Raw genomic sequence first — 461,373 nt, 5'->3', positions numbered from 1 at the left:
CACCTCGGAAGAAAAAGATATGTACGCGGCGATTGACGGCTTAGTAGATAAGCTCACTCGCCAACTCAATAAACATAAAGATAAGTTAAAACAACACTAAATTCACTCAGGCATTGATTCTTTTTTCGCCACCCTTATGTAGAGTAAGAACGTGACGTAAGATTGACCGGCCCGTACTCTGATTATGGGGTACGGGCTGTTTGATCATTAAGGCATGCTGTAGTCGGTCGGGCGTTTTCGATACATCGCTAACCTGTGCTCAGTGATGCAAAAGATGACACCTTTTGCCAGGCGGAAGTGAACAAGTAAGTGAACCCATTATGAACAATGACTTAACACTGGAACTGAGCACTGTACTAAGCCTCTCCTGCACCCGAAGCGGCGTACACTGTCAGAGTAAAAAGCGGGCGCTGGAGATTATCAGCGAGCTGGCGGCTAAGCAGCTGAACCTGCCACACCAGACCATCTTTGAGGCTATCCTTACGCGTGAACGTATGGGAAGTACCGGGATTGGCAACGGTATCGCCATCCCGCACGGCAAGCTGGTGGAAGACACCCTGCGCGCGGTAGGCGTCTTTATCCGGCTCGATCAGCCCATCGCCTTTGATGCCATTGATAATCAGCCAGTGGATCTGCTTTTTGCCCTGCTTGTTCCGGCTGACCAGTGTAAGACGCATCTGCATACCCTTTCTCTGGTAGCCCGACGTCTGGCGGATAAAACGATTTGCCGCCGCCTTCGCGCGGCCCAGACTGACGAAGAGCTGTATGAGATCATGGCAGAGGGCCATGAGGAGACCTAGCTTGCATGCAGCTGATGTCCGTCGGCTGATTGGATGAATGTTGTGAGGGCTGAAAGGAGACGAATGTCCGGCGCGACACCTCTCTTTCAGTCAGCGGCAAATCAGGAGAAAACGTCATGGTGCTGATGATTGTCAGCGGTCGATCCGGTTCCGGTAAGTCCGTCGCGCTGCGCGCGCTGGAAGATATGGGCTTTTACTGCGTGGATAATCTGCCCGTGGTCCTGCTACCGGAACTGGCGAAGTCTCTCGCCGACCGCAATATGTCAGCGGCGGTCAGTATTGATGTACGCAATATGCCTGAATCGCCGGAAGTGTTCGAAAAGGCGCTAACCAGTCTGCCCGAGAGCTTTTCGCCGCAGCTGCTGTTTCTGGATGCCGATCGCAATACCTTAATTCGCCGCTACAGCGATACGCGACGACTGCATCCGCTCTCCAGTAAGAACCTCTCCCTTGAGAGCGCCATAGACGAAGAGAGCGACCTGCTGGAGCCGCTACGCTCGCGCGCTGACCTGATTGTGGATACGTCCGAGATGTCCGTGCATGAGCTGGCAGAGATGCTGCGTACGCGCCTGCTGGGCAAGCGCGAACGCGAGCTGACCATGGTGTTTGAATCCTTTGGCTTCAAACACGGTATTCCCATTGATGCCGATTACGTTTTTGACGTGCGCTTTCTGCCGAACCCGCACTGGGATCCCAAGCTGCGCCCTATGACCGGGCTGGATCGTCCGGTTGCGGCGTTTCTTGACCGCCATACCGAAGTACACAATTTTATTTACCAGACCCGTAGCTATCTGGAACTGTGGCTACCGATGCTGGAAACCAACAACCGCAGCTACCTGACCGTGGCGATTGGCTGTACCGGCGGTAAGCATCGCTCGGTCTACATTGCCGAACAGCTGGCTGATTATTTCCGCTCGCGCGGCAAAAACGTTCAGTCACGCCATCGCACGCTGGAAAAACGCAAATCATGACCGTCAGACAAACCGTTGAAATTAAAAATAAGCTGGGCATGCATGCCCGCCCGGCGATGAAGCTCTTTGAGCTGGTGCAGAGCTTTGATGCGGAAGTGCTCCTGCGTAACGAAACGGGCACCGAAGCCGAAGCAAGCAGCGTTATCGCCCTGCTGATGTTGGATTCTGCCAAGGGACGGCAAATTGAAATCGAAGCCACCGGCCCGCAGGAGGTGCAGGCGCTGGCGGCCGTTATTGAGCTTTTTGACGCAGGTTTCGACGAGGATTGACCCTTTTGGCAGAGTCCTCTTAATGGGCGGAAAAGTCCTTTCACGCCCATTAAGATCGGATACAGTTACAGCTTCTGCTGCCGGATAAACTCCTCTCCCCCTAGCTGACGCATCTGCCGCAGGATCCACTGCTGACGCTGAAGGATATAGCCTGAAGGATGGTCAGCCCGAAAGCGTATTGGGTTAGGCAGCACGGCGGCAAGAAGCGCCGCTTCTGACATGGTCAGACGGCTCGCAGGCTTGTGGAAGTAACGCTGGGACGCCGCTTCCACACCAAAAACGCCCTCGCCAAACTCCGCTACGTTCAGATAGACCGTAATAATCCTTCTTTTCGACCAAACTGTTTCAATACCCACGGTGAGCATCGCCTCTAACCCCTTCCGCAACCAGCTACGTCCATCCCACAGAAAGAGATTCTTAGCCGTCTGCTGAGACAGGGTAGATGCCCCTCTCATATGACTGCTTTCACTGTCCAGCACGGACTGAATGGCCTGCACGTCGAAGCCCCAGTGGGTGGGAAAGGTCTGATCCTCGGAGGCGATGACCGCCAGAGGCATCCAGGAGGAGACTTCATTTCTGGAAACCCATTCGGAGTGGGCAACATAGCCAAAGTCGCCGCTTAGCCAGGCACTTACCTGCCGCTCCGCCATCACGGCGGAAAAGGGGACGGGTAAAAAAGAGAACAATAAAATTCCCGCTATCCAGGCGCCAAAAACAGTCAATAAAATACGGGTAAGCCATAATCTGCCGCGCCGGGCAATCGATCGTTTTCGCTGGCTCATAAAATTAACTCCAATTCTGTCTTATCTATTTTAGTAAAAAACCTTAGTTCAAGCCGTAACGCGAAGGCGTAATCCACTTTACTTTCCCGTAGGATATTTGAGTCTTAATTCGCCTCTTTGTAGGACTTTATCCGAAAATGCCCCAGCGGCTTCAACCACTTCCGCACAAAAGGAATCGGTTCCATGCGCCAGAATTGTGCATCCTGGGCTGCCTGTAATCGAAATAAGTATGGCTAATGCTTAAAAATAAAACATTAATTTTACTTAACACTTTAATCCTTAAGCTTTGCTAATTCGTGCTAATCCTTATCCGCATCAGGCATAAGCATTAACAATTGCCCCGTTGTCCCGGTGGCATGGCCCAGCCAATTTTGTTAAGATAATTCGACAGCTAGCCCGTTTTTAATCGCTAAAATCTTACTCTTAAGTTTTGAAAAGTTTCCTGCTCTTCTGATAATAGGCCGAGACCTGCATCTCATAAAAAATAAGATTTACAGCCAGTTAAATATTTATCAGGCGATTGATTTTTTTTTAGCAACGGTGCTAGCGCTCGTACAGGGTCTGGGATAGAGGATGTAAATCAATTCCACACAAAAACTGCCACAAACGTTCAAATTTACATCAATAAGGCGTTAAAATTCATTCCAGGCTTGACTGTATCATCAAATTAATGTTTCCTGTCTGCAAACGCCGCTCCACTTCACAGATTTTAATGAATCTGGTAACATGTGATGTAGGATTTGCTACAGTAGTTGCTAAGTATGATGCAAGATTTAGTTATACCAGTAACGAACCGTTGTAACGTAGCGTTTTAACCAATACCGCGCCTGTGCTTAATACTCTTACTTTTAGAATTGCGCAGGTTACCCTTTTCCCTGGTGTTGGCGCAGTATTCGCGCACCCCGGCTTCGGTCGGGGTCATTTTTTTTCAAGACTACTCACCCATTCCCGTAATACTTCAACGTCGTGCCGCCACTCAAGCTTCAGCTCGTCCACCCACTCCTGTACGTTGTCCCACCAGGCTGGCAGTTCCGGGCTTTGAATCTGTTTGGCAATATGCTGTAAATGAACCAGGCCTACCGATCCCGCAGCGCCTTTGATCTTATGTCCTTCCTCGGCAATGCCTTTTTGATCCCGCGCCATCATGTTTGAGTCCAGCACCGCCAGATAGCCCGGCATCATTTGCTCGAACATCTCAAGGCTTTGAACAATAAGCTGTGGGCCTACCAGTTCAATGTATTGTTGCAGCATATCGATATCCAGCAAAGCCAGCTTTTTCTCGTCCACGACACTCTCCTGTCGGTCTTCATCAGCCGTCTGCTGCTGCTGAGAATCCCAGTATTTTTGAATGATGGCCGTCAGGGCAGGTACGGCCAGCGGTTTACTTAAGACATCATCCATACCCGCATCCAGGTAATCTTTTTTGTCCTTAAGCACATTGGCGGTCAGAGCCACCAGCGGCGGCAGGCGCTGACCGGCAAAACGCTGCTGGATATGACGTGCGACATCCAGCCCGGTCATATCAGGAAGCTGGATATCCAGCAGAACCAGGTCAAATTCATCGGGATCGAACATCGCCAGCGCGGCTTCACCGGTCATTGCCACCTCAACGCTGTTACCGAGTTTCTCCAGCACCGACCGTGCCACGACCACATTCAGTTCGATATCCTCGACCAGCAGCACGTGCAGGGCCGGGAGCGGCATATCCTCCGACGCCTGCTGTTCAGAAACCTCCTCCGTGATGCGCGGCGCGTTGACGGTCAGGGTAAAGCAGGAGCCCGCGCCGGGGGTGCTGCGAACGGTAATGTCTCCGCCCATGCTTTGCGCCAGACGCCGTGAGACCGCAAGACCAATGCCGGTCCCCGTTGCCGGTTTGCCGCCGTGCTGATCCTTCACCTGGTAGTACATGGCGAAGATTTTATCCTGCTCATCCTGCGGGATCCCCATCCCCGAATCTTCCACCTCAAACCGCAGGCAGGTTTCACCCGGGCAGGAAACCCGTACGACAATACTGCCCTGCTGAGTGAATTTCACCGCGTTGCCAATCAGGTTCCATAAAATCTGCCGCAGCCGGGTACCATCGGTCACGATTTTTTGCGGCAGCGGCAGCTCAGGCTCCAGTAAAAACTGGAGTCCCTTTGGCTGTACCAGCAGGCCAGAAAGATTTTCAAGATCGGCAAGGAAACCGGTGAAATCCACCGGCTGGTTGTCCAGCTGCACTTTACGCCGCTCAATTTTGTCCATCTCAATCACGTCATTGAAAATGTTGCCCAGCGTGATGGCCGAGACGTGGATCGTTTTAAGGTAGTTAAGCTGTTCAGGGTTAAGCCCGGTATCCAGAAGAATACGGCTGAGACCGACAATGCCATTAAGCGGCGTACGAAGCTCGTGGCTGATCGTAGAGATAAAGGTGGTCTTTTCCCTGCTGGCGTTCTCTAACGCGTCCTGGTAGCGCTTACGCTCCGTTATATCGCGTCCAAAGCCCATTAGTCCGCTGCGTTTACCCACGCGGTCATAATAGGGGACCTTGCGAATTTCAAAACAGGCCTTACGCCCATCGGGGTATTGCAGCCACTGTTCGTAGGTCAGAGAAACGTTATGGCGGAAGACTTTATCGTCCGTTTCCAATACTTTAGTCGCCGCATCCTCGTCATATACGTCGCGCGGCGTAAGGCCGATAAGCAGCTTCTCACTCATTCCGGTTAGCAGTTCCATTGCGCGGTTACAGCCAGAAAATTGCTGATCGATGTTGCGATAGAACACCAGGTCAGGAGAGGCATCAAGGAATGAGCGCAGGAAGGAGGATTGTTGCTCAAGTTCAATTTGCGCCTGCTCGCGGCGGGCCATCTCTTCTTTCAACCGATCAACCACCAGCAGGCGGGCCTCTTCGGCCTTAATGCGATCCGCTATTTCATGATTAAGCTGGCTGATGTTCTCTTTCATCTGCTGATTGAGTTCCAAATCGCGATGGCGCATCTCCTCCAGCTTATCCACCAGACGGGAAAGACGCTGCCGCGACTCTTCCAGCTGTTCCACCACGACAGAAAGAAAATAGACCGCCCAGGGGGTGATCAGCAGGCCAAAAAAGACCGAGCGGACAATATCTATGCTTTCCACATGGCCGCGCAACACCATCGTGACCGCCATCTGCACGATCATCGCCAGCACCACCAGCGCCGACGCTAACAGCAGCGAGAAGCGCACCAGCCCCAGTTTCACCATCAGGTCAACGTAGTACTGGGCCAATAAACGAATTTGTTTCATAAAAGATCCCTTCCAGATCGAAGGCGCTAATCATACCGTAAAAGTGTCAGGTACGTAGGCGTTGGGCAGCAGAAGGTCGGCGCACTCTGTTGGTGCAGCCCGGAGGCTGTCGAAGAGGCAGCGCCCCTCCCGGGAGGTCAGCCGCGCGTCACCTGGCGACACCAGATGCGGCGACTGATATAAAGCATTTACGCTTAAAGCTATCCCTGATAGCGAAGCTCCTGTTACGGAGTTCGGGAGGAGTGAAATGCATAATTGAGACGAAAAAAACGTGGCCATTTTTTTCCTGAGACGTGATGCCATAGCGCCACGGCGTGAAAGGGGTCAAAAAGCGAGGGGCCGCCAGAAGAATAACAATTCAATAAAATTATCTAACTATTCATTCCGTGACAATTAATTTTGCTTATCCAGCCCGCCTATTTTATTCAAATATGCGTTAGCGTTAAAAACAGTGCGTTCCAAGGCTTAGGCCTGCTTTACCAGCATTTCCTGCTAGCAATAGCCCTGGCCCCAGCATGGTGCAGAGATTTCCCCCCTGCACTACAGTGATACAGCTCACACTTCACCCTGCATAGTCCCTGATAAGAGTGGCAGAAAAACATGTAAAAAAAAGCCATTTATCAAAAGGTTATTCCATACAAGCGTGGTAAAGCAGCCTGTAAGCCACCTTGTTGACCTGAGTTCGCTTTCCCGATAAGTTGGAAATCCGCTGGAAGCTTTCTGGATGGGTATTCTACCCGTCATACTTATGCAGTTATAGAGACTCCCTCTGAAGCAAGTTCTCAACGCTTGCAACACCGACGCTAACGGAAAGATATAGAGGGGCGACAAAAAGGGTGAGCCTGGCTCGTAAAACCTGTCGCCATGCCCTTTCTACGTCTGACCACCGTCGGCGCAGGGAATCCCGCAGAGCCTGGGGAGGTTCACTATTATGTTGTACGATAAATCCCTTGAAAAGGATAACTGTGGTTTCGGCCTGATCGCCCACATAGAAGGCGAACCTAGCCATAAGGTAGTGCGTACCGCTATCCACGCACTGGCCCGTATGCAACACCGTGGCGCGATCCTTGCTGACGGCAAGACCGGCGACGGCTGTGGCCTGTTATTACAGAAACCCGATCGTTTCTTTCGCGTTGTAGCCGCCGAACGTGGCTGGCGTCTGGCGAAAAACTATGCGGTTGGCATGCTGTTTCTGAACCGCGACGATGAGCTGGCTCGTGAAAGCCGCCGCATTGTCGAAGAGGAGGTTCTGCGCGAAACGCTGTCGATTGTTGGCTGGCGTGAGGTGCCCGTGAATGAGGAAGTGTTGGGTGAAATTGCCCTCTCCTCTAAGCCGCGTATTGAACAGCTGTTTATCAATGCGCCCGCCGGCTGGCGCCCGCGCGATATGGAGCGCCGCCTGTTTATGGCGCGCCGTCGTATTGAAAAGCGCATCGACGACAAAGAATTTTACGTTTGCAGCTTCTCTAACCAGGTCAATATTTACAAAGGCCTGTGCATGCCGACGGATCTCCCTCGCTTCTATCTGGATCTTGCCGATCTGCGACTGGAGTCGGCCATCTGCCTGTTTCATCAGCGCTTCTCGACCAATACCGTGCCGCGCTGGCCGCTGGCTCAGCCGTTCCGCTATATGGCGCACAACGGTGAAATCAATACCATTGCCGGTAACCGCCAGTGGGCAAAGGCCCGCGCCTATAAATTCAAAACCCCGCTGATCCCCGATCTGCAGGATGCCGCCCCCTTTGTTAACGAAACCGGCTCGGATTCCAGCTCCATGGATAACATGCTGGAGCTGTTCCTGAGCGGAGGGATGGATCTGATCCGCGCCATGCGCCTGCTGGTGCCACCGGCCTGGCAGAACAACCCGGATATGGATCCTGAACTGCGGGACTTCTTCGATTTCAACTCCATGCATATGGAACCCTGGGATGGCCCGGCGGGTATCGTCATGTCCGACGGGCGCTATGCGGCCTGTAACCTTGACCGTAACGGCCTGCGCCCGGCGCGCTACGTCATTACCAAAGATAAACTGATCACCTGCGCTTCAGAAGTGGGGATCTGGGACTATCAGCCGGATGAGGTGATTGAAAAAGGACGCGTTGGCCCGGGCGAACTGATGGTCATTGATACCCGTGCGGGGCGTATTCTGCACTCTGCCGAAACTGATAACGATCTGAAAAGCCGTCACCCTTACAAAGAGTGGATGGAGAAAAACGTTCGTCGCCTGGTGCCATTTGAAAACCTGCCTGACGACCAGGTTGGCAAGCGCCTGCTGGATGATGATCTGCTGGCAACCTTTCAGAAGCAGTTTGGTTACAGCGGTGAAGAGCTGGATGCCATTGTCCGCGTACTGGGTGAAAACGGTCAGGAGGCCGTCGGCTCCATGGGCGATGATACGCCTTTTGCCGTGCTCTCCAGCCGCCCTCGCGTGATTTACGATTACTTCCGCCAGCAGTTTGCCCAGGTTACCAATCCGCCTATCGATCCGCTGCGTGAAGCGCACGTGATGTCACTGGCCACCAGTATCGGTCGTGAGATGAACGTGTTTTGTGAAGCAGAAGGCCAGGCACACCGCCTGAGCTTCAAATCACCGATCCTGCTCTACTCCGACTTTACCCAGTTAATCAGTCAGGAAGAGGAGCACTATCGCGCCGACAAGCTTGACTGCACCTTCGATCCGGCCGAGTCGTCGCTGAAGGAGACCATCCTCGCGCTGTGCGACAGAGCGGAAGCCTTAGTCAAAGGCGGCACGGTGTTGCTGATCCTCTCCGATCGCGGCATCAGTGAAACACGCCTGCCGGTGCCAGTGCCCATGATCGTGGGGGCGATTCAGACCCGGCTGGTGGATAAAAGCCTGCGCTGCGATGCCAACATCATTGTTGAAACCGCCAGCGCGCGCGACCCGCACCACTTTGCCGTCCTGCTCGGCTTTGGCGCGACCGCAATTTATCCTTATCTCGCCTATGAATCACTGGCGAAGATGGCGGACGCGGGCGTCATTAATAAAGACTACCGCACCCTGATGCTTAACTACCGTAACGGCATCAACAAAGGGCTGTATAAGATCATGTCCAAAATGGGCATCTCAACCATCGCCTCCTATCGCTGTTCTAAGCTGTTTGAGGCCGTAGGCCTGCACGGTGATCTCTGCGATCTCTGCTTCCAGGGCGTGGTCAGCCGAATCAGCGGCGCTACTTTTGCCGACTTCCAGCAGGATTTACTTAACCTGTCTAAACGTGCATGGCTGAAGCGCAAACCGCTGGATCAGGGTGGGCTACTGAAATATGTCTACGGTGGCGAATATCACGCTTACAACCCTGACGTGGTGGCCACGCTGCAAAAAGCCGTGCAGAGCGGCGAATACGACGATTATCAGCAGTATGCGAAGCTGGTAAACGAGCGTCCCGTGGCCGCCCTGCGCGACCTGCTGGCGATTAACGCCGGCGACAGCACCGCTATCAGCGTTGATGAAGTGGAACCCGCCAGCGAGCTGTACAAGCGTTTTGACACCGCGGCGATGTCTATCGGCGCACTCAGCCCTGAAGCCCACGAATCGCTGGCTGAGGCCATGAACAGCCTGGGTGGCTACTCTAACTCCGGTGAGGGTGGTGAAGATCCGGCGCGCTACGGCACCAATAAAGTCTCGCGTATTAAACAGGTGGCCTCAGGGCGTTTTGGCGTGACGCCAGCCTATCTGGTTAATGCGGACGTGATTCAAATCAAAGTGGCACAGGGCGCGAAGCCAGGCGAAGGCGGCCAGCTACCCGGTGATAAGGTCACGCCATACATCGCCAGGCTGCGCTATTCTGTGCCCGGCGTAACGCTGATTTCACCGCCGCCTCACCACGATATCTACTCCATTGAGGATTTGGCCCAGCTGATTTTCGATCTGAAGCAGGTCAATCCGAAAGCGATGATTTCGGTCAAACTGGTCTCTGAACCGGGCGTCGGCACCATTGCCACCGGCGTGGCCAAAGCCTATGCGGATCTGATTACCATCGCGGGCTACGACGGCGGCACCGGTGCCAGCCCGCTCAGTTCGGTGAAATATGCCGGCTGTCCCTGGGAGCTGGGCCTGGTCGAAACCCAGCAGGCGCTGGTGGCAAACGGTCTGCGTCACAAGATCCGCCTGCAGGTCGATGGTGGTCTGAAGACGGGGCGCGATATCATCAAAGCGGCCATTCTGGGCGCGGAGAGCTTCGGTTTCGGTACTGGCCCGATGGTGGCGCTGGGGTGTAAATACCTGCGTATCTGCCATCTGAACAACTGCGCAACGGGCGTGGCAACCCAGGACGAAAAGCTGCGCAAGAATCATTATCATGGCCTGCCTTACCGCGTAACCAACTACTTTGAGTTTATCGCGCGTGAAACCCGTGAGCTGATGGCGGAGCTGGGCGTGAAGCGTCTGGTGGATTTGATTGGCCGGACCGATCTGCTGACCGAGCTGGAAGGCTTTACCGCCAGGCAGCAGAATCTGGATCTCTCTGCTCTGCTGGCCACCGCTGAGCCGATGCCGGGTAAAGACGTATTCTGTACCGGCAGCAATCCGCCGTTCGACAACGGCGCGCTTAACAAGGCGCTGCTCGACTGCGCCATGCCCTTTGTGGAAGCGAAGCAGTCCAAAACCTTCTGGTTCGATATTCGTAATACCGATCGTTCCGTCGGTGCGACGCTGTCAGGTGCGATTGCGCTTCTTCACGGCGATCAGGGGCTGGCTTCCGATCCGATCCGTGCGCACTTCAGCGGCACGGCAGGCCAGAGTTTTGGCGTGTGGAATGCCGGCGGCGTCGAGCTGACCCTGACCGGGGACGCTAATGACTACGTGGGCAAAGGCATGGCAGGCGGAATGCTGGCCGTGCGTCCACCGATGGGCTCAGCCTTCCGCAGCTTTGAAGCGACCATCATCGGTAATACCTGCCTGTACGGTGCAACTGGCGGCAAGCTATTTGCGGCGGGTCGCGCCGGTGAGCGTTTCGCCGTACGTAACTCGGGCGCAATTACCGTGGTTGAAGGTATCGGTGACAACGGCTGTGAATATATGACCGGCGGTATTGTCTGCGTGTTAGGCCGCACCGGGGTGAACTTCGGCGCAGGGATGACCGGCGGCTTTGCTTACGTTCTGGATGAGGACGGCGAGTTCCGCAAACGCGTTAACCCGGAACTGGTTGAAGTGTTAAGCGTGGACGATCTGGCAATTCACGAGGAGCACCTGCGTGGCCTGATCACCGAGCATGTTCAGCATACCGGCTCGTCCCGCGGCGAAGAAATTCTGGCTAACTGGCCAGCCTGGTCGTCTAAGTTCTCACTGGTTAAACCGAAATCCAGTGATGTGAAGGCATTGTTAGGTCACCGCAGTCGTTCCGCAGCGGAGCTGCGCGTGCAGGCGCAGTAAGAGGTCACTATGAGTCAAAACGTCTATCAATTTATCGACTTACAGCGCGTCGATCCGCCGAAGAAGCCGCTTAAAATCCGCAAAATTGAATTTGTGGAGATTTATGAGCCGTTTTCTGAAAGCCAGGCGCAGGCGCAGGCCGATCGCTGCCTGTCCTGCGGCAACCCCTACTGCGAGTGGAAGTGCCCGGTGCATAACTATATCCCTGACTGGCTTAAGCTGGCCAATGAGGGGCGTATTATTGAGGCAGCCGAGCTTTCGCATCAGACCAACAGCCTGCCGGAAGTGTGTGGACGCGTCTGTCCGCAGGATCGCCTGTGCGAAGGGTCCTGTACGTTAAACGATGAGTTTGGTGCGGTCACTATCGGCAACATTGAGCGCTATATCAATGACAAAGCGCTGGAGATGGGCTGGAAGCCCAATATGGACGGCATTAAGCCGACCGGTAAGCGCGTCGCCATTATTGGTGCCGGTCCCGCCGGGCTGGCCTGCGCCGATGTGCTGGCGCGCAATGGCGTGAAGGCGGTAGTCTTCGATCGTCACCCGGAAATTGGTGGCCTGCTGACCTTCGGTATCCCGGCCTTTAAGCTGGAAAAAGAGGTCATGACCCGGCGCCGTGAAATTTTCAGCGGCATGGGCATTGAGTTCAATCTGAATACCGAAGTCGGCCAGGACGTACAGATGAGCGATCTGCTGGCGGATTACGACGCCGTGTTTCTGGGCGTGGGCACCTATCAGTCGATGAAGGGCGGGCTGGACAATGAGGAAGCGGAAGGCGTCTATGATGCCCTGCCGTTCCTGATCGCCAACACCAAAAATACCATGGGCTTCAGCCACACGGAGGAAGCGCCCTGGGTGAACATGAATGCGAAGCGCGTGGTGGTACTGGGCGGCGGCGACACCGCTATGGACTGCGTGCGCACCTCGATTCGCCAGGGTGCCACTCACGTGGTGTGTGCCTACCGACGTGACGAAGAAAATATGCCGGGCTCCAGGCGCGAAGTGAAAAACGCGCGTGAAGAGGGCGTGGAGTTCCAGTTTAACATTCAGCCGCTGGGCATTGAGATTAACAGTAATGGCCGCGTCTGCGGCGTCAAAATGGCCCGCACGGCGATGGGTCAGCCGGACGCGCACGGCCGTCGCCGGGCTGAGATCGTGCCGGGTTCCGAGCATGTCCTGCCTGCTGACGCGGTGGTGATCGCCTTCGGCTTTCGCCCTCACGCCATGTCATGGCTGGAGCAGCACAGCGTGGAGCTGGACTCACAGGGCCGTATCATTGCGCCCGAAGGCAGTGATAACGCATTCCAGACCAGCAACCCTAAAATCTTCGCCGGTGGCGATGCCGTGCGCGGTTCCGATCTGGTGGTAACCGCCATTGCTGAGGGCCGTAAAGCCGCCGAGGGCATCATGGACTGGCTTGAGGTGTAGGCTGTGGCATAAAAAAGGGCTCATCATTTGATGAGCCCTTTTAACATGTCAATCTGACGGCTACTTAACGACACGAAGTGCCGGACGCCCACCGCGCGGGGGTGGATCGTCCTCAGGATTCTCATCATCGTTTTGCAGGCTGTTATCCGGACGATCGCCGTCGATAACAGACATCACCGTCTCCGGGGTTTCATCCGCAGACGCCGGATTATATTCGCCCGCTTCCTCATAGACCGGTTCAGGCTCAAACATGGTGCCTGCCCCGTTCTCACGCGCGTAAACCGCCAGCACGGCGGCCATTGGCACCGTAACCTGACGAGGGACGCCGCCGAATCTGGCGTTAAACGTCACTTCGTCATTGCCCAGCTCAAGGTTGCCTACGGCACGTGGCGCAATGTTAAGCACGATCTGACCGTCCCGCGCATACTCCAGCGGCACCATCACGCCCGGCAGATTGATATCCACCACCAGGTGCGGTGTCAGTTGGTTATCGAGCAGCCAGTCATAAAATGCGCGCAGCAGATACGGACGGCGTGCGGTTAGTTGCGTCATTTCCATCGTACTTATCCCCGCGTATGCAGGCGCATTTCACGTTCTGGTTCCGTCAGGGAAGCCAGGAAGGAGTCACGCTCAAATACGCGTGTCATGTAGCCTTTAAGCTCCTTGGAACCCGCACCGATCAGTTCAATACCCAACTGCGGTAACCGCCACAGCAGCGGTGCCAGATAGCAGTCGACGAGGCTGAACTCTTCGCTCATAAAGAATGGTGTGCGGGCAAACAGTGGGGCAATCGCCAGCAGCTCTTCACGCAGCTGCTTGCGCGCGGCTTCCGCTTCCTGTGCCGTGCCGTTTTCCACCTTGCGCATCAGGCTGTACCAGTCCTGCTCCACGCGGTGCATCATCAGACGGCTTTCACCGCGCGCTACCGGATATACCGGCATCAGCGGAGGATGCGGGAAGCGCTCATCAAGGTATTCCATGATGATACGGGACTCATACAGCGTCAGTTCGCGATCGACCAGCGTTGGGACGGTGCGGTAAGGATTGAGGTCAATCAGATCCTGGGGCAGGCTATCCATTTCTACCTGCTCGATCTCTACGCTGACACCCTTTTCCGCCAGGACAATACGTACCTGATGGCTAAAAATGTCAGTCGGACCAGAAAACAGCGTCATTACCGAACGTTTGTTGGCAGCGACAGCCATGTAAACCTCCAAGTTTATCCAGAAAATTACTACGCAAGGCCGCCACATGGCGACTAACCTGCTTAATTAATGACCCTTAGCACCATCTGAAGCCGAACCGGCATCCACTGAGGACTCCATGCATCAATGCCCTGCTATGGGCGCAAAGTGACACCTAGTTTACCAGATTTTAGACAGCTTGTGGTGGCAGGAATGAGGATTTGACGGGAAAAGGGCTAGCCTTATCGCGTTTTAACACTTTTTGCGGATGCGGGAAAAGAAAAAACCCGGTGCGTGCACCGGGTTTTTCGATAACTGATTCTGCCGAAGCAGAAAAAATTAACGTTTGGAGAACTGAGGACGACGACGTGCTTTACGCAGACCGACTTTCTTACGTTCAACCTCACGAGCATCACGGGTAACGAAGCCTGCTTTACGCAGTTCGCCACGCAGTGACTCGTCATACTCCATCAGAGCGCGGGTGATACCGTGACGGATCGCACCAGCCTGACCGGAGATACCACCACCTTTAACGGTGATGTACAAATCGAATTTACCTGTCATTTCGACCAGTTCCAGCGGTTGACGAACTACCATGCGGGCAGTTTCGCGACCGAAGTACTGTTCCAGTGAACGCTGGTTAATTACGATGTTACCGCTACCCGGCTTGATAAAGACGCGAGCGGAAGAGCTTTTGCGGCGACCAGTGCCGTAGTTTTGATTCTCAGCCATTGCCTGTAATCCCGATTAAATGTCAAGAACTTGCGGTTGCTGTGCCGCATGGTTGTGCTCGTTGCCCGCGTAAACTTTCAGTTTACGGTGCATAGCACGGCCCAGCGGGCCTTTAGGCAGCATACCTTTAACCGCGATTTCAATCACACGCTCAGGACGGCGAGCAATCATCTCTTCGAAGGTCGCTTGCTTGATACCACCGATGTGGCCGGTGTGATGGTAATAAATCTTATCGCTACGCTTGTTACCGGTTACGGCAACTTTCTCAGCGTTCAGAACGATAATATAATCACCGGTATCGACGTGCGGAGTATATTCCGCTTTATGCTTACCGCGCAGACGACGAGCCAGTTCAGTCGCTAAACGACCTAAAGTTTTGCCTGTTGCGTCGACAACATACCAGTCACGTTGGACGGTTTCTGGCTTAGCTGTAAAAGTTTTCATCTAAAAGCTTACCCAAATTAAGTTACACGTTGGTGAAATCCCAAACGCTTGAATAAACGGTTGAGGCTCACACGACCATCTCGACCAGCAAGCCCACCCCTTCGGATAGAGTTACTGGAACACAAAGAGTTTTGGGAAAAAAACCTTTGCTGTAACGTGGGGTCGCAAGATTATAGAGAAGTCCCCTCAAAAGTGCGAACCTTTTTTACAACAAATGTACGGTGATCTCGCCCTCAGGGAAGATGGGTCAGGCGCAGATACTCTTCGCTCTGCATCTCCTGCAGGCGCGACATACAGCGCTGATATTCAAACTTCAGCCGACTGCCCTGATAGATCTCAAAAAGCGATGTCTCAGCCGACACGACCAGCTTAACATGCCGCTCGTAAAACTCATCCACCAGCGCCAGAAAACGCCGCGCCTGATCTTCGGTTTTATAGATCATCACCGGAACGTTGAACAACAGTACGCTGTGAAAGCGGCGTGAAAGCTCAATATAATCGTGCTGGCTGCGCCCTTCCCCACACAGCGTCTGGAAATCCATGGCCACGACGCCACCCGCTACGCCCTGAGTCGGCAAGGCACGGTGGTTGATCTCCAGCACCGGGCATTCCGTCCTGTCGCTGCCAGCGAGCGCAACGAACATCCGGTCCATTGCCTGCGTGGTGGCCTCGTTGAGCGGCGCCATCCAGAGATGCGCCGAAGTGAGCGTGCGCAGGCGGTAATCAATCCCGGCATCAACGTTCATCACCTCACAGTGCTGTTTAATCATCTCGATGGCGGGCAGAAAACGGCTGCGCTGCAATCCGTTACGGTAGAGATCATCCGGTGGAATATTGGAGGTGGCGACCAGGGTTATGCCCCGGGCAAACAGCGCCTCCATGAGCGTTCCCAGCAGCATCGCGTCGGTAATGTCGGACACGAAAAACTCGTCGAAGCAGAGCAGATCCGTTTCGCTCTTAAAGCGGTCAGCCACGATCTCCAGCGGATCGCTTGTACCCTGCAGGGCGGTAAGCTCCTCATGGACTCGCAGCATGAAGCGGTGAAAGTGAAGGCGCTGCTTGCGCTCACCAGGAATCGCCTGAAAAAACATATCCATCAGCCAGGTTTTTCCACGGCCAACGCCCCCCCACATATACAGGCCTTTAACCGGGGGCTGAGGGGGTGTTTTCCCCTTACCCATAAGCTTATTGAGCTTGCCGAACAGCCCGCCAGCCGGGGCCGGGGAAGAGGAATTCGCGCCTATAGCATGACAGATAGCGTCCAGGCGGGTGACGGCTTTACGCTGCACGTCATCAGGCTGATATTCGCCGTTTTCCAGCGCCTGCTGGTACAACGCCAGAGGAGACATCGTTTGCATAATTTGTTCATATCCCGGAATAATTTACTGCGTCAGGCCATCGGTCAGCGAAAAAAAACCCGTCCTACACTAAGCGATGCAGCCTCAGGATTCCACTTCCATTACATTAGCGGTTATAGTGGCAGGTAACGAGCTGGTAACAGCCAGACGATTCTACGGAACAACGAAGACAATATGGGAGTGATTATGACCTGGGAATACGCGCTTATCGGATTGGTAGTTGGACTGATTATCGGCGCGGTAGCAATGCGTTTTGGTAATAGAAAACTGCGCGAGCAGCGGAGCACACAGTACGAGCTGGAGAAGACCAGGGCCGAACTGTCTGACTACCGTGAAGAGTTGACCAGCCATTTTGCACAAAGTGCCGAGCTGCTGGATAACATGGCACGCGATTACCGTCAGCTTTATCAGCATATGGCAAAAGGTTCTAACGATCTGCTGCCGAATCTGCCGGGTGAAAAAAATCCTTTCGCTTATCAGCTGACGGAGTCCGAAGCCGATAACGATCAGGCTCCGGTGCAGATGCCGCGTGACTACCCGGACAGTGCTACCGGATTACTGCGCGGCGAGCGCCCGGCGCAGAACAAATAAGCTTCAGCATGGGCGCCCTCCAGCGCCCTGTTTTAACCGTCGGCAATACTGACGGACGCATTCACCGCCCTGTTAACATCTATCTTCCCACTTTACTTCCAGCGAGAGCGTCGTAGCGATGAAGAAGAAATCCTTACTGTTAAGCGCACTAGCATTGAGTGTTATGAGCCTGACCGTAGCCGCGCCGGCATCGGCGACGCTACCCGCACAGATAGCAGGGCAGCCGCTGCCAAGCCTTGCGCCAATGCTTGAGAAAGTCTTGCCCGCGGTGGTTAGCGTGCATGTGGAGGGAACCCAGACGCAGGCTCAGGCTATCCCTGAGCCGCTCAGACGCTTCTTTGGCCAGGGAGAGCAAAATGGACAGGGCAATGACAACCCGGCCCAGCCTTTTGAAGGGCTGGCCTCCGGCGTGGTTATAAATGCTGATAAAGGCTACATACTCACTAACAATCATGTGGTCAGCGGCGCAGATAAAATCAGCGTTCAGCTCAGCGACGGTCGGGAATTTGATGCAAAGCTGATTGGCCGCGATGAGCAAACCGATATCGCGCTTATCCAGATTGCGGGCGCAAAAGGGTTAACCCAGATAAAAGTGGCCGACTCGGATCAGCTTAAAGTAGGTGATTTCGCGGTAGCCATCGGGAACCCTTTTGGTCTGGGGCAGACCGCCACCTCGGGGATTGTTTCTGCGCTGGGCCGCAGCGGCCTTAACCTTGAAGGGCTGGAGAACTTTATCCAGACCGATGCCGCCATCAACCGGGGCAATTCCGGTGGCGCGCTGGTTAATCTGAACGGCGAGCTGATTGGTTTAAATACCGCCATTCTCTCCTCTGCCGGCGGCAACATCGGCATTGGCTTTGCCATTCCGGGCAATATGGCGATGGGCCTGGCTCAGCAGCTGATCGAGTTCGGTGAAGTGAAGCGTGGGCAGCTCGGAATTAAAGGCACTGAGATGACCGCAGATATGGCGCGGGCATTTAACGTTGATATTCAGCGCGGCGCCTTTGTAAATGAGGTGCTACCAAATTCTGCCGCGGCTAAAGCTGGCATTAAGGCTGGCGATATCATCGTAAGCCTTGATGATAAGCCGGTAGAGAGCTTTGCCGCTCTGCGGGTTAAAATCGGCACGACCCCGCCGGGAAAAGACGTTAAGGTCGGCCTGGTGCGCGAAGGTAAGCCGCTCACCTTCACCGTGAAGCTGGAAACCAGCAGCCAGCCGGTGACGCATGCAGAGCAGATGACGCCCGCCCTGGAGGGGGCAACGCTGATCGACGGAGCCGCCAAAGATGGCACCAAAGGGATAAGCGTCAACGCGGTAACGAAAGCCAGCCCGGCGGAACAGTCCGGCCTGCAAAAAGATGACGTTATCGTGGGCGTAAATCGCACCAGGGTACAGAATCTTGCCGAACTGCGTAAGCAGCTTGAAGCCAAACCGCCTCTGCTGGCACTAAACGTCATTAGAAGCGGTGAAAGTATCTATCTGCTGCTGCGTTAAATCATGATGCGGACACCTGCGTGTCCGCTCAAGTCGTGCTATTCTGCCGCACGATCAATCACTCAACTGTTATAGCCATGTTTCCTAAACTCTTACGTTCGGTGCTTCTCGGTCTGGTGGTGGCTGGCCTTCTACTGGCAGCTGTACCGGCGTTGAGAATTGGCAGCAACCTTATCTCACAAAAGGACGACAGCGCCGATCAGGCCCCGGTCAGCTACAATATGGCCGTCCGCCGCGCAGCTCCTGCGGTGGTCAACGTCTATAATCGCAGCGCAAATACGACCAGCGGAAATATGGGCGTCCGAACGCTCGGCTCGGGTGTCATCATGGACCCACGTGGCTACATTATGACCAATAAGCATGTGGTTAATGATGCTGAGCAAATTATCGTCGCCCTGCAGGATGGACACTTCTACGATGCCCAGCTGGTAGGTTCAGACAGCCTTACCGACCTTGCTGTGCTAAAAATCACCGCGCCGGGCTTACCCGTCATCCCCATTAATCCTAAACGCACCGCTCACGTTGGCGATCTGGTGATGGCAATAGGCAACCCCTACAACATTGGCCAGACGGTGACGCAGGGAATTATCAGCGCAACCGGCCGGGTGGGTCTGAGTCCTTCTCGCTATCAAAATTTCCTGCAAACCGATGCCTCTATTAACCGGGGCAATTCGGGGGGCGCACTGATCAACTCGCTGGGTGAGCTGATGGGGATTAACACGCTCTCCTTCGATAAAAGTAACGATGGTGAAACCCCTGAAGGGATTGGTTTTGCCATCCCCACGGCTCTGGCCGTAAAGATCATGGGTAAACTGATTCGCGATGGCAGGGTCATCCGGGGCTTTATTGGCATTACCGTGCGGGACAGGCCGCAGCCTCGCGGAGCCGATAACGGCCTGGCTCATATTCAGGGGATCTGGGTGACCGAAGTTGCAGCGGGCGGACCGGCCGCGAAAGCGGGGATGACGGGGGGTGACGTCATTATCAGCGTGAATCAACAGCCAGCTCTTTCACCGCTGGAGACGATGGATCAAGTCGCTGAAATTCGTCCGGGAACGGTGATTAACATCGAAATTCTGCGCGACCGCAAAAAAATAAACCTGCCGGTTACCGTGATGGAATATCCGGGAAGTTAACGAAAACGAGCTGAATCAGGTCAGGGGCCAGCCTCAGCTGGCCCGCTCAGGTTATGACTTAACGAACGCCTCGCCCTGTGCGATATCGCTTTTCAGCGTATCCAACATGCCACTAAGCGCCTGCTGCTCAAAGGCGCTCAGCGTGCCAACAGGCTTACGCTCCGCAATGCCGGTTTTGCCCAGCAGCAGCGGCTGAGAGAAGAAACGTGCGTGTTCGCCGTCGCCTTCTACATAGGCGCATTCAACCACGTTGCTTTCACCGTTCAGCGCACGGACCAGCGACAGACCGAAACGCGCGGCCGCCTGCCCCATGGAAAGCGTCGCCGACCCGCCACCCGCTTTGGCCTCCACCACTTCCGTACCGGCGTTCTGGATACGCTTAGTCAGGTCGATAACCTCCTGCTCAGAGAACGTCACGCCAGGAATTTGTGACAGCAGAGGTAAGATGGTGACGCCTGAATGGCCGCCCACTACCGGAACATTAATGTCGGCAGGATTTTTACCTTTGAGTTCGGCAACAAAGGTATTGGCGCGGATAATATCCAGGGTCGTGACCCCAAACAGTTTATTTTTGTCATACACGCCCGCTTTTTTTAGCACGCTGGCCGCGATGGCAACGGTAGTGTTCACCGGGTTGGTGATAATACCGATTAATGCCTGCGGGCAGGTGCTGGCAACCTGTTCAATCAGGTTACGCACGATACCGGCGTTGACGTTAAACAGATCTGAACGATCCATGCCGGGCTTGCGAGCGACGCCAGCGGAAATAAGCACGACATCGGCCCTCTGCAGCGCAGGCGTGGCGTCTTCACCACTGAAGCCTTTGATACTGACGGCAGTAGGGATGTGACTGAGGTCGACTGCCACACCAGGGGTAACGGGAGCAATATCATACAGAGAGAGTTCTGAACCTGCCGGAAGCTGGGTTTTAAGCAGAAGTGCGAGAGCCTGGCCAATACCGCCAGCTGCGCCGAGAACTGCAACTTTCATCTTAAACTCCTTATTATTGTGAACGTAAAGTGCTGTTATTCCATCCGGTAATGAACATAGACGACCTGCGAGGGGATAGCGACGTTTTTTAGTCTAATTTGGGCTCAGGCGCTCATACCAGATTGAGTGAATAATATGACTCAAATGCTTCTGACATCAGTCTGGAGATAACAGCAGTATATAAGACCTTATTCGGCGTTACATTACACCCATTGAGCTTATCATAACAACATCAACCTGATAACAAATCGTTTACTTATTAGTCAAACCACGTCGATGGGCGAACGATTGTTTTATGGTAAAAAGTTTGCCAGACTCCCGATCCCGGGGCAATGCCAGCCGCTGCCACCACGTCCGAGCTTGCATAAATATTCATCTATATGCATAGTAATGCTATATAGCGGCGTGAATGCCCCTGACCTCTGAATTTTTTGCGGAAACTTATGCGTAATCCATCAAAACAAGAAGATCTTATCAAGGCGTTCAAAGCCTTACTTAAAGAAGAGAAATTCAGCTCACAGAGCGAAATTGTTGCCGCCCTTCAGGAAGAAGGTTTCGACAATATCAACCAGTCTAAAGTTTCCCGTATGCTGACCAAGTTCGGCGCGGTGCGTACACGTAATGCAAAAATGGAAATGGTCTACTGCCTTCCTGCCGAACTGGGCGTTCCCACGACGACCAGCCCACTGAAGAATCTGGTGCTGGACATCGACTATAACGATGCGCTGGTGGTCATTCACACCAGTCCTGGCGCGGCCCAGCTTATTGCACGTCTGCTGGATTCACTGGGTAAGGCTGAGGGGATCCTCGGCACGATCGCCGGCGATGACACCGTATTTGTCACACCCGCCCGCGCATTCACCGTCAAACAGCTCTACCAGGCGATCCTTATGCTCTTTGAGCAGGAGTTATAAGCTGGGTTAGTTTGGTTTCCGCAATCTGCTTAAACTTGCCTGTGCCCCTTACCTGATAAGCCAGTCTCCGCTGGCTTATTTCCTCTAAGACGCCCACCGCCCCCTCATGCTTTATTCTTACCCTATTTTCCTTTCCCCCTTTTTATGGCTCCCGCATTTACCCCCTTAACTGCTTAATCCCTCGCCCCTTGCCCTTGCCCTTGCCCTTGCCCTTGCCCTTGCCGCTATTATCAACTGCCTTATTGCCGACTATGCAACGTGAAATACTCCAATACTTCCGTCTCATAGTGTGATCTACCACAAATAAACGCACAAAAAGATAAATTCACATATCACGATGTTTTTACATGGATTTAACAGTGAGTGGCGAAAATATAGGCACTTGTTATAACCAGAAGTTATTAAAACCCGCTTCCGTACCAGGCTTATCCGCTTTTTTTATTATTAGCGTGCTATTAATTTTTTACGTTATTAGCTCTATACTTGTCTTCGTGATGCAAATCACAGCAAACGAAAAATAAAAACAGTAACGAGGAATAAAACCATGAAAATCACCAAAGCAATTGTTGCCATGACCCTGTTATCCGCCTTCTCTTTCGGTGCCAGCGCCGCTGAACTCATCAACTCTGAGCAGGCACAAAATCTACAGGCGGTGGGGACTATTACCGTAAGCGGTGTAGCAGGCACACCAATGGATATTCGTCAGCAGCTTAACCAGAAAGCTGATGACAAGGGCGCATCTGCCTATCGCGTAATTGAAGCGAATATGAATAATACCTATCACGCAACGGCGGAAATTTATAAATAAACCGGCATAGATAAATAATTGTACGTAATGCTTTGTCGCCCGAATCAAGCACTTTAAACAGTTATTTACCCTACATGTTGGCGTCCTAAATATTCGCAAAATGAATTATCACTGAGACAACAATCGTAAAAGACGGTAACCCCAGAATATCATCGCTTATTATCCTGCCCGGTTACCAATGAGTCCTCTGAGGAGTATATCCATGAAAACCAAATTAATGATAAGCATGATAAGTCTGGCTGCCCTTCTCTCATTTGGTGCGAGCGCCGCTAACCTGGTAACCCAGGAGCAGGCGGACAGCCAGAATCTGCAATCTATGGGCACCGTGACAATCAGCGGCATTGATGGCGTACCGACCGATATGCGCCAGCAGCTTTCTCAGAAGGCCGAGGAACAGGGGGCATCGTCGTATCGCGTTATTGAAGCCCGTAATGAGGGTAATTACCACATTACCGCCGAGCTTTATAAATAACCTAACGGATCCCCGGCTCGATAATTATCCTTGCTGAGTTCTAATTTAATAACCGGGCCATTTATAGCGCACATCAGAAATATAATTGCGGTTTTGTTTTTGCGCGGCATGAATGAGTGTTAAGTTAGTCAGCCTGGTTAATAAAAACCTGATTATTCATCTAAGTAAAGTTAACAGCCGCAGTCGCGCCGGGGACGTAATCCCTGCGTTTTGCCGGTAGTGTAAATAAGCCTGATGCGGGACAAATAAAAATTAATAATCAGTGCAGTTAATAATATCGACAATGTTCACAGGCCCGGCGTGAGAAAGACCTCACCGGCTCGCCGCGGCGACAGGCGGCATGTTATTCCTCGTCAGTATGGCGAATCCTTTAGCCCCGGTTGCCCGGGGCCTTTTTTTAGCTACAGTCCACCGATATGCACGGCCTTCACTTCCAGATACTCTTCCAACCCCAGCACCGACCCTTCACGGCCCAGCCCGGACTCTTTTATCCCGCCGAACGGGGCCACTTCCGTTGATACCGCGCACTCGTTGACCCCTACCATGCCGCTTTCCAACGCCTGGGATACCCGAAATACCCGCTGCAAATTCTGCGTATAGAAGTAGGCCGCCAGACCAAATTCAGTGTCGTTTGCCCGGCGTATCACTTCTTCTTCATTATCAAAGCGAAAACAGGCCGCGACCGGCCCAAAGGTCTCTTCCCGGGCCAGCTGCATATTTTCACTGGCTTCGGCAATCACCGTGGGCTGCCAGAAATTTCCGCCCAGCGCATGTCGTGCGCCGCCGGTGAGGATCTGCCCACCCTTCGCGATGGCATCATTGACGTGTTCTTCAACCTTATCTACCGCTGCTGATTCAATTAGCGGCCCCACAATCACGCCCTCATCCATGCCGTTGCCCACCTTAAGCTTGCTCACCTCATCGGCGAGCTGGCGCACAAACCTGTCATAAACGTTACTCTGGATATAAAAGCGGTTAACGCTGACACACACCTGTCCGGCATTGCGGAACTTATTGGCGATCGCCCCTTTCACCGCGGCATCGATATCCGCATCCTCAAAAACGATGTAGGGCGCGTTGCCTCCGAGCTCCATTGATACTTTTTTCATCGTTTCGGCGGCATTACGCATCAGCAGTTTGCCAACCTGCGTTGAACCGGTAAAAGAGATCTTCCTGACCGCTTTACTGGCCATAATCGCATCGCTAATTGCGTGTGTATCGCCCGCAACAGCGTTAATCACCCCATCCGGCACCCCAGCTTTTTTTGCCAGCGCCAGCAGCGCAAAAGCGGAGAGTGGCGTATTGTTAGCCGGTTTAATCACCCCGGTGCAGCCAGCGGCCAGGGCCGGGCCAAGCTTGCGGGTCAGCATCGCCATCGGGAAGTTCCAGGGGGTTATCGCCGCGACCACGCCGACAGGCTCGCGGGTGGCCAGAATCCGTGAGCCGGTTTTAGCAGGAGGGATAATCTCCCCATTGGCTCGTTTTGCCTGCTCGGCAAACCACTGGATAAAGCTGGCGGCATACTCTACTTCGCCCTCCGCTTCTTTTACCGGCTTGCCCTGCTCCGCCGTCATCAGCTTCCCGAGCCAGGTTTTATTGTCGATAATCAGCTGATACCAGCGATTCAGGATCTCGCTGCGTGCTTTCGCCGTTTTCTGCCGCCAGGCCGGAAAGGCGTTTTCGGCTGCGGCAATGGCCTGTTCTGTCTCGCTTTTACCCGCGCGGGCCACCTGGGCGATAACCTCGCCCGTGGCCGGATTAACCACATCGAAGGTGGTCGCGCAGCGCTGCCACTGTCCGCCCGCGAGATAACCGGTCTGGAAGAGGTCGTTATCCTGAAGGAATGATAGGTTCATTATGTTCTCCTGTAGGGGTTTACCATCCTGATGAGATCAGTATAGATGGCGTGCTTTATCCCCGCAGGCAACGTACAGGAATACGCTCTGGACGGATGCCGGTAGGTGGAGGCGTGTACGGGGGCAGATGAGAAAGCAGGTAGGTGAGCGTCTACGGGGGCAGATGAGAAAGCAGGTGTCAGGTCGGATGCAGGTGCAGGTGCAGGTGCAGGTGCAGGTGCAGATCAATAATGTGCCTGCACCCTGCCCTGGGGTTAAATCTGAATCAGCGTACTTTGGTACTTTTTCAGCATCTCACCGAGCCGCTGCACCGGCTCGGTGGCGCTGAGTGGCGCGTCATACTGCCGGAGTTTTTCCTGGTAAATCTCCAGCTCTGCCAGTAGCTGCTCAAAATTACGCCTACGTTTAGTATCACTGCCGGAAGCGACGACACGGTCTGCGGTGTGGCGCAGCTGTTTATGGTAGGCCGAAAGGTCGGCATTGTCCGGAATTTCTGCCTCACGCAGCCGCTGATGGCTGATAATCAGCGTTAGGGCGATGCGATACTTGTTTATGTCGCCTGGGAACATATTGAGCAGCATAAACAACTGCTGGTAAAGGGCGGGCAGGTGGTTTTCCCGCCGTCTGAGCTGATTTGTCGTCAGGGCCGAAACCGCAGAGTACATAAAGCGGTTAAGCAGCGTGCGGCCAATGCGGTCTTTTGACGTATCACGAATCAGCAGGATCACCAGCAGCGCCAGAAAGCAGCCAATGGCCTGGCCAAGCGCGTTATCCAGAAAGGCGCTCACGTTAAAGGTCATTGGGTTATCAAGCGTCAGTACGTTGACCGTGCCAACCAGTGCGCCCAGCGTGCCAATCTGCCGACGCTGGATAAGGATCCCGGCAACAAATGCCATTACCCCCATCGCAATGCACAACAACAGCATACTCTGTTGTGTCGATGGCATGATGAACATGTAGTAAAGCGAGCCGAGCGGAATGGCCACGATCATCCCGTAGAGGAAGTCTTTCGCCATCATCAGCGGATTGGGCATGCGCATCGCCAGCGCGGTGACGACCGCCAGCATAACCATGGCACCACTCCCCGACGACCAGCCTGACCAGAGCCAGAACAGCGAGCCGATAGCAGTGGCAACAAAGGTGCGGATACCGTTAACCAGCGCGTGTCGTGTTTCCGCAGAACGCATTTTCACTACCGGCTCACCGTTCAGAACTTCTTCTTCCATACTGCTGATGCGGGCGTTGGTGTGAATGCCCTTAAGCAGAAGCAGATAGCGGGTTGCGGCACCCACCCAGTTTGCGATAGCGACCGGGGTATTTTTACTGCCGCTGGCGCTGATGACTCTACGCAGCACCTTCATCTGTTTGTGGACTTCTGCCACCATAGTGGCCGGTTTTTCAAATAACAGATGAAACTGCGGCGGCAGATAAGCCTCACGTGTGTCCTGGATAACAAAGGCCTCAGCCGCCTGGGTAATCAGCGTCAGCGAAAGCGTGTTTAAAGCGCGCAGGCGTCGATCGATGTTATGCCATCTTCCCGACTCCATCATCAGGTGGCTACGCATGCCGTTAACGGCGGTTGTGCGACGCACCAGTCCGGTCAGGGCCTTATCGACCTCCTCTTTCGGCGCAGGCGCGACGCAGAGCTGCATCAGATGATAGTGATCCACCAGCAGCGCATCCACTTCCCGATCGAGATCCTGCTTAATGGAACGTGGAGAGAACAGCATATCCGCGAGGATAGCGCAGACAATCCCTATGATGATTTCGCTACAGCGTTCAACGGCAAACTGCGGTGCCACCAGTACCGAACCATTGGCATTCAGACTTACCACGATAATTAGCGCGGTATAGCCCGCCAGACCCAATGCATAGGAGTTCTCAACTTTAATCAGTGAGGAGAGCCAGACGCAGAATCCTGCCCACAGGCAGCACAACAGCAGCATAACGACCGGCGCGCGAATGGTGGCGATCATGATCACCAGCGAGGCGATGCAGCCGATAAAGGTGCCGATAATACGCAACATGCCACGGTGACGTAGCGCACCGGAAAAGGGATCGCCGCCGGCCGCAAATGCCGTGCCGCCCGCAACGATACAGGCCGTCATGACGGCCCAGCGCGGCGTTTGCAGATTAAAGTGAAAGCCAATCACCAGTGCCAGCACAATGGCAAAGGTGAGTTTGATCGGAAATCGCAGACGATACCACTGCATAACTGCTCCCTGCTTAGCCGAACTCACGCAGGCGATGCATCAGTTTCATCATGGGTGACATATCACTGGTCTGACGATCGCGCGCACCCGTTATCACCACCGTTGCAGTGGTACCGGAAGGATAGATATTACCCTGCTGCTGATCCAGACGGATACGGACGGGCACACGCTGCGCCAGACGCACCCACTCAAGGTTTGAGTCGATGGTAGCCATGCCTTTACTGTCTATCGTGCTGCTGCTGTTGGTTACCCCAGCCGCAATACTGTCAACGGTGCCGTGCAGCACGCGGTTACTGCCCAGCGGCGTAATCTCTACGCGATAGCCCGGCCGGACGCCCTCCAGCTTAGTCTCTTCCATGTAGGCGAGGATGTAGAAGGTATGCGCCTGTACCAGCGCTACCGCCGTCGATCCCCGGGTAATGAATTCACCGCGGTAGACGTTAAGGTTGGTAATCCAGCCATCGGCAGGGGCTTTCACTACGGTACGGGTTAAATCGAGCTGCGCGGTATCACGGGTTGCCGTGGCCTTTGCCAGCTGATGCTCGGTAGTCTGGTATTCATTATTCGCCTGGTCGATCGCTTCCCGCGACATCGCAGAGACGCCCAGCTGGTTACGGCGGGCAGCCTCACGTCGTTTTTCACTGACCAGCGTCTGATAATAGGCGACGTCGGCTTCGGCCTGATTCAGCGCCTGCTGATAACGCGGCTGATCAACCACAAACAGCACCTGATCTTTTTTCACCAGCTGGTTGTCGTGTACGCGAACGTCGGTGATCAGACCGCTAACATCCGGGGCTATCGCCACGATATCAGCGGTAAATTTAGCATCACGCGTCCAGGGCGACTCGGTGTAAAACACCCAGGCGCGGAAGATGACAATGACGGCTACGATGACCAGAATAAGGGTAATGGCAAACCGGGAAATTTTTCTTGTTAGCGCTTTCACTCAGACCTCAGACAAACAATCGGGAAACCAGATAAAACAGGCAGCAGTAGAGTGCTGTATTAAACAGTGCGGGATGCCAGACCAAATCGTAAATCCCGGTTGGCGTAAGCAGACGTCGCACCAGCCAGAACAGCATCAGTGAAACTATGATTTCAAAGAATATGGGCGGAAAGGAGAGCCCAAATATTACAATAACCGGAAGCATACTCATCTCTTATCCTTGTCAGTACTTAACCGGGCTCGCATTTGCCATACAAAAGCCACCTCCCTTGCACAGGGCGGCTGCTGTTTTACAGGTTGATGATGACAGTCTTGCACGCATACTGTCAGATAATCATAACCGGCGCTCAATGAATAATAGCGTATTCAGGAGCCAGCATTTCGGTGAGTTGAGTTACAGAGGAGTAACCCGGCGGTGCTATAGTAACGCGGCTGACTATGTGTTTTCTACCTAATGTGATCTAAATCACTTTTAAGCCAGAGTTAATAATGGAAAGACTGAAAGGCATGACCGTGTTTGCACGAGTCGTGGAGCTGGGATCCTTCACCGCTGCCGCCCATCAAATGCAGATGAGCGTTTCCGCCGTAAGCCAAATCGTCGCAAAGCTTGAGGACGAATTGCAGATCAAGCTGCTGAATCGCAGTACGCGCAGCCTCGGCCTGACCGAGGCGGGGAAAATTTATTTTCAGGGCTGTCGGCGGATGATGGCTGAGGCACAGCAGGTGCATGAGCAGCTCTACGCCTTCAATAACACGCCGGTCGGTGCGCTGCGCATCGGTAGCTCCTCTACCATGGCGCAGAATGTGTTGGCGACGATGAGCGCAGAGATGCTGAAAAAGTATCCGGGCCTGACCGTGAATCTGGTCACCGGCAGCCCGGCGCCTGACCTGATTGCTGATGGCCTGGACCTGGTGATCCGCGTGGGGGCGCTCCAGGATTCTAACCTGTTTTCCAAAAGGCTCGGCTCAATGCCGATGGTGGTCTGTGCCGCCAGAAGCTATCTGGCCACGCATGGCATTCCCGAAAAGCCGACGGACATCAGCAATTTTTCCTGGCTGCAATACAGTGTCCGGCCCGATAACGATGTAGAACTGACCTCGCCGGAAGGCGTTTCGATCCGCCTCTCGCCGCAGGGGCGCTTCGCTACCAATGATTCACAAACGCTGATTAAGTGGCTGGGTGCAGGCTCCGGGATTGCCTGGGTGCCGTTGATGTGGGTGATTGATGAGATCAATGCCGGTAAAGTGGACATCCTTTTCCCGCACTACCAGTCGGTGCCACGACCGGTTTATGCGGTCTATACCCAGAAAGATAAGCTACCGCTTAAGGTTCAGCTCTGTATTGATTCTCTGACGGCGTATTTTGACCGGGTGGCGGATATTTATCAGGAGTTCAGAGGGGAGTAGGGAAATAAAAGACGCCGCCCTGGCAGGCGGCGTCATGCCGTCAGGCGGTGCCACCTACGGTCAGTTTATCCAGCTTCAGGGTCGGCTGGCCAACGCCGACTGGCAGACTCTGCCCCTCTTTGCCGCAGACGCCAACGCCCTTATCCAGTGCCAGATCGTTGCCTACCATCGAAATCTGCTGCATCGCCTCAATGCCCGAGCCGATGAGGGTCGCTCCTTTCACGGCTTTAGTGACCTTGCCCTTCTCAATCAGATAGGCCTCTGAGGTTGAGAACACAAACTTGCCGGAGGTGATATCCACCTGCCCACCGCCAAAGTTTGGCGCATACAGGCCGTAATCCACGCTTTCGATAATTTCCTGCGGGGTGGATTTACCGTCCAGCATATAGGTATTGGTCATGCGCGGCATCGGCAGATGGGCATAGGATTCACGTCGCCCATTGCCGGTGGGGTTGACTCCCATCAGGCGCGCATTGAGCTTATCCTGCATATAGCCCTTGAGGATGCCGTTTTCGATCAGCACATTGTATTGCCCGGGTACGCCTTCATCATCCACGGCCAGCGAGCCGCGCAGCCCGTCAATGGTGCCATCATCAACGACGGTGCAGAGCTCGGATGCCACCATCTGGCCCATCTGACCGCTAAACACCGAGGTTCCCCGACGGTTGAAGTCACCTTCAAGACCGTGGCCCACCGCTTCGTGCAGCAGGACGCCCGGCCAGCCCGCGCCCAGCACCACCGGGATGGTCCCGGCAGGTGCCGCCACGGCGTTAAGATTCACTAACGCCATCCGCACCGCTTCGCGCGCCCAGGCATCAGCACGAACTTCGCCCGATTCGTCAGCCAGGAAGAATTCGTAGCCGAAACGGCCGCCGCCGCCGCTTGAACCGCGTTCGCGCTTACCGTTTTCTTCAACCTGAACGCTGACGGAGAGGCGAACCAGTGGCCGGACGTCGGTCGCAAGCGTTCCGTCGGTTGCCGCCACCAGAATCAGTTCATAGACGCCGCTCAGGCTGGCGCTGACTTCCTGCACCCGCTTATCTGCCGCACGCGCAGTACTGTCAACGCGATGCAGCAGGGCGATTTTTTCTTCACGACTGAGGCTTTGCAGAGGATCAACCGCCGGATAAAGGGGACGGTTCACTACCGCCCCCAGCGTACGGGAGATACCGTTGCCCTGCTCACGCACAATGCTGCGCGCGGCCATGGCGCTTTGCGTCAGGGCGTTTAGCGTGATTTGGTCGGCATAGGCAAACCCGGTTTTTTCGCCGCTGACCGCACGGACGCCGACGCCCTGGTCAATGTTCCAGGAGCCATCCTTAATAATGCGGTCTTCCAGCACCCAGGATTCGTGAAAGCTGGACTGAAAATAGAGATCCGCATAGTCGAGCTTACGTTCAGAAAGCTGACCAAGCAGGGTAAAGAGATCCTGTTGATTAATATTATTCGCAGTTAGTAACTGCTCACTTACCAGATTCAGACTCATGTATTCTCGCTCTGTGTGGATGAGCCAGTAACCGCTGGCATCGCATTTCTATAGCCTGAGGCAATTCCCCGGTCACGTCAAATTCACTTCGCGCTGTTATCTCGCGGCTTTCGCAACACTTCGTCAATCTGTGGTTTATCAATCGGCCCGGAAATATGGTAGCGCAGCACCGATATCTTGTTCCAGAGCGGGCCCAGCACTTTACTGGCCGCAAATACCGCCGCTCCAATCACCGGGTTTACTGCAAAGGCCGTCGCTACGCCCACCGTAGCGGAGATTTCCGGCGTGACCACCGCTTCCATATCAATCTGACGTTTCACCAGATCCATTTTACCCTTCATGGCAATATCCGCCTCCAGCCCGTCAACCAGCAGGTTATCGGTATGCAGCGTGCCTTTATCAATCCAGGCGGTGCCGTTAATGGAGTCGTAGAAAAAGCCGCGATCGAAGGTATCGCTGAAATCAAGGCGCAGCTTACGCAGTAGCGCATCGAAACTCACCAGGCGTAGGAGCTGCCCGGCGCGGCCCGTATTGACGTCGGCTATCTGACCCGCGCCAAAGTGGCTTTTAAGCACGCCGCTTAGGGTGGCCTCCGACGGCTGCCAGGGCGCCGACTGCCAGTGAAGATCGTAGTTAATCGTAAAGGGCGAGTCGCGCAGCGGCGAGTTCACACCAAACCAGTTGGTTGCATCATTGACCTTCCTGCCACTCAGCACCCCCTTCAGCGCGGTGCGCTGGGCACCAGGGCGGTTGACCCACTCGCCGTTCACCGTCAGTCTGGCGCTGCCGGTATCAATTAACCCGTTACGCAACGTCAGCGTATCACTGCTATGAGAGAGGTTCGCCTGCATCCGGCCAAATTTCTGCCCTCTCAGCCAGCACTGGTCACAGACGATATTTAGCGCTGGCCACCGGCTGAAATCAATCCCACGGGTATCGTCAGGCAGCGGCGATGCGCTTTTCTGTGTATCCCACTCCGGGTTGTAATAAAGATAGTTAAGGTGACCCACCCAGGGAGAGCGCTGATTCATATCCAGCGCGCCTGTAATTTCACGCCCCTTAACCTCTACGCGGGGATCGCCCGATACGCTCTGGCTGAGCGTTGCGTTCAGATCGTGCCATTCCTGGCCCGCCAGAGTGAGCTGAGGCGTGTGCAGGGTAATATTACCGGGAATGCTGCTTTTGCTACGGGCTCCCAACCCGCTGCCTTGTGTGCTATCGGCGCTGAACAGGCCTAGCCAGGCGGCACCGTCCAGCGGCGGCAGGTTCAGTACCATTCCGCTCTTGTCTGGCAGCGGTGGCGTTGCTTTGGCATTATTTTCCCATATGCCACGCTCGACCCTGAGCTGTTTGCCCAGCAGCCATCTGCTGTTAAAACGATTACGTTCTCCCAGCGCCCCGCTCAGGGTGAAAGCGGCCAGATTTCCTTTGGCATTAATTCTGACCGGCATCGCTACACCTGAATCTTTATCGAGCGGAGAAGGTAAGTGACTGCTCACATTTTTCAGATCGCCGTCAAGGACAATCTGATACTCTGCCCCCCCCTTGTGGGGCAAATTGATCAGAATATTGCTCTGCCAGCTGGCGCTGCCGCTGAGTTTTTTCCGCAGGCCGTCGGGAATAAGGTCTATTTTTGCCGGCTGCCAGTCGCCTTTCATATCAATACCGATATCGAAACCTTTCACTTCTTCGCGGGTAGAAAAGCTCACGTCCACCGGCTGGCCAAACCAGCTGGCGGCCAGCGGTCCGCTTTGCAGATTGCCGTTATCGTAGGTAAAGCGGCCGTGAAGCGCATGCAGGGTGCTGTCCAGCGGTTTAATAAACAGCGTATTATTATTGAGATTCACATCGCCGGTGGCATGCACCTCCTCACCATCCAGCGGGATATTCAGATGTAAGTGACCACTTACATCACCGCCTATTTGTAGCTGTTCCAGCGCCGCGCCAAGGGATGATTTCAACGGGGAAAGATTGAAATAATCACCAACCTCTGCTCCTGAGCCACTGATATCGCCGTCAATAATCAGCTTTTCCTTCACGTAGTCAGGAATAACGGCGGAAATGTTTCTGCCCCGCACGTCGCCAAGCTTCGTCTCTTGTGCCTTCATCCACAGACCATCGTTGATAAAGTCGAGGTTAATATCAAGGTTCTCAAGCGCGGGCCAGCCTGGCTGGAACTGATAGGTCGCCTGCCTCAGCGGAACCCACACTTCAAACATGCCGTCATTGTGCTTAAAGGGGAACAGATGGGGATTTCCGTGGAAGATCAGCGAGGCGTTATGCGCCTGACCGCCTTTGATCGCCCCGCTAAGATAATTCACCAGCGACGTGCCCATCAGCGGCTCCGGGAAGTAGCGCCAGGCATCCCCGGCCTGCGTGACATTGATTCCCGCCAGGATATCCAGCTGTGGCGCCTGTCCTTCAGACTGCGTATAGCTAAAATCACCCCTGGCCCACAGAGAGCGGGCTTTGATGTCCAGCTTATCGCCGGCCAGCATCAACCTATCGTGACTGTACTGCCAGCGGATGCCGCCCGTGGCCTGCTCAATTTCAAGCGGCGCACGGAACATCGAGCCATACGGCAGGCTGGCATCGCGAACGTTGAATTTCAGCTGCCCGTCGGCAACCGCGCCCGATACGCTACCGCTAAAGTGTTCCATGCCGGGAAGGAGCTGCCAGTGCTGCCAGCTCAGATCCTGCCAGCGGGCCTGAAAGCGGCTTTGATCGGGCTGGGCGAGGGGCACATCCACCGCCAGTGCGTTAAGACGCCCGCGAGGCTGCAGTGCGCGCCAGTTATTAAGCAGCTGCGGCGACAGCCTGGCAAATAAGGGTATCAGCGGATCAATACGTTCGATATCCAGGTTGTTCGCGCGCACGCGAATTTCGTCCTGGCGATCGGGCCCCGGGAGCGTGCTGTCTGCTGGCAGCCAGAGCAGGGATAACTGCCCTTTCGGCCAGGGCTTCCCATCCGTGACCAGATTGGTTTGCGGCAGATGTATGCGCCAGCCATTATTAAAGCGGGCAATATGGGCGGTAACATTATCGACGGTGAGCTGGTGAGCCTGCTTCTCGCCCTTCCAGCTTGCGCCGCCCTTTTTAAGCAGTACGTCCCCGTCATAAATTTGCCCGTCTTTCAGGCTCATCCATGCCGCCAGGCTGAAGCGCGCGCTTTCCAGACTGGTATTATCGCGCATCCATTGTCCCAGCCAGGGCCTGACGTCCACGTCGTCGGCCTGCATCCAGACGCGCCCGGTGTCGAGATAGCCGTTGCTATCGCTCAGATCCAGCCGTACCTGCACCTCGCCGTGCTGGCCGGTAAAGCTTGAGAGGTTGACCAGCCCTTCTGCCCGATGGCGATTTTTTTCATTCAGCCAGGTGAGCTGTGGAATATCCAGGCGGGCGCGCTGGCCGGAAGGTGTAAGAAAGCTAATCTGGCTGTCGCGCAGGTCGAAATGGTCAAACTGGCGCAGGAAGAGATCGCTGAACTGCCCCGGCTCAAGCTGCATTTTATCGCTGTTTCCGCTGGTCAGCGGCGTGTTAGTGGTGAGTCTGAGATGGTAAAAGGTGAGGTTGCGAAACTGCCAGCGCAGATGCAGCAGCGACTGCCAGACGTCCAGCGCCAGTGAAACGCGATCGACCTTCAGTTCGCCGCCATCCTTCAGACCAACCTGAATCTGTTTTACTTCCAGCACCGGACCAAAGTTCTGCCACTGACCGCTAAGCGCACTCGCCTGTACAGGCATCCCGATGACGGAAGAGACCTTATCCAGCAGGGGCTCACGCCAGCTATTCATGTGGGGCATAACCAGTCGTAGCCCGCTAATAAGCAGCGCAACAATGACCACAACTATTGCGCCGGTTAGCAGCAGAATCTTCGGCAATTGCCTCACACACCTCTCCTTGTCTTCCGCGAGAACGGAAAGTCATCACGCACCCTCGTCACATCCTTCTCGCGAACGAAATGGATCAGGGTGCACAGGCTGTAGTTTACCCAAACGAAGTCGATTAATCAGCAGGCGAAACAGGAGGGTGGAACCCCTCCCGCAACGTTACATCATTACCACGTCAAATTGCTCCTGAGTATAAAGCGGTTCTATCTGCACTTTTACCTGCTTACCGACGAATATTTCAACTTCTGCCAGGGCATGTGACTCATCGGTTTTCAGCGCCTCACCCACCGCAGGGGAAACATAGACCAGAAAGCGATCGGAATCATAGGCATGATGCACACGAACGATTTCACGCATAATTTCATAACAGACGGTTTCGACGGTTTTTAGCGTGCCCCGCCCTTTACACACCGGACAGCCCTGACACAGGACGTGCTCAATGCTTTCACGGGTGCGCTTGCGGGTCATTTCCACCAGCCCAAGCTGAGAAAAGCCATTGATCCCGGTTTTAACCCGGTCTTTGCTTAACGCCTGTTCCAGCGAATGCAACACGCGACGACGGTGATCGTCGTTACTCATATCAATGAAATCAATAATGATAATGCCGCCCAGATTGCGCAGGCGGAGCTGGCGGGCGATCGCCTGGGTGGCTTCAATATTGGTGTTAAAAATGGTTTCATCAAGATTGCGGTGACCCACAAAGGCGCCAGTATTGATATCAATAGTGGTCATCGCTTCGGTCTGATCGATAATCAGATAGCCGCCAGACTTCAGCTCCACCTTACGGTCGAGCGAGCGCTGGATCTCATTTTCCACATCAAAGAGGTCGAAAATGGGCTGATTCCCGGTATACAGCTCAAGCTTAGCGGTCATTTCAGGGATATATTCCCCGGTAAACTCCACCAGCTGTTCATAGCTCAGCCGCGAATCGATCCGCACGCGATCGAGTGCAGCGCCGGCAAAGTCGCGCAGAATGCGCTGCGACAGCGCAACCTCACCGTACAGCCGATAGCGGGTCTGATTGCGCTTTTTACGCTCGATCACCTTGGTCCACAGACGCTTAAGAAACGCCGCATCGGACGCCAGTTCCACTTCGCCCACTCCCTCGGCCGCCGTGCGGATAATATAGCCGCCCAGTTCGTCACAGTAGGAGGAGACGACGGCCTTAAGCCGGTTGCGTTCCGCTTCGCTTTCAATACGCTGTGAAACGCCAACGTGCGATGCGCCGGGCATAAATACCAGATAGCGCGAGGGCAGCGTGATATCGGTAGTCAGACGCGCCCCCTTTGTGCCCAGCGGATCTTTCACCACCTGAACCATTAAATCCTGCCCCTGACGGACCAGCTCGGAGATATCACGCACCGAAAAGTTCTTCTGCTCCTCCCCGGCTACGCACTCCGTATGCGGCATAATGTCAGACGCATGCAGAAAGGCGGCCTTCTCGAGACCAATATCGACAAATGCCGCCTGCATCCCCGGCAATACCCGGCTGACGCGGCCCTTATAAATATTGCCGACGATGCCCCGACGCGCCTCACGCTCAATGTGGATCTCCTGCAGGATCCCGCCGTCAATATAGGCAACGCGCGTTTCCGAGGGGGTAATATTTACCAGCAGTTCAGCCGTCATTATTTGCTTTTGCCTCACGCATCGCGGTGAAATTGCTGAACAGCTCCGCAGTTTCTACCAGCGGTAATCCCACGACGGCATGATAGCTGCCGTTGATTTTCCGCACAAAATTTCCACCCAGCCCCTGAATGCCGTAGGCACCCGCTTTATCCATCGGTTCACCGCTGGCAATGTAAGCCGCGATATCTTCAGGGGTAAGGATGCGAAACGTCACCTCTGTCTCCACCAGGCAGTCCAGCTGCTGGCGGCGATCGGCCAGGGCAATAGCGGTGATCACCCGGTGGGTTTGCCCTGAAAGCTTCGTCAGCATCGCGGTGGCAGCGGCCTCGTCAGCCGGTTTTTCCAATACCTCACCCTGCAGAACGACGATAGTATCCGCGCCCAACACGGGCAAATCGCTTTTCGCGACGGCGACACCTGCCCGTGCTTTGTCACAGGCAAGACGACGGGCGTAGATTTCGGCGGTTTCGTCGGGATGTTTTTGCTCTTCAACCTGCGTGGAGAGACGCTCAAACCGCAGGCCAAGCTGCGTCAGTAGCTCACGACGGCGAGGGGAACCAGAGGCCAGATAAAGGGATACCATAATCTTCCTTATTGTACGGCGAACTGGCGGCGTATTTTTCTCATCAGTAAAAACAGCCAGGGCCAGAGGATACCGTCTATTACGCTGTTCCAGAAAATCTCTGGTCGGAACGAGACGTTTATCACTAGAAATTCAGCCCAGAATACAATGACGTCCATTGCCAGCGACAGCACCATCACCATCAGTGCCTGCTGCCAAAGCGCAAGATTGCGGAACAGCTGGAATTTGAACGCCACCAGGTACGCAATGATACTCAACGCCAGCGCGCGAACGCCCAGCGTCGAGCCAGAGATAAGATCCATTATAGATCCCATCACAAAGCCCGTACCGACATTCACACGGTGTGGCAGTGCCAGCACCCAGTAGATTAAAATCAGAAGCAGCCAGGATGGCCGGAACATATAGAGCTGTTCCGGCCAGGGCATAATTTGCAGAACCAGCGCGAGCAGAAACGACAGCCAGATCACCCACCGTCCATGGCCGCGATAGCTACTCAAGGCTGACTCCGTCGCGGGGCCGAGGGCGATACCACGCCTGGTCGGGCGGCAGGCGCACCGGACTGACTGGCGGCAGGCGTGTCAGACTGAGTGGCGGCGGGGGCGCTGGACTGAGTGCCCGGAGGCGTCTCGCTGCCGTTGTGAGAAGCGCCCGGAGCCGGAGGCCCGGGGATCTCGCTGGCAGCGGGTAATACCTGCGGCATCATCTGCGTCAGACGCTCGTTAGCCACCCGGTGCACTTCGTCTGGTGCCATTGGCATCACGCCATTACGATCGGCTCCCCACAGTAAAAGCAGGTAGCGCAGGCGTTGCAGTCCTGCGGTAGGCCGGGCCTGAATAACGGTATAGGCGCGCTGTGTATCCAGCTTAACACTGGATACCACACCGACCGGATAGCCTTCCGGGAAGCGTCCACCCAGACCGGAGGTGACCAGTACATCACCGGGACGAATATCGGTATTGCCCGGCAGATGTTCCAGCTGCAAATCTTCAGTGCAGCCGTTGCCGGCTGCAATCACGCGGATATCGTTGCGCAGCACCTGAATGGGCAGCGCGTGCGACGAGTCGCAGATCAGCATCACGCGGCTGGTAATTTTGCCGACGGCAACCACCTGGCCGACCACACCTTTGTCGCTAATAACCGGCTGGCCTTCGTAAACGCCATTGACGCTGCCTTTATCGATAACCACCTGGTCGGTATAGGGATCGGTGCCGGTAGAAATCACCTGAGTGACCATCTTCTGCTCGTCCTGACGCAGCGGTGAGCCAAGCAGTTCACGCAGACGTGCGTTTTCCTGCTTGTACTGTCCAAGCATCAGCAATTCGCTGTTTTTGATCATCAACTCGCGTTGCAGAGCTTTGTTTTCCAGCTCAAGCTGCTGGCGGGAGGCCAACGTTTCAGAAACGTTGTCCAGAATTTGACGTGGCCCGTTGGCCAGAAAATAGAATGGGCTGACCGCAGTATCCATATAGGTACGTATCTGGGTAAAAGCGCCCATGCGGCTGTCAGCGATAATCACACCTATCGCTACCAGTACCGCTAAAAATAAGCGTAACTGCAGGGATGGTCCCCTGCTGAAGATCGGCTTCATAAACTCGGCGTTTTCCTCGACATCATGAAAAAGGAGTGTAGGAAATCCCACACCCCTTCAGGCAAATTATTCTTCGCTGAACAAATCGCCGCCGTGCATGTCGATCATTTCCAGTGCTTTACCGCCTCCGCGAGCGACGCAGGTCAGCGGATCTTCAGCAACCACAACCGGAATGCCGGTCTCTTCCATCAGCAGGCGATCGAGATTACGCAGCAGTGCGCCCCCGCCGGTCAATACCATACCGCGTTCTGATATATCAGATGCCAGCTCTGGCGGGCACTGTTCAAGGGCAACCATCACGGCGCTAACGATACCGGTCAGAGGCTCCTGCAGCGCTTCCAGGATTTCATTGGAGTTAAGCGTAAAGCCACGCGGTACGCCTTCAGCAAGGTTACGTCCACGCACTTCAATTTCGAGAACGCCATCCCCAGGATAGGCCGAGCCAATTTCGTGCTTAATACGTTCAGCGGTCGCTTCGCCAATCAGCGAGCCATAGTTACGGCGCACATAATTAATAATGGCTTCATCAAAACGGTCGCCGCCGATGCGCACGGAGGAGGAGTAGACCACACCGTTCAGGGAGATCACCGCCACTTCTGTCGTACCGCCACCGATATCAACCACCATGGAGCCGGTCGCTTCTGACACCGGCAGGCCGGCACCGATTGCAGCGGCCATGGGCTCTTCAATCAGAAACACTTCACGTGCGCCAGCGCCCTGCGCCGACTCACGAATAGCGCGACGTTCAACCTGCGTTGCACCTACGGGTACGCATACCAGTACGCGCGGGCTTGGGCGCATAAAGCTGTTGCTGTGAACCTGTTTGATAAAGTGCTGCAACATCTTTTCGGTCACAAAAAAATCGGCGATAACGCCATCTTTCATGGGCCGGATAGCGGCGATATTACCTGGGGTACGCCCCAGCATCTGTTTAGCGCCATGACCCACTGCCGCAACGCTTTTAGGAGAACCGGCACGATCCTGACGTATAGCAACAACAGAGGGCTCATTCAGAACGATACCCTGTCCTTTTACGTAAATCAGGGTATTGGCGGTACCCAGGTCGATGGACAAGTCGTTGGAAAACATGCCACGGAATTTTTTAAACATACTAAAGGATAATCCTGCAAGCTGGGGGCGGAAAAAATCCGCTTACTTTACCAACCACGCGAAGCAGCGACAAGGCGCAAAAACAGTCTGCTCCGGTGAAAAAAACGCTATCTCACACCTGCGTCACAACCCGAAAAACCAGGGGCAAACAGAGCGCCTGTCTGCGAGCTTCTCGCCCTATTTCAACGTTGGTAAGCGGACATAACGTACATGAAACTTTACATTTAAAGGTGCCCGGACTGTCAGGGGCACCCTTTGCCGGCACCACAGCCGCGCGGCTATTCTACGTGAAATCCTGCTTAACGGCAGGCTAAACTCGATATCTTTTCGAATATTTTTTCACATTGCTGCTAAGAGGTTCAGAAGGCGCAAACAGATCGCCCTGCCCGCCTTCAACGCCAAGTTCAGTAAGGGTTTGCCACTCTTCCCGCGTACGGACACCCGCGGCGAAAACACGCGTTACCGTCCCTTTACAGCCCTCAAGCAGACTTTGCACCAAAAGCTGATTCTCTGTGCGGCGATCAATGCTGCGTACCAGACCCGGATGCAGTTTTACCAGCTCTACATCAAACTGCTGGATATAGAACGTGCTGACCACCGTTAAACCGGCCTGATTGATGGCAAGTCGACAGCCAAAACCCTTAAGTAAGCGAAGCGCAGGCCGCAGACGGTTGATGTGTTGACACACATCTGCTTCTGCAAGTTCAAATAAAATCTGATTTCTTTGTGATTTAATGCATTGCAGCAGCATATCGCGCAGCCAGTGCTGAAAAGATTGTTGTAATAATGCATCCACCGTCAGGGGTATCGTCAGCGTCTCATCCGGCCAGAGCGGCAGCAGGGCGAGGATGCGGGTGACCAGCTGGCGGTCGTAAATCTCTGCCATCCCCATTTGCTGCACCAGCGGCAAATACTCTGCGGCGAGCAGCTCTTTGTCACCGTCGAAAATTCTCGGCATCAGTTCCCTGTGATGCACATTGCCATCGCCCAGCACGGCGGGCTTCTGATACAGGCGTGGCCCGCCCCGGGCAAGCGTGTTCTCCAGCAGCGTCCGCCACTTCACGCTGCCGCGCGCGAGCTCATGCGTAGGCACCTCACCCACTGACCAGCCGTTCCCTCCCAGCAGCACCGCGTTGCGTGTTGCCATTTCGACACTTTCCATCACCTGCTGGGTCGTTTGTCCGCTGCGCCAACCGCTGATACCAATATGGATCATATCTTCGCGGTTCAGCATGGGGGTGGGAGGAAGGGCGTCGACGGCGGTGATCAGCTGAGATGCGATGCTGTCCGCATCTTTCAGACTGCGGTGAGGCAGAAGCACGGCAAAATCACTGCGGAAATAGCGCGCCAGCAGGGCTCCCGGATAGCGAAGCACAAAGGTAGACAACAAATTAATCATCGCATAAAGATAATCCTGAGTCTGCGAGTGTCCCAAGCTTTCGCGCAGGGCGTCAAAGTCAGGCAGCCGGATCATCATTACCATGCCGTGCGCACTTGCTGTTTCAGAATCGTCCAGCATGGTCGCCAGCTGGTTGTCAAAAAAAAGCCGGTTGTTAAGCCCCGTTTTCGCATCTTTGGCGGCAAAAGCGCGGATCAACGTGTCTATACGGTTACGCTGCTCGCTCGCATCATAAAGATCGGCCAGCAGCATATCGATAGCCGAACTCGCCTTAGGGGGCCATTCATGCACTGAGCCCCGACTGACCCGATTGCGTTCGCCCTTCAGCACATCACCTGCGCGCACCTCCAGTCGCTCCATCCCTTTCAACTGCCGGTAAAGCCAGCGGTGAAAAAGCAGCAGCGCTATCGTCATGACCACGACAATGCTGACAATAACCGTCAGGATAAAACTGCCAATAAATGAATTTAGCCAGGTTTTTGTCGAGTCCACCCACCAAAGATTCAGTGAACAGCGGGGGTGAAGAGGCAGCGGGAAGACGCTATGACGGACTTTGTTGGGCTCATCATGGAGTACTGCATTTTGATGACGCTGTAGATTAAAACGCGATCCGCCCGCCTCCGTTAACTCAATCCGGGTGATTTGCAGCGGCCCCATCATGGGCTGCATCCAGACAGCAATGTGGTCTGGTGAGTGGGTGAACAGCGCGCTGTCCACCTCATCCGCCAGCTCCTGCAACCGGTGCTCTGCCCGAAGATTGCTAAGATAGAAAAAGCTCATTACGCACCCTACCAGCATAAGAAGCATTGCCAGCATGCTTAGAAGGGTGAAAATCGCAGAAAGTTTGGTAGTTAATCGCATCCCTGTGCCCATGTTTACTGCAGTTGAAGATATGCCATGTCCGTTGTGTCAGCGTAAAGAATGGCTGTGGGGCCAACAATACGGCAGATTGCGGGTTTTCTCATGGAAGTACCTGCTCCGTCAGATAGTTGTTTGCCTGATATCAGAATAGTGGGTATTACGAGGAGTAGACTGGCCGCGTGCTTTTTTTATCCTTACCTAACGTTAAATCAGGAGATTCCTATGCAGGCTCTGGTTCTTGAACAGTCAGAAGGCCGTACCACCGCTATCGTGAGAAGCCTTTCGCCAGACGCGCTTCCCGCAGGCGAGGTCACCGTGGATATAGACTGGTCATCACTCAATTATAAAGATGCACTGGCGATAACGGGTAAGGGAAAAATTGTCCGTAAGTTTCCGATGGTGCCCGGCGTAGATTTCGCCGGTAAGGTTCATCACAGCGAAGATCCCCGCTTTCAGAGGGGCCAGGCCGTTCTGCTGACCGGCTGGGGAGTCGGCGAGAATCACTGGGGCGGGCTTGCAGAGCAGGCCCGGGTGAAGGGCGACTGGCTGGTGCCGATGCCTGAAGGATTGGATGGCAGAAAGGCGATGATAGTCGGTACGGCGGGCCTGACCGCAATGCTTTGCGTGATGGCCATTGAAGAGGGCGGCGTGCTGCCTGACCAGGGAGATATCCTGGTGACCGGTGCCAGCGGCGGCGTGGGAAGCACGGCAGTGGCACTGCTTAGCGCGCTGGGCTATCGGGTCACGGCAGTCAGTGGACGGGCATCGACGCATGATTATCTCCGCCAGTTGGGTGCAGCAGAGATCCTCTCCCGCGCGGATGTTGATAAGGATACGCGGCCGCTTGAAAAACAGCGCTGGGCGGGGGCGGTCGATACGGTGGGAGACCGGACGCTGGCCAGCATACTGGCGCAGATAAGTTATGGCGGCGTGGTGGCGGCCTGTGGGCTGGCGGGCGGCTTCGGGCTGAACACCACGGTGATGCCTTTTATCCTGCGGAATATTCGCCTTCAGGGGATCGACTCCGTCAATACACCTTTCGCTCGGCGCACCGATGCCTGGCGGAGAGTAGTGAAAACCCTTCCGGTATCCTTTTATCAGCAGGCGGCGCACGAGATCACCCTGCATGAAGCGGCAGAAAGCGCAGCGAAACTGCTCAATAACGGCCTTACCGGACGCACGCTGGTTAGAATTCGCTAAGCTGGGACGGAGGCGACAGACCCGCAATGACACATTTTTGCGGCCGGACTCGCAGTTTTCGAAATCTTTGCGCATGATAGGTATTGTAGAACTATTTGCCAGTGGAGCGCGCCCGATGAAACCCTTTGATAAACTTACCGAAAATGACGTTACGCCAGAAAGCGTGTTTAATGCTCAACGCCGCCAGCTGCTGAAAACGCTGGGGATTAGCGCGGCAGCCCTCTCTATTCCTCCTGCGGCGCAGGCTGACGTTCTGTCGTGGTTCAAAGGCAACGATCGCCCCAAAGCGCCCCCTGGCAAAGCGCTGGACTTTAGTAAACCTGAGCGTTACCAGGCGGCGCTGCCCCTCACGCCTGAAGACAAGGTGACCGGTTACAATAACTTCTACGAGTTTGGTCTGGACAAAGCCGACCCTGCCGCCAATGCAGGCACGCTCAAAACTACCGACTGGAAAATCGAAATTGGCGGCGAGGTGGCAGAGCCTCTGACGCTGAACATGGACGACATCTTTAAACGCTTCCCCCTTGAGCAGCGCATTTATCGCATGCGCTGCGTGGAAGCCTGGTCGATGGTGGTGCCATGGGTCGGTTTTGAGCTGGGTAAGCTGCTGCGGGCGGCAGAACCAACCAGTAATGCCCGCTATGTCGCCTTCCAGACCCTCTATGCCCCCGATGAAATGCCCGGCCAGAAGGACCGCTTTATCGGCGGCGGCATCGACTATCCCTACGTGGAGGGGCTCAGACTTGATGAGGCAATGCATCCCCTTACCCTGTTGACGACCGGCGTGTATGGTAAGGCCCTCCCGCCACAAAACGGCGCGCCGATCCGCCTGACGGTGCCCTGGAAATATGGTTTTAAGGGCATTAAATCGATCGTTAAAATCACCCTGGTCAGAGATATGCCCCCCACCACCTGGAATCAGCTGGCCTCTAATGAATACGGTTTCTATGGCAATGTAAATCCGCATGTCGATCACCCGCGCTGGTCGCAGGCCACCGAGCGCTTTATTGGGTCGGGGGGGATTCTGGATGTGAAACGTCAGCCGACGCTGCTGTTCAACGGCTATGCCAGCCAGGTGGCCTCGCTCTACCATGGCCTGGATCTGCGGGAGAATTTTTAGTGAAGCGGCTGACGCTCAGGCAGGTTACCGCGTTTAAAGTGCTGCTACACCTGGCAGGATTTCTGCCGCTGCTGTGGTTGTTTTTATCGATCGACCAGGGCTGGTTCAGTGCCGATCCGGCCAAAGACATTCAGCACTTTACCGGCAGGATGGCACTAAAATTCCTGCTGGCCTCGCTGCTGGTAACGCCGCTGGCCCGCTACGCCAGGCAGCCTCTGCTTATTCGCGTACGTCGCCTGCTCGGCCTGTGGTGTTTTGCATGGGCAACGCTACATCTGGTGAGCTATTCGGTGCTTGAGCTGGGTATCAGCAATCTGGGCATGTTAGGCTCAGAGCTGATTTCCCGCCCTTACCTGACGCTGGGGATTGTCAGCTGGATTATTCTGACCGCGCTGGCCGCAACCTCGTGGCAGAAAGCGCAGCGAAAACTGGGTAAGCGCTGGCAAACCCTGCATAATCTCATTTACCTGGTGGCCGTGCTCGCGCCCGTGCACTATCTCTGGTCGGTCAAAACCTTCTCTCCGCAGCCGTGGATTTATGCCCTGATTGCCGCGCTCCTGCTGGCATTGCGCTATAAAAAGTTCCGCCAGTGGCTGCGCTAGCGCCCGTCAGGAATGTGTCCGATCCTGCATAACGTAAAATTAACTGCCCCTGAATTCAGAGGGGTAGTTGATAATCTTCGCTGATACGACCAGTATTTAGCTGCTAATTGCCCCGAAATCGTTATAATGCCCGGCTTTAAGCCTGCGTGCGTGCCAATTTTCATCCTTGAGGGTGACAAATGGCTTTTGCCGATGTATTTTGTCCGATGCCCTATTTATCGCAGGAGATAGCAGCAAGATGGCCGACAAGTTTCACATACTGCTTTTAAACGGTCCCAACCTCAATCTTCTTGGCACACGAGAGCCTGAGAAGTACGGGACCACCACTTTGGCAGAGATCGTCAGCGAGTTAACTACGCAGGCTGACGCTCTTCAGGTGAAGCTGAGCCATCTTCAGTCGAATGCAGAATACGCTCTGATTGACCGTATTCATGAGGCCAGAGGCAATACTGATTATATCGTCATTAATCCGGCCGCTTTCACGCACACCAGCGTTGCACTTCGTGATGCCCTGCTTGCAGTCAGTATCCCGTTTATTGAAGTGCACCTCTCAAACGTGCATGCTCGCGAACCGTTTCGCCATCATTCTTATCTTTCTGATATTGCTGCCGGCGTAATTTGTGGACTTGGTGTCGACGGTTATACCTGGGCTTTACAGACGGCGGTCAAACGCCTGTCACAATCTCATTAAACAGAGTACGGAACCACACTCATGGATATTCGTAAGATTAAAAAACTGATCGAACTGGTTGAAGAATCAGGCATTGCTGAACTGGAAATTTCTGAAGGTGAAGAGTCCGTTCGCATCAGTCGTGCGCCTGTGAATACGGGCTACCCAATGATGCAGCAGGCTTACGCTGCGCCAATGATGCAGCAGCCCGCTCTGGCAACAGCCGTTGCACCTGCAACCTCTCCGGCGATGGAAGCGCCTGCTGCTGCTGAGATCAGTGGCCATATCGTACGTTCACCAATGGTCGGTACCTTCTACCGTACACCAAGCCCGGATGCCAAAGCATTTGTGGAAGTGGGTCAGAAAGTTAACGCTGGCGACACGCTGTGCATCGTTGAAGCGATGAAAATGATGAACCAGATCGAAGCCGATAAATCCGGCGTAGTGAAAGCGATCCTGGTTGAAAGCGGCCAACCCGTTGAATTTGACGAGCCGCTGGTAGTCATCGAATAACGAGGCGAACCATGCTGGAAAAAATTGTAATTGCTAACCGCGGTGAAATTGCGCTGCGCATTCTGCGCGCCTGTAAAGAGCTGGGCATCAAAACCGTTGCCGTGCACTCAAGCGCTGACCGCGATTTAAAACACGTACTGCTGGCGGACGAAACCGTATGTATCGGCCCGGCAGCATCCGTTAAAAGCTATCTGAATATCCCTGCTCTGATCTCCGCGGCGGAGATCACCGGCGCCGTGGCGATTCACCCCGGCTATGGCTTCCTGTCCGAAAATGCGGACTTTGCTGAACAGGTTGAGCGTTCAGGCTTTATCTTTATCGGTCCTAAAGCTGAAACTATCCGTCTGATGGGTGACAAAGTCTCCGCCATCAACGCGATGAAAAAAGCCGGTGTTCCCTGCGTACCCGGTTCAGACGGTTCGCTGAATGATGATATGGATAAAAACCGTGCCTTTGCGAAGCGTATCGGTTATCCGGTGATCATCAAAGCCTCTGGCGGCGGCGGCGGGCGTGGTATGCGCGTCGTTCGTCACGATAAAGACCTGGAACAGTCCATTAATATGACCCGTGCGGAAGCGAAAGCGGCTTTCAACAACGATATGGTCTATATGGAGAAGTACCTGGAAAACCCGCGCCATATCGAGATTCAGGTACTGGCAGACGGTCAGGGCAATGCCATCTATCTGGCGGAGCGCGACTGCTCAATGCAGCGTCGCCATCAGAAAGTGGTTGAAGAGGCGCCGGCGCCAGGCATCACCGAAGAGATGCGCCGTTTTATCGGTGAACGCTGTTCAAAAGCCTGTATCGACATCGGCTATCGCGGTGCGGGTACCTTCGAGTTCCTGTTTGAAAATGGTGAGTTCTACTTTATTGAGATGAACACCCGTATTCAGGTTGAACATCCGGTAACGGAGATGATCACCGGTGTGGATCTGATTAAAGAGCAGCTGCGCATTGCTGCCGGGCAGCCACTGTCGATCAAACAGGAAGACGTGATTATTCGCGGCCATGCGGTTGAATGCCGTATCAACGCAGAAGATCCGAATACCTTCCTGCCCAGCCCGGGCAAAATCACCCGCTTCCATGCGCCAGGTGGTTTTGGCGTTCGCTGGGAGTCGCATATCTATGCTGGCTATACCGTGCCGCCGTACTACGACTCCATGATCGGCAAGCTCATCACCTACGGTGAAACCCGTGAAGTGGCTATTGCCCGCATGAAGAATGCGCTGGCTGAGCTTATCATCGACGGCATCAAAGTTAACGTTGAGCTACAGATGAAGATTATGAGCGACGAAAACTTCCAGCAGGGTGGAACCAATATCCACTACCTGGAGAAGAAGCTCGGTCTTCAGGAAACCTGATTAGCCTGATGTTTCGCCAAAAAGGCCGGTCTGACCGGCCTTTTTCTTTACGTATAAAAGTACCAGGTGAGGTATCGACATGGACAAACGCTTTGTTCAGGCTCATCGCGAGGCCCGCTGGTCCCTCTGGCTGGCCGTCGGCTATATTGCAGCCTGGTCACTGATGGCCTGGCTGCCCGACAGTAAACCCGGCTTCACCGGGTTGCCACACTGGTTTGAAATGGCCTGCATGCTGGTTCCCGGCGTATTTATACTCCTGTGCTGGCTGATGGTCAGGCTGGTCTTTCGTGACATTCCTCTGGAGGACAAGAGTGAGACTTGAGATCATTCTGCCGCTTATCGCCTATCTGCTGCTGGTAGCCGGGCTTTCTGTCTATGCCATGCGTAAGCGCCAGACCGGTAATTTTCTGACGGAATATTTCCTGGGAAGCCGGTCAATGGGCGGTTTCGTGCTGGCGATGACGCTGACCACCACCTACATTAGCGCCAGTTCGTTTATCGGTGGACCAGGGGCGGCCTATAAATATGGCCTGGGCTGGGTATTGCTGTCGATGGTACAGGTACCCGCCGTCTGGCTGTCGCTGGGCATTCTCGGCAAGAAATTTGCCATTCTTGCGCGACGCTATAATGCGGTAACCCTGAACGATATGCTGTATGGCCGCTATCGCAGTCCCCTGCTGGTCTGGTTTGCCAGCCTGAGCCTGCTGATTGCGTTTATAGGCGCGATGACCGTCCAGTTCATTGGCGGCGCACGCCTGCTGGAGACGGCGGCTGGCATTCCCTACGATACGGGGCTGCTTATCTTTGGCGGCGCGATCGCGCTCTATACCGCGTTTGGCGGCTTTCGCGCCAGCGTACTGAATGATGCCATGCAGGGTGTGGTGATGCTGGCTGGCACCTTCCTGCTGCTTTTTGCGGTGATTCATGCGGCTGGCGGCCTCCACAGCGCCGTTAATAAGCTTCAGCAGATTGATCCCCAGCTCCTCTCCCCGGGCGGCGTGGATAATATCCTTAGCCCAACGTTCCTCGCCTCGTTTTCCGTGCTGGTCTGTTTCGGCGTCGTGGGGCTACCGCACACGGCGGTGCGCTGCATCTCCTATAAAGACAGTAAGGCCGTGCATCGGGGAATGATCCTCGGCACTGTCGTGGTAGCCGTGTTGATGTTCGGCATGCACCTTGCCGGCGCGCTGGGCCGGGCCGTGATGCCTGACCTGGCGATCCCCGATAGTGTGATCCCCACGCTGATGATCCATGTGCTGCCGCCGCTGGCGGCGGGGATCTTTCTCGCCGCGCCGATGGCCGCCATCATGTCGACCATCAATGCCCAGCTTCTGCAATCTTCTGCAACGATCGTAAAAGATCTTTATTTGCGGGTTCGCCCGCAGCAGATGGATAATGAGCGGCTGATGAAGCGGATGTCCAGCATCATTACCCTGGTGCTGGGCCTGCTGCTGCTGGGTGCCGCGTGGAAGCCACCTGAGATGATTATCTGGCTAAACCTGCTGGCATTTGGCGGCCTTGAAGCCGTCTTCCTGTGGCCTCTGGTTCTCGGTCTTTACTGGGAGAAGGCCAATGCCGCAGGCGCCCTGAGCAGTATGATCTCCGGCGCAGGCTGCTACACGCTGCTTGCCAGCCTGTCGCTTCAGCCCTGGGGCTTTCATCCTATCGTGCCGTCACTGCTGATAAGCCTGACCGCATTCGTCATTGGTAACCGCTTTGGCCATACCGACTCGTCATCCGCGGTGGCGTCAACCCCGTTTAAATAAAGAGAAATGCAATGCCCTGGATACAAATGAAAATCAACACCACCGGCGCTCAGGCTGAAGAGATGGGCGATGCGCTGCTCGAGAATGGCGCCGTATCAGTAACCTTTCAGGATACTCACGATAATCCGGTATTTGAACCCCTTCCCGGGGAAACCCGTCTGTGGGGCGATACTGACGTCATTGGTCTGTTTGATGCCGAAACTGAAATGCAGAACGTGATCGCGGGCTTATCACAGCATCCGCTACTGGGCGCGAACTTTTTGCATAAAATTGAACAGATCGAAGATAAAGACTGGGAACGTGAATGGATGGCAAATTTCCATCCTATGCGCTTTGGCCAACGCCTGTGGATCTGCCCAAGCTGGCGAGATGTTCCCGATCCCAGCGCGGTGAATGTGATGCTGGACCCTGGCCTGGCGTTCGGTACGGGTACCCATCCTACTACGGCACTTTGTCTCTCCTGGCTTGATAGCCTGGATCTGGCGGGCAAAACGGTGATCGATTTTGGCTGCGGCTCCGGTATCCTGGCAATCGCGGCATTAAAGCTGGGGGCTGCAAAGGCGATTGGGATTGATATCGATCCGCAGGCGATTCAGGCCAGCCGGGATAATGCAGAACGCAACGGCGTATCAGATAACCTGACGCTTTATCTGCCGCATGAACAGCCTGATAACCTCAGTGCCGATGTGGTGGTCGCAAATATTCTTGCTGGTCCACTCCGTGAACTCGCGCCCCTGATTAGCGTGCTGCCACAAGCAGGGGGTCATCTGGGTCTTTCAGGGATACTGGCGAGTCAGGCAGAAAGCGTATGTGAAGCCTATGAACAGGCGTTTATCCTGGATCCTGTGGCAGAAAAAGAGGAATGGTGCAGAATAACGGGCACGCAAAAGGTTAAAAATTGATCAAAATCAAGTTTGCTTCCCTTCCTGCAATATGAGCATTGCAATAGTAACTCAAGGTTATTAGGATTCTAATCCCGCCGTGAACGACGTTGTTCGCGGCTTTTTTTTGGATTGCTACTATGAAATTTAAAATCAACTCCTGCGCGTTAGTTTTAGCACTTCTTACTGCCCCCTTCGTTCATGCTGACGCTCACGGTAAATGGTCATACTCCGGGGAAAGTGCACCAGACAAATGGGGTACGCTTAACAATGCCTTTGCCACCTGTGAGGAGGGTTTTAATCAGTCACCGATTGATATACAGAAAACCATTAAAGGTGAACTTCCCCCCCTGTCTATGTCCTTTAACGCTAAGGATAAATCCATTATTAATAATGGGCATACCATCCAGATCGACGTCAATGATGGCGATCATTTAGTGGTGGATGGCACTACTTTTACCCTGAAACAGTTTCATTTCCACACGCCGTCTGAAAATCTCATTGATGGGCGGACCTACCCGCTTGAAATTCACTTTGTGAACAGCAGTGACCAGGGAGAGCTGACGGTGATCGGCGTAATGATTGACGAAGGGCAAGAGAATCCTGTCATCGCTGATATTTTGAATAATCTTCCCGCGCGGGTTAATCAGGCGCAGAAGCTGACTAAACCGCTTGCACTCGCGCACTTAATGCCGGGCGACAAACACTATTACCGCTTTAGCGGATCTCTCACCACCCCGCCCTGCACGGAAGGCGTTCGCTGGCTGGTGATGAAAGACCCGGTATATGCTTCCAAAGCACAAATCGCTGCGTTTGAGGCGGCGCTGGAACAGCAAAACAGTCGTCCAGTACAACCGCTCAACGGTCGCGTCGTTATTCACTAATCGTTTCGCCCATTGCCGGTGGGATCCACTGCTTTTTACGCTTTCTATCATCACATCTGCCGGTAAAAGGCAGATGTGATGCTTTTTATGCGGATCGGTATTCATACAAAAAGAAATAATATGATGCCATTTTGACCATGTGTTTTTAATTTATTGATATATAACAATAAAATAATCTTTCTGCGGTTGCGCCACCCTGACCATGCTTTGTTAAAGGCAATTGTTCAAAGTTTGGCCTTTCATCTTACTGAAAAAATGCGTAATATACGCCGCCTTGCGGACACACAATGGTCACTTTTTTTTCATGCGCATAGGAAATCACCAGCTTCGCAATCGTCTGATTGCAGCACCAATGGCCGGGATTACCGACAGGCCTTTCCGGACTCTTTGCTATGCAATGGGTGCTGGTATGACCGTATCCGAGATGCTGTCGTCAAACCCTGAAGTTTGGGCGAGCGATAAATCCCGGCTGCGCATGGTACACAGTGACGAGCCCGGTATTCGTACCGTGCAAATTGCCGGTTGTGACCCGGTAGATATGGCTGAAGCCGCACGCGTTAATGCTGCATCTGGCGCGCAGGTTATCGACATTAATATGGGTTGTCCGGCCAAGAAAGTGAATCGTAAGATGGCGGGATCCGCCCTGTTACAGCATCCGGAGCTGGTGAAGTCTATCCTCTCTGCGGTGGTGAACGCAGTAGATATCCCCGTTACGCTGAAAATTCGCACCGGCTGGGACACAGACAACCGCAACTGTGTAGAGATTGCCCAATTGGCTGAACGCTGTGGCATTCAGGCTTTGACCATACACGGCCGTACTCGCGCCTGTATGTTCAACGGCAACGCTGAATACGACAGCATTCGGACAGTTAAGCAGAACGTTTCCATTCCCGTTATCGCGAATGGGGACATTACTGACCCGCATAAAGCCAGAGCCGTTCTTGATTATACGGGGGCTGATGCCCTGATGATAGGACGAGCGGCTCAGGGAAGACCTTGGATCTTCCGGGAAATCCAGCACTATCTGGACACTGGGGAGCTGCTGGCACCGATGCCATTAGCTGAAGTTAAGCGCTTGCTTATCGGGCACCTACGGGAACTGCATGACTTTTATGGTCAACGCAAAGGATATCGTATTGCCCGAAAGCACGTCTTCTGGTATCTCCAGGAGCACGCCCCAAACGACCAGTTTCGGCGCACATTCAACGCCATTGAGGATGCCAGCGAACAGCTGGAGGCGTTGGAGGCATACTTCGAAAATCTTGCGTAATAGAAATAAAGAGCTGACAGAACTATGTTCGAACAACGCGTAAATTCTGACGTACTGACCGTTTCCACCGTGAACTCACAGGATCAGGTGACTCAAAAGCCACTTCGTGATTCGGTCAAACAGGCACTGAAGAACTATTTTGCTCAACTGAATGGTCAGGATGTGAATGACCTGTATGAGCTGGTACTGGCTGAAGTAGAACAGCCACTGTTGGACATGGTGATGCAATACACCCGTGGCAACCAGACACGTGCAGCCCTGATGATGGGTATCAACCGCGGTACGCTGCGTAAAAAACTGAAAAAATACGGCATGAACTAAGTCGGGTTTATTGTCATCAAGGCGCTACCTTACTGTTAGCGCCTTTTTTATGGGTTAATCTTCCTCAGAATTGTCTTGTTTGTGTAAAGTGCCGTTTGCCGAACTAACTTCCTGACGATACAGTTGTCCAAATTAGTGTATCGCTGGTGATGTATATCTTTTGGCGCTACCCCCCCTTGTACGCTAAAAGAGAGAAATATGAAGGTTTCACCTCGTTTTACCTTAGGCCTGATGCATCCTCGTTATTTTGTAACGTGGGTCGGATTGGGACTGCTGTTTTTACTTGTTCAGTTGCCCTTCCCTTTCCTCGAGAAGCTGGGTACGTGGATGGGCCGCACTTCTATGCGCTTTCTTAAGCGCCGCATTCGTATTACCCGACGTAATCTGGAACTCTGCTTCCCTGATATGCCCGCGGATCAGCTTGAAAAGCGTATCGTAAAGAACTTCGAATCACTCGGTATGGGTCTGCTGGAGACGGGCATGGCCTGGTTCTGGTCCGATCGCCGCGTTCGCCGCTGGTTCAAAGTCAACGGCCTGCATAATCTTCGCGAAGCTCAACAGGACGGGCGTGGGGCGCTGATAATCGGCGTGCATTTTATGTCACTTGAGCTGGGTGGCCGGGCAATGGGCCTGTGCCAGCCGATGATGGCTATGTATCGTCCGCACAATAACAAGCTGATGGAATGGGTTCAGACCAAAGGACGCATGCGCTCTAATAAGGCGATGATCAACCGTCGTGACCTGCGAGGCATGGTGCATGCACTGAAGCAGGGAGAAGCCGTCTGGTTTGCGCCTGACCAGGACTATGGCCCAAAAGGCAGCGTATTCGCCCCGCTGTTTGCCGTGCCTGAAGCCGCAACGACCAGTGGTACATGGATGATAGCCCGTATGGCGAAGCCCGCAATGATAACCGTGGTGCTGATCCGCAATGAAGACGGTGGCGGTTACGAGCTGGTTATCCAACCGGAACTCAAGGATTATCCGATTGAAGATGAGCAGCGCTCCGCTGCTTATATGAACAAAGTCATTGAGCGTGAAATTATGCGTGCTCCTAATCAGTACATGTGGCTGCATCGCCGTTTCAAAACGCGCCCAGCCGGTACTACGTCACTGTATTGATTTGTCTTTTATGGCCTGAGCCAGCCGCTTAGCTGGCTCAATGTTCCTTCTCTCTTTCTCCCCTTATCGCTTGCTCCCTTTATCTCCTTCCTTTTACTTCTCTCCTGCTCTGTATTCCTATCTATAGATAGTTACCATCACTCTATAACGCGCTTGTGATTGTCTGGCAACCCTATCTGTGGGCACGCTCTGCTTCAGTTTGATACGTGAAAACCCACCGTATGTCTTATGCCGCCTGGAGAGGTGGCGTCAGAGATAATCAGCTTACGGCTGACGGCCAGCATACATGTTCGCAGCTCAGCCTGTTTGATGACAAAGGAATTCATTATTCGGTAAACGATTTTTTTTCATCGACACCGCCTGCGCTCAGAGAGAAATTATCATGTCGGGACTCGGTTTCTGGCTGAAGTACTGGGACAGGCTAACTATTTTACGTGCATTACGACCATTCAATGAGTCTGGCCAAATGGTGGATATAAGAGATTGTGAGGTAGCAGAAGCAGAAGCAGAATCCGATATAACGGGCTGGCTGAGGACAATATAGTCCTGTTGTGTGGTACGAATAAAATTGGTTTGTTCATACATGAAGGATAAGATGACCTCCAGCGATTGTAGCGAGGTTGTAAGGCAGGCGCAGTACAGGGATACTTCGCGAATCAACGGTCAGAACGCACTTTTGCCCGTCTTTATCAGGGGGTTATCGGGCTATTCATGGGGGGTGATGTATGTTTCCATCGGCCCTGCTCACCCTCCCTGAGAATTTCTGGGCGAAAGCGTATGGGGGTACCGGGTGCCACTGCTGGATCTGAATGCGGTGGATACCGTGGTGGATTTTATTGCTCGGTGGCTGAAAAAACAGCGCCGCGCTGCCGGTACTGAGTGAAGGTTACGGGCTGATTTACAGACCAGCACGTAACAGTCATGACCGCGAGCGGGGCCTGAATGCTGTAATCCTGATCCTGAGCGCAATTCCCGGCCCCTGGACGCATAATCCTGACTGTGAGCGCACTTCCCGGCCCCCGGACGCTTAATCCTGACTCCGGCCGAATAATTTCCCGGCTCCATAACGCAAAAAACCCTGACCGTGAGGTCAGGGTTATCGCTTTATTTGATGCCTGGCAGTTCCCTACTCTCGCATGGGGAGACCCCACACTACCATCGGCGCTACGGCGTTTCACTTCTGAGTTCGGCATGGGGTCAGGTGGGACCACCGCGCTACAGCCGCCAGGCAAATCTTGGTGCACGGAACGAATATTTTGCGCTGCTGCTGCACTGGCCGCACCTGCAAACTCGGTCACATACTTCAGTATGCTCCTTCCTTCGCTGCGTTTGCCGCACTGCTTCAGCACAAACTCTTTCGTTCCCGCTAATCTTTTAAATCACACTCCGCGGAATAAGGTCCGCAGGGCAGATAAAATCTCCTGCTCTGTCCCGCATGCGTAATATGCAGAACAGCTTAATTCTTTCCGGATAAGCTGAAAATTGTCTTTCTGTCTCTCAACACTCACCAGAACGCTTCTGGTGTTGTAAGGTTAAGCCTCACGGGTCATTAGTACCGGTTAGCTCAACGCATCGCTGCGCTTACACACCCGGCCTATCAACGTCGTAGTCTTCAACGTCCCTTCAGGACCCTTAAAGGGTCAGGGAAGATTCATCTCGAGGCAAGTTTCGCGCTTAGATGCTTTCAGCGCTTATCTTTTCCGCACTTAGCTACCGGGCAATGCCATTGGCATGACAACCCGAACACCAGTGGTGCGTTCACTCCGGTCCTCTCGTACTAGGAGCAACCCCTCTCAATCTTCCAGCGCCCACGGCAGATAGGGACCGAACTGTCTCACGACGTTCTAAACCCAGCTCGCGTACCACTTTAAACGGCGAACAGCCGTACCCTTGGGACCTACTTCAGCCCCAGGATGTGATGAGCCGACATCGAGGTGCCAAACACCGCCGTCGATATGAACTCTTGGGCGGTATCAGCCTGTTATCCCCGGAGTACCTTTTATCCGTTGAGCGATGGCCCTTCCATTCAGAACCACCGGATCACTATGACCTGCTTTCGCACCTGCCCGAGCCGTCACTCTCGCAGTCAAGCCAGCTTATGCCATTGCACTAACCTCACGATGTCCGACCGTGATTAGCTGACCTTCGTGCTCCTCCGTTACTCTTTAGGAGGAGACCGCCCCAGTCAAACTACCCACCAGACACTGTCCCCACGCCAGATTATGGCGCCAGGTTAGAACATCAAACGTTAAAGGGTGGTATTTCAAGGTTGGCTCCACGCAGACTGGCGTCCACGCTTCAAAGCCTCCCACCTATCCTACACATCAAGGCTCAATGTTCAGTGTCAAGCTGTAGTAAAGGTTCACGGGGTCTTTCCGTCTTGCCGCGGGTACACTGCATCTTCACAGCGAGTTCAATTTCACTGAGTCTCGGGTGGAGACAGCCTGGCCATCATTACGCCATTCGTGCAGGTCGGAACTTACCCGACAAGGAATTTCGCTACCTTAGGACCGTTATAGTTACGGCCGCCGTTTACCGGGGCTTCGATCAGGAGCTTCTCTTGCGATAACCCCATCAATTAACCTTCCGGCACCGGGCAGGCGTCACACCGTATACGTCCACTTTCGTGTTTGCACAGTGCTGTGTTTTTAATAAACAGTTGCAGCCAGCTGGTATCTTCGACTGGCTTCAGCTCCGCGAGCAAGTCGCTTCACCTACACACCAGCGTGCCTTCTCCCGAAGTTACGGCACCATTTTGCCTAGTTCCTTCACCCGAGTTCTCTCAAGCGCCTTGGTATTCTCTACCTGACCACCTGTGTCGGTTTGGGGTACGATTCGTTGTTACCTGATGCTTAGAGGCTTTTCCTGGAAGCAGGGCATTTGTTACTTCAGCACCGTGGTGCCTCGTCATCACGCCTCAGCCTTAAGGCATTCCGGATTTACCTGGAACACCAGCCTACACGCTTAAACCGGGACAACCGTCGCCCGGCTAACATAGCCTTCTCCGTCCCCCCTTCGCAGTAACACCGAGTACAGGAATATTAACCTGTTTCCCATCGACTACGCCTTTCGGCCTCGCCTTAGGGGTCGACTCACCCTGCCCCGATTAACGTTGGACAGGAACCCTTGGTCTTCCGGCGAGCGGGCTTTTCACCCGCTTTATCGTTACTCATGTCAGCATTCGCACTTCTGATACCTCCAGCAGACCTCACAGTCCACCTTCAACGGCTTACAGAACGCTCCCCTACCCAACAACACGTAAGTGTCGCTGCCGCAGCTTCGGTGCATGGTTTAGCCCCGTTACATCTTCCGCGCAGGCCGACTCGACCAGTGAGCTATTACGCTTTCTTTAAATGATGGCTGCTTCTAAGCCAACATCCTGGCTGTCTGTGCCTTCCCACATCGTTTCCCACTTAACCATGACTTTGGGACCTTAGCTGGCGGTCTGGGTTGTTTCCCTCTTCACGACGGACGTTAGCACCCGCCGTGTGTCTCCCGTGATAACATTCTCCGGTATTCGCAGTTTGCATCGGGTTGGTAAGCCGGGATGGCCCCCTAGCCGAAACAGTGCTCTACCCCCGGAGATGAGTTCACGAGGCGCTACCTAAATAGCTTTCGGGGAGAACCAGCTATCTCCCGGTTTGATTGGCCTTTCACCCCCAGCCACAGGTCATCCGCTAATTTTTCAACATTAGTCGGTTCGGTCCTCCAGTTAGTGTTACCCAACCTTCAACCTGCCCATGGCTAGATCACCGGGTTTCGGGTCTATACCCTGCAACTTAACGCCCAGTTAAGACTCGGTTTCCCTGCGGCTCCCCTATACGGTTAACCTTGCTACAGAATATAAGTCGCTGACCCATTATACAAAAGGTACGCAGTCACACCACGAAGGTGCTCCCACTGCTTGTACGTACACGGTTTCAGGTTCTGTTTCACTCCCCTCGCCGGGGTTCTTTTCGCCTTTCCCTCACGGTACTGGTTCACTATCGGTCAGTCAGGAGTATTTAGCCTTGGAGGATGGTCCCCCCATATTCAGACAGGATATCACGTGTCCCGCCCTACTCTTCGAACTCACAGCAAGTGCATCTTTGTGTACGGGAGTGTCACCCTGTACCCTGCGACTTTCCAGACGCTTCCACTGATGCACAAACTGATTCAGGTTCTGGGCTCCTCCCCGTTCGCTCGCCGCTACTGGGGGAATCTCGGTTGATTTCTTTTCCTCGGGGTACTTAGATGTTTCAGTTCCCCCGGTTCGCCTCGCAACACTATGTATTCATGTTGCGATAGTGTGTCGAAACACACTGGGTTTCCCCATTCGGGTATCGCCGGTTGTTGCGGTTCATATCACCTTACCGGCGCTTATCGCAGATTAGCACGCCCTTCATCGCCTCTGACTGCCAGGGCATCCACCGTGTACGCTTAGTCACTTAACCTCACAACCCAGAAGATTCTGGCTGCGTGACCCGTCTGAACTGCGGCGTTGCTCCGGTGCTCGCAACTGCTCATGGACATAAAGTCCACTCCGCGTTGCTGTGCGCCGGGCGCCTTGCATTTCAGCCGTTCACTCAGCCCTCAGCTTTCTGAGGAGTAAGCATTTGAGAGACCCGACCATATCGTGTTATTTCATTCTTATTACGGAGAATGAAAACGATACGTCGTTTCAATTTTCAGCTTGTTCCGGATTATTAAAGAGCAGTTATCTCAAACATGACTCGCCATCAGGCAGAATCAGCTTTGAGATACGGTTGATAATGTCTTTCACTCATTATCAGGAGATGGCGTCCCCAAGGGGATTCGAACCCCTGTTACAGCCGTGAAAGGGCAGTGTCCTGGGCCTCTAGACGATGGGGACTCTGTACTGTTGCTCATTACTTCTATCAGACAATCTGTTGTGGACACTACGCGGGAAAGTATCTTCAGGTAAGGAGGTGATCCAACCGCAGGTTCCCCTACGGTTACCTTGTTACGACTTCACCCCAGTCATGAATCACAAAGTGGTAAGCGCCCTCCCGAAGGTTAAGCTACCTACTTCTTTTGCAACCCACTCCCATGGTGTGACGGGCGGTGTGTACAAGGCCCGGGAACGTATTCACCGTGGCATTCTGATCCACGATTACTAGCGATTCCGACTTCACGGAGTCGAGTTGCAGACTCCGATCCGGACTACGACGCACTTTGTGAGGTCCGCTTGCTCTCGCGAGGTCGCTTCTCTTTGTATGCGCCATTGTAGCACGTGTGTAGCCCTGCTCGTAAGGGCCATGATGACTTGACGTCATCCCCACCTTCCTCCGGTTTATCACCGGCAGTCTCCTTTGAGTTCCCGACCGAATCGCTGGCAACAAAGGATAAGGGTTGCGCTCGTTGCGGGACTTAACCCAACATTTCACAACACGAGCTGACGACAGCCATGCAGCACCTGTCTCACGGTTCCCGAAGGCACTAAGGCATCTCTGCCAAATTCCGTGGATGTCAAGAGCAGGTAAGGTTCTTCGCGTTGCATCGAATTAAACCACATGCTCCACCGCTTGTGCGGGCCCCCGTCAATTCATTTGAGTTTTAACCTTGCGGCCGTACTCCCCAGGCGGTCGACTTAACGCGTTAGCTCCGGAAGCCACTCCTCAAGGGAACAACCTCCAAGTCGACATCGTTTACGGCGTGGACTACCAGGGTATCTAATCCTGTTTGCTCCCCACGCTTTCGCACCTGAGCGTCAGTCTTTGTCCAGGGGGCCGCCTTCGCCACCGGTATTCCTCCAGATCTCTACGCATTTCACCGCTACACCTGGAATTCTACCCCCCTCTACAAGACTCTAGCCTGCCAGTTTCGAATGCAGTTCCCGGGTTGAGCCCGGGGATTTCACATCCGACTTGACAGACCGCCTGCGTGCGCTTTACGCCCAGTAATTCCGATTAACGCTTGCACCCTCCGTATTACCGCGGCTGCTGGCACGGAGTTAGCCGGTGCTTCTTCTGCGGGTAACGTCAATGAACGAGGTTATTAACCTCACTCCCTTCCTCCCCGCTGAAAGTACTTTACAACCCGAAGGCCTTCTTCATACACGCGGCATGGCTGCATCAGGCTTGCGCCCATTGTGCAATATTCCCCACTGCTGCCTCCCGTAGGAGTCTGGACCGTGTCTCAGTTCCAGTGTGGCTGGTCATCCTCTCAGACCAGCTAGGGATCGTCGCCTTGGTGAGCCATTACCTCACCAACAAGCTAATCCCATCTGGGCACATCCGATGGTGTGAGGCCCGAAGGTCCCCCACTTTGGTCCGTAGACGTTATGCGGTATTAGCTACCGTTTCCAGTAGTTATCCCCCTCCATCGGGCAGTTTCCCAGACATTACTCACCCGTCCGCCACTCGTCACCCAGAGAGCAAGCTCTCCTGTGCTACCGTTCGACTTGCATGTGTTAGGCCTGCCGCCAGCGTTCAATCTGAGCCATGATCAAACTCTTCAATTTAAAAGTTCGATTTGCTTCAACAAGTGAAGCGATGCTCAAGTGTAAAACGTCATAATGAATTTCATTATGTGTTCACTCTTAAGACTTGATATTTTTTTGCACCTTGCGGCGCTGATATCAATCCTGCGAGTGCCCACACAGATTGTCTGATAAATTGTTAAAGAGCGGTGCGGCTGGCGCCTTGGCGGCCTGCTGCGAGGTGGCGTATATTACGCTTTCCTCCTTCAGAGTCAACTTCTTTTTGGGAAGTTTTTCTCCGGCGGTTCAGCTTCCTGACCCTCTCAACCCGGCGGCCTGTAAGCCGTTGTTCCGTGTCGATGGAGGCGCATTATAGGGATCCCGTCTGAGAGCACAAGCCTTTTTTCGATCTTTCTTATCGCCCGCTGAATTTTCACTCCTTTCGCGCAGATCTAAGACGATCCGCACAAAAATACTTCATATTTATTAGCAGTCATTGCCTGTAAAGAGTTTACGGCGTTACGCTTCGGTTACCTTCTTTTAAGAGAGACAGCCATGTCCGCAAAACTGAGACCCTATAAAAATACCTTTCCCCAGACTGGTCAGCGGGTAATGGTCGACGATTCAAGCATAGTGATTGGAGATGTAAGGCTGGAGGATGATGTTAGTGTCTGGCCACTGGTTGCTATCCGCGGCGACGTTAACCGCGTTCATATTGGCAAACGAAGTAACATTCAGGATGGCAGCATACTGCATGTCACTCATCGTTCTTCAACCGATCCTGAAGGTTTTCCTTTAATCATTGGGGAAGATGTCACGATTGGCCATAAAGCGATGCTGCACGGCTGTACAATCGGCGACAGGGTTTTGGTCGGAATGGGGTCAATTTTGCTGGATGGTGCCATCATTGAAAGTGATGTGATCATAGGTGCGGGAACGCTGGTGTCACCAGGAAAGCGTTTGCAAAGCGGTTTCCTCTATTTAGGCAGCCCGGTCAGGCAGGTGCGACCACTTACGGAATCAGAGATCGCCGGTCTGCTCTACTCTTCAGGTAATTATGTCCGTTGGAAAAATGACTATCTCACTCAGGATAGCCAGAACCAACCCTGATCGTCTTCCGATCCTTCTTTTATAAGCTGCTCGGCTTCTTCCTCAAGATCCCAGCGGTGAAGACTAAAGCTAACGTGCGCAGGTTGCCCATCACCAAAACGGCGAAGCAAAGATTCGCCGCTTATTGCGCACACCATCATCAGGCCATTTACCATAGCTGGAAAGCAAATGGCCTTTATGTCTTCATTCCACTCTTCGCGGTCGGGGAACTGAATAGCCTGATTCATTCCTGAAGTTCCGCTCTGAGCACGGCGATTACCGGCTCGATATCCGGCATTTCTCCATGCCATAAAAGAAAGGAGTGAGCCGCCTGCCCCACCAGCATTCCCAGACCATCTGCTAACTGACTTGCGCCATGCTGCCGACACCAGCGAATAAAGGGCGTATCGCCCGTTTGATAGAACATGTCATAGCAGCGCGTTTGCACCGAAATGAGTGAAGAAGGCAACGCGGGAATATCACCGCCAATTCCGCTTGAAGTCGCATTAATAATCAGATCGAAGTGTTTATCCTGCAGCGTCTCTATGTCGCTCCATATAACCCCGCCGGTATGCTCAAAAACCTCTGCAAGCGCCTGAGCTTTTGAGGCGGTGCGATTAGTAATCGTTAGCGAACAACCCCAGGAGAGAAGGGGAAGTATTGCGCCACGCGCAGCGCCACCCGCCCCAATCAGCAGGATCCGATCCGTAGACTTGATCAGATCTTGCCGTTGTAGATCTGCCAGAAGCCCAATACCGTCCGTGTTATCCCCCAGCAGCCGTCCATCCTCCAGTAACTTTAGGGTATTGACCGCGCCCGCAAGCGCAGCACGCTCCGTAAGTTCTCCAGCCAGTTCATACGCCTGTTCTTTAAAAGGCAGGGTTACGTTCGCCCCCTTTCCTCCACGCACGATGAAATCATTTAGAGTGTGGGTAAAACCATCCAGGGGGGTATGCGTGGAGCCATATGCATGGTCACGACCTGTCTGTTCGGCAAAGAGCTGATGAATTCGCGGTGATTTACTGTGGCTAATCGGATTACCGAAAACGGTAAAATTCTGCTTCATATAACGTTACCCGTGACGAATGAGTTCGCCGGTTAAGACATCGCGAATTTCTGAAGGATTAAGTCGCCCTCCGGTTTCCCCTGACAGAACGGGAAAATCTACACCAAACTGCTCGCCGACTTCAGCAGCCGTCCGACAGGGCGGAAAGCCCGATAGGTTCGCACTGGTCGATACCAGGGGTTTACCAAAGTTCCGGCAAATTTGCTGAACAAGGGGATGATCGCTGACCCGAATGGCAAGAGACTCAAAACGTCCTGTCAGCCACGCAGGCGTATCAGAACTAGCGGGAACAACCCAGGTTACCGGTCCTGGCCAGCTCGCGAACATTCTCTCTTTTTGCGCCACAGAAAGCTGCGCATCATCAATATAGGGCTGGAGCTGGTGATAATCAGCGGCAATCAGGATAAGCCCCTTTTCCACAGGGCGCTTCTTTAAGCGTAGAAGCTGCGCCACCGCAGATTCGCTATCGGGATCGCACCCCAGACCAAATACTGCTTCAGTGGGATAGGCGATAACGGTCCCCTTACGTAGCCGCTCAAGACACAGGATCGCTGATTCAGTTAAAACATTATTCGTCACTGCTTGTACCTGCTGTTACTGGCTTTCCACAAACTTTACTGGCGCAAAAGCGTTTTACCCCCTGCGTCGTCTTTTTCTCAACTAACAGTGGAAAATGACACACTTCACACTCCCCCTCTACCGGCGTGGCATTCAGCGAAAACTGGCAGTCAGGGTAACGATCGCAGGCGTGAAAGGTTTTCCCATACCGCGATCGACGCTGAACCAGATGACCCTGCTGGCACTGAGGACACTTAATTGAAGTTTCATCGGGCTTATCAATAAGTTCAGTATGCTCACACTGGGGGTAACGGCTGCAGGCAATAAACATTCCGTAGCGTCCCTGGCGCAGCGCAAGCTCTTCGTGACACGCTGGACAGTATTGTCCCTCAAGCACTTTTACCACGTGCCCTTCAGCCTGTTTTTTTAAAGGGCGTACGTAGTCACACTCGGGATAATGAGCGCATCCAAGAAAAGCGCCATGTTTCCCGGAGCGAATAACCAGTTCTGCCCCACATTGGGGGCAGGGTTCATTTTTTCGCACAGCGAAAAGCGCTGTTTTATTCATAGTTTTAAAACACCGGAGAAGCTCCTAGTGCACAATTCCTTCATTGACGTCGAAAAGAAGTTCTTCCACCTTTTGATAAGCGTTTTCACATCCAGGGATGTTAAACAGCACCATCAATACAACCCATTTGAGATCCTCAAGATCAAACTCAAGTGTATCCAGCGCCATTATACGTTCGATAACCATTTCGCGGGTTTCAAGATTAAGTACCTGTATTTGCTCCAGGAACAAAATAAAACCCCGGCAGTTGGCATCTAAACGCTGGCTCTCTTCATCGGTGTAGATACGCATAGACAGCGGATCGGTCGCGAGCAGAATTGGCGCAACTAAGCCGTCCTGATAATCTGCAAGCTTTTCCAACCAGTTCAACGCATTATAAATGTCTTCACGATGAAAACCTGCATCGGTCAAATCGTCTGTCAATTTATCCTGATCAACGCGCATTTCTGCTTCGCTATGGATATACGTTTCAAATAAGTACATTAGTACGTCGAACATGGCTTGCCCTCCTCAATCGGACATAGCCGCCGGGTACAGCTGCGATCCACCCTGCTAACTCCAACTCAAGCAGCTTAGCTACGATGGCTGGCACAGGTTGGCCGGCACGTTCAGCGACGACGTCAACAGGTGTAACCTCATCTCCTACGTTAGTCAACACATCGGCAAATGGCAATGCCGTATTACCCTCGTCGGCAGAATATGTTGGTTGAGGGTCGGGTAACCAGTCCAGTTCACTATTGAGTTGTTCAAGAATAGTATTGGGATGAGCAGTTAACAGTGCGCCCTGCTGAATGAGCCAGTTCGTGCCTTCACTGCCCGGGTTACCAATAGCACCCGGTAATGCGAAGATTTCCCGATTTTGTTCTAACGCCAGTCGTGCCGTAACCAGAGAACCACTCTTCATACATGCTTCGACGACTAATACCCCGAGGCTGAGCCCGCTGATAATTCTGTTGCGCTGTGGGAAATGGTAAGGCATGGGGCGCGCGGATAAAGGGAATTCAGACACCAGCGCTCCCCCTCCCGCGATAATATCTTTAGCCAGTTGAGCATGACGGCGGGGATAGATACATTTCAGCCCGCTGCCTAAGACGGCAAGCGTTTTGCCTTTGACCTCCAGCGTAGCGCGATGAGCCACGCTGTCGATACCCAGCGCCAGGCCGCTGGTAATAGTCAGGCCGCTTAATGCGAGCGCCTGAGCGAAACAGGTTCCCCAACATCTGCCATAAGGCGAGCAGTTACGGCTACCCACAATCGCAATTTGCGGCGTTGAAAGGAGCCCTGGGTCGCCTTCAACGAAGAGTATCGTCGGGAAGTCGGCTATCTGCCTTAACCGCTCAGGATAGAGTGGACTGGCACAGGTAATAAAATAGCGTTGGGGCTGCTCAAGCCAGTTAAGGGCTTCAGAAATAATGGTACGGTCATAATAAAGGAAGGCTTCCTTTTGCACTGGCGAAAAACCGATTAAGCCCAATTCCCTCTCTGTTACCGCTGGCTGGAGAAGCAACATTTCAACAATCTGCTGACAGTGCTGACGTGGTAAACCCTTAACGCACGAGAGGCGTAACCAAATCTCCATGGGTGTCATTGCTACATCCTTGTCAGAGGCCTCTCAGCCCCTCCCTAACCGAGCAGGAATGCTGTCAATCATGCCCTGAAATGTCTACAATAAGAGTTATAAACATCTAATCCCTTGAACACAGATCTGGAAAGTTATGTCAGTTTTACAGGTATTACATTTTCCTGACGAGCGCCTACGCACCGTCGCGAAACCCGTTAAAGAAGTCGATGCTAATGTCCAGCGTATCGTGGATGATATGTTCGAAACGATGTACGCCGAGGAAGGCATTGGTCTGGCTGCCACCCAGGTTGATATCCATCAGCGTATTATTGTTATCGATGTTTCTGAGAATCGTGATGAGCGCCTGGTGTTGATTAACCCGGAAATGCTTGAAAAGAGCGGCGAAACAGGTATTGAAGAGGGATGTCTTTCTATTCCTGAGCAGCGCGCGCTGGTTCCCCGCGCCGAGAAGGTAAAAATACGCGCTTTGAACCGTGAAGGCATTAGCTTCGAGCTTGAAGCGGATGACCTGCTTGCGATTTGTATCCAGCACGAGATGGATCATCTGGTCGGCAAACTGTTTATTGATTATCTGTCGCCAATGAAGCGCCAGCGTATCCGTCAGAAACTGGAAAAACTTTATCGCCAGAGCGCGCGTGATTAACCCGTGCCATTAAAAGGTAAGAGCGTGTCTGACTCCCTGAAAATTATTTTTGCCGGAACACCCGATTTTGCCGCGCGCCATCTTGCTGCGCTACTGTCATCCGGCCACAACGTAGTGGGTGTTTTCACCCAGCCGGACCGCCCTGCCGGGCGTGGCAATAAGCTCACGGCCAGTCCGGTTAAACAGCTTGCAGAGCAGCATGGTCTGCCTGTTTTCCAGCCTAAATCACTGCGTCCCGAAGAGAATCAGCAATGGGTTGCCCAGCTTCATGCTGATGTTATGGTCGTGGTCGCCTACGGCCTGATTTTACCGGAGGCGGTGCTGGCAATGCCTCGTCTGGGCTGCATAAACGTGCATGGCTCACTCCTTCCCAAATGGCGCGGCGCGGCGCCTATTCAGCGTTCATTGTGGGCAGGGGACAGTGAAACCGGCGTCACTATTATGCAAATGGACGTCGGCCTGGATACCGGCGATATGCTGCGTAAGCTCTCCTGTCCGATTGAGCCTGAGGATACCAGCGCCTCGCTGTACAACAAGCTCGCTGACCTGGGTCCTAAGGGCATGTTGGATACCCTCGCGCAGCTCGCCAGCGGAACGGCCGTTCCTGAGGTGCAGAACGAAGCACTGGTTAGCTACGCAGAAAAACTGAGTAAAGAAGAAGCCAGGCTGGACTGGTCGCTATCTGCGTCACAGCTTGAACGCTGCATTCGCGCCTTTAATCCATGGCCAGTCAGTTATTTTGTCGTTGACGAGCAACCGGTGAAAGTATGGAAAGCATCGGTTCTGCCGCACGTGGATAAACAGGCTGGTGAGATAGTCCAGGCTGATAAAAGGGGTATTCAGGTTGCAACGGCAGACGGCGTACTGAATATCGAAGAGCTCCAGCCTGCGGGTAAAAAAGCCATGCCGGTTCAGGATCTCCTCAATTCCCGCCGTGACTGGTTCATTCCGGGCAATATCCTTGCCTGATACATCGCCCGGCTTTATGTCGGGCTGATTTTGACTTGCGATCCCTTATGAAAAAAATGACTAATTTGCGCAGCGTTGCTGCCCAGACCATTGAGAAAGTGGTCGAGCAGGGGCAGTCCCTGAGCAATGTACTGCCCGCTGCCCAGAAGTCCCTTGCGGAAAAAGATGGCGCTCTGCTTCAGGAGCTCTGTTATGGCGTGTTGCGTACGCTTCCTCAGCTTGAGTGGCTGATCGGCCAGCTAATGGAGCGACCTTTAACAGGAAAACAACGCACCATACATTTTTTGATTATGGTTGGGCTTTATCAGCTGATATTTACTCGTATACCTGCCCACGCCGCGCTGGCTGAAACGGTGGAAGGTGCCGTCGCTCTGAAACGCCAGCAGTTTAAAGGGGTTATTAACGGCGTGCTGCGTCAGTTCCTGCGCCAGCAGGAAGCCCTCACTGAGGCAATGAATAGCGATGAGCGTAACCACCTCCATCCTAAATGGCTGCTGACGAGGCTACAACTGGCATGGCCCGATCGATGGCGTCAGATTGTTGACGCTAATAACCAGCGACCGCCTATGTGGCTGCGGGTTAACCGGCAGCATCATACCCGTGATGCCTGGCTCTCTCTTCTACAGGATGCGGGTAAAAGCGCTGTCCCGCATCCTGAGCACCCCGACGCGCTGAGGCTTGAAGTCCCCTGTGGTGTAAGCCAGCTGCCGGGCTTCGCCGGGGGATGGGTGACGGTTCAGGATGCTTCAGCCCAGGGCTGTGTATCACTGCTGGATCCACAGAATGGTGAATCGATTCTGGATCTGTGTGCTGCACCTGGCGGAAAAACGACCCATATCCTCGAAGCGGCACCACAGGCAACCGTGTTGGCTGTGGATGTTGATGCCCAGCGGCTTTCCCGTATCAGTGAAAATCTTCAGCGACTTAATTTGTCAGCCGACGTTAAAGTCGGCGATGGCAGAACACCGGCAGAATGGTGCGGAGAAACCCAGTTTGACCGCATTCTGCTTGATGCGCCCTGCTCTGCCACCGGCGTAATACGACGTCATCCTGACATTAAATGGTTACGTCGTGACCGTGATATCGCAGAGCTCGTAGCATTGCAGGCAAATATTCTGGATGCCATCTGGCCACATCTCAAAACCAGTGGCACTCTACTTTATGCCACCTGTTCAGTATTGCCGGAAGAGAACCACTTGCAGATCGCCGCATTTATGACGCGACATAATGATGCTGTGCATATTGAGATTGGCGATACCACCTTAGCGGGTCGGCAAGTTTTCCCCGATCCAGCCGGTGGCGATGGCTTCTACTATGCGAAGTTAATAAAGAAATAAACGTTGGGCCATGCGATATTCCACGTGGCCCTTAATGGCCCCAACAATCAGACTGAAGCATAATGAAAATAATCATTCTTGGCGCTGGTCAGGTGGGTGGTACCCTCGCTGAAAACCTGGTAGGCGAAAATAACGATATCACGGTCGTAGACACTAATGCGATTCGCCTTCGCCAGCTACAGGATAAGTACGACCTGCGGGTGGTTCAGGGTCATGGTTCTCATCCGCGCGTACTGCGTGAAGCTGGCGCGGAAGATGCTGATATGCTGGTGGCAGTAACCAATTCTGATGAAACGAATATGGTCGCCTGCCAGGTTGCCTATTCTCTGTTTAATACCCCAAACCGCATCGCCCGCATACGTGCGCCGGATTATATCCGTGATGCAGATAAGCTTTTCATTCCTGAAGCGGTGCCAATTGATCATCTGATCTCTCCCGAACAGCTGGTTATTGATAATATTTACCGCCTAATCGAGTATCCCGGTGCACTGCAGGTGGTAAATTTCGCTGAGGGCAAAGTCAGCCTTGCGGTAGTCAAAGCGTATTACGGTGGGCCCCTGGTAGGGAATGCACTTTCCGTCATGCGCGATCATATGCCGCATATAGATACGCGTGTGGCGGCGATTTTCCGCCAGGACAGGCCCATTCGCCCTCAGGGTTCAACCATCGTTGAAGCCGGGGATGAAGTATTCTTCATTGCGGCCAGCCAGCATATCAGAGCGGTGATGAGCGAGTATCAGCGGCTGGAGAAGCCTTATAAGCGCATTATGATCGTAGGCGGGGGTAATATAGGTTCCGGTTTAGCCCTGCGTCTTGAGAAAAATTACAGCGTAAAACTGATTGAACGCGATCAGCAACGCGCGGCCGAGCTGGCTGAACTCTTACAGAATACCATTGTGTTTTACGGAGATGCGTCCGATCAGGAACTGCTTGCCGAGGAACACATCGATCAGATCGATCTTTTTATCGCGATCACTAATGATGATGAAGCCAACATTATGTCAGCGATGCTGGCTAAAAAGATGGGGGCCAAAAAGGTGATGGTACTGATCCAGCGTAAGGCCTATGTCGATCTGGTTCAGGGTAGCGTCATAGATATCGCTATATCCCCGCAGCAGGCAACAATCTCGGCGTTATTAGGGCATGTGCGTAAGGCTGATATTGTCGGGGTATCATCGCTGCGCCGTGGCGTAGCAGAAGCCATTGAGGCGATTGCTCACGGCGATGAGACAACCTCCCGGGTTGTAGGGCGGGAAATCAACGATATTAAACTGCCTCCCGGTACGCTAATTGGCGCGGTTGTGCGTGGCGATGACGTCATGATCGCCAATAACAACCTGCGCATTGAGCAGGGAGATCACGTTATCATGTTCCTTACGGACAAAAAGTTTGTGGGAGATGTTGAAAGGCTCTTTCAGCCTAGTCCCTTTTTCCTCTGACAGTTCGAGCGGCCTTCTCACTGTCACCCCCTCCGGGGTGGCGGCTTAAATTTTTCCGCTTCATTCTGGTAAAAACGGGATCGTTTGTTAGACTTATCATCTGGTAAAGGATTGGAGAGAACAATGAGTTTATTCAAAGAGTTTCGTGATTTCGCCATGCGCGGCAATGTTGTCGACCTGGCAGTTGGTGTCATTATTGGTGCGGCATTCGGTAAAATTGTTTCCTCACTGGTGGCAAACATCATTATGCCACCGCTGGGTCTTTTAATCGGGGGAGTGGACTTCAAATCGTTCGCCTGGGTACTTAAGCCTGCGGTTGGCGATACACCCGCGGTCGTAATGCAGTACGGTATTTTTATTCAGACCGTGTTTGATTTTGTTATCGTCGCGTTCGCCATCTTTATGGCTATCAAGCTGATGAACAAACTGCATAAGAAAAAGGAAGTGGAAAAACCCGCTCCGAAGCCCAGTGTCGAAGAAACCCTTCTCACTGAAATTCGCGATTTGCTGAAACAGCAGAATGGTCAGCCCTGATTACGACTTTCTTATTAAGAAAACCGCCGACGGCGGTTTTTTTATGCCCAGAAAATCAGAAGGCCAGTGGTAAAGCTCTCTTTACCACTGGCCTCCCAGTTACCCTTTTTAGCGTGTTTGTCTTTACGCCGGAAGCTGCCCTTACCCTTGTGGTTCACTTCGATCCTGACTTTAAACAAAGGATCGTGCAGTAATGCTTCAATCGCATTATCGCGGATCACACCTTTTTTGTGTTGATAACCTGACATCTTTTGCTCCTTAATGAGTAACGGCAAGAATATAGAGCCCACCCGATAAAAAATCAATCTACTACAGCAATTTCACCTTTTTCCAGCGCTTCGAGGATCGAACAGTAGAGGCTACTGTGTGAAGTGCCGCAGCACGCATCATTCAGTCTTTTCAACGAACGTTGCATATTCTGTAGCTCAGTAATCATCCCTTCTACTTCCAACAACCGTTTCTTCACGATACCCTTCGATTCCTCGCAGGTATGATGCGCGGGATCCACGCGGATCGACAGTAATTCTCGTATTGCTTCAAGGCTAAACCCCAGCTGTCTCCCATAGCGAATAAATTTCAGTCGCTGTAAATCATTGTCGCTGTAGAGGCGAAAACCACCTTCAGTACGGATTTCATGATCCATCATCTGCTGCTTTTCGTAGTAGCGGATAGTATCTGGTGTCACATCGGCCAGTTTGGCCAGTTGACCAATTTTAAACATCACTCCTCTCCTTTAAAATGTCGATGGACACGGTTGCTATAATCGCCCTGTAAAAATGCAGTACTCATCCCAGCCTGCCTGAGTTTCATTTCCAGTAAAACCAGCCGCTTTGCACATTGCTCATAGCTGTCATCATCGGGTGTAAGCCCTGCCAGTAATTGGTCCAGCTCGACCGCTTCGCGCCGTATTTCAAGCTCTGGTGGAAGATAACCGGAATTTTTCATCAGTCGATATGCTGCACGTAGCTCGGGGGGAACGTGGCTGTCGTCATCCAGTACAAGCTTTTTGCCGCTACCCGAAAGACCATCCAGTTCACCATTCTTTTGCGCTTCGGCAATGTGCTGCTCAACCAACTGATCTATTAGCCACATAATTCACCCGCAGTAACGGAAGGGAAGACATAAGGATAAAGCTTGAAGAGGATGAGGGGAATTTCGGACATAAAAAAACCGGGCAAGCCCGGTTTTTCCAACATACAGCAGATTACTCTGCTGCAGCTTCTGCTTGAGCTTCTGGACGATCAACCAGCTCGATGTAAGCCATCGGAGCGTTGTCACCAGCGCGGAAGCCACACTTCAGAATACGAGTGTAACCACCGGCACGGCTCGCAAAACGCGGGCCCAGCTCGTTAAACAGTTTTGCCACGATCTCGTTATCACGAGTGCGGGCGAATGCCAGACGACGATTAGCTACGCTGTCGGTCTTGGCAAGAGTAATCAGCGGCTCAACTACACGACGCAGCTCTTTCGCTTTTGGCAAGGTCGTCTTGATGATCTCATGACGAACCAAAGAGCCAGCCATGTTGCGGAACATAGCCTGACGATGGCTGCTGTTGCGGTTCAGTTGACGACCACTCTTACGATGGCGCATGACCTTATCCTTCTCAGTGAAACCTTAACCTGTGATCGGGTTATTCATCAGCAATGCTAGCGGGCGGCCAGTTTTCCAGGCGCATGCCCAGAGACAAACCACGAGAAGCCAGCACATCTTTAATCTCGGTAAGAGATTTTTTACCAAGGTTAGGCGTTTTAAGCAGCTCAACCTCAGTACGCTGTACCAGATCACCGATGTAGTGGATAGCTTCTGCCTTAAGGCAGTTAGCAGAGCGGACAGTCAATTCCAGATCGTCAACAGGGCGCAGCAGGATCGGATCGAATTCTGGTTTCTCTTCTTTCACTTCCGGCTGACGTACATCACGTAAGTCAACGAAAGCTTCGAGTTGTTCTGCCAGGATGGTTGCCGCACGGCGGATCGCTTCTTCAGGATCAATAGTGCCGTTGGTTTCCATTTCGATGACCAGCTTGTCCAGGTCAGTGCGCTGTTCAACACGCGCTGCTTCAACATTGTAGGCGATACGCTCTACAGGGCTGTAACAGGCGTCGACTAACAGACGACCGATCGGGCGCTCATCTTCTTCCGAATGAATTCGGGCAGAAGCCGGCACATAACCACGACCACGCTGAACTTTGATACGCATGCTGATAGCAGCGTTTTCATCGGTCAGATGGCAGATCACGTGCTGCGGCTTGACGATTTCGACATCACCATCATGGGTGATATCGGCTGCAGTCACAGGGCCAATGCCAGATTTATTCAGAGTAAGAACAACTTCATCTTTCCCCTGAACTCTTACCGCCAGCCCTTTCAGGTTGAGCAGGATTTCCAGGATATCTTCCTGTACGCCCTCTTTGGTGCTGTACTCATGTAGTACACCATCAATTTCAACCTCGGTCACCGCGCAACCCGGCATTGATGAAAGCAGAATACGGCGCAGTGCGTTACCAAGAGTATGGCCAAAGCCACGCTCTAAAGGCTCAAGGGTCACCTTGGCGTGCGTCGAACTCACTTGCTCGATATCTACCAGGCGCGGTTTTAGAAACTCTGTCACAGAACCCTGCATTGTGTCCTCTCTTTGGTACTAAGCTTTACTTGGAGTAAAGCTCGACGATCAGGTGTTCGTTAATGTCCGCAGACAGATCGGTACGTTCAGGAATACGCTTGAACACACCTTCCATCTTAGTTGCATCAACTTCCAGCCAGGTTGGCTTTTCACGCTGTTCAGCCAGCTCCAGAGCGGCTTTCACGCGAGACTGCTTTTTGGCTTTCTCACGGATGCTAACAACGTCATTCGGAGTTACCTGATAAGAAGCGATGCTAACAACGCGGCCATTTACCATGATAGATTTGTGGCTAACCAGCTGGCGTGCTTCTGCACGAGTGGCGCCAAAGCCCATACGATAAACAACGTTGTCCAGACGACCTTCCAGCAGAGCTAACAGGTTTTCACCCGTGTTGCCTTTCAGACGTGCAGCTTCTTTATAATAGTTACGGAACTGACGCTCCAGCACGCCGTAGATACGACGAACTTTCTGCTTTTCACGTAACTGTACGCCATAATCAGACAGACGCGGTTTACGCGCACCGTGCTGACCAGGAGCTTGTTCAATCTTACACTTGGTATCAATCGCGCGAACACCAGACTTCAAAAAGAGGTCTGTACCTTCGCGACGGCTCAGCTTGAGCTTAGGACCCAAATATCTTGCCATTTTCTTTCTCCAACATTCCTAAAAAACGGGCGTTATACGCGACGTTTTTTCGGCGGACGACAACCGTTGTGAGGGATCGGAGTCACATCAGTAATATTCGTGATGCGGAAACCAGCAGCGTTCAGAGCACGAATCGTAGACTCGCGGCCTGGACCTGGACCCTTAACCATAACTTCCAGGTTCTTAATACCGTACTCTTTCACGGCGTCAGCACAGCGTTCAGCAGCAACCTGAGCTGCAAACGGAGTCGACTTACGAGAACCACGGAAACCGGAACCACCGGCTGTTGCCCAACCCAACGCATTACCCTGACGATCGGTAATAGTCACGATGGTGTTGTTAAAAGACGCATGGACATGAGCCACGCCATCAGAGACTTGCTTTCTTACACGCTTACGTGCACGAACTGGTGCCTTTGCCATTATTCAATCACCCCGATTATTTCTTGATCGGTTTACGCGGACCCTTGCGGGTACGTGCGTTGGTCTTGGTACGCTGACCGCGCACTGGAAGACCACGACGATGACGTAAACCACGATAGCAACCAAGGTCCATAAGACGCTTGATGCTCAGGGTGACTTCACGACGCAGATCGCCTTCAACAACAAATTTTGATACTGCATCACGCAGAATATCGATTTGCTCTTCAGACAGCTCACTGATCTTAACATTTTCTGCAATACCCGTTGATGCACAGATAGCCTGTGAGCGGGTCTTGCCGATACCGAAAATTGCAGTTAACGCGATAACGGTATGTTTATGATCAGGAATGTTAATGCCTGCTATACGGGCCACTATGCACTCCTACTATTCAAATATGCGTCCCATGCCGAAAAGCCCGTTTTCAGGATACTCAAATGGGAAACGCATAGACATACAAAAGATTGGCTGGCTAATCTAGCCAGCTCAACCCGACTTTGCAAGAAAAATATGCGAATAATCAGCCTTGACGCTGTTTATGCTTAGGCTCGGCGCTGCAAATCACACGTACGACACCATCACGACGGACGATTTTGCAGTTACGACATAATTTCTTGACGGAAGCACGAACTTTCATTTTTACTCTCCGTAACTTCTCAAGCGCCTGATTAACGGCCGTAGCCTTTCAGGTTTGCTTTCTTCAATGCAGACTCATATTGACTGGACATCATCAGAGTTTGCACTTGAGCCATAAAGTCCATGATGACAACGACTACAATCAGCAGCGATGTACCGCCGAAGTAGAATGGAACTTTCATCGCATCACGCATGAACTCCGGGATCAGGCAGATAAAGGTAATGTAGAGCGCACCAACCAGAGTCAGGCGTGTCATTACTTTATCAATATACTTCGCCGTCTGTTCTCCCGGACGAATTCCTGGAACAAATGCACCAGACTTCTTCAGGTTATCTGCTGTTTCACGTGGGTTGAAAACCAACGCGGTATAAAAGAAACAGAAGAAGATGATTGCAGTCGCATAGAGTAACACATAAAGCGGCTGTCCGGGCTGCAAATACATTGAAATAGTTGTCAGCCAGTTCCAACCGGTACCGCCACCGAACCATGATGCAATCGTGGCCGGAAACAGAATGATACTGGAAGCAAAGATTGCTGGGATAACCCCGGCCATATTCACTTTCAGTGGTAAATGTGTGCTCTGTGCAGCATAGACTCGACGGCCTTGCTGACGTTTCGCATAGTTCACCACAATGCGGCGTTGACCACGCTCAACGAAAACAACGAAGAAGGTCACTGCAAATACGAGAACTGCAACCAACAGCAACAGGAGGAAGTGCAGGTCGCCTTGCCGTGCTTGCTCGATGGTATGGCCAATGGCCGGCGGCAATCCCGCAACAATACCCGCGAAGATAATGATTGAGATACCGTTACCGATACCTCGTTCAGTTATCTGTTCACCCAGCCACATCAGGAACATTGTTCCGGTGACCAGGCTAACAACAGCAGTGAAGTAGAAAGCAAAGCCTGGGTTTAATACCAGGCCCTGCATTCCAGGCATATTCGGTAAACCGGTAGCAATACCGACCGACTGAAATATACCTAATACCAGAGTACCGTAGCGGGTGTACTGGCTAATCTTGCGACGACCAGCCTCCCCTTCTTTCTTAATTTCTGCTAACGCTGGATGAACCACCGTCAGCAGCTGGATAATAATAGAGGCCGAAATGTACGGCATAATACCCAGGGCAAAGATAGAAGCACGGCTCAGAGCACCACCAGAGAACATGTTAAACATTTCAATGATGGTGCCACGCTGTTGCTCAAGCAGTTTGGCAAGTACAGTGGCATCGATACCAGGGATTGGAATAAAAGAGCCAATGCGGAAAACAATTAGTGCACCAATCACAAACAGAAGTCTGCGTTTCAGTTCACCAAAACCACCTTTGGCACTTTGAAAATCTAATCCTGGTTGCTTAGCCATCTGCTACTTATTCCTCAATTGTACCGCCAGCAGCTTCGATTGCAGCACGTGCGCCTTTAGTGACACGCAGACCACGAACCGTAACCGGTGCAGCGACTTCGCCAGACAGGATAATCTTAGCGAACTCAATCTGAATACCGACAATGTTGGCAGCTTTCAGCGTGTTCAGGTCGACGATGCCGCCTTCAACTCGCGCCAGGTCAGACAGACGAACTTCTGCCGTAACCATAGCTTTACGTGAGGTGAAGCCGAACTTAGGCAGACGACGGTACAGAGGCATCTGGCCACCTTCGAAACCGCGACGTACGCCACCGCCAGAACGTGAGTTCTGACCTTTGTGACCACGACCAGCGGTCTTGCCGAGGCCAGAACCGATACCACGACCTACACGCTTCGCAGCGTGTTTAGACCCTTCGGCCGGAGACAGAGTATTTAAACGCATCTGTTACTCCTCCACTTTAACCATGTAGGAAATCGCGTTAACCATGCCGCGTACTGCTGGCGTGTCTTCACGCTCTACGGTGTGGTTAATACGACGCAGACCCAGGCCAAGCAGCGTTGCCTTGTGTTTTGGCAGACGACCGATTGCACTACGGGTTTGAGTAATTTTAATAGTCTTAGCCATGGTCAATTATCCCAGAATGTCTTCAACGGATTTACCACGCTTGGCAGCGACCATTTCTGGAGAACTCATATTGCCCAGGCCATCCAGCGTTGCACGAACCACGTTAATCGGGTTAGTGGAACCATAGGCTTTAGCCAGAACGTTATGAACCCCAGCGACTTCCAGAACGGCGCGCATTGCACCACCGGCAATGATACCGGTACCTTCAGAAGCCGGCTGCATGAACACGCGAGAACCCGTGTGCACGCCCTTAACAGGGTGCTGCAGGGTGCCGTTGTTCAGCGCGACGTTAATCATATTGCGACGAGCTTTTTCCATCGCTTTCTGGATCGCTGCTGGAACTTCACGCGCTTTACCGTAACCAAAACCGATGCGACCGTTACCGTCACCTACCACTGTCAGAGCAGTGAAGGAGAAAATACGACCACCTTTTACGGTTTTAGATACGCGATTTACCGCGATCAGCTTTTCCTGCAGTTCGCCAGCTTGTTTTTCGATGTGTGCCATCTTACACCTCTACCTTAGAACTGTAGGCCAGCTTCACGGGCAGCATCTGCCAGTGCCTGGACACGACCATGATATTGGAAACCAGAGCGGTCGAAAGAAACACCAGTGATGCCTTTTTCGATTGCGCGCTCAGCAACTGCTTTACCAACAGCTGCAGCGGCGTCTTTGTTTCCTGTGTACTTCAGTTGCTCACTGATTGCTTTTTCTACTGTAGAAGCAGCGACCAGGACTTCAGAGCCATTTGATGCAATTACCTGTGCGTAAATATGACGCGGGGTACGATGTACCACCAGGCGAGTTGCACCCAGCTCTTTGAGCTTGCGGCGTGCGCGGGTCGCACGACGGATACGAGCAGATTTCTTATCCATAGTGTTACCTTACTTCTTCTTAGCCTCTTTGGTACGCACGACTTCGTCGGCGTAACGAACACCCTTGCCTTTATAAGGCTCAGGACGACGGTAGGCGCGAATATCAGCTGCAACTTGTCCAATCAGCTGCTTATCAGCGCCCTTGAGCACGATTTCAGTCTGAGAAGGACATTCAGCAGTGATTCCCGCTGGCAGCTCGTGGTCAACAGGGTGAGAGAAGCCAAGAGCTAAACTCACGGAGTTGCCTTTAACGGCCGCACGATAACCTACACCAACCAGCTGCAACTTCTTAGAGAAGCCTTCGGTAACACCGATAACCATACCATTCAGCAGTGCACGAGAAGTACCAGCCTGCGCCCAACCATCCGCAAAACCTTCGCGTGGAGCGAAAGTCAGGGTGTTGTCAGCATGCTTAACTTCTACAGCTTTGTTGATAGTACGAGTCAGCTCGCCGTTTTTACCTTTAATCGAAATAACCTGACCGTCGAGTTTTATCTCTACGCCGGCAGGAATGACGACAGGTGCTTTAGCAACACGAGACATTCTTTCCTCCGTTAAGCTACGTAGCAGATAATTTCGCCACCAAGACCAGCCTGGCGCGCTGCACGATCGGTCATGACACCTTTAGAGGTAGAAATAACAGCGATACCCAGTCCTGCCATAACTTTTGGCAGCTCGTCTTTGCGTTTGTAGATGCGCAGACCTGGACGACTAACACGCTGAATGCTTTCTACCACTGCCTTGCCCTGGAAATACTTAAGAGTCAGTTCCAGTTCTGGCTTGGTGTCGCCTTCGATTTTAAATTCTTCAATATATCCTTCTTCCTTCAGCACGTTGGCGATTGCCACTTTCAGCTTGGAGGAAGGCATGGTGACCGCTACTTTATTCGCGGATTGACCGTTACGGATACGGGTCAGCATATCCGCGATCGGATCTTGCATGCTCATCTGTCTTTACTCCCGTGATTCAATTGGTGACAATTACCAGCTAGCCTTTTTAAGACCCGGGATCTCACCGCGCATTGCGGCTTCACGGACCTTGATACGGCTCAACCCGAACTTCCGCAGGAAAGCATGCGGACGACCAGTTTGGCGGCAGCGGTTACGCTGACGGGACGGGCTGGAATCACGCGGCAGAGTCTGCAGCTTAAGAACAGCATTCCAACGTTCTTCGTCGGATGAGTTCACACTAGAGATGATAGCTTTCAATTCCTCGCGTTTTGCGCGGTATTTATCAGCCAGTTTTACGCGAACGACTTCGCGTGCCTTCATCGATTGCTTAGCCATGAAGTAACCCTACCTTACTTGCGGAACGGGAAGTCAAAGGCAGCCAGCAGAGCACGGCCTTCATCGTCAGATTTCGCAGTAGTGGTAATGGTAATATCCAAACCACGAACGCGATCGACCTTGTCATAGTCGATTTCTGGGAAGATGATCTGCTCACGAACGCCCATGCTGTAGTTACCACGGCCGTCGAATGACTTAGCGGACAAGCCACGGAAGTCACGGATACGTGGAACAGCAATAGAAATCAGACGCTCAAAGAACTCCCACATGCGCTCGCCACGCAGAGTCACTTTACAGCCGATCGGATAGCCCTGACGGATTTTGAAGCCTGCAACTGATTTGCGTGCTTTGGTGATAAACGGCTTTTGACCGGAGATTGCTGCTAAGTCAGCTGCTGCGTTATCCAGCAGTTTCTTATCAGCGATCGCTTCACCCACACCCATATTCAGGGTGATCTTCTCGACCCGAGGGACTTGCATGACAGAATTGTAGCTAAACTCAGTCATGAGTTTGTTAACTACTTCGTCTTTGTAGTAATCATGCAGTTTCGCCATCGTACTACTCCAAATTACTTGATAGTTTCGCTGTTAGACTTGAAGAAACGGACTTTTTTGCCGTCTTCGAATCTAAAGCCTACACGGTCAGCCTTACCGGTGGCAGTGTTGTAAAGCGCAACGTTAGAAACCTGCACAGCAGCTTCCTTTTCAACGATGCCGCCTGGTTGGTTCAGAGCCGGAACCGGCTTCTGATGTTTCTTCACCAGGTTGATACCTTCAACAATGACCTTGCCAGAAGACAGGACACTTTTAACTTTACCGCGCTTACCTTTATCTTTGCCGGTCAGCACGATAACTTCGTCATCGCGACGGATTTTAGCTGCCATTTTTCGCTCCTTAGAGTACTTCTGGTGCCAGAGAGATAATTTTCATGAACTTTTCAGTACGAAGTTCACGAGTTACCGGCCCAAAAATACGCGTACCGATTGGCTGCTCACTGTTATTATTTAAAATAACGCATGCATTACCATCGAAGCGAATGACAGAACCGTCCGGGCGACGAACACCCTTCCTGGTGCGCACCACTACCGCTTTCAGCACATCACCTTTCTTAACCTTACCGCGAGGAATTGCTTCCTTGATGGTAATTTTGATGATATCGCCTACGCCTGCGTAGCGACGGTGCGAGCCACCCAGAACCTTGATACACATTACGCGACGTGCACCGGAGTTGTCGGCGACGTTCAGCATAGTCTGTTCTTGGATCATTTTAGTGCTCCGCTAATGTCAACTACTACTTCGGGACCTGATTCAGGTCGTTTAAAAGCCCCATAATTGAGGGCGCAGCATTATAACACCGCTTCTCGCATAAGGGTAGAAAAAATAAACGGCTCAATCGAGCCGTTTACCTTATTTTTTAAGAGGGCTAATTCTATTACAGAATCGCTTTCTCTACAACGCGAACCAGCGTCCAGGACTTAGTCTTGGACAGCGGACGGCATTCGCGGATTTCAACCACGTCGCCAGTACCGCATTCGTTGTTCTCGTCGTGTACGTGCAGTTTAGTCGTACGCTTGATGAACTTACCGTAGATAGGGTGTTTCACAAAACGTTCGATAGCGACAACGATGGATTTCTCCATTTTGTTGCTAGTCACACGACCTTGCAGAGTACGGATTTTATCGGTCATTACGCACCCGCCTTCTCAGTCAGTAAAGTCTTAACGCGCGCGACATCACGGCGCACATTCTTCAACAGATGAGTCTGTTGAAGCTGGCCTGATGCCGCCTGCATGCGCAGATTAAACTGCTCACGCAGAAGGTTAAGCAGCTCAGTGTTAAGCTCTTCAACGCTTTTTTCACGCAGCTCTGTTGCTTTCATTACATCACCGTCTTAGTTACAAAGGTGGTTTTGATAGGCAGTTTTGCTGCTGCCAGCTTGAATGCTTCACGGGCCAGCTCTTCCGGCACGCCGTCCATTTCATACAGGACTTTACCAGGCTGGATCAAGGCAACCCAATACTCAACGTTACCTTTACCTTTACCCATACGCACTTCAAGTGGCTTCTCGGTAATTGGTTTGTCCGGGAATACGCGGATCCAAATTTTACCTTGACGCTTAACTGCACGGGTCATAGCACGACGTGCTGCTTCGATCTGACGAGCGGTCAGACGACCACGGCCAACAGCTTTCAGACCGAAAGTACCGAAGCTAACATCCGTGCCGGCAGCCAGACCACGGTTGCGGCCTTTGTGCATTTTACGGAATTTTGTACGCTTTGGTTGTAACATCAGCGACTCTCCTTACTTACGGCCTTTACGCTGCTGCTTTTTAGGTTGAGCAGCCGGTTCCGGTTGTTCAACAGCAGCCATACCACCCAGGATCTCGCCTTTGAAGATCCATACCTTAACGCCGATTACACCGTAAGTGGTGTGCGCTTCAGAGGTGTTGTAGTCAATGTCAGCACGCAGGGTGTGCAACGGCACGCGGCCTTCACGGTACCATTCGGTACGCGCGATTTCAGCACCGCCCAGACGGCCACTAACTTCAACTTTGATCCCTTTAGCGCCCAGACGCATTGCGTTCTGTACTGCACGCTTCATAGCACGACGGAACATCACACGACGCTCCAGCTGTGAAGTGATGCTGTCAGCAACCAATTTAGCGTCCAGTTCCGGTTTACGGACTTCGGCGATATTGATCTGTGCAGGTACGCCAGCGATATCAGCTACGACCTTGCGCAGTTTTTCTACGTCTTCGCCTTTCTTACCGATAACGATACCAGGGCGAGCGGTGTGAATGGTCACACGAATGCTCTTAGCCGGGCGCTCGATAACGATACGAGATACGGACGCTTTTGCCAGTTCTTTAGTCAAAAACTGACGTACTTTAAAGTCGCTGTCCAGGTTGTCAGCGAATTCTTTGGTATTTGCGAACCAGGTAGAGTTCCAGGGTTTAACAATACCCAGGCGAATACCATTAGGATGTACTTTCTGACCCATTGCTAGTCTCCAGAGTCTCAGCGATCGGACACAACCACAGTAATGTGGCTGGTGCGCTTCAGGATGCGATCTGCACGACCTTTTGCACGCGGCATAATGCGCTTCATGCTAGGGCCTTCATCAACGAAGATTTTCGTGATTTTCAGATCATCAATGTCAGCGCCATCGTTGTGTTCGGCGTTAGCAATGGCAGATTCCAGAACTTTTTTGACCAGTACAGCCGCTTTCTTATTGGTGTAGGTCAAAATGTCCAGAGCCTGCGACACTTTCTTACCGCGTACAAGATCTGCTACCAGGCGAACCTTCTGCGCAGAAGAACGAGCGTGGCGATGTTTAGCGATAGTTTCCATCTCTTCCTCCTGCCTTAGCGTTTCTTGGCTTTCTTATCAGCCGTGTGGCCGCGATAAGTACGGGTCGGTGCAAATTCACCCAGTTTGTGACCGACCATTTCATCGGAAACAAAAACAGGAACGTGCTGACGACCATTATGGACAGCGATGGTCAAACCGATCATGTTAGGGAAGATCGTTGAACGACGGGACCAGGTGCGCAAAGGCTTCTTGTCTCCGCTTTCCACCGCTTTCTCTACCTTCTTCAGCAAGTGCAGGTCAATAAAAGGACCTTTCTTGAGAGAACGTGGCATGGCTTATCCTCTAAAATTATTTGCTACGGCGACGTACGATAAATTTATCAGTACGCTTGTTGCTACGGGTCTTCTTACCTTTGGTCTGAACGCCCCACGGTGAAACCGGGTGCTTACCAAAGTTACGACCTTCACCACCACCGTGCGGGTGATCGACTGGGTTCATCGCAGTACCGCGAACGGTAGGACGAACACCGCGCCAACGAGCTGCACCGGCTTTACCCAGAACGCGAAGCATATGCTCAGCGTTACCGACTTCGCCCAGGGTCGCGCGGCAGTCAATTTCGACTTTACGCATTTCACCAGAACGCAGACGCAGGGTAACGTAGGAACCTTCACGCGCAACGATCTGCACGTAAGCACCAGCTGAGCGAGCAATCTGACCGCCTTTGCCTGGTTTCATTTCTACGTTGTGTACGGTAGAACCCACTGGGATGTTACGCATCGGCAGGGTGTTACCTGCTTTGATCGCCGCATCAACGCCAGACTGAATCTGGTCGCCAGCTTTCAGGCCTTTAGGGGCCAGGATGTAACGGCGCTCGCCGTCTTTGTACAGAACCAGCGCGATGTTCGCGGAGCGGTTCGGATCGTACTCAAGACGTTCAACGGTTGCCGGGATACCATCTTTGTTGCGTTTGAAGTCAACAATACGGTAAGCCTGCTTGTGACCACCACCGATATGACGGGTGGTGATACGACCATTGTTGTTACGGCCACCGGATTTGCTGTTTTTTTCTACCAGCGGGGCGAATGGTTTGCCCTTGTGCAGCTCAGGGTTCACCACTTTAACTACGTGGCGACGACCCGGAGATGTCGGTTTACATTTAACAACTGCCATTGTTCTTCTCCTCCGACTTACTCAGCGCCGCCGACGAAGTCCAGATTCTGGCCTTCCTTCAGGGTGACGTAAGCTTTTTTCCAGTCGTTACGACGACCAGTACGCTGTCCGTGGCGTTTAACTTTCCCTTTAACAACCAGGGTGTTAACAACCTCTACTTCCACTTCGAAAAGTTTCTGCACAGCGGCTTTGATTTCTGCTTTGGTCGCATCTTTAGCAACTTTGAGAACGATGGTGTTGGTTTTTTCCATCGCAGCAGACGCTTTTTCAGATACGTGCGGCGCGCGCACGACTTTCAGCAGACGTTCTTCACGGATCATGCCAGCATCTCCTCAACTTGCTTAACTGCGTCAGCAGTCATAACGACTTTGTCGAAGGCGATCAGGCTAACTGGGTCGATACCTGCTGCATCACGAACGTCAACCTTGTACAGGTTACGGGCGGCCAGGAACAGGTTCTCTTCCAGTTCACCAGTGATGATCAGCACGTCTTCCAGCGCCATATCTTTCAGTTTCTCTACCAGCAGCTTAGTTTTAGGCGCTTCGAGAGAGAACTGCTCAACAACGATCAGACGTTCTTGACGTACCAGTTCGGACAGGATGCTTTTCAGCGCGCCGCGGTACATCTTTTTATTTACTTTTTGACTGTGGTCCTGAGGCTTCGCAGCAAAGGTCACACCACCTGAACGCCAGATTGGGCTCTTTACAGAACCTGCACGCGCACGGCCGGTACCTTTCTGGCGCCACGGTTTTTTACCGGAACCAGTTACTTCAGCGCGGGTCTTCTGAGCACGAGTACCTTGACGGGCACCTGCTGCATAAGCAACAACAACCTGGTGTACTAGCGCTTCGTTGAAATCACGACCGAAGGTAGTTTCGGAAACAGTCAGCGCGCTTTGCGCGTCTTTCAATACTAATTCCATTGCTATCCCCTTACGCCTTAACAGCTGGTTTAACGATCAGGTCGCAACCGGTAGCACCGGGTACAGCACCTTTAACCAGCAGCAGGTTGCGCTCAGCGTCAACGCGTACCACGTCCAGGCTCTGAACAGTTACACGTTCGTTGCCCATCTGGCCTGCCATTTTCTTGCCTTTAAACACTTTGCCCGGAGTCTGGTTCTGACCGATAGAACCCGGTACGCGGTGAGACAAGGAGTTACCGTGGGTAGCATCCTGAGTACGGAAGTTCCAGCGCTTAACAGTACCGGCAAAACCTTTACCTTTAGATGTGCCCGTAACGTCAACTTTTTTCACGTCAGCGAAAATATCAACGTTAATGCTCTGACCTACGGTGAACTCTGAACCTTCAGCGGTACGGAATTCCCACAGACCACGGCCAGCTTCTACGCCAGCTTTAGCAAAGTGGCCTGCTTCAGGTTTCGTTACGCGGTTAGCTTTTTTAGCACCGGCAGTTACCTGGATAGCAGTGTAGCCGTCGTTTTCCAGGCTCTTAACCTGAGTCACGCGGTTTGCTTCAATTTCAATCACGGTTACTGGGATAGATACGCCATCTTCAGTGAAGATACGGGTCATGCCCACTTTTTTACCGACTAAACCAATCATTGTTTCAACCTCTCAATCGCTCAATGACCTGATTAACCCAGGCTGATCTGCACGTCAACACCTGCAGCCAGATCCAGACGCATCAGAGCATCAACCGTTTTTTCAGTTGGCTCAACGATGTCAACCAGACGCTTGTGAGTGCGAATTTCATACTGATCGCGCGCATCTTTATTGACGTGCGGAGAGATCAGAACGGTAAAGCGCTCTTTGCGGGTCGGCAGCGGGATGGGACCACGTACCTGCGCACCAGTGCGCTTGGCAGTCTCAACGATTTCCGCAGTTGATTGATCGATCAGACGATGATCAAACGCTTTAAGACGGATACGGATTCTTTGGTTCTGCATGAGACCAGAGCTCCAATTATTTATAAACGAAAAAAATTACTACCCGCACCCATTACGATTGATGGGGGAGTGTAATCGTCTGCACATAACTCCCCAATTGGGAGTATTGTCAGGGTCGCTATTCGCTCTCCTGCGGTTCAGATTGAACCGGGCCGTCATTTCTGACAGGCCCGCGCATTATACGTAGCTCAGCCCGTAAAGCAACCTGTTTCTGGTTCAAAGGGGGAAAGGCTGGGCCGCGCCGGCGGAAATGGCGCTGGAAAGTTATCGCCCTCTGATACGGGCGAGAGAATATCGCGTTGATTTCCCGTACTATCCAGGCCCCCTGCCCTTTCACCAGGGCAAAAAAAAAGAGCACCGAAGTGCTCTCTCTTTTTTGCTATAGCGGCGTAAACGCCGCTATTTCAAGTCTCGACAATTAAGCGATAACTTTAGCAACAACACCCGCACCAACGGTACGACCACCTTCACGGATGGCGAAACGCAGGCCGTCATCCATTGCGATTGGGTGGATCAGGGTAACGATCATCTGAATGTTGTCACCAGGCATGACCATCTCAACGCCTTCTGGCAGTTCGATGGTACCGGTCACGTCAGTTGTACGGAAGTAGAACTGTGGACGGTAGCCTTTGAAGAACGGAGTATGACGGCCGCCTTCATCTTTGGACAGAATATAAACTTCTGACTCAAATTTGGTGTGTGGCTTGATTGAGCCTGGCTTAGCCAGAACCTGGCCACGCTGGATCTCTTCACGCTTGATACCACGCAGAAGAACACCGCAGTTCTCGCCTGCACGACCTTCGTCAAGCAGCTTACGGAACATTTCAACGCCGGTACAGGTTGATTTCACGGTATCTTTGATACCAACGATTTCAACTTCTTCACCAACTTTGATGATACCGCGCTCTACACGACCGGTAACAACGGTACCACGACCGGAGATGGAGAATACATCTTCGATTGGCAGCAGGAACGGCTTGTCAATTGCGCGCTCTGGCTCTGGGATGTAGTTATCCAGATGCTCAGCCAGCTCAATGATCTTAGCTTCCCACTCAGCTTCGCCCTGCAGTGCTTTCAGTGCAGAACCGCGAACGATTGGCAGGTCATCACCAGGGAAGTCGTAGGCAGACAGAAGTTCACGAACTTCCATTTCAACCAGTTCCAGCAGCTCTTCGTCATCAACCATGTCACACTTGTTCATGAACACGATGATGAAAGGAACGCCAACCTGACGACCCAGCAGGATGTGCTCACGGGTCTGAGGCATTGGGCCGTCAGTCGCAGCAACAACCAGGATCGCGCCGTCCATCTGGGCAGCACCGGTGATCATGTTTTTCACATAGTCGGCGTGGCCCGGGCAGTCAACGTGCGCGTAGTGGCGAGTCGGGGTGTCATATTCAACGTGAGAGGTGTTGATGGTGATACCACGTGCTTTTTCTTCTGGTGCGTTATCGATCTGGTCGAATGCGCGTGCAGAACCGCCGTAGGTTTTAGCCAGAACGGTGGTGATAGCTGCAGTCAGGGTAGTTTTACCGTGGTCAACGTGTCCGATAGTACCAACGTTGACGTGCGGTTTGTTACGTTCAAATTTCTCTTTAGCCACGACGATATTCCTTACTTTAATGCTCTCACGCTGCGGTGAGAGCATAGGATCAATATTTTAAAACTGTAGCTTATTTGCTACGAGCTTCGATAACGGCCTGAGCGACGTTGTTCGGCGCATCATCATACTTCAGGAACTCCATCGAGTATGAAGCACGGCCTTTAGTCAGAGAACGCAGCTGAGTTGCATATCCGAACATTTCAGATAATGGAACTTCAGCGTGAATCTCAACGCCAGTAGCGTTTGATTCCTGTCCCTTAAGCATACCACGACGACGGCTAAGGTCACCGATAACGTCACCGGTGTTCTCTTCCGGCGTCTCTACTTCAACCTTCATGATCGGCTCAAGCAGTACTGGAGTTGCTTTCTTAAAGCCGTCTTTGAACGCAATAGAAGCTGCCAGTTTGAACGCCAGCTCTGAGGAGTCAACGTCATGGTAAGAACCAAAGTGCAGACGAACGCCCAGATCAACTACCGGATAACCAGCCAGAGGACCTGATTTCAGCTGCTCCTGGATACCTTTGTCAACCGCAGGGATGTATTCAGTAGGAATCACACCACCCTTGATATCGTTGACAAATTCGTAACCTTTAGGGTTAACGCCCGGCTCCAGTGGGTACATGTCGATAACAACATGACCGTACTGTCCACGACCACCAGACTGCTTGGCGTGTTTACCTTCGATATCGGTAACTTTCGCGCGAATCGCTTCACGGTAAGCAACCTGAGGTTTACCGACGTTCGCTTCAACATTGAATTCACGCTTCATGCGGTCAACGATGATGTCGAGGTGCAGCTCACCCATACCGGCGATAATGGTCTGGTTAGTTTCTTCGTCAGTCCATACGCGGAATGACGGGTCTTCTTTAGCCAGACGGCCCAGAGCCAGACCCATTTTTTCCTGGTCAGCTTTGGTTTTTGGTTCTACCGCGATGGAGATTACCGGTTCAGGGAATTCCATACGCTCCAGAATGATCACATTGTCTGGATCACACAAAGTATCACCGGTAGTCACGTCTTTCAGACCGATCGCCGCAGCGATGTCGCCTGCGCGAACTTCTTTGATCTCTTCACGTTTGTTAGCGTGCATCTGTACGATACGGCCCAGACGCTCACGAGCAGATTTAACCGGGTTATACACGGTGTCACCGGAGTTAACGATACCGGAGTACACGCGGAAGAACGTCAGGTTACCTACAAACGGGTCGGTAGCAATTTTAAACGCCAGCGCAGCAAACGGCTCGTCGTCATCGGAGTGACGAACGGCTGGAGTATCTTTGCCATCATCAAGCAAACCGTTGATCGCAGTCACGTCAGTTGGTGACGGCAGATATTCGATTACTGCATCCAGCATCGCCTGAACACCTTTGTTCTTAAATGCAGAACCACAGGTCACCAGGATGATTTCGTTGTTCAGTACGCGCTTACGCAGGGAAGCTTTGATCTCTTCTTCAGTCAGCTCTTCGCCACCGAAGAATTTCTCCATCAGCTCATCAGAACCTTCAGCTGCGGCTTCGATCATTTTCTGGCGCCATTCTTCTGCCAGTTCCTGCATATCAGCTGGGATCTCTTCGTAGTTGAAGGTCACGCCTGCGTCAGCGTCATTCCAGTTGATGGCTTTCATCTTGACCAGGTCAACAACACCGGTGAATTTCTCTTCTGCGCCAATAGCCAGCTGCAGAGGGACCGGCGTTGCGCCCAGACGTGATTCAATCTGGCCAACAACTTTCAGGAAGTTAGCACCCATGCGGTCCATTTTGTTAACGAACGCGATGCGTGGAACTTTATATTTGTTTGCCTGGCGCCATACGGTTTCAGACTGAGGCTGCACACCACCAACCGCACAGTAAACCATTACTGCGCCGTCGAGAACACGCATAGAACGTTCTACTTCAATGGTGAAGTCAACGTGTCCGGGGGTGTCAATGATGTTAACGCGGTGCGGCTCGAACTGCTTAGCCATACCAGACCAGAAAGCGGTAGTCGCAGCGGAGGTAATGGTAATACCACGCTCCTGCTCCTGCGCCATCCAGTCCATGGTGGCTGCGCCATCATGAACTTCACCGATTTTGTGGTTTACACCGGTGTAGAACAGAATACGTTCGGTGGTGGTCGTCTTACCGGCGTCGATGTGTGCACTGATACCAATGTTACGGTAGCGTGTAATGGGTGTTGTACGAGCCATTTGATTCCTCTGATTCTCGGACGTTCTAAGTTAGTAAAACCCAGCGGTTCAGTCACTGGGACGTCCGCTGGGTTAATAACAACTACGAAGCTGTTACCAGCGGTAGTGAGCGAACGCCTTGTTGGCTTCGGCCATACGGTGAACGTCTTCACGTTTCTTAACTGCAGTACCTTTGTTCTCTGCAGCATCAGAAAGTTCGTTCGCCAGGCGCAGAGCCATTGATTTATCACCGCGTTTACGAGCAGCTTCAACGATCCAACGCATTGCCAGAGCATTACGACGAACCGGACGGACTTCAACTGGAACCTGATAAGTAGAACCACCAACGCGACGGGATTTAACTTCCACGGTTGGGCGGACGTTGTCCAGGGCTACTTCAAAGGCTTCCAGCTCGTTTTTACCTGAACGCTGAGCCAGGGTCTCAAGCGCGGTATAGACGATTGATTCAGCAGTAGATTTTTTACCGTCTACCATCAGGATATTTACAAATTTAGCCAGCAGCTCTGATCCGAACTTAGGATCTGGCAGGATTTTACGCTGGCCAATAACGCGACGACGTGGCATGGAAATACTCCGTTGTTAATTCAGGATTGTCCAAAACTCTACGAGTTTATTATGACATTTAAGATAAAACGTTTGGCCTTACTTAACGGAGAACCATTAAGCCTTTGGCTTCTTCACGCCGTACTTGGAGCGTGACTGCTTACGGTCTTTAACACCTGAGCAGTCCAGCGCGCCACGGACGGTGTGGTAACGCACACCTGGCAGGTCTTTTACACGACCGCCACGGATCAGGATCACGGAGTGTTCCTGCAGGTTATGACCTTCACCACCAATATAGGAGGTAACTTCAAAACCGTTGGTTAAGCGAACACGACATACTTTACGCAGTGCGGAGTTCGGTTTTTTAGGAGTAGTAGTATATACGCGAGTACATACACCACGTTTCTGCGGGCAGGCTTCCAGCGCAGGCACGTTGCTCTTTGCAACTTTGCGTGCGCGTGGTTTGCGAACCAGCTGGTTAACTGTTGCCATCAAATAGCTCCTGGGATTTGCTTTTGCTTCGTAAACACGTGATAAATCGCCTCGTGGTATAACGAGGACGCGGAATTTTAGGGCTGAGCAGAAAAGGTGTCAAGAAATAACCAGGATATCATTCATTACCAGGTCATTTGTGATGAGTTTTTTACCGTCAGCGCGACGAAATCAGTATAGCTCACCGCGGTTACTCTGGGCGAAATTTGACCAGAAAGCCCACGCGCACTGACGTCATCTTCGAGCACGTAAACGGATATGGGGGCACGCAGCACTAATTCAAGCGCCTGGCTCCCCTCCAGCGCGGCAAGAACCCCATCCTGAAGTAGCAGAAGGTCGTCTCCCTCAGCCAGCAACCGGAGTAGCGCGCTGAAATCGCTCTGAAAAGGGGAATGAGTCAGGGTATGTAGCATAGCGTCCTCAGAACGATATAACGCGATCGTATTTTGCCAGCTCGGCTCGCAATCGCTCGGGTTTGAGCACGTCGGTCGGCAGGATTGCCGTGAAATCAGCCGGGATGCCACGCTCGGCCAGCGAGGCAGAACAGACATAGCAGCGCTCGATATCGTACAGAGGCAACACGCCAAAGGTCGCGATATAATTGCGTGAAAGAATTTTTTCGGGTTGCTGCTGCTGCATAAGCTGTAAAACGCCATCGCTGATAAAAAAGAGCGCGATCTCGTCCGTTAACGCGGAGGTAGCCAGTACGGCATCCAGACCTTCACGTCCTGCGCTGCTGCCGTGTGGTGCCTGGGTGAAAACAAAAGCAATGCGCTTCATCAGAACTGTACCATCCTCTCGGCAACCAGCGCCGCTTCAGCCAGCGCGCCCAGTCCCGTCAGCTCGAAGCCCTCGGCCAGATTTGCGGCGGGCAGCCCCTGACTTTTGGCTTCCTGCGCATCGGCAATGCCGCGCCGCAGCGCGGCCGCGACACAGATATGCAGTGCCACTCCGTGCTGCTGATGCAGCGCCTGCCAGGCCTGGGTGAGGTCAAATTCATCACTGGCGGGCGACGTTAGCTGACTGGCATTCAGTACACCTTCACGATAAAAGAAGACGCTCTCAAGACTGTGCCCACTGCGCAGCAGCGCCTGAGCAAACAGATAAGCGCTGGAAGCCTGCTGTGTGCCGTAAGCCGGCCCGGTGACCAGAAGCGTAAAGCGCATTAGCGATCCTGACTCTGGGTATCGCCGCTTTTAAACTGGCGAATATAGAGATAAACGGTATGTCTGGAGATATTCAAACGCTCAGCAACCTGATTGATCGCATCTTTAATATCGAAGATGCCCTTCTCATAGAGATTCAGGACAATCTGACGATTCTTGGTGTTGTTCGAAATATTACGATCGACGCTGACTTCTTCAATGGTGAACTCCAGCGTTTGCATGACCAGATCTTCAACCGAAGAGGCAAAATTGACCGATGATGCCACCTCCTGCGTTTCAGGAGGCATGAAGGTTGCCATAATCTGTGAGAAGGGAACGTCCAGGTTCATGTTGATACACAGCAGACCAATTGCGCGATGCTGACCATTGCGGATGGCGATGGTCACGGATTTCATCAGCACGCCGCTTTTAGCGCGGGTGAAATAGGCTCTTGAAACGTTGCTTTCCGCATCGCTCATATCATGAAGCATACGCAGCGCCAGATCGGTAATCGGTGAACCCACCTTGCGCCCGGTATGTTCACCGTTGGCAATCCTGACTGCGGAACAGTTCAGGTCCGCCAGCGAATGCAGCACGATCTCACAGTGAGAGCCAATGAGCATCGCCAGCCCGTCTACCACGGCTTCATAGGATTTCAGAATATCAAAGTCGGACTGTTCAAATGGACGATGCTCCAGCAGCTCCAGCTCTGTCACATCACCGGTAAATGTTGTACCAGACATTAAGACACCACCCGTTGCAAGAGCCTGTCGCACAGCGCCAGGGCAGACTCATTCTGAAGAAGTTAAACGGTTGGCAGTCTACCAAATATCAGAAACATCTGTCCTGACCTTTGTCATGAAATGCAGGGGAACGCAAAGAATGGGATGAAAGCAGGGGTAACGAAAGGGAAACAACCGCCACACAAGGTGTGGCGGTGGGAGGATTACTTAGACTGGGTAGCAGCAGGTGATTCTGCTGGTTTTTCAGCGTTAGCGTCTGCTTTGGCAGCAGGTTTGATGTCAAGAAGCTCAACGTCAAACACCAGCGTGGAGTTCGCAGGAATACCCGGCACGCCGTTTTTACCGTAAGCCAGCTGCGGTGGGATGACCAGTTTGATCTTGCCGCCTTTCTTGACGTGCTTAAGACCCTCTGTCCAGCCAGGGATTACGCCATCAAGACGGAAGGAGAGAGGCTCACCACGGGTGTAAGAGTTATCAAACTCGGTGCCGTCGATCAGCGTACCTTTGTAGTTCACCACCACGGTATCGCTGTCTTTAGGAATATCACCGGTACCTTCTTTCTCAACGTGATACAGCAGGCCGGATTCGGTCTTCTTCACGCCTTTTTCTTTAGCAAATTTAGTGGCAAAAGCATCACCCTTCTGGGTATTCTCTTTTGCGTCTTTTTCCATCTTCGCCTGAGCGGCACCCTTCACGCGCGTCTCAAACGCCTGCAGAGTCTGTTCGATTTCCTGATCGGAGAGCTTGCTCTTGCCAGCAAAAGCATCCTGAACGCCGGAGATCAGCTGCTGTTTATCCAGCGTGATGCCCAGTTTTTCCTGCTCCTTGAGGGAGTTTTCCATGTAACGGCCAAGCGATGCGCCCAGCGCATAGGCTGACTGCTGGTCGTCATTTTTAAAGGCGTCATTCTTCGGTGCCGGCTGCGGTGCCTGTTGTGGTGCCTGTTGAGCCGGGGTGGTCTCAGCGGCCATCGTCAGCGGTGCATGCAGCGCAACGGCCATTGTGGTGGCTAACAGTGTGACTTTAAACAGTGATTTCATCCATTTCTCCAAAACCGAAGCCTCTCGCCCCGGAAATCGTGTACAGAACTGAGCCCGTACTATAACTGTGCGCGAGAAAATTACACAATCTCGCAATGAGAACTAAGTTAACTTCCGACCGCTATCCTGAGCGAAAGTTTCACCACTGAGATGCAGTCGGACAGAGCCGTTTTCAACCATCCGGCAGAAATTAAGGCGATTATCCCTACTTCGGGCTCATCTTTACCGTTAGAATCAGACGATTCGGGCAATCCAGGCCGCAAAGCCGTCATGAGAGGAAAAAGTATGCAACAGGCGTTGTTTGAAGAGCGAATGGAGATGCTGGAAAGTCGGCTGGCCTTTCAGGAGCATACCATTGAAGAGCTGAATCAAACGGTGATTCAACATGAGCTGGAGATGGCCCGACTGCGCGAACAGATGCGTCTGCTGACCGATAAGCTGAAATCAGCGGCACCCTCAATGATCGCCTCCCAGTCGGAAGAGACCCCTCCTCCCCACTACTAAACGCGCCAAACCGCTGTGACAGACACAAAAAAGGGGCCGAAGCCCCTTTTTAATAATTGTCATAAGACAATCAGTGGCAGCCGCAGCCGCCAGTCCCGCAACCACCTTTACCGTGTTCGTGGTCGTGGTCGTGGTCATGATGATGATCGTCTTCACCGTGAACGTGACCATGGGCCAGTTCTTCAGCCGTCGCTTCACGAATGGCGACCACTTCAACGTTAAAGTTCAGATTCTGACCCGCCAGCATATGGTTGCCGTCAACCACTACGTGCTCGTCTTCAACTTCGGTGATTTCCACCGGCACCGGGCCCTGATCGGTTTCCGCCAGGAAGCGCATGCCTACCTGCAGCTCGTCAACGCCCATAAAAACGTCTTTCGGTACGCGCTGAACCAGGTTGTCGTCGTAATGACCATAGGCTTCGTCTGCGGTGATGTTCACCTCAAATTTGTCACCCGCTTCGTGGTTTTCCAGCGCTTTTTCCAGGCCGGCGATCAGGGAACCATGACCGTGCAGGTAGTCCAGCGGTGCGCTCACCGGAGACTCATCAACCAACACACCGTCTTCTGTACGTACCTGGTATGCCAGGCTGACCACCAGGTCTTTTGCTACTTTCATGATTACTCCTAACCGTTGAGAGCTTTGAGCCCTTTTAATGTTGGCCTTTTGCCAACCTGTAAGGCTTTAAATTGCGTCGATGGTAACGAATTTCAACGCCGCTGTAGGATACAGCTTAAAAAAAGCTGAGCCATAACGCTACTCAGGATGAAAAATTCCTATCACTTGTTCATTTTCGCGAACCTGGGTCCGGGCCTGTTTATCCGCTTCTCGCATCTGATGTCCGCACTTAACGCATTCAACGACATCAACATTATTCTCTTTCCACAGCGCCAGCGTATCTTTGGCCTGGCACTTTGGACAGGTTGCTCCGGCAATAAATCGTTTACGCATAAAATGTCCTATTCATGTTCGTCCCAGCCATGAAACTGGCGTTTTTCATGCCGCATTTCTGCCTGAAAAATATCTTCCAGTTCGCGACGGGCTTCCTTCACGCGCGAAATTTGCTGGCTGTCCGCATGGTTCGGCATCAGCTCACGCAGCATACGCATATCCAGTCGGCGAAAATGCTGCTGCGCACGAAAAGCCTGATGGGGATGCATGCCCAGCGTCATTAAGGTCTTACGCCCCAGCTCTAGCGCACTGGAAAAGGTTTCACGGGAAAACTGCGTGACGCCAGCCTGAAGAAGTTCATGGGCCTCCACGCGCCCCCTTGCCCGGGCCAGAATTTGCAGATGCGGAAAATGATGCTGGCAGAGATGGACTATCTCCATGGCATCTTCCGGCCCGTTACAGGTTATCACTATTGACTGCGCCGTTTCAGCCCCGGCGGCGCGCAGCAGCTCTAACTCCTTCGCATCACCGTAGTATACTTTATAACCGTATCTGCGCATCAGGCTGACCGCGCTGATATCGCGCTCAAGTACCGTAATCCGTTTTTCATTGGCCATCAGCAATCGCGCAACCACCTGCCCAAAACGACCAAACCCCACCACAATCACCTGGGGCTTATCATCCTCGACAAAATGTTTCTCTTCGTTTTCATCCGGCTCGTTGAAGCGCTTCTCGAGGATTTTATCCACGCCCTGCAACAACAGCGGCGTGGTCATCATTGAGAGCGTTACCGTAACCAGCAGCAGAGGCATCTGGTCTCCGCTAAACAGGTGGGCCGTTGCGGCCGCTGAAAACAGCACAAAGGCAAACTCGCCGCCCTGACTGAGTACGCCGGAAAACTGCAGGCGCTCGGAGCTGCGCAGGCCGTAAATCCGCGACAGCAGATAGAGCACCCCCGCTTTCACCGCCACCAGCGAGACCACGCCAATCAGAATTTCGATGATATGGGTATAAAGTACGCCCAGGTTCAGCGCCATGCCCACCGAGATAAAAAACAGCCCCAGCAGCAGGCCCTTGAAGGGATCGATGGCAATTTCTAGCTCGTGACGATACTCACTCTCCGCGAGCAAAATGCCCGCGATAAACGTACCCAGTGCCATGGAAAGGCCCAGCGCGTCCATAAACAGCGCCGAACCCAGCACCAGCAGCAGGGCAGCGGCGGTGAAAACTTCACGAACGCCGGATGCCGCGATATAGCGGAATATTGGCCGCAGCAGATAGCGCCCCCCGACCAGCATGCCGGCAAAGGCCAGCACCTTCATGCCTATCTTTATCCAGTCGGTATGCCCGCTGTCACTTCCTGCCAGCAGCGGGACCAGCGCCAGCGCCGGGATAACGGCCAGATCCTGAAACAGCAGGACCGAAAAGCCGAGCTGGCCCGACTCATTGCGGTTCATGCCTTTATCCCGCATTAGCTGGAGCGCCATCGCCGTCGAGGACATGGCCAGCCCGATACCGCCGATGGTCGCCGCCTGCCACGAAAAGTCCGTCAGCCATAGCAGCCCGCCAAGGATAGCCGCGCTGAAAATGACCTGCGCGGCACCCACGCCAAAGATGGAGCGGCGCAGTTCCCAAAGCTTGGAGGGTTTCAGCTCCAGCCCGATGATAAACATCAGAAAAACCACGCCCAGCTCGGAGAAGTGCAGGATCTCTTCCACGTCGCTGATAAAGCCCAGCCCCCAGGGACCAATCGCAATACCCGCCAGCAGGTAGCCCAGCACCGCCCCAATACCCAGACGCGCGGCCAGAGGTACCGCAACAACAGCGGCAAACAGATAGACCACGCCAGCCGTCAGGAGGGTTTGTCCTTCCATTCAGATACCTCCATAGGGTAAAGGGGATGCGAGCCAGTGTGCATACGCTCGCGCATAGTTTTTCATGACTTCAGGTGTCTGGTGCCGCGCCCAGTAGATAATCATCGGCGTCAGCCAGTGCATCCGGCACATCTGGGCGGTCAGCTCGAACGGGCGCATAATGTCCGACATAGGATAGCGGTTCAGCCCTTCCTGATGATAGGCCGCCTCGGGCTCGCCGGTGGTGATCACGCTGCGCCAGTACTTTCCTTCCAGCACGTTGCCGCCTGGGCCGCTGGCAAAGCCTCGAGAGAGCACGCGATCCAGCCACTCCTTCAGCAGCGCCGGGCAGCTGTAGGTGTACAGGGGGTGCTGGAAGACGATGATGTCGTGTTCGCGCAATAGCTGCTGCTCGCGATGAATATCAATAAAAAAATCGGGGTAGTGCGCATAAAGGTCATGCACCGTGACCTGTGGCAAAAGCCGGGCCGGCTCCAGCAAAACGCGATTAGCAACCGAGTCTTGTGATTCCGGGTGGGCATAAAGCAGCAAAACTTTAGGCGGCTGCAACATCATTCCCCTCCAAATCGTCGTCACGGCGGGCAAATTCCGCTACCATGCTCGACGCAACGGAATCCAGGATTCCGAAATCCAATTGATGGCTCAATTTAACATATTCTACATATTACGGCGCTTATGATTGTCTTCTCCTCGTTACAAATTCGACGCGGTGTCCGCGTACTGCTGGATAACGCCACTGCCACCATTAACCCCGGTCAGAAGGTGGGTCTGGTCGGTAAAAATGGCTGCGGTAAATCCACGCTGCTGTCGCTGCTTAAAAACGAGATAAGCGCCGACGCGGGGAGCTTCAGCTACCCAGGCAACTGGTCGCTCGCCTGGGTAAACCAGGAGACACCGGCCCTGTCGGTGCCCGCCATTGAGTATGTTATCGACGGCGACCGGGAATACCGTCAGCTTGAAGCCGAACTGGCTCACGCCAACGAGATCAACGACGGCCACGCCATTGCCGTACTGCACGGCAAGCTTGATGCGCTCCAGGCCTGGACCATCCAGTCCCGCGCCGCCAGCCTGCTTAACGGACTGGGCTTCTCTCAGGAGCAGCTACAGCGCCCGGTGAGTGATTTCTCCGGCGGATGGCGGATGCGCCTCAACCTGGCCCAGGCGCTGATCTGCCGTTCCGACCTGCTGCTGCTTGATGAGCCGACTAACCACCTCGATCTCGACGCGGTCATCTGGCTTGAGCGCTGGCTGAAAAGCTATCAGGGCACGCTGATTCTGATTTCGCACGACCGCGACTTCCTCGATCCGGTTGTCGACAAAATTCTGCATATTGAACAAGAGTCCATTTACGAATATACCGGCAACTACAGCGCCTTCGAGATCCAGCGCGCGACCCGCCTGGCGCAGCAGCAGTCGCTTTTCGAGAACCAGCAGACAAAGGTTGCCCATCTGCAAAGCTTTATTGACCGTTTTAAAGCGAAGGCCAGTAAAGCTAAACAGGCGCAAAGCCGCATCAAAATGCTGGAGCGCATGGAGATGATCGCCCCCGCCCACGTCGACAACCCTTTTACCTTCAGCTTTCGCGTACCGGAAAGCCTGCCTAACCCGCTGCTGGATATGGAAAAAGTCACGGCAGGCTATGGCGATCGCATCATCCTGAATTCGATCAAGCTCAACCTGGTACCCGGCTCGCGCATTGGCCTGCTGGGTCGCAACGGCGCGGGCAAATCGACACTGATTAAAATGCTGGCGGGCGAGCTGGCACCCCTTAAGGGCAATATCGGCCTGGCGAAAGGCATTAAGCTGGGTTACTTCGCCCAGCATCAGCTCGAATTCTTACGCGCAGATGAATCCCCCCTCCAGCATCTGGTACGCCTGGCGCCAAAGGTCCTTGAACAGCAGCTGCGTGATTACCTGGGCGGCTTTGGTTTCCAGGGCGACAAGGTGACGGAAAAAACCGAGCGGTTTTCCGGCGGAGAGAAAGCCCGTCTGGTGCTGGCGCTGATTGTCTGGCAGCGCCCGAACCTGCTGCTGCTGGATGAGCCCACCAACCACCTCGATCTCGATATGCGCCAGGCGCTGACCGAAGCCCTGATTGATTTTGAAGGGGCGCTGGTGGTGGTGTCGCACGACCGTCACCTCCTGCGATCGACCACGGATGACCTCTATCTGGTGCACGACGGCAACGTCGAGGCTTTTGATGGCGATCTGGAAGATTACCAGCAGTGGCTGAGCGATCTGCAAAGGCAATCGGCGACCGCTGAGCCTAAACAGGAGAGCGGTAACAGCGCGCAGGCCAGGAAAGATCAGAAACGCCGCGAAGCGGAGCTCCGTACCCAGACGCAGCCGCTGCGCAAAGAGATTGAAAAGCTGGAAAAGCAGATGGAAAAGCTGAACGCGCAGCTGGCGGATGCCGAAGAGAAACTCGCCGACCCGACCCTTTACGAACAGGCGCGCAAAGCAGATCTGACCGCGGTATTAAAACAGCAGGCGGAAGCGAAATCCTCGCTGGAAGCGTGCGAAATGACATGGCTGGATGCGCAGGAGCGTCTGGAAGGGATGCTCGGGTAAAATGGCTAATCGCCCGCATCACGGCGTTAGCCACTTTTAGCCGTTCATTAAAACGGCTTATCGCCCAGAATCGTCGCGCGATGCATGATACGCCGGGCGGGCATATAATCGGCGTTGGCGTAATGCTGCGTCACGCGATTATCCCAGATGGCGATATCATTCTCCTGCCAGCGCCAGCGCACCTGAAACTCCGGCTTAGTGATATGGGCAAACAGGAAGTTAAGCAGGGCGTCGCTCTCCTTCTGACTGAGATCGACAATGCGGGTGGTAAAGCCTTCATTGACGAACAGCGCCTTTTTCCCACTGACCGGATGGGTGCGGATCACCGGGTGCAGTAAGGGCGGATTTTTCTCCACCGCCTGCTTCCAGCGGGCATGTTCTTCCTCGCTGCTGCGGTATTTGTACTCCTGAAACGACTTCTTAAAATCATGCTCGGCATGCAAACCACTCAGTAACTCTTTGAAGGGTTCAGAAAGCGCATTGTAAGCGGCAATCCCACTGGCCCACAGCGTATCCCCTCCGCTTTCCGGCAGCCGTTTCGCGGCCAGAATCGCCCCGGCTGGCGGCGTCTCGATAAAGGTGACGTCGGTATGCCAGTTGTCATTATCCGGAGGATTATTATCATGAGTATCCAGCACGATAATTTCCTCTACGTCCGGCGCATGAGGGTAAACAGGATGGATATGCAGATCGCCAAAGCGGGCCGCCAGGGCGCGCTGCTGTTGCGGCGTCACGGGCTGATCGCGGAAAAACAGCACCTGGTGGCGGATGAGTCCGTGATACAGCTGCTCAAACTGCGCATCGCTTAGCGGCAGGGCCAGATTAATATCTGAAACTCGTGCGCCGATATACGGACCCAGCGCGGTAATCGTCAGACGTTCATTCATAAATTTTCTCCATGCCAGGGGGTTAAACGGCGCTGCACGCTGCGCAGGCCCAGCTCAAGTGTGAAGGCAATCAGGGCGATAACGGCGATACCCGCGAGGACCACATCCGTCGCTAAGAATTCACCCGCTGACTGCACCATAAATCCCAGCCCGCGCGTGGCGGCGATAAGCTCTGCCGCGACCAGCGTTGACCAGCCCACGCCCAGCCCGATACGCAGGCCGGTTAAAATCTCCGGCAGCGCGCCCGGCAGTACGACGTACCATAAAACCTGCCAGCGGCTGGCACCCAGTGACTGGGCGGCACGCAGGCGAACCTGCTGAGCGCTTTTCACGCCGGCCAGCGTCGACATCGCCACCGGGGCGAAAATGGCCAGGTAAATCAGCAAAATTTTCGACGTTTCGCCAATGCCAAACCAGATAACCATCAGCGGCAAATAGGCCAGCGGCGGCACCGGGCGGTAAAGCTCTATCAGCGGATCGAGGATGCCGCGCACGGTTTCACTCAGCCCCATCGCTATTCCTACCGGTACGCCAATCAGTACCGCTGCCAGCAACGCGATAACAATCCTCGTCAGGCTGGCCGCAAGGTGCTGCCACAGAGTGGCATCCATAAAACCCTTTGAACTGGCAATGGTCAGCAGCTGATGAAAGACCTGCTGCGGTGCAGGGAGAAACAGCGGCGCAATCAGCTTCAGGGCGGTGACGCCCCACCACAGGAATAGCAGTACCAGCAGCGTCACGACGCTAAGGGTCAGTTGCCGACTGAAAGGCCAGCGCAGCCGGGTGCGGTCGGCGCGGGTGTTTTCACTGGTGACAATACTCATGAAAAGACCTCACGCTGTTGAAATACGCGACTTAAAACATACTCCCGGCGCTCGATAAACGCCGGATCGGACTTAATCGCCCGGCAGGCCTCACCGCGTGCATAACGGCGGCCAAAGTCCAGAGAGAGCCGCTCGATAATTCTTCCCGGCCCCGGCGATAACAGGATCAGCTCGCTGGCAAGAAACACTGCCTCTTCAATATCATGAGTAATCAGCAACACCTGCTTGCCGCTGTCGCGCCAGAGATTCAGCAGCAGCTCCTGCATCTGTTCGCGGGTAAACGCATCCAGCGCACCGAAAGGTTCATCCAGCAGAAGCAGCTGCGGGTCGGCCGCCAGCGCTCTGGCGATGCCCACCCGCTGACGCATTCCGCCGGAGAGCTGCCAGATAAATTTCTTTTCCGCGCCCTCCAGCCCCACCTTTCTGAGCATTGCCCTGGCACGATCGCGTCGCACATTTTTCGCCACGCCCGCCAGCTGGAGGCCAAAACCAACGTTATCCAGCACGTTCCGCCACGGCAGCAGCCCTTCGTGCTGGAACACCACGCCGCGTTCCGCCCCGGGACCGGTAACGGCTTTACCGTCCAGCGTGATGCTGCCGGACTCCGCCGGAAGAAAACCAGCGACCAGGTTGAGCAGCGTGGTTTTGCCACAGCCTGAAGGCCCAAGCACCACCACCAGCTCCCCGGAGGCGATGGAGAGATTGATATCTTCCAGCGCAGGATGACCGTCATAACGGGCGGTCAGATGTGAGACTGCAAGCATGGGAACCCCTTAATCACTCAGCAATTTGCTTAACAAACCGGTCGGTGACATAGCTGCTGTAATCGCTGGATGCCTGCGGAACCTTGCCCTGATCCTTCAGGAATTTCGCCGTATCGACAATGGCCTTATTTACCGGCTGAGCCAGCTCCTGCACCTGCTGCTGTGCGGTGAGATAGGTATTGCCCTTCACGAGGTCCGGCACCTGCTGCTCCGGTACGCCACTCAGGCGGGAGAGCTTGCTGAGGTTATCGCCCTCTTTCAGCCAGCGATCCGGATTATCAAGGTAGCCTTTCTGCGCGGCGAGTGCGCTGCGGGCAAATGCGGTGACCACGTCAGGATGTTTTTCCGCAAAATCTTTGCGCACCACCCAGACATCGAGCGTTGGCGATCCCCATTTGCCGACCTGCGCGGAATCCGTCAGGACCCGGCCATCTTTCTCCAGTTCGTTTACGGCAGGCGCCCAGACGTAAGCGCCGTCGATATCGCCGCGCTGCCAGGCGGCTGCGATAGCCGGGGGCTGCAGGTTAACAATCTGTAGCTGGTCGGGTTTAATGCCCCAGTGCTTCAGCGCTGACAGCAGGCTGTAGTGGGTGGTGGAGATAAAGGGAACGGCGATACGTTTACCAATCAGATCCTTCGGGCTGTTGATGGACTTTTTCACCACCAGCGCCTCGGAATTCCCTAACTGCGACGCCAGCAGGAAAACCTCAATCGGCACCTGCTGGCTGGCGGCTACTGCCAGGGGGCTGGAGCCGATATTACCAATCTGTACGTCGCCGGAGGCTAACGCACGCACGACGCTTGAACCACTGTCAAACTTGCGCCAGTCCACCTGCGCCCCGCTTTCTTTGGCGAAGGTGCCATCGGCCTGCGCTACCTTGGCGGGCTCTGCCGAGGTCTGATACGCCACGGTGACGTCGACGGCCTGCGCCGTGAATGCCGAAAGTGAAAGTGCCGCTGCAATCAGTGATAATGAGAATTTATGCGCCATTGCCCTGCTCCGGTTGTCATTGTTATTCGTTGAATAACCTCTTTGTAACCGACAGGGACAATGGCAATAAAGTAATTAAAAAGTATCGCTTATAATTATTTTTGCTTAGAAGAAATGCGGGATAGCTTTGCAGAAACGGTGATTTACGTTCCTGTACCTGCTTTTGCTGCGGGCACTCTCCGGCTTCTCAACCTGTTTCTTAGCGCTGGTTCGGCATATTGACTGATCAGATACGCAATGTAATAAAGTACGGTAGCCACCACAATGGGCATCAGCAGCATCACCCACTCGTTGGTAATGTAGCGATTGATTTTAATCAGCGAGCCGATCATCAGGTTTTCATGGAGCAAATAGAAGGCATAGCTGACAAAGCCCATCGCCGTCAGGAATCGCACGGACAGTATTCTCTCCAGCCATTTTGAATAAAAACTGGCAATGAAAAACACCATAACTAATAGCAGTGGCAGCAGAGTTATTGCTCCCGCATTTTTTACGTAATAGCTGAAGTTGATTAGCATCCCGAATATGACTAACGCGTAGTGAAACAATTTATCGCGATTGTGCATCCTTTCATAGACCAGACAACCCACCATAAACCATGAATAATGAATGAAGCCAAACTTTGAAATAACATCGATCAAACCGGGATGTCCTAAAGACTTCAGAACCGAAGAGGCCGATAACAGCAGCATCGGTACCAGCAACGCGGGTAAGCAGTACCGTCTTCCCAGGGTAAAATAGACGGCACCGATAATCACATAGAACAGCGCTTCAACGTACAGCGACCAGAAAGAACCCGCTAACGACTTAAATTCTATTCCGGTAATTTGTGAAAGCGTTTCAGGATTGATGAAAATTAGCCCGGGCAGCAGATTTTTTGCATGGGGCGCGATGTCTGTCCATTCCGGGAACAGGCCCCCCGCCAGGTAAAGCACCAGGCTGGCAATGAGCATCGCCGGAAATAAACGCAGCCAGCGTTTTCCAAGAAAGCTGAGGTAACTGTCGGATTTGTCCAGTGTCATAAATATGACAAATCCCGAAATCATAAAAAACAGTTCAACGCCAAGCCAGCCGAAAGAGAAAACAGGAATATGCTTTGTAATATGGGAATAGGGTAATAATGCCTCCCATCGCACATAGGCATGGTAACCGATGACCAGAAGAATAGCTAAACCACGCATCCCATCGAGATGTTTAATACGCGAGTGCATAATACCCCCAGGGGGATAGCGGAAAAGTTAAGTGAAGCTAGCACTGCGTTATTTTTAATTCAACTGGCCTTATTCTGATTATCGATCGGCTATATGCATCAATGGCTTTGTTCTGGCTAAGCCAGACCGGACCTGAGATTAAAATCTATTTTTTTGTAATATCTTCAATGAAGTTTTAATGAATTTCCAATGAAATTCTAATGAATTTACAGTGTCTTTATTAACAGGATTTGTGAGCGCCTCAATAATTTCAGGCCTCAATCAGACTCTGGCTAATATCCATTAGTATCGTCTGGATCACATTTCACCCGATTCTTTAGCGCATTATTCAGGGCAGCGGCGGGGTAAGGTCACATCCCCCGCCTGAACACCCACCTGCCCATCTTCCGTCTGATCAATAAACGCAATAGCGGCAACAGCGTGCAGCGCTATTCCGCACAGTGATTTAGTGCCAAATCAACAGCACGCAGGCGGCGGTCAGTAAGCCCATAAAGACGTTGAAAATCGTCCAGGCCCGGCGGCTGCGCAGGATACGCCCAATCAGCGTCCCGAAACCCAGCCAGATAACGCCGGAAACGACATTCACCAGGGCCATTGCCGCGCTGATGGCGATGACTGAACCGCGATAGGCCTCACCGGCCAGGCTGAAGCTTGCCACCGCACCCAGCGCCATCAGCCAGGCCTTTGGATTAACCAGCTGCAATAGCCCACCCTGCCAGAAGGGCATCGGTGAAGCCGGGCCGTCGCCGGGGTCCAGTTTTTCATATTTCGCGGTCGCTATTTTCCATGCCAGCCAGAGAAGATAAGCGCTACCGGCAATTTTCAGGATAAGGTGGAGGGAGGGATAAAGCAGAAGCAATCCGCCGACGCCGAAAGCCACCAGAAGCAACATGACCTGCATACCGATCATGATGCCGATTAACAGCCACAGCGAGCGCAAAAAACCAAAATTGGCGCCGGAGGCGGTGAGTAACATATTATTAGGGCCTGGCGTAATCGCAGCAACCCACAGAAAGCCGAGCATGGATAAAAATAAATTCAGTTCCATATGATATGGGTGCTCCTCACCCCCTGAAAAAAGCAGACGCTTTGAAGCTAACAATGTGACAGAGATCCTACAAGCATTTTGAATATGAATTTTAATCGCCCCCCGTCGAGCCCTTTTAATGCCCTGCCGGGCTTGAGTAATGCGCATTTGCAAACGCTTCTGCCCCGGCTGATTCGCCGACGTATCACGCTACAGCCCCACTGGCAGCGGCTGACTCTGCCGGACAGCGATTTCGTCGATCTGGCCTGGAGTGAAAATCCGGCGCTGGCGCGGCATAAGCCCAGGGTGGTCCTGTTTCACGGGCTGGAGGGCAGCTTTACCAGTCCCTATGCGCACGGGCTGCTTCAGGTATTCCGCGATCGCGGATGGCTGGGCGTCGTTATGCATTTTCGCGGCTGCAGCGGCGAACCAAATCGCCTGGCGAGGATTTACCACTCGGGCGAAACCGGCGATGCGCGCTATTTTATGCAGTGGCTGCGCGACGAATGGGGTCGCGTCCCAACTGCGGCCGTTGGCGTTTCGCTGGGGGGAAATATGCTCGCCTGCCTGCTGGGAGAGCAGGGAGAAGATTGCCTGATCGATGCCGCAGTAGTGGTCTCCGCGCCGCTGATGCTTGAGCCGTGCAGCAGGAAGCTGGAGCAGGGGCTGTCGCGCGTTTACCAGCACTACCTGCTTAACCTGCTAAAGCAAAATGCCGGGCGAAAGCTACGTGCATGGCCGGGTACGCTGCCGGTTGACCTGCCCGGGCTGGAAGCATTAAAAACGCTGCGTGACTTCGATAACGCCATCACCGCGCCTGCCCATGGCTTTCTTGACGCGACGGACTATTATCAACGCTGTAGCGCCATGCCGCTGCTGCCCGGCGTACGCAAGCCGCTACTGATTATTCATGCCCGGGACGACCCTTTTATGACTGATGAGGTGATCCCCGCGCCTGACCTGCTGCCCCCGTCGGTGGAGTATCAGCTCACCCGGCACGGCGGTCATGTAGGATTTGTTGGGGGGACCCTGCGCAACCCGGAAATGTGGCTGGAGCAGCGTATCCCCGAATGGCTTTCAACCTGGCTGGACAACTAACGTGATTATTCCCTGGAAAGAGCTGGACGCAGAGACGCTGGATAACCTGATCGAATCTTTCGTGCTGAGAGAAGGCACCGACTACGGCGAGCAGGAGCGCTCGCTGACGCAGAAAGTGGAGGACGTACGCCGTCAGCTTATCAGTGGTGAAGCCGTACTGGTCTGGTCCGAACTCCACGAGACGGTGAATATTATGCCGCGCGGCAGGATTACCGGTTAGCGATCGTGACCGGGCGTGACACCCGGACGCAAATCGTGTTACCAATGCCGCCTTGATGCGTTTTTCTCAGAGAGTCGTTAGCCATGTCAGCCAAACATCCTGTGATTGCCGTAACGGGTTCCAGCGGTGCGGGAACCACGACTACCAGCCTGGCCTTCCGCAAAATTTTTCAGCAGCTAAACCTCCATGCCGCTGAAGTTGAAGGTGACAGCTTCCACCGCTTTACGCGTCCTGAAATGGATATGGCTATTCGTAAAGCGCGTGATATGGGCCGCCATATCAGCTATTTCGGCCCCGAGGCTAACGATTTTGCCCTGCTGGAGCATACGTTTGCCGAATATGGCCGCAGCGGTAGCGGCCAGTCGCGTAAATACCTGCATACCTACGATGAAGCGGTACCCTGGAACCAGGTGCCGGGCACCTTTACGCCCTGGCAGCCGCTGCCCGAGCCGACTGACGTGCTGTTCTATGAAGGTTTACACGGTGGCGTAATGACGCCGCAGCATAACGTTGCGGAGAATGTCGATCTGCTGGTCGGCGTGGTACCGATCGTCAACCTTGAGTGGATCCAAAAGCTGGTCCGCGACACCAGCGAGCGGGGGCACTCCCGCGAGGCGGTGATGGACTCCGTGGTACGCTCGATGGAGGACTACATCAACTATATTACCCCGCAGTTTTCGCGCACCCACATCAACTTTCAGCGCGTACCTACGGTGGATACCTCCAATCCGTTTGCGGCACGCGGTATCCCATCGCTTGATGAAAGCTTTGTGGTTATCCACTTTCAGGCGCTGGAGGATATTGATTTCCCCTATCTCCTGTCGATGCTGCAGGGCGCGTTTATCTCTCAGATCAATACGCTGGTGGTGCCGGGCGGCAAAATGGGGCTGGCGATGGAGCTGATAATGGGGCCGCTGGTCAGGCGTCTGATTGAGGGGAAAAAGATAGTCTGAGACACCGTGCGTTAAGCCCCAGAGAAAAAAATAGTCCGGGCCACTGCGCATTAGCCCCACAGGCTGGGGCTAATGGAATGTTAAATTTCGATCGCTTCAAAGCTGTGGGTGATTTCAACGCCTTTGCCCAGCATCAGGGCAACGGAGCAATACTTTTCTGCCGACAGGTCGACGGCGCGGGAAACGGCTTTCTCCTCCAGGCCCTTACCGCTAACAATAAAGTGCAGGTTGATATGGGTGAACAGACGGGGTGCTTCTTCCCGGCGTTCGGAAGTCAGTTTGACCTCGCAGTCAGCCACGTCATGGCGCCCCTTTTGCAGGATTGACACCACGTCGATGGCACTACACCCGCCGGCCGCCATCAGAACCATTTCCATTGGGCTGGGTGCCTTATCGCCCGCATTGCCGTCCATTAAAATCTGGTGCCCGGATGAGGATTCTCCCAAAAACGTGAGCCCTTCTACCCATTTAACACGTGCTTGCATAACAAATCCCTCTAAGTCATTCAGTTAACGCCAGATTACGCTTCGGCAACAAAAACGGCAATGCGACAATTTTCACACTATGCTGAAGCGAGACAACACAAGACACTCGTTCCAAGCTGTGCTACAAACAAAGCTGTAATAATTTCGTTCGTACTCTACAAGCATGACGAAACGGCACAACATAACGACCCAGGCCTGCGACAGGGTTCGGGATAATTTCCCTGATGGGAAACGCGTCACTATTTCAACGCCTGACAGGGAACTCTGCCCCTGTGTTTAGGCATGATGACAACAGAGGATAATCGCGAATGGTTCTCGGCAAACCGCAAACAGACCCGACTCTTGAATGGTTCCTGTCACATTGCCATATTCATAAGTATCCATCCAAAAGCACGCTAATTCACCAGGGTGAGAAAGCGGAAACGCTTTACTACATCGTGAAAGGTTCAGTCGCGGTGCTCATTAAGGATGAGGAAGGCAAAGAGATGATCCTCTCTTACCTCAACCAGGGCGACTTTATCGGTGAACTTGGCCTGTTTGAAGAGGGTCAGGAGCGTAGCGCATGGGTCAGGGCGAAAACCGCCTGTGAAGTGGCTGAAATATCCTATAAGAAATTCCGTCAGCTTATTCAGGTTAACCCTGATATTCTGATGCGACTCTCTTCGCAGATGGCTCGTCGCCTGCAGGTGACGTCTGAGAAAGTGGGGAATTTAGCTTTCCTCGATGTGACGGGTCGCATCGCGCAGACGCTACTAAATCTGGCTAAGCAGCCGGATGCAATGACTCACCCGGATGGGATGCAGATCAAAATCACCCGCCAGGAAATTGGTCAGATTGTGGGCTGCTCGCGCGAAACCGTGGGCCGCATACTCAAAATGCTGGAAGATCAGAATCTGATCTCCGCACACGGTAAAACTATCGTAGTTTATGGCACGCGCTAACCGGCTCTGATCCCCCCGGCGCAACCTCCCGTTGCGCCTTTTTTATTGGTATGGAGCGATGTGGCGCAGACTGATTTATCATCCTGAGGTTAACTATGCCCTGCGTCAGACGCTGGTGCTCTGTTTACCGGTAGCGATTGGATGGCTGTTGGGCGATCTGCAAAAGGGACTGCTGTTCTCCCTGGTGCCCGCGTGCTGCAATAACGCCGGTCTGGATACGCCGCATAAGCGCTTTTTCAAACGCCTTATCGTGGGCGGAAGCCTGTTTGCCTTTAGTAGCTTTCTGATCCAGTACCTGGGTGAGCACAGCGTTCCCCTGCCTGCGATTCTGTTTGCTATGGCAATGCTGCTGGGCGTCACGGGTGAAATCAGCCCACTGCATGCCAGGCTGCTGCCCGGATCGCTTATCGCCGCCATCTTCACCCTGAGTCTGGCCGGCCGCATGCCGATATGGGAGCCGCCCCTGCTCTACGTGCTGGGGACGATCTGGTACGGGGTGTTCAACTGGTTCTGGTTCTGGCTGTGGAAAGAGCAGCCGATGCGCGAAACCCTCAGCCTGCTGTACCGCGAGCTGGCCGACTATTGTGAAGCCAAATATACCCTGCTCACCCGTCTGACCGATCCTGATAAAGCCCTGCCGCCGCTGCTGGCCCGCCAGCAAAAAGCCGTCGATCTGATCGGCATCTGCTATCAGCAGATGCATATGCTGGCCGCCAACCGCGACAGCCATCATAAACGTCTCATCCGCGCGTTTCAGGTCGCGCTGGATTTGCAGGAGCATATCTCCGTCAGCCTGCATCAGCCTGAAGAGGTGCAGAAGCTGGTCGAAAAAAGCCATGCTGAAGCGGTCATTCGCTGGAACGCGCAAACCATCGCCGCACGACTGCGGGAGCTGGCCGATGATATTCTTTACCACCGGCTGCCGGAGCGCTTTGTGATGGACAAGCCGCTCGGCGCACTTGAAAAAATCGCCCGTCGAAGCCGGGATAATCCGGTGGGACAGTTCTGCTACTACCACTTCAGCCGCATTGCGCGCGTCCTGCGCACGCAGCGCCCTTTATATCAGCGCGACCTGATGGCCGATCGCCAGCGCCGCCTGCCGCTGCTGGCCGCCTGCAAAAGCTATCTGTCGCTGAAGTCTGCCGCCCTGCGCACCGCCGCCCGCTTTGCCGTGATGCTCACTTTCGCCAGTACCCTGGCGATGTTCTTCGACCTGCCCAAGCCCTACTGGATCCTGATGACGGTGATGTTTGTCAGCCAGAATGGCTACAGCGCCACCCGCGTACGCATCCAGCACCGTGCACTCGGTACGCTGGCCGGGTTGATTATCGCCGCCGTCGCCCTGCGCCTCCACGCGCCTGAGGCGATGGTGCTGTCGATAATGCTGGTTATCACGCTGGTCAGCTACCTGGTTATCCGCAAGTTCTACGGCTGGGCGATGATTGGTTTTACCGTCACCGCCGTGTACTCGCTCCAGCTGCTCTCGCTGAACGGCGCTGACTTCCTGCTGCCACGGCTGATGGATACGCTGATGGGATGCATGATTGCCTTTGGCGGCATGATCTGGCTGTGGCCCCAGTGGCAAAGCGGGCTGCTGCGGCAAAATGCCCACGACGCGCTGGGCACCTACCAGGATGCGCTGCAAATGCTGCTTGGCAGCGAGCAGGATCCGGTCAGGCTGGCTTACCAGCGTATGCGCGCCAACCAGGCGCATAATGCGGTGTTCAACTCGCTTAATCAGGCCATGCAGGAACCGGGGTTTGATTCAAACTATTTGGCAGACATGAAGCTGTGGGTGACGCACAGTCAGTTTATTGTCGAGCATATCAACGCGATGACCATCCTCGCCCGTGAACATACGATGCTCACTCCGGCGCTGGCCGAGCGCTACCTGCAAAGCTGTGAAATCGCCCTTCAGCGCTGCCAGCAGCGGCTGGAGTATGATGGTCCCGGCTCGGATACCAACGTGCTGGAGGATTTACAGGGAGAGTTTGAACAGGGACCGATAACGATTCTGGAGCGACACCTGAGGCAGATACTCGATCACCTCAGGATTATGCATACCATCTCTTCGCTGGCCTGGCGCGACCGGCCGCATCACGGACGCTGGCTGTCACGCCGCTTAAAAAAAGCGCCTAAAACGAAAGGCAGAACGCACAGCGAGAAGCGGGAGGAGAGCAGGCAAGCATAACGCGGGGTTTTCAGCCATCCAATAATCTCCCTTCCTGCTTACTGCTCCATGCTCCATGCTCCATGCTCCATGCATGATGCATCATGCTCCCTCCATGCATCATGCCGTCAGAATAGCGCTGTTTCTACCGCCCTGGCAAAGCGGGCCATGCCCTCTTCAATATCGGCAGGCTCAATCACCAGCGAAGGCGCAAAGCGCAGCACGTCCGTTCCGGCGTTAAGGACCATCACCCCTTCAGCCGCTGCGGCATGAAGAATATCCCGCGCCTTACCGGCATGCTCCGGCCTGAGTGCGGCCCCGATCAGCAGCCCCTTGCCCCGGATATCACTGAAGAGCGGCCGCTTAGCGTCCAGCGCGGTTAGCGCCGCAACAAACTGCTCGCGACGCGCTTCCACACCGCTCAGCACCGATTCGGTGTTGATGATATCCAGCGCGGCCTCTGCCACGGCGCAGGCCAGCGGATTACCGCCATAGGTGGTGCCATGGACGCCCGGCGACATGGTTGACGCTATCTCATCGGTGGTGAGCATCGCGCTGACCGGGAAGCCGCCGCCCAGGGCTTTGGCAGTGGTGAGGATATCAGGCACCACGCCATAGTGCTCACAGGCAAACAGCTTGCCGCTGCGGCCCATGCCGCTCTGCACTTCATCCAGCACCAGCAGCGCCTGATGTTTATCGCACAGTTCGCGCAGCCCCTGCATAAATGCCTGGGTAGCGGGCATCACTCCGCCCTCGCCCTGGATCGGTTCCACTACGATAGCGCAGGTATGGTCGTCAATGACCGCTTTCACCGCAGCGAGATCGTTAAAGGGAACATGGACGATATCGGCAGGTTTAGGCCCGAAGCCATCGGAATATTTCGGCTGCCCGCCGACGGAGACGGTGAACAGCGTGCGACCATGAAAGGCGTTATGAAAGGCGATAATTTTACTTTTATAGGGCGAGTGGCGTTTGGCAGCATAGTAGCGCGCCAGCTTAAAGGCGGCTTCATTGGCTTCTGCACCGGAGTTAGCAAAAAAGACGCGGTCGGCAAAGGTGGCGGCAATCAGCTTGCTGGCCAGACGCAGCGCAGGCTCATTGGTGTAGACATTGCTGGTGTGCCACAGGGTCTCGCCCTGGGTTTTTAACGCCTCAACCAGCGCAGGGTGGCAGTGGCCCAGCGCGGTCACCGCGATACCACCGGAAAAATCGATATACTCTTTGCCCTGCTGATCCCAGACGCGGCTGCCTTTGCCCCTGACCGGCACAAACTGCGCGGGTGCATAAACAGGCAAAATAACCTCATCAAACGTCGCGCGCGTTACCGCTGATTTGTCCGCTGCCATCGGTGACCCCATTTTTCTCGTTGCATTAAAGTGAAATATTAGTCACAAAATATGCATAAAAAACCACTCAAAGGCAACTTAATTTACGGCTTAAGGAAATTCTCCAGCAGCTGATGTCCCTGCTCGCTAAGAATGCTTTCCGGATGGAATTGCACCCCTTCCAGCCGCAGCTCACGATGGCGAAGTCCCATAATTTCATCGGGCTGGCCGTTACGCAGCGTCCAGGCCGTCACCTCAAATTCCGCGGGCAGCGATGCCTGCTCAACAATCAGTGAATGGTAGCGCGTGACGGTCAGGGGATGATTCAGTCCGGCAAACACGCCGCCGTCACGGTGTTCAATCGGTGACGTTTTGCCGTGCATCACCTGGCGGGCGCGAACAACCCGACCACCAAACGCCTGGGCAATGGCCTGATGCCCCAGGCAGACGCCTAAGATCGGTATCCTGCCGGCAAAATGACGAATGGCCGCCAGGGAAATACCCGCTTCGTTGGGCGTACAGGGGCCGGGAGAGATAACCAGATGCTGCGGACGCAGCGCGTCAATTTGCGCTAACGTCATCGCATCATTGCGCTGGACACACACGTCTATCCCCAGCTCGCAGAAATACTGGTAGAGATTCCAGGTGAAAGAGTCGTAATTATCAATAAGCAGCAGCATGGAGGCTCCGGGCCGGATGAAGACGCCGCTATTCTACGCATTTTCACCCTGTCCGTTTATCACTTTGCTCTGGATAGCAAAACGCGGCCGTAAGGCCGCGCTTACCGCCCTGAGAACGCGGGCGGGAGGGAATGCAGAACGCGTGTCGAAACCGTTAAGGCAGCACTTTAGCTGAAAGGATAACGACAGGCTTAACCGGCACATTCTGATAAGGGCCGACGTTCTGTGACTGAACCTGAGAAATTTTGTCTGCCACATCCTGACCTTTGACGACTTTACCAAATACCGCGTAGCCAAAGTCACGCTGACCATGATCGAGAAAAGCGTTATCGGCAACGTTGATAAAGAACTGGCTGGTGGCGCTGTCTTTGTCAGCGGTGCGGGCCATGGAGACGGTACCGCGTTTGTTCAGCAGGCCATTATCCGCTTCGTTTTTAATCGGCGCTCTGGTGGGCTTTTGCTGCATATCGGTGGTGAAGCCGCCGCCCTGCACCATAAAGCCAGGGATCACGCGATGAAAAAGCGTGTTGTTATAGAAGCCGCTGTTAACGTAGTCGACAAAGTTCTTCGTCGAGACGGGTGCCTTCTGATTATTCAGTTCAAGTTCAATATTTCCCGCTGAGGTGGTCAGCAGAACATGGGTATCCCCTTTCGCAGCCAGTGCAGATACGGAAAGTGAGGAGAGTGCCAGTACGGTAGCGACGGCTGCCAAAGTGCGTTTTAACATGGAAAATTCCTTTCTGAGGGCGGTGGTCAGAAAAACAAAATTGATTGTAAAGAGGCGGTTAGTTACGCGCCAGCGTTTTACTTTTATTTACGTGCGAAATGTCACTGCGCAACCGTTTTCCTCTGAGGCGTGGAGTGATATTCATCACGGATCCAATGAATATGAAAATAAATGTTTCATTATTGATTTAAGCCGATCACGAATATCGCTACACTTCCGAAAATTACGTCGTTTTTGCGTACCAGAATCTTTTTAACTTGCAGGCTCCTACTATGACTAATCGCGATCGAATCGGTCTCACCTGGATCAGCTTTTTTTCCTATGCGCTTACCGGCGCGGTAGTAATTGTCACCGGTATGGTACTGGAAAATATTGCTGATTACTTTCATCTCCCCGTTGCGCAGATGAGCAACACCTTTACCTTCCTTAATGCGGGCATTCTCGCCGCGGTGTTTCTCAACGCCTGGCTGATGGAGATTATCCCGCTGAAGCGCCAGCTGATGTTCGGCTTCGTGCTGATGGTGCTGGCGGTGCTGGGGCTGATGAACAGTCACAGCCTGGGCGTATTCTCGCTCTGTATGTTTGTGCTGGGCGTGGTGAGCGGGATTACGATGTCCATCGGGACATTCCTCATCACCCATCTGTATGAAGGGCGTCAGCGCGGATCGCGCCTGCTGTTTACCGACTCCTTCTTCAGCATGGCCGGAACCATCTTCCCGATTATTGCTGCCGCTATTCTGGCGCGGTCGCTTCCCTGGTACTGGGTTTATGCCTGTATCGGCGTCATTTACGTCGCGATCTTTATTCTGGCGCTCTGCTTCGAGTTTCCGGTGCTGGGCAAAAAAGCCGCTAATCACCAGACGGTTGAAAAAGAGAAATGGGGTATCGGCGTGATGTTCCTGTCGATTGCCGCCCTCTGCTATATCCTGGGCCAGCTGGGCTTTATCGGCTGGGTACCACAGTATGCCACCAAAAGCATGGGGATGGACATTACACAGGCGGGCGGCCTGGTCGGTAACTTCTGGACGTCATACATGATAGGCATGTGGATTTTCAGCGCCATACTGCGCTTCTTTGACCCGCAGCGTATTCTGACCGTGCTGGCGCTGGCGGCTACGCTGCTGATGTACTGGTTTGTCAGCAGCGAGAATGCCGCAATGCTGAAGTGGATAATGATCAGCCTGGGCTTCTTCTCCAGCGCAATCTATACCACTATCATTACCCTCGGCTCTCTGCAAACCCGGGTCTCCTCACCTAAGCTGGTCAACTTCATCCTGACCTGCGGCACCGTCGGAACCATGCTGACCTTCGTCGTGACCGGCCCAATTGTTGAGAAAGGCGGCGCGCATGCAGCGCTGCTAACCGCTAACGGTCTCTATGCGGTGGTATTTGTGATGTGCCTGCTGCTGGGCTTTGTTAGCAAGCATAAGCAGCACCCGCACACCGGTTCCCACTGATAATAAACCCCTGGCAGGCCGCAAGGCTTGCCAGTTCAGTCACCCGCACCGTTAGCGCGATCGACGATGCGCTCAGCATCGGAAATCTACACGATTACCGACGATGCTCAGCGACTATCGACGATATTCAGCGCGACTATCGACAATATTCAGCGATTACCGACCATGTTCAGCGACGGAAATCCACCTGCTCACTCTCCCCGAGGTGAATCGTGGTCTGTGCCGGCTGCGTTTCAGCAATGACTTTTCCCTGTCGAATGGAATAGCGTACCGCAACCTGACGACGCAGTGCGTCAAAGCCACTCTCTGCCGGGAGGATCACCATATTGGCACTGTTACCGCTTTGAATACCATAATCCTTCAGCTGTAGCGTTCTGGCGCTGTTATGGGTAATGAGATTGATACCGGCATCAATTTGCGCGTAGCCCATAAGCTGACAGACGTGCAGTCCCATATGCAGCACCTGGAGCATGTTGGCGGTTCCCAGCGGATACCAGGGGTCAAACACATCATCGTGCCCGAAGCAGACGTTAATATCGGCCTCCAGCATCTCCTTCACCCGCGTAATGCCACGGCGCTTCGGATAGCTATCAAAGCGGCCCTGCAAATGGATATTCACCAGCGGATTGGCGACGAAATTGATGCCTGACAGCTTCAGCAGGCGGAACAGACGTGAAGTATAGGCACCATTGTAGGAGTGCATCGCGGTGGTATGACTGGCCGTCACCCTCTCCCCCATCTTCTCCTTCAGCGCCAGTGCCGCAACGGTTTCGACGAAGCGGGACTGCTCATCGTCGATTTCATCGCAGTGAACATCCACCATGCGCTGATACTTTTGTGCCAGCGCGAAGGTTTTATGCAGTGACTCCACGCCATATTCACGGGTGAATTCGAAGTGAGGAATGGCACCCACCACATCCGCCCCCAGCCGCAGGGCCTCCTCAAGCAGCGCCTCGCCGTTGGGATAGGAAAGAATGCCTTCCTGAGGGAAAGCCACAATCTGAATATCCACCCAGGGGGCCATCTCCTGCCTGACCTCAAGCATCGCCTTCAGTGCGGTGAGGCTGGGATCCGAGACATCGACGTGGGTGCGGACATGCTGGATACCGTTGGCGATCTGCCACTTTAGCGTCTGAAGCGCGCGCTGTTTGACATCCTCATGGCTCAGCAGCGCCTTTCGCTCCGCCCAGCGTTCAATCCCCTCAAACAGCGTACCTGACTGATTCCAGGCAGGTTCTCCCGCCGTTTGCGTGGTATCAAGATGAATGTGGGGTTCGATAAAGGGGGGGAAAGCCAGCCCGCCTTCGGCATCCAGCGCTTCCGGATACGGGGCACATCGGGCCTGCGGCGCAATACGTGCAATGTTGCCGTCCTGAATTTCGATTTGCCAGAGTCCATCGCGCCAGGGCAGTCGGACATGGTTTATTCTTTTCAAATTAACAGCCTGCATTGATGTACTCCCGGGGTCAGCAATCACAGTTTTAACCCTATCACTGATTACACACTATGCACAGTCAGCGCTCGCCCCACCGTCGCAGGGAAGTCACATAAACCCGAAAGATTCCGCTAACTTATAAAAAAACCCATCAAATCATTGTCATACCTATTAAGAGGTATTTGGAAAATGGATTGATATGCATCAATAAGCGCGCTTTTTAGCACGCTAAGGTAGCGGCATTCGTTTGCAATGTGAGGCAAAAATGCGCACCCGACTCGTCATCATTGGCAACGGCATGGTTGGCCACCGCCTGATTGAAGCGCTGGCAGAGAAAGCCGCACCAGGCCAGTTTGCTATTACCGTTTTTTGTGAAGAACCCTGGGTCGCTTACGACCGCGTCCATCTCTCAGCCTATTTCACCCATCATACCGTTGACGCGCTGTCGCTGGTTCGCGAAGGGTTTTACCAGCAGCACGATATTGACCTGCTGCTGGAGGAGTGCGTCATCCAGATTGACCGTGATAGGAAAATCGTCCGTTCCAGCGCAGGCCGCGAAGTGCACTACGATAAGCTGGTGCTGGCGACCGGATCCCGCCCCTGGGTTCCGCCAATACAGGGAGCCAGCGGCAAAGACTGTTACGTCTACCGTACTATCGACGATCTGAATGCCATTGAGGCGCGCGCCCGCCAAAGTCAGCGCGGTGCCGTCGTGGGCGGTGGCCTGCTGGGGCTGGAAGCGGCGGGTGCTCTGCGTGATCTCGGGATTGAAACCCATGTGATTGAGTATGCGCCGGTGCTAATGGCCGAGCAGCTCGATCCCCTCGGGGGCGCACTGCTGCGCGAAAAAATTGAGGCGATGGGCGTTCACGTTCATACCGGCAAAAGTACCCGCGAGCTCCTTGATACGCCAGCAGGCGGCAAAAGGCTGCTGTTCGGTGACGACAGCGCGCTGGAGGTGGATTTTATCGTCTTCTCTACCGGTATTCGCCCGCAGGACGCGCTGGCCAAAAGCTGTGATTTGGCGCTGGCACCGCGCGGCGGCTTTATGATTGACGACCAGTGCGTCACCTCCGATGGCGATATTTATGCCATTGGCGAATGTGCCGCCTGGCAGGGTCGGGCCTTTGGCCTTGTTGCGCCCGGCTATAAAATGGCGCAGGTGGTTTGTGAAGGCTTGCTGGGCAACAGCAGCGCTTTTACCGGCGCGGACATGAGCGCGAAGCTGAAGCTCCTGGGCGTTGAAGTGGGGGGGATTGGCGATACGCGCGGACGGACGGAAGGCGCAAGAAGCTATATCTGGCTTGATGAACATCAGCAAATCTATAAGCGACTGGTGGTCAGCGCGGATAACAAAACGCTGCTCGGGGCGGTGTTGGTGGGGGATACCGCCGACTATGGTAATCTGCTTCAGCTAATGCTTAATGGCATTCCCCTACCGGAAAATCCTGCGGCGCTGATCCTGCCAGCCGGGGCGGGCGATAAACCGGCTACCGGGGTGGAATCACTGCCGGACAGGGCACAAATTTGCTCCTGCTTCGACGTGACTAAAGGCGCGCTGGTACAGGCCGTTAAGCGGGGCTGTCATACCCTTGCCGCGCTCAAGGCGGAAACCAAAGCGGGGAGCGGCTGCGGTGGCTGTGTGCCGCTAATTACTCAGGTGCTAAATGCCGAACTGAGCCAGCAGGGGATCGCGGTCAGTCATCACCTTTGCGAGCATTTCCCCTACTCCCGGCAGGAACTTTACCACCTGATTCGCCTGGAGGAGATCAGGACCTTCGGGCAGCTGCTGGCCAGCCACGGCAGCGGTTACGGCTGCGAGATATGTAAACCGACGGTCGCATCACTGCTGGCGTCATGCTGGAATGAATATGTGCTAACTCCGCAGCACACGCCGCTCCAGGACAGTAACGATATCTTCCTCGGCAACATCCAGAAGGATGGGACCTATTCGGTGATCCCGCGCTCCCCGGGGGGCGAAATCACGCCTGAGGGGCTGATCGCCATCGGCGAAATTGGCCGACGCTACCGCCTCTACAGCAAAATCACCGGCTCGCAGCGTATCGGTCTGTTCGGCGCACAAAAGGACGATCTGCCCGCCATCTGGTCTGAACTGATCGCCGCCGGGTTTGAAACCGGCCACGCCTACGCCAAGGCCCTGCGCATGGCGAAAACCTGCGTTGGCGACAGCTGGTGCCGCTTTGGCGTTGGCGACAGCGTCGGCCTCGGCGTAGAACTGGAAAACCGCTATAAGGGCATCCGTACGCCGCATAAAATGAAGTTTGGCGTCTCGGGCTGCACCCGCGAGTGCGCCGAGGCGCAGGCCAAAGACGTGGGGATCATTGCCACCGAGAAGGGCTGGAATCTGTATCTCTGCGGGAACGGCGGTATGAAGCCACGCCATGCTGATTTGCTGGCAGCCGATCTGGATAGCGCCACGCTCATCCGCTATCTCGACCGTTTTATGCTGTTCTATATCCGCACCGCCGATAAATTACAGCGTACCTCCCTGTGGCTGGAGAGCCTTGAGGGTGGGATCGACTACCTGAAACAGGTGATTATCCACGACAGCCTGGGGCTTAATGCCCAGCTGGAAGCTGAAATGAGCCAGCTACGTGCCGGTTTCCGCTGTGAATGGAAAGAAACCGTCGACGATACCAGCCAGCATCGCCGCTTCGCACACTTTATCAATGATGTCAGCCGTGACCCGCTGGTTCAGGTTATCGCCGAACGTGACCAGCACCGTCCGGCGCGGGCGGAAGAGCGCTTGCCGGTCAGGGTTCTGGAGGAAAAACGATGAGTCAGTGGCACCGCATTTGTGAACTGGAACAAATTCTCCCCGCAACCGGCGTCTGCGCGCGGGTCGGCGAGCAACAGATCGCCCTCTTTCGTCCCCGACCGGACAATGAGGTTTTTGCCCTCAGCAACATTGATCCCTTTGCCAACGCCAGCGTACTGTCACGCGGCATTATCGCTGAACACCAGCAGGCGCTGTGGGTAGCCAGCCCGCTTAAGAAGCAGCGGTTCCGGCTGAGTGATGGTCTCTGTATGGAAGATGAAAGCCGCTCAATTGCATCATGGCCCGCCCGCGTGCGTAATGGCTTCGTCGAGGTCGCCGTCTGAATGGATTATTTTCCCCTTTTTTGCCAGCTTCGCGGCAGGGGCTGCCTGCTGGTGGGCGGCGGTGAGGTTGCTGAACGGAAAGCCCGACTGCTGTTGAAGGCCGGTGCCGACCTGCGGGTCTGCGCCCCCGCCTTCTCCCCGCAATTTCACCACTGGCAGCAGGCGGGCAGACTGAGGCTTATAGAAGGCGCCTTCACGCCTGCCATGCTGGATGACTGCTGGCTGGCCATTGCTGCAACCGACAGCGCCGGCATTAATCAACGGGTAAACACCAGCGCAGAAAGCAGACGGATATTCTGCAACGTTGTTGACGCGCCTGAGCAGGCCAGCGCCATTATGCCCTCCGTGGTCGATCGTTCGCCGCTGATGATTGCGATCTCCAGCGGCGGACGCGCACCGGTGATGGCCCGCCTGCTGCGTGAAAAAATTGAATCTCTGCTGCCCCAGCATCTGGGGAAAATAGCAGATCATGCCGGTTTGCTTCGTCAGCGGGTTAAACGGCAGTTCCGTGAGATGGGGCAGCGCAGACGCTTCTGGGAGAAGCTTTTCAGCCATAACAGGCTGGCGCAGTCGCTGGCAAGCGGCGACGCAGCCTGCACGGAACAGCTCACCGAGGCGCTTTTTCAGCAGCCGCCGGAGCACCGGGGCGAAGTGGTGCTGGTGGGGGCTGGCCCGGGAGACGCAGGCTTACTGACGCTGAAAGGACTGCAACAGATCCAGCAGGCGGATATCGTGGTCTACGACCGACTGGTCTCAGAGGGAGTCCTCGAGCTTATCAGGCGCGATGCGGAACGCCTGTTTGTGGGCAAACGCGCGGGCAGCCACTGCGTTCCACAGGAAGAAATTAATCTGCTACTGGTACAACTGGCGCAGCAGGGCAAGCGGGTGGTCCGCCTGAAGGGCGGCGACCCCTTTATATTTGGCCGCGGAGCCGAGGAACTGGAGGCGCTGCGGCAGGCGAATATCCCCTTTTCCGTGGTGCCCGGAATTACCGCCGCCTCAGGCTGTTCCGCCTATAGCGGCATTCCCCTTACCCACCGTGACCTTGCACAAAGCGTCCGGCTGGTTACCGGCCACGTGCAGGCTGACGGCACGCTGGACTGGCATAACCTGGCCGCCGGTCAGCAGACCCTGGTGTTTTATATGGGGCTGTCTCAGGCAGGAGAGATCCGCCAGCGACTGATCGAAAACGGGATGGCGGCGGCTATGCCGGTGGCGCTGGTGGAAAACGGGACGTCTCCTCAGCAGCGCGTCATCAGCGGTATGCTATCTGAACTGGACTCACTGGCCTGCCGCGTCAGCAGCCCCGCGCTGATTATCGTGGGTGAGGTCGTCAGTTTGCACAAAAGGCTCAGCTGGTTTTAGCCGCCAGGTCGCCTGCTTATACCGCGTGGGAAATGTTTATACGCATGCGGGAGAAGACCAGCCTGCACAAACTGTGCGACAGAAATTTATACCTACGCGAGAGAGGACCAGCCTGCACACACTGCGCGGCAGATATTTATACGTACGCGTGAGAAGGTCAGCCTGCACAAAATACGCGGGGATGGAGAAGATACGCAGGGGGAGGACTGGCCAGCAGCGTGCATTCTGCTGCTGGCCGGAGGGCAGGATTATGGCTGAGCAACAAAGCCGACGGCTTCATATACCTTCTTCAGCGTTTCCTGCGCCTGCGCCCGGGCTTTCGCCGCGCCGTCACGCATAATCTGTTCCAGCAGGGCTTCGTCATTGCGGAACTCATGGTAACGCGCCTGGAGATCGCCAAGCATCTCTGAAACGGCATCAGCCACGGCGCCCTTCAGGTGGCCATACATCTGGCCTGCAAACTGCTGTTCGAGCTCGGGGATGCTCTTACCGGTTACGCCGGACAGAATATCCAGCAGGTTTGAAACGCCCGCCTTGTTTTTCACGTCATAGCGCACCACCGGCGGCTCATCGCCGTCGGTCATCGCACGTTTAATCTTCTTCACAACCGACTTAGGATCTTCCAGCAGACCGATGACGTTATTGCGATTATCGTCAGATTTAGACATCTTTTTAGTCGGCTCAAGCAGCGACATCACGCGCGCGCCAGAAGTCGGAATAAACGGCTCAGGTACCCGGAAAACGTCGCCGTAAAGCGCATTAAAACGTGAGGCAACATCGCGGCTCAGCTCGAGATGCTGCTTCTGATCTTCCCCGACCGGCACCTGCGCGGTCTGATAAAGCAAAATATCGGCGGCCATCAGCACCGGATAGTCAAACAGTCCGGCGTTGATATTTTCTTCGTAGCGCGTCGACTTATCCTTAAACTGGGTCATGCGACTAAGCTCGCCAAAATAGGTGTAGCAGTTCAGGATCCAGCTCAACTGAGTGTGTTCAGGGACGTGTGACTGCACAAAAATAGTGCTTTTTTTCGGGTCGATACCGCAGGCGAGGTAAAGCGCCAGCGTGTCCAGAGTCGCCTTACGCAGCGCGGCCGGATCCTGCCTGACGGTGATGGCGTGCAAATCGACAATGCAGTAGATACAGTGGTAGTCGTCCTGCATATTGACCCACTGACGCAGCGCCCCCATATAGTTACCGATGGTCAGTTCGCCGGAAGGCTGTGCGCCGCTAAATACGATGGGTTTGCTCATGTTTTTTCGTCCTGATAATTACAGCCCTAGCGAGGGCAACAAATCGTTAAAATGGTCAAGTACCACGGTAGGATGCGCGGTCGCTATCGGCTCGCCGTAGTTGTAGCCCCAGGTCATGCCAACGCTGGGACACCCGGCAGCCTGGGCTGCGTGAATATCGTTACGTGAATCGCCAATAAAAACCAGTTCCGCAGGCAGCAGGCCAAACTTGCCTAACACCAGAAACAGCGGGGCTGGATGCGGTTTTTTCGCCGCAACATCGTCTCCGCCAATAATCAGGCTAAAGTAGTCAGCAATGCCGAGCGATGTCAGCAGGGGCTTAACAAATGGCGTCGGCTTATTCGTCACGATCGCCATCGGCAAACCTTTTTCCGCCAGCGCAGCCAGGCCCTCTTTCACGCCGGGGAACAGCTTACTGCCGCTCTCAATGGTCGTGGCATAGTGTCTGTCGAGCAGAACGCGCGCGTCGGCAATGACGGCGCTTTCCGGCTGATGCCCCTGCGCCCAGGTTAACGCGCGCTCAATCAGCACATCGGCCCCGTTACCAATCCACGTGGACACCCTTTCCACGCCCGCGGCGGGTAAATTAAGTGCGGTCAGCGCAGCGTCAACCGCGTAGGCAAGTCCGGGAGCACTGTCCGTCAGCGTCCCGTCCAGATCAAAGGCCAGCGCGCGAACGTTAGTGAAATGAGCCATGGCGTGATTTCTCCAGTTCGTTACGCATGTTATCAATGACTTTTTTGTAATCCGGCTGACCAAAAATGGCCGATCCGGCAACAAACATATCCGCGCCCGCCGCAGCGATCTCAGCAATGTTTTCAACCTTCACGCCACCGTCAACTTCCAGCCGAATGTCATAGCCGCTTTGATCGATCAGGCGGCGTACCTGCCGCAGCTTATTCAGCGTACCGGGGATAAATGACTGGCCACCGAAACCCGGATTGACCGACATCAGCAAAATGACGTCGACTTTATCCATGACATAATCAAGGTAGCTGAGCGGCGTGGCCGGATTGAACACCAGCCCGGCTTTACAGCCGTGCTCTTTAATCAGTTGCAGAGAACGATCGAGGTGCTCGGAAGCTTCAGGATGGAAGGTGATATAGCTGGCACCGGCATTAGCAAAATCCGGGATCAGACGATCGACCGGCTTCACCATCATATGCACGTCGATAGGGGCCGTGATACCGTAATCGCGCAGCGCTTTCAGCACCATGGGTCCCATGGTCAGGTTGGGCACGTAATGGTTATCCATCACATCGAAATGCACAACGTCTCCGCCGGCTGCCAGCACTTTCGCCGTATCTTCACCCAGGCGGGCAAAATCGGCAGACAGAATTGAGGGGGCGAGTAAAAACTGTTTCATCCGTTTCTCCCATTTCACGCGCCCGTTGGCAGGCACGTACAGCAGTTAAGGTCAGCCGCTGACAAACAGCGCCAGCAGTTCATCCACTTGATTACGACCGGCACCATTGCGGCTAATCGATCGCCGGGCCTTGATTTTATGCAGCTCGGCGGCCTGATACCAAAGTCTGGTCATTGGAGTATCGTGATTAGAGATCAGTACTGGAATACGGCTCTCAAAAGATAGCTTATTGGCCAGCTCCGCCAGATGCGCCTGCTGCTGCATACTGAAGCTGTTGGTGTGATAAGCGGTAAAGTTCGCCGTGGCCGACAGCGGCGCATAAGGAGGATCGCAGTACACCACCGAACCCTGAGGCGCCCGACTAAGAGTAACATCGTACGATTCACAGACAAAGGTCGCATTTTGCGCACGCTCTGAAAACCAGTAGAGCTCATCCTCGGGGAAATAGGGTTTGCGATAGCGGCCAAAGGGCACGTTAAACTCGCCGCTCAGATTATAGCGGCACAGCCCGTTGTAGCAGTGTCGATTCAGATACAAAAACAACACGCCACGGCGATAGGGATCCTGACAGCGGTTAAACTCCAGACGACGTGCATAGTAGAATTCAGCATCGTTTGATTCAGGGGTAAACAGCTGGCGGGCATCGGCGACAAATTCACCCGCACGAGTTTTGACGATATCGTAGAGGTTAATCAGGTCGCTGTTGATATCGGCCAGGATATAGCGCGGAAAGTGGGTGTTAAGGAATACGGATCCCGCACCGACAAAAGGCTCAACCAGACAGTCTCCGTCGGGGAGATGACGTTGTATATCATCAAGAAGCGGGAATTTTCCCCCCGCCCATTTTAAAAAAGCGCGATTTTTTTTCATGCCGTCGTTTATTACAATTACTCTTCTGGCTGCGGTTACACCGACAGCATATCTGCGCTTTAATTCATCAGCGCGCATCTCTGCGCGCTGACTCACTTCAACTTAAAATCGGGTAACCCGAGGCTAATTCTGCGACTCTTTCTTCACCTGACTCACCGGCTTGACCCATGGGTTACCGGCGCGCACCTCGGCTGGCAGTGAAGATACTGCCCGTTTAGCTTCCGCTGGTGTGGCATATGAGCCGCTGACCAGGACAAACCACGGCTGACCGTTACGCGTTGTTTTATAGACGTGGTAGCCGCTGAGATTCTGCTTTTTCGCCCAGGCATTCAACGAATCGGCGCGTGATGCGCTGCTCAGCTGAAGCGTATAGTTGCCGCCAGGCGTTGACGTGGAGGCTGCCGGATGCGCTACGGTCGCTTTAGGCGTTTCAGAAACGCTATGACGCGGCGCCGCCTCGTGCGGCTTACTCTCCCTGGCAACCGGTTTGCTTTCTGGCCGGTGATGCACTGCCGCAGGTTTATTTACATGCGTCGGTACATGATGTGGCTGAGCGGGCTGGCCCACGGCGGGGTGCGAAGCCTGACCGCCAGCGACCGTAGCCGCTGCGGTAGGCAAAGAGCTACCGTTGTTCTGCGAATCCTGCGTCGCGGCATCCACCTGGCCCTGCTGATTCGCCAGGGCGCTGTTGAGATCGCCCGGCAGCTCTACACGCTGCTGGTTTGGTGGCGTTTGCGTCTGTTGTGCCTGCGTGGGCGTTGAAGAGACCGGCGGTGCGCTGATCTCCTGTGGTCCGTTGGCTGTCGCTGGCTGACCCGGGGCTACCGCCGCGTTGCTGTCCGCTGCACGGATGTTAGCCGCACTGGTGTTTGCTGCATCGGGCGCAGGCGTGCCAGACTGGCCGCTCATGGAGGAAGACCCCGAGAGGTCGATGTTTTTATCGCCGCCGCTGCCCGGGGTGCCAGGCTGCGATCCTGATGTCGCTGGCTGCTGCGCATGCTGATTGCCGCCCTCTTTAGGCGAGTTCAGCGCAGATCCAATGCCAATCACCAGCAGCAGTAAAACCAGAATACCGATCCCCATCATCATATGCTGACGTGAAACCGGTGCCTTAGGGGCGGCAGATCGTTTGCGAGACCGCTGCGTGGGGCGGTCGCTGGTGTCAGGCTTTAGTTCGTCTTCCGGTTTAAACTCGTCCATATAACCTCCTCCAGTAGCGCGGCGACGCGGTTCACTACCCTATGAACGGCGATAAACTTAAATATCACGTCGGGTCGAAACCCAGTCAAACTCTTCAGATAGCTGAATTCTGACAATCATTAATCGCAGCAAGAACCCGATCGTGGCTCACTCCACTGCGCACTTCCGCACGGCCTAAAGCCAGCGGTAGCACCAGACGAAGTTCACCCGCCAGCACTTTCTTATCACGTAGCATATGCGGCATATAGTCCGTTGTCGCCATGCTCTCCGGCCCCGTTACCGGCAGGCCGGCACGACTGAGCAGAGCAATGATCCGGTCGGTATCTTCAGTGGAAAACTGACCCAGGCGCTCTGCGGTGCGGGCGGCCATCACCATCCCGGCGGCAACGGCTTCACCGTGCAACCAGTTACCGTAGCCCATATGGGCTTCGATGGCATGTCCAAAGGTATGTCCGAGGTTGAGCAAGGCACGCTGTCCGTGCTCATGTTCGTCGGCGGCCACCACCTCTGCTTTTAGCTCACAGCAGCGGCGGATACAGTAAGCCAGCGCCCTGCTGTCCAGCGTCAGCAGCGCATCCAGGTTTTCTTCAAGCCAGTTGAAAAACTCAGCGTCAAGAATAATGCCGTATTTGATAACTTCGGCCAGGCCTGATGCCAGCTCGCGCGGCGGCAGGCTGCGCAGGCAGTCGATATCAATAACAACGGAAGCCGGCTGATAAAAAGCGCCGATCATATTTTTGCCGAGCGGGTGATTGACGGCCGTTTTGCCGCCAACAGAGGAGTCGACCTGAGAGAGCAGCGTGGTCGGAACCTGAATAAAGCGAACGCCGCGCTGATAGCTGGCTGCCGCAAAACCGGTCAGATCGCCAATCACTCCGCCGCCCAGGGCAATCAAAGTGGAATCACGCCCGTGGTTTTTTTCCAGCAGCGCGGTGAATACCTGATCCATCACTGCCAGCGTTTTGTACTGTTCGCCATCGGGGAGAATAACCTGATCCACCTTCACGCCAGCCTTTTCAAGCAGGTTACACAGCGGGGCAAGATAGCGCGGAGCCAGCGTCTGATTGGTGACGACCATTGCCCTGTCGCCCGCCTGCAGCGGCCAAAAGGAAGCCGGATTGTTAAACAATCCAGCATCAATGGTAATGGGGTAACTTCGCTCCCCCAAAGTGACGGTAATCTTCTCCATGAAGCGGTATCACCTTTTTACTTTGGCCCGCGAACGGGTGTAAGCCGTCTTCAGCTTTTTTCCAACATATTGATAATCTGATTCGCGACCACTTTGGCGCTCTGGTCATCGGTACGAATCGTCACGTCAGCAATCTCGTCATAAAGCGGATTGCGTTCGTTAGCCAGCTCTTCCAGCACTTCACGCGGCGGAGACTCCACCTGCAGTAATGGCCGTTTCTTATCACGCTGCGTACGGGCAAGCTGCTTTTCGATGGTTGTTTCCAGATACACCACTACGCCGCGAGCAGAAAGCCGATTGCGCGTTTCGCGTGATTTAACTGAACCGCCACCGGTAGCCAGCACAATGCCCTGCTTCTCAGTCAGTTCGTTGATGATTTTTTCTTCGCGATCGCGGAAGCCTTCTTCGCCTTCGACGTCGAACACCCAGCCCACATCCGCTCCGGTACGTCGCTCAATTTCTTGATCGGAATCGAAAAATTCCATATTGAGTTGCTGAGCTAACTGACGCCCAATAGTGCTTTTGCCGGCACCCATAGGCCCAACCAGAAAGATATTGCGTTTCTCTGCCATTTTTTCGGTATTACTAAGACAATTCGTTAATGATACCCCGTCCAACCGGACAGGACATGAACTGAAACCTCATGAGCGATAGTGCGAGAGTCAGAAGAAAATTATCTCAACACTGAAGGTGTTTTGGCAACCGATTAAATTGACCTTGCCCATTGCGTACTCATTGTTACGCGTTCAGTCCGCTTCATTTATCAGCCCGATGTCACTGCATCGGCTACGCCGGTTGCGCACGATAAAAAACGGGTTAAATGCATTCTCTCAAGCCAAAACCAGGCCCATAAATCAAAAATCGCTAAACCTTGTAAGCTAATTCGGCTCTTGCGTCAAACGCATATGATACCAATCAGGGAAAAAAGCACCTGGCTCCTCAGTTTGGTACAAAAAAAGCATTACTCGTCACGAATCAACTTCGGTGTGATAAAGATCACTAATTCTCGCCGCTTTTGTTCAGTGGCATCGTAACGGAACAGAGAGCCTAACACAGGGATGCTTCCCATTAACGGAACTTTCCGCTGCCCCTTCAAACTGTGTTGCTGAAAAATGCCCCCTAAGGCCAGGGTCTGCCCGTCCCGGAGCGTAACCTGGGTCTGTATCTCCTGCTTATCAATCGCCAGATACTCCCCCTCCCCACTGCGCATCATACTCCCCGGCACGTTCTGACTGATGTGTAGCTTGAGTAAAATCCGACCGTTTGGCTGTACGACTGGCGTGACCTCCATCCCCAGTACCGCCTCTTTAAACTCAACGGTGGTACTACCATTGCTCCCGCTGGAGACTTCATAGGGTATTTCAGTGCCCTGTTTAATGCTGGCGGGCTGCTGATGGGAGGTCAGCAAGCGCGGGCTGGCGATGATTTCCACCTTGTTCTCCTGCTCAAGCGCACTGAGCTCCAGATCTAAAAGCCTGCCGTTCAGACGGGCAACGGTAAAGCCTGCCGCGATGGCCGGGTTGGTCACGGCCAGATCGACTCTCAGCTGGCTGGCGCGAAGCGCGCTATTTATCTTCTCTTCACCGCTCATGCCCCAACGTACTCCCAGCTCGCGCAGGCTCTCTTCGCTGATGGTCACGATATGTGCTGAAAGCTCGACCTGCTCCAGCGGCTGATCGAGCGCCCTGACCCAGCGGCGCGTCACGTCCAGCGCTGCCTGCGTATCACGCAGTAGCAGGCTATTAGTACGTAAATCTACCGTCACGCTGCCGCGCGGCGTCATCAGTTTTTCGCGACCTGCCTGCAAACTGTTATTTACCGCCGTGGCATCGGCATGCAGCAACGCGAGCGACAGCGTCTCCAGCGGCAGCGCACTCTGTGCCTCTGCCTGACGCGCTTTCTGCCGCTGATAATTATCCTGCAGCCAGCTTTCCGGATAAACCAGCAGCACATTGTCCTCTGTCTCTACGGTGAGCTTATTCATTTTCACCACCAGCGCCAGTGCCTGCTGCCAGGGCACATCCTGTAGACGAAGCGAAACGACCCCCTCTACGCCAGGTGCCACCATCAGGTTCAGTTTTTGCCAGTCGGCAAGCGCCTGCAACACCTGCGCGATGGGCGCCCGATCAAAAGCCAGCGAGAGCGTATCCGGTTCAGCGTAAAGCGGCCTGCATAACAGGAGTAGCAGGATCATCTGCCATTTCATAAAGTCGTCCTTTTAGTTTTACTTCCCTCGGCGGCAAACACTCAGGCACCGGAGTGACGGTAATACTCAACGCGCTAACCGCGTCCAGGTGCCAGTGCTGATCCAGCCGCTCATCCGGCGTTCGCACCACCCATCGTTCGGGGTTAAAAACCAGCCACGCGCGGTAGTCCCCCTCACGGCCAATGATACCGCCCAGCTGCCAGTGCTGAGGCGGCGCAGGCAGTGACCGGCAGGCATCGCTGCCCACGGGAACAAAGGGATCGCGCGCGGCATGACCCGATGAGAGAAACAGGATCAGTAGCGACAATGCCCGTAGCGTGGTATGCAGCACATTATTCTGCATCGTTAAGTACCAGCCCCAGGTGGAATAGTAGCCGCTCTTCCTCAGGCTTCAGGGTGAAATGCGGCAGCTCAGCGGCCCCGGGCAGGCCGCTTAAATAGGCCAGTACCCTTTGTACCTGCGGCCAGCTAAGGCTGAGCACCAGCGCCGCGCCGTTGGCATCGGGCTGCCATAGCCGCAGCTCACCTCCCGCCATTTCCAACAGTGTAACCAGCGAAAAGCGTCGGCCTGGTTCGACCGGCAGCAGGGCAGCCTCGAGCTGGGAAATGTCTGCCTCCAGCAGGTTCAGCGGCCCGCTGCTGGCAATGCTGCGCAGAATCGTAGGGTAACGCCGCGTCTCTTTCCGCTGTTGAGCCGCCAGCGCGGCACTCTGGCGATCGGCAGGTGCCCTGTAGCCCCGGTCTGTCGCGATGGATAATCCCCCTGCCAGCACTAAAAACAGCACCAGTCGATAGTGCCAGGGCAGGGTAATCCAGCGGAAGAGCAGCGTATTAATCATCGCCAGGCGGCTTATCTGGCAGCACGGCCAGCAGGCTGAACTGTATCCGGCCGCTGTCATCCCGGCGAAGACTCTGCGTACCAACCCGGCGGAAGAGATCCAGAGCCTGTAACCGCTGACGAAAGGCATCTACTTCACGCGGTTCCCGACAGAAGCCCATCAGCACCAGCGTATCCAGCGTTTTACTCAGTCCGCTCAGCCAGAGTTCATCAGGCATCGCGTCGGGCAGGTTGCGCAGAAAATCATACCAGCGCGATATCTGCTGCTGCTTTTGCTGCCGGGCAGAGAGGCGCAGCGCCAGCGCCTGCTTATACTGAACGCGAGCCGCCGTGCGCGTTTGTAACTCAGTAGCCTGCTGATTCGCCCGGTGCCAGAGGGCTACCGTTTTCTCATGCCGGAGGTTCTCCGCACGTTTTCCGGCAATGGTCAGAGCAAAGAAAACCTCTATGAGCACCAGCATAGCCAGTAGGCAGCAGTCGCGCCGTAGCCGCTTTCTGTCGCGCTGCGCACGCCAGGGCAGTAAATTGACCCAGCTCATTAGCTATCCTCCGGCCTCAGCGCCAGCCCCGCCGCAAGGCTAAACGCCCCAGGGTAAACGGGCAGCGGCGCCTGTTTAAGGGGGATCGCATCCAGGGGATTAAGCCACTTAGCGCCATCAGGCAGCGCATCCTGCTCCACCGTGCTGTAATAAAAAGCGGCCTCCTGCGCAAAATGACGTGTCCTGAGCGCACTGAAGTCATTGGCCTCTTCGCGCAAACACCATCCCCAGCGCTGCCCTGCACGCTGGGGCGCAAACCATAGCCAGTGATCGGCCAGTCGATGAATCAGGGTCACGGCGGGATCGAGTGACAGCGTTTGCGACAGCGCAAAAAGCGCGGACGGCGTCAGCTCCATGACCTGAGGCGTAAGCCGCGCCTGTTCGAGGCAGTCCAGCCAGTTTTGCAGCGCCTCACGCCGGGCAGCGGTGACGCAGAACTGTGACGCGCTGCCCGTCGGCTGCCGGTAATCCAACGCCAGCTTTTCCAGCTCAATTGGGAAAAATCGCCTGGCCGCTGCGGTGATATAGCTGCTACGCTCTGGTTCGCGTAGCTGGACAGGCGGCAGGTCGATATGGCGCTGTAGCACCAGCTGGGGCGGGAATCCTACACGCAGCGAAATACGGTAAGGAAGCTGTCTGCGCCAGCGTTGCAGGAGAGCGATAACCGCCTGCGGACGTTGCAGCAGCCCGTGGGTTAACGTATCTTGCGGCAGAGCATGTTGCCACCAGTGACGAAGTTGCCAGCCGTTGCGACGGCGCTGAATGCCGAGGGCACAAAGCTGCCCGTTCTGAATATCCAGGCCGACTTGCCATGTCTGAAATGCCATCAGGCGCGATCTCCATATCGTCAGTGATTAAAAGGGCGTATCCAAGCTTCTGGCTTGCCTTTATACTACCGCGCGATTGTTTATAAACTGCCCGATCGACATAAAGTGGAAAATATCAGGTGAAGTTCGTAAAGTATTTTTTAATCCTTGCAGTGCTTTGCATTCTGCTGGGAGCAGGCTCGATCTATGGCCTTTACAAATATATAGAGCCCCAGCTGCCGGACGTGGCCACGCTGAAAGACGTTCGTCTTCAGACGCCGATGCAGATCTACAGCGCCGATAACGAACTGATCGCCCAGTACGGTGAGAAGCGACGCATTCCGTTAAAACTGCAGCAGATCCCGCCGGTGATGGTAAAAGCCTTTATCGCGACCGAGGACAGCCGTTTTTACGAGCATCACGGCGTTGACCCCATTGGTATTTTCCGTGCTGCCAGTATCGCGTTGGTGTCTGGCCACGCGTCCCAGGGTGCCAGTACCATTACTCAGCAGCTGGCCAGGAACTTCTTCCTCAGCCCTGAACGTACCCTGATGCGTAAAATCAAGGAGGCTTTCCTCGCCATCCGCATTGAGCAGATGATGAGTAAAGATGAAATCCTTGAACTTTATCTGAACAAAATCTATCTCGGCTACCGTGCCTACGGCGTTGGCGCGGCCGCTCAGGTCTATTTTGGCAAAAATGTCGATCAGCTTTCCCTGAGTGAAATGGCGATGATTGCCGGGTTGCCTAAAGCGCCGTCAACGTTCAACCCGCTCTATTCACATGACAGGGCGCTGCAGCGCCGTAACGTGGTGCTGGGTCGCATGCTCGACCAGCACTACATTACCCAGTCACAGTATGAAGAGGCTCGCAGCACCCCGCTTACCGCCATCTATCATGCACCTGAAATTGCCTTTTCCGCGCCTTATCTGACTGAAATGGTGCGCCAGGAGATGATCAAACGCTACGGCGAAAATGCCTATAACGACGGATTCAGGGTCACTACCACCATTACGCGCAGGCTACAGCTGGCAGCGCAGAAATCGGTGCAGGACAACGTCATCGCTTATGACATGCGTCACGGCTACCGTGGCCCGGCTAACGTGTTATGGAAAGTAGGTGAGCAGAGCTGGGGACACAGCGAAATTCTGAAAACGCTCAAGGCGCTGCCAATATATGGGCCGCTGATCCCCGCCGTTATCACTGATGCTACCCGTGAGGAGGCCACTGCCACCCTGCGCGATGGCAGCAGCGTGACGCTTGGCCTGGCCGGCATGCGCTGGGCGCGTCCGTATAAATCTGACACGGTCCAGGGCCGTACGCCTCAGTCCGTTACCGATGTCGTTCAGCCCGGCCAGCAGGTTTGGGTTCGTAAGGTTGATAGCGACTGGTGGATTGCGCAGGTGCCTGACGTAAACTCCTCGCTGGTTTCGCTGGATCCCCAAACGGGTGCAGTTCGCGCGCTGGTCGGTGGATTCGATTTCAACCAGAGTAAATTCAACCGCGTCACGCAGTCGCTGCGCCAGGTCGGGTCGAACATTAAACCCTTCCTGTATACCGCCGCCATGGATCGCGGTCTGACGCTGGCCTCCATTCTGAACGATGTGCCGATTTCCCGCTGGGATGCTGGCGCAGGCGCCGACTGGCGTCCCAAAAACTCACCGGCGACCTACGATGGCCCAATCCGCTTACGTCAGGGGCTGGGACAGTCGAAAAACGTGGTGATGGTTCGCGCAATGCGCGCGATGGGCGTTGATTATGCCGCACAGTATCTGCAACGCTTTGGCTTCCCGGCGCAGAATATCGTTCACACAGAATCTCTGGCGCTGGGCTCAGCTTCTTTCACCCCGTTGCAGATGGTCAGAGGCTATTCAGTGATGGTTAACGGCGGCTTCCTGGTTGACCCGTGGTTCATCAGTAAAATTCAGGATGAACAGGGCAACACGCTGTTCGAAGAGAAACCTAAAATTGCCTGCCCGGAATGCAATCTGCCGGTGATTTACGGCGATACGCAAAAGGCCGTCGCCCTTAGCGAAGACAGCGTGGAAAATCCGACTATCTCGCAGGTCGGTAGCAATACCGCCGTGCCGCAGCCACAGCTTGAGCAGGTTTCTCAACAACAGGCCGCGCAGGATGGTCAGCAGCAGTATGCCCCGCACGTGATCAATACGCCGCTGTCGTTCCTGATTAAAAGCGCGCTGAACTCCAACATCTTCGGTGAACCGGGCTGGATGGGCACGGGCTGGCGAGCGGGCCGCGATCTGAAACGTAACGACATCGGCGGTAAAACCGGGACCACCAACAGCTCCAAGGATGCCTGGTTCTCCGGTTACGGACCTGGCGTGGTAACGTCGGTATGGATTGGCTTTGACGATCACCGCCGCGATCTGGGACGTACCACCGCTTCCGGTGCAATAAAGGATCAAATTTCAGGTTATGAGGGAGGGGCGAAGAGTGCGCAACCGGCCTGGGACGAATATATGAAAGCAGCGCTTGATGGCGTTCCGCTACAGCCGCTGACGCCGCCGGAAGGCGTGGTAACGGTGACTATCGATCGCAGTACCGGCAAGCTGGCTAACGGCGGCGGTAATACGCGTCAGGAGTACTTTATAAACGGCACCCAGCCAACCGAGTACTCCGTCCATGACGTGGGAACCACGCTTATGGACAACGGTCAGAGCCACGAGCTGTTCTGAGTTAATGCAGGACCATGACAACGGAGTGTCATGGTCCTGCATTGGACGCTGCCTCTGCCTTCCTGACCGCGCTAACCCGCATCAGGTCAAAAAGGCGGGCTGCTTTAATAGCGCAGACGGCCCTGCTTAACCAGCCATTCACGAACAAGGAAAAGCGCACTGACGTTGCGCGCCTCGCGGAAATCTGGTTCCTGCAGCAGACCCAGCAGGTTATTTAACGGCCAACGAACCTGCGGAAGCGGCTCCGGCTCATCTCCTTCCAGCTTCTCTTCGTAAAGCTGCTCAGCCACAACGATATTCATTTTGCTGGAAAAATAGGAAGGCGCCATGGTGAGCTTTGCCAGCGTTTCCAGCCTGTGCGCACCAAACCCGGCTTCTTCTTTCAGCTCGCGATTTGCCGCCTCAAACGGGGTTTCACCCGGATCGATCAGGCCTTTCGGAAAGCCCAGCTCGTAACACTCCAGCCCCACCGCATATTCCTGAATCAGGATCAGATCGTCGCCAATGATTGGCACAATCATTACGGCCTCACGATCGGAGGGCTTCATCCGCTCGTAAACGCGTCGGGCTCCATTACTGAACGCCAGATCTACGGCCTCGACGGTAAACAGGCGCGAGCGTGCCACGGCTTCAACATTAAGGATGTCGGGTTTCTGTAGTTGTCTGGTCATAGTGGCCCCAGCGGAACGCCTAAAAATGGGCTTAACAGCCCGCGAGTGTCGGTACAGGGTACCGGCTTCCCATTGTGCGGCAGCAAAAAGAGTATGCCAATCATTGCACAGATTATTTTCCGCGGTTATAACAAATATGATTTACGCGACACTGAAAAGATTTAAAAAATGTCAATCTTATCAGTCAAAAATAGGAATACGCCGATACTTAGCCCGCCTGTAGCTTGGTAGGATCTGGTACGGGGCTTATACAACATAATTCTAATTTAATGATTTTGTGTGCTATTTTTATATACTCAGCGGATTGCCAGCGCCGTCTAAACCCGCCACAATGTCACCAGCAATATGTACCAGGCAGGTAACCACCAGAATAGCGACGGGAGCAGAGTGGCAGGAATGAGGGAAGCATGAGCACAATAGTCATCATATTGGCTGTAATGCTGGCCTGCTCGGTCGGGGCGGGTTGTTTCTTTTGGTACGCTATGCGGCATCGTCCGCCGTTGGCGAAACCACTGCCATTCATTAGTCCCCCCTTTCGTAAACTGAATGATGACGAACGTAAAGGCATTGAGCGCTATATCGCCTCACTGGCTAAAAATCGTGACGCCTCACTGTCTTCCGGTGCCAGCCCTGCGGTAGATCCGCTGGCACTGACCTCTCAAAGCAACAATGTCTATCCCGTCACGCGCTCAATAACCCGCTACGGGTTGTCCACGGACGAGCCGCACAACTGGCGATACTATCTTGATGCCGTTGAGGTTCATCTTCCGCCGCAGTGGGAACAGTACATTGCCGAAGAAAACTTTGTCGAACTGATCAAAACCCAGACCATCCCTCTGGTGATCTCGCTTAATGGCCACTCGCTGGTGAACTACATCTACGAGCAGCCAGCGATGGCAGCAGCAGCAGCCCGGCCACTGGCGCAAAATGCGTCGATCCGCAAAGAAGAGAGTGAGCATATTGAGCTCCTGAGCGTACGTAAAGAGACGCCGGAGGAGTATGCGCTTAGCCGACCTGACGGTACGCGGGAGGCCGTCGCTATCGGTGTCGCGCTGATGCTCTTTTTTGTCAGCCTCGTTGGCCCGCTGCTCATGATGCCCTGGCTTAACCTGGCCGCGGTGGTCATCATTTTGGTCAGCGGCTGGTCACTTTATCATCGCCCCTCTGAAAAAGATCTGCGTGAGATCCACTGTCTGCGCGGTGCGCCAAAGCGCTGGGGTCTGTTTGGCGAATCCAATCAGGGGCAGATTGGCAATATCTCCCTGGGCATCATCGACCTGATTTATCCCGCCCACTGGCAGCCTTACATTACCCAGGATTTTGGGAAAGAGACGGAAGTCGATATCTACCTGAACCGCCATGTCGTGCGCCAGGGTCGGTTTCTTTCGCTACAGGATGAGGTCCGCCACTTCCCGGTTCAGCGCTGGCGCAAAAACGTGGTGCTGGCGGCAGGTTCCCTGCTGGTGCTGGCCCTGCTGATCGCGTGGGTGCCGCTCAGTATGCCGTTAAAGCTGAGCATGGCCTGGCTCAAAGGAACCGAGAGCGTTCAGGTTACCTCGGTTAACGATCTGGAAAAAATCCCACTGCGCGTGGGCGACCGTCTGAAAGTTAGCGGCAGAGGCATGTGCTCCATCCCCACTACCTACCAGGGTAACCGCAGCTATGCGTTTATGCCTTTTGACTGCTCGGCAGTGTACTGGAATAACTCACCGCCGCTGCCACAGCCGCAGTCAGATATTATTGATAAGGCGACCGCGCTGCTTAATACCACCAGTCTTCAATTGCATCCACAGGGTAGTCCCGACCCTAAACTTAATCCGCAGCTTGCCACCGCCATTCAAAAGTCCGGTATGATCCTGTTGGATGACTTTTCGGACATTGTGCTGAGAACGCAGGAGCTGTGTAGCCAGGATCAGGACTGCGTGAGGCTGAAGAACGCGCTGGTTAACCTGGGTAATGCCAAAGACTGGGAAACGCTGGTTCAGCGCGCAGATTCCGGTTCGCTAAACGGCATGAACGTGCTGCTGCGCCCGGTAAGCGCGGAAGCCCTGGAGAATCTGGTGAATACGGCCACGTCTTCGTTTTTCTACCGGGAAACGCGCCGCGCTGCCGAATCGCTGAACAGCCCACCGCCGGGCGGCTTTCTGATCCTCAGCGACGAAGGTCGTCAGCTGGTTAGCCAGCAGGCTCCGAATATCTCACTGTTTGATTATAACGCCCCGGATCAGTGGCCGGAGTTGCAGCGTCTTTCGGGTATGTTGCTGCATACTCCCTTCTCCGCCAGCGGGATTGTTACTAACATCAGCACCGATGCGAACGGCACCCGGCATATCGCCCTGCATAGCGCCCCCGATACCATTACGCTATTCCGCTATCTGGGAACAACCCTGCTGCTGTTAGTCGTCGCGCTGAGTTTTATTGTTAATAGCCTGCTGGCGCTGCGGCGCATGCACCGCAACCGCTTGCGGATTAACGCCATTCAGAATTATTATGACAAGTGCTTCAATCCTACGTTGAACAGCACCCAGAGCTTTCGCCCGCAGTTCTGAGCCTGCCACTTTTATGCTATTTTTAACGGTGGCACGTCTCTTAATCCCCTTCTGACCTGCCCGACCGCGTCAGCAATTAACCGCTAAAGACGCGCCTTGAATTCTGGCTTTCCACCCATACATAAGGTTATTCCCGAAAAGGAGCTGCGATGAAAGAGAAACCCGCAGAGGCGGTTCGGCTCGATAAATGGCTGTGGGCCGCGCGGTTTTATAAGACGCGTGCCGCTGCGCGCCAGATGATCGAAGGCGGCAAGGTTCACTATAACGGTCAGCGCAGCAAGCCCAGCAAGATTGTTGAGCCAGATGCGGAACTGACGCTCCGCCAGGGCAATGATGAACGTACGGTGGTAGTGCGCCTGGTCGGTGACCAGCGCCGTCCAGCATCAGAAGCCCAGCAGATGTACGCCGAAACGGCACAAAGTATTGAGAAACGGGAAAAAATAGCGCTGGCGCGAAAAATGAATGCGCTGAGTATGCCCCACCCCGACCGTCGCCCTGATAAAAAGGAGCGCCGGGACTTAATGAAATTTAAAAATACCGGCGACGAATAATCCGTCGTTAACGAGAGAGAACTATGGCTCATCAAGACCAACTGCACCGCTATCTGTTCGAAAACTACGCCGTGCGTGGAGAACTGGTCAGCGTTTCCACCACCTGGCGCGACATCATCGACGGGCATGATTACCCACAGCCGGTTCAACAGGTGCTGGGCGAGCTGCTGGTTGCTACCAGCCTGCTTACCGCCACGCTGAAGTTTGCCGGTAATATTACCGTTCAGCTTCAGGGCGATGGCCCTCTCAACCTGGCGGTGATTAACGGCAATAACAAGCAGGAAATGCGCGGCGTGGCGCGCATGCAGGGCGATATCGCCCCCGGCAGCAGCCTGAAAGAGATGGTGGGTAACGGTTACCTGGTAATAACGCTCTCCCCGGATGAGGGTGAGCGTTATCAGGGCGTAGTGGGGCTGGAGGGAGAAACGCTGGCGGAATGCCTGGAAGACTATTTTATGCGTTCCGAGCAGCTGCCAACGCGTCTGTTTATCCGCACCGGCGAGGCAGAAGGTCAGCCGGGCGCGGCAGGGATCCTGCTTCAGGTTCTGCCCGCGCAGGAGACGAAAACCGATGACTTTGAGCATCTGACCACCTTAACCGGGACGATTAAAACAGAAGAGCTGCTTAACCTTCCCGCGCAGGAAGTGCTGTGGCGTCTGTATAATCAGGAAGAGGTGACGCTGTACGATCCTCAGGATGTCTGCTTCAAATGCTCCTGCTCTCATCAGCGCTGTGGTGAAGTTCTGAGCACTCTGCCCGTCGCTGAAGTCGACCAGATGCTGGCTGAAGATGGCAAGATTGATATGCACTGCGACTACTGCGGCAAAAACTACCTCTACGATGCCGTAGATATTGCGGCCATCCGCAATGACGCGGGTGCGGGCGATAGCGACCGTCTTCACTAACGCTTTTCTGCATCCGCTCCAACCTGACTGAAAGCGCATAATGCCATCGACTTTACCCGAGTCGGTGGCATATTTTTAGGCGCAATGTATTAATTTTTCGTAAGATTCACGCCCTGCCTCTCATTTCTGCACCCTGCTACTTTCCCTTCGATAAGACAAGTGTAAACTGCGCGCGTGCGTATTGGCCGGGATCCGGTCAGGCGCGCGCCCCGTCACGGTCAACGGATAAAAATTATCCTACACTCTTTTGCAGAACAGAGCCGAAAAGGAGCAGTACTATGCGAGACCTGACCCCGCAGGACCTCATCGCTTATGGCATAACGGATACGGTTGAGATTATTTATAATCCGGATTACGAAACGCTCTACCATGAAGAAACTCGCCCCGGTCTGACCGGCTACGAGCGCGGTATTGAAACGAATTCCGGTGCAATTGCCGTTGATACCGGTGATTTTACCGGCCGCTCGCCGAAAGATAAGTATATCGTTCGCGACGATACCACCCGCGATACGCTGTGGTGGAACGATCAGGGCAAGGGTAAAAATGACAATCAGCCGCTCAGCGACGAAACCTGGCAGTCTCTGAAGTCATTAGTCACCCATCAACTCTCCGGAAAGCGTCTGTTTGTCGTTGACAGCTGGTGCGGTGCAAACCCGGATAGCCGTCTGTGCGTTCGTTTTATTACTGAAGTGGCCTGGCAGGCGCATTTTGTCAAAAATATGTTTATCCGCCCGGACGATGAAGCGCTGAGCGATTTTGTCCCTGATTTTGTGGTAATGAACGGGGCGAAATGCACTAATCCCGACTGGAAGCAGCAGGGCCTTAACTCTGAGAACTTTGTGGCTTTCAATCTCACCGAGGGTATCCAGCTGATCGGCGGTACCTGGTACGGTGGCGAAATGAAGAAAGGGCTGTTTGCGGTCATGAACTATCTGCTGCCGCTTAAGGGCATCGCCTCGATGCACTGTTCTGCCAACGTTGGCGAGAAAGGCGACGTGGCGGTCTTTTTTGGCCTCTCAGGCACCGGTAAAACGACCCTCTCTACCGATCCTCAGCGAAAGCTGATTGGGGATGATGAACACGGCTGGGACGACGACGGCGTGTTTAACTTTGAGGGCGGCTGCTACGCCAAGACCATTAAGCTTTCTGCCGAGGCCGAGCCGGAAATATATCAGGCAATACGCCGCGATGCGCTGCTGGAGAACGTGGTCGTTCGCGCCGATGGTTCAGTGGATTATGATGATGGCAGCAAGACGGAAAACACCCGCGTCTCCTACCCGATCAATCATATTGAAAACATCGCAAAACCGGTTTCAAAAGCGGGCCACGCTAAGAAAGTGATTTTCCTCACCGCGGATGCCTTCGGCGTTCTGCCGCCGGTTTCACGCCTGACGCCGGACCAGACTCAGTATCACTTCCTTTCCGGCTTTACCGCCAAGCTGGCCGGTACGGAACGCGGCGTTACCGAACCGACACCGACCTTCTCCGCCTGCTTCGGCGCGGCTTTCCTGATGCTACATCCTACTCAGTATGCCGACGTGCTGGTGAAGCGAATGGAAGCAGCAGGCGCAGAGGCTTATCTGGTCAATACCGGCTGGAACGGCAGCGGCAAACGCATCTCGATCAAGGATACGCGCGCGATAATCAACGCTATCCTCAGCGGGCAGTTAGCCGATGCAGAGACGCAGAACCTGCCGATTTTTAATCTGGCGATGCCGACTTCCCTGCCGGGCGTGGATGCACAGATCCTGGACCCCCGAAACGCTTACGACAGCGCGGAGGCGTGGGAGGGTAAAGCCCGCGATCTGGCTCAGCGGTTTATCGTAAACTTCGATAAATATACCGATACCCCTGCCGGTGAAGCGCTGATCCCCGCCGGCCCCCAGCTGTAAAAAAAGAGAGGTCGTTTGGATAAACGACCTCTCTTATTGCGGTTAAGACCAGGATTCAGCTACTGCTGACCGCTGGCGGTAATGCGCTGTTATCAGGCAGAGGCAGATAAGCGCGAATACGCAGCCCGCCCCGTTCGCTTTCCCCAATATCCAGCGTCCCCTGATGGGCATCAATAATGCGTTGCACAATCGCCAGGCCTAAGCCGGTGCCACTGGTGCTGCGGGCACTGTCGCCGCGAACAAAGGGCTGGAACAGGTGCTTAAGCTGATCGGGATGGATGCCCGGGCCGTCATCTTCAACCTGGAACCAGGCCCGCTGAAGCTCGCTGCCGCTGCTGACTCTGATCCAGCCGTTGCCGTAGCGCGCGGCGTTAACCACCATATTCGCGGCTGCGCGCTTAATCGACAGCGGGTTGATGTCCAGCATCAGCTCACCCAGCATCACGCCATTATCAATTTCGCGTTCATATCCGCTCTCTGCCGCCACGACCTCGCCCAGTACACCATTGAGATCGGCCCGTTCAAACTGCATCTCCTGGCCCGTGCGCAGATAATCAATAAACTGCTCGATAATCGCATTGCACTCTTCAATGTCTTTGTTGATCGACTCTGCCAGATAGCCATCTTCCTGCGACATCATCTCCGTTGCCAGGCGGATACGCGTTAGCGGGGTTCGCAGGTCATGGCTGACGCCGGCCATCAGCAGCGTTCGGTCATCGGCCAGCAGCTTAACGCCAGCCGCCATCTGGTTGAAGGCCCGGGTGACCGAACGCACCTCCGAAGCGCCGTACTCGCGCAGCGGCGGCGGAATAATCCCCTTCCCTACCTGAAGCGCGGCGTGCTCCAGCTCCACCAGCGGGCGGTTCTGAATGCGGATAAACAGCCAGGCACCGCCGATGGCCAGCAGCATTATCGCCAGCGTGTAGCGGAACAGCGGTGAAAAATCACCCTGGTGGATCTCCGTCAGCGGCACCCTTACCCAGATATCCGGCGACAGCCAGGTTTTCAGCCAGACGACCGGGGAGTTCTTGTTAACCTCCACGCGGACGTCGGTCGGACCACCCAGCTGCTGCGCCATCTGCTGACTGAGAAACTCGTAATGTTGCGCCCAGCGTAATCCGCTCTCTTCCGCCGCTGCATTGGTATACAGCGAGATACCCAGCTCGCGATAGATCTCACGACGAAATGCCGGCGGCACCTCAAGCTGCGTACCGTCCTCAAGCTGTAACCGGTCGGTCATCAGCATGCGCACCTCATAGGCCAGCACTTTGTTAAACTGCTGAAGGCTCGGCAGAATGGCAAAGTTCAGCACCACCAGATAGGTCGTTACCAGGCTGACGAACAGCAGGGTAACGATCAGCAGCAGCGTGCGCGCAAAGGAACTACGGGGTGAGAAGCGGATCCGCCTCATGCTTTACTGCCGTCCGGAACGAATACGTAGCCCAGACCCCAGACGGTCTGGATATAGCGTGGGTGAGCGGGATCTTCTTCCACCATGCGGCGCAGGCGAGAAATCTGCACGTCAATGGATCGCTCCATGGCGCTGTATTCGCGACCGCGGGCCAGATTCATCAGCTTGTCGCGCGACAGCGGCTCACGCGGGTGGCTTACCAGTGCTTTCAGTACGGCGAATTCACCGCTGGTCAGTGGCATAGGCTCGTCTTCGCGGAACATTTCACGCGTCCCGAGATTCAGCTTGAACTTGCCGAAAGCGATAACGGCTTCTTCCTGGGAAGGCGCACCCGGCAGTTCGTTGGCCTGACGGCGCAGCACGGCGCGAATGCGAGCCAGCAGTTCACGCGGGTTAAAGGGTTTTGGAATATAGTCATCCGCCCCGATTTCCAGCCCGACGATGCGGTCCACCTCTTCGCCCTTGGCGGTAACCATAATAATCGGCATCGGGTTGCTCTGGCTGCGCAGGCGGCGGCAAATTGACAGGCCGTCTTCTCCCGGCAGCATTAAGTCCAGTACCATCAGATGAAAGGACTCACGGGTCAGCAGGCGATCCATCTGTTCGGCGTTGGCCACGCTGCGTACCTGGAAGCCCTGCTCGGTCAGATAGCGTTCGAGCAGTGCACGTAAGCGCATATCATCATCTACGACCAGGATTTTGTAATTTTCTTGCATTTCGTTACTCCCAAAGGCGCAATTGCCTGAGCCATTATTCTTAAAAAAGATGCCTGAATGTAACAGTCAATAATGGTTTATATTGTAGCCGAAATTGTTACAAAGCATATTAAACAGCAGCTTATCTTTAACCTGAATCAAAAAAGCAGCACCGGGGCTGGCCGCAGGCAGAGAAGCGCAGGCACGAATAATCAACGCAAACAAACAGTAACGCACGGCCGATACGCCGTAATGAATTTGCATCTGCCCGCAGCACACCACAAAATAACCTGAGAGATTGCAGCAGAGAAAATGGGCCAACGATGAAAACTAAACTGATCACCCGCGAAGGCTACGACAGGCTGAAGCAGGAACTGGACTTTCTCTGGCGGGAAGATCGCCCTGAAGTGACCAAAAAAGTCACCTGGGCGGCCAGCCTTGGCGATCGCAGCGAAAATGCAGACTATCAATATAACAAAAAGCGCCTGCGCGAGATCGACCGTCGCGTCCGTTACCTCACTAAGTGCCTTGAGCAACTGCGCATTGTGGATTACTCACCGCAGCAGGATGGTAAAGTCTTCTTTGGTGCCTGGGTAGAGATAGAAAACGATGACGGCGACATTAAGCGCTTTCGCATCGTCGGCTATGATGAAATTTTTGGCCGTAATGACTACATCTCGATCGACTCGCCAATGGCCCGCGCGCTGCTGAAAAAAGAGGTGGGCGATGTCGCGCTGGTTCACACACCGATCGGCGAGGCAACCTGGTACGTCAATGAAATTAGCTATATCAGCCCCGCATAAACCCCGCCCGGCCTAACGGCCCCAGGCAGGTCACAACGAAGATGGCTCAGAGCAGGTTAAACTGCTCCAGCAGGGCTTTCACTTCCGCCCTTAATTCAGCCTCATTCAGCTCGCAGCTATAGAGACTGCGATCCGGTTCAGGGTCATAGCAGTCGGCTGCCATGAAAAGTTCCTCTCCGCAGCGTTCTACCGCCTTATCCGGCTCTGTCACATCCCTTAACTTGCGTCGTTCGATAACGATATCTTCGCAAAACTGTTCAGCACTAATCCTGTTGCTGAGGAAGTCTCTTCCCAGCTCGACCAGCTTAATTGTGCTCATAAAACCTCCGTTTCTAAACAGATCCTGCCGTTATCGATTGCCGGGTCAATTTCCCAGCCTGAATGGAAATCACTCTCTATTGTAAGGACGACAGCATTCATCGTCCCGGCATCCAGGGATTCCGAAGGAGTGCAGCTCAGAGCAGGTTAAACTGCTCCAGCAGGGCTTTCACTTCCGCCCTTAATTCAGCCTCATCCAGCTCGTAGTCGTCGCGATCCGAGTCGGAGTTATAGCAATCAGCCAAAATGAAAAGCTCGCCCGCGCACCAGTTTATTGCTTTATTGGGCTCTTCTTCAGATAACTTACGACGTCCTTTTATTATATCTTCGGAAAACTGCTCAGCACTGATCTGGTTGTTGACCAATTCTCTTCCTAACTCGATTTGACTAATCCAGCTCATAAAACCCCCGTTTCTAAACAGATCCTGCCGTTGTCTTTTTTCGGGTTAATATTCCACCCTGAATGGAAATCACCCTCTATTGTAAGGACGACAGCATTCATCGTTCCGGCATGCAGGGATTCCGAAGGAGTGCAGCTCACAGAAGGTTAAACTGCTCCAGCAGGGCTTTCACTTCCGCCCTTAATTCGGCCTCATCCAGCTCGTAGTCGTCGCGATCCGAGTCGGGGTTATAGCAGTCAGCTGAAATGAAAAGCTCACCACCGCAGCGATCTACCGCCTTATCCGGCTCTCTCACCCCCCATAACTTGCGTCGTTCGATAACGATATCTTCGCAAAACTGTTCAGCACTAATCCTGTTGCTGAGGAAGTCTCTTCCCAGCTCGACCAGCTTAATTGTGCTCATAAAACCTCCGTTTCTAAACAGATCCTGCCGTTATCGATTGTCGATTGTCGATTGTCGATTGTCGATTGTCGATTGTCGGATCAATTTTCCATCCTGAATGGAAATCACCCTCTATTGTAAGGACGACAGCATTCATCGTCCCGGCATCCAGGTATTCCGAAGGAGTGCAGCTCAGAGCAGGTTAAACTGCTCCAGCAGGGCTTTCACTTCCGCCCTTAATTCGGCCTCATTCAGCTCGCAGCTATAGCGACTGCGATCCGGTACAGGGTTATAGCAGTCAGCGGCCATGAAAAGTTCCTCTCCGCAGCGATCTACTGCCTTATTCGGCTCTCTCACTCCCCATAACTTGCGTCGTTCGATAACGATATCTTCGCAAAACTGTTCAACACTAATCCTGTTGCTGAGGAAGTCTCTTCCCAGCTCGACCAATTTAACTCTGCTCATAAAACCTCCGTTTCTAAACAGATCCTGTCGTTATCGATTGCCGGGTCAATTTTCCAGCCTGAATGGAAATCACCCTCTATTTTAAGGACGACAGCATTCATCGTCCCGGCATGTAGGTATTCCGAAGGAGTGCAGCTCACAGAAGGTTAAACTGCTCCAGCAGGGCTTTCACTTCCGCCCTTAATTCGGCCTCATTCATCTCGCAGCTATAGCGACTGCGATCCGGTTCAGGGTCATAGCAGTCGGCTGCCATGAAAAGTTCCTCTCCGCAGCGATCTACCGCCTTATCCGGCTCTCTCACCCCCCATAACCTGTCCCGTTCGATAACGATATCTTCGCAAAACTGTTCAGCACTAATCCTGTTGCTGAGGAAGTCTCTTCCCAGCTCGACCAATTTAACTCTGCTCATAAAACCTCCGTATCTAAACAGATCCTGCCGTTATCGATTGCCGGGTCAATTTTCCAGCCTGAATGGAAATCACCCTCTATTTTAAGGACGACAGCATTCATCGTCCCGGCATGCAGGTATTCCGAAGGAGTGCAGCTCAGAGCAGGTTAAACTGCTCCAGCAGGGCTTTCACTTCCGCCCTTAATTCGGCCTCATTCAGCTCTCCTTTGCTGCGATCCGGTTCAGGGTCATAGCAGTCGGCTGCCATGAAAAGTTCCTCTCCGCAGCGATCTACCGCCTTATCCGGCTCTCTCACTCCCCATAACCTGTCCCGTTCGATAACGATATCTTCGCAAAACTGTTCAGCACTAATCCTGTTGCTGAGGAAGTCTCTTCCCAGCTCGACCAGCTTAATTGTGCTCATAAAACCTCCGTTTCTAAATAGATCCTGCCGTTGTCTTTTTTCGGGTCAATTTTCCAGCCACTCAGGAAACCACCCTCTATTGTAAGGACGACAACATTCATCGTTCCGGGGTTAAAATATACCCGGGAGCCTTTCACCCGTCCGTATCTCCCCCGCTCAATGGTGTCCTTATCCTTCAGGTGCGCCTCTATTGCATCGCGAAACTGCGTCAGCGTGGTGCTATTTTTTCGCGTGTCGGTAATTCCAAACTTCCCGGCATGCTTATATTTCTTGTCAAGCTGCCTGCGGGTGTAACGCCCTGAATCCAGAGGGTCCGTCAGTACAACATACACCGGCTGCACGCCGCTGCCGCTGGCGTCCAGCTGCCAGTAAACAAAATCCTGCATCCCGCCCGGATCGGCCACTGGCGTGGTGGTGATCTGAATCGTCCCAACCGGTTTTATCACTGTTCCGGTATGCACCGGCGTTACCGGGACTGACGGAGCCGAATTACCGGTATTTGACGGCGCAGATGGCCCGGGAGCCGGGTTGATCAAAATGGTCCGCGGTGGCTGGCCCGCTACCGCAGGCAGAGTGATCATATCCAGCCCTGTCGCTGCATCCCGCACCGCCGTCAGGACCGGTACCGCCGACGGTAATCCACCCTCTCCGGTTTTCAGCAGTTTTAACGCCAGCTCACCGTTGCTCATCACCAGCGAAGCGCGTACCGCCAGGTCTGCCGTCCGTACGCCCGGCTCCAGCCCTTTCCTGTTAGGTAACAGAGTGCTGGCAGGCATTGCGAACATCGCAGCGACATCACGCCCCGGCACTCTGTCGCTGCCAGCCCCCACCTCCGGAGAATGGAAAATGGCGGCAATCGCAATGCCGCCTGCCGCGCCTGCGGCCACAGCCGAGGCGGCCCGGCCTAACGCGGCCAGCAAGGAACTGGCAGCACCCATCACCCCTTCTCCGGCGATTGCCAGCTGTACCGCGCCCGGGGCTCGCGCCAGCGCCAGCGCGCCAGCAGCAGTCAGAGACGCTTCGGCCGCTTTAACCGTTTCCGGGGTATACCGGGGGGACTCTGAAACGCCCAACATGGCCAGGGCGAGCTTAATTTCCCTGTCTGACAAAGGCATGCAAAACGCAATGCCCCCGTCACCTCTGTCCATAACCCATGCCCAGCTTCCGCCATTCATTAATGTCAAATAGCAGGCTTTCTGGGGGCCCTTAAACTGAAACTTTCCGTCGCCCAGATAAATGGGGGTAATGTCCCGCGAGCGCGGGTTTCCTTCCTTTTTACTCATCCTTAAGTTCCTTTTCCAGGGTACTTTTTATTTAATCCGGCCGACGCTTTTACTACGCCGGTGACGGCTCACGCTGAAACAAACCGGGGAGAACAGGTTTTGTTTCATACGTTACTGTAACAACAAGAAATTAATTTTTCCCGCCGTGATATCACAGATTTCGACCCCCGCCGCATGACTGATGTGAACAATTCCTAATGACGTGGATTTACCGCCCCGCCGCTGGCAATTTTTGCCCGCAATCCGTATAACTGTCCGCTGACTCTTAAGCCACACATTAACCTTGTTTAAATCCAGGCTTACCATTTTTAGCCCGCCATTCCCTGACCTCTTTTACAATACCTTCAGGGCTGTCATCCTGATCGTACATGGGATGATAAATAAGACCATTGCGATGAGGATGTTCGGTCAAACGTTCGAATTCAAGAACAGCCTTTGTATGCTCAGCCTCTGTTTCATAGTCTGCATTACAAATTTTTCTGACAAAATATAAAAACTCGGCATCGGTATAATCAGAAATCGTTTTCTTTTCCATCTCAATTATCCTCTTTATGGATTTCAATATGACGTTTAGGGGTCATCACTCGAATATTATCTATGTCATATATTGCACCGTTATCCTTAATAAATTTGACATGGTGTAACTCGAATCGAATTCGTCCCCCGACTTGTTCAGATGGAATAGGGAAAGGAGAGTAACCTTTCATTAAGTTTCGTTTATTATTTTCCCTGAACTGTTTAATCAATACAGGATCTCTGCCCACATCCTTCCAAAAAGCCTCACGAAACGCATCAAAATTCGCAAATTCCCTTCCTTGTAATTTGTCCGCGATCTGGCTCGGGATAGGAGCACCAAGATCTTTACCAGCATTAGTAAGCCAGTCTCCGCCAACCGGTTCACCTTTACCACTGACCTTACCCAATCTATTTCGGGGATTGCTAAGTACCACATACACCGGCTGCACGCCGCTGCCGCTGGCGTCCGGCTGCCAGTAAACAAAATCCTGCATCCCGCCCGGATCGGCCACTGGCGTGGTGGTGATCTGAATCGTCCCAACCGGTTTTATCACTGTCCCGGTATGCACCGGCGTTACCGGGACTGACGGAGCCGAATTACCGGTATTTGACGGCGCAGATGGCCCGGGAGCCGGGTTGATCAAAATGGTCCGCGGTGGCTGGCCCGCTACCGCAGGCAGAGTGATCATATCCAGCCCTGTCGCTGCATCCCGCACCGCCGTCAGGACCGGTACCGCCGACGGTAATCCACCCTCTCCGGTTTTCAGCAGTTTTAACGCCAGCTCACCGTTGCTCATCACCAGCGAAGCGCGTACCGCCAGGTCTGCCGTCCGTACGCCCGGCTCCAGCCCTTTCCTGTTAGGTAACAGAGTGCTGGCAGGCATTGCGAACATCGCAGCGACATCACGCCCCGGCACTCTGTCGCTGCCAGCCCCCACCTCCGGAGAATGGAAAATGGCGGCAATCGCAATGCCGCCTGCCGCGCCTGCGGCCACAGCCGAGGCGGCCCGGCCTAACGCGGCCAGCAAGGAACTGGCAGCACCCATCACCCCTTCTCCGGCGATTGCCAGCTGTACCGCGCCCGGGGCTCGCGCCAGCGCCAGCGCGCCAGCAGCAGTCAGAGACGCTTCGGCCGCTTTAACCGTTTCCGGGGTATACCGGGGGGACTCTGAAACGCCCAACATGGCCAGGGCGAGCTTAATTTCCCTGTCTGACAAAGGCATGCAAAACGCAATGCCCCCGTCACCTCTGTCCATAACCCATGCCCAGCTTCCGCCATTCATTAATGTCAAATAGCAGGCTTTCTGGGGGCCCTTAAACTGAAACTTTCCGTCGCCCAGATAAATGGGGGTAATGTCCCGCGAGCGCGGGTTTCCTTCCTTTTTACTCATCCTTAAGTTCCTTTTCCAGGGTACTTTTTATTTAATCCGGCCGACGCTTTTACTACGCCGGTGACGGCTCACGCTGAAACAAACCGGGGAGAACAGGTTTTGTTTCATACGTTACTGTAACAACAAGAAATTAATTTTTCCCGCCGTGATATCACAGATTTCGACCCCCGCCGCATGACTGATGTGAACAATTCCTAATGACGTGGATTTACCGCCCCGCCGCTGGCAATTTTTGCCCGCAATCCGTATAACTGTCCGCTGACTCTTAAGCCACACATTAACCTTGTTTAAATCCAGGCTTACCATTTTTAGCCCGCCATTCCCTGACCTCTTTTACAATACCTTCAGGGCTGTCATCCTGATCGTACATGGGATGATAAATAAGACCATTGCGATGAGGATGTTCGGTCAAACGTTCGAATTCAAGAACAGCCTTTGTATGCTCAGCCTCTGTTTCATAGTCTGCATTACAAATTTTTCTGACAAAATATAAAAACTCGGCATCGGTATAATCAGAAATCGTTTTCTTTTCCATCTCAATTATCCTCTTAATGGATTTCAATATGACGTTTAGGGGTCATCACTCGAATATTATCTATGTCATATATTGCACCGTTATCCTTAATAAATTTGACATGGTGTAACTCGAATCGAATTCGTCCCGCGCCCTTCTTATAATTAAAATCCTGTTCCGATTGCTTTTTATTTAACCCCGTCTGCGACTTTTACTACGCCAGTGACGGCTCACGCTGAAACAAACCGGGGGGAACAGGTTTTGTTTCATACGTTACTGTAACAACCAGAAATTAATTTTTCCCGCCGTGATATCACAGATTTCGACCCCCGCCGCATGACTGATGTGAACAATTCCTAATGACGTGGATTTACCGCCCCGCCGCTGGCAATTTTTGCCCGCAATCCGTATAACTGTCCGCTGACTCTTAAGCCACAAAGTAACCGATGATGAAAGAATCACTGAGCCGCATAATTGCAAATGAACTCCAGGCACGGACAGAGCAGGTTGATGCCGCTGTTCGTCTGCTGGATGAAGGGAACACCGTGCCGTTTATCGCACGCTATCGTAAGGAGGTGACCGGTGGCCTGGATGATACCCAGCTACGCCAGCTGGAAACCCGGCTGGGCTATCTGCGCGAGCTGTCCGAGCGCCGCCAGGCGATTCTCAAATCCATCGGCGACCAGGGCAAGCTGACCGACGAGCTTGCTAACGCCATCAGCAACACCCTGAGCAAAACCGAACTCGAAGACCTCTACCTGCCCTATAAGCCAAAGCGCCGTACGCGTGGAATGATCGCCATTGAGGCCGGTCTGGAACCCCTGGCCGAGACGCTGTGGCAGGATCCATCTCACCTCCCGGAGACGCTGGCCGCCCGCTTCGTAGATGCCGATAAGGGCGTTGCCGATACCAAAGCCGCGCTGGACGGCGCCCGCTACATTCTGATGGAGCGCTTTGCAGAAGACGCCACGCTGCTGGCTCAGGTACGTGCCTGGCTGTGGAAGAATGCCCACCTGGTCTCGCGCGTGACGGAAGGCAAAGAGGAAGAGGGCGCGAAGTTCCGCGACTACTTTGATCACCATGAAGCACTGGCATCCGTGCCATCCCATCGTGCGCTGGCGATGTTTCGCGGCCGCAATGAAGGCATATTGCAGCTATCGCTTAATCCGGACCCACAGTTTGACGAGCCGCCGCGCGAAAGCCACGGCGAGCAGATTATTATCGACCACCTTGGCCTGCGGCTGAATAACGCCCCAGCGGACGCCTGGCGAAAGGCCGTGGTCAGCTGGACGTGGCGTATTAAGGTGCTTCTGCACCTGGAAACCGAGCTAATGGGCACGGTACGCGAGCGCGCTGAAGATGAGGCAATCAACGTTTTTGCCCGCAATATGCACGACCTGCTTATGGCGGCACCCGCCGGGATGCGGGCGACCATGGGCCTGGATCCTGGACTGCGTACCGGCGTAAAAGTTGCGGTCGTTGACGCCACCGGCAAGGTGGTTGCCACCGACACCATTTACCCGCATACCGGGCAGGCGGCGAAAGCGGCCGCCGCGGTGGCCGCACTCTGCACCCGACATCAGGTGGAGCTGGTGGCGATTGGCAACGGCACCGCCTCACGTGAAACCGAACGCTTCTTTATCGACGTCCAGAAGCAATTCCCCCAGGTTCAGGCGCAGAAGGTGATCGTCAGCGAAGCGGGCGCATCCGTCTATTCCGCCTCCGAGCTGGCTGCGCTGGAGTTCCCGGATCTGGACGTCTCGATCCGCGGGGCCGTCTCCATCGCGCGCCGCCTGCAGGATCCTCTCGCTGAACTGGTGAAGATCGACCCGAAATCGATCGGCGTGGGCCAATATCAACACGACGTCAGCCAGAGCCAGCTGGCGAAAAAGCTGGATGCGGTCGTGGAAGACTGCGTAAACGGCGTCGGCGTGGATCTGAATACCGCCTCGGTGCCGCTGCTGACCCGCGTGGCCGGGCTGAGCAAAATGATGGCACAGAATATCGTCAGCTGGCGTGATGAGAATGGTCGCTTTCAGGACCGCCAGCAGCTGCTGAAGGTGAGCCGTCTGGGGCCAAAAGCCTTTGAACAGTGCGCTGGCTTTCTGCGCATCAGCCAGGGTAAAAACCCGCTGGATGCCTCAACGGTTCACCCGGAGGCTTACCCGGTCGTGCAGCGCATTCTGGCCGCCACCGAACAGTCGCTGGATGTGCTGATGGGTAATCCGACGGCGCTGCGCACCCTGCGCGCGGTGGACTTTACCGATGAGCGGTTCGGCGTGCCGACCGTCAGCGATATTATCCGGGAACTGGAAAAACCCGGCCGCGACCCCCGTCCGGAGTTTAAGACGGCGCAGTTCGCTGAGGGCGTGGATACCATGAACGACCTGCAGCCGGGTATGGTGCTGGAAGGGGCGGTTACCAACGTGACTAACTTCGGTGCCTTTGTCGATATCGGCGTTCATCAGGACGGGCTGGTACATATCTCCTCCCTCTCCGATAAGTTTGTCGACGATCCGCATAAGGTGGTGAAAGCGGGGGATATCGTTAAGGTCAAGGTGATGGAGGTTGACCTGCAGCGCAAGCGCATCGCGCTGACCATGCGTCTGGACGAACAGCCGGGTGAAGCCGCTTCACCGCGCCGCAGTCCGGCCAGCAACAACCGTGATGCAGGCCGTCCGACGGCGAAATCCCGTCCGCGTCCGGCACAGCCCGCCGGCAATAGCGCTATGGGCGATGCGCTGGCGGCAGCGTTCGGCAAAAAATAACGGCATTACCCCAGGGCGGATCGCCGTATCCGCCCTTCCCACTCCCCTGAAAATTGTTTTGCGTCAATACCGACGAGAATAATTCTCATTATAATTACCCCCCTCAATTATCACGATGCGGCAATTTTCCGCGCCACGGGGTAAAAATATGCCTGTTGTACCCTTGCAGCACTACAAAATCGTTAGTTTCTCGCCCACCATCAATACCGCGTTTCGCCAGAAGCTGCTGTCACACGGCCTGCTGCCCGGCGCGACCTTCCAGGTAAAGCGCGTAGCGCCCTTTGGCGACCCGGTGCAAATCGAAACGCGCCGCGTCAGCCTGATGCTGCGTAAAAAAGATCTGGCGTTTCTTCGCCTTGAATCCCTGAACTGAGGCGGAGGTAAGGATGAAAACGTATACCATCGGGCTGATTGGCAACCCTAACGCCGGTAAAACCACGCTGTTTAACCAGCTCACCGGCGCGCGGCAGCGGGTCGGGAACTGGGCTGGGGTAACGGTTGAACGCAAGGAAGGCACCTTTACCACCGCTCAGCACAAGGTGCGGCTGATTGACCTGCCCGGCACCTATTCCCTGACGACGGTATCGGAACAGGCCTCGCCTGACGAGCAGATCGCCTGTCGCTATATGCTGAGCGGCGAAGCTGACCTGGTCATCAACGTCGTGGATGCCAGCAATCTTGAGCGCAATCTGTACCTTACCCTCCAGCTTCAGGAACTGGGGGTACCCTGCATCGTTGCGCTGAATATGCTGGATATTGCTGAAAATCAGCATATCGCGCCTGACGTTGCCGCGCTGGAAAAACAGCTCGGCTGCCCGGTGATCCCGATGGTGTCGAACCGGGGAACGGGCATCGACAGGCTGAAAAAAGCCATTGACGACGCTCATCGCTCCATCGGTAACGTTAACATCCCCTACCCCGCGGATGTCGAGGCTCGCGTCCGGCAGCTGTGCGACGCCATGCCGGAAAACCTTCCCCCGGTACAGCAGCGCTGGCTGGCGCTCCAGGCGCTGGAAGGGGATGTCTACAGCCTGGCCCGGGTGGCAACACCCGCAGGATCGCCTGATGCACTTAATCTGGACGATGCCCCGCTAAAGATTGTCTCTGCCCGCTATCAGGCCATTGAGGCCGTTTACCGCACCGTAACGGATACGCACCTGGCTACGCCGGACCGCCTCTCTGCCCGCCTCGACAGCCTGGTGCTTAATCGCTGGCTTGGACTGCCCATATTTCTGCTGATGATGTACCTGATGTTCTTTCTGGCCATTAATCTCGGCGGGGCGCTACAGCCGCTATTTGAGATTGGCTCGGCGGCGATTTTTATTCATGGCATACAGTGGATCGGCGCAGTGCTGCATTTCCCGCTGCCGCTGACCCTGTTCCTGGCACAGGGCATTGGCGGTGGCATCAATACCGTGATGCCGCTGGTGCCGCAAATCGGCCTGATGTACCTGTTCCTGTCCCTGATGGAAGATTCCGGCTATATGGCCAGAGCCGCTTTTGTCATGGATCGACTGATGCAGGCGATAGGATTACCGGGTAAATCCTTCGTGCCGCTGATTGTCGGTTTTGGCTGTAATGTCCCGTCGGTCATGGGCGCCCGTACGCTGGATGCCCCGCGTGAGCGCCTGCTGACCATCCTGATGGCGCCCTTTATGTCCTGTGGCGCGCGGCTGGCTATCTTCGCGGTATTCGCTTCCGCCTTTTTTGGTCAGCGGGGATCGCTGGTGGTTTTCAGCCTTTATCTGCTGGGCATTGCCGTGGCCATCCTCACCGGGCTGCTGTTAAAGCATACGCTTCTGCGCGGCGAGGCCACGCCCTTCGTGATGGAGCTGCCCACCTGGCACGTTCCGCACCTGAAAACTCTGCTATTACAAACCTGGCAGCGGCTGAAAAGCTTTGTGCTGCGGGCCGGGAAAGTGATTGTTCTGGTCTGCGTGGTGATAGGCGGCCTGAACAGCTTCTCGTTCAGCGGACAGCCGGTATCCACGATTAATGACTCCGCGCTGGCCAGCGTCAGCCGCCATCTGACACCGCTGCTGTCCCCGATGGGCATACATGATGATAACTGGCAGGCAACGGTTGGCCTGGTCACCGGCGCAATGGCAAAAGAGGTGGTAGTGGGTACGCTGAATACGCTCTATACCGCACAGGCGCTGCATGAGGAGCCGTTTGATGTCGCCAGTTTCAGCCTGACCGGGGAGCTGGCGACGGCGGTCCAGGAAACCTGGGATGGGGTAAAAGAGGCGTTCAGCCTTAGCGTGCTGTCTAATCCCGTCGAGGCCAGCAAGGGCGACGGCGAGATGGCCGGCGGGGCGATGGGTGTGATGCACAGCAAATTTGCCAACGATGCCGCCGCCTATAGCTACCTGATTTTCGTGCTGCTGTACGTGCCCTGCGTATCGGTGATGGGCGCGATTGCCCGTGAAAGCAGCGGCCGCTGGATGCTGTTCTCAATATTCTGGGGGCTGAACCTGGCCTGGTGCCTGGCAACGCTGTTTTATCAGGTGGCGACCTTTAGTGACCATCCTCAGTACAGCACCCTCGTGCTGCTGGCGGTATGTGCCTTTAATGTCGTGCTGTGGCTGGTGCTGCGGAGTATCACGCTCCCTGCATCGCCGCTGGCGGTCAGGCCCGTTGCTGAAAAGGGCTGCCCCGGCTGCCCCCGTAACGGCAGCTGCCACTGATTTAGCGGCCTCATGCCCTTGTCGGCCGCTTCGTTGCAGTTGCGGTTTTGCTTCCAGGGTCTACAGTGAAAGTTAACGTAGCTGTCCAAAAATGCGGTGGCGCACTGTATAAAAATGGAAATTATCAACAGCCTGCTCGATAAAATCTATGACCATGCCTTTCCCGCCGCCTGTCGGGAAAGGCTGACAGAAAGCATTCAACATACCCGCAGCGCCATCAACCACCCGCGCAAGGCACACTGGGATGAAAAAGATGTGGTGCTGATCACCTATGCCGATCAGTTTCGTGAAAGTGACGCCCCCACTCTGCAAACCTTCTGCCGTTTTTATCAGCGCTATCTTCACGCCAGCTTTAACCTGGTTCACCTGCTGCCATTTTTTCCCTGGTCATCCGACGATGGTTTTTCGGTAATGGATTATCATCAGGTCAGCCCGGCCTGTGGCGAATGGTCAGACGTCGCCGCGCTGCATCAGCGCGTCCGGCTGATGTTTGATTTCGTGTGCAACCACATGTCAGCGCACAGCGCCTGGTTCAAACACTACCTGGCAATGGATCCCGGCTGGGATGATTTCTTTATCAGCATGCCCCCGGCGACCGACCTCAGCAGCGTCACCCGGCCGAGAACCTCCCCTCTGCTCACCCCTTTTACGCTGGCCGATGGCAGCACGCGGTTTATCTGGACGACTTTTAGCGCGGACCAGATTGACCTTAACTTCGCCAATCCCAGGGTGCTGGTGATGATGGTGGAGGTGCTGCTGGACTATCTGGCAAAGGGGGCAGACTATGTCCGGCTGGATGCAGTGGGCTATATGTGGAAAACCCCCGGTACCGCCTGCATTCATCTGGAAAAAACCCATCTGCTGGTTAAATTATTTCGCGCTATCGCCGGTGAGGTCGCACCCGGTACGGTGATTGTGACGGAAACCAATGTGCCGCACCGGGACAATATCAGCTATTTTGGCAACGGGCAGGACGAGGCGCAGATGGTGTATCAGTTTTCGCTGCCGCCGCTGGTACTGCATGCCATCCATTACGGTTCGTCCCGCGCGCTGAAGCAGTGGGCAAGCTCGCTGCCAGCGGGCGACGGCAGGACCACCTATTTCAATTTTTTGGCTTCCCATGATGGCATCGGTCTGAATCCACTGAGGGGGCTTTTACCTGAGACGGAAATAGTGTCGCTGGTGCGAGATCTGGCGATGGAAGGCGCGCTGATTTCTTATAAAAATAACCCTGACGGCACCGCCAGTCCCTATGAAATTAACGTCACCTATATGGACGCGCTAAACAGTAAGGAGGAGAGTGACGATATTCGCCTGCAACGCTTTATGCTGGCGCATGCGCTACTGCTGGCTTTCCCTGGCGTTCCCGCGATATATATTCAGAGTATTCTCGGCTCGCGGAATGATATGGCGGGGGTTAAGGCGGCGGGGCATAACCGGGCGGTTAACCGCGAGAAATATGCGCTCCACGACATTGAAGCGGCGCTCGCCAATAAGCAAACGCTGCGCCATCGGGTTTATTACGCACTCAGCGGACTGATTCAGCTGCGGATCCGCCAGCCTGCCTTTCATCCTGATAATCCGATGACGGTACTGCCGAGCGATAATGCCCTGTTTATTTTCCGCAGGCAGGCAGTTGAGGGGGGGGAGGATCTGCTTTGTGTTTACAATCTCAGCAGTCGGGAAATAACCTGGTCACCGCCGGAGAGCGGGCGCTACCGTGATATTTATCACAATGTCATTATAGAGAGCGAGGCTGAACTGACGCTGGCCCCCTGGCACTGGCTGTGGCTGAAAAGCTGCCCACAACGGGCCTGAGGGAAGTCGGGCGGGGGTAGACCCCGCCCGCTATATTATTTATAAACGTCTGCAACGGCGCTGAATTTACCGTGCTCACGACCGGCGATAATCAGATAGTATTTACCGCCTTTCTCATCAGCCAGTTTGGATAACGCATGTTTGGCATCCATCGGTGATGTCGTTTCCGCCGTCGTATTGACCGTGCCGATTTTTTCCAGCTTCATGCTTTTCACTTCTTCTTTGGTGACTTCTTTTGCCGCAAAGGCACCGAAAGAAACAGAACCCATCACTAAAGCAATCGCAACAGTTTTAATCATTTTCATCAAAGATACTCCAGTTAATATTGTTGTAAGGAATAAGCAGCCGCTTGATGATCAGACAGGGAGGAAACCCGGGCCCGCTCCCTGGACAGCTCAGAGGTAAAAAGTAAGCGCCTCTGCTCACCTCACTGATTATCACCGGAAATGAATAAATTGCCAGTTTTGTAAGCGAAAATTAATGGGGGATTTCAAAGGCGAATTCCTTAAGTCGCTCGCAAAAAACGTCCGGGTGGGAAATAAAGGGCGCGTGTGCCGCTTTTTCAATAATAACCGACCGGCTGCCGGGCCAGGCTTTATCCAGCACTGGCGCTATCCGGCGCGGGACCAGGCCATCAAGGGCGCCATAAATACGCAGCAGCGGCACGCTGAGCGTCAACATTTCCTGGCGCAGATCGAGGGTGCGCAGCGTTTCCAGCCCGCCATTCAATACCTCAACCGACGGGGATGGCAGGGCCAGTACCACGCTCTTTAACAGGCGCGCATCCTGACGGGCCGATGCCGTACCCAGCGTTTGCAGGGCAAGGAACCGCTCAACGGTGCGCTGAAAATTTTCGCTCAGCTGGTGCTGAAAGCCGCTTAGCGTTTCAGGCCTGATACCAGGCCACTCCTCTTCGGCGGTGAAACAGGGGGATGACGCCACGCTAACCAGTCCGGCTACGCGCCCGGGGTGCAGCAGCGCCATTTGGCTGGCGACCAGGCCACCCAGTGACCAGCCCAGCCATATCGCCCGCGCAGGAGCCTGCGGCAACAGAGTTTCAACCATCTCCTCAACGCGCATCGGTGGAAAGGCCTGGCTGCGACCGTAGCCCGGAAGATCGACCAGATGCAGACGAAAATGAGGGCTGAGCCGTGCAATGAGATGCTGCCATACGCCCGCATTCAGCCCCCACCCGTGCAGCATCACAAGATCGCGATCGCCGTCGCCGATAGTCTGCCAGTAAAGCTGAGTCATCCGTTAATATCCTGTTTTTGCCATGGAGGCCGCTATGCTATCAATCCCTGCCCTCTGCTGGCTATGCCAGATGCCGTTAGCCATCGCCCATCATGGCTGCTGTAGCCTGTGCCTGCGCCACCTGCCCCGTCTGCCCCCCTGCTGCCCACGCTGCGGATTGCCCGCTCTGCATGAGAGAACCCCCTGTGGTCGCTGCCTGGTCCGCCCCCCGGCCTGGAGCAGGATCGTTGCGGTTTGCGACTGGCAGCCGCCCATTAAGGCGCTGGTTAAGCGCCTGAAGTTTTACCGCGTCACCGCGCTTTCGCTGATGCTGGCCAGGATGCTGCTGCTCGCCTGGCTCGCCGCCCGCCGTCAGCACGGGCTGCGTAGACCTGATGTGATGATAACGGTACCGTTACAGAAGAATCGGGCCTGGCAGCGGGGCTTCAATCAGATGGATGACATCGCCCGCTACCTGGCCCACTGCTGCGGCTGCCGCTATCTCCCCGCAGCTCTTAAACGCACCCGTAAGGCAAAAATCCAGCACCGCTTAACTGCATCTGCACGGCGGCGTAATTTACGCGGTGCATTCAGGGTTGAAATTGACGTCAGGGAGCGGCATATCACTCTGCTGGACGATGTGGTCACCACGGGCAGTACCGCTCAGGAAATTAGCCGCATACTGCTGGCCGCCGGTGCGGCGAGCGTAGAGATATGGTGCCTGTGCCGAACCTTGTAGAGCGTCGGCGATGGGCGTATTATAACCAACTAAATTAGTCAACTATTGAGCAATCGCCATGATCCGAATTACTGATTCTGCGCAAGAGCACTTTGCAAAACTGCTTTCGAAACAGGAAGAGGGCACCCAGATCCGCGTATTCGTTATTAATCCGGGTACGCCGACCGCGGAATGTGGCGTCTCTTACTGTCCACCCGATGCCATTGAAGCCACCGATACTGAACTTAAGTTCGACAAGCTTTCGGCCTTTGTTGACGAACTGAGCGCACCGTACCTGGACGACGCTGAAATCGACTTCGTTACCGATAATCTGGGTTCTCAGCTTACGCTTAAGGCCCCCAATGCCAAGATGCGTAAGGTCAGTGATGACGCCCCGCTTATCGAGCGCGTGGAGTACCAGCTACAGGCACAAATTAACCCGCAGCTGGCCAGCCACGGCGGCAAGGTTTCGCTGATGGAAATTACCGAAGACGGCTACGCTATTCTGCAATTCGGCGGCGGCTGTAACGGCTGTTCCATGGTTGACGTAACCCTGAAAGAAGGCATCGAAAAAGAGCTGCTGGTGGCCTTCCCTGAACTTAAGGGCGTGCGCGACCTGACCGAGCATCAGCGCGGCGAGCACTCTTTCTACTAAAACGTCACCGCCTGCGATCAACGTCTTTGATTAAGCGGTTAACGCGCGGGTCGGCGAACATCTCCTCCAGCGTGGCGCTCAGTTTGCGCCGCCAGTTGGGGTACTGTTCGGTGGTTCCGGGGACGTTAACCGGCTTGTCCATATCGAGCCAGTCTTCCGGTTGCAGGCCGAGTAAAGCGCTTTCGCTATCAGCGATAAATCGCTGCATGCCGCGATTCAGTTCGTGGCTCATTTTCATCCGGCTGGCCTTTTTGCCGCTGTGCTTTGGCAGGCAGCCATACTGATGCAGCGCATTCAGCAGGGCCTGTTTCTGCCGGGCGCGGTCCTCATAAAGTCCGTTCAGGATGACTTTGTCAGGGTAAAGCCCCAGCCGCTCGCCCAGCGCCAGGTCATCTGCCGTCCAGAAACCCCGTAGCGTAGGCAGGTCGTGTGTCGTGGCGCTGGCCATTGACTGCCGTGGCCAGGCCTCGGGGGAACGGTAGCTGTCCTTATCCTGCTGCTCGAAATAGAGCACCTTCCACGAGTAGATACCGCTGTCCCTTAGCAGGGCGACGATCTCCTGTGGGACGGTTCCCAGATCCTCCCCGATCACCATGCACTGGTTGCGCTGACTTTCCAGCGCCAGGATCGCCAGCAGATCCTCCACCGGGTAATGGACATAGGCACCAAAATTGGCCGTTTCCCCGGCGGGGATCCACCACAGGCGCAGCATTGACATAACATGATCGATGCGCAGGGCGCCGCAGCTCGCCATATTGGCTCGGATCATGTCGATAAAGGGCTGGTAGCCGCGCGCGGCCATAACATGCGGATCCATCGGCGGCAGCCCCCAGTTTTGCCCAAGCGGGCCGAGGATATCCGGCGGCGCGCCAACCGACGCCCCCAGGCAGTAGAGCGCTCTGTCGCACCAGGTTTCCGCCCCGCCTTCTGAAACGCCAACCGCCAGATCGCGATATAATCCTACCGGCATCCCCCGCTGCTGGCTAAGCTGCCAGCAGGCGTCAAACTGGCCTGCGGCCAGCCACTGAAGCCAGAGCCAGAAGCGGATCTCCCGCTTATTTTGCTGACAAAACTGCTGCACCGCCTGGCCGCCGGGATCCTGCATCACCTCCGGCCAGGCTGGCCAGCCCCAGCGTGCTGCATCCTCCTGCAGCATCGCACCATGCAGCGCATCGTAGGTCGCCTGCCACCACAGACCTGATCCACCATCGACAATAAACGCCTCAAATTCGCTAACGGCCGGGTCATCCGCTGTACGCTGCTCAAACTGCTGCCAGGCATGCCGCAGGCCGGCAATTTTCAGCTCTGCCACCCGGGAGTAGTCCACCCAGTCGCTCTGCCTGGCCTTCGCCAGCTGCGCCTGGGTGTTTTTTTGCTGCCACCAGCGCTGAGCCGCGACGCTCTGCTGAAAGTCCGGCACCGCCGCTACGTCGATATAGAGCACATTCAGCCAGCGCCGTGATGAAGGGCTGTACGGACTGGCATTTTCCGGGCTGGCAGGGTAAAGCGAATGAATTGGATTGAGTCCAATAAAGGCGCCGCCGCGATCGGCAAGCTCCGCCAGCATCAGTTTCAGATCGCTGAAATCACCCATCCCCCAGTTACTTTCGGACCGCAGGGTGTAGAGCTGCACGCAGGCACCCCACAGCTTTGCCCCCTGCCGCAGCGGTTCAGGCTCGAAGCAGCGCGTTGGCGCGACGATAATCCGGCACGTCCAGTCTTTTTTACCCTGGTGAAGATGAAGCTGATGATAGCCAAACGGCAGGCTGCCCGGCAGCGCCAGCGCCTGGCCCGCACTTACCTGGCCACTGTATTCCCGTCCGCTTTCCAACACCAGCTGCCACTGATACTCGCCGCGTCCGGCAATATCGACTTTTACGCTGCGCCGACGGGTAAACACTTTGCAGGCCGGGATCGGACCTGGCGTCGTCCTGCCAGCATCAGACATTGCAGCCAGCAGGCGCTGACGAACCTGCTGGCTTATTGCTTCGGGTTCACCTTTTGCATTGATATAGTTTGCGGCTATCCCCGATGCCGCAGAAGCCCGCTCAAACTTGTTATCCATCGTCCCGTCCTTACGGTTTGCCCTGCCTGACAGGCTGTTGATCATGATGAAAGGCGCGTTCCACGCTGTGGCTCACCGTTGATAAAAAACACAATTACAGGCTCTTACAGTTAAGACCGGATCGGATAAAAAAGCTTCCCGGCGGAGAAGATATTCTGGTGTGAGGGCAACGTTCTGAAAGGGGGGCAGCATCCATGCTACAACTTGATAAGGGTCAGACTTCAGCAAAGCTTAAGATGCGAAGGGTCAGAATTCAGTCTCGCTCAGGCTGTTAAGGGCAAGACTTCAGCAAAGCTCAAGATGCACATCATGCTGTTCAATCATCTTCAGCACGCCTGGGGGCGGGGCTTCGTCGGTAAACAGATAATCGATCAGGCCCATATCCCCCAGATTGATCATCGCATTGCGGCCAAACTTGGAGTGGTCGACCGCCAGCATCACGCAGCGTGAATTCTCAATAATTGCCCGCTTGGTGCGAACCTCGTGGTAGTCGAAATCAAGCAGCGAGCCGTCCATATCAATACCGCTAATGCCCAAAATGCCGTAATCCAGGCGGAACTGGGAGATATAGTCCAGCGTCGCTTCGCCGATGATACCGCCATCACGGGTGCGTACCTCGCCGCCAGCGATAATCAGGCTGAAGTCGGGTTTCGACATAAGCAGCATCGCCACGTTGAGGTTATTCGTCACCACCCGCAGATTGCTGTGATTAAGCAGCGCATGGGCCACCGCCTCGGGCGTGGTGCCAATATCAATAAACAGAGAAGCACCATCGGGAATGTGGCTGGCGACCCGCTGGGCGATACGCGCCTTTTCCGCCGACCACATTCTCTTGCGATCCTGCCAGGCCGTATTTTCCGAGCTGGACGGCAGGGCCGCGCCGCCATGATGGCGCTGAATTTTGTTCTGTTCAGCCAGATCGTTCAGATCGCGGCGAATCGTTTGTGGGCTGACGGTAAAATGCTCCACCAGCTCCTCCGTACTGACATACCCCTGACGACGCACCAGCTCGATGATGGCGTCATGACGTTGCGTCTGCTTCACATAGCTCTCCTGTTTTTCGCGACCGTGCCCGCTATACCTACAGGCTCATTTGACATTACGGGTATCAACAAAGGCCATTGCCAGCCCCACCAGCAGCCCGGTCACATGCGCGGCGTTGGCAATGGACAGCCCAAACCACCCCATATAGCCTACCACCAGCCAGACCACCGCGAAGACCATCATCCCACGCTCCAGATACACGCCGCTTTCGGGATCGCGCTCGCCTCTGAGCCAGGCATAGCCCATCAGCGCATAGACCGCGCCGGAGAGGCCGCCAAACATTACGCCGCTGAAGCGGGACTGCATCCAGCCGCTGAGCAGGGCGGATATCACCAAAATCACAAAGAGCTTGCCGGCCCCGAGACGTTTTTCAATGGCCCCGCCGAGATACCACCACCACAGCAGATTGAAAGCGATATGGAGAAATGAGAAGTGCAGCAGAGCCGGGGTAAACCAGCGCCACAGCTGAAAGTGCTGGTTTTCACTGGGCCACGCCAGCCACGACATGACGGTTTGATCGCCCAGCAGCTGCATCAGGATAAAAACCAGGGCACAAAGACCGATAACCGTCAGCGTAAGCGGTCCCGCGCGCTGGGTGATGTTAGTCATCAGCGACGATCCCTGATAGCGAAGGCCGCTGGAGGTGGTGCCAGAGTGCCAGCTCGCGGCCTGGTAGCGTGGGTGATTAGGATCGCGGATAAACCGCTCCAGTTCGCTTTCAACCAGGCTGACCCTGGTATCATCATCCAGCCACAGGATGCTCTGGTTCTCGTGTTCAATCCTGATCGCTACGCCCTGGGTAGCCATATAATCCACAAAGGCCTGCGCCATACGAGGATTGGAAAATTCAGTAATGCGCATCATCGCCGTGGAAGTCCCTGTTTATCATCAATAAAGAACAGTATATACCCTAAATAATTCGAGTTGCAGGAAGGCGGCAAGTGAATCCCCGTGAGCTTAAAAAGGTAAGTGACTGGGGTGAGTGAACGCAGCCAACACCCCTGCAACCTGAAATATGACGGGGATATTTCACTGTTTTACCGGGTACAGGCTGTTACGCCCAACCTGCCCTCACCCCTTATGCCAGGCTTTCCACCCGCAGCGGGAAAGCGGCCTGCCAGGCCTCGAACCCGCCATCTACGCTGTAGACCTCTGTAAAACCCTGGGTCAGCAGGTACTGCGCCGCACTTTTACTGCTGATGCCGTGGTAGCACATCACCATCACCGGCGTGGCCGCATCGGTCTGTTCAATAAAGGTACTCAGAGAGTGATTAGTCAGGTGGATCGCACCGGTGGCGTGTGCCGTCGCATAGCTTTGCGGATCGCGTATATCGACCATCTGCGCCTGTTTTTCGATTAGCTGTGCCTGGGCCTGCTGCACGCTGATGCACTGAAATTGATCCATGATGGTGTCCCGTAAAAGCGAAATAAGAACCATTGTAACGCGAACGATGGAGACTATAACCCGGATAGCCGCAGGGTTAATCCTCTTTTCTGGGGGCAATTTTGTTACCTGCATCACGCATAAATGTTTTTATTCGGTTAACGCTGGCATCAATGTTGGTTTGCGATTATTATTATGCTCGAAAACGAACATTTGAGAACTATTCCGAACATCGGAGGGGATGACGTGGAAACCAAAGACTTGATCGTAATCGGCGGCGGTATCAACGGCGCTGGGATTGCGGCAGATGCTGCTGGACGCGGCCTGTCAGTACTGATGCTGGAAGCGCAAGATTTGGCCTGCGCCACCTCTTCAGCCAGCTCCAAACTGATCCACGGTGGCCTGCGCTATCTGGAACACTATGAATTCCGCCTGGTCAGCGAAGCGCTGGCGGAGCGTGAAGTCCTGCTGAAAATGGCCCCGCATATTGCGTTCCCTATGCGTTTCCGTTTGCCACATCGTCCTCATCTGCGTCCGGCCTGGATGATTCGGGTAGGTCTGTTTATGTATGACCACCTGGGCAAGCGTACCAGCCTGCCCGGCAGTAAAGGTGTGCGATTTGGTGCAGATTCAGTGTTAAAGCCCGAGATCGTGCGCGGTTTCGAATATTCAGACTGCTGGGTTGATGATGCCCGCCTGGTGGTACTGAACGCGCAGGAAGTGGAAAAGCGCGGCGGCGAAGTCCGTACCCGTACCAAAGTGACCCGTGCATGGCGTGAAAACAATCTGTGGATGGTGGAAGCGGAAGACGTCGACAGCGGTAAAACCTTTATTTGGCAGGCCAGGGGCCTGGTCAATGCTGCGGGTCCCTGGGTTAAAGAGCTGTTTGACGACGGCCTGAAGCTGAAATCCCCCTATGGCATCCGCCTGATTAAAGGTAGCCATATCGTGGTGCCGCGCGTTCACACCCAGAAGCAGGCCTATATCCTGCAAAATGAAGATCACCGCATCGTGTTTGTGATCCCCTGGATGGATGAGTTCTCCATTATCGGCACGACCGACGTCGAGTATAAGGGCGACCCGAAAAACGTGCATATTGATGAGAAAGAGACGGCCTATCTGCTGAACGTGTTTAACAGCCACTTTAAAAAGGCGCTGACCGCTGAGGATATCGTCTGGTCCTACTCCGGTGTCCGTCCGCTCTGTGATGATGAATCGGATTCGCCTCAGGCCATCACCCGTGATTACACGCTCGATGTCCGCGATGATAACGGCCAGGCACCGCTGCTGTCGGTATTTGGCGGCAAGCTGACCACCTATCGCAAGCTGGCTGAACACGCGATGGAAAAGCTGGCGAAGTATTATCCTAAAGCAGGCCCGGCATGGACCAAATCCTGCGTGCTGCCCGGGGGCGATATTGCCGGCACCCGTGAAGACTACGCCGCCAGCCTGCGTCGTCGCTATCCGTTTATCAGCGAGGCCATGGCGCGTCACTATGCCCGTACCTATGGCAGCAACACCGAGCTGTTTTTGAAAGAGGCCAAAAGCCTGGAGGACCTGGGCGAGCTGTTTGGCCATCATCTGTATGAAGCGGAACTGCGCTACCTGGTAGCCAATGAGTGGGTGCGCGAGCAGGATGATGCACTGTGGCGCCGTACCAAGCTGGGTATGTGGCTGAATGACGAGCAGCGCGCGCACGTTGGGGCATGGCTGGCGCAGCATGCGAAAAAGCCTGCGCTATCGCTGGCTTCTTAATGACGAAATAACAGCGGGCCGGTTCGCACTGCTGTCAGCTATAACTGACAGCAGTGCGAACCGGCCCGGTGTGCTCCCCCGCTCTTATTTATCCCCCTGCCTAAAGCTGTACCGGCTTTATCCCCCAAATCTCATCCGCATATTCCTGAATGGTACGATCCGAAGAGAAATAGCCCATATTGGCAATATTCAGCAGCGCCCTTCTCGTCCAGTCGTCGGGATTGCGATACAGCTCATCCACCTTATCCTGCGTGTCCACATAGCTGCGATAGTCCGCCAGCAGCTGATAATAATCGCCCAGGCTTACCAGGGAATCAAAAATATTCCGGTAACGCCCTGGATCCTGTGCGCTAAATTGCCCGGTGGCAATTTGCGTCAGTGCCAGATGAAGTTCGGCATCCTGCTCATAGATTTCGCGCGCGTTATAGCCGACCGCTCGCAGCGCCTCAACCTGCGGCGTGGTATTCCCGAAGATAAAGATATTCTCTTCACCAACGTGCTCCCGCATTTCAACGTTGGCACCATCCAGCGTACCGATGGTCAGCGCGCCATTAAGGGCAAACTTCATATTACTGGTGCCGGAAGCCTCGGTGCCCGCCAGTGAAATTTGCTCAGAGAGATCGGCGGCCGGAATAATGATCTGCGCCAGGCTGACGCTGTAGTTGGGAATAAAGACCACCTTCAGCTTATTGCGTACCTGGGGATCGTTGTTGATCACCTCTGCCACGTCATTGATCAGATGGATAATTTGCTTCGCCATGGTGTACGCCGAGGCGGCCTTACCGGCAAAGATGTTCACCCTCGGTACCCAGTCTGCATCCGGGTCGGCCTTGATGCGGTTATAGCGGGTAATGACATGCAGCACATTAAGCAGCTGGCGCTTATATTCATGGATACGTTTGATCTGCACGTCGAACAGCGCGTGGGGATCAACAACAATATCCATTTTTTGCGCAATATATTCTGCCAGGCGTTTCTTATTTTTCAGCTTGGAGTCGCTGATTTTCGTCAAAAAGCTGGGGTAGTCAATATACTGATTCAGCTCGTCGAGCTGGCTCAGATCGACGCGCCAGGTCCGGCCAATCGTCTCGTCCAGTACGCCGGAAAGCGACGGGTTAGCCAGCGCCAGCCAGCGACGCGGCGTCACGCCGTTAGTTTTATTGGAGAAGCGGCCGGGAAACAGCGCGGCAAAATCGGCAAACAGCGACTGGACCATCAGCGTAGAGTGCAGTTCAGAGACGCCATTAACCTTATGGCTGACCACGACTGCCAGCCAGGCCATCCGTATTTTACGCCCATTATTTTCATCAATAATCGAAATGCGCGCCTGCAAATCCCAGTCGTCGGGATAGTGTTCCTGAATGGTTTTGAGAAAGTAATCGTTAATATCGAAAATAATTTGCAGGTGGCGCGGCAGGATTTTCCCAATCATATCCACGGGCCAGGTTTCCAGCGCCTCCTGCATCAGGGTGTGGTTGGTGTAGGAGAAGACCTGGCAGGTCACTTCAAACGCATCGTCCCAGCTAAATTTATGCTCATCTATCAGCAGGCGCATCAGTTCGGGGATGGCCAGCACCGGGTGAGTATCGTTCAGGTGAATAGCAATCCTGTCTGCCAGATTGTCGAAGGTTTTATGCATCGTCCAGTGGCGGGCAAGAATATCCTGTACCGTCGCCGAGACCAGAAAATACTCCTGGCGCAGGCGCAGCTCCCGCCCGGAGTAGGTAGAGTCGTCCGGGTAGAGTACGCGGGAAACGTTTTCTGAATGGTTTTTATCCTCTACCGCCGCAAAATAATCGCCCTGGTTGAATTTCCCCAGATTGATTTCGTTGCTGGCCTGCGCGCTCCAGAGCCGCAGCGTGTTAGTGGTGTCTGTATCATAGCCGGGGATGATCTGATCGTACGCCATGGCCAGTACCTCTTCGGTCTCCAGCCAGCGGGAGCGACTGCCCTCCAGCTGAATACGGCCGCCGAAGCGCACCTTGTAGCGGGTGTTGTAGCGCTGGAACTCCCAGGGATTGCCATATTCCAGCCAGTAATCCGGTGATTCCGCCTGGCGTCCGTCGATGATATTTTGCTTGAACATGCCATAGTCATAACGGATGCCGTAGCCGCGTCCCGGTAGCCCCAGCGTCGCCAGCGAGTCCAGGAAACAGGCTGCCAGCCGCCCAAGCCCCCCATTGCCCAGCCCCGGATCGCTCTCCTCTTCGATCAGCTCCTCCAGGTCGAATCCCATCTCATTCAGGGCGTCGCGGGCATCGTTGTAAATCCCCATGGAGAGCAGCGCGTTGGAGAGTGTCCGCCCGACCAGAAACTCCATCGACAGATAATAGACCTGGCGAACATCCTGCGAGCGCTGCGCGCGGTTGGAACGCAGCCAGCGCTCAACCATACGGTCCCGCACCGCCAGCAGCGTAGCATTCAGCCATTCATGCTTGTTGGCGATGACCGGATCCTTACCCAGGGTAAACATCAGTTTATAGGCAATGGAATGTTTTAACGCCTCCACGCTGAGCGTGGGGGCGGTGTAGGTAAAAGGAGCCTTCATAGCAATTTTCCCATTCACTGATTACAACAGCCGCTGATAAAGATCGCGGTAGGCCAGCGCGGCCACCTGCCAGCTAAAATCCATCGCCATCGCCTGGCGCTGTACGTAGCGCCACAGCGAGGGACGGGACCACAAAACAAAGGCGCGGCGGATGGCGCGCAGCAGCGACCAGGCGTTGCTGTCCTCAAAGGCAAATCCGCTGGCAATGCCGTCGGCAAGGTTTTCCAGCGAGCTGTCATTGACGGTATCCGCCAGGCCACCGGTGCGCCGGACCAGTGGGAGCGTGCCGTATTTCAGCCCGTAGAGCTGCGTCAGGCCACAGGGCTCAAAGCGGCTCGGCACCATAATCACGTCGGCTCCGCCCATAATCCGGTGGGAAAACGCCTCGTGATAGCCAATCTGCACGCCCACCTGCCCCGGATACTCCGCCGCCGCGGCAAGGAAGCCCTGTTGCAGAACGGCATCGCCCGCCCCCAGCAGCACCAGCTGCCCCCCCTGCTCCAGCAGCCCGGGGAGTGCCTCGAGCACCAGATCCAGCCCTTTCTGTTTCGTCAGGCGGCTGACGACAGCAAAGACCGGCACCTTCTCATCTATTTTCAGCCCCATGGCAATTTGCAGCTGGCGCTTGTTTTCAACCTTCGCATCAAGGACATCGCGGTTGTAGCGCGCGGTCAGCAGCAGATCGTGCGCCGGGTCCCAGATGGCCGGATCGACGCCGTTCAGGATGCCGGTTAGTCGCCCTTCCATCTGCCGCTGCCGCAGCAGGTCCTCCATGCCGTAGCCAAACTCAGGCAGGGTGATTTCCCGCGCATAGGTTGGGCTGACCGCCGTAATATGATCGGCAAAAAACAGACCCGCCTTCAGATAGGAGATCTGACCGAAAAACTCCAGGCCGAACATATCGAAATAGGCGGCGGGCAGCTCTATCTCCTCCAGATGGTGCGCGGCAAACAGCCCCTGATAGGCGAGGTTATGCACGGTGAAGACCGATTTAGCAGGCCGTCCGCGCGCGGCGAGATAGGCACAGGCCAGGCCCGCGTGCCAGTCATGCGCGTGTACCACTTCCGGTCGCCACAGGTTATCCACGCCGCAGGCCAGTTCACATCCCATCCAGCCCAGCAGCGCGAAGCGCAGATAGTTATCCGTATAGGCGTACTGCGATTCATCGTGATAGGGACTGCCTGGCCGGTCATACAGCCCCGGCGCATCAATGATGTAAATCCCTACGCCTGCAAATTCTCCATAGTGCAGCTCTACTCTGCCCGCGAACGTCTGCAGCGTGGCGACAACCTGGGTATCCTTCACCCCTTTTTTAATATCCGGGAAACCCGGGATCAACACTCTGGTATCAATCCCCTCTGCGATTTGCGCCGCAGGTAATGCTCCGACAACATCAGCTAGTCCACCCGTTTTTAGCAGTGGAAAAATCTCTGAACAGACATGTAACACCTGCATTATCAACCCCTTAACTGTATGCTGACGCATTGACCCGCATCAGATGTTTTTTCTTATTACGGCCCGGCGCTGTTAAAGGCTTTAGTTCCGCCAGCCTAACTTCGCCAACATAGTGCGGGTCACCAGAACAATGCCCTCTTCAGAACGATAAAAACGGCGCGCGTCGTCGTCCGGGTTTTCACCAATGACGGTCCCCTCCGGAAGTTCGCAGGCACGATCAATCACGCAGCGGCGCAGGCGACACGAGCGTCCAACCACCACGTCCGGCGAAAGAACGGAGGAATCAATATTGCAAAATGAGTTGATGCGCACGCGGGAAAACAGCACCGAATTGACCACCACCGAACCCGAGATAATGCAGCCTCCCGATACCAGCGAATTCATCGTCATGCCATGGCTGCCCGATCGATCCTGGACAAATTTCGCAGGCGGCAGAGGCTCCATATGGGTGCGGATCGGCCAGTCGCGATCGTACATATCCAGCTCCGGCATCACTGAGGCAAGATCGAGGTTAGCTTTCCAGTAGGCTTCGAGCGTACCCACGTCACGCCAGTAGGGCAGTGAGCTATGATCGCCCTGCACGCAGGAGTCGCTAAAGGAGTGGGCCAGCGCCTCGCCGGTTGCCACCACCCTGGGCAGGATGTCCTTGCCGAAGTCGTGATTCGACTCCGGCAGCGCCAGGTCCTCTTCAAGCAGCTGATAGAGATACTCGGCGTTAAAGGCGTAAATTCCCATGCTGGCCAGCGCCTGGGTTTTATCGCCCGGCATCGAAGGTGGATCGGCGGGTTTTTCGAGAAAGCCGACCACTTTGTTATCGTCGCTGACCGCCATCACCCCGAATGCGCTGGCCTCTTCAATGGGAACCGGCAGGCAGGCAATGGTACAGTTCGCGCCGTTCTCCACGTGATCCAGCAGCATCCGTGAGTAGTCCATTTTATAGATATGATCGCCGGCCAGGATCACGATGTACTGCGCCTGATAGCGGCGAATGATATCGAGATTCTGGGTGACGGCATCGGCGGTGCCACGATACCAGTGCTCGGTCGAGAGCCGCTGCTGCGCGGGCAGCAGGTCGACAAACTCGTTCATCTCCTCATTTAAAAAGGACCACCCGCGCTGAATATGCTGCACCAGCGTGTGGGACTGATACTGGGTGATCACCGCGATCCGTCGGATCCCGGAGTTCAGGCAGTTCGACAGGGCAAAATCGATGATGCGGAATTTCCCGCCGAAGTGGACGGCGGGCTTGGCGCGGGTCGCGGTCAGGTCTTTCAGTCGCGTGCCTCGCCCGCCCGCCAGGATCAGGGCAACAGTTTGAGATGGCAATTGTCTTGCCAGCATCAGGGGATCGTTCTTATCTAATTTGACCATGTCTGACTCCTGTTATGATTGTTTGTGGAATACGCACACGCCGTGCGCGGCTCCATGCCAGACAGTTGACAGAATCGGGTTATCATCCCCGGCGAAAGGAGGGATGGCGCGCCATTCCCCCAGGGGTAATATCAGTTCGCACACTTCTTCGGTGGCGTTCATGGTAATAAGCCAGCGCTGTGAGAGCCGGATTTGCAGTGGTTGCAGCCCCTCCTGCCACGCACTGGCATCCAGCGGCTTTCCATGCTGGCCGAGCCACTCAACGTTCCCATCGCCCTCCTGCCACCAGCTATCGCAGCCGAGCGCCGGAATACGTCGCCGCAGATGGATGAGCGCGGTGGTGAAGGCGAACAGTTCGCTATCGTTATCATCCCAGTTGAGCCAGGTCAGCGCGTTATCCTGGCAGTAGGCATTATTGTTGCCGTGCTGGCTGTGGCCGTGCTCATCACCGGCCAGCAGCATCGGCGTACCCTGCGATAGCAGCAGCGTGGTGAGCAGGGCCTGTACGCTGCGACGACGCTGTTCCCTGACCGCCTGCGGGGCATCGAGCCCTTCCACCCCGTGGTTATGGCTGAAGTTAGCGTTATGCCCGTCACGGTTATCTTCACCGTTGGCCTCGTTGTGCTTCTGGTTGAAACTGACCACGTCACGCAGGGTAAAGCCGTCATGGGCGGTAATCAGGTTGATGGTCGCCGAGGGTCGCCTGCCATCCTGCTGAAACAGGTCGCTGGAGGCGGCAAACCGGCTGGCAAACTCCCCGTTGGTCATATCGCCATGCAGCCAGTAGCGGCGCATGACGTCGCGGAACTGGTCGTTCCATTCTGCAAACGGCGGAGGGAACTGCCCCAGCTGATACCCCTCCGGGCCGATATCCCAGGGTTCAGCGATAATTTTGCAGTTGCCGAGCAGCGGATCGGCTTTGATCAGCTGCAACATTTCCGCATCACGACGATATTCCGGCGTGCGGCCCAGCACCGGGGCCAGATCGAAGCGAAAACCGTCGACATGACAGACCTCCACCCAGTAGCGCAGGCAGTCGAGCGTCCACTGCATGACGCTGGGCTGGCTGGTGTTAAGCGTGTTGCCGCAGCCGGTCCAGTTTTCGTATGCACCGCTTTCACCCAGCCAGTAGTAGCTTTTGTTGTCCACGCCGCGGCCGGAGAGGGTCGGGCCAGTCTCTTCCAGTTCCGCGGTATGGTTAAACACCACGTCCAGAATGATCTCGATACCTGCCCGATGGAGCGCTTTGACCGCCTGCTGAAATTCACTACGAGGCTCTGCCCCATCCGCGCCTGAGGCGTAGCGGGCATCAACGGCCCAGGGCGCCAGCGGGTTATAGCCCCAGTAATTGGTCAGCCCGGCGCGCTGCAAACGCGGCTCATCGGCAAAACAGGCGATGGGCAACAGCTCCAGGCTGGTGATGCCAAGCCGCTTCAGGTAGTCGGTCACCACCGGATGACCCAGCGCGGCATAGGTGCCGCGTATCTCAGGCGGAATGCCCGGATGGCACTGAGTCAGCCCGCGAACGTGCGCCTCATAAATAACCGTCTCTCCCCACGGAACGCGCGGCGCGCTGTCGCCCTCCCACTTGAAGTCATCGGCCAGCACCACGCTTTTCGGCGCAACCGGGCCGCTGTCGCGTTGATCCATTTCACTATCGCCACACTGAAAGCGCGGGTCGTCCGGCACGCCGCCTTCAATCGCCTGCGCACAGGGGTCCACCAGCAGCTTAAACGGGTTAAAGCGGTGCCCCTGCTGTGGCTGCCACGGGCCGTGTAGGCGATAACCATAGCGCTGGCCCGGGCCAAGGCCCGCCAGGTAGCCGTGCCAGATATCACCGGTACGGCCCGGTAAATCTCTGCGCGTCTCCACGCCCTGCTCATCAAACAGACAGAGCTCCACGCGTTCGGCGTAGCGGGAAAACAGCGTAAAATTAACGCCATTGCCGTCCATAACGGCACCGGCTGGCGCGGATTTCCCCGGCAGGACCCGATTCACGCTGGCTCCCTGACCAGCCACACCGTGGACAGGGGCGGCAGCGTCATACTGAGCGAATGATCGCGGTAGTGGCTGGGATGTGCCTCGGTGTGAATCACCCCCAGGTTACCCGTGTTGCTGCCGTGATAATGCCCCGAGTCGGTATTAAGGATTTCACGCCAGCTACCCGGCTGCGTCACGCCAAAGCGATAGTGATGTCGGGTGACCGGCGTAAAGTTACTGGCGACGATCAGCTCATTACCCTCGCGGTCACGACGGACAAAAACAAAAATGGAATTCTCGAAGTCATCCACCACCAGCCATTCAAAACCGGCGGGATCAAAGTCGAGCTGATAGAGCGGCGGATTATCGCGATAGGTGTGGTTCAGATCCTTCACCAGCCGCTGCACGCCATGGTGGAAGTTGTCTCCGCCCTCCAGCAGATGCCAGTCCAGGCTGATATCGTGATTCCACTCCTTGCCCTGGGCAAATTCGTTGCCCATAAACAGCAGCTTTTTGCCCGGATAAGCGAACATCCAGCCGTAATAGGCCCGCAGGTTAGCGAATTTCTGCCACGCATCGCCGGGCATTCTGCCGAGGATCGACTTTTTGCCGTGGACCACCTCATCGTGGGAAAGCGGCAGCACAAAATTTTCGGTGCTGTTATAGAGCATGCCGAAGGTCAGGTTGTTGTGATGGTGCTTGCGGTATATCGGGTCCAGCTTCATATAATCCAGGGTGTCGTGCATCCAGCCCAGATTCCACTTGTACCAGAAACCCAGGCCGCCCGACTCAGGTGGACGCGTTACGCCCGGGAAGTCAGTTGACTCTTCGGCCAGGGTGACCGAGCCAGGAACCGTCTGGCCCAGCGTTCGGTTGGTGTAGCGCAGAAATTCGATGGCTTCGAGATTTTCTCGCCCACCCAGGTGGTTCGGCACCCACTCCCCTTCGGCGCGGCTGTAGTCGCGATGGATCATAGAGGCCACGGCGTCAACACGCAGCCCGTCGATGCCAAAGCGTTCGATCCAGTAGAGCGCGTTACCGGCCAGGTAATTGCTGACCTCACGGCGGCCAAAATTGTAGATCAGGGTATTCCAGTCCTGATGGTAGCCTTCACGCGGGTCGCCATGCTCATAGAGCTCGGTGCCGTCGAACCTGGCCAGACCGAAATCATCGGACGGGAAGTGCCCCGGCACCCAGTCCAGCAGGACATTCAGCCCCGCCTGGTGAGCGACGGCGATAAAATTACGAAACTCGTCGCGGGTGCCAAAGCGCCGCGTAGGCGCATACATGCCGGTAGGCTGATATCCCCAGCTGCCGTCAAACGGATGCTCGTTAATCGGCATCAGCTCCAGATGGGTAAAGCCCATCTCCTTCACATAGGGGATAAGCTGCTCGGCCAGCTCCTTGTAGCTCAGCCAGAAATTATTGTCGGTATGACGCCGCCAGGATCCCAGATGTACTTCATAGATGGAGATCGGCGCATCAAAATCATTCGCCCGCTTACGCGCTTCCGTCATCGCCGTCTTCGGCGGGATCCCGCAGATCATTGACGCGCTTTCCGGCCGCATTTGTGCTTCAAAGGCGTAGGGATCCGACTTGAGGCGCAGCTGTCCGTGCGCATCAATCATTTCAAACTTATAGAGCTGTCCCGTCACCGCGCCGGGGATAAACAGCTCCCAGACGCCAATTTCCCGACGAAAACGCATGGGATGGCGTCGGCCGTCCCAGTAGTTGAAATCCCCCACCACTGCGACCCGCTGGGCATTCGGTGCCCATACTGAGAAACGGGTACCGGGCACGCCATCAATTACATCCGCATGGGCGCCCATGGTTTCATAAGGGCGCAAATGGGTACCTTCTGCCAGCAGCCAGCTATCCATCTCGGCCAGCAGGGGGCCGAACCGGTAGGGATCGTCAATCAGGTTTTGCTGTCCATGCCAGGTGACGGCCAGCTGATAGCGAAAGGGCGTTTTGCGACGGGGAATGACGCTGTTGAAGAACCCGCGTGAATCAAGGCATTCAAGCTGAGCGCACTTACGCCCGGTATTGGTTTCAATCACCCAGACTTCGGTAGCATCAGGCAGCAATGCCCTGACCTCCAGACCGTTTTCAGTCTGATGCATGCCAAGTAACGAAAAAGGATCAGCATAGTGACCCGAAATTAATGCATTAATAAGCTGACGATCCGTAGGCGCGGACATGACTTTCTTCCCATGATATAGGGCAGACGATCCCCAATTATTTCAGGAATGAACTGCTCTTCATTGAGCAAAAGCACGCTGACGGGAGAGGTGACCATCCAGTGGAAAAAACCGCCGCAGCGTGCGACAAATTCAGTTGGATACTCAAAAAAAATTTTTGGACCAGAACGGGCAAACTTTCCAGTCATGTTTAAAAGACGCTATTTTTTAAGCATAGCTAAGCCGCCACTAAAGCCCTCACCGAAACGACAAAAATATGACTTCCAGATCAAACTTTCAGAGATTGGCGATGGGAATTCAGGGAAGAAAGCGAGTGAAGGCGCGCCAGCGCTACAGATAAACTTAGCTAATGGCGTTTGAACACAACGTGCTGTGGGCGGGTGGGGGTAAAGCGCCGGAGCGGCCGGGCAGGTTTTTTCGCCTGCCCGGCAGAGAAAAGCAACGTTAATCGACCAGCAGGCGCAGCATACGGCGCAGCGGTTCGGCGGCACCCCACAGTAGCTGGTCACCCACGGTAAAGGCTGACAGATAGTCCGGCCCCATATTGAGCTTACGCAGGCGGCCAACCGGGGTTTTCAGCGTACCGGTAACGGCGGCAGGCGTCAGTTCACGCATCGTCAGTTCGCGGTCGTTAGGCACCACGTTAACCCACTCGTTGTGGTCGGCCAGCATCTGTTCGATCTCACGCAGCGGCACGTCTTTTTTCAGCTTCAGCGTAAAAGCCTGGCTGTGGCAGCGAAGCGCTCCGACGCGTACGCAGAGCCCATCAACCGGGATAAGCGTGGACGGCTGCAAAATTTTGTTGGTTTCCGCCTGCCCTTTCCACTCTTCTCGGCTCTGACCATTTTCGAGCTGCTTATCAATCCACGGGATCAGGCTGCCTGCCAGCGGCACGCCGAAGTTATCCGTCGGCAATACGCCACTGCGGCTCATTTCAGTGACTTTACGCTCGATATCCAGAATGGCGGAGGCCGGATTCTGGAGCTCTTTCGCCACATGGTTATGTAGCATGCCCATCTGGCTTAGCAGCTCACGCATGTGACGAGCGCCGCCGCCGGATGCGGCCTGGTAGGTTGCTACCGAAGCCCACTCGACCAGATTGCTGGCGAACAGGCCGCCCAGTGACATCAGCATCAGGCTGACGGTGCAGTTGCCGCCCGCAAAGGTTTTAATGCCTTTGTCCAGCCCCTGACGGATAACCTGGTGATTAACCGGATCGAGAATAATCAGCGCATCGTCGTCCATGCGTAGCGTCGACGCCGCATCGATCCAGTACCCCTGCCAGCCTGCGGCACGCAGTTTTGGATAAATTTCAGTGGTATAATCCCCGCCCTGACAGGTAATGATGATATCGAGCGCCATCAGCGCATCAATATTAAAAGCATCCTGCAGCACACCCGCAGGCTGGCTACCCAATTCGGGAGCGGCCTGGCCGTACTGCGAGGTTGAGAAAAACACCGGGCGAATCACGTCAAAGTCGCGCTCTTCGCTCATGCGCTGCATCAGCACGGAGCCAACCATGCCGCGCCAGCCTATTAATCCAACTGATTTCATGTTGTACCTGCTTCAGGGGCATTACTGGCATCTGCTCGCCGGCAGCGATGCGCGCCTGTGACGCAACGATAAGGTCGCGGAGGGCGCAATGCGCGGGCGGTAAGCAATCTGACTGCGACAGTCGCGCCTGACCTGTTAGAGTAAATGGATAAGGGATCGATCTGACGTTTACCTTACAAAATGCTGGAAAAGTGGCAAGTGAATTAAATCGATTGCAGGCAAATTTTTAGCAATGCTGCTTATATCCTGCGGCAAACTGCGCAAATACGAGAACAACAACGATGACTGAAATGATCTCGGCAACAATATTATTGCTGCTTATTATGGATCCGCTGGGCAATTTGCCGATTTTTATGTCGGTTTTAAAACATCTGGAGCCGAAACGTCGACGGGTGGTGCTGATCCGCGAAATGCTGATTGCGCTGGTGATCATGCTGCTGTTTTTATTCGCCGGCGAGAAGATTCTCGTCTTTCTGAATCTGCGCACTGAGACCGTGTCGATTTCCGGGGGAATTATCCTGTTTCTGATCGCTATCAAAATGATTTTCCCTTCGCCAGAGAGTAGCAGTACCGGACTGCCTGCGGGAGAAGAGCCTTTTCTGGTACCGCTGGCGATCCCCCTGGTTGCCGGTCCTTCCCTGCTGGCCACGCTGATGCTGCTTTCGCATCAGTACCCCGACCGGATGAGCTATCTTGTGGGCGCGCTGCTATTTGCCTGGGGGACCACGGTAGTGATTCTGCTGCTATCGGGGCTCTTTTTACGTCTGCTGGGCGAGAAGGGCGTTAATGCACTGGAGAGGCTGATGGGACTGATCCTGATTATGCTGGCGACCCAGATGTTTTTGGATGGGATCCGCGCCTATCTGAAGATTTAACGCGTTTTGCCGCGTTAGCGGTGAAGCTGGGGGGCGGACCCGGTGCTGCGAAGTTGGGGGGTGTCGCCTACGGGTGGGGCCCGGTGCTGCAAAGTTCAGTGGCATCGCCTACGGGAGGGGCCCGGTGCCTGGCGGTCCTCACGCCGCGCGTAGCGCGGTCCCTTTGCTCCGCTCGTCGACCTTTCGGACCGGGCATGACGGGACGTCCCTGTCCCGGCATGCCCTTGTGCCAGCATCCCTGCTGGCCCATCCGGGTTTTCCTCCCTTCACTCAGCGCTGCGGATTGCCTGTCACCGGGCCCCACCCGTCTGCTCCCTTTGCATTGTGCTGGCTGTGGATAAAAGCAGTTTCACTAAAAGCAGCGCAGAAGCCCGCGCATTTACTGGGCTTAACTTGAAGCAACTCCGAAGCCCAAGAGGTGGACAATCCCTGCGGTTGACGGGCAATCCGCAGCGCTGCGGCGAAGACGGAAGGCCAGGCGAGAGCAGCAGGGATGCTGCTCTCAGGGAGCGGCGGGCAGGACGCCCGCTCGCGACCGGGCCGTCCGGCCTGACGTCGGAGCCAAAGGCACCAGGCAGAGCCTGGCGTGAGGACGCCCGGCAAACGCTGGGATTGTCCACCGGCAAAGCAAATAGTGCAGCCTGTATGACTGGCCGGCAAACGCTGGGATTGTCCACCGGCAAAGCAAATAGTGCAGCCTGTATGACTGGCCGGCGAACGCTGGGATTGTCCACCGACAAAGCAAATAGTGCAGCCTGTATGACTGGCCTGCGAACGCTGAGATTATTCACCGTAACAGCAGATATCATCGTCTGCGCAACAGACCAACGCCCCTGTTCATACCCTCTCAAACGTCAGGAAAGTATCTCAAACGCAATCATACCGACCACTGCACCAACGGTGCCGAGAATGGTTTCCATCAGCGTCCAGGTCTTCAGCGTCTGCGCTTCCGTGGCGCCGGTAAAACGGCCAAATAGCCAGAAGCCGGCATCATTAACGTGACTCACCACAATTGAACCTCCGGCAATGCAAATAGACAGGGCGGCCATCTGCGCGCCGGAATAATGCAACGGCTCAATCACCGGCATAATCAAACCTACGGCGGTCAGACAGGCAACGGTTGCTGAGCCCTGAATAATCCTCACCGCGGCGGCAAGAATAAAGCAGGCCAGCGCCACCGGCAGACCCGCGCCGGTCAGGGCATTCCCCAACGCCGGGCCGACGCCAGAATCCACCAGCACCTGCTTAAACACGCCACCGGCCCCAATCACCAGCAGAATAATTCCCGCAGGCTGAAGCGCACTGCCGCAGATCTGCATCACCCGCTCTTTATCCATTCCCTGACGGTAAGCCAGGCCGTAGATAGCGACCAGACAGGCCAGCAGGATGGCAATAAAGGGATGCCCGATAAACTCCAGCCACTCATACAGCGTACTGCCCTGCTCGGTAAAGCGCGCCCCGATGGTTTTCAGTCCAACGAGGATCAGTGGAAACAGGATCAGCGAGAGACTAAAGCTAAAAGAGGGCAACTTGCTTTCTTCAAATTCAGGATGGCTGGTCTCTGCGGGGAGCGAAAAGGTGACGCGGCGGCTGATAAAGTTGCCGAACAGCGGCCCGGCAATCAACATGCTCGGGATCGCCGCACACAGGCCCAGCATAATCATCCAGCCGAAGTCCGCATGCATCTGCGACGCCAGCAGCATGGGTGCCGGCCCCGGCAGCAGAAAGGCAGCCGACGCGGCCACCCCGGCAAACAGTGGGATTACCAGCTTGACCAGATTATCCTGAGTACGACGCGCGACCGCAAAGGCGATGCTTATCAACAGAACGACAGCCACTTCAAAAAACAGCGGCAGCGCGCAGATCAGTCCGGCAATCCCCATAGCGTAATGCGCACGGCTTTCGCCGAAGGTTTTCAGCATCTTAATCGCTATCTGATCGACTGCGCCGGTCTCATGCAGAATTTTACCGAACATCGCGCCAAGCGCGACCACAATCGCCAGAAAGCCCAGCGTGCCGCCCATGCCTTTTTGCATGGTGTCGGCAATTTTATCCAGCGGCATACCGGAGAACAGACCGGCACCCACCGAAACTAACATCAGCGCCACAAAAGCGTGCATCCGCGCTTTCATGACCAGAAACAGCAGCAGCAATACGGAACCTGCCGCGGTTAATACCAGCGTTGCAGTAGCCATGGCAGCCTATTGAGTCTTATTGATTGCGCCGTTGATGGTGGTAATGGTGTTCGCCACAACCTCATCCAGCGTCTGATTAATGTCTACAACCAGCACGTCGTGCTCGTCGCCTGCGGGCTCTTCCAGCGTGGCAAACTGCGTCACCAGCATCTGTGGCTTAAAGAAATGACCTTTACGCGCACGCAGGCGCGATTCGATGGTGTCGAATTCTCCACGCAGATAAACAAATGAAAGGTTTTCATTACCCTTACGCAGAATGTCCCGGTAGCTCTTTTTCAGCGCAGAACAGACGATCAGTGAGACAGCATTGGTGCGCTGCATCGCGAATGCCGCATCGTTAATTGCCGTCAGCCAGGGTTTACGATCGTCATCGTTCAGCGGATGCCCTTCAGACATTTTCTCAATGTTCGCGCGAGGATGAAGGAAATCACCGTCGAGGAAAGCCGCTTTCAGCTGGTGCGCCACGGCATTGGCAACGGCTGATTTGCCGCTTCCGGATACGCCCATCAGCACAAAAACGTGATTGGACAAAGGGGATGTTTTCATGAGTGTTGCTCCGGCAGGTAATTCTCGTGACCCGGCTGATTCACAGTTCGCAATCAGGTTCTGGGTGTTATCGGTAACATTGTCTGGTGGCGCGCCTGCCAGGGCAACAGCTGTGGAGGAAAAAGCTGGTATCTGTGAAGTGGTTCAAACAATTGACAGTTTAGGAACAATTTCGCACAAAGGATCAAAGCAGCAGGGGGGCAGGCTATTCGCAGATAAATCAGACCGACAGGTAGGCAGCTTATTCGCAGATAAATCAGACCGACAGGTGGGCAGCTTAATGCTGCCCCTTCAGGCACAGGAATCAACAACGGGGGTTAAATGCTGCCCCCTTCGAAAAGGGTGAAGCCCACATTTATCGGCTCCGCCTCGGCGTGGTCACCGCGGATCCTCGCCAGCAGCAGCGCAGCCGACGCCTTTCCCATCTGCTCACGCGGGGTCATGACTGTCGCTAACTGCGGGGTGACTACCTGGGTAATATCGTGTCCGTGAAAACCCGCAATCGCCATATCCTGCGGTACGCGTAATCCCTGCCGCTGGCATTCAAACATCGCGCCGACTGCCAGATCGTCATTGGTACAGAACAGGCTGTCGGCATCGGGATAGCGTGTCTGAGCCTCTTTTAACAGCAGGCCGCCCATTGAGAACGATGACGCCTCTTCCATCATCACGCTGCGTGGGGTCAGTTCAGCTTCCCGCATCGCCAGCTCGTAGCCCTGATGCTTAAGCAGGGTACGCTCATCCAGCCGGGCGCCCAGATAGACCGTATTGCGGTGTCCCTTATGCAGAATGGCCCGCGTCATCTGGCGGGCGGCCTCAACGTTGTCAAAACCGACTGCCATATCCACACAGGGAGAGATGCAGTCCATCATCTCCAGCACCGGTATGCCTGCCGTTTCGATCATGCGCAGGCTCGCTGGGGTATGGGTGCGTTCGCTCAGAATCAGCCCGTCAATATTCCAGCCCAGCAGCGAGCGGATTTGCAGCTCTTCCTTTTCAGGACTGTAACCAAAGTGGCCCAGCATGGTCTGGTAACCCGCCGCATCGGTAACCGCTTCAATACCGCGCAGTACATCGGCAAATACCTGGTTAGTCAGCGAGGGCAGCAGTACGCCAATCGCCCTGCTGGTGGCGTTTGAAAGAATGTCCGGCGCCCGGTTAGGAATGTAGCCCAGCTCATCCAGCGCTTCAGCAATGCGGATTTGCAGGGCGGCAGAAACCCGCTCAGGGTTGCGCAGATAGCGGCTCACGGTCATTTTGGTGATGCCCACGCGATCGGCAACATCCTGTAGCACCGGTCTTTTTTTCTTCATGGTTATATCAGGTCATGGAGGGAGATAGGGTGAGTGTAACAAAACTGAAGGGAAAACGGTGCAGGGCGCGGATAACCGCGCCCAAAGTGTGACGGATCAGACAGGAGGGAGATCGAACAGCAGGATTTCAGCCTCGCTGGCGGCATTGATGCTCAGCAGTTCCTCATCCCAGATGGCAAACGCATCACTGGTAGATGCCGCCGCGCCGTTAACGGTGACATCACCCCTGACCACCTGGATCCAGATGCGACGACCCGCATCTACCGTAGCACTCCCCTGCTCGCCCGGTTTAAATGCCCAGCGAGAGAGCGTCATGTCCTGAAAAACCTTCAGCGAACCGTCGCGCGCATCCGGTGACAGCACCAGCTGACGTCCCTGTACGTCATCGAAACGGCGCTGTGCGTATCGCGGTTCAATCCCGGTTTCCTGCGGGATGATCCAGATCTGATACAGGTGCAGCGGTACCTCTTCACTGGCGTTGTATTCAGAGTGACGCACGCCGGTACCGGCACTCATAATCTGAAACTCACCCGCCGGGATCTGCTCTTTATTGCCCATGCTGTCTTCGTGCTCAACGGTACCGGAGAGCACGTAGGTGAGGATCTCCATATCTTTGTGCGGATGGGTACCAAAGCCCTGTCCGGCATCGATCACATCTTCATTAATAACCCGCAGCGCCGAGAAGCCCATAAAATCAGCGTCATAATAATTAGCGAAGGAGAAGGTGTGATAGCTGTCCAGCCAGCCGTGATTAGCGTGCCCGCGCTCCTGTGCCTTACGTATATAGATCATATTCAATCCTCTTCAATATTTTAAGCCAGTCTGCACCGGTTATGAACAGGTTGATAGCGGAGAAAATTGTCTTCTCTGTTCAAATAATTCGACAGAGTAAAGCCGTGCTTTTCAGGCATTTTGATGTGGAGAAATGACGGGCAAAAAAAAAGCCAGCACCCGAGCTGGCTAAGTAATACCGGAAGCAATGTGAGCAATGTCGTGCTTTTCCGACCGGTCCGTGAAGCCCATGTCGAAAACGCATGACAATAATAATCATTATCATTCGCGTCTGTAAAGTATTTTTCTTGATTTTATTGTCAATGCCCCTGATGTTTAAGGGAATTACCCGTTTAAAAAAGGAGATAAAATGAGTGAGATTGTGATTCGTCATGCCCTGAGTGGCGATGCCGCCGCCCTGCATCGCATCCTGAGCCAGCCAGAAACCTATGCCGACACGCTGCAAATTCCTCACCCCTCACTCAAGCTGTGGCAGGAACGCGTGGAAAATACTCCTCCTGGCACGCAGCGGCTGGTGGCCTGTATTGATGGTCAGGTGGTGGGCGATCTCACCCTGGAGGTTTACCAGCGGGCGCGGCGTCGCCATTCCGCTACCTTTGGTCTGTGCGTGGATTTTCATCATCGCGGGAAGGGCGTTGCACGGGCATTAATGCAGGAGATGATTAATCTCTGCGATAACTGGCTGAGCGTCGATCGTATTGAGCTGACGGTGTTTGCGGATAACGCCCGTGCGATCGCGCTGTATCAGCATTTTGGTTTTGAAACCGAAGGGCTTGCACGACGCTTCGCCGTACGCAACGGTCAGCAGACCGATGCCCTCTATATGGCCCGCCTGAAGAAGTAAGTCCTTCGGGTCGCTTCTCTTCTGCCGGTGAGGTAAAAGAGCAGCGACGGCAATCCGGACGCCGTCGCTGTTGGTCAGACGTACCCGTTTGGCAGAAATGAGCACGTCATTCGGCAGGAGTTAGGTTAATACCCGGCCGTCAGGTCATCAATCGCGCGCGGATCGGAGGCGCCATAGAGTATACCGTCCGGGCCGATCATAATGCTCTGGGTGCTGCCCATGGTTGGCATGACTTTCACATGCTGTCCTCTGGCTTCCAGCAGCTTCAACGTATCAGGGCTAAATCCTTTCTCCACGCGCAGCTGATCGGGCAACCACTGATGGTGGAATCGGGGTGCATTGGTCGCTTCGGCGACGTTCATGCCGAAATCAATACTGTTCACGACCATTTGCAGCACGGTGGTAATGATGCGGCTGCCGCCAGGGCTGCCCGTCACCAGCCAGGTTTTCCCTCCCTTCGCGATGATGGTCGGTGACATAGATGATAGCGGTCGTTTATAAGGCTGTACGGCGTTGGCTTCACCGCCGACCAGGCCATAAACGTTCGGTGTGCCCGGTTTAGCGGAGAAGTCATCCATCTCATTATTCATCAGGATGCCACTGTTGCCCGCGACGATCCCGCTGCCAAAATAGGTATTCAGGGTGTAGGTGACCGCCACCGCATTCCCCTGCTTGTCCACGACGGAGAAGTGAGTGGTCTGGTTGCTCTCGTAGGGGGCCAGCTTGCCCGGCTTTATTTCTGCGGAAGGCCGTGCCTTATTCACGTCAATTTTCTGCGCCAGCGATTTAGCATATGCTTTGCTGGTCAGCGCCTGCCACGGCACCTTAACGAAGTCGGGATCGCCAAGATATTCAGAGCGATCGGCGTAGGCATATTTTTCTGCTTCGGCCATCACCTGCATTGCATCTGCGCTTCCGAAGCCCATTTTCGCCAAATCGAAGTTTTCGAGAATGTTCAGGATCTGCACGATATGGATCCCGCCAGAGGACGGCGGCGGCATGGAATAGACTTCATATCCACGGTAGGTGCCGCTGATGGGCTTGCGTTCAATGGCCCGGTAGTTCGCCAGGTCCGCCTTGCCAATCAGGCCACCGTGGGCCGCCATTTCACTGGCGATCTGGTCGGCTATTTCACCTTTATAAAAGGCTTCAGGTCCCTGCCTCGCAATCAGCGTCAGGCTGTGCGCCAAATTTCGCTGTACCAGCGTTTCGCCACGCTTCCAGGGCGTTCCATCCGGGCGGTAAAAGATTGCCTTACTGTTGGGATGATTTATCAACACCTCTTTGCCATAGACGTTAAGATCGTCTGCCAGCGCTTCGTCAACCACAATCCCTTTACTGGCTAACGCAATGGCCGGTGCGATCAGGCGGCTGAGCGGCAGCGTACCGTACTCTTTATTCGCCAGCGCCAGGCCTGCAACCGTACCGGGAACGCCGGAGGCCAGGGGCGAAGTCAGCGATTTTTTACTGTCGGCATTACCCTGAGCATCAAGGAACATATCGCGGCTGGCATGGGTCGGTGCCATTTCGCGGAAATCGATGGCCGTGGTGTGTCCGGAGGCGGTGCGCAACAGCATGAATCCCCCGCCACCAAGATTTCCAGCCTGAGGGTGGGTCACCGCCAGCGCATAGCCTACGGCAACGGCGGCATCAACGGCGTTACCGCCCTGTTTTAGAATGTCCACGCCTACCTGGGTTGCCAGGGCGTCAACCGACGATACCATCCCGTGCTGTTCCTTAACCGGGTGGAACGTATCCGCTTCCACGCCATAAGAAACGGGCGCTGCCGCAGGAGCGGCCGTTGCGCCCTGTAAAAATAACACACTCACTATCAGCGATCCTGCAAACCGCCCCATCATGCCCTGTCTGCTCATTTATACCCCTTAACATTATTATTTACGTTTATTTACCCAGGCTAAGTGTGCACGAAATAACAGAAAAGGCGAAGTCTCGTCTAAATCAGTCAACTCCTGGAGTGACGCAGGTATGTCTGGGATATAATTAGGTATCGAAACAAGGAGGGCGTTTTATGAAATGGCTAATCATTTTTGCCGCACTGGCACCGCTAAGCGGCATGGCAAATATGCTAAACAACACCAACGATCCCAATCAGCCGGGGTATAACCCGAGCACGCAGCGCGTTCAATCCCAGATGCAGACGCAGCAGGCTCAGCAGCAGCTCAAGCTGCAGGCCGATCAGCAGCGCCAGAGCCAGGATCTACAGCGTAAAGTTCAGGAGCAGCGTAACAGCGCTTCGCAGCGTATTTTAAAATCGCAGCCGGGAAGCAATACTCAACCTCCGGTGCAGCAGAACAGCAACTAATATTGATGGAGTATCTGCCGGGAATATATTTTTGTGCAGATACTCCTGTTATTTTCTCCGCCGTTTCCTCTACGGCTGAATTTAATCATGCAATGCCCACCATACTTCGGGAGGCATTGCATGAACTGGGGGCCGTCTCTGCTCAGAAAACCCGCGAACACTTTGATGATGACCGGCAACTGTGTGATAGCAGGCGTTATCTGCCTGAGAAATTCCTCGTCCTTACCCGTAATTATGATACGGGCGATTCTCGGTTCCCGACGCCTATCCCTGGTGAAACCGCTACGCCTCTTGCTCTGATGTTGCCACATATTGTTGAGGGTATTTCCCTTTCATCGCTTGGGGAACTTGAATTGTGGCCAGGTAAGCATATGGCCAGATTGCCAAAATCTGACCACTATTGTACTTTCCGCGATTATCCTTTTCTGGCACACCATGCTCAGCAGCAAGATGATATTGAGTTGTTTGCCTACCAAATAAACTAATGCCACTTTTAAGGTGGCATTAGTTTACCGGATGCTTGATAAGCTATATTTATTGCTCTAAGTTTAAGTATTACTCCTGGCGTTTAGGCATCATAACAATGATGAAAAATAACGCGAGTAAACAATAAACTACATTTACCAATAAACCAGCTGAAGCTGCTTTTGATATCCCTGTTGGGGCCAGAACGGTGTAAACAGAAGAAGCAATAGCTAAGCCAAAAGCCGCGCCTAATGAACTCGCCATTTTATAGATCCCGGAAGCTACGCCTACTTTATCTACCGGTGCCGCTGATACGGCGATATCTGTGGAAGGGGTAGCGTAAATACCCAGACCAATTCCAAAGAGAATATAGCCAATAAAAACGGCGATAATATACATAATGTTAGATAAGAAGGTTAACGCCATTACGGCGATCCCCGCCATGGCAATTACCGAACCGATCAGCATTGGGATTTTAGCACCGACTTTTTGTAGTATTTTCTCTCCTACTCTTATCATGACTAACACTGAAATCAAATATCCTATTGTTAACATCCCTGCCTGAAAGGATGTATAGCCACGTCCCTGTTGTACATAAATGCTTGAAATTAGTAGCGTGCCAGCGGCGGCGTTGAGGAAAAAATTGGATACTGTGGCTGCACTATATGTTTTTATTTTAAATAAAGAGAAATCGATAAACCCTTTGTCTTTTTTCTTACCATCAATATGGAAGAAAAAATAAATAGAAATTAAGAAAACCACAAATAAAATTATTGTTACAGGACTAAACCAACCAAGCGAGTCCCCCTTGGTTATAAGAAGGTTGACAGAGAATAGCGCGATAATGAAAAAAAACAAGCCCAGGTAATCAAATTTATTGTCATTTTTATTTTTACTTTTACTTTCTGGCGTTCCTTTGATGAGTAGCATGCCAATAATTGAGATGATAATTGAAAATACGAAAATATAATGCCAGTCTGAGTAAGTCGCAATGGCTCCCCCGGCTAAGGAGCATATACCCGAACCGCCCCATGAACCTATGGACCAGAAGCTCAACGCTCTTTGTCTCGCCTCTCCGCTGTAGTATGTTTTCATTAATGCTAAGGTCGCGGGCATTATGCATGCTGCCGATATTCCTTGGATAACCCGCCCTAACAAAAATACAATTTCTTCTTTTGCCAAAAGCACACACAGGCATCCAATTATACTAAGTATAAAACCAATGTTTGTGATCTTAACTCTTCCCCATTTATCTGAAAATCCCCCAGCAATAACAATAAAACAACCAGAAAAAAGGGCTGTTGAACTAACAGCAAGATTAAGGGATCCTAATGGAATATTAAGGGAGCTTTGGACAGAGGGGATGATATTTACCATTGATTGAGCAAATAACCAGAAAGTCAAAACTCCCAATACAATTCCTAGTATTAACTTATCGCCCCCCTGATATTCGGATGTCGCAGTGTTATCTAAATTCATATTTAGACCTTTATTTATATAAAGTTAAAAATCCATTAGAGTTTGAGTAGACTCATCTTTACTTTACATTCTGTAATAGAGTTTACTCAAAATCATGATTTTTTATTTCAGATACGTTTCTGTTAATGCACACCAAAAAGAAGCAGCAGGAGTAATGATTTCATCTTTGAAAATATAATTAGGATTATGAACCATGCAACAGTCAGATTCATCTCCATTACCCACTACTAAATAACAACCGTCAGGGTGCTCTTCCAACATAAAAGCAAAATCTTCGCTTCCCATAAGTGGGGGAGTGTTAATATGTACCTTGTTTTCTCCGAACATATTTTTTGCGACTTGAATTGCGAGTTCTGTTGCTTCATTCCCATTAACTAATACCGGGCTACCATTTATGTGTTTTACTTCGGCCGTTGCTCCGAAACTCTCTGCTTGTAGCTTGGCGATCTCTGTTATACGTTTAAGTAACATTGTACGAATGTCGGGATGCAAGGAGCGTATGGTTAGTTTCATCAAAGCCTTACCGTTGATAACGTTAGGTGCATCCCCTGACTGGATGCAGCCTACTGTAATAACAGCTGCTTCCTGCGGTGGAACATTTCTGGATACAATACTTTGTAAAGCTGTTGCGATATAGCACGCCGTTAAACCAGCATCCACACATTTTTCAGGCATCGCGCCATGTCCACCAACACCGCTTACTTCGATATGTATGGTATCGGATGAGGCCATCATAGCCCCTTTTCGGAAATAGAATTCACCAGTTTTTAAACCAGGCATATTATGTAACGCGAAAATTTTATCGCATGGAAAGTTCTTAAATAAACCGTCCTCGATCATTACACGGCCACCATAAAGCAACTCTTCTGCCGGTTGAAAAATTACATGTAATGTACCATCAAAGTTTTTTGATTTAGCCAGATACTCTGCAGCGCACAATAGGATAGCTGTATGACCGTCATGCCCACATCCGTGGAATTTTCCAGGAACAGCGCTAATCCAAGGCTTATCATTCTTCTCAAGGATCGGTAGGGCGTCTAGATCAGCGCGTAGACCTAAACGTTTAGTACCAGTACCCATTTTCAGAGTACCCACTACGCCTGTTTTAGCTAACCCACGGTTGACTTCATAACCCCATGACGTCAATAGGTTTGCGACTAAATTGCTTGTGTTCACCTCCTCAAAACCCAACTCTGGATGCTGATGAATTTTGCGTCTAATTGCAGTATATGTTTCCTGTTTTGCCTGAATTGCTTTAATTATTTTACTCGTCATGCTCTCAATCCTCACATTAATTTATATTAACAGAAATTTAATGAATGCTGTTTTTCAATGAAGTTTTTTAAAGCGGAAATAGCACATTCGATGATAACCGTAATTAAATACACTGAAATCAGCATTGCATCTTTAAATTCAAATGGTGTGACATAAAGTGCTTAAGCTGTAAGTATCCCACCCAAACGGCCCATTCATTTGCATCTTTAAATTAAAATGGTGTGACATAAAGTGCTTAAGCTCGGACAGAAATACTGGATTTTTACCTGTTCAGAACACTGAATGAAGTACGAGAAATAACGGAACGCTGGCTGAATGAGTACAACAGTGAGCGACCTCATGAGTCCCTGAATAACCTGATACCGGAAGAATACCGGCTGATGGCTGAGAAACCGGAAATCTCAAAAAGTGCCTGGAACTAAAGCTGGGATACTTACAAAGCCACCTAAATAAATATTTGGAGTTATTTGGTAATAATGCTGTGTGTATATCTTAATCAAATTTTATAAAGTTTATTTTTTATCGATTTTTTAGATAAGTAACTAAGAATTTTCCTTGCGTTCACGTACCATGTGAAAATTTACAATGCAATGATAGGGGGCATCAAAATGTGTTTTAAAAAAATATCCGTAGGCAGTCAAAGAGTATATGTACAATGTAAATAATAAATAAAATTAGAATTACTCCCCACTTAGGTAGTAAAATGATAATTTCAGACAGGAACTTTATGGTGACGATATGGAATCAGCTTTATTTTTCTCTATTGATTTAACTGGGGCCTTTGTTTTTGCTTTAAGCGGAGTGCTCGCGGCAATCCATCAGAAAATGGATATTTTGGGATTGTTTATCATAGCGTTTGTAACAGCGTGCGGAGGGGGCATCATTCGTGATATCTGTATCGGCTCCTTACCTCCTGCCGGCATGATTAATTTTGAGTATTTGGTGGTAATCTTCTTTGCTGTAATATTAGGGGTTAGTTTTCATAAAGCGTTACTTAAAATCACACAGCCAACCCTTTTTTTTGATGCGATAGGATTAGGTTTCTATGCAGCCTTCGGCGCTCATAAGACTTACTTGCTTACTCATAATATCGAGCTAGCTATTCTTTTGGGAGGCATATCTGCAGTTGGAGGTGGGATCATTCGTGATGTACTGATGGGGCATATTCCCATGATATTAACTAAGGAGATTTATGCTTCAGCTGCCTTACTTGGCGCCTCTATCCAAATGTGTGGAGAAATGCATTACATCAATAATCATTATAGCCCCTGGATTGCCATCTTTTTTTGTACTCTATTGCGTATGTTATCGCTTAAATTCAAATGGAACCTTCCGTCAATAAAACCATGATTAAAATTCATTCATAAGAGGCAGGCGTGCCGTCGCGTACCATCCTGACCAGTCCGGCGGATGCGCCGGGGGCTGAAGGCCCGACCATTCTGACTGGGCCGGAGGTGGTGGCGCATACCGGCGGCTCGGTGCAGATGCCTGACCGCCCGACGGTGACGACCTACCCGAAACCGGAGGAGGTTATCCGGGACACCATCATCGTGTTCCCGGCGGACTCAGGGCTGAAGCCGGTCTATACGGTGTTCAACAAGCCCTATGGGGAGACAAACGTGAAAGGCCAGTACAGCGGGCGTGACTACAACGCGGACAAGGCCGGCGATCCGGTTCAAAACCTGGACTGGAAAGGGGCCACCATTGACCGCGACGGCGTGGACAGGGTGAAACTGCATACAGGGCGGTTTGCTGAATTTTAAGTCTATGATTGAAAAAGAAAGTGTTTACGATGTCGTGTCGTTCTTCGCTGGTTCCACAAAAGGAATTGGTTATCCTCAGTTGGATAATTTTTTTGTTCGTTACCGATTTGATGTTGTTGGAAATGGAGAATTATTGAAAGTTTTTGAAGAAATGCGCAGAAATGGGGTTGTCGAGTGGGGCGAAAAAATGCTTGTTAAAAAAGGCCCGAACTGGAAAGCCCCCGTATTTGTGACCGAAAAAAAGTACGGTATCGAATAACCTACAGACCTTTCTGATAAGTGCGTTTTAACAGCGTCCGGCACACGTGGGTTTGCCGGACGTTTTCTTTGATGGTGAGTTTCCAGCCAGACTGATTTCCGGTGATAGTAGTGCATCTCACGCCGCCACAGGTCATTTTGAATAGCCAAAAACAAACCGGCCAATTTACATCAAAGATTGCTATTTATTGATTTTCTGGCAGAGCAACTGCATATTAAGAGCGACAGTGAGAAGGTTAATATATATAACTCAGGAAAGCAGCGCTGACAACATATAAATGAAATCACATAAATATAGGGTTACACGGAGTTTACTGACACCCGCGTGGCATTTTCACTGCCCCGCTGGTTATATTCTTTATGCTGGACCGGAACGAGTCGCCCGGGTATTATTTTTGAAAGATGCACCGGATGGCTTTTATCACATAAAGTCCTGGTACCCGGATATTCGTTGCTCGGACGCTATATAGCCCGATTACGCAGCAGGGTTGAAAACCGGCTCGGGTATTCACTGGCAGTTTGCATTGATGACTCTCAGGCAAAACGGCTTCTGGAGCTTCTTTCGGTGCCAGCCGGGAGCCGCTATTCGTTACTCGATCAGTTACGTACCGGACCCACTAAAGTGAATGCCACATCACTGGTGCAGGCCATAGGCCGCCTTCAGACACTACGTAACCTGGGAGTGACATTACCAGCAATTACGCCAGTTTTGGATACCCGTATTGCTGCCCTGGCACGTTATGCCTCAACGGCCAAAACGACAGCGCTTCAGCGCTTACCAGAAAAAAGAAAACTGGCTACGCTTGTTGCATTCTCCTGCTGTTCGTGATAATACCTTCAATATCATTCCCGAAGATGTACTGAAACATGCTAACGGCGTTCGCTGTTCCGCTGCTCCCCAAACCCCAGGATCATCCTCAACAAATGAGCCCGACTCCAGCTTCAGCGTGTTGAGATCGCAAAGTTCGCGCAGCGCTACCGGAAGGTGGGTTTCAATAAAATCACGGGCATTTTCCGGCTGCGCCAAAAACTGGCGGAATACGGCATCGTGGGGCATGGGAGTGCTTGTTTTCTTTTTCACGGACGGGTCGCCTCTGGCTATGAATAGCCACAATATGATCACCCACCCTTTGTGAAAAATATTAACCTGAAACTATTAGTTAATATCAGGAAACGAAATTTATACCAATATTAACCTCAAGGGAAAGAGAAAGAAAAAAGTGTTAAATTTAAGGTAAAAAAGTTGAAAGTTGAAAGTTGAAAGTTGAAAGGATATTTATCTTCTATTGGCGTGAATATGCTCTGGATATTTAATATTATACACCCCCCCATGCCCTCCATTCATGACCGCGAAAATAATGAAGTCTTCACGCCAAACGTAATAATGACGGTCTGTAGAGAAGGCGTAGCCACAACCGATCATTGACGGGCCTGCCGTCCGCCCTGGCAGACCCCTTTAATAAAAGGGTCAGCTAAAATCCGGCCCCAACAGATCGATGCGATCGGTACAAATCGCATCTACTCCCCAGCTCAACAACGTTCGCGCCCGTTCTGGGTTGTTCACCGTATACACCAGCACGCGCAGCCCCGCCGCTTTCAAAACCGCGACCCGCGCTTCATCCAGAATTTTATGATTAAGATGAATGGAGATGCAGTCAAGATCCTGTATTAGTAAGAGCCAGTCCGCGCGCCACTCATGCAGCAGCAAGCCCCGCGGAAGCTCGGGTGCGGCCTGCTTTGCCGCTTCCAGCGCCTGAGTGGAAAATGAGGAGAGCAGCGGTGGGATCTGCGTATGCCAGAAGTCACGCGCCGCCACCGCCACCGCATGACCGGTTTCAGCGTCAAGGCCGGTCGTCGGTTTGATCTCGATATTCGCCATCATCTGATATTTCGCGCAGCGCTCAGCAACCTCCGCCATAAGCGGCAGCCGTTCATGAGCAAAAGCCTTGCTAAACCAGCTGCCGGCATCCAGCTGCAAAAGTTTTTCCCACGGAAGCTGCCCCGCGAGGCCCCAGCCATTGCTGGTGCGGTCCAGCGTGTCATCGTGCAGCAGAAATATTTCGCCATCGAGCGAAAGCTTTGCATCAAACTCAATCATTTTGTGCCCCAGCCTGGCCGCCGTATCAATACCGACTAAGGTATTTTCCGGGGCCAGCTTACCGCCGCCGCGGTGGGCGACAATGTGAGGATAGGGCCAGATGTCATACGTCATTCGAGTCGTTGTCCGTTACTGGTATCAAAGAAATGAAGCGCGTCAGGCGGCAGATGAAGCCAGAGCGTGCTGCCCGGCACAGGCCGCTGATCGTGCGGCAGACGTGCTATCACACGACTACCCGCCCATCGACCATGGGCAAGATTATCTGCCCCCAGCATCTCCAGCGACTCCACCACCATCGGCAGGCCACCTGCCGATGCCGTAGAGAGCTTAATATGCTCCGGGCGGATACCCAGCGTCAATGCACGCCCTGCCCAGCCACTTTTCTGTTCCACCAGCGGAAGAGAAAAATCACCGGACATCACCAGCTGCGTCCCTGACGCATTGATCACCCCCTCCAGCAGGTTCATCGCGGGCGCGCCGATAAAACTGGCGACAAAGCGCGTTGCCGGGCGCTCGTAGATCTCTACCGGCGTACCCAGTTGCTCCAGCACACCACTGTTCATTACCATCACCCGCTGCGCCAGCGTCATGGCTTCGACCTGATCGTGCGTAACATACAGGCTGGTCGTGTTCAGACGACGATGAAGCAGCTGTAGCTCCAGCCGCATCTGCACGCGTAGCCGGGCATCCAGGTTGGATAAAGGCTCATCGAAGAGAAACACGGCAGGCTCGCGGACGATGGCCCGTCCCATCGCCACCCGCTGACGCTGTCCGCCGGAAAGTTCCCGTGGACGGCGGTCCAGCAGCGCCTCAAGCTCCAGGCTGCGCGCCGTGTCGAGTACGCGCTGGCGTATATGCGTTTTGCCCATGCCGCGAATTTTCAGGCTGTAGGCCATATTCTCCCCGACGCTCATATGCGGATAAAGCGCATAGTTTTGAAACACCATCGCGATACCCCGGTCTTTCGGCTCCCGATCGGTGACGCGCTGGCCATCGATATAAATATCGCCGCTGGTGACCCGCTCCAGTCCGGCCACCATGCGCAGCAGGGTCGATTTACCGCAGCCGGATGGCCCCACCATCACCATAAATTCGCCGTCATGTATGGTCACGTTAAGCGGCTGAATAATCTGATTTTTACCATCATAGGACTTGGTTACAGCCTGAATACTGACTTCTGCCATCGTTTATTTCTCTCTCTCAACCAGCCCGCGCACAAAGGCGCGTTGCATCAGTAAAACCACAGCGATGGGCGGTAACATGGTCAGCAGCATCGCTGCCATCACCAGGTTCCAATGGGTCGCGCCATCCCCACTGCCAATCATGCTACGAATACCCGCCACGGCTGTACCCAGGCGGGTATCGTTAACGATCAGTAGGGGCCACATATATTGGTTCCAACCGTAGATAAAGGTCATGACGAACAGCGCCGCCAGGTTGGTTTTCGACAGCGGCAGCACGATGTCACGGAAAAAGCGCATCGGACTGGCGCCGTCAATGCGTGCTGCTTCAACCAGCTCATCGGGGAGCGTCATAAAGAACTGACGAAACAGGAAGGTGGCGGTGGCCGACGCCATCAGCGGCAGCGTCAGCCCCTGGTAGCTGTCGAGCATATCCAGCCGGGCGATCACCTCCACCGCCGGAAATATGCGCACCTCAACGGGCAGCATTAGCGTGATAAAGATCATCCAGAAAAACAGACCGCGCAGCGGGAAGCGAAACCACACCAGTGCGAAGGCTGAAAGCATTGAAACCGTGATTTTTCCGGCAGTAATGCTTAGCGCCATGATGGCGCTGTTCATCAGCATGACGCCAAAGGGCGCACTGTTGTGGGCCACGCCGTTATGCCAGATATCGACAATGTTGTCCCAGAGGTGCTGCCCGGGGATCAGGGTCATCGGCACCTGAAAGACTTCACTGCTGTTAAGCGTGGCGGCAACAAAGGCCACATAGAGCGGGAACAGCACCGTCAGTACACCAACTACCAGCATAATATGGCTAAAAATCGTCAGCCCGCGTCGATTCTCAATCATTGATAGCGCACCTTTTTCTCCACGTAGCGGAACTGAATCACCGTCAAAATAATCACCAGTACCATCAGCACCACCGACTGCGCGGAGGAGGAAGAGAGGTCGAGACCGGCAAATCCTTCACGATAGATTTTATAAATCAGGGTGGTGGTGGACTGAACCGGCCCGCCTCCCGTTGCAGCGTCAATCACCGGGAAGGTATCGAAGAAGGCATAGACAAGGTTCACCACCATCAGGAAAAAGCCGACGGGTGTAATCAGCGGCAGGGAGAGCTGAAAAAAACGCCGCACCGGCCCCGCACCATCAATGGCAGCCGCTTCGTTCAGCGACTGGGGAATTGACTGTAGCGCGGCAAAGAAAAACAGAAAGTTGTAGCTCATCTGCTGCCAGACGGAGGCCAGCACCACCAGAAACATCGCCTGCCCGCTATTTTGCGCGTGGTTCCAGCTGTAGCCGAATTGACCCAGTAGCCACGTCACCAGACCCTGGCTGGGGCTGAATAAAAACATCCACAGAACCGCCGCGATGGCCGGGGCCACCGCATAAGGCAGCAGAAAGAGCGTCTGCCAGACAGGCTTCATACACAGAACATGGTTCACCAGCGCGGCGAAGAACAGCGATACCGTCAGACCGATAGCCGTCACCAGGCCGCTAAAAATTAGCGTGGTCGAGAATGATGCGAGGTAGCTGTCGTCACCGATCAGACGGCGAAAGTTTTCCAGACCGACGAAGGTGCTGGTAATGCCGAAAGGATCGACATTCTGTACCGAATACCACAGCGCTTCACCCGCAGGCCAGAGGAAGAAGACTATCGTTATCAACAGCTGCGGCAGCACCAGTAAATAAGGCAGCCAGCAGGAACGGAACACGGGGCGAGAAGAAGACATAGCGTTACTCTGAGAAAGGGCGCTTAATGCCCGCGCGTGGGCGTGGCCGCGGGCGGAGGCGGAGGCGGCTACTGCCTGACCGTCTGTTCGAAACGACGCAGCTGCTGGTTACCGCGTAGTACCGCGTTATCCAGTGCGGCCTGCGGCGTTTTCTGACCCGTCCAGACCCCTTCCAGCTCCTCATCAATCAGGGTGCGGATTTGCGGCATGTTGCCCAGACGCATTCCCCGGGTAAACGGCAGCGGCGGTTTGTTGAGCATCTGGCGGGTAGCGGTTTCGGTTCCGGGATTTTTGTCATAGAAACCCTGCTGACGGGTCAGCTCCCATGCCGCCGTGGTAATCGGCAGGTAGCCGGTTTTCTGGTGCCATTCCGCAGCAATTTCCGGCTGGGCCAGGAACTGCATAAATTCAGCGACCCCTTTATACGTTTCAGCATCCTTGCCCTTCATGACCCACAGGCTGGCACCGCCGATCATGGCGTTCTGCGGGGCATGGGGAACGGAGGCATCGTAAGGCATCATGCCTGTGCCGTAGTTAAAGCGGGCATAATGGCGGATATCAGCCAGCGAGCCGGACGAGGCGGTCGTGATGCCGCAGTCGCCGTTATAGAATTTAGCCGTGGACTCATCTTTGCGGCCAAAGTAGCTGAACTCGCCCTTTTTGTTCATCTCTTCCAGCATGGCGATGTGCTGCACCTGAGCCGGTTGATTAAACACCAGCGCTGCATCGGTGCCGTCAAAGCCGTTATTTTTAGTCGCCACCGGCAGGCCGTGCCAGGCGCTGTAGTTTTCAATCTGAATCCATCCCTGCCAGCCGCTGGCGTAGCCGCAGGTCATTCCCGCTTTACGCAGCGCGGCGGCATCCTGCTGTAACGCCTGCCAGGTTGCTGGCGGCTTGTCCGGATTCAGGCCGGCCTTTTTGAACGCATCTTTATTGTAATAGAGCACTGGCGTGGAGCTGTTGAACGGTTGTGAAACCAGATGGCCGGTTTTGGCGTCGCTGTAATAGGCGGCGACCGTGGGCACAAACTGCTTCTCATCAAAGGGGATCCCGGCATTTTTGAAGACGTCATAGACTGGCACAATGGCTTTTGACGCCATCATCGTTGCCGTACCCACTTCGTAAACCTGAAGGATCGCCGGGGCCTTGCCCGAGCGCACGGCAGCAATACCCGCCGCCAGGCTCTGTTCATAGTTGCCTTTCCAGGTCGGGACAATTTTATATTCCGGGTGCGATTCGTTAAAACGCTGAGCCAGTGAATCGACCTCTACGCCCAGATCGCCCTGCATCGAATGCCAGAAAGGGATCTCGGTTACGGCTAACGCCTGCCCGCTGAGGGTCAGCCCCACCAGCATGCTGAGTGCAGTATGACGAAATGATCGTGATGGCATAGTGGTTTCCTGTTCCCGGGGTAAGGTGCGCAATAGCGCGCACTAAAGGTATCCGGCAGGTAACATGACATGGAAAAATGTCAGAAAAATAACGGGATGATGACGGTGAGGTGACAGCAGAGTGACGCACTGACGCTGAATGCAGCTCACGCTGCGGTAAAAAGGCCAGCCTGCTGGCTGGCCCTGGGGGACGGGCTAATCAGCCGCCGAGGTAGGCGCTTCTGACCGCCTCGTTAGCCAGCAGGGCGTCGCCGCTGTCCTCCAGCACCACGCGACCGTTCTCCAGCACATAGCCGCGATCGGCCAGCTTTAGCGCCTGATTGGCGTTTTGCTCAACGAGGAAAATCGTCATGCCCTCCTGCCGCAGCTGTTCGATGGTGTCGAAGATCTGCTGGATAATAATGGGCGCGAGGCCAAGGGAAGGCTCGTCCAGCAGCAGCAGACGCGGCTGGCTCATCAGCGCCCGGCCAATCGCCAGCATCTGCTGCTCGCCGCCGGACATGGTCCCCGCACGCTGCGTCCGGCGCTCATACAACCGCGGGAAGAGCGCATAGACGCGCGCGATCAGGGTCTGATACTGCTGGCGAGCGGCAAAAAAACCGCCCATTGCCAGATTTTCCTCCACCGTCATGCGGGCAAATACGCGCCTTCCTTCAGGAACAATGGCAATCGCCTCGCGCATAATGCGCGCGGTCTGCCAGCTGGTTATGACCTTATCATCAAAAATGATGTTACCTTCGGTGGCGCGTGGCTCGCCGCACAGCGTGCCCAACAGCGTAGTTTTACCTGCCCCATTGGCGCCGATGAGCGTAACGATCTCGCCCTGGTTAATATGCAGGCTAACGTCGTGCAGCGCCTGGATTTTACCGTAGTGGGCACTGATATTTTGCAGAGATAGCATTGGATTCACCTTATGCCTCCCCTAAGTAAGCGCGGATCACATCCGGGTTGCTACGGATTTCATCCGGCGTACCGTTCGCCAGCGGCGTACCCTGGTTAACCACATAAATCCGGTCGGAAATGCCCATCACCAGCTTCATATCGTGTTCAATCAACAATACCGACACCTTATGTTCACGTCGCAGCTCGGCGATAAGCGCGTCCAGCTCATGCGTTTCGTTTGGGTTCAGCCCCGCTGCGGGCTCATCCAGCATCAATATTTCCGGCCGGGTTACCATACAGCGGGCAATCTCCAGTCGGCGCTGCTGACCGTAGGCGAGGTTGCCCGCCTGACGATTGGCGAGCGCCAGCAGGCCGACGCGTTCAAGCCACGTCGCCGCCCTGTCCAGCGCTTCGCTCTCCGCGCGACGGAAAGCGGGCGTTTTTAACAGTCCGGCAAATACCCCGCTTTTCAGATGTTGATGCTGGGCGACCAGCAGATTTTCAATTACCGTCATCTCACGGAACAGCCGTACGTGCTGGAAGGTGCGTACGATGCCCATTCGGGCAATTTTTTGTCCCGCCAGGCCCGCCAGCTCGCGATCGCGCAGCCTGATGCTGCCGCCCGTCGGCCGGTAAAAGCCGGTCAGGCAGTTAAAGACGGTGGTTTTACCCGCCCCGTTTGGGCCAATCAGCGAAACGATCTCCTGTGGGCGCAGCTCCAGCTCGACATTGTTTACGGCAAGCAGGCCACCAAAGCGCATCATCAGGCCGCTTACGGACAATACCGGCGTCATACGGCATCTCCTTTTTCCACGCTTTTCAGCTTGAGATGCGGTCGCTTCATCGGCAGCAGCCCCTGCGGGCGCCAGATCATCATCAGCACCATCAGCCCGCCGAGCACCAGCATGCTGTACTCGTTCAGATCGCGCATCAGCTCGCGCGAAACTACCAGCAGAACGGCCGCGAGGATCACCGCAAACTGCGATCCCATCCCGCCCAGTACCACGATAGCCAGCACGAAGGCAGACTCCGCGAAGGTGAAGGATTCCGGGCTGACAAACCCCTGGCGGGCGGCGAACAGGCTGCCGGCAAATCCCGCAAAGGCCGCGCTGATGGTAAAGGCGGTCAGCTTGATGCGCGTTGGGTTTAGCCCCAGGGAGCGACAGGCAATTTCATCCTCGCGCAGCGCTTCCCAGGCGCGACCCAGCGGCATCCTCAGCAGCCGGTTAATCACGAATAGCGTCAGTACCACCAGCAACAGCGCCACCATATAGAGGAAAATAATGCGATCGCTCGGATCATATTTCAGTCCAAAGAAATGATGGAAGGTATCCCAGCCGCCATCGCGTACGCTGCGGTTAAATTCCAGTCCGAACAGCGTTGGCTTAGGGATCTGGCTGATGCCGTTGGGACCGCCGGTAATCTCAGTATTATTGAGCAGCAAAATACGGACGATTTCCCCAAAGCCGAGCGTAACAATTGCCAGATAATCCCCGCGTAGCCGCAGTACCGGGAAGCCAAGCAGCAGCCCGAACAGTGCCGTCACCAGCCCGGCCAGCGGCAGACATTCCCAGAAGCTCAGTGCGTAATAGTGATTAAGCAGCGCAAACGTGTAGGCACCGATGGCGTAAAAGCCGCCGTAGCCCAGAACCAGCAGGCCTGACAGACCCACCACCACGTTCAGCCCCAGACCCAGCATCACATAAATCAGCGTCAGCGTGGCGATATCCACCGTGCCGCGCGTCACCAGGAAGGGCCAGGCAATGGCGGCAATGAGCAGCAGCAGCATAAACAGCTGCTGCTTTCGCGTTGAACCGTCGATCCCCGGCAATACCAGCGACGGCGCAGAGACTTTTTTCAGGCCGTGCTGTAGCAGTGGGCGCAGCAGCTGAAAGAAGAAGACCACCGCACAGCCGATTGCTATCCAGTTCCAGCGCACGCTTCCGGCGTTGTTGACCACCAACCGGGTGCCGTCCAGATCCAGGCGCATGCCCATAAAGAAAGCGGCCAGCAGCACCAGCATCGCGGCGGAGGCCAGGGCGTTAAGCAGGTTGAGGTGTTTCATACTTTCTCCACCTCCGGACGCCCCAGGATACCGGTCGGCATGACCAGCAGCACCACGATCAGCAGCGCGAAAGAGACCACATCCTTGTATTCCGTGCTGAGGTAAGCCGAGGTCAGCGCTTCGGCAATACCGAGGATCAGCCCACCGACCATGGCCCCTGGAATACTCCCTATTCCGCCCAGCACCGCAGCGGTAAATGCTTTCATCCCGGCCATAAAGCCAATGTAGGGGTTAATGACGCCGTAAAACTGGCCCAGCAATACACCCGCCACCGCCGCCATGGCGGCCCCGATAACAAACGTCAGGGAGATGACGCGATCGGTGTTAATGCCCAGCAGGCTGGCCATTTTCAAATCCTCGGCACAGGCGCGGCAGGCACGACCCATCCGGGAATAGCGGATAAACAGCGTCAGCGCCAGCATCGCCACGAAGGTGACCAGCCAGATAACGACCTGCATCGTTGAGAGCGTGGCGGAAAAACCGTTACTTTCGCCCAGCGTCCACTGACCCGTTATCAGGCCCGGCAGCGCAAGGTCGCGCGATCCCTGAGTAAGGCTGACGTAATTTTGCAGAAAAATGGACATGCCGATGGCAGAGATCAACGCAATCAGCCGTTTTGAGGATCGTACCGGACGGTAGGCAACGCGTTCGATGCTCCAGCCGTACGCGCTGGCAATCACGATGGCGACGATAAATCCGGCACCAATCAGCATCCAGCCGACGTCGATCCCCATCATCATCAGCGCAGCAATCACAATAAAGGAGACGTAGCTGCCAATCATATAGACTTCGCCGTGGGCGAAGTTGATCATCCCGATGATGCCATACACCATGGTATAGCCAATGGCGATCAGCGCGTAGGTGCTGCCTAACGTTACGCCATTGAACATCTGTTGCAAAAAATAGAGGAGCTGCTCGGACATACCTGAGTACCTTACTTCTTCCCGCGTCGGCGGAGAGAATAAAAACGCCTGGCATCTGAACAGGCTGGCCGGTGTGTTGGCCAGCCGCCGGTTTTATTTCACCGCCGTGGAGGAACCGTCAGCATGCCACTGGAATATGCCAAACTCGAACCCTTTGAGGTCCCCTTTCGCATCCCAGCTCAGGTCGCCCATCACCGTGGGCACGGGCGCACCCTCCTTCAGGTTTTTCGCAATGTCCGCCGGTTCTGCGCTCTTACTGCGCGTCATCCCGGTAGTCAGCGCCTGGAGCGCAGCGTAGGTGGTCCAGACGAATGGCCCGGTAGCGTCGAGTTTTTTCGCCTTAAGCGCATCAACAATCGGCTTGTTTGCAGGCTCCTGATCGTAGCGCTTCGGCAGCGTCACCAGCATCCCTTCGGAAGCCGCACCCGCGATATTCGACAGCGATGAGTTGCCGACGCCCTCAGGCCCCATAAACTGCGTTTTCAGACCGGCTGCGCGAGACTGACGAAGGATCTGTCCCATTTCCGGATAGTAACCACCAAAATAGACGAAATCGACGTTCTCTTTTTTCAGGCGGGCCACCAGGGTGGAGAAATCTTTATCTCCTGCGGTGATCCCTTCAAACATCACCACGTTGCCGCCAGATTTTTTCAGGCTATCCTGCACGGAACGCGCCAGGCCTTCACCGTACTGCTGCTTGTCGTGGATTACGGCGATCCGCTGCGGTTTAACCACGCTGAGGATATATTTCGCCGCAGTCGGCCCCTGATCGGAATCCAGCCCGGTGGTGCGCATAATCATTTTATAGCCGCGGGTGGTCAGCTCGGCGCTGGTTGCCGCGGGCGTGATCATTAGCACACCCTCATCTTCGTAGATATCCGACGCAGGCTGGGTGGAAGAGGAGCAGATGTGGCCGATCACGTAGTGAATGCCGTCGTTGATCACTTTGTTTGCCACGGCCACGGCCTGTTTGGGGTCGCAGGCGTCGTCATATTCAACGCCAACCAGCTTGTCGCCGTTGACGCCGCCTTTTGCATTAATGTCCGCGATGGCCTGCTTCGCGCCGGTGAACTCCATATCGCCATACTGCGCAACCGGACCCGACATGGCTCCGACAATAGCCACTTTAATCTCTTTCGCTACCGCCGCCTGACTCATTGCCAGCGCAATGCATCCTGCCAGCAGCACGCTACCTTTAACGATTTTCATCCTAGACTACCCCGCCTGTTGTGTTTGCTATTTTTATAGCCATCGCATCTACGTAAAACGCTTTAGGAATAAGGCGTTAGGAGATTTCAGGCCATTTTATTAATAATTCTTTATTATCAGTCCATTAAACAGGAGTTTTCTTCTGCAAAGCAACTGACATATTAAGAAAACTCTGCCCTTAACGGACGTATTCACTGGCAGAAACGGTGGCTTAGTAAGCAGTCATCCAGCGCATTATGCTGGCTTTCCGGTGATTATTTAAGCTTATCTCTGCCGGAGTGGCGCGTCACAGAGCGAATGCTTTGTTTTCAGATTAGCAAAAGTTAAACTGTCCTTTATCTGGGATTTTAGATAAACCAGGCCTTTCACCTCGACCCGATCGGAATTATGAAACTTACCATTATCAGACTGCACCACTTATCTGCGCAGGACCGACTGGACCTGGGGAAAATATGGCCCGGCACTTCGCTGGATGCGCTGGAGAGGGGGCTGGATGAGCAGCATCAGCTTTACGCCGCCACGTTCAATGAGCGCCTGCTTGCTGCGGTCAGGCTGACAATTGAAGGCGCGCATGGCGAGCTTGAAGCATTGATGGTACGTGAAGTGACGCGTCGTCGCGGCGTGGGGAGTTATCTGCTGGCCGACACCCTGGCACAGAACCCGGCGGTGACGCGGTGGAGGATGGTAATGAATGACGATAGCGATCCTGAGGTTATTGCGGCCTTTATGCATCAGGGCGGATTTGTGCCTGCTGATGGCGGCTGGGTGCGCCTTCGTAAATAAACAGCCTGAGCCAGTCCTTTCTTTAACGAATAGCGCGCCAGTCAATTTTTTGCACGCTGCCCTCTACGCTAAAAAGGGTAGAGGAACCGGATGATATGCTGTTAATGCATGTCAGCCTGGCTAAATAATAAAGTGCTGGAGTGACTCAGAGGATTACAAATGGGTCGGAAGGGGTTAGGGCGGTGCGATGGGTTCAGATCATCGCCCCTGGTGGGGCGATGATTCACTTAGCGCGGATGTTCCAGGCGACGCTTCTCAGGCTTCGATAGCCACGCGCAGCTTTTTCATCGCGTTCTTTTCAAGCTGACGCACGCGCTCGGCGGAAACGCCATATTTATCGGCCAGCTCCTGCAGCGTGGTTTTATTATCGCCGTCCAGCCAGCGGGCACGAATAATGTCCTGACTACGCTCATCCAGACCCAGCATGGCGTCACTCAGCTTATCAGCAGCGTGTGCATCCCAGTTGTCCTCTTCAATGCCACCGGCAAAGTCAGATGACTTGTCCTGCAGATAGAGCATCGGTGCCATTGAGCGGCCTTCACCTTCGTCATCAGGCGTCGGGTCAAAGGTCATATCCTGAGCCGCCATACGCGACTCCATTTCCAGTACGTCTTTGCTGGAAACACCCAACTCCCGGGCCACCATTTCGACCTCTTCCTGATTGAACCAGCCTAAACGCTGCTTAGCCTTACGCAGGTTAAAGAACAGCTTACGCTGTGCCTTGGTGGTCGCAACCTTGACGATACGCCAGTTACGCAGCACGTATTCGTGGATCTCAGCTTTGATCCAGTGAACGGCAAAGGAGACCAGACGAACGCCCACTTCCGGGTTAAAGCGGCGTACGGCTTTCATCAGGCCAATATTGCCTTCCTGAATCAGATCAGCCTGCGGCAGGCCGTAGCCCGAATAGTTACGAGCAACATGAACAACAAAGCGCAGGTGAGACAGGATCAGCGTCTTAGCTGCATCCAGATCGCCCTGGTAATGCAGCCGTTCAGCCAGCGCTTTTTCCTCTTCTGCCGTCAGCATAGGCCAGGCATTGGCGGCCCGGATGTAGGAATCCAGGTTGCCTAAAGGAGCAATAGCTAAAGTTTGCATTTCTTTGGTCATTCAAACCCTCTCTGTAATAAGCATTATTGCTGTGCCATTCCCTGCACAATTCACCAGACTACGTGAACGCGGGTCATAAGTTAAAGCAATCCGTGCTACTTCGACTGCAAAGTTATCCACAAGTTCACTTTTATGTGTGCATAAATTAAACACAGCTTCTGGCAGACTGGAGCCGAGGCGGGAAGACGCTGAAACTCACGCTTCCTCTGCGGCTTTACTCAAACAGCAGAGGAAGATTATAACAAAAAATCGTGAAAAGGGGTTACTGCGGCGTAAATCGACGTAAATGTTGTACCGTCGCGAGCCAGGCCGCGATCCAGCCAATCATGGCAGAAATCAGCAGCAGCAGCAGGCTCTCGTCCCAGGCCAGGCCGTGCAGGTTGAAGGTGGTGCCAAACACGGCGGCAACCTGCGTGACGACGGACTCCAGACGGAATACCAACACCTCCGACAGCACCAGCGACAGCAGCGCCCCGGTAAAGCCGAGCAGGGCACCGCCGTACAGGAATGGCCGCAGGATAAACCCGTCGGTCGCGCCGATGAGCTTCTGCACGTTGATGGTGTCGCGACGGGCAAAAATGCTGAGCCGCACGCTGTTACCGATGACCAGAAACACCGCCACGATCATCAACACGCCGATCATCGCTGCAACCTGCCCTACCAGACCGGTCAGCGCCGCCAGCCGGGCGAACCAGCTATCATCCATTTTCACTTCGTCGATACCCTGCACCTTCGCCACGCGATCGCGCAGATTATTCATGGTGTCAGAGTTCTGGAAATTCAGCTTAGGCGTGATAATCGCCACCGCGGGTAGCGGGTTTTGCTCCAGCATATCCATGGCGCCGCCAAAGCCGGACCAGTTACGAAACTCGCCCATCGCCTCTTCGCGTGACAGGTAATTCACCTTGTCCACGCCGTCCTCTTTTTTCAGCTGAGCCACCACGTTTTCCGCTGCGTCATCATCCAGCGTCTTGCTGAGATAGACGGTCAGCTGCGGCGCGGGATACCACTGTTCAGCGGCCTGGCTAACGTTTTTCCACACCATAAAACAGACGCTCGGCAGGGTGAGGGAGATAGCGATCACCATCACCGTGAGCAGCGTGGCCAGCGGCTGACGCCACATGTCCGACAGCGAGCCGCGCAGCGCATAGCGCCACTGCTCCTGCCACCCTCCCTTCAACGCCTGACTTTTAGAGGGCTGTTTTGGCTTCGTGGTTTTTGGCGCCGGTGCGCGGGTATTGCGTTTATTGGCCACCTTGACCTCCGTGTAAACGTCCCTGATTGAGGCTCATCAGGCGGTAATTACGCCGGGCGATCAGCGCCTGGTCATGGGTGGCCATCAGCACCGTGACGCCAACGCGGTTAAACTCTTCAAACAGACGCAGAATGTCTTCCGACAGCGCATCATCCAGATTTCCGGTAGGCTCATCGGCCAGCAGAACGGCGGGCTTGTTCACCACCGCACGGGCGATGCCTACCCGCTGCTGTTCACCGCCGGAGAGCTGGATTGGATAACTCTTCGCTTTGTCCAGCAGGCCCACTTTATCCAGCGCAGCCGATACGCGACGGCGGATATCTTCACCGCTCGCCCCGGCAATAATCAGCGGGATCGCCACGTTGTCATAGACCGAGCGGTCCATCAACAGATGGTGATCCTGAAAGATCATTCCAATCTGGCGGCGAAGGAAAGGGACTTCGCTGCTTTTCAGGCGGCTGATGTCGTGCCCGCTGAACCAGATATGCCCGGCGCTGGGACGTTCAATGCCGCAAATAAGTTTCAGCAGCGTACTTTTCCCCGCCCCCGAATGCCCGGTCAGAAACGCCATTTCCCCCGGACGCAGATGGAAATCTACCCCCTGAAGCGCTTGCCGACCGCCGAGATAAGCCTTACTGACCTCTTCAAAGCGAATCATCCTAATTAGTCCTCTCGGGCAAAAAGTGCCTCAATAAAATCGTCTGCCTTAAACGATCGCAAATCTTCAATACCTTCACCCACGCCGATATAGCGAATGGGAATGTTGAACTGATCCGCTACCGAGAAAATAACGCCACCCTTTGCGGTGCCGTCCAGCTTGGTTAGCGTAATACCTGTCAGCCCAACCGCCTCGTGGAAGAGTCGGGTCTGGCTGATAGCATTCTGTCCGGTGCTGGCATCAATGGTCAGCATCACCTCATGTGGCGCCTGTTCGTCGAGCTTCTTCATCACGCGGGTGATTTTTTTCAGCTCTTCCATCAGGTGCGATTTATTTTGCAGGCGACCTGCGGTATCGGCAATCAGCACGTCAACGTGGCGGGCTTTTGCTGCCTGGATCGCGTCAAAGATAACCGAAGCGGAATCGGCACCGGTTTGCTGGGCAATCACTGGAATATGATTACGCTCGCCCCACACCTGGAGCTGTTCAACGGCTGCCGCCCTGAAGGTGTCGCCAGCAGCCAGCATGACCGATTTTCCTTCAGCCTGATACTGGCGCGCCAGCTTGCCGATAGTGGTGGTTTTACCCACGCCATTCACGCCAACCATCAGGATGACAAACGGCGACTTCGTGCCGACATCCAGCGGTGCTTCAACCTTCGACAGAATTTCGGCCATCTCCTGCTTTAGCAGGCCATAAAGCGCTTCGGCATCGCGAAGCTGCTTGCGGTTGGCCTGAGCCGTGAGGTTACCGATAATCCGACGGGTCGTTTCAACGCCCACATCGGCAATCAGCAACTGCTCTTCCAGCTCTTCAAACAGATCGTCATCAATCTTCTTACCCCGAAACAGGCTGATAAAGCCCGATCCCAGGTTCTGCCGCGTTTTGACCAGGCTACGCTTCAGACGCGCAAAAAAGCCCTCTTTGCTGGGGCGCTCCTGCTCGGTGTGTTCGGTGTTCTCAACCTTTGCCAGTGCCGCAGCGATCGAGTCTTCTGGCGCGATCGGTTCGGGCTGGATCTCAGCGCGTTCTTCCGGCAGCAGCACGGCTTCTGGCTCAGGCTGGATTTCAGCGCGCTCTTCCGGCAGCAGCACGGCTTCCGGTTCGGGCTGGATTTCAGCGCGTTCTTCCGGCAGCAGCACGGCTTCCGGCTCGGGCTGGATCTCAACGCGTTCTTCCGGCTGCAGCACGGCTTCCGGCTCGGGCTGGATTTCAGGGCGTTCTTCCGGCAGGTTTTCTACTGCCAGAGGGCTATCCTGAATCAGGGTGGCGTCCTCACGCGGCTCGACCAGTACCGAAGGCTGGACGGATTCAGGATGTTCCACCTGCTGATGCGCAACCTCCTCGGTGACCGCGACCGTCTCATCAGCACGCTGTTCTGCTTCACGAGAGGGAGAACCGTCATGCGCGGACGTCTCTTCAGCCGGGGAAAGCCTGTCGCCGGACGCGTCTTTCGTCTCTTCCTGCGGCGCTTTTTCTTCGCGTCCTAATCCCAGCCAGGAAAAAAAGCCACGTTTTTTATTTTTTGCCATGGTGCAACCACACTCCTCGCGGGGGGAAATCCGTCAGGTCTCTGAAAATCATCTTAATCCCCTAGTCTAACACTTTCCTGCTAACGCAACACAGCACCCTTTTTACGTTTCCTCAGCCCGGTAAGCCCGTTAAACTGTGCAACAAATTATGAAGAGTTCAGCAGCATGAATAAAAAGAACAGCAGCAACAGCGCCGGGCAGATCCGTATTATCGGTGGCCAGTGGCGCGGCAGGAAACTTCCCGTACCGGATAGCGCAGGCCTGCGCCCAACCACCGACCGCGTGCGTGAAACGCTGTTTAACTGGCTGGCACCCGATATTCAGGCCGCACGCTGCCTTGACTGCTTTGCCGGTAGCGGCGCGCTGGGTCTGGAGGCGCTTTCACGCCATGCGGCCTCTGCCACTCTGCTGGAGCTGGAGCGTCCGGTAGCGCAGCAGCTGGAGAAGAACCTGGTTACGCTGGGGGCAAAAACCGGCAGGGTCATTCACACCAATACGCTACAGTGGCTGGCAAAGCAGGGGGAGCCGCATGATCTGGTATTTATCGATCCGCCGTTTCGCAAGGGTCTGCTGGAGCAGACGCTAACGCTGCTGGAAACCCAGGGCTGGCTGGCCGATGAAGCCCTGATATACGTAGAGAGCGAAGTAGAAAACGGTCTGCCGCCGGTTCCCGCCAGCTGGCAGCTTCATCGGGAAAAGATCGCCGGCCAGGTTGCTTATCGCCTGTATATTCGCCATACCACTGCAAAGGAAGAGAGTGATGCTGATTAATCTGGGACGCATACTGATGACGGGCGTGTGGGCATTTCTGCTGCTTAACCTGGTACACCCGTTCCCCACGCCGCTGAAGTATTTTGTTAACGTCGCGCTGATTTTTATGGTGCTTATGCATGGCTTACAGCTGGTACTGATGCGGGCCACCCAGCCGAAAGGCGGGCCAGCGCTCAGCGGGCTGGTGCAGGTCAAAATCTTCTTTTTCGGCGTATTTGAACTGCTTGCATGGCAAAAAAAACAGCTACCGAAAAAGTAAGCTTCGCAAAAAGAAGCGTTCTCACGCGTTGACCTGAAAAGTCCATTTCAGGTCACGTATACCTGCCGACTGGCTTTATCGCACAGCATCATATCGGGGTGAGAATGAGATAAAGCGCGTCCCTTTTACCTTCAGTTCGCCCTTCACTCCCCGATCAATTTGATGAAAATCGCCCGCCTGCAGGACGAGTTTAAAATCACCCGCGCCGTTAAGCGGTCGAAACCAGGCTTCATAGCGCATTGCCTCCACCGGAATCGTTTCCCGCTGGCGTGAACGCCGGTTTGGCACGGGCACTTCTCGCTTCTCCTTCACCATTACCGGCAACGCCCTGACGGGAGAAGCATCGTTAACCGCAACCTCACGCCGCTGCCGGATAAACTGCCGCGTGGCCATCACGGCAATCACCGCCAGTATGATGATAAAAATGAGGGGAGGCTTCATGATTTTCTTCGTCCTCTTTCGTAGACTAAGCAATAAATTTCACGGTCAGTAAGGATACAACCAGACCGCTCCCATTGTCACATCGGTCTGACCTGACCTAGACTGGAATGAGAATTGTGAGGTTTTACCTCTAAAAAACAAAGGGACACATTATGATTTGGTCGTTTCTGGCGGTTCTTTTTTCCGGCTGGCTGTACGTTGATGCTTCCTATCGGGGGCCACAGTGGCAGCGTTGGGTATTCAAACCCGTTACCCTGCTATTGTTGCTCGCACTGGCGTGGCAGGCACCGGTCCTTAATACCACCGACTATCTGATTCTTTTCGGGCTGCTCGCCACGCTGATTGGCGATGCGCTGACGCTACTGCCGAATCGCCGTATGCTGTATGCCATCGGGGCGTTTTTCCTGTCGCATCTGCTTTACACCCTCTGCTTTGCCAGTCATATGACCCTGAGCTTTTTCTGGCCAATCCCGCTGGTGGTACTGATTATTGGCGTGGCGCTTATCGCCAGCATCTGGACACGTCTGGAGGAGCTGCGCTGGCCAGTATGTACTTTTATTGGCATGACGTTATTGATGGTCTGGCTGGCCGCAGAACAGTACTTTTTCCGCCCCGGCGATGAGAGTTTCTCTATTATGGTGGGCACGTCGCTGCTGCTGCTGGCCAATATTGTCTGGTTTATCAGCCATTACCGCCGTCGTTTTACCTCTGACAGCGCTATCGTTGCCGCCTGCTATTTTGCGGGACACTTTATGATCGTACGTTCACTTTATCTCTCATAACCGCTAAGCCTTGACTCTGGAGTCTACTCCAGAGTGTAAGATGTCACCGGCGGGACGTTCCCGCCAGTTTCATCAGGAGGCAATATGCATCAGCACGCTACGCCCTGTGCCTGCGGGAAGTGCCAGACCAGGACAACATTCAGTTCTCATCCGCGGCCTCAGGTTGCGATGGGAAAAATCACGTCAGTGAATACTCTCTCGCCAGATACCCCTTGCAGCGACTGCCATAGCAGCGCTGTACCTGCCAGCGATCCGGACGATGACAGCGACAGTGACGCACAGCATGAAGGCTACAGCTGGCGAATTTCTGGCATGGACTGCCCCGCCTGCGCACGGAAAATCGAAACGGCGGTGGGGCAGCTCACCGCGGTCACCGAGGGACGCGTCCTTTTTGCCACGCAAAAGCTGGTAGTAAAAGCGAGTGAGGATGTCCGCGAGCAGGTTGAAGATGCCGTCCGCTATGCAGGTTTCAGCCTGACGCGCAGCGGTACGCCGATGAAACATATTGAGCCTGCCGGGTTCTGGCGGGAAAACCGCACGCTAATTTTGTTCGCTCTGCTGCTGCTTGCCAGTTGGCTCATTCAGTCAGTGAGTGCTCAGTCCGGACAAGTTGCCTTCACCCTGACCACGCTGTTCGGGCTTTGGCCCACGGGCCGTCGGGCCTTTCGGCTGATAAAAAGCGGTTCGCCTTTCGCCATTGAAACCCTGATGACTATTGCTGCATCAGGCGCGCTGCTGATTGGCGCCACGGCGGAAGCCGCCACGGTGCTGATACTCTATATGCTGGGCGAGCGGCTTGAGGCCTTCGCAGCCGGGCGCGCACGGCGCGGGGTAAATGCCCTGATGGCACTGCAACCGGATACGGCGGTACGCCTGCACGGCGAGCGCCGGGAGACCGTCGCGGTCAGTTCGCTAAATCCTGGAGATAGTATCGAAGTGGCGCCGGGCGCGCGATTGCCGGCCGATGCAAAACTCCTTGATGCTTTCGCAAGCTTCGACGAGAGCGCCCTTACCGGTGAATCTATGCCTGTAGAGCGGCAGCAGGGGGAGCCGGTTTCCGCAGGCTGCCTGAGTATCGATCGCCCGGTCAGGCTTAGGGTTACCTCAAAGCCCGGTGAAAGCGCCATTGACCGCATTCTCCATCTGATCGAGCAGGCTGAGGAGCGCCGGGCACCGATTGCCCGCTTCCTCGATCGCTTCAGCCGTATTTATACTCCAGCCATCATGGCGCTGGCGCTGCTGGTGGCAATCCTTCCCCCTTTATTGTTGGCCGCCGACTGGCAGCCATGGATTTATAAAGGGCTGACGCTACTGCTGATTGGCTGTCCCTGCGCGCTGGTGATCTCAACCCCGGCGGCGATCACCTCAGCGCTGGCTGCGGCAACCCGACGTGGCGCGTTGATTAAAGGCGGCGCCGCGCTGGAGCGTCTCAGCGCTATTCGCACTATCGCCTTCGATAAAACCGGTACGCTGACAGCAGGTAAACCGGTGGTCACGACGCTTATCGCCCTTAATGAGGATGATGTAAATCTACTGCTGGCAAAAGCAGCAGCGGTTGAAACCGGTTCTTCTCATCCTCTTGCCAGGGCTATTGTCGCCAGAGCCGCTGAACTGGGATTAAATGTCCCGCTGGTATCCGGGCAGAAAACGCTTACCGGATCGGGCGTCGAGGCGATAGTAAGTGGGCACAAACTACTGATTATCGCACCGGCCAGGCTGCCGCCAAACCGGCTGACAGAGCAACAGTCGGCACAGATTTTCCAGCTTGAGTCGGCTGGGAATACGGTCGTAGTGATACTTGAAGACAACCAGCCGATCGGGTTGATTGCTCTGCGCGATACCCTGCGGGAGGATGCTAAAGCCGCTGTGGAAGAGCTACGCGCCATGAATATTCACAGCATTATGCTGACGGGGGATAACGCCCGCGCCGCGGCGGCCATCGCCAGCGAGCTCAATATTGACTATCGTGCGGAACTGCTGCCCGCCGATAAGGTTGCAGTCATCGCCGGGCTAAGCCAGCAGCCGCTGGCCATGGTCGGTGACGGCATCAACGATGCGCCAGCAATGAAGGCTGCAACCATAGGCATTGCGATGGGAAGCGGAAGCGATGTGGCGCTGGAAGCAGCAGATGCGGCACTGACCCATAACCGCCTTAATGGGATTGCGGCCATGATCCGCCTGTCGCGCGCCACTCATGCCAATATTCGGCAGAACATCACTATTGCGCTGGGGCTGAAGGGAATATTTCTCCTGACCACGCTGCTGGGGTTCACCGGGTTATGGCTGGCGGTACTCGCGGATTCAGGCGCTACAGCATTAGTGACGGCTAACGCACTGCGGCTTTTACGTAAAAATTAGCTTACCGGCCAGAATGCCTCTTCCGCATTTTGGCCGCTCTTTTACAGCCCCTTTTTAAGCAGATATTTAAAGGGCAGCTCGTCGGTAAACTGCTCCAGCAGAGTATGTTCCATAAAACGGCAGAAGCCCGGGATATCACGGGTGGTGGCAGGATCGTCCGCAATTATCAGCAGGGTGTCACCCTCCTGCATATGACGCACGGCTTTACGTACCATCATTACCGGCTCAGGGCAGCGAAGGCCCAGCGCATTCAGGGTCTGGTCAGGATTTGCGAACCGATCGCTCATAGTATTCTCATCAGGGGGACGTTCAATCTGGCGACTATTTTACCCGCCGTGGCGCTATCTGCAAGGCTGCCCGTTTTGCTGGTTCCACTGATATAGACTTTATCGCTCGAACGGTGCTGTTGTATTTATCTGGGCATACATCAGGAGTAAACGTTTGCGTAAAAATTATCCATTGCATTGATAACCTGTTTCGGTAAGATCTCGCGCACTGCTTAGTGTTAAGCCTGTTTTTGGGTTCCCTCACCCCAATATTCAAAAAGGTCATATAATGATTCCACTTACTCCCCGTCAGCGCACCTTTGCGCTGGTCTGGCTGTCGCTATTCCATGTGTTGGTAATTACCTCCAGTAACTACCTGGTGCAGCTGCCGATTTCGGTCTTTGGACTGCATACCACCTGGGGCGCATTCAGCTTTCCCTTTATCTTCCTGGCCACCGATCTGACCGTGCGCATTTTCGGTGCTCCGCTGGCTCGCCGAATTATCCTGGCGGTAATGGTCCCGGCTCTGATTATCTCCTACGCGGTCTCCGCGCTCTATTATCAGGGCGAATGGCAGGGCTTTGCCGTGTTGAAAGAGCCAAACCTGTTTGTTGCCCGTATCGCCTGCGCCAGCTTTATGGCTTACGCCCTGGGGCAAATTCTGGATGTCCACGTCTTCAACCGGCTGCGGCGCTTACCGCGCTGGTGGATAGCGCCAGCCTCCGCAATGTTTCTGGGCAACATTAGCGATACGCTCGCCTTCTTTTTCATCGCCTTTTACAAGAGTCCCGATCCCTTTATGGCGCAAAACTGGGTGGAAATTGCCCTGGTGGACTACAGCTTCAAAGTGATCGTTTGCATGATTTTCTTCCTGCCTGCCTATGGCCTGCTGCTAAACGCGTTCCTAAAGCGTCTTGCGGAAAAATCCACTGGCGCACAGGTTAACTTCGGCTAAGCTGCTTTCTTAAAATAGAGTCGGTTGCATTTAGCCGCCGATTGCGATTTTATGGGTAGCTAAATCAGTCATATGACTAACGTAAAAGGGATCACGATGCGTAATTTATTGAAATATGCCGGAATCGGCCTGCTGGTGGTTGGACTGACCGCCTGCGACGGCAAAAATGATAAAGCCGCAGCCGATGACAATGGCGTGAGCAGCAGCCAGTCCAGCCAGAATGTGACTCTGCTGGATGGTAAACTGAGCTTCACCCTGCCAGCGGGCATGTCCGATCAGAGCGGCAAGCTGGGCACCCAGGCGAATAATATGCACGTTTACGCCGATGCTTCAGGCCAAAAGGCGATTATCGTGATTGAAGGCGATACCACCAACGAAAGCCTGGACGCACTGTCCAACCGCCTGGAACAGCAGCAGCGTAACCGCGATCCGCAGTTGCAGGTGGTCAGCAATAAATCTGTAAACCTGAAAGGGCAGCCTGGACAGCAGCTGGATACGGTGATTTCCGCTAAGAACCAGTCATCATGGTCCTCCGTGGTGTTGGCTAAGGCTGATGGCAAACTGGTAACGCTGCAAATTACGCTGCCAGCAGATAATCAGCAGCAGTCACAGACCGATGCAGAAAAAATCATCAATACCATTGCGCTGAAATAACATAAAAGCCCCTGGCATTGTTGACTCGCCCCCTTTAAATATTCACCTGGGGGCGGCTGGCTGACAGGGGCTTTTTGTTGATTACTGCTATGTTAAAGAGTGCTTTGTTAAAGAGTGCTTTGTTAGATATCGCTTTATCGAGTACTGCTTTATCGAATACTGCTTCGCTAATTACCGCTATCGCTTAATGCTTACAGCCCTGCATGCTCGCGAATATATTTCCTGGCTTTTACCGCATATTCAAATGGGTTCGCTATCGCAGGATCCTGTTCAGCTTCAACCACCATCCAGCCTTTGTAGCCCGCCTCATCCAGTAGCGTAAAGACCGGCATAAAATCAATGACGCCATCTCCCGGTACGGTAAAAGTGCCCTTTCTTACCCCGTCGAGGAAAGAGAGTTTCTGGCTGCGTACCCGTGATACTACGTCATCCCGTACATCCTTAAGGTGGACGTGATTAATGCGTGGCAGGTGCTTTTTCAGGATAGCCAGCATTTTTTCCTGGCTCCCCTCTGAGTAGTAAGCATGGCCGGTATCAAACAGCAGAAAGACGTTGTCATTGGTGATCGCCATGAAGCGGTCAATCTCTTCCGCGGTCTGAATGGCTGTACCCATATGGTGGTGCAGGCAAACCTGCATGCCCTTTTCAGCCGCCAGCGCCGCCAGCTCATTATAGCCCTGTGCCGTGAGCTGCCACTGAGCGTCAGTAAAGGTCGGCTTTTCTTCCAGGACGCCCAGCGTGGTGCACTGGATGCTTTTACTCTGCTCCGAACAGCCAATCACTTTTGCGCCCATCGCATGGAGGAAATCACGATGGTTGATAAATTCGTCGATGGTTTTTGCCCGCTCGCCATCTGCGAAGAAGGTGCTGAACCACGCATTGCAGATCTCTATGCCTCTGATCTCCAGCATGGGTTTAAGCACGGCCGGGTCACGGGGATATTTGCTGCCCACTTCACTGCCGGTAAAGCCAGCCAGCGCCATTTCGCTGACGATCTGCTGGAAGGTATTTTCTCCACCCAGCTCTGGCATATCGTCGTTAGTCCAGCCAATTGGCGCTATCGCCAGCTTCACGTGATCTTTGTTCATTTTATGCCTCAACGTTCGCAAAGGCGGCCCATGCCGCCCGGTATTATCGGTTAAGCAGCTCGCGCTCGATCAGTTCACGCGTTTCCACTGCCTGATACTTCATTTTTTCCGGGTAGCCAAACAATGAAGAGGCAATAATCGACTCACCGCCCACCTTGTAGCTGCGGTTGGCAAAATCCATCTCACGGAGGGTCTGGAAAAGCGTATCGAAATCCACTTCGCCTTCACCAACGCCTACGTGCTGGTGAATGGTGGCATCAACCCCCGGCGGATTAACGATATAGCGGCAGTGCTTAGTGTGGTTCATGGTATCGGCTATCAGCACGTGTGAGAGGTCAGCCCCTGCGTACTCCAGCATACTTTTGACGTCCCCTTTTCCCTTGTCATAAAAGAAGGTGTGGGGCGCACTGTAGAGGTATTTCACATTCTCGCTGCGGAAGGATTTCACCAGGTCCGAGGTCTCATTGTTCTCTTCACAGAAATCCCAGGGGTGAGACTGGATTTCGATGCGGATACCTTCGCGCTCGACAATGGGCAGCAGCTCTTCCATTGAGCGATAGAACATCTCTTCACAAATTTCTGGCTCATTCGGCGTACCTGAAAGCTCGGTATTGATCACCTGAACGCCGGTTTCAACGGCGATCTCGATCATTCTTTTCCAGTTACGCACCGCAGCCTGGCGGCGCGCCTCATCCGGTCCGGACCAGCGATAGACCACAATGTAGGATGAGATTTCCAGCCCGGTCTCACGCAGCGCGTTTTTATACTCGGTGATGATTTCACGGCTGGCTTTAGGATGCTTGTAGAATGGGTTGATCTGCGGGTGGGGTGACTGTTCAATATATTTATAACCCCAGTCGGCCACCTGATGGACCATTTTGGTGATGCCCATATCCCTGATGACATCCACATCAAAAGCAATTTTCATCGCAAACTCCCGAACGTAGATCTGTTATAAGCGCCCGGACTCACCAGGGCGCCAGTGAAGCATTAGCGGTTGTAGAAAGCCGGGCGCGGTGGCATTTCGACGGGTTCAATCTGTCCGCTTTCCTGCGCCTTCAGGCAGGCATCTCCGGCCACGGCGGCGGCGAAGCCATCCCAGGCTGAAGGACCCTGAAGCTGGCCGATGGCAATATCGTTAATGAAAGCCTGGAGCTCAACGTCATAGGCATCAATAAAGCGGTCTTTCCAGTCGGTCAGAATGGTTGTCGCCAGTTTGGCCTCTTTGCGCATCTGGACCGAAGCGGGCTCAGGCAGCCGGGCAATACCTGTTTCACCCACGACTTCACACTGAATGTCGTAGCCATAGGCGCAGTTAACAAAAATTTCCACGTCAATACGCACGCCCTTGTGGGTTTCAAACAGGACGATTTGCGGATCGCGCAGTTTTGCGTGGGAGTTTTTAGTGGAGCGCGGGAAGACTACCTGGACAGATTTATAATCGTCATCTGTCAGCCAGCGCAGTACGTCCAGTTCATGGATCAGCGTGTCGGTAATGGCCATATCGGTGGTATAGCTTTCCGGCACCGCCGGATTACGGTGGGCACAGTGCAACATCAGCGGCTCGCCAATTTCACCCTGCGTAATCACCGATTTCAGTGCGCGATAGCCCGCATCGTAGGGGCGCATAAATCCAACCTGAACCAGACGCTTGCCATAAGCCACTTCTGCATCAACGATCCGGCGACAACCCTCGGCGCTCATCGCCAGCGGTTTTTCACAAAATACCGGTTTGCCCGCGGCAATAGCAGCCAGGGTAAACTCTTCGTGAGTCGGCCCCCAGGAGGTAATGATTACGGCATCAACATCCGCAGCGTTAATCACATCGTGGCCGTTGGCATACACTTCTGCCTCCAGGCCCAGACGGCTGACGACGCCTTGCGCACCATCAAGATTGATATCAGACACGGCAACAACCTTCGCGCCCTGCAGGACTTTACTGCAGCGGCGAATATGTTCCTGACCAATTGCACCGGTGCCGATTACGCCAAGTTTCAAAGTCATACGATCTCCTTGATATGTAGGGTGTCGCGCGGATCTCAAAACGGAGCACCGCGCAGAGCATTCAGAGTTAAGATGAAAGAATTAGTATTTACGTGCCTGATCAATATGCTCATTCAGCATGCGGGCTACGGCATCGACGCGTTCAGACTTCGATACCTGCGCCCCACCCACTCGCCACCAGCTAAAGTATTTGTGCACCATCGTTTTCGGCAGCACTTTGATGTCAATCAGAGTGGAAACCGGTGAGCGTTTTGCCTCCTCAAGCGCCTGCTTAAGCTGGGCCAGCGTAGAGACACGCCAGGTATTACAACCGTATCCGGCGGCAATCGCGGCGAAATCGACCGGTATAAAGCCCCCGTCCAGTTTGCCCCCCTCGGCATTACGGAAGCGGAACTCGGTAGTGAAACTGTCCATACCGTGCTCCATCTGGAGGTTGTTGATGCAACCGTTAGTCATATTATCGAACAGCACCACGTTGATTTTGGCGCCTTCCTGAATCGAGGTGACCAGCTCTGAGTGGAGCATCATGAACGAACCATCACCTACCAGGGTGTAGACTTCGCGGTGCGGCTCGGCCAGTTTCACCCCCAACGAGGCGTTGACCTCGTACCCCATACAGGAGTAGCCATACTCAACGTGGTAACCGTTGTAATCTTTGTTGCGCCAGACGCGCTGTAGATCGCCGGGCAGGCTACCCGCAGCGGCGACGATCACTGCGTCCTTTGGGAGCTGCTCGTTAAGCGTTCCCAGCACGCTGCTCTGGGTGAGGAAGGAGTCGGTTAAGCGGTTAAATTCAGCAAAGACCGCTTCGCGATCCAGATGATCGTCAATTTCCGGTACATAGCCTTCATTGCTATAGACGGCCTGGTAGACACGTTGGGTCTCTTTCAGCAGCCTGCTTTGCGCCTGATCCACTTTTTCGCCCCACCCGCTGGTAAAGCCCTGGGCCGCCAGGCGTCCATCCAGCGCGGTAATCGCCTCTCTGGCATCGGCCACCACCTGTACGCCGTCCAGCTTCCAGGCGTCGAAATTACTGACGTTGATATTGATATAGCTGACTTCCGGATTCTGGAAAATCCATTTTGAGGCCGTAGTGAAATCGGTATAGCGTGTGCCAATGCCAATCACCAGATCGGCCTCTTTAGCCAATAAATTGGCCGCCAGGCAGCCGGTTTCCCCGACCCCGCCGACGTTGAGCGGATGGTCAGAGATCAGCGTTCCCTTACCCGCCTGCGTTTCGGCAAAGGGGATCTGATGACGTTCGGCAAACTGGCGCAGTGCATCGCCCGCTCCCGAATACTTAACGCCACCGCCGCAGACAATCAGCGGCTTGCGCTTCCCGGCGATAAGCTTTAACGCTACCGCCAGCTGCGCCTCGGTCGGCAGGCGACGGTCGAGGATGTGCACACGCTTCTGAAAGAAATAATCGGGATAGTCCCAGGCTTCGCCCTGTACGTCCTGCGGCAGCGAAAGCGTTACCGCGCCGGTTTCTGCGGGGTCGGTTAGCACCCGCATGGCATTGATACAGGCAGTCATCAGCTGTTCCGGGCGGTTAACGCGGTCCCAGTACTTACTGACGGCGCGAAAGGCATCATTAGTGCTGATACTCAGGTCATGACTTTGCTCAACCTGCTGCAAAACCGGATCGGGCTGGCGCGTGGCGAAGACATCGCCCGGCAGGAGTAATAAAGGTATGCGGTTCGCGGTGGCGGTGCCTGCCGCGGTAATCATATTTGCCGCACCCGGCCCTACCGAAGAGGTACAGGCAATAATCTCGCGACGCAGCTTTTGCTTGGCGTAGCCGATGGCAGCATGGGCCATACCCTGTTCGTTACGCCCCTGATGCACCACCAGGTCGCCGCTGTCTTCCTCAAGGGCCTGACCCAGTCCCAGGACGTTGCCATGGCCGAAGATGGCAAAAATCCCTTTAACGAATTTGGTCTCAACGCCATCTACTGAGAGGTATTGGTTATCCAGGAATTTTACCAGCGCCTGTGCCGTGGTTAATCTGATCTTACCCATTTGCTCTTCCTTAACGGTACAGCGGCGCAAAGGCCAGCCGTGATTCGCATTGGTGGTCGCCACGGATGCTGATGAAGGCGACGGCTGTAAATGAAACGTGAGGCGATTATAAACAAATATTTTTTCCACTAAACACAATTACAGAAGAAACGTTTCATTTTGCGAGTGAGATCAAATTCTCAGTGAAAAGCAGCGCGACCAGTGCGATCTCACCTGCAAAAATGAAAGCCCGCAGAACGAAGGCGTGTTGACGTGGGAAACTCATTTTATTTCAATCGTTTCCTGACGTTACAGATTCCACCTTATTCCCTAAAAAAACCGTCCCAAATCTTTGACCTTTTCCGGTGATTTTCACTGGCTAAATCTCACTCCCCAGAGTTTTATCCACCTCACATTTTTGGGGTATTAATTTCATTTTATATTGATATTGAAATATTCATTCCCCATACTGACGAACATAGCAAATCCAATCGCCAGCACGTGGCGCTCCAGACACCCGCTGGAGAGGCGCGGCAGAGGTGGCTTATGACAGAAGGAAAAACAGGTATGAGTACACAAGAAAAACGGCTTGATGTGATTTGTATCGGGCGCATAGCCGTTGACCTCTATGGCCAGCAAATCGGTGCCCGCCTTGAGGATATGAGCACATTTTCTAAGTACCTTGGCGGCTCGTCTGGCAATGTCGCCTACGGTACCGCTATTCAGGGTTTGAAGTCCGGTATGCTGGCCCGCGTTGGCGATGAACATATGGGCCGCTTCCTGCGGGAGGAGCTTCAGCGGGTGGGCGCTGATACCCAGTGCCTGATTACGGACGAAAAACGTCTGACGGGCCTGGTAATCCTGGGGATCAAGGATCAGGACACCTTTCCACTGGTGTTTTACCGTGATAACTGCGCAGATATGGGCCTGATCCCTGACGATATCGACGAAGAATATATTACCTCCGCCCGCGCCGTTGCGGTGACCGGCACCCATCTTTCGCATCCCGATACCCGTGCCGCCGTGCTTAAGGCGCTGGATATCGCCCGCCGTCACGGCCTGCGCACCGCGCTGGATATTGATTACCGCCCGGTTCTGTGGGGGCTGACATCATTAGGCGACGGTGAGACGCGCTTTGTTGAATCGCAGCATGTCACCCAGCAGTTACAGGAAGTGTTGCACTACTTCGATCTGGTGGTGGGGACGGAAGAAGAATTTCATATTGCCGGTGGCAGCACCGATACGATTACCGCATTAAAAAATGTGCGACAGGCCACCAAAGCTACGCTGGTTTGCAAACGTGGGCCTATGGGCTGCGTGGTGTTGGAAGGCGCGATACCCGACAGTTGGGAGCAGACGACGCTACAGAGCGGCGTTCGCGTTGAGGTATTGAACGTACTCGGCGCAGGGGATGCCTTTATGTCCGGTCTGCTGCGCGGCTGGCTAAATGATGAAAGCTGGGAGCAGGCCTGTCGCTACGCCAATGCCTGTGGTGCGCTGGTGGTATCACGCCACGGCTGTGCGCCTGCCATGCCGACCCGGGCTGAACTTGATGACTTCCTCAGCCGCGATAAAGAGGTGAAGCGACCCGACCTGGACAACCGCCTTAACCACCTCCACCGCGTCACCTCGCGTAAGCAAAAATGGGAAGAGCTGTGCGTCTTTGCCTTTGACCATCGTAAGCAACTGCTTGATATGGCCGATGAGGCAGGCGTGGATGCCTCCCGTTTGCCGGAGCTGAAAACGCTGCTGCTGAGGGCCGCAGAGGAAGCAGCGGGTGAAGCCGGCCTGGATAACCGCAGCGGCATACTGGCCGATACGACTTACGGTCAGCCCGCCCTGAATGCCATTACGGGTAAAGGATGGTGGATTGGACGTCCGATTGAGATGCCGGGTTCCCGCCCACTGCGACTTGAACACGGTAATATTGGTTCGCAGCTGATTGACTGGCCTCAGGAGCACGTCGTGAAATGCCTGGTGTTTTACCATCCACACGATGAAGCCGGTCTGCGCCAGGAACAGGACGCGCTAATCCTTGACGTCTGGAAGGGGTGCAATAAATCTGGCCATGAACTGCTGCTGGAGGTCATCCTTCCCGAGGACAATGCGGATAAAAAAGAGTCATATTATTTCGACATGCTGAGCCATTTTTATTCGCTGGGTATTCAGCCAGACTGGTGGAAGCTGCCGCCGCTCTCTCTGGAGAGCTGGGAAGCCATTAGTGGTCTGATTGAGCAGCAGGATCCTCACTGCCGCGGTATTTTGATTCTGGGGCTGGATGCGTCGGAAGAGAAACTTAAAGCGGGTTTTGCCGCGGCGGCTAAAGCACCGTGGGTGAAAGGATTCGCCGTGGGAAGAACGATTTTCGGCCAGCCTTCTCGGCAGTGGTTGCAGGGTGAGCTGGATGATGACGCGCTGATTGCCCAGGTTAAATCCAACTATCTGACGCTGATTGATTACTGGCGTCAGGTACGGCCAACGCACCAGTCCTGAATAGCGCTTTCAGAGGGTAAGGGGCGGTAAAAACCGTCCCTTTATTTCCCTTCGCCATTTCACACTCCATATTACTGAACCTCCAGCCTGTCTACATTTATTGTCCCTGTTATCTCGATTTTGCATGCCGGTTAATGTTTTTCGCATAACTGGTCCGATGTTTTGTGATTGATTTCATATCCCGATGAAATAAAGCACCGTATTTGCGTTAGCAAGTGAAATTTTTTGTTCAGCTGATAGAATAACGGACAGAAGAACATCACAATTTTTGACCAGCGAGCCGAAGTAATGACTAATAACTCGACGCAGCTTTCCCTGTTACAGGACGACATTCGTCGTCGATACGATACTCTGAGTAAACGCCTTAAACAGGTGGCCCGCTATATTTTGGATAACAGCAACAGCATCGCTTTCGACACCGTTGCCTCTATCGCTCAGCAGGCAGACGTTCCGCCCTCTACGCTGATCCGCTTTTCCAATGCATTTGGCTTTAGCGGCTTCAATGAAATGAAACAGGTTTTCCGTCAGCATCTGATGGAGGAAACGGTTAACTATACCGAACGCGCACGACTATTCCGACAGACAGCCATTGACGAAACGGCAACTCCACCGGAAACGCCCGCAGAAATCCTCAATGTATTCACCATGGTAAACTCACAGGCGCTACAGCAGCTGGCGATGCAAACCAACCCACAGCATCTTGATAAAGCCGTAGAGCTGCTGGATCAGGCAGAGAATATCTATGTTATTGGCCTGCGCCGCTCTTTCAGCGTGGCCTCCTACCTGACCTACGCGCTGCGACACCTTGAGCGCCGTGCTTTTCTGATTGATGGCCTGGGCGGAATGTTTACCGAGCAGCTGAGCATGGTTAACCCTAAAGATGTGGTTATCGCCATCAGCTATTCTCCCTATGCACGTGAGGCCGTAGAACTGGTTGAACTGGGTGCCGGACGCGGCGCGCATCTTATCGCAATTACCGACAGCCAGGTCAGCCCGCTGGCGGCTTTCAGCGATGTATGCTTTGTGATACGTGAAGCGCAGGTAGACGGTTTCCGCTCACAGGTAGCTTCACTTTGTCTTGCCCAAACGCTGGCCGTCTCGCTGGCGCTAAATAATGCTGAGGCATGAAGGCCAGGACGCAGGCCGGGCATAACGTTTTCTGTGCCTGTTACACCGATCCCAGCCCCAGCCATCTCACTTAAGACGCCAGCCCTGATTCGCCTCGCCAGTGTATTACCGGGTGGCGATGTGCTGTGCCGTGCTTACATCAAATCAATACCAAAGCGGCGGAGCAGGATGGCCCAGCAAAGGAAAATGATTATCGTTATACCGCAGCTGGCAGCCAGCGTAGGCCAGAATCCCCAGCGCTGATAAAAAAAAGGGAACATGATAAACATAGGGAGTGTGGGAACGACATACCAAAAGGTATACCACGCATGTGCCGCAATTTTCTCCTGACTTTGCCCCTCAAGTTTCATCCAGATCAGCACCAGCACGGTGACAAGCGGCAGAGCCGCTATCAGGCCGCCAAGACGATCGCTGCGTTTCGCCACCTCTGAAATAAGTACAATCATCCCAGCCGTAACGGCATATTTTATAGCCAGCCAGAGCATTTCGCCCTCCTTATACCCCACCAGTCTGGTGCCGCCGAACTCTCCCAACGGCACATCAGCATTGGGTTTTGATAACGCCCCAGCACTGCTCTTCGCAGCGAATTCACATCGTTATATACCATAAACCCCGCTCTGTTTCTGATGAACCTGGCAGCCGACTGTCCCCCCAGCAACCAAATTAACACGCCCCTTTTTTCAATAAGTCGTCTTCAGTTTCCTAAGTCATATATTCGCCTGCGTAAAAAATCATTGCAGAAATAAAGCGGATATATTCACACCTGCTAAACTTTTACCTTGAAATAATTAATTAAACAGGTAAGGAGTTCGTATAACAAGTATTTAACGGCACATTAAAAAACCAGCATCATTATGGGGTGAGATCTCCATACATATTTATAAACAAACCTGATTACAGGAAACCTGAGGTCACCCTCTCCATAACCTGGAGCGTTTAAATGGAATTATTTAGAATTTTATCTATATACTTTTATCCGAAAAAATACAAATATCGCTTATTAACTCTAGAAAAAAGTCATGGTCATAAATTCAGGGCAGTGCTGCCTTCATGCCGACAATGCTTTACGCCTGATTATTACTCCAGCCTTATTGGAAAAAGGTAAAAGTCGCGCCAGTAATAGCCCTAAAGTAGATATTTTCCCAAAAATCAGGGGTTCCGACTCCGGTATACCCGCAGAGCCAGATATCGCCCTTATGGATAACCCCATCCCGGCGTTTTGAAAATTAAGGATTAATGATGATGAGAACCCGCAACCGCCGCCTCCACTGGGCAACGCTACTACTCTATTTTTCAGGAAGTTACCAGTTGCAGGCTCTGCCTTCTATCGTAGCGCCGGGTCAAAGCATTGTGGGTGAGCAAATTTATGGCAGGCAAATAGTGCTCGGCAATGTGATTGATAGCAACATTCGGGATGGAAGGCAAATTATACAACAAGGGGGATCGGCGCAGAATACTGTCATAACGAAGGGAATGCAGATAATTGAGAAAGGGGGCTATTCGTCTGATGTATATCTGTACGATGATTATCGTATTAGTGAGGGTATGATCTATAATATCGGCGTTGGAGGACAGGTCAATAACGCCACGCTTTACAAAGGTAAAATGGAAGTCTTTATGGGAGGAGTAGCCTCTGGAAAGGTCTACCTCCAAAACGGATCGCTTATACAGATTGATATAACTTCTGACACTCGCGCCATGCATCTTTCGCTTGATAAAAGCGAGGCTTTTTTTCATGGGGGATATCTTAACACCCTTGCAGAATACACTATAGCCTCGATAAACCTCCGCGATGGGATAATGACACTTTACAACTTAGATTTAAAAGACAAACCCTGGTTTACCCGGTTAAATACCACTACACTTTCAGGTCAGGGCACCTTTGAAATCATCACGGATTTGGCATCACTGAAGGGGGACTTTTTAACCATTACCGGACGTGCAAATGGTGAATTTGGCATTGTAGTTTATGACTTCGGAGAAAACCCCCTGACGGATGCCAGTCTACAGATTATTCAAACGGGTGGAGGGAGTGCTAAGTTCACCTTGCTAAACGAAAATCAGGTCGTTGACGTTGGCACCTATCAATATTATCTGGTGAGAGTCGGTAAAAATGGCTGGGCACTGTCTCCCTATCAGCATGATGATACACCGGATGTCGATGACCCTGATGATAACGGGCCGCCAGAGGATAACCCGGATACCGATAATCCCGATGATACTCTGCCGCCTGAAGAAGAGCCGGGCGATAAACCCGTCCCTCCCACTCCTGTTCCAGACCAGCCCGATAACGGTAAGAAGACGGTTACTCCCAGTGCCGCCGCTATTCTTGCAATGAGTACCGTCGATAACCTTATATCCAGCGAGCAGATGAATACAGCCCGTGGACGCCTGGAAGAAATAAGGCGCGTCCCACACGATACTGAAGTGTGGGGAAGGTTCAACAATAGCCGTTATAACGTCAGCGTTATTGAAAATGCCAGTTACAGGCTAAAACAGAATGGCGTTATGCTGGGCATCGATGCAACGTCTGATACGGGCTCAGGATCACTTACCCGTGGGCTATTCATGGCCTTCGATCGCGCGACCACTGACTTTAAACGGGGTGGAAAAGGTCATGTGGATGCCTACACCGCGGGAGGCTATCTCAGCTATGTTGATAGCAGCGGATACTATGGCGAAGGTATCGTAAAATTCAGCCGCTTCATCAACGATATCAACGCCTTTATGAACGGTGGCACCGCAGCCAACGGCCTCTTTCGGGCAACTGATATGGGCATAAATATCCAGACGGGGAAATACTTTACTTTCTCTCGGGGGTATCTCGCGCCCTATGGCGCAGTGACGGCCCTGGCCAACCATTCCGATAACACCTATCAACTCTCAAATGGGTTGAGTGCTAATAATGGTATTCAACGCAATGTAACCGGTGAAATCGGAATAAATCTTGGTCTTCCTGTTATGGTCAGCGGCAATAGCGTAAAACCTTACGCCAGGGCTGCTCTGCTTCATGACACTATCAGTTCAAATCATGTCACCATCGTTAATAACCACTTTACTCACCGCAAAGGTGGGACACGGGGTGTGTATCAGGCAGGGATTGATATCCGAACGGAGGGAAAGCTGTCACTGCATAGCGGCTTCAGCTATTCACAAGGGAAAAATATTGAGTCGCCCTTGGCTGCCACACTGGGCGCCGCGTGGGCCTTTTAAAAGGGGCGAAGGTACAAATGCCCCTTTTGTTAAGCAGAACGGATGCCAGACTCAGCGCGGATAGGCATCACTGTTAACCCAGGCATGATCCTTTTCCCAGGTGAACTTCCACAGGCGGACCGGACCGGCCATAACGTTCAGATAGTAATTATTGTAACCTGCGAGCGTTGCTACCGGGTGGTAACCGCGTGGCACCGTTACCACATCCCGGTTATAGGCCGCCATACATTCATCCAGCGTGCGATCGTCAGTATAAACACGCTGCATGGCAAAGCCCTGCTCGGGATCGAAGCGATGGTAGTAGGTCTCTTCCAGGTAAGTTTCGTTTGAATTCTCCTGGTCATGCTTATGACTGGGGTAAGAGCTGCTGTCACCTTCGTCGGTATACACTTCGACCACCAGCAAACTGTCGGCTGGCTCGCTATCCGGCAGAATATTATGTACCAGACGCTTGTTTCTGCCCTTACCGCGCTGCTCAACGCCTACGTCAGCGGGGGAGATCAGGCGGGCGGGCAGAGAACCATGGCCCGGTGCGTTACACACGGCCAGTTCCAGGTCGGTATCAGCCCGGACCTCAACCCTGTCGTTATGCGGAACATACACTGAATAGGGCGGCGTACGTTCGAACGGGGACATACGTTTGCCGATGCCGGGGAATTCGGCATTACGCGTTTTAACTGAGGCAATACCGGCGACCAGTACCAGACAAAGTTCCCTGTCGCCGCTCTCAAGATTTAGCGTCTCACCCTTTTTCAACTGGTATGCATCAAAGCCGACGTAGCGCCAGCCCGCACTTTCCGGCGTAACGTGCTGGATACGGCCCTGCGCATCCGGCTGCTGTACTTTGGATAGCAATGACATTCTGCTGCTCCTTATATAGTGACCAAAAAGGCGCGGCGGCGGCATCAACAAAACCGAGGCAATAAATCCTGCTCTGCCGGTCTGCTAACGCCTTACCGCAACGCCTGTACTTTATAAACGGGGATTATCCCAGCGTTGGCATACTGAACTCAGATACGGTCTTTTGCCCGCTCGGCCAGCGTACGGTGGCCGTTTTCATGCGGGTGTAGAAACGAACGCCATCCGGCCCGTGGACGTTTAGCGCACCAAATACGGAGCGCTTCCAACCACCGAAGCTGTGGAAGGCCATGGGTACCGGTACCGGTACGTTCACGCCAACCATGCCCGCCTGGACCTCACGCACAAAGTCGCGTCCGGTGTGACCGTTACTGGTAAAGATGGCGCTGCCGTTGCCAAACTCGTGGCTGTTGACCAGCTTCAGCGCGCTGGCGTAATCCGGGGCGCGCATGATGCTCAGCACCGGGCCAAAAATCTCTTCACGCCAGATAACCATCTCATCGGTGACGTTATCAAACAGCGTGCCGCCTACGTAGTAACCCTCGGTATAGCCCGAGACCTGGCAGTTACGTCCGTCCACGACCAGCTTCGCACCCTCTTCAACGCCCTTGTCGATATAGCCCAGCACTTTCTTCTGGTGCGCGGCGGACACCACCGGTCCCATCTCATTCTCTTCGCTACCCTTCTGGATACCTGGGCCAACGCGCAGCGCCTTAATTTTCGGCGTCAGGGCGGCAATCAGCTTATCCGCCGTATCGTCCCCGACCGCGACCACTACCGGCAGCGCCATACAGCGCTCGCCCGCCGAGCCAAAGGCTCCCCCCATGATGGCATTGACGGTGGCGTCCAAATCCGCATCGGGCATCACGATGGCGTGGTTTTTCGCCGCGCCAAAGGCCTGCACACGCTTACCGTGAGCGCTGGCCGTTTTATAGATATGTTCAGCCACGCCAGACGAGCCAACAAAGCTTACCGCCTGTACGCGTGGGTCTTTATACAACTGCTCTGCATCTTCATTTGAGCAGTGAACAACATTGAATACCCCATCCGGCAGGCCGGCTTCGGTCAGCAGCTCCGCCATACGCACTGCGGCAGACGGGTCCAGCGCAGGGGGCTTCAGGACAAAGGTATTGCCACAGGCCAGTGCGATGGGGAACATCCAGAGCGGCACCATCGCGGGGAAGTTGAAGGGGGTAATACCGGCGACCACGCCCAGCGGCTGCATCAGGGAATAGCTGTCCACCCCGGTTGCCACGTCAGCTGAATTTTCACCCTTTATAAGGTGAGGAATACCGCAGGCGAACTCGACAACCTCAATTCCGCGCGTCAGCTCACCCAGCGCATCGGACCACACCTTTCCATGTTCACTGACGATAAGGGCTGCAAGCTCTTCCCGATGCTGTTCCATCAGGTTCTTAAAGTTAAACAGCACGCGAGCGCGGCGCAGAGGCGATGTACGGGACCATCCTTCAAAGGCACTGTGTGCCACTTCGATCGCTTTGGCTACCTCTTCTGCGGTGCTTTGTGTCAGTTCACGAACCGTTTTACCGGTGGCCGGATCGTAAACCGGAATGGTTTCATTGCTGGCGCTCAGAGACGTTTTTCCGCCAATAAAATTTCCTACGATAGTCATGTTCTGGCCTCTTAAATGTGGGTATTCCCTGCAGGCAGCCGCTGGTAAGCGTCCGTTGCCTGGCTGGATAACTGCCGAATGCGTGAAATGACAGTATTATATTGGAATGAATTTTTCAAATATTAAACTTTAGAAAATTCATTTTTAGTGCAGTGGATCGCATTTTCACTTTTTAGAACGCAATCAATTACTAAAGAGGCGGTGAACCCGCCTGACCCGCGTTAACCTAAGGAATTATCTTAAGTTTTAGGGGAGTTAGCGGCTAGATGGAGACGACATAATCAGCCTCTTCGGCAAGCCATACTCTGGGCTTTTTGCTCCCTTTCAACCGGCCAGAGGCGAAAATTTGAGAGGGCGATCTAAAAATTTAAATTTCAATATTCACCATTCGTGAAATAAATGTTCTCTTATGCCCATCTAAGGTGACTGACCGTCATAAATCAGGCTCGCAGGGATTCACCCTTCTCTCTTTACATTTAGCAGGAGTTGCAAAATGGCCATCGAATCATCCCGTTTCTGTGTAAACCGTAAAATCGCCCCTAACCTGGGGATAGAGGCATTTTTTAAAATGGTCCACGGTCTTGGCCTGACCAAAGTTGAACTGCGCAATGATATGCGCGGCGGTAAGGTGACGGATCATCTGAGCCACGCCGAAGTCAGCGCACTGGCGCAGCGTTATGACCTGGAGATTGTCACCATTAACGCCGTTTATCCCTTTAACCAGCCTGACGATGCGCTGTTAGCGAAAACTGAAGGTCTGCTGAAAGACGCCAGGGGCGTGGGGGCAAAGGCGCTGGTACTCTGTCCATTGAACGACGGGACGCAGGTTAGTCCTGAAGAAACCGTCAGCGCATTGCAGAAGCTGGCGCCGCTTTTTGAGAAATATGGCATTGAAGGGCTGGTGGAGCCGCTGGGCTTCCCCATCAGCTCCCTGCGTTCTGCCGTGCAGACGCAGGCGCTAATTCGCGACGCGCGCGTTCCTTTTAAACTGCTGCTGGATACCTTCCATCATCATCTGTACGAAAAGGCGGAAGAAGAGTTTGAGAGCGGCATTGATATTGCCGGTATCGGGCTTGTTCACCTCTCCGGCGTGGAGGATGACCGTCCGACCAGTGAACTGACGGACGAAGAACGCATTATGCTTAGCGAGGGCGACCTGCTGAAAAGTGCGTCTCAGGTACGTCGCCTGGAAGCGATGGGATATAAAGGCATCTACGCGTTTGAACCCTTCTCAACGGCAATGGAAAACTGGAGCGAAGCAGACATCGTGCGTGAGATCCAACAGAGCATGGCGCTGCTTCAGGGCTAAACACCCTAATACGAGAGCGGCTGGCCTGTTAGCGTGCCTGGTGGCTGAGTACCGCTTCTGGTCAGAACAGGGGAAAAGGCGCAAGCCTATTCCCCTTCGATACACTCCTCACTTTTACTCTGCGACTGACGTTTTAGCCTCCAGGTTAGCAGCATGCCCAGACAAACCAGCAGTCCACTTAGCAAGTAGATAACCGGTATGCCCAGATAGCTCATCACGAATCCGGCAAGCGGGCCGGTTACGCCCAGAGACAAATCCATAAAGGCAGTGTAGGTTGCTAATGCACTTCCCTGATTCTGGGGTGGTACGGCTTTAACCGCCACTACGCCCACGGCAGGAAACACCAGTGAGAACCCGGCTCCGGTGAGTAAAGCACCCAGCTTTGCCACCCAGGGTTCGGCTGAACCCCAGACAAGGAATAATCCTGCCGCCTCAACGGCAAAACACACCAGCGCCACGACCAGTCCACCGTGGCGGTTGATAGCGTTAGGAAACAGCAGTCGCGTCCCCACAAACGCGGCGCTAAACAGCGTCAGCGCCCAGGCGGCACCGTCCCACCCCTTATCCTGGTAGAACAGCGTAATAAAAGTGGCTATTACCCCGAATCCCGCCGACCCCAGCGCAAGAATAAAACCGTAGCCCCAAAGCCGCCCCAGCACCGCCCGAAAAGGCAGCTGCTTGCCCCTGCTGCTTTTCACGCTCGCTCGCGGCAGCGCAAGCACAATCGCCACAAAGGCGATAACAGCGATCACCGAGGCCAGCAGCAGCAGGCCGCCCCAGCGATAGATTGCCACGCCCAACGGCGCACCCACCGCCATAGCCCCGTAGGTGAAAATACCATTCCAGGAGATCACTCGCCCAATATGCAGCGAGCCAACCACGCTGACCCCCCAGAGCGTTGAGCCAGTCCCGGCGAAGCTTTGTCCAACCCCCAGAATCACTCTGCCAACGCATAACAGGAGCAGGCTCAGAATGGGGATCCCTGCGCCCAGCGCCGCCAGCAGACTGAAAATTCCGCTCAGAAAGCAGCCGCAAAGCCCGATGATGACCACTCTTTTAGCGCCCCACCGATCGGCGAAGCGCCCGGAATAAGGCCGGCTGATTAGCGTGGAAAAATATTGCAGGCTGACAACCAGTCCTGCCCAGAAAGGGCTGTAGCCCATGACATCATGTACATAGCCGGGCAAAACGGCCAGCGGCAACCCGATGGTCAGATAGCTGGCAAAGTTGAACATCACGACGGAGATAATACGCAGATTCAGGCGAAAAGCGTTAGGGGCCGCCTCCGCTCCGGGTTGTTCAGGCATGGAAAGCGATACCCTTTCAGGAAAAGCACAAGGTTGCACTATACCTGGTTTTAACGGCGAAGATCACTCCTCTGTCTGTTGCTCCCCCTAAACCAGGCTTTAAGGGAGTCAGCAACCAGCCTCAAAGGGGCCAGCGTAAGTCAGAAAAAGAGCCTGACTGACGCGAAAAGGCCACTGCCGATACACATTAACGGTCAATAAACGTGCTAAGTACTGCGAACTTTCTTAAATTCAGCAAGTTAGCCGGTAAAGGCGCTAAGCTTTGTATCAATATTATTGCCCGGAGAAGCCATGAGCGAGCTGCAGCAGGAGAAGATAGGGCAGAATATGCTGCTGAAAATGGCCATGCTGGTCGTCATTCTGGCCGGGATCAAAGCGGCCTCAGAAATTTTGGTACCCTTTCTGCTGGCACTGTTTCTGGCGATAGTGCTGAATCCGCTGGTAACGATACTGATGCGGCACGGGGTCCGACGCGGCCTGGCGATTACGCTGGTGACGCTGGCCATGCTGGTTATTATTGCACTGCTGGTGGCAATGATTGCCGGTTCAATCAATGATTTCAGCGATATTTACCCGCAGATCCGCAGTCAGATGGCGCAAAAACTCGCTATCCTGCAGCATTTTGCCGCACCCTTTCATATTAATCTTTCTACCGACCGCATTATTGAACGTCTCGATCCCAGCTCGATGATGAATCTGGCCGGTACCCTGCTAAGTCAATTTTCCGGTGCAATGACCGGGACCGTGCTGCTGTTTATGACGGTCGTTTTTATGCTGTTTGAAGTTCATCATCTGCCCTATAAGCTGCGTTTCGCCCTGGTTAACCCGAAAATTCGCATTGCCGGCCTGCATAAGGCACTGAAAGGCGTGACGCACTATCTGGCGCTGAAAACGTTACTTAGCCTGATAACGGGTATTGCGGTCTGGCTGGTGCTGCTGCTGCTGGGCATCAAGTTTGCGCTGCTGTGGGGCGTGGTGGCTTTTGTGCTCAACTTTATTCCTAATATCGGTCCGGTGATTGCCGGTATCCCCCCTCTGCTTCAGGCTTTATTGCTTAACACGCCTTTTGACGCCGCACTGGTCGCCGCACTGTTTACCGTTATTCATATGGTGCTGGGCAATATGCTGGAACCGCGGATTATGGGGAAGGGCCTGGGACTCTCCAGCCTGGTGGTGTTCCTGTCGCTGATATTTTGGGGCTGGCTGCTGGGGCCGATCGGTATGCTGCTGTCGGTTCCGCTGACCTGCGTCTGTAAAATCCTGATGGAAACGACACCGGGCGGCAGCAAGCTGGCGATTTTACTTGGCAACGGCAGGCCTCGTACCGTCCGCCTGAAGTAACCCTTCAGGCGCTTCTTACCTGCCCACTGCGATCGTCATCACGGCATCCTTTGCCGTTGCGCTTTATGCTGTGTTTCGCGGCTTTCTTCCTTAACTCTTCGATGATACAGGAGCTGAACATGGAACATACGTGGCGCTGGTATGGCCCGAACGACCCCGTTTCGCTGGATGATGCACGGCAGGCTGGCGCCACCGGCATTGTGACGGCCTTGCACCATATTCCCAATGGCGATGTCTGGCCCGTAGAGGAGATCAAAGCCCGCCAGGCGCTTCTGGCAGAGAAAAACCTGGTGTGGTCAGTGGTGGAAAGCATCCCTGTTCATGAGTCGATCAAAACGCATCGCGGCGATTACCCGCGTTTTATCGCTAACTATCAGCAATCTCTGCGAAATCTGGGCAACTGTGGGATAGATACCGTCTGCTACAACTTTATGCCGGTGCTGGACTGGACGCGGACCGACCTCGCCTGGCCACTGCCGTGCGGGGCCAAAGCGCTGCGCTTCGATGATACGGCCTTTGCCGCATTTGAGTTGCACATACTCAAACGCCCCGGTGCCGTGCAGGATTACGATCCGCAGGAACGGGAGCAGGCTGCTCGCTACTTCGCCGCGATGACCCCTGAGGATGTGGAAACGCTAACCCGCAATATCATTGCCGGTCTGCCGGGTGCGGAAGAGGGCTATACGCTGATGCAGTTTCAGGCGCAGCTTGCGCAGTATGAGGGGATCGATAAAGCCAAACTGCGTGAGCACATGGCAGAATTTCTGCGGGCGATTGTGCCGGTCGCGGAAGCTTCAGGCATCAGGCTGGCGGTGCATCCGGACGATCCACCGCGATCGCTGCTCGGCCTGCCGCGCATCGTTTCCACCCAGGAAGATCTCCAGTGGCTGAAGGAGGCGGTAGACAGCCGTCATAACGGCTTCACCTTCTGTACCGGATCGCTTGGGGTTCGGGCTGATAACGATCTGGTCAACATGGCCGCGACCTTTGCCGATCGGATCCATTTCGCGCATTTACGTTCCACGCAGCGCGAAGACAACCCGAAAAGCTTTCATGAGGCCGCACACCTCGGTGGCGACGTGGACATGGTGGGCGTGGTTAAGGCTATTCTGGCCGAGGAGCAGCGCCGTCGTCGGGAGGGTGATAGCCGCCCTATTCCCATGCGGCCCGACCACGGGCATCAGATGCTGGACGACCTGCATAAAAAAACCAACCCCGGCTATTCTGCCATTGGTCGGCTTAAAGGACTGGCAGAGGTTCGCGGCGTTGAGGTTGCGCTTCAACAACTCTTTTACAGCGATAGCTAACGCGTACCCTGAACCGGTTGCCATGATCACTCACCGCTCCGGTCTACCCCTGAGGATGACCGGACCGGGCCGCCCGATCAACGATAAAAAAACCGCAATTCACTGTGGCCGGGCCTCAAAGACGCTGGTATCGGTAATCGCCTGTACGTCCACCTTCTGCGGCAGGATCGCCAGCGAAGAGAACAGATCGGAGACGCCCTGTACTTTCTTAATATCCTCTGCGGAGACCGGCCTTATGCCGTGAGAAATCCGCGCCGTGATCGGTGCCGACGCCTGCGGTGAAAGACGGGTAAGCGCAGCATAAACCTGATTATAGTCGTCGGGATGCGCAATTCCCCAGGCCCGCGCCTTCGCCAGTCGGCGGGCAAAGTCGGCAATAGCCAGCCGCTTAAGGGGATCTTTTAGCGAGCTGTCGGTGGCGGTCACAAATGACAGTGCGGTCGTCAGCCCTTTACTGTCGCGAAGCAGGCGTGCGCCGTGCTGTTCGGCGATGCCCAGATAGGGATCGAAGGTGGCCCAGGCCGCAATCTGACCGGAGTTAAACGCCGCGCTGGCGTCAACGGGCAGGACAAAGCGAACCGGGACCGCCTCTCTTTTGATGCCCGCCTCCTGCAACGCGCCATAGAGCAAATGCTGCGAAATGCTGCCGCGCGCCGAGGAAACGACAACGGTTTTCCCTGCCAGATCCCTCACGCTGTGGACAGGAGAATCGGCCGGGACAATCAGCCCGTTAGATCCCGCGTCTCCCACGTTGGTTGCGATGATTTTAAGATCCACCCCGCCAGCGGCAGCCATCAGTACCGGCAGGTCTCCGGCGTAAGAGGTATCAACCGCCCCCGCCCGCTGCGCTTCAAAGAGCGGTGCCGCGCCCTGAAAATTGGCCCAGCGATAGTGATAAGACGCACCTTTCATCGCGCCGGATGCCTCCACCAGCGAACGCAAATTACGGGCCTGATCGCCCAGCACCAGCGTGACGCCGGAGAGATCCTCTGCCGCGCTGGCAGTAACGGAAACGCAGAGCAGTAAAGCCGTCAATAGCGATTTATACATGGTGTCTCTTTCCCCTGTCAGAGTGCGTTTCGCTGTAGCTGACGGACGTAAGCATCCCAGTGCAGGAGATACTTTTTGTTTCTGATGCCATTATCGAACGCCAGCGCGGCCTTTTCCGCTACCGCATCCGGGATAATACTCAGCGCAGCCCCGCCGGACTGTGCGGCTATTTGCGCAACGCACGCCCGCTCCAGATAGTAGAGATTGTAAAACGCTTCCTCCAGATCCCGGCCACAGGTCAGCAGACCGTGATTACGCAGGATCAGCGCGTTGAGATCGCCCAAATCGGCCACGATGCGCTGCTGCTCATCGAGATCCAGCGCAATCCCTTCATAATCGTGATAGGCAAGACGGCGGTGAAAGCGCGTGCTGTGCTGGGAGATCATCAACAGCCCCTGCTGCTGAGCCGCTATGCCTATGCCCGCCGCAGTATGGGTGTGCAGGACGGCGTGGGTTTCCGGGCGGGCGCGATGAATCGCACTGTGGATCACATAACCCGCAGGATTGATCCCCGACCCGGTAGGATCGTCGATAATTTCGCCATCAATATCAATTTTGACCAGCGTTTCAGGCGTAATCTCATCAAAGGTCTGGCCGTAAGCGTTGATCAGGAAATGCGGGAGTTCACCCGGTACGCGCAGGGAGAAGTGAGTATAAATATGATCCGTCCAGCGCAATTTTGCCGCCAGGCGATAGCACTGCGCCAGTTTAACGCGTGCTCGCCACTCCGCATCGGAAATACGGGCTCGCAGACCCGTTGCCGCATTCAGTTCGGTAACCTCTGCCATTCATTTTTCTCCTGACCTGTTAAACGCGGACGGGCCGCGGACAGGGCATCCTGGCACAGGAGAAAATACCGGGGAAATAATGAATATGACAATAAACTGCATAATATTGACTAAGGAATATGCACAAAGTTTATTTTTCCACTGCCCGCCAATATTTATCTGTCGGCACAGCGGACATGCTATTTTACCGCCAACCGTGCGTATAAAATTGGGTGAAAACAGGAAGACGATATGGACTCTCTTTTATTAAAGGGACGTGAACGTAAGGGACTTTACCTGACACTGGCGGGCCTGCTGCCTTTGCTGCTCTGTCTTGTTTTTACCGGTATCGAAGCCACGCAGATTATCCAGCGCCAGCAGGCCGTCACCGCCGAAATGCTGTTAAACCAGTCCGAGGCCATCAGCGATCATGCCTGGAAGATGATTGCCCAGCTACAGCAGTTCTCCGGAAAACCCTGTGAAGAGATTAACGATCGACTCCAGCGCTTTTCGGCTATCTACCCCTATTTCCGCTCCGTAGGCACTATCCAGCACGATACCATCACCTGCTCCTCCGCATTCGGCAGCAAGCAGGGCAATATTACAATCCTGCTTCAGCGTCCGCCGCCTGAAAACCGGAGGACTTCCTGGGTCCTCTCTCTGGCGGGCACCTATAGCGTCAGGGATCGTCCGGCGGTGATCTTTGTCCGCGACGGGCCGGAGGGCTCCAGCAGCTTTGCCCTGGTCGATGGCCAGTACCTTCACGATTTTATGAACGCAGTAGGTAAAAGCCATGGCTACCGTATCGCCATTCAGTTCGGCGGCGGATTTCGCATTACGCGCGGCAACATCCCCAGCGCGGGCGAGGGGTTTATTCACGCCAACACCTATACCGCGACCTCCAAACGTTACCCTATCGTCGTTAGTGTGACCTCGCCGCCTGCGGATACCGCCTATACCTGGCGACAGGGACTGTATACCTTCCTGCCGATGGCGCTCATCCTGTCGCTCCTGCTCATGACGGTGACCAGCAACTGGCTTAAACGGCGGCTCTCCTACGGCGACCTGATCCGCCGCGCCATTGCGCGTGACGAGTTCTCCGTTAATTACCAGCCGCTGTTTAATCTTGAAACCAACCGCTACGGCGGGGCGGAAGCATTGATGCGCTGGCAGCTGCCGGATGGCCGCTGGGCAAAGCCGGACCGCTTTATCAGCGCCGCAGAGTCAGAGGGGATGATTGTGCCGCTAACGCGGCATCTGCTGACGCTGATTATCAGAGATGTCCAGCACTGGCACGTACCGCCTGGATTCCACCTTGGGATCAACGTAGCGGCTGAACATCTTCAGCACCCCGATTTTGTGCAGGATATCCGCGGCTTTGCCGCGCAGCTTGCTGCCCAAAAGCTGAATATCACTTTGGAACTGACCGAGCGGAGCCTGATCTCCGATGGCGATGACGTGGTGAAGAAGCTGCACCAGCTGCGTGCGGAAGGCATTCGTATCGCGATTGATGACTTCGGCACCGGGCACTGTGCGCTGAGCTATCTCCAGACCTTTCCGCTGGACTACCTCAAGGTGGATCGCGGCTTTGTTAGCGCCATCGAGTTTGCCGGGGGTGAAGCGCCGATTCTGGATGCGATTATTAACCTTAGCCAGAAGCTGGGGCTTAAAATTGTCGCAGAAGGCGTCGAAACGCCGGTCCAGCTCGACTACCTTAAAGCACGCGGCGTTATCCATATTCAGGGTTATCTCTTTGCTCACCCGATGACCAGCAGTGCGCTGATGGCGTGGTTGCAGAGCACAAACCCAGCCCCGCCTTATCCGCTATAAATCTGACCGCGTTCGCGACGATCTCACGGGCCGATTATGTGGTTAAGCCGCGTGGGATCCCGTCAGAAATTATGTTACGCGACCAGAAAACGATATACTGATAACAGAAAAGGGCGGGTTGATAGACGTTTCCACCCGCCGCTTTTCACTTTCTGCCTGGCTATAGACCACAGATAATTTGTACCCTGAACCGCTGTAATTCGTTCATTTCAGACGGTTTATGGGAGAATTCTAACTGGGAAACAGACTATTACAGGGGTTTTATGAAGCTACGTAGGAAGCGTGTTAAGCCAATGGGCTTAAAAGACGTAACGATCATTGATGATGCCAGGTTACGCAAGGCTATTACCGCCGCCTCGCTGGGTAACGCGATGGAGTGGTTCGACTTTGGGGTATACGGATTTGTCGCCTTTGCGCTGGGTCAGGTGTTCTTCCCCGGCGCCGATCCGGGCGTACAGATGATTGCCGCACTGGCGACCTTCTCGGTACCTTTTCTTATCCGTCCGCTGGGTGGACTGTTTTTTGGCAGGCTGGGTGACAAATATGGCCGCCAGAAGATCCTTTCCATTACCATCATTATTATGTCGGTCAGTACCTTCTGTATTGGCCTGATCCCCTCCCATGCCTCCATCGGCATCTGGGCACCTGTTCTGCTACTGCTGTGTAAAATGGCCCAGGGCTTTTCCGTCGGGGGCGAATACACCGGTGCATCCATTTTCGTTGCCGAATACTCCCCGGACCGCAAGCGCGGCTTTATGGGCAGCTGGCTGGACTTCGGCTCAATTGTAGGATTTGTGCTGGGTGCCGGCCTCGTCGTGCTGATATCAACGGTTATTGGCGAGGCCAGGTTTCTGGAATGGGGCTGGCGCGTGCCGTTCTTCGTCGCCCTGCCGCTGGGTCTTGTCGGGCTTTACCTGCGTAGCGCGCTGGAAGAAACACCGGCCTTCCAGCAGCACGTTGAAAAGCTTGAGCAGGGCGATCGTGAAGGGCTGGCTGACGGTCCTAAAGTTTCGTTTAAAGAGATTGCGACCAAACACTGGAAAAGCCTGCTGGCCTGTATCGGTCTGGTGCTCTCCACCAACGTCACCTATTACATGCTGCTGACGTACATGCCAAGCTACCTCACCCACAATCTTCACTACTCTGAAGATCACGGGGTGCTGATCATCATTGCCATTATGATTGGTATGCTGTTTATTCAACCGATTATGGGCCTGATGAGCGATAAATTTGGTCGTCGTCCCTTTGTGATAATCGGTAGTATTGCGCTGCTGTGTCTGTCCATTCCCTGCTTTATGCTGATTAACAGTAATGTGATGCCGCTGATTTTTGCCGGTCTGCTGATTCTGGCGGTGGTGCTTAACTGCTTTACCGGGGTGATGGCCTCGTCGCTGCCCGCGATGTTCCCTACGCACATCCGCTACAGCGCCTTAGCCAGTGCCTTTAACATCTCTATCCTGGTGGCGGGTCTGACGCCAACGCTGGCCGCCTGGCTGGTTGAAGCGACCAACAACCTCTATATGCCTGCCTATTATCTGATGATTGTTGCCATTGTGGGCCTGGTAACCGGTATCATGATGAAAGAGACGGCGAATATGCCACTGCGCGGTGCCACGCCGGCGGCCTCTGATATGGCCGAGGCAAAAGAGCTGTTGCAGGAGCATCACGATAACATCGAGACTAAAATCGGTGATATCAGCGAGCAGATTGCCGAGCTGGAAGAGAAGCGTAAACACCTGATCAACCAGCATCCGAATATCAACGAGTAAACCACGCCGAAGCGCAGTAAGCGCAGTAAGCGCTTAACACAGACTGCACCCCAAAGGTTGGTTTGCCAACTGAGTAAGGTGCAGTTTTTTTTGGTCTGTTACTGCGCGGTCGTCCAGTAGGTTCCGGTCTGTGGCACCGTCAGGAAGTCACGGTTCATTTCATCCAGGGTTCGCTGCGGATCCAGATCGCTAAACAGCTGGGGATGGAAGAATTTCGCGAAGATCTCTACATCCAGCAAATGCCAGGGACTCATATAGAAATTGTGCCACACCGCCAGCGTCCTGCCACTGCGCACCGCCGACAGCTGGGAGACGATGGGATCGCGGCTCAGCACCTGACAAAAACTCGCCCTTGCCTGACCGGCGCTAACGTCAGGGCCAAGCTGCAGCTGATTCTTCTGTCCCGGCCCCGCCATGCCGGTGGCCAGCCAGAGCGTCGGATTGGCCGTAACGATCGCCTCCGGGCTGAGCTGCCCGAAGACGCTGGCAAACCGCCCTGCCGCAATGTTATTTCCCCCGGCATAGGTGATGAGATCGGCCAGATTGCCGTGGCTAACCGTGGTACAGCAGGTTTCCCGCCGTCCGATATGCAGCTGTAGCATAACGCCGGGCCGTTCTGGCTGCGCCTGATCCAACCTCTGCCTGATCTGCTGCATATGCTGCTGGTAAAAAGCAATAAAGCGCCCGGCCTTCGCGCTGTCATTAAGGGCCTGGCCGAGGATCTTCAGGCTGGGGACGGTATTGGCGAGCTGGTTAACGCGCGTATCAATATAAATCACCGGGATACCCGCACGGGTCAGCTGAGCCTGAACGTCATCGTGATTGCTCCCTTTTTTGGCGTATACCGGCAGAATGACCAGGTCTGGCTTCAGGGCGATCGCCTTTTCCACGCTGATCTGACCGTAATTCGCCTGACCAATCACCGGGATGGCGTTAATCTCCGGAAAGGCAGCGGTGTACCGCGCCCAGTTCTGGCTGTCCAGCTTTTTCAGATCTCCGGGCCAGCCCACCACACGCTTCGCCGGATTGCCCTCCTCAACCAGCGCCAGGGTATAAATCATCCGACTTTCCCCCACAATAATTCGCTGGGGATCGTCAGGGATGACCACGCTGCGCTGCAAAATATCGGTAATGGTTTTGGCCTGGGCCAGGCTGCTGATCAGCATCAGCAGCAGAAATAAACGTTTTCTCATTGCGCACTCTGGAAAGCGATCAGAAATCTACCGATGCCTGCACATAGACCACTCTCGGCTCGCCCTCGATCACCCGCAGGTTGCCCGCACTGGACTCGTAGTAGCGTTTGTTTAGCAGGTTGTTGATATTCAGCTTGAGCTGGGTATGTTTACCCACCAGCCTGCTGTCCCAGGCGATAAACGCATCGGCCACGGTATAGTCCGGCATAGTAAAGCTGTTCTCAGGATCACCCGCCCGGCTGCCGACGTAGCGGCCACCGCCGCCCACGCGAAGTTCGCCCGGTAGCCAGGAGAAGCGCATGGCGTGGCTGAGATAAAGGCTGCCCATATTGCGCGGCGCGTTGACCAGGCGGTTACCGACGTTTTCAGGATTGACGCCGTCCTCAACAATTTCGGTTTTGTCGTAGCTGTAGGTGGCAATCAGGTTCCAGTCCTCTGCCAGCTCGCCGTTGACCTCAAGCTCTGCCCCGGTTGAGCGTGCTTTAGGAATGTCACGCGTCACGCCGTTGATAAACACCGACATATCCTTTTCATCAATCCGGTACAGCGCCAGCGTGGCAGACAGCGCAGGCATGGCCTGCCACTTCGCGCCCACTTCCCACGTCGCACCTTTCTCGGTCGAGGCGACATTGCCGTTATCGTCCGTCTGAGTCGAGGGGGTAAAAGAGCGGCTGTAGCTGCCGTAAAGCGAAACGTCAGGCAGCACTTTATAGACCAGCCCCATCTGCGGTAAGAAGGCATCGCCGCGATCGTTAAGGGTGGTGGCCGGGTTGTCAACGCCATGGCTGGCCGTCTGGGTGTAGCGCTGGAGGCGACCGCCCAGCACCGCGATCCATTGATCAGTGAGGTGAATGCTGTCCTTCGCAAAGAGGGAACGGCTGTAGAGGTTGGTGCGAATGTTGCTGACGGGATCCGCATAGGTGCTGCTGTTCAGCACCGGCTCCTCACCATAGACCGGATCGTACATATTGAAGGTTTTAGAGACTTTGCCCCGGTACGAGCGGGCTTTATAGGTTTCGTTCTGCTCGTAGTCCACCCCCAGCATCAGATCGTGCTGCCTGTTCCACAAGGTGGGGCTGCCGCCGATATCCCAGGACAGGTAAGTGGTCTGGTGGTTAAAGCCGCGGTTGGCGTCGGCGCGACGGGAAACAATGCCGGTGGTGGTATTAATCGCCGTCGCTCTGACCTCGTTACTGTCATAGCGGCGCTGCATCCAGGCGTAGTTGAGGTGGGTGTCCCAGGTATCATCCAGTGCCCAGGCGTAGTTGACGTTCAGCCGCTTATTTTTTCCCCACGCGTGGTTGGCGCTGTCATCCAGCCGCTGGTTATAGGGTACGTTGACCGGTTTCCTGTTGATAAACGCGGTGCCGCGATCGTAGGGCACGTCATATTTATATTCAACATAGCTGATATTGAACGACGCTTTTTCGCCGAACCAGCTGAGTGAGGGCGCGACTAGCGTATGTTCATTAACGCCGAAGTTGCGCCAGTAATCTTCGCGCTGGCGCTCGGCGATCAGCCGAAAGGCAAAGCCGTTTCCCAGCGGGCCGGTAACGTCCACCCCGCCGGTCCCCCCGCCAAAGCTGCTGGTTTCCCCGCTGACGTGCGTGTTCCACTCATACTGCGGTTTTTTACTGACCAGGTTGATTACCCCGCCCGGATTAAGAATACCGTAGAGCAGCGAAGCCGACCCTTTTAACACTTCGACGCGATCGATGGTGGCGTCCATCGACAGCCCCTGATTACTGCGTACGCCGTCAAGAAAAATGGAGCCGTCGGAGTTCGCGCCGAAGCCGCGCTTAACGAAGCCATCCTCGGTGCCGCCAAGGGTGTTCCCCTGAGTGACGCCGCTGACAAACTTAACCGCGTCGTTGACGCTTTTGACCTGATAGTCCCTGATGACCTGCGGGGTGACCACGCTAACGGACTGCGGCGTTTCACTGCGTGGTGCAGCCGTGCGGGTGGCCGTGGTGGCGCTATCTTCCACGTAGCTGCCGGTCTGGCTGGCGGCATCGGCGGTAACGGTTAGCGTAGGATCTTTGTTTTCTTCCGCGACCGCGACTCCGCTGCAGGGCAGCGCAGTCAGCACGATGAAACAGGGTATCCCGGTGAGGCGATGAAAAGCAGAGCGAACCAATAAAAGTGATTTCATAAGATGAGTTGCACAGGCGAACGTTATTTTTTGTTCGCGAATGGTAATCACTATCATTGGCATTATCAATTTAATTCACTGCGTGTCTCCCTCCAACTGCCATATTTTCAATCGCTGCGGCCATCGCTTTTATCGCCATCTGCGCCGCCCGGGAAAGCTGGCGTGAAGGAGCAATACAGAGAGCCAGCGTTAGCGGCCTGATATGCTTACCCTTCAGCGAAACAAAGCTGAGCTGACGATGCCTGATCTCCTCCAGCACGTCCAGCAGGCTGAGAACGCAGACGCTACCGCCTTGTTTGATAAGCGATTTTATCAGCCTGATATCATTGCAGACGATGGCATTTTCGGGCGCGAAGTTATGATAGCGATAGAGCGATCGGACCCGCTCATGCACCACCAGCGGTTCGCCAGGCAGAATATGCCTTTCGCCGCTCAGCTCGGCGGGGGAAAGCGCCTCGCGGTCTTTGAGTGGGTGGTCAGGCAGCATCACCACGCCCATCTCCAGCTCGGTAAAGGCAACCACCTCCAGCCCGCCCTGCCCCTGCGGATCGAGGATCAGCCCAAAATCAATTTCCGACTGCCGGATACGCTGGCTGATGGTCAGGCTGTCACCCACCGTCAGGTCCAGACTCAGCCCGCTGTGAGCTGATGCGATGTTCGCCAGGGCATCGGCCATGCAGCCTTCGTTAAGCGCCTGAATCATCCCGATGCTCACATGCCCCCGCTTCAGCCCTAAAATATCGTCAAAACGCTGGCGGGTGACGCGGAACTCCCGCTGCCAGCGCAGGATATTGTCATACAGCAGTTCCCCGGCGGTGGTCATCCTCAGCCCCTCGGGCAGGCGCTCGAAGAGCGGCGTACCAAAGGCGGCTTCCGCCTGGAGGATCTGTCGGTTGATCGCCGAAGCGGAAACGTGAAGTTTTTCCGCGGCCTTTCTGAGGCTGCCGCTTTTAGCCACTTCGGCAAAGTAGATAGCAAAGCGAGAAAATGGGCTCATAGCCGCTCCTGTAAACTTTTTTGCAACACCATAGTGAATATTTGCTGATGGATTGCAACACCCTTATCCGCACAGAATGAACTGACAATAACACCGTCAGCCAACGTCGCCGACATACTGTGAGCCACCGACAGGAAAATGCGCTATGAACCCAACGCCCCCCGCACACTGTACGTTTGAGCCAGATGACTGGCTGCGCCTTGCCCGCCACTGGCATCCCGTCGCGCGCACCTGCGACGTCAGCGCCGCCCCGACCAAAGCGGTGCTGCTGGATGAGCAGCTGGTGCTTTACCGCGTGAAAGGCCAGGTTGTGGCGGCCAGGGACGTCTGCCCGCACCGTGGCGTGCCCCTGACGCTGGGTTTCAGTGACGAGGAGGGAATTATCTGCCCTTATCACGGGCTGCGCTTTGGTGAAAATGGCCGCTGTAATCGCATCCCGTCCAGCCCCGATCAGCCGATACCGGCCAAACTCAACCTCACCCCCTACGCGGTGGAAGAGCGTTACGGGCTGATCTGGGTCTGCCTGGCGCCCGAAGAGGGCAGCCTGGCCCCACTACCGGAGATGCCTCACTGGCTCGATGACGGTTTTCAGCAGATCACCTGCCCACCGTTCGACGTAGAGGGTTTTGCCGGACGGCAGGTGGAGGGGTTTCTCGACGTGGCGCACTTTGCGTGGATCCATACCGACACCTTTGCCGACCCCAACAATCAGGTGGTGCCAGCCTATATCCCGGTTGAAACGGCGCACGGTTTTACGGTCGATTACTGGAGCACGGTGGGTAACTATCCGGCCAGCTCCGACTTTCGCGCCCCGGAGGGGTTTAGCTGGCTGCGGCACTTTGAGATGCATCTGCCCTTCACCGCCACGCTGACCATCCATTTCCCTGGCGAAGCGCGGCTGGTGATTATGAACGCCGCCTCGCCGGTTTCGGCACGTAAAACGCGCATGTTTGCGCCGATCGCCCGCAATTTCGATCTGCATATTCCCGTTGAGGAGGTTCACGCCTTTAATCATCGCGTCTTTGAAGAGGACCGGCTGATGGTGGAAACGCAGCGCCCCGAGCGCCTGCCGCTCGACCTGACGCTTGAGGCCCATATTCCTGCCGATCGCAGCTCCATTGCCTACCGTCGTGGGCTGAAAAAGATGGGGTTTGGTGAATTCTTTCTGGTCTGAGGGGAAGCAATAATGAACAGGCTACGGGTTGTCGTCGATGCACTCATCCGTCAGGGACGCAATAACCTGGCGGTCCACCTCGTCGCAGAAGACGGTCAGCCGCTGCCGGAGTGGCAGCCAGGCGCACATATCGATCTGCACCTGGATAACGGCATTACCCGTCAGTATTCGCTGACCGGCCCAGGGTGCGGCGAGCGAGGCTATGTGATCTGCGTGGCCCGCGACAGCCACTCCCGTGGGGGATCCCGCTATATTCACGACAGTCTGCGGCCCGGACAGGTGGTCACCGTCTCCCCGCCGAGAAACGTCTTCCCCCTGGCGGCGGGCGGTGAGGCTATCCTTGTCGCGGCGGGAATAGGTATCACGCCGCTTTTCGCCATGGTCGAAGCGCTTGAGGCTTCTGCCACGCCATTTGTGCTGCATTACTACGTGCGTGAGAAGCACAACGCGGCCTTCGTGCGCGAGCTAAGCCGCACGTTCCGCCATGGCCGCTGCCATATCTGGTACAGCAGCGAGGGGCATAGCCCACGCGGACATCTGCCGCCGGAGCTGTTATCGGCTGACGGGGATCGGCATCTCTACCTCTGCGGGCCGGAAGGGTTTATGGATCATATGCGCCGTGTTGCGGCTGAACAGGGCTGGCCGGAGTCGCGTATGCATTCGGAGGCCTTTCTTGCCCCCTCTCTGCCCGCCGCTGAACACCCCGACGCTGCCTTTACCGTCACGCTCGCCAGCAGCGGCCAGTGCTGGCCGGTTTCCGCCGACAAGAGCATCGCCTGCGTGCTACAGGAAAATGGCATTAGCGTGCCGCTCTCCTGCGAAATGGGGATGTGCGGCGCCTGCCTGACCGGCGTCATTGCCGGCGCTGTCGATCACCGTGATACGGTACAGTCGGCAGAGGAAAAAGCCGCGCCGGTTCAGCAAATTGCCCTCTGCTGCTCGCGCAGCCATTCGCCGAACCTTATTCTGGACCTGTAGAATGAAAGCGTATGACAGGCGTAGAGGAAATTTTTAAATGCATTTAAGGGTTTGAATCGCCATGGAAAATAGCCAGACCCGTTTTGTCATGGAACCTGACGCAGCGGTTGAACACTAATTAAGCTTATTATCCATTTTGACAAGGCATGACTATGCAGATTGAACGTCCACCCTCTTCCGCCTCTATTCATCAACCAAAGACCACCTCTAAAGGTAAAATGGCGGCCTCCGGGATGACAGGTTCAGCCCATTCATCAGCAGATAATCTTAAAAATCAGCTCACCTCACGCAGTCATGACTATCTTTCTCGTCTGCAAGCAAGCGGCTCTGAGACTGATAAGTCCCTGGCTTCTTCCGCCTCCAGGGCTTTGGATAACGGTAGCTTTAAGAAAAATCCCGTCAGGGAGAAACCGGTTTCGCAGTTCGGCTTCGCCACGACCCTTGATGGCCGTAAAGGCATGCTGCTGGCAAACTTCATTCCGCATAATGATCAGCTCGAACTGGAAGCGCTGGCCTTCTTTGAGGAGCGTTTTTTTGAGAGTGAGGCGGGCAGCATTAAAATGGTGGTGATCCAGAATGCGCGCTCTCTGCCTGAAATAAAGGCACACCAGCCTGACAATAATTCCGCCGCTACCTCTGACTCGCTGAAATTGCAGCATGCGGCTAAGCAGGATCCCGAAGCTGAAGCAAAAGCGCTCAATAAGGATCTCAAACGATTCCAGAATCAGACTCTGCACAGACAAATGGCAAGTAAGCTCGCTGATACATACGTTGCTAAGGGAGATTACAAAAGTCGCATGACGGCCCTGCCCGCTGCACACGCCACCGTTTTTGGTGCCAGGACGCGCCAGAGTGTAATGAACACTTTTGGCAGGTCTGGCAAAAGAAAAGCGCCAGAGCCCAGGGTTCCACCCTCCTCCCCCGCTGTCGTACCTTCAGGCCATCAGTTCAAGTTCACTAAGGAAGAGTTCCGCCATTTTCACGAGGACCACTGGATGCAGGATCCGGCAAATAACCCCGAGTTACCGCAGGACGGAACGGGATCGCCCACAGAGGCATCGAGCTTTCACTCCCAGGAAAGCTCGCCCGATAATGCCAGCTCACCACTATCGGGACGGCGGTATGGACAATTTATCAATGACCAGATGAAAAGCGATTTGTCGCAAAAGCTAGAGAGTAACGAGCTAAATGATAACGTTTCCTCTTCTTCAGCCAATTCAACACCCTATACCCGTCGTGATGCGCAAACATTTGATAGCCAGTTTATGGATAAGTTAAAGCAGAAGCTGAACAGTTCTGACGCATCGTAAAGGGCTAGCCGCGATATCATTTTTGCCGATTATGTTTACTTTTGAGCAAGAGGACTAAACAGCACTGCTGGCTGCAAATCAGTCATGCTGCCGCCTGCTCATACTCCCTGACGTTATTGATCGCCAGAGTCGCTCCAACCGCAATCGTATGTGCGGCAATAACGGGGCAGGATGAGAGTCTCGGACCCGTTAAAAAGCGTTAAGTATTCCGTCTTTCGGCCGATAACCCTTCCGTCATACAGCCGGAGGGGGAAATTATCTCCTCCCTGCCTGATAACTCACTGACTCTGTGGTACTTCGGGGCGTGCATGCCCCGTTTTTTACAAGGATTTTTTAGATGAAAAACCAAAAAAAACTGGTGGTGGCTCTGGTCGCTTCCTGTCTCGTGCTCTCCGGCTGTAGCGCCATGGGTACCGCCATCAAAAAGCGTAACCTTGAGGTAAAGACGCAGATGAGCCAGACCGTCTGGCTTGAGCCCTCTTCAGATAAAACCGTCTACATTCAGGTGCGTAACACCTCTGACAAGGATATGAGCGACCTGCAAACCCTGCTGGCGCAGGATCTGCGTAACAAAGGCTACACCGTGACTTCCTCACCCGATGCGGCTTACTACTGGATTCAGGCAAACGTCCTGAAGGCCGATAAAATGGACCTGCGTGAAGCACAGGGCCTGCTGGGTAAAGGCTATGAGGGTGCGGCGACCGGCGCGGCGCTCGGCGCGGGAATTACCGCTTATAACAGTAACTCCAGCGGCGCGGCGCTGGGTGTGGGTCTGGCGGTGGGTCTGGTTGGCCTTGCTGCGGACGCGCTGGTTGAAGACGTCAACTACACCATGGTCACCGATTTGCAGATTAGCGAACGCAGCAAGGCTGCGGTCACGACGGATAACCTCGGGGTGCTGCGTCAGGGCAATGCGGGCGTGAAGATCCAGACCAGCAGCGAAGAAGGTAACCGGATGAAGTATCAGACCCGCGTGGTCTCTAATGCCAACAAAGTTAACCTGAAGTTTGAGGAAGCAAAGCCGGTGCTGGAAGCGCAGCTGGCTAAGTCTGTTGCCGGAATTATGTAACGGATCCGGGCGGGGGAAGCCTCGCCCATTACGGTTTCATCACAACGCCTGCGCGCACGCCCAGGCCGATGCCCACGCCCACTGGAAGTTATAGCCTCCCAGCCAGCCCGTCACGTCCACCACTTCACCAATAAAGTACAGGCCCGACACCGTCTTTGCCTCCATCGTCTTTGACGAAAGCTGGCGGGTATCGACGCCGCCCAGGGTGACCTCGGCGGTGCGGTAGCCTTCAGTGCCGTTAGGCTGGATACGCCATTGATGCAGAGAAGCAACCAAATCGGCCTGCTGACGGCTGTTAAGCTGTTTCAGCGTGCAGTCCGGTACGCTACCCAGCAGTTGCAGGCATTCGACCAGGCGACGCGGCAGCACTTTTGCCAGGCTGTTTTTCAGGCTCAGGTTAGGGTGCGCCTCACGTTCCTGGCTGATAAAGTCATCAAGTGGGCGCTCGGGCGAGAGGTCGATGGTCACAAACTCCCCCGGCTGCCAGTAGCTGGAAAGCTGGAGCACGGCGGGGCCGGAAAGGCCGCGATGGGTGAACAGCAGCGCTTCTTTAAACAGGGTGCCGTCTTCGGCGGTTATGGCGGACGGCACCGCCACGCCAGAGAGCGTTTGCAGCTGCTCGAGAAGGGGTTTGTGCAGCGTGAAGGGCACCAGTCCGGCCCGGGTGGGGAAGACGCTCAGACCAAACTGCTCGGCGACTTTATAGCCAAACGGTGACGCCCCCAGCCCCGGCATCGACAGGCCGCCGGAGGCAATCACCAGTTTTCCTGCCTGCACCGGGCTGCCGTTTACCTGCAGGGTATATCCCTCTTCATCACGCGTGACGCTCTCCACGTCGCTGCGCAGCCGCAGGGTGACGCTCCCCGCCTCGCACTCTTTCAGCAGCAGATCGACAATCTGCTGTGCAGAATCGTCGCAAAATAGCTGACCCAGGGTTTTCTCATGCCAGGCAATGTCGTAGCGATTGACCAGGTCAATGAAGTCCCACTGGGTATAACGCGCGAGCGCCGATTTAGAGAAATGAGGGTTATGAGAGAGATACGCCGACGCATCGGTATAGAGATTGGTGAAATTGCAGCGACCACCGCCGGACATCAGGATTTTACGGCCCGCCTTTTTGCCGTTATCCAGCAGCAGCACACGCCTGCCGCGTTGTCCGGCCTGCGCGGCGCAGAACATTCCGGCCGCACCCGCTCCGATGATAATAACGTCAAATTTTTCCACAATTTCGCCCTGACCGTACAAAAACGCTGATTGTAGAGAGTTGGCCTAACCGATACCAGCGTAACAGGGCACCGTACAGAAACATTTTGTAACTGAGTGAAATTTCAGCACATTTGCCCCCCTATTCCGCCTTTCTTACGCGATGACCTCAAAAAAAGTCTATATTTCTCTTTCCCCTGGCGCGGTTTCTCGCTGATAATGCGCCGCGTTCATGTCCTCCAAAAATGGCGTAACGCTTATGCTACATCTGTTTGCTGGTCTTGATTACCAAACCGGCCTGTTACTGGTGCTTGCCCTGCTCTTTGTTCTGTTTTACGAGGCTATTAACGGCTTCCACGACACGGCAAACGCGGTGGCAACTGTGATTTACACCCGCGCTATGCGATCGCAACTGGCGGTGGCGATGGCCGGGATATTTAACTTCTTTGGCGTACTGCTGGGCGGGCTAAGCGTTGCTTATGCTATCGTTCATTTACTCCCAACCGACCTGCTGTTGAACGTTGGATCGGCGCACGGGCTGGCGATGGTGTTTTCCATGCTGCTGGCGGCGATTATCTGGAATCTGGGCACCTGGTATTTCGGGCTTCCGGCCTCCAGCTCCCACACCCTGATCGGGGCCATTATCGGTATTGGTCTGACCAACGCCATGATGACCGGCACGTCGGTTGTCGATGCGCTGAATATCCCGAAAATGATCAACATCTTCCTGTCCCTGGTTATCTCCCCCATCGTTGGCCTCGTGCTGGCGGGCGGCCTGGTGTTTATCCTGCGTCGCTACTGGAGCGGAAGCAAAAAGCGTCGTCGTATTCATATGACGCCCGCGGAACGTGAAAAGCTCGACGGCAAGAAAAAGCCGCCGTTCTGGACCCGTATCGCACTGATTGTGTCAGCCATCGGCGTGAGCTACTCGCACGGCGCTAATGACGGTCAGAAAGGCATTGGCCTGATTATGCTGGTGTTGATCGGCGTGGCACCCGCAGGCTTTGTGGTCAACATGAATGCCTCCGGCTACGACATCACCCGCACCCGCGACGCGGTAAACCATCTGGAACAGTATTATCAGCAGCATGCTGATTCACTGAGCCATATTGTGCAACTGACGCCGCCTGCCGTACCGACGCCGGAAGAAAACGCGGGAGGGCCAAAGGAGTTCCACTGCGATGCCGCCCGTGCGATGCCGGCGATTAAACACGCGCAGGGCCTGCTCAACAATCTGCAAAGCTACGATACGCTGAACGTCGACCAGCGCGCGCAGCTGCGTCGCCTGCTGATGTGTATCTCAGATACCGCCGATAAAGCCGCAGGCCTGTCAGAAACGCAGCCGGACGATCGGCGCTTCCTGAATAAGCTGAAGGGTGACCTGCTCAATACCGTTGAGTATGCGCCGGTGTGGATTATCTTCGCCGTCGCGCTGGCTCTGTCGCTGGGCACCATGGTGGGCTGGCGACGCGTTGCGACCACCATCGGTGAGAAGATCGGTAAGAAAGGCATGACCTACGCGCAGGGGATGTCCGCGCAGATGACGGCAGCCGTCTCTATTGGCGTGGCGAGCTATACCGGCATGCCGGTATCAACCACCCACGTGCTCTCCTCATCCGTTGCCGGTACCATGCTGGTTGACGGCGGCGGCGTACAGGGACGCACGATTAAAAATATCCTGCTGGCGTGGGTCTTTACCCTGCCCGTCTCGATATTGTTGTCAGGTGGCCTGTACTGGATAGCGCTTAAGCTCCTGCCGTAACGAACGCACAGCGAGACAAAAAGGGTGGAAGCCTGGCTTCCACCCTTTTTTTTATTAGTGCCAAATCAGCAGCCCGACAAGGCTAATCACCACCATCCCACAGAGTGAAGAGGTCAGAATAAAGTGACTGCGTACGCGCTCGCAGCGCCGGATAAACTCATCGTCATGATGGTCACGATAGCGCTGCGACCAAATGTAGCGTACCAGACGAACCTGCTTACTGGGTTGCCCGTGCGAGGTAAAAAACCCCGCGCCATCCACATACTGATAGAGTAAGGGATCGCAGCCGCGAAGGACCACCAGCAGCGCGCGTAACGAAGAGAAGTAGCGTGCCATATTCACCACACAAACTACACACAGAGCCCAAAAAAGCGCGATGGTGCTGATCATGATCCCCTCCTGACAATTCATCGACGTGAATGTAACGCAGGATAAAGCCGGCCCGGCTCCCACGATGAATCGCCAAATACAGAATTGAAAACCACGGAATTTTTTTGTTACAGCCACCTGCCCGCCATTAGCGCATGGCGCACTGTCATTAACAGTGTAGGAGATCTGATTAAAATAGTTCCAGCGTTGTTTACGGCTTCGGTTGAAAAAGAGGAATTTTCACTTTGATCCCGGTCGCAAAGGACGCGCCCTGACGCAGATTCTGTTAACAATTCAGTCTATACTGCATAGCGAAAATAAAATCAGGAGGCAGGATCAAAACCTTAAGGCCTCTGTGACATCCCGCATCGTATTATACCTGAGCAATGGATTTCACCGTATGATGCATCAAAGACGAATTTGCTGGCGATTACGCAGCCGCAACGAAAGGAAGGAGTATCGTTATGTCTTATAAACACATTCTGATCGCAGTAGACCTTTCACCGGAAAGTAAACTGCTGGTAGCGAAAGCGGTTTCAATGGCCCGCCCTTACAACGCCAAAGTTTCCCTGATCCACGTCGACGTTAATTATTCCGATCTCTATACCGGGCTGATCGACGTTAACCTCGGCGATATGCAAAAACGCATCTCGGAAGAGACGCATTCCGCACTCACCGAACTCTCCACCAGCGCCGGCTACCCGGTTTCTGAAACGCTGAGCGGCAGTGGTGATTTGGGCCAGGTCCTGGTCGATGCTATCCGGCAGTATGATGTTGATCTGGTCGTTTGTGGTCACCATCAGGACTTCTGGAGCAAGCTGATGTCGTCAGCACGTCAGCTGATTAACACCATTCACATCGATATGCTGATTGTTCCACTGCATGATGACAACGAAGAGTAAGCCACAGCCCGGCCAGAATGACCGGGCGTGAAGGTTTGTGCTTAGCCGCGACTCTGCCGCACGGGAAAGAAGCCGTGCGACAGGGTTGTTATACCTCGCTGGCTAACGGAGGATAGATATCAAAGCGGTGGCTTTTCGTCACTACTGCCGACTGCGTGACCACGCCAGCAAGCGGAGGCGCATAGTCGGGCCGCTTAACCACCACCCGCTTTTTTGCCAGCCTGCGCGCCGGTTCCAACAGCCCATCCGCATCATCATCCGCCCCGACCAGCGACTGAAACACCCGCATCTCTTTCTTCACCAGCGCGCTTTTCTGTCGGTGGGGGTACATGGGATCCAGATAAACCACATCCGGCCTGATGCTGATATCCGCCAGCGCCTGTAAACCAGATGCATGCAGCAGCGTCAGCCGCTCACGCAGCCAGGGGCCGATTTCAGGGCTGAGATAGCCTCGCTGCAGGCCATCATCCAGCAGGGCTGCCACCACCGGATGCCGCTCAAGCATCTGTACCCGGCAGCCCAGCGAGGCCAGTACAAACGCATCCCTTCCCAGCCCGGCCGTGGCGTCGATAACCACCGGCAGATAACTGCCCTTTACGCCAACCGCTTTAGCGACGGCTTCACCACGACCGCCACCGAAACGACGCCGGTGAGCCATCGCGCCCTCAACGAAATCCACAAAGATCCCGCCCAGCTTTGGCTCATCACGCTTGCGCAGCTCCAGGTGGCTGGCGGTCATCACCAGCGCCATCGGCGCCCGCTCATCGTGCTGCAGCTGCCAGCGTTCGGCTAAAACAGATAAGGCGCCGTCTCCGGCGCCCGCTTCATCAATTAAACAGATGTTCACTTACGCTTCCTGAATACCGTAATGTTCCAGCATGGCATCCAGCTGCGGCTCACGGCCACGGAAACGTTTGAACAGATCCATCGGCTCTTCCGACCCGCCGCGCGTCAGAATATTGTCCAGGAATGACTGACCGGTTTCACGGTTGAAGATACCCTCCTCTTTGAAGCGAGACCAGGCATCTGCCGCCAGCACGTCGGCCCACAGATAGCTGTAATAACCCGCCGCGTAGCCACCGGCAAAAATATGGCTGAACGCGTGTGGGAAACGGCCCCAGGATGGGCTCGGCACCACGGCCACCAGCGCTTTAATCTCTTTCAGCATATCCAGGATGCGCGCACCCTGAACCGGGTCGAACTCCGCATGCAGGCGGAAATCAAACAGGCCAAATTCCAGCTGACGCAGGATAAACAGCGCCGCCTGATAGTTTTTCGCGGCCAGCATTTTTTCCAGCAGCGCCTGCGGCAGCGGTTCGCCGGTTTCATAGTGGCCGGAGATAAACGCCAGCGCTTCCGGCTCCCAGCACCAGTTTTCCATAAACTGGCTTGGCAGCTCGACCGCATCCCACGGCACACCGCTGATACCGGATACGCCAGGGGCTTCAATGCGGGTCAGCATATGATGCAGACCGTGGCCAAACTCATGGAACAGGGTGGTCACTTCATCATGGGTAAACAGCGCAGGCTTGCCGCTCACCGGACGGTTAAAGTTACAGGTGAGGTAAGCAACAGGTTTCTGTAGCGTGCCGTCGGCCAGGCGCATCTGGCCCACACAGTCGTCCATCCAGGCACCGCCGCGCTTGTTCTCACGCGCATAGAGGTCAAGATAGAAGCTGCCGCGCAGTTCGCCGCTTTCGTCGAACAGGTCAAAGAAACGCACGTCGGGATGGTAAACGTCCACGTCCTTACGCTCTTTCGCCGTGATGCCGTAAATGCGCTTCACGACTTCAAACAGGCCGTTTACCGCCCGCTCCTCCGGGAAGTAAGGGCGCAGCTGCTCATCGCTGATGGCGTAAAGATGCTGCTTCTGCTTTTCGCCGTACCAGGTCAGATCCCAGGGATTCAGCTCATCAACGCCATACTCTTTCTTCGCAAAGGCGCGCAGCTGCTCAAGCTCTTTTTCTGCCTGGGGGCGGGCGCGCTTCGCCAGATCGGTCAGGAAATCCGTTACCTGAGCCGGGTTTTCGGCCATTTTGGTCGCCAGGGATTTGTCCGCATAGGAGGAGAAGCCCAGCAGCCCGGCCAGCTCATGGCGCAGCGCCAGCTCCTCGGCCATCACGTCGCTGTTATCCCATTTGCCCGCATTCGGCCCCTGATCGGAGGCGCGAGTGGAGTAGGCGCGGTACATCTCTTCACGCAGGGCCGCGTTATCGCAGTAGGTCATTACCGGCAGGTAGCTTGGGATATCAAGCGTCAGCAGCCAGCCCTCCTGCTCTTTGGCCTCAGCCTGCGCCTTCGCGGCGGCCAGGGCGCTTTCCGGCATGCCCGCCAGCTCTGACTCATCGGTAATCAGCTTGCTCCAGCCCATTGTGGCATCCAGCACGTTATTGCTGTAGGTGGAACCCAGCTCGGAGAGACGGGCGGCAATTTCGCCGTAGCGCTTCTGTTTGTCTTTCGACAGGCCAATACCGGACAGCTCAAAATCGCGCAGCGCATTATCAACCGCTTTCTTCTGCGCCAGATCCAGCCCGTCATAGCTCTGCTCTTTTAGATTACGATATGCCTGATACAGACCTTCGTGCTGCCCCACCCAGGTGCTGTATTCGGACAGCAGCGGCAGCGTCTGCTCATAGGCCTCACGCAGCTCGGGGCTGTTTTTTACCGAATTCAGATGGCTGACCGGGGAAAAGAGACGACCCAAACGATCGTCGGCCTCTGCCAGCGGCTGAACCAGGTTATCCCAGGTCCAGGGTGCGCCCTGAGCCACGGCTTTCTCGACTTCCGCGCGACAGTCTTCCAGCGCCTTAGTGACGGCGGGAACAACATGTTCGGGTTTGATGGCGGAGAATGGAGGGAGCGTGAAAGATGTGAGTAGCGGATTGGTCATAGCGCAGTCCTTGTAATCATAGTCGTGTATGTGGCGCGGTTTAAGCGCGCGATTACGTTAACATGAGGCTAAGTGTAGCGAAATTCAATGGCGTGACGTGGCGCAGAGGGAGGAAACAGAAGGATTTGCCTGCTACCCGGCCTGGGAGCATACTTTCTGCGGCTTTGTTTGTGACATCGTTTTTGGTCTGTATTCAACGTAAACAGGGAGCGTATGTATGTGGTATTGGCTTGCCACCTCGTTATTATTTTTGCCTTTTTATCTACGCGCCTCGCTGGCGCTGCTGGGGGTGACGCTCATTGTCGCCGTGTGGGATAGCACGCTTCAGCCAACGGGCATTATCGCACTATTGCTAATGACCGTGGTCGCGATTTATCGCGCCCGACAACGGGAGCAAACGGCCCTGTCGCTGGGTGGTGAGGTAATCCTGGTGGCCAGCGCGTTCGCGCTGATGCTGCATCTGATCCCCGGCTTTAATAATCAGCTTATTGCTTCACGGGTTCAGGCCGGTCCGGAAAGCGCCCCCTTTTCCTTCTATTACAACCTGGATAAAGCGCTGATCCCGTTTGTGCTACTGGCCTGCCTGCCGACGCTGTTAAAACGCCCCGCCGCCCCGCCGAAAAACGGACTATGGTGGCTGGTGCTGCTGATGTCGATGCCTGTACTGCTGCTGGTTGCCACGCTGGCCGGTGGCCTTAAGGTTGAGCTGCACCACCCCGTCTGGCTGGGGCAGTTTATGCTGGCTAACCTGTTTTTTGTTTCACTGGCAGAAGAAGCGCTGTTTCGCGGATACCTACAGCAGCGGCTAAGCCAGCTGCTGGGTAACGGCTGGGGGCTGGTGATTGCCGCGCTGCTTTTCGGTTTGGCGCATCTCTCCGGCGGCCTGCTGCTGGTGTTTTTTGCCACCCTTGCTGGCGCCATCTACGGCCTGGCCTGGCTCTGGAGCGGGCGTATCTGGGTGTCGACGCTGGTGCATTTCGCATTCAATATGCTGCATCTGCTCTTTTTCACCTATCCGGTCCTGCACCGCCTGCCGGGTTAAGGTAAAACCGGAACGGGGTCATTCCCGTTCCGGCTGCTGATTCAGAATTCGCGTCTGACGATGATATAGCCATTGAATCTCACCGCACAATCGGTATCACTGACGAAAGCCGAAGCTAAAAATATATTCCTTTTCTGGCTTCTGTTTTCAAAGGTATATCTAATGATGAGATTTTTGGTATTGTCCGCCATAAATCCTTCTGCATATTCCTTTGCCGTTGTCCGATCGTCGCTGTTTTTACCTCCCCGCTGCCGCTCCTCTTCACCATAATAATTTGCCAGCATAGTGTTTACGGATGACAGAGCAATAATCTCTGCTTTCGTTTTACTCAGTATTGTAGTTGAACGATCAATCTTCAAATCATGGACCATACTAATATACATGTCCATTCCCACGACGTTATTTACGCCCACACACTCTTCAGGACTTACGGATGCCAATACACTCACACTCACAAAGTACAAAAGCGTTACTTTTATATTCATAGCACCACCAGCTCACGGTCGCCTGACTCGTAAATTATTTTCCTAAAACCCCGGTCAAGAATAACGCAGCCGTTAGACGCATTGCCGGGCCGTCTGATGCTGTCACCGTGAATGAGGAACCCATCACGCTCACACATATTATTTGTTGCATAGGGTCTTAAACGCAGGGTGTAAGGACCTACATTTGGATGTTTGAATGGCTGACCTGCAATAGTATATTTCCCCCGCGGCAGAGGCCCTTTATCTTTTAAACACTCATAATCGGGATTATCTTTGTATCCCTCAGCGCCTGCGTATCGTGCACTGAACTGATATTTCCCGTTCCACGTAAAGGATCTTTTCCTTACATCATAGACCCAGCTCATAAATATTCCTTTTTATGCCATGGACGCGATAACGCCCATAAACTATGTCCGTTCTTTCCAAAAGTCAGAATGCTGGATATTTCCGTCGCAATATTTCCAGGTTATTTTCTCGTAATGTAGCGTAACGGATTCCAGATGATTCATATTCTCGATAGATTTAATGTTGGATCCGCGTTCCGGTCAGTTTTCCCGTATGGGCATCGGTGGGAATACGTACGCCGTGCATAAAGCTGAGCACTTCGATACTCCCCTCCCGGTGCTGAACGTCTACGGAGCCTCCGATCGCTGCGCCGCCATCATCCTTAAGCCACAGATAAGCGGGAATGGCCATGTGCAAACTCCTTTTTGGCTTTGAGATCGAAAAACCACTTTAGAGCATCAAGGCTTATCCCGTTTGATTAAAATCAACAATGCCCCGACCTGTCCAAAAACGGTAACTTTATGATTTATAAGAAGCGATCCAGCTCACACCCCGAGGGAATGCGCCCGCCTTACAGCCCTGCTGCGTTGTCCGGGGCTTACACCGGCGTGGCCGTCGGAAAAAGTCATGAGCACGTGTACTGATGCGCCGACTTTGTTTTGCGGCTTTTCGCGCATTCGCTTTTAACCCTGATATAATCGCCCGCCTTACCAGGTTCTCATGCTTTTCCTGCATCCGTTGCCGTGCGTCGTTCTGTGGGTAATTCGTGAGGTAATAATTGTTATAGATTGATTTACCATCAATTAAAACCTTATAAATTCAACAGGATAAATAAAGATGCTCAGTTACCGACACAGTTTCCACGCAGGCAACCACGCCGACGTGCTTAAGCATACCGTTTTGAGCCTGATTATTGAGGCGCTGAACGAGAAGGATAAACCTTACCTCTATCTGGACACCCATGCGGGCGCAGGCCGCTATCTGCTGAGCGGCGAACATGCTGAACGCACGGGCGAATATATGGAAGGCATCGCACGCATCTGGCAGCGGGATGATTTACCGGAAGAGATGGCGAGCTATATGTCCTGCATTAAGGCACTCAACCCTAACGATAAGCTGCGCTTCTACCCAGGCTCGCCGCTTATTGCGCGTCACCTGCTTCGCCCTTATGACAAGCTCAGCCTGACCGAACTGCACTCCAGCGACTACCCGATGCTGCGCAGCGAGTTTGCGAAAGATGACCGTGCGCGCACCGAACGCAGCGATGGTTATCAGCAGCTGAAGTCTAAGCTGCCGCCCCTGTCGCGCCGGGGCCTGGTGTTGATTGACCCGCCTTACGAAATCAAGTCTGACTATCAGGCGGTGGTGAAAGGCATTCAGGAAGGCTACAAGCGTTTTGGTACCGGCGTATACGCGCTGTGGTATCCGGTCGTGCTGCGCCAGCAGATCAAACGCATGTTTGCCGAGCTGGAAGCCTCCGGTATTCGCCGTATCCTGCAGATCGAGCTGGCCGTGCGCCCTGACAGTGACCGTTTTGGCATGACCGGCTCCGGCATGGTGGTGATTAACCCGCCGTGGAAGCTGGAACAGCAGATGAACAACGTGCTGCCCTGGCTGCACCAGCATCTGGTGCCTGCCGGTACCGGCCATACCAAAATCAGCTGGATTGTGCCGGAATAACGCCCTGACGGGGCATCAGTGCCCCGCTCTACGTCTCTATCCTGAACAGGGAGAAATCATGCGCCATCTCGGTATTGGGGAAGATGGCGCGGCACTCCTCCAGCAGGCGGCTGGCATCCTCGCGCAGGTAGCGAGAGCTTAAGTGCGTGACAATCAGCTTTTTCGCCCCGGCATCTCTGGCTACCGTTGCAGCCTGCACGGTGGATGAGTGCCCCCGGCCATTGGCCCTCTCTTCCAGCGCCGCCTCAAGCGTGGCCTCATGTACCATCACGTCCACCCCGGCGGCCAGTGCCTGCGCGGCGGCGGTTGGGCTGGTATCGCCAAAAATCGCCAGCGTCAGTCCCGGCAGCGAGGGCCCCAGGTAATCCCTGCCGTTAACCACCCGCCCCTCCTCCAGCGTCACCGTTTTGCCCTGCTTAAGCTGCTGGAAAAGGCTGCCGGGTTTGATGCCGTCGGCCAGCAGACGCGCCGCGTCCAGCGCGCCGGGCTTATCATGCTCCTCAATACGGTAGCCGTAGCACTCAACCGGATGGGTCAGCGGATACGCCACCACGCGAAACTGCTCATCGTTCAGCACCTCGCCTGCCTCAATTTCGACGATCTCCAGCGGAAAGGTCAGCCATGAACCACTCAGGCTCAGGCTGGTTTCTACAAACTGCCGAAGCCCTTTAGGACCATACAGGGTAATCGCCCCGCTGATACCGCTCATCGAGCGGCTGGTGAGCAATCCTGGCAGGCCGAAAACGTGGTCGCCGTGCAGATGAGTGATAAAGATTTTCTCGATTTTTCCAGGCTTCACGGGCGAACGCAGGATCTGATGCTGGGTGCCTTCGCCGCAGTCAAATAGCCAGCAGCCGCTGCGCGCGCCCTGAAGCAGCAGGGCGATACTGGTCACGTTTCTCTGGCGGCTGGGCGTGCCCCCGCCGGTGCCTAAAAATAGCAGTTCCATCAAATCTCTCTGTGCTGAGTAAAGGTAAAAACAGTGAGCACCATCGCATTTAAACGGTGATTATGGCCGATTTTCGTGCCAATGCCCTATCACAATCATAGACGTAAACTTTGCGGCAATTACGTTTGTAGCGTTACAATCTGGCGCTATTACTTTCACTGACTTATGGGACACTCTCGATGACCAAACATTATGACTATCTAGCCATCGGTGGCGGCAGCGGCGGGATCGCCTCAATTAACCGCGCGGCCATGTACGGGCAGAAGTGCGCGTTAATCGAAGCCAAAGCGCTGGGCGGCACCTGCGTCAACGTTGGCTGTGTCCCGAAGAAAGTGATGTGGCATGCCGCGCAGATTGCTGAAGCCATTCACCTTTACGGTCCCGACTACGGTTTCGATACCACCGTTAACCATTTTGACTGGTCCGTGCTGGTAAAAAACCGCAGTGCCTATATTGATCGTATCCACACGTCGTATGACAACGTGCTGGGCAAAAACAACGTCGATGTGATTAAGGGCTTTGCCCGTTTCATCGACGCTCATACCGTTGAAGTGAATGGTGAAAGAATTACCGCAGACCATATCCTGATTGCCACCGGTGGTCGTCCGAGCCTGCCTTCCATTCCTGGCGCAGAGTATGGCATTGATTCCGACGGTTTCTTTGAGCTGGATGCGCTGCCGAAGCGCACGGCCGTTGTCGGGGCAGGCTATATCGCCGTAGAAATTGCAGGCGTGGTTAATGCGCTGGGTTCAGAAACGCACCTTTTTGTCCGTAAGCATGCGCCGCTGCGCACCTTCGATCCGCTGATTGTCGATACTCTGGTTGAGGTGATGAACGCCGAAGGCCCGGCGCTGCATACGGATTCCACGCCGAAAGCGATCGTTAAAAACGCTGACGGTAGCCTGACGCTCCAGCTTGAAAACGGCAAAGAGCAAACTGTTGACTGCCTGGTGTGGGCGATTGGTCGTGAGCCGGCTACCGATAATCTGAACCTTAACGTTACCGGCGTTGAGCTGAACGAGAAAGGCTATATTAACGTTGATAAATATCAGAATACCAACGTCCCTGGCATTTACGCGGTGGGTGACAACACCGGCGCAGTAGAGCTGACGCCGGTCGCCGTCGCGGCAGGCCGTCGCCTTTCCGAGCGCCTGTTCAACAACAAGCCGGAAGAGCATCTGGATTACAGCAACGTGCCTACCGTGGTATTCAGCCATCCGCCGATCGGCACCGTTGGCCTGAGCGAGCCACAGGCGCGTGAGAAATACGGCGACGACGAAGTGAAGGTCTACAAATCGTCCTTTACCGCCATGTACACCGCCGTGACCCAGCATCGTCAGCCGTGCCGCATGAAGCTGGTCTGCGTTGGCAGGGAAGAGAAAATCGTCGGTATTCACGGTATCGGCTACGGTATGGACGAGATGCTACAGGGCTTTGCGGTCGCACTGAAAATGGGCGCCACTAAGCAGGACTTCGATAACACCGTAGCGATCCACCCGACCGGCGCTGAAGAGTTCGTTACCATGCGCTAACGGCGCGGTGAACACTCCCCTAAAGCCAGCGTTTGCTGGCTTTTTTTTGTCTGTTATTCCCCCTCCCGGTATCCCCTCTCAATGCAAAAAACGGCCCTGTCGGCGGCGGCTTCACCTAACGCGTCAGAGTTCGCGGGTTAAGTCATCTCTGCCACGCGTTAGCTTCCTGTGAGCCTATTCAACGCCTGTGCCTGTCGACTGGCCCCCTTTCCTCCGTCAGGCATCTACCCGGTGGCCTGACTCAAAATCCATAATTCCTCCACGATTGGATAAAAAACAGACTCTTTTTCAACTGACTTCCCTGCTTTTCCTTCTCCATCAAGCCGCTGCGACAGGACAGAACTTTACATTCTGCTTTCTCAGACCGGAAATTTTGCCCACTCCAGCAAAAGCTGCCCGAACGTCATTTTTAACGCTGTTTATTTTCTGCCCCAGCCGCGTATGATGCCCCTGCTGGAAATGCGAATGAGTTACATTTACTTCGCTGCTATTGGTGTTCACTTTCAGGAGAGAAAGGGTTATGAAATTACCTCGGTCGTTTGTTTCGTCACTGGTTTTTGTTGGACTGTTAATCGGTGGTGGTTTCGGTTCTGTTACTACCGCCCAGCAACCTGCCACGCTGAGCATTGAACACGCTCAGGGAACCACGGTAGTGCCGCTTAACCCCAAAAAGATCATTATCCTCAACCCGTCGACGCTCGATATCGCCGATGCGCTGGACATCCCCGTCGCAGGCGTACCCAAAACCAATTCTCATCTGCCGGAATTTCTCAAAAAGTATCAGGGCGCAGCCTGGCTGAATGCCGGTACGCTGTTTGAGCCGGATTATGAAGCTTTAAGTCATGCCAGCCCCGATATTATCTTTGCCGGGGGTCGCGCACGCGATGCCTGGGATAAACTCAGCGAAATAGCGCCGGTCGTGTCGCTGGAGATCGATCCCGCCCACTTTGTCGCCAGCCTTTCACAACGCACCCACCAGCTGGCCTCGATATTTGGCAAGCAGGCGCAGGCGGAAACGCTGCTGGCGGCCTTTACTGCCAAAGCGGAGGCCATTAAAGCCAAATCAGCCAGCGCGGGCAGCGCTATGGTGATTATGGTTAACGGCGGAAAAATGTCCGCCTATACGCCCGGCTCGCGCTTCGGCTTTATTTACGATGTGCTGGGCTTTGCCCCTGCGGTTAACCTTCAGAAAACAGGCACACACGGCAGCATCGTGTCGTCTGAGTTTATTTTGCATGCCAATCCTGACTGGCTGTTTGTGCTGGACCGCGACAGCGCAACGGGCAGCAAGACGGGCGCGGCGGCGCAACAGGTGCTGGATAATCCGCTGATCCGCAAAACCTCAGCGTGGCAGAAGGGGCATGTCGTTTATCTCGACTCCGCGTCGCTGTACATCGCGGGAGGTCTGCAAAGCTATAGCAGGCTAATGGACAGTATCAGTAACGCACTGAGCCCGTAGCCTGGCTCCCACCCCTCTATATGAAGATGAATCTTTTTGCCGGGCTGGCCGTCATGCTCGCCCTGATGGCAGGTAGCCTGTGCGTTGGCCCGGGAAACGTCACCCTTAGCGGTCTGTGGACCAATGCGGAGATGCGGGAAATTGCCCTTATCAGTCGGGTTCCGCGCACGCTGGCGCTGGTGCTGGCGGGCTGTGCGATGAGCGTGGCAGGGCTGATTATGCAGATGCTGACGCAGAATCGCTTTGTCGAGCCTACCCTCGCTGGCACCACGCAGTCGGCCAGCCTTGGCCTGCTGCTGGTGACCCTGATCAGCCCGTCTGCCCCGGTCATCACTAAAATGGCGGTCTCCACTCTGTTTGCCCTGGCAGGCACTCTGCTTTTTATGCTGCTTATCCAGCGGATGCGCATCCGATCTGCCCTGCTGGTACCGCTGTCCGGCATGATGCTGGGTGCCGTGTTTAGCGCGATAACCACCTTCCTGGCGATGCAGTTCGATCTGCTCCAGTCGCTGGGCGGCTGGGCCTCCGGTGATTTTTCCGGCGTAATGCAGGGCCGCTATGAGCTGCTGTGGAGCGTGGGAGGGCTGACGCTGCTGGCGATGCTGATTGCAGACCGTTTCACCCTCGCCGGCATGGGGCGGGATTTCTCCGTCAACAGCGGCCTGAATTACCCCCGGGTGATGCTGACCGGCATGACAATTATTGCGCTGGTCTGCGGCGTGGTGGTGGTGGTCATTGGCGTACTGCCCTTCGTGGGGCTGATCGTCCCGAATATCGTCAGCATGGCAATGGGCGATAATCTTCGCCGCAGTCTGCCGTGGGTGGCGATGTGCGGCGGTGGGCTGGTGGTTCTGTGCGATATCGCAGGTCGGCTGATCGGCTACCCCTTTGAAGTCCCCGCCAGCGCAATGCTTGGCGTAGTGGGTGCGGTCGTTTTTCTCACCCTGCTGCTGAGGAAAAAACGCCATGTCCGTTAATACGCGCTCCACCCGCCCCGCTCTGCCACAGGCCAGCGGGCGTTTCGCCACTCCGGTCAGACGCCTGCTGCTGCTGACCGTGCTGGCGCTGGGGGTGATAGCTATCTATATGACCCTCAACCTGAGCGGCAACCTGCGCTATATCCTGCTGCATCGTGGGCAGGTTCTGGCGACCCTGCTGCTGGTCGCCTTTGCCTCGGGCGTCGCCACGCTGCTGTTTCAGACGGTCACCCATAATCGCATCCTTACGCCGTCCATTATGGGTATGGAGTCGCTGTTTATCCTGATACAGACGCTGGCCGTCTTTTTTATTGACGCTGACGCCCTGCGCTCGCTGGGCACTGTCGGGAAATTTGTCTGCGAGTCGCTGCTGCTGGTGATTTTCTCGATGCTGCTTTATCGCTGGCTGTTTGCCAGCGTCGGGGTGGATCTGCACCGGATCCTGCTGGCCGGGCTGGTATTTGGCACGCTGTTTAACAGCCTTTCCGGCCTGATGCAGCGCCTGCTCTCACCCGGTGAGTTTGCCATCCTCCAGGGGAGGATGTTTGCCACCTTTACCCGCGCCGCCCCCGAGGTACTGGCGCTGGCCGCTGCGGTTATTTTGGTGATCACGCTGATTATCTGGCGAATGCGGCACCAGCTTGACGTACTGGCGCTGGGGCGCGACGCCGCCATCAGCCTTGGCGTCTGCTGGCGGCAGAAAACCCTGGTGCTGCTGATACTGATCGCCGTACTGGTGGCGATATCCACCGCGCTGGTTGGGCCGTTGACCTTTTTTGGATTGCTGGTGGCCAATCTGACCTGGCAGCTTGCTGGCTCACACCGGCATCAGTATCTGCTGCCGGTAGTGGTACTGACGGGGATCGTGACGCTGGTCGGGGGGCAGCTGATTCTGGAGCGCCTGCTGCATATGTCTGGCTCCCTGTCGGTGGTGATTGAATTTACCGGCGGCGGACTGTTTCTTTACCTGCTGATTAAAAAGGTGTCGTTATGATTGAAATTCGCGATGTGACAAAAACATATCAGCAGACGCGGGTGCTAAAGCAGATTAGCGAAACGCTGCCCGAAGGCGGGATCACCGCGATCATTGGCGCTAACGGCGCGGGAAAATCCACGCTGCTGTCGGTCATCAGCCGCCTGCTCACGCCCGATGTCGGCAGCGTTAGCATTGACGGTCAGGTGGTGGGTAAAAAATCCAGTGGCGAACTGGCGAAGGTGCTGTCGATCCTGCGCCAGGAAAATCGCCCAATGGGCCGTCTGACGGTCAGCGATCTGGTCGGCTTTGGCCGCTATCCGCATTCACGCGGGCGCCTGACGGCAGAGGATCGTCAGCATATCGAGCGAGCGCTGGCTTTTTTGAATCTGCATCCCCTGCGCGATCGCTACCTTGATGAGCTCTCTGGTGGCCAGCGACAGCGCGCCTTTGTGGCAATGGTTCTCTGTCAGGATACGAAATACGTGCTGCTTGATGAGCCGTTAAACAACCTGGATATACGGCACAGCGTGGCGATGATGAACGAACTGCGTCGCGCGGCGGATGAATTACAAAAAACAGTCCTGCTGGTTATCCATGATATTAATTTTGCCTCAGCCTATGCAGACCACATTATTGCCATGAAGGAGGGCGAAATTATCCGGCGCGGCAGCCCGCAGCAGATGATGACGGCGGAAAATCTTGAGGCCATATTCGACACGCCGGTAACCGTTGAACGGCTCAACGGGCACTATGTCGCCCTTTATTACCGCAGCATGAATCTGGCACGGGCAGACGTTGCCTGACCAGGTTCGACTGGCTACTGATAAATAACCCGGATGGGGAAGGTAGATAAATCCGTCTTCAACGGTATTAACGCCGCGAGGCCAGCCAGACCGCGTAAGCTTCATCCCAGATAGCAGCAGGCGAACCCGCCCTGCCCAAACCAAACCCGTGGCCGCCCCGGGTAATATTAATCTGCTCGACGGAGACGCCCATCCGTCGGCAGGTATCGTGCATGATCACCGTGTTGTGCGGGTTGGAGATCGGATCGTCCTCTGCCTGGGCCAAAAAGGTCGGGGGATAGCGATGGGTCACATAGTTTTCCACCGACCAGTTGGCCTCTTCATTTCTCGACGCGTTTTTCCCCACCAGCTGAAGATGCGTATTGGTGTGGGTGTAGGGTGGCTCAAGGGTAATAACCGGATAAATTAACCCCACGCTGTCCACCACCGGTACGACGCTATCAAGGGGGTCCTGAGGCGGGTAGGAGGCAAAGTCGGGGCGCGCGGCGGCCAGACCCAGCAGATGACCACCGGCCGAAAAGCCCAGCAGATGCACCTTCTTTTCCATTGAGCGCACCAGCCGGATTGCCCGCTGCGCGTCCTGCAAGGGCGCATAGCTCCCGGCCCGCCATTTTTCACCCGGCAGGCGATAGCTCAGTACATAAGCGGTATAGCCGCGTGCATTTAACCAGCGCGCCACCGGCCAGGCTTCACCGCCCATGCCTATCCAGCGGTAGCCGCCACCTGCGGCAATCAGCACCGCCGATCCGTTTGGCTCTGCGGGCTGGAAGCGCTGAATGGCCGGGCTGACGATATTTGACCAGGAGCCGTTAACCGAAACGTGCAGGTTGCCGCTGGGGCCGCCACCGCCGGGGGGATCGTCGGGCCAGAGCGGAATAATATCCTCCCGCGCGAAGATTTTACCGGTGGTCATCGCAAGCAATACGGCGCCGGAGGCCTGGATCAACCGACGACGACTAATCATCTGACATTCCCGTCATTCTCAGTAACAAAGAGGATTCAAGCGCAATTACCGCTATTTATGCGATTTCCCCCCCGGGGATCAAGCAATATCCATCATCAGGGGGAAAAAACAGCACGGCCCGCAGGTTACCGGGCAGAGAGGATCAGTGAGTGGAGCTCTTTTCCCGGCGCGACATGCCGTCGAGATAGCCCATCACAAAAGCGGAGAGGACGAAGGTCAGGTGAATCAGCACGTACCACATGAGCTTGTTATCAGGAATATTTTTCGCATCCATAAACACCCTCAGCAGGTGGATGGATGAGATCGCGACAATGGATGCCGCCACTTTATTTTTCAGCGAGCCGGAGTCCATCTTACCCAGCCAGCTCAGCTTCTCTTTGTGTTCGGCGATATCTAATCTGGAAACAAAGTTTTCGTAGCCGGACAGCATCACCATCACCAGCAGGCCGCCCACCAGCGTCAGGTCAATCATCGACAGCAGTACCAGCACCAGATCGTTTTCGGCCATCGCCAGCACGTTGGGGAGCAGGTGAAACACCTCCTGGAAGAACTTAATGGCCAGCGCCAGCAGTCCCAGTGAGAGGCCTAAATAAATGGGCGCCAGCAGCCAGCGCGAAGCATAAATAAGGTTTTCAGTGAAACGTTCCATAGCATTCCGTAAGCGTAGTAGTTCGGCCAACAGTATACGTTATCTTGTCCCGTTATGGTTCACTGCGCGCGAAGGTCGGACTCAGTGAAATTCGCGGTACTGATTGCGATAGTCTCTGGGGGTCACGTTAAAGTGCTTTTTGAACACGCGCTGAAAGCACTGCTGGGAGGAAAAGCCCAGGTCCATGGAAATGGTCATAATGGTTTTATGCGAACTGACCAGGCTTTTTGCCGCCTGATCCAACCTGCGGCAGCGGATAAACGAGCCGAGGGTCATGCCTTTTTTCTCTTTAAACGCGCGCTGCAAATGCCATTTTGAGTAACCTGAACGGGCCGCGACGGCTGCGATATTGAGCCCGTCATCGAGGTGATCTTCGATCCAGTCAATAATTACGTCTACAATTTCGCCTTTCACTTGCTCTCTCCTTCGGCGGCCATCCTGCATATGACGCCGCCGTTCCCGCAGGGGGAATAACGATGATAATTATAGTTTATTGATTTATAAGAGGTATCATTTGATATGCCCGAAAGATCGGCGGCAAATCGAAATGTAATGGCGTGGATGGTATAAAGAAGCTTAAAATAGTTCAAATAGATAATATAAATGTCCGTTTATAGATAATCTCTATACAGGTTAATCATGTTCGATCTCAATTTGGTGCGCGTCTTTACGGCTATCTATGAAACCCGCAGCGTGAGCGGGGCGGCAAACCGACTGTATATTACCCAACCTTCGGCCAGTTACGCGCTGGCAAAGCTGCGGGATGAGACCAATGATGAACTGTTTAAGCGCAGCCGCAGCGGTATGGAGCCGACGCCCACGGCAGTTCAGCTGTATAAGGTGTTCAAGAGATCCCTGACCGGCATTGATAAAGCCGTGGCGGAAACGCGTACCTTTTCCCCGGAAACCTCGCGGCATAAATTTCGCCTGGCGCTGTCGGACTTAGGGGAACTGCTGCTGCTGCCGAAGCTGGTAGCCTGGCTGCGGCAGGCGGCTCCGAATATCCAGCTGGAGGTGTTACCGGTGGATATGGAGCGGCTGGATGAGTGGCTGCTGACCGGCCGTATTGATGCCGCGCTGTGCAGCCGCAATGAATCCGTCTCTTCTGCCCAGCGCGAACTGATGCTCTACGAGCGCTATGTCTGCCTGCTGAATATCCATCATCCCAGCATTGGCGAGACGCTGTCGCTGGAGGAGTACCTGGACGCACAGCACGTGATTGTGTCAGCGACCAGCGGGCATCATATTGTCGAGGACCGGCTAAAAGAGTTTGGTTTTGAGCGTGAGATTGCGGTGGAAGTGCCGCATTTTGCGGCCCTTGGCGAACTTATCGCCTCCAGCGAGCTGCTGGTTACCCTGCCCTCAAGCGCCGCTAAAATTTATGCCCGTCGGGGGAATGGACGCATTCTTGAACTGCCCTTTCAGGTGCCTAATCAGGAGGTTTTCCTTTATGGTCATACCGAAATCGGCGATATCACTGCCAAAACCTGGTTTTATGATGTGTTAAGAATTGCCGGGCCTGGGATGATTGAACCCTGACGGCAGCGTGAGCCTGATAAAGCGGCCGTATGATTTGTACAAAAAGGCGTCTTAACCTAGACTCATTGCGATTTCCACAGCGATTCTACCCCGGCTAAAAACCTTACCTGAGCACGCCTGAAGATGATTGGTGTCAGGTCGTCGCCCCCAACCCGCCGTAAACAGGAAGCGCACCGATGTCACTGACTCTTTTGACGCAGCTGGCCGATTTCCCCGCCAGCCAGTGGGATGCCCTTATTCCGGACGCGAGTCCCTTTACTCGTCACGCTTTTCTCAGCACGCTGGAAGAGAGTGGTTGTCTGGGTAAAGGCACCGGCTGGCAGCCGGAACACCTGCTGTGGTGCGAGAAGGGCAAGGCGCTGGCCGCCGTGCCCGGCTACCGAAAAGCGCACTCCCGCGGCGAATACGTGTTTGATCACGCCTGGGCAGACGCCTGTCAGCGCGCCGGAATACCCTATTATCCTAAATGGCTGGCCGCCGTCCCCTTTAGCCCGGTCACGGGCGGCCGCCTGCTTGGTGAGGCAGCGGCCGGAAAGAAACTGTTGCAGGCGATCCCGGACTTCCTGCATCAGCAGCAGCGATACAGCGCCCATATCAACTTTAGCGATGCCCACACCCACGCGATTATCCAGGATGAACCGGGCTGGCTGCTGCGCCTTGGCTGCCAGTATCACTGGCGTAACCCGGGATACCGGGATTTTCAGGACTTTCTCGACCAGCTCATGTCACGCAAGCGCAAGCAGATCCGTCGCGAACGCGGACGCGTTGCCAGCCAGGGTTTCGACTTTAGCTGGCTGGCGGGTCACCAGCTCAGTGAGGCACACTGGGATTTTGTTTATGCCTGCTATGCCAATACCTATGCGGTGCGGGGACAGCGCCCTTACCTGACCCGACACTTCTTTAGCCTGCTGGCGGAAAGGATGCCTGAGGCCATCCGCGTGGTACTGGCAACCCGGCATGGCCAGGCGGTGGCGGTGGCATTCAGCCTCATTGACGGTTCATCGCTCTATGGTCGCTACTGGGGATGCCTGGAAGAGTTTAACCACCTGCATTTTGAAACCTGTTTCTATCAGGGGATGGAGTATGCCATTGCGCAGGGCCTGTCACGCTTTGACGCCGGTGCGCAGGGTGAGCACAAGCTGGTACGGGGCTTTGAGCCGGTTATCACCGAATCCTGGCATAGGCTGCGCCATGAAGGTCTGCATGACGCGGTGGCAGACTTTTTGCAGCAAGAGCGAGAAGGCGTCCACGCGTGGGCGGAAGAAGCCAGACTGGCTTTACCCTTCCACCGTCCAGCTTAAAATATATTCCCTTCGTATCAAATATAATAGCCAGATTATTTTACTCACCTCGTGCGCAAGCATTATTTAACGTACATACTCAAATCAGGTTAGTTTTTTCCGCCGCTCTACAATAAACATCACGGAAAAATAAAACCGACAACAGCCTTTATATATTTCAATAAAAAACAATTAAACATCATAAATTAAAACCAGCAGCCACGGGAAGCTTCGCGAGCCTGCGCTTTACAACGAGGGTAATACTATGACGCCTGAGCGAAAAACCAGTCGCGTAAAAAAACTGCCGGTGCGCGCAGCCCAGCCCGACAATAAGCTGCAGGTGCTTGATGGGAGCGGTAAGGCTATCGAATTCGGCAAAGTCGTTCTGGAACTGGCTTCGTTGAAAGGGGTGGATGGCGGTGTATTAACGACTGTTGCAGACATCGCTGCCCTGCGCGCCCTTGAACCCCGCTCCCCGGCAGAAATTGTGGTGGTGCTGGAATATGCGAAAGGTAGCAACAACGGTGGCGGGGTATTTGTTTACGACGTCAGCGACACCACCAGCAAAGAGGATTATGGTTTAACCATCGTCAGTCCGAAAGGCGCGCGCTGGAAGCGATCAATCAACGACCAAAATGACGTTAACGTCATCGCCTTTGGTGCCATGCCGGGTGGAAAAACTGACTGTCTGGAGGCAGTAAAACGCATGTGGTCCTGGTCGCAGGCTAACAACCCGAATATTGGCATTAAGTTTCCTGCTGGCACTTTTTTAATTTCCCGCTTCGATATTTCAGACAAAGAGATTAACCGTTTCAGGCTGGTCGGCGAACATGTCAACTCCGGTTATTACCCTGCCACGAAACTTATTTCAGATAAAAAAAATGGCGAGGTGATGTTCAGGGTCAATGCACGCTATATGGTGATTTCCGGCCTGGAGATTGATGGTCAAAGCAGCAGCGGCTCACCGAATACGAAAGGTTTTTATAAAAACATTATTACGGCGGGTCAGTTTGTTCGCGTCACCAGCGTCAATTTCGTTAATCTTGGTGGTCGCGGGCTGGACCTGATCGATACGCTTGATTGTAAAATCGATCAGTGGTTTGCAAAAAAATGCAGCGGCACGGTGATTTATGCCACCTGGTCTAATAATCCCAGCGGCAAGTGGGATCATATTACCGCCATTGAGCTGTCAAACTTCAATATTCAGTACTGCACTACCAACCCGGCAATCGATCTTCAGCGTGCGGCCCAGTCGCTAATTTGGAACGGCTGGATTGAGCATACCGATTATCCCGGTAATATTTCCAACGGCCACTGGAGCCTGTACGCGCTGAATATCGAAACATGCAAAAACCCGCTGGCATGTCACTACAGCCGCGTTGTCAATATCCAGTTCAACCAGCAAAACGGTGAGGGCCTGGATTTTTCAGAAAAGGGCGATCGCTGGGCTTTAATCTCCGAATACGAAATGGGCGACGTGCGGATTGAGAATCACGGCATCAGCGTTAATGGTTCGGTTAACTACCAGTATCTTACCTCACCTGACAGAATGGATAACCGCTCTGATAAAGAAAAGTGGTTCTACCTGGGGGAATTCTTCCTGTCGCAAAATACCGCCCAGCTGCATATCCGCATTGTGGGCTCTGCCTTCTACAGCAGCGCGGGCACCACTCAGAAAGGCTATACCGAACGTACCGCAGAGGGCGGCGCGGATATTTATCTGCAAAAAATCGGCGATAAGAACTATATCGGCAGCTGGGTCGGTGAAGGGTCAGTGCCGGTGACGCGCGTGCTGTTACAGCCCGGGAGCAGCGGCGAGAAGATCAAAATGTATGTCAAAATCGCCAAATATACCGGCTACTGTATTGCGCTGATGGACACCAATGCCTTCGATCGCTATGCCGCAGGTATCCACTTCCGCTTTTATAAGGCGTATACCCCCGCTACGGCAGCCGAGATTAAGCAGCTGGATGCTGCGGCTGATAACTGTTTTCATCAGCACTGGCTGGGCAGGGACAGGGTCGGGATCGGTTTTAACAACGATGATGAACTGCTCATTCAGGGCAAGGTGGCCGCCGTGAGTGCCTTTGAGAACGCCACGCAGTGTCTGCAGGTGCTGGTAAACGGAAAAACCTATGGGCTGGAGCTGAAACCGCTGAAAAGCTGATAAAGGCACGACAAACCACGACTGGGGCAGGATCCTGCCCCAGCAGCCTGCAGGTAGAGGATAGGGTTACTGCGAACCTGTCCGAAATCATCCTATTTGGGGCATTCCATATAACTGTTCACAGCCTCAGTCCAGTTCACGCTCGCTGAAAAAGCATGGCTATCAGGCTCGGAAGGATTGATCAGCATATAACCTGGCTGATAATCCGGCGCACCAATGCCCTTCACTTTCCGGCATAGCGCACTCTTTTTATGTGGATCCTTCATGCCTTTCTGAATCTGCTCCCAAAGTATATTCTTCTGAACATCATCAAGTTGATTAATACTTTCTTTCAGTAGCCTCCCATGGATTGAGCGTGCATACTGAGTATTCACCCGCATAGCATCATACCAGGTGTAACTCCCCGCTAGCGCGTAAAAGAAGACCGCATTATCGAACACGCCTGCACTGACGCATTCGTTCATCGCCTGATAAAGGGTATTCGGATAAGCAGGCGAGCTATTTGGCACTTTAGTACTACAGAATTCACTCTCAATGCCTTTTGACCCTGCTACCGTGATTGCTTTAGTTGTTGTCATTGACTGACAACCGGCCATTAACAGACAAAGTGATAAAGTCATCATTAACCAGGGAGAGTGTCTACCAGTCGATATTTTGCTCATCACTTACTCCATCGGATAAAAGGATTTTCTGTTTCCATTCTTCATACATCAACGTAAAGCCAAAGCTTGCTTCTGAATTTTTTTTAGACATGACATCATCAAGTGAGTAAATTTCTTCTGTACAAGAGTTACTGGGGGCAGACTGCATGCTACCCAGAGAATTAATTGCCGTCATCTGTTAATCCTTCCCATTAATTTTCTGTGATGTGAGTTACGTCATCAGCCGGTTGATAGTAAAGTGCAATCCGTTGATGCAAATTCTGAATAGCCTCGACGGAAATCATATGACTATCATAATAGAAATCACGATTATCCATTAATGATTTTACGGTAGAAGCGATGTGCTCTTCAGGATAGAATTCGGCCAGATGTTCTTTATACTTAAATACAAAGCGAGGCTCCTGATGGTACTGAAAAACAGCGCCGCCGGGATGCTTACTTTTGATAGCCTCCATGAGATTAACTTTGAATCTTCGGTTGGCATATGGCATAAGAACATACAAAGGCGAATCGTTATCTCTCTTATCTAACGCGTCAATCCATTCATCGACTATTTTAAGCAACACGCTTTCTTCATCTAACAACTCTGTCAATAACTTTTTGATGTCACTCTCTATATTTAGATAAAGTGTCTCGGCATATTGAACACTGTTATTGATGTATTGGCAGACAGAATCTATGGACATCAATAATCCGCGTTCGTAGCCTGTACGATACGATTCTTTGCGAATAGTTTCGCCTTCACGAACTGCATCTTTGACTATTTTTCTAGCCCTGGACTCTGCATTAGCGATAATGTCATCACTTTTCCTCATTTTCCTTAATAATGGTCCCGGCACCAGGACATTTTCAAGTGCTGTCTGGAAAAGATTATTATTGGTTTCGGCTTGCATGTTGAATGGCCATTCTTATTAATAATTCATTATCATCTGATGGAAAAAAGGGGGGCATATTGTCCTGATGCGCCCAGGGGAACAAAAGAGGGATTCTTTCTTTCATCACTTTTGATACTGGACCGCAGAATGTCAATAACTCCCGGCAAGCCATCCCCCAGAGCTGGTCAAATGTGAACCTCCCTCTAAACTCGTCTTTTGACCCCGTTATATCAGACAGTGCAAATTGTCGCGTTACATTATCAAGCTTACTCAAATTCCCATACCAGGCGAGGTCTGATCGATGACGCTGACATATAGCCATAAAAGCTGCTCTCGGTAATAGACACCAATGATTAGCAAGATAGTGTTCTTTGCTATCGCTGAGCGCCAGCTCTCCGGTTGAAAGGTTATATTCGCTTAAAATAATGTCATTCAAAATACTCCGACATCTTACAGAGGCTAACTTTTCAGGCACTGAAAATCGTTGTGGATGAATCCACGAGATAGGATCATAGACAATCCTCTGCACATTAACGTACATTATCCCCGCCCTTCACATTAAATTCATCCCCTACAGAGCTCACATTTTCATTAACGCTGGCCGATGAATCTTTATTACCTGGCGCCGGTCCGTTAAACGCCTCTGTTCTATTGATAAAACCTTCCTGCTTAAACCCATGGCGGCTTTTTAATTTCATTGCCAGAGAATGGTGACTTCTCTTTATAAATAACATAAAAAACATCACCAAACTCAGCATTAACAGTCCGCCTATAAGCAGCCATGATGTATGGGAAGGAGAGTTTGCAGATGAGACAACGGGTGGAATGCGCTGAACATTCTCAACTTTTGAAAGCACTACGGAGATGTTGTCATAATCTATATCGTCAAAACTATTCTTCAAGAAGCGCTTAACATCGCCAATTAAAAGCGTGGTATCGACGATACGATTATCATAGTTAAGTAATGATGATAAATGAACCGGTTTCTTTTTCCTTTCGCCCTCGCCCGCGTCAAAATCATAGCTAACGTGCACGCGTGCTGAGACAACACCCTGAATAGAGAGCAAGGACTGCGCGAGTCGCTGTTCTATGCCAGAGTAAAGACGCGCTTTTTCCGCGCGCGGAGAGGATACCAGTGAATCGGCAGGAAACATTTGTGCTATTTCCATATCAGGCTGCCGCGGTAGCCCATAGATAGCCATAAGATCCACGGCGGCGGCAAAATCACGCGGTTCAACCGAAACGCTAAAGCCTTCCTTCATTGCCCCCTTCTTCATCGCCAGAATGTTATTGCGCTGTAATAGCGCAATAACGTCGTTTGCCTGGTGTTGATCGAGACCTTTTAATAACTCCTCCTGCTTACACCCGGTAAGGAGAAGGACGGTTAGTGGCAAAACTAAATAAAATTTTTTCATTATCAGGAGCGCAGTAAAGTCTCTACAGCACTGATACCTTTGCGAGTTAATGTACTGATCATGGAAACCTGCAGATTGTAATCCGAGGTTCGTTGTTGCAGTTTAAATAATTCAGCTGGATCTGAGATGATTTCCCCCCTCTGCAATCTGCTGATAACATCAGCCTGTTCTGCCTGAGCGTCCGATGCAGTTCTGGCATAGGCCTGAATCATTCGATCTTCCAGCGATACCGGTGACGGCTCCGACATGCTGATATCAGATTTCTGACCAGAGAATGCCTGAATTGAATTAATTAGAGTACTCATAGTATATTCCCGTAAAATATATTGTTATCGGAAATTAGTGATAATAGCGGACGCAACATCCTTATACACTTTTACAACGTTTGACTGAGCATTACGATAAAGTGTATATTCCGACAAACGTGACTGATATTTAGCAAGGTACTCAGGGTTAGAGGGATCGCCCTTCAGATGATCCAATGCCTCACTCAGCTCTTGATTAAGCTTAGTCACACCAGTATCGAAATCACCGGACGTAGCGGATAAGAAACCGTTCCAGCCATCCATAACTTCATCAATTCTTGAAACGCTCATGTTATAAATCCTTTTGTATGTTTCGTGGGAAATACCAGTGTCCGGGTGCGAGTTTTACATAGCCTTGCGCCCCGTACTTATATGACTTACCTTTCAGCCAGTCATTTTTGAGCTCCAGGGCAAACTGTATATACTCGCCACCCCATGTTTGATAATATTGCGTAATGAAGCTTTTCAGCCGATCCAGTTCCCCATCCTCGATGGCTCCCCGAATCACGAAAGTCGTGCTACTGCCATTGTCGATTTCAGTAAATAGCAGTGCCATTTTCTTCAACCCTTCAATCGCCAGCATTTTAACTTTCCTATCAGCCAGATTTTCAATAATCACGCTGCTTGAGTATGGAATGTCTTTCGACAACGCACTCATTAAGCGTTTTCTTTCTGATTCACTTAGCCTGGTGCGTTCAGCGCTAATTTGCAGAACAGGCTTTTTTGGATCATCCAGTATAACGCGATGGAATTTAACCTGTGGCCAGTTGCTTCCTATCCATTTACTAATGCGCTGTTCTTCTTCCTTAAGTGTAAGTACCTGCATCTGATAAGATTGGGGGGTACGAACTATGGTCTGAAGTGCCCATTGGGCCGCTAAATCGGTGAGCGCCAGGACATAGATTTTTTTATCGCTCCCGTAAACAATATGATAGTTACCGATGCCACTTTCCAAAAAAGCAGTTACAGAACTGATTTTCCGCTGAGTTTCGGTGAGGTAAGTATAACCTGCAAAGGAGATACATCCGACGATACCTAATACCATCGCCCCTTTCCACCACATGGCCCCAAAGCGCTTGACTTCATCACTTTGAGTGCCTAAGGACGGTAAGACCTCGTCAGTGGTATACGCCAGCACCTCATCAGAAAAAGGGATAGCTTCAGGACGCCAGCTAATTCTTTGCCCGCCAACAGTGATGATTTCATTAGAGACAATAACCCTTTCCGGCGTTTCTTCTTCCCTCAGTTCCCTCAGTATTACCTGCTGGTCAGCCTGATCAGGCACCAGGATCTCAAAATTAACATCATTATCTTTTGCCGGAATATAAATAGTACTGTTGGGTAAAATGGTTCCCTGATGTTGCTGCCGAATAACATTGTCATCACTAACAATAAATAATGTCCTGCCTGATGCCAGTGTGAACTCACATCCACGTAGCATACCGTTTATCAACCTCACTACTATCTTATTAGTAAGTTCGAGGTTTTCTTTTTCTTGTAACATAATGAAACACATACCCTTGTTATCAAGGATGAATACAATGATCCATCAGACCTGACGTCAGAATATAGGATGCAGCGATGAAGATCCTGATTCAATTATGATGAGAATATACTCCCGTATTTTCTGCATTTCTTATCAGTAAGTTACCTGTACATCAAGGGAGTTTGAGACAAACATACCGGTGTATCTTGCTGCCCCATAAACACCTAAGTTGCATAAAATTATAATGCAATCTGCAAATTGTTATCTTAGCTAATCATTTATTGACGCAGTAATTTATTAACAATACGATACAAATCCCTAACATGCTCAGTGTCAGCCAGATACTCTTCCTTATACTCGATTTCAAATTTATCCTCTAAAGCCAGCACAAGATCCAGCAAGGCCAATGAATCAGCGAGCAAGTCATAACAAAGGTGCTTATCAGGTAGAATGTCGGACAGTGGGTGATTAAGCGTCGTAGCGACAACATCGTTAATCTTTCGAATCAATTGTTTATTAGCTTCCATAATATCCTTTTATCGCCCTCCACCTTACTGATGGAGGGCAACTCCGTTATTTCTTATTTACTGGAACGTCAGAGTACATCTTATAGTATTGTGACCTGGAAGAGCCGGGGCCTCCTATAAAACTATTGTTTAGTAATGAGAGGAAACTGAAATTCGTATCAACCGAAGGTGGTTTAGAATTGTTCTTACCTTCCACTGGCGGCCTACTGTCAGACTTTTTATTTTCCGTATCTGACTGCGCTTGACTTAATGTGCTGCCGGCCTGGTCCAGGCTTCCCACATTGTTGCCTACCTGGTTGTCACCTGCCATATCGTCTGCGCGATTAATCCACGCCGAAGCGTGCCTGTCTTTGCTGGCCGCCTTACCTGACGGAACAGCGTTCTGGCGCAGATCCCCCTGCGCCGGTGCAGATGAAGAATGGACCGAGCCCTGGAAAGTTGTGCCGAAACGGTTCAGGCTCGTCAGGCTACCGGATTGTTTCCACAGATTATTGCCCGCGCTGGACAGAGTATTACGGGCCTGTGCTGACCCCATGCTGCCCACAAAGCCCCGAACCTGTTTGGCCGCCTGGTTGCCCTCGCCACTGCTGTCGGCCCCGCCTGTGGCGCCATTTTCCGTTCCGGTACCGTCATCATTCCTCGACACGGGCCGCCCTGTAGGCTGCCTGCCGGTCTGCGAGTCCTGTTCTGCGGTGTTATTTTTGTCCGCTGAAGGACCCGGAGTCGCCGGCCCGTTCACGCCGTCACCACCCCGGGGATCTGCAGCACTGCCTACGCTCCGCCTGCTGCCGGACCTGTCTGACGGGTTACCCGGTGTGGCAGCCGGCCCGCCACTGCTGTTGGCCCCGCCTGTGGCACCATTATCCGTTCCGGTACCGGCATCATTCCTCGACACGGGCCGCCCTGTAGGCTGCCTGCCGGTCTGGGAATCCTGTCCTGCGGTGTTATTTTTGTCCGCTGAAGGACCCGGAGTCGCCGGCCCGTTCACGCCGTCACCACCCCGGGGATCTGCAGCACTGCCTACGCTCCGCCTGCTGCCGGACCTGTCTGACGGGTTACCCCATACCGGACTGCCCGCCCGGTTACCCGGTTGAGATGATGAAGAGTGGGGCACGCCCTGGAAAGTTGTGCCGAAACGGTTCAGGCTCGTCAGGCTACCGGATTGTTTCCACAGATTATTGCCCGCGCTGGACAGAGTATAACGGGCCTGTGCTGACCCCATGCTGCCCACAAAGCCCCGAACCTGTTTGGCCGCCTGGTTGCCCTCGCCACTGCTGTCGGCCCCGCCTGTGGCGCCATTTTCCGTTCCGGTACCGTCATCATTCCTCGACACGGGCCGCCCTGTAGGCTGCCTGCCGGTCTGCGAGTCCTGTTCTGCGGTGTTATTTTTGTCCGCTGAAGGACCCGGAGTCGCCGGCCCGTTCACGCCGTCACCACCCCGGGGATCTGCAGCACTGCCTACGCTCCGCCTGCTGCCGGACCTGTCTGACGGGTTACCCGGTGTGGCAGCCGGCCCGCCACTGCTGTTGGCCCCGCCTGTGGCACCATTATCCGTTCCGGTACCGGCATCATTCCTCGACACGGGCCGCCCTGTAGGCTGCCTGCCGGTCTGGGAATCCTGTCCTGCGGTGTTATTTTTGTCCGCTGAAGGACCCGGAGTCGCCGGCCCGTTCACGCCGTCACCACCCCGGGGATCTGCAGCACTGCCTACGCTCCGCCTGCTGCCGGACCTGTCTGACGGGTTACCCCATACCGGACTGCCCGCCCGGTTACCCGGTTGAGATGATGAAGAGTGGGGCACGCCCTGGAAAGTTGTGCCGAAACGGTTCAGGCTCGTCAGGCTACCGGATTGTTTCCACAGATTATTGCCCGCGCTGGACAGAGTATAACGGGCCTGTGCTGACCCCATGCTGCCCACAAAGCCCCGAACCTGTTTGGCCGCCTGGTTGCCCTCGCCACTGCTGTCGGCCCCGCCTGTGGCACCATTATCCGTTCCGGTACCGGCATCATTCCTCGACACGGGCCGCCCTGTAGGCTGCCTGCCGGTCTGGGAATCCTGTCCTGCGGTGTTATTTTTGTCCGCTGAAGGACCCGGAGTCGCCGGCCCGTTCACGCCGTCACCACCCCGGGGATCTGCAGCACTGCCTACGCTCCGCCTGCTGCCGGACCTGTCTGACGGGTTACCCGGTGTGGCAGCCGGCCCGCCACTGCTGTTGGCCCCGCCTGTGGCACCATTATCCGTTCCGGTACCGGCATCATTCCTCGACACGGGCCGCCCTGTAGGCTGCCTGCCGGTCTGGGAATCCTGTCCTGCGGTGTTATTTTTGTCCGCTGAAGGACCCGGAGTCGCCGGCGCGTTCACTCCGCCACCACCCCGGGGATCTGCAGCACTGCCTACGCTCCGCCTGCTGCCGGACCTGTCTGACGGGTTACCCGGTGTGGCAGCCGGCCCGCCACTGCTGTTGGCCCCGCCTGTGGCACCATTATCCGTTCCGGTACCGGCATCATTCCTCGACACGGGCCGCCCTGTAGGCTGCCTGCCGGTCTGGGAATCCTGTCCTGCGGTGTTATTTTTGTCCGCTGAAGGACCCGGAGTCGCCGGCCCGTTCACGCCGTCACCACCCCGGGGATCTGCAGCACTGCCTACGCTCCGCCTGCTGCCGGACCTGTCTGACGGGTTACCCGGTGTGGCAGCCGGCCCGCCACTGCTGTTGGCCCCGCCTGTGGCACCATTATCCGTTCCGGTACCGGCATCATTCCTCGACACGGGCCGCCCTGTAGGCTGCCTGCCGGTCTGGGAATCCTGTCCTGCGGTGTTATTTTTGTCCGCTGAAGGACCCGGAGTCGCCGGCCCGTTCACGCCGTCACCACCCCGGGGATCTGCAGCACTGCCTACGCTCCGCCTGCTGCCGGACCTGTCTGACGGGTTACCCGGTGTGGCAGCCGGCCCGCCACTGCTGTCGGCCCCGCCTGTGGCACCATTATCCGTTCCGGTACCGGCATCATTCCTCGACACGGGCCGCCCTGTAGGCTGCATGCCGGTCTGCGAGTCCTGTTCTGCGGTGTTATTTTTGTCCGCTGAAGGACCCGGAGTCGCCGGCCCGTTCACGCCGTCACCACCCCGGGGATCTGCAGCACTGCCTACGCTCCGCCTGCTGCCGGACCTGTCTGACGGGTTACCCGGTGTGGCAGCCGGCCCGCCACTGCTGTCGGCCCCGCCTGTGGCACCATTATCCGTTCCGGTACCGGCATCATTCCTCGACACGGGCCGCCCTGTAGGCTGCCTGCCGGTCTGGGAATCCTGTCCTGCGGTGTTATTTTTGTCCGCTGAAGGACCCGGAGTCGCCGGCCCGTTCACGCCGTCACCACCCCGGGGATCTGCAGCACTGCCTACGCTCCGCCTGCTGCCGGACCTGTCTGACGGGTTACCCGGTGTGGCAGCCGGCCCGCCACTGCTGTTGGCCCCGCCTGTGGCACCATTATCCGTTCCGGTACCGGCATCATTCCTCGACACGGGCCGCCCTGTAGGCTGCCTGCCGGTCTGGGAATCCTGTCCTGCGGTGTTATTTTTGTCCGCTGAAGGACCCGGAGTCGCCGGCCCGTTCACGCCGTCACCACCCCGGGGATCTGCAGCACTGCCTACGCTCCGCCTGCTGCCGGACCTGTCTGACGGGTTACCCGGTGTGGCAGCCGGCCCGCCACTGCTGTTGGCCCCGCCTGTGGCACCATTATCCGTTCCGGTACCGGCATCATTCCTCGACACGGGCCGCCCTGTAGGCTGCCTGCCGGTCTGGGAATCCTGTCCTGCGGTGTTATTTTTGTCCGCTGAAGGACCCGGAGTCGCCGGCCCGTTCACGCCGTCACCACCCCGGGGATCTGCAGCACTGCCTACGCTCCGCCTGCTGCCGGACCTGTCTGACGGGTTACCCGGTGTGGCAGCCGGCCCGCCACTGCTGTTGGCCCCGCCTGTGGCACCATTATCCGTTCCGGTACCGGCATCATTCCTCGACACGGGCCGCCCTGTAGGCTGCCTGCCGGTCTGGGAATCCTGTCCTGCGGTGTTATTTTTGTCCGCTGAAGGACCCGGAGTCGCCGGCCCGTTCACGCCGTCACCACCCCGGGGATCTGCAGCACTGCCTACGCTCCGCCTGCTGCCGGACCTGTCTGACGGGTTACCCGGTGTGGCAGCCGGCCCGCCACTGCTGTTGGCCCCGCCTGTGGCACCATTATCCGTTCCGGTACCGGCATCATTCCTCGACACGGGCCGCCCTGTAGGCTGCCTGCCGGTCTGGGAATCCTGTCCTGCGGTGTTATTTTTGTCCGCTGAAGCCAGACCGCCATCAGGGACATCATACTGCTCTGGACCTTCATTTTTCATATCATCGGCATTTATATTCTTAAAGGCCCGTTTTTTCAGCCGACCGTCTATGACATCATCTGTTTGAGATGATGCACCCTGTGGTTGAGGGTTTTCTTTCCCTCTATCTACATTAACTTCCGCGTCTTTAGGACTCGCAGTAGTATTATTTATATTTACGGTACTAACAGGCGCATAATTAACAATAATAATCGGCTGTTGGGGCTGTTGGGGCTGTTGGGGCTGTTGGGGCTGTTGGGACTGTTGAGGCTGTTGGGGCTGAGTGGGAGAAGGTTCTGTTGGGTCCACAGTTTTTGCTGTAGGTGAGACAGGATCTCCACCATTTTTCACGAACGCATTTAGTAAATCCAGGGCAAGAAGTTCATGCCCTAATCTTGATTGCATCGCCTCAAAAGGACTCAAATTTGATTGATTCGTTAGCTTCCACATTTCTTGATGCTGTTCAAATGCTGGTCGAAATATATTTTCGATGAAATCTTCATTTAGCAAATTATCAGGTAAAGAATGGGCTACATAGTCTGAAACAAAATCTGCGATTTTCTCATTAAAACTGAGTTTTCCATCCGTAGCGCTCATACCCAAGCGACTAAGTTTATTACAGATGTCTTGAAAACTTTTTAATTTAGCCCGGCCAGAGCCACCAGTCTTCATTGATCCTGCAGCATAAGAGTTTGTACCAAGACCGTCAGCCGCGATAGTTTTTATAAACTCTTTCGAAAGATTATCAAGGGCTTTTAATGATTCAGTATCACTAACTGAGGTGCCATCCTTAATCTCTTTACGTATAATTAAAAAATATTCGAAACATTTACGCGCTGATTCACTTTGATCCACATCTTTAAAATATCTGTTGAAAGCCTTCTCAACGTCTGACTTATTTTTACTACTATCATTACGGAAATCTTCTATTGCAATATTTAATTTTTCAGCGTAGAAAGTGCGAGAGGAAGGCAATGCCTGCCAGCATTCTTCATTGCTGTTTGAAGTGCTCTTAGATTCTTCCGCTACATGCGAAGATTTTGTCTGATCCGGGCCCTGAACATTTGAAATATTTTTTTTCGGATTGGTTATATTATTCAAGCAACTAAATATTATTGTGGTTAGATTCTGATCGGCATTTAAATCTTGAGATGATTTAACAGTTGTGGCCGTATTTTTTACACCAACTAAATTTTTACTTAGTTTAGTAGAATTAGCCCCAGATTGTAGGACTTCTGGATTTACTACTCTTGTCGATGCGTTAGCTATTATTGGCATTTTCCCATCCCCTATTAAATATTAAAGAACGACTTATCAGATTCCAATAAAGAGGATATAGTACCACTCAATACCTTAACTAAATTATCAAAGCTTGAGTTAGCACTGGAATATTTTTGCGTCAGGGTCTGCATTGCAGTTTGTATACTGTCTTTTTGCATATCAAGACCACTTTGCCAGGCAGCCCACTGAGCAGAATTGCACTTCATTTCCTCCCATGCATGACCATAACCTGGCAACGTCCTTATTATATTTTCTAAAGGTAACACGTCAATGTGAACAATATAACTTCCGTCTGCAAGGCGTGTAACACATTTATCCGGATTAAGACCCATTTCTTTTGCCCATGCCTCACATTCTTCTTTATCACCACCAGTCACTGCGTTGCCGCTTTGTACGGGATATAAAGTTGTGGCGGAAGAAGGCACTTTATACTTATTGATTAGTTTTTCGAGTTCTGCAGCGAAGGCTGCAGTGTCTAGAATGGTTTTATCGCCATCTGCTTTGATGAACTGACTGAGTTTAGACATGAAATCCGAGAAGTCACTGTAAAATTCAGCATTTTTCTCAACCGCCTGCTGGAAGACATCGAGATAATCTTCTCCCATGGACCCGATAGAATCAGCTACGGAATCACATATTTCCCAACTTGAAGATGGACCGGACCCTTCTGCCTTTACCATAGAACCGAAAGTTTCGAGCAGATATATTGGATCGCTCTGTTCACCCGGAGCAGATCCAACAGGATTAAACTTTCGTAAGTTCTGACCAAAGCTAAGCGCATCTGTAGAGGTAGTAACAGGTTGACTAGTTTTCAGCGTGTCTAATGAAAAAGATGATGAGGAAAAAGATTTTCCTTTTTCAATTGACGCCTTTTTAGCTAACGCATCTTTAGTTAACGCCTTAGCCACGGATATTTTTTCTTCTCTTTGTTTTTTTTCCAGAGTATAACGCGCCATCTTAGATTCTAAGTCTTTGTCATTACCATTCTTCGGAGATGTACATGCCGTGTCTTTGTGATGAAAAATTTCTATTGCGGTTTCTGACTTCGTATTTAATGTAGCATCTTCTTCGGCTGATGGTTCTGGTCTATAGAGATGAACTAAAGAAGAGGATGAGTGTTGTATTTCCATGATTTTTTCTCGATAAAAGCCTCCTGCATGAGCAAGAGGCTATCTTTATAGGAAAGGTAAGGAAACTATCCTTTGAGGTTATTAGCCATTGCGCTAACGGTATTGGCGTTATTTTGACTAATCTGCACTAAAAGATCCATCAGCATCGCTTTGAGCTCTCGTGAAGTTTGCGTACTGCGATCGGAAAAATCCTTAGCGCCTTGATAGATATTTTTATCTCCTTCAGCAACCGAGCTTTGAGCTTCAAACTTAGCTTTTTCCACTTGACCAGGAGCAGCAGCAAGCGCGGCAGCATTTTGCCCAATCTGGCCCGCCGCCATCCCCTGATGGAACAGCTTATCCGCATCCTGAATTCGAAGTTGATGTTGAAGGTTCTGAGCTGCAGCATCAAATTCCAAATTCTTAGGAGTGGCTTTAAGAATTGCTGGATCTGATGGAAGTGCATCACCTACTTTATTCAGTTTGGTTGGAACAGTCTGACTGTCTAACGTTGCCGCCTGACGTTTCAACGAAAGTTCTTTTTGCCCATGTACTTTAACCGCGGTATTCTTCTGCACTGAAGCTTTCATCTGCATACCCGCTGAAACGCCGGTAGCAACCATACTCGCAGAGGACTGTGTGACTACCATATCCCTGGCAGTCCGGCCAGCCTGAACAGTATTTCTGGCACTGTTCTCCCCCTGGGCTCGGGCGATTAAGTTATTTGCATTAGCCTGAGCAGCCATACTGCGTGTATTTTCTTGCTCGGCCTCGACAATAACTTGCAAGAGCGCGGCCACTCTTCCGGTGAAACCACCAGCCAACGATGAAATATCGAATCCGCTTTTTGTTGACAAATCTTTCACCCCATTGAGAATAGTCTCACTGATTTGATTACTTCTTTGCTGGGGCGGATTTGCGATTGCGGGTAGTAACTGTGACAGTTGTGTATCCAGTGGAACTGGATCTGCTACCATCGCTTCACGAAGTACGGGAACCTCACCATTTGACAAGCTTTTAGTTGTAGCATTCTCTTCAGCCGTATTTACAAAAGAATCGATATTCTCTTTAGAAACGTTAAGAACATCCTTTCTGGGTGTTTCCGCTACGGCTTCAAACTTACTGCTCAGAACGTGAAGATTTAAGTTTTTGCTAACGGTATTATAAGATAAATCAGCCATGCTAAATTCCCTCTTAGTTATAACTACGCTTTTATATTTTGCACAATGAAACGATTCGTAGAATCATTATTCTTTAAGCTATTAGTAAGCTGTTGCCCTACCGATTGAATGAGCTTTTGATCTTGTCGGAAGCGGGAAAAAATTGTAGTCAACAAGTCGCGTAGAATGCTAACATCACTATTAGCAAGCTTAAATTGCGCTAATGCTTTAGATGCATCGAGTTGAATATTAGCCACATTAATATTCAAGCCGGCCTGAGTAATCGCATTTGAAGCTTCAATTCCGGTACGAGCCATATTCACATGGTTTAGGTTGATTTTACTCAAATTTTGTATCACAGCCGAATCGCTGCTTTTCAATATTCCCGTAATATTTTTGGTGACTTGTTCAGAAAGCTTATCAATTTTTTTTGTAATCTCTGAGGTAAGCTTATTGATCTCTTTTACAGCCGCTTTCCCCATATTGCTCAGTGCGGTGGTGCCTTGTTTTGCAGCGCTTCTGACAATTTTCGGGATTATTTTTTTAATAACTTGCGCAATAGCTTTTTTTATCGCCTGCATAATTGCAGAAGTCATTGCCTGAGTCATTTTTTCGATCAAGAATTTCGCTGCACTTTTAGCAAGAAGAGCGATAGCCACAATAGCTGCAATCGCAACCGCTGCCGTCACGATGGTATGAATAGTGCCCATCATATTCGCGCCTGTTGCCTGATCAATGGCTTTTAACAGCAGGCCAATTGGGGTGAAATCAAAAATCTTTGAAACGATATCTCCCAGGAAATTCATCAGAGGCATGAGAACATGCTCCATCAATGGGTTCATAATCATTCCAGTAAGAGATTGCCCGGTGATGGCCTCAACAATAGGGTCAGCTACCATCAATCCGATGCCAACCGCCATTAAAGCTGTTCCAGCTCCACCAAATACTGTAGTTATTGCCCCAAGAGCGATTGCAATGCCTCCAAGGATTTTACCAATACAACCGGCCATTTTTTGCGCTTCTTCAGCCTTACGAACCTGTTCTTCGTACTCATCAGATTTACGCTTCATTTCAGCCTGACGAGCTTGCATCTGAATGCGGTTCATTTCGAGATCGCTTTGCAGCTTCTCCGAAGCGGATTCATCCATTTTCATGATGAATTCAGTAAGCAGCATGATCATGATGGAAGTGCGAGTCATTGCCTTTTCCGATTGTGCCATTGCGGTACTGACCGGTGTCGCGGCGGGTAAAATAATATCGCCGTACTCTTTATTCATCTCGGCCGTTTTAGCACTAATGACATCAATCACTTTTTGTGCGGCTTCCAGGGTTTTCCGCGTTTTAATTTCGGCGGCAGCGAGAATATTTTTTGCTTCAGCTACAGTTTCAGATGCTTTGGCGACCTGTTCTTTCGCATTGGCAATATCGCCAGGGCTGGCATCTTTGTCATTCTTAAGATTATCAAGATTTTTTTTCGCTTCGCTCAGATTTTTATTAGCGTTACTCCACTGCGCATGCGCTCTACTTTCTTCTTCTTTTGCTGTAATAATGTTTTTTTCACATTCATCGAACTCTTGATGCAGGCTATCAAGATATTCTGACATTTCTTGTGCTTTAAGGATTTTCGCCTCTGACTGGGATAAAAAAATTGCTAACGCATTAGTCAACTTACCCTGATCCATATTATCACTGAGTGACTGGTAGCGAGCCATCGCCAATAGCACTTGAGCCTTATTCGTCAGTCGCCCTTTGGAAGGCCTAAGAACGGGCTGCTCATTAACATCCTCAATACTGCGGTCATAGTCTTCAGAAATGCTTTTCGCTAACACCTCCAGTTTCTTTTCCTGGGCTTTAATATGTAATCTCACCCCATCTGAAGGCGAAATATGCGTTTTCTTAACCACTAAACTGCCAGGCAAAGGAGCTGCCTTAGGGAGTTCATTGACCAGGCCTGTCGTTTTAGAAAAGCTCAGATCCATATTTAGTCCTTAACCTCGTTGCTAGATATTTTCATCGTGGATTTCCGTAGTCTCATCCTGCTGGAGATCACCCTTGTTCAGTCGGATGGTATCCATGTAGATTTTTGCTTTTGTCACCAGCTTTTCATCAGGGCAACGCTGGCAAATAATATCAAAGCATTGTAGGGCTTTAACCACATTACCCATTAATAACTGGCACTGACCTGAATAATAAACAGGATTAAAATCAGTTTCAGCCATAACATAAGCAAGAGAGTAGAAATCACAAGCCTTAATATAATTTTTCTTTAACTGGTTAACAGCACCAAGACCGATAAAGTAATCTGGATTCTTCAGGTCATACATACAAAGAAAGTTGAAGAAATTCTCCGCCTCATCAAGGCGCCCCTCTTTATAATATTGGTATGCATGTGCATAAATGTTTTCCATTACGTTATCCGGAATACCGTGAATTTCACGTAATGTTGCACCATGCTCCATTGTCGCCGTCATGATTAGCTCAGCTTCTTTTTCAGTGATATTACCTTTCATCGTGCCCATCTTTCTCTCCCAGGTAGGGCCACCTCAAGCCTTGATGACCTCATTAAACCATGCATGTGTTATACATTCTCGTAGATAACGCTCATTTGTACTCTTCGTGGTCCGGTTGGAAATGCTCATTTACCCAGGCATTTTCTACCTGCTCAAGCCAAATCAAGATGTCAATGACCTCATCCAGTTCTTCCAGACTTACAAAAGAATATCTGCGATGTGATTTCAGTATACGTCGCGCCAGTTTGATATTCTCCACCACCGGTACCCCCACTTTCTCAGCGTAGGCACGCACTGCAAGTGCTCGCTGATTCTTCTCCAGTACCGAGATAAAAGGTATGCCCACTACATCCCTATTCATATAGATGCCCACGGCGATATGAGTGGGGTTAGCGATAATAACTTTAGAATTCTTGATATCAGATTTAACCTGTTCAGAAAGCAGTTCCATATGAAGTTCTTTACGTCTGGCTTTAATTTCCGGATCACCATCCTGTTCTTTGTATTCTTTTTTTACCTCCTGCTTTTCCATTTTGAGATCTTTAATATGTAAAAAATATTCTGCCAGGGCATCCAGAATCAACACCAATAGCGCACAGCTCAGGCATAACTCAACTAACGAGCTAAAAAGCTCTCCCCATACAGGTAGAATATGTCGAGCAGTGCCGTTGACTTGAGAAAAAACAATAGACTTATTATTATTCCAAAATAAGCCTGCGGCTATGATAAAGCTTGTCAGGAACAGCGACGATTTAATAACATCTTTAGCTGTTCGAAGGCTGAATAATTTCTTAAATCCATTGACGGGATTTAGCGCACTAAAGTTTATTTTCAATGCCTTACTGGCAAGCATAAATCCAGTTTGCAACAGAGTGGGCATGGCTGAAGCAGCCACACATAAAATAAGAAATGGTAGGAAGATTTTAACACCTGTCCACAGGACAGCCCGTGCATAACTTTCCATGTTATTCGTAAAGTTATTTTCAATAATTCGACGCCACAAAAGCATAAGCTCCATAACATCGGAGAAATTAACAAGATACTGCACGCCAACCAGAATGAGGCAGGATATAATTAGATCTTTACTTTTGAAAGATTGCCCCTTCTTTGCGGCATCTTTTTTCTTTTTTGGGGTTGGTTTTTCTGTTTTACTCCCGGCCATTAATCCCTCCTCATAATAAGACTATTTCAGCTTATTAGAAAATTCTACCCGACCAGCCATACAGCGTATCAGGGAGCAATTCCAGCAATATAATTCTCCCCGGCAATACTGGTGTGAAATAGATTAGTAACAAAAAGAAAGCAATGATACTTTTTACCGTCAGTGCCAATGCAAACGCATTCAACTGGGGAGCAAATCGTGCCAGCAGCCCCAGACATAACTCTGAAAGCAAAAAAGCAACAATAAGTGGGCTGGCCAGAATAAAGGCGCTACTTATCAACAAGCTGAGGAATTCTAATACGACCTTAGGGTCAGGCACATTTAATTGGTAGGGTTCCCACAGTTGATAACTCTTCTCAAATACTTCCAGCATGGTAAGTAGGCCACCATTTTGTAATACCACCACGGCAGCAAACAAATTAAAGAAGTTGGCCAGCTCAGAAGTATCGACACCAGATAAAGGATCGATACTACTACTCAATGTCGCTCCTCGTTGATTATCAATAAAACTACCTGCTGCATGTAACACCCAACAGGGCAGGCAGAGGAAAAAGGCAATAATAAGACCCACGGCCAGCTCTTTTCCAATGATGATAAAGAACCAAATATTATCATAACCTGCAACAGGCTCCCCGGCATGTGGCCACAATCCAACGCCGACGAGCATCGCTACGGGCATCCGGATTGCGCCCGTTAATGTATTAGTATTTAAGAAAGGCAATAGAATAAAAGCGGGCATCAGTCTGGCAGAGACCATTGCCATTTCGTATAGCCAGGTATGTACATTAAAGAATAATGCAGTAGACATCTTTAACGAGCCAATGCCATGCGGATTACCTCACGTGAAAAACTTACCAGTACATCGCCATACCAGCCCGCGACCAGAAATAAACATAAGGTCACGCTCAATAGTTTCAGACCAAAGGGTAGCGTTTGCTCCTGCAATTGTGTGACCGTCTGAAAAAGACCAACTAAAAGCCCCACAATCGTCGCAACCCCGATGGGTAAAGCGGAAAGCATCAATATCAGATAGAGCGCTTTATTGCCTGCAAAAGTGATTTCGTTCATAGTTTAGTCCGACTCATCAGGAGGCCAGCTCTATATACTGCAGTATTAAACCTTTCGATAATAAGGTCCAACCATCCAGCACTACGAAAAGCACAAGCTTAATAGGCACCGAAATAGTTACCGGGCTCATCATCATCATCCCCAGAGCCAGCAATATACTGGAAATCAGCAGATCAATAACGACAAAAGGTAGATAGAGGTAAAATCCTATTTTGAAAGCGCTCTTTATTTCGCTTAAAGCATATGCCGGTAGCAAAGAAAGGATAGAGGCGCGCTGCTCTTCCTCAGCAGTACCATTTTCCTGGATATCGCGTTGAAGTTGCACGCGTTCGAAGAAATTAACCAGCTCAGGATCGGCATATTTTTCCAAATAATTACGATAGCTGTCCAATCCATGTTCAATAAAATAGGCCATAGACTGCGGGTTATTCACATCCTTTCCTGAATGCTGATATTCTTCATAACCATTTTTGACCACGGGCATCATGACGAAAAACGCAAGAACCAGGGCAATGCCGTTCAACGTCATATTCGATGGGATCTGCTGCAATCCCAGCGCATTACGAACCATAACAAATACAATAGAGAACTTAATATAACATGTACCACATGCGATGATAAAAGGGAGCAGCGTAGAGAATGCCAGCAGCGCTATAAGAGAGATATCATTACTTTGAGCCATCACTGGCCTCTTGATAAAGCTCTTTAATTTCAACTCCCATGCGATCTTCGATCCATACCAGTTCACCGCGGGCAATCGCGGTGCCGTTCGCAGTGATTGTTACATTCTTTTCCGCATCAATTTGGCACGGCAGCACTTCACCCTGATATAACGATTCAAGCTGGCTTATGGAAAGTCTTTTTTGTTGCAGAACAAAACCCAGCCGAATCGATATTTTGTCGCAGGGAATGAGTCTTTCTGATTCGCTTTTACCGCATTCATCACCCGACTCCTCTTCCTCATATGCACCAGAAAGCATTTCCTCATCATCCTCTTCAAACATAAAACCTTCCTCACCGCAGACAAAGCTGCCTATTACAGCCTGGTTATTAATAATTAAATTTTTTTTAATGTTAATGAGTAGCAAATCACCCTTTTGCAACTGTCTTAGCAGGGCAACTGAGATAGCGCTATGCCCTACCTCAAACTGGATATCAACAGGTACGTGGACTAATGATATTCTTTCCTGTCCGTTTAAAATGGGTGTAGCCCTGGGCATTTTGCTGATCCACACGCGGCCTTGCGGGGTCAGTAATGAATACATTGAATTGGCTATCTGCGTACTTTCAATGTTCCCTTTGCTTTCCATCCGTTGATATTCAAGTTCGGCAGGCAATCCCTCAAGAGGGCGTTCACTGTTGACAAACAGGGTTTCAAGTTGGTTTGCAGACCAGCAGCGACTTGCCATTTTTGCACTCTGTGGCAATACGCTTGCAAACCAGCTTTGTAGATCTATGATCCCCTCCCACCCCGTATCGCTAGTAAACTGGAACAAACGTTCTCCCGGCGGCATATTCTGCTGAACTTCAAATCCCTCTTTTACCCAGGCTAAAATCTGCTGACGCCCTAACAGCTCTGTAGTTGAGTAGTGCCGAAAGTGATGTCTGATCACGCTTGTTCCTCATCCGGTTGAGGTTGCTTATGCGCACGTTGTGATTGCTCATGTTCATCATCAAAAACCCATTCAGGCTGTACATGATGCTGTCCACTCTGGTCAGACAGCCGTTGATGTACGAGCGTGTCAGAAGGATGCAATACAAGAGGAATACCCTGGTTGCTATTAATCTGGACGTTAACCTTATGGCCTTCCCCCCAATTCGAGAAGGTATAGGTCAGTTTACTGTTTCCCGATCCCTCATTTACCCCAGAAGGATTATCAGCAACCCGTGAGGTTTCAATCAGGTTGCCCCATGAAGCGACATCCTTTGCAACATTCATCTGCTTAAGAACTTTTTCCTGTACTGGATCATTGACTCGCTGAGACTGGGCCGAGGTATTACCAGATAGCTGGTGTAACAGATTCTCCCTCTCAGGATGTCCTTTCCCGTCACGGGTTTCCGGCATTACTCTGTTTTCGGCTGCTTCAGTTTTTTTTGCGACAGACTCATCTGTTTTTGATGACGACGCTAAATTAACCTGCGAAGGATGTCCTTTCCCGTCACGGGTTTCCGGCATTACTCTGTTTTCGGCTGCTTCAGCTTTTTTTGCGCCAGGCTCATCTCTCTTTAATGACGACGCTAAGTAAACCGGAGAAGGATTCAGAGATTTTCCGTTCGCTATCTTCATAGCCTCTGATCGGTCTGTAACAGACTGGGGCGGTATTTTCTGCTCCGGGTTAATCATTATCCGGGCATGCAAAGGGCCCGTAGTCGTTTTCTTCTTTTGAGTCTCCATCACTGCAATGTCGTTGCTTTTTAGATTATTATCAGCCTTTTCTTGTAAGTGCAGAATCCTGGACAGCACCTGGTCATGTGCCTGCTTAGCCCTGATTTCAGCCAATGCCCCGCCCTGCTGAGATAAAGAGGCCTCCCTAAATTCACGCTGCGGTAGTTGGTCTACGTGCTGGAGCACAGGCAAGACAGTTTTTTTGCCGGCGCTGCCTTTTAGCTTTTTCTTGACGATGTCATCCAGACTCTTTGAGACCATCTCTCCCGCATTTTCCTGAAAACTGCTATCCGTAGTTTTGACACTATTCACCGTAGCCATGAGATCCTCTCTTCTGTTTCAGACTCTTCAATTCGCGCATCTTTGAGACGTTTTTTGTGACGCTCGGTTGTGTGCAGATAACTGTATTTATCCTTCTTCCTAATCAGGAATTTTCTTTTCTCAGAAAGTTTGACTTTTTCCTGCTGGCAGGCTTCAAATTCAAGAAAAATTTGAGCCTTCTGCATTTTCATATTCGCCAGTTTTCTCTTAATCCCCCCCTGACGACGCTGAACAGATAGCAACTGCTCCCTGGTCAACACCCCCGTCGGGTAAAGGCTACGGCTCAGGTCAACCAGTGCTATCATTTCTTTACTAATAGCATCAATGCGCGTAGTTATGGTACGATGCTCACTCTCATTTCTGGCAAGAAGAAGGTCGTTCATTTCTATTTTTAATTCTGAACGAGCCATTAAATTCTTAATATCATGACGCAAGGCGTGCTAACTCCTGCATAATATCGCTAAAATCCGCATGCTCATCCCCTTTTTGCTTTAACCACGCGAATACTGCATCACGCTTAGCCATTGCGCGATCGTTTTCCTTATTTTCTCCCGGATGATATTCACCTAAATCTACAAATATTTGGAGCTCGGCAAGCTTTGCTAAAATACGGCGCACCTCACCCGCCAGATGTAAATGCTCCGGCTCGCAGACCTGACTAACAACGCGGCTAATGCTGCCCAGAACATCTATTGCTGGATAATGATTTTGGGCAGCTAATTTTCGGCTTAAATAGATATGCCCATCAAGTATGGAGCGAATCTCATCGGCTATCGGATCGGGTTCATCATCACTTTCGAGCAAAATTGTGAACCATGCCGTAATACTTCCAGAGAGCGTGCAACCTGGTCGCTCCAGTAACCTGGGTAAGGAGTCGAATACCGAAGCAGGATAGCCACGCCGTGCCGGAGATTCTCCCGCCGCCAGCGCCACATCTCGCAATGCTCTGGCATACCGGGTTATAGAGTCAAAAAATAACACTACGCTCAAACCAGCATCACGGAAATACTCTGCAACTGTGGTAGCCACGAGCGCTGCGTTGCAACGGTCGAGCGATGAATAATCAGACGTTGCATAGACCAGAATGCATTTCTGCTGATGACCCGAATGACGCAAGGTTTCGGTAAATTCAGTAACTTCTCGCCCACGCTCGCCGATCAAAGCGATAACAAAGACATCCGCATCCGCGTGCTCAATCAGCATGTGCATGAGGGTCGTTTTGCCACAGCCCGCCGACGCAAAGATTCCAAGCCTCTGGCCGATACCGCAGGTAATCAGTCCATCAATAGCACGTATACCAGTGTAAAAGGGCTGGCGAATACCGACGCGATCCTGGTACGAAGGAGGTGGAGAATCTATTGGCCTGATTTCGGTAACGAATCCCCCTGCATTATTCGCAAAACGCTCCACGATCTGGCCCGAAGGATCCAGTACACAACCCAGTAAGTCCGGGCTAAGTATTACGGAGAGTCCTGATCCTGTTGGGCTGATGATTGCCTCGCGGGACAGGCCTTTTGAGGTACCAATCAGGCTCAAAATGGTACGTTCGCCATTAAATCCTAATACCTGGGCACGAGCCACAACCGCTGACTGACTCCAGCTTTCACGGATTTCACAAAGCTCCCCTACTTTCACATGAGGTAACACGGCTTCAATAAGGGGACCTGAAAGCCGTAATGGGTGAGCCTGATGCCGTAATAACGCCCGCGTTGCCATTACCGAATGATCCCCAGAAATGCTTCCTGCTGGTTGAAAAATTCATCTAACGCTTCCGAAAAACGTGAGCTATTTTCCAGAAATGCTGGATGCACCATCCCTCTAAGTTCGATATACCCCTCATTTAAAGAAATCTGGAGCTGACCGGTGATTGAGAATTGACATCCCTCTATCATTTTTTCAAGGAGAGTACTCGCTTTATATTGCATAATGCTGTCGCTAACTTCACAAAGCCGTGACCAAATATAGACATAATTATCAACTACGCTAACAAACATGCTTGGATGATTCTCAAAATCGAGGGAAATTGTTGAATGGCTATCAAAATCACCTAGTAAGGATTCATCGCATCCATTTTCAAGTAAAGCCCCGCGAATCAATGAAACAATATCCGTATACATTTTTCACTCCCTATTAAATGGTTTTAATAACACTAATTGATACTGTATCGGTTACCTCACCAAATGACATAACCTCAAGATCTTTAAATCGCGCCTCTAAGAATCTTTTTAGAAAACGCCTGATATCAACGGAAGACAGAACGACCAGATCGCGACATGAAATTGTTACACTGTCCATAGCAAGTGAAAACTTATCCATAAGCTCGTCAGCGACTGCTGGATCCAGATTGAGAAATGTTCCTGCAGAGGTATTCCTGATTCCGTGCCTTATTTTCTCTTCAAACTCACTCGACAGCATGATTACCCGTAATGTACCGCCCACAGAGAACTTATGGCAAATGTATCGAGACATCGCTCCTCGAATATGTTCAACCAGCGAAATAACATCCTTCTCTCGCGGAGCCCATAGCGCGATAGCTTCCATAATAAGTTTCATATTGCGTACGGAAATACGTTCACTTAGCAAGCGTTGTAATACCTCAGAAATCCTCTGTATGGTGGCATGCCGCATCACTTCTTTCATTAAATCAGGGTATTTATCTTCAAGTTTGTCCAACATATTTTTGGTTTCCTGAACACCAAAATACTCGCTAATATACCTGATCATGATAGCGGAGAACGCGTAGTAAACTTCATCATTACTATTTCGTAGTTGGTACCCTAGCGCAGAAAGCGATTTTTTCTGCCCTTTGTCAACCCACACCATATTATCGATGGTGACAATGGGGATTCCCATGTGATTCAGTTCTTCAGAACTGTTTACGACCCGATAATGAGCAAACTTTACGCGAAACTGATCGGCCTTTATCTCATTGATAAGGATTATTACCGTGCCTGGTTCAGTGTTGACCGAGGGTTTTAGTGTGATTTCAGGAAGATTTATACCGTAATCAATGAAGAACTGGCTGCGATAGCGATCGGTAAGTTTTTCTTTCTCGAAAACAGCTACATCACTCTCATTGACAAGAATAATTACCGGTACAGTTTCAGATCGAATACTGTCCAGATCGGTTATAAACCCAAGAGAACTTTCACTGTCTCCTGAGGCTGAATCAGGATCAAAGCTACTTTCAGCCTGCACGTCCAATTCTCTCTGGGATTTCTTTTTTTCCCAGTATTGGTAGTAAAAAATGCTGGTAAGTGATACAGCTAAAATGAGAAATACGGCAAAAGGAAAGCCAGGTAAGCTGCCGATGCCAAGCGCAATAATTGCCCCAATAACCAGCACAGAGGGCTTTTTGAAAAGCTGATTTATTATGGTTCGCCCCATATTGTCGCCATCGCCGTTTACGCGCGTAACAATAAATCCCGCACCAATAGCAATCAATAACGCAGGTATCTGTGCGACCAAACCATCGCCAATAGTCAGCAAAGTATAAGTAGAAAGTGCGCTTGACATATCCATGCCATGCTGCGACACCCCTACGCTAATCCCCCCGATAAAGTTAATAAAAATAACAATAATACCCGCAATGGCATCTCCTTTGATGAACTTCATTGCTCCATCAAAAGAACCGTATAATTGACTCTCACGTTCAACCACGCTCCGGCGTTCTGATGCGCCCGCAGCATCAATTGATCCAGCGCGCAAATCAGCATCAATGCTCATTTGCTTTCCGGGCATACCATCCAGGGAGAAGCGTGCCGCTACTTCAGCAACACGCTCCGCACCTTTGGTGATAACCATAAACTGTACAATGGTGACAATCGAAAAGATGACAAATCCCACAACCAGATTGTCACCAATCACAAATTCACCAAAGGTTGCAATGATTTCACCTGCGTCTGCATCATTTAAAATCAAACGACTGGTGCTTACCGACAGCGCTAAACGGAATAATGTCGTTATAAGCAGCACCGAGGGAAAGGTTGAGAAATTCAAAATCCTGTCGATGTAAAATGATGCCAGAAACACCATGATTGAAAGAACCATATTCAAACCGATTAAAAAATCGACCAGATAGGTAGGCAGGGGGATAACCAGCATTGAGATAATAACGACGACCAGCACCAGTATAAATAATTCTGGATGATTCCTTATTTTACTCAAAAAATTATTCATTTATCACATCCATTTTCAAATTTATTCTGCTTCCTGGCGACGTTCAATATTCTCTTCAAGCAATGCCTTATCAGCTATATTTTCAAAGGTATTCAGCAGAACCTCTCGATCTTCCGGCTCGCTGAAAGCTTCATGCGGAATTCTCTTACAGGCCATGTGAATAATTTGCAAAAGTTTTGCACGATCCTTTTTCCTGGCAAACCGAAGATAATCACCTAATACGTCCATCAGAAGTGAATTGAGATGACTGGGGTTCTCCAACACACCAAACATAAAGTATACCCAGTCACCCTCTTCCTTGTTGAAATCGCGCATTAAAATGTTATTAACAATGCTCTTAATAAAGATGATATCGCATGAGCGTATTAGCTTTATCTGACCAATACGGCCCAAAAGATACCCAAATTCAATGTGACTACAGCTTGGATCGGCAGAATCAATATCTGCCAGAACAGCATCTTCCATAAAATTAACGACTATTCCTCGTTTTTCTACTCCATAGATGCTAATCCACTCCTTATAAAGTTCAATCTCGCCCACGTTACTTTCCAGAAAGTCCCGATAGCTTTCACGCATCAGGGCGGGACTCATCATCAATTTCTTCCCAAACAAACGCGCCTTCAACGCAACGTTGATGCCCGCTTTCAAGCGTTTGGGATTTGCCTCTTTTTCTACCTTCGAGAGAAGATTTTTGAGTCGCTTACGGACAATTTCATCAAGATTTTTTCGCCGCAGCATCTCGCGTAGAACGAGTACAAGATCGCTATCATCAGGAAAAAAAGCTCGCGCCTGACGAAGTAAATCCTCAATACTGCTTCCTTCAGTACCTTTGAGGATCTTCACCAGCTTATCGAATTTCGGTGCAACGTCCTCATCCAGAACCTGATCGAAGACAGTATCACCCGAAGCACCCGATTTTTTGTCATAGTCACGCCGGTTGCGAAACTGCGCCATTGCCGCTGACATTTCATCTGTTGCCTGCACAAATTTTTGCAACATCGCTGCCGGCGACTCATCCTCAGCGATCTCTACCTCTCCTTCAGAAAGAGCATCACGGCGTTCGGCCAGCTCTGAGTTCACTTCCTTTTGCGTAGAAAGTTTATCTCTGCGCTCCATATAAAGTTGCACACCCGAGCCGTCTTTACCTATCCCTAGCGCCATTTTTGACTGTCCAGGTAATTCATCATCCAGTTTTGAAGCTTGTCACTGGCAAAATCGTTCTTCATCTCGCCGACCAGAGTGCTTGCGTCCGGACTGAGAGGAGCTTCTATCTCACGTGGCTGAATCAGGAAAACGCGCACCATATTCGACGTCCTGTCTCGCGAGTAGCGGAATAGGTTTCCGACCCAGGGGAGATCGCCCAGTAAAGGAATTTTTCCCTTAACCCTGGTATCTTCATCACGAGTATATCCCCCGATCAGCAAACTTTTACCTCTGGGTACCCTGGCAACAGTACTGATATTCGTACGACCTACCTCCGGTAAATCACCCGCTTTAACCTGCGCGTTATCGAACTGATTGCCATCTTCGACGTTCAACATCATCTCAACCTCGCCGTTTGCAGTGAAACGAGGAAGTACGCTGACCAGGGTGCCGTAAGTCACGCTTTCAAGCTGAGCGGTACGCTCACCCACCAGTTTAGAATAGAAGGTACGACTATTATCAAATATGGCAGGAATATTTTCCTGGGTAAGTAGCATGGGGCGAGACACAATATTCGCCAGATTTTTCTCACTTAAAGCCAGTGCGGTTACCATAAAACTTGCTCCATCTATGGTGCTGGAGCCGCCATTCAATGCAATACCGAGATTCGAACCCACATTGAGATTTCCGGTCCACTGAACACCTAAGTTCTCGAAAGCTTCTTTTTGTAGGTCAACAATCCATACGGAGAGTTCTATATGTCGTTTCTTTTTGTCTAATGTACTTACCAGATTACGAATATACTCAACCTGCTCTGCGCTTCCCCTCACCAGGAGACTGTTCGTTCCCGGGTCGGAAATGATGCTCATGCCATTACCCGTTAGCGGGGTTCGGACCTGCCCATCAAGCATCTGAATATCTCTGGCGACCGCCCCGTCTCCTGACTCAGGAAAACCCTCCAGCCCCATGTCGTCATTTTCTACCAGCTTCGTTTTTGTGCTCTGAATACGTCCACCCGAACTCATACCATTCGACATGACACGATTAACCACAGTGGATATTCCAGGAATGGTGATTTTATCATTCCTGTAACTATATTCCCGATCTTCAACGAAAGTATTATAAAGAGGTATTACAGCGATATTTTCTCGCCCATCGTAACCATCACTTTTTTGATCAAGATACTTTGCTGCATTCGAGATTAAGTCGATGTAGATCGGTGGTCCTGAAACGTAAAATGTTGAGTTACGCAGGTCAGAACGAAGCGGATAACGTGTATCATATAAGCCTGACGTTTTGAGAAAATCACTCACTACACTGAACGATGTGTTACGCAATACAATGACGGCATTACGAATTTCTGATGCATCGTATACATAAATAGCCTGACCATCGTTATACCAGATCAAACCAAGCTGATCGGATATGGCCGTGAGGACTCCCTGAGGTTTGGCTATGTCGAATTCGCCACTAATTTTCTTGCGAACGGCAAGTTTACTTAATATAACAGGCTTACGCATAATTGAAGAGATGGCATCAAATATACCTTTAACGCCTTCTTCCCGCGCGATATAACCCTGTTGATTTTTCTCAGTGGCATAACTATTTTGTGGTGCACAAATTGCCAGTAAGACAGCAAATACAATACTCAATCTTATATGCCATTGTGATATGGTCATGAATTATCTCGCATGTGTAAATTTTTTAAATTTCGCGGAGACACTCCGAATTCTTCCTTTACTTCATTAGAGAAATGAGACAGGGAGGCGTAACCGTGCTTCAACGCGATAGTCGTCAGATTGTTATTATCACTTTCAATGAAATCCAGTATTGCTCTTACCAGCCTCCAGTCGCGCATTTCTACCTTGGTCGTATTTCCTAAAGCCTGCCGAGCAAGCCGCCGGAAGTGAGACACCGATAATCCATAACGCAGGCTAAGGGTACTTATGCGTTGAGTTGAGCTCTCACATGACTCATCCAGCAGAAATTCAACCAGATCGTACCATTCATTATTTCTCAATGCATCGCTGAATGACTTGATGGAATCAGCGTTTGTCAGTGATTGGTTCAGGAAAAAATACTCAATTTCCCTTGTCGTTGGCTGCATACTCAGATTCGCTGACAAATAACCACAGATTGCGCTATGTTGTTCTTTTCTCTTATTTTGAGCTTTATCAATGAAAACCTGCAGTTTGCACAGGTGAGGGAGATCGAGCGTTGTATAAAACAGATCACCCATTTCAATGGTAAGCATGCAGGGAGTCAATACCAGCATTCCGCTCTCATGCTTTTTAATACGGATTCTTTCTTCTTTGTCTCTTGTAGTAATCCTTATGTCACACCCAGCATGACCGGCTTTGATAAGCAGCAAAGAGTGACATGGGAATTCGGATCGCTCCCCAAAAGTTAAACCATCGCTCTCGATGTTACTTTTCATCACTGTCTCTTTAATAGGACCAATATCATACTTATAGTATAAGTAGTTAAGAGCGTACAATCCTGATGAAATAATGATGGGATGCTAACTTAACAAATATTACTGTGTATCCAATTTTTATAATAGCGCTAATCTAATAACTAAAAATAGCTTTAACCCAACGCCTAACAGGCGATAAAATGCCTATAGAACAGTTTTTTACTGTAACGAATCCTACTCCCGAGAGGAGAGGTTTACATCGGTCTATGTCGCCCAGATTAGCATAGACTCCAAAACACTGAGTTAGGTTGACATTCCAATTGCAATCAGCTTCCTTATAATTTCTTTTTTTAGCATTTTCACCCTGGAAGAATATAATTGATCCTTATCAAGATCTTGAATCAGGTTGATCGCTATTGTTATCTTATCACTCCTTTTTAGCTGACATGAATGGTGAAGTGTAACTGCAGATTCATCGTCATGAGAGAGATTTTTAGGCAGTGGCGAAGAAGAAACGAATGGCGCTTTCCCTTCTTTCAAAACGTTAACCAACTTCGCAGTTTCAGGTAAATGTGTCACTTTAGCGTTGTTCGCCACGCTGACAGGATATATAAAAGCAAACCCTTTACCGTAAAGCGTCTTTATATACTTTCCTTTTGGGGTGTCGCCGAGAATTTTTCTTACCGCATAGACACAACGTGTAAGTGACTCTCCGTTCACTTCATCATGCTTCCAAATAGTTCTAATAAGCTCTTCTTTATTAACTATCTGACCCGCGCACTCTACCAAAAGGCTCAAAAGATGCATCTCCTTAGGTGGAACAGAGATGACTTGCTGAGATTTATATAAAACTTCGTTATATCTCAAGTAGAAATCCCCGAAGCAATACCCTTTGATACAACTCCCCTGCATTCACAGCCCCTTATTCTCTTTTAAAGAGAATATTTTCCCATGATACGTCACGGAGTTCTTGTATAAAACGCGGAAATATCCTTTATGCTGGGTAGTTGGTGGAAATGCTCTAACTTCGGTTTGATGGTTATCCTGGATGAAATGTCAGAATTAATTGATGAAATCATTGTCATAATCACTGAAAGAAGCGCCTGATAGCAAATATTCATATCGTCAGATAAATAAACCGCTTCGCGCCGCACGACGGAATGGTCTTGTGCTTTTACAAGCTCCATCCTGATAATCCCATGATCTTTATAACTAATTTCAGCGCCCGTGATATAGTAATCTGCCTTCGATTTTTCAAGAGCCAGGAGGAAATTATTGTAGCTTTTAAGGGATTCTATAAAAAATGAAGAGACAAGCTGGATTGACAAATTATTTTCTTTTTTTAAATAATGCATCCATTCAATCAACTGATCATGCAGGCAAGCCGCTATGTTTTCCCGCTTCATTTTAAAAGGAAACAATGCAATGCTACATTTTTTGACTAAATCCTTTTGAGGTGTGTCTGAGTGAGTTCTATTTTCCAGCTCCTGTACCTCTTTTACATTCACCTGAGCAAGAAACCGATAACCTTTTCCATAAACTGTTTCAATGTAACGCCTGCCGTCCGTTTGACCAAGGGCACGGCGCAGCACATAGATACAGCGTGTCAAAGATTCATCTGATACCGTTCCTCCTTTCCAGACATCCTGGATTAAGTCTTCTTTAGAAACTACTGTATTACCCTGCTCCAATAAATAATGGAGTACCGAAGCCTCCTTTGGGGCCAGCGCTATTTCTCCCTTATCTTTACTCAGCAAGCGTCCATTTATGAAACGAAACTGATCAAATTCATAATAATTTGCACTCATGAAGATAATTCCTTTTAATGGTTTGTCTGAACGCCGATGCACGTTATCCAGCCTGACCAGACGTTCGAAATGTTCCTGTTACCCTGACCGTCCCGGTTGTAATTAATGGTCCTTTTTTTCTTACCTGACGTACATAAATTGCTGTTTTCAATACTTTTATATAAATATAGTGATACCTTATATAACAATAAAAAACGGTTACTGATTAAATCATATTTGCATTATAATGAAATGGTGGCGACCATTTTATCCTTTCTACTTATAAAATGATTCTTTTCAGCATTAAACCAGCTCCATTATTAATCAGGATCTCTTATGTGTTTAAGTAAAAGGGTGTTTATTTTGCCAGATTTTTCCTAACCTGGATAGATTAAGGCATAAAGAGTAAAAATAGTCAGATATGCGCAAATAATCGTAAATGTTCCCAAATTTTATCGTTTTTATTAAGAAAAAGAAACACTCATTAATATTGAATAGATTTCTTAGTGTCCTTTTCAAAATCACCCCTACGAATCCCTAAAAAATTATAAGGAAATTGTCAACCTGATCAAGGCTGTTCGTTAAATTCAGCTTTATTAATAGTGACTGGTAACTGAGGGGTCTGTAATCTTAATTGCGTATCTGCCTGTTTTTCATACCATTACTCCTATAATGGAGATAAAGAATTATGTATGGAACAAAAGAAACTAAAATCCCTTGCGGCTGAACGGGTTTAAGACCTTAACACTGAAGCCAGCCTTAATCATTTTTCCACTATGGTGACTCATCTTACTGCCAAAGATGTACGATTCCGACGTGTCGCGCACTCTCGTATCTAAAATCAGCGGATATCCTGATTACCTGCGTGGACGATCTGAAAGCGCAGTATCAGGCAGCAAGGGAAGATGCCGATCCAGAACCAGATAGCCGCCATAATCGGCGTAAAGAGAGTTTATATTTAGCTACATGCTAAAAATGTTAACAAAGAGATTGGTATCTATCCCTGCTGAATGGAGGATCAAGAGAAGCCAGTGAACCGACTTCTCTTCACAACCAGGAAACGATGGAATTAACTGTCAGCAAAACACTTTACCCTTAATTCCAATCGTTCTACCAGGCCGTAATCAATACGTCATCTCTATCTGGCTACTCGCCAACAAATCCCCCGGTCTGATGTTGCCACAGCCGCGCATACAGCCCGCCCTTCGCCAGCAGTTCGCTATGGCTTCCTATCTCCGCAATGCGGCCCTTCTCCAGCACCACCAGTCGGTCCATTTTCGCGATAGTGGACAGACGGTGGGCGATAGCAATTACCGTTTTACCGCCCATCAGCGTTTCCAGGCTCTCCTGGATCGCCGCTTCCACCTCGGAGTCCAGCGCGGAGGTCGCCTCATCCATAATCAGGACAGGGGCATCTTTCAGCAGAACCCGGGCAATAGCGATGCGCTGCCGCTGGCCGCCAGAGAGTTTTACGCCGCGCTCGCCAACGTGCGCATCCAGCCCATAACGTCCTTCGGAGTCGGAAAGCAGAGGGATAAATTCGTCCGCTTTGGCACGGTGGATGGCCTGAAGCACCTCCTCCTCGGTGGCATGTGGCCGACCATACAGCAGATTGTCGCGGATCGAGCGATGCAGCAGCGAGGTATCCTGAGTAATCATGCCTATCTGTGCGCGCAGGCTCTCCTGGCTGACCTGAGAGATATCCTGTCCATCAATGGAAATCCTGCCGCCATCCAGGTCATACAGCCGCAGCAGCAGGTTTACCAGCGTCGATTTACCCGCTCCGGACGGGCCAATCAAACCAATTTTCTCGCCCGGACGGATAGTCAACTGGAGATTATCAATTACCCGGCGGTCGTGACCGTAGTTGAAATCTACATTCTCATAGCGAATTTCACCGCTGTGGACCTTCAGCGTCGGCGCCTGGGGTCTGTCGGTGACGCTGACCGGCTGGGCAATTGTTTTCAGCCCATCCTGTACCATACCAATATTTTCAAAAATGCCGTTCACCACCCACATGATCCAACCCGACATATTCACAATGCGTATAACCAGCCCGGTCGCCAGCGCAATGGCCCCCACGCTTATCAGCGACTGCGTCCACAGCCAGAGCGCCAGGCCGGTAGTACCGACGATCAGCAGGCCGTTCAGCGTGGTGATCGCCACATCCATATTGGTCACCATACGGCCCTGCTGGCGGGTTTTCTCGGTCTGATCGCCAATCGCTTCACGCGCATACTGACGTTCCAGATCGCTGTGGGCGAACAGCTTAAGGGTGGTGATGTTGGTGTAGCCATCCACAATGGTGCCCATCAGCTTTGAGCGGGCATCAGAAGAGGCCACCGTGCGGGATTTTACCCTGGGCACAAAATAGATAAGACTGATGATGTAGCCCACAATCCAGACCAGCAGCGGGATCATCAGCCGCCAGTCCGCTTCGGCAAACAGCACCAGCGCGGTGATGGCGTATATCAGTACGTGCCACAAAGCGTCCACCGCCTGTACCGCAGAGTCGCGCAGGGCGTTGCCGGTCTGCATGATGCGCTGTGCAATGCGTCCGGCAAAATCATTCTGAAAGAAGTTCATGCTCTGGCGCAGCACATAGTTATGATTCTGCCAGCGGATCATACTGGTCATGCCGGGGTTAATGGTCTGGTGCACCAGCAGGTCGTGCAGGCCGATAAAGAGTGGCCGCAATACCAGCGCAACCACGGCCATCCAGATAAGCGTCGACGCATGATCGCTGAAAAAGGTCGCGGCTGGGGTGGCGTTGACCATATCAATAATGGTGCTGAGATAGCGAAAAAGGGCGACCTCAATCAGCGAGGCAACCAGCCCCACGACCAGCAGCAGGGCAAAACTCTGCCATACCTGGCGCAGGTAGTAGACATAAAAGGCCCAGACGCTATTGGGCGGCGTAGAAGCAGGGGCATCCCGGAAGATATCAATCAGTCGTTCAAAGCGGCTGTACAGCATAGTTAAGGCTCACATCTACGGCTAAAGGAATTAATTTTAGTCCATTGATGCGTCAGAAGCTGGACATTTGGGCTGTGTATAAGCCGGAATGCCCAACTTCTGCTGTCAGGCTGTTGCTCGTTATTTATGCCCGGGCGCGGATATTAACAGGACATTATGCCAGGTTTATAAACGCTTTCATCTGTTCTCCATTCGGATTGGCCAGATCCTCAAGTATGGAAAAATGCGTCAACGCCGGTAAAAGAATATGCTCAAATTCTTCACCTGATTTCTCACATACCGCAGCATATTCATACGAGTGTCGCTTAAGTTCGCTCAGCTCACTGGCACCCACAGCAATTAATGTCGGAGCGCCCTTAGTGACATGGTATAACGGACTGTAACTGTTAATTTCTTCCGCAGTGAGGTTCAAATTACTCTGGAGCCAGCATAAGCTGACAGGCTCTAAATCAACCAGCGCACTGATCATATGGGCTTTTGAAATGGCCGGGTGCGAACGGTATTGCGCGGTTAAATGGCCGCCAGCTGAATGTCCACTGAGATACAGCGCGTTTCCGGCAATGCCTAATTGATCCCGATCGGCGGCCAGGTGTTCGATTAACTGACCTATTTCAGCTACGATTTCAGTCATTTTTGCCTGTGGCGCAAGCGTATATTCAGCAAGAACTACATTCATACCCTGTGCCAAAGGGCCGTCGGCGATAAAGGCAAAATCCTCTTTGCTACCGTTACTCCAGTATCCTCCGTGAATAAAAATATAGGTGGGCGCTAGCGGAATACCGCATGAGAGAAAGTCGTAACATGTGCGGGGGCGAGCCCCATATCTTAGATTACGGATCCATTTCTTACTGGAATATACATGGCGACTACGCTGCTTAAAGCGCTCTAAAATAGCGGTAAAGTTCCCAGCGGCGAGTACGTTATTATAGGCGGCATCAAGATGCTCGCGGTCAAACTCTCGGTATAATTTTCCATTCATATTCTGGCTCCTGCCTTTTTAATTAATGGTTAACATAAATGAGGGAGTCAGAGTGAGCCTGTCTGCTCCGGCTCATACTCCTCAATCATCGGCGGCGTCTGCATCGTCAGGGTAATAATGAAGCGGGCACCGCCCTCAGGACGGTTCTCCGCACGGATCTGCCCGCCGTGTATATCAACTATGCCATGGCAAATGGCCAACCCCAGACCGACGCCCGGCACCGCAGACTCTTTATCCCCGCGAGAGAACTTCTCAAATATCTGCGCTTCCTGCCCTCCGGGGATCCCTGGCCCGCCGTCCCAGACCTCAAGGGTAAGCTGCTGCATCCGGTTCTCAGCCTCGTTCATCGCTGACCTGCGCTGCATCCGGTTCCCAGCATCGCGCCCTGTGGGGCCATCCGGCAGCTGGCCTTCGCCAGCCATCATCTGTGGCTCGACGCGCGCGCGAATGCCGATGTCAGCTACTGGCCCGGCATACTTGAGCGCATTCTCCAGCAGGTTGGTCAGCACCCTCTCCATCAGCGGGCCGTCCACCTGAATCAGCACGAGCTCAGGCGGCAGATCCAGTGCGATATGTCGTCCGGCCAGCGACGATGCCATCATTCTCAGCGTACTGCCGACCAGCTCATCCAGCGCCATCCATTCGGTACACAGGCTGAACCCACCGGACTGCAGGCGTGCCATATCCAGCAGATTATTCACCAGCCGGATGGTATTCAGCGTCTGCTCCCGCATCGCGCTGGCCTGCGGCGCATGTTCAGAACCCGCCGTCGCTAAATCCAGCGTCAGTATCTCCGCCTGGCCAAACAGTACCGTCAGCGGCGTGCGCAGGTCATGAGACAGCGCCGACAGCAGCGCGTTACGCAGCTGCTCCCGCTCGGCGGCGAGACGCGCGGCGGCTTCCCGCTGGCTGAGGGCCATGCGCTCCAGCGCATTAGCGATCAGTACGATAAAGGTCTCAATCAGCCGCTGCTGCTCGGGGATCATCAGCTGGCGCAGGTTCACGGGCTCCAGCACCAGCAGCCCCAGCGTTCCGGGGCCACTTTTTAGCGGCAGGATCTGCCAGGGTACGCCCGGCAGCGTATCGGTTCCTGCACCGGCGGGCTGGCCCCGATCAAAGCTCCAGCGCGCGATTGCCCTGTCCGGGACGGTACTGAGTTCAGGCACGCCCGCTGCGATAAGTTCGCCCTGCTCATCCGGTAGTAGCAGCTCGCTGCGCGCCTGAAGCGTAATGTGCGCGCTGCGCTGTAGCGCCGCGGCAATGTCCTGCGGCGTCAGTGCGCGACTGAGTGATTTCGCCATTTCATAGAGATGCCTAACACGCCGTTCGCGGTAGCGGGCGACCCGCGCCTGATAGCGCACCCCCGCCGTCAGATTACCCACAATCACGCCGACCGCCAGCATCACGCCAAAGGTCACCAGGTACTGCACATCTGACACCGCGATGGTGCCGGTTGGCATAACAAAAACTACGTCAAAAGCGACAATATTCAGAACAGTCGCGACCACCGACGGCCAGCGACCATAGCGTAAGGCCACCACCACCACCGCCAGCAGATAGACCATTACCAGATTAACCGAGTCGACGCCCGGCAGCAGCCAGCGGCCCGCCAGCGTGACCAGCGCGCACAGCGCCGCTGCCGCCGTGCAGCCTTTCATCTGCATACGCCATTTATCCTGGGTGAGGCGCTGACCCTCTGCCAGGCCGGGCGGCAGCGGGGTCGACTCATCCAGCGCCACAATGACCAGATCGAGATCCGGCCCGAGCTGACCCAGGCGATCGGCGAAGCTGTCGCGCGTCCAGCGACGTGCCGGCCGGCGACCAATAATGATTTTCCCCAGATTATTTTCGCGCGCGTAGCGCAGCACCGCCACCGCCTCGCTGGGATCGGAAAGGGTCGCCGTTTCGGCCCCCAGATCCTGCGCCAGCCTGAGCGTACGCAGAATATTGCGCCGTCGCGCTTCATTCAGCCTGTAGAGCCGGGGCGTCTCAACGTAGACGGCATGCCATACGCAGTCGAGCCTGGCGGCCAGCCGTGCCGCCGTCCGCACCAGCTTTTCGCTGCCGGTATTATCGCCAATACAGAGCAGCAGGGCATCGCGGGTATGCCAGACTTTTTCCCGTCCCTGACCGTCGCGCCACGCGCGCACCTGATCGTCAACGCGATCGGCAGTGCGCCTCAGCGCCAGTTCACGCAGGGCGTATAAATTTCCCTTGCGAAAGAAGTTCTCAATGGCGCGTTCGGCGCCCTCGCCGATGTAAACCTTGCCCTCTTTCAGGCGCTGACGAAGATCGTCAGCGGGCAGATCGACCAGTACCACCTCATCGGCGGCATCAAAAAAGGGGTCGGGAACGGTTTCACGCACGCGGATGCCGGTCACGCCGCCGACCACATCATTCAGGCTTTCCAGATGCTGAACGTTGACCGTGGTCATCACGTCAATCCCCGCCTCCAGCAGCTCATCAATATCCTGCCAGCGCTTAGGATGACGCGAGCCGGGCGCATTGGTATGCGCCAGCTCATCCATCAGGATCACCGCCGGATGGCAGGCCAGCGCGGCGTCCAGATCAAACTCCGGATGACGGTTCTGCCCGGTGGCGCGGCGCGGCAGGAGGGTTAGCCCCTCCAGCAACGCCGCCGTTTCGACCCGACCGTGCGTTTCGACCACGCCCACCAGCACCGCCAGCCCCTGCGCCCGCAGGCGCTGCGCCTCCTGCAGCATGGCCCAGGTTTTGCCCACACCCGCACAGGCCCCGAACCAGATTTTCAGCCTGCCGCGCCCGGTGTCGCGGGTTTGCAGCAGCAGTGCGTCCGGATCCGGGCGCTGAAGTTCATCGTTCATCCTGTTCCTTATGACTGGCAGACCCTTTATCGTTCCCGCTTAATCACTGCGCCGTCAGATCGTCCAGCGCCAGGTTCAGCGTCACCACGTTCACCCCCGGCTCGCCGATAAAGCGGGGAAAGGGCGTTTGGATATTGTCGTTAATCAGCCGCTTTACCTCTTCCAGCGGCAGGTTACGGGCCGCCGCGACCCGGGACGCCTGCCACAGCGCCGCCTGCGGCGAGATTTGCGGGTCCAGCCCGCTGCCGGAAGCCGTCACCAGGTCCACCGGCACCCTGACGCTGGCCTGCGGGTTCGCGCGACGAAGCATCGCCACCCGCTGGGTTACCGCCGCATCCAGCGCCGGATTGCTGACCGCCATGTTGCTGCCCGACGAGGCCAGCGGATTATAGGGAGAATCACCGGTCGCGGAGGGGCGGCTCCAGAAATAGTCCGGTCGGCTAAAATTCTGCCCGATCAGCGTCGAGCCAACCGGTTTATCCTCTCTGTAGAGCAACGAGCCCGTAGCCTGAGAGGGAAACCACCATTGTGCCAGCAGGGTCGTCATCAGAGGATAGAGTAAACCCGTTATTAAGGTGAGTAGCAGCAGCAAAATCACTGCGGGTCGTAACTGACTCATGATGATAATTCCTTAAAACAGACCGGTCAGGGTCAGCAAGATATCAATAAGCTTGATGCCCACGAAGGGCACCAGCAGGCCGCCCACGCCGTAGATCCACAGGTTGCGTCGCAGCAGCGCGGCGGCACTCAGCGGGCGATAGCTCACCCCTTTCAGCGCCAGCGGGATGAGAAAGACAATCACCATGGCGTTAAAGATCACCGCCGAGAGGATCGCCGAGTCCGGCGAGTGCAGCCGCATCACGTTCAGGCCGTTTAGCTGTGGATAGGTCACGGCAAACGCCGCCGGGATAATGGCGAAATACTTCGCCACGTCGTTGGCGATGCTGAAGGTGGTCAGGGAGCCACGGGTCATCAGCATCTGTTTACCGATATGCACCACTTCCAGCAGCTTGGTGGGGTTGGAGTCCAGGTCGACCATATTTCCCGCCTCCTTTGCCGCCTGGGTGCCCGAGTTCATGGCGACCGCCACGTCGGCCTGAGCCAGCGCAGGCGCATCATTGGTGCCGTCACCGGTCATCGCCACCAGCCGTCCTTCAGCCTGATACTGGCGGATCAGCGCCAGCTTGGCCTCCGGCGTCGCTTCGGACAAAAAGTCATCCACGCCCGCCTCGGCGGCTATCGCGGCGGCGGTCAGCGGGTTATCGCCGGTGATCATAATGGTCTTGATGCCCATTTTACGCAGCTCGGCAAAGCGTTCCTTTATGCCGCCCTTAACGATGTCCTTCAGCGCCACCACGCCCATCACCTGCGCCCCGTCGCACACCACCAGCGGTGTGCCGCCGCCGCGCGCCACCTCTTCAACCTGACGGTTGACCTCCAGCGGGAACTGCCCGCCGCCGCTGTCGATATGACGGCGCACGGCATCTACCGCCCCTTTACGCACCATTCGATCCTGGACGTTCACGCCGCTCATGCGGGTTTGTGCCGAGAAAGGGATAAAAGTGGCCCCCATGCTGGTCAGATCGCGCTCACGCAGGTTAAATTTCTGCTTCGCCAGCACCACAATGCTGCGCCCTTCCGGCGTTTCGTCAGCCAGCGAGGCCAGCTGCGCCGCGTCTGCCAGCTGTTCTTCACTGACCCCCGGCGCGGGAATAAACTGCGTGGCCTGGCGGTTCCCGAGGGTAATGGTGCCGGTTTTATCCAGCATCAGCACATCCACGTCACCGGCGGCCTCCACCGCACGACCGCTGGTGGCGATCACGTTCGCCCCCAGCATGCGGCTCATCCCGGCCACCCCAATCGCCGACAGCAGCCCGCCGATGGTGGTGGGGATCAGGCAGACCAGCAACGCCACCAGCACGGTTACGCTGACGGCATGACCGCCCCAGGCGGAAAAAGGCCAGAGCGTGGCGGTCGCCAGCAGGAAGACGATGGTCAGCGCCACCAGCAAAATAGTGAGGGCAATCTCATTCGGCGTTTTACGGCGGGTCGCCCCTTCTACCATGGCGATCATCCGGTCAAGAAAGGTCTCGCCGGGATTAACGCTGCACTGAATAATCAGCCAGTCAGAGAGGATGCGGGTGCCGCCGGTCACCGAAGAAAAGTCGCCGCCGGATTCCCGGATCACCGGCGCGGATTCACCGGTAATGGCGCTTTCGTCCACCGACGCGCCGCCTTCCAGGACTTCACCATCGCATGGAATGATGTCCCCGGCCTCCACCAGTACCACGTCGCCTTTACGCAACGTCTCTGCCGAAACCTGACGATGAGGCGCACCGTAGCGCGTCCCGGCCAATTTTTTGGCGTAGCTGGTTTTCTGCACGCCCTTCAGGCTGTTAGCCTGCGCCTTACTGCGTCCCTCCGCCAGCGCTTCAGCAAAGTTAGCGAACAGCACGGTAAACCAGAGCCACAGCGAGATAGCGGCGGTAAAGCCCGCGCTGCCGGGCGTTTTACCGGCCAGCATCGCCAGGGCCAGCAGGGTAGTCAGTACGCTACCCAGCCAGACAACAAACATCACCGGATTTCGCAGCTGTACGCGGGGGGTGAGTTTTTTCACCGCATCACCTGCGGCGGTCCGCATCAGCGCAGCATCAAACAGCGCCTGTTGATTACGCATTCTCTTTCTCTCCGGCATTAATGACTGTACGTTTGCAAATGTTCTGCCACCGGCCCGAGGGCCAGCGCAGGGATAAACGTGAGCGCGCCAACCAGCAGTACGGTGCCAATCAGCAGCGCGATAAACAGCACGCCGTGGGTCGGCAGGGTGCCGTTGCCCGCAGGCTGGATCTTTTTCACCGCCAGCGAACCGGCAATCGCCATCACGGGAATGATGATGCCGAAGCGGCCAGCCAGCATGCAGAACGCCAGCAGCAGGTTCCAGAAGGGCGTATTGGCACTCAGTCCACCAAAGGCGCTACCGTTGTTGTTCGCCGCCGAAGAAACGGCATACAGCACCTCGCTAAAGCCGTGAATGCCCGGGTTGAAGATGCCGCTGCGTCCGGCATCGGTCATCATCGCCAGCGCGGTGCCCAGCAGGACCAGCGCGGGCGTAACCAGAATGGCCAGCGCGGTCATTTTCATCTCCCAGACGTCGATTTTTTTGCCCAGATATTCCGGCGTACGACCAATCATCAACCCGGCGATAAACACCGCCAGCAGCACAAACAGCAGGATGCCGTACAGCCCCGCGCCCGCGCCGCCAAATACCACCTCACCAATTTGCATCAGCCACATCGGCACCATGCCGCCCAGCGCGGTGAGGGAGTCATGCATCGCATTGACCGCCCCGCACGAGGCCGCCGTGGTGATTGCCGCAAACAGGCTGGAGTTAAGGATGCCGAAGCGCGTCTCTTTGCCCTCCATATTGATCGCGCTGTCGGCGCCCAGGCTGAGGAAATGGGGGTTTCCCCGCAGCTCGGCCCACATCACCACTACTACGGCAGCAATAAACATCATCGACATCGCCCACAGCAGCGCGTGGCCCTGACGACCGTCTTTCACCACCTCGCCAAAGGCGAAGCAGAGCGCGGCGGGGATCAAAAAGATCGCCAGCATCTGCACAAAATTGCTCAGGGCGGTGGGGTTTTCAAACGGGTGCGCCGAGTTAGCATTGAAGAAGCCGCCGCCGTTCGTGCCCAGCATTTTGATCGCTTCCTGCGAGGCGACCGGTCCCATGGGCAGCGTTTGCTTCACACCCTCCAGCGTATGCAGGTCAACGTAACCGCTGAAATTTTGCAGCGTACCCTGACTGACGAAGAACAGCGCCATCAGCAGCGAGATCGGCAGCAGAACGTACAGGGTGATGCGCGTTATATCCCGCCAGGCATTGCCGAGGGTGCCCAGTGACCGGTTGGCAAAGCCACGGATCAGCGCAAAGGCCACGGCAATACCGGTGGCAGCGGAGAGAAAGTTTTGCACCGTCAGCCCTGCCATCTGGCTGAAATAGCTCAGGGTGCTCTCGCCCGCATAGGCCTGCCAGTTGGTGTTGGTGACAAAGCTGACGGCGGTGTTTAGCGCCAGATGCCAGCTAAGGTTGGGCTGCTGCTGCGGGTTAAGCGGCAGTGAGGCCTGGTTCATCAACATGACCGTCAGCAGGATCAGACCGCCCAGGTTAAACAGCAGGATGGCCAGCAGATAGCGCTGCCAGCTCATTGGCTCAGCATCGACCCCGCTGACGCGCCATAGTCGCCGCTCGAATCCCGCCAGACCCGGCACGGGCCGGTCATCGATCAGACGAACCAGCCCGGTTCCCAGCGGCCTGGCCAGGACAATCAGGATCACCATGTAGCTGGCGATCAGTAAAAATGCGCTGGCAGCCATCAGAATGCCTCCGCATTAATCAGGGCATAGACCAGATAGCCCATCAGCAGAAAAACCAGCACAATGCCGGCAATTAACGCCATGCTCACAACACACCTCCAGAGCCTTTTCAGATGGCGTTAGTGTGGCGTGACGGATGAAAAGTTAATGTAAAAATGGCGGGGTGCGGCGTAAAAAAAGTATAAAAATTTGGAGGTGAAGTGGCTTCAACGAAAGCCAGGATAGGGGTGCAGTCATTCACACTGAAGCGCGACGCGGCGGTTATTTTTTTGTGAATGCTTTATTTATAAGAAATACGGTTAACCCTGCCAATAGTAAAGGGCAAACCACAAGGGCGACGATCAAAGAATTAGCCGTTGAGCCAAACAGGTTAAATGGATTAGTAAGATTAACAATGACGTGATAGCTGGCCCTCGACAAAAATCTGAATAGCACCTCAGGAAGAATGAATAAGTAGATTAATGCCGAAGTAACAAAAACCAGGATATTTTTCAACCTTGTCATCTGTGCTTATCCTTGCAACAGGGGAACCTGAACGGTACTAAACTAATGCTTTTATTTTTGAAACAGCTATCTGTCAGAATGTCATGGGTTACTAAATAGCGGTTCCACATAGCGCCACAGGTGGGGCTATGGCAATAAGCAGGCCTTAGAACGCACACAACATTATATCGCCAGCAGCGCGGCCGCTGGCTCTGATAATCAGGTGGTCAGCAGGGTATGCAGCGCCTGTAGGTCACGCTTCATCCACTCCAGGTCCTGAGAAAATTTCTCGTCGGACATCAGCGGCTGACGAAATACGGTGATCAGCACTTCCGCACCCGCTTCATTCTCCACCACGCGCATCGGTACGTACACCTCTTTGCCATAACCGCTGTCCACGTAGTGATCCATCACGCCGAAAGGGTTGTGGTCGGTGAAGCGGATTTTTACGTTTTCATCTGTTCCGGTGGCCTTCCAGTAATTGCCTTCCTGTACCAGCGTCGACTGGCTCAGGCCCGAGGCCCACTTTGGAAAATAGTCGGGCTTCCAGATGGTTTCATACAGATCAACCCAGTTACGGGGAATGGTCATACTGATGGTTTGCGATGGCAGCATAGATTCTCCTGAAAAAACATATCACCCTGATTTAACCATTCGACGGCCGGGATGGAAAGCACTCTGCAGCCATTATGTTAGCTGCATGCCGCTATATATAATCTTACATAGCGTTATGCTAATCTTTGCGCTCATTTGACAGCATCCCCGGCGCAGTCGACCGTTCGAGTCGTCACCGTCTCTTTAAGGTATCTAAATGGCAGTGGTAAAAATGCCCCTGGTGGCAGGGAAAAGCGCGCTCTGCGTGTTAATTTGCTTCGCGCTACAGGCTCAGGCCGCCGCACAGGACAAGACATTAACGGTAGAGGCTACCGCCCCCACCACGGAGGTTGCCGCCCCCGATAAGCAGGCAACGCTCGGTAATCTGGGTAAGCAGGCGGTACGCAATACGCCTTACTCGGTGCAGGTTATTTCGCCGGGACTGATGAAGCAGCAGCAGCTTAAGAGCGTCAGCGATATCTATCGCTATATGCCGTCCGTACAGGGCGATGGCGCCCGGCCCCAAACGCGCGGCATGCAGGGGAGCGTGGTGCAGAACTCGATGATCGACGGCTTAAACGTGGTATCCACCACTGACTATGCCGCCGAACAGTTCGATCATATTGAAGTTCTGAATGGCCTTGCGGGTTCACTTTACGGCCCGGCCAACCCGGCAGGGCTGTTTAACTTTGTCGCTAAGCGTCCGACCGATATCGCGCAGCACAGCCTGACGGTGGGCGCGGGCACCGGCCTCAGCCATCTGGTGTCCGGCGACTTTAGCGGCCCGCTGGATGATAACGATCGCCTGCGCTATCGCGCCAATTTCCTTGATGACGAGGGCAGCGGCTACGTTAGCGGCAGCAAAAAGCGCCGCCAGCTTTTCAGCCTGGCGCTGGATGCTAACCTGAGCGATAAAACGGTGCTGGAGACTAACTTCAGCTACTACCATTTTTACGATAAAGGCCTGCCGGGAAAATTCGCGCTGGGTAGCGGGCTCTCTTTCCCCTCAGCACCGAACCCTAAAACAAAAAATCTCGGCCAGTACTATGCCGGGGACGATAACCATACGCTGACCGCTGGCCTGCACCTGAAGCATGACTTTGACGGCAACTGGCAGGGCGAGGTGGGCGTACTGCGCCAGATTGCTGACCGCGAGTCCACGGCGGTCACCAATACCTTTACCGATAACCGCGATCATTACAAAACCACGACCTCCTCTGCCACCGCCAGCCGTTTTACGGTTAACAGCTATATGGCTAACCTGAATGGCGAAGTGGATACCGGCTGGCTGCATCATCAGATTTCAACCGGCGTGCGCGGCTTTGTGCTGAAGAACGAAAATCCACGCAGCGGCGGCACATTCACGCTGGGCAGCGCCTCGCTGGATAATCCACAGGCCTTTGCCGAACCGAATTACCCTGACTTTACCCGACGCTATCACTCGGCGACGGCCACGCAGCAGTCATTACTGCTCAGCGATACCCTGACCTTCTCCCCCCAGTGGAGCCTGCTGCTGGCGGGCAGCGAGAGTCTGCTTAACTCCGCCAATTACGCCAAAACCGGCAGCCGTACCAGCGAGTCCAGCGACAACGGCTTTAGCGGGTCGGCCAGCCTGATGTACAAACCCGTCGATCCACTGACGCTGTACGTCACTTACGCAGACAGCCTGCAACAGGGCGATACCGCCCCCGCGGGTGCCAGCAACGCGGGCAATATTCTCTCTCCTTACCGCAGTAAGCAGGTGGAGGCTGGCAGCAAGCTGGCCGTGGGGAACGTGTTGCTAACCGCCGCCCTGTTCCAGATTGACCGTCCCTTTGCCTATACCACCACCCGTGGCGACTACGCGGTAGAGGGTAATCAGCGCAACCGCGGACTGGAGCTGATGGCCGACGGCGACCTGAGCGATAATCTGCATCTTTACGGCGGCATGACGTGGCTCGACCCACGCCTGCGTGATACCGCCAGCACCCGCACCGAAGACAAGCAGATCACAGGTCTGGCACGCTATACCGCCAGCCTGTTCGCCGCCTGGGACCTGCCCTTTATTCGCGGTGCCGACGTGCACGGTGGCATGCGCTACGTAGGCCGACGCAGCACCGATAATGCTAATGACAGCTGGGTGGGCAGCTACGCCACCTTTGACGCGGGCACGCGCTATAAAACCCGCCTGTTCAATACCGACACCACGTTCCGGCTGGATATGACCAATCTGACGAACCGCCACTACTGGACTAACATTGTGCCGGGTGGCCTGAATGGCTACAGCGGCGCGGGCTATGCCAGCGCGCAGATTGGTGAGCCGCGGATGGTGCAGGTTTCCATGCAGCTGAGTTTCTGATGAGGATATGATGAAAAAGCGCCTGATTTTGCCGCTGCTGGCGGCCCTGAGCCTGACGGCGGTCAGCCACGCCACGGTTGCCCGCACGGTGACGGATGATGGAGGGAACCGGGTTGAGGTGCCGCAGGAAGCGCATCGCATTGCCGATGCCTGGTATGCACATCATTCCTTGCTAATGACGCTTGGGGCGGGCGATCGCATCGTCGCCACGGTCAATCATCCCCAGGACCGGCCCTGGATGTTCAAAATCCAGCCCTCTCTGAATCAGGCGCTGTCGGTGCATGGCCGCAGCTTTGAAAGCGAGGCGCTGTTGGCGCGCAAGGTCGATGTGGTATTTGTACCGGCCGAAGATGCCGATGCGGCCGCCTATCGCCAGGCGGGTCTGCCGACGCTGGTAATGCGCTTTGATGATTTCCCGTCGATGAAGCGCTCACTGCTGACCACAGCTGAAGTTATCGGCAGCGACGATGCCAGACAGCGCGCAAAAGCGTATAACGCCTGGCTCGACGGCGAGATAGCGGCCATCAGTGCGAAAACCGCCAGCCTGACCGAGGCCCAGCGCCCGCGCGTCCTGCATATTCAGTCGCTTCATCCCCTTAAGGTCGACGGTCGCAATACGCTAATTGATACCTGGATTAAACTGGCGGGCGGGCGCAACGCGGCGGCGGAGGTGGAAGGCAATATGAAGGAAACCTCGCCGGAGAACGTCCTGTTCTGGCAGCCGGATATTATCATCATCGGTGCCGGTGCGGGCACCATAGAGGCGTCAGACTATGCTTCGCTGTTCAGCAATCTTAACGCGGTGAAAAACCATCAGGTATTCCAGAATCCGGCCGGGGTATTCCCCTGGGATCGCTATGGCACCGAGGCCGCGCTGCAAATCCAGTGGGCCGCTAAGCTGCTGCATCCGGCGCTGTTTAAGGACCTGGATATGGTGAAAGCGACGCAGGATTTCTATCATCGCTTCTTTAACTACGATCTGAACAAAACCCAGGCAGCAAGGATCCTACAGGGCCAGGGGCCAGAGAACTAAAGCGAGGGCCTGTATCACCCGTCGGTAAACAATACTCCCGGGGGTAAACTATACTTAAGTCAAACCTCACTGACTGGCTACTGGAGCAGATTATGAAACTCAGCGGCATTCTGGCTATTCTGTGCCTCGTCCTGCCGGGCGTAGGCTGTTCACAGCTTCCTCCCGCCTCCGTATTTCAGCCGAAGCCAGCCAGCACGCTTTTCACTCCGGCGGCGGCAAAATGCGATGTCAGCCTGTGCCAGCAAAACTGCTACGTCCAGAACAGCCAGTGCGATCGTAATGACAGCAGCGGCTGTGGAGCGAAGATGCAGGCGTGTATACAGGCCTGCACCTCACAGTGCCATTAGCCGCATTAAGGTCGGTTCAGATCCTCAATCAGCCGCTGGTTAAAACGCGCTGGCTCTTCCATCTGCGGCGCATGGCCCAGCCCGGGGAACTCAATCAGCGTGGAATGCGGAATAGTGGCAGCGACCTGTTTGCCTAATTCGTTATAGTGGCCCAGGGTCGCCTTTACCGCCGGAGAGGCAATATCGCTGCCAATGGCGGTGGTGTCAGCGGTGCCAATCATCAGGGTGGTCGGAACGTTCAGATCCCGAAATTCGTAGTAAACCGGCTGAGTAAATATCATGTCGTACAACAGGGCGGAATTCCATGCCACGACCTGCTTGCCCGGGCCATTATTCAGCCCGGCCAGCATGTTTACCCAGCGGTCATATTCCGGTTTCCAGCGGCCCACGTAATAGGTGTTCAGCTCATATTTCTTAATGCTGGCGGCGGAAGTTTTCAGCTCGCGCTGATACCAGTCGTCTACGCTCCGCCAGGGTACACCCTTCGCTTTCCAGTCCTCCAGACCGATGGGATTCACCAGCACCAGCTTCTGCACCGCCTGCGGATACATCAGCGCAAAACGCGTTGCCAACATGCCGCCGGTGGAGTGCCCCACCAGCACGATGTTACGAAGGTGCAGACTCTCCAGCAGCTGATGCGTATTCAGCGCCAGCTGCTGGAAGCTGTACTGATACTGTGCAGGTTTGGATGCGGTACAGAAGCCAATCTGATCCGGCGCAATGACCCGGTAACCCGCATGGCTCAGGGCTTCAATTGTCTGCTGCCAGGTTACGCCACAGAAATTTTTACCATGCAAAAGCACCACCGTGCGGCCGTTGGCCCTGTTCTGGGGTTTGACGTCGATATACCCCATCGTGAGCGACTGCCCCTGCGAGGTGAAGGTAAATTTCTGCACGGGATAAGGGAAGGAAAAACCCTGGAGTTCGGGGCCATAGGCTGGCGGCGGCGGGGAGATATTCACCTGAGCAGTGACCTGGGGCGGCAGCGTTATCGCCGCCAGCATCAGCAGGCAGTAAAGGCGTCTTAGCACGGGGATCCTCGCTGTGGATGTTGATGGGTCTGCAACAGACAATGCTGATTTTTACATTTCAGGCACGGCGGATAAGCGGGTGAGTGCGAAATTTCACGACTATTGCTGGCAATATAGAGGCTCATTTGGGGAAAGATATAGAAATAATTTCATATTCTTTAACAAAAAAAGCGACAGCCCCTGGCAGATTTGGCTTTTCAGGTTACATTTATGGGAATATCTGCGTGTACCAAGGAAACACTCATGCTGAGTAACACGAACTGGTTGGTTTCACTGCTTTGGCTACGCCTGTATACCCTTCTCGAACCCAGAGCCTCCGAGCGCTCCAGCTTTTATATGCAAGCCTGACACCATTTTATGCCCGCCGCTTCGGCCGCCAGTGATTCTTTCCGGTCGGCAGCCGAAGCGGGAGGCGCTGCGAATTATTCGCTATTGCACGGGCTATTTACCGGTGAAATCAATCACCATGCGTCCTTTAATTTTGCCGTCCAGCATCTCACTGAAAATCGCGTTGATATCCTCAACCGGCCTTTTGGTGACTTTCGGCACGACTTTCCCCTCGGCGGCAAACTGGAACGCCTCGGCCAGATCTTCCCGGGTTCCCACCAGCGAGCCAACGACCTGGATACCATCAAGTACCAGACGCGGGATATTCAGGCTCATTGATTCTGGTGGCAGGCCAACGGCAACGATGCGGCCACCGGCGCGCATCGCATCCACCGCTGAATTAAACGCAGCCTTTGCCACGGCGGTCACTACGGCAGCATGAGCGCCGCCCGTTTTTTCCTGAATAACCTTCGCAGCGTCTTCTTTCAGGGAGTTAACGACCAGGTCGGCCCCCATTTCGCTGGCAAACTGGAGCTGCGCATCATTCACATCAACCGCGATCACTTTGGCATTGAAGACGTTTTTTGCATACTGTAACGCCAGGTTGCCCAGACCGCCGAGGCCGTAAATAGCAATCCACTTACCGGGCTGAATACCTGAAACCTTAACTGCCTTGTAGGTGGTAACGCCTGCACAGGTCACGCTGCTGGCCGCCGCCGAGTCCAGCCCGTCCGGCACCCTGACCGCGTAGTCCGCAACAACAATGCACTCCTCTGCCATGCCGCCATCGACGCTAAATCCAGCGTTTTGCACGTCGCGACACAGCGTTTCGTTACCGGTCGTACAGTATTCGCAATGGCCGCAGCCCTTATAGAACCAGGCAACGCTGGCGCGATCGCCCACCTTAAGAGAGGTCACGCCGGGGCCGATTTCTTTAACAATACCCACCCCTTCGTGGCCGAGAATGACGCCGGTTTTATCGCCGAAATCACCGTTTTTAACGTGCAAATCGGTGTGGCATACGCCACAGCAGTCCATTTTCAGCAGTGCTTCCCCGTGCTCTAAAGCACGCAGCGTTTTCTCAACAATGTCGACTGTATGATTTTTATTTACCACAGCAGCTTTCATAGCCTTTGCCTCACTTTACAGGATTAATTTCCCTGCTAACTATACAGGTAATTTTTTGCCTCAAGGTTGATTTCAGTAAAGAATGAGCGCTGGCTTCAAAAAATGAGCAAGCGGCCGCGCCTTCCCTCCTGGATAGCGCATCATTCGCTAAGCCGCTAAACTTTTCAGTAAGACAGGTTAAAATGAGTCCCTCGTTAATCTCGTAACAAGGAGCGAAAATGAAAAAAGTACTGATGCTTCTCGCCGCCGTAGCGATGGCAGGCAGCGCCCAGGCCGATGAGGGAACCGATGATGGTTCTCAGAGCTATATCACCAATCTTTGCACGATAGTGACGCAGGAAAAGAGCCCTGCAACAGCCGATGCTTACATCAACCAGCTAAAAGATTTGGACGCGCGAGGGCATTCCTCTTCATCAATGAATACGTCACAATTTGACGAAGATGAGGCCAGAACCGTGGTGGCAGCGTGGATGAATCTGAACGATGCGCAGAAAAAAGAGGCGCGCCAGAGCGAACAGGCCTGCCACGATGCCACCCTGAACGAGTATCAGAGTCAGGATTAACGCCTGATCCAGCGGCTTACACCTGAAGCAGCCGGTCCAGCTGTCGCCGTAGCTGCGCATTATCATGCTCAAGCCGGTCAATTTTTTCCAGCAGGGTCAGCACCATCGCCGTCCCTGCCCATTCCAGATCCAGCTCAATCCGCAGTCGTCTGGCGCGGCGTAGCGCGCTCAGCGCCTGATAATCAAACAGCCAGATCGCTTCGGCGTCGATCGGGGAAATGACCCCCAGGCCAACAATTTCGTACAGATCGTCCTGTGAAATCTCTACCACCTGGCAGAGTTCAGTGACGGTAAACCGGGTAAGTTCAGTCATCAGGATTTCTCCCATGCGGCACGGGGATCAAAGGCGGCCTGACGTGACAGTTCCCGCCACAGTTCACTGGCTTTATCATCGCCTTTCGGCGGCATCACGACGTTGAGTATGGCGTAGAGATCGCCGGTACCTTTTTTGTTGGCCAGTCCCTTACCTTTTATCCGCAGACGTTGACCATTTTGGCTGTTCGCAGGCAGAGTCAGCGCGATCTTCCCGTTCAGGGTCGGGACCTGAAGCGTTGCGCCCAGCGCCGCCTCCCAGGGGGCAATGGGCACGATGATATGAAGATCCTGTCCTGCCACCTCATAAAGTGGATGCGGGGCCAGACGTATTACCAGATAGAGATCGCCATTTGCCGCCCCCTGAGTCCCCGCCACGCCCTGACCTTTCAGGCGTATACGCTCACCCTCAACCACGCCGGCCGGAATTTTAACCTTAAGGGTTTTGACTTTAACATCCGTCTGGCGACCCAGCGCATCATAAATGGGTAGCTTATAGGAAACAGAGCGCGTCTCTTCGGCCAGCGTTTCTTCCAAAAACAGCGGCACTTCCATCTCAAGGTCTTCACCTCTGCGAGGCTGACGGCGCGTGGCCCCCTGCTGTGCCGAATGAAAGCGCTGCCCAAAAACGGATTCAAAAAAGTCAGAATATCCGGCACCACTTTCCTGGGTATGCTGCCAGCTCTCGCCGCCGAAACCCGCAGAAGCGCCGGAGAAACGCGGATCGTTGCGATGAAGCCTGATCTGATCGTATTCGGCGCGGCGCTCGCTGTCCTTAAGCACTTCGTAAGCTTCAGCAACCGCTTTGAAGTGACTCTCCGCGTCTTTTTCATCGCTGACGTCAGGATGATACTTTCGCGCCAGTCGTCGATAGGCGGTTTTAATCGCCTTGAGATCCGCTGTCGGCTCCACCTCCAGCAGCGCATAATAGTCTTTAAATTCCATCTGTTATCACCTTATATTCATTATTTTAGTCGATATAAGTTCGGCTCATTCCATCGAACTCCACTGCGCCCTGGCTCCTGTCCCCAGCCCTGATAAGGATTAATCGGTGTCAGACGGGATCGACGAAGCGGCGCAAAGCCCGAATGAATAGTAGCCAGCTATTGAGTGGGTGAAAAGAGAGAACGGTGAAATTACGGTTGTCATTTCGCCCTGACAGGGACAGCAAAAGGAGTCAGCCGGTGACGGGGAAGAGGTAAATAACAGGAGCAGGTAGCAGAGGGAGATTAAGTGATAGCCAGCGGTCCTTCCATGACCGTGACTATCGAGGGTTTCGGGCCAGAACGCCTCAGGAGAGTGCGCCCGGCGGTACGTGTTTGAACGTTTCAACATAGGTGCGAAACACGTACTTAAGGAATTTTTTCATAAGCCTGCCTGTATCAATTTTTGTTAATAAAACACAAAAATTATACAGCCGGTGGGTTTTTCAGGCAATTTAATTTGAAGTGGATCACAGAAAATCAGCGAAATTATGAATTTATCGAAGTAAACAGCGGCTTAACAAAGCGCATTTTGTTAAGCCCTTTAGAAGTGACTGCGGACGGCCAGGCTATCAGAGTTCGACGCGGCCCCCTTAATCAGGCAAGCAGACCCAGGTGCTCGATCAGGATGTTACTGCCAATACCTATCAGCACCAGACCGCCGAAAATTTCTGCCCATCTCCCCATCATCGGGCCCAGGAAGCGGCCGAGAAGAATACCGGCAGAGGCCATGATCATGGTTGACGCGCCAATCGCGAGCGCGGTCGTTATAATGTTAACCTGGAGGAAAGCCAGCCCGACGCCGACGGCCATCGCATCCAGGCTGGTGGCAACGGCGGTACTGGCCAGCAGCCAGAAGCCGTGACGCTCCGGGGCCTCTTCCGGTGCGTTCACTTTCTTACGCAAGCCTTCCACAATCATTCGCGCACCGAGAATGAACAGCAGAATAAACGCCACCCAGTGGTCCCATGCCATCACATAGCGGCTGGCGGCAATACCCACGCCCCAACCAATCAACGGCGTCAACGCCTCAATAACGCCAAAGATAAGCCCCGTGCGGAGTGCTTCTTTCAGGCCCGGACGGTTCAGGCTGGCACCTTTCCCGATCGCCGCCGCAAAGGCATCCATGGACATACCGAAAGCAAGAATGAGTGTAGCGTATAGATTCATTGTGGTTATACCGGCCCGGAAGCGTAACAGCCGCTCAAAGCATCAAAAGAACAGATCCCGCTGAAAAAATGGGGCGAGAAGGTTAATGTGGGACGCATGCTACCATGGGATGCCTGAAAAAAAAAGACAGTAAAATCAGGGATTTAATTATAGCATCGGCTATACTTTTTAACGAATGCTAATTTCGTGCCTATAAAAAGGCCAAAAAGCCTAAAATAATTACTACTTTACCCGTTTCGCCCCTGAAACCGCAGGGAATTGCCCCTTCTTTAAGCCGCGCCATTTCTTCTCTGACAGGGAAAAAAGATTCGGCCTGCGCCACGAGGAACGTCAGGGATTGAAGATTGGCAACGATTGCCGGAAAATAGCCCGCATTGACCCGTGATGGAAATCCGATGAAAAATCCCTTTCTGACTTTTTTGATGCCCATGAGCACCCTGATGCTGGGTTTTCTCTCGGCTCTGCTGTTGCCCGCTCCGTGGTTCGGCCTCAGCCTCACCCACAGGCTGGTTGGAATATTTCACCTGAGCGATATCGGCCAGCTCTATACGCTGGTGTTCTGCCTGTGGTTTTTGCTGCTGGGTGCGATGGAATACTTTGTGATTCGCTTTCTCTGGCTGAAGTTTTATAAGGTTTAGCCACAAAAAAAGGGACGAGTCATTGACCCGCCCCTGCAAATTTTGCTGCTGAGCATTAGCTGGCTGGCTATCGCGCTTAGGCTGAATATTGTGAGCAGCCTGTTATTACCTGCCCGCGGAATATCCGTTAGCCGCTCACCTGCCTACGCGCTAAATATCATTAGCAGCCCGCTGGAGAGTATCATCAGCCCAACGAAGAACAGTACGATAGCGGTTACCGCGTTATTGTGTTTCATATTTTAATCCTCCTCAGAACCACTGACCAAAGCGGCGCATATAAATACGTTTTATGCTCTGGGCAACGATGCAATATCCGAACAGCGTAGCGACCAGCCACGGGAAATAAGACCAGGGCAGCGGCACCAGGCCAACGGCATGACCCAGCGGCGAGAACGGCAGATAAATACCCAACGCCATGACCAGCCCGGTCATCAGCATGACCGGCAGCGCAGCGCGGCTCTGGATAAACGGGATTTTCTGCGTGCGCAGCATATGTACCACCAGCGTCTGTGACAGCAGCCCTTCCACAAACCAGCCGGACTGGAACAGGGCCTGATGTTCAGCGCTGTTCGCAGCAAATACATGCCACATCACCAAAAAGGTGGTGATGTCGAACAATGAGGAGGTGGGCCCCACCCACAGCATAAAGCGGCCAATATTCTTCGCATCCCATTTGCGGGGCTTGCGTAAAAACTCCCTGTCCATTTTGTCCCACGGCAGCGCCAGCTGGGACAGGTCATACAGCAGGTTTTGAAGCAGCAGCTGAATTGCCAGCATCGGTAAGAATGGAATAAAGGCGCTGGCCACCAGCACTGAAAAGACGTTGCCGAAGTTAGAACTGGCGGTCATGTTCAGGTATTTAATGATATTGCCGAAGGTTTCCCGGCCCTTAATGACCCCCTGCTCCAGCACCATCAGGCTCTTTTCCAGCAGAATAATGTCGGCTGACTCTTTGGCGATATCCGTCGCGGTGTCTACCGAAATACCGATGTCTGCGTCACGTAGCGCGGGAGCGTCGTTAATCCCGTCACCAAGAAAACCCACCGTATGGCCATTCTGTTGCAGCGCCTTTAGCACCCGTGATTTCTGCTGCGGCGTAAGGCGGCAGAACACCGTTCGGGATTCAACTTCTGCCCGTAATGCTTCATTACCAAGACGATCGATCTCCCCGCCGGTCAGCGGTTCGCCGGGCTCCAGCCCCACGTCACGGCAAATTTTCGCGGTAATCACGGCATTATCGCCGGTGAGCACCTTCACCGTAACGCCGTTTTCCATCAGTGCTGCAATTGCCTCGCCTGCGCTTTCACGCGGCGGATCGAGAAAGGTCAGCAGTCCGCAGAGGGTCAGATCGCGTTCGTCATCCCTGTGCAGCGGGAGATGCAGCGGCGAATCTCCCAGATCGCGTTCGGCGATAATTAATACGCGAAAGCCCTGCTGATTCAGATGTTCAGCCTGCTGCAACCAGCGCTGGCGCGCGGCCTCATCCAGCTCGCAGCGCCGGCCGTTATCCAGCCAGTGGCTCGCTACCTTCAACATTTCATCCACTGCGCCCTTGCAGATCAGCTTCTGCTGATTTCGCTCGTCGGCGACCACCACCGACAGGCGACGGCGTTCAAAATCAAACGGCAGCTCATCGATCTTGCGCCAGCGCCACAGTCCGCTGGTGGCCAGCTTGCCCTCGCTGAAGCGCAGGATCGCCTTGTCCATCAGGTTCTTAATGCCGCTCTGGTGACGGCTGTTCAGCCACGCCAGCTGTAGAACCTGCTCATCGGCACGACCCTGAACGTTCAGGTGCTGGCTCAGAATTATGCGGTCCTGAGTCAGCGTGCCGGTTTTGTCGGTACAGAGGACATCCATCGCGCCGAAGTTCTGTATCGCATTCAGCCGCTTGACCACCACCTTCTGGCGCGACAGGGCAATCGCCCCTTTAGCCAGATTTGAACTGACGATCATCGGCAGCATTTCAGGCGTCAGGCCAACCGCGACCGCCAGCGCAAACATCAGCGCATCGGTCCAGTCTCCTTTGGTAAAGCCGTTAATCAGCAGAACGACAGGCACCATCACCAGCATAAAGCGGATCAACAGCCAGCTGACGCTGTTCACCCCACGATCGAAAGCGGTCTGGGGCCGGCTTCCCACCACTGACTTCGCCAGGGAGCCAAACCAGGTGTGGCCGCCGGTTGCCACCACTACGGCAGTGGCCGTCCCGCTGGCTACGCTGGTTCCCATCAGGCAAATGCCGGGAGCATGCAGGATATTATCCTCCACTTCGTCCGCCGCGCCCGACTCCTGCGCGCGCGCGCTTAGCGGGTCATATTTTTCAACCGGAATGGCCTCACCGCTCAGCGCAGCCTGGCTGACAAACAGGTCGCGGGACGACAGCAGGCGCACATCCGCTGGAACCATATCGCCAGCGGAGAGAAAAATAATATCGCCGGGCACCACATCCTGAAGGGCAATCTCCATCTTCAGGGGCTGGCCCATGATGCCGCTGCGACGGATCACGGTCGCGGTAGTGCGCACCAGTGATTTCAGTGCCTCCGCCGCTTTATTGGTACGGTATTCCTGCCAGAAGCGCAGCAGGCCGCTAAGCATGACCATGCACAGCATAATGCTGACACCGGTCAGGTCGGTCTCTTCCCCCCGGCGCGCGGGAAGCAGGTAGTCGGTAACAAAACTCACCGCCGCCAGGATGACCAGAACCCAGATAAAGGGATTATTGAAGGCCTGAAAAAGCTGCACCAGCGCGTGCGGCGCTTTCTCATTAGCGACCTGATTTTTCCCGTAGTGCAGCAGCCGCTCTGCGGCATCGTCCTGAGTCAGGCCGTTACGCTGGGAACCCAGTCGCGCAAGCGTGTTGTCCAGGCTCTGTTTTAGCTCGCTGCCAATTGCCAGTTCGCGGGCAAGCGTTAATTTGGCGTTATTCATTTTCATCAGCCAGATCCTTTATTCTTCTTTTATTCAGGCGTGGGGACGCTGTCCTGCATGCGAGGATGATTTAAAAGCGTGAAGATCGGGACGAAGGAGGCGATGTCATGGCGGGGAGGTTGTTATGGGTTAGGCCACCTCCCGGCGCTACGCTGCTCTCTTCGCCCATTGCTGGACGGAGGTTCTTTCATCACAGGCTCCTAAAAGAGATAACAGGCCAGCTGCCGGGCAGCGATAATTACCGATGTCGGCCACATGACAATAAGCCTGTGGCACGGCCAGTAACGTTTTAGCTGGAGGAAAAATTTGCGTACGCGGGCATTACGAGGCTGGGCGCAGGTAATTCCTGTACGGCGTAGCCAGTACAAAAAAGGTTATTTCGGGGATGTGACAGCTCTGAGAGGAGGTGAAACATTGCCCGCCGACGGTCGGCAAGCAAACAACGGAGTTGGCTTACCTTAGCGCGTATAACCTAAAGGGTGACTGTCCAATTTTTGACTCCATTGTGAAATTCGCCGCCACTATAAGCCCGGCCTGAACAGAAGTAAACTGGAAAGATCCGGACCGAAAACCAGAGATTATTTCTAAAAAAAAGCCTAACTAACAATGGATTGTCTAATAACATCCGGTAACTAACCATCAGAATTTGTGTAAACGGTTTATCAACCAGCGCGTTATTTATGCCACTTATAACCCGATTTTATCCTGTGCTAACCCTTTCATCCCTTTCTCACAGCGACTTGCCTTCAGAGTTGCTTAACGCGTCCCGCCCCCGTTCATCCCTGTACGGCGACGCCTGCACTCTTTATTGTCCGTTTTACAGTGGTTACCGCCAGCAAAAAGGCGTTTCACCCTGATATCAGCCAGCAAATATTCCCACATGCGAACAATTCACTTTTCAGTGCGCAACGCCCTGCACAGCGGGCTTTTCGCCATTGAACGAGGCCGTTGCAGTGCGTAAGATTCTGTAACACGTCTTAAAAATAAGAAACTGCTATGCAAGCCTCTATCGCCCCTGCTTCCGCCGGCCAACCCGATGCCGCCCCCGTAAACTCACGCGGTAAAGTCCTGATCGCTTCACTGGTTGGTACCGCCATTGAGTTTTTTGATTTCTATATTTATGCCACCGCTGCGGTAATCGTTTTCCCGCATATATTCTTCCCACAGGGTGATGCCACCGCCGCGACGCTCCAGTCGCTGGCGACCTTTGCCATCGCTTTTATTGCACGTCCAATAGGCTCGGCGCTGTTTGGTCACTTTGGTGACCGCGTGGGCCGTAAGGTCACGCTGGTGGCCTCCCTGCTTACCATGGGGATCTCAACCGTGGTGATTGGCCTGCTGCCAGGTTATGACACCATCGGGGTGTTCGCCCCGCTGCTGCTGGCGCTGGCGCGCTTTGGACAGGGCCTGGGGCTGGGCGGAGAATGGGGCGGCGCGGCGCTGCTGGCGACGGAAAATGCGCCGGCAAAGAAGCGTGCGCTGTACGGCTCCTTTCCACAGCTTGGCGCACCTATTGGTTTTTTCTTCGCCAACGGAACCTTCCTGCTGCTCTCCTGGCTGCTGACCGACGCGCAGTTTATTCAGTGGGGATGGCGCGTACCCTTTATTCTCTCGGCGATTCTGGTGCTGGTCGGCCTGTACGTTCGCGTTTCGCTGCATGAATCACCGGTGTTTGCCCGGGTGAAAAAAGAGCATAAGCAGGTCAAGGTGCCGATCGGTACGCTGCTGACAAAGCATCTGAAGGCCACCGTTCTCGGCACCTTTATTATGCTGGCGACCTATACGCTGTTCTATATTATGACCGTCTATTCCATGACTTACGGCACCACCCCGTTACCCGACGGGTTAGGTTTCCCCCGCAATACGCTGCTGTGGATGCTGATGGTGGCGGTGATTGGCTTTGGCGTGATGGTCCCGATTGCCGGGCTGCTGGCCGATCGCTTCGGTCGCCGCAGGACGATGATTGTGATTACGCTGATGATTATTCTGTTTGCGCTGATTTTCCCGTCCATGCTGGGATCCGGCAACCAGCTGCTGGTGATGGCGTTCCTGCTGTGCGGCCTGAGCGTAATGGGGCTGACCTTTGGTCCAATGGGCGCCCTGCTGCCGGAGCTGTTTCCCACGGAAGTCCGCTATACCGGGGCCTCTTTCTCCTACAATCTGTCGTCGATTCTGGGTGCCTCCGTGGCCCCCTGGATCGCCACCTGGCTGGCGCATAATTACGGTCTGTTCGCGGTGGGCATCTATCTGGCGGCAATGGCCTGCCTGACGTTAATTGCCCTGCTGGCCTGCAAAGAGACGCGCCACGAAACGCTCTACGACTAATTATCCTGATCACACAAAAGCCTGCTCAATCACACATTGAGCAGGCTTTTTTTTTGGCAGTCTTGCTTTTATAGCCTTGTAGCTATAAGATAGTTTATAGCAATTAGGCTATAAAGGTAAGGGTATGTGGCAGGTCATTACAACGGAATGTTTTGACGAGTGGTTTAACACGCAGAGTGAACCACTTCAGGAAGAAATCTTAGCAGTCTTAATCCTGTTGGCAGAAGAGGGACCGGGTCCTGGACGCCCTCACGTTGATACGATTAAAGGATCTTCGTTCTGCAATATGAAAGAACTCCGCATACAGTACGCCGGGAGCCCTTTCAGAGCATTTTTTGCCTTTGACCCGAAACGAAGTGCAATCGTTTTATGTGCCGGTGGTAAGACCGGGATTAATGAAAAACGATTTTACAAGGATATGATCAAACTGGCTGATGCCGAGTTCAGCAAGCACCTGAGAAAGTAAGGAACTGTTATGTCTAATCTGGATAAAATGCTGGCTAAGCGTAGTCCTGAAAGTCAGGCGCGTATTAAGGCCAGAGCTGACGAATTGCGGCAGGAACTTGCTTTAAGTAAATTACGCATTGAGTTGAATATGTCGCAAACAGAGATGGCGGCTGCCTTAGGCGTTAAGCAACCTACGGTTGCAAAAATGGAGCAGCCTGGTAACGATCCGCGATTATCTACACTAAAGCGTTATGTCGCTGCGCTGGGCGGGGAGTTGAGTATTGATGTGACGTTACCAACAGGTAAAAGAGTGGCATTTCACCTCTAAAAAAGCCTGCTCAATCACACATTGAGCAGGCTTTTGTGTCTTCTGAAGCCGGGCCAGATTAAGTCCCTGGCCCGCTGCGGTTATTTCTTACTTTTCATTTCCTTTAGCACGTTAGTACACTGGTTCTGCTCGTTGTCGCTGGGCGAAACCAGTGCCAGCAGCGCCGCTGCGGGTGCGACCACGGCGCCCAGCGCGACGGCCGCGGCACCGCGCGCAATCAGCGGACCGGCTTTTACCCCGGCGTCGGGCTTCTTAAAGGTACCGCGTACGTAGAGCGGCGAGCGCAGGGTGACGATGCGCACCCCTTTACTCTCCGGATTGATCGACAGATCCATTCGCTCGTTGGCAAAATTGGTGGTGCCATTGATATTAATTACCGCATTTTCCGTATCGAATACAAAGAGTTTACTGGTGGCCAGCCCGTTCCTGACGTTGAGATCGGCTGCGGCGCAGTTAATACGTACCTGGTCGTCGCCAAACAGCTTGCCCACCACGTAGTTACCCACGTTAAGACCGACAATTTCCATCAGGCTACGGCTGATGACGCCGTCGTTCATCAGCATTTTCAAATCGCCGTTGCTGGTCGCCAAAATATCCGCCACGGAGTTGCCGGTGCCGCTCAGGCTGGCATCGCCGTTCATCTGTCCCATACTGCTCTGCATCGCCGCCACTTTAGGGAACAGCTGCTTTAGCTTCAGATTACGGGCGTGCAGATCGGCCCGCGCGCGCATCGGCGTATGATTCCCTTCCATATGAATGGTGGAGTTCAGGCTGCCGCCCGCCACGCCGAAGCGCAGCGGATCGAGCAGCAGGTCGCCGTTCTTCAACACCAGATGGGTATAGAGATCGCTCAGCGGCAGCGAGGTACTGTGTTCAATGCGCTTGCCGCTAAACTTCACGTCGGCATCCATTACGCCCCAGCTTTTGGTATCAAACCTGTCGTGCGGCAGTACGCGGTCAGCGGGCTGATTTGAAACATCGCCCCGCTTCGCCTTAGCCTGTTCAGTCTTACTGCTGTTCTTGCCGGAGTTAACCCCAATCAGCGGGCCAAGATCGGCCATACGCAGCTGGCGCGACTCCAGCGATCCTTCCAGTTTGGGCCGTGGCTTGCTCTGGGTATAGGTCATGGAACCATGGATATCGCTGTCGCCAATATGGCCGTTGAAGTTTTCATAGTTGAATACCGGGCCGCCTTTTTGCTGGAAGTGCGCAATCAGATGACCATCGGTTTCGTAAGGGGGCGTATCGGGCAGCACAATCCCGGTCAGGCCATAAAGGTTAGCCAGCGTGTCGCCCGAGAAGCGCAGGCGAATATTCAGCCCGCCGAGATTAAGCGGATCCTGCAGGGTGCCCGCCACCTGGACACGCGTGCTGCCGTTACGCACGTCGGCCTGGAGCGGGAATGGGTTGGTTTTACTGCGCAGCGAGAGCATTCCGCCAATTTTACCCTCTCCGTTCAGCTTCTCGCCGTTGTAAGTTCCGTCTGCTTTCCAGCCGAAAACGAAGTCGGATGCGCCCTTCTGACCGGAATCATCTTTACTGCCGGCGACCTGGCCATAAGGCACGGGTTTACCCAGCGGATTCACGGTCACCTGAAGATCGGCCTTATTGATGGCATCTTTCACGGCAATCTGTGCACGATCAAACAGGATGTTATCCAGACGGAATGTCCAGGCAGAGGGAGGCTGGTTCGGGTCTGCATTCTCACTGCTGGCCAGATTAAAGGTCCAGTTATTTTTATGGTCAGCGGTCTGGAGCAGCCTGGCATCCGGCTGGGTCAGGCGGATCCAGGGAAGATAAATCTCCTTGCCTAACAGCGCAAGCGGCGAGAGCGTGGCATCCACCCGATTCAGGTGCACCATGGTGACTTCAGGTATGTTTGCCGGGTTACCCAACATAATATCTTCCGCGTGTACCTGCGGCCAGGGAACCCAGCTACGCCAGCCATGTTCTTCCCGATTACGCGCCCAGTTGACGCCCAGATCGCCGCGTATGGCAAAGGGCCGGTTCAGCTCGGTTGAAACTTTCTGGTTAATGGTGGGCTTAAGTCGGTTCCAGTCAAACAGGGCGATGATCACGACAATCACCACAACCAGTAACAGCACTATTCCGACAATCCAGCTAATTATTTTTCCCGTACGCGACATACCTGGTCTCCTTGCTCGCTTCGGCTTTCACTAAAGATAGTCCAGAGAACAGGAAACGGCACCCGACAGGGTTGATTAGCAAGGTTTTAGCCTGCGAACGCGCTCACATTAATGCGGGCTAAAATCAGGAAGCGCCAGCAGCCAGGTATCACGCCGGGCGCTAATTAGCGCGCCGCGCTGCGCATGCCCGCTATCAGTATGTCCCGGCGTAAAAGTAGCCTTTTCGATATCGCGCCGATAGCGCCGACTGTGCAGATGATTGTCCGCCCGCGCTGGCCGCCATAGATCATCCGCGCCGCTCAGGGTAAGGGATTGCAGACGGGCGGTAAACGCGGCCAGCCTCACACCATCCGACTGGTTATTTTTGCTGGCAGGGTTAATTTCCCCATCGCGTCGTATCCAGCGCCCCTGCGGATTATGCGGATCCGGCCACCAATACGCGCTAATGCTGAGATAGTCATGCTTTGTGCCGCCCAGCGGCACCTGCCCCTTTTCCGTTACGCTCATAAGCGGAGCGTCCAGTGCCCGGTCAGCCTGATGCTGAAGCTCTTCCCATGCCAGCTGCGTCCGCGCAGAGGCGCGCTGGGTATGAAGCTGTGCCTTTACCTCTGGCAGGTTGCTGCGCCGGGGCGCAGAGGCAAACCAGCAGGAGTGCCAATGTAACCGTTACAAGTCGACCCATTTGGCTGCTCTCCCGTTCAGGTTCAGGTTCAGGATGTTCACTCTACCGCTGAGCGGGCCAGTTGAAAATGGTAAGCGGATGGATAAAGAGCGGAAAAAATTAGCCGTGGGGCAATTCGCCATATTCGTTATTTCCGCTTGATCGACACAGGGTAATACCTGTTAATTTGCGTGAAGGAAATATATTACGCTGAATCCGTAAAGCAGATTAACTCTACTGCCAGCAATAACCCTGCTGGGGCATATTTATTAATTTATTATTCGACTTATCAGACATTGATTAGCGTTATTCGCGCGTGAATGCTCCCCTGATTAACCGAGGAAAACCCGCCTCCGATTATACCTGGGTATAAGTCTGAAACTGGCTATTCCCGCCTTTGTTTAACTGGACGCATTATTAATAAACGGGCAATGTTTCAGCCATTCGATATGACTTGCTGCTCCGTTTTTCTTCGCGGCTCACCCTTACAAAGAATATAAATCAGGAGCGCCCATGAGAACTGAAATTATTAATATCTGGCCGCAGGGTGATGCACCCGGTGCCAGCGATTCACGGGCGCAACCGCAGATTATTGACCTGGCGCGAGAATATGAGCCTTTCGATCGTGCCGCCAGCGGCGTACGCTGCCCGGAACTGGCGTTCTGGTATCCCGAGGAGAAGAGCGACAACGGCGTGACCCTGCTGGTCGCGCCGGGCGGGGGCTTCGAGCGTATTATGATTGATAAAGAGGGCAGCGCGCTGGCGATGTTCTTTACGGCGATGGGCTATACGCTGGCGGTGATGACCTATCGTCTTCCTCAGGATGGCCATCATGAAGCCGCAGACGCCCCGCTGGCGGATGCCCAGCGTGCCGTTCGGGTGCTGCGCCACCGGGCGGCTCGCGGTCTGAACGGTAAGCGTATCGTGATGATGGGCTTTTCCGCCGGGGGCTACGTCGCCGCCAGCGCAGGGACCCGCTTTAGCGAAAAACTCTATCCGGTACAGGATATTGCCGATTCGCTGGCGGCGAAGCCTGACGCGCTGGTGCTGGTTTATCCGGTTATTAGTATGCGTGAGGGGCTGGCACATAAAGGTTCGCGGCTGAGGCTGTTAGGCGAGCACCCTACCCAGCGCGAAATCGAGGCTTATTCTCTGGAGACGCGCGTCACGGCGCAAACGCCACAAACGCTGCTGATCCACGCGGTTAACGACGAATCGGTGCCGGTCAATAACAGTATGGTGATGTTCAGCGCGCTGCGTGAACACCACGTCAACTGCGAACTGCATTTTTACGAAAAAGGCGGCCATGGCTTCGGCATCCGCAACGTCGCCGACCTGCCGCTGGCCAGCTGGCCAATGCTGGTGAACGAATGGCTGCGCGCGCGAAGCTGGTAAGAGGTGGCTAAGCGGCGACTGACGTAATTGAGCCGCGACTGACGTAATAAGGGCGGCCTGTCGCCGCCCTTAAGCCTTAGTTCTGCGCGGGGGGAATATCGGAAACCGCAGGACGGGTATCCTCAATGCCGCCCGATGGCGTCACCTGCATCGGGGTCATGATTTTATGCCAAATATCCTGTAGCCCGGCGACGTTATTTTCCACTTCTCCCTGCGGCTGCATCAGCACCAGCGTTGGTTCCTGTGAAAGCTGCTGGCGCAGTTCCTGATTCATCATTGGCAGCGTCAAACCTGCCAGAAAGCTCTGACGCAGCTTTTGATACTGCTCAGGCGCAATGTCCACCACCGCATTCTGCTGCGAGCGCAGCCGCTGACTAATCAGCACGTCAGTGCCGGTTCGCGCATAGGTGGCAAACAGCTTATTCAGTTCAGCCGTCTTCTGCGCCATCAGCGCATCGAACTCATCCTGCGGCAGGCCGTTGTCGCGAATATTCGCCATCTCACGAGCAACCAACGTCAGGTTGCTTCCCAGCGCGGCGTTATCCGTTTCCATATTAATGGCGCACTGGGCGCGCTGATAAAATACGCGGCAGTCAAACCCCACCTGGGCTTTTTGCGTTTTATTGTCGGCGAGCATCTTCTGCACGTGCCAGAAAAGCGCCTCGCGAGCGAGGTCGCTTTGCCAGTAGCGCAGCAAATTCTGCGAGTCCCGGATAGGCTGCCAGGCGGTATCCCACACCAGTGACAGGCGATCCTGGCCGAGGGTATTGTTCCCCACCAGGTTGATCGGCTTCTGCGCCAGAGGGGAGAGCGTGGGCATCGGTGAAGGAACATCACGCTTACCGCTGAGTGGGGAGAACGTTTTACCAATCTGCTCGACCAGAGCACGGCTGTCGACATTCCCCACCACCAGCAGCGTCATGGCATCCGGCGTGTACCACTGCTTGTAGAAGGCATTAAGCTTGTCGGGATCGACCGGCGTTCGCGTGTCCGCCGACGGATCGTGACCCAGCAGCACCGATCCCTTCAGGCGGTAGCGCCACCAGGGATCGCGCGGATCGGTAGGCCAGCTGGCGCCGGGATCGTCGGCCTGGAGGGCGGTGTTCACCGTCTGCTCGTTAATCGTCATATTTCCCCCGGTTGCCGCCAGCCAGTTCATGGCTTCTTTCAGCAGCTCCGGCCTGTTGTTCGGCAGGCTCAGGGAGTAGATCGTAAAATCATAAGACGTGACGGCGGGCGGCTGAGGATGTTCAGAATCGATGGCCTGCTGCCAGAGCGCGCGCTGCTGGGCAGGGTCGAGCTTCGCATTATGCACAAGCGCAAGACGCGGAAGTAAATGGCTGAAGCCAGCCTGTTCGGTATTTTCAACCAGCGATCCGGTATTAACAATCAAACGCACTTCGATGCGGTCACTCGGCCGCTGCGGCGTGGTCAGAACCTGCCAGCTAAACCCGTTATCAAGCTTTCCCTGCTGCCAGGCAGGATCGGGTTGGAGCGTTTCAGCCTGCGCAGTGATGCTGGCGACGGCCAGCAGTATCCCGCCAACCAAAAGACGAATTCTGGTGCCCTGCATGTGAACCCCTAATCAATCACAAACCCAAAAATGACTAACAATCTGCGGCCTGTGGTTATCACAAGGATGGATAACTCTGTAAAACCGCTGTTTTTAAAACGAAGCAGCTTTTTAGACCGCGACGAGGCGAGGATGTCGCATTTTTGAGTGAAAAATCTTAAAAAGATATGCAGGTTATTATGCAAATGCCCGCTGCGAGGGCAAGTCGCGACGGGCATTTTGGGGAATATTTAGCAATTTAGCGAATTAAAGCGTGGTTTCCGGCAGCTTTTTTCCCTTTTTAGAGGCGGTCAACGTCGCTTTAAGCTGTTGCTCATCCAGCTGTCCAACCCATTTTGCCACCACCAGGGTCGCCACGCCGTTGCCGACGAGGTTGGTTAGCGCGCGCGCTTCCGACATAAAACGGTCAATACCCAGAATCAGCGCCAGCCCCGCCACCGGCAGATGCCCGACGGCTGAAAGGGTGGCAGCCAGCACGATAAACCCGCTGCCGGTCACCCCTGCGGCCCCTTTTGACGAGAGCAGCAGCACCACCAGAAGCGTGATTTGGTGCATGATATCCATATGCGCGTTGGTCGCCTGAGCAATAAATACCGCCGCCATCGTCAGATAAATAGAGGTGCCGTCGAGGTTAAACGAGTAGCCGGTCGGAATGACCAGCCCGACGACGGACTTTTTACAGCCCAGCTTTTCCATTTTATCCAGCATGCGCGGCAGCGCGGATTCAGATGAGGACGTGCCCAGTACGATCAGCAGCTCCTCTTTGATATAGGCAATGAACCTGAAGATATTGAAGCCGACCGCGCGGGCAATCAGCCCCAGCACCACCACCACAAACAGGATGCAGGTCAGATAGAAGCAGAGGATCAGCTGGCCCAGCTGCACCAGCGAGCCGACGCCATATTTACCGATGGTAAAGGCCATCGCGCCGAAAGCACCGATCGGGGCCAGGCGCATGATCATATTGATAATGCCAAAGATCGCCTGGGAAAATCCCTCAATAAAGTTAAAGACCAGCGTGCCTTTGTCGCCCAGACGGTGCAGGGCGAAGCCAAACAGAATGGCAAACAGCAGTACCTGGAGGATGTTGCCGCTGGCGAAGGCCCCAATAACGCTGCCCGGGATGATATCCATCAGGAAGGCGACGACACCCTGCTGCTCGGCCTGCTGCGCGTAGACGGCAACCGCTTTGGCATCCAGCGTCGCGGGGTCTACGTTCATTCCCGCGCCGGGCTGCAAAACGTTCACTACCACCAGCCCGATCAGCAGCGCAATGGTACTGACCACTTCAAAATAGAGCAGCGCCACGGCACCGGTACGGCCCACGGCCTTCATGCTTTCCATTCCGGCGATGCCGGTAACCACGGTGCAGAAGATCACCGGGGCAATAATCATTTTAATCAGTTTGACGAAGCCGTCTCCCAACGGCTTCATCTGGGCACCCAGCTCGGGGTAGAAGTGCCCCAGCAACACGCCGATGGCGATCGCCGTTAATACCTGGAAATAAAGGCTCTTAAACAGAGAAGTTTTCATAAGAATATCCGTTAACGGCAGGTGGCAGCGGGTTAAATCGCTTTCGTTATAATCACAATGCTCTGCGAAAATAACACCCTGTTAACGGGATTGATATAAGTTGACACAATTTGCCGCCGCTCTGCATTTCATTATTTGAGCTGCATCACGTAAGCAAAGCCGAGAGGCCTTTTCTGACCGTGGCGGGACGCTCTGAGAGGATTGAGAGAGGCGTCGGCCAGCATTGAATCCATCCTGTCATGGGGGATCGACTCACCCTGCCACAGGGGATACTTCACACCCTGCCGGAAGGGATTGAACCTAACCTGCCAGATAGCGCTCGGTGAAAATCGCCACCGGCAGCGCCTCTGAATAGAGATAGCCCTGACCGATATGGATGCCGCGCGCCAGCAGCCAGTCGCGCTGCCCGCTGGTTTCAACGCCCTCGGCAATCACCTCAATCTTGATGATGCTGGCGATAGCCGCCACGATACGCACCATGGTGTCGTCCTGTGGCAGCGAACAGACAAAGCTGCGATCCATTTTGAGCTTGCTGATCGGCACCGACTTAAACTGACTCAGCCAGTTCAGATTCGCGTAGCCCATGCCAAAGTCGTCCAGCGCCACCCGGATACCCACCTGCTGTAGCTCGCGGAGCAGCCGCAGCGCCAGCGCGGGCTCGCCAATCTGCGCCGTTTCGGTAATTTCCAGCATCAGGCTACCGGCGTCAATCCGATGGCGCTGAATAAGCCCCTGTAAATGCGCCACCATATCGCGCTCGCGCAGCTGAGTGGCAGAAATATTCACGCTGAGCGCCAGGTCAATACCGCGCTTCTGCCAGGCGGCCAGCACCCGGCAGGACTCCTCAAGTACCCAGCGGCCCAGCGCACCAATCACGCCAATCTCTTCCGCATTCACGATCAGCTCTTCGGGCAGCGACCAGCTGCCGTCCGGCTGGCGCATACGCAGCAGCGCTTCTGCACCAACCACCGCGCCGCTACGCATATCGATCTGCGGCTGGAGATAGAGGGCGAACTGTCCCTCGTCCAGCCCCTGCAAAATATCGTGCTCCTGCGTCAGGCGCTTATGCGCCCGCTCGGTCATCTTCGGCTCGAAAAACAGGATTTGGTTTTTCCCCTGATGTCGGGCTGACATCATCGCCGATGCGGCGCGACTGAGGAAGTCCTGAGCGGTCAGCGGCGTTTCTGCCCGCTGGGTCATACCAACGCTAATATTCGGGCGCAGCGAGAGATGCTGGATCGCCACCGGCTGGTTCAGCCGCATCAGCAGCAGGCGCGCCAGCCGGATTGCCCGGAAGGGGTTATTCGCCCGTTTCACTAACAGCACAAAATCACTCAGTGAGAGCTGCCCCAGCACCGTCTGTTCATCAATGCACTGACGCATTTTCTCCAGCAGCGTCAGCAGCAGCGCATCACGCTGTTCGTCCGTGACCACGCCGTTCGCGTCCTGAAGCGTTTCTATCCGCACCACTATTACCGTAAAGACCTCATCCCCGGCGACGGTTTGCAGATGCTCTTCAAGTAGTGCAAGGAACAGCGCCTTGTTAGGCAGGTTAGTCAGGGCAAATCGCGTCGTCTGCCTGCTCATCTCAGTGTGTGCCGAGGCCGTAACCTGCTGGTTATAGTTATAGCTGCGGATAAGCATCCCCAGTTCGTCGTCCCGATGACGGGGCGGCAGCGCCAACCGATGGGCGAGAATATCCTGGGCAGGCAGCTCATGCAGTTCGTTGGCTATTCTGCGCAGTGGACGAACAATCAGCTTATTGATGCACCAGCTCAGGGCGACAGAAAGCGTCAGCGCCAGCAGCAGATAGGTAGTTACCAGCGTCGAGAGGGCGCTGAGGATAAACTGATAGACGCGCCAGGAGTCGGCGCGCAGCCGAAGCATCGCCAGCGGTTTTGGGTTAGCGGGCTCGACGGAATAGAGCGGTACGGTTATCTGAACCGGCAGTTCAAACAGTTTGGCGATAAGAGGGGGAACCGGCTTTTCCGCTGCAAAGTCGGTATGCAGTACGTGCAGGCCGTTAGGTAACACCACTTCCGCACGGGCAAGCACCCCCGCAGGCTTCAGCGAATCAAGAATGACGCCGGCCTGACCGATATCCGCCTTCAGTACCGCCTGTGACAGCGGCTGGCGAACGGTGTGGGCGATATTTTCCATCTGCTGGGCATAGTCAACCCTGCGCTGCTGCACAAAATGGAAAAGCTGAATGACGATAAAAATTGAGATGGTGACGATCGAGACTCCCGATACCGTCGCCATCTGTTTTATCGTTAATGACCGACTGACGCGCAAGCCTGTTCTCCGACATCCTGGATGCCGCCCCGGACGGGCGGTAAAAACTGTCCTGAGTATATCGTATGACGGCCGCTTGTTAAGTTCTCCCTGACTTCATCCGGTGGATTAGGTGTTTTCCGAGGAAAAAGGCGGGCGACTCAACGATCTTTCATCGCCAGCCAGGCCAGCAGATGCAGGCTTGCAGAGTAGTAGTCTTCGCTGTTATCCAGCCGATCGCTGATATTACCTGTCTCGTTCAGCGTCAGGTCCCGTACCGCCAGCAGGCCACCTGCCATGGCGTAGGGCGCCCGGCTGTTACTCATTACGTCAATCCACGCCGGGGTTTGCAGACGGGAAAAGTTCATCCAGAAGCGCTGGAACGGCACCAGCTGAAGGCTTTGCGAGTCGTACCAGTACAGATACAGTGGAATGCGAATGGCATCATAGCTAAAGCGCGGAGGCCAGTCCGTTGCCGGGGCGACCGTACCATCAGCGTTTAGTGCCACCCAGTCCACGGGCAGGTCGGTCTCACCAAAGCGCATTTTAGACAGCAGGCTCATGCCGCTGTCGATCAGGTTGTCCCACACTTTCAGGTGGCTGCGGCTGGCAAAGTCACGCCAGGCCGGAAACAGAAAATAGGAGGGATTGAGCACCACATAGCTGGTTTTATTGAAGCCCTGCGAGCCGGGCAGCATAACCGTATAGCCGCCAAAGGTGACAACATTATGGCTGATAATAGCGCGCTGGATCTGGTCCGAAGCGTCCAGATAAGCTTTGTTATGCCACTTCTGCCCTGCTTTAAGCAGCGCCCAGGCGATCAGCACGTCGCCATCCGAGGCGTTATTGCTATCCGCAATCGGCCTGGCCGAATCTGGCGTGTATTTCCAGTAAAACAGTCCGTTTTGCGGATTTTTCAGATGCTGCTGGGTCCAGCGCCACAGGCCGTCGAAGCTGCTGCGATCGTTGTACCATACCGCCATCAGCATGGCATATCCCTGCCCTTCGGTATGGCTGACGTTATTGTTTCCCGTGTCCTGTATGCGCCCGTCGCTGGTCATAAAGCGCGTTTTAAAAGTACTCCAGCCGTCAGCCGCGCTGGCCTGCGCGCAGCTGATAGCCAGCAGCAGCAGAATGAGGCTCGTTCTCAGCAGCTTCATTATTATCACCCTCAACGCTGGTAGCGAAAATTAAGCGTGGCGTCGGCATCCGTCGCTTCGCATACCACCGGCACCGTTGGGGCACCGCCCTGTTCCTGTAGCCAGCGACCATATAGCCCGGTCAGTACCGCCCCCAGCGCCTGTTGCCACTGGCGCGCATCAAACTGGTCATCACCCGGCGGCAGCGCCATGTGACAAATCACCATGGCGGTCTCCCGTGGCTCTATCTCGACAAAGCCCCAGTTAAAGCGTGCCAGCACCTGATTAATCTGCTGTTCCAGATCCGCCACGGTCTGCGCAGTGCCCAGAGGGTAGCGGGTGGCCAGGTTGTCCCCCATTTGCAGCAGAAAGGCATGACTTTCACGTTCGCCAGCATTACGCAGCATGCCGTTAATGATCACGCTCAGCAGGTCAAACCAGCCCGGCTGATACTGCTGCTGCCGGTAGTAATCCAGGGTGCGGTCGGTCGGTTCACTCATGCTTATTTTTCCCCGAGCATATAGCGGAAATAGAGTTGTGCAGTGCTTTCGTTATAGTTACCAAAGGTGTCGTAGCCAAGCTGCCCGCCAATAGTAACGTCTTTATTTACCTTATAATCCGCACCAGCATGAAGATTATAGCCGATGCCGTTTTTGCTGCTGCCCTGATACCAGGCCTCCGTGGCGTAACCCGCATTGGCATAGCTCTCAAGTTCGGCCTGCTTTGCTGAATCGGTCGGGAAATAAGCGCTGCGATCCTCAGAGTAGGACTGGTAACCCACCGAGCCGCCTATTCTGACTTTCATATCCTCGTAGTTTTTGCTCCAGTCCACCGGGAAGGATACCGCCACAAAGTCCTGCGGGCTGAAGTAGCCGCCCTGTCCGTAGCTGTAGTAGCTGAGGTTTTTTGAGAAGTCCATCCAGCTCATGCTGATACCGGTTTTCAGCTCGCTGCTGTCGTCGTGGAAGGGCCTGACATAAGCGCCCGCCTGACCCAGAATGCTCTGGTTACTCTCAACGTTCTCACCCAGGTAGCTATAGCCCCCGGCACCGACGTAAAAGCCGGCATCGCCGTTATCATAGCTCAGCAGCGCGTTACCGCCGTTTTTGGTGACCCGCCCCCAGCGTTTGCCGCTCAGCTTGTCCTCCACGCCAACGTAGGAGAGCAGGCTGTCGGTGACCGCGCGGCGTTCACCGGTCAGGATCAGCGTCAGGTAATCCGTCAGTTTAGGCGACCACTGAATGCCGCCCACCAGCGTGCTCAGATCCTGCCCCAGCGGCGTGGAGCCAAGATCGATTTTGAAATTATCGTTGGTCAGCCCCAGGTTCACCTCAACGCCGGAGGCGTTCTGCGAACCAGGGGAGTCCAGATTCACCGTGCCCGGTGCAACGTTGTTTTGCGCGGCAATGCGGCCCTGCTCCAGCGCCCCGGTACCGAAGCGCGCAACCGAGGTCCCCGACGCGCTGCCCGCGCTCAGCGTGACTGGCGTCAGGGTGAAGTCGAAGCGCGTATCCCCATAGGGCACCGTTGACCAGGTGAGCGGCGCTTTCGCCTCGGTCAGCTTGCTCAGGCCGGATTCGCCATCGCGTCCCCGAACCTGCATACCGCCCTGGATCCAGCTGCCGGTTCGCGTCTCCAGGTCATCAATCAGGGTATCCACCTGATGCAGCGTTTGATCCTGTGGAGAGGTTGCCACGTCCGCCGTCTGCGCGGCAGCCTGGTCGTTTGCCGGAGCCTGCTGCCACGGCATCACCGTGCCATAGGTGGAAGGCGAGCGGCGCGGGGATGAGGTGGTGCGGTTGATAAAGGGATTATCCGCCAGCGCCATGCCGCCAATCACCGGCGTGGTGCCGGTTTCGGCACCCTGAATGCCGGTTAGCTTGCCGCGCGCGGTGCGCAGATAAGCCAGCGCCTGCTGGTGATCGCCATCGGCCTCCGCCACGCGCGCCATCAGCAACAGCCGATCCGGCGTCTGCTCACCATGCAATCCGCCAATCAGGCTCTTCGCTTTCGGCAGATCGTGGCTGGTCAGCGCCACGTTGATCGCGCCCACGCGCGCATCCTGGGCCGGCGTATCGCGGGTCATCAGATAGTCATAAACCACGCCCGCTTCTTTGTTCATCTTGCCGGACTGATAAAGACGACCCATGGCAAACATCAGATCGACATTTTGTGGGTCGTGCTGGAGTGCGCCAATCAGCTTGTCGTATGCGGCCGCGTACTGCCCCTGATTACGCAGGCGGTCGGCCTCGTTGATGAGATAGCCATTCTGAATACTGGCAAGCTGAGTAGGCGTACTGCGCGACTGGAGTTCCGGGCTGTTGAGGAACCGTCCGGCTTCTTCCGTCAGCCCCGCCTGATTCAGCACCGCCACCTGGGCGGCGTAATCCCCCGCGTTGCCCTGTACGCCGCGCTGCATGTTGTTTCGCACCACGGCGATCGCCGTGGTCAGATCCCCGACAGCGGCCAGCCCCTGCGCCAGATTTCCGGCATCGACCGGGCTTTCCGGCGGGTTGACCGCCAGCGCTTTAAACGTATTGGCGGCAGCGACACTGGCTCCCTGCGCCAGATACTGCCGGGCAACCGCCATTTGCAGATTAAAATTCACCCGGCGGGAAAGCAGACGGGTTTCGCGGGTCTGCGCCCGGGCGGGCAGGCGCGCCAGCAGCGACTGGGCCTGCTGCCAGGCACCGTTTTCGCTGGCAAACAGTGCGCCGGCATAGATATCACTGTCGCTGGCGCCCGGGCGGAACGAAGACTGCATCACGCCGGAGGCCAGTGCCGTATTGCCCTGCTGCTGATAAATTCGCGCCAGGTCGAGGCGCAGCCAGGCGTCGGCCGGATAGCGCGCCATCCCCTGCTGGAGGAGGGTAATCGCCTGCTGAGGATTTCCCGCCGCCAGGGCCTGCTTCGCCTGACGACGAACAGGATCGCTGGTTGCGCCGGAATGCGGCGTCACGCTGGCACGCACGCTGTCCGGCAGCGACGCCAGCAGCGTACTGGCTTCCGCGCTGCGATTCTGTTGGCGCAGCACGTAAAACAGCCCCTCCTTCGCCGGGCGGTTATCCGCATCGCTTTGCAGCACCGCACGGTAGGTCTGCTCTGCCGCCGCAGGCTGGTTGCTGCGGCGCTGTACGTCGGCGCGGAACAGCTTAGCCGCGATGCCTTTCGCGCCTTCGGCCTGGGCCAGGGGTTCACTCAGGCTCAGCGCCCGATCGCTGTTACCGTCCTTCATCGCCTGCTGAGCCTGCGCCAGCTGAGCGTAGAAACGGGCATCGTCCGCCTGTCGCTGCCGCTGCTGGCTGCTGTCTCCCCCCTGCTTAGCCGCACGATCGAGGTAATCTGCCGCTGCCGCATAGTTGCCGCTGCGCTGGGCAACATAGCCCAGCCCCGCCAGCACATCGGCATCCTGCGGATTGGTTTGCAGGACGCGATTAAAATCACTCTGCGCCTCGGTGACGTTACCGCTGTTCAGGGCGGTAAAGCCCTCGCCTTTTTCGGCGCCTCCCGCGCCATTGCGGAAGCGATCGGCGACCGCGCGATCCTGCGGATGACGCTGCTGATAGTGCTGATAGAGCGCCGCATCCTCCGGCTGTGGGCCGAGCCACAGCAGCGCCTGACGCAGCGAACGATCCGCATCCGCATTGCCGTCAGCCATGCCTTCCAGCAGCTGAAGGCCTTCGCGCCGGGTCGATTCCTGGTAAGTCAGAGCCTTACCCAACGCCAGCTTCGCCCCGGTATCCTGGGGATGCTGAGCCGCAAACTGACGCAGGTGATCCACCGCCTGCGGCAGCAGCGTGCGGTCGCCCGCCATGGTCAGATAATACTCGGCAGCCACGCTGGCGGGGGGTTCGCTGCCGCTAAAGGTGTTACGCCAGGTTTGTAACGACGCGGCGATGTTGCCGCTGCGCGCCTGCTGACGGGCCAGGGTAAGTTCCGCCGCCGGGATAGCACGCAGCTGGCGCGCGCTGTCCAGCTCGGCGAGCCGGGCGTCCTGCGGTGAAAGCTGGCTGAGACGCGCACGCCACCTCGCCGCGGCGGCTTCATCGCCGCTCTGCTGCGCCCAGAGCGCCATCAGATAGATCGCCTGGCTGTTAGACGCATCGACCATCAGGACTTTGTTCAGCGCATCGCGCGCCAGCTCGTCATGGGCTTTCTGATGCCAGTAGTTAGCCTGGTCGAAAAGCGCCTGGATGGCCGGATTCACCTCTGCGGCCAGCGCGGGAAAAACCAGCGCGGAGGCCGCCAGGGTCAGGCCAGGCACCCAGCGCTGGCACAGGGCGGAGAGCGTTTTAATTTTCATCATCGTCTTCACTTCTTCTCGCCAGAGGAGCGGGCGTCCTGCTGTGGGTTCAGGCGTTTCCAGGCGTGACGCCTGAGCAGTGCGCAGGTACTGAGTCCCACCGCCGCACAGAGCAGCAGCGCCAGTACCGCCAGCACGACCGCGTGCTGGCTGGCATACCATACGACCATCATGTACCACGGCATCTGACCGCTCGGAAACTGTGCGCCAACGCGAAAGCTGCGAATGCCGTTTTCATCGGTGATGATTGCCGTATCGCCCCGTATTCCGGCGTTAATGCGCGGCAGGGTCAGATCCTCGTGCAGACGGGCAAGCTGGCTGTCATTCGTTGCTAACGTCATCACCACCAGCCGCGTACTGTTCCAGGGTGAGCGATAGCTGATAAATCCGCGCCAGGCATCGTTCGAAGAGAGATAGCGATCGGCATCAACCGCCTGACCAAACCAGTCACCGGTTAGCCAGCTACGCAGGTTATCCAGCAGCCCAGGTTCTGCTACCCCCAGCTGGTGGCCGTTTATCCTGTAGCGCGTCCCTTCCAGCATGGACTGATTGAAGTCCGTTTGCGTCAGGGTCGATACCGCCAGCACGTCGCTGTTATGCAGCCGTTCATCACGCTGACCGTCCTTTGGCAAGCCGAACATCACCACATTATTGCTCAGCGCCACGCCGGTGGCATTCCCCGAACGTCCGGCCATATCCAGCAGGGTGCTGATTTCCGCGTTGCCCGGTGACGGAGGGAGCATCAGTACGGTCTGTGAATAGTCGGCAAACCGGCTAAACGGGAAGGATGCGCCGACAAAGTAGGAGAGATTGGGCAGCAGGGTAAAGTGACGGGTATGGCTCAGATCGATATAAGCGTCATCCTCGATATGGCTCTTAATGTTATTACTGGTCAACACGCTACAGGGCGCGGAGGCCTTTGGGGCAATGTTGAAGTAAAACTGCAGCTGGTTGTCGCCGTAAATCAGGTAGGGATCGAGTTTAAGGGTATATTCTTCCAGCCGCGCATCGCCGCCCAGGCGGTGCCAGATATTCTCCAGCAGGCCGACCTTATTCACGGTCAGGCTGCGCAGAAAAGTGCCGTTCAGGCTGACGTTAAGCCAGGATTTATCCTCGTCAATCCAGCTTTCGGACGGGAAACGGTAGTTCACCTGGATCGGCAGCGTATCGCCATCCCAGAGGAACAGATCGGGCGCTGCCCGAAAGTTTACCCGCAGCGCATCGTGCCCGATGCCGGTGGTGGTCAGGCTTTGATCCTTACGCAGCAGCTCACCAAGGCGAACCGGCCGATCGGTTCTGATCCAGCGCGGGGCGTCCCAGGCTTTGCGCAGCGGCAGGTTCTGCACCCCGACGGCCAGCGTTGAGGCGTCCATGTCCAGCGGCTGCGTCAGTCGCCAGGCGGCCTGGCGCAGCTCCTCGTCGCTGTTGCCGATCACCAGCATCAGCTTGTAAACCGGGTTAAGCGGGTTGTCGACCATCTGTAGCGTGGGGCCTGAGACGCGGGGAACGGCCAGGCCACCAATTATCTCGCCGGGACGGGCAAAAACAACGCCGTTTTTTTCCGGCAGATCGTTACGAACGACCGGAAAGTCGATGCCGCGATAATCGGTTTGTATACCAAGCCAGGAGGCGACAGTGGCCGCCGCGCTGACCTCCCCCGGGGTAATCTGCTGGCCGAAGATCATTGAAACGCTGGAGGGTGTCATACGCAGCGGATCGATAAACGGACGCGGGAAGTTGCTCAACCTGTTGCCGATATTCAGCTGCTGCCCGTCCAGCGACAGCGTCGAATTTGGCAGGATAGTGAGCTGGTAAAGGCTGGCGCTGTCGCGTTCGCACAGCAGCTGGTCGGCCTCATTGATTTTGAAGCTCAGGTTATTGCTGGAAACCACCATCGCCGCTGGAATATCCAGCTGATAATCCTCGCTGGCGCTGTCTGAGGCGCTTAACGGCAGCGTGCCCAGCGGCTGACCATTGAGCATCAGCTGGAGGGAGGTGTTGCGGGCGGCCAGCGCGGGCGAAACCCGAAGCGACAGATTCATTCGCGCATTCGTGACCACTTCATCCGCTGGCAGCGTGAAGACAATCCCGGACTGTAGCTGCCTGCCGGTCAGCAGTATTCCTCTGGGCTGGCCCATCTGTCCGACCGTCACGGTGCTGGAGAGCGGCTGGTTGGTAATCAGGCTGCTCGCGGGCGGCGCGGCGGAAACCACGGGCGGCAGCGGCGGCAGACCAGCAGGTAGCGGCGCAGCGCTCTCCTGCGCGAAGGACTGCGCGCTGTCAGTCGGTGCCGCCTCGGCTGGCGCAGCCTGGGCCGCGCTGTCGGTCGGTGTTATGCCCGCGTCTGCCGCGCTGTTCTGCGGGAGTGGCGCAAAATCCGCAGATGGAGCCGCGCTGCTCTGCGGCTGTCCGCCGTTCTGTACCGTGTTCGCACTGGACTGTGCTGCGTTCGCACTGGACTGCGCCGCGTCAGCACTGGCCTGCGCTGCCGGGGTACTGACGTCAGCAGGTGGAGGTATGCTTGATAGCGCACCGCTATCCTGCGTGACGCTGTCAGGCGCAGCCCATACGCTGTTCAGGGTCAACAGACCCCCAACGCAGAGTACAGATATCAGTCGCTTCATGCTACGCCATCCTCTTCAGCCTTAGCGGCCGGACGTTGATCTTTATTGCGTCGGTCTTTCCAGGTCAGCCAGAACAGTTCGAATACGGTACGAATGATGGTCAGCAGCGAACGCAGCGGTTTATCTTTTGGCCCCTCAGGCCGAATCCAGGCATCCGCGCGGGAGAGCACTACGCGTACCAGTTCACGGCGGCGTGAAAGGGGAATTTCATCAAACTGCAGGCGAATAACGTCCTTTTCTGCGCCGATAATCCCCACCGGGATAGAGATCGCGCCGGACTGTAGCATCAGATCTATCGCTTCAATAGCGTCACTTTCATGACGGCTGTCCGGGGCGATAACCTGCGCCCCGCCCATCGACAGATTGACCGTCGTGCTGCGCGAGCTGATGCCGCTGGCGTAGTGGAGTATCACCGGCAGCGTCACCGCGACGCGGATGGTTTTACGCGTTTGCTTCGTTTCACGGGCGACGGCAATGGCCGCCATCAGAATAATCAGGCTGAATATCGCCCAGCCGACATTTAACGCGATAACCCAGGGATCGACGCCAAAATAGTCATGGGCCACGGCGCGCACAATGCCGTAAACCACGCCAATAAACAGCAGAGTGGCGCAGATAACGTGCGGCCGCACAATATTAAAGTCGAAGAAGCCCACATCCAGCAGCCCTCCTTTATCCGTCACGTTAAACTTGCCATGCTTCGGTGAAATCATCGTCAGCAGGGTGGGGATAATCAGGTGGAACGCCATTACCGTTTCGTAGATTTCACCCCAGAAGGTGGCGCGAAAGCGGCCATTCATGCGCGAGTTAACGTAGAGCGACATAAACAGGTGCGGCAATACGTAAGCAAAAATCAGGCTGGCCGAAGAGTGAATAATATTCAGGTTAAACAGCAGGTAAGCCAGCGGCGCGGTCAGGAAGATCACGCGCGGCAGGCCAAACTGGAAGTGCAGCATGGCATTGAGATAGCACAGCCGCTGCTGCCACTTCAGACCGCGCCCCAGCAGGGGATTATCAACGCGAAAAATCTGCGTCATGCCGCGCGCCCAGCGGGTACGCTGCACCACATGCAGGCCGAGACGCTCGGTCGCCAGCCCTGCCGCCAGCGGCAGCGCAAGAAAGGCTGACTTCCAGCCACGGCGCTGCATTTTCAGCGCGGTATGCGCATCTTCGGTCACCGTCTCAGTCGCAAAGCCACCGATTTCTTCCAGCGCTGAACGGCGGATCACCGCGCAGGAGCCGCAGAAAAAGGTGGCATTCCAGTTATCATTCCCCTGCTGCACCGGGCCGTAAAAGAGCGCGCCTTCGTTAGGGATTTCACGCGCCGCTTTGAGATTGCGTTCAAAAGGATCGGGCGAATAGAAGTAGTGCGGCGTTTGCAGCAGCGCCAGTTTAGGGTCTTTCAGAAAGGGCGCGACGGTCGCCTGCAGGAAAGCGCGGGTTGCCACGTGGTCGCAGTCAAAAACGGTGATCAGTTCGCCTTTGGTGATGTGCATCGCATGGTTAAGATTGCCTGCCTTGGCGTGGCGGTTATCATCGCGGGTGATATAACCGACGCCAGCATCGGCGGCAAAAACGGCGAATTCACTGCGCTTGCCGTCATCCAGCAGGTAAATTTTGATTTTATCGCGCGGATAATCAATGCACTGCGCGGCCAGCACCGTATCACGCACCACGTCGAGACTTTCGTTATAGCTGGGGACATAGATATCTACCGTCGGCCACAGGCGAATATCATCAGGCATTGGCTCAATGGTTCGCTTTAGCGGCCATGATGTTTGCAGGTAGCCCAGAATGAGGATTAGCCAGACATACAGCTCGGCAATAAATAAACCAATTCCCAGAATCGCTTCCACTTCCGAATTAAACGACAGCGTCTGCGTCGCGCGCCAGTATATATAACGCGTTGACATCAGGGCAGAAAGAAACACCATGACCATAGAGACATTGCGGCTTTTGCTGAAGCCCAACATAAATAAAAGCGCGATGCCGATCAGGCCAAAAATATACTGCTTCTGGCTGTCCATAGGCGTGATCACAATCACTGCGGCCAGCGGAAATAACACCAGTAGCAGAAGGTAGTACAGGCCTTTTTTCATAAGTCATCCTGGAAACGAAACTATTATTCTGTGTCGTAGCGCAGGCACGCCACGGGATGTCGGCTTTCCCTGCCTTTAGTGCCGTGCTGCGTGCACTATCGTAGCGGAGCGTGCATTTCACCGTCGCCGACGGTGATATTAAGCAGTGCGGCAATGCGTTTGCTGATAATTTCAATATCAAAGGCTGCGCTGGAAACCGGACTAAATTCAAAAACAGACTGCTGTGAAGCATTGGCTTCCGCTACGCTTTCATCGCGGTTGATCACGCCTAATAACCTGTCGCCAAGCCGCTGCTGCATAAAAGCGGTGACGTCACGGCTGATATTACGGCGGCTGTCGCTTTGGTTCAGGACAAAATAGTGCCCCGCACGATGGTTAAGCGCGCCGCCAATCATTTTGTCATTTTCGATTTGTGGCAACAGTGACAGCGACGCGGTATCGGCCAGTAATACCACCAGATGCAGGTCGGCAAGCGCTGACATTGCCTTTAATGCAGGGCCAGGGCCGGGCGGAAAATCGGCCACAATCACCAGGCCAGGGTAGTTAAGCACGCTGTGCAGACCGCGGATAAGAAAGTTGGCGTCGTGGGTCAGGTTATGTTCAAAGGTGATACGCTGCTCTTCTGTCACTTCCCCATAGGGCATAACAAAAATATTGCCGCCGGTGGTGAGGATCGACTGGCTCCAGTCCGGCGCATCGGCCGATTTGGCCACAAAACCGCGCCCGTCAGACAGGGGCACGCCAAAATGCAGGCGCAGGGCGTTTTGCACATCAAAATCTATGGCCAGCACTTTGCTGCCCGCACGGGCCAGCGTATAGGCCAGATTGGCAGCCAGGGTGGTTTTACCCACGCCGCCCTTAGGAGAACAAACACAAACTAACGGCATGAGGCGATTCTCTCCAGCAGGGGTTGTAGCAAGGTGTCTTTCGATAACAGTCCCGCCGATGCGGCAGGCGTAGCGTTGAATAACTGTTTGAAGCGCGCCTGCTCCGTCTGCGGGACGGCTGCGCGCTGAGGCTGAGGCTGAGGCTGAGGCTGAGGCTGAGGCTGAGGCTGAGGCTGAGGCTGAGGCTGAGTGCGAGAAAACGGCGTCTGCATAGCAGCGACAAGAGTCTGCGCAGTAGAAAACGGAGGCTGCGTGCCAGCGCCAGGAGTCTGCGCGGTAGAAAACGGAGGCTGCGTGCCAGCGGCAAGAGTCTGCGCGGTAGAAAACGGAGGCTGCGTGCCAGCGGCCAGATCGTGAGTGTTTGGTGGCTGCAACGCCGATTCAGCCGGACCGAGCAGGGCTGAAATATTGTCAAGCAGCGAACCTCCCGGCTGAGCGGCGGGCTTTGCGGCGGCAAATACTGCCACGCTCTGCTGCTGCGCGGGCGGCGATGATAACTCCGGCTGCCCCGCTCGCGCAGGCGCGTTTTGCGACGGTGATAACACCGAAGGTCCAGCCTGCGCTGGCGCGTTTTGCGACGGTGATAGCCCCGAATGTCCAGCCTGCGCTGGCGCGTTTTGTGAAGGTGATACGGGCGGGGCAGCCTGCACGGGTAAAGTTTGCGGTGGTACGCTGGCCGGACTAAACGCCCGTGCGTCGGCCAGCTGCGGCACAACAACGTCAATACGCTGACCGTTGCCCAGCGCGGACTCTGCGCTCCCGGTCATTAACTGCCGAATGATCGCCCAGTTCGTATTATCGGCATGCCGCGTTTGCTCAGACATATCCTTGAATTCTATATGGTTAGTTTGCGTTTTTTCTTTAAAACGCTGAAGGTCATCATAGCTTTTCATAGGAATTGCCGCGCTGATTGGGAAATTTCGCGGCAATATAACATACAATTTTTATTTGCATCAGAATCTTCTTGCCGCCTGTATTACATCAGTTTGCTGGATAATTAACTATATAGTAAAAATAGAAAACCGGATTATTCAGGCGGAAGAATGATCTTAAGATTATTTGGCTTAGCGCACTTATTTTACTCAGGTAATTATTTACCTTAGCCTTTCTGCCGCCGGGCAAAGACCAGGGCGAGCCGTCATCCCGCTTCGCGAATGCTTTATTTTTCCTAATGAGAACCGACGCAGAGCCTTTATCGTCTGCGTCGGTTTTCCTGTCAGCCGGGGATCGGCTGGCCTTCATCCCTGTCCACGGCGAAGCAGGCGATCTGCTGATCCCCGTACTGCTTCAGGCCAGGCTGAAACTGGGTGCAGGGACCAAACCGACGGTGGCAGCGGGCATTGAATGCGCAACCCGGCGGCGGATTCAGCGGGCTGGGCAGCTCGCCGGTCAGCTTGATACGTTCGCGGCGCTCGTCCGGGTTCAGACGCGGCGTAGCGGAAAGCAGGGCCTGAGTATAGGGGTGGCGCGGATTGGCAAAAATCGCGGCTTTACTGCCCCGCTCCACGCAGCGTCCCAGGTACATCACCATTACCTCATCCGCAATGTGCTCCACCACGGAGAGATCGTGGGAGATAAATACATAGGAGAGGCCAAGTTCCTGCTGCAAATCCATCATCAGGTTCAGTACCTGGGCGCGCACGGAAACATCCAGCGCCGACACCGGCTCATCGGCAATCAGCACGTCCGGATCCAGCATAAGTCCCCTGGCGATAGCGATACGCTGGCGCTGCCCGCCGGAGAACATATGCGGATAACGATCGTAGTGCTCGGTTTTCAGGCCCACCTTCGCCATCATCGCCAGCACCTTGTCGCGGCGCTCAGCTTTGTTCAGGCCGGTGTTAATCAGCAGCGGCTCCTCCAGGATCTGGCTGACTTTCTTACGCGGGTTCAGCGATCCATAGGGATTCTGAAAAACGATCTGGATCTTCTGGCGGCGTAGCTTTTGCGCGTGCGGATCGTGCCTGAGCAGATCCTGACCCTGATAAAATAGCTGCCCTTCGGTCGGCGTTTCAATCATCGTCAGCAGGCGACCCAGCGTCGATTTTCCACAGCCGGACTCACCGACGACCGCCAGCGTTTTGCCGCGCTCCAGGTCAAAGGAGACGCCGTCCAGCGCTTTAACCAGCCGCTCCTGGCCAAACAGTCCCTTCTTCACCGGATAGTGTTTTTTCAGATCGATCGCCTGCATCAGCAGCGTCGAATGTTGTTCAGGCTTCATAGGTGGGTCTCCCGGCATCGTCCAGCGGGTAATGACATTTGGACTGACGCCCCGCAATATTACGTAGTTCAGGCTCTTCAACCCGGCAGCGGTCGTTAGCATAGGGGCAGCGTGGATTAAGCAGACAGCCGTTTGGTCGGTCATATTTACCCGGCACCACCCCTGGTAGCGAGGCCAGCCGGGCTTTGTCTGCCGCAAACTCCGGCAGCGCGCGCAGCAGCGCCTGGGTATAGGGGTGACGGGGCGCCTTAAAGATATCGACCGCTTTACCGGTTTCCACCACCTGCCCGGCATACATCACAATGATATGCTGCGCGGCCTCGGCCACCAGCGCCAGATCGTGCGTGATCAGGATCAGCGCCATATTCTCCTGACGCTGAAGATCGAGCAGCAGCTCAATGATCTGCGCCTGAATGGTCACGTCGAGCGCCGTTGTCGGCTCATCAGCAATCAGCAGCTTCGGTCGGCAGGCAATGGCCATGGCGATCATCACGCGCTGGCTCATACCGCCGGAGAGCTGGTGCGGATAGACGTCAAGGCGCGATGACGGGTCGGGAATCCCCACCTGGTTCAGCAGATCGATAGCGCGCTGGCGGCGGGTACTGCGGTTGCCCCCCTGATGCACCTTAATCGCTTCCATAATCTGGTAGCCGACGGTGTAGCACGGGTTCAGGCTGGTCATCGGATCCTGAAATATCATCGCCACTTCTGACCCCACCAGCTGGCGGCGCTCCTTTTCGGAGATGCGCATCAGATCGCGCTGGTTAAACTCCAGCTTTTCCGCCTTTACGGTGCCGGGGTAGTCAATCAGCCCCATGATCGCCAGTGAGCTAACCGATTTTCCGGAGCCGGATTCCCCGACGATACCCACCACCTGGCCCTGTTCCACCTGATAGCTGATGCGATCTACCGCGCGAAACGGCGTCTTAGCGTCGCCGAAGTGGACCGACAGTTGGTCTAAATTTAATAATGCCATCGGATGCCTCTACTGCTTGAGTTTCGGGTCGAGGGCGTCACGCAAGCCGTCGCCCATCAGGTTAAATGCCAGAACCGTCAGCAGGATTGCGACACCGGGAAAGGTGACCACCCACCAGGCACTTTGCGCGTACTGCAACACGTCGGAGAGCATGGTGCCCCACTCCGGCGTCGGCGGCTGCGCACCCATTCCCAGAAAGCCCAGCGCGGCCATATCGAGGATCGCGTTGGAGAAGCCCAGCGACGCCTGCACAATCAGCGGGGCGAGGCAGTTAGGCAGAATATTGATAAACATCTGGCGTATCGCACCTGCGCCGGCCACGTTTGAGGCGGTAACGTAGTCGCGATTGACCTCCACCATCACCGCCGCGCGGGTCAGACGGATATAGTGCGGCAGCGCCACAAACGTCAGCGCGATGGAGGCGTTGACGATCGACGGGCCGAAAATCGCCACCAGCACCAGCGCCAGAAGCAGGCTGGGCAGCGCGAGCATAATATCGACCAGGCGCATGATAATGGCATCGGTGACGCCACCGATATAGCCCGCAATCAGGCCAAAAACCACCCCGAAGATCAGCGACAGCACCACCACCAGACAGCCCACCAGCAGCGACAGCCGTGCGCCGTACATCAGGCGGGAGAGCACGTCACGACCGACATCGTCAGTGCCAAGAATGTAGTGCCAGCTGCCGCCCGCCTGCCACACCGGCGGATGCAGCAGCGCATCGCGGAACTGGTCTGAGGGGGCATGGGGCGCAAGGACGCTGGCGAAAATGGCGATAAGGAACATGATAACCACGTAAACCAGGCCCACCACGGCACCTTTATTACGCTTAAAGTAGTGCCAGAACTCCTGCGGAGGAGTCATAGGCGTGGGTGCAGCGGGTACGCTGCCCGGATCGATAATTGACATCCTGGCCCCCTATTTCCTGTGACGAATGCGCGGGTTAACCACGCCGTAAAGCACATCAACCAGCAGGTTGACCAGAATAATCAGCGTCGCCACCATCAGTACGCCCCCCTGTACAACCGGGTAGTCGCGGCGCTGGAGCGCATCGATCAACCAGCGACCCAGCCCTGGCCAGGAGAAAATCGTTTCGGTCAGGATGGCGCCCGCCAGCAGCGTACCTACCTGCAGACCGATGACGGTGACCACGGGCAGCATCGCGTTGCGCAGGGCGTGTACCACGATGACGCGCATCGGGGTCAGCCCCTTGGCACGTGCGGTACGAATATAGTCCTCCCCCAACACCTCCAGCATGGCCGAACGCGTCATGCGCACAATGACCGCCAGCGGAATGGTGCCGAGCACAATGGCCGGCAGGATCATATGCATGACGGCGTCCTTGAAATCCCCCGCCTCGCCCCAGAAGAGGGTGTCAATCAGCATAAAACCGGTAAGCGGTTTGCTGTCGTCAAGGAAGACCGTGTCACCAATGCGCCCGGATACCGGCGTCAGGTTGAGCTGCACCGAGACCAGCATAATCAGCACCGGATCGCCGGGGATCATATGGACAAACGCGAAGGTTAACAGGGTGATGCCAATAAACGTTGGGATGACAAGTCCCAAACGTCGGAGTATGAACTGAAGCATAATGATTCTCACCAGTTCCCCCCGACTCATGGCCGGAGGGATTATATTTGCTCACATCCAGCGGCGGGGAAACCCTCACCGCGACGTCCCGCAGGACGCCTTTACCATTTTTGCTTCCGAGCGATACAGCAATGGAATTGGGCCGACAGGTGCGGCCCTGAAGCGTTCAGGAACCGGGCCGGCGGACCGGCCCAACCTTTATTCCTGAATATCGACGTTCTCGAAGTGATGTTTACCGAGTGGATCGACCACGTAGCCGGAGACTTTTTTGCTGACCGGCTCGTACACCGTTGAGTGCGCAATAATCAGCGCCGGAGCCTGGTCATGCATCACAACCTGCGCCTGCTTGTAATACTCAATGCGTTTGTTGTGATCGGCCTCGGCACGGGCTGGCTGAATCTGGTCTTCAAAGGGTTTGTAGCACCAGCGGGAATAGTTAGAGCCATCCTTCGCCGCCGCACAGCTGAACAGGGTGGCGAAGAAGTTATCCGGATCCCCATTATCCCCGGTCCAGCCCATCATCACGGTCTGGTGTTCACCGGCCTTGGCGCGCTTCAGATACTCGCCCCACTCGTAGGTGACGATTTTGGCCTTAACGCCAATTTTCGCCCAGTCGTTCTGAATCATCTCGGCCATACGGCGGGCGTTCGGGTTATACGGACGCTGCACCGGCATCGCCCACAGGTCGATGGAGAAGCCGTCTGGCATACCGGCCTCTTTCAGCAGCGCTTTCGCTTTGGCCGGATCGTACGCGTAATCCTGCACCGCATCGTCGTAGCTCCACATGGTAGGCGGGATCAGATTTTTGGCGGTCTGCCCTGCTCCCTGATACACCGCATCAATAATCGCCTGCTTGTTGACGGCGGTAATCAGCGCCTGGCGCACCTTCAGGTTATCCAGCGGTTTTTTCTCGGTATTGAACGCCAGATAGCCGACGTTCAGCCCCGGCATCTGCATCAGGTTGATATTTTTATCTTCCTTCATGCGGGCGATATCTGCCGGATTAGGGTATGGCATGATCTGGCATTCACCCTTCTGCAGCTTGGCATAGCGTACCGACGCATCCGGGGTAATGGAGAACACCAGCCGGTCGATTTTTGGCTTAGTGCCCCAATACTGATCGAATGCCTTATAGAGAATGCGGGAGTCTTTCTGATATTGCAGCAGCTGGAACGGGCCGGTGCCGACCGGGTTGAGGTCAATCTTTTCCGGGGTACCCGCTTTCAGCATATTGTCCGCGTACTCCGCAGACATAATGGAAGCGAAGTCCATGCCCAGATCGGCAAGGAACGGCGACTCAGCGCGGTTCAGGACGAAGCGTACGGTGTTGTCATCCACCTTCTCGACTTTGCTGATGAGTTTAGGCATGTCCATGCCGTCAAAATATTCGTAATTACCGCCGGAGACGCCGTGATATTTGTTGTTTTTATCCAGCTGGCGCTCAAAGGAAAACACCACATCGTCAGCGTTGAAGTCACGGGTGGGTTTAAAGTCTTTGGTGGTTTGCCACTTCACGCCTTTACGCAGATGGAAGGTATAGGTTTTGCCATCCTCGCTGATATCCCACTTTTCCGCCAGGCCAGGCACAAGTTCAGTCGTGCCGGTTTTGAATTCGACCAGGCGGTTATAGATTGGAACAGAACTGGCGTCATAGGTCGTGCCGGAGGTAAACAGCTGCGGGTTGAAGCCTTCAGGAGACCCCTCTGAACAATAAACCAGGGTCTTAGCCTGCACGCCAGCGGCAACGGTCAGAGCGATAAGACTCAGACCGACCTTCAGCATCCCTCTCTTAGACGGGGAATTACTCATGCTTTTGCTCCAGTAGTGATGTGGTGTTGTGTGCTTATCGCCTGCCTGTTTTTAATTGAATATGGCATGGCGCGGTGCCTGTCGGCCCAGCTGAGATGAAACCGGATGGGGTACGCTGAAGCAGGAAACACTATCAGACAAATCTGCATCCTTTTTCACTCAGGCTTCAATTTGTCAACAGTTACAGGGAACGTCAATACAACCCTCAGGTATTTACACAGAGTGTGAGTAAGTGCAAGCAAATATAAAAAAAAGCATTCTGATAGAAATGCAGCGTAATCCCCTGGCTAACGGCGCTCAGACAGGCCAAAGTGGGGGGAGCCTGTCGCGGTGCCAGCACGTTTCACCGTAAAATAACCTTTAAAAAAAACCATGAATTGGCTCTTTTATGAACGATAACCTTTCCTTATGGCTCAGCGGGCAGCTAAATATGCTGCAACATCGGTTCAGGAAATGATCAACAATCCATTAACGCGGGTTCGGGCAACGCAGCGCAAATTAAGTGCGGGCAGGAGGCGAGTGGCTGATGCCCACCCGCCCTGATGATACGGACGACGTTAATTAGCGCCCGCTTAGGATCCCACAGTGGGTGCCTGGGGCTTATTTTCAGCGGGTGCGGCTGCGCCAGGGGCAGCACACCAGTTATTGCTCTGGTTTATGCCACCATCCGGCGAGGTATAGCCCAGACAGCCCAGAATAGTGTCGAACAGTTCGACCTGGCGATGCGTTTTCCCGACGCGCTGCTGGGCCTGGAGACGCTCAAAGGCTCGCTGATTATTGCCATCGGCCAGATACTTATCCGACGCCCAGACAATCATCGGCACGCGAAACTGCTCCGGCGGTGCCATATTTCGCGGTGTGCCGTGCAGATGCATATTTTCACTGATGGATTCGCCGTGGTCGGCGGCATAGAAGATAATGGCTTTTTTGTCCCGTAGCCGGTCGATAACGCTATCCAGAACGGTATCCGTGTAAAGCACGGAGTTGTCGAAGGCGTTGATCAGCATCGCTTTACTACAGGTTTCATCCACGCCCATGCACTCCGGCTGATAACGGGCGAACTCACGCGGATAACGCTGGGAATAGAGGTAGTGTGAGCCTTTGGTGTGTAAAACCACCAGATGCTTTCCCCGTGGATGGCGGTCAAGGGATTTTTGCAGCTCCGGCACCAGCAGCATATCGTCTACCGACTTGCCCTGGTTCTGCTTTTCAGAACCGATCTGCTCACGGAATGCAAAGTTATCCGCATTGGTGTTGTTGTAAAACCACACTTCACTCTGCATGGCGAACAGTTCAGAGCTGAACCCCAGTTCCTTCAGCACGGCAAAAATGTTTTGTTCCTTCAGCGTCCTGCCCGGCCCCTCTTCCGTTCCCCCCTCACGCACAAACATACAGCGCAGGGAGAGCTTGGTCGCGGTATCGCAGGACTCGCCACGGAAGGCGACGAGGTTTTTCTCCTTCGACAGCTTCGGCGTGGTGTCGCGATCGTAGCCCAGCATGCCCATATGATCCCAGCGGGTGGTTTCACCAATAACAAAGACCACATAGGTATCATCCAGTCCGGCGGGTGCCACCCAGGTGAATTTCTTCGCCGGGTCGAGCAGGTCCTTACTATCCATTTTCTCATCAAAGCTGGTATAGGCAAACAGCCCCAGCGCGCTGAGCCAGTTTGACGGCAGATAAGAGTGCGCCACCACGCCGCCGTAGCTCGGCAGATCGATATTGGTCAGTTTTTCATTAATGTTTTGCTGCTTATCGAAGTAGCGGATAGGCAGCCATACCAGCGCGACGGCCAGCAGCAGCGTCAGCAGCGGAACAAGACGCCGCCCGCGCGTCTGGAGCTGTTCGAGCAGCGTAAAGCGCAGCGCGTTTCGCCAGATCATCAGCAGGGGCAGCGCGCTAACCAGCACCATCCACAACAAAAAGTGGTAGCCGATCACCTCTTTTGACAGGTCGGTATCGGTGGTCATGACCGATGCGACAATGCCATAGCCGATAACGACGTTGAAGAAACTCATATAGTAGCTGGACGCTACGGAAATCAGCAGCAGCGCGCTGGCCGTAAGCCGCCAGAAGAGCCGGCCACCCAGCGAGAGCAGGCGCAGCAGAAAAAATGTCAGCAGGACGATGGCCGCGACTTCGGCGAGGGCCGACAGCCACTGGGAGGCTTTAAAATGGGCCAGAAACGGGTCAAATCGACGGTAAAACACCGATAGATTAAGAAATATACCGATGTAAAAGGCCAGCAGAAGCGAGAGCTTTTGCTGCGTAAGTAACTTTATATAATTCATTAAACTTTTTTTCCTGGCGTAACCTAAACAGTTCTTAAACGATAATCAGACCAGCGCATTACAACAGAGTTCGACTGCCGGGTCGATAAACCTCTGGCCGCAGAGTAGTCTGCTGGCGCCGGGCAGGCACGCCGGGATCGTGTCAGAAACTACCGGGAAGAGATGAAGTCTTTTGATGCAATGCTGCCGTAATAACGACAACAGACGCATCTTTTTGGTGATGGCGCTCTGCTGCGCCCGGCACACTGCACCCACGTATTGATGGCTTGCTGCATCTTAAAAGCGATCGGGAGATGACAGAGACTCACCCGGTTCCAGACCCACCCTTTAAATGCCGCTAAAGCCGTTGTAGCCCTGGTCTTCCCAGTAGCCGCCGGGGTTATCGTTAGTGACAAAGATCGCCGCGATATGTTTGGCATTTTTGAAGCCGAGCTTGGTGGGTACGCGCAGGCGCAGCGGATAGCCAAAATCGGGTGGCAGGGGTTTTTTATCAAAATCGAGCGCAAGGATGGTTTGCGGATGCAGCGCGGTGGCCATATCCAGACTGGAATAGTAGCGATCATCGCACTTAAAACCGACGTACTTTGCCGTCAAATCGGCCCCGATGTGCTGCAGGAAGATTTTCAGCGGTACGCCGCTCCACTGTCCAATGGCGCTCCAGCCTTCAATACAGATCAGGCGGGTTATCTGCCCGGTTTGCGGCAGACGCTGCAACTGCACCAGCGTCCAGGGCGCTTTCTTTTCAACTTTACCGGACACTTCCAGGCGATAGTCGGCAATATCAATGTCAGGTACGTTATATTCGGGATAATACGCGTTGAAGCGGAAAGGGCGGGTAATCTGGGATTCGCTGTAAGTTTGCGCCAGCCTGCTGCCGCTGAACAGCCAGGCCTGAACCCGGTCGTTCCAGCGTGACATTGCCCACAGCGCCTTATCCACCTGGTCACCGTCCTGAAGATTACAGCCGGTCAGCATGGAAACGGCACCCAGCGTCAGACCGGAGCGGATCAGCAGACGGCGCTCAAGATTCACCAGCTTTTTGCGCTGGTCCGGCTCAAGAATTAATTTTGGTTTTTCACTCATCGCCCGACTCCTCCCTGCGACCGCCGGTAATCATCGCCGGCAGCGTTTTCGGCACCAGCAGTACCATAACCACATGAACCACCACGAACAGCATCAGGCCGCTCATGGCAAAAAAATGGACGTAGCGCGCAGTATCGAAGCCACCGAACAGCGCCACCAGCCAGCTTAGCTGCACAGGTTTCCAAATCGACAGACCCGAGAGCACCAGCAGCGCGCCCAGCAGGATCACCGCGACATAGAGGAGCTTCTGCACGGCATTGTACTTACCCTGCTGATGCGGAAGTTTGAAACGCAGGGCCTGACCGATTTCACGCATCGCCAGGGTAAGGGAAAGCGGGAAAAAGCGCTGTTTGAAGTGACCACTCACTACGCCCCAAATCAGGTAAAAAAGGGCGTTGGCAAACAGCAGCCACATGACGGCCAGATGCCAGGCAATGTTGCCGCCCAGCCAGCCGCCCAGGGTCATCACTGTTGGGAAGGTGAAGCTGAAAAGCGGTGAGGCGTTATAGATGCCCCACCCGCTCATTACCATACCGACCATCACCATCACGTTCAGCCAGTGACACAGGCGTACCGGCCAGGGATGAACGCGTTTTCTGGTTAATTTCGGCATACTCGCTCCAGGTTACATCGGCGGCGTCAGGCCATCTTTACCCACGGAGATGCCCCGTGCCACCAGATTGCCCTGCGCGTCTTTGGTGCCAAACAGCACAACTTTGGTGCCCGCTTTCAGCAGGCTGCGGTTGCCCGGCTCAATCAGCACCACAGGTACATCGTCAGGCACGATGACCGTTTTTTCCTGGTCGTGAACCTTAACGGTCAGCGTACGGCCATTGCTGTTAACCAGCTTGCCGACGGTGCCGTTGGTCATGGTATTAATTTTGCCATCCGGGGATTCAAAGGGATTAAAGCCTTCGCCGCTGCCGCGCAGATCCGGGGCAAAAACGTGAACTTCCAGCGCTTTCAGCTCGCCGTTCGCCATAGGTACGGCGGCCGTACCGATATAGCTGTCGGCCTTGATATCACTCATCTGCGCTTTGCTGACGCTGTTGACTTTGGTTTGATCGGTGACTTTTACATCCAGCTTCTCGCCCTGGCGGGTGGTTATCTGCACGGCAGAGTTGCTAACGGAATCAATAGTGCCGCGAGTGGGTTTAATGGTGGTGTCTGCCGCCAGCGTACTGCCGCTGACCAGCAGAGAACCCAGCAGCAGAGCTGCAATACGAGACTTAATCATGTTCATCTCCTGAACGAGTTGGAAACCGTGTTTTAACGCGTTTGCCCGTTAAGTCTGGTCGGATTGAGTAAATAAACGAGGTGAAAAAGAAAAGAATTATGTTAAAGAAAGTAACGATACAGGGCAGCAGACGCTGCCCTGGTAAGCACTAACTATCAGTTGATGATATTCAGCGTCACGTCAATATTGCCGCGGGTGGCATTAGAGTAAGGGCAAACAATATGCGCAGCGTCGACCAGTTTCTTCGCCTCTGCGGCATCCATCCCTTCCAGATGAATGTTCAGTTTTGCTTCAATACCAAAACCGGTTGGGATAGGACCAATACCGACTTCGCCCTCAATGAACGCTTCTTTAGGCAGGGCAATTTTGTCGCGACCCGCAACAAATTTCATCGCGCCAAGGAAGCAGGCTGAGTAGCCCGCCGCGAACAGCTGCTCGGGGTTAGTGGCTTCGCCGCCCGCGCCGCCCATCTCTTTCGGCACACCCAGTTTTACATCCAGTACGTTATCGGAAGAGGTAGCGCGGCCATCACGACCACCGGTGGCTTTTGCTTTTGCACGGTAAACGACTTTTTCTAAAGACATGGTAAAACTCCTGCGGGTTGGTGTTTTATATGATGTGCGATTCTATCGCGCACGATTTATAAACCAGTTTTTACTATTATAGACCCGGATAACGCATGACGCGCATCCCGTTGCCTCTCCTCCGTGGAGCCGGGCCAGCACGTTAAACGCGTCGTCTGGCCGACAGACTCAGGAGAGGGTTACACTTAGTACCTCACCCGTTGAGGTTATCCCTCAGGGTTTCTAAATCCTGCTTCAGCGATTGTAGCGTCACGTCATCACAGGATGACGCAGAGAGCACCGATTGCGGGATCCCGGTCGCTTTATTGCGTAATGCCTTGCCCTGTTCGGTCAGGGTGACCACCACCTGACGTTCATCCTTGCGCGAGCGCTGCCGGTTCAGCAGTCCGGCCGCTTCCAGCCTTTTTAGCAGCGGCGTCAGCGTGGCGGAGTCCAGGAACAGCCGCTCGCCAATTTCCGATACGGTGACATCGTCCCGCTCCCAGAGCACCAGCATCACCAGGTACTGCGGATAGGTAATATCAAGCCGGGTCAGGAGCTGGCGATAGAGTTTATGCAGCGCCAGATTGGCAGAATAAAGCGCAAAACAGAGCTGTTGATCGAGCAACAGTGGCGTGTCTTTCGCTTTTTTGTCATCTTGTTTGATATTCATGGTAAAAATATAAATAGCACACTACATAATTGCAAGCAAATTTTAATCTCTGGGGGTAACTGGCGATGCATTCACTGGAAGAGCGGGCAAGACGTTATGCCACTAAGGCCCATGCCGAGGCGGGGCAGCGACGAAAATACACCGATGAGCCTTACATTGTGCATCCGGCTGCGGTGGTTGAACTGGTGCGCAGCGTGACCGACAGCGAGGTCATGCTGGCCGCTGCCTGGCTGCATGACACGGTAGAGGATACGCCCAGCACGCTTGCCGATATCGAAAACCACTTTGGCGCCGAGGTTGCCAGTCTGGTTGAAATGCTCACAGACGCGCAGCAGCCACAAGCAAAAAATCGCGCGGCGCGTAAGGTTGCACACTTTCGCCATACGGCAAAAGCATCAGTCAATGCGCAGACCATAAAACTTGCTGATATTATTGATAATACCCGGTCTATTATTCAGTTTAACGCTCATTTTGCCCGCGTCTATCTGGTTGAGAAGCGCGTGCAGATCACCCTGCTAACCGCCGGCGATCGTGATCTATGGCAGCAGGCATCAACCATTATTGAACGCGGCATCGACCAGCTGACCCAGGCTCCCTGGCACGTTCCGCCCTCCTGGTTTGTGCTCCAGCAAAATAAATACCCGGTGTCAGAGGACCCGCAGCCTTCCGGGCACGGCTAAAGGCCCGCATCAACCGCAGCGGGCCAGGTTTCGCTAAGCGAAGCGTCAGGGATGGGGCGGCATCCCTTCCGCCAGGGGCGATTACTGCTTGTAGAAAATGTCGCCCGACTCTGCTTTTACAATCTTGCCATCTTCTTTGGAAATCAAAACGTAGTTTCCGCCCATATAGGTCCAGCTGGTCCCTTCGTCCGGTGCCGGAAGGTGACGGGTTTTCCAGTCGATAATCTCGTACTTTTTGGTACGGTACCGGTCCGGTACTACGCTGCCGAGGGTAAAGTGCTGGAAATCTGCAAAAAAGGACGTGATTTCATAAGGGTGTGCAGGATCGGGCTGCGGCGTATTATCGCCGTCCTGGCTCTGCGCAGGCTTTTGCCCCTGCGGTGCCGGCGCGGGAATGGCCTGAAGATCGGGGGACTGTGCGGCAGGCGCCTGTTGGTCCGGGGTCGCCTGAGGCTGCACAGGCTGCGCGTCGGCGGCAAAGGCCGTTGACATCAGCGGAACGGCACCCAATAAGATGGCTGAAAACAACAATACGGACGTCGGCTTACTCATAGTATCTCCACATTTATTACTATCCTGTTGCCTGTCGGCGAGGGAGAGAGAGTCAACCCCTGTAGCCGCGCAGCGAAGCATTTTATGATACCTGCCTGCGCAAAGGAGGGAAGGTAAATCGTACGGCTCATGATCATTTTCTTGATCACCACAGGTAAACGATTTGCAAGGGTCGTGGGCTGAAATCATCAGGAACAGGTAACGGAGCCAAACTGTTGCATGGCTTTTTATCAAAAAAAATTAATCAGTGAATTTTACGGCTAAGCGTTTGAACTTTAAGAAAATGCATGAGAATGGCTACCGGGAAGGCACGCCATACGGTTTGAAAGGACAAATTGGGGGTGTTAAATTGGTAAGAATTTCCGGACAGCGAGTGCTTTTTTTATGCCCCGTCTGCCCGGAAAGGTTTTTCCCTGGTGTCGGCTAAATTAGCTACCTGACTATCGAAGTCAGGTTTTTTTTGCCTCTAGCTTACGGAGTCCATTATAGGTAATCAGCCTGATTCCGTAAGTTGTACTTAAGTACTGCATCGCCCTGTACTTAAGTACACCACCATGCTGAAACAGGGATGCTCAGACCTTCAGGGAGTTAACATGTTCTCGATATTTCAGGAAAATCAGATAATAACGGAGACACTCCGTAATTATATCGACAGGAAACTTTTACATCTGGGCAGCCCGGAGTATGCATACACCGTCGTTAGCAAGAAAAATCCATCAAATCTTCTTATTATTTCCAGTTATCCTGACGAATGGGTTGACCTTTACCGTACCAATAACCTCCAGCATACCGACCCGGTGATACTGACTGCGTTCAGACGGACCTCTCCCTTTGCCTGGGACGAAAATATCACCCTGATGTCCGACCTGAAGTTTACGAAAATATTCTCTCTGTCGAAGCAGTACAACATCCTTAACGGCTTTACCTTTGTCCTTCATGACCACTTTAACAACCTTGCGCTGTTATCGATCATTATTGACCGCAACGTGCAGGATCACCTGGAAGGGCTTCTTTCAACCGACCGCGCCACCATGCAGATGCATCTGATAGAGATTAACGAGCAGATGTACCGGCTGGTGCACTCCGTCTCCTCGGGCCGGGGACATGCGGACGCGAGCAACAATAAAGCTATTTTTACCGCGCGTGAGAATGAGGTGCTGTACTGGGCAAGTATGGGAAAAACCTATGCGGAAATCGCCACCATTACCGGTATTTCGGTACGGACGGTTAAATTTCATATGGGTAATGTGGTCAGTAAACTGGGGGTGAGTAACGCCCGCCAGGCAATCCGGCTGGGCGTTGAGCTGGAGCTGATTACGCCGACGCAGTCGTAGACGTGAGTGACATCGGCCAGCTGACAAGTGACGGCTCAGAAGCGTGGATCGTGGCATTAATTTTCGCGGCCATCTGCGCCTGGCTCTCCCTGTCTGTCGGCAAAAAGAGCAGATAAATACGCTCTTTCTCACTGAGCCAGGCCTCTTTTAACGGCTTTATCTGCCAGCCGGAACGCTTCAGGATGGTCAGCATCGCCCGGCTGACAATTGTGTAAATTCCATTGTAGCTATAGTGGCGGGCATAGTTGATCATCGCCAGGAACAGCATCTGGCTAATGGGATAACGTTCGCCCAGCAGCTGACGCGCACGCGCCTTATCAACAAAGAAACGGCTCGACTCCCTTTCACCCGGCGGCAGCGGTACATCTTCAAAACAGGCCTTAAAGGTGTGGGTTATCATATTAGGCTGATCGAGAGGGGTAAAGCGTACGCTACAGATCAGCTGGCCTTCATACAAACCCAGAAGATAGCGCGTTCCCGGGGCGTCAAACTCATCGAATTCCATATCCCTGTTGCACACAACGTCCCAGCCCAGCCGGTCGCTAAAGGTTTTCTTGCGCAGGCGGTAAAGCTCATCCGACTGTACGCCTTTAAGTTCATCATAACTGACGTCAAAAAATTCAAGCATTCCATCACCCTGATTACGTTAAATTTACTAAACAAAAATTCCACGACTGACAGAAGTCGGTAACCACTATTGTACAGGGGTTTTTAATGAGATGGTTAAAACTGTCTTATGCAAAAGTGCAGTAATTGATGAAGTTAATTGATGCGACGTGGTAAATGTGAAGGGACACCTGCGGAGTAAGTGACGGTATCCGGCGTGTTACGGGGCCTCCTGACCGACCAACCCCTAAAGTCTCCGATCACATCTGTGAGAAAGTCGTCTCAGCGCGGGCGTGAAAAATTCGAATTTTTACTAACGTAAACCGTGCATAATCAGCCAATAACCTTTTTTCTACAGAACGCGCCCCGGCAAGGGTTAACATTCGCCCGGCACAGGTAAAGGTGAGTGCCTTTCGCGATTTGCCCACTGCGGCCATGCTGCAACGAGCCACGCAACGGCCCCCTGCCAGAAACGGACATAAGGTCGCCAATCTGACGCCCTGACAGGAAACTTAATCCCTCCTGAAGCAATGAAAACCCCTCTCTGCTGCTACCTGTCCCCTCTCCGTCGGCTTTGTTATGTGCAGCGGGCCTTCCCGGACGACGATCCCGATCGTGAGGTTAATGTCTTTCCCTCTCCCGGGTGGGTTTTGCGAACCACACCAGCAGCGTAAGAAACAAAAATACCGCGGCGGACAGGGCAAAAATTTCATTGGCAGAGAGGATAAGTGCCTGCTGGGTGATCTGCTGGTCTACCCAGGCCAGCGTCTGCGCCGGGCTAAGCCCCATGCCGTGTAAAACCTGCTCTGTCTGCTGCCAGGCTGGATTACCCGGCCGGATAAACTCGCTCAGTTCGCTGTTATGCAGCGTTTCACGCCGGCTCCAGAGCGTAATGGTTAATGAGGTGCCGATGGATCCGGAGAGCGTACGCAAAAAATTACTCATGCTGGTCGCGCTGGCAAACCTGTCTGACGGGAGTCCGGCAAGCGAAATTGTGGTCAGCGGCAGAAAGAAGCAGGCGATGGCGAACCCCTGGATAAACTGCGGTAACACAATGGCGGAAAAGGTGATGTCAGGGGAAAAGATGATCGCCCGCCAGTAGTAACAGATGCTATAGACAATGAAGCTGAAGGTAACCAGCAGGCGCATATCCACCCTGTTACCGTAGCGGCCGATTAGCGGTGCCAGAATCAGCGGGATAAAACCAATTGGCGCATAGGCGAGTCCGGCCCATAAGGAGGTGTAACCCATGGCCTCCTGAAGCAGCTGCGGCATAAGAACGATCGCACCGGAGTAAATGAGATAGGCGCAGACGATGCAAAGTACGCCAATCGAAAAGTTGCGCGACCTGAACAGGGTAAAATCCACTATCGGATTCGTGCTGCGCGTTTCGTGAATAATCAGTGAGGTCAGGGCAATGACCGAAACGGCAGCCAGAACAACAATCGCCGGTGAGCTAAACCAGTCCAGATCCTTGCCCTTACTGAGCATAATTTGCAGGCTTCCGACCCCCAGCATCAGCAGGCTCAACCCGGTAAGATTCAGCTTAACCGGGTGAGTGACCGTCTCGCGTCCCTTAAGCAGAAACACGCTCATTCCCACGACAAGAATTCCCATCGGTACGTTGATGAAGAAAATCCATCCCCAGTGATAATTCTCACAGATATAACCGCCAAATATCGGACCTAAGATCGGTGCGATAATCACCGTCATCGACCAGGTCGCCAGCGCCAGCGTGCGCTTTTCGGGCGGGTAGTTTCGCAAGAGCAGGCTTTGTGAGAGCGGGATTAACGGTCCGGCCACCAGTCCCTGTATCACGCGAAAAGCGATCAGCAGATCGAGGCTGTTTGCCAGACCACAGCAGAGTGAAGCGATCGCAAACAGCGTCACCGAAAGTGTAAAAAGCCGGACTTCCCCGAGCCGCTGCGCCAGCCGCGCGGTTACCGGCAGCGAAATGGCGTTAGCCACGCCAAAGGAGGTGATCACCCAGGTTCCTTCATCCGTTGACGCGCCAAGGAAGCCGGAAATGGTCGGGATGGCCACGTTAGAGATCGTCGAGTCAAGCATCTGCATAAACGTTGCCAGCGCTAAACCGACGGTAACCATGATCAACATTCCCCCCTTCAGGGGTGCCGGAGCCTCAGCAGCAGCGGCCATTACAGCCCTCCATTCTGAGCAATGATCTGCTCAATCTGACGGTCGATGTCGGCGGTATCCAGCACCAGAGCCATACTGCGCCATGCCGGAATCGGCGATACCTTCTGCGCCAGCGCCTGGTCCGCCGTTGAGATACCGCCCGCGGTGAAAATGGTCGCCGTCGCTGAAAGTCCAATGCGTAACGGGTATTGTTCAATTTGCCGGGGATCGAGCGCCACACGAACCGGCACGCGCTGGATCACTTTGATCCAGTTCCCTGACGCATTTTGTGCCGGCAGCAGTGAAAATGCGCTACCGGTCCCCATGCCGATCCCCTCCACTGCTCCCTCAAATACCAGGCTGCTGCCATAGAGATCAATAACCACATTGACCCTCTGACCGATTTTTACCGTATTCAGCTGCGTCTCTTTGAAGTTGGCATTGATCCACATCTGATCCTGCGGAACGACCGAAAGTAGCGTTTGTCCGGCTGTCACCGTTTGTCCGACCTGTACGCTGCGCCCGGCGATATAACCGGTAACCGGACTACGGATTTTGGTTCGCTGTAGGGCAAGCCAGGCTTCACGCAGGGAATCCGCCGCCTGGAGAACCTGCGGATGGTGTCGCAGCGTGGTATTGAGCAGAAGCGCCTTGTTCGCCTGGTAAAGCTGTACCGCTGCCGCCAGCGATGCTTTATCGCTGGCCACGGCATCGCCTGCATGTTCCAGGGTTTCACGCGCGATCAGGCCTTTCTGGTAGAGCTGCTGCTGGCGTCTGAAATCGGTTTGCGTCTGATTCAGCGCGATGGCGGCCCGGTCGGCATCAGCGGAATACTGCCCATCCTGCAGGGCCAGCTGATGAATCTGGCGTACCGTCCAGGCAAGCGCGCTTTGGGCTTTTCTGAAGGCTATATTCGCATCCGTGTCATCCAGTACCACCAGCACATCGCCTTTCTTCACCCGCTGGGTGTCAGCATAATTGATGGTCACCACATTGCCCGCCACCTGGGAGGAAACGGGATTAATATTGCCCGCGACATTGGCATCATCGGTACTTTGCCGATCGTTGATGATAAATAGCCAGTAGACAGCGGCGGCAACGCCTAAGAGCAGCACAACGAGCAGCAGGGCAATCACGCCCTTTTTATCCTTCGACAGAACTTTTTCATTGCCAGAATCTTTCACACAACGCTCTCTTTCGCCGTAATAAAGGGCAACGGCGGTAAAATGACAGGGTTAGTACGCTTTGGAACCGCTGTGTAGACTAAGGGATGCGTTTTTTTTTGGTAGCAGACAATACTGTATGCGTCGTATTATTTTTCTTACGCTTCGCGGAAAAATCTGGTTTTTAACAGGTGAATAAAAATATCAATAAATCGTTAACGATATCTGTTAATGATAACCCCACGCCGGGAAATAGGTTAAGTGATACTGATAATCATCTACGCGAATTGATTTCGCCCCATTTAGTTTTCATTGAGCCAGCGGATTTACCGTCTGTGATATAGTAACCCTCTGAGTTTGAATGACCGCTTTCATTTAGCATCTCTTCAGCTTTATCCATCACTCTTCTTAATTAAGACGGAATATCGCCGTGAGGGTTCTGTCATGCTTATTTTTTAGAAGGAAATTGTGTTTTGAAAGCCATCGTTGTTGACGACCATCCTCTTGCCCGCATTGCTATTCGCAATCTGCTTGATACCCAGGGTATCAACGTAATTTCTGAACTGGATGATGGTGCGAAGGTCGTGAAGACCGTGGAGATAACCCAGCCCGATTTGGTTATTATTGATGTGGATTTACCTTCGCTCAGTGGAATAGAAGTGCTTGAGCAGCTGCGGAAAAGGCGCTATGCCGGGGCTATTATCGTTATCTCCGCCAAGAATGAACTCTTCTACGGCAAGCGCAGCGCGGCACTGGGCGCGAATGGCTTTATCAGCAAAAAAGAGGGGATGAACAGTATCATTGCCGCCGTCGAGGCGGCCAGTAATGGGTATAGCTACTTCCCCTTTTCTCTCGATCACTTTTCAGGTGAGGCCACGTCAGAGCAGAAAAAGCTGGACTCCCTCTCCACTCAGGAAATTAATGTCCTGCGCTATATTCTGAACGGCACCAGCTACGCCGACATCGCCAGTAAAATGTTTATCAGTAATAAAACCGTCAGCAGCTATAAAATACGATTAATGGAAAAACTGGATTGTTCATCTCTGATTGAACTGTATGATTTCGCGCAGCGGAATAAAATTTGGTGAATAATGCAGAAGCTCCATTTTTTCCTGATAACATTATTCTTTTTGATGTGTTCGTCGTTTGCGGCAGAATCACCCTATAACGTTGAAATAAAAGGGCACTACATCACCCCGGTGAAAGAAATCCGCTTAAACCGGGATCAGACTCGCTGGCTGGAAAAAAAGGATCGCCTGCTTATTGGCATCGCGATGCCCGATACCTTGCCGCTTCTCTTTCATTATCCCGACGATGATTATCAGGGCGTGCTGGCCGATTATCTGTTTCTGCTGCGCTCCAGCCTGCGCATAAACGTGGTGATTAAAAAATACGGCTCACAGGCGCTGGCCTCCGCTGCGTTACAAAATAACGAGGTGGATGCCCTGCTTATTCTTCCCGACAGCAACGTTACGCCAGGCAAGCAGTTTCAACGCACCCATGCGCTGATGACTTTTCATCCTACGTTAGTCGCCGCGCAAAATCGTGCGCTTCCGCTACCGCTTTCGCAGAGCCGGGAGCGGGTCACCATCGCCGTTCACCGCAGCTATCCTGCCGCCCGGGCGGTTGCGCAAAACTTTCCAAAGGCCATACTCCGGTTTTACGACAATGAACATCAGGCGCTACTCTCCGTCGCCACCGGTGAGAGCGACTATTTTCTCGGCTATAACGTTACCGCGAGCTATAACATCGAGAAGTATTTCCCGCAGTCCCTGACGATTGTTCGCTATCTTAACAGGCAGCAACGGGGAGTCATTTTTCTTACCCGGACTAATCAACCGCAACTGCACGGGGTACTTAACCGGTTTATTTCCGCTATTTCAAATGAACAGCACGATCAGCTGGCGCAGTACTGGCTGGAACGGGGCAACCTCTCTTTTCTGAATAATTCCTTATCCTTAACGGCGCGGGAAAAGAGCTGGATCAAAGCCCACCCCAGGCTTCGCGTCCTGATTAACCGCTATTACCCGCCGCTCTCCATGGTGGATCAAAACAACACGCTGCGTGGGGTAACTGCCGATTTACTGAATATCATTTCTCTGCAAACAGGCCTGCAATTTGAACCCGTCGCCGTCAATTCTAACGAGGAGATGCGGCAAAAAATGCTTAATCATGAGGGAGATTTAATCGCGGCCGCGACCCTGAGTGAGGCGAGACAGGCGCAAATAAACTTTAGCCTCCCCTGGGTCCGCCAGCATTATGTGGTCGTCTCCCCGCTCAGTGTCAGCCCGGCAGCCCGGCTGGAACAGCTTGAGCGGATTGCGATACCCCTCCACTTCGCCATCAGCGAGCAGCTTAAGGCGCGCTATCCGCACGCAAAATGGATCCTTGCCGATAACTCTTCCATGGCGCTGTCGATGGTGGTGGAGGGGAGCGCGGATGCCGCGGTGACCACGGAAATTACCGCTAACTATCTGGTGTCGCGATATTATCCCCAGAGCCTGCACTATGCCCCTCTTTCCGATATCCCCTCTGCGCTGGTGGGGATCGCCACCTCCCGCCAGGAGCCGGAACTGCAATCGATCCTTAATAAGGCGCTACAGGTCATCCCCCCGCGTGAAATACTGCAAATGGTGGGGAAATGGTCAAAGATGCCCAATGTCGAAATTGAGACATGGAATTTATACAGTAAGCCCTTTTATCTGATGCTGACGGTGGCCGCCTTTATTTTTCTGCTGATTGTGTTTTGGGGCTACTTTCTGCTGCACAAATTTCACAAGCGCGGGCAAAGTGAACGGGAGTTACAGCAGCGGCTGGCAAACCGGGAAGCCTTTTCGCAGTGTCTGGAAGCCGAGAAAAACAGAGCAATACACGCCACCCAGGCCAAAAGCCAGTTTCTGGCCAGTATGAGCCACGAAATACGCACCCCGGTCAGCTCGATTGTCGGCTTTCTGGAGCTGCTTTCCCGGCAGCACCTGACGCCGCAGCAGAGTCAGGAGGCTATCGAGCTGGCCACTGCTACCGCGCAATCTCTGCTTGGGCTGATTGGCAACATCCTTGACGTTGATAAAATTGAGACCGGAAATTATCAGTGCGAGGCGCAGTGGACGGATGTGGCGGCGCTGATTGGTGAGATTTGTCGTACGTTTGATATTAAAGCTGCCGACAAAGATATTGCCCTGACGTGCAGCATGGCGCTGCCGCCGGGCATTCAGCTGCTTCTCGATCCTCATGCTCTGCGGAGAATAGTCACCAATCTGGTGTGTAACGCGCTGAAATTTACCGCTCAGGGCTGCGTGGCGGTGTCGGCAAAACTTATTTCAGCTAAAGGGGCCTCGGGACGCCTGGCGCTGGTTATCCGCGATACTGGCTGTGGGATCGATGAGAAGGAGCAAAAACGCCTCTTCCACCGCTACGTTCAGGGTGAAGAGGGACGGCAGCAGATCGGTTCGGGTTTGGGTCTGGTTATTTGTCGGGAATTAGTCAGCCTGATGGCGGGTACGCTGGAGATGGAGAGCACGCCCGGTAAGGGAACGACCCTGACGATAATTCTGCCCGTTGAGATCGCCGAGGCCGCGCCCGTGAGTGACCGCTGTGACCGCCCGATGATGGCGCCGCTGCCGGCCCTGTCGATTTTGATCGCGGATGATAATCCGGTAAACCGCCTGCTGCTCAAAAGGCAGCTGAACGCGCTCGGTTATGAAGTTGATGAAGCGCGGGACGGCGAGGAGGCAGAGCAGCTGTGTCTTAAAAAGCGTTATCACCTGCTTATCACCGACCTTAATATGCCGAAGCGTGATGGTCTCGCGCTAACCCAGGCGCTGCGCGGTCAGCAGGCCGATCTGGTCATCTGGGGGTTAACGGCCAGCGCCCTGCCGCAGGTACGGGAAGCCTGTTTACAGAGCGGTATGAATGAGTGCCTGTTTAAACCGCTCTCACTGGAAAACCTCGCGCAGGCGCTGTGTAAGCTGCCCTCTGAGCAGCCTCTGGTGCCCGATACTCAACATGTCAAGATCTCACTGCTGAATGCGAATACGCAGGGCAACCGCGCCCTGACGGACGAGATCCTGACCACCTTTCGCAGGGAGGCGGCGAAGGACCTGGCGGCGGCAAAACGTGCGGCTGAGCAGGACGATCGGTCTGGCTTTAAGCGGGCGATTCATCGCCTGCACGGCTCGGCTCAGATCCTGGAAATTGACGCACTGCAACGCTGCTGTCGCGATGTGGAGGAGAAATCGCCTTCCCAGCTTTCCCGCCCTGTCCGCCATGCGATAATTGCAGAGGTCTCGCGAATTGTGCAGGAGCTGGAGGCCGAGCTGGCGAGGCGATTCAAAATTGCGTAAATGTATGGATACCTGGCCGGGCAGAAAAAACGTCCCTGTTTTTTCATCAGACACATGGGTAATAACACCGGGGTAAGCAGTAAGACGCGCAGCGAGTTTACGGTCTTAGTTAGCGGTCAACGACCACATCGCTTTCCACCACGATGGCATCTTCCGCGTTTTTGAGCATCAGATTGGCTTCGTAATATTTACCGTCATTCAGCATGCGCTGGGCCTCAGTGACATCATGACGCGTATGATTCAGCGGCATCAGCTCCTGGTTTTCCATAATACCGATACCGGTCTCACGCAGCGTCTCCACTGCACCTTTTTTATCACCCTTTGCCAGCTTAGCATTGGCCTTTTTAATGGCTGCTTCTTTCTCTGGCGTTGCAATATAGTTTTCTGACACGGCGATAGCGGCATTAATGATCACATACTTATCATCGATCATTCTGGCTTTATGGTCGGTCTTCTCAAATCGGGTCCAGTCGACGCTGTCATCAGCCAGCATTTTTTGCGCGTCAGCGGTCAGCTTTTTGGCCATTTCAGGCTGCCCCTGAAAGATAGCGACCCGCGCCAGGCGGATATCACGCATGGCGATCATACCCTGGGTGGCGATATTCTGTGCATCGGTGACTTCTTTCTGCAGTGACGCTGAAGCGGCAGCGCTGGACGAGGCTGTTTCTGTGGATGCAGCCCATACCGGAGAGGCCGCCAGCATGGAGGTCAGTACGCCAGCAATAATGATTTTTTTCATTTGTTTGTCCTTCTGAATATTTAACCTGTGGGAGTAAAATACTAATTAATAACGTCGGCTGACGTAATCAGAGCCGGGCGTTGATAATCAGTGATTACGCCTACAGCTGTAGGACAGAACTGAAACCCCTCACCCTTCTCTCTTATTTATCCCTGCTAACGCGTGCATTACCCTGTCAGGGTTCGTCAATACGCCCCCCTGGAACAGGTAGAAAATGATTAATAAAAAAAGGAATGATAATGATAATTATCAGTAATGAGAAACTGAATCAGCTAAGCACTAAAGCATTCGAGCACTATCGACGTTCAGCAACCGTCATGGCTGTTCTGCTGCTTATTTGTGGCATGTGCTGCCTGGTTTATCCCTTTATTATGGGGGTATATATCAGCTATCTGGTCGGCTTTTTATTCGCCCTGTGCGGCCTTTATGCCCTGGGAAGCTGCTTTATCTTTCGCCACCGGGGAAAGAAAGCGCTGATACTGACGGTCATATTTGGTCTGGTATGGCTGATTATGGGTTATTCACTGCTGATCAATCCCGTCGGCGGTATGATTTCGCTGACTACCCTTATCTGCTTTCTGTTTATTTTCGGAGGCATTTCGCGTATCGCCGCCGGGATCAGCATGCGCAAAAGCAGCGGTGCAGGCTGGCAAATTTTAATTGGCCTTCTGGATCTCATCATCGCCGTCCTCTGGCTTTCCAGCAGTGAAACCCAGACCTTCATTATCACCACCCTCTTTATTGGTCTTGAGATGCTCTTTACCGCCTGGGGTATTCTGATGATGCGTCGGGCGCTGCCTGCAAGATTTTAACCCTGAGTAATTAATCCGGAGATCGTTATGAACGTAAAAACCATCCTCTCTGCTTTCATCCTCTGCGCAGCGATTTCAGCCCCATTTTGCAGCGCCTGGGCTGAGTCATCTGCGCCGACGGAGATGAGCTGTAAAGAATTTATCAACCTCAACCCGAAAGCGATGTCGCCCGTCGCCTTCTGGGCGCTGAATAAGGATATTGATTTCAAGGGCGGTGATTTTGTCGATATGAATCAGGTCGATACTGAATATATTCCCAAAATAACCCGTCAGTGTAAAACCAATCCGAATATGAAAGTCGTCGATGCGGTGAAGAACACCGATTAGCCTGCACAGGCTGGTTGTGGCTGGATTTTATTTCGGATCGCTCAGCGTAATAAATCCTCCTGCTGAGTATTTCGCACCTTCTCAGGCCAGTCTTTAAGACTGGCATTTTTTATTAATGGACATAGTTAACATGAAAAAACGCAGTGTCGCCGTCGCTCTGTTATTTATCTTTCTCTTCTATACCTGGTTCTCTACCGACCCGGAGGAACTTCCTCTTACCCCGGTAAAACCGGAACTCAATATGATTAACGAGCCGGAACCCGCTGAGGAAAGTCCGTCAGACCATGTCGTGCATGTCGTGAGACAAGCGGCAGAAAAGGGGCTGCGCGTGATTAATTTTTCCTGGTCGGACCTGACGGAACAGGCATGGTAAATAGAGGTTGAAGGCGTTGCGAATAAATGTTGAAGGGGGCGGGAATTAATATTGAAGGAATCGGGAGTAAACGTTGAAGGGGTCGGGAATTAATATTGAAGGAATCGGGAGTAAACGTTGAAGGGGTCGGGAGTAAAAATCCGCCACGGTTTCCCGTCGCGGATTGGTGTTTATCGTTACCTGACCAGATACGAGCCATCGGCGACCGGATAGACGCCGTTAAGGCCGTCGCCCGGCAGTGGGTAGCCCCACTCGGGCGACCAGGCGTAGCTCATACCGTCAAAGGGGATAAAGTTCTCCTCCTGCTGCCAGACCTGATAACCGGCGACATTTAGCCGGAGGAATCGGTAAGGCGTCTGCCCGATTTTTAGCGGCTCCGTACCCTCAATCTGACCGAGGACCGTAATATAGTGATGGCGCACATTCACCGGATCGATAAAGTTTTTACTGTACGCCAGAATACGTCCCTGATAGCTATCCCCCAGGACAGGTTTCGCCGAACGATTGAGCGGCAGGACGGCAATTTCCATAATGGTCTTTTCAGGCAGGTTAATGACGTTTATTACCTTACCGCCCAGCCGCACCTCACGGCCCTGATATAACGAAGGCGCCTGCGAAATTTTCTCGAATGATGCCGGACCGATCGCCCCCGGCTCGCCGCGTATGCTCTGCGGCACGGAGGCACAGCCGCTCAGGAAAAGAATAACGGACGACAGCACAACGACCTTGAAGGTATGCCTGGCAGCGAAATGAGATATTTTCATAAAGAACTCGTATGCGTGGGTAAGAAAATGCCGGAGAGGATGCTCCCCGGCCGTTGAATTTAGCGGCTAATAATGCGCGCCAGCGCGCTGTTGACGGGGATATTGCTGCTATCCAGCCCCGGCGTCTGCCCCCTGAGGTCAAACTCAATGTTCACCTGAGGTCCGAAAAACAGGCAGTGCGTGGAGCCGCCAAAGTGAAACATGCCGAGCTGATCGCCCTTATGGACGGTCTGCCCTTCATAGACGGTCACTTCACAGGTCGACACTTCGGCCATGCCCACCGCCATAAAGCACATCAGTCCGATGCCGGGATGATCCGCTTCGATGAAGATCAGCGCCCGGCTCGCCAGTTCGGTGATGTAGCCCTGAGAAGCATTCGGCCCGGCCGTGTCTTCCCCTTCACTCAGCGTTTCGGAGTAGTAGGTGCCGTCGATGATGCGGGTTTTAACGACGCGGCCCGAGACGGGCGCATGCCAGCGGTGATAGCTCAGGGCGCTTAAAAACGCCTGATAAATTGTTCCACCCACAAAATGTGATGCCAGCGGATCGTTGTTCATCATAAATTGCAGCGCATAAGGCTGTGATTTAATCCAGAATTTATCCTTCAGCTGAACCTCCTTCGCCAGCCGATAGGGGGCAGATTCGCAGGCGTTAACCACCACATCATCATTTTCCGGCGCGGCTATCGGCCTGACCCCCTCACGAAAACGGCGGGTAAAGAAGTCGTCCCAGGAGGTAAAACCGTGATGGGGAAGCGAAGGATCGCAGATAAAGTCATCCACAAACGTCGGCATCGCCCGGCGCGCATCTTCGCCAAACCAGCCCGAGCGCGGGTCTTCACTGAGTACGGCGGCGCTCTCTTTCGAGCGCAGAAAGACCGCCCACTCATTGAGTATCGCTTTGATATGCTGATTAATGCGCTCGTCGAGGAAGCCACTCCAGCCGCCCTGCGTCGCCATTGACCAGTTAAGGATGGCATTGAAAGGGAAACCGACCAGGCCCGTTTCATCGAACTCCGGGGCATGCGTCATGATGACGTTAATCAGTGCGAGCATATGCTGATAATCGCGCACCTGCGGCAGCCCGGCTGGCGAAAGCCGGTGGGCTTCATCCTCGCTCACTTCATCAAACATTTGCGTAAACAGCATCCAGGCCCTGGGATCGGTCTCGATAAAGGTTTTGAACGCATCGACCACCGGCAGCAGCGGCTCGCGGCTTTCATCCGCTTTACGCATGATTTTCAACATCCAGTCATGCAGGGTCTGCCGATCGGCGGGCATCCATTTCCCCACGGTATAGGTTTTATTACAGGGCTTTATGTCAGTTTTCATTAGAACTCCACTTATAAACGAGCGATGAAATTAAGGTTGATTACGATGGCTGGTAGACCTGGGGCAGATGGCCGGTAAAGAGCATCCACAAACCGACCAGCGCGGCGATGACGATAAGCAGCGCCAGCAGGCCTTCGTTGCGGGTAAACACCGGCTGGTCGGGCGACTGCTCTTTACGGGCGCGGATGAAGACCAGCAGCCCGATGGCATAAATGGCACATCCCACCAGAATGAAAGAGAGCCCGGCGGCATAGACCAGCCAGATGCCGTAAAGCGTGGCCAGAACGCTGGTGACAAGCGCGCCGATGCGGCTGAACCGGGCCTTTTGCGGGTAACCCCCCGTTGCCAGCACCTTCCATAAGAAGGCCGCGGAGCCGATATAGGCAGGCAGGATCACCACGCCGGTGATCGACAGCATGACGTTCCAGGCATTGTGGGAGAAAAAGACCAGCAGCATCGCCGCCTGCATCACCAGGGTGGACACCCACAGCGAGTGCGAGGCGACGCCGTTAGCATTGGTTTTGGCGAAAAATTTTGGAAAGGTCCCGTCTTTGGCGCAGGCCCACGGCAGTTCGGCCACCAGCAGCGTCCATACCAGCCAGGAAGAGAGCAGCGCGATAATCACACCAACATTGATAAAAATACCGCCCCAGGGGCCAACCAGCGCTTTAAGGATCGAGGCCGTGGAGGGCGCCGCCATGGCAGCCAGCTCACCCTGCGAGAAGACGCCAAACGGAATAATACTGACCAGCACAAACAGGACGGTGGCAATGATAAAGCCGAGAAAGGTGGCGCGACCGACGGTACGTCCATCGGCCTTATCGGACATCACCACCGCCCCCTCGATGCCGATATACATCCACAGCGTTACCAGCATGGTGCTTTTGACCTGGTCAAAAATATCGCCCAGCGGCTTGTCCTGTAGCGCGTTATCGCGAAGGTGACCCCAAAAATCCAATCCCATCTGATGGTGGTTAAAGGCGAAGAACGCCAGCACGACGATAAACACCACGACGGGAATAAACTTCGCGACGGTGCCGATGCTATTGAGCACCGAGGTGCCTTTCACGCCGCGCATCACAAAAATACTCAGCGCCCAGATAATGACCGACGCCACGGTGATGGCCTGCCAGCTGTTGCCGCCCTTGAAGTAGGGTGGGAAAAAGAAGTTCAGCGCATCCATTAACAGAACGGCGTAGCCGACGTTGCCAAAGGCCGCTGACATCCAGTATCCCCACGCAATCAGGAATCCGGTCAGCTTGCCGAAGCCCGTGCGGGAGTACATATAGATCCCGGAGGTCATTTCGGGATGCACATCGGCAAGGATCTGAAAGGTTCTCGCCAGGAAGAAGATCCCCAGCCCGGTGATCACCCATGCGATAAGAATGGCGCCCAGCGCCGCCGACTGCGCCATGTTTTGCGGGATATTAAAGACCCCGCCGCCAAACATGGCGCTGATGACAAGTAACGTCATGGCAAGAACGCCAAACTGCTTTGTGGCCTGAGCTTTTGTCGTTTTGGCCTGCTTTTTTACCGCCATTAACTGCTCCTGATAGGGACGAAAATCGTTGTCGGCTATCTTGAACGCAAGCGCGGAAAGTAAATATCAGAGCGCAGTCAGGGGTCTGTCGAATTTGTCCGTGGCCTGTAGGAACAGGCTGACATCAGCATGGCGGTGGCGGTGACTCACCTGTCGATTTTCCTCATTTGCAGGCAATCGTGTTCAGGCTATTTTTTATCCAGTGCTCATTTTGTGCTATTGTTACTGGTAACATCGGCACAATCCGCAAGGGGTTTAAGGAGAAAGTTTGAGTATTGATCTGCACAAAAAATCGATATGGTTGCATCTGGGTTCAGGCGCTTTTCACCGCGCGCATCAAAGCTGGTATCTTAATCAGCTCAAAGAAAAGGGCGATGACCGCTGGTCTCTTTCTCTCGCGAATATCCGCAACAGCGCCACGCAAAAAACCCTGCAACAGCTTGCCCGCCAGCAGGGTCGCTACACGTTGGAAATCATTTCTCCCGAGGGGCAAAAGCAGTATCAGACGCTGCGCGCCATTGAAAACGTCATTCTCTGGGATGCGGGACTGCGTACCCTGGTTGATGAAGCCGCGCGCGCTGAGACAAAAATTATCTCCTTTACCGTCACCGAGGGCGGCTATTTCCTCGATGATGAGGGGCACCTCGATTTGACCGACCACGCTATCGCCTCGGATTTACAAGAACAGGCGGAAACCATCACGCTGTACGGGGCGCTGGTAAAGATACTGCGTGCAAGAATGGCGCGCGACAGCGGACCGATCACCCTGTTGAGCTGCGATAACCTGCGCAATAATGGCGATAGCTTTTATCGCGGATTGATAGCGTTTCTCACGGCAAAACAGGATCCGGCGCTGCTGGCGTGGGCCAGGCAACACACCTGTGCGCCAAACAGCATGGTTGATCGTATTACGCCCAAATTTGACGCAGAGATTTACACGCGCCTGGCGCAGAACGGCATTCACGATGATGAAGCGCCGCTCTCCTGTGAATCGTTTTCCCAGTGGGTGATGGAAGATAACTTTATCGCCGGTCGTCCTTCACTGGAAAAAGTGGGCGTGGAATTTGCTGAAAACGTTACCCCCTATGAGGAGGCGAAGATCCGCGTGTTAAACGCCAGTCACAGCGGCGTGGCCTGGGTGGGCTCCCTGCTGGGTAAACGCTATATTGATGAGAGCCTGCTGCCACAGGTCAGGCAGTGGATGACTGACTATGTTATGCAGGACGTTAGCGCGGCGCTGCCTTCGACCAACATTGATTTAGCGGAGTACTGCGCGACCACGCTGCACAGGTTCAGCAACCCGTGGGTGCGTGATACTAACCAGCGTGTCTCTTCCGACAGCATCGCCAAACTGCACGAATTTATCGTGCCGACCCTCAAAGCCTGCTATCAGCAGGGTGCGACACCCCGTGCGACGCTGATCCTCCCCGCCCTTTATTTCCGCTTTATGCAGCAGCGGGATCGGAAGACGCTGGGCTTTGAATATGAGGATCGCGCGCTGGAAAGCGTAGACTTTGCGGCGATATTCCGCGCCGGGGATCCGCTGGCTGCATTTGCAAAAACGAAAAAGCTGTTCGGTTCGCTGAGTGCACAGCCTGAACTGCTAGCCGATTTACGGGATGCCGTGCAGCGGGTGGATACCCAATTGCAGGTTATGGGGAGAGAACAGGCGTGAAAAATATCCTGATTGTCGCCGCCACGGTGATTCTGGCACTGCTGTCGATCGTTTTCCTCTCGCCGTGGCCGGTTGCCCTTGGCACGCTGGCCGCATGGGTGACCACCGGCTCTTTTTTCCTCCAGGTGCTGCACATCATCAGGAATAAAGATACCAGCGGGCTGTCGCTCGGCATGTGGGCTTCGCTGTTCTTCGGCGTTTCATGCTGGACGTGGTATGGCTTCCGCATGGGCGATATCCCGGTGATGTCAGCCAATGGGCTGACGGCGCTGCTGGCACTGGCGGTGATCCTGCTTAAGCTTTATCACGAAAGGCCGGGGAAAAACCGCATACGCCGCAGGCTGGTTGCCATGCCAGGCGTGATCCTGCGGCCACGCATCAGTAGCCTGCGCCCGCTTAAGACCCGGACGGCGGCGAATCACCGTAAAAATAAAGCGTCGCCGTCGCGCGTCAGCTCACCAGACGCCGCTTATCAATCCGGTGCAGAAAAACGCCCAGCAGCAGGCTCCCCGTCAGGGCGACCGTAAATACCAGCGGAATGTCGAGCAGCGGATGGCGGGTATTATCCAGGCCGTGCGTGCGCATGTAGTGAATAAACAGCGCATGGAAGCCGTATATGGGCAGGGAATAGCGCGAAATCGCGGCGAGGATCGGTAAAGGCCGCTGATTGAGGCCGTTCTTAAACAGGATCAGCAGGCTGACAGCGGCAATAAATACCACCGGTCCGCAGTAAAGATACCAGGTATCGGCAAACGCGCCGTTGATCGCCATCTGCTTTTTCGTTCCCATCGCAATGCCGGCAACGCTGGCGATAAACACCAGCCCGGCGAGCCAGCTGACACCGCGACGGCTGGTATCCATCATGCCAATGGCACGGCCAAACAGCGCGTAAAGCACGTAATAGAAGCTGTCTCCGCTGATATAGAGGTTCAGCGGCAGCCAGTGCACCCGCCCAACCGACTGGTCAACGGTATTAGGATTCGCCAGCACCGCCAGCACCAGGGTGACCATCGCCAGATACCCCGCTGTTACCGGCTTGACCTGAATCAGCGGCGACAGCAGATAGATGCCGATAATGGCAAAGAAAAACCACAGGTGGTAAAACACCGGCTTTTGAAACACATATTTAAGGGATAACCCTTCGCTAATCGGCGTCAGCCAGGTGATATAGGCCAGCGCGACCGCGCTGTAAAACGCCAGACAGAGGGCAATACGCAGAAAATGCCGTCCCTGCGCGCTACGCTCGCCGAAAAACAGATAGCCGGAGAGCATAAAAAAGATCGGTACGCAGACGCGCGAGGCGGAATTAAGCAGGTTGGAGAGGTCCCATGTTCCCTCGCCGACCACCGGCGCATGCGTGACATACCAGGTGGTGGTGTGGATCATTATCACCATCAGACAGGCCACCGCGCGCAAATTATCTATCCAGCCGATCTTATCCTTCATTTCTGTTCTCATCTGTCCTCTTGTTGCGTCAGTGCGTCAGTGCGTCAGTGCGTCAGTGCGTCAGTGCGTCAGTGCGTTAAGAGGGTAGCCGGGCGGCGATCGTTCAACAAGGGGTCAGTTTGGAGATCGGACATTATTGTACATTTAGCGCATTATTTAACCATATGAGCCTGTAATGGATTGATTTATTAAGAGTGGCTATCGCTTTTAAATTATCACCTTAGCGGTATCGCATTTAGGTTATCCGATTAAACAAAATCCACGGAAAACGGCGTATAGCGCGGGAGTACACCCTATTGCGACAATACCATCTGTTCAATCTGTATATTTTCACGTCGCTTTAGTTTGACACTTTACCCATATGTGACTATTCTAAGTGTCAAAGAGAGGTAAATATGACTAGCACAATTCAAAAAGAATGCCACAAACCACTGTCCGCAGAGCAAATGGCTGTGTTTGACCGCTTATCAAATTTGGCAGTCGAGTTAGTGGCAAAATTAGCTGAAAAAAAACAGCTAACTACCGCTCGCGGCATGACAGATAACGAGCTGGCTAAACTCTTTTTTGAAACTCAATTAGACCGGTCTTCTGAGATGTCACCGCGTGAAAAACGCAAAATGGATCATCTAAATGATAGCGCGGTCAAATTTGCAGAACGCTTGAAGAGACTCGGCGGAACATGTCGGGCAAGTAAAGCAGCTGACATCCTCGGAGTAAAAAGACAGACAATTAACAATCGACTAAAAGCAAAAAAATTGCTGGCAGTGCAGGTAGGGGGCGAGAGCAAATTCCCGACATTCCAGTTTGACGGAAAACGCATGGTTGATGGGCTGGAAGAAGTTTTATTGTTGCTGGGAGATTTTAGCCCAGTCACTAAAACCTCGTTCTTGACTGCAATGTATTTTTTCGATGATGAAGAAAATTTAAGTGTCATCGATGCACTGAAAAAATACGGCACGGCAGGTGAACACATGAAAGAGATCCGCAAACAAGCCGCTCTCTTCGGTCATCAGGCATCCCACTAAAAAGGCCCCTTAGGGCCTTTTATTTACGAGTCATCTGCACTCACATCAAACTGTAGCGTTTCCACCACAATTTCAAATCCATCAATGTCTTTTTCCTGCCAGTTTTGAGGAAAATTATCTGGGTTCGAATCAACATGGGGTTCTACGCCGGAACCGCCGAAATTTCCGTTACCCCAGTTTCAACCCGGCAACCAGCACACCCAGAACAATAATTTCATTGCTGCTGCCCTTTCATCAAAACATGCTGTCAGGCCACCGGCGATATCTGTCTGAGGCGAGCCAGAAGCAGGTCCGGGTGTTACTGGTTTCTTCATATCTCTGCAATAACTGTAACAGCAGGGCTGAGTTATATTAAACTGAACAGCCAACCATATAGGGTCAGTTATGTAGTTGTCCTGTATAAATATCAGAAGATGGAATATCTCCTTTATACTTAACAGCACCTATTATAGTGACACTCTTCCCTTGAGTATTAATAGTGGCTTTGGTGATTATTTTTATTTTTTCACTAGGATGAATCAGTATATGATCGATAAGAAAATGGTTTCCTGCAATTTTCTTTGGAATGTCTTTATCATAAACGATTAAAATGAAATCATCTCCTATATCAGCATGCTCTTTGATATAGTTTGAATTAATCCAATCTTTTGCATTATTAAGCAGCGCAGATGAACTTGAAAATCCCTTGTCAGCAACAATATCTCCAACATCCAGTGATTCTACTCTTTCGCGTGGCATGACCATTATTCTATATGAAAAATCATCATAACTATTCAGCTCATTGTATGCTTCACCTAACTCCACTGCCTCTCTTGCATATTCCCCAGTGCTTGTATCTTGACCATATCTTAAGTAATTGTTCACCCCATCATTCCCCGCCTCAATGTAATCATCAAGAACTGGTTTATCTTCAACCATATTTGAAGCCAGGTATGATAACTTTTCAAAATTATCTTCGAACTCATTCAAAGGAGTTTCTGAATCTTCCCAGTGCTGTAATATTCTTTTACATTCATTATCAACTCTTTCTTCCATAAAAACATCAGACGGTTCATAAGATTTAAATTCGATTATCTCCTCTTCCGGAGATACACTGTCAGAACACATTTTTCCCAAAACAGCCCCGCGTTTCACTCGAAAACAATCTTTCTCTTTATCATATTCTATTTCACCTTCATCTATTATTTTTTCTCTCTCAAAGTCAGTTTTCTTTTCAAGAAATTGATCTTCATATCTCATGATTTCACTCTCAAATCCAGATTTTACTTCTTTTATGAAATCATACCCTTCCACATCAGGGAGTTTTATCGTTTTATCCAAGAGTACCATCGATATCAGATTGACTGCATCATATTTTATTTTTTCCCATTCATTTACTTTTTCCTCATAGGTGTCAGCATCTATTAAATGTTCAATATGTATTCCCAATGATAAAAATGGTGACACCGGATTAGGTATTATGTTTGATGCATCAATAATATCTTCCCACATATCTCGCCTAACCTCATCATCAGACTTGATCAATGAGTCAAGGTCGGAAAGTGTTTTATCCTTTATCTGGTTATGCAAAAAATCGAAAAAATGTTCAGGCGGAACTGGCGTAGACTTCATTGCCACTCGATCATAATAGTCATTGTTTTTATAAATTGACCTAAGCCACTCATCAACACCATAGTAAAATGTTCCGTCCTGTCTATTGGCTATTGAAAAATGGGATGCTATTTCATCCCGTCGCTCTTGGTTATCACAGGCGTACGTTACCCACGATCGCATTTCAAAATCCCCACGGAACTTTATAAACTTAGCATCACCATTAGGTAAATATAATATCACATTTCCGTTGTCATTGTTTTTAAAAACAAAAGCATTTGCTGCTGTATATCCATTAATATCAAAAAGAGTTACACTTACATTATTATTTAGCACTCCGACACCACTGAGAACATCCCTTGCAGAGTCATTGTCAATAGAGCTAATATCAAGATCATTTATCAAATCAATGATATGTTTTTTTATGTGAGTGTCTTTATGGTTATCTAATGAATCTATTACTTTCTTTTTTGCGTAGTTATAAAAATCTATATCCCACACCAAGTCAATAAATTGTGTTGGTTTTATATTTATAGCATCCTTTGCATTATATTCATCACTCGTTTTTATCGATGAATCATAGATGCCGCACATTGCATCCATGTCAACAAGATTAAGTTGAGTATTTTTATCGAAATTTGTAAAAAGATATTCAGTCAGAGATCTGTTTTCCCGAGGTTTTGATTGGATTTTTTTGTCACCATTATATAATACCTCAGCGAAATTAATAAAATTAACTTTATCAGGATCGATATCCATATGAAAGCGTGTTTTTATCTTTTCCCTGAGAATGTTGTGGGCAAGTTTTTTCAAATGAATATTTATTGATTCATATTTTTCATTGAAGTTTACCAGTGCCTGTTTACCGTTATCGATAAAATTAGTCCCTAAAGACTGTCTCGCGACGCTGTAATAATTTTTATTACCCTCAATATTTTGTACACTATCGCCTTCTTTTCCTGTGTATTGATTTTTATTCAGAGCAGCCGCTTCTGCACCCGGAAATCTCAGTGGGTCATGCCGGGCTATAAACTGACCTGTTTCATACAGAGCATTGGCAAGCGGACTCAGCATGGTACTGAAGCCATTACCGCTGTTATCTGAATGCGCTGTATCTCGGGAAACTGGGGGGGACACGCTTCTCTCTGAGGTGAATGCGGAGATATCAGTTGTTGATGAAACAGGGATACCATCAAGTCTTACCTGGCTCAACAGCATCAGCAACGGTGCGGCCAGGCCCTGCCGCGGAGATGTAGTCTGGTAAGATGGTCTGCTCAGTTCTTCGTGAGAATTGACTGCTCTGTTAATGCTGCTTCCTAAATGGCGTATCTCATCCGGGATGGCAGAACGGTCTGAGTTTAGGCTTTGGGGCTGTGTTGTGGAGCTTCCCCTGATATTATCCTGAAGCTTATTCTGATAAGTTCCGGCTGAAACTCTGTGCTGCGACGCTGATACTGGCATGATTAAGTCCTGTTCCATGTAAAAATGATTTAATCGCATATCCGTGCCTGTATTACTTTCAATTAATAACACTTTCGCTTATTTACTCCCTTCCGGTGGTGTCCGACTCCGTATTAACGTCCGGTATACTGTTGGCCGTGATACTGAAAACAATTCAGCCAGGTCGCTAATCGAGTACTGCCCGGTTTCATGCATCCGGCACAGCTCCTTCTGTTGTTTATCAGACAACTTTGGTTGTTTTCCCCGTAATTTACCTTTCGCCCGGGCAATGGCCATTCCTTCCCGGGTACGCAGGCGTATCAGGTCGCCTTCAAATTCCGCGAAAGTCGCCAGCACGTTGAAGAACATTTTCCCCATCGGGTCTGCCGGATCATAGAGGCTGGTTCCCAGAGCAAGCTTCACACCTCTGAGTTGCAGAGCGTCTGCGATCTCCCGGGCGTCAGGAACTGAACGGGCCAGGCGGTCAAGCTTGGGAACAACCAGCGTGTCACCACTACGAACAGCGGCCAGCGCCTGATCCAGACCGGGCCGCTGCCGATTTGAACCGGTCAGTCCTTTATCGGTATAAATCCGGTCCGGGGATACACCCAGGCTGACCAGGGCTTCCTGCTGTGTGGCCAGATCCTGGCGGTCAGTTGAACATCGGGCATAGCCAATGCGTATTTCAGTCATAAATATGTACGTATAGGGGGCCGTCAAAGAGATTGATACCGTACCAGTTATATGAGACAACGTCAGCAGTGATTTTCTCTGAAGCGCAAATTTAATTTTTACCGTCCGCAGAGCGATCCTCTTACGGACACGATTAATCGGGGTCAGGATGACAACTCGTGGCAAAGCAACAGGCAAAAGTGAACGACTGGCCGTTTTAAATAATGCCGAGCAGGAAGCGCTGTATGGTCTCCCTGATTTCGATGATGCACAGCGGCTGGAATTCCTGGCGCTGGATGAATCTGAGCTGGCACTGGCCTGTAGTCGTCAGGGGCTTCACGCTCAAATTTATTGCATCCTCCAGATCGCTTACTTTAAAGCCAAACACCTGTTTTTCCGCTTCGGGTGGAGTGATGTTAAGGATGACTGTAATTTTATCCTGAGCCGTTATTTTCACGGTGAGCCACTTACTGAGCAGACCCTCACTAAGCATGAGCGCTATGCTCAGCGGGAAAAAATTTGCGCCCTTTACGGTTACCGACCGTGGTCATCTGCACTGTTTTCACAACTCGAATATCAGGCCATTCACATTGTTCGTCGTGATGTGACTCCTGGCTTTGTCGCCACGGAGCTGATCATATGGCTCAACGAACATAAAATCATCCGCCCTGGTTACACCACGCTCCAGGAGGTGGTGAGCCGGGTTCTTTCTGATGAAAGGCTGCGGCTGGGGCATATTCTGGCGGAGCGGCTTGATGACACGACAATTACCGAATTGGATAAGCTGATTGAGCGTGATGATACGCTTTCCCGGCTCGCGGTTCTCAGGCAGGATGCGCGTGACTTTGGCTGGCGCCAGATGGTCCACGAACGGGAAAAACGGGCTATCCTGGAGCCACTACACCGCAAAACCTGTGACATCTTACCGGCACTGAATATTTCCCAGCAAAACCTGTTGTACTATGCCAGCCTGGCAAATTTCTATACCGTTTACGATCTCCGCAACCTGAAGGCCGGACAGACCCGCCTTTACCTGCTGTGCTATGCCTGGGTTCGTTATCGCCAGTTCAGCGACAACCTGGTGGACGCGATGTTTTTCCATATGAAACAGCTTGAGGATGAAAGCCGCAGCACGGCTAAACAACTTATGGCTGACGTGCAGGAAAAACACCGACGCGAAACATCCAAAATCGGGCGTCTGCTGTCGCTTTATGTTGATGACAGCGTTCCTGACCCCACGACCTTTGGTGAAGTCCGCCGGCGTGCCTGGAAAATCATGCCACGGGAGGCACTGAAAAGTACTGCGCAGCGCATGAGTGTAAAACCCGTCAGCAGACTGGCGCTACAGTGGCAGGCCGTGGACGGTATGACAGCATTAATCCGTCGTCACCTGCGGCCATTATACCTGTCACTCGACCTCACCAGCGTGGTCCGGGACAGTCCGTGGGCTGAGGCGCTGCACTGGCTCCGAATGGTGTTCGACAAAAAGCAGACACTTTCGCAGCGGTCACTTGAGGAATGCCCGCCTGAAACGTTACCCGCACGGCTGCGTCCATATCTGCTGGAATACGGTGAGGATGGTGAACCCACAGGCCTGAATGCCGGCCGCTATGAGTTCTGGCTCTATCGCCAGATAAGAAAGCGTTTTCAGGCGGGTGAATTCCACCTCAATGACAGTCTCCGGCACCGCCATCTTTCTGATGAGCTGGTACCGGAAGGGGCACAGGCAGCAGTGCTGGCTGAAATGAACATCCCATTTTTGCAAAAGCCGATTAAAACGCAGCTAAAGGTGCTGGAGTCCGAACTGCACCGGCAGTGGAAAGCCTTCAACCGTGAGCTGAAGCAGGGGAAGTTAAAACATCTGGAATACGATAAAGAAACGCAGAAGCTGACCTGGCATAAATCAGTGGTCAGTCGTAATAAGGAGCAGAACAAGCGTTTTTATGAGCAACTTCCATTCTGTGATGTGACCGATGTTTTCCGCTTTGTTAACGAACAGTGCCGATTTCTTCATTCTATGAAGCCGCTACAACCCCGTTATGCCAAAAAAGAAGCGGATGCAGACAGCCTGATGGCGGTCATCGTTGCGCAGGCGATGAACCATGGTAATCATGTCATGGCGAGAACCAGCGATATTCCGTTCCATGTTCTGGAAACCACGTACGAACAGTACCTTCGCCTGGCGTCGTTGCTGACGGCCAATGACTGTATCACCGATGCCGTAGAAGCACTGCCGGTCTTTCCGCTCTATTCGTTTGATCCGGAGACTCTTTATGGAGCCGTTGACGGGCAGAAATTTGGTGTTGAGCGTCCGACAGTGAAAGCCCGGTATTCACGTAAATATTTTGGTCGCGGTAAAGGCATGGTGGCTTACACACTGCTGTGTAACCACATCCCAATCAACGGATACCTGATTGGCACAAACGACTACGAAGGTCACCATGTCTTTGATATCTGGTACCGTAACACTTCAGCAGTGAAGCCTGCGGCCATTACCGGTGACATGCACAGCATCAACAAGGCCAACTTTGCGATCCTGCACTGGTTTGGCCTGCGATTTGAACCTCATTTTACTGACCTGAACAGACAGTTGTCGGAGTTGTACTGTACCAGAGAGCCCTCGACATATAAGAAGTGCCTGATTCAGCCTGCCGGACAGATTGACCTGGAACTTATTACCCGTGAAAAAAGCAATCTCGAGCGCATTGTCGCCACGCTGGGGCTGAAGGAAATGACGCAGGGAACGTTGATCCGCAAATTATGCACATATACAACGGCTAATCCGACAAGACAGGCGGTATTTGAATATGACCGGCTGGTTCGCAGTATTTACACGCTGAAGTATCTGCGCGATCCCCAGCTGGAACGAAACATCCGCCGCTCCCAGAACCGGATTGAATCTTATCACCAGCTCCGTGCTGCCGTCGCCAAAGTCGGTGGAAAGAAAGAGTTAACCGGGAAAAATGACATTGAAACAGACATCAGTAATCAGTGCGGACGGTTGATCTGCAACGCGATCGTTTATTACAACTCAGCGATCCTGTCGCGATTACTGGAACGGCTGGAAGCAGAAGGCAACGATAAGGGCATTGAGGCTTTGACCCGGATATCGCCAGTGGCCTGGCAGCATATCTTGCTGAACGGGCATTATACCTTCCAGAGCAGCAATGAAATTATTGACCTGGATGCACTGGTTGCCGGGCTGAAACTGAGGTAACGGAAATTTCGGCGGTTCCGGCGTAGAACCCCGAACACCTCTGTTTCTTTCAAAAATTATTTGCGCCATACATTCACCATTACTGGGATATAGGGAAAATTGATTGGCCTAAGTGCTTGCCCGTAAGCCACTTACCTTTTTAGGGGCATACGCATCTTAGGTTTTGAGGAAAGTAGTTTCAACTATATGATTTATATGACTTATAATTAAGAGAATTGACAGAGAGAAAGGGCAGAGAGAGCAGCTAATTTGTGAGAAATCGGGGCCTATTTAACATATGGCACGGGAAACGGCATATAGCGCGGAAGGACGTCCTGTTGCTATAGTTAAGCCTGTTCAAAAATCAGGCTTAACGAAGCCCTTATAGTACAATAATTTCCGATCTCCAAACTCACCCCAACAAGCCTCAAATCATAGAATTCAGACTGGGATGATGCCGCGCCAGAGTCCGGTCTGAATAAGGTTGTCCGCGACTGCGGGCTGACTAACGCCCGGTCAAAGGGTATACTGACGCCCACTTTTATCACCTCTCGTATCGCGTGCGAATTCAAAATGCAAAAGTTTGATACCAAGACCTTTCAGGGACTGATCCTGACCTTACAGGATTACTGGGCGCGCCAGGGCTGCACCATCGTTCAGCCGCTGGACATGGAAGTGGGGGCGGGCACCTCTCATCCAATGACCTGCCTGCGTGCGTTAGGGCCAGAGCCGATTGCGGCGGCCTACGTTCAGCCTTCACGTCGTCCTACCGATGGCCGCTACGGCGAGAACCCCAACCGCCTGCAACATTATTATCAGTTTCAGGTGATCATTAAGCCCTCCCCGGACAACATTCAGGAGCTTTATCTCGGCTCGCTGAAAGAGCTGGGGATGGACCCTACCATCCACGATATTCGCTTTGTGGAAGATAACTGGGAAAACCCGACGCTGGGTGCCTGGGGGCTGGGCTGGGAAGTGTGGCTGAACGGAATGGAAGTCACCCAGTTTACCTACTTCCAGCAGGTCGGCGGCATGGAGTGTAAGCCGGTGACCGGTGAAATCACCTACGGCCTGGAGCGCCTGGCGATGTATATCCAGGGCGTGGACAGCGTGTACGATCTGGTCTGGAGCGACGGTCCGCTGGGCACGACCACCTACGGCGACGTGTTCCACCAGAACGAAGTCGAGCAGTCCACCTATAACTTTGAATATGCCGATGTCGACTTCCTCTTTACCTGCTTCGAGCAGTATGAGAAAGAGGCGCAGAGCCTGCTGGCGCTGGAAAAACCGCTGCCGCTGCCGGCCTACGAACGCATTCTGAAAGCGGGTCATACCTTTAACCTGCTGGACGCGCGTAAAGCGATCTCCGTAACCGAGCGTCAACGCTATATCCTGCGCATTCGCACCCTGACTAAAGCCGTGGCTGAAGCCTACTATGCGTCGCGTGAGGCGCTTGGCTTCCCGATGTGCAATAAGAAGAAATAAGAGGCCGCCATGACTGAGAAAACTTTTCTGGTGGAGATCGGCACTGAAGAACTCCCACCAAAGGCCCTGCGCAGCCTTGCCGAATCCTTTGCCGCAAACTTTACCGCTGAACTGGACGCCGCTGGCCTGACCCACGGCGATGTGAGCTGGTACGCCGCGCCGCGCCGCCTGGCGCTGAAAGTGGCTAACCTGAGCGCCGCTCAGCCGGATCGTGAAGTGGAAAAACGGGGCCCGGCCATCGCCGCCGCGTTTGATGCTAATGGCGCGGCCACCAAAGCCGCCGAAGGCTGGGCCCGTGGCTGCGGCATCACCGTCGATCAGGCCGAACGCCTGAGCACCGACAAAGGTGAATGGCTGCTCTATCGCGCCCACGTGAAGGGCGAAAGCGCCCAGTCGCTGCTGCCTGCGATGGTCAGCACGTCCCTTGCTAAACTGCCCATCCCCAAGCTGATGCGCTGGGGCGACTCCGACGTGCAGTTCGTCCGTCCGGTGCATACCGTGACGCTGCTGCTGGACGATGAGATTGTTCCCGCTACCATTCTGGGCGTCACGGCGGCGCGCACCCTTCGCGGCCATCGCTTTATGGGCGAGCCTGAATTCACCCTTGACCGGGCCGACCAGTATCCGCAACGCCTGCTGGAGCGCGGCAAAGTTCTGGCCGATTACGAGGCGCGTAAAGCGCAGATTAAAGCCGGGGTGGAAGCCGCCGCGCGTGAGATTGGCGGCATCGCCGATCTGAGCGAAAGCCTGCTGGAAGAGGTCACCTCGCTGGTTGAGTGGCCGGTGGTGCTGACGGCGAAGTTTGAAGAGAAATTCCTGGCGGTTCCGGCCGAAGCGCTGGTCTACACCATGAAGGGTGACCAGAAGTACTTCCCGGTCTACAACAGCGCGGGCGAGCTGCTGCCTCACTTTATCTTCGTCACCAATATAGAGTCGAAGGATCCCCAGCAGATTATCTCCGGTAATGAAAAGGTGGTGCGACCGCGCCTGGCCGATGCCGAATTCTTCTTCAACGCTGACCGCAAAAAGCGTCTGGAAGATAATCTGCCGCGTCTGGAAACCGTGCTGTTCCAGAAAGAGCTGGGTACGCTGCGTGATAAAACCGACCGTATTCAGGCGCTGGCGGGCTGGATAGCCGGGCAAACGGGTGCCGACGTCAACCACGCCACGCGCGCCGGTTTGCTGTCCAAATGCGACCTGATGACCAATATGGTGTTTGAATTCACCGACACCCAGGGCGTGATGGGCATGCACTATGCGCGCCACGACGGTGAAGCAGAAGACGTTGCCGTTGCGCTTAACGAGCAGTATCAGCCGCGCTTCGCCGGTGATGCGCTGCCGTCTAACCCGGTGGCCTGTGCGCTGGCTATCGCCGACAAGATGGACACCCTGGCCGGGATCTTCGGCATCGGGCAGCATCCGAAAGGCGATAAAGACCCCTTCGCCCTGCGCCGCGCCGCGCTTGGCGTGCTGCGTATTATCGTCGAGAAGAAACTGCCGCTGGATCTGCAAACGCTGACCGAAGAAGCGGTGCGCCTCTACGGTAGCAAGCTGAGCAATGCAAAGGTGGTCGACGAGGTGATCGACTTTATGCTGGGTCGCTTCCGCACCTGGTATCAGGAAGAGGGCCACAGCGTGGATACCATCCAGGCCGTACTGGCGCGACGTCCCACGCGTCCGGCTGATTTCAACGCCCGTATGCAGGCCGTCTCACACTTCCGAACCCTTGATGAAGCCGCCACGCTGGCCGCCGCCAACAAGCGCGTCTCCAACATTCTGGCGAAGGCGACCGAGCCGCTGAACGACAGCGTGCAGGCCTCGCTGCTGAAAGAGAACGAAGAGATTAAGCTGGCGACCTATGTTTCTGCCCTGAGCAGCAAGCTGGCGCCGTGGTTCGCTGAAGGTCGCTATCAGGATGCGCTGGTCGAGCTGGCGCAGCTGCGTACCGCCGTCGATAACTTCTTCGAGAAGGTGATGGTGAATGCGGAAGATCGTGACGTGCGGATCAACCGCCTGACGCTGCTGGCGGAGCTGCGCGAGCTGTTCCTGCAGGTTGCGGATATCTCGCTGCTGCAATAGGCCCTAAAGGCTTAGCGTGATGACGTAAACATAAACGGGCGGATTTTTATCCGCCCGTTTATGTTCAGCATGACGCAGTACCCTCACCCTGTAAGGGTACATACCTGCCTGTGGCAGCCTGTCACTGCAATACGTCACCTCCGCTTACAACTCCTCCTTGCCCCCATGGATACAATTCTTTACCCTACGCCGCTTTACCTTTCCGGGAGCTTTAACATGCAGGTAACAGGTCTGGCAGCAAAATCCGCCACTACGCCACTCGAACCTTTCGAATTTCAACGTCGCGAACTTCAGTCCGGCGATGTGCATATTGATATCCACTACTGCGGCGTTTGCCACTCCGACCTGCATATGGCGCGCAATGAGTGGGGCGTCAGCCAGTTTCCACTGGTGCCGGGACATGAAATCGTTGGTCGCGTCATCAGCACCGGCAGCGACGTAACCGCGTTTAAAGCAGGCGATCTGGTTGGCGTTGGCGTGATGGTAGACTCCTGCGGTCACTGCTCACAGTGTAACCAGGGCGAAGAGCAGTACTGCGAAGCGGGCTACACGGCCACCTATAACGGCGACGAGAAGGTTATCGGCGGCAAAACCTTTGGCGGCTACGCAGACAGCATCGTTGTGGACAGCAAATTTGTGGTTACCGTTCCGGAAAGCCTTGAGCTGAGCGCAGTTGCGCCGCTGCTGTGCGCGGGCGTGACTACCTGGTCCCCGCTGAAGCACTGGAACGTGCAGCCTGGCCAGAAGGTCGGCGTGATTGGCCTGGGTGGACTGGGTCATATGGCGGTGAAGCTGGCCCATGCCATGGGCGCGGAAGTGGTGCTGTTTACCACGTCGCCGTCAAAAGGCAGCGATGCGCTCCGCCTGGGGGCCAGTAAAGTGGTTGTCTCTAAAGACGCCGCGCAAATGGCAGCAGAGGTCAGCAGCCTTGATATCATTCTGGACTGCGTCGCGGCTCCGCACGATCTGGACCCGTACCTCAACACGCTGAAGGCGAACGGTCATCTGGTGCTGGTGGGCATTCCCGATGCACCCCATACCTCACCGGACGTGGCGCCGATTGTCTTTCGCCGCCTGAGCATTTCCGGCACATCCATCGGCAGCATCCGTGAAACGCAGGAGATGCTGCATTTTTGTGGTCAGCACAATATCGTTTCGGATGTGGAAGTGATTCGTCTGGATGAGGTGGAAACCGCGTTTGAAAGGATGCTGAAAGGCGACGTGAAGTACCGCTTTGTGATCGATATGAAGGCTTCGCGCTCGTAAAACACAAAACCCGCCAGCGGCGGGTTTTTCTTTTATGCCAGCAGCTCGCGGCTGAGGCACGGATTGGACTGAATCAACTGCATTAACTTCTGTGCGCTGCGCGAAGGCCTGGTGCGCTTCGCTTCCCAGCTTTTCACCGATGAAACGCTAACGCCCATGGCCAGGGCAAACTCATCAATTTCCAGACCGGTAATTTCCCTGATACGTTTTGGTTCGGGCATCAATACTTCACCCTTTAATGGGGGAGCGGACTGGATCACTTCACGGGTCAATACAATATGCTCAAGGCTGGATAACAGCTCGGACATAGGATCTTTAATTTCCATAGAGCACTCCTCATTAAAATCACAATAGTGAACGGCCAGAGGGTTAGAACCTGAGTCTCAGGTTCATAATGCTGGCGGCCAGTTGCCACGGAGATGCTCTCGTCGTATACATAAAGAGTACAGCGCGGGGGTACGCCAGGATCATAAGTATTAGATCAGATTTGGCGATTTGCGTCGTAATTTGAGACTATTTTTCAACCTTGCTTTTAGCAAATGTTTCCATACCCGACCAACAGGCTTATACCGCGGCCCGCTGGCGGTTGAAGCGTAACGCTTAAGAGTAAGTTTAAGCCCTATCCCCGGCCTCCGAGTTGGACTATTCTTTAGGCGCGGCGTCTGCCGCCCTCATGCTTGCTTAAAACAGCCTTATTATTTACAGGAGTTACTTCCCATGACGACAGGAATCTCGCGTGCGTGGACGCGTCTGCTGGTGCCTTTCGCGGCACTGTTTCTGGTCTTGCAACTGACCGGCTGCGGCGATAAAGAAGCCGATCAGCGCAAAGCATTTATTGATTTCCTGCAAAACACCGTCCAGCGCAGCGGCGAACATTTACCGGCGCTGAGCGCGGATCAAAAGCAGAAGTTTGGTCCTTATATTAATGATTACGCTATTATTTACGGCTTTTCCCAGCAGGTTAATCATGCGGTCGATTCCGGTATCAAGCCCGTCGTGGATGAGCTGTCGGCCATTCGTATGCCACAGGATTACCTGACCCGACGTGATTCTCTGCGCCAGGCAAGCGGCTCGCTTGGCGTGCTGACGCAGCAGATTCAGGCGGCCAGAACGCAGGCGGATAGCGGTAAAGCTGGCCTGAAACAGCCGTCCGATCTGAAAACGGTTTACGATAACGTTTATAACAAAGTGGTGACGCAGCCCGTCAGCGTACTGATGCCGCTGCTGCCCGCCCTGCAAACGCTTAGCCAGAATGCGGTGCAGACCGGTGATTTCCTGCAACAGCAGGGTACTCAGGTGACCTTTAATGGCCCGGCCATTCAGTTTCCTACCCAGCAGCAGGCTACGCAGTACAACCAGATGATGACTAACCTGTCGGCCAATTCACAGGCGCTGGCCCAGGCGCAGAGCGCGTTACAGAATACTTTCCAGTAACGCCCTGATACGGCAAGGATGCCGTTTTATCCCCCTGCTCCGTTGGTAACTTATTTACACCCCCCTGCGCCACCCTTTAATTACCCCCCTTTCCGCCTGCCAGGCAGAAAATAAAATTTGAATGAGATCACAATTTCAAAACAAACAGCCAAATATATAATGTGATACTCATCACATTTATTCCCGATTAAGGGGAAAGATCCCGCCTGCGTATTTTATTTACAGCGTTTTATTGTGATCAGTATCACTAAAACCCCCCCATACCCCACCTGAATCTAGTGACGTTGATCACACTTCCTTTGCTCACTACGCAGGCAGAAAGTCACGTGATAGAGTCCGGCTGCATACAGTGATACCGACGGTGCTACCGCGACTTCCTCAACTAAAAAATCTCTCGCGCGCGCTTTTTTGTCAGCGCGGAACAATAAGGGGTGTGTTTTTATGTCCTCATCAGATATCAAGATCAGAGTACAAAACTTTGGTCGCTTTCTGAGCAACATGGTAATGCCGAATATTGGCGCGTTTATCGCCTGGGGTATTATCACCGCGCTGTTTATTCCGACCGGCTGGCTGCCGAATGAAACCATGGCCAAACTGGTCGCACCGATGATCACCTATCTGCTGCCGTTGCTGATTGGTTACACCGGGGGTCGACTGGTGGGCGGCGATCGCGGCGGCGTGGTCGGTGCAATCACCACCATGGGCGTGATTGTTGGTGCGGATATGCCGATGTTTCTCGGATCGATGATTGCCGGACCGCTGGGCGGCTGGGCCATCAAAAGATTTGACCGTCTGGTCGACGGCAAAATCAAAAGCGGCTTCGAGATGCTGGTTAACAACTTCTCTGCCGGGATTATCGGCATGCTGTTGGCCATCCTCGCGTTTCTGGCGATCGGTCCGCTGGTAGAAGGGCTATCGCATATCCTTGCCGCGGGCGTAAACCTGATGGTGCAGAACAACCTGCTGCCGCTGACTTCAATATTTGTTGAACCGGCGAAAATCCTGTTCCTGAATAATGCCATCAACCACGGTATCTTCTCCCCGTTAGGGATTCAGCAGGCGAGTGAAGCCGGTAAGTCAATCTTCTTCCTGATCGAAGCTAACCCCGGTCCGGGCCTGGGCGTGCTGATGGCCTATATGTTCTTTGGCCGGGGCAATGCCAAACAGTCTGCCGGCGGTGCGGCAATCATCCATTTCCTGGGCGGTATCCACGAAATCTACTTCCCCTATGTGCTGATGAACCCGCGGCTGATTCTGGCCGTTATCCTCGGCGGTATGACCGGCGTCTTTACCCTGACGCTGCTCAACGGCGGTCTGGTTTCTCCTGCCTCGCCTGGCTCAATCCTCGCCGTACTGGCGATGACGCCAAAAGGTGCTTACTTCGCTAATATCGCGGCGATTGTGGCCGCATTTGCCGTCTCTTTCGTGGTTTCCGCTATCTTACTGAAGACCAGCAAGGTGAAGGAAGAAGAGGATATCGACGCGGCCGCGCGTCGCGTTAGCGATATGAAAGCGCAGTCTAAAGGCCAGGTCGGGACAGCGTCTGCCGCTGCCGCTGGCGCTAACGGCCTGAACAGCGATTTGAGCCTGGTGCGCAAAATCATCGTTGCCTGCGATGCCGGAATGGGTTCCAGCGCAATGGGCGCGGGCGTTCTGCGTAAAAAGGTTAACGATGCCGGTCTGACGAATATTTCCGTGACCAATACCGCCATCAATAATCTGCCGGGCGATGTGGATCTGGTCATTACCCACCGCGACCTCACCGAGCGCGCCCTGCGTCAGGCTCCTCATGCCCAGCACATTTCGCTGACTAACTTTCTCGACAGCGGACTCTATACCGACCTGACATCGCGTCTGGTGGAGGCGAATCGCAGCGCGGGCCATCGTGATAAAGTGAGTGCCGCCCTGAGTGATAGCTATGACGACAGCCAGGAGCATCTGTTCCGGCTGAGCGCCAGCAACGTTTTCCTCGGCAACCACGCCAGCAACAAAGAGCAGGCCATCCGCTTTGCCGGTGAACAGCTGGTGAAAGGGGGCTACGTTGAGCCAGAATATGTTGAAGCCATGCTCGACCGTGAAAAGCTCACGCCGACTTACCTGGGCGAATCCATCGCCGTGCCGCACGGCACCATTGAAGCCAAAGACCGCGTACTGAAAACCGGCGTGGTGTTCTGCCAGTATCCTGACGGGGTGCAGTTTGGCGAGGAGGAAGAGGATATTGCCCGGCTGGTTATTGGTATCGCCGCCCGCAATAATGAACACATTCAGGTGATCACCAGCCTGACGAATGCGCTGGATGATGAGAGCGTGATCGCTAAGCTAACCACCACCTCCAGCGTGCAGGAAGTGCTGGATCTGCTGTCAGGTAAAAAAACAGCGTAGCGCATCAGGCTGACAGAATTGACCTCCCTGGGCCGGGCATGCCCGGCCCATTTTCCGGGTCGGGTTTGTCCGGCCCTCGATCGTTAATACGGGAAAAAGTTATGAAAGCATTACATTTTGGTGCCGGTAACATCGGCCGTGGGTTTATTGGTAAGTTACTGGCAGACGCCGGTATTCAACTGACCTTCGCTGACGTCAACCAGGTGGTACTGGATGCGCTCAATGCGCGCCACGAATACCCGGTTCGCGTCGTCGGCGAAGAAGCCCAGCTGGAGATCGTGAAGGGTGTGAATGCGGTCAGCAGCGCCAGCGATGACATTATCCCTCTGATTGTGGAGGTGGATATCGTGACCACCGCCGTGGGGCCGCAGATCCTCGAACGTATCGCAGGCGGTATTGCCAAAGGGCTGATCGCGCGCAGCGACAGCGGCAATAGCCGTCCGTTAAATATCATTGCCTGTGAAAATATGGTGCGCGGCACCACCCAGCTTAAGGGACACGTGCTCAAGGCACTGCCGGAGCAGTATCACGCCTGGGTCGATGCCACCGTTGGCTTTGTCGATTCTGCCGTGGACCGCATTGTGCCACCTTCCGAGGCGGGTACGGCTGACCCCCTTGAAGTCACCGTTGAGACATTCAGCGAGTGGATTGTTGATGAGACACAGTTTAAAGGCCCCCTCCCTGCGATCCCCGGCATGGAGCTGACCGATAACCTGATGGCGTTTGTCGAGCGCAAGCTGTTTACGCTCAATACCGGACACGCTATTACCGCCTATCTCGGCCAGCTGGCCGGACACCAGACCATCCGTGATGCCATTCTGGATGAGCACGTACGTAAGGTGGTTAAAGGGGCGATGGAGGAGAGCGGCGCGGTGCTGGTGCGGCGCTATGGCTTTGATGCTGATAAACATGCGGCCTACATTCAAAAAATTCTTGGCCGTTTTGAAAACCCCTGGCTTAAGGATGATGTCGAACGCGTGGGACGTCAGCCGCTGCGCAAGCTGAGTGCAGGCGACCGCCTGATCAAACCCACGCTGGGTACGCTGGAATATGGCCTGCCGCACGACAACCTGGTGAAGGGCATTGCCGCTGCAATGCATTATCGCAGCGACCAGGACACTCAGGCGCAGGAGCTGACAACGATGCTGTCAGCGCTGGGGGGGCAGGCTACTCTGGTGGAGATTTCCGGGCTTGATGCCGACAGCGAAGTGGTCACCGCCGTAGTTAAAGCCTGGAACGCTATGGCATAATGCCCGCACTTCCGATTTCAACGGATGAACGGACAGGGTACGGCAAACGCCGTACCCGTTAAGGCGGCACCCCGCAGGGTCAGAGATTGATATGCAGGCTCTTATGGAAAAACCACAGGCTTTTGAGAATCGGGTGCTGGAACGCCTGAATGCAGGACGTTCGGTAAGAAGTTTTCTGATTGCAGCCGTTGAGCTGCTGGCCGAAGCCGTTAACCTGCTGGTGATTCAGGTTTTCCGCAAGGATGATTATGCGGTGAAATATGCGGTCGAGCCTCTGCTGCTGGGCAACGGGCCGCTGGGTGAACTGTCGGTGCGGCTGAAGCTGATTTATGGCCTTGGCGTAATCAACCGCAGCGAGTACGAAGATGCAGAACTGCTGATGGCGCTGCGCGAGGCGCTTAACGACGATGGCACCGATTACCGCTTTACCGATGATGAGCTGCTGGGGCCCTTTGGCGAGCTGCACTGCGTGACCGCTTTCCCCCCCCGCCCCGATCTTTCCATCGCCGATCCGGAGATGGCCGCCATGCTCCGGCAGCGCTACCAGCAGGTCGTCCGTTCCACCCTGGTCCTGTCGCTGACCGAACTGATTTCCCGCATCAGCCTCAAGCAGGCTTTCAAAAAGTAGCCGGCTGCTTTTCCCACTTCCTGCCGCTTTCGTGTATCCTTGCAGCAATGAATCACACTACGGTTAATGATAATGAAAGAACAAGTTCAGGAAGAGATAAAGGTCCTCAGCGATAAGCTGGACGCCCTTACGCATAAAGAACCACTGCTGCTGGAATCCGGTGACGCAGAGAAGCTTGGCGAGTTACAGGAAGCCAAAGACAAGCTGATTGCTGAGATTGAGCGCCTGCGTGAAGTGCGCGACGAGAACCTGAGCAAAGAAGCGCAGAAGCTGAAACAGCTGCCGTTTAGCCGGGCGATCACTAAAAAAGAGCAGGCCAATATGGGCGCGCTGAAGAAAAACGTGCGCGGTATTGTCGTGGTACACCCCATGACCGCGCTGGGCCGCGAAATGGGGCTGAAAGAAATGACCGGCTTCGCTAAGACAGCTTTTTAATCCTTACCTCCCTGCGGCGGGGATAAGGCTCTTTTATCCCCGTACGCCAACACAGTGTCACCCTGCGTAATCACCATCGCTGGTTTTTATCACCAGGGTCGTCAGGCGTTTTTTTAATGGTGTATACATAAATGAGTCTTTTATTATATTATTCTTCATAAAAAATAAATAGAGTTGAGGAGTTTATTTAAAGGATGAAAATAAAATGCCTATTACAAATATTATAAAAGCTTACATATTCAGAAAAACAGATGCAGCTTATAAACTCGCACAAAAAGACGACAAACACATCGCCCTCGCTAAGAGGTTGCTCGAAAAAAAAATAAAGAAAATTGTTAACAGACCCAGAATGTTTGATGTGAAAACCAGAATGTTTGATGTGAAAACCAGAATGTTTGATGTGAAAAAATATGTTGAAAATTCTGAAAAACTAGCGAAGTTATCTGAAATAACCAGATTATCGAATGTATCTAAACAACCTGTTGATTCAAATAAGGATAACTTAAATATAAATCCGTTCGTCGCCTCTAATACCACTAAGGAAAAAACCGATGAACAGATGAAGATTAATGAAGTTATGAATAGCGATGAATTTATATTCACATTGCTCGAAATGACCACTGACCATTGTAATAAGATACTGAATGAACTATGTAATAAGCAAAGCACAGATGAAGAAACCGAAAAAGCTAATTCGAATATGCGTAGTATTGTTACCAACCTGAGTGCGTTTTCAAAGACTGAAAGAAACGAGATGGCTGAGGCTGCAACAGCATTTTTAAATAAAAAAATCACCAGGGAACGCTCTTTCATCACTTATGGTAACTCCGCCCTCCCCCCGCAGAATGAATCAGAAGAATGGAGAGTTCTGCAAGCCCATGTGAAAGAAGTAAAAGCATGGTGTGACTCCATGTTAGACCCTAAGACAGCGTCTAAATAAACGGAGAGAACAATTATGATAAATTTAATGCCCTCTCCCGGGCAGAATATTTTGGGAAATGTTATTACCCGAATCGCACAAAAAACGCTTATTTCTTCGCGTACTTCGCCTGCAGCGTGGCAAACCACGGCGCGACAAAATCGGATGACTCCCCCCAGCCCGGCAGGATTTTATTCAGGCTGGCGACGTTAACCGCACCGGACTGGCTGGCAAGCTGCGCCTGGGAAATCGCCGCCGCCTTAAACTGCCAGCTGGCCGGGGTCTTTCCCCCCCCGATTTTGTTCGCCACCAGACGCATATTGATAGCGCCAATAAGCTTGCTGTCTACCGCCACGGTCTGTTTCCACGGGCTGTTCTTCTGGTGCATCAGCTGCAAATCCTGATTGGATACGTCGATGCTGTAGAGCTTGATCTCCGTGCGGCCATTCTCCTGCAGAGCCTTGTAGGCCCCCTGGGCAAAGGCATCCCAGGATCCCCAGATAGCATCGATCTTCCCTTTCGGGTATTTGGCCAGAATCGCCCCGATTTTATTGGCGGTGTCGCCCTGCACGTCAGAGGATACTGCGCCGATCGACTCCAGCTGGTGAATGCCCGGATTGGCCTTCAGCACTTTCTCATACACCACCTGACGGCGATCCATCGCCGGGAAGCCCGCGACCCACAGCTTGACGATATTCGCCTTGCCGTTGGTGTCTTTGATCAGCTGATCGAGCGACAGCTGCGCCAGGGAAGCATCATCCTGCGCGGTGACGGTTACGCCCTCCACCGGCTGGTTAACCGGCGTATCGAACACGGAGACTTTAATACCCGCATCGGCAATGCGCTTCACCAGCCCGGTCGAATAGGGGTCTTTGCCGTGCGAGAGGATAATGCCGTCATATTTCTGGCTGATCGCCTGATTAACGAAGTCCTGGAAACGCGCGTCGTCACCGTTGCTCAAAAAGGTGCTGACTTTAAAGCCCAGACTGCGGCCTTCCTGAATGGCACCGGCAACAAACTGGGTGGTGTTGTCATCCGATCCCAGATTACGGATAACCGCAATGCGTACCGGGCCGGCGTGGTTGGCAATGGTGGCCGGAACGGCAGCGCCCGTCTCTGCAAAGGTCGGCGCGGTGGAGAGCAGGCTGATAGCAAGCAGTGCCAGTGGGAGCTTTTTCATTATTATTACTATCCTCTTAGACAGTCAGGGCGTCAGAGACGCCGGATTCAGCACAGGTTCGGGCGCCCTTCGGCACCCGGGGACCATTAACGGTGATTTAACGCCGCTGGATATAGGTGATAGCCAGCGCGACGGCCAGTACCAGACCTTTGATGATATCCATGGCGTAATAGGGAACGGAGAGCATCACCAGCCCGTTTTGCAGCACGCCGAGGATCACCGCCCCCACCAGCGTGCCCAGCGCATTCGGCTTACCGGAACCCGCCAGCGAGAATCCAATCCAGGCGGCGGCGACTGCATCCATCAGATACCCACCACCGGCATTGACCTGCGATGAGCCGATGCGCGACGCCAGCAGAATGCCGCCCAGCCCCGCCAGCAGTGAGGCAATAACGTAGGCCAGCACGCGATAACGATTCGTACGAATACCCGACAGGCGCGCCGCCTCCGGATTACCGCCAATGGCATACATCCGACGGCCATGTTTGGTCAGCGACAGCCCAAGCTGGACCACCAGGGTGACCACCAGCATAATAATGACGATGGTCGGCACCTGGCCGAGCAGGGAGAAGTTGGCCGGGATGGTCCCTTCGGCCATATCACCACTCGGCATGACCATATTTTCCGTAATGGAGCCGCCAAAGCTCCAGGTCATCGCCACCCCCTGCACAATAAACAGGCTGGCCAGCGTGGCTAACATATCGGGAATTTTCAGCACAACGATCAGAAAGGCGTTAAACAGCCCGACCAGGGTGCAAAGCAGCAGCGTAAGCGCTATTGCCTCGGTGCTGCCGTAGCCGTACCAGACGAACAGGGAGATAACCAGCGAGTTTGCCAGCGACGCGGTAGACCCCACGGAAAGGTCGAAGCCGCCGATGGTCAGCGAAACCGAGACGCCTACGGCGATCACCGTTACGATGGCGATCGAGCGCAGGATATTAATGATGTTGGTCGGCTCCAGAAAACTGTCCGAGGCCAGGCCAAATGCGGCGATGAGCGCCACGCAGGTTAACAACATTCCCCACTTATAGAGAAATTCAAACAGCTGGTGACGCACGGGCGTCCGCTTCAGGGAAAGTTCATTGCTGCTCACGCAGGCGTTCCTCCGGTGGAATAAAGTAAAAGTGTCTCTTCATCAACGTCCTGGGCAGCCATTTCAGCCACAATGCGTCCGTCCCAGAGCACGCAAATCCTGTCGCACAGGCCAACCAGCTCGGAGAATTCACCCGACGCGTAGATGACCCCTTTCCCCTGCCGTGCCAGCCCGTCGATGAGCGTAAACAGGTCGGTTTTGGCTTTTATATCGACGCCCTTCGTCGGCTCATCGAGAATGAGGACGTCAGCGTTATTGCGCAGCCATTTGCCGATCGCGACCTTCTGCTGATTACCGCCCGACAGGCGTCTGAGCGTCTGCTGCGGCCCGGTGGTGCGCACCCCGAGCTTTTGAATAATCTCCTCTGCCCAGCGCCAGGCCTGACGGTGCCCGAACAGGCCCCAGCGGGAAAAGCTGTTATCGTCCGTGACGCTGAGGTTCATCGCGACCGATTCGTCGATAAAAATGCCCTCTTTCCGGCGCTCCTCGGGGATCAGCGCCATCCTGTTTTTCACCGCCGCATGAGGCGAGGTGGGTTTCCAGGGCCTTCCGTGCAGTTCGCCCCGCGTAATCCGGCTGCGACTGACACCAAACAGCGCCTTGCACAGCTCGGTTTTCCCCGCGCCGGCCAGCCCGGCAATGCCCAGGATTTCGCCTTTGCGCAGCGTCAGCGAAATATCGCGCAAAAGGTGCTCATCGTGCAGCCCCTGCACCGCCATCAGCGTCTCCCTGCCGAAGGGTGGGCGACGGGGCGGATAGATATCGTCCAGCTGATGGCCCAGCATCTTCTCAACGATCTGCTCGCCGCTAAGCTGCGCCATCGGGCCCGTTTCAACCAGCTGGCCGTCGCGCAGCACCGTCAGCCGATCGCAGATTTCCCGCAGCTCATGAATGCGGTGAGAGATAAAGACCACGCCGATCCCGCTGCTTTGCAGGCGGCGTACCACGGCGAACAGCCGCTCGCTCTCATGCTGATCCAGCGGCGCAGTGGGTTCGTCCAGAATCAGAAAGCGACAGTGATGGGAGAGAGCGCGGGCCAGCAAAATCTGCTGCTTTTCCGCCAGCGAACACTGATCGATGCGGCGACGCACGTCCAGTGAGACGTCCAGCTGTTGCAGCAGTGCCCTGGCCTGCTGGCGAATCTCGCCCCAGTGATAAACCTGTCCACCTTCGGCCAGCCTGTCGAGCATGATGTTTTCTGCCACGCTCAGGGTCGGTACGAGGGCGACATCAACCTCCTGCTGCACCAGATGGATCCCCAGCTGTCGGGCATCGCGCGGTGTGCGGATGGATACCGGCTTACCATCAAGCAGGATCTCCCCGCTGTAATGATCGTACGCCCCGGATAATACGGCCATCAGCGTCGATTTCCCGGCACCGTTAGCGCCGGTCAGGGCATGAACCGAATGACCTTCAAGGCTGAAATCAACGCCGCTGAGTGCGGAAAAACCGCCAAAGGCAATGGCTACCTGACGCATTTCTAAGCGATTTACCCCGTTCATAAGCGAAATTCTCTGGCGAATACAAAAACGTCTGGCCGCATTTTTTAATGGTTTGTCACGGCTGACAACGAACGAAAGCGCATAAGCTAACACAAAATGATATTAGCCATCCAGACATCTGGACACTTAAGCGGTTAACGCCGGATTGCGGGGGATAATCAGCATAAACGGGGGGAAGAAGCCGAACGGACAGGATTACACGCGATTTTACGCAGATGATGGCCGGAGACAGACGTAAAAAAACCGACGAAGCCATCTCGCCGGTTTGTCTTCACGCATCAGCGTGGAGGGATTTATTTTGCTGCGGAGAAACGGGCTGCCGCTTCGTCCCAGTTAACCACTTCCCAGAACGCCTTAATGTAGTCAGGGCGTTTGTTCTGGTACTTCAGGTAGTAGGCGTGTTCCCACACGTCCAGGCCCACAATCGGCGTACCGGAAGCGCCAGAGATAGCTTCACCCATCAGCGGGCTGTCCTGGTTAGCCGTAGAGACGACGGCCAGTTTGTCACCCTTCTTAACCAGCCACGCCCAGCCTGAACCAAAACGGGTTGCGGCCGCTTTCTCAAATTCAGCTTTGAATGCGTCCACGCTGCCGAAGTCTTTTTCGATAGCGGCTTTAAGGTCGCCACTCAGGGTGGTGCCGGTTTTCAGGCCCTTCCAGAAGAAGCTGTGGTTAGAGTGGCCGCCCGCGTTGTTGCGCAGTACGGTTTTCTTGTCCGCAGGAACCTGATCCAGTTTAGCGATCAGCTCGTCTACCGGCAGGCTGGCGAATTCGGTGCCTTCCAGCGCGGCATTGGCGTTGTTGACATAGGTCTGGTGGTGTTTAGTGTGATGGATTTCCATCGTCTGCTTATCGAAATGTGGCTCTAACGCGTCATAGGCGTAAGGCAGGGATGGTAGTGAATAACTCATGTTCATCATCTCCATAAAAGTTGGCGGTAGCTGTGTTGCTCCGCGTAAGCAGTCGGATCATTATAGTTAAATAAACGGTGGGTAAAAGGGTTATCAATGCCTTACTCTTGCCGGGGTTTATTATTGAGGTATTACCGCACAGTTTCTCTACTTATCCCTGGCTTCTGCTACGCTAATGAAGAACTTTTATCGAAGGGAAGAGGCTTATGGAGTATTACGGATTTATTCTGCTCAAGTTTTTTATTGGCTTTGCCATCGTTATTACCCACCTGAATTTTTCCGGAAAAACTCAGCTTTCACAAATGACGCCCGTCGACTTTATCGGCAACTTTGTGCTGGGCGGCATTATCGGCGGCGTGATTTACAGCGACAGTATTCCTCTGTACCAGTATGTGGTGCTACTGCTGATCGGCGTGGCCTTTATCACCTCCCTTAACGCCATCAGTAAGCACTTTTCGCTATTTCGCTCCATCACCATTGGCGACCCCATTCCGATCATCAAAAATGGGCAGTTCCTGATGGACAATATTCTCGCCCGACGGAACAAGATCGACATTCTGAGCGTCGCCTCGCAGATCCATACTCAGGGCATCCTCTCCTTTCAGGAAGTGCGCTACGCGCAGATTGAGCCGGGCGGCCAGGTCACGGTCATTGCCGAGGGTAGCCTGATGCCCTCGGTGATCGTCATGAAAAACGGCAAGGCGCGGCCCGGCGATCTGGCATTGATTGATAAAGACGAAGCCTGGCTACTGAAGGAAGTCGAGCGGTGTCAGCTGAAACGTGAGGATATCTTTCTCACCGAGTTCTGGGAGGGGAAGCTGATGTTCATTATGAATAACGGCGATATCGTCCGTCAGAGCGAAGAGGCCGAGCTGGGATCGGCGGGATTAAAAGTGGGCGAGCGGCAGGACCGGTAAGGGGCCAGCCGGCTGGTCAGTTTCTAACAGCATAAGGCCGTCACTCGCTCCAGTCTTCCAGCTTCAGGCCCGGTACCCGCACAAATTCACGCGTATTATCCGTTACCAGAATGGCGCCCACGGCTACGGCATATGTATAGCGCAGGCCTGTGCCCGCTTGTACGCCAGCCCATTACCGACCGCAGGCGGCCAGCGACTTATCCAGCGCGCCCACCAGCCAGCCGATGTCGCTCTCCTGGAAGGCTAACGGCGGGCGCAGCTTCAGCACGTTGCCATAAGGCCCGGCCACCGAGGTAAGGACATGGTTTTCACGCAGCCTCTCGGTGACGTCCAGTGCCAGCTGTTTATCCGGCGTCTTACTGCGCTTATCCGTCACCAGCTCAAAGCCAATAAACAGGCCCGCTCCACGCACGTCGCCCACGCACTCATATTTATCCTTGAGCGTTAACAGCGCAGCCAGCAGCTTCTCGCCCACCTTGCGGCTGTGTTCCTGTAGGCCTTCATCCCTGATCACCGTTAGCACCGCCTGCGCCGCTGCCATCGCGACCGGATTGCCGCCAAACGTGTTGAAATAGGGGATATCGTCGCTGAACGCGGCCAGAACGTCGCTTTTTGCCAGCAGAGCAGAAACCGGGATGCCATTGCCCATGGGCTTACCGGTGGTCACCACATCCGGCACCACGCCATGGCGGGCAAAGCCCCAGAACGCCTCGCCGGTGCGGGCAAAGCCGGGCTGCACTTCGTCGGCAATAAAAATACCGCCATTTTTATGCACCACCTCCACCGCTTTTTGCAGAAAACCTTTCGGCCCCGGCAGTACGCCGTCAGAGGAGAAAATCGAGTCGGCAAGGAAACCGGCAAATTTGATGCCGTGGGCCGCCATATCGTCAATCTGCTTCTGTATTTCGTTGGCAAACCACTCGCCTAAATCGGGTGAATCCACGCGATAGCAATCCGGTGGCGGTACCAGCCGCGTGGTGGCGGCCAGCGGCTGGCCCGAGCCCAGTGCGGGGGAGACGCCGGAGGTCAGATCGCTGGTGCCGTGGTAGGCTTCCTGGGTGACGATAATGCCGGTGCCGCCGCTCCAGGCACGCGCGATGCGTATGGCCAGATCGTTTGCTTCCGATCCGGTACACATATACATGGCGCGGTCGATTTCAGCGGGGAGGGTGGCCAGCAGCGCTTCGGAGTAGTCGAGAATGCGCTCGTGCAGATAGCGCGTATGGGTATTTAGCTGCTGCATCTGCTGGTAAACCGCATCGATAACCGCAGGATGGCAGTGTCCAATGCTGGCGACGTTATTGTAAACGTCGAGGTATTTGTCACCCGCCGCATCCCACAGATACTGCCCCGCGCCCCGCACCAGATGTACCGGCTTACGGTAGAACAGACGATAGGACTCGCCCAGTACCCGGCTGCGCTTGTCAGTCAGCTTGCGGACATCAGCATCCAGCCCGGCGGCATGTTCGGCGCGAAAGCTGTTGGTATCCATAATGGTTGAACGTGTAGCCATGATCACTCCCGTTGCGATGGAGGGTTACGATGGGCAGCAGCAGCCCGCTTGCGTTTATCATGGCAACTTTCAGGAAAAATGCAACCAAATACACAAACGCAATAAAATACACATGCGCGTGCGTCCATTGTCGGTTAGGCTATGCCCAGTCCAACGGCTAAAGGAGACAGATATGCTACAGGAAACGCGCCTGCACCGGATCCGTGCGCTACTGGCGACGCTGGGTCACGTCAGTACCGAGCGGATCATCAGGGAGCTGGGCATCTCACGCGAAACGGCCAGGCGGGACATTATCGAACTGGAAGCGCTGGGCGTCGCGCGTCGCGTGCATGGCGGACTGATGGCGCTGAATGCCGAACCGGAAGCGCCTCTGGTGGTGCGCAGTGAAATTAAGGCCCGGGAGAAGCGGGCTATCGCCCGTGCGGCGGCGCGACGACTAAAGCCTGGTCAGACACTGTTTCTGGATGCGGGTAGCACCACCACCATGCTGGCTGAGGAGCTGCGCACTCTCTCCGGGTTGACGGTGGTCACCAACAGCCTGAATGCGGCCCTGAAACTCTGTGCCGCCGGGGAGCATGAAACGCTGAATAACAGCATCATCCTGCTCGGCGGCAGTATGCTGGCCGGGGCGCAGGAGACGCGCGGCGATCTGACGGTGGGGGAAATTTATCGCTACCGGGCCGACGTGGCGATGCTGTCGCCGGTGGGCATTGACGGCAGGAGCGGCGCCACCAGTTTTTATCCGCATGAGGCGGCCATTGCCCGCGCGATGGTACAACAGGCTGACCAGCTTATTTTGCTGGCCGACAGCAGCAAACTCGGTCTCACCAGCCGGATCAACTATGCCACGCCCGGTCAGGTGAGCGCATTAATCACCGACGGCGAGGCCGCAGCGCATCCCGCCTTTTCCCTGATTGAGAAATCGCTGCCGGAGGTGGTGCTGGCCCCGGTCACCAGCCGCTGATGCCCAGGCGCGCGCATTGCGGACCGCCGCGGGTACACAGTGCTGACCGCCGCTGGCGGCGCAGCGGACTTAGCCTCTCAGCCGCTGGGGATGCGTATAGACCGTGGCGCGGCCAGGCTTGCTAAAGCCCACCAGCGTCAGGTTGCTGCGTTCCGCGACCTCGACGGCGAGTTTGGTTGCGGCGGAGACGGCGAAAAGAATTTCCACGCCGCACATCGCCGATTTCTGCACCATCTCATAGCTTGCCCGGCTGGAAACCAGCACCGCGCCCTGCTGCCAGTCTGGCTGCTGGCTGCGCAATCCCAGCAGCTTATCCAGCGCGACGTGCCTTCCCACATCCTCACAGCCGCCGGAAAGCGCCCCGTCCGGCCTGATCCATGCCGCAGCATGCGTACAGCCGGTCAGCTGCCCAACGGGCTGAACGCTTTTTAGCTGGTCCAGCGCCTTATCAAGCTGGTTGAGATCGAAGGTCTGACTGAACGGCAGCGGCTGGAGCGGTTTGCCGATTTCGGCAAGCTGTTCAACGCCGCATACGCCGCAGCCGGTACGGCCCGCCAGGGACCTGCGCTGCGCCTTCAGCCCCATAAAACGGCGGCTGGAGAGCTCGATCTGCACCTCAATACCGCCGCAGGAAGGCTGGATATCCATCCCATAGATATCTGCTGGCGAATCAATAATGCCCTCAGAGAGCGAGAAGCCCAGCGCAAAAGCTTCCAGATCCTTTGGCGTAGCCATCATCACCACGTGCGAAATGCCGTTATAGACCAGCGCCACCGGCACCTCGTCTGCCAGCCAGTCCTCCTTTGCGCTCTCCAGCGCCATGCGTTGCCACACCTTCACCTGGCTCAGCCCAACGGCCTCATCCAGAGCCGGATTACCGTCACCCGCTTTATTCATCAGAAAATCACCCATGGCTAACGCTGACCCTTTCCACTCTGCAATACGCCTCTGACCCCATAGCTTGCGGATCGCTTATAAGATTCTGAACCCCCGAACGAAGCACTGCAAGCGGCCGGATCTTATCCGTCACAACAGGCCCTGTTTGATAGTGAATAGTTATAAAAGCGATTGAAACGATGAAGTGGAGGAGACCGGGGGCTATAATTTTGGGCAGAAGCCTGTAATCTGGGCTTCTGTCCTGAGTCTGTTGCCATTGCAGGCAGCAGCACCCTTATCCGGCGGACCTTTTTTTCGCCGGGGCTGGATACCCTATCCGCGCTGTTGATATACCGTTGGCGGGCAGCTGAACCGTCGGAAAAACAGGAAAAAAACCTGATGAATATTCGCATAATCCCGAACGAGAGGCTGACAGACCACGAGCATAATAGGGCAGAGGCCATCCCGCCGCTGCTTTTTCCCCGGCTGAAAAACTTATACAGCCGCCGCGCCGCACGACTCCGGCAGCTGGCGAAGAAAAACCCGCTGGGCGATTATCTGCGCTTCGCCGCCGTCATCGCCAGCGCCCAGGAAATCGTACTTTACGATCATCCGCTGCGGCTGGATCTGCATGCAAGGCTGACAGAAACCGCCGCGGGCGGTAAGCCACCGCTGGACATTCACCAGCTTCCGCGTGACGCACACTGGCAGCGGCTGCTGCATTCGCTGATTGCCGAAATGAAGCCCGAAATGAGCGATCAGGCGCTGGCCGTGCTGGAGAATCTGGAAAAGGCCTCTGCTCTGGAGCTGGAAACCATGGCCTCGGCGCTGTTTGCTAATGAGTTCTCGCAGGTGAGCAGCGATACATCGCCGTTTATCTGGGCCGCACTATCACTCTACTGGGCGCAAATGGCAGCGCTGATCCCGGGCAAGGCGCGCGCCGAACAGGGCGAACAGCGGCAGTTTTGCCCGGTCTGCGCCAGCGTGCCGGTGACCAGCGTGATCCATCTGGACCCCGAACAGGGCGGCGTACGCTATCTGCATTGCAATCTGTGCGAAAGTGAATGGCATGTCCCCCAGGGTAAATGCAGCAACTGCGAGCACACCCGTGACCTGAGCTACTGGTCGCTGGAGAGTGAGTCCGGGGCGGTGCAGGCAGAGAGCTGCGGCGACTGCGGCACCTGGCTGAAAATGTTCTTCCAGCAGAAAGATCCGGCGGTGGAGCCGGTCGCGGACGATCTGGCTACGCTGGTGCTGGATGCGCGTATGGAGCAGGAAGGTTTTGCCCGCAGCAGCCTGAATCCCTTTCTGTTCCCGGGCGAGTAATCGCCATAAAGGGCGGAAGAAGTCACTCTTCCGCTAATCAATCGTTCCGGGCCGACCTTCCGGGCCCGTTCATTAGAGGAAGTGGGATGAAATTAATCGGCAGCTATGCCAGCCCGTTTGTCCGTAAAATTTCGGTGATTATGCTGGAAAAAGGCATCACCTTTGAGTTTGCTAACCAGTCGCCCTGGACGGATGACAGTCCGGTACCGACCTACAACCCGTTGGGTAAGATACCGGTGCTGGTTACCGGCCCGGAAGAGTACTGGTACGACTCCTCCGTAATTGCGGCTTATCTTGAACAGCTGGATATCGCACCCGCGCTGATCCCGCGTGACAGGCTGGCGGCGATGAACGTGCTTCAGCTACAGGCGCTGGCAGACGGCATCGGCGATGCGGCGGTGCTGCTGGTGCGTGAAGGGTTGCGTCCGGCTGATAAACAGCTGGAGAGCGAGCTGGTGCGTCAGCGCAGCAAAATTCTGCGCGGCCTGGACGCGCTGGAAAAAGCCGCAGCCGAGGGCAAGGTGCTGAACAGTGACACCCTCAATCTGGCGGATATTGCGGCAGGCTGCCTGCTCGGCTATCTGAACTTTCGCCGCGTGGTGCCAGACTGGTGCGTTAACCGCCCGGCACTGGTGAAACTGGCAGAAAAACTCTTTGCTCGCGAGAGCTTTGCCCGCACGGTTCCGCCCGCGCCCTGAACACATTGTCTTATGACAGGCCTGCCATCACGCAGGCCTTCACTATTGATGGTCTCCTTTTTACCCCCCGCCTGGCAGGCCTGCCTCTGCTGCGGGACAGACTCATTTTTCGAAATTTGAACCCCGCTCGCACTTCTGTCCATTCGTCGTTACCACCTCCCGCCTTTTTGATTCACCACAACAAAACCACACCATTAGTGTGTGATAGTTAGCAGAGTTATCATTTTTCTCCCCCATTAAAAGGGTGAAACAGCGAGACAGGAACAGTTATGGGATTTCTCAGGAAAGAGAATGTATTCAGGTGGTTCAGAGGGTGGCGCGGTATACTGCTGGTTTTATTAGGCATTGTTATCGCCCTGCTGGTGGTTGCCGGGGGCGTAACCGTGCTGCATAAGACCAGCGATACGGCCTTTTGCGTCTCCTGCCACACTATGGAAAGGCCGCTGGCGGAATATCAGGGCAGCGTACACTATCAGAATCACGCCGGGATACGCGCCAGCTGCGCTAACTGCCATATCCCCAGCCAGCCCGTCGACTATCTCCTAACCAAGATTGCCGCCGTTAAGGATGTTTACGGCGAAGTCACCGGCACCATTGATACCGAAGAAAAATACAACGCTAAAAAACTGGCCATGGCCGAGTCGGTGTGGAAAACGATGAAAGCCAGTGACTCTGCGACCTGCCGCAGCTGCCATAGCTTTGAGGCGATGGATATTCTTGCTCAGCAGCCGGACGCGAGAAAAGCGCACCCCGTCGCCATCAGGAGCGGGGAAACCTGTATTGACTGCCATCGCGGCGTTGCCCATATCCTGCCTGACATGCGCGCCAGCAACGCCTCAGGCGCAAGCCAGCTGATTGCTGCGGCCGCTGGGGTTAGCGTTGAAAACGGGATGCTCTACAGCGTTCAGACCCAGCCCTTCGCCCTGCAACCCGTGGCAGAGATGCCCGCTGGCACCCTGTTTCCGGCGGCGCCGCTGACCGTTCTGCGTCGGGATCAGGGTAAGGTAGAAGCGCGACTCAGCGGCTGGCAGCAGCAGGATGTTCCTACCCTTATCTACGCCGCTCCCGGCAAGCGCATTATCAGAGCGGTCATTGAGCAAGACGCCTCCAGCCAGATAAACATTCTTTCTTCCCGGACGGATGCGCAGACCGGCACGGTCTGGCAGCAGGTTTCACTTGATATCTGGCTCCCCCCCGGCGCGCTGATTGATGATCAGCAGAAAATCTGGCAGTACGCCTCCGGCCTGATGTCCGCTAACTGTACCGGCTGTCATGGCCTGACCCCATCGAACCACTTTACGGCTAATCAGTGGATTGGCGTGATGAAAGGGATGGCGGCGCGCACCTCTCTGGATAAGGAGCAGCTAAGAGTGCTTACCCTTTACGTGCAGAACCACGCCAGTGATATGCCGACCCCGGATATGCTGCCTTCAAAAGGAACCGAAGATGAAAAATAATCCGCTTTCACCCCTTTCGCGTCGCCGGTTTTTACAGGCTGGCGGTGCGCTGCTGGCCGCCAGCTCGCTCGATCTGCTTTATATGAAGTCGGCCGTCGCGCAGGCCGTCAGCCAGGCCATGCCGCTATTTAGCGCACTGCGTCCGGCAAGCAAAGGGATCCTCACCGCCGCCCACTGGGGCGCATTTGAAGCCATCGTCGATCAGGGCCGCATGGTCAGCGTTCAGCCGGTGCAGGACGACCCTTCGCCCAATGAGCTGATCGAGATGGCGCCCTGGCAGGTTCACGCCGACAACCGCATCAAATACCCGATGGTGCGTAAAAGCTGGCTGGAACAGGGGCCGGGCGGAGGTCGCAACCTGCGTGGACGCGACGAGTGGGTCAGGGTCAGCTGGGATAAAGCGATTTCACTGGTCAGCAACGATATTCGCCGCCTGCAAAAAGAGTACGGCCCCTCCGCGATTTATGCTGGCTCCTACGGCTGGAAAAGTACCGGCTTGCTGCATAACAGCCGGTCGCTGCTGGGGCGGCTGATGAACCTCACCGGAGGCTTTCTCGGCTATAGCGGCGACTACTCCACCGGCGCGGCCCAGGTCATTATGCCGCACGTCGTCGGCTCCATGGAGGTTTACGAACAGCAAACCAGCTGGCCCAACGTGGTTGATAACGCGGAGCTGGTGGTTCTCTGGGGGTGTAACCCGCAGACCACGCTGAAAATTGGCTGGAACGTGCCGGACCACGTGGGGCTGGAGGGCATTGAGGCGCTGGCGAAAAAAGGCACCCGGGTCATCTCCGTCGATCCCATCCACACGCCAACGGCGAAGATGCTCAACGCAGAGTGGATTGCGCCAGAGGCCTATACCGACGCGGCGATGATCCTCGGGATTGCCCATACGCTGCTGACGGAAAAACGCCACGATGAGGCCTTTCTCAAGCGCTATACCGTGGGGTTCGACAAGTTCCGCGCCTGTCTGCTGGGTGAAAGCGATGGCACGGCGAAAAGTGCCGACTGGGCAAGTGAAATTTGTGGCGTGGAGGCGGAGAAACTGCGCGCTCTGGCGCATGAGATGGTCAGTAAACGCACCATGATTATGGCGGGCTGGGGCATGCAGCGTCAGCATCACGGCGAGCAGCCGCACTGGCTGCTGGTCACGCTGGCGGCGATGATTGGGCAGATCGGCCTGCCCGGAGGCGGGTTCGGTTTCAGCTATCACTACTCATCCGGCGGCAGCCCGACGGCCAGGGGCGGCATCCTCTCCGGGGTGAGCACCGGAAAAGCACCGGAAAATTCGCCGCAGCCCATCCCTGTCGCGCGGATCGCGGACTGTCTTGCCAACCCCGGAAAGCACATCCAGTTCAACGGCAAAGACATTACCTATCCCGATGTGAAAATGGTCTACGTCGCCGGGGGCAATCCGTTCCACCATCATCAGGATACCAATAATCTACTCAGCGCCTGGCAGCACCCGGAAACCATCGTGGTACATGAGCCCTACTGGACCGCCACCGCGAAGCATGCCGATATTGTTCTTCCCTGCACCACCAGCTACGAACGTAATGATATGGATATGGGCGGTGATTACTCACAGCTTTATGTTTTCCCGATGCATCAGTGCGTTCCCCCCCAGCATGAGGCCCGCAACGATTACGATATCTTTCTGGCCATCGCCGCCCAGCTCGGCGTGGAGGAGGCCTTTTCCGAAGGTCGGGATGAGATGCTATGGCTGAAATCACTTTATGACAATATGAAAAAGCAGGCCAGAAACGTGGGCGTACCGCTACCGCCCTTCAACGAATTCTGGCGGTCTGGCAACTACATTCGCTTCCCGGTGCCGGAGGAGAATAAAAACTGGGTGCGCTTCGCTGACTTCCGGGAAGACCCCTTGCTGAACCCGCTCGGCACGCCAAGCGGGAAAATAGAAATTTTCTCGCGCACCGTGGCGGAGATGAACTATGCGGACTGCCCCGGGCTTCCAGGCTGGCTGCTGCCACACGAGTGGCACGGTAGCGATGCGGCGCGGAAGTATCCGCTCTCGCTTAATACCGCCCACCCGATTAACCGCCTGCATTCGCAGCTGGATAACACTCCGTTGCGCAAGAAATATGCTATCGGCGACCGGGAGGCGATCCTTATTAACTCGCAGGATGCCGCGGCAAGGGGCATTCAGTCCGGTGATTTGGTCAGGGCCTTTAACGACCGGGGACAGATTCTGGTGGGTGCATCCGTAACCGGGGATATCCGGCCGGGCGTGGTGCGCATCAGCGAGGGAGCCTGGTACGATCCGCTCGACCCGACGCAGCCCAACACGCTATGCAAAAATGGCAACGTTAACTGCCTGACCTTCGATATCGGCTCGTCAAAGCTGGCGCAGGGCAACTGCGGCCATATGGCGCAGCTTGAAGTCGAAAAATATCGTGGCGCAGTGCCGGAAAATACCGCCCATGCGCTGCCTGCCGGGGTGGTTTGAGGGGTAAATAGCGGCGGCAGTTGCTATTATCCTGACAACCGCTTTCCCATGGCCCGAAGAGAGCCTGGTTCTGGCCGTTTTACGCCAGCCAGGCGGGCTTTAGCCACCTTTAATAAGGAAGAGTCACTATGCAGCGTTGCGGCTGGGTAACACCGGATCCTCTCTATCTTGATTATCACGATCGTGAATGGGGCGTTCCCCTAACCGATACCCGTTCGCTGTTTGAAATGCTGTGTCTTGAGGGGCAAATGGCCGGGCTGTCATGGCTTACCGTGCTAAAGAAGCGGGAGAACTACCGTCGCGCCTTCCACCAGTTTGATCCACAGGCGGTGGCGCTGATGGAAGAAGGCGAGGTGGAGAGGCTGATGCAGGACAGCGGCATTATTCGTCATCGCGGCAAAATTAACGCAATTATCGCCAATGCCCGCGCATTGCTGACGATGGAGGCGCAGGGTGAGGTTTTTAGCGCCTTTATCTGGGGGTTTGTAGATAATCAGCCGCAGATCCAACGCTATGACGACCATCGGGCTGCGCCCTCCTTCAGCCCGGTTTCTGACAGCCTGTCAAAGCAGCTGAAGAAGAGAGGCTTCAAATTTGTGGGCACGACCACCTGTTACTCATTTATGCAGGCCTGCGGGCTGATCAACGACCATACCACTGGCTGCTTTCGTCATCCCGATAATCTCAGGTAGCGCATCCTTACATTTTCAGAAGATTAAACCGTTTTATTCTCACATTTCCCGTTCATAATCGGCGTTTTACAGGCCATATGGCCTGCCGCTGTGTTTTGAGAGAGAAAGAAAATGAAAAAGCGTTATATCACCCTCGCTCTGGTTTTGAGCGGCACACTTGCCCTCTCGGGCTGTACCACTAACCCTTACACCGGTGAGCGTGAAGCAGGGAAATCCGGCGTGGGTGCCGGTCTGGGCGCCGCATTAGGCGCGGGCGTCGGCATGCTCTCCTCATCAAAAAAGGATCGCGGCAAAGGCGCACTGATCGGCGCAGCAGCCGGTGCAGCGTTGGGCGGCGGCGCAGGCTATTATATGGATGTGCAGGAAGCCAAGCTTCGCGACAAGATGCGCGGAACCGGCGTCAGCGTGACCCGTCAGGGCGATAATATCGTGCTGAACATGCCAAATAACGTCACCTTTGACAGCAGCAGCAGCAGCCTGAAACCGGCCGGGGCTAACACCCTGACTGGCGTCGCCATGGTGCTGAAAGAGTATCCAAAAACTGCGGTTAACGTGGCGGGCTATACAGACAGCAGCGGATCGCGTCAGCTAAACATGACGCTCTCCCAGCAGCGCGCGGACAGCGTAGCCAGCTCGCTGATCACTCAGGGCGTAGCCGCCAGTCGTCTCCGCACCATCGGCAGAGGGCCGGATAACCCCATCGCGTCTAACAGCAGTGCTGATGGCAAGGCGCAGAACCGCCGGGTAGAGATTACGCTCAGCCCGCTGCAGTAACCTTTGAAAACCGGGCCGCTCCGCTATGGCCCGGTTCTCTGCTCCCCACTGTACCTTCTCTGCCCTTTAACCCCGCGCTGCTCAGGCTCCGTTACCCCAGGCTGACGCAGAGAGATGGGCGGGATACCGCTTATGCTTTATGATGACCCGCTCAAACTGCCTTTATTCGAACTACAGTAGATGAATCGCGTCAGTAAAAGCTGAGGCCAGGCTTGTTATACCCCAATGCCCAAGGACCGCCATGAACCGTAAGGCCGCACGCGCTACTATTAGCGACGTTGCCAGCGCTGCTAAAACCGGGAAAACCAGCGTCTCGCGCTATCTGAACGGTGAACAGCACGCCCTCTCCCCCGATCTAAAACAGCGGATAGAAGCTGCTATCGCTGAACTGAACTACCGGCCAAGCCAGATGGCGCGGGGCTTAAAGCGTGGCCGCACCCGGCTGATTGGGCTGATTATCGCCGACATTACGAATCCCTATTCCATTGACGTGATGAACGGCATTGAATCCGCCTGCCGGGCGCAGGGCTTTACGCTGCTGATGTGCAATACCAATAATGAAGTGGATCAGGAGCAGCACTACCTGAATCTGCTGAGCAGCTATCAGGTCGAGGGGATTGTGGTCAACGCAGTCGGTATGCGCGAAGAGGCGCTAAGCCACCTTCAGCAATCCCTGCTGCCAATGGTCCTGATTGACCGCAAAATCCCTGACTTTGACTGTGACGTGGTCGGTCTGGATAACGCCGGGGCTGCCGCCATGGCTACCGATCACCTGATTGCCGGTGGCTTCAGGACGGTAATGTTTGTGACCGAGCCGCTCGGCATGGTGAATACCCGCCACGAACGCCTGCAGGCCTTTAAACAGACCATGTCCCGCTATGCGGATTGTCAGGCCGAACAGGCCGAAATCGCACTCGGTGATGCAGCCGCGCTTGACCGGGTGCTGGGGGATTTCTATCAGCGCCATTCGGCCCAACGCTGCGCCGTGATGGTGGTAAATGGGGCATTAACCCTTCAGGTCGCCCGCTCGATGAAGCGCCTGGGGCTGACCTGGGGCGAGCAAATGGGGCTACTGGGCTTTGATGAGCTGGAGTGGGCCGAGCTGGCCGGCGTGGGTATCACCACGCTGAAACAGCCTACCTGGCAAATCGGCTATACCGCACTGGAAATGGTGATACGCCGTATAGAGGGTGATACGCGCGCGCCCCAGGAGCGGGTTTACCCCGGCGAGCTGATTATTCGCGGCTCCACGATATAGGGTCACGACTTCCGATGTCATCTGTGGTGGGCACTGCGGCGCTTGCCATGATGGACGATGCCGTAAGGCCTGAAAAGCAGCAAATTTCTTGCTGGTCAGATAATGTTCTGGCGAATAATTATCTCCTAGATTAAAAATGTATTTAGCATGCATCTTCATGTTATTGGGCACCGCTTACTCTGCTTATAGCCATTTATTTATCCCCTAAAGACCCGCCTCATGAGAGCAGAAGATGGCCTGAGCGCGCTGCGCGTTCATCAACTGGAACGGTTTAAACCGGAAGAAACGGAAGTAAGATGAGCCGTGTTAGCGACTACGATCTTATAAAAATAATTAAAATTACATGAGTTTCATGATGGTGATGGTGATGGTGATGGTGATGGTGGAAAATATCAGAAGGGCGGCAGAGATGATGAGCATTCTATAAAGTTATTATAACTAATCTAAAAAAATCAGGTGAAAACACTGCATTTCCCGCTTCAGCAGGAGAAAATATTGCATTTTAGACTATGACGCATTGTTATATAATAATATCATTTACCTTAATGAGGTGATATTATAGCGAGCGTTCCAATAACTACGTATTACAATTGCTGCGAAAGATTCGGTGCATACTATTAAACGCATTTAAAGTTGTCTATTATCGATCCTAATTGCCTATTTTGGGTGAAATTGTAATTCAACGAATCAGGTTATCGTTACGCCCTTAATGGTCATCGTATCATTGGTATAATAAGTATGGTGAAAAACAAAGAATACTCTACCCGTTCAAAAGAACTGATTAAAAATCAGCCTATACTGTTGTTAGGAATAGCACAAAGGGTTTTCGTTGATAACTGGCCTTGATCAAGGCTGCTCTTAAAGTTATTACCTATCGAAATGAATTACTTGTTTTAATTTTTTTATCAACTATCTATTATTTGAGTTTAAAATGAAAAATACACTCCCCACGAAAATAAAAGCTATTGCAATTTTGTTTTTAATTGGCTCCGCAAGTGGATGTCAAACTAATTTGAATAGAGCCATGGAAGATTACAGCGGCGCTGATTCTGCAAAAATACGAGTTCTTGATAAAGGTGTTTTAAGCGCAAGAATTTATGACAAGATTGGAGATTGTTATAAGCCAACAGGAATAAGAAGATTAACATCATTTTTTATGTTGTCTCTTGTAAATCAAGGTGACACGACGGTCTCCTCAAGTAAAAAGATCAATATGAAACACTCAAGCAGTTTTGGTAATGCATCAGTTAATGAATACGTGATCCCAGCAGGAAAACTGTTGGGTATAATTAATAGAGCTGAAAATGTTTCTTATAGTGGAAAATCGTCATTTTACGAAAGCATTAACTATTTCATGCCTGAAGTAGATCATGAGTATCAAATATCCGCTGAATACAGCAAATATAATTCCAATCCAAACAGTGCAACAGTAGTTGATTTATCCACTAATAAAAATGCTACTTTAAATACTGAGGAGGTGAAGTTCTGCCCTTAGTCTTTAAGCATAAATTTAAATAACAAGTAGCGTTGTGAGATAACTTCGACCACTGGCCCTCAAGCCCTATAAAAAGGGTTTACCTTAAAAGAGGGCCGAAAAAACTGATATTCATTTTGGCCGTGTTCTATCACGGGATAAATTTCACGTCACGTACTGATATTTCTGATCCAGCCTTTCCTGCGCATATTCTCGCTACACTTGTCTTTTATACTGTCCGGGTTACCGGAGTATGAGCCAAATGAGAGGCCATCCTCTTCCATTTCTAAACGTGCGCAAACGCTATGCATCGCAACACTGACGACATTATCTATCACAAATTTCTTCACTCCTAACCGCGATGCTGCATCTGTAGCGGCATAGTGTAAAAGGTGGCTAATTCCTTTATTTTGCATATTCTCTGGGAGAAAAATATCGCTGTATCCTACCGTCGAATCGCCATGGTGCTCCGGATCTTCGTTGGATATATACATCTCCTTACTCCATCCTTTTTTTTGTTTTTCATCATCCATTTTTATGGTTAACGTTATTATCCGATCGCTTTCTTTTTTATTATCACGATGAATATCGACTGAGCCATATTCGGGATGACGAAAGCTAAAGGTATCGGCAAAAAGCTTCTTTTCCTCCGGCGAGACATTGTGCACATTATCTGTGGAACAGGATGGCGTACGGGCAACAGACGACCCTTGCTGCTGCAACGGGTTTACAGATGTGGGCCGGGCCATTTCATCTAATGCATTATCCTCAGAATGATTCGAGGGAATGCAGCAAAGCTGCCGTAAAATCTGAGAAGCTGAAGGCATGTCGTTTCCCTTAATATCTCTTTCATCATCTAAACCCAACGGACCTGCCTGTCGCACCCTCGTCGGATTCGCAATAGTTAACAAGAGGAGCGTTATTTCCTCTGCCAGTGAGTGTCAATAATCTATCAATGGTTCCCGTTGTTTATGCTCATCGCATCGCGGGTGCTGATGCTTCGCCCCAAATGCGCGGCCACTTTCGTGGTATAGGCGGTAGCATAGCCCTCTGTAACCCTGCCGGGGGAGGAGTGCTGGCCGCTAAATCACTGTTCCAGAAAGTGTGAAAGGTCGCGCTCCGTGGACAGGCAGACCACCGGGTGCAGCAATGCGCGAGTGCAGGCGCCGGGATGGATTCACGCCGTGCATCATAATGCTTCGCAGTGGAAAGCGGTTTTCCCGACGCGTTTCATTTTTTCTTAAACATCCTGACGTATATGTTTGGTTTAGTATTGTTCTGATAGTCTTGCTGAGCGTCAATAATAAGTCCAGAGAGGAAACTATGTTTAATAAAATAGCCGACGAACCCCCGTCGGGATTGGTCATTCACGGCTGATTATCCTCTGCACCTTAATAGTGTCAGTAGAGATAATCGGCACATAACTTCCCCGCAACCGGGGTAGTGATTATCTTTATTTCGATACTGTTATATCGAGGTGCATTATGCTTTTCAAAATTCCTGCGTTACCTGTTATCTCCGCTCACTGGAGCGATACGCGCCTGCCTGTCCTTTCGGATTCAGACGTGATCTCTTTCACTGCGCTGATAACGCCTGTTATCTCCAGAATCTCAAATACATACCGTACCCTGAAGCACCAGCTCAGGCAGAATCGTCAGCGCGCCATTAAAGCGCATATTGACAGCATTCTACCCTGATAAGAATGGCTAATCATCGGGTACATCGCTATTCAGAGCCTGGCAATTAACTCGCCCTGAAGCTGATGTACCCGGTAGTGCGGTGAATACCTGCATCTGAGTAAGCCCTGAATTAAACAGGGCTTAGTGAAGTGCGCGCTATTTACCGTAAACAGGCTATGGAATACCTCACCGGGTTATTTTTATTCTCTAAGAGCTTATCTACATGCAGCATATAAATAACAGGATACATCCAAAAGGATCTATCTTCAACGATGTTATCGTCATTACGCTCCTCCTTGCGATTACCGGCTTATTTATCTATGCCTGGCAGGGGATGCACGTCGCTTTTAATGGCACTTCTCTGCCTGAACTCAGCCAGAATTATAAGGACTTACCCTATTACAGCCTGCGCACCACCATGCGTCTGATGCTGGGATTACTCTACTCGCTGCTATTTTCCATTGTCTTCGGCGTGCTTGCCGCAAAGTTTGTCGCCATGCGCCGCGTGATCCTGCCCTTTGTGAACTTTATGGAGTCCGTGCCGCTCGTGGGGTTTTTAACCTTTACGACGGTGTTTTTTCTTAACCTCTATCCACACAGCGTGATGGGTCTGGAGGGGCTGGCAATCTTCGCCGTCTTTACCGGACAGGCCTGGAATATGATGCTAACCATGTACCAGACGCTGCGCGTGGTGCCGCACCAGCTGACCGAAGTCACCTCGGCATTTCGCTGTAATCCCTGGCAGCGCTTCTGGCGGCTGGGCTTTCTCTACTCTTTTCCTGGCCTGCTGTGGAATACGATGGTATCCCAGTCTGCCGCCTGGTTTGCGCTAACCGCCTCAGAAATGCTGACCATTGGCAGCCACGATATCAACCTGCCCGGGGTCGGTTCATGGCTGGGGGTCGCGATCGGCAACGGAGACGTTCACGCCGTTCTCTGGGGCGTATTCGCGCTTATCGTTAATATCGTAGTGCTGGATCAGCTGCTGTTCCGCCCGCTGGTTCGCTTCGCCAGCCAGTTTAAGTATGAAGATGTCTCTTCTGCACGGCAGCCCTCCTCCTGGTTTTATGACTGCCTGACCCGCTCCGCCACCGGGCAACTACTGGGACGTCTGGGTAGCAAATTCTGCCATTTCTGGCTGTTTGTTCTGCCCAAAGCCTGGTATCGGCTCAAACTGCATAGCCTGTTCTCTTTCCTGTCGCTGATGAACTGGCTATGGGCAAGCCTGTGGTATCTCGCCATCGTGGTGGCCTCTCTCTACAGCAGCTACCTGCTATGGCTTTACCTGCCTCTGCAATACCTGCCTGAGTTTCCTGCCTGGATGGGCCTGACGGCCGCCCGCGTTATCAGCGCGATGCTGCTGAGTATTGTTATTTTTACGCCAATTGGCGTCTGGATCGGCCTGCGCCCGCAGCTGGTACGCTTTTTCCAGCCGATTATCCAGATAATGGCGGCCATTCCGGTAAATGTTTTTTACCCGGTGATCACCGTCATCATTCTGACGTGGCACCAGAGCCTGGACGTCTGGACCGTACCGATGATCATGCTGGGCACGCAGTGGTACGTCCTGTTCAACGTGATTGCGGGCACCTCCATGATCCCCAGCCAGATGGTGGAGGTCAGCAGGGTATTTCGCGTCGGCGGTCTGATGTGGTGGACCAAATATATCCTGCCCGCCATTTTCCCCTATCTGGTGACAGGGATTATTTCTGCCGCCGGCGGTGCCTGGAATGCCGCGATTGCGGCGGAGGTGCTCAACTGGGGAAGCGTCACGCTTAAAACCACGGGTCTGGGAGCCTTTATCTCCACCACCACCGAAGCTGGCCAGAATCCGGAGGCCGCCCTGGGCTGTATCGCCATGTGCCTGATGGTGGCCCTCTGCGTGATTTTTATCTGGCAGCCGCTTTATCGCTATGCCGAGACTCGCTTCAAATTCGACTGATACGTTCAGGAAACTGTTTCTCTGGGAGAGACCCAATGAAAAATTGCCATCTTGTTTTAGAAATCAAAAATGCCTCTAAATCGTTTCAGAAAGATCGGAGCCAGGCGCTTCCGGTGCTGGAAAATATCAATATGGAGGTGACCGAAAACGAAATCGTCGCCCTGCTGGGCAAGTCAGGATCGGGTAAATCCACCCTGCTGCGCATGATTGCCGGGCTGGTCGATCCCAGCTTTGGCTCTATCGTCTGCAATGACCTGCCGGTAACAGGGCCGTGCCGTGATACCAGTATGGTCTTCCAGACGTTTGCACTCTTTCCCTGGCTGACCGTGTTTGACAACATCGCCTTTGGCCTCCAGGCCCAGGGGCTACCCGTGGATGAGATTGAACGCCGTACGGTAGATATGATTGAGCTAATTGGGCTGTCCGGCTACGCCGCGGCTTATCCAAAGGAGCTGTCCGGCGGCATGCGCCAGAGAATCGGTTTTGCGCGTGCGCTGGCGGTAGAACCTCAGCTACTGCTGCTGGATGAGCCATTCTCTGCGCTGGATATTTATACCAGCCACAAGCTGCGGCAGGATCTGATTGATCTCTGGGAGCGGCGCCAGATCCAGACCAAATCTATGGTGCTGGTCACGCACGATGTGGAAGAAGCGGTGGCGCTTTGCGATCGCATTTACCTGCTGACCGGCACACCGGGCACCATAACCGATGTGTTTGACGTTGATGCGCCGCGCGACACGCGCAGCAGAGAAAGCATGCAGCCGCTGGTCGACAGGATCAGTGAAACGCTAAATGCGCGAATTGCCGCCGCTCAGGTTTAGCCTCTCTGCGGCAGAGGGCCAGCCCGGATTAGGGTCGGCTCTCTGCCCGCTACTTTGCGTTATTGAGCCACTAAGCATCCTTAGATCAACTCGCCGATGACGTCAGGGTGGAATTCAGATGGACAAAATTAGAAGTCTTAGGCCCAACAAAGCGAAAATGCACTTTTACGCAGTAACTACCTGATATATAGAAATATAATTGACGTGTAAATCGCTCTCGAAATGGCTTATTTTTAATCGAAAAAAGGCATTTATCGGACAACGTTGTCTACCAATCGATCTTTCAGATGATAATTCCCTTTTTACCGTACATTTTCGTACGGTTGGCTCTCGCCCCCTATAAGGGATCTTACTTTTTATACAAAATAACACGATAATTCGAGTGGTTATTGAGTCTTAAAAGGGGGATGGCTGATAACATGCCTTCATGTCCGAACTGTAAATCAAACAGTGTGCGAGAACGTAATATTGGGAAGAAAACTGGTGGCGTAATTGGCGGAGTTAGTGGCGCAGCGGCTTTGTCTATCCTGCATCGTCGGTACAGTGTGGTGTTTTCGCGTCTTGGTTTAGGGGTTTGAAGCCCAACCGTACGAAACTGTACACTAAGTGCATTTTTTGAGCAGAACAGGCGAGTAAAGAAAACGAGAGTTTTTGTTTCCTCTTTCTGTTGATGCCAGTAGCCATGCGGTTTTTGGCCTCTCCTGTGTTAATAAAACCGGTAATCAAATCAATGTAAATCTGACCGATAATGCCATAAGTATATAAGTAAAATCATATATTTACGCTCTTAACGTAAGTTTCCATTCCATTGGGCTTCAAACCCCGGTTCCTGTTAGGTGGTTCGCTCCAGGCTGGACTATATGCACGAACTCCCCGTTTAGTCCGATTACCGCGCCCGTTCAGGTAACTATTATCTTGAGTCCAACACTGAAAGACACGAAAAATCGCCAGTGGCGGTAGCCATTGGTAACGGGAACAGTGCGGGAATGTCGGGGAAACGTATTAACAATGTATGTACATTACGCTTGAATAAATCAGCCTGTAGCGGCTAAACTGAAAGAACAAATTTGGTGACTGTTCCCGCTAAAGTCCAGTTACCGCCCAGATCCGAGAGTTGCAAGCTCAAAGTTCTGGTTTAAAAACCCGCCTCTCGGCGGGTTTTTTCTTTTCTGAGCAGAAGATTACGCGCAGAACAAAAGGATCTCAACTGATCCATTAATAAATTATTCGCATTTTGTCATATTTACTATTCCATCATGCGAGTATGACTGGACAAAATCAGGGTCTCCGGTCCAAAAATAATTATTTTTTTTCTTATCAAAAAAACCAAACCATTTTAAATTACCAGATTTATTTTTATATTCTAACTCGGCAATTTTCTTGCTTTTATCTATATCATCCCATTTTATATTCATCCCTCCGCGCCCAAGATCTAATGGGCCATCAAGATAAACATCAACAAAACCATCTTTGATTACAGAGTGTACAGAAATTACAATCTGATTGTCGTTGACAACTAATGAAGATGTTTTTTGTTCAAAAGGGAAATAAAAACCATCATCGTTGCAAGTGGTTGCCCATAAACCTAAATTATCGCTAGCATTGGATGTAAATGAAATAGCCAATAATAAAATAAAAAAACAGCGCATTTATTTATCCCTCTGATACATTTAAGATATAACCTACTGGGAGGTGAAGGTCGGTCTTACCGTCTAACTCATCTTTCAAGTAACCGTCATACAACCGCATAGCCTCATCTCTCGTCTTAGCTGGCTGCCCGTATCGACCTGGTGGAAGACTAGCCCATTCATAGCTCAAGAGATCTAAGGCGCCGCTTATATCACCCGTCATTATTTTCTCAAGAGATCCTTTTCTTTTAATTTTAAATATAATCACACAAAACTCATCTTGAGATAATGGGGTGAAATCACTTATTCCATATTTTACTCTTGCAGCAACCATCTGACGATCATCCCATGAATACCCCATGACTTGGTATGCTCCTGCGGCAGAGGAAGTTAATCCACTTCTGGTAATAGATACTTTAGGGTGGTCGCTAAAGTCCTTATGGTAATCTTTAACAAATGATTGCCCTCCAAATAAGGTTTCATATCCTTTATCACCAATAGTCCCTTCTCCGACTCTAAGCATTCTCATAAATGCTCGAACTCTTGCTTCCGCTAATGAAATGAAAGCTATATTTTTTATGGAATCCAAAAACGTCACAGGATGCATATGCCACGGCTCCGGCCCCATGCCCTCCACCTGCTTCATCCACGCCATTTTATCGATAAATGTTTCAAGGTAGGTTTTCCACAGCGCACCGTCCGTCGCCAGCGTGTCCAGATACGTCTTCCACAGCGGATCATCCTTGCCATAATACCACTCGCTGGCGTGTTTCGCGATAATGCGTTGCAGACGGTCGCGGTAAGAAACGATGTGGATAGCCTGAAGATACTCTTCAATCGAGTAATGCCCGTCCTTGTTGCTGTCAATCTGCTCCAGCAGCCGCTGGTAGTTATACTGATTCAGCGCATAGGCCGGTCGGGTTTCTGCCTGCGCGGCCGCCTTCAACTGCTCCAGAATGACCTTCACGATGTTATCCGGTTGCAGGGTGCCGTTTATCAAATCAAAGCTCGCCCCGGCTTTATTCAGCGTCACAAATCCACGGTCTGCCAGCGCATACTGCGAGATTTTTTGAACATCTGCGGCGGCAACCCAGCCCCCTTCAGGCCGTATCTGGTAATACGCCGGCTGACCGTCTGCCTCCAGCACCGGCACCTTGCTCAGCGTCAGAATGCCCGGCGCCTTCGTTTTGCGCGTGCTGTCCGCCATCTCGCCTTCGCTATTTTTGGCAAACAGCGTCGCGCCTTCCGGGTACTTAAGGAACGCCGGCGACTGCTCGCCCGCGTGCTCCGGGTTCGTCAGAAACGCCGGCAGACTGTCGTCCATGCTCAGGCACTCGATATGCATCTGATAGCGTGACCGCTTGCCGTTCTCCTCCGGCAGCTGGTAAAAACCCATATGCCCGATGCTGTCGCCGCCGCTAATCGCGACGGGCACGGACGGCACCACCACGTCACCAAACACCGGATGCCCCCCGGAGGCCGTCACCGTCTGAGGCGTCAGGCTGTCGCCGTCAGACACCACCCAGACCCGGTCGCCCTTTTTCAGCTTGCCCACGTCGCGCCCCTGCGTGACCAGGCTAAACGCGCGTGAAGCCCCGTCAGGGGTTTTGCCCGGGCGCGTCACCTGCTGCGCGGTATTGCCCGGCTCATACGTCAGCGGGAAGCCCGCCGTCAGCGCACCCGCCTTTTTCCCCTGCAGCACGTCGTCACTGCTCAGGTAATACTGCCAGTTCGTGCGGGCGGTGCAGTTGACGCTGCCGGCCGGCTGCGAACCGTAGGCCGGCGAGCATTTAGCCCACCATGAAGGCGCGGGGACTGACGGCGCGGCGGATATAAGGAAGCCCTGATCGGACACCGTCCAGACCTTCGTCCCGGCCGGCACCGTGACGCCCGCCGCGTTCTTCATCTCTGCGGCCATCGTCACCTCCGTGAACTGGCGGCCGTCGCTGTGGCGGGTAATGATATTGTTGCTCAGGGTGACAACCGTGTCTTTCGCCAGCGTGCCGCCGGCCTTCCCGGCCAGTACGTCGTCCGCGCTGGCGTAGTAGCGCTGAGTGCCCCTGGTTTTTCGTTCCAGCACCCCACCCAGCGGGGCGTACGCGGCAAAGGGGGCAAGCTGCATGTACAGGGTGTAAAACGTCAGCCCGCTGGCGGGCATATTGCCCGGCTGAATCCGGTGCCTGACCAGCACAAAGGAGGTGGACAGATGCAAATGCTCATCCCGCCAGGGAATGGCCTCGCTGGCGTAATCCCTGCACACCCGAAAGGCCACGATTTCGCCGTCCGCCATGCACCGAATGAACTGCTCCCCTTTGTAAGGCTGCCGGAGAGAGGCCTTCTCCTCCTCGCTGTCGGTGCTCAACGCGCACCACGGCACCGTTGCATCCGTAATGTGAATGCCCCCGTGCCACATCCCCTGACTCCCCACCAGATACTGCCCCGAACTTTCGCCGCCGAGGACGGCGAGCAGGTCTTCCGCTGAGGAAAACTCGGTGCCATTCCTGTTCGACGGCACCGGATAACTGATTTTTGGTAGTATTGCTGACATAAAATGTCTTCCCTGTTGTGTGCAATCCTCGGCCAGCGCGGGGACGCTCACGGCATCACCGGCTGACAATAGCCGCATCATACTCGCCGCCATCCCTAAGCCAAATTTTTTGGGTCGGGTAATACCCCCTTATGTTAAATCACCGACTTAACCCACCAAAATGCCCCCTAAAAGCGTCTCAGCGCTCCTCAGGGCGATTTTTAGACCTCTGAACATGGATAACCCTGCCTAAACCGGCTGAAAGTTTAGAACGCAATTGAGGGAACTTGAGCAGGATTGGGTTAGGGAGTTCGGTTCACCAAAATATCACCGCGAAAATGCCGAAATACAGTCACTGGGTAAAATCCAAGTGCCGCTATTTCCAGAACTTCCACCAGGACGAACGAACAGGCAGAGCCTCCACCGGCGAAGCCTCTTTTTTATGCTCTAGTAGAAGCATCGCCTGTTTCAGGCTGTCGATGTGGGACTGCTGGGGCAAACCACGGTTGCAGCCGTTTACCGCTCTGCAACTCGACGTTCGGCACCACAAAGTTCAGCTCGAGCCGCCCTTTGTCGCGGTGCTCAACCCACAGACAGGCGTACTGATCGGCGTCCAGTCCAGGCAGCAGCGCCTTTTCGAAGCTGGTCATCATCTTCTCTTTGGCATCCGTGGGAAGGTCGGATTCATGGAACGACAGCACCCCGGACGTGTATTTTTTGGCGTAGTCGCTGGCGTCAATCAGCACCGCGACGTCCTCCGGACTTCCCCGCAGCAGCACCGCCGCCTCGCGCTGCCGGTCGGCGCCCAAAAGGTAATCCACCGGCCCGCTGCCGGCGCCGGTACCGCGCGCGTGGAATTTAACGATCATGGCTGTACGCCTCCCGCAGCCGCCGCAACTCCCGCTCGATGGCCGCCAGACCGGCGCAGATGTGCACGGCTGGCAGTGCACCGCCAGCGACGGTGGCCGTGTTCACCTGTCGCGCTATCTGGTTCAGGTTATTACCCAGCCCGGAGAGCTGCCGCAGCAGCGCCGGGTCAACGGCCGGGGGCGGACGGCGGCGTTTTTTCGCCACCGGTTCGCCCAGGCACACCGAACGCATCCATTCCGCCAGGCGCGGACGGTCGCAGCGGTCGAGCAACGCGACGTGTTCGGCAACAGTCACCCGCAGGGTCAGCATTTTGGTGCGCTGTTCGGACATACAGGGGTTCTGCGACGGAAACCTGGATTTTTCTGCACCCAGTAACTGCGGGGTTGTTACAAAACGACCAGTTGCGTGACAATGTTCAAAACACTCATTTTGATGCTGAAATCGGTCATATAACCTGTAATTTATTTAACATCATGCAAAACATGTGAGTCTTTAGCTTGGTGACGGAATTTTCTGAGGTTCCGGCATAGAACCCCAGCTCAAGGTTCTGGCTTAAAAACCCGCCTCTCGGCGGGTTTTTTCTTTTTTGATCAAGAGATTACGCGCAGAAAGAAAGGATCTCAAGAGATCCTTTCTTAATAATCCCAACATGAGGACCAACTCGGCTTCGGTCTCATTTAAGACAGAAAGACGTACACTAAACACCAACTTTCGATTTAAAATACGTCGCATTGTTCGTAAACTTAAAAATTCTCAAGAGATAATGGATTTCTTTATAACAATAGGGTGAATTAATCATGAGGTTAAAAAAAACAACCACGGTCATTTTAATTACATTAATGACACTAAGTTTTAATGTAATTGCAAATGATTTGATATTCAAATGCGACATGAAAAACAAAAAGCACGTCAGCCTATACAAAGACTTGGAGTACATTACATATTCTTTTGGAAAAAATAACCTTCCTCCTGATATTGAATTAAAAAGAAAAAAAGAACAACTTGATATAAATATAGGCAATTCATCAGGGAGATATTTAACTAATTCAATTGAAATAAATAATGGGGTTTATAGCTACAGATTAACAACAAGCGTTGACCGAATAGCTGACGAACAAATCCCAAAAACTTCACTAACTGTGATGAAAGATGGAAGGGACCTCACTTCCCTTGATTGTATAAAGGGAAGTGAGGTTGGCGCACTTATAGCCATTGATGATTAATCAATAAACACCTTGGAAGATTTTTCTAGCTAAAAAATCTTCCAGATTTTCATATCTTAATTTTTTCTCATCCAATGAAAGTCCGCTATTCACTATATTTGTAACAGCCAAAGACACATCTAAGGAGTATCCTTTATCAGCCTGAATATATATTTCATTATCATCCCAAAAAGCTAGAGCAGATCTCACCGCATACTTTATATCATCTGCCAGCAACTCCGGTTTGTTTACAAAATCAATATCACCACCCCATTTCAACACATGGTATTCAGTGAATTTTTTATAATTACTCCTTCCAGTCAATTGCTTCATACCACGCCCACGATAACGCCACCCATCTCCTGGCATATTATTACCATTTCTTCCACCATAGGCTTTATTAGCAATATTTTCCTGATTTGCCGCATGGGAGGATGTACGCCCATCCAATTCTTGTTCAGCTGGATTTCGTCGATAATACGAGAAGAAAACAGGCAACGCAGCTGGCGCATAATTCAAGTTTTCACTAATAGAAAAGTTAGCCCCCGCCTCCTGACGAACCTGAGCCATAAAGTGGTACAACCGGAATTCACTGTTCAAATGACACAAATCTAAATTGGCGTTTAGTTCAGTCGCTACCTGTTGCAACGTATCATCACTGGCATAACGGCTATCAACCCATATTTTTCTAAGCATGGCCAAAGTGATAAGCCCCCCCTTAGGGGTTATCGCATCCAAGAACGTCACCGGATGCATATGCCACGGCTCCGGCCCCATGCCCTGTACCTGCTTCATCCACGCCATTTTATCTATAAATGCTTCAAGGTAGGTTTTCCACAGCGCACCGTCCGTCTTCAGCGTATCAAGATACGTCTTCCACAGCGGATCATCCTTGCCGTAATACCACTCGCTGGCATGTTTCGCGATAATGCGTTGCAGACGGTCGCGGTAAGAAACAATGTGGATAGCCTGAAGATACTCTTCAATCGAGTAATGCCCGTCCTTGTTGCTGTCAATCTGCTCCAGCAGCCGCTGGTAGTTATACTGATTCAGCGCATAGGCCGGCCGGGTTTCTGCCTGCGCGGCCGCCTTCAACTGCTCCAGAATGACCTTCACGATGTTATCCGGTTGCAGGGTGCCGTTTATCAGGTCAAAGCTCGCCCCGGCCTTGTTCAGCGTCACAAATCCACGGTCTGCCAGCGCATACTGCGAGATTTTTTGAACATCTGCGGCGGCAACCCAGCCCCCTTCAGGCCGTATCTGGTAATACGCCGGCTGACCGTCTGCCTCCAGCACCGGCACCTTGCTCAGCGTCAGAATGCCCGGCGCCTTCGTTTTGCGCGTGCTGTCCGCCATCTCGCCTTCGCTATTTTTGGCAAACAGCGTCGCGCCTTCCGGGTACTTAAGGAACGCCGGCGACTGCTCGCCCGCGTGCTCCGGGTTCGTCAGAAACGCCGGCAGACTGTCGTCCATGCTCAGGCACTCGATATGCACCTGATAGCGTGACCGCTTGCCGTTCTCCTCCGGCAGCTGGTAAAAACCCATATGCCCGATGCTGTCGCCGCCGCTAATCGCGACGGGCACGGACGGCACCACCACGTCACCAAACACCGGATGCCCCCCGGAGGCCGTCACCGTCTGAGGCGTCAGGCTGTCGCCGTCAGACACCACCCAGACCCGGTCGCCCTTTTTCAGCTTGCCCACGTCGCGCCCCTGCGTGACCAGGCTAAACGCGCGTGAAGCCCCGTCAGGGGTTTTGCCCGGGCGCGTCACCTGCTGCGCGGTATTGCCCGGCTCATACGTCAGCGGGAAGCCCGCCGTCAGCGCACCCGCCTTTTTCCCCTGCAGCACGTCGTCACTGCTCAGGTAATACTGCCAGTTCGTGCGGGCGGTGCAGTTGACGCTGCCGGCCGGCTGCGAACCGTAGGCCGGCGAGCATTTAGCCCACCATGAAGGCGCGGGGACTGACGGCGCGGCGGATATAAGGAAGCCCTGATCGGACACCGTCCAGACCTTCGTCCCGGCCGGCACCGTGACGCCCGCCGCGTTCTTCATCTCTGCGGCCATCGTCACCTCCGTGAACTGGCGGCCGTCGCTGTGGCGGGTAATGATATTGTTGCTCAGGGTGACAACCGTGTCTTTCGCCAGCGTGCCGCCGGCCTTCCCGGCCAGTACGTCGTCCGCGCTGGCGTAGTAGCGCTGAGTGCCCCTGGTTTTTCGTTCCAGCACCCCACCCAGCGGGGCGTACGCGGCAAAGGGGGCAAGCTGCATGTACAGGGTGTAAAACGTCAGCCCGCTGGCGGGCGTATTGCCCGGCTGAATCCGGTGCCTGACCAGCACAAAGGAGGTGGACAGATGCAAATGCTCATCCCGCCAGGGAATGGCCTCGCTCGCGTAATCCCTGCACACCCGAAAGGCCACGATTTCGCCGTCCGCCATGCACCGGATAAACTGCTCCCCTTTGTAAGGCTGCCGGAGACAGGCCTTCTCCTCCTCGCTGTCGGTGCTCAACGCACACCACGGCACCGTTGCATCCGTAATGTGAATGCCCCCGTGCCACATCCCCTGACTCCCCACCAGATACTGCCCCGAACTTTCGCCGCCGAGGACGGCGAGCAGGTCTTCCGCTGAGGAAAACTCGGTGCCATTCCTGTTCGACGGCACCGGATAACTGATTTTTGGTAGTATTGCTGACATAAAATGTCTTCCCTGTTGTGTGCAATCCTCGGCCAGCGCGGGGACGCTCACGGCATCACCGGCTGACAATAGCCGCATCATACTCGCCGCCATTCCTAAGCCAAATTATTCGCGGCGGGTAATAACCCTTACGTTGAATCGCTCAAAAAAGCGATCGGGATACGCATGGCCTGCCCAAAAAGTGACGACAATCAACAATCGAAGGCTTGGAATACCTTCAAAAGACCACATTTATATTATGGGTAAATTCACCCATCTTATTGGCATGAAAAGAAAGCGGAATGCCAGTGTATAACAACAGTAAAACTGTTACGAAAACAGAACATCCGGCCAAGTTCGAAAAAATTTGGAATATCGGAGAAAACTCAGAACACCCTGGGCTCTATGAGTGCAAATCATACTTGTATGAGGATGTCACTAATCGCAAATGCGAAAAATTACATCTTTGCTCAAATTGCATAGGGAAAGGGAAAACAGACACATTGCAACTATTAGTTCTAAGCCCATAACACCTGTTCACCGCACCACCTCAAACCCCGATAAGCTCCTATGCGTGGATTATGCCCTGCTTCAGGGAACAGGAAGCCCGCATCATTTCATCCCAGTGACTTTCAATTCTGGGTAACTCCACATATCCTCTTGCCAGTTCATCCCGTGCGCCGTATATGGACGCTTTTATCGATCCGCAAGAATATGACTTCTCCGGCATCCGCCAGCCGCGGAGAAAACTGATATCCCGGCGGCCAGAACAGACCAAAAATAACGTCGCTGGCACCGGCTGTGTCCGTCATAATCTCGACCGGATTCAACCCTGTCTGTTGCTCCAGAAGGCCTTCCAGCACGTAAATAAAGCATTAAAGACTGGAAGATTTCCTGCACAAAAAATATTATGTGCCGCACCTTCACATCCCTGATAATCACCCCGAACGCCACCCCGCTCTGCTTTTCAGAACTTCCTTAAATTAAATTGTTTACATCGTGAGCGCGATCATAAAACCACACTCTTCTCCTTTGCTTTGGAACCGGTTCCATTTAACGTTTTTGTAACGTCATGGCCGTTTGAGCCAGGAGAATGCGATGAAAAGAGACATAATAGTGGTAACCGCTGCCTATGGCCGCGAGTGTGTTGAACAACGGGGTGGCCAGCAGGCTTTACTGCCGATCGTTGCGGAGGCAGGTGCAGACGGCGTGGAGATCCGCCGTGAGCTTTTTACGGCAGAGGCCCTGAATCATCTGGCTGAAACAGGTGCCGCCATTGCCCAGGCGCGACTTAAGGCCGTTTATTCGGTGCCGGAAGCGCTGTTTACCGCGCAGGGTGAGCTTAACCCGCATATCGACCACCATCTTGCGGAGGCGCAGCAGTTAGGCGCGCAGCGGCTAAAATACGCCTTGGGGCACTACCCGCGTGATGTATGTCGTCAGCAGCTACAGCAGCATCTTTCCGGGCAGCCGGTTGAACTGTTAGTGGAAAACGATCAGACCGGTGAGGGCAAACTTGCTGCGCTGGAGGGCTGGTTTAACGACGGCGGGGGCGCGCAGAATGAAACGGGCATGACCTTCGATATGGGCAACTGGCTGTGGGTCGGAGACGATCCCCTTGCCGCGGCGGCGCGCCTCAGCCGCTTTGTCCGCTATATCCACGTTAAGGCGGCGGTGGCAGATAAATCAGGCTGGCGCGCCATTGCGCTGGATGAGGCTGATAACCTCTGGCGTGAAACCCTGGCGCGGCTGCCTGGCGATGTGCCGCGCGCGATAGAATTCCCCCTGGTGGGCAATGATTTGGTTGCCATCACCCGACACTACGTTGATCTGCTGCGAAAGGAATAACCGATGACCACCCATAAAAACGGCACGCTCGATGCGGTCACAATTGGCGAAGCGATGGCGATGTTTGTCGCCAGCGATACCGGGGACCTCGCAGCGGCTGAGCGCTTCGTTAAGCGTATTGCCGGTGCCGAACTTAACGTCGCCATCGGCCTGGCCAGACTGGGGCTGAAGGTTGGCTGGGTCAGCCGCGTGGGCAATGACTCGTTTGCTCGTTTCATCTGCCAGCAGCTGGAAAAAGAGGGCGTTGATTACCGCCGGGTTACGACGGACGATCGCTTTCCTACCGGCTTCCAGCTGAAGTCGAAGGTTGATGACGGTTCCGACCCGCTGGTTGAGTATTTTCGTAAAGGATCGGCCGCAAGCCATCTCTCCGTGGATGATTTTGACCGTGACTACTTTGGTGCTGCCCGCCATTTGCACCTAAGCGGCGTGTCGGCAGCCCTGTCGGCTTCATCCCTGGCGTTGTCAGAGCACGCTGCGCAGCAGATGAAGCAGTCAGGCAAAACGATATCGTTCGATCCTAATCTGCGTCCGGTGCTGTGGCCGAGTGAGCGCGAGATGGTCAAACAGCTTAATATGCTGGCGGGCTATGCCGACTGGGTGCTACCCGGCATCAGCGAAGGCAAAATACTGACCGGTCACCACCAGCCGGAAGCCATTGCTGACTTCTACCTCGACAAGGGGGTAAAAGCAGTGATTGTGAAAACCGGCTGCGACGGTGCCTGGTACAAGACCTCGCAGGGCGAAAAAGGCGTCGTTGAAGCGATTAAAACCGACAACGTGGTGGATACCGTGGGGGCCGGTGACGGCTTTGCGGTTGGCGTCATTAGCGCCCTGCTGGAAGGAAAAACGCTGCCGCAGGCTATCCGGCGTGGCAATAAAATCGGCTCACTGGCGATTCAGGCCATCGGTGACAGTGAAGGCTTACCGACCCGCGACGCGCTGGGTGACAGCTATTGATACCCGGAAAATAACGCTTAACTCACTCAGTGACACAGCCGGCGTTAGCCCCTCACTCAAGAGGTATTACGATGGAAAAGAGTAAAATCGCGCCTAAACGCTGGTGGTATATCATGCCCATCGTGTTTATTACCTACAGCCTGGCCTATCTCGACAGAGCGAACTTCAGCTTTGCGTCGGCAGCGGGGATCAACGATGACCTCGGCATTACCAAAGGCATGTCATCCCTGCTGGGCGCGCTGTTTTTTCTGGGCTATTTCTTCTTCCAGATCCCTGGCGCGGTGTATGCAGAGCGCCGCAGCGTCAAGAAACTGGTGTTTGTCTGCCTGCTTCTGTGGGGCGTCTGCGCCTCGCTGACCGGTATGGTCAGTAATATCCCGATGCTGGCGGTGATCCGTTTTGTCCTCGGCGTAGTGGAAGCCGCCGTCATGCCCGCCATGCTTATCTATATCAGCAACTGGTTTACGAAATCCGAGCGTTCCCGCGCCAATACCTTTCTTATTCTGGGTAATCCGGTCACCGTCCTGTGGATGTCGGTGGTGTCTGGCTATCTGATTAACGCCTTCGGCTGGCGGGAGATGTTTATCTTTGAGGGCATTCCGGCGGTGATCTGGGCGGTAGCCTGGTGGTTTATGGTGCAGGATAAACCGGCACAGGCAACATGGCTGAGCGCCGACGAAAAGGCTGCTTTGCAGGCGCAGCTGCAAAAGGAGCAGGAGAATATCAAGGCGGTGCGCAACTACAGCGAAGCCTTTAAATCCCGTAACGTCATTATTCTGTGCATGCAGTATTTTACCTGGAGTATCGGGGTATACGGTTTTGTACTCTGGCTGCCGTCGATTCTGCGCAACGGTACCCAGATGGGGATGGTTGAGGCAGGCTGGCTTTCCGCCGTGCCTTATCTGGCCGCCACGATCGCCATGCTGGTGGTTTCATGGGCGTCTGACAAATTACAAAATCGCAAACTGTTCGTCTGGCCCCTGCTGCTGATTGGTGCGCTGGCGTTTTTAGGCTCCTGGTTTATCGGTGCCAGCCACTTCTGGCTCTCCTTCTCGCTGCTGGTGGTAGCGGGCGCGGCAATGTATGCCCCTTATGGACCATTCTTCGCCATTATCCCGGAGATGCTGCCGCGCAACGTTGCCGGCGGGGCGATGGCGCTGATTAACGCCATGGGCGCGCTGGGGTCGTTCCTCGGCTCCTGGGTGGTGGGCTATCTGAATGGCTCCACCGGCAGCCCTTCTGCATCGTATATATTTATGGGGGCGTCGTTGCTGATCTCCGTGTGGCTGACGCTTATCGTTAAGCCCGCCGCGAATACTCAGCCACCGCTGGCTAATGGCGCTAAACATGCCTGAGCCCGATCCTCAACCTTTTGCAAATAGGGAGCAAAGAATGAAACCTTCAGTGGTGTTGTATAAGACCTTACCCGATGATTTACGCGCAAAGCTCGACGATCATTTTACGGTAACCGAGCTCAGCGACCTGAGTCCGGAAACGCTGAGCAGGCATGCCGACGCGTTCGCGCAGGCGGAGGGTATCCTGGGCTCCGGTGGCAAAGTTGACGCCGAATTCCTGCAAAAAACGCCAAAGCTGCGCGCGGCCTCAACCGTCTCGGTTGGCTACGATAATTTCGACGTTGATGCCCTGAACGCGCGCGGCGTGGTACTGATGCACACGCCAACCGTGCTGACGGAAACCGTCGCCGATACCATGATGGCGCTGGTGCTGACCGCCGCACGACGCGTGGTTGAGGTTGCCGATCGGGTGAAAGCCGGTGAGTGGCAGGGCAGCATCGGCGCAGACTGGTTTGGGGTTGACGTTCACCATAAAAAGCTGGGCATTCTCGGGATGGGCCGTATCGGCATGGCGCTGGCACAGCGCGCTCACCTTGGCTTCAGTATGCCCATTCTGTATAACGCCCGCAGGCATCATGAAGAGGCCGAACAGCGCTTTGACGCCACCTGGTGCGATCTCGACAGGCTGCTCAGTGAGTCTGATTTCCTCTGCATCAGCCTGCCGCTGACCGAAGAGACGCATCATTTGATCGGGCGCGAACAGCTGGCGAAGATGAAACCGGGCGCAGTGCTGATTAATGCCGGACGCGGGCCGGTTGTTGACGAAGAGGCGCTGATCGCCGCGCTGCGCGACGGCACTCTGCACGCTGCCGGTCTGGACGTATTCGAGAAAGAACCCCTTCCTGCTGACTCACCGCTGCTTACGCTGCCAAACGTGGTGGCCCTGCCCCACATTGGCTCTGCCACGCATGAAACCCGCTACGGCATGGCGAAGGATGCGGTCGATAACCTGATTACCGCCCTGACCGGCAGGGTCGATAAAAATTGCGTCAATCCGCAGGTACTGAGGTAATCACCTCTCCGGGGGGATCGCCGATCCGCCCGGGCTATTCTGACGCTGCCCGTTTGCCCCATCACACTCAGCCCCGGCAAGGGATAAAGAGATTATTTAACAAAAGTCCACACTGCCGCAGGGACGCGATCGTACAGGCGTCCGGTGACCAGTTCGGCCTTACGATGATCGTATGCGCTGGCAATGATATCGACAAGCATTGCTGGACGGGTATGGATAAGGTGCTCATACACCTTTTCAAGCGTTTCAAGCCTGGAACAGCGGCGGAAGTGCAGCAGAAATTCATGTCTGGTCATTGTTATCACCTTATAAAATCATGGGGAAATCCCTCCCGGAGATTTACCGCACTGGGTTTATGTCCTTTAATGCGAATAACCGAAACTGCTTTTTTTAAAACCTGCCACCCGGATAAAACCTGAAAAAAACTGACGCAAAGCCCGACTATTTAAAGGTGACATCCACGTTTGCCGAGGCAGAAAAAGGCCCTATCTGCGGACTGGTATTAAGCCATTTTAGACTTGCGAAAAAATCCTTCTGTACAACCTCGCCATTAATAACACCGAGAGGGACAGGTGTGTTCATTTGAATCGCCTTTCCGGGGGTTTCTGCCTGGGAAATAACGATACCAAACCCACTTTTACTAGTCGGTAATATAACGCTCATATCCCTGACTGGATAAGTTGAACTAAAGCTGGCTTCCAGCGTCTCGCCCTGGCAATCCTGTCCGGAATCCTTGTCTACCAGGCTGGTAAGGATTGAAAAAGGCACCTGCTTCTCGATTTTACCCGCCACCGCGTTCAGTCGTGATATATGACCAAATTCAACGGTACTGCCGTTATTACCCGCGATCGTGATTTTAGGGTTGCAGGAAATAAACTTTATATTCCCCAGTCCGGTAATATAAGCATTAAAATTACTGTCCCTAATCGAGTTGAGACCCAGAACGCCATCCACCTGAAAGAGAGAGTAGGTTCCGTTGTCATTGATTTTACCCCCCGCAGGCGGCGGATTGCCTGTCGATTTTATATAAACGGAATAGGTTACGGTCACTGTTAATGGCTCAGCGGGTGTATGGCAACCCTTGTTGTACCGTACGCACCGGGTAGCAGGCCCGACGTCACTTTTAGCACCTTTAACCGGTTTAATATCAATAGATTGATAAGTTACGCCCACTTCAATCGAGTTATGGATCCGTCCCATTGCGTTAGCAGGATCCCAGTACAGATAGGCGTTCTCTCCCTCAGGGTGCCAATGGTCATCCGTACATGTAAATTTGGACGTATAGGACTGCGAACGCCACAGCAGCGTACCTGCCGCTTTATTTGCCGTTGAAACATCAATGGGCTTATCAAGATTGATAATCTGTCTGACACTACCCGACTCACCCCGGCACGCCAGGGCAAAACTATTTACTGAATATCCCAAAGAAAGGATTAATAACAGGCTAAACAATGGCCATTTACTAATATTTTTAAGATGGTGCATGTTATCCCCTTAATTTTTCGCGCAGACGAGGGTTGTTTCACGATATCCAGCGGTTATCTCGCCTTTTTTAGTTCTGAAGTCAGGGATAAGAAAGTGACAGCTTTCATCTTTAGCCTCTCCCCATTTAACTAAAATCCGCTCCCCTGCACTGGCCCCTGAGATAAAAATATCGCCATTTGTCCCCACAATACCCTTACTGATGCCTTCCGAATTTAAAGCAGCCGCGCCGAGAGGCGGCACGATCCCGTTTCGATTTGTGCTGTGGATTAACAGGCTCTGCCCCGTGAACGCTTTATATTTGATACGACCAATGGCACCATAGGTGGGGACGATATCTTTTACGGCGATAGGTATATCCACACCGTTTTTTATATCGGCAGTGCGCAGCGCCACACGATTATGATGGTATGGTACCGCAGAGGTCATTACGGCGTAACCGAAAGGATCGATAGCGACGCCTGGTTGATTTTCCAAGCGGGTACCTGAAGCATTCTTTGCCTCTACCAAAATAAATGTATTTTGTAATGGCTGCGTTAACGTAATACCGCCTGAATGCACGACGATGCCCCCCGCGAGACCTAAGGTTTCCTGTTGGGTCCCGCCGCCATAGCTATAGCCTGCGTCAACGTTCCCGATGCCACTTTGATAGCCCAAATTTGCCGAATTAACTGGGCTGGATCCCTGGGTATTTCCCGTCTGCACGGAATAGTTCAGGCGATTATCATCAAGCAGAGAACCGCTTACTCCCGTATTGAATCCGTTGCCGTCTGCCTTATTGTGGCTGGCACTGAAATTACCCATAACGGTTCGGGATTTCCCGATATTAAAGGGAATTGAAAGGCTAAGATTAAAGCTACGGTCATTGTAATGATGGTTACTTTGCGTATCCTGAATAAACAGGCCATACACAATATCCCTGAAGCTATTGTTAAGTCCTATCTGGAGGCTCCGGTCAATACCGCTTGCCCCCCAATAACTCTGACCGCTGGCGTTAATAAAAACGCTCGCCTTTCCAGCAATCTGCTGATTCACATACACTTCTACTTTCTGCCTGCGGGTACTAAAGTGTCGGGTATAATAAACATGCCGGTGAGCTTGTGTGTTATCCGCTGAGTCGTCGTAATAATTATGGTTATCCCAGTAGATGTTCCTATAGCGACCATTTTCCCAGCGGTCGCGTTCGGCTACGGCATCAGCGTACTCATAGTATCCGCTACCAGGATAACGTGATCCGGTCAGCTTAAACTCTGTACCGGTCTTTGCCAGAGACTTTGCATAAATAAACTTCAGAGCGGTACCCGTTTTACTGTCACCCGATACCGTATGGGTCTCTGATAAAGAGAGTGCTGATGAAAGCGCGCCCAGCGATCCAAGACTCTTACTCAGCCCGGTAACGCCAGCGCGATAGTTTTCGGCAACGATGAAGCCGCCATATGGCGTTAAATCGTAGCCTGTGCCATGGGAAACCGTCGCCTCAATAAAACCGGGCGTATAGGCGGTAAATCCATTCTGATATTTGCCTGCGGTAAGCTGATACTGCCACTGCCCCTGGCGTATCATATTGGGCACTGAAGCATAAGGTACGACAAAGCTGTTTTTAGTCCCATCTGCCTCAATAACGGTCACATAGAGATCGCCGCTCAGATTGCTGGGGTAAATATCAGAAATGGCAAATGGCCCGGGCGCGACGTTTGTACTGTAAATGGTGTATCCGTTCTGCCTGACATCGACCCGCGCGTTAGAGGTAGCAACACCGCGTACCACCGGCGCATAGCCAGTAAGGCTGTCCGGTAGCATCTCTTTCGCCGAGCTTATCTGAATGCCCATAAACTGAATGCTGTCGAAGACGTCACTGCTGGTGCTGGTTTTACCCACCGTAAGACGGCTTCGCAAGGCAGTGAGATCGGTTTCAGCCCAGGAAGCAATATTTTTACCTTTACCTGACCAGGATGAGCGCTTGCTATAAACAGAGTTATTACGAAATCGCCAGCTTCCGATATTTACACCGCTATTAACACTGATAAAGGCGTACTCTGAAACGTTATGATTCGCATTATCGTTATAGGCATTCCTGTTTCCGCTAAAGCTGTAGTTTACAAAGCCAGCATTGATGCCATCGTCATAGACGGACACAGGTATGGCCCCCTGAGCGTGATTAACCATAAACAGCTGGGGAACGGTAATATCTAGTCTCTGTTTGCCCGGGTCGACTAAAAGAGTCGAACCGGGGCGCTGGGTGGCAATATCAAAGCACGCTTCTTCCTTCGCAGCTCCTTCCTCTGCTGGGAGGATTACACCATAGTTACGGTAAAGCCCGACAGTAATACAGGGTAGGATCTTTGATTGTGGCTGTTCTCTTGCAAAAGAGAGCATCCGGTGGTCCACTCTTTGATTGTTTAAATAAATATCAGTGGGGTAATTACCCGGTACAATATCATCTCCCTCTCTCATTGACTGGATCTTCATAGCATTATTATCACCATGAATGAACGATAAATTGAATTTATCTTCCGCCATGGCTGGGTGGGGTAGAGTATATTGCCCTAGAGAAATGACCATAAGGATATTAGAAAGCCTGATGGTTTTCCCCTTCGGGCTTAATTTTATCATATTGCACGCCATTACCCTGGTCCTTCGAAATCCATCAATTTATATCAACATCTTTAATTTCTGTATGACCACCGTAGTCATTTATATAAGTGAAACTGAGTTTTTTAGCGTTCATTAATCCTGGTGGTACCGGCAGAGAGAGCTCACTGAACGGCTTCACCATATCTTCACTGAGCTTTACCCTTTTGCTATCGGTACTGCCTAAAGTGACAGCGCTCAGCGTTATGTGATAGGGACTGTTATTCACTAACCTGAGACTATTGCCTTTGCGCTGCCATACCAAACGTGCTGCCTCATGCTGCAGCGTCTCCTTAATACTCACAGGTCGGTAAAAAAGTTTGAGTCTGGTACGGATAGCAACCTGTAAAACATTCTCTTCTCGCGAAGCGGGCGGTATTTCCTGTACATTTACCCAAAGCAGCGATTCACGATCGGTGGCAAGCCCCTTACCGGAATAGATAAACCGAAGTATTGCCTCTTTGTTACCTGCAAGCTTCAGTATGGGTGGCGTCACCACCACCGGAACATTTTTGTTTGCCGCCTCTTTATCCCCATTGTCTAACCATGACTGCACCATATAAGGATCGTCACTGTCATTATTAATGGATAATGAGGCTGAACTCGAATCTGCATTGTAAATTATTCTTGTTGCTTCAATCTGTACCCCCGCTTCCGCGAAAAAGCAAAATGCCATCAGGAGTGTGAAAAAGATAAATAACAATTTCGATTTAGAAACCCTAAAAAACGCTGAGACCGTCGCTATCGTCGCATCATTTTTCATCATGGTTATTTATATTCTACGGTAAAGGTCGCATTCGCATTCGCTTCACCCGCAACAACGTTTTGCTGATAAGATTTATACCTGGCACGCAGGTTGAACGTCGTTGTTCCTGAGGCATCACTGGAGCTGGCGACACTCTGGTATTGAGCGTCATCACCGGTAACCTGCCCAATTGGGAACGGTTTATCGTTATTAGCCAACAGTTCAATACCCACCCCTACTGCTTTACTGACCGCCAGCAGGTTGGGTTGACCTTCAGGGGTCGGGCCATCAAAACGTAACGTATAATTGCCCGCATCGCATTTTTCCAGGCTAATGCTAAAGGCTTTAGCCCCAGACGTCGAACCTATCGTTGGAAATGCTGAGGTCGCGTATTTTCCAAGAAACACCTGTTTATCACGGTCGCCAGAAACAACCTGACAGGCAGACTGAATTATCTCTCCGGTAAAAGCAACTTTCCCATTTGCCGCATTCACATTACTGCTCATTGTAGGCATAAAAATCAGACTTGATGAAAGAATTATTCTTTTCATTTCCCCTCCGGAAATACGTCAGCGTTGTAGATTATAAATCTGAAAATAAAAGACTAAATTAATGATATCGGGTTATGTTTTTTCGGAATCAACGAAAATATAGACTCGGTAGTAGATGTTGTTAAATCGTTTTAAACTATCACAACGCATATTTTGATAGGTTTTATCTATGACGAATAACCGGGAATTATCTGCGTAAAACGAATAATTACAGCCCCATCAACTAAATATCAAGTTCCAGGCGCTATGATATTCTGTAATTTGACTTAGTGGTTAATGATGTAAATATAAAAACCGCTGGCGGTTTATTTAATTACTAAAGCGGATATTAATTCAAATAAGAACGTGCGTTATTATTATAATTTATTGCTTTGCCATTGTGCCCGTCATAATAAATAAAAAACAGACAGTTAGGGTGGTGGCTGGGTTTTCGGAAAATGTTATAGCATGCCTATTTATAAAGTCAGGCTCTGCGAATGAATTAACCATTAACCCCGGTTCGTTTAACATTCATTGAGGTAAAAAGGCGGGTTTTTAATGAGTTGATTAATTATAACCATGGTTATAATGTTTCTGCTTTGTATATGGTAATTGCTGCCACTGAGGTACATTTTGAAAATTACCATCGGTTTCCAGCAAAAATAGTTTTTTACGCGGGCAGCATAATGCACCCTGTCCAGCGGAAAATATTGCCTCTTATTTTGCGCCAGTGCACGCTCAGAAAAATGCACTTCATCAGGCGCTGACGGTGAAGATTGCATCACTCCGACGGGAGCGTTAAGGTGGTTGTCTGTTTGAATATAACAAGTGATTAACAGGCTATGCGCTTTTCCGCTTTCGGGGACAAATTTACGCGCCATTCAGGCATTGCCCGCCTGATGGAAGATATGGGTGAAGGCCTGCGTACGCCAGGTGCCGTCATGCTTGGCGGGGGGAATCCGGCACATATTCCGGCAATGGATGAATACTTCCAGCAGCTGTTACAGCAGATGCATGACGAGGGAACCCTGTCCGGGGCGCTGTGTAACTATGACGGCCCGCGTGGTAAAAGTACCCTGCTGGCGTCGCTCTCCGCGCTGCTGCGTGATGAGCTGGGCTGGCAGATTGGCCCGGAGAATATCGCCCTGACCAATGGCAGCCAGAGCGCCTTTTTTTATCTGTTTAACCTTTATGCCGGACGCTGCGCCGACGGCAGTAAAAAACGCGTTCTGTTTCCGCTGGCGCCGGAATATCTGGGTTATGCCGATGCCGGGCTGGATGAGGAGCTATTCGTTTCTACCCGTCCTGATATAGAAATGCTGCCGCACGGGCAGTTCAAGTATCACGTCGATTTTGAAAACCTGCATATCACCGACGATACCGGCCTTATCTGCGTCTCCCGTCCAACCAATCCGACCGGCAACGTTATCACCGATGACGAGCTAATAAAGCTCGATGCGCTGGCGCAGCAGCATGATATCCCTCTGCTGATCGATAACGCCTACGGCGTTCCATTCCCCGGCATTATCTTTAGCGACGCGCGTCCTTTGTGGAATCCCAATATCATCCTGTGCATGAGCCTCTCCAAGCTGGGCCTCCCGGGGGCGCGATGCGGCATTATTATTGCCGACGAGAAGGTGATTTCCGCGATTGGTAACATGAATGGCATTATCAGCCTGGCGCCCGGCAGTATCGGCCCGGCCATCGCCCATGAGATGATCGAACGTGGCGATCTGCTACGCCTGTCGGAAACCGTGATTAAACCCTTCTACCTGGAGCGCGTTAATCAAACCATTACCATTATTCGCCGCTACCTGTCGGAAGATCGCTGCCTGATCCATAAACCCGAAGGGGCGATTTTTCTCTGGCTGTGGTTTAAAGATTTGCCCATCTCTACAGAGATCCTCTATCAGCGCCTGAAAAAGCGCGGCGTACTGATGGTGCCGGGGCACTTCTTCTTTCCCGGCCTGGATCAGGCATGGCCGCACACGCATCAGTGTATGCGCATGAATTACGTACCGGATAGCGAAACCATTGAGAGGGGCATTGCGATACTGGCTGAGGAAGTTGAACGGGCACATCAGGGCTGAATCAAACTGCCTGAGCCCGTCGGGATGACGGGCTCAGGCTCTGTCCGCTAAAGAAAGCGTCCGGGGTGGATATCATTTTGCTCCAGCAGCCTGCCTTTCAGGCAGCGTGTTATTTAACGATCTCTATACGGCGTGGTTTATTCGCTTCAGGAACGATGCGCTCCAGGTCAATATAGAGCAGGCCGTTTTCCAGTCGGGCATCGCGCACATTTACGTGCTCGGCCAGCTGAAACTTGCGCTCGAAATTACGCTCTGCAATGCCCTGATAGAGGTAGGTACGCTCCTGCTGCTCTTCGGGATGCGCCCCGCGCACGGTCAGTAAATTATCGTGGGCGGTTATATCCAGTTCACTCTGGGCGAAGCCCGCGACGGCAATGGTGATACGGTACTGATTCTCTGCCACCAGCTCAACATTGTAGGGTGGGTAACCCCCGTTGCTCTGGCCCTGATTGGATTCGAGCAGGTTAATCAGACGATCAAAACCAATGGATGAACGATAAAGTGGGGCAAGGTCGAAATTACGCATGGTGATAACTCCTGATAGTCAGCGAGATACTGTTTCTGACCTTCCATAATGGACAGGCCGCCGGTCGCAATTGCGGAACCCTGTCGGCGTTCGCTTTTGTGACCCTGCTAATAAAATGGTGACGGCCTGGCGGCTTTCAAGGGGCAAATATGCGATTTTTTTAACCCTGCGCCAGTGGTCCGCCGTCAAACTTTAGAACAGTATGCCATCATAATCTTTATCCCTGCCGCGACTGAGGGTAATTGTTCCGTTCACACATAAATATTGCGTGAACGGGTTCATGTCTTTGACACATGTCCAATGCAAGATGGTGCCTGGCTGGCAATACTGCAATAGCTATATCAATACAACATAGTCAGCTTACTTTTTATATTCGCCGGCGATAAATCACTCCCACTGTTGTAATGAAATTCCATTTCACCCAAAAACTGATCGTAATTAATGCTGTGAACGCTTGATAAGTTTAGAATTGGCATTGGAACTGTAGCATCTTTATGTTGCAATGAACTGTTCCTGCGGAATTCCAGTTTCTTTAACCTGTATGATTTGGCTTCAGAATTATTAGATGTTGATAACGGGTTGTCCATTACCCTTTTCGAAGGAATAATTGGGCTTGAAATGATTTCATAATGAGAAATTACGTTGATAGAACTGGATTTATTCTCACTATCCCTTTGTTTGTTAATTAAAGACTTTCTTAATTCACGAAGATTATCATTAACAAACCATATATATTTATCCTCCCTGGCTACTTCTTTAAGCTTTAGCCCTGCCTTCATCCCTTTTTTATCACTGATAGTAATAAAAACTGGTGTATTCCTGACAATATCAATACTGTTTACTGTAGAGAAGTTATTATAGGGCATTGTCGATTGCTTATCGTTTACTTCTTTTTCAAAGAGGATTAATGGTTTTTCATTAGTCTTTTGAGTCAGTACCTTACCTTCTTCCAGTAAAGGGAAGGGGTAGCACCAGAGTATATCCTCACCTCCACCATGCATAGCAATCGGCATTATCTTCCACTCAGCGAATAAGGCAGCTTCATAGTCGAGGGCTGTAATTTTAAACTTACTCTTACCGGGATAGAAAATATTATCCTTCTTACCGGACTTTTCTGACTCATTGCTTTTTATCTTTAATAAATCTAATGCCAGACGCGCCCCGACAGCCGTTCTGGGCATGACCATGTAAGTACTGGAATTAACCATACTCCCGACTTGTGCTCTTAGTTCACTTTTGGCTTCGAGTCTGATGAAAACTTCCTTTTCTTTTATTTTTTCGGCCTCAGCTTCAGTAACAACTGTATCTCTAAACGGAGAGTCTCTTTTGGGTTCTAAAAATTGTGTGGCAAACTCTTTGAAGTGTTCTTCTGACATATCAAATGAGAAATCACTACCTATAATACATTGTGCGGCAATAATAGCATTTGCTTCAACGGGCATTACTGTCATGTAATCTACCCCACCCGCATTCAGTAGGGTTCTTTCCAGCCCTTGCCCGGTACTTGCCAAAGCAGTGCCAGCTAACTTATGCCGATCGTTGAATGATACCCGGATATTGCCAGTTTCCGTTTTGGAGAGTGTTAGGTTGTGACTGTCTGATAGTTCCGCGACAATACCAGCGAACCAGCCCGGTGCAAAGGGTAAACCACCAGAAGCAATGCCAAAGAATGCCGCAATCCTGTCAGTACTTGTTAGATGTAGTGTATCCCTGGGCTTTATATTATCGACCAAATTGATTAATGATTCTGAAAGATTTAGTGCTGACTTTATTCCCAAGGCATCATTAACTACCTTTGATAAAGGTTTAGAATGACCCACAAATTTATTTATATTATAGTCGTACAATTTTTCTTTGCTATCAGTACCATTCTCAGCTGCTGAGGATGAGGATTTAACCAGACCTGAAACTGTAGAGCAAACACTGCTTATGCCCGGATCAAGAGCTTTTGCGACATCTATCATAGCCTTGTTATAATCACCTTCTTCAGAATGTTGTTTGGCTTTCTTTACATTGGTTCTAAATTTATCGATTACAGGTGAGAATAAAGGAATATTTTTGCTACTGAAATTAGCTTTACGATCCGATGTGAATGGCAAACCCGCATGATATTTTTCATGAGGATCGTTTCCTATTCGAGATGAAAAATCTTGTGGGGGTTTATGGCTTATTTTATTAACGACCTGTGTATGATGTGATATATTACGGGGGTCGATAAAGAGAACCCTCCTCTTATTCCTATTTTGGACCTCTACCTGTAAAAGACCCATTGACTTTTTTATGCTTGAGAGACTATAGCCTGGACGTAATGGGATTTTAATTTCATAAACCGTAAATGAGTAATCTTTTGAATAATCATCCTTTTTAATTTCCTGTAAGTATAACTTCTTATCTTCTAAAAAGTACGATACTTTTTGATTCTCATCAATTTTATATGTCAGGTCTTCGTTTTTATTTCCCAAAGGACAATCCAGGAAATCAATACTAATGTACTGCCCCTTGCTGTTTACATCGGTTTCAGGAATAGAAATTTTTATCAGATAATTTTTCCCTGTACTCAGCTCGGTGCCTATTAAAAGACCATCATCATCTATGTAAATATCTTTGAACTTTATATCACATTCGCTATTTATCAATTGTGAAGTCTTATATCTGTAGCCTGTTGTATACTTTTTTATAAGCCCTGTAATGAAATTATAACTTTTCCCTTTAATCAAAACCAGGCGACCACTATTATCGATAGACATGCCAAAATTATTAACGGGGATTGTTTTTACCGCACCACCATATACATAAGCCCTGGCGTTTATATTTTCTATTTTACTGTCTTTATATTCAACCTTGACCAGGTTATTTACAATATTATTATTATCAGACAGTGCAAGATTATAAACCCCTTCACTACGCCTTAGTTTCAACGTTGAGTGGTTTATCTCCTTTAATTCATTTATGAATGAACATTGATCCCCTTCGGAAAATGAATATCTTCTTGACACGTGATTGTGGTTTTCAGAGTATATTGCTTTATGAAAACTATCATTTTTTATTAGCATTCGTCCTCCGTAACGGCTTTTTACTAAAATAAGTGTGAACTGCTTTCTCAGGCACATCAATAGCTTCCGATACCTGCTAACGTCTACATATTCAGAAGTATCTAAACGTAGTTTATTATTGATTCAGGATAATGACCCTATATTTGTCAGAACTTCAGCTGAATGGCAGACTCTAAACGTTCGCTATCCATTATCCCTGTAAATACAGTCCTACTCCCTGAATCATTAGCGGGTAACCGTTATGGCAATTATTTCATAGTTTAATGTTCCTTTATCAGATCAAATTCAAATTAATCAGATGTAAATGAACCAATCATTAGCCTTTCTTGACAGATGTCACATTTTAAGCTTCGCTCCCACTGGACTTACGGGTAACGCTAAAAGTTCAGCGGCGACAGGCGGTCGCCGTCACCTTACAAGAGAGCGTTTTATTATAATATTCACTCGCCGACGCTATTGAGGGTAATTGTTCCGTTCGCACATAAATATTGCGTGAACGGGTTCATTTCTTTGACACATGTCCAATGCAAGATTGGAACATGGCGTATACACTGTAATCAGAATCATCCCAATTCTGCATCATATCGGTAAGCGTATGTCAGTAGGGAATTTGCCCGAACCGAATGATATGATTATTTTAAGAAATATAGGATAAGCAGCTAATTTCATGAAAGAAAAGAGAATTCCTGAAAGGAATATTTCAGATTATATGATAGCAATAAATAAATGTCGTTTCGCCGGCCTGCTGGCCTGCCTTTCGCTGGCGGGAACGTCCGGCTGCGCCAGCATAATGTCCCATAGCGGGCCCGATCAGGGCTACTATCCCGGAACCCGCGCCGGTGCAAAGGTGGTCGCCGATAGCAGCAACGGTTGGGTCATGCGCCCGCTGGCGGCTCTCGATCTGCCTTTTACCGCCGTGCTGGACACGCTGCTGCTGCCGTGGGATTACTTCCGCTCCGACAGTGACAGAACCGGCGACTCCCCGCGCGAGCGCGTATTGCGCAGCGAACAGCAGAACCATACTGAGGAAAGCCTGGCAGGGGCTGCACCGCTGACCATCAACGGGAAGCCCGTCGGTACCGCGCCTTAGTCCTGGGCTGTTTCAGTGATAAATATCTGCTGCCAGCCATCAACCTGGCGCAGGAACGCCACGTGCTGACCATCTGGTGAACAGACAACCGCGTCCGCAAGCGGGGCCTGCGCCGTTCGTTCGGTCAGGCGCTTCAGTCTGCCACTAGGTATCTCACACAGCATCACGCTGTTGTCCTGAATAAACGCTATCGACTGGCCATTCGGGTGCCAGGTAAAAGACGACTGAATATCGCGGGTGACGCGGGTGATCTGATGCGGTTCCCCACCGACGGGTGACACGGTCCACAGCTGAACAATGCCACCGTCGTCTTTCATCAGAAAAGCAATGTGCCGCCCATCCGGTGAGCAACGCAGCCAGTGACGCGGCGTCGTCACCACGCCGGGGTACGCGCGGGCGTGGGTAAAGGTCAGCCTGCGCTGCTGTACGCCGCGTGAGGGCGCCGGAAGCTGGTTCGCGGTGCCCTCCAGAGGACGATCGCCCGGCTGCGCGTAATCTGCCAGCTTTTCCGGTAAATCGACGATAAACACCTCGCAAACTTTCTCACCCTGCTGCGACCGCGTCTCGCCAATAAACGCCAGCGCCCAGCGTTGACGATGGCCGTTATGCCGCAGATACCCTTCAGTGCCTACCCAGCCCTCCTCAAAGGCGCGACCTATTTCGTCGCTACCCGGCTGGGGCGACGAGGTGGTCTGGCTGACCAGCACGCAAAAATGGCTGCCGTCATACTCCCGGGGATGTTGTTTGTGCGGACAGACCGCATGCAGAGGCACCGCCACGCCGATGTTGCGCAAATCCTCTTTAGGGTCCAGCTCATGCATAACATGGTCATTGTAGGTAAAACTGAGCCGCGTACCGTCAGGACTGAAAACGTGGACGTGCGACCCGCCGCGCAGGGCGCCGGGCGTAAACGGCGCGGTAATATCACAGGCGTCGAGATTTTCCGCCCGGCCATGCTGCACGATAACGCCACGGCGATGATGAAAATCATATTTCCACTGGCTGTCCGGGTGCTCAGGCCCATGTATACAGGCGTAGCGGGGAGGCAGATCGGGGCTGACCGTGACCACGCCAACGTGCGCACCCTCTGTAGCCTGGTAAAGCACCTCGGTCTGCCCACTGAGGTTCACACGCTCAATAGTCAGGCTGGTAAAGGTGGCACCGTCAGGACGCACGTCATAAGCCAGCCACTGGCCGTCAGCCGTCCAGCTATTGATATTGGTGAGATGATGATTTCGTTGATCAAACGTCAGCTGATGTTCCGTCATAATGCCTACCCTTTGCCCTTTTGCTATGGGCAGAGGGTCAGCGTGGCGGATCCCGCTTTACCCTGTGCCCGGCTGCGCGCGATAAAGACAGGCTGGGAGAACCGACCTGCCCGTATTATCGACTGGCGCTACAGTACGTATTTCTCAATGGCGTGAGCCACTCCGTCTTCGATATTGGTTTTCGTTACAAACTGAGCGACTTTCTTAACGCTCTCAATGGCATTACCCATAGCCACGCCAGTGCCGGCAAACTCCAGCATGGCAATGTCATTTTCCTGGTCACCAATCGCCATTACCTGCTCAGCTGACAGACCTAAGCGGTCTGCAAGCGCCTTCACGCCCGCGCCTTTATTGACGCGCTTATCCAGAATCTCCAGATAGTAAGCCGAGCTTTTCATGATGGTGTAGCGATCGCGGGCTTCCTGAGGAATACGCGATATTGCCTCGTCCAGCTTATCCGGATCGTCGATCATCATCACTTTTGGAAAGGTGCTGTTCGCATCCATCTCATCAACCGCACGGTAGCGCAGCGGGATACCGGTTACAGAGGACTCATGGACGGTATACTGACTGATATCTTTATTGGGCGTGAACAGCAGGGTTTTTGTCAGTGCCTGGAAATGGACGCCCAGCTCACGGGCCATTTTTTCGAAATAGAGAAAGTCACTGAACGTCAGGGCGACTTCCGCCACGCACTCGCCATCTTCAGCCTGTTGTACCAGCGCGCCATTATTGGTGATACAAAACTGCCCTTCATGCTGCAGGTCGAGCATTTGCAGATACTGCTGTACGCCGACAAACGGGCGGCCGGTAGCCAGCACGATTGCCACGCCTTTATCACGCGCGGCTGCAATCGCCTGCCGGACGCGCGGACTGACCTCATGCTGAGGGGTAAGCAGGGTGCCATCCATATCAATTGCAATCAGTTTTATCGCCATTACATCCTCGTCAGCTAAGGGTTTTCCTCATGCTAACGCGATTACGCGCACCATGACCAGCATGATGATGCTTTGTGAGGCTGAGCCGTCAGGTTTTGCCGATGCGGACCGTGGGGGATGAGGCGTGGCAGGCTGGATTATTTACTACTTCGCAGAAGTGAGATTACTTAAGCGGAAAATGTAGCGCGGATAGCTGTTTTACGCGTAAAGTAATCTGCATAAAGATTAAGCAGAAGGTGACGTTTGCAACGCCTGTCAACTTTACACCTGCTGCGGGTCTGGAAAATAACATCAGGGAACAAGGTCGCTCCCCGATGATGTTATTCTCATTAACGCATTGTCGCCGTTATCGCCCAGACGGGCATTCAGGTTGAACGGCACAAGGGAGACACCCTTTCACGGAGGAAAGATGCATGAATATACTCATTGTCAGTACTGACCACTTTTTTATATCCGGGGCCGTGGCGCTGGTTTCACAGGCCTGGCCCAACAATCTGATATCCAGTCCGGTTTTCATCCTTTCAGAGACCGAAGACGCGTTCCTCACCCCCGACATTATTATCACCGATGTAAATGAGACATCACTCGCCCTGGAAACCCATTTTCCCCGCGCAATCCCCCTGGCCGGCAGGATAATCCTGCGGCATGTAACAATTTTTTTCGCCCAACAGTGTCGTGAGGAACATGGCGACTACTGCCCGCTGCATCATATTTATCTGCATAAGCGCGAGTCGGCTAAAGGTTTGCAGCTGCTGTTTACCCGGCGAAATCCGGCGATTATGAACGCTAATCCATCGCATCGCAGCCAGCTGCGTTCGCCGCTCAGCAAACAGCAGGCGATGGTGGTGCGGTATACCAGCGAGGGGATGTCTCTGACGGATATTTCGCGGCTGACTCAGCTGAGCGTAAAAACCATCAGCACCCATAAACGCGCGGTGATGCGTAAGTTGGGCATTAAGAATAACAGTGAGTTTTATCAGTATGCGCTGGCGGGGTATTTGAATAATTAAACGCGGTCTTTGACGCCAGACCAAAAGGGCCAGGCGTCAAAGACCGGGGCACCACAGAACTATCAGATATCGATATTAGCGGCTTTCAGGGCATTCTCTTCAATAAAGGCGCGACGTGGCTCGACCGCATCCCCCATCAGCGTGGTAAACAGCTGATCGGCAGCAATCGCATCCCGCACCGTTACGCGCAGCATGCGGCGGCTTTCCGGATCCATGGTTGTTTCCCACAGCTGCTCCGGGTTCATTTCGCCCAGACCTTTGTAGCGCTGAACGGAGAGGCCGCGACGCGACTCTTTTTCCAGCCATTCTACCGCCTGCTCGAAGCTTTCGATCGGCAGACGACGTTCGCCGCGCTCGATAAAGGCGTCTTCCTCAATCAGGCCGCGCAGCTTCTCACCCAGCGTGCAGAGTTTGCGATACTCACCGCCCACCACAAAATCATTGTCCAGCGGGTAATCGGTATCCACGCCGTGGGTACGCACGCGAAGAATCGGTTCAAACGTATGCTGCTCAAGGTTTTCGCGTACCAGGCCGAGGTAAGAGCTACCGTGCTGATCGTTCTCGTTCAGGTAAGCCACCAGCCCATCCAGCCAGCTCTTCACCGGCGCTTCCACGCTGACGTCGCTCAGGGTTGGGTGGTAGATCAGCGCGTTCAGCAGTGCCACCGGATAACGTCGCTCCATACGCTTAATCATCTTACGTGCGCTTTTGAACTCGAAGACCAGATTTTCCAGCTGCTCACCGCCCAGCGCAGGCGCACTGGCGTTGGTGTGCAGGGTGGCACCGTCAAGCGCGATCGCTATCTGGTACTGATCCATCGCGTCGTCGTCTTTTATATACTGCTCCTGCTTGCCCTTTTTCACCTTATACAGCGGCGGCTGAGCAATATAGACGTGACCGCGCTCAATGATTTCCGGCATCTGACGGTAGAAGAAGGTCAGCAATAGCGTACGGATATGTGAGCCATCGACATCCGCATCGGTCATGATAATGATGCTGTGATAGCGCAGTTTGTCGGGATTGTATTCATCACGGCCAATGCCACAGCCGAGCGCGGTGATAAGCGTCGCCACTTCCTGTGAAGCCAGCATCTTGTCGAAGCGCGCTTTTTCGACGTTCAGGATCTTGCCCTTCAGCGGCAGGATAGCCTGATTTTTACGGTTACGGCCCTGTTTGGCAGAACCGCCTGCGGAGTCACCCTCCACCAGGTAGATTTCAGACAGCGCGGGGTCACGTTCCTGACAGTCAGCCAGCTTGCCCGGCAAACCAGCCAGGTCCAGCGCGCCTTTACGGCGGGTCATCTCACGCGCGCGACGCGCGGCCTCGCGCGCGCGCGCGGCATCAATAATTTTACCCACGACGATTTTCGCATCCGAGGGGTTTTCCAGCAGGTATTCCGCCAGCAGTTCGTTCATCTGCTGTTCGACCGCCGTTTTCACCTCAGAGGAAACCAGCTTGTCTTTGGTCTGTGAGGAGAACTTCGGATCCGGCACCTTAACCGATACCACGGCAATCAGCCCTTCACGCGCATCATCACCGGTGGCGCTGACCTTAGCTTTTTTGCTGTAGCCCTCTTTATCCATATAGGCATTCAGCGTACGGGTCATGGCGGTACGGAAGCCCACCAGGTGCGTACCGCCGTCGCGCTGCGGAATGTTGTTGGTAAAGCAGTAGATATTTTCCTGAAAACCGTCGTTCCACTGCAGCGCGACTTCCACGCCGATTCCGTCTTTTTCCGTTGAGAAATAGAACACGTTCGGATGGATAGGGGTTTTGTTTTTGTTCAGATATTCCACAAAGGCTTTGATACCGCCTTCATAGTGGTAGTGATCCTGCTTGTCGTCACGCTTGTCTTCCAGCCTGATAGACACGCCCGAGTTCAGGAAGGAGAGCTCGCGCAGGCGCTTTGCCAGGATCTCAAATTCAAAGCGGGTAACGTTGGTAAAGGTGTCGTGGCTTGGCCAGAAGCGCACGCGCGTTCCGGTCAGGTCTGTCTCACCCGTTACGTTCAGTGGCGCCTGCGGCACACCGTGAACGTAAACCTGCTGGTGAACTTTGCCTTCACGACGAATGGTCAATTCCAGCTTTTCAGACAGGGCGTTAACCACGGAGACGCCCACGCCATGCAAACCGCCGGACACTTTATATGAGTTGTCATCGAACTTGCCGCCGGCGTGCAGCACGGTCATGATCACTTCAGCCGCCGAGACGCCCTCTTCTTCGTGAATGCCGGTAGGGATCCCACGGCCATCATCCTGCACGGAAACGGAGTTATCGGCATGAATGGTGACAACAATATCTTTACAGTGGCCCGCGAGGGCTTCGTCGATGGCGTTATCCACGACCTCGAATACCATGTGATGCAGACCGGTGCCGTCATCCGTATCGCCGATATACATACCCGGGCGTTTGCGTACTGCATCAAGCCCTTTAAGAACTTTGATACTTGAGGAGTCATAAGAATTCGACATCAACGTTTCTCGCTCGTTTAATCTTCAGGTTGAACCGCTATTTTACCCTGTTCCACGCGGAACATCTTGCCCTTTTCGTCAGCCATGTCGAACACGTGTTCGGCACCAATGGCGCTGACAAAAACCTGGGCATGCGTGGCTTTTAAACGCGAGGCCAGCAGCAGCCGACGCGTTTCATCCAGCTCGGAGGCAAAATCGTCTATCAGATACAGGCAGCGTTGCCCGTTCTGTCGGGTGAGAAACTCACCCTGCGCCAGTCTCAGGGCGCACATCAGCAGCTTTAACTGGCCGCGTGACAGTAAATCTTCCACCGGCGTGCCATCGGCGCGAATGCGAAAATCGGCTTTATGGGGCCCGCTGGCGGTGTAGGTGAGCGCTCTGTCGCGCTCAAACTGGCGCTCAAGCAGCTCAGCGTAATCACTCTCTTTGTCCCAGCCGCGCTGGAATGAGAAGCTCAGCTCGAATTCGGGTAAAAACTGCGCGCAGGTGGCGTTAATATCGGCCGCTATCGCATCGCTGTAGGCCGCGCGCCAGGCGCTGATCTGTTCGGCCAGCGGGGCCAGTTCCTGATCCCAGGCGCGAATTTGCTGATAGCGCGACACCTGCCGAAGCGCGGCGTTACGCTGCTTCATCAGGCGTCGGAGGTTGCTCCAGGCGGTAAAGAAACCTGGCTCATTGTGAAAACAGCCCCAGTCGATATAGGCCCGGCGATATTTAGGGCCGCCGTTAAGCAGGGTAAAGCCCTCGGGTGTGATCAGCTGCATAGGCAGCATCTGCGCCAGTTCGGCGACCTTATGGCCATCACTGCCGTCAATGCGCACCTTGCTGTCTCCGGCGCGGTTTTTGGTCAGGCCAACGGAGATTTCCCGCTCCATTCCCGCGATACGCCCGTGCAGCACAAAGGCGTCCTGGTCGTGACGGATCACGCGCCCCGCCTGCAAACTACGGAAAGCGCGACCGTGACCCAGGGTGTAAATCGCTTCCAGTACGCTGGTTTTACCGCTGCCGTTTGGCCCCACCAGAAAATTAAATCCGGGAGCCAGCGCGAGATCCGCGTTTTCGATATTGCGAAAGTCTTTAATAAGAAGGCGGGTTAAAGCCATACAGACGGAATTCCAAAACAGGCGATGATAGAGCAGCATCCTGCCCTTTCTTTATGACAGGCCAGGGCATCAACGGCGTAGCCAGTTTGGGGGCGGCCAGCGCGCAAAAACCGGAGCGTACACAAAGTACGTGAGGATTTTGAGCACTGCCCAACCCTAAAATGGCAAGTACGTTAGCCCGATATTCTACTACAACCGCATTGGCATCACGACATAGGCCGCGCTCTGACTGGCCGCATCCTCAATCTGCACGCTGGAAACGGAATCCGTCAGCAGCAGGCGAACGTTTTCACACTTCAGCGCATTCAGGACATCCAGCACGTAGCTGACGTTAAAACCGATTTCTAAATCGGTGCCGCCGTAGGTCACATCCAGCATCTCTTCGGCCTCTTCCTGTTCCGGATTATTGGCCGTGATCTTAAGCTGATTTTCGCTGATATAGAGACGAACGCCGCGAAACTTCTCGTTAGAGAGAATCGCCGCGCGCGAAAAAGCCTGCTTTAACAGGTCGCAGCCCGCATCAAGCGTTTTGTCCGGATTCTTCGGCAGCACCCGACGATAGTCAGGGAAACGGCCATCGACCAGCTTCGAGGTAAAGATGAAATCGCCCACGTGTGCGCGAATATTGTTGCTGCCAATCTGCACGCGCAGCGGCGTTTCACCGCCGTCCAGCAGGCGCACCAGCTCAATCACGCCCTTGCGCGGCACAATCACCGAATGACTGGGCAGCACCTGCCCGACCGGCATTGAACACACCGCCAGACGGTGGCCGTCGGTTGCCACGGTGCGCAGCTCTTCCCCTTCGGTTTCAAACAGCATGCCGTTGAGGTAATAGCGCACGTCCTGATGCGCCATGGAGAACTGCGTGGCCTCGATCAGACGCTTCATGGTGGCCTGCGGCAGGGTGAACTCAACCTCGCTCTGCCAGTCATCCAGGTTCGGGAAGTCGCTGGCAGGCAGGGTGGAGAGTGAGAAGCGGCTGCGTCCTGAGCGGATCAGCATTCTTTCCCCATCCAGCATAACCGTGATCTCCGCGCCTTCGGGCAGGCCGCGGCAGATATCAAAAAATTTGCGCGCCGGTACGGTAGTCGCACCCGGCTCGTGGTCCTGCGTCAGTGCGACGCGGGCCACCATTTCCATCTCTAAATCGGTCCCGGTCAGCAGCAGGCTGCCTTCGTTAACCTGTAAAAGCAGGTTGCCGAGGATCGGTAGCGTTGGACGACCGCCGAGTGGGCTGCTGACCTGCTGTAAGGGCTTGAGTAAGTGCTCGCGTTCTACAATAAATTTCATAGCGTCAGGAAGATAATGTTCTGATTAGATTTGAGAAATCTTCTTTAATATCGTGACTCTCTTCACGCAGCTGCTCAATTTTGCGGCAGGCATGCAGTACCGTGGTATGGTCACGACCCCCGAAAGCATCGCCGATCTCCGGCAAACTGTGGTTGGTCAACTCTTTAGCCATCGCCATCGCCATCTGACGCGGTCGCGCCACCGAGCGGGAACGCCGTTTGGACAGCAAATCAGCCACTTTGATTTTGTAATACTCGGCTACCGTCTTCTGAATATTATCGATGGTAACCAGCTTTTCCTGCAACGCCAGAAGATCGCGCAGCGCTTCACGGACAAAATCAATGGTGATGGCGCGCCCGGTGAAGTTGGCGTTAGCAATCACCCGGTTCAGCGCCCCTTCCAGCTCGCGCACGTTGGAACGCAAACGCTTGGCAATAAAGAAGGCCACTTCGCCCGGCAGGCGAATATCGTTTTCATCCGCCTTTTTCATCAGGATCGCGACGCGGGTTTCCAGCTCGGGCGGCTCAATGGCCACCGTCAGCCCCCAGCCAAAGCGCGATTTCAGGCGATCTTCCACGCCGTTGATCTCTTTTGGATAGCGATCCGAGGTCAGGATGATCTGCTGATTGCCTTCCAGCAGCGCGTTAAAGGTGTGGAAAAACTCCTCCTGCGAGCGCTCTTTGTTGGCAAAGAACTGAATGTCATCAATAAGCAGCGCATCAACCGACCGGTAGTAGCGCTTAAACTCTTCAATGGCATTATTTTGCAGCGCCTTAACCATATCCTGCACGAAGCGCTCGGAGTGCATATACACCACTTTAGCATTCGGCTTACGCGCCATAATGCCATTCCCCACGGCGTGCAGAAGGTGGGTTTTACCCAGGCCCGTGCCACCATAAAGGAAGAGAGGGTTATAAGCGCCGCCGGGGTTGTCCGCCACCTGTCGCGCCGCCGCGCGTGCCAGCTGGTTCGACTTACCCTCAACGAAGTTATCGAAATTATGTTTGGTATTCACGTTTGAGCGGTATGACAGCTCCGCCGGGGCAGGCATGCTGTCCCAGCTTGGCCGTGAAGGAGCCGGGCGGGTGCCGTGGTTCACCGGCGCGCTGGCATGGGCGCTGGCCATCACCGGCTGGCTAATCTGGCGCGTCACGGGCTTGCTACCCACTTCAAAACGCAGCAGGGGAACGTCGCTGCCGCAGAAGTCGTTGAGCAGGCCATTGATGTTATTGAGGTATTTATCCCTAACCCAGTCGAGCACGAAGCGATTTGGTGCGTACAGGGCCAGCGTGTTGTCGTTCAATTCGGCCTGCAATGGACGTATCCACATGCTGAATTCTGTGGCAGGTAGTTCATCCTGCAAACGGGCAAGACACTGTTGCCAAAGCGTAAGTGACAC

414 protein-coding genes, 1 tRNA gene, 3 rRNA genes and 7 pseudogenes (1 of these 425 only partly in view) are annotated in these 461,373 nt (G+C 53.8%); 146 read left to right on the top strand and 279 right to left on the bottom strand.

The features are described 5' to 3' along the window. From hpf to npr, 4 genes are all read left to right on the top strand, one after another. Nucleotides 1–100, top strand: the 3' end of a protein-coding gene (hpf, locus tag AC4PCC_RS02125; RefSeq protein ID WP_067705950.1) for a ribosome hibernation promoting factor. It extends 188 nt beyond the left edge of the window; 100 of the gene's 288 nt are visible here — the last part of the coding sequence; its start codon lies off the left edge, out of view; it ends in the stop codon at nt 98–100. 220 nt (nt 101–320) lie between these two features. Further along, a complete protein-coding gene (gene ptsN / locus AC4PCC_RS02120) occupies nt 321–800 on the top strand; it encodes a PTS IIA-like nitrogen regulatory protein PtsN (protein WP_067705949.1) in 480 nt (159 codons plus the stop codon). Nucleotides 801–916: 116 nt separating this feature from the next. Beyond that, entirely contained in the window at nt 917–1,771 is an 855-nt protein-coding gene (gene rapZ / locus AC4PCC_RS02115; protein WP_067705946.1) for an RNase adapter RapZ, read from the top strand. After that, entirely contained in the window at nt 1,768–2,040 is a 273-nt protein-coding gene (npr, locus tag AC4PCC_RS02110; RefSeq protein WP_067705944.1) for a PTS phosphocarrier protein NPr, read from the top strand. Before rapZ ends, npr begins: the two co-directional genes overlap by 4 nt. Before the next feature lie 65 nt (nt 2,041–2,105). On the opposite strand, the gene mtgA is transcribed toward npr, so the two are convergent. Next, entirely contained in the window at nt 2,106–2,822 is a 717-nt protein-coding gene (gene mtgA, locus AC4PCC_RS02105; protein ID WP_492126241.1) for a monofunctional biosynthetic peptidoglycan transglycosylase, read from the bottom strand. A gap of 918 nt (nt 2,823–3,740) precedes the next feature. Further along, complete coding sequence (gene arcB, locus AC4PCC_RS02100) at nt 3,741–6,086, bottom strand: aerobic respiration two-component sensor histidine kinase ArcB (protein ID WP_492126240.1); 2,346 nt, start codon at nt 6,084–6,086, stop codon at nt 3,741–3,743. A gap of 931 nt (nt 6,087–7,017) precedes the next feature. On the opposite strand from arcB, the gene gltB reads away from it, so the two are divergent. Both gltB and AC4PCC_RS02090 read left to right on the top strand, forming a co-directional pair. Continuing rightward, entirely contained in the window at nt 7,018–11,478 is a 4,461-nt protein-coding gene (gene gltB / locus AC4PCC_RS02095) for a glutamate synthase large subunit (RefSeq protein WP_492126239.1), read from the top strand. 9 nt (nt 11,479–11,487) lie between these two features. After that, the gene (locus tag AC4PCC_RS02090) at nt 11,488–12,906 is read left to right on the top strand and encodes a glutamate synthase small subunit (RefSeq protein ID WP_067705937.1); all 1,419 of its coding nucleotides are present in this window, start codon (nt 11,488–11,490) and stop codon (nt 12,904–12,906) included. A 60-nt stretch (nt 12,907–12,966) separates the two neighbouring features. Here AC4PCC_RS02090 and sspB read toward each other — a convergent pair whose 3' ends face one another. The 5 genes from sspB to zapE form a co-directional block, all read right to left on the bottom strand. Continuing rightward, nucleotides 12,967–13,464, bottom strand: a complete 498-nt coding sequence (gene sspB / locus AC4PCC_RS02085; protein WP_067705935.1) for a ClpXP protease specificity-enhancing factor — start codon at nt 13,462–13,464, stop codon at nt 12,967–12,969. 5 nt (nt 13,465–13,469) lie between these two features. Next, complete coding sequence (gene sspA / locus AC4PCC_RS02080; RefSeq protein ID WP_345829164.1) at nt 13,470–14,111, bottom strand: stringent starvation protein SspA; 642 nt, start codon at nt 14,109–14,111, stop codon at nt 13,470–13,472. 318 nt (nt 14,112–14,429) lie between these two features. After that, a complete protein-coding gene (gene rpsI / locus AC4PCC_RS02075) occupies nt 14,430–14,822 on the bottom strand; it encodes a 30S ribosomal protein S9 (protein ID WP_067705931.1) in 393 nt (130 codons plus the stop codon). Between the two features lie 15 nt (nt 14,823–14,837). Then, nucleotides 14,838–15,266, bottom strand: coding sequence for a 50S ribosomal protein L13 (gene rplM / locus AC4PCC_RS02070; protein ID WP_067705929.1), 429 nt, complete (start codon nt 15,264–15,266; stop codon nt 14,838–14,840). A 233-nt stretch (nt 15,267–15,499) separates the two neighbouring features. Continuing rightward, nucleotides 15,500–16,624, bottom strand: a complete 1,125-nt coding sequence (gene zapE, locus AC4PCC_RS02065) for a cell division protein ZapE (RefSeq protein WP_492126238.1) — start codon at nt 16,622–16,624, stop codon at nt 15,500–15,502. A gap of 186 nt (nt 16,625–16,810) precedes the next feature. Between zapE and zapG the strand changes: the two genes are divergently transcribed. The 3 genes from zapG (at nt 16,811) to degS (ending at nt 19,846) form a co-directional block, all read left to right on the top strand. Beyond that, complete coding sequence (gene zapG / locus AC4PCC_RS02060) at nt 16,811–17,215, top strand: Z-ring associated protein ZapG (protein WP_067705924.1); 405 nt, start codon at nt 16,811–16,813, stop codon at nt 17,213–17,215. A 118-nt stretch (nt 17,216–17,333) separates the two neighbouring features. Continuing rightward, complete coding sequence (gene degQ / locus AC4PCC_RS02055; protein WP_492126237.1) at nt 17,334–18,710, top strand: serine endoprotease DegQ; 1,377 nt, start codon at nt 17,334–17,336, stop codon at nt 18,708–18,710. A gap of 77 nt (nt 18,711–18,787) precedes the next feature. Next, a complete protein-coding gene (gene degS / locus AC4PCC_RS02050; protein ID WP_492126236.1) occupies nt 18,788–19,846 on the top strand; it encodes an outer membrane-stress sensor serine endopeptidase DegS in 1,059 nt (352 codons plus the stop codon). Between the two features lie 51 nt (nt 19,847–19,897). Here the strand turns inward: degS and mdh are convergent, their stop codons facing one another. Then, nucleotides 19,898–20,836 (bottom strand): malate dehydrogenase, encoded by a 939-nt coding sequence (gene mdh, locus AC4PCC_RS02045; protein WP_492126235.1) that lies wholly within the window; start codon nt 20,834–20,836, stop codon nt 19,898–19,900. Nucleotides 20,837–21,279: 443 nt separating this feature from the next. Between mdh and argR the strand changes: the two genes are divergently transcribed. The 3 genes from argR (at nt 21,280) to yhcN (AC4PCC_RS02030) (ending at nt 23,030) form a co-directional block, all read left to right on the top strand. After that, nucleotides 21,280–21,750, top strand: coding sequence for a transcriptional regulator ArgR (gene argR / locus AC4PCC_RS02040; protein WP_492126234.1), 471 nt, complete (start codon nt 21,280–21,282; stop codon nt 21,748–21,750). Between the two features lie 544 nt (nt 21,751–22,294). Further along, the gene (yhcN, locus tag AC4PCC_RS02035; RefSeq protein WP_345829171.1) at nt 22,295–22,558 is read left to right on the top strand and encodes a peroxide/acid stress response protein YhcN; all 264 of its coding nucleotides are present in this window, start codon (nt 22,295–22,297) and stop codon (nt 22,556–22,558) included. 202 nt (nt 22,559–22,760) lie between these two features. Then, nucleotides 22,761–23,030 carry a peroxide/acid stress response protein YhcN gene (gene yhcN / locus AC4PCC_RS02030; protein WP_492126233.1) on the top strand — a complete coding sequence of 90 codons (270 nt, stop codon included), beginning with the start codon at nt 22,761–22,763 and terminating at the stop codon, nt 23,028–23,030. Nucleotides 23,031–23,431: 401 nt separating this feature from the next. On the opposite strand, the gene AC4PCC_RS02025 is transcribed toward yhcN (AC4PCC_RS02030), so the two are convergent. The 4 genes from AC4PCC_RS02025 to aaeX all read right to left on the bottom strand — a co-directional run bounded on the left by AC4PCC_RS02025 (nt 23,432) and on the right by aaeX (nt 28,256). Continuing rightward, a complete protein-coding gene (locus AC4PCC_RS02025) occupies nt 23,432–24,886 on the bottom strand; it encodes an NAD-dependent succinate-semialdehyde dehydrogenase (protein ID WP_492126232.1) in 1,455 nt (484 codons plus the stop codon). A gap of 254 nt (nt 24,887–25,140) precedes the next feature. Continuing rightward, complete coding sequence (gene aaeB / locus AC4PCC_RS02020) at nt 25,141–27,099, bottom strand: p-hydroxybenzoic acid efflux pump subunit AaeB (RefSeq protein ID WP_492126231.1); 1,959 nt, start codon at nt 27,097–27,099, stop codon at nt 25,141–25,143. 13 nt (nt 27,100–27,112) lie between these two features. Beyond that, complete coding sequence (aaeA, locus tag AC4PCC_RS02015) at nt 27,113–28,045, bottom strand: p-hydroxybenzoic acid efflux pump subunit AaeA (RefSeq protein WP_067710244.1); 933 nt, start codon at nt 28,043–28,045, stop codon at nt 27,113–27,115. A gap of 7 nt (nt 28,046–28,052) precedes the next feature. Next, nucleotides 28,053–28,256 (bottom strand): p-hydroxybenzoic acid efflux pump operon protein AaeX, encoded by a 204-nt coding sequence (gene aaeX, locus AC4PCC_RS02010; protein WP_013204079.1) that lies wholly within the window; start codon nt 28,254–28,256, stop codon nt 28,053–28,055. Nucleotides 28,257–28,534: 278 nt separating this feature from the next. Here aaeX and aaeR point away from each other — a divergent pair, with 278 nt between their 5' ends. Further along, entirely contained in the window at nt 28,535–29,452 is a 918-nt protein-coding gene (aaeR, locus tag AC4PCC_RS02005) for an HTH-type transcriptional activator AaeR (protein WP_067710242.1), read from the top strand. 40 nt (nt 29,453–29,492) lie between these two features. Here aaeR and tldD read toward each other — a convergent pair whose 3' ends face one another. The 8 genes from tldD to csrD form a co-directional block, all read right to left on the bottom strand. Beyond that, nucleotides 29,493–30,938 carry a metalloprotease TldD gene (gene tldD / locus AC4PCC_RS02000; RefSeq protein ID WP_492126230.1) on the bottom strand — a complete coding sequence of 482 codons (1,446 nt, stop codon included), beginning with the start codon at nt 30,936–30,938 and terminating at the stop codon, nt 29,493–29,495. An 83-nt stretch (nt 30,939–31,021) separates the two neighbouring features. Next, the gene (yhdP, locus tag AC4PCC_RS01995; protein ID WP_492126229.1) at nt 31,022–34,828 is read right to left on the bottom strand and encodes an AsmA2 domain-containing protein YhdP; all 3,807 of its coding nucleotides are present in this window, start codon (nt 34,826–34,828) and stop codon (nt 31,022–31,024) included. A gap of 159 nt (nt 34,829–34,987) precedes the next feature. Next, nucleotides 34,988–36,457 (bottom strand): ribonuclease G, encoded by a 1,470-nt coding sequence (gene rng / locus AC4PCC_RS01990; RefSeq protein WP_067710236.1) that lies wholly within the window; start codon nt 36,455–36,457, stop codon nt 34,988–34,990. Beyond that, the gene (locus AC4PCC_RS01985; RefSeq protein WP_492126228.1) at nt 36,447–37,040 is read right to left on the bottom strand and encodes a Maf family protein; all 594 of its coding nucleotides are present in this window, start codon (nt 37,038–37,040) and stop codon (nt 36,447–36,449) included. Before AC4PCC_RS01985 ends, rng begins: the two co-directional genes overlap by 11 nt. Before the next feature lie 8 nt (nt 37,041–37,048). After that, nucleotides 37,049–37,537: a rod shape-determining protein MreD gene (gene mreD / locus AC4PCC_RS01980; RefSeq protein WP_067710233.1), complete on the bottom strand. Its 489-nt coding sequence runs from the start codon at nt 37,535–37,537 to the stop codon at nt 37,049–37,051. Beyond that, a complete protein-coding gene (gene mreC / locus AC4PCC_RS01975; protein ID WP_492126227.1) occupies nt 37,534–38,628 on the bottom strand; it encodes a rod shape-determining protein MreC in 1,095 nt (364 codons plus the stop codon). The genes mreD and mreC overlap by 4 nt, the downstream gene beginning before the upstream one ends. Nucleotides 38,629–38,694: 66 nt before the next feature. Continuing rightward, nucleotides 38,695–39,738: a rod shape-determining protein MreB gene (gene mreB / locus AC4PCC_RS01970; protein ID WP_067710229.1), complete on the bottom strand. Its 1,044-nt coding sequence runs from the start codon at nt 39,736–39,738 to the stop codon at nt 38,695–38,697. Nucleotides 39,739–40,048: 310 nt separating this feature from the next. Then, the gene (csrD, locus tag AC4PCC_RS01965) at nt 40,049–41,998 is read right to left on the bottom strand and encodes an RNase E specificity factor CsrD (RefSeq protein ID WP_492126226.1); all 1,950 of its coding nucleotides are present in this window, start codon (nt 41,996–41,998) and stop codon (nt 40,049–40,051) included. A gap of 222 nt (nt 41,999–42,220) precedes the next feature. On the opposite strand from csrD, the gene acuI reads away from it, so the two are divergent. The 13 genes from acuI (at nt 42,221) to lpxP (ending at nt 53,705) form a co-directional block, all read left to right on the top strand. Further along, nucleotides 42,221–43,198, top strand: a complete 978-nt coding sequence (acuI, locus tag AC4PCC_RS01960) for an acrylyl-CoA reductase (NADPH) (RefSeq protein WP_492126225.1) — start codon at nt 42,221–42,223, stop codon at nt 43,196–43,198. 115 nt (nt 43,199–43,313) lie between these two features. Beyond that, nucleotides 43,314–44,318 (top strand): protein-methionine-sulfoxide reductase catalytic subunit MsrP, encoded by a 1,005-nt coding sequence (msrP, locus tag AC4PCC_RS01955; RefSeq protein ID WP_492126224.1) that lies wholly within the window; start codon nt 43,314–43,316, stop codon nt 44,316–44,318. Further along, nucleotides 44,318–44,920: a protein-methionine-sulfoxide reductase heme-binding subunit MsrQ gene (gene msrQ, locus AC4PCC_RS01950; RefSeq protein ID WP_492126223.1), complete on the top strand. Its 603-nt coding sequence runs from the start codon at nt 44,318–44,320 to the stop codon at nt 44,918–44,920. The genes msrP and msrQ overlap by 1 nt, the downstream gene beginning before the upstream one ends. 238 nt (nt 44,921–45,158) lie before the next feature. Next, the gene (gene aroQ, locus AC4PCC_RS01945) at nt 45,159–45,611 is read left to right on the top strand and encodes a type II 3-dehydroquinate dehydratase (protein WP_492126222.1); all 453 of its coding nucleotides are present in this window, start codon (nt 45,159–45,161) and stop codon (nt 45,609–45,611) included. A gap of 21 nt (nt 45,612–45,632) precedes the next feature. After that, nucleotides 45,633–46,103 carry an acetyl-CoA carboxylase biotin carboxyl carrier protein gene (gene accB / locus AC4PCC_RS01940; protein ID WP_067710217.1) on the top strand — a complete coding sequence of 157 codons (471 nt, stop codon included), beginning with the start codon at nt 45,633–45,635 and terminating at the stop codon, nt 46,101–46,103. A gap of 11 nt (nt 46,104–46,114) precedes the next feature. Further along, nucleotides 46,115–47,464 (top strand): acetyl-CoA carboxylase biotin carboxylase subunit, encoded by a 1,350-nt coding sequence (gene accC / locus AC4PCC_RS01935; RefSeq protein ID WP_492126221.1) that lies wholly within the window; start codon nt 46,115–46,117, stop codon nt 47,462–47,464. Nucleotides 47,465–47,543: 79 nt separating this feature from the next. Beyond that, nucleotides 47,544–47,786 carry a YhdT family protein gene (locus tag AC4PCC_RS01930; protein WP_345829198.1) on the top strand — a complete coding sequence of 81 codons (243 nt, stop codon included), beginning with the start codon at nt 47,544–47,546 and terminating at the stop codon, nt 47,784–47,786. Next, nucleotides 47,776–49,230, top strand: coding sequence for a sodium/pantothenate symporter (panF, locus tag AC4PCC_RS01925; protein WP_492126220.1), 1,455 nt, complete (start codon nt 47,776–47,778; stop codon nt 49,228–49,230). Before AC4PCC_RS01930 ends, panF begins: the two co-directional genes overlap by 11 nt. Before the next feature lie 11 nt (nt 49,231–49,241). Next, nucleotides 49,242–50,132, top strand: coding sequence for a 50S ribosomal protein L11 methyltransferase (gene prmA, locus AC4PCC_RS01920; protein ID WP_492126219.1), 891 nt, complete (start codon nt 49,242–49,244; stop codon nt 50,130–50,132). 119 nt (nt 50,133–50,251) lie between these two features. Then, the gene (locus AC4PCC_RS01915) at nt 50,252–50,995 is read left to right on the top strand and encodes a carbonic anhydrase (RefSeq protein ID WP_492126218.1); all 744 of its coding nucleotides are present in this window, start codon (nt 50,252–50,254) and stop codon (nt 50,993–50,995) included. A gap of 304 nt (nt 50,996–51,299) precedes the next feature. Then, on the top strand, nt 51,300–52,265 hold the full coding sequence (dusB, locus tag AC4PCC_RS01910; protein WP_492126217.1) for a tRNA dihydrouridine synthase DusB: 966 nt from the start codon (nt 51,300–51,302) through the stop codon (nt 52,263–52,265). A gap of 24 nt (nt 52,266–52,289) precedes the next feature. Continuing rightward, nucleotides 52,290–52,586, top strand: a complete 297-nt coding sequence (gene fis, locus AC4PCC_RS01905) for a DNA-binding transcriptional regulator Fis (RefSeq protein ID WP_000462905.1) — start codon at nt 52,290–52,292, stop codon at nt 52,584–52,586. 198 nt (nt 52,587–52,784) lie between these two features. Beyond that, complete coding sequence (gene lpxP, locus AC4PCC_RS01900) at nt 52,785–53,705, top strand: kdo(2)-lipid IV(A) palmitoleoyltransferase (RefSeq protein ID WP_492126216.1); 921 nt, start codon at nt 52,785–52,787, stop codon at nt 53,703–53,705. Nucleotides 53,706–54,818: 1,113 nt separating this feature from the next. Here the strand turns inward: lpxP and rrf are convergent. The 4 genes from rrf to AC4PCC_RS01880 form a co-directional block, all read right to left on the bottom strand. After that, nucleotides 54,819–54,934 (bottom strand): 5S ribosomal RNA (gene rrf, locus AC4PCC_RS01895). Nucleotides 54,935–55,233: 299 nt separating this feature from the next. Next, a 23S ribosomal RNA gene (locus AC4PCC_RS01890) occupies nt 55,234–58,138 on the bottom strand. Between the two features lie 343 nt (nt 58,139–58,481). Next, nucleotides 58,482–58,557 (bottom strand) — tRNA-Glu (locus AC4PCC_RS01885). Between the two features lie 69 nt (nt 58,558–58,626). After that, nucleotides 58,627–60,168: ribosomal RNA gene (locus tag AC4PCC_RS01880) — 16S ribosomal RNA — on the bottom strand. The 16S, 23S and 5S rRNA genes sit together here with 1 tRNA gene alongside, the layout of an rRNA operon. A 513-nt stretch (nt 60,169–60,681) precedes the next feature. On the opposite strand from AC4PCC_RS01880, the gene AC4PCC_RS01875 reads away from it, so the two are divergent. Then, a complete protein-coding gene (locus AC4PCC_RS01875) occupies nt 60,682–61,236 on the top strand; it encodes a gamma carbonic anhydrase family protein (protein WP_492126215.1) in 555 nt (184 codons plus the stop codon). On the opposite strand, the gene AC4PCC_RS01870 is transcribed toward AC4PCC_RS01875, so the two are convergent. From AC4PCC_RS01870 to dprA, 6 genes are read right to left on the bottom strand one after another with little or no spacing between them, the layout of a single operon-like run. Next, nucleotides 61,212–61,463: a DUF1488 family protein gene (locus tag AC4PCC_RS01870; protein ID WP_492126214.1), complete on the bottom strand. Its 252-nt coding sequence runs from the start codon at nt 61,461–61,463 to the stop codon at nt 61,212–61,214. The two genes, AC4PCC_RS01875 and AC4PCC_RS01870, sit on opposite strands and share 25 nt — an antisense overlap. After that, nucleotides 61,460–62,281, bottom strand: a complete 822-nt coding sequence (gene aroE, locus AC4PCC_RS01865; protein WP_492126213.1) for a shikimate dehydrogenase — start codon at nt 62,279–62,281, stop codon at nt 61,460–61,462. Before aroE ends, AC4PCC_RS01870 begins: the two co-directional genes overlap by 4 nt. A gap of 6 nt (nt 62,282–62,287) precedes the next feature. Beyond that, nucleotides 62,288–62,860 (bottom strand): L-threonylcarbamoyladenylate synthase type 1 TsaC, encoded by a 573-nt coding sequence (gene tsaC / locus AC4PCC_RS01860; RefSeq protein WP_492126212.1) that lies wholly within the window; start codon nt 62,858–62,860, stop codon nt 62,288–62,290. Beyond that, on the bottom strand, nt 62,850–63,407 hold the full coding sequence (locus AC4PCC_RS01855; RefSeq protein ID WP_067709978.1) for a DNA topoisomerase family protein: 558 nt from the start codon (nt 63,405–63,407) through the stop codon (nt 62,850–62,852). The genes tsaC and AC4PCC_RS01855 overlap by 11 nt, the downstream gene beginning before the upstream one ends. A gap of 24 nt (nt 63,408–63,431) precedes the next feature. After that, nucleotides 63,432–63,905, bottom strand: coding sequence for a DUF494 family protein Smg (gene smg / locus AC4PCC_RS01850; RefSeq protein WP_067709976.1), 474 nt, complete (start codon nt 63,903–63,905; stop codon nt 63,432–63,434). Then, entirely contained in the window at nt 63,877–64,995 is a 1,119-nt protein-coding gene (dprA, locus tag AC4PCC_RS01845; RefSeq protein ID WP_492126211.1) for a DNA-protecting protein DprA, read from the bottom strand. Before dprA ends, smg begins: the two co-directional genes overlap by 29 nt. 127 nt (nt 64,996–65,122) lie before the next feature. Between dprA and def the strand changes: the two genes are divergently transcribed. The 5 genes from def (at nt 65,123) to mscL (ending at nt 69,911) form a co-directional block, all read left to right on the top strand. Then, complete coding sequence (gene def, locus AC4PCC_RS01840) at nt 65,123–65,632, top strand: peptide deformylase (protein WP_067709972.1); 510 nt, start codon at nt 65,123–65,125, stop codon at nt 65,630–65,632. A 24-nt stretch (nt 65,633–65,656) separates the two neighbouring features. After that, nucleotides 65,657–66,601 (top strand): methionyl-tRNA formyltransferase, encoded by a 945-nt coding sequence (gene fmt, locus AC4PCC_RS01835; protein ID WP_345829208.1) that lies wholly within the window; start codon nt 65,657–65,659, stop codon nt 66,599–66,601. 47 nt (nt 66,602–66,648) lie between these two features. Then, nucleotides 66,649–67,938: a 16S rRNA (cytosine(967)-C(5))-methyltransferase RsmB gene (rsmB, locus tag AC4PCC_RS01830; RefSeq protein ID WP_492126210.1), complete on the top strand. Its 1,290-nt coding sequence runs from the start codon at nt 66,649–66,651 to the stop codon at nt 67,936–67,938. 62 nt (nt 67,939–68,000) lie between these two features. Beyond that, nucleotides 68,001–69,377, top strand: coding sequence for a Trk system potassium transporter TrkA (gene trkA / locus AC4PCC_RS01825; protein ID WP_345829209.1), 1,377 nt, complete (start codon nt 68,001–68,003; stop codon nt 69,375–69,377). A gap of 123 nt (nt 69,378–69,500) precedes the next feature. After that, a complete protein-coding gene (gene mscL / locus AC4PCC_RS01820) occupies nt 69,501–69,911 on the top strand; it encodes a large-conductance mechanosensitive channel protein MscL (RefSeq protein WP_067709963.1) in 411 nt (136 codons plus the stop codon). Nucleotides 69,912–69,952: 41 nt separating this feature from the next. On the opposite strand, the gene AC4PCC_RS01815 is transcribed toward mscL, so the two are convergent. The 40 genes from AC4PCC_RS01815 to fkpA all read right to left on the bottom strand — a co-directional run bounded on the left by AC4PCC_RS01815 (nt 69,953) and on the right by fkpA (nt 92,520). Next, nucleotides 69,953–70,159: an alternative ribosome-rescue factor A gene (locus AC4PCC_RS01815; RefSeq protein WP_492126209.1), complete on the bottom strand. Its 207-nt coding sequence runs from the start codon at nt 70,157–70,159 to the stop codon at nt 69,953–69,955. A gap of 53 nt (nt 70,160–70,212) precedes the next feature. Next, entirely contained in the window at nt 70,213–70,632 is a 420-nt protein-coding gene (zntR, locus tag AC4PCC_RS01810) for a Zn(2+)-responsive transcriptional regulator (protein WP_067709962.1), read from the bottom strand. Next, nucleotides 70,632–71,003, bottom strand: a complete 372-nt coding sequence (locus AC4PCC_RS01805) for a DnaJ family domain-containing protein (protein WP_345829211.1) — start codon at nt 71,001–71,003, stop codon at nt 70,632–70,634. The genes zntR and AC4PCC_RS01805 overlap by 1 nt, the downstream gene beginning before the upstream one ends. Before the next feature lie 112 nt (nt 71,004–71,115). Beyond that, nucleotides 71,116–71,502 (bottom strand): 50S ribosomal protein L17, encoded by a 387-nt coding sequence (gene rplQ / locus AC4PCC_RS01800; protein ID WP_003850180.1) that lies wholly within the window; start codon nt 71,500–71,502, stop codon nt 71,116–71,118. Between the two features lie 40 nt (nt 71,503–71,542). After that, nucleotides 71,543–72,532, bottom strand: a complete 990-nt coding sequence (locus tag AC4PCC_RS01795) for a DNA-directed RNA polymerase subunit alpha (protein WP_067709958.1) — start codon at nt 72,530–72,532, stop codon at nt 71,543–71,545. Nucleotides 72,533–72,557: 25 nt separating this feature from the next. Further along, on the bottom strand, nt 72,558–73,178 hold the full coding sequence (gene rpsD, locus AC4PCC_RS01790) for a 30S ribosomal protein S4 (RefSeq protein ID WP_004160561.1): 621 nt from the start codon (nt 73,176–73,178) through the stop codon (nt 72,558–72,560). 32 nt (nt 73,179–73,210) lie between these two features. Continuing rightward, nucleotides 73,211–73,600, bottom strand: coding sequence for a 30S ribosomal protein S11 (gene rpsK / locus AC4PCC_RS01785; RefSeq protein WP_034899652.1), 390 nt, complete (start codon nt 73,598–73,600; stop codon nt 73,211–73,213). A gap of 16 nt (nt 73,601–73,616) precedes the next feature. Then, nucleotides 73,617–73,973, bottom strand: a complete 357-nt coding sequence (gene rpsM / locus AC4PCC_RS01780; RefSeq protein ID WP_067709956.1) for a 30S ribosomal protein S13 — start codon at nt 73,971–73,973, stop codon at nt 73,617–73,619. A 145-nt stretch (nt 73,974–74,118) separates the two neighbouring features. Further along, nucleotides 74,119–74,235, bottom strand: a complete 117-nt coding sequence (gene rpmJ / locus AC4PCC_RS01775) for a 50S ribosomal protein L36 (RefSeq protein ID WP_020322760.1) — start codon at nt 74,233–74,235, stop codon at nt 74,119–74,121. A 31-nt stretch (nt 74,236–74,266) separates the two neighbouring features. Next, a complete protein-coding gene (gene secY, locus AC4PCC_RS01770) occupies nt 74,267–75,598 on the bottom strand; it encodes a preprotein translocase subunit SecY (RefSeq protein ID WP_067709952.1) in 1,332 nt (443 codons plus the stop codon). A 7-nt stretch (nt 75,599–75,605) separates the two neighbouring features. After that, the gene (rplO, locus tag AC4PCC_RS01765) at nt 75,606–76,040 is read right to left on the bottom strand and encodes a 50S ribosomal protein L15 (RefSeq protein WP_067709950.1); all 435 of its coding nucleotides are present in this window, start codon (nt 76,038–76,040) and stop codon (nt 75,606–75,608) included. A 3-nt stretch (nt 76,041–76,043) separates the two neighbouring features. Beyond that, nucleotides 76,044–76,223, bottom strand: a complete 180-nt coding sequence (gene rpmD / locus AC4PCC_RS01760) for a 50S ribosomal protein L30 (RefSeq protein WP_024966590.1) — start codon at nt 76,221–76,223, stop codon at nt 76,044–76,046. A gap of 6 nt (nt 76,224–76,229) precedes the next feature. Continuing rightward, nucleotides 76,230–76,730, bottom strand: coding sequence for a 30S ribosomal protein S5 (rpsE, locus tag AC4PCC_RS01755; protein WP_067709948.1), 501 nt, complete (start codon nt 76,728–76,730; stop codon nt 76,230–76,232). A gap of 14 nt (nt 76,731–76,744) precedes the next feature. Further along, nucleotides 76,745–77,098 (bottom strand): 50S ribosomal protein L18, encoded by a 354-nt coding sequence (gene rplR / locus AC4PCC_RS01750; protein WP_024966588.1) that lies wholly within the window; start codon nt 77,096–77,098, stop codon nt 76,745–76,747. Between the two features lie 9 nt (nt 77,099–77,107). Continuing rightward, a complete protein-coding gene (gene rplF, locus AC4PCC_RS01745; RefSeq protein WP_067709945.1) occupies nt 77,108–77,641 on the bottom strand; it encodes a 50S ribosomal protein L6 in 534 nt (177 codons plus the stop codon). A gap of 11 nt (nt 77,642–77,652) precedes the next feature. Further along, nucleotides 77,653–78,045, bottom strand: a complete 393-nt coding sequence (gene rpsH / locus AC4PCC_RS01740; RefSeq protein WP_067709943.1) for a 30S ribosomal protein S8 — start codon at nt 78,043–78,045, stop codon at nt 77,653–77,655. A 33-nt stretch (nt 78,046–78,078) separates the two neighbouring features. Next, nucleotides 78,079–78,384, bottom strand: coding sequence for a 30S ribosomal protein S14 (rpsN, locus tag AC4PCC_RS01735; protein ID WP_067709941.1), 306 nt, complete (start codon nt 78,382–78,384; stop codon nt 78,079–78,081). A 14-nt stretch (nt 78,385–78,398) separates the two neighbouring features. Next, the gene (gene rplE / locus AC4PCC_RS01730; protein ID WP_067709940.1) at nt 78,399–78,938 is read right to left on the bottom strand and encodes a 50S ribosomal protein L5; all 540 of its coding nucleotides are present in this window, start codon (nt 78,936–78,938) and stop codon (nt 78,399–78,401) included. Nucleotides 78,939–78,952: 14 nt separating this feature from the next. After that, on the bottom strand, nt 78,953–79,267 hold the full coding sequence (gene rplX, locus AC4PCC_RS01725) for a 50S ribosomal protein L24 (RefSeq protein ID WP_067709938.1): 315 nt from the start codon (nt 79,265–79,267) through the stop codon (nt 78,953–78,955). Nucleotides 79,268–79,277: 10 nt separating this feature from the next. After that, nucleotides 79,278–79,649: a 50S ribosomal protein L14 gene (gene rplN / locus AC4PCC_RS01720; RefSeq protein ID WP_004160583.1), complete on the bottom strand. Its 372-nt coding sequence runs from the start codon at nt 79,647–79,649 to the stop codon at nt 79,278–79,280. Nucleotides 79,650–79,815: 166 nt separating this feature from the next. Then, nucleotides 79,816–80,070: a 30S ribosomal protein S17 gene (gene rpsQ / locus AC4PCC_RS01715; protein WP_067709937.1), complete on the bottom strand. Its 255-nt coding sequence runs from the start codon at nt 80,068–80,070 to the stop codon at nt 79,816–79,818. Then, nucleotides 80,070–80,261, bottom strand: a complete 192-nt coding sequence (gene rpmC, locus AC4PCC_RS01710; RefSeq protein ID WP_024966580.1) for a 50S ribosomal protein L29 — start codon at nt 80,259–80,261, stop codon at nt 80,070–80,072. The genes rpsQ and rpmC overlap by 1 nt, the downstream gene beginning before the upstream one ends. Beyond that, nucleotides 80,261–80,671: a 50S ribosomal protein L16 gene (rplP, locus tag AC4PCC_RS01705; RefSeq protein ID WP_032116388.1), complete on the bottom strand. Its 411-nt coding sequence runs from the start codon at nt 80,669–80,671 to the stop codon at nt 80,261–80,263. Before rplP ends, rpmC begins: the two co-directional genes overlap by 1 nt. 12 nt (nt 80,672–80,683) lie before the next feature. Further along, nucleotides 80,684–81,382 carry a 30S ribosomal protein S3 gene (gene rpsC, locus AC4PCC_RS01700; protein ID WP_002919766.1) on the bottom strand — a complete coding sequence of 233 codons (699 nt, stop codon included), beginning with the start codon at nt 81,380–81,382 and terminating at the stop codon, nt 80,684–80,686. A gap of 17 nt (nt 81,383–81,399) precedes the next feature. Next, nucleotides 81,400–81,732: a 50S ribosomal protein L22 gene (rplV, locus tag AC4PCC_RS01695; RefSeq protein ID WP_067709934.1), complete on the bottom strand. Its 333-nt coding sequence runs from the start codon at nt 81,730–81,732 to the stop codon at nt 81,400–81,402. Between the two features lie 14 nt (nt 81,733–81,746). Continuing rightward, a complete protein-coding gene (gene rpsS, locus AC4PCC_RS01690; RefSeq protein ID WP_013204132.1) occupies nt 81,747–82,025 on the bottom strand; it encodes a 30S ribosomal protein S19 in 279 nt (92 codons plus the stop codon). Nucleotides 82,026–82,041: 16 nt separating this feature from the next. Beyond that, nucleotides 82,042–82,863 carry a 50S ribosomal protein L2 gene (gene rplB, locus AC4PCC_RS01685; RefSeq protein WP_345829230.1) on the bottom strand — a complete coding sequence of 274 codons (822 nt, stop codon included), beginning with the start codon at nt 82,861–82,863 and terminating at the stop codon, nt 82,042–82,044. A 17-nt stretch (nt 82,864–82,880) separates the two neighbouring features. Beyond that, a complete protein-coding gene (gene rplW / locus AC4PCC_RS01680; RefSeq protein ID WP_067709930.1) occupies nt 82,881–83,183 on the bottom strand; it encodes a 50S ribosomal protein L23 in 303 nt (100 codons plus the stop codon). Continuing rightward, a complete protein-coding gene (gene rplD, locus AC4PCC_RS01675; protein ID WP_056232449.1) occupies nt 83,180–83,785 on the bottom strand; it encodes a 50S ribosomal protein L4 in 606 nt (201 codons plus the stop codon). Before rplD ends, rplW begins: the two co-directional genes overlap by 4 nt. A gap of 10 nt (nt 83,786–83,795) precedes the next feature. Then, on the bottom strand, nt 83,796–84,425 hold the full coding sequence (gene rplC, locus AC4PCC_RS01670) for a 50S ribosomal protein L3 (RefSeq protein WP_067709929.1): 630 nt from the start codon (nt 84,423–84,425) through the stop codon (nt 83,796–83,798). 32 nt (nt 84,426–84,457) lie between these two features. After that, nucleotides 84,458–84,769 carry a 30S ribosomal protein S10 gene (rpsJ, locus tag AC4PCC_RS01665; protein ID WP_001181005.1) on the bottom strand — a complete coding sequence of 104 codons (312 nt, stop codon included), beginning with the start codon at nt 84,767–84,769 and terminating at the stop codon, nt 84,458–84,460. Between the two features lie 418 nt (nt 84,770–85,187). Continuing rightward, the gene (tuf, locus tag AC4PCC_RS01660) at nt 85,188–86,372 is read right to left on the bottom strand and encodes an elongation factor Tu (RefSeq protein ID WP_345829233.1); all 1,185 of its coding nucleotides are present in this window, start codon (nt 86,370–86,372) and stop codon (nt 85,188–85,190) included. Nucleotides 86,373–86,442: 70 nt separating this feature from the next. After that, nucleotides 86,443–88,557, bottom strand: coding sequence for an elongation factor G (gene fusA / locus AC4PCC_RS01655; protein WP_492126208.1), 2,115 nt, complete (start codon nt 88,555–88,557; stop codon nt 86,443–86,445). A 93-nt stretch (nt 88,558–88,650) separates the two neighbouring features. Next, on the bottom strand, nt 88,651–89,121 hold the full coding sequence (rpsG, locus tag AC4PCC_RS01650) for a 30S ribosomal protein S7 (RefSeq protein WP_008457106.1): 471 nt from the start codon (nt 89,119–89,121) through the stop codon (nt 88,651–88,653). A gap of 96 nt (nt 89,122–89,217) precedes the next feature. Then, nucleotides 89,218–89,592 (bottom strand): 30S ribosomal protein S12, encoded by a 375-nt coding sequence (rpsL, locus tag AC4PCC_RS01645; RefSeq protein ID WP_013204141.1) that lies wholly within the window; start codon nt 89,590–89,592, stop codon nt 89,218–89,220. Nucleotides 89,593–89,717: 125 nt separating this feature from the next. Continuing rightward, on the bottom strand, nt 89,718–90,005 hold the full coding sequence (gene tusB / locus AC4PCC_RS01640; RefSeq protein ID WP_345829236.1) for a sulfurtransferase complex subunit TusB: 288 nt from the start codon (nt 90,003–90,005) through the stop codon (nt 89,718–89,720). 7 nt (nt 90,006–90,012) lie between these two features. Then, nucleotides 90,013–90,372: a sulfurtransferase complex subunit TusC gene (gene tusC / locus AC4PCC_RS01635; protein ID WP_067709923.1), complete on the bottom strand. Its 360-nt coding sequence runs from the start codon at nt 90,370–90,372 to the stop codon at nt 90,013–90,015. After that, entirely contained in the window at nt 90,372–90,758 is a 387-nt protein-coding gene (tusD, locus tag AC4PCC_RS01630; RefSeq protein ID WP_492126207.1) for a sulfurtransferase complex subunit TusD, read from the bottom strand. Before tusD ends, tusC begins: the two co-directional genes overlap by 1 nt. Further along, nucleotides 90,758–91,480 (bottom strand): helix-turn-helix transcriptional regulator, encoded by a 723-nt coding sequence (locus AC4PCC_RS01625; RefSeq protein ID WP_492126206.1) that lies wholly within the window; start codon nt 91,478–91,480, stop codon nt 90,758–90,760. The genes tusD and AC4PCC_RS01625 overlap by 1 nt, the downstream gene beginning before the upstream one ends. 203 nt (nt 91,481–91,683) lie before the next feature. Further along, the gene (gene fkpA / locus AC4PCC_RS01620) at nt 91,684–92,520 is read right to left on the bottom strand and encodes an FKBP-type peptidyl-prolyl cis-trans isomerase (RefSeq protein WP_492126205.1); all 837 of its coding nucleotides are present in this window, start codon (nt 92,518–92,520) and stop codon (nt 91,684–91,686) included. A 285-nt stretch (nt 92,521–92,805) separates the two neighbouring features. Between fkpA and AC4PCC_RS01615 the strand changes: the two genes are divergently transcribed. Then, entirely contained in the window at nt 92,806–93,024 is a 219-nt protein-coding gene (locus AC4PCC_RS01615; RefSeq protein WP_067709914.1) for a SlyX family protein, read from the top strand. Nucleotides 93,025–93,094: 70 nt separating this feature from the next. On the opposite strand, the gene slyD is transcribed toward AC4PCC_RS01615, so the two are convergent. The 4 genes from slyD to kefG form a co-directional block, all read right to left on the bottom strand. Beyond that, complete coding sequence (gene slyD / locus AC4PCC_RS01610) at nt 93,095–93,640, bottom strand: peptidylprolyl isomerase (protein WP_067709913.1); 546 nt, start codon at nt 93,638–93,640, stop codon at nt 93,095–93,097. Between the two features lie 138 nt (nt 93,641–93,778). Beyond that, nucleotides 93,779–93,973, bottom strand: coding sequence for a YheV family putative zinc ribbon protein (locus tag AC4PCC_RS01605; protein WP_492126204.1), 195 nt, complete (start codon nt 93,971–93,973; stop codon nt 93,779–93,781). An 8-nt stretch (nt 93,974–93,981) separates the two neighbouring features. Further along, nucleotides 93,982–95,787, bottom strand: coding sequence for a glutathione-regulated potassium-efflux system protein KefB (kefB, locus tag AC4PCC_RS01600; protein WP_492126203.1), 1,806 nt, complete (start codon nt 95,785–95,787; stop codon nt 93,982–93,984). Beyond that, the gene (gene kefG, locus AC4PCC_RS01595) at nt 95,788–96,339 is read right to left on the bottom strand and encodes a glutathione-regulated potassium-efflux system ancillary protein KefG (RefSeq protein ID WP_067709905.1); all 552 of its coding nucleotides are present in this window, start codon (nt 96,337–96,339) and stop codon (nt 95,788–95,790) included. 123 nt (nt 96,340–96,462) lie between these two features. On the opposite strand from kefG, the gene AC4PCC_RS01590 reads away from it, so the two are divergent. Further along, on the top strand, nt 96,463–98,358 hold the full coding sequence (locus tag AC4PCC_RS01590; protein WP_067709902.1) for an ABC transporter ATP-binding protein: 1,896 nt from the start codon (nt 96,463–96,465) through the stop codon (nt 98,356–98,358). 47 nt (nt 98,359–98,405) lie between these two features. Here the strand turns inward: AC4PCC_RS01590 and tauD are convergent, their stop codons facing one another. The 6 genes from tauD to AC4PCC_RS01560 form a co-directional block, all read right to left on the bottom strand. Continuing rightward, nucleotides 98,406–99,245, bottom strand: coding sequence for a taurine dioxygenase (gene tauD / locus AC4PCC_RS01585; RefSeq protein WP_492126202.1), 840 nt, complete (start codon nt 99,243–99,245; stop codon nt 98,406–98,408). Continuing rightward, complete coding sequence (tauC, locus tag AC4PCC_RS01580; protein WP_492126201.1) at nt 99,242–100,069, bottom strand: taurine ABC transporter permease TauC; 828 nt, start codon at nt 100,067–100,069, stop codon at nt 99,242–99,244. The genes tauD and tauC overlap by 4 nt, the downstream gene beginning before the upstream one ends. Then, nucleotides 100,066–100,833 carry a taurine ABC transporter ATP-binding subunit gene (gene tauB / locus AC4PCC_RS01575; RefSeq protein ID WP_067709899.1) on the bottom strand — a complete coding sequence of 256 codons (768 nt, stop codon included), beginning with the start codon at nt 100,831–100,833 and terminating at the stop codon, nt 100,066–100,068. Before tauB ends, tauC begins: the two co-directional genes overlap by 4 nt. A 13-nt stretch (nt 100,834–100,846) precedes the next feature. Continuing rightward, nucleotides 100,847–101,824 (bottom strand): taurine ABC transporter substrate-binding protein, encoded by a 978-nt coding sequence (gene tauA, locus AC4PCC_RS01570; RefSeq protein ID WP_492126200.1) that lies wholly within the window; start codon nt 101,822–101,824, stop codon nt 100,847–100,849. Nucleotides 101,825–101,967: 143 nt separating this feature from the next. Beyond that, the gene (locus tag AC4PCC_RS01565; RefSeq protein WP_492126199.1) at nt 101,968–103,035 is read right to left on the bottom strand and encodes an acyltransferase family protein; all 1,068 of its coding nucleotides are present in this window, start codon (nt 103,033–103,035) and stop codon (nt 101,968–101,970) included. 445 nt (nt 103,036–103,480) lie between these two features. After that, nucleotides 103,481–104,083 (bottom strand): LysE family translocator, encoded by a 603-nt coding sequence (locus tag AC4PCC_RS01560; RefSeq protein ID WP_492126198.1) that lies wholly within the window; start codon nt 104,081–104,083, stop codon nt 103,481–103,483. Nucleotides 104,084–104,167: 84 nt separating this feature from the next. Here AC4PCC_RS01560 and AC4PCC_RS01555 point away from each other — a divergent pair, with 84 nt between their 5' ends. From AC4PCC_RS01555 to AC4PCC_RS01545, 3 genes are all read left to right on the top strand, one after another. Beyond that, a complete protein-coding gene (locus AC4PCC_RS01555; protein WP_492126197.1) occupies nt 104,168–105,160 on the top strand; it encodes a hydrolase in 993 nt (330 codons plus the stop codon). Nucleotide 105,161: 1 nt separating this feature from the next. Further along, complete coding sequence (locus AC4PCC_RS01550) at nt 105,162–105,380, top strand: YheU family protein (RefSeq protein WP_067709891.1); 219 nt, start codon at nt 105,162–105,164, stop codon at nt 105,378–105,380. Between the two features lie 83 nt (nt 105,381–105,463). Next, complete coding sequence (locus AC4PCC_RS01545; protein ID WP_067709890.1) at nt 105,464–106,333, top strand: phosphoribulokinase; 870 nt, start codon at nt 105,464–105,466, stop codon at nt 106,331–106,333. An 80-nt stretch (nt 106,334–106,413) separates the two neighbouring features. Here AC4PCC_RS01545 and AC4PCC_RS01540 read toward each other — a convergent pair whose 3' ends face one another. Beyond that, entirely contained in the window at nt 106,414–106,818 is a 405-nt protein-coding gene (locus AC4PCC_RS01540) for an OsmC family protein (RefSeq protein WP_067709888.1), read from the bottom strand. Between the two features lie 308 nt (nt 106,819–107,126). Between AC4PCC_RS01540 and crp the strand changes: the two genes are divergently transcribed. Together crp and AC4PCC_RS01530 are read left to right on the top strand one after the other, a co-directional pair. Then, nucleotides 107,127–107,759, top strand: coding sequence for a cAMP-activated global transcriptional regulator CRP (gene crp, locus AC4PCC_RS01535; RefSeq protein WP_000242758.1), 633 nt, complete (start codon nt 107,127–107,129; stop codon nt 107,757–107,759). A gap of 58 nt (nt 107,760–107,817) precedes the next feature. Further along, nucleotides 107,818–109,950 (top strand): YccS/YhfK family putative transporter, encoded by a 2,133-nt coding sequence (locus tag AC4PCC_RS01530; RefSeq protein WP_492126196.1) that lies wholly within the window; start codon nt 107,818–107,820, stop codon nt 109,948–109,950. A 107-nt stretch (nt 109,951–110,057) separates the two neighbouring features. On the opposite strand, the gene argD is transcribed toward AC4PCC_RS01530, so the two are convergent. The 3 genes from argD to ppiA all read right to left on the bottom strand — a co-directional run bounded on the left by argD (nt 110,058) and on the right by ppiA (nt 112,661). Beyond that, nucleotides 110,058–111,275, bottom strand: coding sequence for a bifunctional acetylornithine/succinyldiaminopimelate transaminase (gene argD, locus AC4PCC_RS01525; RefSeq protein ID WP_492126195.1), 1,218 nt, complete (start codon nt 111,273–111,275; stop codon nt 110,058–110,060). An 83-nt stretch (nt 111,276–111,358) separates the two neighbouring features. Continuing rightward, complete coding sequence (locus tag AC4PCC_RS01520) at nt 111,359–111,934, bottom strand: aminodeoxychorismate synthase component II (RefSeq protein ID WP_492126194.1); 576 nt, start codon at nt 111,932–111,934, stop codon at nt 111,359–111,361. A gap of 154 nt (nt 111,935–112,088) precedes the next feature. Beyond that, nucleotides 112,089–112,661: a peptidylprolyl isomerase A gene (gene ppiA, locus AC4PCC_RS01515; RefSeq protein ID WP_067709884.1), complete on the bottom strand. Its 573-nt coding sequence runs from the start codon at nt 112,659–112,661 to the stop codon at nt 112,089–112,091. Between the two features lie 272 nt (nt 112,662–112,933). Between ppiA and tsgA the strand changes: the two genes are divergently transcribed. Further along, nucleotides 112,934–114,118: an MFS transporter TsgA gene (tsgA, locus tag AC4PCC_RS01510; protein ID WP_492126193.1), complete on the top strand. Its 1,185-nt coding sequence runs from the start codon at nt 112,934–112,936 to the stop codon at nt 114,116–114,118. Nucleotides 114,119–114,287: 169 nt separating this feature from the next. On the opposite strand, the gene AC4PCC_RS01505 is transcribed toward tsgA, so the two are convergent. Beyond that, nucleotides 114,288–115,568, bottom strand: coding sequence for a cytosine deaminase (locus AC4PCC_RS01505; RefSeq protein WP_492126192.1), 1,281 nt, complete (start codon nt 115,566–115,568; stop codon nt 114,288–114,290). A 250-nt stretch (nt 115,569–115,818) separates the two neighbouring features. Here AC4PCC_RS01505 and nirB point away from each other — a divergent pair, with 250 nt between their 5' ends. From nirB to cysG, 3 genes are read left to right on the top strand one after another with little or no spacing between them, the layout of a single operon-like run. Continuing rightward, the gene (gene nirB, locus AC4PCC_RS01500; RefSeq protein ID WP_492126191.1) at nt 115,819–118,353 is read left to right on the top strand and encodes a nitrite reductase large subunit NirB; all 2,535 of its coding nucleotides are present in this window, start codon (nt 115,819–115,821) and stop codon (nt 118,351–118,353) included. Beyond that, entirely contained in the window at nt 118,350–118,676 is a 327-nt protein-coding gene (gene nirD / locus AC4PCC_RS01495; RefSeq protein WP_492126190.1) for a nitrite reductase small subunit NirD, read from the top strand. The genes nirB and nirD overlap by 4 nt, the downstream gene beginning before the upstream one ends. Next, on the top strand, nt 118,677–120,041 hold the full coding sequence (gene cysG / locus AC4PCC_RS01490; RefSeq protein WP_492126189.1) for a siroheme synthase CysG: 1,365 nt from the start codon (nt 118,677–118,679) through the stop codon (nt 120,039–120,041). It begins immediately after the preceding gene. 248 nt (nt 120,042–120,289) lie between these two features. Here cysG and trpS read toward each other — a convergent pair whose 3' ends face one another. The 12 genes from trpS to pilM all read right to left on the bottom strand — a co-directional run bounded on the left by trpS (nt 120,290) and on the right by pilM (nt 130,329). Then, nucleotides 120,290–121,294, bottom strand: coding sequence for a tryptophan--tRNA ligase (gene trpS, locus AC4PCC_RS01485; protein WP_067709869.1), 1,005 nt, complete (start codon nt 121,292–121,294; stop codon nt 120,290–120,292). 18 nt (nt 121,295–121,312) lie between these two features. Next, nucleotides 121,313–121,990, bottom strand: a complete 678-nt coding sequence (locus AC4PCC_RS01480; protein WP_492126188.1) for a phosphoglycolate phosphatase — start codon at nt 121,988–121,990, stop codon at nt 121,313–121,315. Continuing rightward, the gene (gene rpe / locus AC4PCC_RS01475) at nt 121,974–122,660 is read right to left on the bottom strand and encodes a ribulose-phosphate 3-epimerase (RefSeq protein WP_067709866.1); all 687 of its coding nucleotides are present in this window, start codon (nt 122,658–122,660) and stop codon (nt 121,974–121,976) included. The genes AC4PCC_RS01480 and rpe overlap by 17 nt, the downstream gene beginning before the upstream one ends. A gap of 51 nt (nt 122,661–122,711) precedes the next feature. Beyond that, nucleotides 122,712–123,530: an adenine-specific DNA-methyltransferase gene (gene dam, locus AC4PCC_RS01470; RefSeq protein ID WP_067709865.1), complete on the bottom strand. Its 819-nt coding sequence runs from the start codon at nt 123,528–123,530 to the stop codon at nt 122,712–122,714. 123 nt (nt 123,531–123,653) lie between these two features. Then, a complete protein-coding gene (locus tag AC4PCC_RS01465; protein WP_492126187.1) occupies nt 123,654–124,730 on the bottom strand; it encodes an SPOR domain-containing protein in 1,077 nt (358 codons plus the stop codon). Between the two features lie 94 nt (nt 124,731–124,824). Continuing rightward, a complete protein-coding gene (aroB, locus tag AC4PCC_RS01460) occupies nt 124,825–125,919 on the bottom strand; it encodes a 3-dehydroquinate synthase (RefSeq protein WP_492126186.1) in 1,095 nt (364 codons plus the stop codon). A gap of 50 nt (nt 125,920–125,969) precedes the next feature. After that, a complete protein-coding gene (aroK, locus tag AC4PCC_RS01455; RefSeq protein WP_067709862.1) occupies nt 125,970–126,491 on the bottom strand; it encodes a shikimate kinase AroK in 522 nt (173 codons plus the stop codon). A gap of 389 nt (nt 126,492–126,880) precedes the next feature. Further along, on the bottom strand, nt 126,881–128,125 hold the full coding sequence (hofQ, locus tag AC4PCC_RS01450; RefSeq protein WP_492126185.1) for a DNA uptake porin HofQ: 1,245 nt from the start codon (nt 128,123–128,125) through the stop codon (nt 126,881–126,883). Beyond that, the gene (locus AC4PCC_RS01445) at nt 128,073–128,468 is read right to left on the bottom strand and encodes a hypothetical protein (RefSeq protein ID WP_492126184.1); all 396 of its coding nucleotides are present in this window, start codon (nt 128,466–128,468) and stop codon (nt 128,073–128,075) included. Before AC4PCC_RS01445 ends, hofQ begins: the two co-directional genes overlap by 53 nt. Next, nucleotides 128,458–128,964, bottom strand: a complete 507-nt coding sequence (locus tag AC4PCC_RS01440; protein WP_492126183.1) for a HofO family protein — start codon at nt 128,962–128,964, stop codon at nt 128,458–128,460. The genes AC4PCC_RS01445 and AC4PCC_RS01440 overlap by 11 nt, the downstream gene beginning before the upstream one ends. Next, nucleotides 128,957–129,502, bottom strand: coding sequence for a PilN domain-containing protein (locus tag AC4PCC_RS01435; protein WP_492126182.1), 546 nt, complete (start codon nt 129,500–129,502; stop codon nt 128,957–128,959). The genes AC4PCC_RS01440 and AC4PCC_RS01435 overlap by 8 nt, the downstream gene beginning before the upstream one ends. After that, complete coding sequence (pilM, locus tag AC4PCC_RS01430; protein ID WP_492126181.1) at nt 129,502–130,329, bottom strand: type IV pilus biogenesis protein PilM; 828 nt, start codon at nt 130,327–130,329, stop codon at nt 129,502–129,504. The genes AC4PCC_RS01435 and pilM overlap by 1 nt, the downstream gene beginning before the upstream one ends. 119 nt (nt 130,330–130,448) lie before the next feature. On the opposite strand from pilM, the gene mrcA reads away from it, so the two are divergent. Continuing rightward, nucleotides 130,449–133,004 (top strand): peptidoglycan glycosyltransferase/peptidoglycan DD-transpeptidase MrcA, encoded by a 2,556-nt coding sequence (gene mrcA / locus AC4PCC_RS01425; RefSeq protein WP_492126180.1) that lies wholly within the window; start codon nt 130,449–130,451, stop codon nt 133,002–133,004. Nucleotides 133,005–133,108: 104 nt separating this feature from the next. Here mrcA and nudE read toward each other — a convergent pair whose 3' ends face one another. Then, on the bottom strand, nt 133,109–133,675 hold the full coding sequence (gene nudE / locus AC4PCC_RS01420; protein ID WP_067709849.1) for an ADP compounds hydrolase NudE: 567 nt from the start codon (nt 133,673–133,675) through the stop codon (nt 133,109–133,111). A gap of 407 nt (nt 133,676–134,082) precedes the next feature. Here nudE and AC4PCC_RS01415 point away from each other — a divergent pair, with 407 nt between their 5' ends. From AC4PCC_RS01415 to pckA, 4 genes are all read left to right on the top strand, one after another. Then, entirely contained in the window at nt 134,083–136,224 is a 2,142-nt protein-coding gene (locus AC4PCC_RS01415) for an intracellular growth attenuator family protein (RefSeq protein WP_492126179.1), read from the top strand. 149 nt (nt 136,225–136,373) lie between these two features. Beyond that, the gene (hslR, locus tag AC4PCC_RS01410) at nt 136,374–136,775 is read left to right on the top strand and encodes a ribosome-associated heat shock protein Hsp15 (RefSeq protein ID WP_492126178.1); all 402 of its coding nucleotides are present in this window, start codon (nt 136,374–136,376) and stop codon (nt 136,773–136,775) included. 23 nt (nt 136,776–136,798) lie between these two features. Further along, entirely contained in the window at nt 136,799–137,680 is an 882-nt protein-coding gene (gene hslO / locus AC4PCC_RS01405) for an Hsp33 family molecular chaperone HslO (protein WP_067709842.1), read from the top strand. A gap of 278 nt (nt 137,681–137,958) precedes the next feature. Then, nucleotides 137,959–139,572 carry a phosphoenolpyruvate carboxykinase (ATP) gene (pckA, locus tag AC4PCC_RS01400; RefSeq protein WP_492126177.1) on the top strand — a complete coding sequence of 538 codons (1,614 nt, stop codon included), beginning with the start codon at nt 137,959–137,961 and terminating at the stop codon, nt 139,570–139,572. A 55-nt stretch (nt 139,573–139,627) separates the two neighbouring features. Here pckA and envZ read toward each other — a convergent pair whose 3' ends face one another. Both envZ and ompR read right to left on the bottom strand, forming a co-directional pair. Next, nucleotides 139,628–140,983: a two-component system sensor histidine kinase EnvZ gene (envZ, locus tag AC4PCC_RS01395; protein ID WP_492126176.1), complete on the bottom strand. Its 1,356-nt coding sequence runs from the start codon at nt 140,981–140,983 to the stop codon at nt 139,628–139,630. Next, nucleotides 140,980–141,699: an osmolarity response regulator transcription factor OmpR gene (gene ompR / locus AC4PCC_RS01390; RefSeq protein WP_001157751.1), complete on the bottom strand. Its 720-nt coding sequence runs from the start codon at nt 141,697–141,699 to the stop codon at nt 140,980–140,982. Before ompR ends, envZ begins: the two co-directional genes overlap by 4 nt. Before the next feature lie 302 nt (nt 141,700–142,001). On the opposite strand from ompR, the gene greB reads away from it, so the two are divergent. Further along, nucleotides 142,002–142,481 carry a transcription elongation factor GreB gene (gene greB / locus AC4PCC_RS01385; RefSeq protein ID WP_492126175.1) on the top strand — a complete coding sequence of 160 codons (480 nt, stop codon included), beginning with the start codon at nt 142,002–142,004 and terminating at the stop codon, nt 142,479–142,481. A gap of 46 nt (nt 142,482–142,527) precedes the next feature. On the opposite strand, the gene AC4PCC_RS01380 is transcribed toward greB, so the two are convergent. From AC4PCC_RS01380 to AC4PCC_RS01330, 11 genes are all read right to left on the bottom strand, one after another. Then, on the bottom strand, nt 142,528–142,800 hold the full coding sequence (locus tag AC4PCC_RS01380; RefSeq protein ID WP_492126174.1) for a colicin immunity domain-containing protein: 273 nt from the start codon (nt 142,798–142,800) through the stop codon (nt 142,528–142,530). Nucleotides 142,801–142,936: 136 nt separating this feature from the next. Then, nucleotides 142,937–143,200, bottom strand: a complete 264-nt coding sequence (locus tag AC4PCC_RS01375; RefSeq protein WP_492126173.1) for a colicin immunity domain-containing protein — start codon at nt 143,198–143,200, stop codon at nt 142,937–142,939. 136 nt (nt 143,201–143,336) lie between these two features. Next, on the bottom strand, nt 143,337–143,603 hold the full coding sequence (locus AC4PCC_RS01370; protein ID WP_492126172.1) for a colicin immunity domain-containing protein: 267 nt from the start codon (nt 143,601–143,603) through the stop codon (nt 143,337–143,339). A gap of 171 nt (nt 143,604–143,774) precedes the next feature. Next, on the bottom strand, nt 143,775–144,047 hold the full coding sequence (locus AC4PCC_RS01365) for a colicin immunity domain-containing protein (RefSeq protein WP_492126171.1): 273 nt from the start codon (nt 144,045–144,047) through the stop codon (nt 143,775–143,777). Nucleotides 144,048–144,183: 136 nt separating this feature from the next. Further along, nucleotides 144,184–144,456, bottom strand: a complete 273-nt coding sequence (locus AC4PCC_RS01360; RefSeq protein WP_492126170.1) for a colicin immunity domain-containing protein — start codon at nt 144,454–144,456, stop codon at nt 144,184–144,186. A gap of 136 nt (nt 144,457–144,592) precedes the next feature. After that, nucleotides 144,593–144,859, bottom strand: a complete 267-nt coding sequence (locus AC4PCC_RS01355) for a colicin immunity domain-containing protein (RefSeq protein WP_345829288.1) — start codon at nt 144,857–144,859, stop codon at nt 144,593–144,595. Continuing rightward, nucleotides 144,856–146,142 carry an S-type pyocin domain-containing protein gene (locus AC4PCC_RS01350; protein ID WP_492126169.1) on the bottom strand — a complete coding sequence of 429 codons (1,287 nt, stop codon included), beginning with the start codon at nt 146,140–146,142 and terminating at the stop codon, nt 144,856–144,858. The genes AC4PCC_RS01355 and AC4PCC_RS01350 overlap by 4 nt, the downstream gene beginning before the upstream one ends. A gap of 277 nt (nt 146,143–146,419) precedes the next feature. Beyond that, nucleotides 146,420–146,677, bottom strand: coding sequence for a bacteriocin immunity protein (locus AC4PCC_RS01345; protein ID WP_067710503.1), 258 nt, complete (start codon nt 146,675–146,677; stop codon nt 146,420–146,422). 1 nt (nt 146,678) lies between these two features. Beyond that, nucleotides 146,679–148,049 carry an S-type pyocin domain-containing protein gene (locus AC4PCC_RS01340; protein ID WP_492126168.1) on the bottom strand — a complete coding sequence of 457 codons (1,371 nt, stop codon included), beginning with the start codon at nt 148,047–148,049 and terminating at the stop codon, nt 146,679–146,681. A gap of 277 nt (nt 148,050–148,326) precedes the next feature. Next, entirely contained in the window at nt 148,327–148,584 is a 258-nt protein-coding gene (locus tag AC4PCC_RS01335; RefSeq protein ID WP_067710503.1) for a bacteriocin immunity protein, read from the bottom strand. A 13-nt stretch (nt 148,585–148,597) separates the two neighbouring features. Continuing rightward, entirely contained in the window at nt 148,598–148,705 is a 108-nt protein-coding gene (locus AC4PCC_RS01330; protein WP_492127608.1) for a pyocin-S2/colicin E7-DNase domain-containing protein, read from the bottom strand. Nucleotides 148,706–149,009: 304 nt separating this feature from the next. Here AC4PCC_RS01330 and AC4PCC_RS01325 point away from each other — a divergent pair, with 304 nt between their 5' ends. The 4 genes and pseudogenes from AC4PCC_RS01325 to AC4PCC_RS01310 all read left to right on the top strand — a co-directional run bounded on the left by AC4PCC_RS01325 (nt 149,010) and on the right by AC4PCC_RS01310 (nt 155,836). Next, the gene (locus AC4PCC_RS01325) at nt 149,010–151,331 is read left to right on the top strand and encodes a Tex family protein (RefSeq protein WP_492126167.1); all 2,322 of its coding nucleotides are present in this window, start codon (nt 149,010–149,012) and stop codon (nt 151,329–151,331) included. A 148-nt stretch (nt 151,332–151,479) separates the two neighbouring features. After that, a complete protein-coding gene (gene feoA, locus AC4PCC_RS01320; RefSeq protein WP_067699889.1) occupies nt 151,480–151,704 on the top strand; it encodes a ferrous iron transporter A in 225 nt (74 codons plus the stop codon). 13 nt (nt 151,705–151,717) lie between these two features. Continuing rightward, nucleotides 151,718–153,899 (top strand): annotated as a pseudogene (feoB, locus tag AC4PCC_RS01315) (Fe(2+) transporter permease subunit FeoB); the annotation flags it as partial. A 233-nt stretch (nt 153,900–154,132) separates the two neighbouring features. Further along, on the top strand, nt 154,133–155,836 hold the full coding sequence (locus AC4PCC_RS01310; protein ID WP_492126166.1) for an alpha-amylase family glycosyl hydrolase: 1,704 nt from the start codon (nt 154,133–154,135) through the stop codon (nt 155,834–155,836). Nucleotides 155,837–155,871: 35 nt separating this feature from the next. Here the strand turns inward: AC4PCC_RS01310 and AC4PCC_RS01305 are convergent, their stop codons facing one another. Both AC4PCC_RS01305 and bioH read right to left on the bottom strand, forming a co-directional pair. Next, complete coding sequence (locus AC4PCC_RS01305) at nt 155,872–156,141, bottom strand: YdgH/BhsA/McbA family protein (protein WP_067699898.1); 270 nt, start codon at nt 156,139–156,141, stop codon at nt 155,872–155,874. 172 nt (nt 156,142–156,313) lie between these two features. Beyond that, nucleotides 156,314–157,090 carry a pimeloyl-ACP methyl ester esterase BioH gene (gene bioH, locus AC4PCC_RS01300; protein WP_492126165.1) on the bottom strand — a complete coding sequence of 259 codons (777 nt, stop codon included), beginning with the start codon at nt 157,088–157,090 and terminating at the stop codon, nt 156,314–156,316. A gap of 34 nt (nt 157,091–157,124) precedes the next feature. Here bioH and gntX point away from each other — a divergent pair, with 34 nt between their 5' ends. Next, nucleotides 157,125–157,808, top strand: a complete 684-nt coding sequence (gene gntX / locus AC4PCC_RS01295; protein ID WP_492126164.1) for a DNA utilization protein GntX — start codon at nt 157,125–157,127, stop codon at nt 157,806–157,808. 58 nt (nt 157,809–157,866) lie between these two features. Beyond that, on the top strand, nt 157,867–158,442 hold the full coding sequence (gene nfuA / locus AC4PCC_RS01290; RefSeq protein WP_492126163.1) for a Fe-S biogenesis protein NfuA: 576 nt from the start codon (nt 157,867–157,869) through the stop codon (nt 158,440–158,442). Between the two features lie 4 nt (nt 158,443–158,446). On the opposite strand, the gene malQ is transcribed toward nfuA, so the two are convergent. From malQ to glpE, 4 genes are all read right to left on the bottom strand, one after another. Beyond that, nucleotides 158,447–160,507: a 4-alpha-glucanotransferase gene (gene malQ / locus AC4PCC_RS01285; RefSeq protein ID WP_492126162.1), complete on the bottom strand. Its 2,061-nt coding sequence runs from the start codon at nt 160,505–160,507 to the stop codon at nt 158,447–158,449. A 285-nt stretch (nt 160,508–160,792) separates the two neighbouring features. Next, complete coding sequence (locus AC4PCC_RS01280) at nt 160,793–161,551, bottom strand: DeoR/GlpR family transcriptional regulator (RefSeq protein ID WP_067699914.1); 759 nt, start codon at nt 161,549–161,551, stop codon at nt 160,793–160,795. A gap of 45 nt (nt 161,552–161,596) precedes the next feature. Then, nucleotides 161,597–162,412 carry a rhomboid family intramembrane serine protease GlpG gene (gene glpG, locus AC4PCC_RS01275; protein ID WP_492127607.1) on the bottom strand — a complete coding sequence of 272 codons (816 nt, stop codon included), beginning with the start codon at nt 162,410–162,412 and terminating at the stop codon, nt 161,597–161,599. 217 nt (nt 162,413–162,629) lie between these two features. Further along, nucleotides 162,630–162,956 (bottom strand): thiosulfate sulfurtransferase GlpE, encoded by a 327-nt coding sequence (gene glpE, locus AC4PCC_RS01270; RefSeq protein WP_492126161.1) that lies wholly within the window; start codon nt 162,954–162,956, stop codon nt 162,630–162,632. Nucleotides 162,957–163,181: 225 nt separating this feature from the next. Between glpE and glpD the strand changes: the two genes are divergently transcribed. Beyond that, complete coding sequence (gene glpD, locus AC4PCC_RS01265; RefSeq protein WP_492126160.1) at nt 163,182–164,690, top strand: glycerol-3-phosphate dehydrogenase; 1,509 nt, start codon at nt 163,182–163,184, stop codon at nt 164,688–164,690. A 100-nt stretch (nt 164,691–164,790) separates the two neighbouring features. Here glpD and glgP read toward each other — a convergent pair whose 3' ends face one another. The 5 genes from glgP to glgB form a co-directional block, all read right to left on the bottom strand. After that, on the bottom strand, nt 164,791–167,238 hold the full coding sequence (gene glgP, locus AC4PCC_RS01260; RefSeq protein ID WP_492126159.1) for a glycogen phosphorylase: 2,448 nt from the start codon (nt 167,236–167,238) through the stop codon (nt 164,791–164,793). 21 nt (nt 167,239–167,259) lie between these two features. Beyond that, a complete protein-coding gene (gene glgA, locus AC4PCC_RS01255) occupies nt 167,260–168,693 on the bottom strand; it encodes a glycogen synthase GlgA (protein WP_067699923.1) in 1,434 nt (477 codons plus the stop codon). Nucleotides 168,694–168,774: 81 nt separating this feature from the next. Next, nucleotides 168,775–170,064, bottom strand: a complete 1,290-nt coding sequence (gene glgC, locus AC4PCC_RS01250) for a glucose-1-phosphate adenylyltransferase (protein WP_492126158.1) — start codon at nt 170,062–170,064, stop codon at nt 168,775–168,777. Between the two features lie 12 nt (nt 170,065–170,076). Continuing rightward, on the bottom strand, nt 170,077–172,062 hold the full coding sequence (gene glgX / locus AC4PCC_RS01245; RefSeq protein WP_492126157.1) for a glycogen debranching protein GlgX: 1,986 nt from the start codon (nt 172,060–172,062) through the stop codon (nt 170,077–170,079). Next, a complete protein-coding gene (gene glgB, locus AC4PCC_RS01240) occupies nt 172,059–174,245 on the bottom strand; it encodes a 1,4-alpha-glucan branching enzyme (protein ID WP_492126156.1) in 2,187 nt (728 codons plus the stop codon). Before glgB ends, glgX begins: the two co-directional genes overlap by 4 nt. A 63-nt stretch (nt 174,246–174,308) precedes the next feature. Between glgB and AC4PCC_RS01235 the strand changes: the two genes are divergently transcribed. Then, nucleotides 174,309–174,605, top strand: a complete 297-nt coding sequence (locus AC4PCC_RS01235; RefSeq protein WP_492126155.1) for a hypothetical protein — start codon at nt 174,309–174,311, stop codon at nt 174,603–174,605. Nucleotides 174,606–174,689: 84 nt separating this feature from the next. Here AC4PCC_RS01235 and asd read toward each other — a convergent pair whose 3' ends face one another. Further along, nucleotides 174,690–175,799, bottom strand: coding sequence for an aspartate-semialdehyde dehydrogenase (asd, locus tag AC4PCC_RS01230; protein WP_067699930.1), 1,110 nt, complete (start codon nt 175,797–175,799; stop codon nt 174,690–174,692). Between the two features lie 281 nt (nt 175,800–176,080). Between asd and AC4PCC_RS01225 the strand changes: the two genes are divergently transcribed. Next, complete coding sequence (locus AC4PCC_RS01225) at nt 176,081–176,674, top strand: YhgN family NAAT transporter (protein WP_067699932.1); 594 nt, start codon at nt 176,081–176,083, stop codon at nt 176,672–176,674. An 854-nt stretch (nt 176,675–177,528) separates the two neighbouring features. On the opposite strand, the gene gntU is transcribed toward AC4PCC_RS01225, so the two are convergent. From gntU to AC4PCC_RS01205, 4 genes are all read right to left on the bottom strand, one after another. Then, nucleotides 177,529–178,869, bottom strand: a complete 1,341-nt coding sequence (gene gntU, locus AC4PCC_RS01220) for a gluconate transporter (protein ID WP_492126154.1) — start codon at nt 178,867–178,869, stop codon at nt 177,529–177,531. A gap of 6 nt (nt 178,870–178,875) precedes the next feature. Continuing rightward, complete coding sequence (gntK, locus tag AC4PCC_RS01215) at nt 178,876–179,415, bottom strand: gluconokinase (protein WP_492126153.1); 540 nt, start codon at nt 179,413–179,415, stop codon at nt 178,876–178,878. Between the two features lie 317 nt (nt 179,416–179,732). After that, complete coding sequence (gntR, locus tag AC4PCC_RS01210) at nt 179,733–180,728, bottom strand: gluconate operon transcriptional repressor GntR (RefSeq protein WP_492126152.1); 996 nt, start codon at nt 180,726–180,728, stop codon at nt 179,733–179,735. Between the two features lie 96 nt (nt 180,729–180,824). Further along, nucleotides 180,825–181,520: a pirin family protein gene (locus AC4PCC_RS01205; RefSeq protein WP_067699941.1), complete on the bottom strand. Its 696-nt coding sequence runs from the start codon at nt 181,518–181,520 to the stop codon at nt 180,825–180,827. A 349-nt stretch (nt 181,521–181,869) separates the two neighbouring features. On the opposite strand from AC4PCC_RS01205, the gene AC4PCC_RS01200 reads away from it, so the two are divergent. Beyond that, a complete protein-coding gene (locus tag AC4PCC_RS01200; RefSeq protein WP_492126151.1) occupies nt 181,870–182,364 on the top strand; it encodes a GNAT family N-acetyltransferase in 495 nt (164 codons plus the stop codon). Between the two features lie 125 nt (nt 182,365–182,489). Here AC4PCC_RS01200 and ggt read toward each other — a convergent pair whose 3' ends face one another. Then, complete coding sequence (ggt, locus tag AC4PCC_RS01195) at nt 182,490–184,223, bottom strand: gamma-glutamyltransferase (protein ID WP_492127606.1); 1,734 nt, start codon at nt 184,221–184,223, stop codon at nt 182,490–182,492. Nucleotides 184,224–184,393: 170 nt separating this feature from the next. Here ggt and AC4PCC_RS01190 point away from each other — a divergent pair, with 170 nt between their 5' ends. Together AC4PCC_RS01190 and AC4PCC_RS01185 are read left to right on the top strand one after the other, a co-directional pair. Then, a complete protein-coding gene (locus AC4PCC_RS01190) occupies nt 184,394–184,687 on the top strand; it encodes a DUF2756 domain-containing protein (RefSeq protein ID WP_067699951.1) in 294 nt (97 codons plus the stop codon). Between the two features lie 5 nt (nt 184,688–184,692). Beyond that, nucleotides 184,693–185,172: a DUF4056 domain-containing protein gene (locus tag AC4PCC_RS01185; protein WP_492127605.1), complete on the top strand. Its 480-nt coding sequence runs from the start codon at nt 184,693–184,695 to the stop codon at nt 185,170–185,172. A gap of 70 nt (nt 185,173–185,242) precedes the next feature. Here the strand turns inward: AC4PCC_RS01185 and AC4PCC_RS01180 are convergent, their stop codons facing one another. After that, a complete protein-coding gene (locus AC4PCC_RS01180; RefSeq protein WP_492126150.1) occupies nt 185,243–186,631 on the bottom strand; it encodes an MFS transporter in 1,389 nt (462 codons plus the stop codon). Nucleotides 186,632–186,733: 102 nt separating this feature from the next. Next, nucleotides 186,734–187,906: a M20 aminoacylase family protein gene (locus tag AC4PCC_RS01175; protein ID WP_492126149.1), complete on the bottom strand. Its 1,173-nt coding sequence runs from the start codon at nt 187,904–187,906 to the stop codon at nt 186,734–186,736. Nucleotides 187,907–188,148: 242 nt separating this feature from the next. Here AC4PCC_RS01175 and AC4PCC_RS01170 point away from each other — a divergent pair. From AC4PCC_RS01170 to AC4PCC_RS01150, 5 genes and pseudogenes are all read left to right on the top strand, one after another. Further along, nucleotides 188,149–188,328: pseudogene (locus tag AC4PCC_RS01170) on the top strand (integrase core domain-containing protein); the annotation flags it as partial. A 316-nt stretch (nt 188,329–188,644) separates the two neighbouring features. Continuing rightward, on the top strand, nt 188,645–189,256 hold the full coding sequence (locus AC4PCC_RS01165) for a trimeric intracellular cation channel family protein (protein ID WP_492126148.1): 612 nt from the start codon (nt 188,645–188,647) through the stop codon (nt 189,254–189,256). Nucleotides 189,257–189,282: 26 nt separating this feature from the next. Beyond that, entirely contained in the window at nt 189,283–189,669 is a 387-nt protein-coding gene (locus AC4PCC_RS01160) for an S-type pyocin domain-containing protein (protein WP_492126147.1), read from the top strand. Between the two features lie 4 nt (nt 189,670–189,673). Continuing rightward, a complete protein-coding gene (locus AC4PCC_RS01155) occupies nt 189,674–189,928 on the top strand; it encodes a hypothetical protein (protein ID WP_492126146.1) in 255 nt (84 codons plus the stop codon). A 324-nt stretch (nt 189,929–190,252) separates the two neighbouring features. Beyond that, on the top strand, nt 190,253–190,756 hold the full coding sequence (locus AC4PCC_RS01150; protein WP_492126145.1) for a DUF4158 domain-containing protein: 504 nt from the start codon (nt 190,253–190,255) through the stop codon (nt 190,754–190,756). Between the two features lie 81 nt (nt 190,757–190,837). Here the strand turns inward: AC4PCC_RS01150 and AC4PCC_RS01145 are convergent. The 11 genes and pseudogenes from AC4PCC_RS01145 to AC4PCC_RS01095 all read right to left on the bottom strand — a co-directional run. After that, nucleotides 190,838–191,008: pseudogene (locus AC4PCC_RS01145) on the bottom strand (Rpn family recombination-promoting nuclease/putative transposase); the annotation flags it as partial. A gap of 387 nt (nt 191,009–191,395) precedes the next feature. Continuing rightward, on the bottom strand, nt 191,396–192,139 hold the full coding sequence (gene ugpQ, locus AC4PCC_RS01140) for a glycerophosphodiester phosphodiesterase (RefSeq protein ID WP_492126144.1): 744 nt from the start codon (nt 192,137–192,139) through the stop codon (nt 191,396–191,398). After that, on the bottom strand, nt 192,136–193,209 hold the full coding sequence (locus AC4PCC_RS01135; RefSeq protein WP_067699961.1) for a sn-glycerol-3-phosphate import ATP-binding protein UgpC: 1,074 nt from the start codon (nt 193,207–193,209) through the stop codon (nt 192,136–192,138). The genes ugpQ and AC4PCC_RS01135 overlap by 4 nt, the downstream gene beginning before the upstream one ends. A gap of 3 nt (nt 193,210–193,212) precedes the next feature. Further along, nucleotides 193,213–194,058 (bottom strand): sn-glycerol-3-phosphate ABC transporter permease UgpE, encoded by an 846-nt coding sequence (ugpE, locus tag AC4PCC_RS01130; protein WP_492126143.1) that lies wholly within the window; start codon nt 194,056–194,058, stop codon nt 193,213–193,215. Then, the gene (ugpA, locus tag AC4PCC_RS01125) at nt 194,055–194,942 is read right to left on the bottom strand and encodes a sn-glycerol-3-phosphate ABC transporter permease UgpA (RefSeq protein ID WP_492126142.1); all 888 of its coding nucleotides are present in this window, start codon (nt 194,940–194,942) and stop codon (nt 194,055–194,057) included. The genes ugpE and ugpA overlap by 4 nt, the downstream gene beginning before the upstream one ends. A 68-nt stretch (nt 194,943–195,010) precedes the next feature. Further along, nucleotides 195,011–196,333: a sn-glycerol-3-phosphate ABC transporter substrate-binding protein UgpB gene (gene ugpB / locus AC4PCC_RS01120; RefSeq protein ID WP_492126141.1), complete on the bottom strand. Its 1,323-nt coding sequence runs from the start codon at nt 196,331–196,333 to the stop codon at nt 195,011–195,013. Between the two features lie 199 nt (nt 196,334–196,532). Continuing rightward, nucleotides 196,533–197,234 (bottom strand): high-affinity branched-chain amino acid ABC transporter ATP-binding protein LivF, encoded by a 702-nt coding sequence (gene livF, locus AC4PCC_RS01115; protein ID WP_492126140.1) that lies wholly within the window; start codon nt 197,232–197,234, stop codon nt 196,533–196,535. Between the two features lie 10 nt (nt 197,235–197,244). Beyond that, nucleotides 197,245–198,009: a high-affinity branched-chain amino acid ABC transporter ATP-binding protein LivG gene (gene livG, locus AC4PCC_RS01110; protein ID WP_492126139.1), complete on the bottom strand. Its 765-nt coding sequence runs from the start codon at nt 198,007–198,009 to the stop codon at nt 197,245–197,247. Further along, nucleotides 198,006–199,280 (bottom strand): high-affinity branched-chain amino acid ABC transporter permease LivM, encoded by a 1,275-nt coding sequence (locus tag AC4PCC_RS01105; RefSeq protein ID WP_492126138.1) that lies wholly within the window; start codon nt 199,278–199,280, stop codon nt 198,006–198,008. Before AC4PCC_RS01105 ends, livG begins: the two co-directional genes overlap by 4 nt. Beyond that, nucleotides 199,277–200,203, bottom strand: coding sequence for a high-affinity branched-chain amino acid ABC transporter permease LivH (gene livH, locus AC4PCC_RS01100; protein WP_492126137.1), 927 nt, complete (start codon nt 200,201–200,203; stop codon nt 199,277–199,279). The genes AC4PCC_RS01105 and livH overlap by 4 nt, the downstream gene beginning before the upstream one ends. 93 nt (nt 200,204–200,296) lie before the next feature. Further along, nucleotides 200,297–201,412, bottom strand: coding sequence for a branched-chain amino acid ABC transporter substrate-binding protein (locus AC4PCC_RS01095; RefSeq protein WP_492126136.1), 1,116 nt, complete (start codon nt 201,410–201,412; stop codon nt 200,297–200,299). Between the two features lie 387 nt (nt 201,413–201,799). On the opposite strand from AC4PCC_RS01095, the gene panM reads away from it, so the two are divergent. Continuing rightward, entirely contained in the window at nt 201,800–202,195 is a 396-nt protein-coding gene (panM, locus tag AC4PCC_RS01090) for an aspartate 1-decarboxylase autocleavage activator PanM (RefSeq protein WP_492126135.1), read from the top strand. Between the two features lie 255 nt (nt 202,196–202,450). Here the strand turns inward: panM and rpoH are convergent, their stop codons facing one another. The 4 genes from rpoH to ftsY form a co-directional block, all read right to left on the bottom strand. Beyond that, complete coding sequence (rpoH, locus tag AC4PCC_RS01085; protein WP_492126134.1) at nt 202,451–203,305, bottom strand: RNA polymerase sigma factor RpoH; 855 nt, start codon at nt 203,303–203,305, stop codon at nt 202,451–202,453. Nucleotides 203,306–203,567: 262 nt separating this feature from the next. Further along, nucleotides 203,568–204,560: a permease-like cell division protein FtsX gene (gene ftsX / locus AC4PCC_RS01080; protein ID WP_492126133.1), complete on the bottom strand. Its 993-nt coding sequence runs from the start codon at nt 204,558–204,560 to the stop codon at nt 203,568–203,570. Next, nucleotides 204,550–205,218: a cell division ATP-binding protein FtsE gene (gene ftsE, locus AC4PCC_RS01075; RefSeq protein WP_492126132.1), complete on the bottom strand. Its 669-nt coding sequence runs from the start codon at nt 205,216–205,218 to the stop codon at nt 204,550–204,552. The genes ftsX and ftsE overlap by 11 nt, the downstream gene beginning before the upstream one ends. A 5-nt stretch (nt 205,219–205,223) precedes the next feature. Further along, entirely contained in the window at nt 205,224–206,750 is a 1,527-nt protein-coding gene (ftsY, locus tag AC4PCC_RS01070) for a signal recognition particle-docking protein FtsY (protein WP_492126131.1), read from the bottom strand. 165 nt (nt 206,751–206,915) lie between these two features. On the opposite strand from ftsY, the gene rsmD reads away from it, so the two are divergent. Continuing rightward, nucleotides 206,916–207,521, top strand: a complete 606-nt coding sequence (gene rsmD, locus AC4PCC_RS01065; protein WP_067700000.1) for a 16S rRNA (guanine(966)-N(2))-methyltransferase — start codon at nt 206,916–206,918, stop codon at nt 207,519–207,521. Further along, a complete protein-coding gene (locus tag AC4PCC_RS01060) occupies nt 207,511–207,780 on the top strand; it encodes a DUF1145 family protein (protein WP_067700003.1) in 270 nt (89 codons plus the stop codon). Before rsmD ends, AC4PCC_RS01060 begins: the two co-directional genes overlap by 11 nt. 75 nt (nt 207,781–207,855) lie before the next feature. On the opposite strand, the gene AC4PCC_RS01055 is transcribed toward AC4PCC_RS01060, so the two are convergent. Then, nucleotides 207,856–208,221, bottom strand: coding sequence for a DUF2500 domain-containing protein (locus AC4PCC_RS01055; RefSeq protein WP_369815679.1), 366 nt, complete (start codon nt 208,219–208,221; stop codon nt 207,856–207,858). Nucleotides 208,222–208,373: 152 nt separating this feature from the next. On the opposite strand from AC4PCC_RS01055, the gene AC4PCC_RS01050 reads away from it, so the two are divergent. Next, on the top strand, nt 208,374–209,003 hold the full coding sequence (locus tag AC4PCC_RS01050; protein WP_345829338.1) for a lysoplasmalogenase: 630 nt from the start codon (nt 208,374–208,376) through the stop codon (nt 209,001–209,003). A 168-nt stretch (nt 209,004–209,171) separates the two neighbouring features. Continuing rightward, a complete protein-coding gene (locus AC4PCC_RS01045; RefSeq protein ID WP_492127604.1) occupies nt 209,172–211,361 on the top strand; it encodes a zinc/cadmium/mercury/lead-transporting ATPase in 2,190 nt (729 codons plus the stop codon). 41 nt (nt 211,362–211,402) lie between these two features. Here AC4PCC_RS01045 and tusA read toward each other — a convergent pair whose 3' ends face one another. Then, complete coding sequence (gene tusA, locus AC4PCC_RS01040; protein ID WP_067700012.1) at nt 211,403–211,648, bottom strand: sulfurtransferase TusA; 246 nt, start codon at nt 211,646–211,648, stop codon at nt 211,403–211,405. A gap of 268 nt (nt 211,649–211,916) precedes the next feature. Between tusA and AC4PCC_RS01035 the strand changes: the two genes are divergently transcribed. Beyond that, nucleotides 211,917–212,582 (top strand): 7-cyano-7-deazaguanine/7-aminomethyl-7-deazaguanine transporter, encoded by a 666-nt coding sequence (locus AC4PCC_RS01035; RefSeq protein WP_345829343.1) that lies wholly within the window; start codon nt 211,917–211,919, stop codon nt 212,580–212,582. A 96-nt stretch (nt 212,583–212,678) separates the two neighbouring features. Further along, nucleotides 212,679–213,236 (top strand): DcrB family lipoprotein, encoded by a 558-nt coding sequence (locus AC4PCC_RS01030; protein WP_492126130.1) that lies wholly within the window; start codon nt 212,679–212,681, stop codon nt 213,234–213,236. A gap of 191 nt (nt 213,237–213,427) precedes the next feature. On the opposite strand, the gene iolE is transcribed toward AC4PCC_RS01030, so the two are convergent. From iolE to iolD, 4 genes are all read right to left on the bottom strand, one after another. Then, on the bottom strand, nt 213,428–214,324 hold the full coding sequence (gene iolE, locus AC4PCC_RS01025; protein WP_067700021.1) for a myo-inosose-2 dehydratase: 897 nt from the start codon (nt 214,322–214,324) through the stop codon (nt 213,428–213,430). Nucleotides 214,325–214,367: 43 nt separating this feature from the next. Then, nucleotides 214,368–215,252 (bottom strand): sugar phosphate isomerase/epimerase family protein, encoded by an 885-nt coding sequence (locus AC4PCC_RS01020; RefSeq protein ID WP_067700024.1) that lies wholly within the window; start codon nt 215,250–215,252, stop codon nt 214,368–214,370. Nucleotides 215,253–215,314: 62 nt separating this feature from the next. Then, nucleotides 215,315–216,328, bottom strand: coding sequence for a bifunctional inositol 2-dehydrogenase/D-chiro-inositol 1-dehydrogenase (iolG, locus tag AC4PCC_RS01015; RefSeq protein ID WP_067700027.1), 1,014 nt, complete (start codon nt 216,326–216,328; stop codon nt 215,315–215,317). An 81-nt stretch (nt 216,329–216,409) separates the two neighbouring features. After that, nucleotides 216,410–218,350 (bottom strand): 3D-(3,5/4)-trihydroxycyclohexane-1,2-dione acylhydrolase (decyclizing), encoded by a 1,941-nt coding sequence (gene iolD / locus AC4PCC_RS01010; RefSeq protein ID WP_492126129.1) that lies wholly within the window; start codon nt 218,348–218,350, stop codon nt 216,410–216,412. 546 nt (nt 218,351–218,896) lie between these two features. On the opposite strand from iolD, the gene AC4PCC_RS01005 reads away from it, so the two are divergent. Continuing rightward, nucleotides 218,897–220,822, top strand: coding sequence for a bifunctional 5-dehydro-2-deoxygluconokinase/5-dehydro-2-deoxyphosphogluconate aldolase (locus AC4PCC_RS01005; protein WP_492126128.1), 1,926 nt, complete (start codon nt 218,897–218,899; stop codon nt 220,820–220,822). A gap of 288 nt (nt 220,823–221,110) precedes the next feature. After that, a complete protein-coding gene (locus AC4PCC_RS01000) occupies nt 221,111–221,950 on the top strand; it encodes a MurR/RpiR family transcriptional regulator (protein ID WP_067700036.1) in 840 nt (279 codons plus the stop codon). Between the two features lie 134 nt (nt 221,951–222,084). Here the strand turns inward: AC4PCC_RS01000 and AC4PCC_RS00995 are convergent, their stop codons facing one another. After that, nucleotides 222,085–222,435 carry a DUF3147 family protein gene (locus AC4PCC_RS00995; RefSeq protein ID WP_492126127.1) on the bottom strand — a complete coding sequence of 117 codons (351 nt, stop codon included), beginning with the start codon at nt 222,433–222,435 and terminating at the stop codon, nt 222,085–222,087. A 751-nt stretch (nt 222,436–223,186) separates the two neighbouring features. Here AC4PCC_RS00995 and AC4PCC_RS00990 point away from each other — a divergent pair. Then, nucleotides 223,187–225,163 (top strand): autotransporter outer membrane beta-barrel domain-containing protein, encoded by a 1,977-nt coding sequence (locus AC4PCC_RS00990; RefSeq protein WP_492126126.1) that lies wholly within the window; start codon nt 223,187–223,189, stop codon nt 225,161–225,163. A gap of 51 nt (nt 225,164–225,214) precedes the next feature. On the opposite strand, the gene iolB is transcribed toward AC4PCC_RS00990, so the two are convergent. Next, a complete protein-coding gene (iolB, locus tag AC4PCC_RS00985) occupies nt 225,215–226,024 on the bottom strand; it encodes a 5-deoxy-glucuronate isomerase (protein ID WP_492126125.1) in 810 nt (269 codons plus the stop codon). Nucleotides 226,025–226,148: 124 nt separating this feature from the next. After that, entirely contained in the window at nt 226,149–227,654 is a 1,506-nt protein-coding gene (locus AC4PCC_RS00980; RefSeq protein ID WP_492126124.1) for a CoA-acylating methylmalonate-semialdehyde dehydrogenase, read from the bottom strand. A 493-nt stretch (nt 227,655–228,147) separates the two neighbouring features. Here AC4PCC_RS00980 and AC4PCC_RS00975 point away from each other — a divergent pair, with 493 nt between their 5' ends. Next, nucleotides 228,148–228,963, top strand: a complete 816-nt coding sequence (locus AC4PCC_RS00975; protein ID WP_492126123.1) for a TIM barrel protein — start codon at nt 228,148–228,150, stop codon at nt 228,961–228,963. A gap of 86 nt (nt 228,964–229,049) precedes the next feature. Here AC4PCC_RS00975 and AC4PCC_RS00970 read toward each other — a convergent pair whose 3' ends face one another. Next, the gene (locus AC4PCC_RS00970; RefSeq protein ID WP_345829357.1) at nt 229,050–230,270 is read right to left on the bottom strand and encodes an MFS transporter; all 1,221 of its coding nucleotides are present in this window, start codon (nt 230,268–230,270) and stop codon (nt 229,050–229,052) included. Between the two features lie 291 nt (nt 230,271–230,561). Here AC4PCC_RS00970 and AC4PCC_RS00965 point away from each other — a divergent pair, with 291 nt between their 5' ends. Then, the gene (locus tag AC4PCC_RS00965; protein WP_492126122.1) at nt 230,562–231,611 is read left to right on the top strand and encodes an AI-2E family transporter; all 1,050 of its coding nucleotides are present in this window, start codon (nt 230,562–230,564) and stop codon (nt 231,609–231,611) included. 119 nt (nt 231,612–231,730) lie between these two features. Continuing rightward, nucleotides 231,731–232,918, top strand: a complete 1,188-nt coding sequence (gene uxuA, locus AC4PCC_RS00960; RefSeq protein ID WP_492126121.1) for a mannonate dehydratase — start codon at nt 231,731–231,733, stop codon at nt 232,916–232,918. Nucleotides 232,919–233,017: 99 nt separating this feature from the next. Here uxuA and AC4PCC_RS00955 read toward each other — a convergent pair whose 3' ends face one another. Both AC4PCC_RS00955 and AC4PCC_RS00950 read right to left on the bottom strand, forming a co-directional pair. Further along, on the bottom strand, nt 233,018–233,968 hold the full coding sequence (locus tag AC4PCC_RS00955; protein ID WP_492126120.1) for an ABC transporter substrate-binding protein: 951 nt from the start codon (nt 233,966–233,968) through the stop codon (nt 233,018–233,020). Between the two features lie 17 nt (nt 233,969–233,985). Next, entirely contained in the window at nt 233,986–234,756 is a 771-nt protein-coding gene (locus tag AC4PCC_RS00950) for a class II aldolase/adducin family protein (RefSeq protein ID WP_492126119.1), read from the bottom strand. 231 nt (nt 234,757–234,987) lie between these two features. Here AC4PCC_RS00950 and AC4PCC_RS00945 point away from each other — a divergent pair, with 231 nt between their 5' ends. Further along, nucleotides 234,988–236,565 carry an EAL domain-containing protein gene (locus AC4PCC_RS00945; RefSeq protein WP_492126118.1) on the top strand — a complete coding sequence of 526 codons (1,578 nt, stop codon included), beginning with the start codon at nt 234,988–234,990 and terminating at the stop codon, nt 236,563–236,565. A gap of 263 nt (nt 236,566–236,828) precedes the next feature. Further along, nucleotides 236,829–238,334, top strand: a complete 1,506-nt coding sequence (gene proP, locus AC4PCC_RS00940; RefSeq protein WP_492126117.1) for a glycine betaine/L-proline transporter ProP — start codon at nt 236,829–236,831, stop codon at nt 238,332–238,334. A 98-nt stretch (nt 238,335–238,432) separates the two neighbouring features. On the opposite strand, the gene AC4PCC_RS00935 is transcribed toward proP, so the two are convergent. From AC4PCC_RS00935 to AC4PCC_RS00925, 3 genes are all read right to left on the bottom strand, one after another. Further along, a complete protein-coding gene (locus AC4PCC_RS00935) occupies nt 238,433–239,527 on the bottom strand; it encodes an ABC transporter substrate-binding protein (protein ID WP_492126116.1) in 1,095 nt (364 codons plus the stop codon). Nucleotides 239,528–239,546: 19 nt separating this feature from the next. Further along, entirely contained in the window at nt 239,547–241,679 is a 2,133-nt protein-coding gene (locus AC4PCC_RS00930; protein ID WP_492126115.1) for a TonB-dependent siderophore receptor, read from the bottom strand. A gap of 70 nt (nt 241,680–241,749) precedes the next feature. Then, entirely contained in the window at nt 241,750–242,676 is a 927-nt protein-coding gene (locus AC4PCC_RS00925) for a LysR family transcriptional regulator (RefSeq protein ID WP_492126114.1), read from the bottom strand. A 145-nt stretch (nt 242,677–242,821) separates the two neighbouring features. Here AC4PCC_RS00925 and hpxD point away from each other — a divergent pair, with 145 nt between their 5' ends. From hpxD to traT, 4 genes are all read left to right on the top strand, one after another. After that, entirely contained in the window at nt 242,822–243,850 is a 1,029-nt protein-coding gene (hpxD, locus tag AC4PCC_RS00920; protein WP_492126113.1) for a molybdenum cofactor-independent xanthine hydroxylase subunit HpxD, read from the top strand. 9 nt (nt 243,851–243,859) lie between these two features. After that, a complete protein-coding gene (locus AC4PCC_RS00915) occupies nt 243,860–244,828 on the top strand; it encodes a PDR/VanB family oxidoreductase (RefSeq protein WP_492127603.1) in 969 nt (322 codons plus the stop codon). Nucleotides 244,829–245,046: 218 nt separating this feature from the next. Next, on the top strand, nt 245,047–246,138 hold the full coding sequence (locus AC4PCC_RS00910; RefSeq protein WP_492126112.1) for a hypothetical protein: 1,092 nt from the start codon (nt 245,047–245,049) through the stop codon (nt 246,136–246,138). Nucleotides 246,139–246,475: 337 nt separating this feature from the next. Further along, on the top strand, nt 246,476–247,207 hold the full coding sequence (gene traT / locus AC4PCC_RS00905) for a complement resistance protein TraT (RefSeq protein ID WP_067700094.1): 732 nt from the start codon (nt 246,476–246,478) through the stop codon (nt 247,205–247,207). A 39-nt stretch (nt 247,208–247,246) separates the two neighbouring features. On the opposite strand, the gene AC4PCC_RS00900 is transcribed toward traT, so the two are convergent. Continuing rightward, nucleotides 247,247–248,431: a BaiN/RdsA family NAD(P)/FAD-dependent oxidoreductase gene (locus AC4PCC_RS00900; protein ID WP_492126111.1), complete on the bottom strand. Its 1,185-nt coding sequence runs from the start codon at nt 248,429–248,431 to the stop codon at nt 247,247–247,249. Nucleotides 248,432–248,669: 238 nt separating this feature from the next. Between AC4PCC_RS00900 and pitA the strand changes: the two genes are divergently transcribed. After that, nucleotides 248,670–250,172, top strand: a complete 1,503-nt coding sequence (gene pitA, locus AC4PCC_RS00895) for an inorganic phosphate transporter PitA (protein WP_156484912.1) — start codon at nt 248,670–248,672, stop codon at nt 250,170–250,172. Between the two features lie 54 nt (nt 250,173–250,226). Here pitA and uspB read toward each other — a convergent pair whose 3' ends face one another. Beyond that, nucleotides 250,227–250,562 (bottom strand): universal stress protein UspB, encoded by a 336-nt coding sequence (gene uspB / locus AC4PCC_RS00890; RefSeq protein WP_067700103.1) that lies wholly within the window; start codon nt 250,560–250,562, stop codon nt 250,227–250,229. 443 nt (nt 250,563–251,005) lie between these two features. On the opposite strand from uspB, the gene uspA reads away from it, so the two are divergent. Continuing rightward, complete coding sequence (uspA, locus tag AC4PCC_RS00885) at nt 251,006–251,443, top strand: universal stress protein UspA (protein WP_067700106.1); 438 nt, start codon at nt 251,006–251,008, stop codon at nt 251,441–251,443. An 88-nt stretch (nt 251,444–251,531) separates the two neighbouring features. On the opposite strand, the gene rsmJ is transcribed toward uspA, so the two are convergent. Further along, the gene (gene rsmJ / locus AC4PCC_RS00880) at nt 251,532–252,290 is read right to left on the bottom strand and encodes a 16S rRNA (guanine(1516)-N(2))-methyltransferase RsmJ (RefSeq protein ID WP_067700108.1); all 759 of its coding nucleotides are present in this window, start codon (nt 252,288–252,290) and stop codon (nt 251,532–251,534) included. Then, a complete protein-coding gene (prlC, locus tag AC4PCC_RS00875; RefSeq protein WP_492126110.1) occupies nt 252,291–254,333 on the bottom strand; it encodes an oligopeptidase A in 2,043 nt (680 codons plus the stop codon). It abuts the gene before it with no gap. Nucleotides 254,334–254,550: 217 nt separating this feature from the next. On the opposite strand from prlC, the gene AC4PCC_RS00870 reads away from it, so the two are divergent. Beyond that, a complete protein-coding gene (locus tag AC4PCC_RS00870; RefSeq protein ID WP_492126109.1) occupies nt 254,551–255,375 on the top strand; it encodes a CPBP family intramembrane glutamic endopeptidase in 825 nt (274 codons plus the stop codon). A 41-nt stretch (nt 255,376–255,416) separates the two neighbouring features. Here AC4PCC_RS00870 and AC4PCC_RS00865 read toward each other — a convergent pair whose 3' ends face one another. The 3 genes and pseudogenes from AC4PCC_RS00865 to AC4PCC_RS00855 form a co-directional block, all read right to left on the bottom strand. Next, nucleotides 255,417–255,860: a hypothetical protein gene (locus tag AC4PCC_RS00865; RefSeq protein ID WP_492126108.1), complete on the bottom strand. Its 444-nt coding sequence runs from the start codon at nt 255,858–255,860 to the stop codon at nt 255,417–255,419. After that, on the bottom strand, nt 255,857–256,225 hold the full coding sequence (locus AC4PCC_RS00860; protein ID WP_492126107.1) for a tlde1 domain-containing protein: 369 nt from the start codon (nt 256,223–256,225) through the stop codon (nt 255,857–255,859). Before AC4PCC_RS00860 ends, AC4PCC_RS00865 begins: the two co-directional genes overlap by 4 nt. Before the next feature lie 42 nt (nt 256,226–256,267). Beyond that, nucleotides 256,268–256,556: pseudogene (locus AC4PCC_RS00855) on the bottom strand (type VI secretion system tube protein Hcp). A gap of 426 nt (nt 256,557–256,982) precedes the next feature. Here AC4PCC_RS00855 and AC4PCC_RS00850 point away from each other — a divergent pair. Further along, entirely contained in the window at nt 256,983–257,825 is an 843-nt protein-coding gene (locus tag AC4PCC_RS00850; protein ID WP_067700132.1) for a 23S rRNA (adenine(2030)-N(6))-methyltransferase RlmJ, read from the top strand. Between the two features lie 28 nt (nt 257,826–257,853). Here AC4PCC_RS00850 and rnz read toward each other — a convergent pair whose 3' ends face one another. Then, a complete protein-coding gene (rnz, locus tag AC4PCC_RS00845) occupies nt 257,854–258,774 on the bottom strand; it encodes a ribonuclease Z (RefSeq protein WP_492126106.1) in 921 nt (306 codons plus the stop codon). A 179-nt stretch (nt 258,775–258,953) separates the two neighbouring features. On the opposite strand from rnz, the gene gorA reads away from it, so the two are divergent. From gorA to AC4PCC_RS00820, 5 genes are all read left to right on the top strand, one after another. After that, a complete protein-coding gene (gene gorA / locus AC4PCC_RS00840; protein WP_067700138.1) occupies nt 258,954–260,306 on the top strand; it encodes a glutathione-disulfide reductase in 1,353 nt (450 codons plus the stop codon). A 520-nt stretch (nt 260,307–260,826) separates the two neighbouring features. Further along, a complete protein-coding gene (locus tag AC4PCC_RS00835) occupies nt 260,827–261,765 on the top strand; it encodes a siderophore ABC transporter substrate-binding protein (RefSeq protein ID WP_492126105.1) in 939 nt (312 codons plus the stop codon). A 20-nt stretch (nt 261,766–261,785) separates the two neighbouring features. After that, on the top strand, nt 261,786–262,742 hold the full coding sequence (locus AC4PCC_RS00830) for an ABC transporter permease (protein WP_492126104.1): 957 nt from the start codon (nt 261,786–261,788) through the stop codon (nt 262,740–262,742). Beyond that, a complete protein-coding gene (locus tag AC4PCC_RS00825; RefSeq protein WP_492126103.1) occupies nt 262,732–263,736 on the top strand; it encodes an iron chelate uptake ABC transporter family permease subunit in 1,005 nt (334 codons plus the stop codon). The genes AC4PCC_RS00830 and AC4PCC_RS00825 overlap by 11 nt, the downstream gene beginning before the upstream one ends. Further along, entirely contained in the window at nt 263,733–264,521 is a 789-nt protein-coding gene (locus AC4PCC_RS00820) for an iron ABC transporter ATP-binding protein (protein ID WP_492126102.1), read from the top strand. Before AC4PCC_RS00825 ends, AC4PCC_RS00820 begins: the two co-directional genes overlap by 4 nt. Nucleotides 264,522–264,588: 67 nt before the next feature. Here the strand turns inward: AC4PCC_RS00820 and AC4PCC_RS00815 are convergent, their stop codons facing one another. From AC4PCC_RS00815 to AC4PCC_RS00805, 3 genes are all read right to left on the bottom strand, one after another. After that, on the bottom strand, nt 264,589–265,485 hold the full coding sequence (locus AC4PCC_RS00815; RefSeq protein ID WP_067700155.1) for an alpha/beta hydrolase: 897 nt from the start codon (nt 265,483–265,485) through the stop codon (nt 264,589–264,591). 142 nt (nt 265,486–265,627) lie between these two features. Continuing rightward, on the bottom strand, nt 265,628–266,134 hold the full coding sequence (locus tag AC4PCC_RS00810) for a TIGR00645 family protein (RefSeq protein WP_067700158.1): 507 nt from the start codon (nt 266,132–266,134) through the stop codon (nt 265,628–265,630). A gap of 81 nt (nt 266,135–266,215) precedes the next feature. Next, complete coding sequence (locus tag AC4PCC_RS00805) at nt 266,216–266,548, bottom strand: helix-turn-helix domain-containing protein (protein ID WP_492126101.1); 333 nt, start codon at nt 266,546–266,548, stop codon at nt 266,216–266,218. Nucleotides 266,549–266,773: 225 nt separating this feature from the next. Between AC4PCC_RS00805 and AC4PCC_RS00800 the strand changes: the two genes are divergently transcribed. The 3 genes from AC4PCC_RS00800 (at nt 266,774) to AC4PCC_RS00790 (ending at nt 271,120) form a co-directional block, all read left to right on the top strand. Next, a complete protein-coding gene (locus AC4PCC_RS00800; protein WP_492126100.1) occupies nt 266,774–267,673 on the top strand; it encodes a LysR family transcriptional regulator in 900 nt (299 codons plus the stop codon). 176 nt (nt 267,674–267,849) lie between these two features. Further along, complete coding sequence (locus tag AC4PCC_RS00795) at nt 267,850–268,974, top strand: GNAT family N-acetyltransferase (protein WP_492126099.1); 1,125 nt, start codon at nt 267,850–267,852, stop codon at nt 268,972–268,974. A gap of 244 nt (nt 268,975–269,218) precedes the next feature. Further along, nucleotides 269,219–271,120 (top strand): putative phage tail protein, encoded by a 1,902-nt coding sequence (locus tag AC4PCC_RS00790; RefSeq protein ID WP_492126098.1) that lies wholly within the window; start codon nt 269,219–269,221, stop codon nt 271,118–271,120. 92 nt (nt 271,121–271,212) lie between these two features. Here the strand turns inward: AC4PCC_RS00790 and AC4PCC_RS00785 are convergent, their stop codons facing one another. The 37 genes from AC4PCC_RS00785 to AC4PCC_RS00605 form a co-directional block, all read right to left on the bottom strand. Further along, nucleotides 271,213–271,782 carry a hypothetical protein gene (locus tag AC4PCC_RS00785; RefSeq protein ID WP_492126097.1) on the bottom strand — a complete coding sequence of 190 codons (570 nt, stop codon included), beginning with the start codon at nt 271,780–271,782 and terminating at the stop codon, nt 271,213–271,215. Then, nucleotides 271,760–271,957: a hypothetical protein gene (locus AC4PCC_RS00780; RefSeq protein WP_492126096.1), complete on the bottom strand. Its 198-nt coding sequence runs from the start codon at nt 271,955–271,957 to the stop codon at nt 271,760–271,762. Before AC4PCC_RS00780 ends, AC4PCC_RS00785 begins: the two co-directional genes overlap by 23 nt. Nucleotides 271,958–271,973: 16 nt before the next feature. Beyond that, nucleotides 271,974–272,675: a hypothetical protein gene (locus AC4PCC_RS00775; RefSeq protein ID WP_492126095.1), complete on the bottom strand. Its 702-nt coding sequence runs from the start codon at nt 272,673–272,675 to the stop codon at nt 271,974–271,976. Beyond that, nucleotides 272,656–273,198 carry a hypothetical protein gene (locus AC4PCC_RS00770; RefSeq protein WP_492126094.1) on the bottom strand — a complete coding sequence of 181 codons (543 nt, stop codon included), beginning with the start codon at nt 273,196–273,198 and terminating at the stop codon, nt 272,656–272,658. Before AC4PCC_RS00770 ends, AC4PCC_RS00775 begins: the two co-directional genes overlap by 20 nt. Further along, the gene (locus tag AC4PCC_RS00765) at nt 273,188–274,072 is read right to left on the bottom strand and encodes an EscJ/YscJ/HrcJ family type III secretion inner membrane ring protein (protein ID WP_492126093.1); all 885 of its coding nucleotides are present in this window, start codon (nt 274,070–274,072) and stop codon (nt 273,188–273,190) included. Before AC4PCC_RS00765 ends, AC4PCC_RS00770 begins: the two co-directional genes overlap by 11 nt. A gap of 2 nt (nt 274,073–274,074) precedes the next feature. Continuing rightward, entirely contained in the window at nt 274,075–274,377 is a 303-nt protein-coding gene (gene sctI, locus AC4PCC_RS00760; protein WP_492126092.1) for a type III secretion system inner rod subunit SctI, read from the bottom strand. Between the two features lie 24 nt (nt 274,378–274,401). Further along, nucleotides 274,402–274,641, bottom strand: a complete 240-nt coding sequence (locus tag AC4PCC_RS00755) for a type III secretion system needle complex protein (RefSeq protein ID WP_492127602.1) — start codon at nt 274,639–274,641, stop codon at nt 274,402–274,404. 28 nt (nt 274,642–274,669) lie between these two features. Continuing rightward, nucleotides 274,670–275,881: a PrgH/EprH family type III secretion apparatus protein gene (locus tag AC4PCC_RS00750; RefSeq protein ID WP_492126091.1), complete on the bottom strand. Its 1,212-nt coding sequence runs from the start codon at nt 275,879–275,881 to the stop codon at nt 274,670–274,672. Between the two features lie 260 nt (nt 275,882–276,141). After that, complete coding sequence (locus AC4PCC_RS00745) at nt 276,142–276,390, bottom strand: phosphopantetheine-binding protein (RefSeq protein ID WP_492126090.1); 249 nt, start codon at nt 276,388–276,390, stop codon at nt 276,142–276,144. 46 nt (nt 276,391–276,436) lie between these two features. Next, nucleotides 276,437–278,410, bottom strand: a complete 1,974-nt coding sequence (locus AC4PCC_RS00740) for a hypothetical protein (protein ID WP_492126089.1) — start codon at nt 278,408–278,410, stop codon at nt 276,437–276,439. Between the two features lie 3,629 nt (nt 278,411–282,039). Then, complete coding sequence (locus AC4PCC_RS00735; protein ID WP_492126088.1) at nt 282,040–283,158, bottom strand: IpaD/SipD/SspD family type III secretion system needle tip protein; 1,119 nt, start codon at nt 283,156–283,158, stop codon at nt 282,040–282,042. A gap of 65 nt (nt 283,159–283,223) precedes the next feature. Then, complete coding sequence (locus AC4PCC_RS00730) at nt 283,224–284,318, bottom strand: hypothetical protein (RefSeq protein WP_492126087.1); 1,095 nt, start codon at nt 284,316–284,318, stop codon at nt 283,224–283,226. 23 nt (nt 284,319–284,341) lie between these two features. Then, complete coding sequence (gene sctE / locus AC4PCC_RS00725) at nt 284,342–286,276, bottom strand: type III secretion system translocon subunit SseC family protein (RefSeq protein ID WP_492126086.1); 1,935 nt, start codon at nt 286,274–286,276, stop codon at nt 284,342–284,344. Nucleotides 286,277–286,297: 21 nt separating this feature from the next. Further along, nucleotides 286,298–286,816 (bottom strand): type III secretion system translocator chaperone SicA, encoded by a 519-nt coding sequence (gene sicA, locus AC4PCC_RS00720; RefSeq protein WP_492126085.1) that lies wholly within the window; start codon nt 286,814–286,816, stop codon nt 286,298–286,300. 82 nt (nt 286,817–286,898) lie between these two features. Beyond that, nucleotides 286,899–287,969, bottom strand: a complete 1,071-nt coding sequence (locus tag AC4PCC_RS00715) for an EscU/YscU/HrcU family type III secretion system export apparatus switch protein (RefSeq protein ID WP_492126084.1) — start codon at nt 287,967–287,969, stop codon at nt 286,899–286,901. A 34-nt stretch (nt 287,970–288,003) separates the two neighbouring features. Beyond that, nucleotides 288,004–288,777, bottom strand: coding sequence for a type III secretion system export apparatus subunit SctT (gene sctT, locus AC4PCC_RS00710; RefSeq protein WP_492126083.1), 774 nt, complete (start codon nt 288,775–288,777; stop codon nt 288,004–288,006). Between the two features lie 2 nt (nt 288,778–288,779). Continuing rightward, nucleotides 288,780–289,037, bottom strand: coding sequence for an EscS/YscS/HrcS family type III secretion system export apparatus protein (locus AC4PCC_RS00705; protein WP_492126082.1), 258 nt, complete (start codon nt 289,035–289,037; stop codon nt 288,780–288,782). A gap of 16 nt (nt 289,038–289,053) precedes the next feature. Beyond that, nucleotides 289,054–289,719 (bottom strand): EscR/YscR/HrcR family type III secretion system export apparatus protein, encoded by a 666-nt coding sequence (locus tag AC4PCC_RS00700; RefSeq protein WP_492126081.1) that lies wholly within the window; start codon nt 289,717–289,719, stop codon nt 289,054–289,056. After that, nucleotides 289,706–290,650: a FliM/FliN family flagellar motor switch protein gene (locus AC4PCC_RS00695; protein WP_492126080.1), complete on the bottom strand. Its 945-nt coding sequence runs from the start codon at nt 290,648–290,650 to the stop codon at nt 289,706–289,708. The genes AC4PCC_RS00700 and AC4PCC_RS00695 overlap by 14 nt, the downstream gene beginning before the upstream one ends. After that, on the bottom strand, nt 290,647–291,744 hold the full coding sequence (locus tag AC4PCC_RS00690; RefSeq protein WP_492126079.1) for a SpaN/EivJ family type III secretion system needle length determinant: 1,098 nt from the start codon (nt 291,742–291,744) through the stop codon (nt 290,647–290,649). The genes AC4PCC_RS00695 and AC4PCC_RS00690 overlap by 4 nt, the downstream gene beginning before the upstream one ends. Beyond that, on the bottom strand, nt 291,732–292,178 hold the full coding sequence (locus AC4PCC_RS00685) for a hypothetical protein (RefSeq protein ID WP_492126078.1): 447 nt from the start codon (nt 292,176–292,178) through the stop codon (nt 291,732–291,734). Before AC4PCC_RS00685 ends, AC4PCC_RS00690 begins: the two co-directional genes overlap by 13 nt. Next, complete coding sequence (sctN, locus tag AC4PCC_RS00680) at nt 292,168–293,460, bottom strand: type III secretion system ATPase SctN (protein WP_492126077.1); 1,293 nt, start codon at nt 293,458–293,460, stop codon at nt 292,168–292,170. The genes AC4PCC_RS00685 and sctN overlap by 11 nt, the downstream gene beginning before the upstream one ends. After that, on the bottom strand, nt 293,460–293,861 hold the full coding sequence (locus tag AC4PCC_RS00675) for an InvB/SpaK family type III secretion system chaperone (protein ID WP_492126076.1): 402 nt from the start codon (nt 293,859–293,861) through the stop codon (nt 293,460–293,462). Before AC4PCC_RS00675 ends, sctN begins: the two co-directional genes overlap by 1 nt. Nucleotides 293,862–293,874: 13 nt before the next feature. Continuing rightward, nucleotides 293,875–295,923 (bottom strand): EscV/YscV/HrcV family type III secretion system export apparatus protein, encoded by a 2,049-nt coding sequence (locus AC4PCC_RS00670; RefSeq protein ID WP_492126075.1) that lies wholly within the window; start codon nt 295,921–295,923, stop codon nt 293,875–293,877. A gap of 21 nt (nt 295,924–295,944) precedes the next feature. After that, complete coding sequence (gene sctW / locus AC4PCC_RS00665) at nt 295,945–297,084, bottom strand: type III secretion system gatekeeper subunit SctW (RefSeq protein ID WP_492126074.1); 1,140 nt, start codon at nt 297,082–297,084, stop codon at nt 295,945–295,947. Beyond that, on the bottom strand, nt 297,075–298,745 hold the full coding sequence (gene sctC, locus AC4PCC_RS00660) for a type III secretion system outer membrane ring subunit SctC (RefSeq protein ID WP_492126073.1): 1,671 nt from the start codon (nt 298,743–298,745) through the stop codon (nt 297,075–297,077). Before sctC ends, sctW begins: the two co-directional genes overlap by 10 nt. Next, entirely contained in the window at nt 298,742–299,503 is a 762-nt protein-coding gene (locus AC4PCC_RS00655) for a helix-turn-helix domain-containing protein (protein ID WP_492126072.1), read from the bottom strand. The genes sctC and AC4PCC_RS00655 overlap by 4 nt, the downstream gene beginning before the upstream one ends. A 282-nt stretch (nt 299,504–299,785) precedes the next feature. Continuing rightward, a complete protein-coding gene (locus AC4PCC_RS00650) occupies nt 299,786–300,349 on the bottom strand; it encodes a winged helix-turn-helix domain-containing protein (protein ID WP_492126071.1) in 564 nt (187 codons plus the stop codon). A 92-nt stretch (nt 300,350–300,441) separates the two neighbouring features. Beyond that, entirely contained in the window at nt 300,442–301,290 is an 849-nt protein-coding gene (locus tag AC4PCC_RS00645) for a winged helix-turn-helix domain-containing protein (RefSeq protein ID WP_492126070.1), read from the bottom strand. Between the two features lie 1,125 nt (nt 301,291–302,415). Continuing rightward, nucleotides 302,416–304,245 carry an ABC transporter ATP-binding protein gene (locus AC4PCC_RS00640; protein ID WP_492126069.1) on the bottom strand — a complete coding sequence of 610 codons (1,830 nt, stop codon included), beginning with the start codon at nt 304,243–304,245 and terminating at the stop codon, nt 302,416–302,418. 154 nt (nt 304,246–304,399) lie between these two features. Further along, on the bottom strand, nt 304,400–305,224 hold the full coding sequence (locus AC4PCC_RS00635) for an alpha/beta hydrolase (protein ID WP_492126068.1): 825 nt from the start codon (nt 305,222–305,224) through the stop codon (nt 304,400–304,402). Nucleotides 305,225–305,271: 47 nt separating this feature from the next. Continuing rightward, entirely contained in the window at nt 305,272–308,067 is a 2,796-nt protein-coding gene (kdpD, locus tag AC4PCC_RS00630; RefSeq protein ID WP_492126067.1) for a two-component system sensor histidine kinase KdpD, read from the bottom strand. Nucleotides 308,068–308,110: 43 nt separating this feature from the next. Beyond that, nucleotides 308,111–308,686: a potassium-transporting ATPase subunit KdpC gene (kdpC, locus tag AC4PCC_RS00625; protein ID WP_492126066.1), complete on the bottom strand. Its 576-nt coding sequence runs from the start codon at nt 308,684–308,686 to the stop codon at nt 308,111–308,113. A gap of 12 nt (nt 308,687–308,698) precedes the next feature. Beyond that, entirely contained in the window at nt 308,699–310,744 is a 2,046-nt protein-coding gene (gene kdpB, locus AC4PCC_RS00620; RefSeq protein ID WP_492126065.1) for a potassium-transporting ATPase subunit KdpB, read from the bottom strand. Between the two features lie 17 nt (nt 310,745–310,761). After that, the gene (kdpA, locus tag AC4PCC_RS00615; protein ID WP_492126064.1) at nt 310,762–312,447 is read right to left on the bottom strand and encodes a potassium-transporting ATPase subunit KdpA; all 1,686 of its coding nucleotides are present in this window, start codon (nt 312,445–312,447) and stop codon (nt 310,762–310,764) included. Then, nucleotides 312,447–312,530, bottom strand: coding sequence for a K(+)-transporting ATPase subunit F (gene kdpF, locus AC4PCC_RS00610; protein ID WP_082804047.1), 84 nt, complete (start codon nt 312,528–312,530; stop codon nt 312,447–312,449). Before kdpF ends, kdpA begins: the two co-directional genes overlap by 1 nt. A gap of 619 nt (nt 312,531–313,149) precedes the next feature. Then, on the bottom strand, nt 313,150–313,545 hold the full coding sequence (locus tag AC4PCC_RS00605; RefSeq protein ID WP_067700263.1) for a polyketide cyclase: 396 nt from the start codon (nt 313,543–313,545) through the stop codon (nt 313,150–313,152). A gap of 196 nt (nt 313,546–313,741) precedes the next feature. On the opposite strand from AC4PCC_RS00605, the gene AC4PCC_RS00600 reads away from it, so the two are divergent. The 3 genes from AC4PCC_RS00600 to AC4PCC_RS00590 all read left to right on the top strand — a co-directional run bounded on the left by AC4PCC_RS00600 (nt 313,742) and on the right by AC4PCC_RS00590 (nt 317,242). Next, nucleotides 313,742–315,862 carry a TonB-dependent receptor gene (locus AC4PCC_RS00600; protein ID WP_492126063.1) on the top strand — a complete coding sequence of 707 codons (2,121 nt, stop codon included), beginning with the start codon at nt 313,742–313,744 and terminating at the stop codon, nt 315,860–315,862. A 10-nt stretch (nt 315,863–315,872) separates the two neighbouring features. Beyond that, on the top strand, nt 315,873–316,895 hold the full coding sequence (locus tag AC4PCC_RS00595) for an ABC transporter substrate-binding protein (protein ID WP_067700712.1): 1,023 nt from the start codon (nt 315,873–315,875) through the stop codon (nt 316,893–316,895). Between the two features lie 92 nt (nt 316,896–316,987). Beyond that, entirely contained in the window at nt 316,988–317,242 is a 255-nt protein-coding gene (locus tag AC4PCC_RS00590; protein ID WP_492126062.1) for a hypothetical protein, read from the top strand. A gap of 5 nt (nt 317,243–317,247) precedes the next feature. Here AC4PCC_RS00590 and AC4PCC_RS00585 read toward each other — a convergent pair whose 3' ends face one another. Further along, the gene (locus AC4PCC_RS00585; RefSeq protein ID WP_492127601.1) at nt 317,248–318,246 is read right to left on the bottom strand and encodes an alpha/beta fold hydrolase; all 999 of its coding nucleotides are present in this window, start codon (nt 318,244–318,246) and stop codon (nt 317,248–317,250) included. A gap of 468 nt (nt 318,247–318,714) precedes the next feature. Continuing rightward, complete coding sequence (gene adhP, locus AC4PCC_RS00580; RefSeq protein ID WP_492126061.1) at nt 318,715–319,728, bottom strand: alcohol dehydrogenase AdhP; 1,014 nt, start codon at nt 319,726–319,728, stop codon at nt 318,715–318,717. Nucleotides 319,729–319,946: 218 nt separating this feature from the next. On the opposite strand from adhP, the gene AC4PCC_RS00575 reads away from it, so the two are divergent. Then, on the top strand, nt 319,947–320,291 hold the full coding sequence (locus tag AC4PCC_RS00575; protein ID WP_067700278.1) for a hypothetical protein: 345 nt from the start codon (nt 319,947–319,949) through the stop codon (nt 320,289–320,291). Nucleotides 320,292–320,307: 16 nt separating this feature from the next. Here AC4PCC_RS00575 and AC4PCC_RS00570 read toward each other — a convergent pair whose 3' ends face one another. The 5 genes from AC4PCC_RS00570 to AC4PCC_RS00550 form a co-directional block, all read right to left on the bottom strand. Continuing rightward, on the bottom strand, nt 320,308–320,604 hold the full coding sequence (locus AC4PCC_RS00570; protein WP_492126060.1) for a chaperone modulator CbpM: 297 nt from the start codon (nt 320,602–320,604) through the stop codon (nt 320,308–320,310). Further along, nucleotides 320,604–321,548 (bottom strand): curved DNA-binding protein, encoded by a 945-nt coding sequence (gene cbpA, locus AC4PCC_RS00565; protein WP_492126059.1) that lies wholly within the window; start codon nt 321,546–321,548, stop codon nt 320,604–320,606. Before cbpA ends, AC4PCC_RS00570 begins: the two co-directional genes overlap by 1 nt. Before the next feature lie 346 nt (nt 321,549–321,894). Next, on the bottom strand, nt 321,895–321,972 hold the full coding sequence (gene azuC, locus AC4PCC_RS00560) for a stress response protein AzuC (RefSeq protein ID WP_156484915.1): 78 nt from the start codon (nt 321,970–321,972) through the stop codon (nt 321,895–321,897). 211 nt (nt 321,973–322,183) lie between these two features. Then, on the bottom strand, nt 322,184–322,756 hold the full coding sequence (gene mntP, locus AC4PCC_RS00555) for a manganese efflux pump MntP (RefSeq protein WP_492126058.1): 573 nt from the start codon (nt 322,754–322,756) through the stop codon (nt 322,184–322,186). 190 nt (nt 322,757–322,946) lie between these two features. Then, nucleotides 322,947–323,186 carry a hypothetical protein gene (locus AC4PCC_RS00550; RefSeq protein ID WP_492126057.1) on the bottom strand — a complete coding sequence of 80 codons (240 nt, stop codon included), beginning with the start codon at nt 323,184–323,186 and terminating at the stop codon, nt 322,947–322,949. Between AC4PCC_RS00550 and AC4PCC_RS00545 the strand changes: the two genes are divergently transcribed. Continuing rightward, on the top strand, nt 323,152–323,394 hold the full coding sequence (locus AC4PCC_RS00545) for a DUF1158 family protein (protein WP_492126056.1): 243 nt from the start codon (nt 323,152–323,154) through the stop codon (nt 323,392–323,394). The two genes, AC4PCC_RS00550 and AC4PCC_RS00545, sit on opposite strands and share 35 nt — an antisense overlap. Before the next feature lie 249 nt (nt 323,395–323,643). Here the strand turns inward: AC4PCC_RS00545 and mgtA are convergent, their stop codons facing one another. Next, nucleotides 323,644–326,328 carry a magnesium-translocating P-type ATPase gene (mgtA, locus tag AC4PCC_RS00540; RefSeq protein WP_492126055.1) on the bottom strand — a complete coding sequence of 895 codons (2,685 nt, stop codon included), beginning with the start codon at nt 326,326–326,328 and terminating at the stop codon, nt 323,644–323,646. A gap of 990 nt (nt 326,329–327,318) precedes the next feature. Here mgtA and AC4PCC_RS00535 point away from each other — a divergent pair. From AC4PCC_RS00535 to AC4PCC_RS00525, 3 genes are all read left to right on the top strand, one after another. Beyond that, nucleotides 327,319–328,647: an MFS transporter gene (locus tag AC4PCC_RS00535; protein ID WP_492126054.1), complete on the top strand. Its 1,329-nt coding sequence runs from the start codon at nt 327,319–327,321 to the stop codon at nt 328,645–328,647. A gap of 124 nt (nt 328,648–328,771) precedes the next feature. Beyond that, nucleotides 328,772–329,113, top strand: a complete 342-nt coding sequence (locus AC4PCC_RS00530) for a type II toxin-antitoxin system RelE/ParE family toxin (protein ID WP_492126053.1) — start codon at nt 328,772–328,774, stop codon at nt 329,111–329,113. Between the two features lie 9 nt (nt 329,114–329,122). Then, nucleotides 329,123–329,422 (top strand): helix-turn-helix domain-containing protein, encoded by a 300-nt coding sequence (locus tag AC4PCC_RS00525; protein ID WP_492126052.1) that lies wholly within the window; start codon nt 329,123–329,125, stop codon nt 329,420–329,422. 80 nt (nt 329,423–329,502) lie between these two features. On the opposite strand, the gene AC4PCC_RS00520 is transcribed toward AC4PCC_RS00525, so the two are convergent. Further along, on the bottom strand, nt 329,503–331,569 hold the full coding sequence (locus AC4PCC_RS00520) for an AsmA family protein (RefSeq protein ID WP_492126051.1): 2,067 nt from the start codon (nt 331,567–331,569) through the stop codon (nt 329,503–329,505). 108 nt (nt 331,570–331,677) lie between these two features. Next, complete coding sequence (locus AC4PCC_RS00515; protein WP_492126050.1) at nt 331,678–332,076, bottom strand: alginate lyase family protein; 399 nt, start codon at nt 332,074–332,076, stop codon at nt 331,678–331,680. A gap of 667 nt (nt 332,077–332,743) precedes the next feature. On the opposite strand from AC4PCC_RS00515, the gene AC4PCC_RS00510 reads away from it, so the two are divergent. Further along, nucleotides 332,744–333,625 (top strand): alpha/beta hydrolase, encoded by an 882-nt coding sequence (locus AC4PCC_RS00510; RefSeq protein WP_492126049.1) that lies wholly within the window; start codon nt 332,744–332,746, stop codon nt 333,623–333,625. Nucleotides 333,626–333,701: 76 nt separating this feature from the next. Here AC4PCC_RS00510 and AC4PCC_RS00505 read toward each other — a convergent pair whose 3' ends face one another. The 21 genes from AC4PCC_RS00505 to AC4PCC_RS00405 all read right to left on the bottom strand — a co-directional run bounded on the left by AC4PCC_RS00505 (nt 333,702) and on the right by AC4PCC_RS00405 (nt 362,503). Then, complete coding sequence (locus tag AC4PCC_RS00505; RefSeq protein ID WP_492126048.1) at nt 333,702–335,198, bottom strand: M16 family metallopeptidase; 1,497 nt, start codon at nt 335,196–335,198, stop codon at nt 333,702–333,704. A gap of 246 nt (nt 335,199–335,444) precedes the next feature. Further along, on the bottom strand, nt 335,445–336,731 hold the full coding sequence (locus AC4PCC_RS00500; RefSeq protein ID WP_067700308.1) for a dicarboxylate/amino acid:cation symporter: 1,287 nt from the start codon (nt 336,729–336,731) through the stop codon (nt 335,445–335,447). Between the two features lie 300 nt (nt 336,732–337,031). Further along, nucleotides 337,032–339,026 carry a biofilm formation regulator HmsP gene (gene hmsP / locus AC4PCC_RS00495; protein WP_492126047.1) on the bottom strand — a complete coding sequence of 665 codons (1,995 nt, stop codon included), beginning with the start codon at nt 339,024–339,026 and terminating at the stop codon, nt 337,032–337,034. A gap of 140 nt (nt 339,027–339,166) precedes the next feature. Then, on the bottom strand, nt 339,167–340,165 hold the full coding sequence (locus AC4PCC_RS00490; RefSeq protein ID WP_492126046.1) for a family 8 glycosyl hydrolase: 999 nt from the start codon (nt 340,163–340,165) through the stop codon (nt 339,167–339,169). Between the two features lie 11 nt (nt 340,166–340,176). Beyond that, entirely contained in the window at nt 340,177–340,644 is a 468-nt protein-coding gene (gene bcsD, locus AC4PCC_RS00485; RefSeq protein WP_492126045.1) for a cellulose biosynthesis protein BcsD, read from the bottom strand. Between the two features lie 2 nt (nt 340,645–340,646). Beyond that, nucleotides 340,647–344,447: a cellulose biosynthesis protein BcsC gene (locus AC4PCC_RS00480; protein ID WP_492127600.1), complete on the bottom strand. Its 3,801-nt coding sequence runs from the start codon at nt 344,445–344,447 to the stop codon at nt 340,647–340,649. An 8-nt stretch (nt 344,448–344,455) separates the two neighbouring features. Then, a complete protein-coding gene (gene bcsB, locus AC4PCC_RS00475; protein ID WP_492126044.1) occupies nt 344,456–347,071 on the bottom strand; it encodes a cellulose biosynthesis cyclic di-GMP-binding regulatory protein BcsB in 2,616 nt (871 codons plus the stop codon). Further along, the gene (gene bcsA / locus AC4PCC_RS00470; protein ID WP_492126043.1) at nt 347,068–349,170 is read right to left on the bottom strand and encodes a UDP-forming cellulose synthase catalytic subunit; all 2,103 of its coding nucleotides are present in this window, start codon (nt 349,168–349,170) and stop codon (nt 347,068–347,070) included. Before bcsA ends, bcsB begins: the two co-directional genes overlap by 4 nt. A 95-nt stretch (nt 349,171–349,265) precedes the next feature. Then, nucleotides 349,266–350,057: a cellulose biosynthesis protein BcsQ gene (gene bcsQ, locus AC4PCC_RS00465; RefSeq protein ID WP_067700324.1), complete on the bottom strand. Its 792-nt coding sequence runs from the start codon at nt 350,055–350,057 to the stop codon at nt 349,266–349,268. After that, complete coding sequence (gene bcsO / locus AC4PCC_RS00460; protein WP_492126042.1) at nt 350,048–350,950, bottom strand: cellulose biosynthesis protein BcsO; 903 nt, start codon at nt 350,948–350,950, stop codon at nt 350,048–350,050. Before bcsO ends, bcsQ begins: the two co-directional genes overlap by 10 nt. A gap of 323 nt (nt 350,951–351,273) precedes the next feature. Next, on the bottom strand, nt 351,274–352,278 hold the full coding sequence (dppF, locus tag AC4PCC_RS00455) for a dipeptide ABC transporter ATP-binding subunit DppF (protein WP_492126041.1): 1,005 nt from the start codon (nt 352,276–352,278) through the stop codon (nt 351,274–351,276). Further along, the gene (gene dppD / locus AC4PCC_RS00450) at nt 352,268–353,254 is read right to left on the bottom strand and encodes a dipeptide ABC transporter ATP-binding protein (protein WP_067700335.1); all 987 of its coding nucleotides are present in this window, start codon (nt 353,252–353,254) and stop codon (nt 352,268–352,270) included. Before dppD ends, dppF begins: the two co-directional genes overlap by 11 nt. Before the next feature lie 9 nt (nt 353,255–353,263). Beyond that, nucleotides 353,264–354,166, bottom strand: a complete 903-nt coding sequence (gene dppC / locus AC4PCC_RS00445) for a dipeptide ABC transporter permease DppC (RefSeq protein WP_492126040.1) — start codon at nt 354,164–354,166, stop codon at nt 353,264–353,266. A 9-nt stretch (nt 354,167–354,175) separates the two neighbouring features. Continuing rightward, a complete protein-coding gene (locus tag AC4PCC_RS00440; RefSeq protein ID WP_492126039.1) occupies nt 354,176–354,847 on the bottom strand; it encodes an ABC transporter permease subunit in 672 nt (223 codons plus the stop codon). Between the two features lie 198 nt (nt 354,848–355,045). After that, nucleotides 355,046–356,656 (bottom strand): dipeptide ABC transporter periplasmic-binding protein DppA, encoded by a 1,611-nt coding sequence (gene dppA / locus AC4PCC_RS00435; RefSeq protein WP_492126038.1) that lies wholly within the window; start codon nt 356,654–356,656, stop codon nt 355,046–355,048. Nucleotides 356,657–357,228: 572 nt separating this feature from the next. Beyond that, nucleotides 357,229–358,947 carry a kdo(2)-lipid A phosphoethanolamine 7''-transferase gene (eptB, locus tag AC4PCC_RS00430; RefSeq protein WP_492126037.1) on the bottom strand — a complete coding sequence of 573 codons (1,719 nt, stop codon included), beginning with the start codon at nt 358,945–358,947 and terminating at the stop codon, nt 357,229–357,231. A gap of 327 nt (nt 358,948–359,274) precedes the next feature. Beyond that, nucleotides 359,275–360,030, bottom strand: a complete 756-nt coding sequence (locus AC4PCC_RS00425; RefSeq protein WP_492126036.1) for a molybdopterin-dependent oxidoreductase — start codon at nt 360,028–360,030, stop codon at nt 359,275–359,277. After that, nucleotides 360,023–360,643, bottom strand: coding sequence for a cytochrome b/b6 domain-containing protein (locus AC4PCC_RS00420; RefSeq protein ID WP_492126035.1), 621 nt, complete (start codon nt 360,641–360,643; stop codon nt 360,023–360,025). Before AC4PCC_RS00420 ends, AC4PCC_RS00425 begins: the two co-directional genes overlap by 8 nt. 12 nt (nt 360,644–360,655) lie before the next feature. Continuing rightward, nucleotides 360,656–361,267: a hypothetical protein gene (locus AC4PCC_RS00415; RefSeq protein ID WP_067700355.1), complete on the bottom strand. Its 612-nt coding sequence runs from the start codon at nt 361,265–361,267 to the stop codon at nt 360,656–360,658. A 155-nt stretch (nt 361,268–361,422) separates the two neighbouring features. Further along, on the bottom strand, nt 361,423–361,851 hold the full coding sequence (locus AC4PCC_RS00410) for an organic hydroperoxide resistance protein (protein ID WP_067700358.1): 429 nt from the start codon (nt 361,849–361,851) through the stop codon (nt 361,423–361,425). Between the two features lie 193 nt (nt 361,852–362,044). Further along, the gene (locus AC4PCC_RS00405; RefSeq protein ID WP_492126034.1) at nt 362,045–362,503 is read right to left on the bottom strand and encodes a MarR family winged helix-turn-helix transcriptional regulator; all 459 of its coding nucleotides are present in this window, start codon (nt 362,501–362,503) and stop codon (nt 362,045–362,047) included. A gap of 65 nt (nt 362,504–362,568) precedes the next feature. On the opposite strand from AC4PCC_RS00405, the gene AC4PCC_RS00400 reads away from it, so the two are divergent. Beyond that, nucleotides 362,569–363,183 (top strand): HD domain-containing protein, encoded by a 615-nt coding sequence (locus tag AC4PCC_RS00400; RefSeq protein ID WP_492126033.1) that lies wholly within the window; start codon nt 362,569–362,571, stop codon nt 363,181–363,183. An 81-nt stretch (nt 363,184–363,264) separates the two neighbouring features. Here AC4PCC_RS00400 and AC4PCC_RS00395 read toward each other — a convergent pair whose 3' ends face one another. After that, nucleotides 363,265–363,735 carry an RcnB family protein gene (locus tag AC4PCC_RS00395; RefSeq protein WP_492126032.1) on the bottom strand — a complete coding sequence of 157 codons (471 nt, stop codon included), beginning with the start codon at nt 363,733–363,735 and terminating at the stop codon, nt 363,265–363,267. A gap of 593 nt (nt 363,736–364,328) precedes the next feature. Between AC4PCC_RS00395 and AC4PCC_RS00390 the strand changes: the two genes are divergently transcribed. Beyond that, entirely contained in the window at nt 364,329–365,069 is a 741-nt protein-coding gene (locus AC4PCC_RS00390) for a helix-turn-helix transcriptional regulator (protein WP_492126031.1), read from the top strand. On the opposite strand, the gene AC4PCC_RS00385 is transcribed toward AC4PCC_RS00390, so the two are convergent. The 3 genes from AC4PCC_RS00385 to AC4PCC_RS00375 all read right to left on the bottom strand — a co-directional run bounded on the left by AC4PCC_RS00385 (nt 365,050) and on the right by AC4PCC_RS00375 (nt 368,995). Then, nucleotides 365,050–365,697 (bottom strand): acyl-homoserine-lactone synthase, encoded by a 648-nt coding sequence (locus AC4PCC_RS00385; protein ID WP_067700374.1) that lies wholly within the window; start codon nt 365,695–365,697, stop codon nt 365,050–365,052. The two genes, AC4PCC_RS00390 and AC4PCC_RS00385, sit on opposite strands and share 20 nt — an antisense overlap. A gap of 599 nt (nt 365,698–366,296) precedes the next feature. After that, a complete protein-coding gene (locus AC4PCC_RS00380; protein ID WP_492127599.1) occupies nt 366,297–367,742 on the bottom strand; it encodes a DHA2 family efflux MFS transporter permease subunit in 1,446 nt (481 codons plus the stop codon). Between the two features lie 89 nt (nt 367,743–367,831). Continuing rightward, entirely contained in the window at nt 367,832–368,995 is a 1,164-nt protein-coding gene (locus AC4PCC_RS00375; protein WP_492126030.1) for an EmrA/EmrK family multidrug efflux transporter periplasmic adaptor subunit, read from the bottom strand. Between the two features lie 452 nt (nt 368,996–369,447). Between AC4PCC_RS00375 and evgA the strand changes: the two genes are divergently transcribed. Both evgA and AC4PCC_RS00365 read left to right on the top strand, forming a co-directional pair. After that, nucleotides 369,448–370,062, top strand: coding sequence for an acid-sensing system DNA-binding response regulator EvgA (gene evgA / locus AC4PCC_RS00370; protein ID WP_067700380.1), 615 nt, complete (start codon nt 369,448–369,450; stop codon nt 370,060–370,062). A 3-nt stretch (nt 370,063–370,065) separates the two neighbouring features. Continuing rightward, on the top strand, nt 370,066–373,317 hold the full coding sequence (locus AC4PCC_RS00365) for a response regulator (RefSeq protein ID WP_492126029.1): 3,252 nt from the start codon (nt 370,066–370,068) through the stop codon (nt 373,315–373,317). A 109-nt stretch (nt 373,318–373,426) separates the two neighbouring features. On the opposite strand, the gene AC4PCC_RS00360 is transcribed toward AC4PCC_RS00365, so the two are convergent. After that, entirely contained in the window at nt 373,427–374,056 is a 630-nt protein-coding gene (locus tag AC4PCC_RS00360; protein ID WP_492126028.1) for a YfdX family protein, read from the bottom strand. Nucleotides 374,057–374,295: 239 nt separating this feature from the next. Here AC4PCC_RS00360 and AC4PCC_RS00355 point away from each other — a divergent pair, with 239 nt between their 5' ends. From AC4PCC_RS00355 to AC4PCC_RS00345, 3 genes are all read left to right on the top strand, one after another. Then, the gene (locus tag AC4PCC_RS00355; protein ID WP_492126027.1) at nt 374,296–374,868 is read left to right on the top strand and encodes a DUF308 domain-containing protein; all 573 of its coding nucleotides are present in this window, start codon (nt 374,296–374,298) and stop codon (nt 374,866–374,868) included. A gap of 27 nt (nt 374,869–374,895) precedes the next feature. Continuing rightward, on the top strand, nt 374,896–375,195 hold the full coding sequence (locus AC4PCC_RS00350; RefSeq protein WP_492126026.1) for an HdeA/HdeB family chaperone: 300 nt from the start codon (nt 374,896–374,898) through the stop codon (nt 375,193–375,195). A 130-nt stretch (nt 375,196–375,325) separates the two neighbouring features. Further along, a complete protein-coding gene (locus AC4PCC_RS00345; protein WP_492126025.1) occupies nt 375,326–375,568 on the top strand; it encodes a hypothetical protein in 243 nt (80 codons plus the stop codon). 176 nt (nt 375,569–375,744) lie between these two features. On the opposite strand, the gene AC4PCC_RS00340 is transcribed toward AC4PCC_RS00345, so the two are convergent. The 3 genes from AC4PCC_RS00340 to AC4PCC_RS00330 are packed head-to-tail and all read right to left on the bottom strand — an operon-like array spanning nt 375,745 to nt 379,203. After that, complete coding sequence (locus AC4PCC_RS00340) at nt 375,745–376,332, bottom strand: Slp family lipoprotein (protein WP_492126024.1); 588 nt, start codon at nt 376,330–376,332, stop codon at nt 375,745–375,747. 59 nt (nt 376,333–376,391) lie between these two features. After that, nucleotides 376,392–377,663, bottom strand: a complete 1,272-nt coding sequence (locus tag AC4PCC_RS00335; RefSeq protein ID WP_492126023.1) for a phosphatidylserine decarboxylase family protein — start codon at nt 377,661–377,663, stop codon at nt 376,392–376,394. 40 nt (nt 377,664–377,703) lie between these two features. Further along, nucleotides 377,704–379,203, bottom strand: coding sequence for a basic amino acid/polyamine antiporter (locus AC4PCC_RS00330; protein ID WP_492126022.1), 1,500 nt, complete (start codon nt 379,201–379,203; stop codon nt 377,704–377,706). Between the two features lie 268 nt (nt 379,204–379,471). On the opposite strand from AC4PCC_RS00330, the gene dalD reads away from it, so the two are divergent. Both dalD and AC4PCC_RS00320 read left to right on the top strand, forming a co-directional pair. Next, nucleotides 379,472–380,878 carry a D-arabinitol 4-dehydrogenase gene (gene dalD / locus AC4PCC_RS00325; RefSeq protein ID WP_492126021.1) on the top strand — a complete coding sequence of 469 codons (1,407 nt, stop codon included), beginning with the start codon at nt 379,472–379,474 and terminating at the stop codon, nt 380,876–380,878. Further along, nucleotides 380,875–381,405 (top strand): SemiSWEET family sugar transporter, encoded by a 531-nt coding sequence (locus AC4PCC_RS00320; protein ID WP_492126020.1) that lies wholly within the window; start codon nt 380,875–380,877, stop codon nt 381,403–381,405. Before dalD ends, AC4PCC_RS00320 begins: the two co-directional genes overlap by 4 nt. On the opposite strand, the gene AC4PCC_RS00315 is transcribed toward AC4PCC_RS00320, so the two are convergent. Continuing rightward, nucleotides 381,329–382,324 carry an acyltransferase gene (locus AC4PCC_RS00315; protein WP_492126019.1) on the bottom strand — a complete coding sequence of 332 codons (996 nt, stop codon included), beginning with the start codon at nt 382,322–382,324 and terminating at the stop codon, nt 381,329–381,331. The two genes, AC4PCC_RS00320 and AC4PCC_RS00315, sit on opposite strands and share 77 nt — an antisense overlap. Before the next feature lie 395 nt (nt 382,325–382,719). Between AC4PCC_RS00315 and AC4PCC_RS00310 the strand changes: the two genes are divergently transcribed. Continuing rightward, nucleotides 382,720–383,349 carry a DNA-binding protein gene (locus AC4PCC_RS00310; protein WP_492126018.1) on the top strand — a complete coding sequence of 210 codons (630 nt, stop codon included), beginning with the start codon at nt 382,720–382,722 and terminating at the stop codon, nt 383,347–383,349. A gap of 378 nt (nt 383,350–383,727) precedes the next feature. Here the strand turns inward: AC4PCC_RS00310 and AC4PCC_RS00305 are convergent, their stop codons facing one another. Both AC4PCC_RS00305 and AC4PCC_RS00300 read right to left on the bottom strand, forming a co-directional pair. Then, nucleotides 383,728–386,472, bottom strand: a complete 2,745-nt coding sequence (locus AC4PCC_RS00305; RefSeq protein ID WP_492126017.1) for a dermonecrotic toxin domain-containing protein — start codon at nt 386,470–386,472, stop codon at nt 383,728–383,730. 6 nt (nt 386,473–386,478) lie between these two features. Then, on the bottom strand, nt 386,479–387,072 hold the full coding sequence (locus AC4PCC_RS00300; RefSeq protein ID WP_492126016.1) for a recombinase family protein: 594 nt from the start codon (nt 387,070–387,072) through the stop codon (nt 386,479–386,481). A 148-nt stretch (nt 387,073–387,220) separates the two neighbouring features. Here AC4PCC_RS00300 and AC4PCC_RS00295 point away from each other — a divergent pair, with 148 nt between their 5' ends. The 4 genes from AC4PCC_RS00295 to AC4PCC_RS00280 all read left to right on the top strand — a co-directional run bounded on the left by AC4PCC_RS00295 (nt 387,221) and on the right by AC4PCC_RS00280 (nt 395,077). Further along, complete coding sequence (locus tag AC4PCC_RS00295; protein WP_492126015.1) at nt 387,221–390,268, top strand: Tn3 family transposase; 3,048 nt, start codon at nt 387,221–387,223, stop codon at nt 390,266–390,268. A gap of 552 nt (nt 390,269–390,820) precedes the next feature. Next, on the top strand, nt 390,821–391,732 hold the full coding sequence (glyQ, locus tag AC4PCC_RS00290) for a glycine--tRNA ligase subunit alpha (RefSeq protein ID WP_067700411.1): 912 nt from the start codon (nt 390,821–390,823) through the stop codon (nt 391,730–391,732). 9 nt (nt 391,733–391,741) lie between these two features. Continuing rightward, nucleotides 391,742–393,811 carry a glycine--tRNA ligase subunit beta gene (glyS, locus tag AC4PCC_RS00285; RefSeq protein WP_492126014.1) on the top strand — a complete coding sequence of 690 codons (2,070 nt, stop codon included), beginning with the start codon at nt 391,742–391,744 and terminating at the stop codon, nt 393,809–393,811. Nucleotides 393,812–394,027: 216 nt separating this feature from the next. Further along, nucleotides 394,028–395,077 (top strand): NAD(P)-dependent alcohol dehydrogenase, encoded by a 1,050-nt coding sequence (locus AC4PCC_RS00280; RefSeq protein WP_067700417.1) that lies wholly within the window; start codon nt 394,028–394,030, stop codon nt 395,075–395,077. A gap of 32 nt (nt 395,078–395,109) precedes the next feature. Here the strand turns inward: AC4PCC_RS00280 and AC4PCC_RS00275 are convergent, their stop codons facing one another. Next, nucleotides 395,110–395,403, bottom strand: coding sequence for an HTH-type transcriptional regulator (locus AC4PCC_RS00275; RefSeq protein ID WP_067700420.1), 294 nt, complete (start codon nt 395,401–395,403; stop codon nt 395,110–395,112). A gap of 391 nt (nt 395,404–395,794) precedes the next feature. On the opposite strand from AC4PCC_RS00275, the gene AC4PCC_RS00270 reads away from it, so the two are divergent. The 6 genes from AC4PCC_RS00270 (at nt 395,795) to AC4PCC_RS00245 (ending at nt 402,146) form a co-directional block, all read left to right on the top strand. Beyond that, complete coding sequence (locus AC4PCC_RS00270) at nt 395,795–396,511, top strand: DUF3053 domain-containing protein (protein WP_492126013.1); 717 nt, start codon at nt 395,795–395,797, stop codon at nt 396,509–396,511. Between the two features lie 441 nt (nt 396,512–396,952). Then, a complete protein-coding gene (locus AC4PCC_RS00265; protein ID WP_492126012.1) occupies nt 396,953–398,893 on the top strand; it encodes a PTS mannitol transporter subunit IICBA in 1,941 nt (646 codons plus the stop codon). 101 nt (nt 398,894–398,994) lie between these two features. After that, nucleotides 398,995–400,143 (top strand): mannitol-1-phosphate 5-dehydrogenase, encoded by a 1,149-nt coding sequence (gene mtlD / locus AC4PCC_RS00260; protein ID WP_492126011.1) that lies wholly within the window; start codon nt 398,995–398,997, stop codon nt 400,141–400,143. A 103-nt stretch (nt 400,144–400,246) separates the two neighbouring features. Next, complete coding sequence (locus AC4PCC_RS00255; RefSeq protein ID WP_492126010.1) at nt 400,247–400,771, top strand: MltR family transcriptional regulator; 525 nt, start codon at nt 400,247–400,249, stop codon at nt 400,769–400,771. Nucleotides 400,772–400,843: 72 nt separating this feature from the next. Further along, nucleotides 400,844–401,206 (top strand): YibL family ribosome-associated protein, encoded by a 363-nt coding sequence (locus AC4PCC_RS00250; RefSeq protein ID WP_492126009.1) that lies wholly within the window; start codon nt 400,844–400,846, stop codon nt 401,204–401,206. 205 nt (nt 401,207–401,411) lie between these two features. Continuing rightward, a complete protein-coding gene (locus AC4PCC_RS00245) occupies nt 401,412–402,146 on the top strand; it encodes a hypothetical protein (protein WP_492126008.1) in 735 nt (244 codons plus the stop codon). Nucleotides 402,147–402,234: 88 nt separating this feature from the next. On the opposite strand, the gene AC4PCC_RS00240 is transcribed toward AC4PCC_RS00245, so the two are convergent. The 4 genes from AC4PCC_RS00240 to sodA all read right to left on the bottom strand — a co-directional run bounded on the left by AC4PCC_RS00240 (nt 402,235) and on the right by sodA (nt 406,811). Further along, complete coding sequence (locus AC4PCC_RS00240; protein WP_492126007.1) at nt 402,235–403,305, bottom strand: sugar ABC transporter substrate-binding protein; 1,071 nt, start codon at nt 403,303–403,305, stop codon at nt 402,235–402,237. A gap of 97 nt (nt 403,306–403,402) precedes the next feature. Next, nucleotides 403,403–404,398, bottom strand: a complete 996-nt coding sequence (locus tag AC4PCC_RS00235) for an ABC transporter permease (RefSeq protein WP_492126006.1) — start codon at nt 404,396–404,398, stop codon at nt 403,403–403,405. Beyond that, complete coding sequence (locus tag AC4PCC_RS00230) at nt 404,395–405,900, bottom strand: sugar ABC transporter ATP-binding protein (RefSeq protein ID WP_492126005.1); 1,506 nt, start codon at nt 405,898–405,900, stop codon at nt 404,395–404,397. Before AC4PCC_RS00230 ends, AC4PCC_RS00235 begins: the two co-directional genes overlap by 4 nt. Nucleotides 405,901–406,193: 293 nt before the next feature. Then, nucleotides 406,194–406,811 (bottom strand): superoxide dismutase [Mn], encoded by a 618-nt coding sequence (sodA, locus tag AC4PCC_RS00225; protein ID WP_067700449.1) that lies wholly within the window; start codon nt 406,809–406,811, stop codon nt 406,194–406,196. A 206-nt stretch (nt 406,812–407,017) separates the two neighbouring features. On the opposite strand from sodA, the gene AC4PCC_RS00220 reads away from it, so the two are divergent. Continuing rightward, nucleotides 407,018–407,728 (top strand): DUF421 domain-containing protein, encoded by a 711-nt coding sequence (locus tag AC4PCC_RS00220; RefSeq protein WP_067700452.1) that lies wholly within the window; start codon nt 407,018–407,020, stop codon nt 407,726–407,728. A gap of 40 nt (nt 407,729–407,768) precedes the next feature. On the opposite strand, the pseudogene AC4PCC_RS00215 reads toward AC4PCC_RS00220, so the two are convergent. Together AC4PCC_RS00215 and AC4PCC_RS00210 are read right to left on the bottom strand one after the other, a co-directional pair. Continuing rightward, a pseudogene (locus tag AC4PCC_RS00215) lies at nt 407,769–407,861 on the bottom strand (VapC toxin family PIN domain ribonuclease); the annotation flags it as partial. A 39-nt stretch (nt 407,862–407,900) separates the two neighbouring features. Further along, nucleotides 407,901–409,241, bottom strand: a complete 1,341-nt coding sequence (locus AC4PCC_RS00210) for an aspartate aminotransferase family protein (protein ID WP_492126004.1) — start codon at nt 409,239–409,241, stop codon at nt 407,901–407,903. 172 nt (nt 409,242–409,413) lie between these two features. On the opposite strand from AC4PCC_RS00210, the gene AC4PCC_RS00205 reads away from it, so the two are divergent. Further along, nucleotides 409,414–410,205: a DeoR/GlpR family DNA-binding transcription regulator gene (locus AC4PCC_RS00205; RefSeq protein WP_492126003.1), complete on the top strand. Its 792-nt coding sequence runs from the start codon at nt 409,414–409,416 to the stop codon at nt 410,203–410,205. 69 nt (nt 410,206–410,274) lie between these two features. Here the strand turns inward: AC4PCC_RS00205 and fdhD are convergent, their stop codons facing one another. Further along, entirely contained in the window at nt 410,275–411,102 is an 828-nt protein-coding gene (fdhD, locus tag AC4PCC_RS00200) for a formate dehydrogenase accessory sulfurtransferase FdhD (RefSeq protein WP_492127598.1), read from the bottom strand. Nucleotides 411,103–411,480: 378 nt separating this feature from the next. Here fdhD and fdhE point away from each other — a divergent pair, with 378 nt between their 5' ends. From fdhE to AC4PCC_RS00160, 8 genes are all read left to right on the top strand, one after another. Then, entirely contained in the window at nt 411,481–412,407 is a 927-nt protein-coding gene (gene fdhE, locus AC4PCC_RS00195) for a formate dehydrogenase accessory protein FdhE (protein ID WP_492126002.1), read from the top strand. A gap of 86 nt (nt 412,408–412,493) precedes the next feature. Then, nucleotides 412,494–413,105: a glutathione S-transferase gene (locus AC4PCC_RS00190; protein ID WP_492126001.1), complete on the top strand. Its 612-nt coding sequence runs from the start codon at nt 412,494–412,496 to the stop codon at nt 413,103–413,105. A gap of 269 nt (nt 413,106–413,374) precedes the next feature. Continuing rightward, nucleotides 413,375–414,562 carry a NapC/NirT family cytochrome c gene (locus AC4PCC_RS00185; RefSeq protein ID WP_492126000.1) on the top strand — a complete coding sequence of 396 codons (1,188 nt, stop codon included), beginning with the start codon at nt 413,375–413,377 and terminating at the stop codon, nt 414,560–414,562. Continuing rightward, nucleotides 414,552–417,029: a trimethylamine-N-oxide reductase TorA gene (gene torA, locus AC4PCC_RS00180; protein WP_492125999.1), complete on the top strand. Its 2,478-nt coding sequence runs from the start codon at nt 414,552–414,554 to the stop codon at nt 417,027–417,029. The genes AC4PCC_RS00185 and torA overlap by 11 nt, the downstream gene beginning before the upstream one ends. A 128-nt stretch (nt 417,030–417,157) precedes the next feature. Then, nucleotides 417,158–417,721 (top strand): DNA-3-methyladenine glycosylase I, encoded by a 564-nt coding sequence (locus tag AC4PCC_RS00175; RefSeq protein ID WP_492125998.1) that lies wholly within the window; start codon nt 417,158–417,160, stop codon nt 417,719–417,721. 111 nt (nt 417,722–417,832) lie between these two features. Further along, nucleotides 417,833–418,495, top strand: coding sequence for an OmpA family lipoprotein (locus AC4PCC_RS00170; RefSeq protein WP_492125997.1), 663 nt, complete (start codon nt 417,833–417,835; stop codon nt 418,493–418,495). Nucleotides 418,496–418,736: 241 nt separating this feature from the next. After that, nucleotides 418,737–419,753: a LacI family DNA-binding transcriptional regulator gene (locus tag AC4PCC_RS00165; RefSeq protein ID WP_492125996.1), complete on the top strand. Its 1,017-nt coding sequence runs from the start codon at nt 418,737–418,739 to the stop codon at nt 419,751–419,753. A gap of 931 nt (nt 419,754–420,684) precedes the next feature. Continuing rightward, nucleotides 420,685–421,248 carry a hypothetical protein gene (locus AC4PCC_RS00160; protein WP_492125995.1) on the top strand — a complete coding sequence of 188 codons (564 nt, stop codon included), beginning with the start codon at nt 420,685–420,687 and terminating at the stop codon, nt 421,246–421,248. Between the two features lie 149 nt (nt 421,249–421,397). On the opposite strand, the gene AC4PCC_RS00155 is transcribed toward AC4PCC_RS00160, so the two are convergent. Next, nucleotides 421,398–422,093: a hypothetical protein gene (locus AC4PCC_RS00155; protein ID WP_492125994.1), complete on the bottom strand. Its 696-nt coding sequence runs from the start codon at nt 422,091–422,093 to the stop codon at nt 421,398–421,400. A gap of 1,036 nt (nt 422,094–423,129) precedes the next feature. On the opposite strand from AC4PCC_RS00155, the gene AC4PCC_RS00150 reads away from it, so the two are divergent. Then, nucleotides 423,130–424,848 (top strand): ABC transporter permease, encoded by a 1,719-nt coding sequence (locus AC4PCC_RS00150; protein ID WP_067700490.1) that lies wholly within the window; start codon nt 423,130–423,132, stop codon nt 424,846–424,848. A gap of 35 nt (nt 424,849–424,883) precedes the next feature. Further along, a complete protein-coding gene (locus tag AC4PCC_RS00145; protein WP_492125993.1) occupies nt 424,884–425,669 on the top strand; it encodes an ABC transporter ATP-binding protein in 786 nt (261 codons plus the stop codon). Between the two features lie 1,223 nt (nt 425,670–426,892). Here AC4PCC_RS00145 and AC4PCC_RS00140 read toward each other — a convergent pair. The 4 genes and pseudogenes from AC4PCC_RS00140 to AC4PCC_RS00125 all read right to left on the bottom strand — a co-directional run bounded on the left by AC4PCC_RS00140 (nt 426,893) and on the right by AC4PCC_RS00125 (nt 431,024). Continuing rightward, nucleotides 426,893–427,318, bottom strand: a complete 426-nt coding sequence (locus AC4PCC_RS00140) for a hypothetical protein (RefSeq protein WP_492125992.1) — start codon at nt 427,316–427,318, stop codon at nt 426,893–426,895. Nucleotides 427,319–427,322: 4 nt separating this feature from the next. Continuing rightward, nucleotides 427,323–429,845, bottom strand: coding sequence for a glycoside hydrolase family 24 protein (locus AC4PCC_RS00135; RefSeq protein WP_492125991.1), 2,523 nt, complete (start codon nt 429,843–429,845; stop codon nt 427,323–427,325). A gap of 476 nt (nt 429,846–430,321) precedes the next feature. After that, nucleotides 430,322–430,693, bottom strand: a pseudogene (locus AC4PCC_RS00130) (relaxase/mobilization nuclease domain-containing protein); the annotation flags it as partial. Beyond that, nucleotides 430,683–431,024: a MobC family plasmid mobilization relaxosome protein gene (locus AC4PCC_RS00125; protein WP_492125990.1), complete on the bottom strand. Its 342-nt coding sequence runs from the start codon at nt 431,022–431,024 to the stop codon at nt 430,683–430,685. The pseudogene AC4PCC_RS00130 and the gene AC4PCC_RS00125, both read right to left, overlap by 11 nt. A 467-nt stretch (nt 431,025–431,491) precedes the next feature. Here AC4PCC_RS00125 and AC4PCC_RS00120 point away from each other — a divergent pair, with 467 nt between their 5' ends. Continuing rightward, complete coding sequence (locus AC4PCC_RS00120) at nt 431,492–431,917, top strand: hypothetical protein (protein WP_492125989.1); 426 nt, start codon at nt 431,492–431,494, stop codon at nt 431,915–431,917. Here AC4PCC_RS00120 and AC4PCC_RS00115 read toward each other — a convergent pair whose 3' ends face one another. Both AC4PCC_RS00115 and AC4PCC_RS00110 read right to left on the bottom strand, forming a co-directional pair. Beyond that, on the bottom strand, nt 431,918–434,593 hold the full coding sequence (locus tag AC4PCC_RS00115) for a glycoside hydrolase family 19 protein (RefSeq protein WP_492125988.1): 2,676 nt from the start codon (nt 434,591–434,593) through the stop codon (nt 431,918–431,920). A gap of 550 nt (nt 434,594–435,143) precedes the next feature. Next, nucleotides 435,144–435,441, bottom strand: a pseudogene (locus AC4PCC_RS00110) (Tn3 family transposase); the annotation flags it as partial. A gap of 229 nt (nt 435,442–435,670) precedes the next feature. On the opposite strand from AC4PCC_RS00110, the gene AC4PCC_RS00105 reads away from it, so the two are divergent. The 4 genes from AC4PCC_RS00105 (at nt 435,671) to ghrB (ending at nt 439,747) form a co-directional block, all read left to right on the top strand. Further along, nucleotides 435,671–436,420 carry a sugar phosphate isomerase/epimerase family protein gene (locus tag AC4PCC_RS00105; protein WP_492125987.1) on the top strand — a complete coding sequence of 250 codons (750 nt, stop codon included), beginning with the start codon at nt 435,671–435,673 and terminating at the stop codon, nt 436,418–436,420. Nucleotides 436,421–436,423: 3 nt separating this feature from the next. Beyond that, nucleotides 436,424–437,380: a sugar kinase gene (locus tag AC4PCC_RS00100; RefSeq protein ID WP_492125986.1), complete on the top strand. Its 957-nt coding sequence runs from the start codon at nt 436,424–436,426 to the stop codon at nt 437,378–437,380. A 71-nt stretch (nt 437,381–437,451) separates the two neighbouring features. Then, nucleotides 437,452–438,735, top strand: coding sequence for an MFS transporter (locus AC4PCC_RS00095; protein WP_345829537.1), 1,284 nt, complete (start codon nt 437,452–437,454; stop codon nt 438,733–438,735). 37 nt (nt 438,736–438,772) lie between these two features. After that, nucleotides 438,773–439,747, top strand: a complete 975-nt coding sequence (gene ghrB, locus AC4PCC_RS00090) for a glyoxylate/hydroxypyruvate reductase GhrB (protein WP_492125985.1) — start codon at nt 438,773–438,775, stop codon at nt 439,745–439,747. Nucleotides 439,748–439,839: 92 nt separating this feature from the next. Here ghrB and AC4PCC_RS00085 read toward each other — a convergent pair whose 3' ends face one another. The 6 genes from AC4PCC_RS00085 to AC4PCC_RS00060 all read right to left on the bottom strand — a co-directional run bounded on the left by AC4PCC_RS00085 (nt 439,840) and on the right by AC4PCC_RS00060 (nt 446,016). Then, complete coding sequence (locus tag AC4PCC_RS00085; protein WP_492125984.1) at nt 439,840–440,043, bottom strand: Hha/YmoA family nucleoid-associated regulatory protein; 204 nt, start codon at nt 440,041–440,043, stop codon at nt 439,840–439,842. Between the two features lie 145 nt (nt 440,044–440,188). Then, nucleotides 440,189–441,232 carry a fimbrial protein gene (locus AC4PCC_RS00080; RefSeq protein ID WP_492125983.1) on the bottom strand — a complete coding sequence of 348 codons (1,044 nt, stop codon included), beginning with the start codon at nt 441,230–441,232 and terminating at the stop codon, nt 440,189–440,191. Between the two features lie 9 nt (nt 441,233–441,241). Continuing rightward, nucleotides 441,242–443,842: a fimbria/pilus outer membrane usher protein gene (locus tag AC4PCC_RS00075; protein WP_492125982.1), complete on the bottom strand. Its 2,601-nt coding sequence runs from the start codon at nt 443,840–443,842 to the stop codon at nt 441,242–441,244. Nucleotides 443,843–443,876: 34 nt separating this feature from the next. After that, a complete protein-coding gene (locus AC4PCC_RS00070; RefSeq protein WP_492127597.1) occupies nt 443,877–444,536 on the bottom strand; it encodes a fimbrial biogenesis chaperone in 660 nt (219 codons plus the stop codon). 92 nt (nt 444,537–444,628) lie between these two features. Further along, the gene (locus AC4PCC_RS00065; RefSeq protein WP_492125981.1) at nt 444,629–445,156 is read right to left on the bottom strand and encodes a fimbrial protein; all 528 of its coding nucleotides are present in this window, start codon (nt 445,154–445,156) and stop codon (nt 444,629–444,631) included. A 503-nt stretch (nt 445,157–445,659) separates the two neighbouring features. Further along, nucleotides 445,660–446,016 carry a hypothetical protein gene (locus AC4PCC_RS00060; protein ID WP_492127612.1) on the bottom strand — a complete coding sequence of 119 codons (357 nt, stop codon included), beginning with the start codon at nt 446,014–446,016 and terminating at the stop codon, nt 445,660–445,662. On the opposite strand from AC4PCC_RS00060, the gene AC4PCC_RS00055 reads away from it, so the two are divergent. Continuing rightward, on the top strand, nt 445,978–447,225 hold the full coding sequence (locus AC4PCC_RS00055; RefSeq protein WP_492125980.1) for a valine--pyruvate transaminase: 1,248 nt from the start codon (nt 445,978–445,980) through the stop codon (nt 447,223–447,225). The two genes, AC4PCC_RS00060 and AC4PCC_RS00055, sit on opposite strands and share 39 nt — an antisense overlap. A 109-nt stretch (nt 447,226–447,334) precedes the next feature. Here AC4PCC_RS00055 and ibpA read toward each other — a convergent pair whose 3' ends face one another. Both ibpA and AC4PCC_RS00045 read right to left on the bottom strand, forming a co-directional pair. Next, entirely contained in the window at nt 447,335–447,751 is a 417-nt protein-coding gene (gene ibpA / locus AC4PCC_RS00050) for a small heat shock chaperone IbpA (RefSeq protein WP_067700519.1), read from the bottom strand. 341 nt (nt 447,752–448,092) lie between these two features. After that, complete coding sequence (locus tag AC4PCC_RS00045) at nt 448,093–450,804, bottom strand: hypothetical protein (RefSeq protein WP_492125979.1); 2,712 nt, start codon at nt 450,802–450,804, stop codon at nt 448,093–448,095. A 709-nt stretch (nt 450,805–451,513) separates the two neighbouring features. Here AC4PCC_RS00045 and AC4PCC_RS00040 point away from each other — a divergent pair. Continuing rightward, a complete protein-coding gene (locus AC4PCC_RS00040) occupies nt 451,514–451,894 on the top strand; it encodes a YceK/YidQ family lipoprotein (protein WP_492125978.1) in 381 nt (126 codons plus the stop codon). Here the strand turns inward: AC4PCC_RS00040 and AC4PCC_RS00035 are convergent. Both AC4PCC_RS00035 and yidA read right to left on the bottom strand, forming a co-directional pair. Then, complete coding sequence (locus tag AC4PCC_RS00035; RefSeq protein WP_492125977.1) at nt 451,891–453,162, bottom strand: YidR family protein; 1,272 nt, start codon at nt 453,160–453,162, stop codon at nt 451,891–451,893. The two genes, AC4PCC_RS00040 and AC4PCC_RS00035, sit on opposite strands and share 4 nt — an antisense overlap. 128 nt (nt 453,163–453,290) lie before the next feature. Further along, on the bottom strand, nt 453,291–454,100 hold the full coding sequence (gene yidA / locus AC4PCC_RS00030; protein ID WP_492125976.1) for a sugar-phosphatase: 810 nt from the start codon (nt 454,098–454,100) through the stop codon (nt 453,291–453,293). A gap of 413 nt (nt 454,101–454,513) precedes the next feature. Between yidA and AC4PCC_RS00025 the strand changes: the two genes are divergently transcribed. Then, nucleotides 454,514–455,110 (top strand): helix-turn-helix transcriptional regulator, encoded by a 597-nt coding sequence (locus tag AC4PCC_RS00025; protein WP_492125975.1) that lies wholly within the window; start codon nt 454,514–454,516, stop codon nt 455,108–455,110. Nucleotides 455,111–455,172: 62 nt separating this feature from the next. Here AC4PCC_RS00025 and gyrB read toward each other — a convergent pair whose 3' ends face one another. The 4 genes from gyrB to dnaA all read right to left on the bottom strand — a co-directional run bounded on the left by gyrB (nt 455,173) and on the right by dnaA (nt 461,373). Next, nucleotides 455,173–457,581 carry a DNA topoisomerase (ATP-hydrolyzing) subunit B gene (gyrB, locus tag AC4PCC_RS00020; RefSeq protein ID WP_492125974.1) on the bottom strand — a complete coding sequence of 803 codons (2,409 nt, stop codon included), beginning with the start codon at nt 457,579–457,581 and terminating at the stop codon, nt 455,173–455,175. A 17-nt stretch (nt 457,582–457,598) separates the two neighbouring features. After that, a complete protein-coding gene (gene recF, locus AC4PCC_RS00015) occupies nt 457,599–458,684 on the bottom strand; it encodes a DNA replication/repair protein RecF (protein WP_067700735.1) in 1,086 nt (361 codons plus the stop codon). A gap of 189 nt (nt 458,685–458,873) precedes the next feature. Beyond that, nucleotides 458,874–459,974: a DNA polymerase III subunit beta gene (gene dnaN, locus AC4PCC_RS00010; protein WP_492125973.1), complete on the bottom strand. Its 1,101-nt coding sequence runs from the start codon at nt 459,972–459,974 to the stop codon at nt 458,874–458,876. A gap of 4 nt (nt 459,975–459,978) precedes the next feature. Beyond that, a complete protein-coding gene (dnaA, locus tag AC4PCC_RS00005; RefSeq protein WP_067700541.1) occupies nt 459,979–461,373 on the bottom strand; it encodes a chromosomal replication initiator protein DnaA in 1,395 nt (464 codons plus the stop codon).

The organism is Erwinia sp. L03-1, from assembly GCF_058686115.1.
The sequence above is the reverse complement of the archived record's forward strand: the minus strand, read 5'-3'. Positions and strand labels throughout refer to the sequence as shown.

Bases quoted from the DNA above. Each gene is read 5' to 3' on its own strand.
- AC4PCC_RS00105 (WP_492125987.1), top strand. From the start codon at position 435,671: ATGAAAAGAGACATAATAGTGGTAACCGCTGCCTATGGCCGCGAGTGT.
- AC4PCC_RS00265 (WP_492126012.1), top strand. From the start codon at position 396,953: ATGTCCTCATCAGATATCAAGATCAGAGTACAAAACTTTGGTCGCTTT.
- AC4PCC_RS00925 (WP_492126114.1), bottom strand. From the start codon at position 242,676: ATGAGCCCATTTTCTCGCTTTGCTATCTACTTTGCCGAAGTGGCTAAA.
- argR (WP_492126234.1), top strand. From the start codon at position 21,280: ATGCGTAATCCATCAAAACAAGAAGATCTTATCAAGGCGTTCAAAGCC.
- rplQ (WP_003850180.1), bottom strand. From the start codon at position 71,502: ATGCGCCATCGTAAGAGTGGTCGTCAACTGAACCGCAACAGCAGCCAT.
- sicA (WP_492126085.1), bottom strand. From the start codon at position 286,816: ATGGGCACGATGAAAGGTAATATCACTGAAAAAGAAGCTGAGCTAATC.
- AC4PCC_RS00505 (WP_492126048.1), bottom strand. From the start codon at position 335,198: ATGCAGGGCACCAGAATTCGTCTTTTGGTTGGCGGGATACTGCTGGCC.
- AC4PCC_RS00270 (WP_492126013.1), top strand. From the start codon at position 395,795: ATGACGACAGGAATCTCGCGTGCGTGGACGCGTCTGCTGGTGCCTTTC.
- AC4PCC_RS00700 (WP_492126081.1), bottom strand. From the start codon at position 289,719: ATGGCTCAAAGTAATGATATCTCTCTTATAGCGCTGCTGGCATTCTCT.
- AC4PCC_RS00085 (WP_492125984.1), bottom strand. From the start codon at position 440,043: ATGACCAGACATGAATTTCTGCTGCACTTCCGCCGCTGTTCCAGGCTT.
- envZ (WP_492126176.1), bottom strand. From the start codon at position 140,983: ATGAGGCGGATCCGCTTCTCACCCCGTAGTTCCTTTGCGCGCACGCTG.
- ftsY (WP_492126131.1), bottom strand. From the start codon at position 206,750: ATGGCAAAAAATAAAAAACGTGGCTTTTTTTCCTGGCTGGGATTAGGA.
- AC4PCC_RS00055 (WP_492125980.1), top strand. From the start codon at position 445,978: ATGCGCTTTTCCGCTTTCGGGGACAAATTTACGCGCCATTCAGGCATT.
- AC4PCC_RS00815 (WP_067700155.1), bottom strand. From the start codon at position 265,485: ATGATTAGTCGTCGTCGGTTGATCCAGGCCTCCGGCGCCGTATTGCTT.
- mntP (WP_492126058.1), bottom strand. From the start codon at position 322,756: ATGAATCTATACGCTACACTCATTCTTGCTTTCGGTATGTCCATGGAT.
- rplD (WP_056232449.1), bottom strand. From the start codon at position 83,785: ATGGAATTAGTATTGAAAGACGCGCAAAGCGCGCTGACTGTTTCCGAA.
- rpsC (WP_002919766.1), bottom strand. From the start codon at position 81,382: ATGGGTCAGAAAGTACATCCTAATGGTATTCGCCTGGGTATTGTTAAA.
- AC4PCC_RS00420 (WP_492126035.1), bottom strand. From the start codon at position 360,643: ATGCCGAAATTAACCAGAAAACGCGTTCATCCCTGGCCGGTACGCCTG.
- AC4PCC_RS01310 (WP_492126166.1), top strand. From the start codon at position 154,133: ATGGAAATTATCAACAGCCTGCTCGATAAAATCTATGACCATGCCTTT.
- AC4PCC_RS02090 (WP_067705937.1), top strand. From the start codon at position 11,488: ATGAGTCAAAACGTCTATCAATTTATCGACTTACAGCGCGTCGATCCG.
- fis (WP_000462905.1), top strand. From the start codon at position 52,290: ATGTTCGAACAACGCGTAAATTCTGACGTACTGACCGTTTCCACCGTG.
- AC4PCC_RS00220 (WP_067700452.1), top strand. From the start codon at position 407,018: ATGGAGTATTACGGATTTATTCTGCTCAAGTTTTTTATTGGCTTTGCC.
- sspB (WP_067705935.1), bottom strand. From the start codon at position 13,464: ATGGAAATGACGCAACTAACCGCACGCCGTCCGTATCTGCTGCGCGCA.
- AC4PCC_RS00795 (WP_492126099.1), top strand. From the start codon at position 267,850: ATGTCACTGACTCTTTTGACGCAGCTGGCCGATTTCCCCGCCAGCCAG.
- rng (WP_067710236.1), bottom strand. From the start codon at position 36,457: ATGACGGCTGAACTGCTGGTAAATATTACCCCCTCGGAAACGCGCGTT.
- AC4PCC_RS00315 (WP_492126019.1), bottom strand. From the start codon at position 382,324: ATGAAGGATAAGATCGGCTGGATAGATAATTTGCGCGCGGTGGCCTGT.
- rplW (WP_067709930.1), bottom strand. From the start codon at position 83,183: ATGATCCGTGAAGAACGTCTGCTGAAAGTCGTGCGCGCGCCGCACGTA.
- aaeR (WP_067710242.1), top strand. From the start codon at position 28,535: ATGGAAAGACTGAAAGGCATGACCGTGTTTGCACGAGTCGTGGAGCTG.
- AC4PCC_RS00735 (WP_492126088.1), bottom strand. From the start codon at position 283,158: ATGGAAATACAACACTCATCCTCTTCTTTAGTTCATCTCTATAGACCA.
- glpE (WP_492126161.1), bottom strand. From the start codon at position 162,956: ATGGATCAATTTCAGTGCATCAGCGTGCAGCAGGCCCAGGCACAGCTA.
- AC4PCC_RS00825 (WP_492126103.1), top strand. From the start codon at position 262,732: ATGTCCGTTAATACGCGCTCCACCCGCCCCGCTCTGCCACAGGCCAGC.
- malQ (WP_492126162.1), bottom strand. From the start codon at position 160,507: ATGGATAACAAGTTTGAGCGGGCTTCTGCGGCATCGGGGATAGCCGCA.
- mtgA (WP_492126241.1), bottom strand. From the start codon at position 2,822: ATGAGCCAGCGAAAACGATCGATTGCCCGGCGCGGCAGATTATGGCTT.
- AC4PCC_RS01000 (WP_067700036.1), top strand. From the start codon at position 221,111: ATGACTAATAACTCGACGCAGCTTTCCCTGTTACAGGACGACATTCGT.
- smg (WP_067709976.1), bottom strand. From the start codon at position 63,905: ATGTTCGACGTACTAATGTACTTATTTGAAACGTATATCCATAGCGAA.
- glyS (WP_492126014.1), top strand. From the start codon at position 391,742: ATGACTGAGAAAACTTTTCTGGTGGAGATCGGCACTGAAGAACTCCCA.
- AC4PCC_RS00510 (WP_492126049.1), top strand. From the start codon at position 332,744: ATGAGAACTGAAATTATTAATATCTGGCCGCAGGGTGATGCACCCGGT.
- glgC (WP_492126158.1), bottom strand. From the start codon at position 170,064: ATGGTCAAATTAGATAAGAACGATCCCCTGATGCTGGCAAGACAATTG.
- zapE (WP_492126238.1), bottom strand. From the start codon at position 16,624: ATGCAAACGATGTCTCCTCTGGCGTTGTACCAGCAGGCGCTGGAAAAC.
- AC4PCC_RS00185 (WP_492126000.1), top strand. From the start codon at position 413,375: ATGGGATTTCTCAGGAAAGAGAATGTATTCAGGTGGTTCAGAGGGTGG.
- glgB (WP_492126156.1), bottom strand. From the start codon at position 174,245: ATGTCCGCGCCTACGGATCGTCAGCTTATTAATGCATTAATTTCGGGT.
- AC4PCC_RS00955 (WP_492126120.1), bottom strand. From the start codon at position 233,968: ATGTATAAATCGCTATTGACGGCTTTACTGCTCTGCGTTTCCGTTACT.
- AC4PCC_RS00990 (WP_492126126.1), top strand. From the start codon at position 223,187: ATGATGATGAGAACCCGCAACCGCCGCCTCCACTGGGCAACGCTACTA.
- ppiA (WP_067709884.1), bottom strand. From the start codon at position 112,661: ATGTTAAAACGCACTTTGGCAGCCGTCGCTACCGTACTGGCACTCTCC.
- AC4PCC_RS00345 (WP_492126025.1), top strand. From the start codon at position 375,326: ATGAAAAAACGCAGTGTCGCCGTCGCTCTGTTATTTATCTTTCTCTTC.
- AC4PCC_RS00645 (WP_492126070.1), bottom strand. From the start codon at position 301,290: ATGAGTGCAAATTATTATGAATTTGATCAGTTTCGTTTCATAAATGGA.
- AC4PCC_RS00440 (WP_492126039.1), bottom strand. From the start codon at position 354,847: ATGCTTCAGTTCATACTCCGACGTTTGGGACTTGTCATCCCAACGTTT.
- fdhE (WP_492126002.1), top strand. From the start codon at position 411,481: ATGAATATTCGCATAATCCCGAACGAGAGGCTGACAGACCACGAGCAT.
- AC4PCC_RS01415 (WP_492126179.1), top strand. From the start codon at position 134,083: ATGAGCACAATAGTCATCATATTGGCTGTAATGCTGGCCTGCTCGGTC.
- rplF (WP_067709945.1), bottom strand. From the start codon at position 77,641: ATGTCTCGTGTTGCTAAAGCACCTGTCGTCATTCCTGCCGGCGTAGAG.
- AC4PCC_RS00830 (WP_492126104.1), top strand. From the start codon at position 261,786: ATGAAGATGAATCTTTTTGCCGGGCTGGCCGTCATGCTCGCCCTGATG.
- AC4PCC_RS00380 (WP_492127599.1), bottom strand. From the start codon at position 367,742: ATGCTTGACTCGACGATCTCTAACGTGGCCATCCCGACCATTTCCGGC.
- AC4PCC_RS00415 (WP_067700355.1), bottom strand. From the start codon at position 361,267: ATGATTAAGTCTCGTATTGCAGCTCTGCTGCTGGGTTCTCTGCTGGTC.
- cysG (WP_492126189.1), top strand. From the start codon at position 118,677: ATGGATTATTTTCCCCTTTTTTGCCAGCTTCGCGGCAGGGGCTGCCTG.
- cbpA (WP_492126059.1), bottom strand. From the start codon at position 321,548: ATGGAATTTAAAGACTATTATGCGCTGCTGGAGGTGGAGCCGACAGCG.
- gltB (WP_492126239.1), top strand. From the start codon at position 7,018: ATGTTGTACGATAAATCCCTTGAAAAGGATAACTGTGGTTTCGGCCTG.
- rplR (WP_024966588.1), bottom strand. From the start codon at position 77,098: ATGGATAAGAAATCTGCTCGTATCCGTCGTGCGACCCGCGCACGCCGC.
- AC4PCC_RS01615 (WP_067709914.1), top strand. From the start codon at position 92,806: ATGCAACAGGCGTTGTTTGAAGAGCGAATGGAGATGCTGGAAAGTCGG.
- AC4PCC_RS01095 (WP_492126136.1), bottom strand. From the start codon at position 201,412: ATGAAAATCGTTAAAGGTAGCGTGCTGCTGGCAGGATGCATTGCGCTG.
- bioH (WP_492126165.1), bottom strand. From the start codon at position 157,090: ATGACTCAGCTTTACTGGCAGACTATCGGCGACGGCGATCGCGATCTT.
- rpoH (WP_492126134.1), bottom strand. From the start codon at position 203,305: ATGACCAAAGAAATGCAAACTTTAGCTATTGCTCCTTTAGGCAACCTG.
- AC4PCC_RS00385 (WP_067700374.1), bottom strand. From the start codon at position 365,697: ATGCTTGAATTTTTTGACGTCAGTTATGATGAACTTAAAGGCGTACAG.
- AC4PCC_RS00145 (WP_492125993.1), top strand. From the start codon at position 424,884: ATGAAAAATTGCCATCTTGTTTTAGAAATCAAAAATGCCTCTAAATCG.
- rpsL (WP_013204141.1), bottom strand. From the start codon at position 89,592: ATGGCAACAGTTAACCAGCTGGTTCGCAAACCACGCGCACGCAAAGTT.
- rpsN (WP_067709941.1), bottom strand. From the start codon at position 78,384: ATGGCTAAGCAATCGATGAAGGCACGCGAAGTCGTTCGCGTAAAACTG.
- AC4PCC_RS00640 (WP_492126069.1), bottom strand. From the start codon at position 304,245: ATGCTGTACAGCCGCTTTGAACGACTGATTGATATCTTCCGGGATGCC.
- argD (WP_492126195.1), bottom strand. From the start codon at position 111,275: ATGGCAGCGGACAAATCAGCGGTAACGCGCGCGACGTTTGATGAGGTT.
- tsgA (WP_492126193.1), top strand. From the start codon at position 112,934: ATGACTAATCGCGATCGAATCGGTCTCACCTGGATCAGCTTTTTTTCC.
- ugpQ (WP_492126144.1), bottom strand. From the start codon at position 192,139: ATGACGTATGACATCTGGCCCTATCCTCACATTGTCGCCCACCGCGGC.
- sspA (WP_345829164.1), bottom strand. From the start codon at position 14,111: ATGGCTGTCGCTGCCAACAAACGTTCGGTAATGACGCTGTTTTCTGGT.
- AC4PCC_RS01380 (WP_492126174.1), bottom strand. From the start codon at position 142,800: ATGAGCACAATTAAGCTGGTCGAGCTGGGAAGAGACTTCCTCAGCAAC.
- nudE (WP_067709849.1), bottom strand. From the start codon at position 133,675: ATGACCAGACAACTACAGAAACCCGACATCCTTAATGTTGAAGCCGTG.
- AC4PCC_RS01105 (WP_492126138.1), bottom strand. From the start codon at position 199,280: ATGAAACACCTCAACCTGCTTAACGCCCTGGCCTCCGCCGCGATGCTG.
- rpsH (WP_067709943.1), bottom strand. From the start codon at position 78,045: ATGAGCATGCAAGATCCGATCGCGGATATGCTGACCCGTATCCGTAAC.
- AC4PCC_RS00970 (WP_345829357.1), bottom strand. From the start codon at position 230,270: ATGCCTGAACAACCCGGAGCGGAGGCGGCCCCTAACGCTTTTCGCCTG.
- acuI (WP_492126225.1), top strand. From the start codon at position 42,221: ATGCAGGCTCTGGTTCTTGAACAGTCAGAAGGCCGTACCACCGCTATC.
- AC4PCC_RS00490 (WP_492126046.1), bottom strand. From the start codon at position 340,165: ATGAAGCTGCTGAGAACGAGCCTCATTCTGCTGCTGCTGGCTATCAGC.
- AC4PCC_RS01155 (WP_492126146.1), top strand. From the start codon at position 189,674: ATGATTGAAAAAGAAAGTGTTTACGATGTCGTGTCGTTCTTCGCTGGT.
- bcsA (WP_492126043.1), bottom strand. From the start codon at position 349,170: ATGAAAAAAGGCCTGTACTACCTTCTGCTACTGGTGTTATTTCCGCTG.
- AC4PCC_RS00950 (WP_492126119.1), bottom strand. From the start codon at position 234,756: ATGGCAGAGGTTACCGAACTGAATGCGGCAACGGGTCTGCGAGCCCGT.
- AC4PCC_RS01505 (WP_492126192.1), bottom strand. From the start codon at position 115,568: ATGCAGGCTGTTAATTTGAAAAGAATAAACCATGTCCGACTGCCCTGG.
- kdpA (WP_492126064.1), bottom strand. From the start codon at position 312,447: ATGGCTGCCAGCGCATTTTTACTGATCGCCAGCTACATGGTGATCCTG.
- dppF (WP_492126041.1), bottom strand. From the start codon at position 352,278: ATGAAGCCTGAACAACATTCGACGCTGCTGATGCAGGCGATCGATCTG.
- proP (WP_492126117.1), top strand. From the start codon at position 236,829: ATGAAGCTACGTAGGAAGCGTGTTAAGCCAATGGGCTTAAAAGACGTA.
- trkA (WP_345829209.1), top strand. From the start codon at position 68,001: ATGAAAATAATCATTCTTGGCGCTGGTCAGGTGGGTGGTACCCTCGCT.
- hofQ (WP_492126185.1), bottom strand. From the start codon at position 128,125: ATGAAATGGCAGATGATCCTGCTACTCCTGTTATGCAGGCCGCTTTAC.
- nirD (WP_492126190.1), top strand. From the start codon at position 118,350: ATGAGTCAGTGGCACCGCATTTGTGAACTGGAACAAATTCTCCCCGCA.
- AC4PCC_RS00355 (WP_492126027.1), top strand. From the start codon at position 374,296: ATGATAATTATCAGTAATGAGAAACTGAATCAGCTAAGCACTAAAGCA.
- AC4PCC_RS00365 (WP_492126029.1), top strand. From the start codon at position 370,066: ATGCAGAAGCTCCATTTTTTCCTGATAACATTATTCTTTTTGATGTGT.
- AC4PCC_RS00790 (WP_492126098.1), top strand. From the start codon at position 269,219: ATGACGCCTGAGCGAAAAACCAGTCGCGTAAAAAAACTGCCGGTGCGC.
- gntK (WP_492126153.1), bottom strand. From the start codon at position 179,415: ATGAAAACATCCCCTTTGTCCAATCACGTTTTTGTGCTGATGGGCGTA.
- rpsI (WP_067705931.1), bottom strand. From the start codon at position 14,822: ATGGCTGAGAATCAAAACTACGGCACTGGTCGCCGCAAAAGCTCTTCC.
- AC4PCC_RS01530 (WP_492126196.1), top strand. From the start codon at position 107,818: ATGTGGCGCAGACTGATTTATCATCCTGAGGTTAACTATGCCCTGCGT.
- AC4PCC_RS00655 (WP_492126072.1), bottom strand. From the start codon at position 299,503: ATGAAAAGTAACATCGAGAGCGATGGTTTAACTTTTGGGGAGCGATCC.
- AC4PCC_RS00160 (WP_492125995.1), top strand. From the start codon at position 420,685: ATGAAAAATACACTCCCCACGAAAATAAAAGCTATTGCAATTTTGTTT.
- AC4PCC_RS00140 (WP_492125992.1), bottom strand. From the start codon at position 427,318: ATGCGCTGTTTTTTTATTTTATTATTGGCTATTTCATTTACATCCAAT.
- msrP (WP_492126224.1), top strand. From the start codon at position 43,314: ATGAAACCCTTTGATAAACTTACCGAAAATGACGTTACGCCAGAAAGC.
- AC4PCC_RS01350 (WP_492126169.1), bottom strand. From the start codon at position 146,142: ATGAGTAAAAAGGAAGGAAACCCGCGCTCGCGGGACATTACCCCCATT.
- AC4PCC_RS00850 (WP_067700132.1), top strand. From the start codon at position 256,983: ATGCTCAGTTACCGACACAGTTTCCACGCAGGCAACCACGCCGACGTG.
- dusB (WP_492126217.1), top strand. From the start codon at position 51,300: ATGCGCATAGGAAATCACCAGCTTCGCAATCGTCTGATTGCAGCACCA.
- gorA (WP_067700138.1), top strand. From the start codon at position 258,954: ATGACCAAACATTATGACTATCTAGCCATCGGTGGCGGCAGCGGCGGG.
- AC4PCC_RS01200 (WP_492126151.1), top strand. From the start codon at position 181,870: ATGAGTGAGATTGTGATTCGTCATGCCCTGAGTGGCGATGCCGCCGCC.
- AC4PCC_RS00245 (WP_492126008.1), top strand. From the start codon at position 401,412: ATGCCTATTACAAATATTATAAAAGCTTACATATTCAGAAAAACAGAT.
- AC4PCC_RS01625 (WP_492126206.1), bottom strand. From the start codon at position 91,480: ATGTCTGGTACAACATTTACCGGTGATGTGACAGAGCTGGAGCTGCTG.
- AC4PCC_RS01565 (WP_492126199.1), bottom strand. From the start codon at position 103,035: ATGCACTCGCGTATTAAACATCTCGATGGGATGCGTGGTTTAGCTATT.
- kdpD (WP_492126067.1), bottom strand. From the start codon at position 308,067: ATGAACGATGAACTTCAGCGCCCGGATCCGGACGCACTGCTGCTGCAA.
- AC4PCC_RS01175 (WP_492126149.1), bottom strand. From the start codon at position 187,906: ATGACGAGTAAAATAATTAAAGCAATTCAGGCAAAACAGGAAACATAT.
- AC4PCC_RS01020 (WP_067700024.1), bottom strand. From the start codon at position 215,252: ATGAAAATTGCTTTTGATGTGGATGTCATCAGGGATATGGGCATCACC.
- AC4PCC_RS00910 (WP_492126112.1), top strand. From the start codon at position 245,047: ATGGCGGCCTCCGGGATGACAGGTTCAGCCCATTCATCAGCAGATAAT.
- uxuA (WP_492126121.1), top strand. From the start codon at position 231,731: ATGGAACATACGTGGCGCTGGTATGGCCCGAACGACCCCGTTTCGCTG.
- AC4PCC_RS01055 (WP_369815679.1), bottom strand. From the start codon at position 208,221: ATGAAGCCTCCCCTCATTTTTATCATCATACTGGCGGTGATTGCCGTG.
- AC4PCC_RS00295 (WP_492126015.1), top strand. From the start codon at position 387,221: ATGACAACTCGTGGCAAAGCAACAGGCAAAAGTGAACGACTGGCCGTT.
- AC4PCC_RS01225 (WP_067699932.1), top strand. From the start codon at position 176,081: ATGACTGAAATGATCTCGGCAACAATATTATTGCTGCTTATTATGGAT.
- AC4PCC_RS00340 (WP_492126024.1), bottom strand. From the start codon at position 376,332: ATGAAAATATCTCATTTCGCTGCCAGGCATACCTTCAAGGTCGTTGTG.
- crp (WP_000242758.1), top strand. From the start codon at position 107,127: ATGGTTCTCGGCAAACCGCAAACAGACCCGACTCTTGAATGGTTCCTG.
- AC4PCC_RS01325 (WP_492126167.1), top strand. From the start codon at position 149,010: ATGATGAAAGAATCACTGAGCCGCATAATTGCAAATGAACTCCAGGCA.
- rplP (WP_032116388.1), bottom strand. From the start codon at position 80,671: ATGTTACAACCAAAGCGTACAAAATTCCGTAAAATGCACAAAGGCCGC.
- AC4PCC_RS00670 (WP_492126075.1), bottom strand. From the start codon at position 295,923: ATGAATAATTTTTTGAGTAAAATAAGGAATCATCCAGAATTATTTATA.
- AC4PCC_RS01435 (WP_492126182.1), bottom strand. From the start codon at position 129,502: ATGAGCTGGGTCAATTTACTGCCCTGGCGTGCGCAGCGCGACAGAAAG.
- AC4PCC_RS00810 (WP_067700158.1), bottom strand. From the start codon at position 266,134: ATGGAACGTTTCACTGAAAACCTTATTTATGCTTCGCGCTGGCTGCTG.
- rapZ (WP_067705946.1), top strand. From the start codon at position 917: ATGGTGCTGATGATTGTCAGCGGTCGATCCGGTTCCGGTAAGTCCGTC.
- AC4PCC_RS01185 (WP_492127605.1), top strand. From the start codon at position 184,693: ATGGAGTATCTGCCGGGAATATATTTTTGTGCAGATACTCCTGTTATT.
- accC (WP_492126221.1), top strand. From the start codon at position 46,115: ATGCTGGAAAAAATTGTAATTGCTAACCGCGGTGAAATTGCGCTGCGC.
- aroK (WP_067709862.1), bottom strand. From the start codon at position 126,491: ATGGCAGAGAAACGCAATATCTTTCTGGTTGGGCCTATGGGTGCCGGC.
- prlC (WP_492126110.1), bottom strand. From the start codon at position 254,333: ATGACCAATCCGCTACTCACATCTTTCACGCTCCCTCCATTCTCCGCC.
- tusC (WP_067709923.1), bottom strand. From the start codon at position 90,372: ATGAAGCGCATTGCTTTTGTTTTCACCCAGGCACCACACGGCAGCAGC.
- dprA (WP_492126211.1), bottom strand. From the start codon at position 64,995: ATGACACCCATGGAGATTTGGTTACGCCTCTCGTGCGTTAAGGGTTTA.
- bcsO (WP_492126042.1), bottom strand. From the start codon at position 350,950: ATGAAAAGCTATGATGACCTTCAGCGTTTTAAAGAAAAAACGCAAACT.
- nfuA (WP_492126163.1), top strand. From the start codon at position 157,867: ATGATCCGAATTACTGATTCTGCGCAAGAGCACTTTGCAAAACTGCTT.
- iolG (WP_067700027.1), bottom strand. From the start codon at position 216,328: ATGACTTTGAAACTTGGCGTAATCGGCACCGGTGCAATTGGTCAGGAA.
- AC4PCC_RS00395 (WP_492126032.1), bottom strand. From the start codon at position 363,735: ATGAGTAAGCCGACGTCCGTATTGTTGTTTTCAGCCATCTTATTGGGT.
- AC4PCC_RS00070 (WP_492127597.1), bottom strand. From the start codon at position 444,536: ATGGCATTTTGCTTTTTCGCGGAAGCGGGGGTACAGATTGAAGCAACA.
- rplN (WP_004160583.1), bottom strand. From the start codon at position 79,649: ATGATCCAAGAACAGACTATGCTGAACGTCGCCGACAACTCCGGTGCA.
- AC4PCC_RS00120 (WP_492125989.1), top strand. From the start codon at position 431,492: ATGAGGTTAAAAAAAACAACCACGGTCATTTTAATTACATTAATGACA.
- AC4PCC_RS01855 (WP_067709978.1), bottom strand. From the start codon at position 63,407: ATGAATAAAACAGCGCTTTTCGCTGTGCGAAAAAATGAACCCTGCCCC.
- yhcN (WP_492126233.1), top strand. From the start codon at position 22,761: ATGAAAACCAAATTAATGATAAGCATGATAAGTCTGGCTGCCCTTCTC.
- AC4PCC_RS00600 (WP_492126063.1), top strand. From the start codon at position 313,742: ATGGCAGTGGTAAAAATGCCCCTGGTGGCAGGGAAAAGCGCGCTCTGC.
- bcsD (WP_492126045.1), bottom strand. From the start codon at position 340,644: ATGAGTGAACCGACCGACCGCACCCTGGATTACTACCGGCAGCAGCAG.
- tauD (WP_492126202.1), bottom strand. From the start codon at position 99,245: ATGAATGAACGTCTGACGATTACCGCGCTGGGTCCGTATATCGGCGCA.
- tauA (WP_492126200.1), bottom strand. From the start codon at position 101,824: ATGGCGCATAAATTCTCATTATCACTGATTGCAGCGGCACTTTCACTT.
- AC4PCC_RS00835 (WP_492126105.1), top strand. From the start codon at position 260,827: ATGAAATTACCTCGGTCGTTTGTTTCGTCACTGGTTTTTGTTGGACTG.
- glgA (WP_067699923.1), bottom strand. From the start codon at position 168,693: ATGCAGGTGTTACATGTCTGTTCAGAGATTTTTCCACTGCTAAAAACG.
- ugpE (WP_492126143.1), bottom strand. From the start codon at position 194,058: ATGATTGAGAATCGACGCGGGCTGACGATTTTTAGCCATATTATGCTG.
- mgtA (WP_492126055.1), bottom strand. From the start codon at position 326,328: ATGAAAATGAATAACGCCAAATTAACGCTTGCCCGCGAACTGGCAATT.
- AC4PCC_RS01375 (WP_492126173.1), bottom strand. From the start codon at position 143,200: ATGAGCTGGATTAGTCAAATCGAGTTAGGAAGAGAATTGGTCAACAAC.
- AC4PCC_RS00280 (WP_067700417.1), top strand. From the start codon at position 394,028: ATGCAGGTAACAGGTCTGGCAGCAAAATCCGCCACTACGCCACTCGAA.
- eptB (WP_492126037.1), bottom strand. From the start codon at position 358,947: ATGAATTATATAAAGTTACTTACGCAGCAAAAGCTCTCGCTTCTGCTG.
- AC4PCC_RS01135 (WP_067699961.1), bottom strand. From the start codon at position 193,209: ATGGCAGAAGTCAGTATTCAGGCTGTAACCAAGTCCTATGATGGTAAA.
- AC4PCC_RS00075 (WP_492125982.1), bottom strand. From the start codon at position 443,842: ATGATAAAATTAAGCCCGAAGGGGAAAACCATCAGGCTTTCTAATATC.
- AC4PCC_RS00480 (WP_492127600.1), bottom strand. From the start codon at position 344,447: ATGAAAATTAAAACGCTCTCCGCCCTGTGCCAGCGCTGGGTGCCTGGC.
- AC4PCC_RS00775 (WP_492126095.1), bottom strand. From the start codon at position 272,675: ATGCAAGCCGAAACCAATAATAATCTTTTCCAGACAGCACTTGAAAAT.
- rplV (WP_067709934.1), bottom strand. From the start codon at position 81,732: ATGGAAACTATCGCTAAACATCGCCACGCTCGTTCTTCTGCGCAGAAG.
- gntU (WP_492126154.1), bottom strand. From the start codon at position 178,869: ATGGCTACTGCAACGCTGGTATTAACCGCGGCAGGTTCCGTATTGCTG.
- AC4PCC_RS01555 (WP_492126197.1), top strand. From the start codon at position 104,168: ATGAATTTTAATCGCCCCCCGTCGAGCCCTTTTAATGCCCTGCCGGGC.
- rpsQ (WP_067709937.1), bottom strand. From the start codon at position 80,070: ATGACCGATAAAATCCGTACTCTGCAAGGTCGTGTGACTAGCAACAAA.
- tusD (WP_492126207.1), bottom strand. From the start codon at position 90,758: ATGCGCTTTACGCTTCTGGTCACCGGGCCGGCTTACGGCACACAGCAG.
- glyQ (WP_067700411.1), top strand. From the start codon at position 390,821: ATGCAAAAGTTTGATACCAAGACCTTTCAGGGACTGATCCTGACCTTA.
- rplM (WP_067705929.1), bottom strand. From the start codon at position 15,266: ATGAAAACTTTTACAGCTAAGCCAGAAACCGTCCAACGTGACTGGTAT.
- zntR (WP_067709962.1), bottom strand. From the start codon at position 70,632: ATGTTTAAAATTGGTCAACTGGCCAAACTGGCCGATGTGACACCAGAT.
- AC4PCC_RS00820 (WP_492126102.1), top strand. From the start codon at position 263,733: ATGATTGAAATTCGCGATGTGACAAAAACATATCAGCAGACGCGGGTG.
- AC4PCC_RS01165 (WP_492126148.1), top strand. From the start codon at position 188,645: ATGGAATCAGCTTTATTTTTCTCTATTGATTTAACTGGGGCCTTTGTT.
- AC4PCC_RS01370 (WP_492126172.1), bottom strand. From the start codon at position 143,603: ATGAGCACAATTAAGCTGGTCGAGCTGGGAAGAGACTTCCTCAGCAAC.
- mreB (WP_067710229.1), bottom strand. From the start codon at position 39,738: ATGTTTAAAAAATTCCGTGGCATGTTTTCCAACGACTTGTCCATCGAC.
- AC4PCC_RS00210 (WP_492126004.1), bottom strand. From the start codon at position 409,241: ATGGCTACACGTTCAACCATTATGGATACCAACAGCTTTCGCGCCGAA.
- AC4PCC_RS00300 (WP_492126016.1), bottom strand. From the start codon at position 387,072: ATGACTGAAATACGCATTGGCTATGCCCGATGTTCAACTGACCGCCAG.
- asd (WP_067699930.1), bottom strand. From the start codon at position 175,799: ATGAAATCAGTTGGATTAATAGGCTGGCGCGGCATGGTTGGCTCCGTG.
- AC4PCC_RS00995 (WP_492126127.1), bottom strand. From the start codon at position 222,435: ATGCTCTGGCTGGCTATAAAATATGCCGTTACGGCTGGGATGATTGTA.
- AC4PCC_RS01340 (WP_492126168.1), bottom strand. From the start codon at position 148,049: ATGAGTAAAAAGGAAGGAAACCCGCGCTCGCGGGACATTACCCCCATT.
- AC4PCC_RS00255 (WP_492126010.1), top strand. From the start codon at position 400,247: ATGGAAAAACCACAGGCTTTTGAGAATCGGGTGCTGGAACGCCTGAAT.
- dnaN (WP_492125973.1), bottom strand. From the start codon at position 459,974: ATGAAATTTATTGTAGAACGCGAGCACTTACTCAAGCCCTTACAGCAG.
- csrD (WP_492126226.1), bottom strand. From the start codon at position 41,998: ATGCGATTAACTACCAAACTTTCTGCGATTTTCACCCTTCTAAGCATG.
- AC4PCC_RS00535 (WP_492126054.1), top strand. From the start codon at position 327,319: ATGCAAGCCTCTATCGCCCCTGCTTCCGCCGGCCAACCCGATGCCGCC.
- AC4PCC_RS01795 (WP_067709958.1), bottom strand. From the start codon at position 72,532: ATGCAGGGTTCTGTGACAGAGTTTCTAAAACCGCGCCTGGTAGATATC.
- AC4PCC_RS01815 (WP_492126209.1), bottom strand. From the start codon at position 70,159: ATGTCAGGTTATCAACACAAAAAAGGTGTGATCCGCGATAATGCGATT.
- arcB (WP_492126240.1), bottom strand. From the start codon at position 6,086: ATGAAACAAATTCGTTTATTGGCCCAGTACTACGTTGACCTGATGGTG.
- AC4PCC_RS01060 (WP_067700003.1), top strand. From the start codon at position 207,511: ATGCTGATTAATCTGGGACGCATACTGATGACGGGCGTGTGGGCATTT.
- glgP (WP_492126159.1), bottom strand. From the start codon at position 167,238: ATGAAGGCTCCTTTTACCTACACCGCCCCCACGCTCAGCGTGGAGGCG.
- rpsJ (WP_001181005.1), bottom strand. From the start codon at position 84,769: ATGCAGAACCAAAGAATCCGTATCCGTCTTAAAGCGTTTGATCATCGT.
- AC4PCC_RS01590 (WP_067709902.1), top strand. From the start codon at position 96,463: ATGATTGTCTTCTCCTCGTTACAAATTCGACGCGGTGTCCGCGTACTG.
- rpsK (WP_034899652.1), bottom strand. From the start codon at position 73,600: ATGGCAAAGGCACCAGTTCGTGCACGTAAGCGTGTAAGAAAGCAAGTC.
- tldD (WP_492126230.1), bottom strand. From the start codon at position 30,938: ATGAGTCTGAATCTGGTAAGTGAGCAGTTACTAACTGCGAATAATATT.
- gyrB (WP_492125974.1), bottom strand. From the start codon at position 457,581: ATGTCGAATTCTTATGACTCCTCAAGTATCAAAGTTCTTAAAGGGCTT.
- azuC (WP_156484915.1), bottom strand. From the start codon at position 321,972: ATGAAAAAATTCCTTAAGTACGTGTTTCGCACCTATGTTGAAACGTTC.
- AC4PCC_RS01985 (WP_492126228.1), bottom strand. From the start codon at position 37,040: ATGGTATCCCTTTATCTGGCCTCTGGTTCCCCTCGCCGTCGTGAGCTA.
- AC4PCC_RS00860 (WP_492126107.1), bottom strand. From the start codon at position 256,225: ATGAGCTGGGTCTATGATGTAAGGAAAAGATCCTTTACGTGGAACGGG.
- degQ (WP_492126237.1), top strand. From the start codon at position 17,334: ATGAAGAAGAAATCCTTACTGTTAAGCGCACTAGCATTGAGTGTTATG.
- AC4PCC_RS00165 (WP_492125996.1), top strand. From the start codon at position 418,737: ATGAACCGTAAGGCCGCACGCGCTACTATTAGCGACGTTGCCAGCGCT.
- rpe (WP_067709866.1), bottom strand. From the start codon at position 122,660: ATGAAACAGTTTTTACTCGCCCCCTCAATTCTGTCTGCCGATTTTGCC.
- kefB (WP_492126203.1), bottom strand. From the start codon at position 95,787: ATGGAAGGACAAACCCTCCTGACGGCTGGCGTGGTCTATCTGTTTGCC.
- AC4PCC_RS00945 (WP_492126118.1), top strand. From the start codon at position 234,988: ATGGACTCTCTTTTATTAAAGGGACGTGAACGTAAGGGACTTTACCTG.
- AC4PCC_RS00390 (WP_492126031.1), top strand. From the start codon at position 364,329: ATGTTCTCGATATTTCAGGAAAATCAGATAATAACGGAGACACTCCGT.
- kdpC (WP_492126066.1), bottom strand. From the start codon at position 308,686: ATGAGTCAGTTACGACCCGCAGTGATTTTGCTGCTGCTACTCACCTTA.
- accB (WP_067710217.1), top strand. From the start codon at position 45,633: ATGGATATTCGTAAGATTAAAAAACTGATCGAACTGGTTGAAGAATCA.
- AC4PCC_RS01480 (WP_492126188.1), bottom strand. From the start codon at position 121,990: ATGGCTCATTTCACTAACGTTCGCGCGCTGGCCTTTGATCTGGACGGG.
- dppC (WP_492126040.1), bottom strand. From the start codon at position 354,166: ATGTCAATTATCGATCCGGGCAGCGTACCCGCTGCACCCACGCCTATG.
- ghrB (WP_492125985.1), top strand. From the start codon at position 438,773: ATGAAACCTTCAGTGGTGTTGTATAAGACCTTACCCGATGATTTACGC.
- sctC (WP_492126073.1), bottom strand. From the start codon at position 298,745: ATGACCATATCACAATGGCATATAAGATTGAGTATTGTATTTGCTGTC.
- AC4PCC_RS01305 (WP_067699898.1), bottom strand. From the start codon at position 156,141: ATGAAAATGATTAAAACTGTTGCGATTGCTTTAGTGATGGGTTCTGTT.
- AC4PCC_RS00980 (WP_492126124.1), bottom strand. From the start codon at position 227,654: ATGACTATCGTAGGAAATTTTATTGGCGGAAAAACGTCTCTGAGCGCC.
- AC4PCC_RS00250 (WP_492126009.1), top strand. From the start codon at position 400,844: ATGAAAGAACAAGTTCAGGAAGAGATAAAGGTCCTCAGCGATAAGCTG.
- AC4PCC_RS00575 (WP_067700278.1), top strand. From the start codon at position 319,947: ATGAAAAAAGTACTGATGCTTCTCGCCGCCGTAGCGATGGCAGGCAGC.
- sodA (WP_067700449.1), bottom strand. From the start codon at position 406,811: ATGAGTTATTCACTACCATCCCTGCCTTACGCCTATGACGCGTTAGAG.
- sctT (WP_492126083.1), bottom strand. From the start codon at position 288,777: ATGTCTACTGCATTATTCTTTAATGTACATACCTGGCTATACGAAATG.
- AC4PCC_RS00715 (WP_492126084.1), bottom strand. From the start codon at position 287,969: ATGGCCGGGAGTAAAACAGAAAAACCAACCCCAAAAAAGAAAAAAGAT.
- AC4PCC_RS01445 (WP_492126184.1), bottom strand. From the start codon at position 128,468: ATGCAGAATAATGTGCTGCATACCACGCTACGGGCATTGTCGCTACTG.
- dppA (WP_492126038.1), bottom strand. From the start codon at position 356,656: ATGAGTAATTCCCCGTCTAAGAGAGGGATGCTGAAGGTCGGTCTGAGT.
- rpsE (WP_067709948.1), bottom strand. From the start codon at position 76,730: ATGGCACACATCGAAAAACAAGCTGGCGAACTGCAGGAAAAGCTGATC.
- AC4PCC_RS01050 (WP_345829338.1), top strand. From the start codon at position 208,374: ATGATTTGGTCGTTTCTGGCGGTTCTTTTTTCCGGCTGGCTGTACGTT.
- AC4PCC_RS01345 (WP_067710503.1), bottom strand. From the start codon at position 146,677: ATGGAAAAGAAAACGATTTCTGATTATACCGATGCCGAGTTTTTATAT.
- aroQ (WP_492126222.1), top strand. From the start codon at position 45,159: ATGGCCGACAAGTTTCACATACTGCTTTTAAACGGTCCCAACCTCAAT.
- bcsQ (WP_067700324.1), bottom strand. From the start codon at position 350,057: ATGCCGTTAGTTTGTGTTTGTTCTCCTAAGGGCGGCGTGGGTAAAACC.
- AC4PCC_RS00065 (WP_492125981.1), bottom strand. From the start codon at position 445,156: ATGAAAAGAATAATTCTTTCATCAAGTCTGATTTTTATGCCTACAATG.
- AC4PCC_RS00770 (WP_492126094.1), bottom strand. From the start codon at position 273,198: ATGTACGTTAATGTGCAGAGGATTGTCTATGATCCTATCTCGTGGATT.
- AC4PCC_RS01540 (WP_067709888.1), bottom strand. From the start codon at position 106,818: ATGCAAGCACGTGTTAAATGGGTAGAAGGGCTCACGTTTTTGGGAGAA.
- AC4PCC_RS01365 (WP_492126171.1), bottom strand. From the start codon at position 144,047: ATGAGCAGAGTTAAATTGGTCGAGCTGGGAAGAGACTTCCTCAGCAAC.
- AC4PCC_RS00045 (WP_492125979.1), bottom strand. From the start codon at position 450,804: ATGCTAATAAAAAATGATAGTTTTCATAAAGCAATATACTCTGAAAAC.
- feoA (WP_067699889.1), top strand. From the start codon at position 151,480: ATGCCTGTTGTACCCTTGCAGCACTACAAAATCGTTAGTTTCTCGCCC.
- pitA (WP_156484912.1), top strand. From the start codon at position 248,670: ATGCTACATCTGTTTGCTGGTCTTGATTACCAAACCGGCCTGTTACTG.
- tusA (WP_067700012.1), bottom strand. From the start codon at position 211,648: ATGAGCGATCGGTTCGCAAATCCTGACCAGACCCTGAATGCGCTGGGC.
- traT (WP_067700094.1), top strand. From the start codon at position 246,476: ATGAAAAACCAAAAAAAACTGGTGGTGGCTCTGGTCGCTTCCTGTCTC.
- AC4PCC_RS01930 (WP_345829198.1), top strand. From the start codon at position 47,544: ATGGACAAACGCTTTGTTCAGGCTCATCGCGAGGCCCGCTGGTCCCTC.
- AC4PCC_RS00745 (WP_492126090.1), bottom strand. From the start codon at position 276,390: ATGGAAGCTAATAAACAATTGATTCGAAAGATTAACGATGTTGTCGCT.
- AC4PCC_RS01030 (WP_492126130.1), top strand. From the start codon at position 212,679: ATGCGTAATTTATTGAAATATGCCGGAATCGGCCTGCTGGTGGTTGGA.
- AC4PCC_RS00040 (WP_492125978.1), top strand. From the start codon at position 451,514: ATGATAGCAATAAATAAATGTCGTTTCGCCGGCCTGCTGGCCTGCCTT.
- AC4PCC_RS00550 (WP_492126057.1), bottom strand. From the start codon at position 323,186: ATGGGCATCAAAAAAGTCAGAAAGGGATTTTTCATCGGATTTCCATCA.
- AC4PCC_RS00060 (WP_492127612.1), bottom strand. From the start codon at position 446,016: ATGGCGCGTAAATTTGTCCCCGAAAGCGGAAAAGCGCATAGCCTGTTA.
- AC4PCC_RS00870 (WP_492126109.1), top strand. From the start codon at position 254,551: ATGTGGTATTGGCTTGCCACCTCGTTATTATTTTTGCCTTTTTATCTA.
- iolE (WP_067700021.1), bottom strand. From the start codon at position 214,324: ATGAACAAAGATCACGTGAAGCTGGCGATAGCGCCAATTGGCTGGACT.
- fusA (WP_492126208.1), bottom strand. From the start codon at position 88,557: ATGGCTCGTACAACACCCATTACACGCTACCGTAACATTGGTATCAGT.
- torA (WP_492125999.1), top strand. From the start codon at position 414,552: ATGAAAAATAATCCGCTTTCACCCCTTTCGCGTCGCCGGTTTTTACAG.
- def (WP_067709972.1), top strand. From the start codon at position 65,123: ATGTCAGTTTTACAGGTATTACATTTTCCTGACGAGCGCCTACGCACC.
- ftsE (WP_492126132.1), bottom strand. From the start codon at position 205,218: ATGATTCGCTTTGAAGAGGTCAGTAAGGCTTATCTCGGCGGTCGGCAA.
- aaeB (WP_492126231.1), bottom strand. From the start codon at position 27,099: ATGCAGTGGTATCGTCTGCGATTTCCGATCAAACTCACCTTTGCCATT.
- AC4PCC_RS00930 (WP_492126115.1), bottom strand. From the start codon at position 241,679: ATGAAATCACTTTTATTGGTTCGCTCTGCTTTTCATCGCCTCACCGGG.
- AC4PCC_RS00515 (WP_492126050.1), bottom strand. From the start codon at position 332,076: ATGAGCGTAACGGAAAAGGGGCAGGTGCCGCTGGGCGGCACAAAGCAT.
- AC4PCC_RS01035 (WP_345829343.1), top strand. From the start codon at position 211,917: ATGATTCCACTTACTCCCCGTCAGCGCACCTTTGCGCTGGTCTGGCTG.
- AC4PCC_RS01915 (WP_492126218.1), top strand. From the start codon at position 50,252: ATGAAATTTAAAATCAACTCCTGCGCGTTAGTTTTAGCACTTCTTACT.
- AC4PCC_RS00500 (WP_067700308.1), bottom strand. From the start codon at position 336,731: ATGAAAACTTCTCTGTTTAAGAGCCTTTATTTCCAGGTATTAACGGCG.
- degS (WP_492126236.1), top strand. From the start codon at position 18,788: ATGTTTCCTAAACTCTTACGTTCGGTGCTTCTCGGTCTGGTGGTGGCT.
- AC4PCC_RS00335 (WP_492126023.1), bottom strand. From the start codon at position 377,663: ATGAAAACTGACATAAAGCCCTGTAATAAAACCTATACCGTGGGGAAA.
- dam (WP_067709865.1), bottom strand. From the start codon at position 123,530: ATGAAAAAAAATCGCGCTTTTTTAAAATGGGCGGGGGGAAAATTCCCG.
- npr (WP_067705944.1), top strand. From the start codon at position 1,768: ATGACCGTCAGACAAACCGTTGAAATTAAAAATAAGCTGGGCATGCAT.
- AC4PCC_RS00275 (WP_067700420.1), bottom strand. From the start codon at position 395,403: ATGGAAATTAAAGATCCTATGTCCGAGCTGTTATCCAGCCTTGAGCAT.
- rsmD (WP_067700000.1), top strand. From the start codon at position 206,916: ATGAATAAAAAGAACAGCAGCAACAGCGCCGGGCAGATCCGTATTATC.
- AC4PCC_RS00590 (WP_492126062.1), top strand. From the start codon at position 316,988: ATGAAACTCAGCGGCATTCTGGCTATTCTGTGCCTCGTCCTGCCGGGC.
- AC4PCC_RS00135 (WP_492125991.1), bottom strand. From the start codon at position 429,845: ATGTCAGCAATACTACCAAAAATCAGTTATCCGGTGCCGTCGAACAGG.
- AC4PCC_RS00100 (WP_492125986.1), top strand. From the start codon at position 436,424: ATGACCACCCATAAAAACGGCACGCTCGATGCGGTCACAATTGGCGAA.
- AC4PCC_RS00025 (WP_492125975.1), top strand. From the start codon at position 454,514: ATGAATATACTCATTGTCAGTACTGACCACTTTTTTATATCCGGGGCC.
- aaeX (WP_013204079.1), bottom strand. From the start codon at position 28,256: ATGAGTATGCTTCCGGTTATTGTAATATTTGGGCTCTCCTTTCCGCCC.
- glpG (WP_492127607.1), bottom strand. From the start codon at position 162,412: ATGCGCATTACTGAATTTTCCAATCCTCGTATGGCGCAGGCCTTTGTG.
- AC4PCC_RS01190 (WP_067699951.1), top strand. From the start codon at position 184,394: ATGAAATGGCTAATCATTTTTGCCGCACTGGCACCGCTAAGCGGCATG.
- AC4PCC_RS00080 (WP_492125983.1), bottom strand. From the start codon at position 441,232: ATGCACCATCTTAAAAATATTAGTAAATGGCCATTGTTTAGCCTGTTA.
- hpxD (WP_492126113.1), top strand. From the start codon at position 242,822: ATGAACCCAACGCCCCCCGCACACTGTACGTTTGAGCCAGATGACTGG.
- AC4PCC_RS00690 (WP_492126079.1), bottom strand. From the start codon at position 291,744: ATGGCTACGGTGAATAGTGTCAAAACTACGGATAGCAGTTTTCAGGAA.
- ptsN (WP_067705949.1), top strand. From the start codon at position 321: ATGAACAATGACTTAACACTGGAACTGAGCACTGTACTAAGCCTCTCC.
- hslR (WP_492126178.1), top strand. From the start codon at position 136,374: ATGAAAGAGAAACCCGCAGAGGCGGTTCGGCTCGATAAATGGCTGTGG.
- AC4PCC_RS01205 (WP_067699941.1), bottom strand. From the start codon at position 181,520: ATGATCTATATACGTAAGGCACAGGAGCGCGGGCACGCTAATCACGGC.
- adhP (WP_492126061.1), bottom strand. From the start codon at position 319,728: ATGAAAGCTGCTGTGGTAAATAAAAATCATACAGTCGACATTGTTGAG.
- iolB (WP_492126125.1), bottom strand. From the start codon at position 226,024: ATGTCATTGCTATCCAAAGTACAGCAGCCGGATGCGCAGGGCCGTATC.
- AC4PCC_RS00570 (WP_492126060.1), bottom strand. From the start codon at position 320,604: ATGACTGAACTTACCCGGTTTACCGTCACTGAACTCTGCCAGGTGGTA.
- AC4PCC_RS01440 (WP_492126183.1), bottom strand. From the start codon at position 128,964: ATGATTAATACGCTGCTCTTCCGCTGGATTACCCTGCCCTGGCACTAT.
- rpsS (WP_013204132.1), bottom strand. From the start codon at position 82,025: ATGCCACGTTCTCTCAAGAAAGGTCCTTTTATTGACCTGCACTTGCTG.
- sctE (WP_492126086.1), bottom strand. From the start codon at position 286,276: ATGGATCTGAGCTTTTCTAAAACGACAGGCCTGGTCAATGAACTCCCT.
- dppD (WP_067700335.1), bottom strand. From the start codon at position 353,254: ATGGCATTATTAAATTTAGACCAACTGTCGGTCCACTTCGGCGACGCT.
- AC4PCC_RS01180 (WP_492126150.1), bottom strand. From the start codon at position 186,631: ATGAATTTAGATAACACTGCGACATCCGAATATCAGGGGGGCGATAAG.
- tauB (WP_067709899.1), bottom strand. From the start codon at position 100,833: ATGCTTGCAGTCTCACATCTGACCGCCCGTTATGACGGTCATCCTGCG.
- kdpF (WP_082804047.1), bottom strand. From the start codon at position 312,530: ATGGCGTTAATTGCCGGCATTGTGCTGGTTTTTCTGCTGATGGGCTAT.
- AC4PCC_RS00730 (WP_492126087.1), bottom strand. From the start codon at position 284,318: ATGGCTGATTTATCTTATAATACCGTTAGCAAAAACTTAAATCTTCAC.
- AC4PCC_RS00400 (WP_492126033.1), top strand. From the start codon at position 362,569: ATGCATTCACTGGAAGAGCGGGCAAGACGTTATGCCACTAAGGCCCAT.
- fkpA (WP_492126205.1), bottom strand. From the start codon at position 92,520: ATGAAATCACTGTTTAAAGTCACACTGTTAGCCACCACAATGGCCGTT.
- AC4PCC_RS01045 (WP_492127604.1), top strand. From the start codon at position 209,172: ATGGGAAAAATCACGTCAGTGAATACTCTCTCGCCAGATACCCCTTGC.
- AC4PCC_RS00330 (WP_492126022.1), bottom strand. From the start codon at position 379,203: ATGGCGGTAAAAAAGCAGGCCAAAACGACAAAAGCTCAGGCCACAAAG.
- ggt (WP_492127606.1), bottom strand. From the start codon at position 184,223: ATGATGGGGCGGTTTGCAGGATCGCTGATAGTGAGTGTGTTATTTTTA.
- AC4PCC_RS00525 (WP_492126052.1), top strand. From the start codon at position 329,123: ATGTCTAATCTGGATAAAATGCTGGCTAAGCGTAGTCCTGAAAGTCAG.
- uspA (WP_067700106.1), top strand. From the start codon at position 251,006: ATGTCTTATAAACACATTCTGATCGCAGTAGACCTTTCACCGGAAAGT.
- livF (WP_492126140.1), bottom strand. From the start codon at position 197,234: ATGCTATCTCTGCAAAATATCAGTGCCCACTACGGTAAAATCCAGGCG.
- AC4PCC_RS00705 (WP_492126082.1), bottom strand. From the start codon at position 289,037: ATGAACGAAATCACTTTTGCAGGCAATAAAGCGCTCTATCTGATATTG.
- rpmC (WP_024966580.1), bottom strand. From the start codon at position 80,261: ATGAAAGCAACAGAGCTGCGTGAAAAAAGCGTTGAAGAGCTTAACACT.
- AC4PCC_RS01560 (WP_492126198.1), bottom strand. From the start codon at position 104,083: ATGGAACTGAATTTATTTTTATCCATGCTCGGCTTTCTGTGGGTTGCT.
- AC4PCC_RS00530 (WP_492126053.1), top strand. From the start codon at position 328,772: ATGTGGCAGGTCATTACAACGGAATGTTTTGACGAGTGGTTTAACACG.
- AC4PCC_RS00750 (WP_492126091.1), bottom strand. From the start codon at position 275,881: ATGTTACAAGAAAAAGAAAACCTCGAACTTACTAATAAGATAGTAGTG.
- mscL (WP_067709963.1), top strand. From the start codon at position 69,501: ATGAGTTTATTCAAAGAGTTTCGTGATTTCGCCATGCGCGGCAATGTT.
- sctN (WP_492126077.1), bottom strand. From the start codon at position 293,460: ATGGCAACGCGGGCGTTATTACGGCATCAGGCTCACCCATTACGGCTT.
- rplC (WP_067709929.1), bottom strand. From the start codon at position 84,425: ATGATTGGTTTAGTCGGTAAAAAAGTGGGCATGACCCGTATCTTCACT.
- AC4PCC_RS00520 (WP_492126051.1), bottom strand. From the start codon at position 331,569: ATGTCGCGTACGGGAAAAATAATTAGCTGGATTGTCGGAATAGTGCTG.
- AC4PCC_RS01360 (WP_492126170.1), bottom strand. From the start codon at position 144,456: ATGAGCAGAGTTAAATTGGTCGAGCTGGGAAGAGACTTCCTCAGCAAC.
- secY (WP_067709952.1), bottom strand. From the start codon at position 75,598: ATGGCTAAGCAACCAGGATTAGATTTTCAAAGTGCCAAAGGTGGTTTT.
- AC4PCC_RS00310 (WP_492126018.1), top strand. From the start codon at position 382,720: ATGACTAGCACAATTCAAAAAGAATGCCACAAACCACTGTCCGCAGAG.
- uspB (WP_067700103.1), bottom strand. From the start codon at position 250,562: ATGATCAGCACCATCGCGCTTTTTTGGGCTCTGTGTGTAGTTTGTGTG.
- rplO (WP_067709950.1), bottom strand. From the start codon at position 76,040: ATGCGTTTAAATACTCTGTCTCCGGCCGAAGGGTCTAAACACGCTGCG.
- trpS (WP_067709869.1), bottom strand. From the start codon at position 121,294: ATGAGCAAACCCATCGTATTTAGCGGCGCACAGCCTTCCGGCGAACTG.
- lpxP (WP_492126216.1), top strand. From the start codon at position 52,785: ATGAAGGTTTCACCTCGTTTTACCTTAGGCCTGATGCATCCTCGTTAT.
- AC4PCC_RS00780 (WP_492126096.1), bottom strand. From the start codon at position 271,957: ATGACGGCAATTAATTCTCTGGGTAGCATGCAGTCTGCCCCCAGTAAC.
- rplX (WP_067709938.1), bottom strand. From the start codon at position 79,267: ATGGCAGCTAAAATCCGTCGCGATGACGAAGTTATCGTGCTGACCGGC.
- livH (WP_492126137.1), bottom strand. From the start codon at position 200,203: ATGTCCGAGCAGCTCCTCTATTTTTTGCAACAGATGTTCAATGGCGTA.
- tauC (WP_492126201.1), bottom strand. From the start codon at position 100,069: ATGAGTATTGTCACCAGTGAAAACACCCGCGCCGACCGCACCCGGCTG.
- livG (WP_492126139.1), bottom strand. From the start codon at position 198,009: ATGACGCCGGTATTGTCCGTAAGCGGCCTGATGATGCGCTTTGGTGGC.
- aroB (WP_492126186.1), bottom strand. From the start codon at position 125,919: ATGGAGAAGATTACCGTCACTTTGGGGGAGCGAAGTTACCCCATTACC.
- AC4PCC_RS00150 (WP_067700490.1), top strand. From the start codon at position 423,130: ATGCAGCATATAAATAACAGGATACATCCAAAAGGATCTATCTTCAAC.
- AC4PCC_RS00545 (WP_492126056.1), top strand. From the start codon at position 323,152: ATGAAAAATCCCTTTCTGACTTTTTTGATGCCCATGAGCACCCTGATG.
- AC4PCC_RS00755 (WP_492127602.1), bottom strand. From the start codon at position 274,641: ATGGATGGCTGGAACGGTTTCTTATCCGCTACGTCCGGTGATTTCGAT.
- sctW (WP_492126074.1), bottom strand. From the start codon at position 297,084: ATGGCGCTAGGGATAGGTAAAGACGGCTCGGGTGTGCAACTTTATATG.
- AC4PCC_RS00170 (WP_492125997.1), top strand. From the start codon at position 417,833: ATGAAAAAGCGTTATATCACCCTCGCTCTGGTTTTGAGCGGCACACTT.
- yidA (WP_492125976.1), bottom strand. From the start codon at position 454,100: ATGGCGATAAAACTGATTGCAATTGATATGGATGGCACCCTGCTTACC.
- AC4PCC_RS00800 (WP_492126100.1), top strand. From the start codon at position 266,774: ATGTTCGATCTCAATTTGGTGCGCGTCTTTACGGCTATCTATGAAACC.
- kdpB (WP_492126065.1), bottom strand. From the start codon at position 310,744: ATGCGTAATCAACAGGCGCTGTTTGATGCTGCGCTGATGCGGACCGCC.
- AC4PCC_RS01005 (WP_492126128.1), top strand. From the start codon at position 218,897: ATGAGTACACAAGAAAAACGGCTTGATGTGATTTGTATCGGGCGCATA.
- kefG (WP_067709905.1), bottom strand. From the start codon at position 96,339: ATGTTGCAGCCGCCTAAAGTTTTGCTGCTTTATGCCCACCCGGAATCA.
- AC4PCC_RS00635 (WP_492126068.1), bottom strand. From the start codon at position 305,224: ATGAATGGAAAATTATACCGAGAGTTTGACCGCGAGCATCTTGATGCC.
- AC4PCC_RS00965 (WP_492126122.1), top strand. From the start codon at position 230,562: ATGAGCGAGCTGCAGCAGGAGAAGATAGGGCAGAATATGCTGCTGAAA.
- yhcN (WP_345829171.1), top strand. From the start codon at position 22,295: ATGAAAATCACCAAAGCAATTGTTGCCATGACCCTGTTATCCGCCTTC.
- AC4PCC_RS00230 (WP_492126005.1), bottom strand. From the start codon at position 405,900: ATGAACGGGGTAAATCGCTTAGAAATGCGTCAGGTAGCCATTGCCTTT.
- prmA (WP_492126219.1), top strand. From the start codon at position 49,242: ATGCCCTGGATACAAATGAAAATCAACACCACCGGCGCTCAGGCTGAA.
- recF (WP_067700735.1), bottom strand. From the start codon at position 458,684: ATGGCTTTAACCCGCCTTCTTATTAAAGACTTTCGCAATATCGAAAAC.
- aroE (WP_492126213.1), bottom strand. From the start codon at position 62,281: ATGAAGCAGAATTTTACCGTTTTCGGTAATCCGATTAGCCACAGTAAA.
- AC4PCC_RS02025 (WP_492126232.1), bottom strand. From the start codon at position 24,886: ATGAACCTATCATTCCTTCAGGATAACGACCTCTTCCAGACCGGTTAT.
- AC4PCC_RS00095 (WP_345829537.1), top strand. From the start codon at position 437,452: ATGGAAAAGAGTAAAATCGCGCCTAAACGCTGGTGGTATATCATGCCC.
- AC4PCC_RS01605 (WP_492126204.1), bottom strand. From the start codon at position 93,973: ATGCGTAAACGATTTATTGCCGGAGCAACCTGTCCAAAGTGCCAGGCC.
- AC4PCC_RS00865 (WP_492126108.1), bottom strand. From the start codon at position 255,860: ATGAATATAAAAGTAACGCTTTTGTACTTTGTGAGTGTGAGTGTATTG.
- fdhD (WP_492127598.1), bottom strand. From the start codon at position 411,102: ATGAATAAAGCGGGTGACGGTAATCCGGCTCTGGATGAGGCCGTTGGG.
- sctI (WP_492126092.1), bottom strand. From the start codon at position 274,377: ATGAGTACTCTAATTAATTCAATTCAGGCATTCTCTGGTCAGAAATCT.
- mtlD (WP_492126011.1), top strand. From the start codon at position 398,995: ATGAAAGCATTACATTTTGGTGCCGGTAACATCGGCCGTGGGTTTATT.
- ugpA (WP_492126142.1), bottom strand. From the start codon at position 194,942: ATGTCTTCTTCTCGCCCCGTGTTCCGTTCCTGCTGGCTGCCTTATTTA.
- pilM (WP_492126181.1), bottom strand. From the start codon at position 130,329: ATGGCATTTCAGACATGGCAAGTCGGCCTGGATATTCAGAACGGGCAG.
- AC4PCC_RS01335 (WP_067710503.1), bottom strand. From the start codon at position 148,584: ATGGAAAAGAAAACGATTTCTGATTATACCGATGCCGAGTTTTTATAT.
- AC4PCC_RS00425 (WP_492126036.1), bottom strand. From the start codon at position 360,030: ATGAGTGAAAAACCAAAATTAATTCTTGAGCCGGACCAGCGCAAAAAG.
- AC4PCC_RS01805 (WP_345829211.1), bottom strand. From the start codon at position 71,003: ATGTGGCTAATAGATCAGTTGGTTGAGCAGCACATTGCCGAAGCGCAA.
- AC4PCC_RS00585 (WP_492127601.1), bottom strand. From the start codon at position 318,246: ATGCTGGCGGCGATAACGCTGCCGCCCCAGGTCACTGCTCAGGTGAAT.
- mdh (WP_492126235.1), bottom strand. From the start codon at position 20,836: ATGAAAGTTGCAGTTCTCGGCGCAGCTGGCGGTATTGGCCAGGCTCTC.
- AC4PCC_RS00405 (WP_492126034.1), bottom strand. From the start codon at position 362,503: ATGAATATCAAACAAGATGACAAAAAAGCGAAAGACACGCCACTGTTG.
- AC4PCC_RS01465 (WP_492126187.1), bottom strand. From the start codon at position 124,730: ATGGACGAGTTTAAACCGGAAGACGAACTAAAGCCTGACACCAGCGAC.
- rplE (WP_067709940.1), bottom strand. From the start codon at position 78,938: ATGGCGAAACTGCATGATTACTACAAAGACGAAGTAGTTAACAAACTC.
- rpmJ (WP_020322760.1), bottom strand. From the start codon at position 74,235: ATGAAAGTTCGTGCTTCCGTCAAGAAATTATGTCGTAACTGCAAAATC.
- greB (WP_492126175.1), top strand. From the start codon at position 142,002: ATGAAAACTAAACTGATCACCCGCGAAGGCTACGACAGGCTGAAGCAG.
- mreC (WP_492126227.1), bottom strand. From the start codon at position 38,628: ATGAAGCCGATCTTCAGCAGGGGACCATCCCTGCAGTTACGCTTATTT.
- AC4PCC_RS01870 (WP_492126214.1), bottom strand. From the start codon at position 61,463: ATGAATCAGGCTATTCAGTTCCCCGACCGCGAAGAGTGGAATGAAGAC.
- AC4PCC_RS00035 (WP_492125977.1), bottom strand. From the start codon at position 453,162: ATGACGGAACATCAGCTGACGTTTGATCAACGAAATCATCATCTCACC.
- rnz (WP_492126106.1), bottom strand. From the start codon at position 258,774: ATGGAACTGCTATTTTTAGGCACCGGCGGGGGCACGCCCAGCCGCCAG.
- AC4PCC_RS00205 (WP_492126003.1), top strand. From the start codon at position 409,414: ATGCTACAGGAAACGCGCCTGCACCGGATCCGTGCGCTACTGGCGACG.
- AC4PCC_RS00975 (WP_492126123.1), top strand. From the start codon at position 228,148: ATGGCCATCGAATCATCCCGTTTCTGTGTAAACCGTAAAATCGCCCCT.
- AC4PCC_RS00125 (WP_492125990.1), bottom strand. From the start codon at position 431,024: ATGTCCGAACAGCGCACCAAAATGCTGACCCTGCGGGTGACTGTTGCC.
- pckA (WP_492126177.1), top strand. From the start codon at position 137,959: ATGCGAGACCTGACCCCGCAGGACCTCATCGCTTATGGCATAACGGAT.
- nirB (WP_492126191.1), top strand. From the start codon at position 115,819: ATGCGCACCCGACTCGTCATCATTGGCAACGGCATGGTTGGCCACCGC.
- iolD (WP_492126129.1), bottom strand. From the start codon at position 218,350: ATGGGTAAGATCAGATTAACCACGGCACAGGCGCTGGTAAAATTCCTG.
- ibpA (WP_067700519.1), bottom strand. From the start codon at position 447,751: ATGCGTAATTTCGACCTTGCCCCACTTTATCGTTCATCCATTGGTTTT.
- ompR (WP_001157751.1), bottom strand. From the start codon at position 141,699: ATGCAAGAAAATTACAAAATCCTGGTCGTAGATGATGATATGCGCTTA.
- AC4PCC_RS01545 (WP_067709890.1), top strand. From the start codon at position 105,464: ATGTCAGCCAAACATCCTGTGATTGCCGTAACGGGTTCCAGCGGTGCG.
- rpmD (WP_024966590.1), bottom strand. From the start codon at position 76,223: ATGGCTAAGACTATTAAAATTACTCAAACCCGTAGTGCAATCGGTCGT.
- rsmB (WP_492126210.1), top strand. From the start codon at position 66,649: ATGAAAAAAATGACTAATTTGCGCAGCGTTGCTGCCCAGACCATTGAG.
- AC4PCC_RS00350 (WP_492126026.1), top strand. From the start codon at position 374,896: ATGAACGTAAAAACCATCCTCTCTGCTTTCATCCTCTGCGCAGCGATT.
- AC4PCC_RS00360 (WP_492126028.1), bottom strand. From the start codon at position 374,056: ATGAAAAAAATCATTATTGCTGGCGTACTGACCTCCATGCTGGCGGCC.
- AC4PCC_RS01520 (WP_492126194.1), bottom strand. From the start codon at position 111,934: ATGCTGCTGCTTATTGATAATTACGACTCTTTCACCTGGAATCTCTAC.
- AC4PCC_RS00935 (WP_492126116.1), bottom strand. From the start codon at position 239,527: ATGAGAAAACGTTTATTTCTGCTGCTGATGCTGATCAGCAGCCTGGCC.
- AC4PCC_RS00175 (WP_492125998.1), top strand. From the start codon at position 417,158: ATGCAGCGTTGCGGCTGGGTAACACCGGATCCTCTCTATCTTGATTAT.
- panM (WP_492126135.1), top strand. From the start codon at position 201,800: ATGAAACTTACCATTATCAGACTGCACCACTTATCTGCGCAGGACCGA.
- slyD (WP_067709913.1), bottom strand. From the start codon at position 93,640: ATGAAAGTAGCAAAAGACCTGGTGGTCAGCCTGGCATACCAGGTACGT.
- AC4PCC_RS00410 (WP_067700358.1), bottom strand. From the start codon at position 361,851: ATGTCTTTAGAAAAAGTCGTTTACCGTGCAAAAGCAAAAGCCACCGGT.
- AC4PCC_RS00240 (WP_492126007.1), bottom strand. From the start codon at position 403,305: ATGAAAAAGCTCCCACTGGCACTGCTTGCTATCAGCCTGCTCTCCACC.
- AC4PCC_RS01355 (WP_345829288.1), bottom strand. From the start codon at position 144,859: ATGAGCACAATTAAGCTGGTCGAGCTGGGAAGAGACTTCCTCAGCAAC.
- AC4PCC_RS01875 (WP_492126215.1), top strand. From the start codon at position 60,682: ATGTCCGCAAAACTGAGACCCTATAAAAATACCTTTCCCCAGACTGGT.
- AC4PCC_RS00765 (WP_492126093.1), bottom strand. From the start codon at position 274,072: ATGAAAAAATTTTATTTAGTTTTGCCACTAACCGTCCTTCTCCTTACC.
- AC4PCC_RS00190 (WP_492126001.1), top strand. From the start codon at position 412,494: ATGAAATTAATCGGCAGCTATGCCAGCCCGTTTGTCCGTAAAATTTCG.
- AC4PCC_RS00675 (WP_492126076.1), bottom strand. From the start codon at position 293,861: ATGTATACGGATATTGTTTCATTGATTCGCGGGGCTTTACTTGAAAAT.
- gntR (WP_492126152.1), bottom strand. From the start codon at position 180,728: ATGAAGAAAAAAAGACCGGTGCTACAGGATGTTGCCGATCGCGTGGGC.
- ugpB (WP_492126141.1), bottom strand. From the start codon at position 196,333: ATGCCATCACGATCATTTCGTCATACTGCACTCAGCATGCTGGTGGGG.
- AC4PCC_RS00785 (WP_492126097.1), bottom strand. From the start codon at position 271,782: ATGAGCAAAATATCGACTGGTAGACACTCTCCCTGGTTAATGATGACT.
- rpsG (WP_008457106.1), bottom strand. From the start codon at position 89,121: ATGCCACGTCGTCGCGTTATTGGCCAGCGTAAAATCCTGCCAGATCCT.
- bcsB (WP_492126044.1), bottom strand. From the start codon at position 347,071: ATGAAGCGACTGATATCTGTACTCTGCGTTGGGGGTCTGTTGACCCTG.
- tusB (WP_345829236.1), bottom strand. From the start codon at position 90,005: ATGCTACATACCCTGACTCATTCCCCTTTTCAGAGCGATTTCAGCGCG.
- AC4PCC_RS00605 (WP_067700263.1), bottom strand. From the start codon at position 313,545: ATGCTGCCATCGCAAACCATCAGTATGACCATTCCCCGTAACTGGGTT.
- zapG (WP_067705924.1), top strand. From the start codon at position 16,811: ATGACCTGGGAATACGCGCTTATCGGATTGGTAGTTGGACTGATTATC.
- AC4PCC_RS00115 (WP_492125988.1), bottom strand. From the start codon at position 434,593: ATGTCAGCAATACTACCAAAAATCAGTTATCCGGTGCCGTCGAACAGG.
- rplB (WP_345829230.1), bottom strand. From the start codon at position 82,863: ATGGCAGTTGTTAAATGTAAACCGACATCTCCGGGTCGTCGCCACGTA.
- gntX (WP_492126164.1), top strand. From the start codon at position 157,125: ATGCTATCAATCCCTGCCCTCTGCTGGCTATGCCAGATGCCGTTAGCC.
- rpsD (WP_004160561.1), bottom strand. From the start codon at position 73,178: ATGGCAAGATATTTGGGTCCTAAGCTCAAGCTGAGCCGTCGCGAAGGT.
- hslO (WP_067709842.1), top strand. From the start codon at position 136,799: ATGGCTCATCAAGACCAACTGCACCGCTATCTGTTCGAAAACTACGCC.
- AC4PCC_RS00595 (WP_067700712.1), top strand. From the start codon at position 315,873: ATGAAAAAGCGCCTGATTTTGCCGCTGCTGGCGGCCCTGAGCCTGACG.